Annotated in this window: 333 protein-coding genes, 1 tRNA gene, 2 rRNA genes and 3 pseudogenes (1 of these 339 cut by a window edge); 152 read left to right on the plus strand and 187 right to left on the minus strand. The window is 64.4% G+C overall.

The annotated features are described in order from the left end of the window. Positions 1-288: 288 nt before the first annotated feature. Complete coding sequence (locus AC1D0O_RS11590) at positions 289-543, minus strand: acyl-CoA-binding protein (RefSeq protein ID WP_436156770.1); 255 nt, start codon at positions 541-543, stop codon at positions 289-291. 144 nt (positions 544-687) lie between these two features. Here AC1D0O_RS11590 and AC1D0O_RS11595 point away from each other — a divergent pair, with 144 nt between their 5' ends. Then, positions 688-2,220 (plus strand): wax ester/triacylglycerol synthase family O-acyltransferase, encoded by a 1,533-nt coding sequence (locus AC1D0O_RS11595; RefSeq protein WP_477653680.1) that lies wholly within the window; start codon positions 688-690, stop codon positions 2,218-2,220. 19 nt (positions 2,221-2,239) lie between these two features. Here AC1D0O_RS11595 and AC1D0O_RS11600 read toward each other — a convergent pair whose 3' ends face one another. Further along, complete coding sequence (locus AC1D0O_RS11600) at positions 2,240-3,007, minus strand: type III pantothenate kinase (protein WP_477653681.1); 768 nt, start codon at positions 3,005-3,007, stop codon at positions 2,240-2,242. Positions 3,008-3,090: 83 nt separating this feature from the next. Then, complete coding sequence (locus tag AC1D0O_RS11605) at positions 3,091-3,759, minus strand: helix-turn-helix transcriptional regulator (RefSeq protein ID WP_477653682.1); 669 nt, start codon at positions 3,757-3,759, stop codon at positions 3,091-3,093. 90 nt (positions 3,760-3,849) lie between these two features. On the opposite strand from AC1D0O_RS11605, the gene AC1D0O_RS11610 reads away from it, so the two are divergent. After that, on the plus strand, positions 3,850-5,151 hold the full coding sequence (locus tag AC1D0O_RS11610) for a sensor histidine kinase (RefSeq protein WP_477653683.1): 1,302 nt from the start codon (positions 3,850-3,852) through the stop codon (positions 5,149-5,151). Between the two features lie 58 nt (positions 5,152-5,209). Next, positions 5,210-6,196, plus strand: a complete 987-nt coding sequence (locus tag AC1D0O_RS11615; RefSeq protein WP_477653684.1) for a response regulator — start codon at positions 5,210-5,212, stop codon at positions 6,194-6,196. A gap of 301 nt (positions 6,197-6,497) precedes the next feature. On the opposite strand, the gene cqsA is transcribed toward AC1D0O_RS11615, so the two are convergent. Together cqsA and AC1D0O_RS11625 are read right to left on the minus strand one after the other, a co-directional pair. Continuing rightward, a complete protein-coding gene (gene cqsA, locus AC1D0O_RS11620; protein ID WP_477653685.1) occupies positions 6,498-7,751 on the minus strand; it encodes an alpha-hydroxyketone-type quorum-sensing autoinducer synthase in 1,254 nt (417 codons plus the stop codon). Between the two features lie 224 nt (positions 7,752-7,975). Then, positions 7,976-8,419, minus strand: coding sequence for a rhodanese-like domain-containing protein (locus AC1D0O_RS11625; protein WP_477653686.1), 444 nt, complete (start codon positions 8,417-8,419; stop codon positions 7,976-7,978). Between the two features lie 221 nt (positions 8,420-8,640). On the opposite strand from AC1D0O_RS11625, the gene AC1D0O_RS11630 reads away from it, so the two are divergent. From AC1D0O_RS11630 to icmF, 5 genes are all read left to right on the plus strand, one after another. Next, positions 8,641-9,561: a PPK2 family polyphosphate kinase gene (locus AC1D0O_RS11630; protein ID WP_477653687.1), complete on the plus strand. Its 921-nt coding sequence runs from the start codon at positions 8,641-8,643 to the stop codon at positions 9,559-9,561. 312 nt (positions 9,562-9,873) lie between these two features. Continuing rightward, positions 9,874-10,983 (plus strand): TRAP transporter substrate-binding protein, encoded by a 1,110-nt coding sequence (locus AC1D0O_RS11635; protein WP_477653688.1) that lies wholly within the window; start codon positions 9,874-9,876, stop codon positions 10,981-10,983. An 89-nt stretch (positions 10,984-11,072) separates the two neighbouring features. Further along, on the plus strand, positions 11,073-11,699 hold the full coding sequence (locus AC1D0O_RS11640; RefSeq protein WP_477653689.1) for a TRAP transporter small permease subunit: 627 nt from the start codon (positions 11,073-11,075) through the stop codon (positions 11,697-11,699). 3 nt (positions 11,700-11,702) lie between these two features. Next, a complete protein-coding gene (locus AC1D0O_RS11645; protein ID WP_477653985.1) occupies positions 11,703-13,649 on the plus strand; it encodes a TRAP transporter large permease in 1,947 nt (648 codons plus the stop codon). A 171-nt stretch (positions 13,650-13,820) separates the two neighbouring features. Further along, complete coding sequence (icmF, locus tag AC1D0O_RS11650) at positions 13,821-17,144, plus strand: fused isobutyryl-CoA mutase/GTPase IcmF (protein ID WP_477653690.1); 3,324 nt, start codon at positions 13,821-13,823, stop codon at positions 17,142-17,144. Between the two features lie 24 nt (positions 17,145-17,168). On the opposite strand, the gene AC1D0O_RS11655 is transcribed toward icmF, so the two are convergent. From AC1D0O_RS11655 to xylA, 14 genes are all read right to left on the minus strand, one after another. Next, positions 17,169-17,705 carry a hypothetical protein gene (locus AC1D0O_RS11655; RefSeq protein WP_477653691.1) on the minus strand — a complete coding sequence of 179 codons (537 nt, stop codon included), beginning with the start codon at positions 17,703-17,705 and terminating at the stop codon, positions 17,169-17,171. A 54-nt stretch (positions 17,706-17,759) separates the two neighbouring features. Continuing rightward, a complete protein-coding gene (locus AC1D0O_RS11660; RefSeq protein ID WP_477653692.1) occupies positions 17,760-18,383 on the minus strand; it encodes a DMP19 family protein in 624 nt (207 codons plus the stop codon). A 96-nt stretch (positions 18,384-18,479) separates the two neighbouring features. Then, positions 18,480-18,866 (minus strand): hypothetical protein, encoded by a 387-nt coding sequence (locus tag AC1D0O_RS11665; protein ID WP_477653693.1) that lies wholly within the window; start codon positions 18,864-18,866, stop codon positions 18,480-18,482. Between the two features lie 256 nt (positions 18,867-19,122). Further along, a complete protein-coding gene (locus AC1D0O_RS11670; protein ID WP_477653694.1) occupies positions 19,123-19,839 on the minus strand; it encodes a DUF1266 domain-containing protein in 717 nt (238 codons plus the stop codon). A 194-nt stretch (positions 19,840-20,033) separates the two neighbouring features. After that, positions 20,034-20,420: a hypothetical protein gene (locus AC1D0O_RS11675; protein ID WP_477653695.1), complete on the minus strand. Its 387-nt coding sequence runs from the start codon at positions 20,418-20,420 to the stop codon at positions 20,034-20,036. A gap of 92 nt (positions 20,421-20,512) precedes the next feature. Continuing rightward, a complete protein-coding gene (locus tag AC1D0O_RS11680; RefSeq protein ID WP_477653696.1) occupies positions 20,513-21,076 on the minus strand; it encodes a hypothetical protein in 564 nt (187 codons plus the stop codon). Between the two features lie 502 nt (positions 21,077-21,578). Beyond that, positions 21,579-21,947, minus strand: coding sequence for a hypothetical protein (locus tag AC1D0O_RS11685; protein ID WP_477653697.1), 369 nt, complete (start codon positions 21,945-21,947; stop codon positions 21,579-21,581). A gap of 114 nt (positions 21,948-22,061) precedes the next feature. Continuing rightward, positions 22,062-23,546, minus strand: coding sequence for a xylulokinase (gene xylB, locus AC1D0O_RS11690; RefSeq protein WP_477653698.1), 1,485 nt, complete (start codon positions 23,544-23,546; stop codon positions 22,062-22,064). A gap of 3 nt (positions 23,547-23,549) precedes the next feature. Beyond that, positions 23,550-24,701: a Gfo/Idh/MocA family protein gene (locus AC1D0O_RS11695; protein ID WP_477653699.1), complete on the minus strand. Its 1,152-nt coding sequence runs from the start codon at positions 24,699-24,701 to the stop codon at positions 23,550-23,552. Next, on the minus strand, positions 24,698-25,723 hold the full coding sequence (locus AC1D0O_RS11700) for a sugar phosphate isomerase/epimerase family protein (protein ID WP_477653700.1): 1,026 nt from the start codon (positions 25,721-25,723) through the stop codon (positions 24,698-24,700). Before AC1D0O_RS11700 ends, AC1D0O_RS11695 begins: the two co-directional genes overlap by 4 nt. A 7-nt stretch (positions 25,724-25,730) precedes the next feature. Further along, the gene (locus AC1D0O_RS11705) at positions 25,731-26,693 is read right to left on the minus strand and encodes an ABC transporter substrate-binding protein (protein ID WP_477653701.1); all 963 of its coding nucleotides are present in this window, start codon (positions 26,691-26,693) and stop codon (positions 25,731-25,733) included. Positions 26,694-26,748: 55 nt separating this feature from the next. After that, the gene (locus tag AC1D0O_RS11710) at positions 26,749-27,762 is read right to left on the minus strand and encodes an ABC transporter permease (protein ID WP_477653702.1); all 1,014 of its coding nucleotides are present in this window, start codon (positions 27,760-27,762) and stop codon (positions 26,749-26,751) included. Next, positions 27,743-29,227, minus strand: a complete 1,485-nt coding sequence (locus AC1D0O_RS11715) for a sugar ABC transporter ATP-binding protein (protein ID WP_477653703.1) — start codon at positions 29,225-29,227, stop codon at positions 27,743-27,745. Before AC1D0O_RS11715 ends, AC1D0O_RS11710 begins: the two co-directional genes overlap by 20 nt. 22 nt (positions 29,228-29,249) lie before the next feature. Continuing rightward, positions 29,250-30,575, minus strand: coding sequence for a xylose isomerase (gene xylA / locus AC1D0O_RS11720; RefSeq protein WP_477653704.1), 1,326 nt, complete (start codon positions 30,573-30,575; stop codon positions 29,250-29,252). Between the two features lie 281 nt (positions 30,576-30,856). On the opposite strand from xylA, the gene AC1D0O_RS11725 reads away from it, so the two are divergent. Together AC1D0O_RS11725 and AC1D0O_RS11730 are read left to right on the plus strand one after the other, a co-directional pair. Next, positions 30,857-31,315, plus strand: a complete 459-nt coding sequence (locus tag AC1D0O_RS11725) for a hypothetical protein (RefSeq protein ID WP_477653705.1) — start codon at positions 30,857-30,859, stop codon at positions 31,313-31,315. 163 nt (positions 31,316-31,478) lie between these two features. Beyond that, positions 31,479-32,018, plus strand: a complete 540-nt coding sequence (locus AC1D0O_RS11730; protein ID WP_477653706.1) for an arsinothricin resistance N-acetyltransferase ArsN1 family B — start codon at positions 31,479-31,481, stop codon at positions 32,016-32,018. Positions 32,019-32,236: 218 nt separating this feature from the next. Here AC1D0O_RS11730 and AC1D0O_RS11735 read toward each other — a convergent pair whose 3' ends face one another. The 8 genes from AC1D0O_RS11735 to AC1D0O_RS11770 form a co-directional block, all read right to left on the minus strand. Further along, complete coding sequence (locus tag AC1D0O_RS11735; RefSeq protein WP_477653707.1) at positions 32,237-33,187, minus strand: SMP-30/gluconolactonase/LRE family protein; 951 nt, start codon at positions 33,185-33,187, stop codon at positions 32,237-32,239. Between the two features lie 10 nt (positions 33,188-33,197). Further along, positions 33,198-34,196 (minus strand): ABC transporter permease, encoded by a 999-nt coding sequence (locus AC1D0O_RS11740; RefSeq protein WP_477653708.1) that lies wholly within the window; start codon positions 34,194-34,196, stop codon positions 33,198-33,200. Further along, the gene (locus tag AC1D0O_RS11745; RefSeq protein WP_477653709.1) at positions 34,196-35,182 is read right to left on the minus strand and encodes an ABC transporter permease; all 987 of its coding nucleotides are present in this window, start codon (positions 35,180-35,182) and stop codon (positions 34,196-34,198) included. Before AC1D0O_RS11745 ends, AC1D0O_RS11740 begins: the two co-directional genes overlap by 1 nt. Continuing rightward, positions 35,179-36,729: a sugar ABC transporter ATP-binding protein gene (locus AC1D0O_RS11750; protein WP_477653710.1), complete on the minus strand. Its 1,551-nt coding sequence runs from the start codon at positions 36,727-36,729 to the stop codon at positions 35,179-35,181. Before AC1D0O_RS11750 ends, AC1D0O_RS11745 begins: the two co-directional genes overlap by 4 nt. 11 nt (positions 36,730-36,740) lie before the next feature. Continuing rightward, positions 36,741-37,844: a sugar ABC transporter substrate-binding protein gene (locus AC1D0O_RS11755; RefSeq protein ID WP_477653711.1), complete on the minus strand. Its 1,104-nt coding sequence runs from the start codon at positions 37,842-37,844 to the stop codon at positions 36,741-36,743. A gap of 156 nt (positions 37,845-38,000) precedes the next feature. After that, a complete protein-coding gene (locus tag AC1D0O_RS11760) occupies positions 38,001-38,978 on the minus strand; it encodes an ABC transporter substrate-binding protein (RefSeq protein WP_477653712.1) in 978 nt (325 codons plus the stop codon). 99 nt (positions 38,979-39,077) lie between these two features. After that, on the minus strand, positions 39,078-40,079 hold the full coding sequence (locus AC1D0O_RS11765; protein ID WP_477653713.1) for an NAD-dependent epimerase/dehydratase family protein: 1,002 nt from the start codon (positions 40,077-40,079) through the stop codon (positions 39,078-39,080). Further along, a complete protein-coding gene (locus AC1D0O_RS11770; protein WP_477653714.1) occupies positions 40,076-40,843 on the minus strand; it encodes an SDR family NAD(P)-dependent oxidoreductase in 768 nt (255 codons plus the stop codon). The genes AC1D0O_RS11765 and AC1D0O_RS11770 overlap by 4 nt, the downstream gene beginning before the upstream one ends. A gap of 214 nt (positions 40,844-41,057) precedes the next feature. On the opposite strand from AC1D0O_RS11770, the gene AC1D0O_RS11775 reads away from it, so the two are divergent. Further along, on the plus strand, positions 41,058-42,278 hold the full coding sequence (locus AC1D0O_RS11775) for a XylR family transcriptional regulator (RefSeq protein WP_477653715.1): 1,221 nt from the start codon (positions 41,058-41,060) through the stop codon (positions 42,276-42,278). An 80-nt stretch (positions 42,279-42,358) separates the two neighbouring features. Here AC1D0O_RS11775 and AC1D0O_RS11780 read toward each other — a convergent pair whose 3' ends face one another. Genes AC1D0O_RS11780 through AC1D0O_RS11800 form a run of 5 tightly spaced genes read right to left on the minus strand, consistent with a single transcriptional unit; the run spans position 42,359 to position 46,408 of the window. Then, entirely contained in the window at positions 42,359-43,063 is a 705-nt protein-coding gene (locus AC1D0O_RS11780; protein WP_477653716.1) for a hypothetical protein, read from the minus strand. A 1-nt stretch (position 43,064) separates the two neighbouring features. Beyond that, positions 43,065-44,342 carry a TRAP transporter large permease gene (locus AC1D0O_RS11785; RefSeq protein WP_477653717.1) on the minus strand — a complete coding sequence of 426 codons (1,278 nt, stop codon included), beginning with the start codon at positions 44,340-44,342 and terminating at the stop codon, positions 43,065-43,067. Continuing rightward, entirely contained in the window at positions 44,339-44,911 is a 573-nt protein-coding gene (locus tag AC1D0O_RS11790; protein ID WP_477653718.1) for a TRAP transporter small permease, read from the minus strand. The genes AC1D0O_RS11785 and AC1D0O_RS11790 overlap by 4 nt, the downstream gene beginning before the upstream one ends. 1 nt (position 44,912) lies before the next feature. Next, positions 44,913-45,371, minus strand: coding sequence for a type II 3-dehydroquinate dehydratase (locus AC1D0O_RS11795; RefSeq protein WP_477653719.1), 459 nt, complete (start codon positions 45,369-45,371; stop codon positions 44,913-44,915). A 5-nt stretch (positions 45,372-45,376) separates the two neighbouring features. Then, positions 45,377-46,408, minus strand: a complete 1,032-nt coding sequence (locus tag AC1D0O_RS11800) for a TRAP transporter substrate-binding protein (protein ID WP_477653720.1) — start codon at positions 46,406-46,408, stop codon at positions 45,377-45,379. A gap of 206 nt (positions 46,409-46,614) precedes the next feature. Between AC1D0O_RS11800 and AC1D0O_RS11805 the strand changes: the two genes are divergently transcribed. Genes AC1D0O_RS11805 through AC1D0O_RS11820 form a run of 4 tightly spaced genes read left to right on the plus strand, consistent with a single transcriptional unit; the run spans position 46,615 to position 49,074 of the window. Further along, on the plus strand, positions 46,615-47,394 hold the full coding sequence (locus AC1D0O_RS11805) for an IclR family transcriptional regulator (protein ID WP_477653721.1): 780 nt from the start codon (positions 46,615-46,617) through the stop codon (positions 47,392-47,394). A 27-nt stretch (positions 47,395-47,421) separates the two neighbouring features. Further along, positions 47,422-47,775, plus strand: a complete 354-nt coding sequence (locus AC1D0O_RS11810; protein WP_477653722.1) for a hypothetical protein — start codon at positions 47,422-47,424, stop codon at positions 47,773-47,775. Positions 47,776-47,831: 56 nt separating this feature from the next. After that, positions 47,832-48,368: a hypothetical protein gene (locus tag AC1D0O_RS11815; RefSeq protein WP_477653723.1), complete on the plus strand. Its 537-nt coding sequence runs from the start codon at positions 47,832-47,834 to the stop codon at positions 48,366-48,368. Beyond that, positions 48,355-49,074 carry a nucleotidyl transferase AbiEii/AbiGii toxin family protein gene (locus AC1D0O_RS11820; RefSeq protein WP_477653724.1) on the plus strand — a complete coding sequence of 240 codons (720 nt, stop codon included), beginning with the start codon at positions 48,355-48,357 and terminating at the stop codon, positions 49,072-49,074. Before AC1D0O_RS11815 ends, AC1D0O_RS11820 begins: the two co-directional genes overlap by 14 nt. On the opposite strand, the gene AC1D0O_RS11825 is transcribed toward AC1D0O_RS11820, so the two are convergent. The 6 genes from AC1D0O_RS11825 to AC1D0O_RS11850 form a co-directional block, all read right to left on the minus strand. Further along, positions 49,071-51,491 (minus strand): glycoside hydrolase family 31 protein, encoded by a 2,421-nt coding sequence (locus AC1D0O_RS11825; RefSeq protein ID WP_477653725.1) that lies wholly within the window; start codon positions 51,489-51,491, stop codon positions 49,071-49,073. The genes AC1D0O_RS11820 and AC1D0O_RS11825 overlap by 4 nt on opposite strands. Before the next feature lie 43 nt (positions 51,492-51,534). Continuing rightward, the gene (locus tag AC1D0O_RS11830; RefSeq protein ID WP_477653726.1) at positions 51,535-52,536 is read right to left on the minus strand and encodes an ABC transporter ATP-binding protein; all 1,002 of its coding nucleotides are present in this window, start codon (positions 52,534-52,536) and stop codon (positions 51,535-51,537) included. A 15-nt stretch (positions 52,537-52,551) separates the two neighbouring features. Beyond that, positions 52,552-53,607: a carbohydrate ABC transporter permease gene (locus AC1D0O_RS11835; RefSeq protein ID WP_477653727.1), complete on the minus strand. Its 1,056-nt coding sequence runs from the start codon at positions 53,605-53,607 to the stop codon at positions 52,552-52,554. 10 nt (positions 53,608-53,617) lie between these two features. After that, entirely contained in the window at positions 53,618-54,607 is a 990-nt protein-coding gene (locus tag AC1D0O_RS11840) for a carbohydrate ABC transporter permease (protein WP_477653728.1), read from the minus strand. A 137-nt stretch (positions 54,608-54,744) separates the two neighbouring features. Further along, complete coding sequence (locus AC1D0O_RS11845; RefSeq protein ID WP_477653729.1) at positions 54,745-56,034, minus strand: ABC transporter substrate-binding protein; 1,290 nt, start codon at positions 56,032-56,034, stop codon at positions 54,745-54,747. 50 nt (positions 56,035-56,084) lie between these two features. After that, positions 56,085-56,234 carry a hypothetical protein gene (locus tag AC1D0O_RS11850; protein ID WP_477653730.1) on the minus strand — a complete coding sequence of 50 codons (150 nt, stop codon included), beginning with the start codon at positions 56,232-56,234 and terminating at the stop codon, positions 56,085-56,087. A 307-nt stretch (positions 56,235-56,541) separates the two neighbouring features. Between AC1D0O_RS11850 and AC1D0O_RS11855 the strand changes: the two genes are divergently transcribed. Further along, complete coding sequence (locus AC1D0O_RS11855) at positions 56,542-57,570, plus strand: LacI family DNA-binding transcriptional regulator (RefSeq protein WP_477653731.1); 1,029 nt, start codon at positions 56,542-56,544, stop codon at positions 57,568-57,570. Between the two features lie 26 nt (positions 57,571-57,596). Here AC1D0O_RS11855 and AC1D0O_RS11860 read toward each other — a convergent pair whose 3' ends face one another. From AC1D0O_RS11860 to AC1D0O_RS11875, 4 genes are all read right to left on the minus strand, one after another. Further along, complete coding sequence (locus AC1D0O_RS11860) at positions 57,597-58,640, minus strand: hypothetical protein (protein WP_477653732.1); 1,044 nt, start codon at positions 58,638-58,640, stop codon at positions 57,597-57,599. Beyond that, the gene (locus AC1D0O_RS11865) at positions 58,637-59,638 is read right to left on the minus strand and encodes a hypothetical protein (protein WP_477653733.1); all 1,002 of its coding nucleotides are present in this window, start codon (positions 59,636-59,638) and stop codon (positions 58,637-58,639) included. Before AC1D0O_RS11865 ends, AC1D0O_RS11860 begins: the two co-directional genes overlap by 4 nt. A gap of 195 nt (positions 59,639-59,833) precedes the next feature. Beyond that, the gene (locus AC1D0O_RS11870) at positions 59,834-59,995 is read right to left on the minus strand and encodes a hypothetical protein (protein WP_007863796.1); all 162 of its coding nucleotides are present in this window, start codon (positions 59,993-59,995) and stop codon (positions 59,834-59,836) included. A gap of 182 nt (positions 59,996-60,177) precedes the next feature. Beyond that, on the minus strand, positions 60,178-61,140 hold the full coding sequence (locus AC1D0O_RS11875) for a Bug family tripartite tricarboxylate transporter substrate binding protein (RefSeq protein ID WP_477653734.1): 963 nt from the start codon (positions 61,138-61,140) through the stop codon (positions 60,178-60,180). 221 nt (positions 61,141-61,361) lie between these two features. Here AC1D0O_RS11875 and AC1D0O_RS11880 point away from each other — a divergent pair, with 221 nt between their 5' ends. Continuing rightward, positions 61,362-62,090 (plus strand): hypothetical protein, encoded by a 729-nt coding sequence (locus AC1D0O_RS11880; RefSeq protein WP_477653735.1) that lies wholly within the window; start codon positions 61,362-61,364, stop codon positions 62,088-62,090. An 18-nt stretch (positions 62,091-62,108) separates the two neighbouring features. Here the strand turns inward: AC1D0O_RS11880 and AC1D0O_RS11885 are convergent, their stop codons facing one another. Beyond that, positions 62,109-62,942, minus strand: a complete 834-nt coding sequence (locus tag AC1D0O_RS11885; RefSeq protein ID WP_477653736.1) for an aldo/keto reductase — start codon at positions 62,940-62,942, stop codon at positions 62,109-62,111. Between the two features lie 155 nt (positions 62,943-63,097). On the opposite strand from AC1D0O_RS11885, the gene AC1D0O_RS11890 reads away from it, so the two are divergent. Beyond that, the gene (locus tag AC1D0O_RS11890; RefSeq protein ID WP_074575890.1) at positions 63,098-63,409 is read left to right on the plus strand and encodes a cupin domain-containing protein; all 312 of its coding nucleotides are present in this window, start codon (positions 63,098-63,100) and stop codon (positions 63,407-63,409) included. Positions 63,410-63,428: 19 nt separating this feature from the next. Here the strand turns inward: AC1D0O_RS11890 and AC1D0O_RS11895 are convergent, their stop codons facing one another. Continuing rightward, positions 63,429-64,511: a DUF6352 family protein gene (locus AC1D0O_RS11895; RefSeq protein WP_477653737.1), complete on the minus strand. Its 1,083-nt coding sequence runs from the start codon at positions 64,509-64,511 to the stop codon at positions 63,429-63,431. A gap of 225 nt (positions 64,512-64,736) precedes the next feature. Between AC1D0O_RS11895 and AC1D0O_RS11900 the strand changes: the two genes are divergently transcribed. The 6 genes from AC1D0O_RS11900 (at position 64,737) to AC1D0O_RS11925 (ending at position 72,231) form a co-directional block, all read left to right on the plus strand. Next, positions 64,737-67,109 carry a DUF6600 domain-containing protein gene (locus tag AC1D0O_RS11900; RefSeq protein WP_477653738.1) on the plus strand — a complete coding sequence of 791 codons (2,373 nt, stop codon included), beginning with the start codon at positions 64,737-64,739 and terminating at the stop codon, positions 67,107-67,109. A 330-nt stretch (positions 67,110-67,439) separates the two neighbouring features. Next, entirely contained in the window at positions 67,440-68,213 is a 774-nt protein-coding gene (locus tag AC1D0O_RS11905; RefSeq protein WP_477653739.1) for an ABC transporter ATP-binding protein, read from the plus strand. Then, positions 68,214-68,918, plus strand: a complete 705-nt coding sequence (locus AC1D0O_RS11910; RefSeq protein ID WP_477653740.1) for an ABC transporter ATP-binding protein — start codon at positions 68,214-68,216, stop codon at positions 68,916-68,918. 83 nt (positions 68,919-69,001) lie between these two features. After that, on the plus strand, positions 69,002-70,195 hold the full coding sequence (locus AC1D0O_RS11915) for an ABC transporter substrate-binding protein (RefSeq protein WP_477653741.1): 1,194 nt from the start codon (positions 69,002-69,004) through the stop codon (positions 70,193-70,195). Positions 70,196-70,363: 168 nt separating this feature from the next. Next, on the plus strand, positions 70,364-71,248 hold the full coding sequence (locus AC1D0O_RS11920; RefSeq protein ID WP_477653742.1) for a branched-chain amino acid ABC transporter permease: 885 nt from the start codon (positions 70,364-70,366) through the stop codon (positions 71,246-71,248). A gap of 2 nt (positions 71,249-71,250) precedes the next feature. Beyond that, positions 71,251-72,231, plus strand: a complete 981-nt coding sequence (locus tag AC1D0O_RS11925) for a branched-chain amino acid ABC transporter permease (RefSeq protein WP_477653743.1) — start codon at positions 71,251-71,253, stop codon at positions 72,229-72,231. 73 nt (positions 72,232-72,304) lie between these two features. Here AC1D0O_RS11925 and AC1D0O_RS11930 read toward each other — a convergent pair whose 3' ends face one another. Beyond that, positions 72,305-73,171, minus strand: coding sequence for a transglutaminase-like domain-containing protein (locus tag AC1D0O_RS11930; protein ID WP_477653744.1), 867 nt, complete (start codon positions 73,169-73,171; stop codon positions 72,305-72,307). Positions 73,172-73,358: 187 nt separating this feature from the next. Continuing rightward, positions 73,359-74,378 (minus strand): GlxA family transcriptional regulator, encoded by a 1,020-nt coding sequence (locus AC1D0O_RS11935; RefSeq protein ID WP_477653745.1) that lies wholly within the window; start codon positions 74,376-74,378, stop codon positions 73,359-73,361. Between the two features lie 109 nt (positions 74,379-74,487). On the opposite strand from AC1D0O_RS11935, the gene AC1D0O_RS11940 reads away from it, so the two are divergent. Then, complete coding sequence (locus AC1D0O_RS11940) at positions 74,488-75,135, plus strand: cysteine hydrolase family protein (protein WP_477653746.1); 648 nt, start codon at positions 74,488-74,490, stop codon at positions 75,133-75,135. A 27-nt stretch (positions 75,136-75,162) separates the two neighbouring features. On the opposite strand, the gene AC1D0O_RS11945 is transcribed toward AC1D0O_RS11940, so the two are convergent. The 7 genes and pseudogenes from AC1D0O_RS11945 to AC1D0O_RS11975 all read right to left on the minus strand — a co-directional run bounded on the left by AC1D0O_RS11945 (position 75,163) and on the right by AC1D0O_RS11975 (position 83,492). Further along, a complete protein-coding gene (locus AC1D0O_RS11945) occupies positions 75,163-79,404 on the minus strand; it encodes a calcium-binding protein (protein WP_477653986.1) in 4,242 nt (1,413 codons plus the stop codon). 192 nt (positions 79,405-79,596) lie between these two features. Further along, positions 79,597-79,866: pseudogene (locus AC1D0O_RS11950) on the minus strand (DUF6973 domain-containing protein); the annotation flags it as partial. Beyond that, complete coding sequence (locus AC1D0O_RS11955; protein WP_477653747.1) at positions 79,863-80,423, minus strand: hypothetical protein; 561 nt, start codon at positions 80,421-80,423, stop codon at positions 79,863-79,865. The pseudogene AC1D0O_RS11950 and the gene AC1D0O_RS11955, both read right to left, overlap by 4 nt. Continuing rightward, positions 80,420-80,584, minus strand: a complete 165-nt coding sequence (locus AC1D0O_RS11960) for a hypothetical protein (protein WP_477653748.1) — start codon at positions 80,582-80,584, stop codon at positions 80,420-80,422. Before AC1D0O_RS11960 ends, AC1D0O_RS11955 begins: the two co-directional genes overlap by 4 nt. A gap of 412 nt (positions 80,585-80,996) precedes the next feature. Then, on the minus strand, positions 80,997-82,412 hold the full coding sequence (gene dbpA, locus AC1D0O_RS11965) for an ATP-dependent RNA helicase DbpA (protein WP_477653749.1): 1,416 nt from the start codon (positions 82,410-82,412) through the stop codon (positions 80,997-80,999). A 46-nt stretch (positions 82,413-82,458) separates the two neighbouring features. After that, a complete protein-coding gene (locus tag AC1D0O_RS11970; RefSeq protein WP_477653750.1) occupies positions 82,459-83,244 on the minus strand; it encodes a crotonase/enoyl-CoA hydratase family protein in 786 nt (261 codons plus the stop codon). Next, complete coding sequence (locus tag AC1D0O_RS11975; protein ID WP_477653751.1) at positions 83,238-83,492, minus strand: DUF2917 domain-containing protein; 255 nt, start codon at positions 83,490-83,492, stop codon at positions 83,238-83,240. Before AC1D0O_RS11975 ends, AC1D0O_RS11970 begins: the two co-directional genes overlap by 7 nt. Positions 83,493-83,644: 152 nt before the next feature. Here AC1D0O_RS11975 and AC1D0O_RS11980 point away from each other — a divergent pair, with 152 nt between their 5' ends. Continuing rightward, entirely contained in the window at positions 83,645-84,568 is a 924-nt protein-coding gene (locus tag AC1D0O_RS11980) for a LysR substrate-binding domain-containing protein (RefSeq protein WP_477653752.1), read from the plus strand. Here the strand turns inward: AC1D0O_RS11980 and AC1D0O_RS11985 are convergent. Both AC1D0O_RS11985 and AC1D0O_RS11990 read right to left on the minus strand, forming a co-directional pair. After that, entirely contained in the window at positions 84,565-85,533 is a 969-nt protein-coding gene (locus AC1D0O_RS11985; RefSeq protein ID WP_477653753.1) for a pyridoxamine 5'-phosphate oxidase family protein, read from the minus strand. The genes AC1D0O_RS11980 and AC1D0O_RS11985 overlap by 4 nt on opposite strands. After that, on the minus strand, positions 85,530-86,183 hold the full coding sequence (locus AC1D0O_RS11990; RefSeq protein WP_477653754.1) for a glutathione S-transferase family protein: 654 nt from the start codon (positions 86,181-86,183) through the stop codon (positions 85,530-85,532). Before AC1D0O_RS11990 ends, AC1D0O_RS11985 begins: the two co-directional genes overlap by 4 nt. 140 nt (positions 86,184-86,323) lie before the next feature. Between AC1D0O_RS11990 and AC1D0O_RS11995 the strand changes: the two genes are divergently transcribed. Beyond that, positions 86,324-87,214: a LysR family transcriptional regulator gene (locus AC1D0O_RS11995; protein ID WP_477653755.1), complete on the plus strand. Its 891-nt coding sequence runs from the start codon at positions 86,324-86,326 to the stop codon at positions 87,212-87,214. Between the two features lie 61 nt (positions 87,215-87,275). Then, entirely contained in the window at positions 87,276-88,646 is a 1,371-nt protein-coding gene (gene gorA, locus AC1D0O_RS12000) for a glutathione-disulfide reductase (RefSeq protein WP_477653756.1), read from the plus strand. Here gorA and AC1D0O_RS12005 read toward each other — a convergent pair. Together AC1D0O_RS12005 and AC1D0O_RS12010 are read right to left on the minus strand one after the other, a co-directional pair. Next, positions 88,643-89,644, minus strand: a complete 1,002-nt coding sequence (locus tag AC1D0O_RS12005; protein ID WP_477653757.1) for an FHA domain-containing protein — start codon at positions 89,642-89,644, stop codon at positions 88,643-88,645. The genes gorA and AC1D0O_RS12005 overlap by 4 nt on opposite strands. Beyond that, a complete protein-coding gene (locus tag AC1D0O_RS12010; protein WP_477653758.1) occupies positions 89,641-91,002 on the minus strand; it encodes a S1 family peptidase in 1,362 nt (453 codons plus the stop codon). The genes AC1D0O_RS12005 and AC1D0O_RS12010 overlap by 4 nt, the downstream gene beginning before the upstream one ends. A gap of 89 nt (positions 91,003-91,091) precedes the next feature. Between AC1D0O_RS12010 and AC1D0O_RS12015 the strand changes: the two genes are divergently transcribed. Both AC1D0O_RS12015 and ddpX read left to right on the plus strand, forming a co-directional pair. Then, a complete protein-coding gene (locus AC1D0O_RS12015; protein WP_477653759.1) occupies positions 91,092-92,591 on the plus strand; it encodes an AMP nucleosidase in 1,500 nt (499 codons plus the stop codon). A 16-nt stretch (positions 92,592-92,607) separates the two neighbouring features. Beyond that, positions 92,608-93,177, plus strand: coding sequence for a D-alanyl-D-alanine dipeptidase (gene ddpX, locus AC1D0O_RS12020; protein WP_477653760.1), 570 nt, complete (start codon positions 92,608-92,610; stop codon positions 93,175-93,177). A gap of 11 nt (positions 93,178-93,188) precedes the next feature. Here the strand turns inward: ddpX and AC1D0O_RS12025 are convergent, their stop codons facing one another. Continuing rightward, a complete protein-coding gene (locus AC1D0O_RS12025) occupies positions 93,189-94,289 on the minus strand; it encodes a mechanosensitive ion channel family protein (RefSeq protein WP_477653761.1) in 1,101 nt (366 codons plus the stop codon). Between the two features lie 47 nt (positions 94,290-94,336). Further along, positions 94,337-95,542 carry a formate-dependent phosphoribosylglycinamide formyltransferase gene (gene purT / locus AC1D0O_RS12030; protein WP_477653762.1) on the minus strand — a complete coding sequence of 402 codons (1,206 nt, stop codon included), beginning with the start codon at positions 95,540-95,542 and terminating at the stop codon, positions 94,337-94,339. Between the two features lie 222 nt (positions 95,543-95,764). On the opposite strand from purT, the gene AC1D0O_RS12035 reads away from it, so the two are divergent. After that, entirely contained in the window at positions 95,765-96,580 is an 816-nt protein-coding gene (locus AC1D0O_RS12035) for a siderophore-interacting protein (protein ID WP_477653763.1), read from the plus strand. A gap of 46 nt (positions 96,581-96,626) precedes the next feature. On the opposite strand, the gene AC1D0O_RS12040 is transcribed toward AC1D0O_RS12035, so the two are convergent. The 3 genes from AC1D0O_RS12040 to pcaH all read right to left on the minus strand — a co-directional run bounded on the left by AC1D0O_RS12040 (position 96,627) and on the right by pcaH (position 98,422). Next, positions 96,627-97,016: a VOC family protein gene (locus tag AC1D0O_RS12040; protein ID WP_477653764.1), complete on the minus strand. Its 390-nt coding sequence runs from the start codon at positions 97,014-97,016 to the stop codon at positions 96,627-96,629. 82 nt (positions 97,017-97,098) lie between these two features. Then, the gene (gene pcaG, locus AC1D0O_RS12045; RefSeq protein ID WP_477653765.1) at positions 97,099-97,689 is read right to left on the minus strand and encodes a protocatechuate 3,4-dioxygenase subunit alpha; all 591 of its coding nucleotides are present in this window, start codon (positions 97,687-97,689) and stop codon (positions 97,099-97,101) included. A gap of 19 nt (positions 97,690-97,708) precedes the next feature. After that, entirely contained in the window at positions 97,709-98,422 is a 714-nt protein-coding gene (gene pcaH / locus AC1D0O_RS12050) for a protocatechuate 3,4-dioxygenase subunit beta (protein WP_477653766.1), read from the minus strand. Positions 98,423-98,587: 165 nt separating this feature from the next. Here pcaH and pcaQ point away from each other — a divergent pair, with 165 nt between their 5' ends. After that, a complete protein-coding gene (gene pcaQ, locus AC1D0O_RS12055; protein ID WP_477653767.1) occupies positions 98,588-99,532 on the plus strand; it encodes a pca operon transcription factor PcaQ in 945 nt (314 codons plus the stop codon). Here pcaQ and AC1D0O_RS12060 read toward each other — a convergent pair. Then, on the minus strand, positions 99,529-100,458 hold the full coding sequence (locus tag AC1D0O_RS12060) for a class I SAM-dependent methyltransferase (RefSeq protein WP_477653768.1): 930 nt from the start codon (positions 100,456-100,458) through the stop codon (positions 99,529-99,531). The two genes, pcaQ and AC1D0O_RS12060, sit on opposite strands and share 4 nt — an antisense overlap. Positions 100,459-100,747: 289 nt before the next feature. On the opposite strand from AC1D0O_RS12060, the gene AC1D0O_RS12065 reads away from it, so the two are divergent. The 8 genes from AC1D0O_RS12065 to AC1D0O_RS12100 all read left to right on the plus strand — a co-directional run bounded on the left by AC1D0O_RS12065 (position 100,748) and on the right by AC1D0O_RS12100 (position 107,456). Next, positions 100,748-101,164: an RNA recognition motif domain-containing protein gene (locus tag AC1D0O_RS12065; protein ID WP_477653769.1), complete on the plus strand. Its 417-nt coding sequence runs from the start codon at positions 100,748-100,750 to the stop codon at positions 101,162-101,164. 193 nt (positions 101,165-101,357) lie between these two features. Continuing rightward, complete coding sequence (locus AC1D0O_RS12070) at positions 101,358-101,807, plus strand: MarR family winged helix-turn-helix transcriptional regulator (RefSeq protein WP_477653770.1); 450 nt, start codon at positions 101,358-101,360, stop codon at positions 101,805-101,807. 65 nt (positions 101,808-101,872) lie between these two features. After that, positions 101,873-102,289, plus strand: coding sequence for an organic hydroperoxide resistance protein (locus tag AC1D0O_RS12075; protein WP_007865659.1), 417 nt, complete (start codon positions 101,873-101,875; stop codon positions 102,287-102,289). 86 nt (positions 102,290-102,375) lie between these two features. Next, positions 102,376-103,485: a DUF2855 family protein gene (locus AC1D0O_RS12080; protein WP_477653771.1), complete on the plus strand. Its 1,110-nt coding sequence runs from the start codon at positions 102,376-102,378 to the stop codon at positions 103,483-103,485. A 77-nt stretch (positions 103,486-103,562) separates the two neighbouring features. Continuing rightward, positions 103,563-104,630 carry a serine/threonine protein kinase gene (locus tag AC1D0O_RS12085; protein WP_477653772.1) on the plus strand — a complete coding sequence of 356 codons (1,068 nt, stop codon included), beginning with the start codon at positions 103,563-103,565 and terminating at the stop codon, positions 104,628-104,630. A 122-nt stretch (positions 104,631-104,752) separates the two neighbouring features. After that, on the plus strand, positions 104,753-105,730 hold the full coding sequence (locus tag AC1D0O_RS12090) for a tripartite tricarboxylate transporter substrate binding protein (protein ID WP_477653773.1): 978 nt from the start codon (positions 104,753-104,755) through the stop codon (positions 105,728-105,730). A 24-nt stretch (positions 105,731-105,754) separates the two neighbouring features. Continuing rightward, positions 105,755-106,732: a tripartite tricarboxylate transporter substrate binding protein gene (locus AC1D0O_RS12095; protein ID WP_477653774.1), complete on the plus strand. Its 978-nt coding sequence runs from the start codon at positions 105,755-105,757 to the stop codon at positions 106,730-106,732. 10 nt (positions 106,733-106,742) lie between these two features. Further along, a complete protein-coding gene (locus tag AC1D0O_RS12100) occupies positions 106,743-107,456 on the plus strand; it encodes a molybdate ABC transporter substrate-binding protein (RefSeq protein WP_477653775.1) in 714 nt (237 codons plus the stop codon). A gap of 123 nt (positions 107,457-107,579) precedes the next feature. On the opposite strand, the gene htpG is transcribed toward AC1D0O_RS12100, so the two are convergent. Continuing rightward, positions 107,580-109,460 carry a molecular chaperone HtpG gene (gene htpG, locus AC1D0O_RS12105; protein WP_477653776.1) on the minus strand — a complete coding sequence of 627 codons (1,881 nt, stop codon included), beginning with the start codon at positions 109,458-109,460 and terminating at the stop codon, positions 107,580-107,582. A gap of 273 nt (positions 109,461-109,733) precedes the next feature. Here htpG and AC1D0O_RS12110 point away from each other — a divergent pair, with 273 nt between their 5' ends. The 7 genes from AC1D0O_RS12110 to AC1D0O_RS12140 all read left to right on the plus strand — a co-directional run bounded on the left by AC1D0O_RS12110 (position 109,734) and on the right by AC1D0O_RS12140 (position 116,589). Continuing rightward, positions 109,734-110,186 (plus strand): Csu type fimbrial protein, encoded by a 453-nt coding sequence (locus tag AC1D0O_RS12110; RefSeq protein ID WP_477653777.1) that lies wholly within the window; start codon positions 109,734-109,736, stop codon positions 110,184-110,186. 28 nt (positions 110,187-110,214) lie between these two features. Further along, complete coding sequence (locus AC1D0O_RS12115) at positions 110,215-110,781, plus strand: hypothetical protein (protein ID WP_477653778.1); 567 nt, start codon at positions 110,215-110,217, stop codon at positions 110,779-110,781. A gap of 2 nt (positions 110,782-110,783) precedes the next feature. Further along, complete coding sequence (locus tag AC1D0O_RS12120; protein WP_477653779.1) at positions 110,784-111,515, plus strand: fimbrial biogenesis chaperone; 732 nt, start codon at positions 110,784-110,786, stop codon at positions 111,513-111,515. A gap of 15 nt (positions 111,516-111,530) precedes the next feature. After that, positions 111,531-113,930, plus strand: a complete 2,400-nt coding sequence (locus AC1D0O_RS12125) for a fimbria/pilus outer membrane usher protein (protein ID WP_477653780.1) — start codon at positions 111,531-111,533, stop codon at positions 113,928-113,930. Between the two features lie 5 nt (positions 113,931-113,935). Beyond that, on the plus strand, positions 113,936-114,802 hold the full coding sequence (locus tag AC1D0O_RS12130; RefSeq protein ID WP_477653987.1) for a spore coat protein U domain-containing protein: 867 nt from the start codon (positions 113,936-113,938) through the stop codon (positions 114,800-114,802). Between the two features lie 207 nt (positions 114,803-115,009). Then, the gene (locus AC1D0O_RS12135) at positions 115,010-115,912 is read left to right on the plus strand and encodes a hypothetical protein (RefSeq protein WP_477653781.1); all 903 of its coding nucleotides are present in this window, start codon (positions 115,010-115,012) and stop codon (positions 115,910-115,912) included. A gap of 308 nt (positions 115,913-116,220) precedes the next feature. Next, entirely contained in the window at positions 116,221-116,589 is a 369-nt protein-coding gene (locus AC1D0O_RS12140; protein ID WP_477653782.1) for a Csu type fimbrial protein, read from the plus strand. A gap of 85 nt (positions 116,590-116,674) precedes the next feature. Here the strand turns inward: AC1D0O_RS12140 and AC1D0O_RS12145 are convergent, their stop codons facing one another. From AC1D0O_RS12145 to AC1D0O_RS12190, 10 genes are all read right to left on the minus strand, one after another. Then, a complete protein-coding gene (locus tag AC1D0O_RS12145) occupies positions 116,675-118,012 on the minus strand; it encodes an esterase/lipase family protein (RefSeq protein ID WP_477653783.1) in 1,338 nt (445 codons plus the stop codon). A gap of 81 nt (positions 118,013-118,093) precedes the next feature. Continuing rightward, entirely contained in the window at positions 118,094-118,492 is a 399-nt protein-coding gene (locus AC1D0O_RS12150) for a response regulator (protein ID WP_477653784.1), read from the minus strand. 109 nt (positions 118,493-118,601) lie between these two features. Beyond that, positions 118,602-119,450 (minus strand): pseudouridine synthase, encoded by an 849-nt coding sequence (locus tag AC1D0O_RS12155; protein WP_477653785.1) that lies wholly within the window; start codon positions 119,448-119,450, stop codon positions 118,602-118,604. 52 nt (positions 119,451-119,502) lie between these two features. Further along, positions 119,503-120,210 (minus strand): two-component system response regulator KdpE, encoded by a 708-nt coding sequence (gene kdpE / locus AC1D0O_RS12160; RefSeq protein ID WP_477653786.1) that lies wholly within the window; start codon positions 120,208-120,210, stop codon positions 119,503-119,505. Positions 120,211-120,228: 18 nt separating this feature from the next. Next, positions 120,229-122,937, minus strand: coding sequence for a DUF4118 domain-containing protein (locus tag AC1D0O_RS12165; protein WP_477653787.1), 2,709 nt, complete (start codon positions 122,935-122,937; stop codon positions 120,229-120,231). 52 nt (positions 122,938-122,989) lie between these two features. Continuing rightward, positions 122,990-123,562 (minus strand): potassium-transporting ATPase subunit KdpC, encoded by a 573-nt coding sequence (gene kdpC, locus AC1D0O_RS12170; RefSeq protein WP_477653788.1) that lies wholly within the window; start codon positions 123,560-123,562, stop codon positions 122,990-122,992. Positions 123,563-123,571: 9 nt separating this feature from the next. Further along, positions 123,572-125,659 (minus strand): potassium-transporting ATPase subunit KdpB, encoded by a 2,088-nt coding sequence (kdpB, locus tag AC1D0O_RS12175; RefSeq protein WP_477653789.1) that lies wholly within the window; start codon positions 125,657-125,659, stop codon positions 123,572-123,574. Between the two features lie 28 nt (positions 125,660-125,687). Then, positions 125,688-127,487 carry a potassium-transporting ATPase subunit KdpA gene (gene kdpA, locus AC1D0O_RS12180; protein WP_477653790.1) on the minus strand — a complete coding sequence of 600 codons (1,800 nt, stop codon included), beginning with the start codon at positions 127,485-127,487 and terminating at the stop codon, positions 125,688-125,690. Further along, positions 127,487-127,585 carry a potassium-transporting ATPase subunit F gene (locus tag AC1D0O_RS12185; protein WP_436156902.1) on the minus strand — a complete coding sequence of 33 codons (99 nt, stop codon included), beginning with the start codon at positions 127,583-127,585 and terminating at the stop codon, positions 127,487-127,489. Before AC1D0O_RS12185 ends, kdpA begins: the two co-directional genes overlap by 1 nt. Positions 127,586-127,814: 229 nt before the next feature. Further along, entirely contained in the window at positions 127,815-128,612 is a 798-nt protein-coding gene (locus tag AC1D0O_RS12190) for a sulfite exporter TauE/SafE family protein (RefSeq protein WP_477653791.1), read from the minus strand. Between the two features lie 95 nt (positions 128,613-128,707). Here AC1D0O_RS12190 and AC1D0O_RS12195 point away from each other — a divergent pair, with 95 nt between their 5' ends. The 3 genes from AC1D0O_RS12195 to AC1D0O_RS12205 are packed head-to-tail and all read left to right on the plus strand — an operon-like array spanning position 128,708 to position 130,915. Next, positions 128,708-129,631: a LysR substrate-binding domain-containing protein gene (locus AC1D0O_RS12195; protein ID WP_477653792.1), complete on the plus strand. Its 924-nt coding sequence runs from the start codon at positions 128,708-128,710 to the stop codon at positions 129,629-129,631. A gap of 10 nt (positions 129,632-129,641) precedes the next feature. Continuing rightward, the gene (locus tag AC1D0O_RS12200) at positions 129,642-130,277 is read left to right on the plus strand and encodes a pyridoxamine 5'-phosphate oxidase family protein (RefSeq protein WP_477653793.1); all 636 of its coding nucleotides are present in this window, start codon (positions 129,642-129,644) and stop codon (positions 130,275-130,277) included. Next, positions 130,277-130,915, plus strand: a complete 639-nt coding sequence (locus AC1D0O_RS12205) for an HD domain-containing protein (RefSeq protein WP_477653794.1) — start codon at positions 130,277-130,279, stop codon at positions 130,913-130,915. Before AC1D0O_RS12200 ends, AC1D0O_RS12205 begins: the two co-directional genes overlap by 1 nt. Here AC1D0O_RS12205 and AC1D0O_RS12210 read toward each other — a convergent pair. Then, positions 130,905-131,657: a Crp/Fnr family transcriptional regulator gene (locus tag AC1D0O_RS12210; protein ID WP_477653795.1), complete on the minus strand. Its 753-nt coding sequence runs from the start codon at positions 131,655-131,657 to the stop codon at positions 130,905-130,907. The genes AC1D0O_RS12205 and AC1D0O_RS12210 overlap by 11 nt on opposite strands. Before the next feature lie 188 nt (positions 131,658-131,845). Between AC1D0O_RS12210 and AC1D0O_RS12215 the strand changes: the two genes are divergently transcribed. The 10 genes from AC1D0O_RS12215 to AC1D0O_RS12260 all read left to right on the plus strand — a co-directional run bounded on the left by AC1D0O_RS12215 (position 131,846) and on the right by AC1D0O_RS12260 (position 144,556). Beyond that, positions 131,846-133,042, plus strand: a complete 1,197-nt coding sequence (locus AC1D0O_RS12215; RefSeq protein ID WP_477653796.1) for an ABC transporter substrate-binding protein — start codon at positions 131,846-131,848, stop codon at positions 133,040-133,042. Between the two features lie 146 nt (positions 133,043-133,188). After that, positions 133,189-135,135 carry an AMP-dependent synthetase/ligase gene (locus AC1D0O_RS12220; RefSeq protein WP_477653797.1) on the plus strand — a complete coding sequence of 649 codons (1,947 nt, stop codon included), beginning with the start codon at positions 133,189-133,191 and terminating at the stop codon, positions 135,133-135,135. Between the two features lie 183 nt (positions 135,136-135,318). Then, a complete protein-coding gene (locus AC1D0O_RS12225) occupies positions 135,319-136,101 on the plus strand; it encodes an ABC transporter ATP-binding protein (RefSeq protein WP_477653798.1) in 783 nt (260 codons plus the stop codon). Between the two features lie 18 nt (positions 136,102-136,119). Further along, positions 136,120-137,049: a branched-chain amino acid ABC transporter permease gene (locus tag AC1D0O_RS12230; RefSeq protein WP_477653799.1), complete on the plus strand. Its 930-nt coding sequence runs from the start codon at positions 136,120-136,122 to the stop codon at positions 137,047-137,049. A 242-nt stretch (positions 137,050-137,291) separates the two neighbouring features. Then, positions 137,292-138,368 carry a branched-chain amino acid ABC transporter permease gene (locus tag AC1D0O_RS12235; protein WP_477653800.1) on the plus strand — a complete coding sequence of 359 codons (1,077 nt, stop codon included), beginning with the start codon at positions 137,292-137,294 and terminating at the stop codon, positions 138,366-138,368. A gap of 116 nt (positions 138,369-138,484) precedes the next feature. Next, entirely contained in the window at positions 138,485-139,819 is a 1,335-nt protein-coding gene (locus AC1D0O_RS12240) for an ABC transporter substrate-binding protein (protein ID WP_477653801.1), read from the plus strand. Positions 139,820-140,000: 181 nt separating this feature from the next. Further along, positions 140,001-140,810 carry an ABC transporter ATP-binding protein gene (locus tag AC1D0O_RS12245; protein ID WP_477653802.1) on the plus strand — a complete coding sequence of 270 codons (810 nt, stop codon included), beginning with the start codon at positions 140,001-140,003 and terminating at the stop codon, positions 140,808-140,810. A 147-nt stretch (positions 140,811-140,957) separates the two neighbouring features. Further along, a complete protein-coding gene (locus AC1D0O_RS12250) occupies positions 140,958-142,211 on the plus strand; it encodes a phenylacetate--CoA ligase family protein (protein ID WP_477653803.1) in 1,254 nt (417 codons plus the stop codon). Positions 142,212-142,375: 164 nt separating this feature from the next. Next, complete coding sequence (locus tag AC1D0O_RS12255) at positions 142,376-143,371, plus strand: tripartite tricarboxylate transporter substrate-binding protein (protein ID WP_477653804.1); 996 nt, start codon at positions 142,376-142,378, stop codon at positions 143,369-143,371. 231 nt (positions 143,372-143,602) lie between these two features. Next, a complete protein-coding gene (locus tag AC1D0O_RS12260) occupies positions 143,603-144,556 on the plus strand; it encodes a Bug family tripartite tricarboxylate transporter substrate binding protein (protein WP_477653988.1) in 954 nt (317 codons plus the stop codon). Between the two features lie 78 nt (positions 144,557-144,634). Here AC1D0O_RS12260 and AC1D0O_RS12265 read toward each other — a convergent pair whose 3' ends face one another. The 8 genes from AC1D0O_RS12265 to AC1D0O_RS12300 all read right to left on the minus strand — a co-directional run bounded on the left by AC1D0O_RS12265 (position 144,635) and on the right by AC1D0O_RS12300 (position 162,722). Next, positions 144,635-144,994 (minus strand): hypothetical protein, encoded by a 360-nt coding sequence (locus tag AC1D0O_RS12265; protein ID WP_477653805.1) that lies wholly within the window; start codon positions 144,992-144,994, stop codon positions 144,635-144,637. A gap of 76 nt (positions 144,995-145,070) precedes the next feature. Beyond that, positions 145,071-145,568, minus strand: coding sequence for a toxin-activating lysine-acyltransferase (locus AC1D0O_RS12270; protein WP_477653806.1), 498 nt, complete (start codon positions 145,566-145,568; stop codon positions 145,071-145,073). Positions 145,569-145,596: 28 nt separating this feature from the next. Next, positions 145,597-146,979, minus strand: a complete 1,383-nt coding sequence (locus tag AC1D0O_RS12275) for a TolC family outer membrane protein (RefSeq protein WP_477653807.1) — start codon at positions 146,977-146,979, stop codon at positions 145,597-145,599. Further along, positions 146,979-148,340, minus strand: coding sequence for an HlyD family type I secretion periplasmic adaptor subunit (locus AC1D0O_RS12280; RefSeq protein WP_477653808.1), 1,362 nt, complete (start codon positions 148,338-148,340; stop codon positions 146,979-146,981). The genes AC1D0O_RS12275 and AC1D0O_RS12280 overlap by 1 nt, the downstream gene beginning before the upstream one ends. Continuing rightward, positions 148,337-150,538: a peptidase domain-containing ABC transporter gene (locus AC1D0O_RS12285; RefSeq protein WP_477653809.1), complete on the minus strand. Its 2,202-nt coding sequence runs from the start codon at positions 150,536-150,538 to the stop codon at positions 148,337-148,339. Before AC1D0O_RS12285 ends, AC1D0O_RS12280 begins: the two co-directional genes overlap by 4 nt. Before the next feature lie 79 nt (positions 150,539-150,617). After that, on the minus strand, positions 150,618-160,265 hold the full coding sequence (locus AC1D0O_RS12290) for a cadherin-like domain-containing protein (RefSeq protein WP_477653810.1): 9,648 nt from the start codon (positions 160,263-160,265) through the stop codon (positions 150,618-150,620). Positions 160,266-160,267: 2 nt separating this feature from the next. Beyond that, on the minus strand, positions 160,268-161,500 hold the full coding sequence (locus AC1D0O_RS12295; protein WP_477653811.1) for a DUF485 domain-containing protein: 1,233 nt from the start codon (positions 161,498-161,500) through the stop codon (positions 160,268-160,270). A gap of 118 nt (positions 161,501-161,618) precedes the next feature. Beyond that, entirely contained in the window at positions 161,619-162,722 is a 1,104-nt protein-coding gene (locus tag AC1D0O_RS12300) for a hypothetical protein (RefSeq protein ID WP_477653812.1), read from the minus strand. A gap of 168 nt (positions 162,723-162,890) precedes the next feature. On the opposite strand from AC1D0O_RS12300, the gene AC1D0O_RS12305 reads away from it, so the two are divergent. Continuing rightward, positions 162,891-164,447 (plus strand): tetratricopeptide repeat protein, encoded by a 1,557-nt coding sequence (locus AC1D0O_RS12305; RefSeq protein WP_477653813.1) that lies wholly within the window; start codon positions 162,891-162,893, stop codon positions 164,445-164,447. 70 nt (positions 164,448-164,517) lie between these two features. Here the strand turns inward: AC1D0O_RS12305 and AC1D0O_RS12310 are convergent, their stop codons facing one another. After that, on the minus strand, positions 164,518-164,820 hold the full coding sequence (locus tag AC1D0O_RS12310) for a DUF1840 domain-containing protein (RefSeq protein WP_436156923.1): 303 nt from the start codon (positions 164,818-164,820) through the stop codon (positions 164,518-164,520). 145 nt (positions 164,821-164,965) lie between these two features. On the opposite strand from AC1D0O_RS12310, the gene AC1D0O_RS12315 reads away from it, so the two are divergent. The 8 genes from AC1D0O_RS12315 to AC1D0O_RS12350 all read left to right on the plus strand — a co-directional run bounded on the left by AC1D0O_RS12315 (position 164,966) and on the right by AC1D0O_RS12350 (position 173,246). Next, positions 164,966-165,712 carry a 2OG-Fe dioxygenase family protein gene (locus AC1D0O_RS12315; RefSeq protein ID WP_477653814.1) on the plus strand — a complete coding sequence of 249 codons (747 nt, stop codon included), beginning with the start codon at positions 164,966-164,968 and terminating at the stop codon, positions 165,710-165,712. Positions 165,713-165,849: 137 nt separating this feature from the next. Continuing rightward, positions 165,850-168,198 carry a bifunctional salicylyl-CoA 5-hydroxylase/oxidoreductase gene (locus tag AC1D0O_RS12320; protein ID WP_477653815.1) on the plus strand — a complete coding sequence of 783 codons (2,349 nt, stop codon included), beginning with the start codon at positions 165,850-165,852 and terminating at the stop codon, positions 168,196-168,198. Positions 168,199-168,247: 49 nt separating this feature from the next. Continuing rightward, positions 168,248-168,733 carry a MarR family winged helix-turn-helix transcriptional regulator gene (locus AC1D0O_RS12325; RefSeq protein WP_436156926.1) on the plus strand — a complete coding sequence of 162 codons (486 nt, stop codon included), beginning with the start codon at positions 168,248-168,250 and terminating at the stop codon, positions 168,731-168,733. Next, on the plus strand, positions 168,730-169,584 hold the full coding sequence (locus tag AC1D0O_RS12330; RefSeq protein ID WP_477653816.1) for an enoyl-CoA hydratase family protein: 855 nt from the start codon (positions 168,730-168,732) through the stop codon (positions 169,582-169,584). Before AC1D0O_RS12325 ends, AC1D0O_RS12330 begins: the two co-directional genes overlap by 4 nt. Before the next feature lie 2 nt (positions 169,585-169,586). Then, on the plus strand, positions 169,587-170,768 hold the full coding sequence (locus AC1D0O_RS12335; protein ID WP_477653817.1) for an acyl-CoA dehydrogenase family protein: 1,182 nt from the start codon (positions 169,587-169,589) through the stop codon (positions 170,766-170,768). Then, positions 170,765-172,432 carry an AMP-binding protein gene (locus AC1D0O_RS12340; RefSeq protein ID WP_477653818.1) on the plus strand — a complete coding sequence of 556 codons (1,668 nt, stop codon included), beginning with the start codon at positions 170,765-170,767 and terminating at the stop codon, positions 172,430-172,432. Before AC1D0O_RS12335 ends, AC1D0O_RS12340 begins: the two co-directional genes overlap by 4 nt. After that, complete coding sequence (locus AC1D0O_RS12345) at positions 172,429-172,854, plus strand: acyl-CoA thioesterase (RefSeq protein WP_477653819.1); 426 nt, start codon at positions 172,429-172,431, stop codon at positions 172,852-172,854. Before AC1D0O_RS12340 ends, AC1D0O_RS12345 begins: the two co-directional genes overlap by 4 nt. Next, positions 172,851-173,246: a RidA family protein gene (locus AC1D0O_RS12350; RefSeq protein ID WP_477653820.1), complete on the plus strand. Its 396-nt coding sequence runs from the start codon at positions 172,851-172,853 to the stop codon at positions 173,244-173,246. The genes AC1D0O_RS12345 and AC1D0O_RS12350 overlap by 4 nt, the downstream gene beginning before the upstream one ends. A gap of 134 nt (positions 173,247-173,380) precedes the next feature. Here AC1D0O_RS12350 and AC1D0O_RS12355 read toward each other — a convergent pair. The 26 genes from AC1D0O_RS12355 to AC1D0O_RS12480 all read right to left on the minus strand — a co-directional run bounded on the left by AC1D0O_RS12355 (position 173,381) and on the right by AC1D0O_RS12480 (position 190,591). Beyond that, a tRNA-Met gene (locus AC1D0O_RS12355) sits at positions 173,381-173,457 on the minus strand. An 18-nt stretch (positions 173,458-173,475) separates the two neighbouring features. Then, complete coding sequence (gene rplQ, locus AC1D0O_RS12360) at positions 173,476-173,877, minus strand: 50S ribosomal protein L17 (protein ID WP_007869297.1); 402 nt, start codon at positions 173,875-173,877, stop codon at positions 173,476-173,478. Positions 173,878-173,957: 80 nt separating this feature from the next. Then, positions 173,958-174,947 carry a DNA-directed RNA polymerase subunit alpha gene (locus AC1D0O_RS12365; protein ID WP_122954336.1) on the minus strand — a complete coding sequence of 330 codons (990 nt, stop codon included), beginning with the start codon at positions 174,945-174,947 and terminating at the stop codon, positions 173,958-173,960. A 95-nt stretch (positions 174,948-175,042) separates the two neighbouring features. After that, a complete protein-coding gene (gene rpsD, locus AC1D0O_RS12370) occupies positions 175,043-175,666 on the minus strand; it encodes a 30S ribosomal protein S4 (RefSeq protein WP_348045240.1) in 624 nt (207 codons plus the stop codon). A 134-nt stretch (positions 175,667-175,800) separates the two neighbouring features. Further along, positions 175,801-176,205 carry a 30S ribosomal protein S11 gene (gene rpsK, locus AC1D0O_RS12375; RefSeq protein WP_007869288.1) on the minus strand — a complete coding sequence of 135 codons (405 nt, stop codon included), beginning with the start codon at positions 176,203-176,205 and terminating at the stop codon, positions 175,801-175,803. Between the two features lie 13 nt (positions 176,206-176,218). Further along, positions 176,219-176,584 (minus strand): 30S ribosomal protein S13, encoded by a 366-nt coding sequence (rpsM, locus tag AC1D0O_RS12380; RefSeq protein WP_074579313.1) that lies wholly within the window; start codon positions 176,582-176,584, stop codon positions 176,219-176,221. 24 nt (positions 176,585-176,608) lie between these two features. Continuing rightward, positions 176,609-176,722 (minus strand): 50S ribosomal protein L36, encoded by a 114-nt coding sequence (rpmJ, locus tag AC1D0O_RS12385; RefSeq protein ID WP_028820150.1) that lies wholly within the window; start codon positions 176,720-176,722, stop codon positions 176,609-176,611. 30 nt (positions 176,723-176,752) lie between these two features. Beyond that, positions 176,753-176,971 carry a translation initiation factor IF-1 gene (gene infA / locus AC1D0O_RS12390; RefSeq protein ID WP_007869286.1) on the minus strand — a complete coding sequence of 73 codons (219 nt, stop codon included), beginning with the start codon at positions 176,969-176,971 and terminating at the stop codon, positions 176,753-176,755. 18 nt (positions 176,972-176,989) lie between these two features. Further along, on the minus strand, positions 176,990-178,309 hold the full coding sequence (secY, locus tag AC1D0O_RS12395; protein WP_477653821.1) for a preprotein translocase subunit SecY: 1,320 nt from the start codon (positions 178,307-178,309) through the stop codon (positions 176,990-176,992). Between the two features lie 20 nt (positions 178,310-178,329). After that, positions 178,330-178,761: a 50S ribosomal protein L15 gene (gene rplO, locus AC1D0O_RS12400; RefSeq protein ID WP_477653822.1), complete on the minus strand. Its 432-nt coding sequence runs from the start codon at positions 178,759-178,761 to the stop codon at positions 178,330-178,332. 13 nt (positions 178,762-178,774) lie between these two features. Beyond that, the gene (rpmD, locus tag AC1D0O_RS12405) at positions 178,775-178,957 is read right to left on the minus strand and encodes a 50S ribosomal protein L30 (protein WP_122954340.1); all 183 of its coding nucleotides are present in this window, start codon (positions 178,955-178,957) and stop codon (positions 178,775-178,777) included. A gap of 12 nt (positions 178,958-178,969) precedes the next feature. Continuing rightward, positions 178,970-179,488: a 30S ribosomal protein S5 gene (gene rpsE, locus AC1D0O_RS12410; RefSeq protein WP_092130234.1), complete on the minus strand. Its 519-nt coding sequence runs from the start codon at positions 179,486-179,488 to the stop codon at positions 178,970-178,972. A 17-nt stretch (positions 179,489-179,505) separates the two neighbouring features. Next, positions 179,506-179,871: a 50S ribosomal protein L18 gene (rplR, locus tag AC1D0O_RS12415; RefSeq protein WP_411884579.1), complete on the minus strand. Its 366-nt coding sequence runs from the start codon at positions 179,869-179,871 to the stop codon at positions 179,506-179,508. Positions 179,872-179,882: 11 nt separating this feature from the next. Beyond that, positions 179,883-180,416 carry a 50S ribosomal protein L6 gene (gene rplF / locus AC1D0O_RS12420; RefSeq protein ID WP_477653823.1) on the minus strand — a complete coding sequence of 178 codons (534 nt, stop codon included), beginning with the start codon at positions 180,414-180,416 and terminating at the stop codon, positions 179,883-179,885. Positions 180,417-180,440: 24 nt separating this feature from the next. Continuing rightward, the gene (rpsH, locus tag AC1D0O_RS12425) at positions 180,441-180,836 is read right to left on the minus strand and encodes a 30S ribosomal protein S8 (RefSeq protein ID WP_122954342.1); all 396 of its coding nucleotides are present in this window, start codon (positions 180,834-180,836) and stop codon (positions 180,441-180,443) included. 18 nt (positions 180,837-180,854) lie between these two features. Beyond that, a complete protein-coding gene (gene rpsN / locus AC1D0O_RS12430) occupies positions 180,855-181,160 on the minus strand; it encodes a 30S ribosomal protein S14 (protein WP_411878484.1) in 306 nt (101 codons plus the stop codon). An 8-nt stretch (positions 181,161-181,168) separates the two neighbouring features. Continuing rightward, the gene (gene rplE, locus AC1D0O_RS12435) at positions 181,169-181,744 is read right to left on the minus strand and encodes a 50S ribosomal protein L5 (RefSeq protein WP_477653824.1); all 576 of its coding nucleotides are present in this window, start codon (positions 181,742-181,744) and stop codon (positions 181,169-181,171) included. Position 181,745: 1 nt separating this feature from the next. Next, entirely contained in the window at positions 181,746-182,066 is a 321-nt protein-coding gene (gene rplX / locus AC1D0O_RS12440; protein WP_122954344.1) for a 50S ribosomal protein L24, read from the minus strand. Between the two features lie 9 nt (positions 182,067-182,075). Next, a complete protein-coding gene (gene rplN / locus AC1D0O_RS12445) occupies positions 182,076-182,444 on the minus strand; it encodes a 50S ribosomal protein L14 (protein WP_007869247.1) in 369 nt (122 codons plus the stop codon). A gap of 400 nt (positions 182,445-182,844) precedes the next feature. Beyond that, positions 182,845-184,431, minus strand: coding sequence for a glycerol-3-phosphate dehydrogenase/oxidase (locus AC1D0O_RS12450; protein ID WP_477653825.1), 1,587 nt, complete (start codon positions 184,429-184,431; stop codon positions 182,845-182,847). 149 nt (positions 184,432-184,580) lie between these two features. After that, complete coding sequence (locus tag AC1D0O_RS12455; RefSeq protein WP_477653826.1) at positions 184,581-186,311, minus strand: ABC transporter substrate-binding protein; 1,731 nt, start codon at positions 186,309-186,311, stop codon at positions 184,581-184,583. A gap of 111 nt (positions 186,312-186,422) precedes the next feature. Next, on the minus strand, positions 186,423-186,731 hold the full coding sequence (locus AC1D0O_RS12460) for a DUF2160 domain-containing protein (protein WP_436156939.1): 309 nt from the start codon (positions 186,729-186,731) through the stop codon (positions 186,423-186,425). 12 nt (positions 186,732-186,743) lie between these two features. Then, positions 186,744-187,556: a carbohydrate ABC transporter permease gene (locus tag AC1D0O_RS12465; protein ID WP_477653827.1), complete on the minus strand. Its 813-nt coding sequence runs from the start codon at positions 187,554-187,556 to the stop codon at positions 186,744-186,746. Further along, positions 187,553-188,443, minus strand: coding sequence for a carbohydrate ABC transporter permease (locus tag AC1D0O_RS12470; protein WP_477653828.1), 891 nt, complete (start codon positions 188,441-188,443; stop codon positions 187,553-187,555). Before AC1D0O_RS12470 ends, AC1D0O_RS12465 begins: the two co-directional genes overlap by 4 nt. Then, on the minus strand, positions 188,440-189,519 hold the full coding sequence (locus AC1D0O_RS12475) for an ABC transporter ATP-binding protein (RefSeq protein ID WP_477653829.1): 1,080 nt from the start codon (positions 189,517-189,519) through the stop codon (positions 188,440-188,442). Before AC1D0O_RS12475 ends, AC1D0O_RS12470 begins: the two co-directional genes overlap by 4 nt. Further along, positions 189,506-190,591: an ABC transporter ATP-binding protein gene (locus AC1D0O_RS12480; protein WP_477653830.1), complete on the minus strand. Its 1,086-nt coding sequence runs from the start codon at positions 190,589-190,591 to the stop codon at positions 189,506-189,508. Before AC1D0O_RS12480 ends, AC1D0O_RS12475 begins: the two co-directional genes overlap by 14 nt. 290 nt (positions 190,592-190,881) lie before the next feature. Here AC1D0O_RS12480 and AC1D0O_RS12485 point away from each other — a divergent pair, with 290 nt between their 5' ends. The 5 genes from AC1D0O_RS12485 to AC1D0O_RS12505 all read left to right on the plus strand — a co-directional run bounded on the left by AC1D0O_RS12485 (position 190,882) and on the right by AC1D0O_RS12505 (position 195,607). Next, positions 190,882-191,649 carry a DeoR/GlpR family DNA-binding transcription regulator gene (locus AC1D0O_RS12485; RefSeq protein WP_477653831.1) on the plus strand — a complete coding sequence of 256 codons (768 nt, stop codon included), beginning with the start codon at positions 190,882-190,884 and terminating at the stop codon, positions 191,647-191,649. A 36-nt stretch (positions 191,650-191,685) separates the two neighbouring features. Next, positions 191,686-193,179 (plus strand): glycerol kinase GlpK, encoded by a 1,494-nt coding sequence (gene glpK / locus AC1D0O_RS12490; protein WP_477653832.1) that lies wholly within the window; start codon positions 191,686-191,688, stop codon positions 193,177-193,179. A 63-nt stretch (positions 193,180-193,242) separates the two neighbouring features. Next, positions 193,243-194,427 carry an esterase-like activity of phytase family protein gene (locus AC1D0O_RS12495; protein ID WP_477653833.1) on the plus strand — a complete coding sequence of 395 codons (1,185 nt, stop codon included), beginning with the start codon at positions 193,243-193,245 and terminating at the stop codon, positions 194,425-194,427. A 6-nt stretch (positions 194,428-194,433) separates the two neighbouring features. Further along, the gene (gene proC / locus AC1D0O_RS12500; protein WP_477653834.1) at positions 194,434-195,270 is read left to right on the plus strand and encodes a pyrroline-5-carboxylate reductase; all 837 of its coding nucleotides are present in this window, start codon (positions 194,434-194,436) and stop codon (positions 195,268-195,270) included. Positions 195,271-195,394: 124 nt separating this feature from the next. Next, positions 195,395-195,607: a hypothetical protein gene (locus tag AC1D0O_RS12505; RefSeq protein WP_477653835.1), complete on the plus strand. Its 213-nt coding sequence runs from the start codon at positions 195,395-195,397 to the stop codon at positions 195,605-195,607. Between the two features lie 70 nt (positions 195,608-195,677). Here the strand turns inward: AC1D0O_RS12505 and ubiA are convergent, their stop codons facing one another. From ubiA to recG, 4 genes are all read right to left on the minus strand, one after another. Beyond that, entirely contained in the window at positions 195,678-196,538 is an 861-nt protein-coding gene (gene ubiA, locus AC1D0O_RS12510; RefSeq protein ID WP_477653836.1) for a 4-hydroxybenzoate octaprenyltransferase, read from the minus strand. Then, positions 196,528-197,040, minus strand: coding sequence for a Dps family protein (locus AC1D0O_RS12515; protein WP_477653837.1), 513 nt, complete (start codon positions 197,038-197,040; stop codon positions 196,528-196,530). Before AC1D0O_RS12515 ends, ubiA begins: the two co-directional genes overlap by 11 nt. A 92-nt stretch (positions 197,041-197,132) precedes the next feature. Continuing rightward, complete coding sequence (locus tag AC1D0O_RS12520; RefSeq protein WP_477653838.1) at positions 197,133-198,131, minus strand: hydrogen peroxide-inducible genes activator; 999 nt, start codon at positions 198,129-198,131, stop codon at positions 197,133-197,135. A gap of 67 nt (positions 198,132-198,198) precedes the next feature. Then, on the minus strand, positions 198,199-200,349 hold the full coding sequence (recG, locus tag AC1D0O_RS12525; RefSeq protein ID WP_477653839.1) for an ATP-dependent DNA helicase RecG: 2,151 nt from the start codon (positions 200,347-200,349) through the stop codon (positions 198,199-198,201). Between the two features lie 17 nt (positions 200,350-200,366). On the opposite strand from recG, the gene queA reads away from it, so the two are divergent. The 6 genes from queA to AC1D0O_RS12555 are packed head-to-tail and all read left to right on the plus strand — an operon-like array spanning position 200,367 to position 206,979. Further along, positions 200,367-201,428, plus strand: coding sequence for a tRNA preQ1(34) S-adenosylmethionine ribosyltransferase-isomerase QueA (gene queA, locus AC1D0O_RS12530; protein ID WP_477653840.1), 1,062 nt, complete (start codon positions 200,367-200,369; stop codon positions 201,426-201,428). 22 nt (positions 201,429-201,450) lie between these two features. Further along, positions 201,451-202,614 carry a tRNA guanosine(34) transglycosylase Tgt gene (gene tgt, locus AC1D0O_RS12535; protein ID WP_477653841.1) on the plus strand — a complete coding sequence of 388 codons (1,164 nt, stop codon included), beginning with the start codon at positions 201,451-201,453 and terminating at the stop codon, positions 202,612-202,614. Then, on the plus strand, positions 202,614-203,849 hold the full coding sequence (locus AC1D0O_RS12540; RefSeq protein ID WP_477653842.1) for a glycosyltransferase family 9 protein: 1,236 nt from the start codon (positions 202,614-202,616) through the stop codon (positions 203,847-203,849). The genes tgt and AC1D0O_RS12540 overlap by 1 nt, the downstream gene beginning before the upstream one ends. Positions 203,850-203,862: 13 nt before the next feature. Next, the gene (locus AC1D0O_RS12545) at positions 203,863-204,396 is read left to right on the plus strand and encodes a GtrA family protein (protein WP_477653843.1); all 534 of its coding nucleotides are present in this window, start codon (positions 203,863-203,865) and stop codon (positions 204,394-204,396) included. Then, positions 204,383-206,146: an ArnT family glycosyltransferase gene (locus AC1D0O_RS12550; protein ID WP_477653844.1), complete on the plus strand. Its 1,764-nt coding sequence runs from the start codon at positions 204,383-204,385 to the stop codon at positions 206,144-206,146. Before AC1D0O_RS12545 ends, AC1D0O_RS12550 begins: the two co-directional genes overlap by 14 nt. Before the next feature lie 44 nt (positions 206,147-206,190). Next, positions 206,191-206,979, plus strand: coding sequence for a C40 family peptidase (locus AC1D0O_RS12555; protein ID WP_477653845.1), 789 nt, complete (start codon positions 206,191-206,193; stop codon positions 206,977-206,979). On the opposite strand, the gene AC1D0O_RS12560 is transcribed toward AC1D0O_RS12555, so the two are convergent. After that, the gene (locus tag AC1D0O_RS12560; protein ID WP_477653846.1) at positions 206,976-207,449 is read right to left on the minus strand and encodes a hypothetical protein; all 474 of its coding nucleotides are present in this window, start codon (positions 207,447-207,449) and stop codon (positions 206,976-206,978) included. The genes AC1D0O_RS12555 and AC1D0O_RS12560 overlap by 4 nt on opposite strands. 227 nt (positions 207,450-207,676) lie before the next feature. Between AC1D0O_RS12560 and AC1D0O_RS12565 the strand changes: the two genes are divergently transcribed. Then, positions 207,677-208,681, plus strand: a complete 1,005-nt coding sequence (locus AC1D0O_RS12565) for an aldo/keto reductase (RefSeq protein ID WP_477653847.1) — start codon at positions 207,677-207,679, stop codon at positions 208,679-208,681. Positions 208,682-208,694: 13 nt separating this feature from the next. Here AC1D0O_RS12565 and AC1D0O_RS12570 read toward each other — a convergent pair whose 3' ends face one another. From AC1D0O_RS12570 to AC1D0O_RS12625, 12 genes are all read right to left on the minus strand, one after another. Beyond that, on the minus strand, positions 208,695-210,110 hold the full coding sequence (locus AC1D0O_RS12570) for an FAD-binding oxidoreductase (protein WP_477653848.1): 1,416 nt from the start codon (positions 210,108-210,110) through the stop codon (positions 208,695-208,697). Beyond that, positions 210,111-211,139: a serine endopeptidase gene (locus tag AC1D0O_RS12575; protein WP_477653849.1), complete on the minus strand. Its 1,029-nt coding sequence runs from the start codon at positions 211,137-211,139 to the stop codon at positions 210,111-210,113. A gap of 37 nt (positions 211,140-211,176) precedes the next feature. Further along, a complete protein-coding gene (locus AC1D0O_RS12580) occupies positions 211,177-211,989 on the minus strand; it encodes a DUF2145 domain-containing protein (RefSeq protein ID WP_477653850.1) in 813 nt (270 codons plus the stop codon). Positions 211,990-212,002: 13 nt separating this feature from the next. After that, positions 212,003-212,461, minus strand: a complete 459-nt coding sequence (locus tag AC1D0O_RS12585) for a hypothetical protein (RefSeq protein WP_477653851.1) — start codon at positions 212,459-212,461, stop codon at positions 212,003-212,005. 27 nt (positions 212,462-212,488) lie between these two features. Continuing rightward, positions 212,489-212,953 (minus strand): YiaA/YiaB family inner membrane protein, encoded by a 465-nt coding sequence (locus AC1D0O_RS12590; RefSeq protein WP_477653852.1) that lies wholly within the window; start codon positions 212,951-212,953, stop codon positions 212,489-212,491. 124 nt (positions 212,954-213,077) lie between these two features. Beyond that, positions 213,078-214,097 carry an alpha/beta fold hydrolase gene (locus AC1D0O_RS12595; protein ID WP_477653853.1) on the minus strand — a complete coding sequence of 340 codons (1,020 nt, stop codon included), beginning with the start codon at positions 214,095-214,097 and terminating at the stop codon, positions 213,078-213,080. Next, entirely contained in the window at positions 214,087-215,124 is a 1,038-nt protein-coding gene (locus AC1D0O_RS12600) for a hypothetical protein (protein ID WP_477653854.1), read from the minus strand. Before AC1D0O_RS12600 ends, AC1D0O_RS12595 begins: the two co-directional genes overlap by 11 nt. After that, positions 215,121-215,999, minus strand: a complete 879-nt coding sequence (locus AC1D0O_RS12605; protein WP_477653855.1) for a methyltransferase domain-containing protein — start codon at positions 215,997-215,999, stop codon at positions 215,121-215,123. Before AC1D0O_RS12605 ends, AC1D0O_RS12600 begins: the two co-directional genes overlap by 4 nt. A gap of 14 nt (positions 216,000-216,013) precedes the next feature. Continuing rightward, positions 216,014-217,390 carry an FAD-binding oxidoreductase gene (locus AC1D0O_RS12610; protein WP_477653856.1) on the minus strand — a complete coding sequence of 459 codons (1,377 nt, stop codon included), beginning with the start codon at positions 217,388-217,390 and terminating at the stop codon, positions 216,014-216,016. A 25-nt stretch (positions 217,391-217,415) separates the two neighbouring features. Then, complete coding sequence (locus tag AC1D0O_RS12615) at positions 217,416-217,772, minus strand: DUF805 domain-containing protein (RefSeq protein WP_477653857.1); 357 nt, start codon at positions 217,770-217,772, stop codon at positions 217,416-217,418. After that, positions 217,769-219,727, minus strand: coding sequence for an MFS transporter (locus tag AC1D0O_RS12620; RefSeq protein ID WP_477653858.1), 1,959 nt, complete (start codon positions 219,725-219,727; stop codon positions 217,769-217,771). The genes AC1D0O_RS12615 and AC1D0O_RS12620 overlap by 4 nt, the downstream gene beginning before the upstream one ends. Before the next feature lie 14 nt (positions 219,728-219,741). Continuing rightward, entirely contained in the window at positions 219,742-220,635 is an 894-nt protein-coding gene (locus tag AC1D0O_RS12625; protein ID WP_477653859.1) for a hypothetical protein, read from the minus strand. A gap of 118 nt (positions 220,636-220,753) precedes the next feature. On the opposite strand from AC1D0O_RS12625, the gene AC1D0O_RS12630 reads away from it, so the two are divergent. Both AC1D0O_RS12630 and AC1D0O_RS12635 read left to right on the plus strand, forming a co-directional pair. Further along, complete coding sequence (locus AC1D0O_RS12630) at positions 220,754-221,485, plus strand: helix-turn-helix domain-containing protein (RefSeq protein WP_477653860.1); 732 nt, start codon at positions 220,754-220,756, stop codon at positions 221,483-221,485. A gap of 221 nt (positions 221,486-221,706) precedes the next feature. Next, positions 221,707-222,864: a hypothetical protein gene (locus AC1D0O_RS12635; protein ID WP_477653861.1), complete on the plus strand. Its 1,158-nt coding sequence runs from the start codon at positions 221,707-221,709 to the stop codon at positions 222,862-222,864. Positions 222,865-222,977: 113 nt separating this feature from the next. On the opposite strand, the gene AC1D0O_RS12640 is transcribed toward AC1D0O_RS12635, so the two are convergent. Beyond that, the gene (locus tag AC1D0O_RS12640; RefSeq protein WP_477653862.1) at positions 222,978-224,267 is read right to left on the minus strand and encodes an FIST signal transduction protein; all 1,290 of its coding nucleotides are present in this window, start codon (positions 224,265-224,267) and stop codon (positions 222,978-222,980) included. 50 nt (positions 224,268-224,317) lie between these two features. Next, on the minus strand, positions 224,318-225,163 hold the full coding sequence (locus tag AC1D0O_RS12645; RefSeq protein WP_477653863.1) for a PhaM family polyhydroxyalkanoate granule multifunctional regulatory protein: 846 nt from the start codon (positions 225,161-225,163) through the stop codon (positions 224,318-224,320). Between the two features lie 178 nt (positions 225,164-225,341). Here AC1D0O_RS12645 and AC1D0O_RS12650 point away from each other — a divergent pair, with 178 nt between their 5' ends. Together AC1D0O_RS12650 and AC1D0O_RS12655 are read left to right on the plus strand one after the other, a co-directional pair. Next, positions 225,342-225,947, plus strand: coding sequence for a MarC family protein (locus AC1D0O_RS12650; protein ID WP_477653864.1), 606 nt, complete (start codon positions 225,342-225,344; stop codon positions 225,945-225,947). Next, positions 225,944-227,107, plus strand: a complete 1,164-nt coding sequence (locus AC1D0O_RS12655) for a toxin-antitoxin system YwqK family antitoxin (RefSeq protein WP_477653865.1) — start codon at positions 225,944-225,946, stop codon at positions 227,105-227,107. Before AC1D0O_RS12650 ends, AC1D0O_RS12655 begins: the two co-directional genes overlap by 4 nt. 17 nt (positions 227,108-227,124) lie before the next feature. On the opposite strand, the gene AC1D0O_RS12660 is transcribed toward AC1D0O_RS12655, so the two are convergent. Further along, the gene (locus AC1D0O_RS12660; RefSeq protein ID WP_477653866.1) at positions 227,125-228,108 is read right to left on the minus strand and encodes a fumarylacetoacetate hydrolase family protein; all 984 of its coding nucleotides are present in this window, start codon (positions 228,106-228,108) and stop codon (positions 227,125-227,127) included. A gap of 132 nt (positions 228,109-228,240) precedes the next feature. Here AC1D0O_RS12660 and AC1D0O_RS12665 point away from each other — a divergent pair, with 132 nt between their 5' ends. The 3 genes from AC1D0O_RS12665 to AC1D0O_RS12675 all read left to right on the plus strand — a co-directional run bounded on the left by AC1D0O_RS12665 (position 228,241) and on the right by AC1D0O_RS12675 (position 230,667). After that, complete coding sequence (locus tag AC1D0O_RS12665) at positions 228,241-229,092, plus strand: IclR family transcriptional regulator (RefSeq protein WP_477653867.1); 852 nt, start codon at positions 228,241-228,243, stop codon at positions 229,090-229,092. After that, positions 229,089-230,213 (plus strand): DUF3108 domain-containing protein, encoded by a 1,125-nt coding sequence (locus AC1D0O_RS12670; RefSeq protein WP_477653868.1) that lies wholly within the window; start codon positions 229,089-229,091, stop codon positions 230,211-230,213. Before AC1D0O_RS12665 ends, AC1D0O_RS12670 begins: the two co-directional genes overlap by 4 nt. Before the next feature lie 172 nt (positions 230,214-230,385). Beyond that, positions 230,386-230,667 (plus strand): BTH_I0359 family protein, encoded by a 282-nt coding sequence (locus tag AC1D0O_RS12675; protein WP_477653869.1) that lies wholly within the window; start codon positions 230,386-230,388, stop codon positions 230,665-230,667. Positions 230,668-230,798: 131 nt separating this feature from the next. Here AC1D0O_RS12675 and AC1D0O_RS12680 read toward each other — a convergent pair whose 3' ends face one another. After that, positions 230,799-231,911 (minus strand): AbrB family transcriptional regulator, encoded by a 1,113-nt coding sequence (locus AC1D0O_RS12680; protein ID WP_477653870.1) that lies wholly within the window; start codon positions 231,909-231,911, stop codon positions 230,799-230,801. A gap of 51 nt (positions 231,912-231,962) precedes the next feature. Between AC1D0O_RS12680 and AC1D0O_RS12685 the strand changes: the two genes are divergently transcribed. Then, entirely contained in the window at positions 231,963-232,826 is an 864-nt protein-coding gene (locus tag AC1D0O_RS12685; RefSeq protein ID WP_477653871.1) for a ChaN family lipoprotein, read from the plus strand. Positions 232,827-233,049: 223 nt separating this feature from the next. Here the strand turns inward: AC1D0O_RS12685 and aptA are convergent, their stop codons facing one another. Next, positions 233,050-234,390, minus strand: coding sequence for an omega-aminotransferase AptA (aptA, locus tag AC1D0O_RS12690; protein ID WP_477653872.1), 1,341 nt, complete (start codon positions 234,388-234,390; stop codon positions 233,050-233,052). 121 nt (positions 234,391-234,511) lie between these two features. Between aptA and purU the strand changes: the two genes are divergently transcribed. The 7 genes from purU (at position 234,512) to AC1D0O_RS12725 (ending at position 241,470) form a co-directional block, all read left to right on the plus strand. Beyond that, the gene (gene purU / locus AC1D0O_RS12695) at positions 234,512-235,360 is read left to right on the plus strand and encodes a formyltetrahydrofolate deformylase (protein WP_477653873.1); all 849 of its coding nucleotides are present in this window, start codon (positions 234,512-234,514) and stop codon (positions 235,358-235,360) included. Positions 235,361-235,366: 6 nt separating this feature from the next. After that, a complete protein-coding gene (locus AC1D0O_RS12700; protein WP_477653874.1) occupies positions 235,367-236,266 on the plus strand; it encodes a LysR substrate-binding domain-containing protein in 900 nt (299 codons plus the stop codon). A gap of 289 nt (positions 236,267-236,555) precedes the next feature. Then, positions 236,556-237,341, plus strand: coding sequence for a carbonic anhydrase family protein (locus AC1D0O_RS12705; RefSeq protein ID WP_477653875.1), 786 nt, complete (start codon positions 236,556-236,558; stop codon positions 237,339-237,341). A gap of 121 nt (positions 237,342-237,462) precedes the next feature. Continuing rightward, positions 237,463-238,965 (plus strand): FAD-linked oxidase C-terminal domain-containing protein, encoded by a 1,503-nt coding sequence (locus AC1D0O_RS12710; RefSeq protein ID WP_477653876.1) that lies wholly within the window; start codon positions 237,463-237,465, stop codon positions 238,963-238,965. Between the two features lie 59 nt (positions 238,966-239,024). After that, positions 239,025-240,320 carry a serine hydrolase domain-containing protein gene (locus tag AC1D0O_RS12715; protein ID WP_477653877.1) on the plus strand — a complete coding sequence of 432 codons (1,296 nt, stop codon included), beginning with the start codon at positions 239,025-239,027 and terminating at the stop codon, positions 240,318-240,320. A 60-nt stretch (positions 240,321-240,380) separates the two neighbouring features. Next, complete coding sequence (locus AC1D0O_RS12720; RefSeq protein WP_477653989.1) at positions 240,381-240,752, plus strand: CidA/LrgA family protein; 372 nt, start codon at positions 240,381-240,383, stop codon at positions 240,750-240,752. After that, a complete protein-coding gene (locus tag AC1D0O_RS12725; protein ID WP_477653878.1) occupies positions 240,745-241,470 on the plus strand; it encodes an LrgB family protein in 726 nt (241 codons plus the stop codon). The genes AC1D0O_RS12720 and AC1D0O_RS12725 overlap by 8 nt, the downstream gene beginning before the upstream one ends. 107 nt (positions 241,471-241,577) lie before the next feature. Here the strand turns inward: AC1D0O_RS12725 and AC1D0O_RS12730 are convergent, their stop codons facing one another. Beyond that, positions 241,578-242,132: a bactofilin family protein gene (locus AC1D0O_RS12730; protein WP_477653879.1), complete on the minus strand. Its 555-nt coding sequence runs from the start codon at positions 242,130-242,132 to the stop codon at positions 241,578-241,580. A gap of 133 nt (positions 242,133-242,265) precedes the next feature. Between AC1D0O_RS12730 and AC1D0O_RS12735 the strand changes: the two genes are divergently transcribed. From AC1D0O_RS12735 to AC1D0O_RS12750, 4 genes are all read left to right on the plus strand, one after another. Beyond that, a complete protein-coding gene (locus tag AC1D0O_RS12735; RefSeq protein ID WP_477653880.1) occupies positions 242,266-242,844 on the plus strand; it encodes a methylated-DNA--[protein]-cysteine S-methyltransferase in 579 nt (192 codons plus the stop codon). Positions 242,845-242,875: 31 nt separating this feature from the next. Next, positions 242,876-243,580: a glutathione S-transferase family protein gene (locus tag AC1D0O_RS12740; protein ID WP_477653881.1), complete on the plus strand. Its 705-nt coding sequence runs from the start codon at positions 242,876-242,878 to the stop codon at positions 243,578-243,580. 128 nt (positions 243,581-243,708) lie between these two features. Next, positions 243,709-245,817 (plus strand): elongation factor G, encoded by a 2,109-nt coding sequence (fusA, locus tag AC1D0O_RS12745; RefSeq protein ID WP_477653882.1) that lies wholly within the window; start codon positions 243,709-243,711, stop codon positions 245,815-245,817. Positions 245,818-245,939: 122 nt separating this feature from the next. Continuing rightward, positions 245,940-246,305 carry an SPW repeat protein gene (locus AC1D0O_RS12750; RefSeq protein WP_477653883.1) on the plus strand — a complete coding sequence of 122 codons (366 nt, stop codon included), beginning with the start codon at positions 245,940-245,942 and terminating at the stop codon, positions 246,303-246,305. An 87-nt stretch (positions 246,306-246,392) separates the two neighbouring features. On the opposite strand, the gene AC1D0O_RS12755 is transcribed toward AC1D0O_RS12750, so the two are convergent. Together AC1D0O_RS12755 and sigJ are read right to left on the minus strand one after the other, a co-directional pair. Then, positions 246,393-246,884 (minus strand): carboxymuconolactone decarboxylase family protein, encoded by a 492-nt coding sequence (locus AC1D0O_RS12755; protein WP_477653884.1) that lies wholly within the window; start codon positions 246,882-246,884, stop codon positions 246,393-246,395. A gap of 47 nt (positions 246,885-246,931) precedes the next feature. Beyond that, positions 246,932-247,849, minus strand: coding sequence for an RNA polymerase sigma factor SigJ (sigJ, locus tag AC1D0O_RS12760; RefSeq protein WP_477653885.1), 918 nt, complete (start codon positions 247,847-247,849; stop codon positions 246,932-246,934). Between the two features lie 729 nt (positions 247,850-248,578). Here sigJ and AC1D0O_RS12765 point away from each other — a divergent pair. After that, complete coding sequence (locus tag AC1D0O_RS12765) at positions 248,579-249,829, plus strand: benzoate/H(+) symporter BenE family transporter (RefSeq protein WP_477653886.1); 1,251 nt, start codon at positions 248,579-248,581, stop codon at positions 249,827-249,829. Next, entirely contained in the window at positions 249,826-250,782 is a 957-nt protein-coding gene (gene gshB, locus AC1D0O_RS12770) for a glutathione synthase (RefSeq protein WP_477653887.1), read from the plus strand. The genes AC1D0O_RS12765 and gshB overlap by 4 nt, the downstream gene beginning before the upstream one ends. Here gshB and AC1D0O_RS12775 read toward each other — a convergent pair. The 5 genes from AC1D0O_RS12775 to AC1D0O_RS12795 form a co-directional block, all read right to left on the minus strand. After that, the gene (locus AC1D0O_RS12775) at positions 250,748-252,067 is read right to left on the minus strand and encodes a PepSY-associated TM helix domain-containing protein (RefSeq protein ID WP_477653888.1); all 1,320 of its coding nucleotides are present in this window, start codon (positions 252,065-252,067) and stop codon (positions 250,748-250,750) included. The genes gshB and AC1D0O_RS12775 overlap by 35 nt on opposite strands. Before the next feature lie 12 nt (positions 252,068-252,079). Then, positions 252,080-254,314 carry a TonB-dependent receptor gene (locus tag AC1D0O_RS12780; protein ID WP_477653889.1) on the minus strand — a complete coding sequence of 745 codons (2,235 nt, stop codon included), beginning with the start codon at positions 254,312-254,314 and terminating at the stop codon, positions 252,080-252,082. A 317-nt stretch (positions 254,315-254,631) separates the two neighbouring features. Then, a complete protein-coding gene (locus AC1D0O_RS12785) occupies positions 254,632-255,426 on the minus strand; it encodes a class II glutamine amidotransferase (protein WP_477653890.1) in 795 nt (264 codons plus the stop codon). 2 nt (positions 255,427-255,428) lie between these two features. After that, a complete protein-coding gene (locus AC1D0O_RS12790; RefSeq protein WP_477653891.1) occupies positions 255,429-256,904 on the minus strand; it encodes an MFS transporter in 1,476 nt (491 codons plus the stop codon). 14 nt (positions 256,905-256,918) lie between these two features. Beyond that, on the minus strand, positions 256,919-257,110 hold the full coding sequence (locus AC1D0O_RS12795) for a 4-oxalocrotonate tautomerase (protein ID WP_436156996.1): 192 nt from the start codon (positions 257,108-257,110) through the stop codon (positions 256,919-256,921). 220 nt (positions 257,111-257,330) lie between these two features. On the opposite strand from AC1D0O_RS12795, the gene AC1D0O_RS12800 reads away from it, so the two are divergent. Continuing rightward, on the plus strand, positions 257,331-258,716 hold the full coding sequence (locus AC1D0O_RS12800) for a zinc-binding metallopeptidase family protein (protein WP_477653892.1): 1,386 nt from the start codon (positions 257,331-257,333) through the stop codon (positions 258,714-258,716). 5 nt (positions 258,717-258,721) lie between these two features. Here AC1D0O_RS12800 and AC1D0O_RS12805 read toward each other — a convergent pair whose 3' ends face one another. Then, a complete protein-coding gene (locus AC1D0O_RS12805) occupies positions 258,722-259,549 on the minus strand; it encodes a spermine/spermidine synthase domain-containing protein (protein ID WP_477653893.1) in 828 nt (275 codons plus the stop codon). 211 nt (positions 259,550-259,760) lie between these two features. Here AC1D0O_RS12805 and AC1D0O_RS12810 point away from each other — a divergent pair, with 211 nt between their 5' ends. Beyond that, positions 259,761-260,096, plus strand: a complete 336-nt coding sequence (locus AC1D0O_RS12810; protein ID WP_411881366.1) for a hypothetical protein — start codon at positions 259,761-259,763, stop codon at positions 260,094-260,096. Positions 260,097-260,113: 17 nt separating this feature from the next. Here AC1D0O_RS12810 and AC1D0O_RS12815 read toward each other — a convergent pair whose 3' ends face one another. The 3 genes from AC1D0O_RS12815 to AC1D0O_RS12825 all read right to left on the minus strand — a co-directional run bounded on the left by AC1D0O_RS12815 (position 260,114) and on the right by AC1D0O_RS12825 (position 263,590). Next, positions 260,114-260,392, minus strand: coding sequence for a hypothetical protein (locus AC1D0O_RS12815; protein ID WP_477653894.1), 279 nt, complete (start codon positions 260,390-260,392; stop codon positions 260,114-260,116). 31 nt (positions 260,393-260,423) lie between these two features. Then, a complete protein-coding gene (locus AC1D0O_RS12820; RefSeq protein ID WP_477653895.1) occupies positions 260,424-260,861 on the minus strand; it encodes an OsmC family protein in 438 nt (145 codons plus the stop codon). Between the two features lie 119 nt (positions 260,862-260,980). After that, positions 260,981-263,590, minus strand: coding sequence for a DUF1631 family protein (locus AC1D0O_RS12825; RefSeq protein WP_477653896.1), 2,610 nt, complete (start codon positions 263,588-263,590; stop codon positions 260,981-260,983). 347 nt (positions 263,591-263,937) lie between these two features. On the opposite strand from AC1D0O_RS12825, the gene AC1D0O_RS12830 reads away from it, so the two are divergent. Further along, the gene (locus tag AC1D0O_RS12830; protein WP_477653897.1) at positions 263,938-264,453 is read left to right on the plus strand and encodes a hypothetical protein; all 516 of its coding nucleotides are present in this window, start codon (positions 263,938-263,940) and stop codon (positions 264,451-264,453) included. A 3-nt stretch (positions 264,454-264,456) separates the two neighbouring features. On the opposite strand, the gene AC1D0O_RS12835 is transcribed toward AC1D0O_RS12830, so the two are convergent. Both AC1D0O_RS12835 and AC1D0O_RS12840 read right to left on the minus strand, forming a co-directional pair. Then, entirely contained in the window at positions 264,457-266,697 is a 2,241-nt protein-coding gene (locus AC1D0O_RS12835) for a malate synthase G (protein WP_477653898.1), read from the minus strand. A 68-nt stretch (positions 266,698-266,765) separates the two neighbouring features. Beyond that, a complete protein-coding gene (locus AC1D0O_RS12840; protein ID WP_477653899.1) occupies positions 266,766-267,473 on the minus strand; it encodes a haloacid dehalogenase type II in 708 nt (235 codons plus the stop codon). Between the two features lie 228 nt (positions 267,474-267,701). Between AC1D0O_RS12840 and atzF the strand changes: the two genes are divergently transcribed. The 8 genes from atzF (at position 267,702) to AC1D0O_RS12880 (ending at position 274,929) form a co-directional block, all read left to right on the plus strand. Next, a complete protein-coding gene (atzF, locus tag AC1D0O_RS12845) occupies positions 267,702-269,435 on the plus strand; it encodes an allophanate hydrolase (RefSeq protein ID WP_477653900.1) in 1,734 nt (577 codons plus the stop codon). Positions 269,436-269,496: 61 nt separating this feature from the next. Continuing rightward, positions 269,497-270,516 carry an ABC transporter substrate-binding protein gene (locus AC1D0O_RS12850; RefSeq protein WP_477653901.1) on the plus strand — a complete coding sequence of 340 codons (1,020 nt, stop codon included), beginning with the start codon at positions 269,497-269,499 and terminating at the stop codon, positions 270,514-270,516. Between the two features lie 2 nt (positions 270,517-270,518). Then, positions 270,519-271,352: an ABC transporter permease gene (locus AC1D0O_RS12855; protein ID WP_477653902.1), complete on the plus strand. Its 834-nt coding sequence runs from the start codon at positions 270,519-270,521 to the stop codon at positions 271,350-271,352. After that, entirely contained in the window at positions 271,349-272,176 is an 828-nt protein-coding gene (locus AC1D0O_RS12860) for an ABC transporter ATP-binding protein (protein WP_477653903.1), read from the plus strand. Before AC1D0O_RS12855 ends, AC1D0O_RS12860 begins: the two co-directional genes overlap by 4 nt. 5 nt (positions 272,177-272,181) lie before the next feature. Then, entirely contained in the window at positions 272,182-272,391 is a 210-nt protein-coding gene (locus tag AC1D0O_RS12865; protein WP_477653904.1) for an AtzG-like protein, read from the plus strand. Continuing rightward, positions 272,388-273,833 (plus strand): AtzE family amidohydrolase, encoded by a 1,446-nt coding sequence (locus AC1D0O_RS12870; protein WP_477653905.1) that lies wholly within the window; start codon positions 272,388-272,390, stop codon positions 273,831-273,833. Before AC1D0O_RS12865 ends, AC1D0O_RS12870 begins: the two co-directional genes overlap by 4 nt. After that, positions 273,830-274,210: an oxalurate catabolism protein HpxZ gene (gene hpxZ / locus AC1D0O_RS12875; protein ID WP_477653906.1), complete on the plus strand. Its 381-nt coding sequence runs from the start codon at positions 273,830-273,832 to the stop codon at positions 274,208-274,210. Before AC1D0O_RS12870 ends, hpxZ begins: the two co-directional genes overlap by 4 nt. Beyond that, on the plus strand, positions 274,207-274,929 hold the full coding sequence (locus AC1D0O_RS12880; RefSeq protein WP_477653907.1) for a GntR family transcriptional regulator: 723 nt from the start codon (positions 274,207-274,209) through the stop codon (positions 274,927-274,929). Before hpxZ ends, AC1D0O_RS12880 begins: the two co-directional genes overlap by 4 nt. Positions 274,930-274,961: 32 nt before the next feature. Here AC1D0O_RS12880 and AC1D0O_RS12885 read toward each other — a convergent pair whose 3' ends face one another. From AC1D0O_RS12885 to AC1D0O_RS12930, 10 genes are all read right to left on the minus strand, one after another. Further along, on the minus strand, positions 274,962-275,891 hold the full coding sequence (locus AC1D0O_RS12885) for a dihydrodipicolinate synthase family protein (protein WP_477653908.1): 930 nt from the start codon (positions 275,889-275,891) through the stop codon (positions 274,962-274,964). A 32-nt stretch (positions 275,892-275,923) separates the two neighbouring features. After that, on the minus strand, positions 275,924-277,660 hold the full coding sequence (locus tag AC1D0O_RS12890; RefSeq protein ID WP_477653909.1) for an IlvD/Edd family dehydratase: 1,737 nt from the start codon (positions 277,658-277,660) through the stop codon (positions 275,924-275,926). Positions 277,661-277,684: 24 nt separating this feature from the next. Then, positions 277,685-278,719 (minus strand): galactofuranose ABC transporter, permease protein YjfF, encoded by a 1,035-nt coding sequence (gene yjfF, locus AC1D0O_RS12895; RefSeq protein WP_477653910.1) that lies wholly within the window; start codon positions 278,717-278,719, stop codon positions 277,685-277,687. Continuing rightward, entirely contained in the window at positions 278,716-279,765 is a 1,050-nt protein-coding gene (locus AC1D0O_RS12900; RefSeq protein ID WP_477653911.1) for an ABC transporter permease, read from the minus strand. Before AC1D0O_RS12900 ends, yjfF begins: the two co-directional genes overlap by 4 nt. Continuing rightward, positions 279,758-281,284, minus strand: coding sequence for a sugar ABC transporter ATP-binding protein (locus AC1D0O_RS12905; protein WP_477653912.1), 1,527 nt, complete (start codon positions 281,282-281,284; stop codon positions 279,758-279,760). Before AC1D0O_RS12905 ends, AC1D0O_RS12900 begins: the two co-directional genes overlap by 8 nt. A gap of 55 nt (positions 281,285-281,339) precedes the next feature. Beyond that, positions 281,340-282,557, minus strand: a complete 1,218-nt coding sequence (mmsB, locus tag AC1D0O_RS12910; protein WP_477653913.1) for a multiple monosaccharide ABC transporter permease — start codon at positions 282,555-282,557, stop codon at positions 281,340-281,342. 1 nt (position 282,558) lies between these two features. Beyond that, entirely contained in the window at positions 282,559-284,064 is a 1,506-nt protein-coding gene (gene mmsA, locus AC1D0O_RS12915) for a multiple monosaccharide ABC transporter ATP-binding protein (protein ID WP_477653990.1), read from the minus strand. A 130-nt stretch (positions 284,065-284,194) separates the two neighbouring features. Continuing rightward, positions 284,195-285,265, minus strand: a complete 1,071-nt coding sequence (gene chvE, locus AC1D0O_RS12920; RefSeq protein WP_477653914.1) for a multiple monosaccharide ABC transporter substrate-binding protein — start codon at positions 285,263-285,265, stop codon at positions 284,195-284,197. 64 nt (positions 285,266-285,329) lie between these two features. Further along, positions 285,330-286,295, minus strand: a complete 966-nt coding sequence (locus AC1D0O_RS12925; protein ID WP_477653915.1) for an ABC transporter substrate-binding protein — start codon at positions 286,293-286,295, stop codon at positions 285,330-285,332. Between the two features lie 66 nt (positions 286,296-286,361). Continuing rightward, a complete protein-coding gene (locus AC1D0O_RS12930) occupies positions 286,362-287,813 on the minus strand; it encodes an aldehyde dehydrogenase family protein (RefSeq protein WP_477653916.1) in 1,452 nt (483 codons plus the stop codon). A gap of 105 nt (positions 287,814-287,918) precedes the next feature. Between AC1D0O_RS12930 and AC1D0O_RS12935 the strand changes: the two genes are divergently transcribed. Next, on the plus strand, positions 287,919-288,878 hold the full coding sequence (locus AC1D0O_RS12935) for a LysR family transcriptional regulator (RefSeq protein ID WP_477653917.1): 960 nt from the start codon (positions 287,919-287,921) through the stop codon (positions 288,876-288,878). Positions 288,879-288,888: 10 nt separating this feature from the next. Here the strand turns inward: AC1D0O_RS12935 and AC1D0O_RS12940 are convergent, their stop codons facing one another. Beyond that, a complete protein-coding gene (locus AC1D0O_RS12940) occupies positions 288,889-289,674 on the minus strand; it encodes an SDR family NAD(P)-dependent oxidoreductase (protein ID WP_477653918.1) in 786 nt (261 codons plus the stop codon). Between the two features lie 155 nt (positions 289,675-289,829). Here AC1D0O_RS12940 and AC1D0O_RS12945 point away from each other — a divergent pair, with 155 nt between their 5' ends. Then, positions 289,830-290,750: an SMP-30/gluconolactonase/LRE family protein gene (locus AC1D0O_RS12945; RefSeq protein WP_477653919.1), complete on the plus strand. Its 921-nt coding sequence runs from the start codon at positions 289,830-289,832 to the stop codon at positions 290,748-290,750. A 48-nt stretch (positions 290,751-290,798) separates the two neighbouring features. Continuing rightward, positions 290,799-291,725, plus strand: a complete 927-nt coding sequence (locus AC1D0O_RS12950; protein WP_477653920.1) for an aldose 1-epimerase — start codon at positions 290,799-290,801, stop codon at positions 291,723-291,725. Positions 291,726-291,739: 14 nt separating this feature from the next. Here AC1D0O_RS12950 and AC1D0O_RS12955 read toward each other — a convergent pair whose 3' ends face one another. Next, on the minus strand, positions 291,740-292,468 hold the full coding sequence (locus tag AC1D0O_RS12955) for an IclR family transcriptional regulator (RefSeq protein ID WP_477653921.1): 729 nt from the start codon (positions 292,466-292,468) through the stop codon (positions 291,740-291,742). 103 nt (positions 292,469-292,571) lie between these two features. Between AC1D0O_RS12955 and AC1D0O_RS12960 the strand changes: the two genes are divergently transcribed. The 7 genes from AC1D0O_RS12960 to AC1D0O_RS12990 all read left to right on the plus strand — a co-directional run bounded on the left by AC1D0O_RS12960 (position 292,572) and on the right by AC1D0O_RS12990 (position 299,218). Beyond that, positions 292,572-293,525, plus strand: coding sequence for a hydroxymethylglutaryl-CoA lyase (locus AC1D0O_RS12960; protein ID WP_477653922.1), 954 nt, complete (start codon positions 292,572-292,574; stop codon positions 293,523-293,525). Further along, complete coding sequence (locus tag AC1D0O_RS12965; protein WP_477653923.1) at positions 293,518-294,726, plus strand: CaiB/BaiF CoA transferase family protein; 1,209 nt, start codon at positions 293,518-293,520, stop codon at positions 294,724-294,726. Before AC1D0O_RS12960 ends, AC1D0O_RS12965 begins: the two co-directional genes overlap by 8 nt. 45 nt (positions 294,727-294,771) lie before the next feature. Continuing rightward, on the plus strand, positions 294,772-295,752 hold the full coding sequence (locus AC1D0O_RS12970) for a Bug family tripartite tricarboxylate transporter substrate binding protein (protein ID WP_477653924.1): 981 nt from the start codon (positions 294,772-294,774) through the stop codon (positions 295,750-295,752). Between the two features lie 75 nt (positions 295,753-295,827). Continuing rightward, positions 295,828-296,799: a Bug family tripartite tricarboxylate transporter substrate binding protein gene (locus AC1D0O_RS12975; RefSeq protein WP_477653925.1), complete on the plus strand. Its 972-nt coding sequence runs from the start codon at positions 295,828-295,830 to the stop codon at positions 296,797-296,799. Between the two features lie 8 nt (positions 296,800-296,807). Then, positions 296,808-297,737: an SMP-30/gluconolactonase/LRE family protein gene (locus tag AC1D0O_RS12980; protein WP_477653926.1), complete on the plus strand. Its 930-nt coding sequence runs from the start codon at positions 296,808-296,810 to the stop codon at positions 297,735-297,737. A gap of 61 nt (positions 297,738-297,798) precedes the next feature. Continuing rightward, positions 297,799-298,731, plus strand: coding sequence for a LysR family transcriptional regulator (locus AC1D0O_RS12985; protein WP_477653927.1), 933 nt, complete (start codon positions 297,799-297,801; stop codon positions 298,729-298,731). 37 nt (positions 298,732-298,768) lie between these two features. Further along, positions 298,769-299,218, plus strand: coding sequence for a DUF2214 family protein (locus tag AC1D0O_RS12990; RefSeq protein WP_477653928.1), 450 nt, complete (start codon positions 298,769-298,771; stop codon positions 299,216-299,218). Here the strand turns inward: AC1D0O_RS12990 and AC1D0O_RS12995 are convergent. Both AC1D0O_RS12995 and AC1D0O_RS13000 read right to left on the minus strand, forming a co-directional pair. Next, positions 299,215-301,515 (minus strand): O-linked N-acetylglucosamine transferase family protein, encoded by a 2,301-nt coding sequence (locus AC1D0O_RS12995; protein ID WP_477653929.1) that lies wholly within the window; start codon positions 301,513-301,515, stop codon positions 299,215-299,217. The genes AC1D0O_RS12990 and AC1D0O_RS12995 overlap by 4 nt on opposite strands. Positions 301,516-301,574: 59 nt before the next feature. Then, a complete protein-coding gene (locus AC1D0O_RS13000) occupies positions 301,575-302,207 on the minus strand; it encodes a LysE/ArgO family amino acid transporter (protein ID WP_477653930.1) in 633 nt (210 codons plus the stop codon). Between the two features lie 113 nt (positions 302,208-302,320). Here AC1D0O_RS13000 and AC1D0O_RS13005 point away from each other — a divergent pair, with 113 nt between their 5' ends. Then, positions 302,321-303,241, plus strand: coding sequence for an HTH-type transcriptional regulator ArgP (locus tag AC1D0O_RS13005; protein WP_477653931.1), 921 nt, complete (start codon positions 302,321-302,323; stop codon positions 303,239-303,241). Between the two features lie 62 nt (positions 303,242-303,303). On the opposite strand, the gene AC1D0O_RS13010 is transcribed toward AC1D0O_RS13005, so the two are convergent. Continuing rightward, a complete protein-coding gene (locus AC1D0O_RS13010) occupies positions 303,304-303,594 on the minus strand; it encodes a PsiF family protein (protein WP_477653932.1) in 291 nt (96 codons plus the stop codon). Between the two features lie 133 nt (positions 303,595-303,727). Here AC1D0O_RS13010 and argS point away from each other — a divergent pair, with 133 nt between their 5' ends. The 8 genes from argS (at position 303,728) to AC1D0O_RS13050 (ending at position 311,982) form a co-directional block, all read left to right on the plus strand. Next, positions 303,728-305,413: an arginine--tRNA ligase gene (gene argS / locus AC1D0O_RS13015; protein ID WP_477653933.1), complete on the plus strand. Its 1,686-nt coding sequence runs from the start codon at positions 303,728-303,730 to the stop codon at positions 305,411-305,413. A gap of 59 nt (positions 305,414-305,472) precedes the next feature. Continuing rightward, a complete protein-coding gene (locus AC1D0O_RS13020; protein ID WP_477653934.1) occupies positions 305,473-306,111 on the plus strand; it encodes an SPOR domain-containing protein in 639 nt (212 codons plus the stop codon). Positions 306,112-306,228: 117 nt separating this feature from the next. Then, positions 306,229-306,891, plus strand: a complete 663-nt coding sequence (locus tag AC1D0O_RS13025) for a thiol:disulfide interchange protein DsbA/DsbL (protein ID WP_477653935.1) — start codon at positions 306,229-306,231, stop codon at positions 306,889-306,891. 149 nt (positions 306,892-307,040) lie between these two features. Next, the gene (gene lptA, locus AC1D0O_RS13030) at positions 307,041-307,664 is read left to right on the plus strand and encodes a lipopolysaccharide transport periplasmic protein LptA (protein ID WP_477653936.1); all 624 of its coding nucleotides are present in this window, start codon (positions 307,041-307,043) and stop codon (positions 307,662-307,664) included. Positions 307,665-307,680: 16 nt separating this feature from the next. Next, positions 307,681-308,463 (plus strand): LPS export ABC transporter ATP-binding protein, encoded by a 783-nt coding sequence (gene lptB / locus AC1D0O_RS13035; RefSeq protein ID WP_477653937.1) that lies wholly within the window; start codon positions 307,681-307,683, stop codon positions 308,461-308,463. Between the two features lie 135 nt (positions 308,464-308,598). Further along, on the plus strand, positions 308,599-310,134 hold the full coding sequence (locus AC1D0O_RS13040; protein ID WP_477653938.1) for an RNA polymerase factor sigma-54: 1,536 nt from the start codon (positions 308,599-308,601) through the stop codon (positions 310,132-310,134). Between the two features lie 19 nt (positions 310,135-310,153). Continuing rightward, on the plus strand, positions 310,154-311,560 hold the full coding sequence (locus AC1D0O_RS13045; protein ID WP_477653939.1) for a THUMP domain-containing class I SAM-dependent RNA methyltransferase: 1,407 nt from the start codon (positions 310,154-310,156) through the stop codon (positions 311,558-311,560). Beyond that, positions 311,557-311,982: a putative toxin-antitoxin system toxin component, PIN family gene (locus tag AC1D0O_RS13050; RefSeq protein ID WP_477653940.1), complete on the plus strand. Its 426-nt coding sequence runs from the start codon at positions 311,557-311,559 to the stop codon at positions 311,980-311,982. The genes AC1D0O_RS13045 and AC1D0O_RS13050 overlap by 4 nt, the downstream gene beginning before the upstream one ends. Before the next feature lie 23 nt (positions 311,983-312,005). Here AC1D0O_RS13050 and AC1D0O_RS13055 read toward each other — a convergent pair whose 3' ends face one another. After that, on the minus strand, positions 312,006-313,724 hold the full coding sequence (locus AC1D0O_RS13055) for an FMN-binding glutamate synthase family protein (protein ID WP_477653941.1): 1,719 nt from the start codon (positions 313,722-313,724) through the stop codon (positions 312,006-312,008). A 96-nt stretch (positions 313,725-313,820) separates the two neighbouring features. On the opposite strand from AC1D0O_RS13055, the gene AC1D0O_RS13060 reads away from it, so the two are divergent. Next, positions 313,821-314,651 (plus strand): YecA/YgfB family protein, encoded by an 831-nt coding sequence (locus AC1D0O_RS13060; RefSeq protein ID WP_477653942.1) that lies wholly within the window; start codon positions 313,821-313,823, stop codon positions 314,649-314,651. An 11-nt stretch (positions 314,652-314,662) separates the two neighbouring features. Here AC1D0O_RS13060 and AC1D0O_RS13065 read toward each other — a convergent pair whose 3' ends face one another. The 7 genes from AC1D0O_RS13065 to AC1D0O_RS13095 form a co-directional block, all read right to left on the minus strand. Beyond that, a complete protein-coding gene (locus AC1D0O_RS13065; RefSeq protein ID WP_477653943.1) occupies positions 314,663-315,448 on the minus strand; it encodes a 5'-methylthioadenosine/adenosylhomocysteine nucleosidase in 786 nt (261 codons plus the stop codon). Positions 315,449-315,545: 97 nt separating this feature from the next. Continuing rightward, positions 315,546-317,234, minus strand: coding sequence for a long-chain-fatty-acid--CoA ligase (locus AC1D0O_RS13070; RefSeq protein ID WP_477653944.1), 1,689 nt, complete (start codon positions 317,232-317,234; stop codon positions 315,546-315,548). A 169-nt stretch (positions 317,235-317,403) separates the two neighbouring features. Then, a complete protein-coding gene (locus AC1D0O_RS13075; RefSeq protein WP_477653945.1) occupies positions 317,404-318,828 on the minus strand; it encodes an NAD(P)(+) transhydrogenase (Re/Si-specific) subunit beta in 1,425 nt (474 codons plus the stop codon). Next, positions 318,825-319,151 (minus strand): NAD(P) transhydrogenase subunit alpha part 2, encoded by a 327-nt coding sequence (locus tag AC1D0O_RS13080; protein ID WP_074580127.1) that lies wholly within the window; start codon positions 319,149-319,151, stop codon positions 318,825-318,827. The genes AC1D0O_RS13075 and AC1D0O_RS13080 overlap by 4 nt, the downstream gene beginning before the upstream one ends. A gap of 6 nt (positions 319,152-319,157) precedes the next feature. Then, on the minus strand, positions 319,158-319,865 hold the full coding sequence (locus tag AC1D0O_RS13085) for a hypothetical protein (protein WP_477653946.1): 708 nt from the start codon (positions 319,863-319,865) through the stop codon (positions 319,158-319,160). Further along, on the minus strand, positions 319,862-320,977 hold the full coding sequence (locus tag AC1D0O_RS13090) for a Re/Si-specific NAD(P)(+) transhydrogenase subunit alpha (protein ID WP_477653947.1): 1,116 nt from the start codon (positions 320,975-320,977) through the stop codon (positions 319,862-319,864). The genes AC1D0O_RS13085 and AC1D0O_RS13090 overlap by 4 nt, the downstream gene beginning before the upstream one ends. A 235-nt stretch (positions 320,978-321,212) precedes the next feature. After that, complete coding sequence (locus tag AC1D0O_RS13095) at positions 321,213-322,748, minus strand: CoA-acylating methylmalonate-semialdehyde dehydrogenase (RefSeq protein WP_477653948.1); 1,536 nt, start codon at positions 322,746-322,748, stop codon at positions 321,213-321,215. 156 nt (positions 322,749-322,904) lie between these two features. Between AC1D0O_RS13095 and AC1D0O_RS13100 the strand changes: the two are divergent. Further along, positions 322,905-323,843 (plus strand): annotated as a pseudogene (locus tag AC1D0O_RS13100) (LysR family transcriptional regulator); the annotation flags it as partial. Between the two features lie 237 nt (positions 323,844-324,080). Beyond that, positions 324,081-324,542, plus strand: a pseudogene (locus AC1D0O_RS13105) (NUDIX hydrolase); the annotation flags it as partial. Here AC1D0O_RS13105 and AC1D0O_RS13110 read toward each other — a convergent pair. After that, complete coding sequence (locus tag AC1D0O_RS13110) at positions 324,536-326,137, minus strand: OpgD/OpgG family glucan biosynthesis protein (RefSeq protein ID WP_477653949.1); 1,602 nt, start codon at positions 326,135-326,137, stop codon at positions 324,536-324,538. The pseudogene AC1D0O_RS13105 and the gene AC1D0O_RS13110 overlap by 7 nt on opposite strands. Positions 326,138-326,321: 184 nt before the next feature. Between AC1D0O_RS13110 and mnmA the strand changes: the two genes are divergently transcribed. Beyond that, the gene (mnmA, locus tag AC1D0O_RS13115) at positions 326,322-327,536 is read left to right on the plus strand and encodes a tRNA 2-thiouridine(34) synthase MnmA (RefSeq protein ID WP_477653950.1); all 1,215 of its coding nucleotides are present in this window, start codon (positions 326,322-326,324) and stop codon (positions 327,534-327,536) included. Here the strand turns inward: mnmA and AC1D0O_RS13120 are convergent. Then, positions 327,515-328,924 (minus strand): MipA/OmpV family protein, encoded by a 1,410-nt coding sequence (locus AC1D0O_RS13120; RefSeq protein WP_477653951.1) that lies wholly within the window; start codon positions 328,922-328,924, stop codon positions 327,515-327,517. The two genes, mnmA and AC1D0O_RS13120, sit on opposite strands and share 22 nt — an antisense overlap. Positions 328,925-329,144: 220 nt before the next feature. On the opposite strand from AC1D0O_RS13120, the gene AC1D0O_RS13125 reads away from it, so the two are divergent. From AC1D0O_RS13125 to AC1D0O_RS13135, 3 genes are read left to right on the plus strand one after another with little or no spacing between them, the layout of a single operon-like run. Beyond that, a complete protein-coding gene (locus AC1D0O_RS13125) occupies positions 329,145-329,420 on the plus strand; it encodes a DUF4242 domain-containing protein (RefSeq protein WP_477653952.1) in 276 nt (91 codons plus the stop codon). 9 nt (positions 329,421-329,429) lie between these two features. Continuing rightward, a complete protein-coding gene (locus AC1D0O_RS13130; protein ID WP_477653953.1) occupies positions 329,430-331,256 on the plus strand; it encodes an AfsR/SARP family transcriptional regulator in 1,827 nt (608 codons plus the stop codon). Positions 331,257-331,307: 51 nt separating this feature from the next. After that, a complete protein-coding gene (locus tag AC1D0O_RS13135) occupies positions 331,308-331,769 on the plus strand; it encodes a DUF2917 domain-containing protein (RefSeq protein ID WP_477653954.1) in 462 nt (153 codons plus the stop codon). A gap of 67 nt (positions 331,770-331,836) precedes the next feature. Here the strand turns inward: AC1D0O_RS13135 and ssb are convergent, their stop codons facing one another. Next, positions 331,837-332,337: a single-stranded DNA-binding protein gene (ssb, locus tag AC1D0O_RS13140; protein WP_411885621.1), complete on the minus strand. Its 501-nt coding sequence runs from the start codon at positions 332,335-332,337 to the stop codon at positions 331,837-331,839. A gap of 54 nt (positions 332,338-332,391) precedes the next feature. After that, positions 332,392-333,624 (minus strand): MFS transporter, encoded by a 1,233-nt coding sequence (locus AC1D0O_RS13145; RefSeq protein ID WP_477653955.1) that lies wholly within the window; start codon positions 333,622-333,624, stop codon positions 332,392-332,394. A 209-nt stretch (positions 333,625-333,833) separates the two neighbouring features. Here AC1D0O_RS13145 and uvrA point away from each other — a divergent pair, with 209 nt between their 5' ends. Beyond that, positions 333,834-336,905: an excinuclease ABC subunit UvrA gene (uvrA, locus tag AC1D0O_RS13150; RefSeq protein ID WP_477653956.1), complete on the plus strand. Its 3,072-nt coding sequence runs from the start codon at positions 333,834-333,836 to the stop codon at positions 336,903-336,905. Between the two features lie 168 nt (positions 336,906-337,073). Continuing rightward, positions 337,074-338,009: a DMT family transporter gene (locus AC1D0O_RS13155; RefSeq protein ID WP_477653957.1), complete on the plus strand. Its 936-nt coding sequence runs from the start codon at positions 337,074-337,076 to the stop codon at positions 338,007-338,009. Between the two features lie 41 nt (positions 338,010-338,050). Here AC1D0O_RS13155 and AC1D0O_RS13160 read toward each other — a convergent pair whose 3' ends face one another. Together AC1D0O_RS13160 and AC1D0O_RS13165 are read right to left on the minus strand one after the other, a co-directional pair. Further along, on the minus strand, positions 338,051-338,791 hold the full coding sequence (locus AC1D0O_RS13160) for an N-acetyltransferase family protein (protein ID WP_477653958.1): 741 nt from the start codon (positions 338,789-338,791) through the stop codon (positions 338,051-338,053). A gap of 263 nt (positions 338,792-339,054) precedes the next feature. After that, positions 339,055-339,528, minus strand: coding sequence for an Lrp/AsnC family transcriptional regulator (locus AC1D0O_RS13165; protein ID WP_477653959.1), 474 nt, complete (start codon positions 339,526-339,528; stop codon positions 339,055-339,057). Positions 339,529-339,645: 117 nt separating this feature from the next. Between AC1D0O_RS13165 and hppD the strand changes: the two genes are divergently transcribed. Genes hppD through phhA form a run of 3 tightly spaced genes read left to right on the plus strand, consistent with a single transcriptional unit; the run spans position 339,646 to position 342,555 of the window. Continuing rightward, complete coding sequence (hppD, locus tag AC1D0O_RS13170) at positions 339,646-340,809, plus strand: 4-hydroxyphenylpyruvate dioxygenase (RefSeq protein ID WP_477653960.1); 1,164 nt, start codon at positions 339,646-339,648, stop codon at positions 340,807-340,809. Positions 340,810-340,843: 34 nt separating this feature from the next. Next, positions 340,844-341,659: a transporter substrate-binding domain-containing protein gene (locus AC1D0O_RS13175; protein ID WP_477653961.1), complete on the plus strand. Its 816-nt coding sequence runs from the start codon at positions 340,844-340,846 to the stop codon at positions 341,657-341,659. Next, the gene (gene phhA / locus AC1D0O_RS13180) at positions 341,647-342,555 is read left to right on the plus strand and encodes a phenylalanine 4-monooxygenase (protein ID WP_477653962.1); all 909 of its coding nucleotides are present in this window, start codon (positions 341,647-341,649) and stop codon (positions 342,553-342,555) included. Before AC1D0O_RS13175 ends, phhA begins: the two co-directional genes overlap by 13 nt. Here phhA and AC1D0O_RS13185 read toward each other — a convergent pair. Then, the gene (locus AC1D0O_RS13185) at positions 342,552-345,974 is read right to left on the minus strand and encodes a response regulator (RefSeq protein WP_477653963.1); all 3,423 of its coding nucleotides are present in this window, start codon (positions 345,972-345,974) and stop codon (positions 342,552-342,554) included. The genes phhA and AC1D0O_RS13185 overlap by 4 nt on opposite strands. After that, positions 345,971-347,083, minus strand: a complete 1,113-nt coding sequence (locus AC1D0O_RS13190) for a response regulator (protein WP_477653964.1) — start codon at positions 347,081-347,083, stop codon at positions 345,971-345,973. The genes AC1D0O_RS13185 and AC1D0O_RS13190 overlap by 4 nt, the downstream gene beginning before the upstream one ends. A gap of 469 nt (positions 347,084-347,552) precedes the next feature. Here AC1D0O_RS13190 and AC1D0O_RS13195 point away from each other — a divergent pair, with 469 nt between their 5' ends. After that, entirely contained in the window at positions 347,553-348,071 is a 519-nt protein-coding gene (locus AC1D0O_RS13195; protein WP_477653965.1) for a hypothetical protein, read from the plus strand. 18 nt (positions 348,072-348,089) lie between these two features. Next, the gene (locus AC1D0O_RS13200; RefSeq protein WP_477653966.1) at positions 348,090-348,746 is read left to right on the plus strand and encodes a methyltransferase domain-containing protein; all 657 of its coding nucleotides are present in this window, start codon (positions 348,090-348,092) and stop codon (positions 348,744-348,746) included. Positions 348,747-348,753: 7 nt separating this feature from the next. Here the strand turns inward: AC1D0O_RS13200 and AC1D0O_RS13205 are convergent, their stop codons facing one another. The 3 genes from AC1D0O_RS13205 to AC1D0O_RS13215 form a co-directional block, all read right to left on the minus strand. Beyond that, the gene (locus tag AC1D0O_RS13205) at positions 348,754-351,879 is read right to left on the minus strand and encodes an ATP-binding protein (protein ID WP_477653967.1); all 3,126 of its coding nucleotides are present in this window, start codon (positions 351,877-351,879) and stop codon (positions 348,754-348,756) included. Positions 351,880-351,975: 96 nt separating this feature from the next. Then, the gene (locus AC1D0O_RS13210) at positions 351,976-353,073 is read right to left on the minus strand and encodes a M4 family metallopeptidase (RefSeq protein ID WP_477653968.1); all 1,098 of its coding nucleotides are present in this window, start codon (positions 353,071-353,073) and stop codon (positions 351,976-351,978) included. 12 nt (positions 353,074-353,085) lie between these two features. Beyond that, on the minus strand, positions 353,086-353,418 hold the full coding sequence (locus tag AC1D0O_RS13215) for a 4'-phosphopantetheinyl transferase family protein (protein WP_477653969.1): 333 nt from the start codon (positions 353,416-353,418) through the stop codon (positions 353,086-353,088). A 505-nt stretch (positions 353,419-353,923) separates the two neighbouring features. Here AC1D0O_RS13215 and AC1D0O_RS13220 point away from each other — a divergent pair. From AC1D0O_RS13220 to AC1D0O_RS13230, 3 genes are read left to right on the plus strand one after another with little or no spacing between them, the layout of a single operon-like run. Continuing rightward, entirely contained in the window at positions 353,924-355,675 is a 1,752-nt protein-coding gene (locus AC1D0O_RS13220) for an adenylate/guanylate cyclase domain-containing protein (protein WP_477653970.1), read from the plus strand. 31 nt (positions 355,676-355,706) lie between these two features. Beyond that, the gene (locus AC1D0O_RS13225; RefSeq protein WP_477653971.1) at positions 355,707-356,831 is read left to right on the plus strand and encodes a phosphatase PAP2 family protein; all 1,125 of its coding nucleotides are present in this window, start codon (positions 355,707-355,709) and stop codon (positions 356,829-356,831) included. Positions 356,832-356,839: 8 nt separating this feature from the next. After that, on the plus strand, positions 356,840-358,723 hold the full coding sequence (locus tag AC1D0O_RS13230; RefSeq protein WP_477653972.1) for a S8/S53 family peptidase: 1,884 nt from the start codon (positions 356,840-356,842) through the stop codon (positions 358,721-358,723). A 13-nt stretch (positions 358,724-358,736) separates the two neighbouring features. Here AC1D0O_RS13230 and AC1D0O_RS13235 read toward each other — a convergent pair whose 3' ends face one another. From AC1D0O_RS13235 to AC1D0O_RS13255, 5 genes are all read right to left on the minus strand, one after another. Further along, positions 358,737-359,384 carry a Crp/Fnr family transcriptional regulator gene (locus AC1D0O_RS13235; protein WP_477653973.1) on the minus strand — a complete coding sequence of 216 codons (648 nt, stop codon included), beginning with the start codon at positions 359,382-359,384 and terminating at the stop codon, positions 358,737-358,739. Between the two features lie 65 nt (positions 359,385-359,449). Then, positions 359,450-360,112, minus strand: coding sequence for a helix-turn-helix transcriptional regulator (locus AC1D0O_RS13240; protein WP_477653974.1), 663 nt, complete (start codon positions 360,110-360,112; stop codon positions 359,450-359,452). Between the two features lie 114 nt (positions 360,113-360,226). After that, positions 360,227-361,135, minus strand: coding sequence for an esterase/lipase family protein (locus tag AC1D0O_RS13245; protein ID WP_477653975.1), 909 nt, complete (start codon positions 361,133-361,135; stop codon positions 360,227-360,229). Positions 361,136-361,177: 42 nt separating this feature from the next. Next, positions 361,178-362,773: a GMC family oxidoreductase gene (locus AC1D0O_RS13250; RefSeq protein ID WP_477653976.1), complete on the minus strand. Its 1,596-nt coding sequence runs from the start codon at positions 362,771-362,773 to the stop codon at positions 361,178-361,180. A gap of 17 nt (positions 362,774-362,790) precedes the next feature. Next, positions 362,791-363,297, minus strand: coding sequence for a hypothetical protein (locus AC1D0O_RS13255; RefSeq protein WP_477653977.1), 507 nt, complete (start codon positions 363,295-363,297; stop codon positions 362,791-362,793). Positions 363,298-363,364: 67 nt separating this feature from the next. Between AC1D0O_RS13255 and AC1D0O_RS13260 the strand changes: the two genes are divergently transcribed. From AC1D0O_RS13260 to AC1D0O_RS13270, 3 genes are all read left to right on the plus strand, one after another. Then, positions 363,365-364,105 carry a DUF8198 family protein gene (locus AC1D0O_RS13260; RefSeq protein ID WP_477653978.1) on the plus strand — a complete coding sequence of 247 codons (741 nt, stop codon included), beginning with the start codon at positions 363,365-363,367 and terminating at the stop codon, positions 364,103-364,105. A gap of 75 nt (positions 364,106-364,180) precedes the next feature. Beyond that, entirely contained in the window at positions 364,181-365,866 is a 1,686-nt protein-coding gene (locus tag AC1D0O_RS13265) for an AMP-binding protein (RefSeq protein WP_477653979.1), read from the plus strand. Positions 365,867-365,890: 24 nt separating this feature from the next. After that, positions 365,891-366,811, plus strand: coding sequence for an MBL fold metallo-hydrolase (locus AC1D0O_RS13270; protein ID WP_477653980.1), 921 nt, complete (start codon positions 365,891-365,893; stop codon positions 366,809-366,811). A gap of 221 nt (positions 366,812-367,032) precedes the next feature. Here the strand turns inward: AC1D0O_RS13270 and rrf are convergent. Both rrf and AC1D0O_RS13280 read right to left on the minus strand, forming a co-directional pair. Next, positions 367,033-367,145 (minus strand): 5S ribosomal RNA (gene rrf / locus AC1D0O_RS13275). 143 nt (positions 367,146-367,288) lie between these two features. Further along, a 23S ribosomal RNA gene (locus tag AC1D0O_RS13280) occupies positions 367,289-370,000 on the minus strand (it continues 168 nt past the right edge of the window).

The following is a 370,000-nucleotide window of genomic DNA, read 5'->3' on the forward strand; positions in this document are numbered from 1 at the left end:
CGATTGCCCCGTCCTGGCTGGGCCGAGGAGCGCAGAGACAAGCGGATCAGGGCCGGCGTTGTCTGAGCGAAGCGAGTTTAGCCGGACCCCGCTTGGCTCGAGCACCGCAGGTTGCCCGAAGCGAAGCGTAGGGACCCAGACTGCGGGTCGCCTTTTCTTTGGTGACTTTCTTTTGGCGAAGCAAAAGAAAGTTACTTGCCGCCGGGCAACCCCCGGCCAGCAGAACTAAGAAGAGAGAACCGGAGCGCAAAGGCCGGAGCAAGACCGGCCAATCCGTGCCTGAAAGGCTCAGCTCAAGTCGGCAATCAAATCAATGTACTGCTGCATCGCATCATCCTGCGAAGTACCCTTAAGACTATTCCAGGCATCCCACTTGGCGCGCGCAACCATATCGCCGAAGCCGGGCTTTTTCTCCGCGTTGTCGCCAACGCTGCCTTGCTTGTAGAGCGCGTAGATCTTCAGCAAGGTAGCGTTGTCAGGACGCTCGCTGAGGTTTTTCGAATCGGCCATGGCTTTGTCGAAGGCGGCTTTCAGGTCTGACATGAGGGATCTCCGTTTTTTAGAAGTGGGTCACCAATGACGGTGCTTGGGGTAACTGCCCGGTATCTTAGCGAGGCCGTTCCTTGCAAAATAGGGAAGTTACCCCATCCGGGGCGGATTCTCAGAAGTTTTGCATCGGGAGTGCTCATGGTTACACGCGTTACCGCCCAGGCCGCCGGCCGGAAAGTGGCAAAAAACGTCCAGAAGAACGTCAAGCGGGCCGTCTCGGGAACCCTGGGCATTTCGGGTGAGCGCATGAGCAAGGTCGATACGGCCTGGCTGCGCATGGACAACGACGCCAACCTCATGATGATCGTGGGCGTGTGGCAGCTGGCGCCGGGCGTCAAGCACGCGGCGGTCTGCGAACGCATCGAAAACAGCCTGCTCAAGTACGACCGCTTCAAGCAGCGCGTGATGGAAGACGCGGCCGGTGCCACCTGGGTGATGGACCGCAACTTCGACCTGGCCAAGCACGTGGTGGCCGAGAAACTACCGAAATCAGCCAACCAGGAACAAGCCCTGCAGGACCGCGTGGCGGTGCTCGCCACCCAGCGCCTGGACCCGAAACGCCCCTTGTGGCAAATCCATTTGATCGAGGACTACACCGGGCCCGACGGCGTCAAGGGCAGCGCCATGATAGTGCGCATCCACCACTGCATCGCCGACGGCATCGCGCTGATCTCGGTGACCATGTCGCTGGTCGACGGCGGCGCGCCGCCGCCTGAGCGGCGCAAGAAGGCCGCAGCCGCCGCAGGCACGGAAGACTGGATCGCCGACACGCTGCTCAAACCCTTCACCGACATCACGGTCAAGGCGCTGGGCGCGGTGGGCGAAGGCGCGGCGCGCTCGCTGGGCATGCTGGGGGATCCTAAAAAAGGCATGGAAGACGGCATGCACAGCTCCATGGACATGGCCAAGGTGCTGATGCAGGTGCTCAAGGACGGCGCCGCGCTGGCCCTGATGCCCGACGACTCCAAAACCCGGCTCAAGGGCAAGCCCGGCGGCGCCAAGAAGGTGGCCTGGTGCCAGCCGATCCCGCTGGACGAGGTCAAGGCCGTGGGCAAGGCGCTCAACTGCTCGATCAACGACGTGCTGCTCAGCTGCGTGGCCGGCGCCCTGGGCGAGTACCTGAAAACTTTCGGCGACGAGGTGGCGGGCCAGGAAATCCGCGCCATGGTGCCGGTGAACCTGCGCCCGCTGGACCAGGCGCACAAGCTGGGCAACCGTTTCGGCCTGGTGCCGCTGGTGCTGCCCATAGGCGTGGACAACCCGATCGAACGTGTCTACGAGGTGCGCCGCCGCATGGCCGCGCTCAAGGGCAGCTACCAGCCGCTGCTGGCCTTCAGCCTGCTGGCGGTGGCGGGCCTGCTGATCAAACCGGCGCAGGACGTGATGCTCAACCTCTTCGCCAAGAAGACCACGGCGGTCATGACCAACGTGCCGGGGCCGCGCGAAAAGCTCAAGTTCTGCGGCTCCACGCTGGAGCAAAGCATGTTCTGGGTGCCGCAGTCGGGCGACGTGGGCCTGGGCGTGTCCATCCTGAGCTACGGCGGCGGCGTGCAGTTCGGCGTGATCACCGACAGCACGCTGTGCCCGGAGCCTCAGCGCATCATTGATGAATTCGTGCCCGAATTCGCCAAGCTTTCTATCGTGACCTTGATGCTGCCCTGGGGAGAGTGAGCGGCCTGGTGCCGCCGCTTCAGGGGGCGAAACGCCGGGAAGCTATTTCAAGCAGTCCGTCGAAGATGAGGCTGTCCACCAGCTCGAACCTCACCGACATGCTGGGCGCCATCTTCCAGCCTGCGCCGCCGGTCATGATGCATTCGGGCGTCTCGCCGCAATGGCGCGTGATGTTTTCCACCATGCGCTGCACCGCGCCGGCAATCGCGAAAGTGCCGCCGCTGGTCAAGGCGTCGCTGGTGTTGGTGGGGAAGTCGCGTACTTCGCCGGTGGGCACATGCAGGCCTGCGGTGCCGGACTCGAGCGCGCGCAGCATGATGCCGTGGCCCGGCAGGATGATGCCGCCCAGAAATTTCCCGGAGGCGTCTATGGCCTCGACGGTGACCGCGGTGCCGACCATGACGACCACGCAGGGCTTTTGCACGCCGCGCGCCAGCAGGCGATGCCGCGCGCCAATCATGGCGACCCAGCGGTCGGCGCCCAGGCGGGCCGGATGGTCGTAGCCGTTGCTCACGCCCGCCTCCTGCGGGCTGGAGACGACCCAGCGCGGCGCCACGTCCCAGAGCTCCATCTGCTCGGCCACGCGCCGCTTGATGGCATCGCCGGCGACGATGCAGCCCAGGATGCGCGTAGGCACGGGCAGCGCGTTCCACTCCTCTTCCGCGAGCTTGTCGATGTTCTCCAGGAACACCGCCCCCTGCGCCAGCAGCCTGGCACCCGCCGTGGGCGCCTCGTACTGGGCCCATTTCAGGCGGGTGTTACCCACGTCAAGCGCTAGAAAGGTCATTTGGCGGATTATGAACAGGTTTGGCGCCCGCCCCCGGCTGCCCGCCTAGGGGTTTCCAGTAGGGCTTTGCGGGAAATACAGGCTCAAATGAGGCCAAACCAGCAGGCGCGCTGGATGGCGGCCAGCTTGTTGTCGACCCTGAGCTTGGTCATGGCATTGGAGAGGTGGAAGTTCACGGTGCGTTCGCTGCAGGCCAGCAGCTCGCCGGTTTCGCGCGCCGTCATGCCCTGGAAGGCCAGGCTCAGGCATTCGAGTTCGCGCGGGCTCAGCGGGCTGCGCGCCTCGGCCAGCGCACGCTTGAGCAACGGCCAGATGTTGAGCGCCGACCAGGCCAGCAGGGCCGCTTCGCTGCGGTCGTGCCATTGGCGCGGGCTGAAGAGGTAGCACTCGAAGGCGCGCCCCACGGTGACGGGGAAGGCGATGCGGACCACGCTCTGGTAGCCGTGGGCCAGCCAGAGCCGGCGCCAGCGGCCCAGGTTTTCGAAGGCCGATTTGGAAATGTCCTGCCAGGCCACCAGGGGCGCGTCGGAGTCGCGCCAGGGTGCGCCGAAGTCGCGGCTTTCAGCCAGGGCTTCGGCCGCTTCGAGCAGGCGGGGCGGGTGGATGGCCAGCACCAGCCGGTCCTCCTGGCCCGCAAAAGGGTCGGGGCCGAGCACCATGAGGGCCTCGACCGAGAATTCGCGCAGGGCGCACAGCCAGTCGCTGATGACGCCGTCCAGGCTCACGCTGTCAAAGTTGGCAGGTAACAGCATTAGCTTGACGGAAAAAGAACCGGGACAATACAGTCACATGTCAAATGCATCATCAGTCAGGTTCCCTGTTGTGCTGGAGAGATTTCTAAAGTGAGGAGCGCCCGCTTTCATGCGTGGCTGGCACAGCGTCCCTTGCTCCAGTGGCTGCGGGAAGAACTGGTACTCGCCCCGCTGGAGCCCATTTTGCATCCATCGCCGCGGCGTCTGTGGTGGCTGGGACTTTCTTTTTTCTCGGGCAATGCCCTGTTCGCCTGGATCTGGTCGGCCTGGCTGCCCCAGCCCTACGAAAACCTGCCCCTGCGCGTGGGCGCCAGCCTGCTGGGCTACAGCCTGATGACGCGGCGCGTCAACCACGACCCGGGCAGCCGCCTGGCGCAAAGGGTCTTCGGCCTGGTGTTCTGGGTGGAGCTGCCGGTGCTGTTCAGCTGGATGTACCTGTGCAACAGCGGCAGCACGGTGTGGCTGGCCACCATGGCGGCCATGGTGCTGATCTACTACCACGTGACCGACTGGCGCCTGGCCACGCTGGGCACCATCACGGGGGGCCTGCTGGCATTCGGGGCCTTCATGGCCATCGGTCCCGCGGTTCCCTTGCTGCCGCCGGAGCAGCGCGCCGTGCACGCGGTGGTGTTCGCGTTTGCCTGGTCGATCGCGCTGGTGCTCAACCTGTCCTCGGCCAACCTGCGGCGGGAGCAGCTCTCCAGCACGCTGACCACCATCGGCATCATGGCGCATGAACTGCGCACGCCGCTGTCGACGGCGGCCCTGCTGGGCGACGCGATCCAGCTGGAGGTGCAGCGCCAGCCCGACAACCCGCGCGCGCAACAGCTGGACAAGCTCGCGCTGCGCCTGCACGCCCTGGTGCGCAACATGAACCACCAGATCGACACGCAGATCGCCAACGCCAAGCTGCTGCAGCTGCCGCGCTACACCGAACGGGTCCTGGCCAGCCAGGTGGTGCAGGAAGTGGTGGTGGGCTACCCCTACCAGTCGAGCCGCCAGCGCGATTGCGTCAAGGTCATCCTTCATGACGATTTCAGTTTCCGTTCCTCGGCCACCCAGTTTTCCCAGGTGCTGGACAACCTGATCAAGAACGCCCTGCACTCGCTGATGGCCGCCGACTCCAAATACCCGAGCGGCGCGCTGCGCATCGAGGTGCGCCAGGCGCAGGGGCGCGGCCGCATTATCGTCGCAGACGAAGGCATGGGCATAGATGCCGCCCTGCTGCCGCAGATTTTCAAGCCTTTTTTCTCCAGCAACCGCGGCACAGGCCACGGCCTGGGTTTGGCCTTTTGCCAGCAAGTGGTACAAAGTGCAGGCGGCAACATTCATGTGAAATCCGAGTTTGCCGTGGGCGCCGTTTTTACCATCGAGCTGCCCATCGCGCCTTGACGGCCTGTTTTTTGCAACTGTATGACTGCTTTTGACAACCTTCCATAAAACGACAAACATGTCCTTTGCACTCTACCGCCGGCCGGGAGGCGTGGTCTTTCTGGACGACGACCCGGACTATCTTGAAATGCTGGCTGAAGTCATGCCGCTGGACTGGTATGTGCGCCTGTTCCTGCGGCCGGTGGCCTGCATAGAGCTGCTGCTGAAGGAGCCGGCCCGCTGGGAAGCCGATGCCTGGCGCCAGCAGGAGATCATCAACCGCTGGCGCGAAGGCTCGGCCCTGATTCCGCAAATCCTGCAGTACTGGCGCGAGGACGGCACGGCGCGCTTTGCGCTCACCCAGGTCTGCGTGGTGGACTACTCGATGCCGGCGATGAGCGGGCTGCGGGTGCTCAGTGAGCTCACGGGCTGGTCCGGCGCGCGCGTGCTGCTGACCGGCCGCGCCGACGAGCAGCTCGCCGTGTCGGCCTTCAACCGCGGGCTGATCGAGCAGTTCATTCCCAAGCAGTCCCCCGAAATCCGGTTGCGCCTGACCGACGCCATCCAGGCGCTGCTGCGCCAGCCCGACGGGCGGCACCAGCAGACCTGGCGCTCCACGCTGTCGCGCGAGCAGCACGCCCTGCTGTGCGAGCCCACGATCGCGCAGGAGCTTGAAAACCTCGCACTGCGCCAGGGCTGGATAGAACATGTGGTCATAGGCGCGCCTTTCGGCGTGCTGGCGCTGGACCGCAAGGGCAGCGCCAGCTGGCTGCAGCTGGAACCGGCGGGCAAGCTGCGCGAACTCGCGGAAATCGCCGAGTCGCAAGGTTGGGATGCGGCCACCGTGGCCGACGTGGCCGTGGGCAAAAAACTCATAGACCTGGAACTGCAGCTGGCGCTGGGCGCCGGCCAGAAGCCCCAGCCACGGCAGGCTTTCGCGATCTCCTCCGGCGACGCCGTGCTCCACGCCGCACTTTTCAGCATCGGCGAGCCCTTCAGCCCAGGCTTCATGACCAGCCACGAGCGTTTTATCGCCACCTCCGGCGAAAGGCAGCTGCAGGACTAGGGCCTGTTAACGCTATTTATGCAAATGCGAATGGGGTTAAAACGGCGCCAATCAAGGCGCGCGACGACGCCCAGACCGGGTGTCTGCGCTAGGAGCGCAACGCGGAGTGGCGCCGTTTTAACCCCATTCCCTCCGGGTTGCGATCAAAAAGGCCTTGCGCGGCGTTGCAAAGCCTTGACGGGGTTCACCCCGCCTGCGTTTTGCGCCTTGCTCAAGGCCTTTTTGACTCGCAACGCATCTTGCATAAATAGCGTTAACAGGCCCTAGCGCGGGGCGTGCCGGGCCTGCGCGGCCCATGGCGTCATGCCTCGGCCTGTCCGGCCCGGGCGCGCCGCGCGATCGGCCAGTCCCAGGGCTTCACGATGGGCGCGATCTCGCGGGCCACCGCTTCCACATGGTCCAGCTCGGAGGCCGTCAGGCCGGCGTTCAGTGTCATGCGCATCATGGCGCGTTTGGCGCTGGTCGCCGGCGCGCAGAACATCGACGAATACACATTGCGCTCCTCCAGCCGGTCGCGCAGCACCATGGTGTCGCTTTCCGAGCCGACCTCCAGCGCGATGATCTGCTGGGTGCCCTGGTGGATGGGGTAGCCGAGCTCGCTCAGCGAGCCGCGCAGCCGGCGGGTGTTCGCGTGCAGGCGCACCCGCGCGTCGTCGCTCTTGCGGATCACGTCCAGTGTGGCCGCCAGGCCGGCGATCTCGTGCGGCAGCAGGCTGGAGCTGAAGATGTTGGGGAAGCTCGAACACAGGATGTAGTAGCGCATATGCGCCGGCGCGGTGAAAAAACCGGCGCGGCCCGCGAAGGCCTTGGCCAGGCTGGCAGTGATGAAGTGCACCCGGTCGGTCAGGCCCAGTTCGGCGCACAGGCCCGCGCCCTGCGGCCCGTGCGTGCCCAGCGAGTGGGACTCGTCGACCAGGATCATGCAGCCGTTCTGCTCCGCCACGTCCACGATCTCCACCAGCGGGGAAACGGCGCCGGTGGTGCTGTAGACCGAGTCCACCACCACGATGCCGGGGCCGTTGCGGGCGATCATGCGCGCCAGGTGGGCCGGGTCGTTGTGGCGGAAGGCGAAAGCCGGCGCGCGCGCCGCGTGGGCGCCTTCCCAGAGCGAGGCATGGGCCAGGGTGTCCAGGTAGACCGGCGTCTGCGCGTCGGCAATCGCCTGCAGCAGGCCGACGTTGGCCGCGTAGCCCGACTGGCAAATAAAACCGTCGTCCTTGCCCACCCAACCGGCCAGCGCCATCTCCAGCGTGTGCGTCGGGTGCTGGTTCAGGTGGAAGACGCCGGACTGGACGACAAACTCCTGTTCCTTGCGCAAGGCCTCGACCTGGGCATGCACGATCTGCGGATGCCCTGTCACGCTCAGGTAGTCGTTTCCATCCAGGCGTATGGCATTGGAGTCGGGTGTCCGCCCGTGGAGCATGAATTTCCCGCCCCATTGCTGGTCCCAGCGCGGTTTGAAATCGCGCGCGATGCGTTCACTCAGCCGGGAGCCTAGGGTGGGGTTTGAAGGCGCCTTGACGGCGGGTGACAGTTCGCGTTCGAGTACTTGCATGGGGGAGCTCCGTTGGAAAGAAGAACCCCATTGAAAGCGCTCAAACAAATTGATACGTGTTACCCCCTGTCAGAACTGACAGGGGGTACCTCCATACAACAAACCTCAGATGTCGTGGTGTGAACTATTCACTTCATTTTTATGAGACCCGTACGCCATTCCCTTACAGGTTGAAGTTACGAAAGGTACAGATTTCCCCCCGTTTGGCGGGGTTTTCGGGTGCTTCAGCCCTGCTTCCACGGCAGGCCCTGAAAACGCCAGCCGCCCTTGCGGCCGCGCTGCCCCTGTTCGTCGGCGTCGCCTTCAAAACCTTCGAGGATGTTATAGGCCTCAAGGCCCAGTTCCGCCGCGCGTTTGGCCGCCGCCACCGAACGCACGCCGCTGCGGCACAGCAGCACGGCTTTCTTGCCGGCGGGCACGGCCGCTTTCAAACCATCGTCAAAACCCGCATTCACCGCCATGCCCGGCCATTGCTTCCACGCCAGGGGCACCGCGCCCGGCACATAACCCACCCATTCGCGTTCAGCGTCCGTGCGCACGTCCACCAGCACCGCCTCGCCTGACTGCACCCACTGCAGCGCCAGGCGCGCCGGTATGTCTCCGGCATAACCGGTGGCCGGCCGGACTTGAAGCGGGGAGGAAGTGTCCGCGGATGTGGGGCTTGTCATGGCGTTGCCTGTCCTGTGAATGTGAAGTGATGACTTGGTGGGATGGGCCGGCGGCGGATGAAACCGCCAAGCCAAGTTTATTCCCGGGCCGTCGCCCCCGGCAACAGCAGGGAGAAAAGCCAGGCGTCGAAGCCACCACGCCGCAAAAACCAAGCGCCATGCACAATCACAATGGACGGCGACGAGCCGTCCCAGCCACTCAGTCGGACACAGGAGACCCCATGCCCTCTACCCGCACAGACATCCCCCTTTTTCCCGACGCCGCGGCCGGCAAGGCGGACCTGAAAGCCCTGGCCAGGCTGCTGGCCCGATGGCAGCCGCCGCAGACCGATGCCGACGGCCTGCCGCCGTCCGGCAAAAAAGCGAAGGCCTGGGCGCTGGCCGGCCTGGACCCAGCCGCCAAGCCTTTTTCCAGCGGCGACAAGCAGCAGGACAAAACCCTGGTCGACACGCTGGCGGCCGAACTCGACGAACTGCAGAACCTGTTTTATGCCGACAAGCGCTTCAAGTTGCTGGTCATCCTGCAAGGCACCGACACCGCCGGCAAGGACGGCACGCTGCGCGGCGTGTTCGGCCGTATCAGCCCGCTGGGCGTGCACACCGTGAGCTGGCGGGCGCCCAACGAAGCGGAGCGGTCGCACGACTACCTGTGGCGCATCCACCAGCAGGTGCCCGCGGCCGGCGAGATCACCCTCTTCAACCGCAGCCACTACGAGGACGTGCTGGTGCCGCCCGTCAAGGGCTGGATCACGACGGCGCAGACAGCCGAGCGCTACCGGCAGATCAATGACTTCGAGCGCCTGCTCGCGCAGACCGGCACCGTGGTCCTCAAGTTCATGCTGCACATCAGCCGCGATGAGCAGCGCGAACGCCTGCAGGCGCGGCTCGAGGACCCGGCCAAGCAGTGGAAATTCAATACGGACGACCTGGAGGCGCGCAAGCAGTGGAAGCAGTACCAGCAAGCCTACGAAGACCTGCTGCGCGCCACCAGCACACCCTGGGCGCCATGGACAGTGGTGCCCGCCGATTCCAAAACCCACCGCAACCTGATGATCGCCACCGTGGTGCGCGCCACACTGGTGCAGCTGGGCCTGCGCTTTCCGCCCGGCGATCCCGCTCTCAAAGGATTAAGAGTTGAATAACCCCCCGCCGTTCTCACTCCGCTTCGCTGCGTGTAGTGCCTACCCCCCTTGCAGGGGGCGACGCGAGGCGCCCGGCAGAGCCGGTTCGCCCGCGCCTGCTGGCCTAAAAGATTGCAAAGGATCACGGCAGCGCGTTGGACACCTGCAGCCGATTCCCGCCCGTGGTGCAAAAACTGTTTCACCCGGATCGGGGGTAATCGAAACGCCAATCAGCCGCCTGCGTTGGTGGAAACCCTCTTTGTAAGGGATGGGCAAGACGGAATGATGAGTGTTCTTAGTGTTCTTACTTTCCCAAACAACAGGAGACAAGTCATGACCGAGAGCAAAAGCCCCCGCAGGCGCGGCCTGCTGAAAGGCGCCGCGATTGCCGCGGGCGCCCTGTCCGCCCCGATGGTCGCCATGGCGCAGACAACGTCCTTTCGCTTCCAGAGCACCTGGCCGGCCAAGGATATCTTCCATGAATTCGCCAATGACTTCGCGAAGAAGGTCAACGACATGGCAGGCGGCCGCCTGAAGATCGAAGTGCTGCCTTCGGGCGCGGTGGTGCCGGCCTTCCAGTTGCTGGAAGCCGTGAACAAGGGCACGCTGGACGGCGGCCACGGTGTGGTGGCCTACCACTACGGCAAGAATTCGGCGCTGGCCCTGTGGGGCTCCGGCCCCGGCTACGGCATGGACTCCAACATGGTCCTGGCCTGGCACAACTACGGCGGCGGCAAGGCCCTGCTCGAGGAGATCTACAAGACCATCAACATGGACGTGGTGTCCTACCTTTACGGCCCCATGACCACCCAGCCGCTGGGGTGGTTCAAGAAACCCATCGCCAAGGCCGAGGACCTCAAGGGCCTGAAATACCGCACGGTGGGACTGGCCGTGGACATGTTCACGCTGATGGGCGCCGCGGTGAACCCCTTGCCGGGCGGCGAGATCGTGCCGGCGCTGGACCGCGGCCTGATTGATGCGGCCGAGTTCAACAACGCCACTTCCGACCGGATACTGGGTTTTCCGGACGTGGTGAAAAACTGCATGCTGCAAAGCTTTCACCAGAGCGGCGAGCAGTTCGAAATCCTGTTCAACAAAACCAAATACAACGCCTTGCCGGCCGAGCTCAAATCCATCATCGACTATGCGGTGCAGGCGGCCAGCGCCGACATGAGCTGGAAAATGATAGACCGCAACTCGACCGACTACATCGAGATGAAGAAGCAGGGCATCAAGTTCTACAAGACCTCGGATGCCGTGCTGAGGGCCCAGCTGGACGCCTGGGACAAAACCATTGCCAAGAAAGCCGGCGAGAACCCGCTGTTCAAGAAGGTGCTGGATTCGCAAAAAGCTTTCGCCCAGCGGGCCGTGTCCTGGCACAACGACTATTCCGTCGACTTCAAGATGGCCTACAACCATTATTTCTCCGGCAAAAAAGCCTGACCGCCAGCGCTTGAGCCTGAAGTACAGCAGCCATCCGGTTCCGCCTGGATGGCTGCTTTTCTTTGTCGCAGCCTGCCATCGGAACCGCCATGAACGTTCAACGTCTCCTTCACACCGCCGACGCCATCAGCACCTGGGTGGGCAAGGCCTTTGCCTGGCTCATCGTGGTGCTGATGTTGCTGGTCTGCGCCGAGGTCTTCAAGCGATACGCGCTCAACGCGCCGACGGCCTGGATCTTTGACGCCAACAACATGCTCTACGGCACCCTGTTCATGATGGGCGGCGCCTACACCCTGGCCCACGACGGCCACGTTCGCGGGGACTTTCTGTACGGCAGCATGAAGCCGCGCACCCAGGCTTCGCTGGACCTGGTGCTGTACCTCCTGTTCTTCGTGCCGGGCATCGCCGCGCTGACCTGGGCCGGTTGGACCTACTTCAACGACTCCTGGTCCATCCACGAGCAGACCTTCAACGCCGACCCAATTCCGCTCTACCCCTTCAAGTTCGTGATCCCGCTGGCCGGCTCCATCGTGCTGATGCAAGGCATCGCCGAGATGATCCGCTGCGTGGTGTGCATCAGGACCGGCGCATGGACACCCCGGCTCAAGGACGCCGAGGAAGCCGACGTCGTGGCCCAGCAACTGGCCGGCAGCGAATTCGTCGATGAGGACGCCAAGCGGCTTGCCATCGAAAAATCCATCGGCATGAAAGGCTGAATGATGAGCAACGCAGCACTCGGCATGACCATGCTCTGCCTCATCGTGGTGGTGATCATGCTGGGCTTCCCCACGGCTTTCACCCTGATGGGGCTGGGCATCATGTTCGGTTTCGTCGCCTTTTACGACCCGTCGGCCCACTGGCTCGACAACAAGATCTTCGACCTCATGGTGCAGCGCGCCTTCGGAGCCATGACCAACGAGACGCTGTTATCCATCCCGCTGTTCGTGCTGATGGGCTACGTGATGGAACGCGGCGCGCTGGTGGACAAGATGTTCCACAGCGTGCAGCTCGCGTTTCGCAGCGTCCCCGGTTCGCTGGCCGTCACCACGCTGATCATCTGCACCTTCTGGGGCATCGCCAGCGGCCTGGTGGGCGCCGTCGTGGTGCTGATGGGCGTGATCGCCATGCGGCCCATGCTCAACGCCGGCTACGACACCCGGCTGGCAGCCGGCGTGATCACCGCCGGCGGCACGCTGGGCATCCTGATCCCGCCCTCGGTGATGATCATCGTGTATGCGGCAGTCGCCGGCCAGTCGGTGGTCAAGCTCTACGCCGCCGCGATGTTCCCCGGCTTCTTCCTGGCGCTGCTGTACCTCGTCTACATCATCGGCTGGGTACTGATCAACCCGAAGATCGCGCCCAGGCTGCCGCCCGAACAGCAGCAGGTGCCGGTACCGCCCTGGCTTCAAGCCGTTGCCGGCGCCTATTCGCGCCGCATGCTGCCCGCGTTGCTGGCCGCCACCGCGTCACCCGGCCGCGCCCTGAAAGCCGGCGTGGACGGCATGAAGATCACCCGGAGCTTGCTGGCGCGCAGCCTGGGCCTGGCGCTGGTGCCGCTGGCGCTGTCGGCCATCACCCTGGGCGCCGTGTGGTGGTATGTCGTGATCCACTCCCAGGAGGACAACGTCGCCAGCGCCGCGGCGCAGGTCACCCAGCGGGCCCAGGCGCCCGCCCCGACCACGGCGGCCACCGGCGGCCTGCAGGAGGCCCCCGGCGCAGCGGCTGTCCAGGCGCCGCCGGTTGCCGGTGGCGTCCAGGAACCGCCGGCCGAAACCAGCGGCCTGCAGGAACTTTCGGCCCCGCCTGGCGCCGTCCAGGAGCCGGCCGCCGGCCCCGCCAAGGACGAGCCCATGCAACAGTTTGGCGACCCGTCGGCCGAGGGCCCGCACACCGCCGCTGTTCCCGCCATGTTTTTCACCGGCTTCTGGATCGCCTGCGGCATCGCGCTGCTGCTGCTGTTCTGGTACTACTGGAAGTTCGACGCAGAGCAATTCGAGATCCTGCGCATGCTGGTGTCCTCCGTCATGCCGCTGGCCATCCTGACCTTCGTCGTGCTGGCGGTGATCCTGTTCGGCATCACGACGGCCACCGAATCGGCGGCGGTCGGCGCGGCCGGAGCCTTCCTGATGGCCTGGCACGCCAAGACCCTGAACTTCCAGCGCATCAAGGAAGCGGTCTTCCTGACCGCCAAGACCACCTCCATGGTGTGCTGGCTGTTTGTCGGCTCGGCGCTGTTTTCGGCTGTGTTCGCCCTGCTGGGCGGCCAGGCCGTGATCGAAAGATGGGTTCTGTCCATGGAGCTGACACCGCTGCAGTTCCTCCTGGTATCGCAGGCCATCATCTTCATCCTCGGCTGGCCGCTGGAGTGGACCGAGATCATCGTGATCTTCGTGCCCATCTTCCTTCCGCTGCTGCAGCACTTCCAGATCGACCCCATCCTCTGGGGCGTGCTGGTCTTCGTCAACCTGCAGGCGGCCTTCCTGTCGCCGCCGGTCGCGATGAGCGCCTTCTACCTCAAAGGCGTTTCGCCGCCACACGTGACCCTGAACCAGATCTTCGCCGGCATGATGCCCTATATGCTGATCGTGATCCTGTGCATGGTGTTCATGTACGTCTGGCCGGGCATGACGCTCTGGCTGCCGAAGTTCCTGTACGGCGGCGGCTGAACGGCAGGCAGGCCCCTTCGCGGGGCCGCCCGCCGCGCCCCCGCTTTCCTTCGAACACCCCCCGCCCGGACGGGCACTTGAACAGCCTCCGCTTACGGAGTAAGATTGACGTTTACGTAAACGTCAACTACAGTGAGCGAGGGCGCCAACCCGCCCCTCCCGGAGACAACCATGACCGACATGTCCGCTGAATACAAAGCGCTCGCCAGCTACCGCCCCACGCACAAGGTGCGCTTCATCACAGCGGCCAGCCTGTTCGACGGCCATGACGCCGCCATCAACATCATGCGCCGCATCCTGCAGAGCATGGGCGCCGAGGTCATCCACCTGGGCCACAACCGCAGCGTCGACGAGGTCGTGACGGCCGCCCTGCAGGAAGACGCCCAGGGCATCGCCATCAGTTCCTACCAGGGCGGGCACGTCGAGTACTTCAAGTACATGGTCGACCTGCTCAAGAGCCGCGGCGGCGAGCACATCCAGGTGTTCGGCGGCGGCGGCGGCGTCATCGTGCCGCCCGAGATCCGCGAACTGCATGCCTACGGCGTCACCCGCATCTACAGCCCCGAAGACGGCCAGAAGATGGGCCTGGCCGGCATGATCGGCGAGATGGTCATGCGCTGCGACAAGGACCTGACCGGCTTCGCGCCCAAAAACGTCAAGGCCATTGAAGGCCATGGCGAGATGAACTGGCGGGCCCTGGCCCAGCTGATCACCGCGCTCGAGAACGGCAAGGCCGATCCGGCGCTGGTCGAGCAGGTTCGCGCCCAGGCCGCCACCCGCAAGATTCCCGTGCTCGGCATCACCGGCACAGGCGGCGCGGGCAAGTCTTCGCTCACCGACGAGCTGATACGCCGCCTGCGCCTGGACCAGAACGACAAGCTGCGCGTGGCGATCATCAGCATCGATCCATCTCGCCGCAAGAGTGGTGGCGCGTTGCTGGGCGACCGCATCCGGATGAATGCGATTTCGCCGTGGACCGTTCCAGTTGCCGGCCAGAAGAACGCCGACAGCGGCCAACGCGTCTTCATGCGCAGCCTGGCCACACGCGACTTCGGCTCCGAGATCAGCCAGGCCCTGCCCGACGTGATCGCCGCCTGCAAATGCGCGGGCTTTGACCTGATCGTGGTCGAGACCTCGGGCATAGGCCAGGGCGACGCCGCCATCGTGCCGCACGTCGACGTTCCCATGTATGTCATGACACCCGAGTTCGGCGCGGCCAGCCAGCTCGAAAAAATCGACATGCTGGACTTCGCCGAGTTCATCGCCATCAACAAGTTCGACCGCAAGGGTTCGCTCGACGCCCTGCGCGACGTCTCCAAGCAGGTGCAGCGCAACAAGGAAGCCTGGAGCACGCCGGCCGACAAAATGCCGGTCTTCGGCACCATGGCTGCGCGCTTCAACGACGATGGTGTCACCGCGCTTTACCAGGCCCTCAAGCCGCGCCTGGCCGCGCTGGGCCTGGCGCTCGAGGGCGGCGTGCTGCCCGCGGCCGAGGTGCGCCACAGCACCAACCAGACGCCCGTCGTGCCGGCCGCGCGCACGCGCTACCTGGCCGAAATCAGCGACACCGTGCGCGGCTACAAAAAGCGCGCCCGCGCGCAAGCCCAGCTGGCGCGCGAAGTGCAGCAGCTCAAGGCGGCAGCCGCCATGCTCAAGATCGACAAGCCCGACCGCGCGCCGGCCGCCGAAGCCGCGCTGGACCTGGCAGGCCACCGCAAGGCGCGCATGGACGCCGACGCGCGCGCCCTGCTCGCCCAATGGCCCGACATGCAGGCCGCCTACGCCGGCGACGAGTACGTGGTCAAAATCCGCGACAAGGAAATCCGCACCGCGCTGACCACCAAATCGCTTTCCGGCACCACCATCCGCAAGGTGGCTTTGCCGCAGTACGAAGACCACGGTGAAATCCTCAAGTGGCTGATGCTGGACAACGTGCCCGGCAGCTATCCCTATACCGCCGGCACCTTCGCCTTCAAGCGCGAGGGCGAGGACCCGACCCGCATGTTCGCCGGCGAGGGCGACCCCTTCCGCACCAACACCCGCTTCAAGCTGCTCAGCGAAGGCATGGCCGCCAAGCGCCTGTCCACCGCCTTCGACTCGGTCACGCTTTACGGCAACGACCCGGCGCTGCGGCCCGACATCTACGGCAAGGTCGGCAATTCGGGCGTCTCCATCGCCACACTGGACGACATGAAGGTGCTGTACGACGGCTTTGACTTGTGCAACCCGTCGACCTCGGTCTCCATGACCATCAATGGCCCGGCACCGACCATCCTCGCGATGTTCATGAATACGGCGATCGACCAGAACATCACCAAATTCAAACAAGACAACGGCCGCGACCCGACAGCGACTGAGGCCGCCAAGATTCGCGAGTGGGTGCAGGAAAACGTGCGCGGCACGGTGCAAGCCGACATCCTGAAAGAAGACCAGGGCCAGAACACCTGCATCTTCTCGACCGAATTCAGCCTGAAAGTCATGGGCGACATCGCCCAGTATTTTGTGCACAACCGGGTGCGCAACTTCTACAGCGTCTCCATCAGCGGGTACCACATCGCCGAAGCCGGCGCCAACCCCATCAGCCAGCTGGCCTTCACGCTGTCAAACGGTTTCACCTTCGTCGAAGCGTATCTGGCGCGCGGCATGCACATCGACGACTTCGCGCCCAACCTGAGCTTCTTCTTCAGCAACGGCATGGACCCCGAATACACCGTGATGGGCCGCGTTGCGCGCCGCATCTGGGCCGTGGCCATGAAAGAAAAATACGGCGCCAACGAACGCAGCCAGAAGCTGAAATACCACATCCAGACCTCGGGCCGCAGCCTGCACGCGCAGGAGATCCAGTTCAACGACATACGCACCACGCTGCAGGCCTTGATCGCCATTTACGACAACTGCAACTCCCTGCACACCAACGCGTTTGACGAAGCCATCACCACGCCGACCGAAGAATCGGTGCGCCGCGCCATGGCCATCCAGCTCATCATCAACCGCGAATGGGGCCTGGCCAAGAACGAAAACCCCTCACAAGGCGCGTTCATCATCGAAGAGCTTACCGAACTGCTCGAAGAAGCCGTGCTGCTGGAGTTCGAGCGCATCGCCGAGCGCGGCGGCGTGCTGGGCGCCATGGAAACCGGCTACCAGCGCGGCCGCATTCAGGACGAGTCCATGCACTACGAGATGCTCAAGCACACCGGCGAGCTGCCCATCATCGGCGTCAACACCTTCCGCAACCCGCACGGCGACGCGGTGCAAGACAAGCTAGAACTGGCCCGCTCCACCGAAGAAGAAAAACAAAGCCAGCTCAAGCGCCTGGACGACTTCCACCGCCGCCACGCCGCCGAATCACCCGCCATGCTCAAACACCTGCAGCAGGCCGTGATCGAAAACCTCAACGTCTTCGAAGTGCTGATGGAGGCCGTGCGTGTCTGCTCACTGGGGCAGATCACCAATGCGCTGTTTGAGGTGGGTGGGCAGTACCGGCGGAATATGTAAGCCGGCGTTTTCCAGGCTTCCCGCTCACCTGCTGCTCCAACCATCTGGAAACCAGAGCCCTGATGCCTTGCATGCTCTCTTGCTGTGCACCACATCCGACGATGTGATCCCAACAGGCCTGAGATCGCCGTAGGCCAGGTAGCTCCCATCGCCTATCGACAGAACGGGATGAGCCAACGTGAGAGACAAGCCGCGAATCGCGAAGATGCTCACTCCAAGGACAACAAGACTCACCAGCTTGAGCCGACGAAGCGCGGGCTTGGCAACAACAGCCCGATTCAGGAGTCGAAGCAAAGGATATGCCGCGGCACTCATCAACAGAAGATTGAGTGCAAGCACATGCGGCATGAAAAGAAATTCCAGAGACGATGCATGACTGGCCACTGCGTACGGAAAGGGAAAGCCCGCAGCCGGATAGGCTGGGCCATCTGATGGCTGCGTGCAGTACGGGTAGGACCACTCAATCGTGGCGAGGGAATCAAACCACACAGCCAGAATCAACGCCGCCAAGGCCTGTGCGAGACGCTGACTCTTTGTGATGTGATGCGCAGTCATTTCCATAAGAACCAAACTCTTCTGTCCGATGAAACGTCGAGGCGCCCCATTCATCGGCGCCTAGCCCTCGTAGTAGTGCAGCGCCGCCAGTTTTGGTATCTCGTCGCCGGCCTCCCAGAATTCGCGATCCAGCTTGCCACCAATTTCCTGCTGTTCTTCCTCGGTCAGGAGATTCCAGATATCGTCATATGACTTGAGCTCAGGATGATCTTTGGATCTTTCCAATATTTCTCGCTGGCGTGCCACGATTGCATAGGTGGCATCGGCCCCGATGGCCTGTAATGCTGACAAGGCGATGCGACAGTTCGCTTCGCCCCAGTTGCAGAAAAACTGCATGAACCCACCGTTGTAGCCATCCGCTTCAAGCCGCCACAGGGCAACGATCTCTTGCGAGCGAGGTGGGAGTTCGTTCAGCTTGAAGCCTTTGGCCTTTGCCTCGTCGTTGGCCTGCTTGCACAGCTCCTCCCAAAGCAGCCATCGCGCGTCAAGTGCTACCTTGTCGCCCAGGTGAGGCCAAGACACCAGACCATCGTCCAGCAGCTTCCATTCGAGTCTCTGTTTGGCACTTGCCTTTAGCAGGTCCGGATTACGCGAAAGCTTCTCGTGAAGAATTCGACCGTCGCCCAGCGTTACGCTGACATGAGTCTCGGTAAATTCAATGCTGCTGATGGACAGTGTTCTCATCGTAGGTGTTCCGGGTGTCTGACGGTTTGGACTTAAGCGGCGCAGTGGGGATACGAAAAGCTGGTCAGGCTTTGCCGTTTGACCATCGGACGGGACTCACTCCCCGTTCACCAGAGACACCCCGTCCACCGGCTTGAGCATCCATGTCGCAAGGTCCGCGCCCAAGCCCTGAATCACTGTATCCATCGCGCTGCACTCGGTGGTCTCCGCCTTGATGTCGGAATGCTGAATGTGCATCTGGCGCAGGCCTTTGAAGTGCACAGCCTGCAGTCCCGGTCGTTCGAGCACAGCATGGACGACCACAATCGTGGGACCGCCGGCGCTGACGGTCACGATGTCCATGATCTCGATCTTCAGCAAAGGGGCAGCCCCCCTACCGACACCCAACGCGGGAAGCGCCACTTCATGCCGCGCTTTCAACCGGTCTTGCACCGCCTGGCGCAATGGGTCCGGCACGCCGCACGCATCATCGGACTCAGACATCTGGCGGCCTCGGTAATGCCCGTACACCACTGGTGGCAGTACCACCGTGTTGTAAGCAGCAGGCGCGGGTGGCGTTCGTTCCAACGGCTGGGGATCGTGTGAACTGCAAGCGGCGAGAATTGAACTCACCGCTATTGCGATGCAGGTATTGCGCACGGATTGCCTTGCTGTCGTTGATTGATTGGGAAGCGAGCGAGAAGCGGCGCAATGCGCCGGCGCTCCTTCAAAGTTCCTACGCCAAGTCAGGCAAGCTGTTTTATTTGTACGAATACTTCAAATAAATATCGGTATTCTCATCGCCTCGTGTTTTCCCATTCAGGATGTACTTGGCCATTGAGCCAATGTCTTCCAGGTCAAATCCGTGAATGGTTCTGCCTAACAGGAACGAAACCGTATAGTCTTCCCAGCTCTTGCCGAGTGTGCTGGCGATACCTGCGGCTTTGTGGATGAACTCCCAGGTTTCCTGTTCCGTGAGATAGCCTGCCCAGTAGCACCACCTGGCCAATGACACCGCCCTCATGGTGTCCCAGCCAAAAGTCGACCGCGTCGCTTCCACGGACGCCAGGGGAATTCCCAGTTCTTTTGCAATCTCTTTTTGCGCTGCCTTGACCTGCTCTGACGAGCCTGCGACCAAGGAATCAATGTCTTTGCTTTTATTGAGATTAAGCAGGTTTTCGAGCGCCTCTTTGGCGTCGTTGGAATTCTCGATTTCCCATTGATTCTTGAGCCCGGCAATGTATGTGTTCAAGTCATCTTCCGGAAGAATGGTCAGGATTTTTTCGAACCGGTTGCTGAACAGGATTCCGCCAAATGCCAGAGCTCTTTTTTGCTTTTCATCCAATGGATTGCCGGAGTGCTTTGATTTGAATTCGTCGAGCTGGCGGGCCTTTTTTTTCTTCATGTAGACAAAAAGCACGGCAAAGTACACAGCAAACACACATGCAACTGAAATAACGATGGACATCGTAGACATCACATTCCTCCCTGAAACTATTAATGATTGAGGCCACGCATGAATAGTCATGCGTCGCCTGCGTGAAAAAACCGCCCATACTCCAGCGTGACGCTGACACGAGCCTTGCTAAGCAATGCCGTGGCAAGTAAACTTTCTGTGTCCAAGGTGCGCGCTCTGCCGCATGCGCCAGTTCGGCGCCGGTCCTGTGGCGGTCACACCGGGTCGAGATGAAGCACCACCTCGGAAGGGATTCGGCTTCCGACCCGTTGGAAAGCGGGGCAGGCATCGATGCAGGCCCGAAATGCTGGCAGGCCGGACGGCGTATCGCACCATTCATTGCCGCTTCCCAGAGCCTTGAGTTCTGCCGTAGGTGGGAATCGAAAGGTCAGGGACAGCTGAAGAATGCCCTCATCATCATCTTCATCCTCGTCGCCACCACCGTCACTACCGTCACCACCCGTCATAAGCTGCCGAGTGATGTTGAGCTCAAAGTGCGTTGGGTCCGTCCAGGTATAGGTGCCCCACTGAAAGAGCAGCATGTCTCCATCGTCCTCGAGGACGCATCCGTCGCATCGTTCGGAGGCGTAGAAGGCAAGCATGGCCTCCACACCTTCGGAGGCTGTAAGTGCCGACACGGAGCGACCGCCAGGCGAGAGGCGCTGCTCAAATGCAGCGAGTGAGGTGGCCGGTGTCATAAGGAGCCATTCGTGACCTCTGGGAACGGAACGCCTTTGATCTCGGCAAGAAAACCATGTTTCGGCTCAAAGTCACCCACGTAGGTCAAGGCAATCTTGCCCTCCCAGGTAATATCGAACAGGTCCGTACCCTCCACACGGGAAAAGGCGATTGTGTGATCCACCACGCAATCATGCCCGAGCAGATAGACATGAAATGCACGCGCTTCGTAGCCCTCCGTCAGGTCATAGGGAGGCCCATCCACGTGGAGCCGAAGTCCATCAACAGACCCGGGCGCGAACTGTACGAGCGAGCAGCCTCGAAAGCCGCCCTGATGCCATTGGTCGGAGGAGATGGTGCAACTGCCGTAGTTGCACCAGACCCCCGGTGCCTCCCAGGCCGAGGGATGGTCCTCGTCCTCCTCTTCTTCGATGTCCCTTTCGGCGTCGTAATCCTCGGTTTCCAGGTGGAAGTGAAACCAGACGTCGTCGCCCCTGCGCTCGGCGGACCACCGAAACTGCTTGAGGGCATGGCCTTCAGGCCACGGGTTCTCCGGGAATGTAATTCGACCTGATTTCATTGGGCGTAAACCTCTTTGTCGTTACAGATTATTCTCATCGACATATAAATTTCACTGCGCTCCTTTTCCCATTGACTTCAATGGAGATGAGCGACGACCGCGCTCGTCATCACAAACACCCGGACCTCTGGGCCTCACAAATGAAGCCAGTCTAGAACCTGACTGAAAACCACCATGGGAACTCTGCAAGCAAGACTCTGATGAAGTCCAAGCCAATTACACGCGAACCAGCCAAACGGCATGAGGAGTAGCAGCACGATGAAAGCGCTGGTCAAATAGCTCAGAGGCTTTCTCCTTCGGATCTGGATGATGAAGTCAACAAAAAACGCACCTAACATGACCAAGGTAATGAACCCAAGAAGAATGGCAATCCCCAGGCCAGCATCCCCGTGACGCTCTTGTGTGCGTGCATACTCAAACGCGCTTCGTGAGTAAAGGTGCAGAAGGAACAATGGCGTCATAAACGCCACGAGCCGAATAATCAGCGGTAATACCTGATTTCTCATTGAGGCCTAACACCTGCGTTCTTCAAAGCTTGCTCCAGGCGCTTCACGTACCGTTCAGCCCAGCCTTGGAGCATCTCATCCTCGCCTTCGCTGTTGAATATGCGGATGACCTCATTGAAGAGCTCATTGCGCAGGGAGCTGCTCTCATCGACGTAGAGCCCGACAACCTGGATGGCTTCAACGCGCGCCAGGTCAAACTCCAGGGGCTCCCGGAGCACATCAAGAAGCAGCTGGGAAACATCGTCCTGGTTCGCCTCCGAATCAAGCGCCCGGATGATTTCGCTTTTGCGATGGTTCAAGCCGGAATCCGGCAAGTGATCCGTGGCCCAGGGCATGGCCCGATATTCGGAAACAAGGTCATTCATCGGTAAAGCCTGAACGCTGGTGATCGGTCGGGGGAACCCCGCGGACCGATTCTAGGCTGACAGTTTGACCTTCACCTCCGCACAATGAACGAAGCGGGGTTCCCAAAAAAGTGCTCAACCAGGCGCCGCGCCCGAACCATACAAGGGCGCAACACTGTTGTACAGCGACGCAAAACGCGCCGCGCGCTCTTTCCATCGTGCCTGCTCGACGGGCCGGGGCGCGAAGCTGTCCAATGCCGCGGGCGCCTTGAAGACGTCCTGGGCATCCGCCTTGTCCGCGCAAAGCCAGGCCAGCCGGGCCGCGCCCAGGGCGGGGCCCACGGCGGAGTCCTCGCGCCGGATCACTTCCAGCCCGGTGGCGTCGGCCAGCATCCGGGCCCAGTAGGCGCTGCGCGAGCCGCCGCCGATCAGGCTGACCTGCGCTAGCCCGGCGCCGGTGGCCTGCAAGGCCGCGATGCCCTGGGCCAGCCCGTGGCACACGCCTTCCAGCGTGGCATTGACCATGTCAGCGCGTGAGGTGCCGGCATTCAGGCCGAAGAACACGGCCTGGGCATGCGGGTTGTTGTGCGGCGTGCGTTCCCCGTTCAGGTAGGGCAGGAACAGCGGCGTGGACGACCTCAAGCCGCGCGCCTCGGCCTCGGCCAGCAGCCGTTCCACGTCGGGCTCGCCAAGCAGGGAGRCGGTGAAATCCAGGCACGAAGCCGCCGACAGCATGACCGACATCAGGTGCCAGGCCTGCGGCAAGGCATGGCAGAAGCTGTGCACGGCTTGCCCGGGATTGGAGACGAATTCACGCGTGGCGACGAAGACCACGCCCGAGGTGCCCAGCGACAGCATGGCGTCGCCGGCGCGGAACACGCCGGCCCCGAGCGCACCCGCGGCGTTGTCGCTCGCGCCAGCGGCCACCGGGATTGAACGCAAGCCCCAGCGCCGCGCGAGGTCGGCGCGCAACTTGCCCGTGGCCTCGGGGCCTTCGTGCAGCCCCGGCATGTGCTCGCGCGACAGGCCGCAGGCCGCCAGCAACTCGTCGCTCCAGTCACGCCTGGCCACGTCAAGCCACAGCGTGCCGGCCGCATCCGACATGTCGGTGGCGTATTCGCCGGTCATGCGCCAGCGCAGCCAGTCCTTGGGCAACAGCACATGGCGCACGCGCTCGAACACCGCCGGCTCATGGCGCGCCACCCACAGGAGCTTGGGCGCCGTGAAGCCGGGCATCATCATGTTGCCGGTGATCTGCCGCGAACTGGGCACCTTGCTTTCCAGCAAGCCGCATTCCGCGGCGGAACGCCCGTCGTTCCACAGCATGCAGGGCCGCAGGACCTGGTCTTTCGCATCGATCAGGGTGGCGCCGTGCATCTGGCCGGTCAGGCCGATGCACGCCACGTCGCCGGGGCTGTGCCCCGCCGCCGCCAACCCGGCCAGCGCTTCCCGGACGGCGCCATCACAAGCCTGCCACCAGGCATCGGGATGCTGCTCGCGCCACAGCGGCTGCGGCTGGTCGACCGCCAGCGGCGCCGTGCCGACGGCCAGCACCTGGTGCCGGCGGTCCAGCACGACAGCCTTGACACTGGAGGTCCCGAGATCGATGCCGAGGAACATGCGTCAGCGCATCGGCGTCCACTTGGCCTGGCTGCCGGCGGACTCCACCACTTTTTCGATGAAGCGCACGCCGCGCGCGCCGTCGGCCAGGCGGGGATAGTCGGCGTCCAGCGGATCCGGCGCCAGGCCGGCCTGCAGCGCGCGGATGTGCGCAGCCACGCCGAGGTAGACGTTCGCGAAGGCTTCGAGGAAGGCCTCGGGATGGCCGGTCGGCAGGCGTGTGGCGCGGCGCGCGGCCTCGCCCAGCCAGGGCGAGCCGCGGGTCAGCACACGCGCGGGCCCATCGATGGGCGAATGAACCAGCCGGTTCGGCTCTTCCTGGTGCCAGGTCAGCGTGCCTTGCGTGCCGAACACCCGCAGGCGGAGGTCGTTCTCGCAGCCCACCTCGATTTGCGAGGCGATGAGCACACCCCTGGCGCCGTTGCTGAAGCGCAGCAGCGCATTGCCGTCGTCGTCCAGCCGGCGGCCGGGCACAAAGGCGGTCAGGTCGGCGCAGATGCTGTCCAACTCCAGCCCGGTGACGGTTGCCACCAGGTTCTCGGCATGCGAGCCGATGTCGCCGATGGCGCCGGCCAGGCCGCTGCGCGCGGGGTCGGTGCGCCAGCCGGCCTGCTTCTGGCCCGTCGCTTCCAGGTTTGTGGCAAGCCAGCCCTGGTTGTATTCGACGATGACCTTGCGCACTTCGCCGATCACGCCCTTGGCCACCAGCTCGCGTGCCTCGCGCACCATGGGATAGCCGGTGTAGTTGTAGGTCACCCCGAAGACGCAGCCGCTGCGCTGCACGGCGCGCTCCAGCGCCTGGGCCTCTTCGCTGCTGTGCACCAGCGGCTTGTCGCAGACCACATGGATGCCCGCCTCGGCGAAGGCCAGCGCCACCGGGAAGTGCACGTGGTTGGGCGTGACGATGGACACGAAGTCGATGCGGTCCTGCGCCGGCCGCTTGAGCTCGTCGGCCAGCAGGTCCTGCCAGCGGCCGTGGTTGCGTTCCGGGCGCAGGCCGAGTTCCCGGCCTGACGTGCGTGCGCGCTCAGCGTCGGACGACAGCGCGCCGGCCACCAGCTCCATCTGCCCATCCAGCGCCATGGCCTTGCGATGCACGGCGCCGATGAAGGCGCCCTGCCCGCCGCCCACCATGGCATAACGCAGCTTTTTCATGAGCCTGCCATCCCGCCTTGTTTGGCCTTGTCGAAGACCGCGTCGAAGGCGCCGGCCGCCGGTTTGAAGTCCAGGCGCTTGGAATAGGCGGCGCTTTCGGTGGCGCCGTGGACCCGGTCCATGCGGCTGTCCTCCCATTCCACGCTCAGCGGGCCGGCATAGCCGATGTCGTTCAAGGCCACGATGATGGACTCGAAGTCGATCATGCCGCGGCCCACGCTGCGGAAGTCCCAGTGGCGGCGCGCATCGCCGAAGCTGGTATGCCCGCCGAACACGCCCACGGTGCCGTCGCCTTTACCCCACCACACGTCTTTCATGTGCACGTGGTAGATGCGGTCATGGAAGGTGCGCAGGAACTTCACGTAGTCCACACCCTGGTAGCCCAGGTGGCTGGGGTCGAAATTAAAACCGAAGCGCTTGTGCCCCGCCACGGCTTCGACGGCGCGCTGCGCCGAGGCGGTGTCGAAAGCGATCTCGGTGGGGTGGACCTCCAGAGCGAAGTTCACGCCCACGGATTCGAAGGTGTCCAGGATGGGCTTCCAGCGTTGCGCGAAGTCGCGAAAGCCTTGCTCCCAGTACTCCTGCGAGGTCGGCGGGAAGGCGTACAGCGAATGCCAGACCGACGAGCCCGTGAAGCCGGTGACGGCCTTCACACCGAGCCTGACGGCCGCTAGGGCGGTGTCCTGCATCTCGCGCGCGGCGCGCTGGCGCACGCCTTCCGGATCGCCGTCGCCCCAGACATGCGCGGGCAGGATGGCCTTGTGGCGCTCATCGATCAGGTCGCACACGGCCTGGCCCACCAGGTGGCTGCCAATGGCGAAACAGCGCAGGCCGTGTTTTTCAAGCAGCGCGCGCTTGTCCTTCGCATAGCTTTCGCTCGCCAGTGCTTCCTGCACGTTGAAATGATCGCCCCAGCAGGCCAGCTCGAGCCCGTCGTAGCCCATGCCGCGCGCCAAGGGTGCGAGTTCGGCCAGCGGCAGGTCGGCCCACTGTCCGGTAAAAAGTGTGACGGGTCTGGCCATGGCTGCCTCAGAACGGGGAGTCGGGGAAATAGTATTGCTTGGCGTTGTCCTTGGTCACCAGCACCGAGGGGATGATGGTGGAGGCCGGCAGCTTCTCGCCCTTGACGCGCGCGGCCGCGGTGAGCTTCATCGCGTCGGCGATCATGCTGGGCGAGTAGGTGACGTCGGCCGTCACGGTTTTGTCGCCGTCCATTACCTTCTTGATGTAGTCCTTGGAGCCTGCGCCTCCCAGCACCAGCTTGACGTCGGTGCGCTTGGCCTGCTCGATGGCCTTCTGCACGCCGACGGCCATGTCGTCGTCGGAAGCCCAGACGGCGTCGATCTGCTTGAAGCGCGTCAGGAAGTCCTGCATCACCTTGAAGGCGTCATCGCGGTTCCAGTTGCCGTGCTTGGCGTCCAGCACCTTGATGTCCGGCTGGCCCTTCATCACGGCCATGAATGCGTCCACGCGCTGGTTGTCGATGACCGTGGGGATGCCGCGCAGCACGACGACGTTGCCCTTGCCGCCCAGCGCCTTGGCGAGGTATTCGCCCGACACCTTGCCGAAGCCGGGGTTGTCGCCCGCAACGTAGGCGTCCTGGGCGCTGGGGTCGGTCAGGCCGCGGTCGACCACCGTCACATACACGCCCTTGCTCTTGACCTGGGCCACAGGCTGCGTCAGCGGGGCCGATTCGAAGGGCAGGATGACCAGCGTGTCGATCTTGTTGGCCGTTTGCAGGTCCTGGACCTGGTTGGCCTGCTCCGCAGCGGAGCCGGCGGTCTTGACGGTGACCTTCAGGCCTGGGTATTGCTTTTCCAGCTCGGTCTTGGTGCGGTTGGCCCAGTACACCACGCCGCCCGTCCAGCCGTGGGTGGCGGCCGGGATGGACACGCCGATGTGCGGCTTGTTCTGCGCCAGCGCCGCCGGCGCGGTGCCGAACAAGGCCAGGATGGCGGCGCCTGCCGCCAGTAGTTGGGTGATCGGTTTCATGGTTTGTCTCCTCTTTGGGTTGGCTGAAAAACGGCAGTGCCGGTGGTGAAATCCATCATTTGCGCCCGCGCTGGAAGAACGCCACCGCGATGATCACGAAGCCCTGCACCGCGGCGTTCAGGTACACGCTGATGATGCTGGTGAGGTTCAGGATGTTGCTGATCACCGAGAGCAGCACCGCGCCGATCACGGTGCCGGTGATGCTGCCGGCGCCGCCCTTGAGCGCCGTGCCGCCGACGATCACCGCCGCGATCGCCTCGAGCTCCCAGAGCAGGCCCGTGGCCGGCGAGGCCGACCCCAGGCGCGGCACGTAGAGCACGGTGGCAACACCCACGCAGATGCCCAGCAGCATGTAGGTGAGCACCTTGACGCGGTCCACGTCCACGGCCGCGTAACGCGCCACCTGCTCGTTGGAGCCTATGGCCTGCACATAGCGGCCGTAGGCGGTCCGGTTCAGGATCAGGCCGCCCAGCAGCGCGACCACGATGAAGACCCACACCGGCACCGGCACGCCCAGCCAGCTGCCGTAGTACACCGGGCCGTAGGCGCTGGCCAGCGTGCCGTCCAGCGTGATCGCACCGCCGTTGGAGAAGTAGGTCAGGTAGGCGCGGAAGATGCCCAGCGTGCCCAGGGTCACGATAAAGGGCTCGATGCGCCCCTTGGTGATCAGCAGGCCATGGGCCAGGCCGAACAACGCACCCAGTGCGATGGCGCAGGCCATGCCGGCCAGGATGGCGGCCAGCGGCGGCCAGCCGGCGCCCGCGGCGGCGTTCATCAGCAGGATCATGGTGCCCGCGATCAGCGCCGCCATCGAACCCACGGAAAGATCGATGCCGCCGGAGATGATCACGAAGCACATGCCCACGGCGATGATGCCGATGAAGGCCGTGCGCGTGAGGACGTTCATGACGTTGTCAAGGCTGGCGAAATTCTCGTTCAGCATGGCGCCGAGCAGGCACACCAGGACCAGGCCCGCCAGCGGGCCGCCGCCGCGCAGGCCGGACCACCGGCGCGCGGCCATCGGCGCCGGCGCTGCGCCGGCCATGGGCTTAGTGGGTTCCAGTTGCATGGGCGATCAGCAATTCTTCGGTGAGCTGGTCCTGCGGCAGCTCGGCCGCCAGCCTGCCCTGGCGCATGACGATGACGCGGTGGCAAAGGCCGATGAGCTCAAGCAGCTCGGACGAGACGATGACCACGGCGCGGCCCTCGGCGGCCAGGCGCTGGATCAGGAAATAGATGTCGCGCTTGGCCCCCACGTCCACGCCGCGCGTGGGCTCGTCAAGGACCACAACTTCCGGCCGCGGCTGCAGCACGCGGGCAAGCGCCAGTTTCTGCTGGTTGCCGCCGGACAGCGCCGATGCCGGCACACCGGCCGACGCGCGGATGCCGAAGGCCTCGCTGGCCTGCTTGAGGGCCGCGCGCTCCGCCGCGGGATCGAGCCAGGGCCGGGCGTACTGCTCCAGCGCCATCAGCGTGAGGTTCTCTGCCAGGCCCATGCGCAGGTGCAGGCCGCGGCCCTTGCGGTCTTCGCTCAGGTAAGTCAGCCCCCGGCCCGCGGCCGAGCGCGGGCTGCGCCGCGTCCATGGGCGGCCCGTGATCTCCACCGCCGCGCAGCTCGACGGGCGCAGGCCCAGCAAGCCCTCGAACAACTCGGTTCGCCCGGCGCCGACCAGCCCGGCGAAACCCAGGATCTCGCCGGAGCGCACCTGGAAACTCACGTCCCGCGCCCAGCCGGGCACCTGCAGGCCCTCAACCTTGAGCAGCACCTGCGCGCCGTCCGGCACGGGTTGCCGCGGGGGAAACAGGTCACTGAGTTCACGGCCCACCATGAGGCTGGCCATCTGGTGCCGGCTCACGCTGCCCGTGAGCCGCTGCGCCACCAGGCGGCCGTCGCGCATGACCAGCACCTCGTCGGTGATGCGCTCGACTTCATCCAGCTTGTGCGAGATGTACAGCACCGTGGCGCCCCGTTCGCGCAATTGCGCGATCAGGCCAAACAGCCGGTCGGTTTCCGACGGCGTGAGCGTGGCGGTGGGTTCGTCCATCACCAGCACGCGGGCATTGCGGCTCAGCGCCTTGGCGATCTCCACCAGTTGCTTCTCGGCCACGATCAGGTCGCGCACACGCCGGCCGGGGCTGCAGGTGAGCCCCACCGAGCGCATGGCCGCCTCGGCGCGGCGCGCCATCTCTGCCTCGTCGAGAAAACCATGGCGTATCAACTCGTGCCCGAGGAAGATGTTCTGGGCGATGGTCAGGTCGTCGGCGAGGTTGAACTCCTGGTGGATCATCACGATGCCTTCGGCTTCGGCGTCGCGCGGGCCGCGGAAGCTCACGGCCTGGCCGCCGATCTCCACCGAACCCTCGCTGGCCTGCTCGTAGCCGGCCAGTATCTTCATCAGCGTGGACTTTCCGGCGCCGTTCTCGCCCAGCACACCGTACACCCGGCCGGGCGCGAAAGCGAAGCTCACGCCATGCAGCACCTGCACGGGCCCGAAGCGCTTTGTCACCTGCTGAAAGCCGACGGCCGGGTTCATGCTGGGCGCTCCTGCCGAAGCCTCAAGCCACGGGATCGAAGATCGCGGCGTTCACGCGGTTTTCCAGCCACTCCTGCCGCCCGCTCACCGGCCGGGGCCTGAGGTCCTGGACGAAGGCGTATTCGGCGACCTCGCTGAGCTTCATGTCCCCGCCCAGGATGCCGCGGCCCAGGTCGCCCTCCCAGCGGGCATAACGCTCGGCGCGAAAGCGCTCGAGCTCACCGGCCTCGATGAGCCGCGCGGCGCTCTTGAGCGCCAGGGCCAGCGCGTCGATGGCGCCGGCGTGGCCATGCAGCAGGTCCACCGGATCCATGCTCTGGCGGCGCACCTTGGCGTCGAAGTTGAAGCCGCCGCTGCCGACGCCGCCGGCGCGCAGGATTTCATACATCGCCAGGGTCAGGTCTTCCACGCTGTTGGGGAACTGGTCGGTGTCCCAGCCGTTCTGCGGGTCGCCCCGGTTGGCGTCGATGCTGCCGAAGATGCCCAGTGAAGCGGCCGTGGCGATTTCATGCTGAAAGCTGTGGCCCGCCAGCGTGGCGTGGTTGGCCTCGATGTTCAGCTTGATCTCGTGCTCCAGGCCGAATTCCTTGAGGAAACCGTAGACCGTGGCGCTGTCGTAGTCGTACTGGTGCTTGGTGGGCTCAAGCGGCTTGGGCTCAATCAGCAGCTGGCCCTGGAAGCCGATCTTGTGCTTGTGCTCCACCACCATCTGCATGAAGCGGCCGAGCTGGCGGCGCTCGCGCCGCAAGTCGGTGTTGAGCAGCGTGTCGTAGCCTTCACGGCCGCCCCACATCACGTAGTTGGCGCCGCCCAGGCGGTGGGTGGCATTGAGTGCGCTGAAGACCTGGGTCGCGGCATAGGCGAAAACTTCGGGGTCGGGATTGCTCGCGGCCCCGGCGGCGTAGCGCGGATGGCTGAACAGGTTGGCCGTACCCCACAGCAACTGGATGCCCGTCTCCTGCTGCTTCTGCGCCAGCACGTCCACCATGGCCGAGAGGTTGCCGCGGTAGTCCGCCAGGCTCGCGCCCTCCGGCGCCACGTCGGTGTCGTGAAAGGTGTAGAAAGGCACGCCAAGCCGAGAGATCAGGCCGAAGGCGGCGTCGGCCTTGCGGCGCGCCAGCGTCAGCTCGTCGCCGGGCACGTGCCAGGGCCGCGCGAAGGTCCCCTGCCCGAACACGTCGTTACCCGGCCACACAAAGGTATGCCAGTAGCAGACGGCGAGCCGCAAGTGCTGCTCCATCGTCTTGCCCAGCACGCGCTCCTTGGCGTCGTAATGGCGGTAGGCCAACGGATTTGTCGACTGCGGGCCCTCATAGCGGACCGGGGGTAGGGATTCGAAAGAGGTCATGTCTGCATCGGAACAATCAAAGAGGCGATGCTAGCCCTTGCGCCGCCGCGCAAGCTTGCGAATTTGGCGAGCGCGGCTTATGAAATTTCTTTCTGCATTGCAGCAATTGGCGCGAACCGGGCGCGAACCGGCGCGACGCACGGGATCGGCGCCGGGAGAACGGTGCGATCACCGTCGTAGGCCTGAACGCTGAAGGCAAACCCGCTTCGCTCACCGGTGTCGACGAAATCATCTGCGCCACAAGCCAGCGCCCGAATCTGGCCATCACCAGTGCGCTACGCTTGAAGCTCGATCCTTGGCTGGAATCCGCCGAAGCCCTCGGGCCGCTGATCGACCCGAACCTGCACAGCTGTGGCACCGTGCGTCCGCACGGGCACCGCGAGTTGTCGCATCCTGAGCCCGGCTTTTATTCACTGGGCGTAAAGAGCTATGGCCGTGCACCCACGTTCCTGATGGCTAACGGCTTCGAACAGGCTCGGTCGGTCGTAGCGGCCATCGCAGGTGACCTGCAGGCCGCCGATCGTGTGGAGCTGGATCTTCCCGAAACCGGCGTGTGCGGCCTGGACGCCGCTGACCAGGCAGACAGCGGAAGCAACTGCTGCGGCACAACAGCACCTCCAGCCGTTCAAATCGCCGCGATCCCGGTACCTGCAGTGACGAAAGCCCCCAGGGGGTGCGGAACCGCCTCTTGCGGTATGTCCGCCAAGCGGCCCGCGGTGGCCAGGACTGCATGCTGCTGATTACTTTAAGCCCCAGGAGTCCGAGTGCCGGGAGATGAACGGCGCGCAGCGCTGGCCTATGATCACGGCACGAGGACAGCGCACCCCTCGATTCAGGCGATACCAACCCGTGCTGGCGGCATCCATGCCCGGTAGAGCATCTCTAACAGAACTTTCAATAACTATGTCCATCCGCACAGCCACGCTCGACGACGCCGTTGGGATCACCGCGATCTACGCACCAATCGTGCGTGAAACAGTCATCTCTTTCGAGCTGGAGGCACCAACAGTTGACGCAATGCGCGCACGCATTGTGTCAACACTGGAACGCCTTCCCTGGCTAGTGAGCGTTGATGAAAATGGCAAAGTCGATGGCTATGTTTATGCGAGCAAACATCGCGAGCGTGCGGCCTATCAATGGTCAGTGGATGTCACCGCATACGTGCGGAGCGACTCTCGCGGCCGAGGCATCGGAAAAGGGCTCTACAAAGCGCTGTTCAAAGAACTGAAGGCATTGGGCTACACGCAAGCTTTTGCCGGAATCGCCTTGCCAAACATTGCCAGCGTCGCTCTTCATGAGTCCATTGGATTCGAACCCATAGGTGTGTACAGAAAAGTGGGTTTCAAGCTGGATACCTGGCATGACGTCGGTTGGTGGCAATGCGCCATTCAAGAGCTTGCTCAACCTTACCCACCGAAGATCTATCAAAGCAGTCGGAGCTAACCTCGACGGCCTGCTCGGCAAGACTGATCCCATGATCTGCCAACCGTGTGGATAACTGCGTAACCAGTACGCTGTTGAATTTCATCGAAATCTGACCCATTTAGTGGAGTGAACCCCTAAGGCTGGGCCACCAGGTTCATCGGAACCAAGCCGCCTCCTGAGCGAGTTGCAATTCAACAGACCAATCTCCGACAGACGTCATGCCAACGGAACACGGCTCAGCCGGGCCGCGGTGCGTGGGTGCCGGCGCCGGACACCGCCAGGTAACAGGCATACAGCGAAGTGGTCGCCGTGATGAACAATCTGTTACCCCGGGGACCGCCGAACTCGAGATTGGCCACCGGCTCGGGAATGAGGATCTTGCCGAGCAAATCGCCCCGCGGCGTGAAGCAGTGGACGCCGTCGGCGGCACTGGTCCACACATTGCCCAGGGCGTCCACGCGCAGCCCGTCCGGGATGCCGGCGTCGACCGTGGCGAACACTTCGCCTCCGCGCAGCTTGCCTTCTTCCACCTCGAACGAACGGATATGGCGCGGCCCCGCAGGGTCGTGCGAGGCGCCCGAGTCCGCGATGTACAGCCGCTTTCCGTCGGGCGAGAACGCCAGCCCGTTCGGCTGCACAAAATCGGTCGCGGCCGCGTCCACCCTACCGCTGGCGGGATCGACGCGGAACACGTAGCTGCCTCCGTACTCGGGCTCCGCCGTGTAGCCCTCATAGTCGGAAAGGATGCCGTAGGTAGGGTCTGTGAACCACAAGGCCCCGTCGGGCCCGGCCACCAGGTCGTTGGGCGAGTTGAGCTTCTTGCCCTGGAACGAGGATGCGAGCACCGTGCGGCGCCCGTCATGTTCGGTACGGCTGACACTGCGCGTGCCATGCTCGCAACTGAGCAGGCGGCCCTTGCCGTCGCGCGTATTGCCGTTGGCGAAATCGGAAGGCTTGCGGAACTCCACGACGTATCCGGGCCCGGCACCGTCGGGCACCCAACGCAAAATGCGGTTGTTGGGGATGTCGCTGAACAGCAGGAAATCGCCGGCGGGGAAATACACCGGCCCTTCGGCCCACAGCGCGCCGGTGTAGAGCTTTTCGACAAAGCCGTTCGGGGGCACCACGCCGCGAAAGCGCGCGTCGTGCAGGCGGAACTCGCCGCGAATGCCGTAGTGTTGACCCATGCCGACCACCTTACCTCACTTTGGCCGATCTTCCATACAAGAGCAGCATGGCCAGGATCAGCGCTCCATAAATGATCTGCCGGCCCGCCTCGGGCATTTGCAAGACCGCCAGCATGCTTTGCAAGAGCACGATGAACACCACACCGGCGACCGTCCCAAGGTAGCTGCCGCGCCCGCCCAGGATGTTGGTGCCGCCCAGCACCACGGCCGCGATCGCCGGCAGCAGGTAGGGGTCGCCCATGGCCTGGTAGGCGTTGCCCGAATACCCGGCCAGCAGCACGCCCGCGAATGCGGCCAGCGTGCCGCAGGCGACGAAACAGGCAACCGTCATCCCGGCGGTGCGCACGCCGCTGAGGTAGGCGGCGCGTTCGCTGTTGCCGATCACGTAGACGTAGCGGCCCGCCGCCGTGCGCGTCAGCAGCAGGTACACCAGCAGCGAGACGGCGGCCCAGGCCAGCACCGCATTGGGCAGGCCCGCGGTCCTGCCCACGGCCAGGTCGCGCATCAGCGGGGTGGCCGCGTCCTGCGGTGCATGGCCGCCCGTGTACAGCACCATCAGGCCCTGCAGCACGGCATTGGCGCCTAGCGTGAAAATCATCGAGGGAATCCGCAGGAAAGCCACGCCCAGGCCGTTCACCAGCCCGATCAGCGCGCCACAAAGCAGGCCGGCCGGAATGGCCCACCCGGGCGCTAAGCCCGCCCCCGCGGCGGCGGCCATCATGGCGCCGCTGGTGATGGTCCACGGCACGGACAGGTCGATGTGGCCCAGCAGGATGACGGCCATCAGCCCCGCCGCGGCAAGCCCGAGGAAAGCGGCGATCTGCAGCTGCTGCAGCAGGTAAGTGGGCATCAGGAAGTTGCGGTTCACGGCACTGCCGGCCAGCAGCAGCGCCAGGCAGCATAGCGCGACCACGGCGGGCGGGTTCAACAGCAGGCGCCGCAGAGGCCGCAGAGACTGCTTCCCGGTCCCGGACGAAGGCTGGGTGGCGATCAGTTCGCTGGCACTCATCAGAACAGCTCCAGGCGGTTTCTCACGCGCAGCACGCGCGCCGCGCCTATGCACACGGCACCCAGCAGGATCAGGCCCTCGAACAGCGGCTGCCACAGCGCCGGCGCGTTGAAGACGAACAGCAGGTCGCCGATGGTGCGCAGCACAAAGGCGCCGAGGATGGAGCCGACCATCCCGCCGGTGCCGCCATACAGCGAGGTGCCGCCTATCACGACCGCCGCGATGGAATTGAGGGTGTACAGCCCCGCCTGCGGGCCGCTGGCCTCGCCCGACAGCGCGATCAGCGACAGCAGCAGCCCGGCGACGCCCGACAGCAGCCCGGCGAGGGTGTAGGCGAGGAATTTGGCGCCCTCGGACGGAACGCCGGAAAGGTAGGCGGCCTGCTCCGACGAGCCGACGGCATAACATGCGCGCCCTATGACCGTGCGCCTGAAAGGCATCCACCCAAGCACCACCAACGCGGCCAGCAGGACCAGGGTGGCCGGGACCACCCCGAACAGCCGGCCGGTCAGGGCGTCCGCCAGCCCCTCGCTGACCTCGCCGCCGGGCGCGGGCCGCAGCAGCAGCGCAAAGCCGAAGTACACCGCGCCGGTGGCGAGCGTGACGATGATGGGCTGAAGACGCCCGAACACCACGATGGCGCCATTGAGGGCGCCCGCCGCCGCGCCGCAGGCCAGCACCAGCACGACGCCCAGGGCCACCTGCCAGGGAGCACCGTTCACCACCGTGGAGGCGAGGCAGCCGGTCAGCACCATCACCATGCCGACGGAAAGGTCCAGCCCCCGGGTGATGACGGGCAAGGTCTGCGCCATCGCCACGATGGCCAGCAGCACCGCCTTGTTGGAGGCGGTGGTCACGATGGCCACGGAGATCGAGCGCGGATGCTCCAGCAGGAACAGCGCGAACATCAGGGCGAACACCCCCAGGGCGGCGAGCGGCCCGCTGTTGCGCCGCAATGCCATGGCCCATTCGCCGCGCCGGGTCATGCCATGGCGGCCTCCCGGCCGCCGGAAGAAACGTTGGGCGAGACGTTGAGCGAAACATTGAGCGAGGAGGCCACGATCGCGTGTTCGCTGATCTCATCGCCGGCCAGCGTACGGGCGATCCGGCCCTCGTACATGATGAGCACGCGGTCGGCCAGGCCGACCAGCTCCTCGTAGTCGGTGGAATACAGCAGCACGGCCACGCCTTCGGCGGCGAGCCGGCGCAGCAGTGCATACAGCTCCTGCTTGGTGGCCACGTCGATGCCGCGGGTCGGGTCGTTGAGCAGCAGCACGCGCGGCTGGGTCATGAGCCATTTGGCGATCACCACCTTCTGCTGGTTCCCGCCCGACAAGGTCTGCACCGCATCTTGCGTGGAGCCGATCTTGATGCGCAGCTGCTCCACCATGCGCGCCACGGCGGAGTGCTCCGCCGCCGCGCTGAGGATGCCCAGGCGACCGAGCGCCGGCAGGCTGGCCAGGCTCATGTTCTCCCGGATGCTCATGGGCAGGATCAGCCCCTCGGTCTTGCGGTCCTCGGGGATCAGCGCGATGCCCAGCTCCGGATCCCTGCACCGGTGCGGCGCCAGGCCGCGCGGCTCGCCGAACACCCGCACCTTGCCCTGGACGCCCTTGAGCACACCGAACAGGGCCAGCAACAGCTCCCGCTGGCCCTGGCCGTCCAGCCCTCCCAGCCCGACGATTTCGCCCGCCTTGATCTCCAGTGAGATGTCGTGCAGCTCGGGGGCCCAGCTCAGGCCCTCCACGCTGATGGCGGACTGGGCCCAGGGCGCGGGGCCGGTTTTCGGCGGATAGGACTTGGCGACATCGCGGCCTATCATCAGCTGCACCACCTCCTCATCGGAGCGGCTTCCGCTGGGGAAAGTGTCCGCGCGCCGGCCGCTGCGAAACACCGAGCAGGTATCGGCCAGCGCCTTGACTTCATGCATGCGGTGTGAAATGAACAGGCAGCCGACACCGCTCGCCCGCAGCTGGAACAGCAGCTTGTAGAGCCGTTCCACATCCTCGCCGCTCAAGGCGGAGGTCGCCTCATCCAGGATCAGCAGCCGGGGTTTAAGGCTCAGCGCCTTGGCGATCTCGATCAGCTGGCGCCTGGAAAGCGGCAGTTCGCGCACGCGTTCCTTGGGATGGATGTCGCCGCATCCCAGCATGTCCAGCAAGGCCACGGCTTGCTCTTGCTGGGCCTTGGCGTCGATCAGCCCGCGCCGGCGCGGCGGCCGCGCCAGGAAGATGTTCTCCGCCACCGAGAGGTCCGGCACCAGGGACAACTCCTGGAACACGCAGGCGATCCCGTGGTCGCGGGCCACGTTCGGCGAAACCAGGCGCAGCTCCACACCCTCCATGAGGATGCGGCCGGCATCGGGCTGCACCACCCCGGCGATGGCCTTGATCAGCGTGGACTTGCCCGCGCCGTTTTCACCGAGCACGGCATGGATTTCACCGGCATGGCAGGTGAGGTCCGCGCCGTCCAGTGCGCGCACGCCCGCATAGCGCTTGGAGATTCCCTGGAGCTGCAGCAAGGCCTCGGGCATGGCGCGTTCCTTCAGGTGTTGCCTTCGCTCTGTTTCATGATGTCCGGCGCCGTAATGTTGATGTTGCACGGCGGGAACTCATTGGCCACATAGAAGGTGTCCGGCAGATCGGGGTAGAAGTTCTTTCCCGGCTCCATCTGCTGGTATTCCACGTAGGGGATGGGCACCGAGATGTACTGGGGCAGCTTCTGTCCCTGCAGCGCGGCGATGGCCGCTTTCAGCGCCACGGCCACCAGGCCGGGTGACTGCGCGGCCGAAGCGCCCTTGAGCCCGTCTTTGTGGTGCGCATAAACCATCTTGCGAAAGCCGTTCTCGCCCTCGGCGCCGATAGGCACAAAAGGATGTTTGGCCTCGATGAGCGCACGCACCGTGCCGTTGGAGCCGGCCTGGGTGTAGATGCCGTTGAAGCGGCCGTGCACGGCGATGGCGTCCGCCGCCACCTTCTGGGAAGTGCCGTCGTCCCAGTTGCCGACCACCTCGACGATCTGCACGCCCTTGTGCTTTTCCATGATCTCGCGAAAACCCAGGTGCCGGTCGCGGTCGACCGAGTTTCCGGGCAGCCCGCGGATTTCGAGCACCTTGCCGCTGGTGACACCGTTTTTCTCCAGCCATCGCCCCATGAGGCGGCCCATCTCGAGCTGGTCTTCGTTGACCTGGATCACCTCGTCGGTGTCCAGCACGTTGTCGAAGGGGATCAGCACCACGCCCGCGTCCTTGGCGCGCTTGATCACCGGCTTGAAGGACGTGGGCGACACCGCGATGGTGAGGATGGCATCGAAGCCCGCATTGATGAAGTTGTCGACGGCGCCCAGCTGCGCGGCGACGTCGGTGCCGGTGGAGACCACCTTCAGCTCCTTGATGTGGGGCTTCATCTCGGGCGTCGCCGCGTAGGCCTTGAGCGACTTGATCATCTGGATGCGCCAGCTGTTTCCCGCGTAGCCGTTGGCCAGGGCGATGCGGTAGGGGCCTTTCTTGGCGGGGTACTGGATGGTCTTGGTGCTGGCGGCAAAAGGCTTGAAGCAGCCGGGCTCGTAGGTCTGCGCGCCCGCCGCTCCCGCGATACCCGCCAGTGCTGCGCCCGCGCTTGCGGCAAGGATGTCTCGTCTTGTATGCATTGCTGTCTCCTGCTCGTTTTTTGCCGGCCTGGCGGCATGCGCGCGATCGCGAAACCGCGCGGGTTGGTCGTAATGGGCCGCGGCTTCCAGGCCAGCCGCTTTCCTGTCACCCTACGAATGCAAAACCATTTCGCTGGTCTTTCGCCAGCTCTTTCGTTAGTACTTGCGGTTGGGGAACTCCTTGGCCGCGACTTCAGCCGGGAATACACCTTCGATCGTCTTGATCCAGCGCGGCAGCGGCTGGCCGGCGGCGGCCTTCGCCGACGCCTCCATCAGCTGCGGACCCAGAAGCGGATTGCACTCCACGCTCACGTTCATCTTGCCCGCCACCATGGCCTCGAAAGCGCCCTTCACGGCGTCGACGCCGATGACGAGGATGTCCTTGCCGGGCTTGAGGCCCGCCTCCTCGATGGCCTGGATCGCGCCTATGGCCATGTCGTCGTTGTGCGCGTAAAGCACATTGATCTTTTTGCCCTCGGCCTTCAGGAAGGCCTCCATCACTTCCTTGCCTTTGGCGCGCGTGAAGTCGCCGGTCTGGGAGCGGATGACCTTGTAGCGCGAGTTCCCCTTGAGGACTTCGTCGAATCCTTTCTTGCGGTCGATCGCGGGATCGGAGCCGACCGTTCCCTGGAGCTCGACGATGTTGACGGGCCCGGTGGTGCTCTTCGTGTTGTCCAGAAGCCATTGCGCCGCCCGGCGGCCTTCCTCGACGAAGTCGGAGCCGATGAAGGTGGTCCAGGTGGACGGGTCTTTCACCACCACGTTGCGGCTCTCCAGGATCACGGGGATCTTCGCGGCCTTGGCCTCCTTGAGCACGGTGTCCCAGCCTGTCGTGACGAGCGGCGCGAGAATGATGACGTCCACTTTCTGGGTGATGAAGGAGCGGATCGCCTTGATCTGGTTCTCCTGCTTCTGCTGCGCGTCGGAAAACTTCAATTCGTAGCCGGCCGCCTTGGCCGCGGTTTTGACCGAGTCGGTATTGGCGGTGCGCCATTCGCTCTCGGCGCCCGTCTGGGCAAAGCCGATCACCAGTTTTTTGCCTGCGGCCTGGGCCCGGGCAAACGGGCTCCACGCCAGCGCGAGGCCGGCGCCGGCCAGGGCTGCCGTGAATGTGCGTCGCTTAAGAAGTCTCATGTTCTGTCTCCTGATGTTGGTTTGGTCGAAGCGCGCCGGCACCCGATCTTTCTGCTTTCCCTGCTCCTTCCGGTGCGGCAACGGGCGGAGCAAGTGTTCCTATCCGGGATACCAGATGACTCGCGGCTCCTCGGCGGAGCGCTGGTAGGTCCACGCGGCCTCCACCAGCCGCGCCATGTCGTAGCGCGGGCGCCAGCCCAGGAGAAATTTCGCCTTGCTGTTGTCCAGCCAGGTCGAGTGGTAGGGGGTGGGCACGGGAACCAGCGGCGTTCCGCGCGTGCGCGCCAGGTAGTCGCCCAGCGCGCCGTAATCGACGGGCTCGTCCATGCAGACATTCATGCGCTGGTGCCTGGCCTGCGGCTCATCAAGCGCCAGCAGGATCGCCTCCACCAGGTCGTCCACGTGCACGAAGTTGCGCTTCACCGGCTTGCCTTGCGGATCCAGCATCACCGGGACGGCCGAGGAAGCCGCGTATTCGCGCGCCCTCGCCGCCCCCACCAATTCGTGCCAGCGGGGACCGCCGAAGACGTCGTCGCCGAAGGACAGGGTATAGCGGAAATCGTCTTTTTCCATGATCCAGGGCGCGCGCAGGCAGCAGCCGTTGAGCCCGTACTGGATCTGGTATTGCTCCAGCATCACCTCCTCGAGCACCTTGGACAGGGCATAACATCCCGGGTAGGCGCTGTGCGGCTGGCTCTCGACGACGGGAACGGCATGCGGGTAATAGAAGTGGCCCACCGCGGCATCCCCGCCCACCAGCAGGAACTGCCGGAATGTGCTGCTGGCGCGGCATTCCTCGAGCAGCCAGAACATGCCCTTGACCGCCACGTCCATCACATCGTCCGGGGTCTCCTTGCTGGTCGCCAGGTGCAGCACGTGCGTCGCGCCTTCCACCGCGCGGAGGACGTCGTCCCTATGCTGGACGGAGCCCCGCACCGATTCGACCCGGGGATGCGGAGGCAAGGTCCGCTTGTGGCACAGCGCGCGAAGCCGGAACCGGTCGTAGCGCGCATCGCCCAGCAGGCGGGCTATGAAGGCCCGCCCGACTTTGCCGGTCGCGCCCGTCACCAGGATGAGATCGCGCGCCGCCGGAGCGTTCATGTCCAGCCACCGTCGACGACCAAATCCTGTGCGGTCATCATGCTGCTGTCATCGGAGGCGAGAAAAAGCACGGCGCGCGCGAGGTCCCCGGGCGCCAGTTCGCCGGGCAGGCACTGCGCTTTCGCCAGTTCGATCTTCGCTTGCGGCGTCACCCACAGCCGGACCTGCTTTTCGGTCATGACCCATCCCGGGACCACCGTGTTGACGCGGATGCGATGCGGACCGAAGTCGCGCGCAAGGCTTCGGGTGAGTCCTTGGGCCGCGGCCTTGCAGGTGGTGTACACAGGCATCCCGCCCGTCTTGACCATCCAGCTCACCGAGCCGAAATTGATGATGGAACCCCCGCCCAGGGCTTTCATGTCCTTGAAAACCTCCTGCGCGGCGAAAAAGTAGTGCTTGAGGTTTACCGCCACGCCGGCATCCCATGACTCGGGCGTGGTTTCTTCAATCAGATGGCGCTGGTCATTCGCCGCGTTGTTCACCAGCACCTGGATGGGACCTATGCGCTGGCGGAGCGCGCCTATGGCGCCGCGCAGGCGGGGGATGTCCGTCACATCACATTCCTCGAAATGCACGCCGCGCAGCCCTTCACCTTCGAGCCTGGCCAGCAAAGCCAGGGCGCCTTCCGTGTCGATGTCGACAAACCCCACCCGGGCGCCTTGCGCGGCGAAATGCTCCACGAGGGAAGCGCCTATCCCCGTGGCGCCGCCGGAGATGAGCACGCTCTTGCCGTTGAGACTCGGGTAGCGGGTTGGCTCAGTCATCGATTTCCTCGTTGGTTTCCTGGAAGCCGTTTTCCGTTTCGCGCACAGGGAGGGCGCGCCTTTACGCGATGGGAGGAGTGCCCCCACCGCGATAAGCAGAGTGGCGATGCTAGCGGTTGCGCCTGCGCGGCGGCTTGCGAAATTGCCGAGTGCGGCTTACGAAATTTCTTTCTGCATCGCAGCAATTGGCGCGATGTGCCAAGATCGGCCCTCCATGACAAAAAGCCCGACCCCGCGCCGGCCCGGCCGGACAAACGGCCCCGCGGTCCTGCGCGTGGCCCTGTTGTTCCATGCCAGCAAGGTCTACGACCGCGAGATCCTTATCGGCATCGGTGACTATGTGAAACAGACGCGGGTTGCCTGGGACCTGTTCCTGGAGGAGGACTTCCGCTTCCGCCTGGACGGCATCCACGAGTGGGAGGGCGACGGCATCATCGCGGACTACGACGACCCCGCCGTCGCGCGGGCGCTCACGGGCGCCCATGTCCCGGTGATCGCCATCGGCGGCTCGTACGAGGATCCCGCCAGCTACCCGGGCCAGGTCCCCTACGTGGCCACGGACAACCAGCTGCTGGTCGCGCGCGCGCTCGAGCACCTGGTGGAAGCCGGCATGACGCGATTCGCGTGCTACAGCCTTCCGGAATCCCCGCTCAACCGCTGGGCCCAGGAGCGCGAGAGGGCCTTCTCGGCATGGCTGCTGCGCAACGGCGCCTCGGGCGAGATCCACCGCGGCCTGGCCACCAGCGCGCCCACCTGGGGGAGCGCCACCAAGAAGCTGATCGCCTGGCTGGACAGCCTGCCCAAGCCGATCGGCATCGTCGCCGTCACCGACGCGCGCGCGCGCCAGCTGCTGCAGGCCTGCATCGTCGCCGACATCGCCGTGCCCGATGAAGTGGCGATCATCGGCATCGACAACGATACGCTGGGGCAGCACCTCACCCGCATCGAGCTCAGCTCCGTGAGCCAGGGTACGGCCGAAATGGGCCGCCGGGCGGCCCAGCTGCTGCACCAGGCGCTGAGCGGCTCGCCGGTTCGCGGCACCCGCGTGGTGGTCCCGCCGGCCGGTGTCCAGAGCCGGGCGTCGACAGCGCGCGACGTCAAGCACAGCCCGGCGGTGATGCGGGGGCTCTATTACATACGCCAGTACGCCTGCCAGGGCATCAAGACCGAGCAGGTGGCCGAGATGATGGGCATGTCGCGCTCGTCGCTGGAGATGTATTTCCGCCGCGACCTCAAGCGTTCCGTGCACGACGAGATCCTGCAGCGCAAGCTGGAGCACTGCTTCGAGCTGCTTGCCCATACCGACACCGGCATCGCGGAAATTGCGCAGGCCTCGGGCTTCCGCTCGGTGCAATACCTGAACGCCGTTTTCCGGCGCGAGGTGGGGGCTACGCCGGTGGCGTGGCGCGAGGCCAAACGTGTTGAGCCGCGCTGAAACCTCAATTCGCGCGCCGGCAGCCACATTCACCCGGTATACCCCGCCATGCGCGGCAGCCCCAGCACCTTGACGGGGACTTACGCTGCCCCGCCCTGCGCGGCAGGATGCAAGTCGTGCTTCCCCAGTGAATAAGAAAGCGCGTAGATGTCATGTGCCATGGCCGCAATGGCGCCTGCCGCCCGGAGACACTGCGGCGACAGTTCGTTGGCCAGGGCGTGTTGCAGGGTCTCGGTCTCATACGACGACAACAAGACAATCCAGTCGGCGGCGGCATCCCCGCCGCGGATTTTTTGTTCTTGCGTCATGGCTGCCTCCGGCGTTCGGGTTTGCAGCAGGTGCGCCCCGACGATGGCCCCGCTTTCTGCCTCCCACGCCAACAGCTTTTCCAGCCAGGCCAGCAAAGGCCCTGCCTGGCCATCCGCAGGTGACAGGCGAATCGTCGCCATTGCCCGGCCCAGTCCGGCACCGAAACTGCTGAGCAGCTTGCACTGGCTGCGCACCATGTGCAGGTGGTGCGGCATCATCTTCGCCGACCATGGCGACGGATTATTCAGGCTCTGCAGGTATCCTGAAGAGGTGAGGGTTTCATACGATGCCAGCTCGTACATCACAAAAAATCCCGTTCCTCCGTCAATGTTTGACCAGCGTGAGCCGCGCAGAAAGCCTTCAATGCCCATACGCTCCGGAAAGTGTTCGCGGGAGTGCCACTCCTGAAACTCCTCGCGTTGCGCGGGCAGGATGTCCCACCACATGGCGACTGCAGCCTTGCCTAAAAGTGCCATGTCAGTAGAACCAGCCTGCCGGGACCGTGACCAGCTTGGGGAACACCACCATCAGGAACATCACCGCAAACTCGGCGATCATGAACGGGATGACACCCTTGGTGACGTCGTCCATGCTGATCTTGCCGACACCCGCCACCACGTTGAGCACCGTGCCCACCGGCGGCGTCACCAGCCCGATCGAGTTGTTGATGATGAACAGCACGCCGAAGTAGACCGGATCGATGCCTGCGGCCTTGACCACGGGCATCAGCACCGGCGTCAGGATCAGGATGGTGGGCGTCATGTCCATCGCCGTGCCGACGACCATGACCAGCACCATGATGGCGGCCATCAGCAAGATCGGGCTGTCCATGAAAGGCTTGAGCAGGCCCACCACCATTCCCGGCAGGTTGGCCACCGTGATCAGCCAGGCGCTGACCATGGCCGCGGCGATCAGGAACATCACGATGGCGCTGGTCTTGGCCGAGGCGACGAACACGCCGTAGAGTTGCGGGAGCTTGAGTTCGCGGTAGATGACGATAGAGACGAACAGGGCGTAGACGGCGGCCACCACGGCCGCCTCGGTGGGCGTGAACACGCCCATGCGCAGGCCGACCAGGATGATGACCGGCAGGACCAGCGCCCAGGTGGCGTCCTTGAAGGCCTTCATGATTTCGGGGGCCGATTTGCGCGGCGGTGGGACGATCTTCTCGCTGCGCACCAGCCAGGCCCAGGTGACCCACAGCGCGCCGCCGATCAGCAGGCCCGGCACAACGGCCGCGAAGAAGAGCTTGGAGATCGACACGTTGGCCGCCACGCCGAAGATCACCAGCCCGATGCTGGGCGGGATCACCGGGCCGATCACCCCGACGGCGGCGATCAGGCCGCCAGCGCGCGCCTTCTCGTGCCCTGCCTTGACCATCATCGGCAGCAGCAAGGCGGTGAGCGCGGCGGCGTCGGCCACAGCCGAGCCCGACAGCGCCGACAGCAGGCAGCCGGCCATGATGGTCACATAGCCCAGCCCGCCTTTGACGTGGCCGACCAGCGCCAGCGCCAGGTTGACGATGCGGCGCGACAGGCCGCCGACGTTCATGATTTCGCCGGCCAGCATGAAGAAGGGCACGGCCAGCAACGGGAAGCTGTCGGCGCCGCCGACCAGGTTTTGCGCCAGGATCTGGGCATCGAACAGCTGCAGGTGCCACATCAGGGCGACACCGCTGGCCAGCAGCGCAAACGCGATGGGAATGCCCAGCGCCATGGCGGCCAGCAGCGAGCCGATGAAAATGAGGATGGTCATGGCCGTGCTCCCACGGAGTTGTCGGGCTGGCGCGCATCGCCCAGCACCTGCTTGAGCTGCACGGCCTCTTCCGACTCCTGCACCATGACCAGTTCATCCTCCAACAGCTGGCCGGTGATGACCTTCCACAAATCCAGCAGCAGCAGGCCGCACGCCAGCACGCCGAACACGAGACCCGAGAGGTAGACGATGGACATGGACCAGCCGGTCGTCGGCGCCGTAACATCCCAGTTGATCTTGACCTGTTCCCAGCTGCCCATGGCCAGCAGCACCACGATGAAGATCATCAGCGCGTGCCCGACGATGAGGCAGATCTTTTTGCCGATGACCGGCAGCCGCCCCACCACCATGTCGATGCCGAGGTGGCCGTGTTCACGCAGGGCGACCAGCGCGCCGAGAAAGGTGCCCCAGATGAAGAGCCAGCGCGAAAGCTCTTCGGACACCGTGATGCCCGAGTTGAAGCCGTAGCGCAACACGACGTTGCCGAACACCAGCACGACCATGATGGCCAGGCCGAGGGCGATGAGGAACTCGATGCCTTTGCAGGCCTTGTCGACGAACTTGTCCATGTCAGTTTTGCGCGGCAAGGGCCTGCGCTTCGCGCGCGATGTCAGTCACGACCCGAAGGCCCTGCAGGTAGGAGCGCGGACCGAAGCCCTGGATCGTGCCCTTCACGGCCGGCGAGATGATCGAGTGGTGGCGCCAGGGCTCACGTGTCGCGAGGTTCGACATGTGCACCTCGACCACCGGGAAGGGCATGGCCTTGATCGCGTCATGCAGCGGCACGCCATGCTGCGTTAAGCCAGCGGGGTTGACCAGCGCGCCCTGCGCCATGTCGATGTGCTGGTGCAGGAAATCAATCAACGCCCCTTCGTGGTTCGACTGGATGGTTTCGAGCGTCACGCCCAGCTCTCCGGCCAGTTGTGCCAGCATGGCGTCGATCTGCGCGAGCGTCGTGGTGCCGTAGATGTGGGGTTCGCGGCGGCCGAACAGGTTCAGGTTCGGCCCGTGGAGGACAAGTATTTTCATGGCAGTCAGAACTTCGACACCCGTTCCAGCTCGGACTTGAACAGGGTCACGACGGCCGGGTCATAAGCGGCGGAGAACTTTTCGTAGACGGGACGCACTTCGGCGCGCATCTTGGCCAGCTCGGCGGGCGGCACGTCGTTGTAGAGCATGCCCTTGGCCGTGAGCTCGCCCAGGGCCTTGGCCGAGACTTCACGGCTGACCACGCGCTGCCAGTTTTGGGCTTCGATAGCTGCGTCCTGCAGGATCTTGTGCTCCGTCGCCGAGAGCTTGTCCCAGAAGCGCTTGCTGATCTGGATCGGGTTGGTGGCATAGACGTGGTTGGTGCCGCTCACGTACTTCTGCACTTCATAGAACTTGCTCGAGGCGATCACCGCGAAGGGGTTTTCCTGGCCATCGACTGCCTTGCTTTCGAGCGCGCCGTACAGCTCGGCAAAGGGCATGGGCACCGGGTTGGCCTTGAAGGTCTTGAAGGTTTCCAGGAACACCGGGTTCGGGATCACGCGCAGCTTCAGGCCTTCCAGGTCGGCGCCCTTCATGATGGGCCGCTTGCTGTTGGTGACGTTGCGAAAGCCCAGGTCGAAAAAGCCCAGCACGATCACGCCCTTTTCAGGCAGTTTGGCGGTGAGCATCTTGCCCAGGGGGCCGTCGACCAGCGCGTCAGCCTGTTTCGCATTGGCGAAGAGGAAGGGAAAGTCGAGCAGGCCGAATTCCTTGACGATGCCGTTCAGCGACGTCGTCGAGGCCACCAGCATTTCCTGCACGCCGCCCTGCAGTGCGGATTGCTGCTGCAACTCGTTGCCGAGTTGGGAAGCCGCGAATTCCTGCACCTTGATCTTGCCGCCGCTCTTGGCGGCGACGATCTCGGCGAACTTGCGCACGCCCAGGCTGGTCGGGTGGTCGGGGTTGTTCAGGTGGCCGAACTTGATGGTGCGTTCCTGGATGTCCTGGGCCATGGCGGCGGTCGAGAGGCCCAACAGGGCGGCTGCGGCCAGGGCGAGGGTGCGGCGTGTGAAACGGATAGAGGGCATCGACGTCATGGAAGGGTCCTTTTGTCTCGGATTTGAATAGGGGAAAGTGAGCAAGCGGGCAGCGCCGATACACGCGCCACCATCAGGGCAGGCTGGATCATCAATCAATGTGGAAAGTCTTTCCATAATGGAAAACCATTATCATTCCGTGATTGGCCCGGCCGCAAGGCGTGGCCAAATGGCGCCATGCCCTTGCCTCAAAACGTCATTTCTCTATGAGCACCCTTCTCGAACGAAGCTTCAAAACCCTGGAGCATCTGGCCTTGCACCCCGAGGGGCAAACCGTCTCCATGCTTGCCGCCACGCTGGACATGCCGCTCAGCGCCACCCACCGCCTGCTGGCCGAGCTGTGCCGCTGCGGTTATGTGCGCCAGGTGCGCGAGCAGGGCGAATACGTTTTGACCATCAAGCTCGTGTCGCTAGGCCTGGGCTTTTTGAGCGCGTCGGGCGTGGTCGACGTGGCACAGCCGCTGCTCGACAGCCTGGCCGAAGAGTCGGGCGAGCTGGTGCGGCTTGCCGTGGTCGACGGTGACGACCTCACCTTTGTCGCCAAGGCTCAGGGCGCGCGTCGCGGCCTGCGTTATGACCCCGACATGGGCCTGTCGGTGCGCCTCTCGTGCAGCTCCGCCGGCCACGCCTGGCTATCGACCATGAGCGACGAAGAAGCCATGCGCCTCGTTGCCAGGCAGGGCTTTGGCTTGCCGAAAGACTTCGGCCCCAAGGCCCCCACCACCGTCAAGGCGCTGCTGGCTTATGTGCAGGCAGCACGCAAGCGTGGCTTCAGCATGATCAACGAAGTGTTTGCACCGCAGATGACGGCCATGGCCGCACCGGTGATGTCACCCACGGGCGCGATAGGCGTGGTCACCATCGCCGGCCCGCTGGTGCGCCTGACTGAGGCGCGCATGGAGGAGTTGTCGGAAGCTTTGCTCGCCACGGCCGAAGAGATTCGCGCGGCGAGCGGTGCGTCAGCCATGTTCAAGAAGCGGGCCTGAGCCGGCGAAGGCGAGCAGCTCAGCCTGATGCGCAAAACCCTGATTTCCACCATCGCCGCGTTCTTCGCCGGTTCGGCCCTGCTGGCTTTCTGGGTCAAGCTCGAACACAGGCCCGCGGAGGCCATCGCAGCGACCCACGCGTACATCGAAGGCGTGGACACTGACGCCGGCTGGAAAGACCGCTTGCGCCGCTGCGTCCAACCGACCGGGTTTACGCCATTCCAGACCAACGGCAACCGCCTTCGCCGCCTGGCCGGCAGCCTGGATCCGGACCCGGCGGAGGTCAGCGTGGATTTTTTCGATTGTTCCGTTCGCTTTTATCTGCGCAAGCAGAAGTCGGGCTCCTGGCTGGTCTACAAGGTCCGGAGCCACGCGGGCTAGCGGCAGCGCCAGAGGGAGAATTGACTTTTAAGTCAATTTATCCTACCCTCTCCCGGATGGACAAAGCCATTCACCAATCGCTATTGGAAGCCGTGCTGGCTGCCGCCAGAAAGGTTGGCATGGACCAGTCAAAACTGGCTGAGGTCGCGGGCCTGGCACCGGAGACTTTGTCCAGGTCAAAAAAAAGAAGGTCGATGGAGGTCCAGACGCTAGCGGCACTCGCGCAGGCAGCAGGCCTGGAATTGGCCATCCAGCAGAAGAAACCACGGGCGCGCGTGCAGGTTCCCGCAGCACATGCATTTCCGCCCCGAAAGGCGGAAGCACCCGCCAACCCGCCGCTCTCTGATCCGCGCTGGGGCTTGTCCTGGTCGAGCAAATCCCCGAAGCCGGAGGCGCTTGTGAGGAACGCACTGAAAAAAGGCAACTACGCGCCGGTCCTCCAGGCGGTGCTCGAATACGGAAGCCCTTTTGTCCAGGAGCAACTCCTGGCCCTCCGCGAGACAGGTGAACTCCAGGCATCCACCGATTCAGGCGAGGCGCTGGCAAGGATGCTGCGCAACATCGAAAAAGGCATCTCCCATGCTCAGGCCTGATACCGAACAACTCTGGGAGTACCTGAAGGAAAACCGTGCCTTGAGGGGATTTGTGCTGGTCGGAGGGACGGCGCTCTCCATGCATCTCGATCACCGGATCAGCGAAGACCTGGATTTCATGATCCCGCAAACCCGGCTGCCTCGCCGGCAAATCGAGGGTTTGCGCCGGATGGCGGGCGAAGCCGGTTTTCCTTTCGTGCCGAATGACAGCATTGACGGCGTCAGGGAGTTTGAAGACACGGGCATGGACTATTGGGACTACATGCAGGACTACATCGTGGCGGGCACGGTCAAACTGACATTGGTCGCCCCCGACCCCGAGGTCTCGGCCCTCCTGCTACCGGGCCTGGACGACAGGCCAAGGCTGGCAACGCTGCACGAGATTTTTAAACTCAAATGCATTGCGTGCGCCAACCGGACCAAGTCCCGTGACTGGCTGGACATGTATGTCCTGCTCACTGGAAATTACTTCAAGCCTGTCGACTTCTACGCCGCTTTTGAAGAAGCCGGCGTTCCGATGAAGTTCGACATTGCCATGCAGAGGATGTGCAAAGATTCGATCCCGGAATCGGATGAGGGATACGACACCTTGTTGCCGGATCCGCCCACCATCGCCCAGATGCAGGAATACTTCATTGGGCTTAAAGAGCGTATTGAAGAAGACGTTGCTTTACAAAAAGCTTCGGCACTGCGGCCGCCGGGCTAGAGCTTCAGGGTCAGCCGCCTCCAGGCACTTGCCTCTTCCAACTGGTCCTGCACCAACGTTGCGCCGGCAAAACTCAGCACACGCTGCTCGGCCGCCGGCAGCAACAGGGTAAGACGGCCCTGCACAGGCGGCTGGGCACCCTCGCGGGAAACCGCGAGGTGCAGGCCTTGCGCGGTGGACTCGACGCGCAGGCGCCACTGTCCATAAGCGCCGCTGCGCCAGGCCTGGCTATGGCCGTCGTCTTCAAAACAGGTCGCCTCGAAACCGCCGTCGCCCTTGAAGGGAAACAGCTGGAAGCCGCGCACATCTTCGACTTTTGCGAAATGGATTTCGCCGAGGTTCAGCGGGATGGCGCAGCCTTCGCGTGCCAGCAGCGGAGGCGCGCCGTCCAGCGGCGCCTCCAGCGTCACCGATCGGCCGGCGTCGAAGTGCCGCGCCGTGTGCACTTCGTACCAGCCCCCGGTGCCGGGCAGCCACACGGGGCGCTGCGTCTGGCCGGGCTCGACCACCGAGGCCACCAGCAGGTTGCCGCCCAGCAGCATGTCGTCGTTTTCTTCCAGGCAGCGCGCGTCTTCGGGGAAGTCGTGCCAGGTCGGCCGGATGATGGGCTCGTAGGCGCTGTGGTAGCGCCACACCAGGTCGTAGAGGTAAGGCATGAGGCGGTAGCGCAGGCGGATCAAATCGCGCACCTGGGGTGTCACCTCGGGGTACATCCAGGGTTCGTTGACGGTTTTGTCGTCGTTCCATGAGTGGATGCTGAAGCGCGGCAGGAAGATGCCGTGCTGCACCCAGCGCAGCAGCAGCTCAGGCCCCGGCGCGGGGCCTGAGAAACCACCGATGTCGTGCCCGGTATTGGACACGCCGGACATCGCCAGGCCCAGGCCCATGCGGATGTTGTAGCGCAGGGTTTCCCAGGCCGTGTAGTTGTCGCCCGACCAGGTCTGCACATAACGCTGCATGCCGGCAGCGCCGGAGCGCGACACCAGGTAGGGCCGCTCCGCGGGTGCGAACTCGGACTGCGCGGCGTGCGAGGCCTGCATCATCAACAAGGTTTGCAGCGGGCGCACCTCGCGCGCGGGGCGCGGCGCGCCGAAGCCGTGGGCCAGCGCCTTGTCGCTCCAGATTTCGTATTCGTTGTTGTCGTTCCAGGTGGCGGGGATGCCGTAGTCGAGCAACTGCTCCGTGACCTGCTTTTTCCACCACGCGATGGTGGCGGGGTTGGTGAAGTCGAGGTAGGCGCCGGTGCCGTCCCAGAACTGGATGGCGGTGGGCCGGCCGTCCGGGTCCTGCACCAGCAGGCCGGCCTGCCTGGCTTCTTCGAAGCGCGGGTGGTTGCCGAGCAGCGCGGGTTTGATGTTGGGCACCAGGCGCACGCCGCGGTCCAGGTAGCTCGTCACAAAGGCCGCGGGGTCGGGAAATTTCTCGCGGTTCCAGTTGAAGACGTAGCGGCCGGGGCCGATGGAGGTATAGCCCGAGGACAGATGGAAGGAATCGCAGGGAATGTCGTGTTCCTCGCAGCGCTCAAGAAACTCGCCCATGCATTCCTGCGCGTTGGGCGCGTCGGTGTAGCTCATGGTCGAGCCGGAATAGCCCAGCGCGTAGCGCGGCGGGAAAATGGGCCGGCCGGTAAGCCAGGTGTAGCGGCGCGTGATGGCGGCCGGGCCGTCGCCGGCGATGTAGTACAGGTCGAGGTCGCCGTGGTCGGCCACGAAGTAGCGGTAGTGGCCGTGGTAGTTGTCCATCTCGCGGCCCATGTCGAAGCTGCAGTCGGACAAGGTATCGTAGAACAGGCCGAAACACAAACCCGCATCCTGCTCGCCACCCTTGCGCGTGATGTAGAACGGGATGTGTTTGTACAGCGGGTCGGTGCTGCGCGCGCTGTAGCCCATGGGGTCCAGGTTGCACATGCGGTAGCGCTGCCCGGCGCGGTTGGCGTCGCCGGCACGCTCGCCCAGCCCGAAGTAGGCCTCGCCGCGATCGCGCTGCAGGTAGTGGTAGACCTTTTCGTCCCACCAGCCGAAGTTGTAGCTTTGCGTGGAACGGTCGGCGGCGCTGGCCTGCCAGCGGCCCTGGTGCCGGCTTTCCCAGCGGCAGAAAAAACCTCTGAGCGTCACCGTCAGGCGCACAGCGCCGGTGCTGACCTGCAACTGTTCGCCCTCTTCCTTGAGCTCGAACGCGGGCAGCGAAAAGCCGCTCACGTCGAAACGGTCGCGGCCTTCAACAGGCAGGTTTTCCAGGCCGGGCGCCACCGTCCAGCTGCGCGGCATCTGTAGCCGGCCCTGCGGCAGCACCAGCACGCGGACGATGTCTTCTTCGAGCACCCAGATGTGGGCCACGGCGGCGCCGTCGCTGGCCAGCACAAGGTGGTTGTCGTTGCGGGATTGCAGGGCGAATACGGGAGGATGGTCCAGGCGCATGGGTGGGGAGTCGAAAGGGAATGGGGTCAGCCGGGCACGGCGCTCAAAGGCGCAGGCCGTCAGCGTCGAAATAATGCAATTGCTCCGCGGGCGCGCTTACGCTAACGGTGTCGCCGCGCTTGATCGTGGTCTGGCCGTTCAGGATCAGTTCAAAAGGCGCGTCGGGCACCACCTTGCCGTGCAGGATGCTGGTGCTGCCGAGCTGCTCGACCTGGGTTACCGCCAGTTGCAGCGGACCGTCGTCCGACAGCCGCGCGTGCTCGGGCCTTATGCCCACGGTCTGGGCGCCGGGTTTGGCGCCGGGCATCTGTGCCGCCGGCACGAAGTTCATGCGCGGGCTGCCGATGAAGCCGGCCACGAACTGGTTGCAGGGCCGGTTGTACAGCTCCAGCGGCGAGCCGACCTGCTCGATGCGGCCGGCGCGCAGCACCACGATCTTGTCGGCCATGGTCATGGCCTCGACCTGGTCGTGGGTGACGTAAATCATGGTCGCGCCCAGGCGGGCGTGCAAGTCGCGGATCTCGGCGCGCATGGAGACGCGCAGCTCGGCGTCGAGGTTGGACAGCGGCTCGTCGAACAGGAACAGCTTGGGTTCGCGCACGATGGAGCGGCCTATGGCCACGCGCTGGCGCTGGCCGCCGGAAAGCTGGGTGGGCTTGCGCTGCAGCAGCGGCGTGAGCTGCAGCATGGCGGCGGCGGCGTTGACCTTGCTTTCAATCACCGGCCTGGCCACGCCCAGGTTCTCGAGGCCGAAGGCCATGTTGTCGTAGACGCTCATGTGCGGGTACAGCGCATAGGACTGGAACACCATGGAGCAGCCGCGGTGCGCGGCGCTGACCTCGTTGACGCGCTGGCCGTCGATGCGGATGTCGCCGCTGCTGGCGGGCTCCAGCCCGGAGATGATGCGCAGCAGCGTGGATTTTCCGCAGCCCGAGGGGCCGACGAAGACCACAAATTCACCGTCGGAAACGGTCAGGTCCACACCATGGATGATGGTGGCTTTGTCGAAAGTTTTGACGACGCTGGCGAGTTCAAGAGTGGCCACGGGAGAGTCCTTGGTTTATTTGACGCCGGCGCTGGCGATGCCGGTCGCGATGTATTTCTGCAGGAAGGCGAAAACCAGGGTGATCGGAATCAGGGTGATCACCGTCATCGCCAGCAGGTAGTGCCACTGCGTGTTGAGTTCGCCCTGGAAGGCATTGAGCGCCAGTTGCAGGGTGAAGTGCTCAGACTTGGACAGCACGATCAGCGGCCAGAGGAAGTCATTCCAGCGCCACATGAAGGAGAAGATGGCCAGCACCGCCATGGCGGGGGCGGCCAGCGGCAGGATGATCTTCCAGTAGATGCGCCACTCGCTGGCGTTGTCCATGCGCGCGGCCTCCAGCAGTTCGTCGGGAATGGTCAGCATGTACTGGCGCAGCAGGAACACGCCTGTGGGCGTGGCCACCGCGGGCAGGATCACGCCCCAGAGGTTGTTCAAGAGATTCAGTTCAGAGATCACCAGGAAGGCCGGCACCAGGATGATGGTGGGCGGGATCATCAGCGTGGCGATGATCAGCACGAACACCGTCTTTTGCCCGGTGAACTGGTACTTGGACAGCGCGAAGGCCGCCATCGAGTTGAACAGCAACGTGAGGATGGTGGCCACCACGGTGATGAACACGCTGTTCCACAGGTAGGTGCCGAAGGCGAACTTGCCGAACAGCTCGGTGTAGTTGCCGCCGGCGAACTTGAGTTCATTCACCGGCTTGCGGTCGTTGATGTTGACGCGTATCTCGGTCTGCGGCGCGGCGGGGTCGACCATGGTGGCGACCAGGCCGATGCGGCGCACCTGGGCCAGTTCGCGGATGTTGCCCTGCTCGTCCTTGGAACGGAACAGCGGCAGGGGCTTGTCGTAACCGGCCACCACCGCTTCCTTCTGGCTGTAGGGCAGGAAGGTCGGCGGGAACTGGCTGAGCGCGCTTTCGGTTTTGAAGGACGACATCACAAGCCACAGCACCGGCCCGAACATCACGACGAGGCCGGCCAGCAGGTAGGCGTAAGAGACCCAGTCGGTCCAATGCAGGCTGGCACCGCCGTGCTTGTGGCCCTGGGTGCGGGTAAAGAAATTGGCCATCGCTTTTTCCTTACTTCTTGATTTTTCCGGCCTCGCCGGCTTTGGACAGCCGCAGTTGCGCGAGCGTCAGGGCCATCAGGCCGGCGGCCAGGATCAGCGAGGCCGCGGCGGCCAGGCCGTAGAGGTGGATCTGCTCGGCGAAACCGGTCTGGTAGATGTACTGCACGATGAAGGTGGTGGCCGAGCCCGGGCCGCCGCCGGTGAGCACAAACACTTCGTCAAAACTCTGCACCGCGCGGATCATCACCAGCACCAGCACCACGATGAGGTTGGGCATCAGCAACGGCAGCGTGATGCGCCTGAGCACGCGCCACGGCGGCGCGGCGTCCATCTCGGCGGCTTCATACACGTCTTTCGGGATGGCCTGCAGGCCGGCCAGCAGGATCAACGTGTAAAAGCCCATGTGGGCCCAGATCGACACCACCACCACCCAGAAAAAAGCCCAGTGCCGGTCCAGCAGCCAGTCCATCGGCGAAGCGCCCATGGCGACCAGGCCGGCATTGAACACGCCCTGGCTTTGCAGCAGCCATTTCCAGATCAGCGCCACCACCACCGGCGACAGCAGCACCGGGTAGAAGAACACGCCGCGCCAGAAACCGCGGCCGATGATCTTGCGGTTCAGCACCAGGGCCGTGACCAGCGAGAAGAACACCATCAAGGCCACCTGGATCAGGCTGAACTTCACCGTGTTGGCGATGGAGCGCCAGAAGATGTCGGTGCGGCAGGTCTGCAGATCGGTGTAGTCGCGGCATTCAAGCAGGATGGCGAAGTTCTCCAGCCCGGTGAAAGGCCGCTGCGTGGGCAGCAGGTTCACCCCGCCGGTCACCGCATACACCAGGTTCACCACGATGGGCAAAAAGGTGAAGAGGCTGATCACCACCAGGTTGGGCCCGACGAACAACCAGCCTATGCGCGAGGCGCCCAGCCATTTCTGGCCCAGCCGGAACACCGGCTCGAACAGGTTGAACAAAAAGCCCAGGAAGGCTGAGAAAACCGACATAGCGACTCCGATCTACTGTCAAGGCACCACCTGTATCCCAGTCTTACGCCAGAGATGCCGCGGAACTGGCTTTGCCAGGCCGCAGGTGTCGCCCCTGCAAGGGGGAGGAGCGCACAAAGTGCGCGACTTGGGGTGTGCTACTTCTCGGCTTGCTTGACCGCTTCCGCCATGTCGGTGCCGATCTTGGTCACGGCCTCGTCCACGCTGATTTCCCCCACGATGGCCTGGGTGACCCGGGTCACGGTCGGCAGCATCAGGGCGCGGTTGTACTTGTAGCCTTGCAGTGCGTAGGCCGGCGGCGCGATGGTGGCGGTGCCGCTGGTGAACACGCCCAGCGCGGCGCGCGCCGCCGGGCCGGCGCTCGGATAGTCCACGCCTTTTTTGGCCACACCGGCATGGGCCGGGATGTTGTTGGTGCGGGAGGCGAATTCGGCGACATTGGCCTCCTGCGCCATGAAGTCCAGGAAGCGGCCCACTTCCTTCGGGGACTTGGTGGTTTTCAGCGCCACCCAGGCCGCACCGCCGGGCATGCCCGAGCAGGCGGCGGGGCCGCAGGGGTTGGGCACGGCGACCCAGTCGAAGGCGTTGCCGATTTCTTTTTGCATGCGGTTGATCTGCCAGGAACCCGACAGGATCATCACCACGCGGCCGTTCTTGAACTCGCCCACCGCATCGGCATAGCTGGATCCGCCCGAGCCGCCCCAGACGTCCTTGAGCATGGTGCCGTCCTTGTGCCAGGCGACGAACTTGCCCACGGCGGTCTTGTAGCCGGCGTCAACCGTGAGGTTGCCCTTGGCGTCGAAGATCTTCGCGCCGTAGCTGACGGCGGGACCGGCGAAGCGGTGGCCCGAACGGTCCCAGGCCATGGCGGCCGGAGTCTGCGTGGCCTTGGCCACCTTGCGCGCCGCATCGGCCCATTCTTCCCAGGTGGCCTTGGGGCCAGGCATGGGCACCTTGGCCTGCTCGAACAAGGTCTTGTTGACGAAGGGGCCGGTCATCGTCATTTGCGACAGGAAACCGTAGATGCCCTTGTCGCCCGCCTTGTTGCGCATCCAGGGCAAGGTGCTGCCGAAATTCTCTTCCCAGTACTTGCGGTCCTTCACATGGGCGCTGATGTCGATGTAGTTCTTCGACAGCCCGCCGATCTCGGCGACACGCGCGATGTCGGGGCCCTGGCCGGCCGCGAGCTGCACGGGCAGTTGTTCGACCACCGTCTTGTAGGGCACCACGTCGAGGATCACCTTGGCGCCGGCGTTCTGGGCCTCATAGCGCTTGATGAGGTCGGCCGTGACATCGCATTCATTGCCGTCCTGGTAGCACATGACGCGGATGTCGGCCAAGGCGCTGGTGGCCAGCGTGGCGACGGCGGCGCCCAGGAGGCCGGCGCGCGTGGCGTGCCTGGCGAAGGAACGAAGCTGGAAGTTCATGGTTGTCTCTTTCTTGAAAAAAAGGAAGGGGGGCCGATCGATCGTCGGCTTCAGGAATGCGCGTCGGCCGCCGGCGCAAAGGGCGCCCAGCCCGCATGGCCGGGATGGGTGGCCGCGGCGCTGCCGGTCGCCGCGATCACGAGCAGGAGCATCGGCAGGGGCTTGCCGTCGCTGTGCGTGCTGCTGGAGGTGAAAACCATGTTGTCCTGTGCCGTTGTGTTGCGATCGTTGGCGGTTTTGGCTATTATGGCAAACGTTTGCCAACGCCTGGCAATCGTTTGCCATACTTGTCAGTCGCGGCTTTCTCGGTTATATGTTGTCTTGGCACGCACCGGTCGCGCCGCCGGTCGGCCACCCGCCATCACTCCCTGTTTTCCCAAAATACGACCCATCGATGCTTTGCTTTCCACTCGCCGGACTCCCGCCTCGCCATCCGCATGACCGGCCTTCGCGCCAACCCGACATTCGCTGCGGCGTCCAGGCCCGGCAGGCCTGCCGCCAGCACCGATGACCGACGACACCCCGCGCAGGCGCAAGGGCGTCGGCCCGGTTTCGCTGAGCGAAGTCGCCGTGCAGGCCGGCGTCTCAATCTCCACCGTCTCGCGCATCGTGAACGGCGAGACCCGGCGGGCTTCGGCGGAAACGCTGGCGCGCGTGCGCGAGGCGATCAAGACCGTGGGCTACCACCCGAACCAGCTGGGGCGCGCGCTACGCAGCCGTGAGAGCCGCCTGGTCGCGATGCTGGCCGCCAACCTCGACAACCCGGTGATGGCCACGCTGGCCGCCTCCACCGAGGCCGCGCTGCGCGAGGCCGGCTACACGATGATCCTGTGCGACACGCACGACCGGCCGGAGCTGCAGGACGACTATCTCAACGCCATGCGTTCGCAGGTCGTGCAGGGCTACGTGATGGTCGCGGCTCAGCACAGTGCCGGCCTGCGCGACTTCGTGGAGCGAGGTGCTCCGATGGTCTTCGTGAGCCGGCGCAGCCCGTTCGGCAGCTGCGCCTTCGTGGGGCCGGACAACCTGGCGGCCGGCGCCGCCGCCGCGGACTACCTGCTCGACCGCGGCATCGACGCGCCGGCCGTGGTATTTCCGTCGCGCGGATCGTCCACGACCAGGGAACGCGTGCAGGGCTTCTGCGAGCGGGCCGGCGCCAGAGGCTTGTCAGCCGACCGGATCCGCAGGGTGGAGGCCCCGGGCATCTCGCACCTGGAAATCGGCTACGCCGCCGCAGCCCAATTCGCGGCGCCCGGCGCCTGGCCGCGTGGCGCGATGTGCATCAGCGACCAGGTCGCCTATGGGCTGCACCGCGTGGCCCGCGAGAGCGGAATCCGGGTGCCCGGCGATTGCGAGCTGGTCGGCATCGACGGCAACCCGATCAATGCCTGGCTCGCCCCGTGGCTCACCTCGGTCGAAATTCCGCATCAAGATTTCGGACCGGTCATCGTGGAGCTGATGCTGAGCCTGTGGGGCGGCGAAGCGCCACGCGAACGCCTCATGCCGCACCGCATGGCGGCTGCACTCGAGACCTGAAACCGGCCAGGCCTGCGCCAAATGCGTCAAGCAGCGGGTTTCGGCCTTTTCCAGATCACGCCGTCCACCAGGTAGTGGTGGAAGTTCACGGTGAAGTGCAGGATGAACACGGTGGGCAAGCCCAGCCAGATCAGTTGCTGGCCGGCCACCGAGAGCGCCTGGTACATCACCGCACCCAGCACCAGGCACAGGGCAAGATATTTGCCTGCGTTTTTGAACGGTTTCACCAGCCGCTGAAGGTCCTGGGCGTCCACAGATCGTTGGCCGGCCTTACCCGGCAGCTGCGCGTCACGGCGCACATTCTGCAGCCAAACAAACTGAAGGTATTGCAGGTTGTGCCAGATATTCACCACCAGCCACCCCGACGTGATGTCCGCGACCCACAGGTAGGCGACCGCGGTGACAAGCAGGTGCGATGCCACAAACAGGCAATGCCCTGTATTGAGCCGCCCGGCCAGCGCAAGGCGCAGCTGCCGATACCCCCACCACGCGCACGCAAAGACGGCGACGATGCCTGTTGCGCCTGTCAGCGCGGCGTCCACAGGTGGAAGGTAGATGGGATAGCCATAAAAAAAGTCCGGCGCCGTTGTACATCGGTGCATCAAGCCCCAAAGCGGAAAGAGGTAGATCAGGCTTTCCGCCAGGCGGTCCGGGTCCGCGGCTTGCGGGTCAGCCCTTTTGTACGCCCTTGCAATGCCAAAGGACTGCCGGGTGACATGGTAGGTCTGGGCGATGAAATACACCGTGAACAGACCGCCCAGTTCATAGGCCAGCGCCACCATCGTGACCAGCACCAGCACGAGGGGCGGCAAAGCAAAAATCAGGAACCAGTGCCTTTTGACATGGGCTTTGCCAACCCCGATCCGGGTGTAGGTCGCAATGACGTGGGGGCTGGCGAACAGCCAGACGTCGACCAGCACCACCGCCACAAACATCGCCGGCGAGATCATCGCCAAAGCGCCCAGGACCAGCGCGATGCCGGCGGTGCCGAAGATGAACAGCCGGTCAAACCACGGCTCGTAGAGAAACGGGCCGTGGGTAGCAGTGCCGGCCGGCCAGCGCAGGCTCATGTCACAACCATAGGGACTGGAGGCGGCCGCGGAGAGCCAGGTGGCGCGGATTTTGGCGGCCGTGTGAACTGGGTTCGTGGCCGAAGGTAGCGCTCCGTGGACACTGCGGTTTTCCCGTATGCGCTGTTGAGGCCGGTTTCAAACCGCGAGGCCAGCGTCAATCTGCCGGACATTGCCGACAAACCCGCAGGCGGCAATGCCTGGTATGGGTCGTACACAGGCATTGTTTCGCACGGGTTGCAAAAGCCATCGGCATCAAACTGGCTTGCGAATTGGACGGAATAAACCACACCATCGGGTTTATCGGCGTCGATCGGAAATGAAAAGGCCAGAACGGAATCAGCCGCATCGGCGGCAGGATTGCTGTCACGCAGCAAAATGAATCCGGACTCCGTGAAGGCGCGGGCTACCTCCCGCTTCAGATCCGGCAGTTTGACCTTGGCGTAGGAGTTGTCGTAACCCGGACGGTTACGCTCCCCGCTCCACATGGTTTTGTAATCAAACCCGTGCTGGGGATCGAGGTAATCCCGGGATTTGCTTTTGATTGACGCATACGCTTGGTCGATGTCAGGATAGAGCCGGCTGCTGAGATCGTATTGGGCCATCCATGGCAGTTTCCCCATGTCCCTCTCGTTCAGTATTCGTCCCCTTCGCAAGAAGCAATTCACGCACTTGTTCTTGGCAACGGTGCCGTCAACCTTGAATTCAAAAATCACGGTTCCGGATTTGCCGTTCTTATCCATGGGATAGGAGAACTGGAAGACCGTGCTGTCATCCGCATCTTTTCTTTTGGCAAGCAGGGAAAAATTGAATTCCGAAAATGAATCAACCAGCATTTGATTCAAATGATCCGCCCTGATATTGCGATAGATCGCCACGGGAAATGCGTGCGGCACCCGGGGATCTATTGTTACGACGGGTTTTGCAACCGGCTGGCTGCTTGAAATGGAAAAAAATCCCAACCCCAGGACCAGGAAAACTGCAATTCTGGACAACATTTTTTAGTACTCCCCCGTTTAACGTTATCCATGGATTAAACATCAGGGCCGGCTCCCAACAAGAGGAGTTTTTATCCGGGCTGGATGCCACATCGAACCCAATTCACCGAACGCCAGCCATTTTGACCATGAAAAAAGCGCCTGAAGAGGCGCTTTTTTCATGGACGCGGCCTGGGGCCGCATCGGCAAACCGGCTCAACCCTGGTGAGGGCGCTTGCCTGGGTTCTTTTTGCTGCGGGTGTGCGAACCGCGCTCCAGGCTGATCTTCTGGCCGCGGCCGGTCGTGATGGTGTAGCCCTTGGGAGGGACTGGCTTGGGGGCGCAGATGTCGGCTTCGACTCTGATTTTCTTGGGCATGGGAGACTCCGGGTTAAAAATGGCGTAGCCCGTGATTTTAAGCCACTCCGGGCACAGGGCCGTGCCCAGGGGTTCCCGCCCCCGTACAGGACGGCTGGCAAGGCGCAAAAAACGGTCTCCGGCCAGAAAAAAAGGCGGCGCCCGTCCGGGCGCCGCCTTTTTGCGGGAAAGCGTGAAACGGCTTATTCGATGGTCGCGCCGGAAGCCTGCACGATGCTCTTCCACTTCACGTAATCGGTCTTGAGCAGGCTGGAGAACTGATCCGGCGTCATGTTCTGCACTTCGGCGCCCTGGGCGTGGATGGCGGCCTTCATGTCGGCGGTGGCCAGCAGCTTGTTGACCTCGGCATTGACGGTGGCGACGATGTCCTTGGAGGTGCCGGCCGGCATGAACAGGCCGTACCAGGTGCTGACGTCAAAGTCCTTGTAGCCCAGTTCGGCCACGGTGGGCACCTCGGGCAGCGAGGTGCTGCGGCGGGCCGAGGTGACGGCCAGCGGGCGCAGCTTGCCCGACTTGATCTGGGCAATGGCCGAGGGCAGCGAGGACACCATGAGGTCCACATTGCCGGCCAGCACGTCCATCATGGCCGGGTTGGAGCCCTTGTAGGGCACGTGGCGCAGCTTGATGTTGGCGGCGCTATTGAAGATCTCGCCGGCCAGGTGGATGGTCGTGCCGTTGCCGGGCGAGCCGTAGGTGATGCTGTCGGGCGCGGCCTTGGCGGCGGCCACCACGTCGGCCAGGGTCTTGAAGCGCGACTGCACGCCCGTGACGATGACCACCGGCGTGTAGGCCACGTGGGCCACGGCCACCAGGTCCTTGGTCGGGTCGTAGCTCAGGTTTTTGTACAGCCAAGGCGCGACGACCAGATTGTCCTTCTGGCCCATGACCATGTCGTGGCCCGTGGGCGCGGCGCGCACGGCTTCGGCGATACCGATGGTGCCGCCGGCGCCGCCGCGGTTGTCGGGGATCACCGTCCACTTGCTGACCTCGGTCAGCTTGTTGGCCACCAGGCGCGACAGGATGTCGGTGCCGCCGCCGGGCGGGAAGGGAACGATCAGGCGTATCGGTTTGGCCGGGTAGGTCTGGGCCTGCGCGGCGCAGAGCACCAACGCGAGGGCGACGAAAGACAGAATTTTGCGAAGCATGGGGAAAAGTCTCCTGATGGGGTCCGCAAGCATAAGGCGAATGAACAAACACCCCGCATGCGGCCGGTTTTTGATCCTCGATTTTATTCGCCGCCCTGTCTATACAACATGGCGGCGCCGCGCGGCCCTAGCGTGATCCGAGGGGGCGGGCGTCTCGATCGGCGATGGCCTCGGCCTGCGCCACCTATGATCACGCCATCCACAAAACAGGGAGGCCTTGCATGTCATCAACTTCTTCCGCCGCGCCATCCATGGTGCGCACCGGCGCCAAAGCTGGTGTGGCATTTGCCGGTTCCGTCGCCATGGGTTTTTTGCTGGCTTTCCTGCTGGGCGGCGGCGTGTTCTTCTTCTACCTGAGCCGGCTGTCCGGCCCCGGCATGCCCGCCGCGGCGCACGCGGGCGGCGCAGGCGCCATCCTCGCCCTGCTGTTCTCACCGCCCTTGCTGGTCGGTTTTCTGCTGCTGGCCTTTGTGCCGATCTACCTGATGCTGGGCGTGGCGCGCGGCCGCAGCCGGGCCATCCAGCAGGTCGTCATGAACCATGGGGAAGCCATGTCGCAGCGACTGACGGATGCGATTGCGGGGCGCATCGAAGCCATGCCGCGCACCAAAGGCGCGCTGGAGCGCGTGGCCGACGTGCTGTCGGCCGATGCCGTCGTCCAGCAACTGGCGCCCGTGCTGGGCCAGGGCCGGGCCGTGCGCGGCATGGTCAATTTTGTGCTCAATCGCCTGCCGCTGGCCGACCTGCTGGCGCAATGGCAGCAAGGCCGCGCCGCGGAAACTGCCGCCGCACCCGCGCCCGGCGCGCCGGATCCGGCCTTGCGCGCACTGCTTACGCAGCGTATCGGCGAGACCCTGCAGGACGCCGCCACGCCTTCTCGCAAGCCGCTCTACATCGCCATGGCCGTCCAGGCCGCCTTGCTGGCGGTGGGGATGTGGCTGACGCGTTGACGCTCGCCGCCGCTACGCCTAGATCATCTCCAGCGGAGCGGCACGGGAAGGAGGCTGGAACAGCGCGTCCAGCTCGGCCAGCTGCTCAGGACTGAGTTGAATGCCGGCGGCCGCGACGTTCTCGCGCAGCCGGCCGGGATGGCTGGTTTTGGGAATTGCGATCACGCCCTCCTGCGCCAGCAGCCAGGCCAGCGCGGCCTGGGCCGGTAGCATGCCGTGGCGTTGGGAGAAGCGGGCCAGGCCCGCATGGCGCAGCAGGCGCGCCTGCTCGATCGGCGAGTACGCCATGACGGGCACACGCCGCTCGCGCAGCCAGGGCAGCAGGTCCCACTCGATGCCGCGCCGCGTGAGGTTGTACAGCAGCTGGTTGGCCTGCACCTCCTGCCCGCCGGGCAAGTCCCACAGCTCCTGCATGTCGGACAGGTCCAGGTTGCTGACGCCGTAGTGCCGTATCTTGCCGGCCTTCTGCAGCGCCACGAAAGCCTGCAGGGTTTCGGCCAGCGGCACCGAGCCGCGCCAGTGCAGCAAGTAAAGGTCTATGCGGTCGGTGCGCAGCCGGCGCAGACTGCGCTCGCAGGCCGCCACCATGCCGGCCTTGGAGGCATTGTGCGGATACACCTTGCTCACGATAAAAGCCTCGTCGCGCCGGCCCTGCAGCGCCTCGCCGACCAGCTCTTCGGACAGGCCTTCGCCATACATTTCCGCGGTATCGACCAGCGTGCAACCCAGGTCCAGGCCCAGCCGCAAAGTCGCGAGTTCGTCGGCGCGGCGAGGCCGCGCATCACCCATGTTCCAGGTGCCCATGCCCAGGGCGGGAACGGCTTCGCCGCCGGGCAGCAATACGGTTTTCATGCGAATCATCTTAGCGCCGCGGAGCCAGGGGCGGGGCATTTCAGTGATGCGCTTATGGAATCAATGCGGGCCGAAGAATTCATGTTTCCGTCGGCCCCGCGACGTAGCATGGCGTGGCTTTCACCGCGCCACGCGCTCACCCGACGGAGAACGATATGAAGATCATCCGAAGCAAGGATTTCACCGCGACACGCGCCTGGGGCGCGATGACGGTGGCCAATATGCAGGGCATCACGACCCGGCTGCACTGGACCGACAAACCCTACAAGTGGCACATCAATGAGGGCGAAGAAGTGTTTGCCGTGCTCGACGGCCGCGTCGAGATGCGCTACCGCGACAACTGCGGCCAATGCTCGGTGATGCTGGAAACCGGCGACATTTTTTTTGCGAGCGCCGGCACCGAGCACGTCGCCTCGCCAGTGGGCGAAGCCCGCGTGCTGGTGGTGGAAGTGGAGGGCAGCGACTGAAGCGCCCAGGCTTCTATTTCTACGAAGCCGCGGGCGGCAGCGGCAGGTTGACCAGCAGGTTTTGCGGCTTGAGCCTGAGCACGCCGCCGGCGTCCATCATCAGCCCCAGGTACACCGGCTTGCCCGCCACGTCGGCGCGCATCTCTCGCGGGTCGGCAAAGTCCAGCCGGAACAGGCTGACCAGCCGCTGCAGGCGCGCAGGCTCCACCTCGCGGCCTTCATACAAATCATTGAGCAGGGCCGTCGCCTCGGCGTCCAGCCCCAGGTGCCAGCGCCAGGCCTCATCGTCGACCTTCTGCACGGGGCGAATGGTGACGGCGATGCCCAGGAAATGCGCTATCCATTTCTGCAGAACGCCGGCCAGCGCCTTGAGGCCGGAACGCGCGCGCACCAGCGTCAGTACCAGGCCGTGGCCCAGTTCGTTGTTCACCTCGTGCGTGAGGTCCAGCAAAAAGCGGTGGCCGCCGGTCCCTTCGGTTTCTTGCCAGTACGCGGCGGCATTGCCGTCATTGAGCACCTGCAACTCGACGGCGGGCACAGGCGCACCCGCCTCGGCCAGGAAGCGGCCGAAGTCGCCCACGCCGCCGGTTTCATGGAACATGTCGATGACCGCCAGGTCGCCGCTGAGCACCCTGCCCCCTTCGGTGCTGATGCGCTGGGGGCGAAAAAGCATTTCGGCCGCGCGCACTTCGTAGGCATCCGTGGCGTCGTCCAGCAAGTTGCGCAGGATGGCCTGCACGATCAAATCAATGAAGAGCGGCGGTATGTCGATGCGGCCCGTGCCGTCGCGCGGAAACAGGCCCAGGTAATAGGCCTCCAGCGTGTCCGCGGCCAGCAGGCCGTCGCGAAAGCGCAAAAACAAGGCGTAGTTGTCACGCGCGTCCGCGTCTTGCAGCGCCTGCAATTCGCCGGGCGCCACCGGCCTTGAGGGCGAAGCCGCCAGCGCCGCATGCAGGGCGCGCTCCGCCTCGCAGGACTCAGGCACCAGGGCCAGTTCGGGCCGCGCCAGGAACAGCCGCAGGTAATCGTCGGTGGGCTGAAGCCAGCCGCGCACCGTGGGCTGGAGTTGTTCGAAGCCGCTGGAAGGCCAGAAGTTTTGCATGGGCGACATCGTCTCACATCGACCCGGCGTGTTTGCCGACGCCGGCATTACATCCTGTTTCATCGCGCCCTTGAATGGCGCAATCTTTACCGCTTGTTAGCAGTCCATCCATCGTTCGGCGCGTTGTCATGGGTATGGTGGTCTACACAGGGCCACAAGCCTCCACACAGCCTCCACACGGCCCCATCAACGATGGCCCGCAACGACAGGAAGAGAGCGTGCACCATGACCAGCACCGACACCCATTCATCCCACGACACCGCCCGTGATGCCTTGCGGGCTTTCCGGCTTTCCGACCTTTACTGGTACTTCGTGCTGCTGGCCGTGGCCTTTGTGCTGGCACTGCTGCAGCCCGTCGTCTGGGCGCAGCAGCCCGCGCCGCAGGGCGAGGCGCCGGACCCGCCGAGCAGCGTGGCCCGGCTCAACCTGGCCGAAGGCGCCGTGAGTTTTGCGCCGGGCGATGCGGCCGATGCCTGGACACCCGCCACGCTGAACCGGCCCCTGACCGCCGGCGACAGGCTGTGGACGGGCCCGCAGGCGCGCGCCGAACTCTATGCCGGCTCGACCGCCGTGCGCATGAACAAGCAGACCAGCCTGGACCTGCTCGCGCTGGACGACAACACCACCCAGCTGCGACTGGCGCAGGGCACGCTCAAGCTGCGCGTGCGCCAGCTGTTCGAGGGCCAGCGCCTGGAAGTCGACACGCCCAACCTGGCCTTTGTGGTGTCGCAGCCCGGCGACTACCGCCTCGATGTGGATCCGGCCGGCAACACCACGCGCGTGATCGCGCTGTCGGGCGGCGGCGTGATTTACGGCGACGGCTCGGCCTCGGTGAACCTGGCTGGCGGCCAACAGGCCAATTTCGGCGGCACGCAGCTGGTGCCGGCGGGGCCGGCCGCCACGCGGCAGGACGACTTCGACCTGTGGGCCGCCAACCGCGACCGGCTTGAGAACCAGTCGGTGTCGGCGCGTTATGTCCCGCGCGAAACTGTCGGTTACCAGCAGCTCGACAGCTACGGCAACTGGAGCCAGGACCCGGCCTACGGCGCCGTCTGGATACCGCGCGCCGTGCCGGCCAACTGGGCGCCCTACCGCATGGGCCACTGGGCCTGGGTCTCGCCCTGGGGCTGGACCTGGGTTGACGACGCGCCCTGGGGTTTTGCGCCCTTCCACTACGGCCGCTGGGCGCAGATAGGCCCGCGCTGGGCCTGGGTGCCGGGACGGCTGGCGCCGCGCCCGGTGTACGCGCCCGCACTGGTCGCCTTTGTCGGCGGCAGCAGCGGCGGCGTGAACTGGAACATCTCCGTCGGCGGCGCGGCGCGCCCCGGCGTGGGCTGGTTCCCGCTGGCGCCCGGCGAGGCCTTCCGCCCGGCCTACCGCGTGAGCCCGCGCTATGTCACCCGGGTGAACAACAACATCGTGATCAACAATACCGTCAACGTCACCAATGTTTACCGCTACCAGCGCCAGCCCGCCGCCGTCACGGCCGTCAGCCGCGAGGACTTCGAGCGCGGCCGGCCGGTGCACGGCAACCCCCACCACCTGAGCAGCGCCGACCTGGGCCGCGCGCAACTCGTGGCGGATCGCGGCGCCTTGCCGCAGCGCCCCAATCCGGCGGAGCTTCGCGAGCGGCAGCGCCCCGTGGCTGCCGCCGCACTGCCGCCGCCCGCCGTGGCCGCGCGGCCGGTGGTCAGCAGCCGCGATGACAGGCGTGACGACCGCAGGGACGGCCGGCGCGATGACAACAACCGCGACGACCATCGCGCCGGGCCTGTTGCCGGCAGGGATGCCGGCGCACGGCCACAAGCTGCTGCTCCCGCTTCCCCCACCGCACCTGCCGCCACGGCGCCAGTTGCACGGCCCGCGCCCGCACCCGACCGCAGCGCGCTCGAAGCCAGCCAGCGCGCGCAACGCGAACAGCAGCGCCAGCAAAAGGAGCGGCAGGAACAGCTGCAAGCACCGCAACTGGAACAGCAACGCCGCCAGGGCGAGGAAGCCATAGGCCAGCGCGCCCTGCGCGAGCAGGCCCAGCGCGACGCGCGGGCCCGCCAGGAAGCGCAGGAACGCGCCCAGGCCGCCAATGCCAATGCCAATGCCAACGCCGACCGCCACGCCGCCGAACAGGCCCGGCGCAGCCAGCAGCAAGCCCAGCGCGAACAGCAGCGCCAGCAGCAGGAACAACGGGAAAAGCTGCAAGGCCCCCAGCTGGAACAGCAGCGCCGTTCCGGTGAAGAACCCATAGGCCAGCGCGCCCTCCGCGAGCAGGCCCAGCGCGACCAGGAAAACGCCCGCCAGCAGCAAGCCGCGCAAAGGCAGCAACAGCAGCAACAGCAGCAACAGCACCAACAACAGTTGCAACAACAGCAGCAGCATTTGCAACAACAGCAACAACGTGCGCAGCAGGAGCAGCAACAGCGTGCGCAGCAAGAACAGCAGCGTCAGGCCCAGGAGCAGCAACAGCAACAACGCCGTCAACAGCAACAGCAGCAACAGTCACAACGCGACGCCACCCCCGACAAGCCGGTCCGCCAGGCCGACGCCGCCAACCCGCGCGGCCAGCGCGGCGAAGGCGGCCCAGGCCGCAACCGCGAGCAATAAGCACCCGCATCCCGCCCGCGAAGCGAGGGCGGTCCGCTGCCAGCAAGAAGCGCGAAGGCCGCTCGCACAACGCCCTCAGGGCTAGGCGCGCCGCCGCAGACAGTGCACCAGGCACGGCAAGGCGGCGCAACGACGCCATGAGGGCGTTTTGCGGGCGGCCTCAGGGTTGCCCATGACGCAAAACTACCTAAGGGTCTGCCCGGTATCGCCTCCAGGGGCTGGTGGCTAGGATGACCAACTGTGTTTCACGGGCCTATGCCCGCGGCTGCATACCTGCCGCGTCGGCCTTCGCGCCCCGTGATTTCAACCCCCACCCGGCCGGAGACTAATTTGTCAGTGGAGTTCATTCTCGAAACACGAGGGCTGACCAAGGAATTCAAGGGATTCGTGGCCGTCAACAACGTGGACCTCAAGGTCCAGCGCGGGCATATCCATGCGCTGATCGGGCCCAACGGCGCGGGCAAGACCACCTTCTTCAACCTGCTCACCAAGTTCCTCACGCCGACGCGCGGCAGCATCGTCTACAACGGCAACGACATCACTTTCGAGCAGCCCGCGCAGACGGCGCGCCGCGGCATCGTGCGCTCCTTCCAGATCTCGGCCGTGTTCCCGCACATGACGGTGCTGGAAAACGTGCGCGCGGCACTGCAGCGCAACCTGGGCACTTCCTTCCACTTCTGGAAGGCCGAAGATACTTTGTTCCATCTGCACGGCCGCGCCCGCGAGTTGCTGGCCGAGGTCGACCTCAGCGCCTTCGCCGACGAGCTGACCGTGAACCTGCCTTACGGCCGCAAGCGCGCGCTGGAACTCGCCACCACCCTGGCGCTGGAACCCGAACTGATGCTGCTCGACGAGCCCACCCAGGGCATGGGCCACGAGGACGTGGACCGCGTGACGCAGCTGATCAAAAAAGTCTCGGCCGGCCGCACCATTCTGATGGTCGAACACAACATGAACGTGGTGTCGTCGATCGCCGACCGCATCACCGTGCTGCAGCGCGGCGCCATCATCGCCGACGGCCCCTATGCCGAAGTGGCAAAGAATCCGCTGGTGATCGAAGCCTATATGGGCACGGCGAACACCGAACTACAGGGAGCTCACTAGATGACCAAAGAGCTCCTCAAGATAGAAGACCTGCACGCCTGGTACGGCGAATCGCACATCCTGCATGGCGTGAACCTCACAGTCAATGAAGGCGAAGTCGTGACGCTGCTGGGACGCAACGGCGCCGGCCGCACCACCACCATGCGCGCCATCGTCGGCATGACGGGCGCGCGCAAGGGCTCGATCAAGATCAACGGCGAGGAAGCCATCAAGCTGGCGCCGCACAAGGTGGCCCGGCTGGGTGTGGGCTACTGCCCCGAAGAGCGCGGGATTTTCGCCAGCCTCACGGCCGAAGAGAACCTGATGCTGCCACCCACCATAGGCCCGGGCGGCATGAGCCTGGACGAGATCTACGCGATGTTCCCCAACCTCAAGGAACGCGCCGGCAGCCCCGGCACGCGCCTGTCGGGCGGCGAGCAGCAGATGCTGGCCGTGGCGCGCATTTTGCGCACCGGCGCTCGCCTGCTGCTGCTCGATGAAATCTCCGAGGGCCTGGCGCCCGTCATTGTGCAGAAGCTCGCCGAGATGATCCTCACACTCAAGGCCAAGGGCTACACCATCGTGCTGGTGGAGCAGAACTTCCGTTTCGCCGCGCCGCTGGCCGACCGTTTCTATGTCATGGAGCACGGCCGCATCGTCAAGCAGTTCGCGCAGAACGAGCTGGCCGGCAACATGGGCATGCTGCAGGAATACCTCGGCGTCTGACGCCGGAGTGCCACCTTCTTTTCAGTCCAGCTTATTTCCCCACAACCCTCGCTCACTCATCCCCCTCAATAACAGGAGACACCATGAAACTCAAAGCACTTGTTGCCGCACTCGCCCTCGGCCTCACCGGCGCCGCCTTCGCGCAGAACACCGGCCCGATCAAGATCGGCATCATCACCGACATGTCCAGCCTGTACGCCGACATCGACGGCCCCGCCGGCGCGGAAATGCTCAGGTGGGCCGTGCAGGATTTCGGCGGCAAGGTCCTGAACCGCCCCATCGAGGTGCTGAGCGCCGACCACCAGAACAAGGCCGACGTCGCATCGTCCAAGGCACGCGAGTGGATCGACAAGGACGGCCTGCAGATGCTGATAGGCGGCACCAACTCCGGCACGGCGCTGGCCATGTCCAAAGTCACCACCGAAAAGAAAAAACCCTTCATCGCCATCGGCGCCGGCTCCGCCCGCCTGACGAATGAAGACTGCTCGCCCTACACCGTGCACTACGCCTACGACACGGTGTCGCTGGCCAAGGTGGCCGGATCCGCGCTGGTCAAGGCCGGCAACAAGAGCTGGTACTTCCTGACCGCCGACTACGCCTTCGGCTACTCGCTCGAAGGCGATGCCTCCACCGTGGTCAAGGCCAATGGCGGCACCGTGGCCGGCGCCGTGCGCCACCCGCTGAATGCCTCCGACTTCTCGTCCTTCCTGCTGCAGGCCCAGTCGTCCAAGGCGCAGATCCTGGCCTTGGCCAATGCCGGCGGCGACTTCACCAACGCCATGAAGGCCGCCAAGGAATTCGGCATCGGCAAGACCATGAAGGTCGCCGGCCTGCTGGTGTTCATTAACGACGTGCACTCCCTGGGCCTGGCCAACACCGAAGGCCTGCAACTGGCCGACAGCTGGTACTGGAATCAGGACGACGCCTCGCGCAAGTTCGCCAAGCGCTTCTTCGACAAATACAAGCGCATGCCTTCCAGCCTGCAGGCGGCCGACTATTCCGCCACCATGAGCTACCTCAAGGCCGTGCAGGCCGCCGGCACCACCGACACCGACAAGGTCATGAGCACGCTCAAGGGCATGAAGATCGACGACTTCTACAACAAGGGCCAGATCCGCGCCGACGGCCGCATGATCCACGACATGTATCTTTATGAAGTCAAGAGCGCCAAGGATTCCAGCACGCCATGGGACTACTACAAGACCATCGCCAAGGTGCCCGGCGACCAGGCCTTCACCACGGTGGCCGAGTCCAAGTGCGCCGCTGTGAAGAAGTAATGGAGTAAATGGAGCAATGGCGCAAGCCTTGAACTGACGGCAAAAAAACGGAGAAGAACGAGGGGTTTGATCCAGCCGGTCATCCGCAGGGATGGCCGGCTGCATCTTTAATGAAGCACCCTCCCATTCCCGCCACGACTAACGGTATCGGTGTCCTGACAGGTTCCCATGGAAATTTTCGGTATTCCCCTGCAAGCGTTTATGGGCCAGCTGATGCTGGGCCTGGTCAATGGCGCCTTCTACGCCATGCTGAGCCTGGGGCTCGCGGTGATTTTTGGCCTGCTGGGCATCGTCAACTTCGCGCACGGTGCGCTTTACATGCTGGGCGCCTTCGCCGCCTGGATCATGCTGGACATGTTCGGCATGAACTACTGGTTCGCGTTGGTGCTGGCGCCGCTGACGGTCGGCATCCTCGGCGTCATCATCGAACGGCTTTTCCTCAAGCATCTGTACAAACTCGACCCGCTCTACGGCCTGCTGCTGACCTTCGGCCTGGCGCTGGTGCTCGAAGGCGTTTTCCGAGAGATTTACGGCGTCTCGGGCCAGAACTACAACGTGCCCGACCTGCTGGCCGGCGCCATGGACCTCGGCTTCATGCGCCTGCCGATTTACCGCGCCTGGGTGGTGGTGGTGTCGCTGGTGGTCTGCCTGGGCACCTGGTTCCTGATCGAGCGCACCCGGCTGGGCGCCTACCTGCGGGCAGGCACTGAAAACGCGCCGCTGGTGCAGGCTTTCGGCGTCAACGTGCCCATGATGGTCATGCTGACCTACGGCGCCGGCGCCGCGCTGGCGGCCCTCGCCGGCGTGCTGGCCGCGCCCATCATCCAGGTCAACCCGCTGATGGGTTCCAACCTGATCATCGTGGTCTTCGCCGTCGTCGTGATCGGCGGCATGGGTTCCATCCTCGGCTCGGTCATCACCGGCCTGGGCCTGGGCATCGTCGAAGGCCTGACCCGCGTGTTTTACCCTGAAGCTTCCAATATTGTTGTGTTCGTCATCATGGTGATTGTTCTTATGTTCCGCCCAGCCGGCCTCTTCGGAAAGGAGGTTTGACCATGAGCACCCTCTCCACCAAAGCCGCCAACATGCTGCGCATCACCTACTTCGTCCTGCTGGCCTTTGCGCTGGCAGCGCCTTTCCTGGGCCTCTACCCGGTGTTTGTGATGAAGCTGCTGTGCTTCGCGCTGTTCGCCTGCGCCTTCAACTTGCTGCTGGGGTTTACCGGCCTGCTGTCTTTCGGCCACGCGGCTTTCTTCGGTTCGGCGGCCTATGTCACCGGCTGGTTCATCAAGTCGCAGAACTGGACACCCGAGCTGGCCCTGCTGGCCGGCGCGGTGGCGGCCGGCCTGATAGGCTTGCTGGTCGGCCTGGTGGCGATACGCCGCCAGGGCATTTACTTCGCCATGATCACGCTGGCGATTGCGCAGATGGTTTACTTTGTCTGCCTGCAGGCGAAATTTACCGGCGGCGAGGACGGCCTGCAGGGCGTGCCGCGCGGCAAGCTGTTCGGCCTGCTCCCGCTCGAATCCGACATCTCGCTGTATTACGTGGTGGTGGCCGTGTTTGTGGGCTGCTTTCTGTTCATCTCGCGCATCGTGCATTCGCCTTTCGGCCAGGTGCTCAAGATGATCCGCGAGAACGAGCCGCGCGCCATCTCGCTCGGCTACAACGTCGACCGCTACAAGCTGCTGGCCTTTGTGCTGTCGGCCTCGCTGGCGGGCCTCGCCGGTTCGATGAAGACGCTGGTCATGGGTTTTGCGACGCTGTCCGACGTGCACTGGTCCATGTCCGGCGAGGTCATCCTGATGACGCTGCTGGGCGGTGTCGGCACTTTCTTCGGCCCGGTCATGGGCTCGGGCATCGTGATCGCGCTGCAGAACCTGCTGGCCGACAAGGTCGGCTCCTGGGTCACCGTCATCATCGGCGCCATCTTTGTGCTGTGCGTGCTGGCTTTCCGCAAGGGCGTGATCGGTGAATTGCAGGCCTTCCTGGAGCGCCGCCGCAACGCCGCCAAAGCGGCATCGCAGCAAGCCTGAGCGGCCGCATCGCCAACAAAAAAGCGCGCAAAACCTGCGCGCTTTTTTTATGGGCAAGCCAAGGTTCAGGCGATCAAGGCCCGTCCGTCGACAAGGCGTAGTTGACGTGCTGCGGCACCACCAGCTGCCCCTGGCCGTTGGGCACGGCCTCAATATGAATCTGCGGCTGCGCCGCCTGCACGCTGCCGAAGATCGTGGCGAACGCAATGTCGGCCGCGTCCCGCCCCGTGGCGAAGCGCACAAAACCCATGGGAATCGCCGTGCCCGAAGGGTCGAAGATATACCAGCGGTCACCCAGGTAGACCTCGACGTAGGCGTGGAAATCAGGCGGGCCGAGCGCGGGGTCGGCGCCGTAGTCCATGCCGCTGGCCATGCGCGCCGGCAGGCTGGCCGCGCGGCACAACGCGATCATCAAATGCGCAAAATCGCGGCACACGCCCACCCGTTCTATCAGGGTGTCAATGGCCGACGTCGTGCTGTTGCTGGTGTTGCCCTGGAAACTCACGTGCCGCTGTACCCAATCGCAAATCGCCCGCGCGCGGCCATAACCAAGCGGCAGATGGCCGAACTGGCTGTTGGCCAGCGTCATCAACCGGTCCGATTGGCAATAGCGGCTGGGATAAAGATAAGGCAGCACCTCGCCGGGCAGCGCCAGCGGGCTGAGTTCAGGCAGCGAGCCCGGCTGCGCCTCGAAGTGAACCAGGTCCACAACCGCCGTGTAGCTCAGCGTGAACGTGCCGGGCTCGGCGTGGAGGCGCAGGAACCGGCTTTGCGTGGCCGGATCGGTATAGCTGCTGGTGGGCACCGGCTGGCTCAGGCCCAGCGACTCGCTCACCACCCATTGCCGCGGCGTGTATGCGGCCTGGATGTTGAAGATGAAGTCGGCACCGGGCGCCATCACCTCGTAGCCCAGCACGGTGGAAAATTCAAGCCTGACCATGGGATGCCTTCTTGCCTTGGGGGTTGGCTCCCAAAAAGAAGCCGGTGTATCCGCGGCGACCGGAACCGTTCGCCATCAGCACCCATTAGGCGCGCAAAACAGGTCCCTATCCACTCCTGGCGAAGTTTCCGGGGAAGCCCTGGCCTTCGAGGCCGACAGGCCCGCGTCGCGCGCGCCTACAAAAAAGCTAGACCCCGCGAAACTCCCGTCGATAGGCCGACGGCGAAGTGCCCAACGTCGCCGCGAAATGCTGGCGCAGCGACACCGCCGAGCCGAAACCCGCGTCGGCCGCGATCTGCTCCATGGAGCGGTCGGTCGACTCCAGCTGGCGCTGCGCGAGGCCCAGGCGCTGGCTGGTGAGCCACTGGCCCACCGTGGTGCCCGTGACCTGCCGGAAATGCCGCGTGAAGGTACGCCGGCTCATCAGCGCGCGCGCCGCCAGGGCATCAAGGCTGTGCGGCTGGCCCAGGTTTTTCTGCACCCAGGCCAGGATGGCCGACAGCCGATGGTCGGCGCCCGTGGCCGGCAAGGGCTGCTCGACATATTGGGCCTGCCCGCCCTGGCGCTGCGGCGCCACCACCATGCGGCGCGCCACGCGATTGGCCACCTCGGCGCCATAGTCCAGGCGCAGCACATGCAGGCAGCAATCGATGCCGGCCGCCGTGCCGGCCGAGGTCAGCACGTCGCCGTCGTCCACATACAGCACGTCGGCCTGCAGCCGTACTTTGGGGTAGCGCGCGGCAAAGGCCGGCACCAGCGCCCAGTGTGTGGTCGCCGGCCGGCCGTCCAGCAGGCCGGCTTCGGCCAGCACAAACGCGCCCAGGCATAGGCCCACGATGCGCGCGCCGCGCCTGTGCGCGACCCGCAAAGCCTTGAGCAGGGCTTCGGGCGGGCGCTCCATCGCGTCGCGCCAGGACGGCACCACGATGGTCTGCGCCTTGGCGAGCGCGCCCAGGCCTTTGTCCACCTGGATACCGAAGCCCGAGGTGGTGCGCAGCGTGCCGGGCTTTTCAGCGCACACCACGAGCTTGAAGCGCGGCTGGTCGACCGCCGAGAAGTCATTGCCGAACACCATGCAGGGAACCGACAGATGAAAAGGGCTGATGCCGTCAAACGCGACAACGGCCACGCTGCCGTCCTGGCGCGCGGCGAATTTTTCGGGCTTGGCGGCGGCTTTTCGGGCTGGATGCAGGGGTCTGGGTGACATGGCCCGATTCTATCGTGCATTGTCATTCGGGCCACTGTCCCGAAACCGCGTTCAGGCCAACAATTCATCCATCACCAACCGCAAACGCTTCAAGCACAGGAAATTTTTCATGACCACCAGCAACACCACCACCCCCAAAGCCCCGCGCCGCGCTCTCGTCGTGATCGACGTGCAGATGGAATACTTCAACGGCGGCCTGCTGATCGAATACCCGCCCGTCGCACAGACCCTGCCCAACATAGGCCGCGCCATGGACGCCGCCCGCGCGGCCGGCATCCCCATCGTCGTGGTGCAGCACAGCGAATCCGCCGCCGCGCCGGTGTTCGCCAAGGGCTCCGCCACCTGGGCGCTGCACGAGGCCGTGGCCAGCCGCCCGCGCGACCATTACATCGAAAAAGCCTGGCCCAGCGTCTACACCGGCACCGACTTCGCGCCATGGCTGGAACAGCACGGCATAGACACCCTCACCGTGATCGGCTACATGACGCACAACTGCGACGCCTCCACGATTTTTGAAGCCACGCACCGCGGCCTGCACGTCGAGTTTTTGACAGACGCCACCGGCGCCCTGCCCTATGCCAATGAAGCCGGCAGCGCCAGCGCCGAGGAAATCCACCGCGTGTTCAGCGTGGTGTTCCACTCGCGCTTCGCCGCCGCCGGGTCTACCGATGCGTGGATCACCGCCATCGAGTCCGGAGGGCGGCTGGAGAAAGGCAATATCCTGGTGTCGAACCGCGCGGCGCTGGCTGCGCGCTGAGGCGGGCGCGGGGAAAGCGCGGACAGTTCAATGCCAGTTGGCGGCCAGCAAGGGCGCCAGCGCCGTCTGCTGCGCCGCCGTCAGGCTTGTCTGACCCATGGCCGGCGGCGTGAAGCCGGCCATGGCCTGTACCAGCTTGTCGACCTGAGTGTCCTGCAGCAGCTTGCCGTCACCACTCTTGATCTGCTCGACGTGGTATTGGCTGCCCAAGTACCAGTCCTGCACCGTGATCTTGTCCGCGGTACCGATGATGCTCACCTCCAGGTTGTTGCTCACCTTGCGGAACCACAGCTGGCTGGCTGTGATGCCGGACCCGAACTGCGCGGTGTCGCGGTTGCCGGTGGTGGCGTCGTTTTCCTGGACGGTGTCACTGCCATCGCCGCGATTGAGCACATAGATGTCATTGCCCGCCCCGCCGGCCAGCGTGTCGTTGCCCGCGCCCCCTGCCAGGGCATTGGCCGCCGCGTTGCCGGTGAGCGTGTTGTTCAGCGTATTGCCGGTGCCGTTGATGGCGCCAGTGCCGGTAAGCGTCAGGTTCTCGACATCGTTGCCCAAGGTGTAGCTGATCGAGGCACTGACCAGGTCCGAGCCTTCGCCCGCCAGCTCGACCACCTTATCACCGGCGCTGTCCACCGTGTACGCATCGTTGCCCAGGCCGCCATACAAGCTGTCGTTGCCGGCACCGCCATCCAGGCTGTCGTTTCCGTCCTCGCCGTACAAGGTGTCATCGCCTGCGCCGCCGCTCAGGCTGTCGTTGCCGCTACGTCCATACAAGGTGTCGTTGCCTGCCTGGCCGGAAAGCGTGTCGGCGGCTGTGGTGCCGCTCAACACATCGTTGCCGGCGGTTCCGGCAAACAGCCTGCCCTGGATCGCCGCGAGGTTCCACACGGTGCCGTCGGCGAATTTGAACTGCTGCACGCTGTTGTACGCGCTGGCGGTGCTGTCGCCGTAGAGGAAACCGTTGACGGTGATCTTGTCGGCAGTGCCCGCAATGGACACCTCCAGTGCGCTGGTGCCGCCAAAGGTGCTGTCGGCGACCTGCCTGAGCACGATCTCCGAGGCCAGCACGCCGGCCTTGAATTGCAGGGTACTCAGGCGCCCGGCCGTGCCGTCGTCGTGGTAGCCGAGCAAATCCTGCCCATCGCCTTTGCCGAACAGGAAGACGTTGTTGCCCGTGCCGCCCGACAGGCTGTCATTGCCGGCGCCGCCATCCAGCGTATCGTTGCCGGCGCTGCCGTAGAGGGTGTCGTTGCCCAGGTCACCATTGAGCACATCGTTGCCTTCCCCGCCGTCCAGGGCGTCATTGCCGGCACCCGCATTGAGGGCGTCGTTGCCGGCGTCGCCATTGAGCATATCGGCCCCATCACCGCCATTGAGGGTGTCGTTGCCACCCGCGCCGTTGAGACTGTCATCGCCCGCACCTCCACTCATGCTTTCAGCGGCAGCCGTGCCGCGAAGAGCGTCGTTGCCGGCGGTGCCGGCAAACAGCTTGTTGCGCAGGGCTGCGATATTCCACACCGTTCCGTCAGCAAACCTGAACTGCTGCACGCCGCCATATGCGCCGGGGTCGTCGTTGTAGAAGAAGCCGCTGATGGCAATCTTGTCGGCGGTGCCGGCAATCGAGGCCTCCAGGGCAAGATCGGTCCAGAACGGGTCAACGACCTGCCTGAGAACGATGTCCGAGCTGAGCACGCCGGCCTTGAGCTGCAAGGTGTTGAGCGTGCTTCGCGCGAGGTCGTAGCGGTTGCCGATGACGTCCTGCCCGTCGCCCTTGCCGAACAGGAAGACGTTGTTGCCTCCGCTCCCGACCAGCGTGTCCCTGCCGGCGCCGCCGTCCAGCGTGTTGCTGCCGACACCGTCGTAGAGGTAGTCGTTGCCGGCCCCGCCATTGAGGGTGTCGTTGCCCTCTTCGCCTTGCAGCGAATCGTCGCCGTCGCCGCCGTTGAGGACGTCGTTGCCCCATGACCCGTAGAGCCTGTCACTGCCCGCGCCGCCGCTGATGGTTTCCGCGCCGTTGGTGCCAAGCAGCGTGTCGTCGCCGGCGGTGCCGGCAAACAGCTTGCTCTGGATGGCGGCCAGGTTCCATACCGTGCCGTCGGCAAACCTGAACTGCTGCACGCCGTTGTAGGCGCTGGTCGCGTCGCCGCCGTAGAAGAACCCGTTCATGGTGATCTTGTCGCTGGTCCCCGCGATGGAAACCTCCAGCGCGCGCATGCTGCCGAGCGTGCCGTCGGCCTCCTTGAGAATGACCTGCGAGCTGAGCACGCCGCTCTTGAACTGCAGCGTCGCCAGCCTGCCGGCGGTTTCATCGTAGGTGTATACCGTGTCCTGTCCATCGCCTCTGCCGAACAGGTATGTGTTGTTGCCCTTACCGCCACCCAGGGTATCGTTGCCGGCGCCGCCATCCAGGGTGTCCGCGCCGTCTTCACCATACAGCATGTCATCGCCCGCGCCGCCGTTGAGCGTGTCATTGCCGGCCGCGCCGTTGAGGCTGTCGTCGCCCGCACCGCCGTTGAGGGTGTCCGCGTTAAGGGTGCCGCGAATGTAATCAATCCCGCCGGTTCCGGCGAACACCTCGCCCAGGATGGTGGCAATATTCCACACGGTGCCGTCGGCAAACCTGATTTGCTGCAGGCCATTAACGGCATTCGCGGTATCGTCACCGGCGAAGAAGTTGTCGATGGTGACCTTGTCGGTCCGACCCTCGATGGAGACCTCCAGCGCCCTGGTGCTGGCAAGGTCGGCATCGTAGACCTGCCTGACGGTCACTTCCGAAGCCAGCACACCGGCCTTGAACTGCAGGGTGTTGCGCTTGCCCACGGTGCTGTCGCCATAGCCCGCGTAACCGGCGGAGCCGATGATCACATCCTGGCCGTCGCCTTTGCCGAAGAGGTAGGTGTTGTTGCCCAGGTCACCGACCAGGGTGTCGTTGCCGGCGCCGCCGTCCAACACATCATTGCCGGCTCCGCCATTCAGCCTGTCGGCACCTATGCCGCCGTTGAGCGTGTCGGCGCCATCCCCTCCCTTGACAACGTCATCCCCCATGGTGGCCAGGTACCAGTCAAAGCCTTGGCCTTTGATGCTCCCGCGCTGCTGGAGTTTGGCGAAGACCTGCATGCCGGCATCGCCCATGGTCTTGAGGTTGCCGATAAATTCGGCGACCACGGCCTGGCCCTGGGCGGGGTTGGTGTTGTACTGCGTTCTCAGCAGGGCGGCCAGGGCGCTGACGTCCAACTCCAGGTTCTGGGTCGCGGCGTTCCATTGCAGGGCGATGCTGTCGTACAAAGGATGATAAAAGCCTTGGGTCATGAGCTGCTGGTACAGGGTCTCGCTGAGTTCGGCGTAGGCCTGGCTCAAAACCTCGGAGGCATGAGACCCCGGGGGCACCGGGCCGGGGCCGCCGTAGCCTACCTGCACATAGTCCCGGCCCATAAAGGCTTCGATGGCGTAAAGCTTGCGCGCATCGATGTAGGAACCGCGGCTACCGGCCATCTGCTTGTCGCTGCCAGTCCAGGCCCACAGAATCTGGTCAAAGAGGTTGTGGCGCACGGCCGCGTCGGTGCTCCTGAGGAAACTTTGCACCAGGCCCTGCAGCTTGCCGCTGGCGTCGCGTGCCATGGCTTGGTGCAGGCTGTGCACATTGCCAAAGCCGGCCAGGTCGGGCAGCGCGGCAATCGTGCTGTTGACCGCAACCAGGCTGGTTTCGATAGTACGGGCCAGGTCCACGGCAAACCAGACGTCGTCCATGGCGCGGGTTTGCCCTCCCGTGGTGGTGAAGCTGCCGGCCTGCAGATGCTGATTACCGTTGACGTCTGTCACCGCCTGCGCTGCGTAGCCGGTGTTCAGGCTCTTGACGCCGGCTTGGGCCAGGGTGAGCAGTTCACCGGCATCGGCCATCCCGTTGCTGTTGGCGTCTTTGAAAATGCGTAATTTTCCGAAAGCGGCATCTGCGGCATCCACTTTGCCATCCTTGTTCTCGTCGAGTTCATCCAGAGCGCCAAAGCCATTGGCAGCCTTGCTGCCACTCTTCAGAACCGTGTTGTTGCCGAACAGTTCTGTGCCGTTGTCGATCTGTCCGTTGCCGTTCTTGTCCCAGACCAGCATGCCATCGTTCTTGCCCACCCAGCCGCTGAGTTCGACGAAACCATTGGCATCGTGGTCAAAGTGGATGCCGGCGTCTTCGCCCAGGGTTTCCGCGCCGTTCTTGCCGTCGAGGTCGAGGACCAGAGGACTAGCAGTCAGCTGGGCTTGGTTGAATTGGGTTTGCAAGGAGGTGATGAGGTTATCGTTCGCGCTGGGCCAAGGCATCCCTGTAAAAGGGTCGCCACCGCCATCCACTCGTTCATTCACGCGAGGATCGGTCTCGGGGTCTTTTATGAGACGGCCGTCGCTTAAGGCTATACGGACGTCCTCTGCAATTCTCGGTGCAGCATCACGATCCTTCCATCCATACCGATCTCCTATACGCGCTCCCTCCCTGTTGTTCCAGATGTCCATTCTTGTTTCACGAAAATCCTCATTGAGATAAACAACTTCGTGGATAGCGCCAAGAATCTCTGGGGTGCTTTCACCAAAGTACTGAGCGAATCGGGCCGCCACGTAAGCATGTCTAAATGCGTCGCTCGCATCATTCATTCCAGTGCGTTCACCCCAAAACTGAGTTGCCTCAGCGTCAAACAGTTTTTGCAAAGCAACCGCTCCAGCAGCGCCAACTATGAATGGCCAAATCATTTTTTGTCCTTTGTTTCAGCATCAAACACAACACCTCTATTGCGATCTACATAGCGAATAGTCAGCTTGTCTAACGCCGCACATCGCTCCTTTTTTGGGGCTGGTTTTATCCTGGTGCTCATTCGATACAGCCGATTGATGCTTCCGCCTTTTAGCCCAATGAGCCACCAGACGGTAGGATCCGTGCCTATCAAGCCTTGAACTCTTCGGTCCAAGTATTCGCGGTCTTCCCGACTTAAATATTCCAGTGATTCGGACGCGTCATAAGGCAGCAAAAAGCAGACGGTATCGCTGTCTTCAAGAATTTTCTTTAAGGCCCAAGGGTTCTCGGCGGTCAGGGCTGAGGACAGCTCAGACTCGATCGCATAGTCACTTGGCCATCTATAAGCATGGAACCATGTCAGCAAGACCAAAGCGGCCAGTACAAGAGCCGCATTGGATATCCACAGAAGCGGCTTCGGACTGATAGCTATTACTTTGCGCAAAACGATATGCCGAATGACTGAGAGCACAAGCATGAAGCACAAAATCTGCAATAAAAAAACAAGCCCTGTCATGTCAAAATTCTCACGCCCCCGGTCAGGCCCTTGAGGAGCCGCTGGCCCGGTGCTTCGGCGGGAGATGATTTTTTCGGGCCTATGGTTTCACCGGCGAGCGCATCCTCGTGCAGGCCTTCCCGCAGGTCTGGGCACTCGTCAACCTGATCGAAATAATCCATTCCCTCGTCCCTTGTTTTGCATTGGTCGCTGGACTGTAAAGAGAGGAAGGGAAAGACGCCAATAGCGTTTGAACATCTGTACATGCACGTCTCTCATAGGGTGAATGGACACAAACACAAACGTGGACACAGACCCAGACACCCACGCATCGACCCGCATGAGTCGTGCATTCAGAGGGAAACAGCGGGATTCAACGCAGAGGGCCAGCGATGCTCTCGGAGAGTGAATTCGAGAAACGGGAACAGAAACCGCGACCTTATGACGCCTGGTTCCGGTCAGTCGCATCAGTTTTTTGCGAACAAAAGCCAGGCGAAAAAAAGCCGCGCAAGATGCGCGGCCGGTTGCAGATGTTGAGATCGACCCGCGATTGAGGCGGCGACATCACTGAAGGCGCTGAACGCCCAGCACGCCTCAGTCCTCGAGCAGCCGCACCTTCACGCTCTTGCCCTTGACGCGGCCGGCGGAAAGTTTTTGCAGCGCTTCGTTCGCGATGCGGCGGTCCACCGCGACATAGGTCGAGAACTCATTGACGTTGATCTTGCCGACTTGCTCGCGCGTGAAGCCGGCCTCGCCGGTCAGCGCGCCCAGCACGTCGCCGGCGCGGATTTTTTCCTTGCGGCCGCCGACGATCTGCAGGGTGACCATGGGCGGCAGCAGCGGCTCATTGCTGGCGGGTGTCAGCTCCGTCAGCTTGTGCCAGTCGGACTCGGCTTTCTGCAGTACCTCGATTTTCCCGACGTAGCCCATCTCGTCCATGCTGGCCAGGCTGATGGCCCAGCCCTCTTCGTCGGCGCGGCCGGTGCGGCCTATGCGGTGGATGTGCACCTCGGCGTCGGGCGTGACGTCGACGTTGATGACCATCGCGAGTTGCGCGATGTCCAGGCCGCGCGCGGCCACGTCGGTGGCCACCAGCACCGAGCAGCTGCGGTTGGCAAACTGCACCAGCACCTGGTCGCGCTCACGCTGCTCAAGTTCACCGAACAGGGCCAGCGCGCTGAAACCCTGGTCTTTCAAGTACGCCACCAGTGCGCGGCACTGCGACTTGGTGTTGCAGAAGGCCAGTGTGCTGGCCGGACGAAAGTGCCGCAGCACCTGCGCGACCGCGCCCAGGCGGGCTTCATCGTGGTCGCTGTCGGGCACCTGGTACCAGCGCTGCTGGATCTTGGTTTTTTCATGCTGGGCCTGCACCGTGATGGTTTGTGGCGTCTTCATGAACTGCTGGCTGAGCTTGGCGATGCCTTCAGGATAGGTCGCCGAGAACAACAGGGTTTGCCGCTCTTTGGGGCACTGTTTGGCGACGGTGACGATGTCTTCGAAAAAGCCCATGTCCAGCATGCGGTCGGCTTCATCGAGCACCAGGGTGTTCAGCGCTTCAAGTGTGAGGTTGCCGCGCGCCAGGTGGTCCATGATGCGGCCGGGCGTGCCGACCACGATGTGCGCGCCGTTTTCCAGGCTGGCGGTCTGGTTGCGCAGCGGCACACCGCCGCACAGCACCACGACTTTGGTGTTCTCCTCGGCGCGCGCCAGGCGGCGAATCTCGGTGGCCACCTGGTCGGCCAGCTCGCGTGTGGGGCACAGCACCATGGCTTGCACCGCAAAGCGGCGCGTATTGAGGTTGGCCAGCAACGGAATCGCAAAGGCCGCCGTCTTGCCGCTGCCGGTCTTGGCCTGGGCGATCAGGTCTTTGCCCAGCAGCGCCACCGGCAGGCTGGCGGCCTGGATGGGCGTCATGCTCAGGTAGCCGAGCTGTTGCAGGTTGGCCAGCGTGGCGGGGGTCAGCGGCAGGCTGGCGAAGTCGGTATTGGAGGAAGAAGGGGAGGAGCTCATCCCCCATTATCGGCGTTGACCCCAGGAACCTGCGCTTAGGCCTCTTTTAACGATGGTTAAAGACAGGCCGGCGCTTCTCGACAAAGGCCGCCGTGCCTTCCCTCGTGTCCCGCGAAGCCGCCGCGATCATGAACTGCGCGGCCTCAATCGCCAGGCCCTCGTCGATGGAGACGTTGAGCCCGCGCGTGACCGCGCGCAACGAGGCCGCCACGGCCACGGCGGAGTTTTCGGCGATGCGGTCGGCCATGCGCAGGCAGGCCGGCAGCAGCTCATGGGCCGGCACCACGTGGTTGACCAGGCCTATCAACAAGGCTTCCTCGGCGCTGATGGCGTCGCCGGTCAGGATCATTTCATTGGCGCGCTTTCGGCCTATGTGGCGCGGCAGGCGCTGCGTGCCGCCGAAGGGCGGCGGAAAGCCCAGGCGGATCTCGGGTTTGGCAAAGCTCGCGTGTTCGGCCGCGACGGCGATGCTGCAGGCCTCCATGGTCTCGCAGCCGCCGCCGAAGGCGATGCCGTTGACGGCCGCGATGATGGGCTTGGGGTAGTTCTCGATGCGCCGCGTCATCGCCTGGCCACGCATCACGAAATTGCGCCAGGCGGTTTCGGGCGAGGCGGCAATGTCGGGCGCGAAACCCGCGATGTCGGCGCCGGCGCTGAAGGCTTTTTCGCCCGCACCGGTCAACACCAGGCAGCGCACGCTGTCGTCGCGCTCCAGGGCATTGAGCCTGTCCATCAGTTCGTCTATCAGTTCGTAGCTCAGCGCGTTCAGTTTCTCGGGGCGGTTCAGAATGAGCACCGCGTGTTGGCCGCGGCGTTCGGTTTCTATCAGCATGTAGTCTCCAGGGGATTTCGGGCAGTGGCGTCGGGTGAAACAAATGACAGCACGCCACAACCGCGCGGGGCGCCGACAAAATAGGTGGCGGCCTGCGGCGTGACGAAGGACTGGCCGCTCTCCAGCACGATGTCGCTGTCGCGGCGCCCGGCCAGCGCATCGCTGGTGATCCAGAGGCAGCCGCCGGCGCAGGCCAGGACCTGGCCGCGCGGCAGGCGCAAGGGCTGGGGGATGGACCCGAGCGTCAAGGGAGTTCTCAGGGTCTGTGGGGTTTGTGGGATCTTCATGGCCACGCCTTTCAAAAGTGTGGTTTGATTCTTCCCTGGTCCCGGCCCGCGCGGCCGGATGGTTTGTCATCCGGGGTATTCCCACCGTTCATGCCACTCATGTTGTTCATGCCATGCTGAGCCCTTCTTCCTCCCACGCGCTGCGCGCCATGTCGCTGGACGCGATACGCGGTTTCGAATCGGCGGCGCGCCACCTGAGCTTTACCGCGGCGGCCGAGGAGCTGTGCATCACGCAGTCGGCGGTCAGCAAGCAGGTCAAGGGCCTGGAAGACGCGCTGGGCGCGGCGCTGTTCCTGCGCGGCGGCAAGGGCCTGAGCCTCACACCGCAGGGCCGTGAACTGTATGAGGCGGCCCGCGCAGCACTCGTTCAGCTGGCTTCGGCCGTGGACCGCCTGCTGGCGTTGGACAGGGTCTCGGTGGCGGTCACCACCACGCCTTCCTTCGCCGCGCTGTGGCTGGCGCCCAAGCTTGCAAAATTCCAGTTGCTGGAGCCCGCCATCGACGTACGTGTCGACGCCTCGGAAGACCGGGTCAACCTGGAGCGCGAAGGCATGGACCTGGCCGTGCGGCTTTATCAGGTGCAGCCGGGTGACGAGGGCCCGCCGCCTCTGCTGCAGGAGCAGGCCTTATTGGTGGCCGCGCCTGCCGTCGCGGCGCGCATCCATTCGGCGGCCGACATCCTGCACACGCCGCTGCTGGTCTACTACGACCCGGCCACGCGGTTTCCGTGGATGTCGTGGCCGGACTGGTACGAACGCCTGGGCCTCAAGCAGTCGGCGCAGCAGCCCTGCCTGTATTTCTCGCAATACGAACACGTGCTGACCGCCGCCGTGCAGGGCGCCGGCATCGCCATAGGCCGCACGCCGCTCATGCTGCCTCAGCTGCGCAGCGGCCAGCTCACCGTTGTCTTGCCGGGCCAGACGGTGGATGGCCTGGCCTACCGCATCGTGACTTCGGCCCACAGCACGGACCGGCCGGCGGTGCAGAAATTCCGTGCCTGGCTGGAACGCGAACTTGCGCTCGAAGCCATAGGCTAAGGCCGCCCGTTCCAATCGCCGGTAGCTTCCAGCACCGGGGACAGCTCGGCTTCACCCCAGCGCAGCGGCAAGGAAGACTCCACCAGCCGCATAGCTTGCACCTTGAAGCGCATCAGGCGCTGCGCTCCGGCGAAGGAATCCACCTCGGGGCCCTCCCAGATGATGTCGGCCGTGACGGCCAGGTACAGCAAATCGCCGGTGTCGAAGTCGATGAACAACAGGCCGGCACGCGGGTTGACCACCAGGTTGCCCAGGGTGTTGAAAAAGTAATTGCCGACGAAGTCGGGCACGGTCAGCGTGCCGTCGGCCTCCACGCGCACAAAGCCGGGTTTGCCGCCACGGTGCGAGACGTCGACGCCGCCGGCCCGGCCGGCTTGCTCACCGTCGCCGGCATAGGCGGTGGCGATGAACAGCGTGTCGGCCTGCTCAATCATGCGGCGCGCCGCGTCGCTCAGCTGCGGCGACTCGTGCACCACCCGCCCGGTTGCGGGCACGGGGCGGTCGACATAGACAGGCTCACGCGCCTGGATGTATTTGGGGCAGTTGCCAAAACTCTGGCTCAGCTCCACCGCGAAGCCCGAGGCATTGAGGCCGCGGACGATGCCATTCATGCGGTTGCGCCTGCGCGTGTGCGGCTCTATGCCCAGCAAGCCTATCGCGGCGCCATCGACCAGCGTGCCTTGCAGGGGATCACCTGCGAGCGGTTTGGTGCGCAGCAGCAGGTGGCGCGCATCGGGCGAGTGGATAAAACCCGGCGGCTGGGCCAGCACCGAGGCCCAGGGCTGGCCGCTCGCATCCACCGTGCCGGCGACCACAAAAGGCAGCTGCTCAAAAAACTCGCGGTGCTGGTCGGGCATGAAGTCGCGGATCACGCGCGGGCCGATTTCCGCCATGCGCGCGCGCACCGCCGCCCCTACGCGCGCCTGTGCGGCACGCTCGCCTTCGTGGAAGGTTGCGGCGTTCATGCGGCCAGCCCTATCGGTGTCCTGACCATGGGCACAAAGCGCGGCAAGGCCTCGATGCGGGCCAGCCAGGCGCGTATGCGCGGGTAGGCTTCCAGCGAGACCTTGCCTTCTGGCGCATGGGCCGAATAGCTGTAGTTGGCGATGTCGGCCAGCGTGGGCGTGCTGCCCGCCAGGAAGGCCGACTGGCCCAGTTGCTGCTCCATCACCGCGAACAGGGCGTGCGCGCGCTCAATGGCTTCCGGGCTTTCCGGGCGCTTGAACAGCTGGATCACGCGAGCGGCGGCCGGACCGTAGGCGAGCTGCCCGGCGGCGACCGACAACCAGCGCTGCACCGCCGCGGCGGCCAGCGGGTCGCGCGGCAGCCACTGCTCGGCATCCGGGGCGTAGCGCGCATTGAGGTAGACCAGGATGGCATTGGAGTCGGCCAGCGTGACCTCGCCGTCCTGGATCACCGGCACCTGGCCGAAAGCGTTCATGGCCAGGAAGGCCGGCGTCTTGTGGTCCTTGGTAGTCAGGTCGATCTCGATGCGCTCAAAGGGCAGGCCCAGCAGCGAGAGGAACAGTTCCACCCGGTGCGAATGACCGGAGACGGCGACGCGGTACAGGCGTATGGGCTGTGAGGGCTGGGCTTTGGCGGCGGGTGTGCTCATGGCGGGGCTTTCGGTAAGTTGAAAAATCTGGCTCTCGAGGGTGGATTCTGTTTGAACCGATATCCTGAATAAATGGCTTAAACGGCATTTAACTAATCCACTAACTGGATGAATCCCCACAACAGGGTTAGCATGTCGCCATGGACAAACTCCGGGCCATGCAGGCCTTTATTCACATTGCCGAACAAGGCAGCCTCACGGCCGCGGCCCAGGTCATGGAGTCGTCGCTGCCGGCCGTGGTGCGCACGCTGGCCGGCTTTGAGGCGCAGCTGGGCGTGCGCCTCTTCAACCGCACGACGCGCCGCATCTCGCTGACCGAGGAGGGGCGCCGCCACCTCGAAAGCTGCCGCCAGCTGCTGGCCGCGCTGGCCGATGCCGAAGCGGCGCTCTCGGCCGACGCGGCCGAACCCGCGGGCCACTTGACGATTACCGCGCCCATGCTGTTCGGCCAGATGCATGTGGCGCCGGCCGTCACGCGCTTTGTGCAGCAGCACGAAAAGATGCGCTGCTCCATGGTGCTGCTGGACCGCGTGGTCAACCTGCTGGAGGAAGGCATAGATGTGGGCATACGCATAGGCGAGCCCGAGGACTCCAGCCTGGTGGCGCAGAAGGTGGGCACCATCCGCCGCCTGGTGGTGGCCAGCCCGGCCTGGGTTCGCCGCCACGGCGTGCCCAAACATCCCAAGGACCTGCTCAAGGCCAACTGCGTGCGCCTGACGGACCATTCCCCCACATGGGGCCCGTTCATAGACCAGGGCAGGCCGCTTCGGCTTGCCGTCAGTGGTAATCTGGAGTTCAACCAGATCGCACCGGCCGTGGCGGCCTGCGCGGCGGGTGCGGGATTCGGCTCGTTTTTGTCCTACCAGGTGGCGCCGTTTTTAAAGACCAAACAATTGCGCACCGTGCTGGAGGATTTCGAGCCGCCGCCCCGGCCGATCAACATTGTTTACCCGCACGCCCGGCTGCTGCCCATGCGCACGCGGGTGTTCATTGAGTGGATGAAAAAAGAGCTCCGGGAATTCCAGTCTTGAGGGCCGGCATCCAGGCACCCGAAAAAACAACAATCAGCAGACAGCAGAACAAGGACGGCGCATGCAGACTTTTGACTTTGACCTTTTTGTGATCGGTGGCGGCAGCGGCGGCGTGCGCGCCGCGCGCATGTCAGCCCAGCGCGGTGCGCGCGTGGGCCTGGCCGAATTCGCGGCCATGGGCGGCACCTGTGTCAACGTGGGCTGCATCCCGAAAAAACTCTACAGCTACGCCGCCCACTACGGCGACAGCTTTGAGGAGTCACATGGCTTCGGCTGGACCGGCGAGGCGCCGGTTTTCAACTGGGACATCCTGAAAGCCAACCGCGCGCGCGAGATCGAGCGGCTCAACGGCATCTACGTGCAGCTGCTCGAAAGCTCGGGCGTGAAGATCATCAAGGGCTGGGCCCGGCTGCTCGACGAACACACCGTCGAGGTCGACGACCAGAAATTCACCGCCAAACACATCCTGGTCTCCACCGGCGGCACCGCCACCGTGCCCGCGCTGCCGGGCCGCGAGCATGTGCTGACCTCCGACCACATGTTCGACCTGAATCCTTTCCCGAAGCGCCTGATGGTGGTGGGCGGCGGCTACATCGCCTGCGAGTTCGCCTCCATCTTCAACGGCCTGGGCTCGAAGGTCACGCAGGTGCACCGCCGCGACATGCTGCTCACGGGCTTCGACGACGATGTGCGCCGCTTCATCGCCGCCGAGATGAGCAAGACCGGCGTCAAGCTGCAGCTGGGCACCGAAGTGGACTCCATCACCAAGACGGACACCGGCCTGCAAATCGCGTTCAAGGGCGGCGGGGCAGGCCTCGAAGTGGACGCGGTGCTTTACGCCACGGGCCGTGTGCCCAATGCCAACGGCATCGGACTGGAAACCGTGGGCGTGGCGGTGAACGCCGTCGGCGCGATACAGGTCAACGAGCACTACCAGAGCTCGGTGCCGTCCATCTATGCGCTGGGCGACGTGACGGCGCGCATGCAGCTGACGCCCGTCGCGCTGGGCGAGGCCATGGTGGTGGTGGACCAGCTCTTCGGCCCGGCAGCCGGCAAGAAACCGCGCAACATGAGTTATGAGTTTGTGCCGACCGCCGTCTTCACCCACCCCAACATCGGCACGGTCGGTTATTCAGAAGCCGACGCGCGCGCGAAGTTCGGCAAGGTCACGGTGTTTCGCGCCGACTTCAAGGCCCTCAAGCACACGCTGAGCGGCAGCACCGAACGCACGCTCATGAAGCTGCTGGTCGAGGACGCCACCGACCGCGTGGTCGGCCTGCATATGGTGGGGCCGGATGCCGGCGAGATCGTCCAGGGTTTTGCCGTGGCCATGAAGGCGGGCGCGACCAAGGCGATTTTTGACAGCACGATTGGGATTCACCCGACGGTGGCGGAAGAATTCGTCACCATGCGGGAACCCGTGAAATCCTAATCGGCGTCCGGGTCTTCCGGGGTATCCGAATCCGGTTCGCGATCCTTCAGCCGCTCATCCAGCCGCTTGCGGATAGACCCGGCCTCCTCCAGAAACTGCGGCACCGGCACCGCGGGCGCCATGCGCAATGAGGGCGGGTAAATGGTGGACAGGTAAAGCTTGTTCGACAGGCGCTTGTTCTGCAGCCAGTTGGTGCCCAGCATCGCAACCATGCCGAGCACGGCGATGCCGGCCATCAGCCCGGCCAGGCCGCGGCGGCGCTGCGGGACGATGACCGTGAGGTGCAGGTAGACGGCGGCCGCGCCGCCCAGCAGCAACATCAGCCCCTCATAGCGCGCCAGGCTTTCGAGCGAGAACATAAAGGCCAGCAAGCCGGCCAGCGTGGACACCGCCTGCACCGCGAGCGTGCTGAAGCAGGCGATGCGCACATGGCGCCAGAACTGCAGGTGGCCGGTAAACAGCTTGGTGGCCAGTGCCCACAGTCCGGCCCAGATGGTGGTCCCCAGGACCACCGCGCCCAGCAGGCCGGGCAGTTGCCGCGCGAGCTGCGAGGGCTCGGTCAGCGTGAGCCACGACTGGCCCAGCACCAGGGCCAGCATGCCGGCCAGGGCCAGCAGCGTCCAGCCGGTGGTGCGCCAGGGGAAGTGCGGCAAAAGCTCTTCGGCCGGCACGGGCGCCTCGGCCAGGCGCAGGCCCAGCTTGAGTCGGCCCAAGGCCAGCGCCTCGCCATCGGGCCAGTTGAATTGCGCATCGCGGCCATGGCGGGCGCGGCCCAGGGCCACGCCGTTGACGCTGTCCAGCACCTGCACACTGACGCCGCCCTCGGGCGTGCGGCTGACACGCAGGTGTTCGCCGGCCACATGGCTGTCGTCCAGCACCAGGTCGGCCGTGAGCGCGCGGCCCACGGTAACGGGCCAGTGCCGTACCTCGAGCCGGGCAACCGTGGCGCCGTTGCGGTCGGTGGCCTGCAGCAGGCCCAGAATGGGGGTGGCGCTCATTTGGCGGCCTCCCACTTGAAGCCGGCAAGGTAGTGCGAGACCAGCTTGAGGCCATTCTCAAAACTCACCCCCTGCGCGTCCATGCGGCCCTGCACGCCGCGCGTGGACTGGTTGACCGACATGGTCAGCACCGACACGTCGTAGAGGCCCGGCAGCTTGCGGTAGGCGCTCATGCAGACCACGGCGCGCATAGGCATGCCGCCGGTGTCGATGAAGCGCTCGGAACATTCGGCGGGCGTGGCCTTGCGCGAACCGCGCGTGGCGAAATACTCATTGGCGAAGCTCTGCGAATACATCGCGGAGAAACGCAGGGGCCCGAGCTTGGGCGCGTTGTAGGCCTCGTAGCGCAGGCGTATGTAGCCGGTGTTGAAGTCGCCGGCGAACACATGGCTGTCGATCTGGCAGTCGGTGCGCTCCAGGTCGAAGGCCTTGAAGTCGGGCTCGCGTCCGCGGCCCCAGCAACGCGCCAGCGCGTCATCGGGCACGGGCACGCTGTAGCCGCCGTGCTTTTGCGCGGTCAGGGGCGTGGCGGTGAAGCGCTGCGTCAGCAGGGCCTGGTGTTCGCCGAGCTGGCGCGCGACTTCGGCATGGGCGGGCTTGGTGATGGGCTGGGCCGTGGCGGACTTGGCCAGCAGGGCCTGGGCGAATTCAGCCGGAATCAAAAAGCTCAGCAGTTCGCCGTCCAGCCGCTTGGAGACGTTGACGCCGACCACCTGGCCCGCATCGTCGAGCGCCGGGCCGCCGCTCATGCCCGGATTGAGCGCACCACCGAAAAAGATGCGCGGATAAAAGCTCCGCTGCACCAGGCCGTTGTAGGTGCCTTCGGTCACGGCAAAGCCGATGTCCAGCGGGTTGCCCAGCGAGTAGATGCGCTCGCCGCGCGCCAACGGCCTGTTGGCCCCGCGAAAGGCCAGCTGCGGCATGCCCGTGGCGGGCGCCTTCACGCGCAGCAGGGCCAGGTCGTTGCGCACATCGAAGGCGAGCAGTTCGACTTCGGCCTCCTTGCCGTCCACCGGCACGTAGACGCCGCGGTAGCGCTCGGGCTCCAGCGCAAGCTGGCTGGCCACATGGAAGTTGGTGATGATGAGGCCGTTGGCCGAGACAAAAAAGCCCGAGCCCACGCTGGCCTGGGTGTTGGAGTTGCGCAGCAGGGTGCGTATCTGCACCAGTTTGTCGCGCGTGGTTTCATAGGCGCGCTGGGCATCGCGGGAGATCTGGGCCGGCGCCGCGGCAGGGGCGGCGCCCGGCGCGCCGCGTGCCGGCGCGGGAGTCTGGGCGTAGGCTGCCTGAAGGCACAGAGCCCCCAGAAAGGCGCCCAATAGGGCCCGCAGTTGCCTCGAAGGCTTGGAATGGTTCATCGACGCATTCTAGGGTCTGGAGATGAAGAGCAGGTGCCGGGGAGTTGCCGCACAATGGGGCCATACGTAGAAAGACAGGCCACCTCTTCATGCCCTACCTCCCCCCTTTTATCGCCCCCACCCGTTACAGCGACCCGGCCGCCGCGCTGGCCCAGGTCCGCGCGATTTACGACCAGCAGATCGCCCACCTGCGGAGCGCCATGCAGCGTTATGTGGCTGGCGAAACCCTGCCCGGCCACGTGCGCGCCTGCTATCCCTTTGTGCGCATCCATACCGACACCGTGGCACGCGCCATACTGGAAACGCCCGACATCTCGCAGCTGAGCTTCGGTTTTGTCGCCGGGCCCGGCCGCTTTGAGACCACGCTGACCCGCCCCGACCTCTACGGCAACTACTACCTCGAGCAGTTCCGCCTGCTGATGCAGAACCACGACGTGGAACTCGAAGTCGGCACCAGCACGCAGCCGATACCTATCCACTTTTCATTCGCGGAGAACGACCACATCGAAGGCAATATGACGGCGGCGCGCCGCATGCTGATGCGCGACGTGTTCGACTTGCCCGACCTGGCCGCGATGGACGACGGCATCGCCAACGGCACCTACGAGCCCCTGCCCGGCGAGCCGCAGCCGCTGTCGCTGTTCACCGCGGCGCGCGTCGACTACTCGCTGCAGCGCCTGCGCCACTACACGGGCACCTCGCCGCACTGGTTCCAGAACTTCGTGCTGTTTACCAACTACCAGTTCTATATCGACGAATTCGTGCGCCTGGGCCATGAAGCCATGGCCGACCCGGACAGCGAGTACATCGCCTTCGTCGAGCCCGGCAACGTGGTGACCCGCCGCACCGGCCTGCCCGCCGCCGAGGGCGACGACCTCGGCGTGCCGCCGCCGCGCCTGCCGCAGATGCCGGGCTACCACCTGCTGCGCGCCGACCACAGCGGCATCACCATGGTCAACATCGGCGTGGGCCCGGCCAATGCCAAGAACATCACCGACCACATCGCCGTACTGCGACCGCACGCCTGGATCATGCTGGGCCACTGCGCCGGCCTGCGCAACAGCCAGCAGCTGGGCGACTACGTGCTGGCCCACGGCTATGTGCGCGAAGACCATGTGCTGGACGAAGAGTTGCCGCTGTGGGTGCCGATCCCGGCGTTGGCGGAAATCCAGGTCGCGCTCGAAAAAGCCGTGGCCGACGTGACCCATGCCGTCGGGCCCGACCTCAAGCGCATCATGCGCACCGGCACCGTGGCCTCCACCGACAACCGCAACTGGGAATTGCTGCCGGGCAACCAGCCGCAGCGCCGCTTCAGCCAGAGCCGCGCGGTGGCGCTGGACATGGAAAGCGCGACGATTGCCGCCAACGGCTTCCGCTTTCGCGTGCCCTACGGCACCCTGCTGTGCGTGAGCGACAAGCCGCTGCACGGCGAGATCAAGCTGCCGGGCATGGCCAACCACTTCTACCGCGAACGCGTGGACCAGCACCTGCGCATAGGCATACGCGCCATCGAACTGCTGCGCGCCGAAGGCATCACGCAACTGCACAGCCGCAAGCTGCGCAGCTTCTCGGAAGTGGCTTTCCAGTAAGCCCGGCCGCATCGCCATGAGCCAAGCGCCCCTCGTTCAGATCAGGGAAGCCACGCACGACGTCGTCATCGACATGATGTACGCGCGGCCCGACAACTTCACCGGCCAGGTGATCTACGGCCACACCTTCTGCTTTCTGCACCCCGAGGCTGAAGCCTGCCTGCGCCGCGCGGTGGCGGCGGCGCGCGGCTTCGGCTACAAGCTCAAGATTTTTGACGCCTTCCGCCCGCACGAGGCGCAGGAAGCGCTGTGGGCGGTGCTGCCCGTTCCCGGTTATGTGGCCGACCCGGCCAAGGGCTCCAACCACACGCGCGGCGTGGCGGTGGACCTGACCCTGCTGGACGCCGGTGGCCATGAGCTCGACATGGGCACGCCGGTCGACACCATGACGCCGGCCTCGCACCACTTCTACGCTGACCTGTCGGCCGCGGTGCAGCTCAACCGCATGAAGCTGCTGACCATCATGCTGGAGGCCGGGTTTGTGCATCACCCCATGGAGTGGTGGCACTACCAGTTGCCGGAAGCGAAAGAGTTCGAGCTGGTCAGCAGCGCGGTGTTTGCCGGCTGCCTGGACGCCGCCGCCTGAAGCCCGCAAGCCTAGGCTTGCGATGGCGGTCCCATGGGTTTATCAGCCTGGGAGCTCTCATCCCCCTTTGTGATCTCGGCCCGCATCGTGGGCAAAAACTGCGGGTACTCGCGCTGCATGAAATCCACCAGCGCCTCGCGCACCTTGCAACGCAGGTCCCAGTTGAGGCCGGAGTTGCCCGAGGTGAGCAGCAGGCGCAGCTGCATGCTGCGCTCGCCGGCCTCCACCACCTGCAGGAGGCACAGGCGCTTGTCCCATTCGGGCGCCGCTTCGCAGGCGCGGCGCGCGGCCTGGCGCAGCGGCTCCAGCGGCATGCGGTAGTCCACCCACAAAAACACCGTGCCGATGATCTGCGCGCTGTTGCGCGTCCAGTTCTGGAAGGGGTTTTCGATAAACCACTGCAGCGGGATGATCATGCGTCGTTCGTCCCAGATCTTGAGCACCACGTAGGTGCCGGTGATTTCCTCGACGCGGCCCCACTCGCCCTGCACGATGAGCACGTCGTCGATGCGCAGGGGCTGGGCCAGCGCCAACTGCAGGCCGGCGATCAGGTTGCTGAACACCGGGCGGGCCGCGATACCGGCCACGATGCCGATCACGCCGGCCGAGGCCAGCAGGCTGGCGCCCAGCTGGCGCGCGCCGGGGAAGGTCATCAGCATCATCGACAGGCCGGCGACCAGCACCATGAAGCCGACGATGCGCGCGAGCAGCCGCGTCTGGGTGTGGATGCGGCGCGCGTTGAGGTTGTCTTCGACCTCGACCGAATGCTGGCCTATGACGCCTTGCGCCACGCCGTCGACGGCGCGCAGCGCCAGCCAGGTGACGGTGGCCAGCAACAGCAGGATGTTGCCGTGGCGCACTTGTGAAATCAGCGGCAGCGCGTCGGGCGCGGCCTGCCAGACACCCTGCAGCGCGATCAGCGGCAGCACGAAGCGCGTGGGCCGCCAGCTGCGGCGCGCTACTGCGCTGGAAATCGGCAGGTTGCGCGTGATGCGCCAGATCACCGCCGCGCCGACACGGTGCACCACCAGGGCCAGCACCACGGCCACCACCGCGGAGAACAGCACGCGCCAGGCGGTGTCCTCCAGTAGATGAAGATCGCCGACATTCATCAGTGAAGGGCTCCGGGCATGGCTGCAGGCTTCCCGAGAACAGCTTCTCAGCCGGCCTTGCGCGGCCGCACCAGGGCGGCGGCGGTTTTGGCGTTGATGCGCGCGGTTTCGACGTCGGCGTCGAAGGCCAGCGCCACGCCCATGCGGCGTTTCACAAAACTTTCGGGCTTGCCGAAGAGGCGAATGTCGGAGTTGGGCACACGCAGCGCCTCGGCGACGCCGTCGAACACAATGCCCTCGGCATCGACGCCGCCGTAGATCACGGCGCTGGCGCCCGGGCTCTTGAGCGCGGTGTTGACCGGCAGGCCCAGGATGGCGCGGGCGTGCAGCTCGAATTCGTTCTGCCACTGGGTGCACATGGTGACCATGCCGGTGTCATGCGGGCGCGGGCTGACTTCGCTGAACCAGACGTCCTCGCCCTTGACGAACAATTCGACGCCAAACAGGCCCTGGCCGCCCAGGTTGTCGGTCACGGCCTTGCAGATGTCGCGGCTTTTTTGCAGGGCGGCCGGGCGCATGGGGTGCGGTTGCCAGCTTTCGACATAGTCGCCGCTGACCTGGACATGGCCGATCGGCTCGCAGAAATGGGTTTCGATTTTCCCGTCGGCGCCCATCGCGCGCACGGTGAGCTGGGTGATCTCGTAGTCGAAGTCGATAAAACCCTCGACGATGACGCGGCCGTGGCTCACGCGGCCGCCGGCCATGGCGTAGTCCCAGCCTTTCTTCACGTCGGCCGGCCCGGCGATCTTGCTCTGGCCCTTGCCCGAGGAACTCATCACCGGCTTGACGATGCAGGGGTAGCCGGTGGTCGAATCGATGGCGGCCTGCAATTCCTCCAGCGAGTCGCAAAACACATAAGGGCTGGTCGGCAGGCCCAGGGTTTCGGCGGCGAGGCGGCGTATGCCCTCGCGGTCCATGGTCAGGCGCGCGGCGCGGGCCGTGGGGATCACACGCACCGTGCCGGCGGCTTCGAGCTCTTCAAGCATGGCCGTGGCGATGGCCTCGATCTCGGGCACGACCAGGTCGGGTTTTTCTTTTTCAATCAGCGCCTTGAGCTGGGCCGGGTCGCTCATGGTGATGGTGCGCGCATGGTGGGCCACCTGCTGGCCCGGCGCGTTCTCGTAGCGATCGGTGGCAATCGTTTCCACACCCAGGCGCTGCAGCGCGATCAGCACCTCCTTGCCCAGCTCGCCGGAGCCGAGCAGCATGACTTTGGTGGCATGGGGAGACAAAGGGGTTCCGAAGATGGTCATAAGCGCTGTTGTAAGAGTGGGAGAAAGAGGGGACGGCGGCCGCAAGGCCGGAAGGGCGCCGCCTGGTCTTACTTTACTGCACCGGCCTCGCGCGCCTGGGTAGGACGTTTGCCTCTTTGTCCTTACCCAGCACCGGTCATTGCAACAAGATGATAATTATTCTCATCTAGAACATTTCACCCTCAGGCCGCGCATGAAGCGCCAGCCTTTTTGAAAGACATCATGTCCACCACACCCGCTGCCGCCGTCCCCTCCCCCGAAGCCCCGCCGCGCAAACGCCGTCCGCCGCGCCGCGTGCAGGTCACGCGTGTGCAAACCCTGAGTCCGCTGATGCGTCGCATCACGCTGCAGGGCGCAGAACTCGAAGGCTTTGAAGTCAACGACCCAGCCTCTTATATGAAGCTGATTTTTCCCGAGCCCGGCCAGACAGAACCGGATCGCCCGCTGCCCGACGGACCGAGGCCGAAGTCCATGCGCACTTACACGCCGCTGGCCGTGCGTGCGGACTTGCATGAGGTCGACGTGGACTTTGTGCTGCACGGCGACGGCCCCGCATCCACCTGGGCCGCGCAGGCGCAGGTCGGCCAGGTGCTGTTTTTGATGGGGCCCGGCCCCGGCTACAAACTCGCGCTGGACGCGCCTGTGCATTTTTTGATCGGTGACGACAGCGCCCTGCCCGCGTTTGAAACCATCCTGGCCGCCTTGCCCGCGAGCGCGCAGGCGCAGGTGCTGGTTGAAGTGGTCGATGTCGCCGAAGAGCGCCCGCTGCAAAGCGCCGCCAAAGTGGACGCTCGATGGGTGGCGCGCGGCGCCAACAACACCCAGGCCGGCAGCGCACTGGAAGCCGCCTTGCGCAAAGCTGGCGCACCCCTCGCCGATGCCCGCATCTACCTGGCCTGCGAAGCTGCGGCGATGCGCCGCATACGCCAATTGCTGATTGAAGAACTCGGCGTGGAGCGCAGCCGCATCGTGGGCCGCGGTTACTGGAAGTTAGGCACGGTGAACCATCCGGACCATGACTATGGGGACGATGCGTAGAGTGGCTCTTGGGGGTACGTCCCGGTTTAAACCGCCGGGTTGAAAGCTACTTCGCCTCTCGCGCATAGCTGACGGTGAGCATCTCCCACTGATGCCCCTCGGGCTCGTTCCAGTAAACACCCTTGCCGCCGAACTGCGTGTCGACCTGTTGGTCCATGGGGCCGCGCACCGTGCTGCGGTAAGGAATGCCGGCCGCCTGGATGCGGCCCAGGATGGCGTCGAACTCCTGTGGGCTCACACGAAAGCAGAAATGCTGGACGGGAAAGTCCTCGTCCGTGTCGATGAAGTCCAGCGTCAGGCCCTCGTTGACGTAGACGGCGGAGAAGGGCCCCAAGGCTGTGGGCGCCCAGGGCACGCCCAGCAGCTCCGCCAGCTGCCGGGCCGAGGCCACCTTGTCGCGGGCCGACACGATGGAATGGTCGAGTTCAATGGTCATGCCGGTCTCCCGTGGAGAAACCGGTTTTATAGCCCTTTCGCACCCGACCTGTCACACCAGGGCCTCACAAGCCCCCATGCGCTCAGAGGTCGAAAAACACCGTCTCCCTGTCGCCCTGCATATGGATGTCAAAGCGGTACTGCGGCCCTGCCGCCGTCACTTCGCGTTTGGCCACCAGGGTGGCTCGCCGCGCCGCCGGCACACTCGTGAGCACCGCATCCTTGCCGTTGGCTTCCGCCTCATCCTCAAAGTAGATGCGCGTAAAGGTGTGCACCAGCAGGCCGCGCATGGTCACGCAGACATTGATGAAGGGCGCCTGGCCCGGCGCTTCCACCCCGGGTTTGACGGTGAAGAACTCGTAGTGGCTTTGCGGCAGGGTGCCGGTGCCGCAGCGGCCGAAGCCGGTGAAGCCGCGCGCTTCGGCGTCGGCCACCGAGTCGATGGGCTTTCCGCTGCCGTCGGGCTGGGCGATCTCGACCATGGCGTCCATCACGGCGTTGCCGGCGCCGTCAAAGACCTGGCCGGTGATGCGTATGTGTTCGCCTTGCGCGCTGGGCTGGGCCAGCACGGGCGTGAACAGGCTTTTGAGGTCGTAGCCGTATTGCGTGGGTGTAAGGCCGTAGGCGAAGAAGGGGCCGACGGTTTGCGAAGGGGTCTGTTTGAGCTGGCTCATGGTGGTGTCTTCCTGCCGCTTATTCAAAACGCGTGGCCTTGGGGCCGCGCAGCACGATGTCGAACACATAACCGAGCGCGTAGTCGGGCTGAGTCACGTCGAGGCTGAATTTGGACACCATGAGTTCGCGCACGCTGTCGGGTGCGCCCATGTACATGGGGTCGTAGCTGAGCAAGGGGTCGCCGGGAAAATACATCTGCGTGACCAGACGGCTCGCGAAGTAATCGCCGAACAGCGAAAAGTGGATGTGCTGCGGCCGCCAGGCGTTGGGGTGGTTGCCCCAGGGGTAGGCGCCGGGCTTGATGGTCTTGAAGCTGTAGCGGCCTTCGTTGTCGGTCATGCAGCGGCCGGCGCCCAGGAAGTTGGGGTCCAGCGGCGCGTCGTGCTGGTCGACCTTGTGCACATAGCGGCCGGCGGCGTTGGCCTGCCAGACTTCGACCAGGGTGTTGCGCACGTGCCGGCCGTCTTCGTCCGTCACGCGGCCGGTGACGATGATGCGTTCGCCCAGCGGGTCGCCGTTCATGATGGCGTTCTTCGTCAGGTCGTTGTCGAGCGGGCCGAACTGCTCGATGCCGTAGACCGGCGCATTGAGCTGGGCCAGCGCCTGCTTGATCGGGACCAGGGGCTGCTTGGGGCCGCGCAGCAGCGTGGACTTGTAGCCGGGATAGATATGCGGCGAATGGCTGCTCCAGTCGCGTGGGGCGAGAAAGCTCGTGTTCAGGTCGGGTTTCATGGTGGCGTGTCTCCGTGGGTCAGATGGGCTGCCTGGATGCCTTCGGCGGCTACTTCCGGCGCTGGGAAGACTTTAGTCGCACTGAATGGTTATGTATATTGACATTTTTGCGTCTTATCCATAACCAAATTGGCCAACAGTGCTTGCCAGTGGTTAAATCGCTGGATGGTCGATGAACGCATCAAATACCGGCATTTGCAGTGCTTCCTGGCGGTGGCGCAGCACGGCAGCCTGCAAAAGGCGGCCGACGTGCTGGCCATTACCCAGCCGGCCGTCTCCAAGACCCTGAAAGAACTCGAAGACCTGCTGGCCGTGCGCCTGTTCGAGCGCGGGCGCCGGGGCGCGGTGCCCACGCGCGAGGGCGAGGCTTTTTTGCGCCACGCCGGCGCCAGTGTGAGCGCGCTGCGTGAAGCCGTGGCCAGCGTGGCGCAGACGCGGCGCCAGGGGAATGCCGTGGTCGCCATCGGCGTGCTGCCCACAGTCGCGCCCTGGCTGCTGCCGCAATTGCTGCTGCGACAGGATGCCGAAGCCCAGGCGGACATGCATACCAGCCTGCGCATACACACAGGCGCCAATCCCGAACTGCTGGCGCGCCTGCGGCAGCGCGAGCTGGACCTGGTCATAGGCCGCTTTGCCGAGCCGGCCCATATGCTGGGCCTGAACTTTGAGCACCTGTACGCCGACCCGCTGGTGCTGGCGGTACGCCCCGGCCATCCGCTGCTGGCGCAAGGCGGCCCCAAAACCGACCTGCTGGCGGGGCTGCAGGCCTTCACGGCGATCTTGCCCACGCAGGGCACGGCGATTCGCCACACGGCGGACGGTTTTTTCCTCACACGCGGCCTGGCCTTGCCGGTGCGCACCATCGAAACGCTGTCGGTGTCGATCGCGCGCGGCTACACCTTGCAAAGCGACGCGGTCTGGGTCTCGCCGCTGGGCGCGGTGCGGCCGGACCTGGACTGCGGCGCGCTGCTGCAACTGCCCGTGAGCATGGTGGGCACGGAGGAATTGGTCGGCCTGACCTTGCGCGCCGACATGGCGCCCACGCCGGCGCAGCAGGCACTGATCGCGAATATCCGGCTGCTGGCCTCTGAGCGCCGCGGCCTGGCCTAGGCGGTTTCGGCTGTGACGGCGAAACGCTCCGTCAGCTCGCCCAGGCCCAGCTCGTCCAGCACCTCGCGCAAACGCGCCTGCGCCGCGCGCGTTTTGCCGGCCTGGGGCTGGGCGGGACGGCTGGCCAGGATCAGTTCGTTCTTCATCGAATGCTCCCAGCCCACCAGCTCGGTCACGGTGACCTGGTAGCCGTTGGCTTCGAGCTGCAGGCAGCGCAGCACGTTGGTGATCTGGCTGCCGAATTCGCGCGTGTGCAGCGGATGGCGCCAGAGTTCGGCCAGCGGGGTTTTAGCCAGCGAAAGGGCGCGGCTTTTCTTCAGCACGCCGGCCACCTCGGCCTGGCAGCAGGGCACCAGCACCATGTGGCGCGCGCCTTTGGCCAGGCCGAAGGCGATCGCGTCGTCGGTGGCGGTGTCGCAGGCGTGCAGCGCGGTGACGATGTCGACCGTGGGCGGCAATTCGGCCGAAGCTGTGGCCTCCTGCACCGTCAGATTCAGGAAAGACATGCGCGCAAAACCCAGGCGCGCGGCCAGGCTGCGTGATTTTTCGACCAGTTCGGCGCGGGTTTCTATGCCGTAGACATGGCCGGCCATGGGCTGGGCCGCGTGCGCCACGTTGAAGAACAGGTCGTAAAGGATAAAACCCAGGTAGGACTTGCCGGCGCCGTGGTCGGCCAGCGTGAAGCCGGCCTTTCGCGCCGCGGCTTCATTCAGCAGGGGCTCTATGAACTGGTAGAGGTGGTAGACCTGCTTGAGCTTGCGCCGGGTGTCCTGGTTGAGCTTGCCCTCACGTGTGAGGATGTGCAGCTCTTTCAGCAGTTCAATCGACTGCCCCGGGCGCAGCTCTTCAATGGCCTGGGCGGCGGGTGCGGGTTTTCCGGCATTTTTTGAAGGTTTTGCGGCGCGCGCGGTGCTGGGGGTCTGCATGGCCCCAAGTTTAGTGGGGTGCCGCAAGGCCTTATCCCAGGCGGCACAAAGGCCTTTTCACCGGCCATGACGCCCTCTCCCCAGAGGGCGAGGGAAGTGAAAACAGCAAGAAAACGACGAAAAAAGGCGCTCAGCCTGTTATAGGCGCATAATCCACCAGTTCGGGTTGCAAAAACCCGTACAAGTTGGTGATCGGTCAGTTTCGCGCGCTACGGCGGTACTTTTTGGTTTGTTGTGCTTTCGGGACCCCATCGCTTTTTGTTTTTATGTGTTTTTGAGGAGTCCCTCCATGGGCAACAAACTTTACGTCGGCAACCTGCCTTACTCGGTTCGCGACGAAGATCTGCAACAATCTTTTGGCCAATTCGGCGCTGTCACCAGCGCTAAAGTCATGATGGAACGCGACACCGGTCGCTCCAAAGGCTTTGGCTTTGTCGAAATGGGCAACGATGCCGAAGCGCAAGCCGCAATCACCGGCATGAACGGCCAGTCCCTCGGCGGCCGCAGCATCACCGTGAATGAAGCCCGTCCGATGGAGGCACGTCCTCCCCGTACCGGCGGCTTCGGCGGCGGTGGTGGCGGCTACGGCGGCGGTGGCGGTGGTGGCGATCGCTCCGGCGGTGGCGGCTACGGCGGCGGCGGTGGCGGTCGTTCCGGTGGCGGCGGCTACGGTGGTGGCGGCGGCGGTGGCCGCGGCGGCTACTAAGCCCTGCGAACCAGCTGACTCAGCCCCGCGCTGAGCAAAGCCCGAAAGGCTTCAAAACTTCGGTTTTGAAGCCTTTTTCTTTTGGGGCCGCGCCTGAACCCGCAGGCCGCATCCCCGGCATGCGTCATGTCCTCGAAACATCTCTTAGCAAATTAACTTGCACACAATTTAATTGTGAGCTATAATTCCACCCATGCCAAACAAAACCGACACCGTGGACGCCATGCTGCAGCTGGACAACCAGCTGTGTTTCGCGCTGTATTCCACCTCGCTGGCCATGACCAAGCTCTACAAGCCGCTGCTCGAGGAGCTGGGCCTGACCTACCCGCAATACCTCGCGATGCTGGTGCTGTGGGAGCAGGACGGCCTCACGGTGTCCGAACTCGGCGAACGGCTGTACCTGGATTCAGGCACGCTGACCCCGCTGCTCAAGCGCATGGAAACCGCCGGCCTGGTTTCGCGCCTGCGCGCCGTGCAGGACGAACGCCGCGTACACATCACGCTGACGGCTGAGGGCCGCAAGCTTAAGACCAAGGCCGCGAAGATCCCCGGCTGCATCCTGAGCGCCACACAATGCTCGATCCCTGAACTCGTGTCGCTGACACAGCAAGTCCAGTCTTTCCGCAAGCGCCTCACCGCCTGATCCCTTTCACTCTCTCACTGATTTTTAACCCGCCCCGAACCGGGGTATCTCCAAAGGAAGCCACCATGACCACGCTCGAAAAAGTTCTCTACACCGCCCACGCCCACACCACCGGCGGCCGTGACGGCAAATCCAAGACCGACGACGGCCGCCTGGACGTCACGCTGAGCTCACCCGGCACTTCGGGCACCGGCACCAACCCCGAGCAGCTGTTCGCGGCCGGCTACGCAGCCTGCTTCATCGGCGCGATGAAGGCCGTGGGCGGCATGAAGAAGATCGACGTGCCCGCGGATGTGTCGATCGACTCCAGCGTTGACCTGGGCAAGATCCCCAACGGCTACGGCATCGCTGTGCGCCTGGACGTGACCCTGCCCGGCATGGACCGCGCCGCCGCCCAGGCCCTGGTGGATGCAGCGCACCAGGTTTGCCCTTACTCCAACGCGACCCGCGGCAACATTGACGTGACGATTACCCTGAAGTAATCAAACCGACGGGCAAGGCAACTTGCTGTCGCCAAAGCGGCCCGCCTGTGTTGAACCGGCGGGCCGTTTCATTTACGGTGTAGTGCATGAACACCGCAGTCACCACCAGCACATTCCAGGTCCACAAAGACGCCCTGTCCCAAACCCGCTGGCAAGCCATCGCGCCCGCGTCATTGGCGTCCGGCCAGGCGCGGCTGCGCGTGGAGTCCTTCGCGCTCACAGCCAACAACATCACCTACGCGGCCTTTGGCGAGGCGATGAATTACTGGCAGTTTTTCCCGACCGGCGAAGAGGACTGGGGCTGCATTCCGGTCTGGGGCTTCGCCGTGGTGACGGAATCGTTGTGCGAGGGCCTTGCCGTGGGGGAAAAGTTTTACGGCTACTACCCCATGGGCAGCGAGCTGGTGGTGCAGCCCGCGCGCGTCACGCCCGCGGGCTTTTTTGACGGCGCCGCGCACCGGCAGGCGCTGCCGGTGGTCTACAACCAGTACATGCGCTGCAGCACGGACCCGTTTTACGACGCGGCCACCGAGGACGTGCAGTCACTGCTGCGCCCGCTCTTCATCACCTCCTTCCTGATTGACGATTTCCTGGCCGACAACGATTTTTTCGGCGGGGGCACCACGCTGCTGCTGTCCAGCGCGTCGAGCAAGACCGCTTACGGCACGGCCTTCCAGCTCGCCAGGCGCCCAGGCCTGGAGGTCGTGGGCCTGACTTCGCCGGGCAACAAGGCCTTCTGTGAAAGCCTGGGCTGCTACCACCGCGTGCTGGCGTATGAAGAGCTGGACAGCATCGCCGCCGACACGCCCTGTATTTACGTCGACTTCGCGGGCAGCGTCGGCCTGCGCCAGCGCATCCACAGCCGCTTCGGCCAGCTTCGCTACAACTGCTCCATAGGCGGCACCCATGTCGACGAACTGGCGGCCAAGGGCGGCAACCGGGATTTGCCGGGCCCCAGGCCGGTGCTGTTTTTTGCACCGGCCCAGGTCAAAAAGCGCGTCGCCGACTGGGGCGGCGAAGCCTTCGGCCGGCAACTGGCGCAAGCCTGGCAGGATTTCACCCGGCAAGTGACCGGCGCACGGCCGCCCTGGCTTCTTCCCCAACGGCATGCCGGCCAGGCATCGCTGGAAGCGGTGTACCGCGAAGTGCTCACCGGCAAAGGCAATCCGCGCACCGGCCACATCCTGCGCCCCTGAACAGCGCTCGGCCCAGCCCGCACAGGCGTTTACAAGCCCCGCTGGCTGGGCCCGGCATCTGCGTCGACAATCAGGGCATGACCGACAAAAGCCAAGCCCCCGCCAGCGCCGCGCTGCATGCGTACGAGACGCTGACCCCTGACCGCGTGCTCGACGCGCTGGCCAGCGTGGGGCTGCTGGGCGACGGCCGCCTGATGGCGCTGTCCAGCTACGAAAACCGCGTCTACCAGGTGCACCTGGAAAGCCCGGTGGGTGATGCCGACCTGGCGGGCGACGTGGTGGTCGCCAAGTTCTACCGGCCGGACCGCTGGAGCGACGCGCAGATCATCGAAGAGCACGCTTTCGCCGCCGAGCTGATGGCCGCCGAGATTCCTGTCGTCGGCCCGCTGGTGCTGGAGGGCGCCACGCTGCACCATTTCGGCGGTTTCAGCTTCAGCGTCTCGCCCAGCCGCGGCGGGCGCCGGCCCGAACTCGACAACCTCGAGGTGCTGGAATGGATAGGCCGCTTCCTCGCGCGCATCCATACCGTGGGCAGCGCCAAACCTTTTGCCCACCGCCCGGCGCTCAACCTGCAGACTTTCGGCTTTGCCCCGCGCGACATCCTGCTGGGCGGCGATGGCGCGAAAGGCGCCCACGGCTATATCCCGCTGGACATGGAGTCGCGCTGGCGCAAGGCCTTTGACGAAGCCATGCTGGTGGCGCAAACCGTGTTTGAAAGCGTGGGCGACGTGCGCACCCTGCGCCTGCACGGCGACTGCCACCCCGGCAACATCTTGTGGACACCCGAAGGCCTGCCGCTGGCGGGACCGCATTTTGTCGACCTCGACGACGCCCGCAGCGGCCCGGCCGTGCAGGATTTGTGGATGTTGGTTTCCGGCGACCGGGGCCAGAGCACCCGGCAGTTGGGCGCGCTGGTGGACGGCTACGAGGAGTTCCGCGAATTCGACCGCCGCGAACTCGCGCTGATCGAGCCGCTGCGCACCCTGCGCCTGGTGCACTACAGCGCCTGGCTGGCGCAGCGCTGGCACGACCCCATCTTCCCGATCAATTTCCCCTGGTTCGGCTCCAGCGACTACTGGAAAGGCCAGGTCGACATGCTCGAAGAGCAGACTGAAGCCATGCAGGAGACGCCGCTGGTCGTGTAAAGCCGGATAAATCGGATAGGTGCTACGTACACATAGGGATTGCGATGAGGCTGAAATGCCTCCCCCCCCACTAGGATGTCCAGCAGCCCCGCACCTTGACGGCGGCAGTCTGGAGACATCGCATGAAACTTCGCCCGCTTCTGCTGGCCGCCCTGCTGCTGGCATCCCACGGCTGGTGCGCCGCCCAATCCACCCCATCCGCCTGGCCCACCAAACCCATCACCATGATCGTGCCCTTCCCGCCCGGCGGCCTGGCCGACCTGGTGGCCAGGCCGGTGGCCGAAGCCATGACGCGCGACCTCGGCCAGCCGGTCGTGATCGAAAACAAGGCCGGCGCGGGCGGCGGCATCGGCATGGGTTACACCGCCAAGGCCAGACCCGACGGCTACACCGTCGTCATGGCACTCTCCTCGCTCACGGTGATCCCCGAGGCCGACGCGCTGCTGGGCCGCCCCCCGATGTTCGCGCTCACCGACCTGCGCCCGATCGCGCGCTACACCGCCGACCCGACCGTGCTGGCGGTGCGCGCCGATGCGCCGTGGAAGACGGTGCAGCAGTTTGTCGACGATGCCAAAAAACGCCCCGGCGCGATCAACTACGGATCCTCCGGCAACTACGGCACCATGCACGTGCCCATGGAAATCCTGGCGCAGAACGCCGGCATCAAGCTCACGCACATCCCCTTCACCGGCGCCGGCCCGGCGGTGGTGGCGCTGCTAGGCGGGCAGATAGACGCCGTGTCCTCCGGCCCGGCCACCGTGCTGCAACAGGTCAAGGCCGGCAAGCTGCGTGTGCTGGCGCATTGGGGCAGCGACGTGCTGCCCTCCATGCCCGAGGTGCCCAGCCTCAAAAACGCCGGCTTCAATGCCGAGTACGCGCAGTGGTCGGGCCTCTTCATCCCCGCAGCCACGCCCGAGCCTATCGCGCAGCGCCTGCGCGCCGCGGCCAAGGCTGCCGCGCAGGACGCCAAGGTCAAGGAGGTGATCCTGGGCGCCGGCAGCCCGGTGCTGTACCAGGACAGCCCGGACTTCGAGAAATACGTGCAGGCCGATGCGAAGCGCATGGCGGACATCGTCAAACGGATCGGCAAGGTCGAGTAACTTCTTTCATCCTGAGAGTCGTCCATGAGCAAGCCATTCTTTCGCGCCCTTCTTCTCGCACTCGGCCTGGCCTCCACAGCCGCGCTCACGCCGGCCCTGGCGCAAAGCTACCCGGCCAAAGCGGTGCGCATCATCGTGCCCTTTGCCGCGGGCGGCCCGGCCGACGTCTATGCGCGCTTCATGGCGCAGCGCCTGCAGGACGCGCTGGGGCAATCGTTTGTGGTGGACAACCGGCCCGGCGCGGGCTCGGTGATCGGCACCGACGCGGCGGCGAAATCCGCGCCCGACGGCTACACCCTGCTGCTGATGTCGAATGCGCACACGGTCAATGAAACGCTGATCGCCAACAAGCCCTTCCAGCTGATGCGCGACTTTGTGGCGGTGGCGCCCATCAACTACTCCGACCTGGTGCTGGTGGCCACGCCGGCCCTGCCCGATTCGACGCTGAAGGCGCTGATCGCCGACGCGAAAGCGCGGCCAGGCAAGCTCAACTACGCATCGTCCGGCCCGGGCACGCCCTACCACATGGCCGGCGAGCTTTTCAAAAGCATGGCCGGCGTGTACCTGGTGCACATCCCCTACCGCGGCAGCAGCGGCGCGCGCACCGACGTCATCGGCGGCCAGGTCGACGTGATGTTCGACGCCGTGACCACCATGGCCGAACAGGTCAAGGCCGGCAAGGTCAAGGCGCTGGCCACCACCGGCAAGCAGCGCTCCGAGGTGTTGCCCGATGTGCCGACCTTGCACGAAGCCGGCGTGCCCGGCTACGAGGCCACCATCTGGCTGGGCCTGATGGCGCCGCGCGGCACGCCCAAGGCGATCGTCGACAAGCTCAACGAGGCCGTGTCGAAAATCACCGGCCAGCCGGAGATCAAGCAGCTCTGGGGCAAACAGGGCGCCACGCCCATGGTGATGAGCCCGGAAGCTTTTGACAAATACGCCCGCGAGGACATCGCTAAATGGGCGGGCGTGATCAAGGCCGCCCACATCACGGTGGACTGAGGGCTGCACGATGGCACATTCCTCCTTCCCCGTACTGCACCTTCTCAGCGGTGGCGCGGCCCAAGGGCTGGTGACACAGTTGCAGGACGGTTTCCGCGCGCAACACAGCTTCGACATCGCCGGCACCTTCGGGGCCGTGGGCCTGATGAAGGACGGCTTGCTGGCAGGCGAGCCCTGCGACGTGATCATCCTGAGCCAGGCGCTGATCTCGCAATTGACTGAGAGCGGGCATGTGCGGGCGGCCAGCGCGCGCCCGCTGGGCGCCGTCAAAACCGGCGTGGCCGTGAAAACCGGCGAACAGCTCGTGGACGTAGGCAGCGCCGCCGCCCTCAAGGCCGCGCTGCAGGCCGCGCGCGGCATCTACTTCCCCGACCCGGTGAAAGCCACGGCGGGCATCCACTTCATGCGGGTGCTCAGGGAACTGGGGCTGGAGGCCGAACTGGCCGGCCGGCTGCGGCCCTATCCCAACGGCGCGGCCGCCATGAAAGCCATGGCGGAGTGCGATGAGCCCGGGTTGTTCGGCTGCACCCAGGTCACTGAAATCCTGTTCACCCCCGGCGTGGAACTGGTGGCCGCCTTGCCCAAGGTATTTGAACTGGCGACCGTCTATACGGCGGCGGTATGCACCGCTTCGAACAACGCGCAGGCAGCGAGTGAACTCATCGCCATGCTGGCCAGCCCCGGCAACGCCGCGACGCGGCTGGCTTGCGGCTTCGAAGCCTGAGGCACGGGCGAAGCAGCTCTACGACCAGATGGCGGCGCCGGCGCCGAAAGGCCGCAAGAAAAACCGCGCGATGAAAAAGCCCGCTCGAGGCGGGCTTTGCAGGGGCCTGCGTAAAGACCGGTCTTACACCAGCAGCGCGTTAACCCTCCGCACGTAAGCCGCGGGGTCGCCCGGCATGCCGCCTTCGGCCAGCAGGGCCTGGTCGAACAGGATGTGCGCCAGGTCGTCGAAGTGTTCGCTGCTCTCGAGCTTTTTGACCAAGGGGTGCTGGGCATTGACTTCGAGGATGGGCTTGGATTCGGGCACGGCCTGGCCGGCTTGTTTGAGCATGCGGGCCAGCTGGGTCGACATGTCGCCGTCCTGCACCACCAGGCAGGCGGGCGAATCGACCAGGCGCGTGGTCGCGCGCACGTCCTTGGCCTTGTCCTTGAGCGCTTCCTTGAGCTTGTCCAGGATGGGCTTGAACTGGGCCTGCGCCTCTTCGGCGGCCTTTTTCTCGTCCTCGTCCTGCAGCTTGCCGAGGTCTACCGCGCCCTTGGCTACCGACTGCAGCGGCGTGCCGTCGAACTCGTGCAGGTAGTTGAGCGCCCACTCGTCGACGCGGTCGGCCATCAGCAGCACTTCGATGCCCTTCTTGCGGAAGATTTCGAGCTGCGGGCTGTTCTTCGCGGCGGCCAGCGTGTCGGCGGTGATGTAGTAGATCGCGTCCTGGCCTTCCTTCATGCGGGCCTTGTAGTCGGCAAAACCCACGCTGACCGTGTCGGTCGTCGATGAGGCGAAGCGCAGCAGCTTGGCCAGGCGGTCACGGTTGGCGAAGTCCTCGCCCAGGCCTTCCTTGAGCACGGCGCCGAACTCGTCGTAAAAAGCCTGGAACTTCTCCGCATCGTTGGCGGCCATGTCCTCGATCATGCCCAGCACGCGCTTGGTGCAGCCTTCGCGGATGGCCTTGACGGCGCGGCTTTCCTGCAACAACTCGCGCGAGACGTTGAGCGGCAGGTCGGACGAGTCCACCACGCCCTTGACGAAACGCAGGTAGGTCGGCATCAGGGCCTGGGCGTCGTCCATGATGAAGACCCGCTTGACGTAAAGTTTCACGCCCGCGGCCTTGTCGCGGTTGAACATGTCCATGGGCGCCTTGGACGGGATGAATAGCAGCTGCGTGTACTCGGTCGATCCTTCCACGCGGTTGTGCGTGGTGGCCAGCGGCGCCTCGCTGTCGTAGCTGATCTGGCGGTAGAACTCGTCGTACTGGTCTTGCGTGATGTCCTTCTTGGCGCGCGTCCACAGGGCCGCGGCCTGGTTGACGGTCTCCCACTCGCCGGTCGTCACCATCTCGCCGGGCTGGTCGTTTTCACCCTCTTTCCACTCCTCTTTGGGCATCAGGATGGGCAGGGAAATGTGGTCGGAGTATTTGTTGATGATGCCCTTGAGCTTCCAGGCATTGAGGTAGTCGAGCGAATCCTCCTTGAGGTGCAGGATGATGCTGGTGCCGCGCTCCGCGCGCTCGATCTCGCTGACCTCGAACTCGCCGGTGCCGTCGCTGGTCCAACGCACGCCCTGGCCCGCCGGCAGGCCCGCGCGCCGGCTTTCCACCGTGATCTTGTCGGCCACGATAAAGCCCGAATAAAAACCCACGCCGAACTGGCCTATCAGCTGCGCGTCGTTCTTCTGGTCGCCCGAAAGCTTGGCCATGAAGTCGCGCGTGCCGCTCTTGGCGATGGTGCCGAGGTTGTCGATGGCTTCCTGCTGCGACAGGCCTATGCCGTTGTCGGTGATGGTCAGCGTGCCGGCGGCCTTGTCGAAGCTCACGCGCACCTTGAGTTCGGCGTCGTTCTCCAGCAGCGAAGCCTCATTGAGCGCCTCGAAGCGCAGCTTGTCGCAGGCATCCGACGCATTGGAAATCAGCTCGCGCAAAAAGATCTCGGGGTTCGAGTACAGGGAGTGGGTGACCAGCTTGAGCAGCTGGGCCACCTCCGCCTGGAAAGAGAGGGTTTGTTTTTGCATGGTCTTGGGCATAAATGTTTCTAAATCGTTACATATTCGCTGGCGCAGCACGGGAAAGTGCGGTTTTTTGGGTACGATTTACCTTTGTTACGTGTAGTTCTTTAGGTTTCACTTGCGAATAAATCCAATATTTTCAACAATCTGACGTGACAAATTCCCTACTTGAAGGCTCTGTTACGGTTACAAAGCAGCTTTTTTCTGAAATACCTAGTTACAGTTCATTCACCTTCAAATTTCGTCCCCGTCATTCGTTCACTCAACCGGAGAACAGTCATGAAAAAGCTCATTTTAGTAATCGCCCTCGGCCTTGCCGCTATCGCCACCATGCCCGCTCAAGCAGCGACGGCCACTGGACAGTTCGATGTCACCATCAACCTGACCAGCGCCTGCAAATACACCAAAACCTCGGACGTCGTGTTCAACTACACCTCGTTCCAGGCAGGCGCCCAGGCGCAAACCACCGCTGGCGCGTTCACGATCCAGTGTACAAAAACACTGGCTTACGCCATGGCACTTGATTCCAGCGCCGTGACCGACAACGCCGTCGACCTCGACTACACCCTGGCACTGAGCGCAGCAAGCGGCACCGGCAACGGCGCCACCCAGGCCTACACGGTGACCGGTTCGATGGCTGCCAACCAGGCGGGCAAGTGCTCCACCGTCGGCGGCGCCTGCACGAACGGCGCATCGACCAACAAAACCCGCACCCTGACGATCACCTACTGATCGGCCCTTGAGCTCCAGAGCCCTGATCATGAAAACACCGATGCGCTCGCTTGCAAGGCTGGCTCTCGGTGTTTCCCTGCTTCTGACGGGGATCTGCAGCTTTTCCGGCACCTCGGGCGGGCAGTTCGGCGTTCAGATCAACCTCAGCGGTGTCGCCAACGCCTGCACCAGCACCACCGGCTCGGGAAGCGGCGGTGCTTCGCTGCAGGTCAGCTGCAATTCCAACGTCTTTGTCAATATCGTGCAGGTCCGCAGCGTCAATGCCAGCGCCCTGGGGAATTCCCGGTTCATGCCCGGCTACCGGCCCACGCGGGATTCGCTGCTGCCCGACTATTGCCGCAGTGAGGCGTCCCGCAACGACCCGGCTCCCCGCGCAGCCTGCCGGCTGGACGACCAGCGCCAGGCCTCGGCGGGCGACGAAACCGATGACGGATGGGAATTCGAAAGCCGGCGTTATGCCATGGGCCCGGAAGCCGCGGCCATGGAAACGCAAGCCCGTTTGCGCTTTCAGGACGTCCGCGGAACGCTCACAGCCGTGCGCGTCGCCCATGCCGGCAATCAGGCTAAATCAGTCGAGATGCTGGTATCCTTCTAGGGATGAACGTCCCACAGCGCCGAAGCAGCCTCGTCACCTACGCTCTCCTGCTGAGTCTGCTTGGGCCCTGGGCCACCGCCACAGCCGGGGTATTTTCCGTAACGCCTGTCCGCCTTTACATGACGCCGCGCGACCGCGCCATCGCCGTCACACTGACCAACGAGGCGGATACCGAAGTAGTGCTGCAGGCCGACATCAACGCCTGGACCCAGAAGCCCGATGGCACGGACGAACTTGTGCTGACTGAAGACCTGATCCTGGCCCCCCCCATCATCAAGCTGGCGCCCAAGGCCCGGCAGGTAGTGCGGCTGGCCCTGTTAAAGCCGGCTGACGCAAGCCGGCAGTTGACCTACCGCATGATCATTCGCGAAGTACCGGAAGCGCTGCCCGCATCCGGCATCCAGGTTCCCATCGCACTGGCCCTGAGCATGCCGGTGTTCATTACCCCGCCGGCGGCCAAGCGCGAGGTCAACTGCACCAATCAACTCTCGGATGCCAAAACCCTCAGCCTGCAGTGCAGCAATACCGGCTCGGCCTATGCGCAAATACGGGAAGCCGTCGTAACGCGAGGCCCGCAGACGCTGGCCCGGTTTGAAGGCGGCAGTTATATCCTTCCGGGCGCCCGTAAAACCGTCAGCCTCAAGGGTGAGCAGGCCTTGACGGCAGGCCAGGCCCAACTGGTGGTGACCTTTGACGACGGACAAAGCCTGACAACCAGCATCGCGCTGCCCTGACGGGCGCTTTGTTCCATGAGGAGTAGATGGGCTCTGCGAAAACACCCCCTGGCCGTAGGCATCGCCGCCCTTTGCTACGGCTTGGCGGTGCAGGCACAGGTCGCAGCCTCATCCAATGCGCCACCCGCAGCCCGCACCGCCAATGACCGGCTCCTTCCGCTGGAGGTGTTCATCAACAGCACCAAGGGCGGGGTCTGGACCCTGCTGGAGCGCAACGGCATCCTCTACGCGCCCGAGGACGCTTTTGAAGAATGGCGCCTGAACCGCCGCCCCAGCGCGCAAGACATTGATTTCCAGGGGCAGCGCTGGTATGCCCTCTCGTCCATCCCCGGGTTCGAGGCACGCCTGAATTTTGCCGACCAGTCGGTCGACCTGGTGTTTTCCCCGGCGGCCTTCAACGCCGTGCGCCTGACGCAGGAGTCCGCCATGCGGCCCCCGCTGTCGCCGTCCATCCCGGCGTTTTTTGCCAACTACGACCTGAATTACCTTACCAGCCACAACCGCGATTCCATTGGTGGCACCTCAAATGCGAGAGACCTGGGGGCCCTGACCGAGTTCGGGTTTTCGGGCCAATGGGGCTTGCTGACCAGCAGTTACGTGGGTCGCAACCTGGTCAGCCAGGATCCGACGCTCAAGGCGTCCTGGCGGCGGCTGGAAACCACCTACACGCGCAACTTCCTGGAATCCAACAGCACCCTGCGCCTGGGCGACAGCAGCACGCGCACCGGCATTTCGGGACGCTCGGTCTATTTTGGCGGGGTGCAGTTCGCGAAAAACTTTTCCCTGCAGCCCGGGTTCGTCACCCAGCCCATTCCCACGGTGACCGGGCTGTCTGCCGCCCCGAGCACCGTAGAGCTGTATGTCAACGACGCGCTGCGCCAGACCTCCAAGGTGCCTTCCGGCCCTTTCAGCATCGACAACTTCCCCGCGCTGACGGGTGCCGGCGAGGCGCGTGTGGTCGTGCGCGACATCCTGGGCCGCGAGACGGTCATCACCCAGTCCTTTTTCAGCAATGCCAACCTGTTGGAGGAAAACCTCAGCGACTGGAGCTTCGAGGCGGGAGCCATACGCAACCAGCTGGGAACCGAGAATGCCGACTACGGCCCCCGCTTTGTGTCGGGCCTGTGGCGCCAGGGCCTGACCAAGAGCATCACCGTCGAGGCCAACGGCGAATGGTCCCGGCCCCTGGCGCGCGTGGGCGCGGGCGCCAGCTATGAACTGCCCTTCCAGATGCTGGGACAAACCGCGGTGTCCTTCAGCCGCAGCGACACCGCCGGCAGCGGCCATAACTGGCTGGTCGGCATCGAACGCACCGGCCTGCGCCACGGCGTTTCGCTGAGCGCCGAAGGCGCATCGCGCGGCTACCGGCAACTGGGCATCGACACGGCGGCCCCGCTGCCGCGCCTGCAAACCACCGCGAGCTACAGCTATAGCACCGACAAGTTCGGAGCCTTTAACGTCAGCTATGCGGGCTTTGACAACTACGACCTCGGCAAACTCGACACCGTCAGCGTCAACTACACCATGCGGCTCGGACCGCACAGCGCCCTGACGCTGAGCGCCACCCGGCTCAGCGGAATCTCCACCGGGACATCGGTGGGCGCGACGCTGATCGTGCCCCTGGAAAACCGCATCACTGTCGCCGCCGGCGTCACCAGCCGCAGCGGCACCACCGAAAGTTATGTGAATGCCAGCCGGGCGCTGAGCGCCGAAACCGGCTGGGGCTGGCGCACGGCGCTGGGCTCGCGCGCCGACGGCGGGTATACGGAAGGCGGCGCCTATTACCAGGGCAGCAAAGGCCTGTTTTCAGCCGACGTCAGTGCCGGGCAGACCCAGCAGAACCTGCGCCTGGGCCTGATAGGGGGATTGGTCATGGCCGAAGGCCAGGCTTTCGCGACACGACGGGTGCAGGACAGCTTCGCCATCGTCGAGGTGCCGGGCTATGCCAATGTCGGCGTGGGCTTCCAGGGAAGCACACTGACCCGCACCGACGAGAAAGGGATAGCCCTGCTGCCGCGTTTGCTGCCCTTCCAGCGCAACAGCGTGCGGCTGGACCCGACAGAACTGCCCATCAGCGCCGAGCTCGACTCGATCGAGCGCGAGGCCGTGCCGGCCCTGCGCGGCGCGGTCAAGATCACCTTCCCCGTGCGCTCGGGCCGCGGTGCTTTGATCCGCATCGTGCTCGACGGCGGCGAGCCCGCGCCCGCCGGCGCCGACATCGAACTGGTCGGCGACAAGAAGGAGTTTTTTGTCGCCCGGCGCGGCGAGGCCTTCGTCACCGGCCTGCAAACCACCAACCAGTTGCGCCTGAAATGGAACGGCGCAAGCTGCACCTTTACCGTCGAGCTGCCGCCCGGCAACCTTGAAGACATCACCCGCGTGGGCCCGGTCCACTGCTCAGGAGTCAAACCGTGAATCCCATGAACCCCTGGCGCCTCGCCGCGGCGGCATGCCTGTCCCTCGCGGGCGCGGCACCGGCTATGGCCGCGCTGGTCTGCAACGCCACGGCAACGCCCGTGCAGATGGTCTACTTTGCGAACGACCCGAGCCCCACGGACGGCGCGTGGACCGTCACGATAAATTGCTCGCGCGGCCCCACGGACCCGACCACCTCGCCCTATACCCTGCGGGCCGACGACGGTTTCAACCCCGGCGCCGGAAGCACCAACCAGGCGGTGAACGGCACCGGCGCGGCCAACCAGATGGCCTACGACCTTTTCAGAACGGCGCCCGGGAACGGGGAATGGGGCTATACCAATGCCACCGACTTCGCGGGAACGATCACCTTCGGCAGCGCCCTGACGGCCAGCGTCACGCACGTCTTTTACAGCCGCATTGCCGCCGGGCTCAACAAGAGCGCCAAGATCTTCACCGACACCGTGACCATGCGCCTGCGCTATGACAACGGCCCCAACAACAACACGGACGTCTTTCCCACCTTCGCCGTCAGCATCAACAACCAGTCCGTCTGCCTGCTCAGCACGCCCCCCGGAAACATCCAGTTCAACTACACCTCATTCCAGGCGGCAGCGGCCACAGCCAGCTCGGCATATGCCGTACGCTGCACCCAGGGCGAAACCTACACCATGGCGTTGGACGCGACCACGGGAACCCTGCTCACGCTCACCTACAACCTGGCCTTGAGCAATTCCGCGGGCCAGACCGGCACCGGCTTCCCGCAGAATTTCACGATCAACGGCAGCATCCCCGGCGGCCAGTCCGGCACCTGCGGCATGGGCACGTGCACCAGCGCACCGCAACCTCGGACCCTGACCATCAGCTACTGAGCACGTCTCGTTTTTTTCTGTTTCCGCGCAGGCCCCGAGCCCTCGGCCCAGGCGCACAGCGTGACATTTGTCACGAATTTCCCGCGACTGAACCCGCAAAAACGGCGCGATACCGCAGCCTTCACCATACTGCTACAAGACGTTACTATCACTGGGATGAAAGTTGTCGCACTCGCACAGGCGTGGGCGATGTCATGGAGCCAATCGATGAGTGTCTTTTGCGCATTGCGTGTTGCCCTGCTAAGCCTGCTGTGCACCTGCGCGCTGCAAACGCATGCGGCCATCAGTTGCGCACTCTCGTCCACCTCAGTCGATCTCAATTACGTCAACGGCCAGGGCACCACTTCCAATGCGTCCGGCACCATCACGGTGAACTGCACGCGCCTAGTCAGTGATGCCAACACCCAGACCTATTGGGTCAGCATCGATTTCGGGACCCGAACGGGCACCCCCCGCCGCGTCTTTCGCCATGGGGCAGTTACTACCACCACCGCCGACCGGCTCAATGTCAGCATCCGCAAAAACGGCACCGCGACCGAGTGGACCAACGCCGGGACCGCGCGCGTCAACGGGACGTTAAATTTCGCCACCGCACTGAGCGTGAGCGTGGTGCTGCCTTATGACTTTGTGGTGACCGCGGGGCAAACCGGCAGAACGCCGGGAATCTATGACGAAGCATTCACCGCCAGCCTGCAACTGACCACGACCGGCGCCGTCGTCTCGACGACCACTTTCAGCCCTACCGTCAGCATCATTGCCAGTTGCTTCGTAGGGCAGCTAGCCACCGGCAACCTGGCCCCCGGCGCGATTTCCCCGTCCACGCTGACCTTGAACTACACCTCTTTTGCCGCCACACCGCAGACAGCCACCATGAACTTCACGGTGGACTGCACACGCGGAACCACCTACACCCTGGCACTTTCGCCAACCTCGGGCACGCTGCTGGGCCTCAACTACACGCTGGCGCTTAGCAGCGCGGGCACAACAGGGACCGGTCTCGCCCAGCCTTACACCGTGACCGGCAGCATCGCCGCCGGTCAGGCAGGCACCTGCTCCTCGGGCGCCTGCACCGCGACCCAGACCGGCGTGACGGTCACCATCAGCTACTAGGCCGGCTGAAAGCCGGTTCGGTAGCGATCCTCTTCAAGTCGACGGCCATACCGGCCGCGCCGCTCTGGTGCTTCCAGGCCCCAAAAGAGCGAAATTCGCGATGACGCCGCGTTCAAACTGCAAAACCCCCTTGAATTTGGCCAATAAATCACAGAAAAATGATGAACTAATAACAAAAATCAAATTTGTCGCTTGATTTGTGTGAAACGTCACAAAGTAACAGTTTTACGGTTAATTTTACCAATTGCTTCAAATTATCAAATTCGCTAGCATGGTCGCATCAGCTGATAGTTTTAAGGAGTTGCGCCATGAAACCCATCAAATTTGTGTTTGCCATTGCCTTGTTCGTCCAGTCGCTGCTCGGCATTTGCAGCACAGCCCAGGCGCAAACGAGTTCCGGCTCTTTTGATGTGACCATCATGTTGCGCAGCTTCAGTGAAGCCGTGACGGCGGACCACCGCTGCACCCATCGTGGACAGCCGGACGGCAACGCCGGCACCCTGCGCATCAGCTGCCCGGCTACCGTGGACGTCCAGGCCATTGCCAGCGCTTCAGCCAGCAGAACCGGCCAGACGCAGCGCATGAACACCCCCGATTCCAGCGGCCACCGCCTGGCGGTGGTGGCGGGCAAACCCATGCATTCCCTGGAGCCGGTTGAGCTGACGATTTCCTGGTGAGCAGTGGTCGCGGCGTACAGTCCGTTCAGCCGCAGCACACCGGGCGCCCGCTCGCTCGACAAATGCCCTGCAACGAAATAAAGCGCTAGGAAGGCTGACCGCCCAGCCAGCGCACCAGCTGCCGCCCCACCTCAGCCCGGCTCAGCAGCTCCATGTGGTTCATGCCCTGCGCGATCCACTGGTTTTCCGGTGCAAACGCCAGGCAACGCTCCGGCTCCGCATGCAGGCCCAGCGCGCTTTCGAGTGACACCAGGCCGTCGCCGACCATCTTGCGCGCCAGCGCCTCCCGCACCGCCATCATCGGCCCCTTGCCGGGCGCCAGCGTGGTGGCCGCGACGGTGTAGCAGTCCACACCGGCCGGCAGCGGCACGGGCCGGCGCGCGTCGGGCCCGCGCTCAAAACGCCCCGCGTCATGCCAGTCGGCGTGCAGCACATTGCCGTGGCGCAGGTCGGTGATGCCGGCGCTGCGCACCTGGCCGATCTTCGCGAACGGTTTGGTCACGATGTTGCCGCCCAGCACACCGTCCACCCAGCTGCCCAGGCGCTCCAGCGGCGCGCCGTGGTGCGGGGTTCCCAGGAACACCATGGCCTTGAGCTGCGCCAGCCAGCTGTAACCGGCCTCGGCCGCCTGGTGGCAGGCACTGCGCGCGACCAGGCCGCCCATGCTGTGCACCAGCAGCGTGATGCTTTCAACCGGCTGCGGCCAGGCCTTCACCAGCTGCTGCAGCAGCCCGGCCAGTTGCTCGCCGTTGTCCGAGGTGTGCAGGCCGGTGTTGTAGTGCAGGTAGACGGGCGTATAGCCGAGCTCGCGCGCCAGCTGTTCGCCGTGGCCCTTGAAGCCGCCGGCGGCCGCGCTGTTCCATTGCAGGTCGTTCATGCACAGGCCGTGCACCACCACCAGCAGCTTTCCCGTCGCATTCGGCAAGCGCGCGGCCAGCGCCTGCGCTTCCAGCAGCAACGGCTGGCCCTGATGGCGCAGGCGCATGGAAATCGCCAGCGGGTTGGCCGTCTCCGCCAGGCGGTCGCCCAGCACGCCATTGAGCGCCGCCAACATGGCCTCGCGCTGCGGCGTCGAGGCCCGGGGCCCTGCCATCGGCGCCGCGCGCGACAGCAAGGCATTGGCCGTGCCGCCGGCCAGCCGCGTCACACCCTTGATGCCGCCGTAGACCAGGCCTGTAATGCCCAGCGGGCGCACGCCGCTGGCGCCCGGCATGCGATTGATGAATTTCGCGCCCAGCGGGCCGAAAGGCGCGGCGACGGCCTTGTAGATATTGCCCTGCACGCTTTCGGCCAGGCCGGTGACACCCAGCGTGGCCTGCGTGGCAAGCTGCGCCAGCCCCTGGATGTCGGAGACATGCAGCCAAGTGGGCAACAGGCCCGGCGAAAAAGGCCCTGGCGTTTCGGGCTGGTCGGGTGGGGTCATGCCCGATTGTGGAGGCAGAGCCGCACGCGCGCCAGCGGGTGTTGGGACGGCCCTGGAAGCGCCTGGCCCCGAGCCCTGGCCCTAGTGCGGCAATTTGCCCGGCTCTTCATGCGCGGTCTGCTCCGCGCAGTAGGCAAACAGGCCGTCCAGCTCGCTGGATTTATCGAACACGGCGTCGGCGCCCAGGTCCGCGGAGCGGCGGCGGATTTCCGGCGTGGCGTAATTGGTGAGCACCACGACCTTCTGGTAGGGCTCGCGGTTGCGGCAGCCCGCCAGCACGCCCAGGCCGTTGCCCTCTTTCAGGAAAAGGTCGACGATGGCCAGCTGCCATTCCCCGTTGTGCGCGCGCAACCAGCGGCTGGCCTCGGCCTGGGTAGCCCCATGGCCCGTGACCTGGACAGCGGCGATTTCCTGGAGCGCCTCGATCAGGTTCTCCAGGACGATCTGGTTGTCCTCGACGAGGTAAGTAATAAGTGCCATACGACCCACTTTAGGCCGCTGCGGGGCAGGCGCTGCCATCCGTTGGCCCGCCTCCAGGTAGGACAGTGCAGCACCCGCCGGCCGCGCCATCTTTAAGGCTGGAGTAGCTTTAGAAGCGCTCGTGCGGCGCCAGATAGCGCCACTGCCCCACAGGCAGGTGCCCCAGGTTGACCTGGCCAATGCGCACACGCTTGAGCCCCGTCACAAACAGCCCCACCTGCTCGCACATGCGGCGGATCTGGCGTTTTTTGCCTTCCTTGAGCACAAAACGCAGCTGTTCGGGGTTTTGCCACGACACCTTCGCGGGCCGCAGCGGCTGGCCGTCCAGGCTCAGGCCGTGGTTCAGCAGGGCCAGCTTTTCGGGCGGGAACACCGACTGCACGTTGACGGTTTCCGGCCCATAGCTGACGCGCACCAGGTATTCCTTCTCGATGTCCGAGTCTTCGCCGATCAGCTGGCGTGCCACGCGCCCGTCCTGTGTGAGCACCAAAAGACCTATCGAATCGATGTCCAGCCGGCCCGCCGGCGCCAGGCCGCGCAATTGCTCGTGGCCCCAGCGCATGTGGCTGTTGCATTCGCGCCAGCGGTTTTGCGGCTGCACCAGCACCACGGCCGGCTCGTGCCCGTCCTCGGCCTGGCCGCTGACATAGCCGACCGGCTTGTTGATCAGGATGGTGACCTGCATGCGCTGCTGCTGCTCGGCCTGGCGGTCGATCTCGATGCGCGCATCCGCGGCCACCGGCTGGCCCATCACGGCGGGCGCGCCGTTCACGCGCACCCAGCCGCGTGCGATCCAGTCGTCGGCCTCGCGGCGCGAGCACAGGCCCAGTTCGGCCATGCGCTTGTTCAAGCGCACGGTAGGCGCGGGCGCGCCCGCTGCTGCGGCCGGCGCTTTGGGGATGCGGACGGCGGCGCCCACGGGCTTGGGGGCTGAGCCGGGTTTGAGGGGGTCTTGCATGGGCTGGGTACTTGATCGAGCTAGGTGCCCGGCTGTCCGGGCGCTATGGTGGCTATTGTCCCACCCAGAGCCGGTAACCGACCCCGGTTTCGGTCAGCAGGTGTTGGGGCTGCGCCGGGTCGGTTTCGAGCTTCTGGCGCAAATGGCCCATATAGATGCGCAAATAGTGGTTTTGCTCCGCGTGCGACGGGCCCCAGACTTCGCGCAGCAGTTGCCGGTGCGTCAGCACCCGGCCGGTGTGGCTGATGAGCACGTTGAGCAGGCGATATTCGATGGGCGTCAAATGCACCTCCGCACCGCCGCGCCGCACCAGGCGCGCCTGGCGGTCCACCTCGACCTCGCCGAAGCGGAACAGCGGCTCGTCGGGCGCGCCGTCGGCCCCGGCCCCGCGCGGGCGGCGCAGGTTGGCGCGCACGCGGGCCAGCAGCTCGCCCACACCAAAGGGTTTGGTCAGGTAGTCATCGGCACCAGCGTCCAGCGCGGCGATCTTGTCGGCCTCGTCGGCGCGCGCCGACAGCACCACGATGGGCACGGCCGACCAGCCGCGCACGTCGCGAATCACGTCCAAACCATCGCCGTCGGGCAGGCCCAGGTCCAGCACCAGCAAATCGGGCTTGCGCGTGCCGGCTTCGGTCAGCCCGCGTTTGGCGGTGTCGGCCTCGAACACCTGCCAGCCCTCGGCCTCCAGCGCCGCGCGCACAAAGCGGCGTATCTGCGGCTCGTCTTCAATGACGACGGCAACGGGTGTGGGATGCGACATGGCTAAAGGGGCAGGAAGTCAGGCGGTTTCGGGCAGGCCCTGGGGCGGCGTGCGCCGCGGCAGGGTGATGGTGAATTCTGCACCACCGCCCGCGGCATTGCCCGCCATGATCTGCCCGCGGTGCGCCTGCACCACCGCCAGGCAGATCGCCAGGCCCAGGCCCACACCCGGTGTGGCCGATTCGGCCTCGCCACGCGTGAATTTCTCGAACAGCTCGTGCTCGCGGCCTTTCAGTGCGGCGGGCAGGCCGGGACCGTGGTCGCGCACCGTGAGCAGCAGCGCCGCGTCCGTCACTTCGGCGCTGATGTCAATCGGCGGCTTGCCGTATTTCGCGGCGTTTTCCAGCAGGTTGACGAGCACGCGCTCCATCAGCACCGCATCAAACTCGACCAGCGGCAGGTCGGCCGGCAAGGCCGTCACCACGGTCCTGCCGGCCAGCGCATGCTGGGCCTGGCGTATCGCCGAGCCGACGATTTCTTCGACCGACTGCCAATCGCTGCGCAGGTTCACCGCGCCGCTTTGCAGCCGCGCCATGTCCAGCAGGTTGTTGACCAGCGCGCTCAGGTGGCGCGCCTCGCCGGCGATGGCGCGCGCCGCCTGCGCCTGTTCATCACTGAGCGGCGGCGCCGTGCGTTGCAGCGAATCAGCCAGGCCGATCAGCGCGGTCAGCGGCGTGCGCACGTCGTGCGAAATCGCCGCCAGCAGCATGTTGCGCAGTTTTTCGGACTCCATCTGCACCACCGCCTGCTGGGCCACATCGACGTAGTGCACACGCTCCTGCGCGATCGCGATCTGCCGTGCCAGCGTGTCAAGCTGCTGCATCTGCTCCGGGATCAGCAGCCAGCGCGCCTGCGCGGGCTTGACGGCCAGCACGCCGCGCACCCGCATGGGCGCCTTGAGCGGGAGGTAATGCCAGGCCTGGGCCGACAAGGTGGCGGTGGCCAGCCCGGCCGGCTGTTCATTGCGAAACACCCAGTCGGCCACGCTGGCGTCAAAGTCCTCGGGCGGCTTTTCGGGTGGCAGCAACTGGTCATGGCCGTCGGTCACCAGCACCAGCGCCTGGCCGCCGAAGTTGCGCCGCGCGGCGGCCTCGCCGAGTTCGGTGACCTGCTCGCTCAGCAAGGCCGCCGACAAATCGCGCGTGAGCTCGAACAGCGACTGCGCGCGGCGCTCGCGGCTGGCCGCGATGCGCGCCTGGAACCGCAGGCCCGCGGTGAGCTGGCCGGTCAGCAGGCCCACCACCAGCATCACGCCGAAAGTCACGAGGTATTGCACGTCGCTGACAGCAAAGGACAGGCGCGGCGCGACAAAGAAGTAATCAAAGGCCGCGACATTGAGGAAAGCCGCCAGCGCCGCCGGCCCGCGCCCGAACTTCAGCGCCACCAGCACCGTGGCCATCAGGAACACCATCACGATGTTGGCCAGGTCGAAGTAAGCCAGCAGCGGCAGGGCCAGCAGCGTGACGGCCGCGCTGCCCGCCGCGGCCCAGGCATAGCCGGGCAGCTTGCCTTGCCATGCCGCCGCGTCGTCATCCTCGGCCGAACGCTGCACGGCGCGCGCCAGCCGCCGCGCGCTGTCGGCATGGCCCACCTCGACGATGTCCAGCGTGGGCGCCAGCATGGCCAGCCGGCGCGTCATGCTGGGGCCGGCCCACCAGGCGCGCCAGCCCGGCAGTTGCGGCCGCCCCACCACCAGCGTCGCGCAATTGAGCTGCTGCGCCTGCGCGACAAGTTCAGCGGCGGCATCACTGCCCGTCAACACCGCCGTGGCCGCGCCCAGTTCTTCGGCCAGCTGGATCACGGCCAGGATGCGGTCGCGCTCGGCGACCTCCAGCAGTTGCAGGCGCGGGGTTTCCACATAAGCCGCATGCCAGCGCACATTGAGCTGGCCGGCCAGCCGCGCCGCCGTGCGCACCGTTTGTTCGGCGCCCTGGCGCGGGCCTATGCAGGCCAGGATCGCACCTTCGGTGTTCCAGACCGGGGCGATGGATTTCTCGACGCGGTAGCTGCGCACGTCGTCTTCCACGTGCTCGGCCGTGCGCCGCAGCGCAATCTCGCGCAGCGCAATCAAATTGCCCTTGCGGAAAAAATTCTGCGCCGCGCGTTCGGCCTGCTGCGGCATGTAGACCTTGCCGGCCTTGAGCCGCGCCATCAACTCATCGGGCGTGACGTCGACCAGGATGATTTCATCGGCGCCGTCCAGCACCGTGTCCGGCACGGTTTCATGCACGCGTATGCCGGTGATGGCGCCCACCGTGCCGTTCAGGCTCTCCAGGTGCTGCACATTGACGGCCGACCAGACATCGATGCCGGCCTCCAGCAGCTCGTGCACATCCTGCCAGCGCTTGGCGTGGCGCGAGCCCTCCACATTGCTGTGCGCGAGTTCGTCGACCAGCAGCACCGCCGGCTTGCGGACCAGCGCCGTGTCGAGGTCGAACTCTTTCAGCGTACGGCCGCGGTAGGCCACTTCCCGCAAAGGCAGTTGCTCCAGCCCGGCCAGCAATTCCATGGTTTCGGCGCGGCCATGGGTTTCGACCACGCCGACCAGCACGTCCCGCCCGGCCTTGCGCTCGCGCTGCGCGGCGCTGAGCATGGCGTAGGTCTTGCCCACGCCGGCGCTGGCGCCGAAGTAAATACGCAAGCGGCCCCGGCGCGCCTTTTCTTCCTCGCCGCGCAGGCGGTCCAGGAGTTCATCGGGGTCGGGACGGGCGTCGGGGGAAATGGCCATGGATTTATGGAGGGTGCCTCATGGTATCGGGCCTGGGCACAGGCTGCCCGGCTTAGCGCAGGGTTTGCAGCGCCAGGTTGAGTTGCAGCACGTTGATTTGGGCTTCACCCAGAACGGCAGGCCAGGGCTGTTCGGTGTGCTGTTCGACCAGGGCCTGAACCTTCTCCAGCGGCAAGCCGCGCGCCCTGGCCACCCGGGCTGCCTGGTAGCGCGCGGCGGCGGGGCTGATGTGCGGGTCCAGTCCGCTGGCCGAGGCCGTGACCAGATCCACCGGCACCGCTGCGGTATTGCCGGGATCCGCCGCTTTGAGCGCTTCGACACGGCCTTTCACGGCATCGACCAGAGCGGGATTGAGCGGCCCCTGGTTGGCGCCGCTGGAAGCCGCGGCGTTGTAGGGCATGGGCCCCGTGGCGGAGGGGCGGCCCCAGAAATGGCCGGGGTCGCTGAAGTTCTGGCCTATCAGCGCGGAGCCGACAGGCTTGCCGTCGCGCACGATCATGCTGCCGGCGGCTTGTGCCGGGAACAGCGACTGCGCGGCACCGGTCACCACCAGCGGGTAGGCGACGCCAGTGACCAGGGTCAGCACGGTGAACATCACGAGTACGGGGCGAAGAATGGTTTTCATGGATTTTCCTTATACGAGGTTCATGGCCACCAGCAGCAGGTCAATCGCCTTGATGCCGATGAAAGGCACGATCAGGCCGCCCAGGCCATAAATCAGCAGGTTGCGGCGCAGCAGAGCCGCGGCGCCGACGGGCCGGTACTTCACGCCCTTGAGCGCCAGCGGGATCAAAAACATGATGACCAGTGCATTAAAAATCACCGCCGACAAAATCGCTGTCGAAGGGCTGCCCAGGCGCATCACATTGAGCGCGGCCAGCTGCGGGTAGGTGCTCACAAAAATCGCCGGGATGATGGCGAAGTACTTGGCCACGTCATTGGCGATCGAAAACGTCGTGAGCGAGCCACGCGTCATCAGCAAGGCCTTGCCGGTCTCCACCACCTCCAGCAGCTTGGTCGGATTGGAATCCAGGTCCACCATGTTGGCGGCTTCCTTGGCGGCCTGGGTGCCGCTGTTCATGGCCACCGCCACGTCGGCCTGGGCCAGGGCCGGCGCGTCGTTGGTGCCGTCGCCCATCATCGCCACCAGCCGGCCTTCGGCCTGGTACTGGCGTATCAGCTTGAGTTTGTCTTCAGGCGTGGCCTCGGCCAGGAAGTCGTCGACACCTGCTTCGGCGGCGATGGCGGCGGCCGTGAGCTTGTTGTCGCCGGTGATCATCACCGTCTTGATGCCCATGCGGCGCAGCTCGCCGAAGCGCTCCTTGATGCCGGCCTTGACAATGTCTTTCAGCTCCACGATGCCCAGCACCGCGTTGCCGTCGGCCACCGCCAGCGGCGTGCTGCCGCGGCGCGCCACTTCATCGGCCGCGCGCAGCACCTCGGCCGGCATGCTGCCGCCCAGTGCCTCCACATGTTTGCGGATCGCATCGACCGCGCCCTTGCGCAGCTGGCGCGTGCTGCCGTCGGGGCGCTGCACGTCGATGCCACTCATGCGTGTCTGGGCGGTGAACTGAACCTCGTGGCTGTCACCCACCAGGGCTTCGCTCGCGCCCAGGCGCTGCGCCAGCGCGACGATGCTACGGCCCTCGGGCGTCTCATCGGCCAGGGAGGCCTGCATCGCGGCAGTGGCCAGTTTGGCGCCCGTCACGCCGGGCGCCGGCAAAAAGGTAGCCGCCTGGCGGTTGCCGTGGGTGATGGTGCCGGTCTTGTCGAGCAGCAGCACGTCCACGTCGCCGGCGGCTTCCACCGCGCGGCCCGAGGTAGCGATCACATTGGCCTGCATCATGCGGCTCATGCCGGCCACGCCCACGGCCGACAGCAGGCCGCCAATCGTGGTCGGGATCAGGCAGACCAGCAGCGCCACCAGCGCGGTGATGCTGACCACCGTGCCGGCACCGGCCGCGCCCACGCTGAACACCGAGAAGGGCAGCAAGGTCACGGTGACCACCAGGAAGACAATGGTCAGCGCCACCAGCAAAATCGTCAGCGCGATTTCGTTGGGCGTCTTCTGGCGTTTGGCACCCTCGACCATGCTGATCATGCGGTCCAGGAAGGACTCGCCGGGGTTCACCACGATGCGCACCACCAGCCAGTCGGACAGCACGCGCGTGCCGCCGGTCACGGCCGAGAAGTCGCCGCCCGACTCGCGCACCACCGGTGCCGATTCACCGGTGATGGCGCTTTCGTCGACCGAGGCCACGCCTTCAATCACCTCACCGTCCAGCGGGACCATGTCGCCGGCTTCGACGAACACCACCGCACCCTTGCGCAGGTTCTCGGCTTGTTCGGGGAGCCACGCCGTTCCGTGAAACACCTTGGCATTGCTCTCCTTGAATTTCTTGGCCCAGGTGCTTTTCTTCAGGCTGCGCAAAGAGGCCGCCTGGGCTTTGCTGCGGCCCTCGGCCAGTGCCTCGGCAAAGTTGGCGAACAGCACGGTGAACCACAGCCAGACAGCTACCGCAAAAATAAAGCCTGCGGGCGCCTCACCCTGTCCCTGCAAGGCCTGCAGGCCCAGCAAGGTGGTGAAGATGCTGCCGATGTAGACGACAAACATCACAGGATTGCGCCACTGCACACGCGGGTTCAGCTTGGTGAACGACGCCGCGATGGCGGGTTTGAGCAAAGCAGGATCCAGCAGCACAAAAGGTTTTTGGGTGTTCATATCAATTTCTCGTTGGCCTTCTTGCGATTCAGTGGGCGGGCCAGAGCATCAAATGCTCGACCACCGGGCCCAGTGCCAGGGCGGGTACGTAATTGAGCAAGCCCACCAGCAGCACGGTGCCTATCAGCAGCATCACGAACAGCGGGCCGTGCGTGGGCATGGTGCCGGCCGTGACCGGCAGGCGCTTCTTGGCGGCCAGCGCGCCGGCAATCGCCAGCACCGGCACGATGACACCGAAACGGCCCATCCACATCACCAAACCCAGCAGCGTGTTGTAAAACGGCGTGTTGGCCGACAGGCCCGCGAAGGCGCTGCCGTTGTTGTTGCCGGCCGAGCTCAGCGCATACAGGATTTCAGAAAACCCATGCGCGCCGGGGTTGGCAATGCCGGCCTTGCCGGCGCCTGCCAGCACCGCGACGGCCGTACCGGCCAGCACCAGGATGGGCGTCACCAGGATGGTGATCGAGACCAGCTTCATCTCGTGCGACTCGATCTTCTTGCCCAGGTATTCCGGCGTGCGGCCGATCATGAGGCCGGCGATGAACACCGCCAGCATGGCAAAGATCAGCATGCCGTAGAGACCTGTGCCGACGCCGCCGAACACCACCTCGCCCAGCTGCATCATCACCATGGGCACCATGCCGCCCAGCGGCGTGAAGGAGTCGTGCATGGCGTTGACCGCGCCGCATGACGCCGCCGTGGTGATCACCGCGAACAGGCTGGAGGCATTGATGCCGAAGCGGGTTTCCTTGCCTTCCATATTGCCGCCGGCCTGCAGCGCGCCGGCCGCCTGGTCCACGCCCAGGGGTGGCAGCAGCGGGTTGCCGGCTTGTTCCGCCGGCGTGATGGCCACCACCGCGACCGCAAACAGCAGCGTCATCGCGGCCAGCACGGCCCAGCCCTGGCGCTGGTCGCCCACCGCGCGTCCAAACGCAAAGCACAGCGCCGCGGGGATCAGGAAAATGGACAGCATCTGGAAGAAGTTGCTCAGCGCCGTCGGGTTCTCATAAGGGTGGGCCGAGTTGGCGTTAAAGAAGCCGCCGCCATTGGTGCCCAGCATCTTGATGGCTTCCTGCGACGCGACCGGGCCCATGGCCAGGGTCTGGGTGCCGGTCTTGGCGTCTTCCATCACGGGATTGCCCTTGTCGTCTTTGAGGGCCTGGCCGTCAGGGCCGTTCTTGGCAAGCTGATAGGACGTAGTCTCCAGTGTCGCCACGTCCTTGTAGCCATCAAAATTCTGGATCACGCCCTGGCCCACGAGAAAAATCGCGAACACCAGCGACAGCGGCAACAGCAGCCAGGCCGTGATGCGCGTGACGTCCACCCAGAAGTTGCCGATGGCACCCGTGGCGCGCGCGGCAAAACCCCGGAACAGCGCAAACACCACGGCGATGCCGGTGGCGGCCGAGAAAAAGTTCTGCACAGCCAGCACCAGCATCTGCGTGAGGTAGCTCATCGTGGACTCGCCGGCATAACCCTGCCAGTTGGTGTTGGAGACAAAGCTGATGGCGGTGTTGAAGGCCGAGTCGGGCGGCACGGCGGCCATGCCGGCCGGGTTCAGCGGCAGCCAGACCTGCAGGCGCTGCAAGGCATACACAGCCAGCACGCCCAGTGCGTTGAAGGCCAGCAGCGCCAGCGCGTACTGCGACCATTTCATGTTCGTATCGGCCGAGGTGCCGGCCAGGCGGTATAGCGGCGCTTCGAGCTTGTGCATCCAGTTGGGAAGGCTGCCGGAATAAATGCGGGCCAGCCAGATACCCAGCGGCCAGGCGGTGGCAAGCAGAGCCCCTAAAAAGAGAGCCAATAGGCCCCACGACGAGTTGCTCATCAAAACTCCTCGGCGCAGATCAGCGCATACACGAGGTAGGTGAGCAGCACGATGGCGCAGACGCCGCCGAAGCCGTACAAGACGTCGAGGGGGATCATGAACGGCCCCCTTCGGATTTCTCGAGCTTCTGGAAGCCCCAGACCAGCAAGACCATCACACCCCAAAGGGCGGCGGCACCGAGCATAAACGCAAGATCCATGATCTTCTCCAGGCAATAGCGATGGAAGAAGTTTCGGATCCGGCGTGTAAAAACGGGGATGAAAGACCGGCGGCCGGTATAAAGAAAGCGTAAAAACCGGCCTTGAACCAATGCCAGCGCGTAAGGCCTTAGCCCGCAAGCCAGCGTATCGCGCTGCCAATCACCATGTAAAGGCCTATGGCCAGCAAGCCCGCAAAGAACAGCCGCTTGAAGTTTTTTTCATTCAGCCGGCCGCGCAGCATCTGGCCCGCCGCCATCCCCAGCAATGCCGCAGGCAAGGCCACCAGCCAGCTCCAGCCGCCGGGCAGGGCCGCGGCCGAAAATGAGCCTTCGAGCGCCAGGCGCCCAAAGAGCGCGACGGTGGAAACGGTGAAGGACAGCCCGAGCGCCTGCACCAGCTCATCCTTCCTCAGCGACAGGGCCTGCAGGTAAGGCACCGCCGGGAAGACAAAAACACCCGTGGCCGCCGTGATGGCGCCGGTGATGAGTCCCGCGACGCCGGAACAAAGCGCCTCGCCGCGGCGAGGCACAGCCAGCGGAGCGGCTGCCAGCCCCAACAGGGCATATGCCATCAATGCCGCCCCCAGGCCCGCCGAGGCCACATTGGCATTGAGGGTGACGAGGCTCACGGGCGCCCACAGCGTGCCGGCCGCCACGCCAAGTTGCAAAGGCCAGAGCCGCCTGGCCAGCCGGCCCAGCGCGGCCCCGTCCCACATCTGCCAGGCATTCGTCAGAAACGAAGGCAGGATCAAAATCACGGCGGCCTGCGCGGGCGGCATCACGCCGGCCAGCAAGCCCATGGACAGCGTCGGCAGCCCCAGGCCGACCACGCCCTTGACCAGCCCGGCAAGCAGGAATACCCCGGTGACCACGCCCAATAAAAGGGTTTCGTGGCCCGCCCCCGTGAAGTTGTTGATCCAGTTCATGCGGCCGATTCTGCGCAGCGACGCGTTCACGCTCAAGCGGTAATATGCGTTGGCAGCCTTCGCCTTCTCCGAAGGCCAGGACCAACCACAGCGCCATGCCCGCCACCCTCCGCTTTGACCTTGTCGACCTGCGGCTCTTCCTGCACGTCATCGACACCGGCAGCATCACGGCCGGCAGCAAGCTTTCGCACCTCGCGCTGGCCTCGGCCAGCGCGCGTATTCGCGGCATGGAAGAGGCCCTGGGTGTGCCCTTGCTGGAACGCCTGCGCGCCGGCGTCAAGCCGACCAAGGCCGGCTTGACCGTGGCTCACCATGCGCGCCTGGTGCTGCAGCAAATCGAGCGCATGCACGGCGAGATAGCCGACTACGCCGGCGGCCTGGCGGGCCGGGTGCGCCTGCTGTCCAACACCGCCGCCATCACCGACTACCTGCCGCAGGCGCTCGCGGACTTCCTCAACACCCATCCAGCCATTGACGTCGACCTCGAGGAACGCCCCAGCCATGTCATCGTGTCGCAGTTGCTGGACCAGGTGGCCGACCTCGGCATCGTGGCCGACTCCGCGGATATTTCCAGCCTGGAGTCCCGGCCCTTCCGCCGCGACCAGCTGGTGCTGGTGGTCCCGCAGGGCAGCGGATTCGGCCGACAGCGACAGACCAGTTTCGCGCAGGCGCTGGCCCATGACTTTGTCGGCCTGGGCGAGGACAGCGCCCTGCAGCAACACCTGGCCCTGCAGGCCGGGCGCCTGGGGCTGCGCATGCGAACCCGCATACGGCTGCGCAGTTTTGACGCCGTCTGCCGCATGGTGGAAGCCGGTGTTGGCGTGGCCGTGGTGCCGGCTGTCGCGGCCGAACGCCATGCGGGCACGCTGCGCGTGCTCAAGCTGTCCGACAGCTGGGCCGACCGCCAGCTTTTGATCTGCGCGCGCCGCTTTGAGCAACTGTCGGTGCCAGCCCTGAAGCTGGTGGAAGCGCTGTGCGCGCCTGCCCTCGCCGCCACCGGCCAAAAATCAAAGCGATAAAGTCATGCCCATGCACACCACAAACCCGCAAGCCGACTCGCATGCCATCACCAGCCTGCCGCAACTTGAGGCGCTGTTCGGCGCCGTCGGCGACGCCTCCCTCAAAAAAGAGGTGGACTATCTGCACCCGGCCTACCAAGCCTTGATAAAAGCCTCGCCTTTCGCGGTGCTGGCCACGGCCGGGCCCGGTGGCCTGGACGCCTCACCGCGCGGAGACCCGCCGGGTTTTGTCGCGATCCAGGACGACAAAACCCTGCTGTTGCCGGAGCGCCGCGGCAACAACCGCATCGACAGCCTGCGCAACCTGTTGGTCGATCCGCGCGTGGCGCTGCTGTTCCTGGTGCCCGGCGCCGGCGAGACGCTGCGCGTGAACGGCCGGGCCAGCATCACCACCGCACCCGACCTGCTGCAACGCTTTGCCATGGAAGGAAAGCCGCCGCACTGCGTCATCGTGATCAAGGTCGAGTCGGTGTTCTTCCAGTGCGCGCGAGCCATCCAGCGCTCAAAGCTCTGGCAGGCCGTGCCGCAAGGCCGGCCCGACGTGCCCACGCCCGGCGCCATGCTGCAGGCGCTGACGGCGGCCGCCATTGACGGCGAAAAATACGACCGCGAACTGCCGGCCCGGCAGAAATCGACGCTGTACTGATGGCAAATCTCGCTCCTGACCTCCTGGCCCGTTCCTGGCAGCGCTGCGCAAACGCACTGGCGCCGCAAGCCATCGCCGGCAGCGTGTTTGATGAGCTGGTCGCGCGCTACTCGGAGCCCCATCGCAAGTACCACACCGTGCAGCACCTCGCGGAATGCCTGGCGCATTTCGAGGCCGTCCGCCACCTGGCCGAACGGCCGGACGAAGTCGAAATTGCGCTCTGGTTCCACGATGGCATTTATGACACGCAGCGCCACGACAACGAAAGGCAAAGCGCCGACTGGGCGCGCGAAGTACTGGAAAGCTATGGCGCGCCGCCGGCTACCGTGCAGCGGGTGGACGAGCTGATCATGGCCACCTGCCATAGCGCATTGCCGGTGTCGCCTGATGCGAAGCTGCTGGTGGATGTGGACCTGTCCATCCTGGGCGCCCTGCCGCCGCGCTTTGCCGAATACGAAGAACAGATACGGCAGGAATACGCCTTCGTGCCCGAAGCGATATTCCGCCAGAAGCGCGGGGAGATTCTTCGCGCCTTCCTAGGCCGGCCCTTTATCTACAGCACGCCGCATTTCCAGGCCGCGCTGGAAGCGCGCGCCCGCGACAACCTGCGCCTGGCCATCGCCGGCATCAGGGGCTAGGGCCTGTGCGGGGAGCCAAACCCGCCCCCTCGCCCGCGAACACACTGGAGCGCAGCGCCTCCAGGTCCAGCACGCGCAGTCCGCCGTATTCGATGCGGATAAAGCCTTGGGCCTGCAAGGCGTTGAGCGCCTCGTTCACGCGCTGGCGTGACAGCCCGACCAGGTAAGCCAGTTCCTGCTGCGTGATGCGCAGGATTTCACCGACCCCTGGGTACAGCACCGGGTTGAACAGCGAGGCCAGGCTGCGCGCCACGCGGATGTCGGGGTTGTTCATTCGGTCGATTTCGCGCGCGGCGATGAACTGGCCCAGGCGCTCGTTGAGCTGGTTCATTACAAAGCGGTTAAAGCCGATGGAATGGTCCAGCAGCCAGTGAAAGGTTTCCACCGGCAGCCCGGCCACCACGCTTTTGCGCAAGGCCTGGATGTTGTAGCGGTAGGGCTCACGCTTGAGCGCCGTGCCCTCGCCGAACCAGCCGCCGGGCGGCACGCCGGTAAAGGTCATGGTCATGCCTTGCTCGTTGTCGCTGCTCATCTTGAGCAGGCCTTCGACCACACCGAACCAGTAGGTCACCGGTTTGCCCACGCGGCACACATAGTCACCCGGCGCGGCGTCGCCCACCTGCAGCCCCGCCAACGCGCGCGCGCGTTCATCCGGCAGCAGCAGAGGCAGCCAGGGAATGCCGCGCAATTCGTCCGGCGTGGGCGTCCTGCGGCGTTGGTGAAGGGGTGACTCAGTGGCCATGCTCGCAATGTTCAAGCAGAAACAGGGGTGGCGGATCAGGGAAAGTCCGGGGCGGGCGCAACCCTTGGATTGTCGTCGCGCAGACAGTTGGCCTGCTTTCCAAAGCATAGCATCGGCCCCGCGGAGACAAGCCACCAAGAGCCTGGAACAAGCCCGCCACGAGCCCACAACGACCAGGAGACACCCCCATGACAGCCCCTTCCATCCCTTCCATCACCTCGAACATCGATTCGTCCCCGGCCCGCGCCCGCCTGACGCGCCGCCGCATGCTGGGCGCACTCGCCGCCGTACCGGCCGCACTCTACGGCCCGGCGCGCGCGCAGGACAACAGCGGCCCGGTGCGCATCGCGCAATCCATCGCGCTGAGCGGGCCGCTGGGCGAACTGGGCCAGGCCATGCACCAGGGGGCCAAGGCCTGCTTTGCCGGCATCAACGCCAAAGGCGGCGTGAACGGCCGGCTGATCGAGCTCACAACGGCCGACGACGGCTACGACGTCAAGCGCGCACTCGGCAACGTCAAAGGCTTTATCGACGACAAAAGCAATTTCGCGCTCTTCAACTGCATGGGCACCCCCATGATCGAAGCCATGCTGCCGCAGGTGATCGAGTCGGGCATGCCCTTCTTCGCGCCCTTCTCGGGCGCGCTGTCGGCGCGGCCGGCCAACGCGCGCAATGTGTTCAACATACGCGCGAGTTACGCCGACGAGGCCGAGCAGCTGGTGCAGCACCTGGCGACCATCGGCATACGGCGCATCGCCATCGCCTACCAGAACAACTCCTTCGGCAAGGAGGTCTTCGACGCCACCCAGCGCTCCATGGCCAAACACAAGCTGGAAGCGACCGCCATCGTCACCGTGGAGAACAACTCTTCGGATGCCGGCGCGGCGGCGGTCAAGATCGCGGCGTCCAACCCGGAGGCCGTGCTGGTGGGCCTGGCCGGCAAGCCGACCATCGATTTCGTGAAAGCGATACGCGCGCAGCGCAAGGGGCTGTCGCTTTACGCGCTGTCCATCATGGGCGCGGCCGCCACGCTCAAGGCCATGGGCGAGGACGCCACCGGCATCGCGGTGTCGCAGGTGGTGCCGCTGCCGGGCAACACCGTGGTGCCCATGGTGCGCGAATTCCAGCAGGCCTGGAAGGCCGCCGGCGTCGCGCTGGAGCCCTCGCACCTGGCGCTGGAGGGCTACATCAATGCCCGCGTGTTCGCCGAAGCGCTGCGCCGCGCCGGCAAGAACCCGACGCGCGCCGCCTTCATCGACAGCACCTGGAACTTGAAGCGCTACGACCTGGGCGGCTTCGAGGTCAGCTTCAGCGATTCGGCCCGCAATGCCTCGCGCTTTGTGGAACTGACCATGGTTTCGCGCGACGGACGCTTTATCCGATAAACCGGGCGGACCCCGGGCACACCCCAGTAGGACTTACCCGGAAATTGTCGTCGCAATGACACCGTAGCGTCAAAGCTGGTCCTACCATTCGACCCATACCAGCGGTTTTTCCCGAAAAAGCCGCACAGAACGGAGACAAGAAGCGAATGCAGACCACGTTCCCACGATTGCTGCTCAAACATGCGGCCGAGCGCCCCGGGGCCGCCGCCATGCGCGAAAAAGAGTACGGCATCTGGCAGGCGCACAGCTGGGCCGGCATGGCGCTGCTGGTCGAGCACATCGCCTGCGGCCTGCACCAGCTGGGCCTGCGGCGCGGCGAGCACATGGTTATCATCGGCGCCAACCGGCCGCGCCTGTACGCCACCATGCTGGCCGCGCAGGCGCTGGGCGCCATCCCGATTCCGCTCTACCAGGACGCCGTGGGCGCCGAATGCATCTTCCCCATCAACAACGCCGAGGTGCGCTTCGCGCTGGTGGAAGACCAGGAACAGGTCGACAAGCTGCTCGAGATTCGCGGCCAGTGCCCGCAGCTGGACCAGATCATTTATGACGACCCGCGCGGCCTGCGCAACTATGCCGAGGCCGGCCTGCAGTCGCTCGATGCGCTGCTGGACACGGGCCGCGGTTTTTCCGCCGGCCAGCCGGACTTCTTCAGGGCTGAAGTCGAAAAAGCCCAGCCGGACGACGTGGCCGCGATGTTCTTCACTTCGGGCACCACCGGCAATCCCAAGGGTGTGGTCCACACCCACAACACCTTGCTGGACCGCGCCAAGGCCGGCGCTGATTTCGACAAACTCACCTCCGGCGAGGAAGTGCTGGCCTACTTGCCACCCGCGTGGGTCGGCCAGAACATCTTCAGCTATGCGCAGTGGCTGGCCTGCGGCTACGTCGTCAACTGCCCCGAGAGCGCCAGCACGGTGACCATAGACCTCAAGGAGGTCGGCCCGACCTATTACTTTGCGCCGCCGCGGATCTTCGAAAGCCTGCTGACCACCGTGATGATCCGCATGGAAGACGCGGGCCGCCTCAAGCGCGGCATGTTCAACTATTTCATGGACGTGGCCAAACGCGCCGGCCCGGCGCTGATGGACGGCAAACCCGTCGGTGGCATGGACAGGGTGCTGTATGCGCTGGGCAACGTGATGGTCTATGGCCCGCTGCGCAACACGCTGGGTTTTTCGCGCGTGCGCGTGGCTTATACCGCCGGCGAGGCCATAGGCCCCGACCTTTTCACCTTTTACCGCTCCATCGGCATCAACCTCAAACAGCTGTATGGCTCGACAGAGACCGCCGTGTTCGTCTGCCTGCAGCCGGACAACGAGGCGCGCGCCGACACGGTAGGGGTGCCGATCAGCGGCGTGCAGATCAAGGTGGCCGAGAACGGCGAGATCCTGGTCAAGTCGGCCGGACTGCTCAAGGAATACTACAAAAACCCCACGGCCACCGCCGAGGTGCTGAGCGCCGAGGGCTGGTACCACACCAGCGACGCGGGCTTTATCGACGCCGGCGGCCATCTCAAGATCATCGACCGCGTCAAGGACGTGGGCCGCATCAAGGGCGGCGCCAACGACGGCGCGATGTTCGCCCCCAAATATGTGGAGAACAAGCTCAAGTTCTTCCCGCACATCAAGGAAGTCGTGGCCTACGGCGACGGCCGCGACCAGGTCTGCGTGATGCTCAACATCGACTTCGACGCCGTCGGCAACTGGGCCGAGCGCCGCAACCTGCCTTATGCCGGCTACACCGACCTGGCGCAAAAGCCCGAGGTCTACCAGCTCATCAAGGAATGCGTGGAGAAAGTCAACGCCGACCTCAGCGTGGACGCCCTGCTGGCCGGCTCGCAGATCAGCCGCTTCCTGGTGCTGCACAAAGAACTGGACGCCGACGACGGCGAACTCACCCGGACCAACAAGGTCAGGCGCGGCTTCATCGCCGAAAAATACCAGCCGCTGATCGACGCGCTCTACGGCGGCAAAACCGAACAGTTCATCGAAACCGTCGTGAAGTTCGAGGACGGCCGCAGCGGCAGCGTGAGCGCGACACTGAAGATCAGCGACGCCCAGACCTTTGCGCCAGTAAAGGCTGCAGCATGAACTTTCACTTTAGCCGGATAACCCCTTCCCCCTCTGGGGGAAGGTTGGGATGGGGGCTTGCGGCGATCGATTTCCAGGCCCGAGTCGAACACGCAAACCGGGGAGCCCCCATCCCCGCCTTCCCCCAGCGGGGGAAGGAGCAATACAGGATTCCCCGCGCCTGCGCGGCGAAAGGACTTTGCCTTGGCTAAAAAAATCGGCGACGTCATTCTCGACGTCAAGAACATCACCCTGAACTTCGGCGGCGTCAAGGCCCTCTCGGACATCTCCTTCAACGTCAAAGAGCATGAGATCCGCGCCATCATCGGCCCCAACGGCGCCGGCAAAAGCTCCATGCTCAACTGCATCAACGGCGTCTATGCGCCGCAGCAGGGCTCCATCACCTTCCGCGGCCAGACCTTCAAGCACATGAACAGCCACCAGGTGGCGGTGATGGGCGTGGCGCGCACCTTCCAGAACCTGGCGCTGTTCAAGGGCATGAGCGTGCTCGACAACATCATGTCGGGCCGCAACCTGAAGATCAAAAGCAATCTGCTGCTGCAGGCGCTGCGCATAGGTCCGGCCGAAAAAGAAGAAATCATGCACCGCGAGGCGGTCGAAAAAATCATCGACTTCCTGGAAATCCAGGCCTACCGCAAGACGCCCGTCGGCCAGCTGCCCTACGGCCTGCAAAAACGCGTGGACCTGGGCCGCGCGCTGGCGATGGAGCCGCAGGTGCTGTTGCTCGACGAACCCATGGCCGGCATGAACGTCGAGGAAAAACAGGACATGTGCCGCTTTGTGCTCGACGTCAACGACGAGTTCGGAACCACCGTGGTACTGATCGAACATGACATGGGCGTGGTCATGGACATCTCCGACCGCGTCGTGGTGCTCGACTACGGCAAAAAAATCGGCGACGGCACCCCCGACGAAGTACGCAACAACGAAGACGTGATCCGGGCCTACCTCGGCACCAGTCATTAAAGCGGCAGGATTAACAAGATGGCTTTCTTCTTGGAAACTTTGCTTGGCGGCCTGATGGCCGGCATGCTGTATTCGCTGGTGGCACTCGGCTTTGTGCTGATCTTCAAGGCTTCCGGCGTCTTCAATTTCGCGCAGGGCGCGATGGTGCTGTTCGCCGCCTTGGCCATGGCGCGCTTTTCGGAATGGATTCCGCGGTGGACAGGCATCAACAGCCTGCTGCTGGCCAACGTCGCAGCCTTTGTGATCGCCGGCGCCATCATGTTTGTGGTGGCCTGGATCATTGAGCGCCTGGTGCTGCGCCACCTGGTCAACCAGGACGGCGCCACCCTGCTGATGGCCACGCTGGGCATCACCTACTTCATGGAAGGCCTGGGCCAGGCCATGTTCGGCAGCGATATCTACAAGATAGACATCGGCATGCCCAAAGACCCGGTCTTTGTGCTGGAGTCGGTTTACCAGGGTGGTGTGCTGATCAACAAGGAAGACGTGATCGCGGCCGCCATTGCCGCCGCGCTGGTGGCCGCGCTCAGCATCTTTTTCCAGAAGACCGCCACCGGGCGCGCCCTGCGCGCCGTGGCCGACGACCACCAGGCCGCGCAATCCATAGGCATACCGCTCAACCGCATCTGGGTCATCGTCTGGTGCGTGGCCGGTGTGGTGGCGCTGGTGGCCGGGATGATCTGGGGCAGCAAGCTCGGTGTGCAGTTCTCGCTGACCACCGTGGCCCTGCGCGCCTTGCCGGTGGTGATCCTGGGCGGTCTCACCTCGGTGCCCGGAGCCATCATCGGCGGGCTGATCATAGGCGTGGGCGAGAAGCTCTCCGAGGTCTACCTGGGCCCTTATGTGGGCGGCGGCATAGAGATCTGGTTCTCGTATGTACTGGCGCTGGTGTTTTTGCTGTTCAGGCCACAGGGCCTCTTCGGTGAAAAAATCATCGACCGTGTCTAGATATGAAGCCCCCACGCTTTTCACTTCGTGTACTGCGCGAGGCCTTGCAGGCCGCGGCTCGCGGGACGCTTCGCCTCTGTCGCCCGTCCAAGCCTGCGCAGGCAGGCTTGGAGCCGCGGGCTCCAGCCCCTCGGGGGCCGCTGCGCCTGCGGCCCGGCAAAGCCGGTTCCGCGGCCCCTGCTGAATGGGGCGCACCCGTACGCAAAACTTCGTTTATCTCGATCTAACACCGGTTCACCTTTATGTTCTACAGAGAAAACGGCCAGTTCAAGACCAGCTATCGCGCCGACCAGCAGATATTTCCGATCGCACAGGATCGCATCGTCATGCTGGCCCTGCTGGCCGTCGCCTTCATCGCCGTGCCCGCCATGGCCAGCGACTACCTGTTCCGCGCCATCCTCATGCCTTTTGTGATCATGTCGCTGGCGGCGCTGGGCGTGAATATCCTGGCCGGCTACTGCGGCCAGATCTCGCTGGGCTCGGGGGCCTTCATGGCGGTGGGTGCTTACGGCGCCTACAATTTTTTCGCCCGCATCCCCGGCATGCCGCTGATCGTCACCTTGATTCTGGGCGGCCTGTGCGCCACGGTATTCGGCATCCTTTTCGGCCTGCCCAGCCTGCGCGTCAAGGGCCTGTACCTGGCCGTGGCCACGCTGGCGGCGCAGTTCTTCGCGGACTGGATGTTTTTGCGCATCAAGTGGTTCACGCTGGACAACGCCTCAGGCTCGGTGGCCGTGTCCAACCTGCAGGTCTTTGGCTTGCCGCTGGAAAGCGATGTGAGCAAGTACCTGTTCTGCCTCAGCGTGCTGTGTGTGTTGAGCCTTGCGGCCAAGAACCTCGTGCGCGGCGCCATAGGCCGCGAGTGGATGGCCATACGCGACATGGACGTGGCCGCCGCCGTGATCGGCATACGCCCCATGTACGCCAAGCTCAGCGCCTTCGCGGTCAGTTCCTTCATCATCGGCGTGGCCGGCGCACTCTGGGCATTCTTCTACCTGGGCGCCTGGGAGCCGGGCGCCTTCTCGGTGGACCTGTCCTTCAAGCTGCTGTTCATGGTGATCATCGGCGGCATGGGATCCATCATGGGCAGCTTCTTCGGCGCCGCCTTCATCGTGATCCTGCCGATCGCGCTCAGCCGCTTGCTGCCGCTGCTGGCCTCCATGGCCGGTGTCGAGATCACCACCACAGCCGCCTCGCATGCCGAGCTGATGGTCTTCGGCGGGCTGATCGTATGGTTCCTGATTGTCGAGCCGCACGGGCTGGCCAAGCTCTGGTCCACCGCCAAGCAAAAGCTGCGCCTATGGCCCTTCCCCCATTGAGAGCCCCGCACGTGCACGCACCAAGCCGCCCCATATGCTCGCTAGTCCCGATGCGCCGGCCGGCCCCGCCATGTTTACTGACAGCGTCGTTCCTTTAACACCCACAGGAGAAGTTCATGAAGATTCGCCAACTCGTTCTAGCCGCGGCCGTCGTTGCCACCGGTGCCACCGCGCTGCTCGGCGGCACGGCCTTCGCCCAGGCCAAGCAGCAGTACATGCCGGTGCTGTCCTACCGCACCGGCCCCTATGCGCCCAACGGCACGCCTATTGCCAACGGCATCGTCGACTACTACAGGCTCACCAACGCGCGCGGCGGCATCAATGGCGTGAAACTTCTGATCGAGGAATGCGAAACCGGCTACGACACCGCGCGCAGCGTGGAGTGCTATGAGCGCCTCAAGGGCAACAACGGCGGCGCCGCCGTGATCCAGCCCTGGTCAACGGGCGCCACCTTCGCCATCACCGAAAAAGCCCCGACCGACAAGATCCCGCTGGTGACCCTGGGCTACGGCCGCAGCGAAAGCGCCGATGGCACGGTGTTCAAATGGAACTTCCCGCTGGCAGGCAACTACTGGGTGGCCGGCGATGTGATCATCCAGGCCATCGGCAAGAAGGAAGGCGGGCTGGACAAGCTCAAGGGCAAGAAGATCGCCCTGGTCTACCACGACAGCCCCTTCGGCAAGGAGTCGCTGCCCATCCTGCAGGAGCGCGCCAAGATGCATGGCTTCCAGCTGATCGAGCTGCCGGTGACGGCCCCCGGCGTGGAGCAAAAGGCCACCTGGCTGCAGGTGCGCCAGTCGCGCCCCGACTACACCATCCTGTGGGGCTTCGGCGTGATGAACTCCACCGCGCTCAAGGAGGCCCAAGCCACCGGCTACCCGCGCGAGAAGATGTACGGCGTGTGGTGGTCGGGCGCCGAACCCGATGTGCGCGACGTGGGTGACGGCGCCAAGGGCTACAACGCCGTGGCGCTGCAAAACAGCTCGGACTTCGATGCCAAGGTGGTCAAGGAAACCCTGAGCAGCCTGCACGGCAAGGGCCAGGGCACAGGCCCCAAGGAAGAAGTAGGCCAGGTGCTGTGGCTGCGCGGCGCCATGAGCGCCATGCTCACCGTCGAGGGCATACGCGCCGCCCAGGAGCGCTTCGGCAAAGGCAAGGTCATGACCGGCGAGCAGGTGCGCTGGGGCCTGGAAAACCTCAACCTCACCCAGGCCAAGCTGGATGCACTGGGCTTCAGCGGCGTGCTGCGCCCCATCAGCACTTCCTGCCAGGACCACATGGGCGCCACCTGGGCTCGCATCTCGACCTGGGACGGCAAGGCCTGGAAGATCAGCAGCGACTGGATGCAGGGTGACGAGCAGATCATCAAGCCCATGGTCAAGGCCAACGCCGCCAAGTACGCCGCCGAGAAGAAGCTGGCGCCGCGCACCCCGGCCGACTGCCAAAGCTAGGCTCCCCCCGTGGCGGCGCTCCGCACCGCCTCCCCCTCAAGGGGCGGCACTGGCGGACCGGCAAAGCCGGATCCACGGTGCCCTTGCCTTGAAATCCTCCCGCCTGGCGGGAGGGCGTGGCTCTCGCGAGCCGCCAATTGGAAGGCCTGCACGCAGGTTTTCCAATTGGTCAGGAAAAAATATGGACACACCTAACATCATTCTCAACGTCAACGGCATCGAGGTCATCTACAACCATGTGATCCTGGTGCTCAAAGGCGTTTCCCTGCAGGTGCCGCAAGGAAAAATCGTCGCCATCCTGGGCGGCAACGGCGCGGGAAAAACCACCACCCTGCGCGCCGTCTCCAACCTGCTCCAGGGGGAACGCGGCGCGGTCACCAAGGGCTCCATCGAGCTGCGCGGCGAGCGCATCGAGAACCTCTCACCGGCCGACCTGGTGCAGCGCGGCGTGGTGCAGGTCATGGAAGGGCGCCACTGCTTCGCCCACCTGACCATCGAAGAAAACCTGCTGACCGGCGCCTATACACGCAGCAGCAAGGCCGAAGTGGCCGCCAATCTCGAGAAGGTCTACAACTACTTTCCGCGCCTGAAAACCCGGCGTACCTCGCAGGCGGCCTACACCTCGGGCGGCGAGCAGCAGATGTGCGCAATAGGCCGCGCCCTGATGGCCAGCCCGTCCATGGTGCTGCTCGACGAGCCCTCCATGGGCCTGGCGCCGCAGATCGTCGAGGAGGTCTTCAACATCGTGAAAGACCTGAACCAGAAGGAACAGGTCACATTCCTGCTGGCCGAGCAGAACACCAACATGGCGCTGAAGTACGCCGACTACGGCTACATCATGGAAAGCGGCCGCGTGGTGATGGACGGCGCGGCCGCCGACCTGGCCAACAACGAGGACGTGAAAGAGTTCTACCTGGGCGTGGGCGGCGGCGAGCGTAAGAGCTTCAAGGACGTCAAGAGCTACAAGCGCCGCAAGCGTTGGCTGGCCTGAGGTCATGGCCCCCACGCTTGTCACTTCGAGCCTGCGGCGCGCTGCCCCTCTCCCTACGTATGGGGGCGCTGCGCCTGCAGCCCGGCAAAGCCGGTTCCGCGGCCCCTGCTGGTTTAAGACTTCACTTAGCCCTGGTTTGCCCCACACATGACCACACATTACGACTCACTCGAAGTGCGAAGCCCCGCGCAACGCGAGGCCGCCCAGCTGGCCGCGCTGCCGCAGCAGATCGCGCATGCGCAATCGCACGCACCGGCTTTTGCCGGCATCCTCAAAGGCGTGAACGGCGCGGCCGTCAGCTCGCGCGCCGCGCTGGCGCGCCTGCCCGTCACGCGCAAGTACGAATTGCTCGAGCGCCAGCAGGCTTCGCGCGAGGCGGGGGGCGACCCCTTCGGCGGCTTCAGCGCGCTGCGCTACGGCGCCGCGATGCCGCGCGTGTTCGCCAGCCCCGGCACGATTTATGAACCCGACAGCACGCGCAAGGACTACTGGCGCATGGCGCGCGCGCTGCACGCCGCCGGCTTCAGGCCCGGGCAGCTGGTGCACAACTGCTTCAGCTACCACTTCGTGCCGGCCGGCACCATGATGGAAAGCGGCGCCCATGCGCTGGGCTGCACGGTGTTTCCGGGCGGCACCGGCCAGACCGAGCAGCAGGTGCAGGCCATGGCCGAGCTCAAGCCCGCCGGTTATGTCGGCACGCCCAGCTTCCTCAAAATCATTGTCGACAAGGCCGCCGAGATGAAGGTGGGGCTGCCCAGCGTGACGCGCGCCATGGTCTCGGGCGAGGCCTGCCCGCCCAGCCTGCGCGACTGGTTCGCCGAGCACGGCATCGCCGCCTACCAGTGCTATGCCTCGGCCGACCTCGGGCTGATCGCCTATGAAACCGAGGCCCGCGAAGGCCTGGTGCTGGACGAAGGCGTGATCGTGGAAATCGTGCGCCCCGGCACCGGCGACCCGGTCGCCGAAGGCGAGGTCGGCGAGCTGGTGGTCACCACGCTGAACCCCGACTACCCGCTGATCCGCTTCGGCACCGGCGACCTCTCGGCCGTGCTGCCGGGCAATTGCCCCACCGGCCGCACCAACACGCGCATCAAGGGCTGGATGGGCCGGGCCGACCAGACCGTCAAGGTACGCGGCATGTTTGTGCACCCGGGCCAGGTCGCCGACATCGCAAAACGTTTTCCGGAAGTGCTCAAGGCCAGGCTGGTCGTCAGCGGCGAAATGGCCAACGACAGCATGCACTTCCAGGCAGAGGCCTCATCCACCCCCGACGGATTGGACCAGCGCATAGGCGAAGCCATACGCGATGTCACCAAGCTGCGCGGCACCGTGCAGCTGGTCGCGCCCGGCAGTCTCCCCAACGACGGCAAGGTTATTGAGGACGCTAGGAGTTACAAGTAAAAGTAGCCTGAAAGGCCGCATAAACAGTGCTTCCTAACGGTTCTTGACGCTTCCTTAAACCCGGAAAGACGGGTTCATAAAGGGGATAGCCCTTACGTAGTTCCCGCGATGTTGGCGCAGTAAGGGGACCGTAAACTTGGCGCGTTCATCACAAGGAGACGCCCATGAAACGCCTGTTAGTACTCGCCGCCGCAGCGACGGCCATGTTTGCCGCCCACGCGCAAGCCCCCGCCTTCCCCGGCTCCAAGCCCATCAGTCTTGTGGTGCCCTTCGCGGCCGGCGGCCCCACCGACCGCGTCGCGCGCGACCTCGCCGAAGCCATGCGCAAAGCCATGGGCGGCGGCGCCAACTTCGTCGTTGAAAACGTCAACGGCGCCGGCGGCACCATAGGCGCGGCCAAGGTGGCGCGCGCCACGCCCGACGGCCATACCCTGCTGGTGCACCACATCGGCATGGCTGCCGCGACGGGCCTGTACCGCAAGCTGCCTTACAAGGTGCCCGAGGACTTTGAGTTCCTCGGCATGATCAACGAAGTTCCCATGACCATCATCGGCAAGCCGCAGCTGGCCGCCAACAACTACCGCGACTTCGAGAACTACATCCGCGCCAATTCCGGCAAGCTCAACATCGCCCACGCCGGCCTGGGCTCGGCTTCGCACCTGTGCGGCCTGATGTGGCAAGCGGCCATCAACGCCAAAGACGCGATGACCACCATTCCCTTCGGCGGCACCGCCCCGGCCATGAATGCGCTGGTCGGCGGCCAGGTCGACATGATGTGCGACCAGACCACCAACACCACCGGCCAGATCGAAGCCGGCCGCGTCAAGGCCTTTGCCGTGACCACCGCCAAGCCGCTGTCGAACAACAAGCTGCTCAAAGACTACCCGACGCTGCAGGACATGGGCCTCAAGGGCTTTGACCTGACCGTCTGGCACGGCCTCTACGCACCCAAGGGCACGCCCCCGGCCGTGCTGACCCAGCTCAACAACGCGCTCAAAGCGGCCCTGAAAGATCCTGAATTCATCAAGAAGCAGGAAGGCCTGGGCGCCGTGGTGGTGACCGACAACCGCGTCGACCCCGCCGCCCACAAGGCGTTTGTGGTCGGCCAGATCGCCAAACTCAAGCCCGTGATCGAAGCCGCCGGCAAGTTTGCCGACTGATTGACATTCACTGAATCCGCCAAGCCGCCCGGTTCGCGCCGGGCGGCTTTTTTTATGGCGGCTGGGTTGAAACCCTCTTGAAGCACCCGCCTGCGCACGCTATCTTCAAGTGACCCCCGGCCGCGTGCCGGCCATCCCCTGGAGCCTCTCTTGAATAACAACAGCACACCTTTTCTTTCCCGCCGCTACGGCGCTTTCCTGGCCACCGCGCTGACAGCAGTCGCCACCTTCATGGCCACGCCCTCGGCCTGGGCCCAAAGCGCCAGCTGGCCCGCCAGGCCCGTCAAGATCGTCGTGCCCTTCGCGCCCGGCGGCACCACCGACATCCTGGCCCGCGCCATGGCGCCTGAACTCTCCAAAGCCTTCGGCCAGCCTTTTGTCGTCGAGAACCGCGCCGGCGCCGGCGGCAACATAGGCGCCGACGTCGTCGCCAAGTCCACGCCCGACGGCTACACCTTGCTGATGGGCACCGTCGGCACACACGGCATCAACAAATCGCTGTACAGCAAGATGGCCTACGACCCGCAAAAAGACTTCGCGCCCATCACCCTGGTCGCGGGCGTTCCCAACGTCATGGTCGTCAACACCGAAAAAGCCAAGGCCGCCGGCATCAACAACGTCACCGACTTCATACGTGCAGCCAAAGCCAAGCCCGGCACCTTCAACATGGCCTCCAGCGGCAACGGCACCTCCATCCACCTGGCCGGCGAACTGTTCAAGACCATGAGCGGCACCTATATGACGCACTTCCCCTACAGCGGCTCCGGCCCCGCGCTGCTGGCTTTGGTGGGCGGCGACATGGACGTCATGTTCGACAACCTGCCCTCTTCCATGCAGCTCATCAAGTCCGGCAAACTCAAAGCCCTGGCCGTCACCAGCTCAGAACGCTCAGCCGCCCTGCCCGACGTCCCCACCATAGAACAGGCCGGCGGCCGGGCCATGAAAGGCTATGACGCCAGCTCCTGGTTTGGCTTGCTCGCGCCTGCGGGCACACCGCCCGACATCGTGAACCGTATTCAACAAGAGGCTTCGAAAGCACTGGGTACGCCGGCGATGAAAGAGAAACTCCTGGCGCAAGGCGCGATTCCAAGCGGGAACACGCCGGCGCAGTTCACGGCGTTTATCAATGCTGAGCACAAGAAGTGGGCGCAGGTGGTGAAGGCTTCTGGGGCGAAGGTGGATTAGAGCGCGCCCCCGGCGGGCAGGCGTCAGCGGTCGCGAAACCGTCGGCCCATCAGCGACTGAGCAATCAGACTGCCATCCTCAGGAAAAAAAAGCAATCACCAGATACACGGCCGCCACCACCCAATTGGCGCGCCGCGCAGCCTGTGCATTCTCTTTCGGGATCGGCCAAAGTGCTTCGCGTTGCCATGCCCACTGGTTGTAGGCCACCGCCAGCAGGCAAACCGACAGGCCGGCGAGCCATGACCTGACCAGAGCGCCGGCAAGGACGGCGATCACCAACAAGAAGACCGTCAAGACAAAGGTGCCGCCCGCGGAACTGGCCAGCACATGTGAAAGACCTCCGCACAGCTTGCACGTCAACGGATTGCCACGACTGGAGAAACGCTTCTCCCAAGCGTTGATTCCACCGGCTTCTCGGCAATGGGGGCAAATGTTCATGATGCGGCGCTTGTGAGCAGCACAGTAGTCCTTTTGCAAAGTTAAAGAACGGGAAGGTTGCCGCACGCTTCTAATCTCATGGCGCGTCCTCAGCAGGCCACGTCATCACCTTGGCGAGCCCATCCGCATCGGTAACCGGCCCCAGCTGGTAAACCGGCTGACCCGCAAACACGTTTTCGCGAATGTCTTTCAATAGTTCGGCGGCGCCGCCAAAGGGCGTAAACACGTCCACCAGCCAGATTTGCTCGCCTGAGCGCCAGTCGGAAGGAGCCAGCCGGTGCGCAGCCCGGTAGCGCATTGCCGCTTCCTTCGACAGCCTGGCCCAGGACACATACGCCAGCGGCATGCCTTCCCGCATATAGAGCTTGGCTTGGTCCCACACCAGCGCCGGCATCACGCGCCACTCCAATTCAGTGAGGAATGTGTGTTTGGTACTGGGCTGCTGCATCATCAGCCAGGTGACCGGCCCTAAAAGTGGAATCTTCCCGGCCGCGGCCTTGGCCTCGTACTGCAAACGTTTGGCCAGGTCCGTGATTTCTGCTTCGCTCAGATTGGGGAGGGTTGGTGGGGTCATGGAAAAATCCTGTGTGTGGATGCCGGGTTCATTCGGTGGCTTGTTCGAGAAGGCCGTTCAGGGCTTCCACGTCGGTAATATCCAGCGCGCCGGTTGAGGCTTTGAGTCGCAGGCCGCTCATCAGGGTTTCAGCCCTGCTTTTGGCGAGATCCCGCTGGGCAGCATACAACTGCTGCTCGGCGTTGAGCACGTCGATGTTGATGCGCGTGCCGATTTTGTAGCCTATTTTGTTGGCCTCCACCGAGCTTTTGCTGGACTCCACCGCGGAAACCAGCGCTTCGATTTGTGCCTGGCCGTTGGCGATGCCCGCATAGGCTTGGCGCGCCAATGCCGCGGCCTGCCTGCGGGCGTCGTCCAGGTCGGCCCGGGCCTTGCCCAGGTTGGCCACTGCCTCCCGAACACGCGAACTGATGCCCCCGCCGCCGTACAGAGGGACCGAAAGCTGCAAGCCTATCTGGCTTACCCGATTGCGCACCGCGATATCGGCCGGCGACGTGATGCTTCCGGAGGTATAGGTTTTGCCGTAAGAGGCGGTCAAATCCAGCGTCGGCAGATGCGCGGCCTTGTTCCTCGCAATTTCCTTTTCTGCAACTTCTTCGGCGGCTTCCTGGATGCGCACCAGGGGGTACTGGGTTTTGGCATTGGCGATCCAGGTGTCGAGTTCCGCCGGCTGGGGGCCGGGCACCTGCGCGTCCCGACGCAAACCGGCGAGCGTGCCCGGTGCCTCGCCCAACACGCGCTCCAGGTCCGCCCGCTTGTTCTGCAGCTCGTTGATCGCGCCGATGCGCTGCGCCCGGGACAGGTCAAACCGGGACTTGGCTTCGTGAACATCTGTAACGGTTGCCATTCCCACCTCAAAATTGCGCCGCGCCAGTTCCAGCTGCTGTGCGACGGCTTTGAGCTGGAACTGGGCCACCGACACGCTTTCCTGCGCGACCAGCACATCAAAGTAGCGCTGGCTGACACGCAGGATCAAATCCTGCTCGGCCTGGGCATACTGGGCCATGGCCTGGCGCACCTGCGCATCGGCCTGCGCGTAGGCCAGCCAGGCCCCCCACCTGAAGATAGGCTGATTCAACTGCAGCGTCGTGCCGGTGCTGCCCACATCGCGGTCCAGGTAGGGGGCACCACTGAAAGAGGCGTCGCCCTTTTGCTGGTTGCCATTGCTGTTCAGGCTGAGCGTGGGCAGCAAGCCCGCACGGGCCTGTGGCAGTTTTTCGGCAGCGGCCTCGGCTTGGTAGCGCGCCGCTTCAAACACCGCATCGCCGCTTTGCGCCTTGCGGTAGAGAGTCAGAAGATCCTCCGAATGGGCAAGAGGTGCGGTAATCGTCAGGGCCACTCCGCACATGAGCGCCAGGGCAACAGCCCGGTAGCACCCGAGCCGCCAGAAAGAGAGGTTCAGCGAATTCATCAACGCTCCCGCAGGCTTTCTTCCTTGTAACGCAGCATGGGCGCCAGGAAATATTCAATCAGCCGGCGCTCGCCCGTCCGGATGTCCGAGGTCATGTTCATGCCGGCCGTCACCACCCCTTTATGGCCATAGGCCACATTGGGCGTTTCCGTGCCATGGAGTTTGATGCGGACCGGGTAGATCGGCCCCAGCTTGGGGTCCACCACCGCGTCGGTTCCTATCCACAGCACCTCGCCCTCTAAGTAGCCGTAACGGGTGAAGTCGAAGGTTTCGGCCTTGTTGATGATGCGCTGGCCCACACGCACCTGACCGATGTCGCGATTCAGGACCTGTGCGTCGATTTCCAGGGTGCTGCTTTGCGGCACGATGGTCATCAGCGCCTGCGCCTGGGTCACCACGCCCCCCACCGTGGTCACCACCAGTTGCTGGACAAAGCCGTCAATGGGACTGCGCAGGGTCTGCAGTTCGCGCCGCTGGCGGGCCTTGATCAGCTCCTGCTGCGAGGCGCCCTGTTTGCGTGCGGCCTCGGAAATATCGGTGTTCGCCCTGGACTGGAACTCGGCCAGCGCCTGTGCCTTCTGCTGGACGGCGGCGTTGAGGCCCGCATTCGACTCCTGGAGTCGGTTGCCCTGCACGGCCAACTCCTTTTGCAGGTTGATGAGTTCCAGCCGGGTCTCTATCACGCCGGTCTCGGCGATGTGGCCTGTACGGGCCAGGTCCTCGCGCATTTCATGCTTTCTCTGGATCAGCGGCAGGCTCAGCCGCAATTGAGTGAGGCTGGCTTCAATGCCGTCGCAGTCGGCCCGCTTGCGCGCAATCTCTGCATCCAGCGCGGCCATGCGGGAGCGTTGCTCCATCAGGCGGCTTTGCAGGATGGACTGCTGGGTGGCCTGGATTTCGGCGGGCATGCCTTCCGGCGGGTTGAACATACCCCGTCCCGCCAGCAGAGATGACGCGCGCAAGGCGTCGCCCTGGGCTTCCCAGGCATCACGCTGCAGCCGGTCGCTGTCGGCCGAGGTACTCGTCGGATCCAGCTCCAGCAACACATCGCCGGCCTTGACCATCTGGCCATCCCGCACGTTGATGCTCCGCACCACGCCCGACTCCAGCGGCTGGATGACTTTGCTTTTACCGGAAGGAATGGTCCGGCCCTGCGCGCTCACGACAATATCGATCTTGGCCAGGCAGGCGTAAACGAAGGCGATGCCGGTCATCGCACAAATGGCGATGGTGACCATCCGCGCGACCCGGGCCGGTGGGCGCTGCGCTATCGCCATCGCTTCGGTCGTGAAAGGGTTGGCTTGCGCGGGGCCCAGGCTGGCCTTCACAGCGTCTGGCGCAGCACTTGGCTTGCTATTCATGCGGCCTCCGGCATCTGGTGACTCTTGTACAGCGCGGCATAGCGGCCCCGCGCGGCCAGCAGGCTGTGATGGCCCCCCTGTTCGATCAGGCGGCCCTTCTCGATCACCAGAATTTGCGTGGCGAGCCTGAGTGTCGAGAGCCTGTGCGCCACGATGAAGACGGTCCTGCCCGCACAAATTTGCTCCATGTGGTCATGAAAGACCCGCTCGCTTTCATAGTCAAGCGCGGCCGTGGCTTCATCCAGCAACAGGATTTTCGGATTCGTCGCCAGGGCCCGGGCGATTGCAAGGCGGGCTTTCTGGCCGCCGCTGAGCCGCCCTCCGCGCTCACCGATGATGGTGTCGTAGCCGTCCGGCAAATCGAGAATGAAGTCATGCGCCCCCGCAAGGCGCGCGCACTCCATCACGGCCTCGGCCTCAATGCCGGGGTTGCCGAAGGTAATGTTGTCTTTCACGGAACGGTTGAAGAGCTGCGTGTCCTGGCCGACCACGCCAATCTGCCGCCGCAGCCAGGAGGTATCCACCAGGCCCAGGTCCATGCCGTCGATCAGCACCCGTCCTCTTTCGGGTGAGTACAGGCGCTGGATCAGCCGCATCAAGGTGGTCTTGCCGGAACCGGACACCCCCGTGATGCCGATGATGTCGCCCGGATTGACCTCAAAACTCAGCTCGCTGAGCACCTCGGGCAGTTTGGCGCCGTAGCGAAACCCGACATGCTCAAAGCGCACCCGCCCCTTGAGGTCCGGCGGCGTGATGCGCCCCGGCCGGAAGGCCGGTTCGGCCGGTGCATCCATGATGTCGCCCAGCCGCTTGACGCTGACTTTCATTTGCGTGAATTCCTGCCAGAGCGAAGCCAGTTTCAAAATGGGAGCGTTGACCCGGGCGGCGAGCATGTTGAAGGCAATCAGGCCACCCACGGTCAAGCTGTTGTCTATGACCTCCGTGGCGCCGTAAAACAGCAAAATGACGTTAACCGCCTTGCTGACCAGGCTGGTGAACTGGTTGGTTGCGTTGGCCAGATGGCCGGACTTGAAGGAGGCATTCACATAGTCGGCCAGCCTGCGGTCCCACTCGCGTTGCCACTGGGGCTCCACCGCGTGGCTTTTAAGGGTTTCCATCGAGGTGACGGTCTCCACCAGAAAGGTCTGGTTCTCCGCGCCGAGCGCGAATTTGTCTTCCAGCCCTTTGCGCAGCAGCGGGGTGATGAGCCAGGAGGCGCCGAACAGCACCGGCAGCGCGGCCAGCACGATGAAGGTCAGGCTGGGGCTGTAGTAAAACATCACCGCCAGAAAGACCAGTGCGAAGAACAGGTCCAGCCAGCTCGTCAGCGCCTGGCCGGTCATGAACGTGCGGGCGTTCTCCAGCTCACGTACGCGCGCCACCGTGTCACCGCTGCGGCGGGTCTCAAAATACTGCAGCGGCAAATGCATCAGGTGGCGAAACAGCTTGCTGCCGAGTTCCACGTCGATGCGGTTGGTGGTGTGGCTGAACAGGTAGTGGCGCATGCCGCCCAGCACAATCTCGAACACACTGACCAATGCCAGCCCAAGGACTACGACGCTCAGCGTCGCCAGGCTGCGGTGCGCGAGCACCTTGTCAATCACGACCTGAAAAATCAGAGGCGTCAGCAGTGCGAAGATCTGCACAAAAAACGAGGCCAGCAGGATTTCACCCATCAGCCTTTTGTATTTCTGCAGCGCGCCCCAAAACCAACCCAGTCCGAAGGCCGGGGGCTTTCCTCCGTTTTGCGCGGCCTGGGTGGCGGCGCTCGGTTGACGCGCATGAACCCAGTGCCCGGCCCAAAGGCTTTCAAACTCCGCCGCCGAAACCCTGACGGGGTGGTCGGCGCCGGGATATTGCAGCGTCAGGGTGCTGTCCTCGACCTGGCCTATCAATATCAACTCTCCCTTTTTGGTGAAAGACAGGATGGGTAAGGCGGCTTTGCGCAGGTTCGCCAGCGTTCCGGACTCGACCTTGGTGTCAAAGCCCAGCTGCTGCAAGGCCTGCACCGCCTTGCCCGGCGTCAAGGCCTGGCCCGCCTCGGAAAATTCCGCAATGGCCTGCCGCGTGTCCAGCGCCATGCCGTGCAGCCTCGCATAGAGCTTGAGCAAAAGAATGTCGGCGTGCAGCAGCTGCTGCGCCGGGGTTTTTGGCGTTGCCGGCCGCTGCGGGCCAGCCGCGGGTTTTACAGATTTCACGATTCGCTCCCGAAGATTGCTTTAGGTTTTTTGACAGGCCGCGCGTAGCGTGGCCGAATGAGGACAGGTCAGGTCAGCGTCATGCCAAAGCCTTGTCGTTGAGCGCGGCATGCTGCGCCGCCGCGCCGGTGTCCTGCTTGCCGGCGGCCAGGGCCAGCAAGGCCGGGTGGTCCAGTTCCGCCGAGGTGGGGGTTTCCCAATGCCCGCTGCTGCCGGCCTGCGCCCAATTGACAAATGCCAGCGGCTCGGCAGTGGCATCGCCAGTGTTGCAGTGCTGGTTGAAGACCAAGGCCATGCGCATCAAGAGCGCTTCTTCGGCCATCGCCGCCACATCCTGGCCCGACTGGTAGGCCAGCATCACGTCCGCCGCCTGGCCGGTGCTGCCGTCGTCGCGTGTGAAATGCGTGGTCCCCGTCACCACCGCCTCGGTGTTCATCCCGCTCGCCTGCCCGTTGGACGTCAACTCAATGCTCTGGATGTTCAGCTGCTCCAGCGTGCGGTATTCGCCCTGCTGCGTCTGGCCGTCCGCGTTTTTGTCCTCCCACACCCCGAACTGGCCCCAACGCTCATCACCTTTGTCCAGTTGCTGGTTGTGGTTCGTGTCGAAAGCGGCCAGGCCTTGCAGGTCGGTTGTGGCGCCCGGGACATACTGCGCGAAGGAAAATTCCGAGGCGTCCGAAATCTGCTGGTCCCCGTTCAGGTCGATGCCCAATACGCCGCTTCCGGCGGCCGCCCAGGCCAGTTTGTCCGCCACCCCGTCGTGGTCAACATCGAAGCGCACCTTGGAATCGCGCACCTCGGTGTACTTGATGCCCTGTCCATCCAGGTTGAGCACGATGGGCAAGGCATACCCAGTGTGTTCGTTGTAAATCGAGGTGGTGAACTCGTAGGTATTCCTCGCGGAATTCCATTGATAGCCCGTCACACCATAGTGGAAAACGTTTTGCAGTCCGTGGTCGTCGGTGAGTATCCAGCTTGTCGTGAATGCGCTGAACACGCCGTAATACGCCCAGGAAAAATCAAACACCATCTGCCTGACGTTGGTGTCCAACACCACAGAAGCGCCGGAACTTGGCATGTCCAGCCACTGCCAATCGTAGGGATTCTGATAGGACCCTCCCGCGTAGGTGATGGTGATCGCGTTGGGGTCGCCATCGTCAACCGGTGTGTAGTAATAATTGGTGAGAAACCAGCCCTCTGCTGGGCTTGCACCCCGATACCACGCGGAGCCCTGAGAGGCGCTCGTCACGAGGGTCGGGTACAGGTTCGGCGGCCGGTAAACGTCCACATAGGCCGTCCCCCAAGTCTGGCCGCCGTGCGAGTCATCGACAAGATAATCAAAGGAGGCCAGCCCGGCGAAACCCGCCTCAACATCAAAACGAACGGCGCCGTTCGAGATCCAGGCGTTGCCGTGCGCATGGTTTCGTACCGCGGAGACCGTGAGCGCGTCCTGGTCGGCATCTTTGTCATTGCCGGTCAACTGGCCAAAGCCCACGGTCATCTGGCTCCCGCTGTAGGTCGCAAACTGGTCATCCACGGCAACAGGGATGTCGTTCACCGCAGCCACCGTGAAGGCGGCCGTGACCGTGGGGGACAGCAGGCCGGCAAGATCCCGCACCTGGTAGGTAAATGATGCCGCGCCGTTGTAATTGGCCGTGGGCGTAAAGACAATCCGCCCATCGCCGGCCAGCTGCACGGTGCCGTGGCTCGGACTGCCCAGCACCACGCTCAAATCGGCGGAGGCATTGTCCACGTCGCCGTCATTGGCCAGCAACGTAGCCTGGCTGATCGAGAAGACCGCATCTTCGCTGGCGCCGCTGAGCGTTTCGCCTTGGGCATACGGCGCATCATTGACGGCCGCCAGCGTGAGGTTAACGCCCGCCTTGGACTCCAGGCCGGCCGGATCGCGCACCCAGTAAGAAAAACTCGCCGGCCCCGCGTAGTCGGCCGCCGGGGTAAACCGCACCTGCCCCGACGCATCCATTGATACCGCGCCATGGCTCGCTTCGCCCACTCGCCCAATCACCAGCTCAGCCCTTGTGTTGTCCACATCCGAGTCGTTGGCCAGCAGCGCGGCCTGCGTAAATACCAGCCCCTGGTCTTCCGTCCCCTGCATCCGCTCGCCCAAGGCGACAGGCGCATCGTTCACCGCGCTGAGGACAATGGTGGCCTCGGCGCTTGCCAGGCCACCCGCCGCGTCGCTGACGGTATAACCGAAGCGCGCCGTGCCCGCATAGTCGGCGTCGGGCACGAAGCGGATGGCCCCGTCCGCCTGCAGCTGCACCGTGCCATGCTGCGCATTGCCGACCGCGACGATGCGCAGATCGGCGTGGGCATTGTCAACGTCAATCTCATTTTGCAGGAGTGCTGCCTGTGAAATCAGCAAGCCCTGGTCCTCCACGCCGGCAATCGTTTCGTTCACCCCGACGGGCGCATCATTGACCGCGCGCAAGCTCAGCGTGGCAAGCGCCTGCCGGCTACCCCCGCGCCCGTCGCTTGCGGTATACACAAAACTGGCCGGCCCGTAGTAATCCGCCGTAGGGGTGAACACAATCTCGCCGCCGACAAGCGCCACCGTTCCGCCAGAGGCTTGCCCCACCGACGCAACCGTCAGCGTATCCCCATCGACATCAGAGTCATTCGCCAGCAGCACAGCCGGCGCCCAGCGGATCACGGTGTCTTCCTGGCCGTCCGGCAAGGCATCGGCTTGCACCACAGGCGCATCATTGACTTCCGCCAGGCGCAACACCACCGTGCCGGTGCTTTGACCACCTGCCCCATCGCTCACCATGTACGTAAAACCCGCCGTGCCAAAATAATTGGCCTCGGGCGTGAACACCACGCGCTGAACTCCGCCCAAGCCCGTAACCAACATCACGCTGCCATGCTGCGCGCCAAAGGCCGAAACAATGGAAAGGTCGGTATGGAGGTTGTCCACGTCACTGTCATTGGCCAGCAGGTCGGACACGGCAAAACTCAAGGCCACGTCTTCATCGCCATCGGTCAATTCATCGGCGACCACAGGCGCGTCATTGACCGGCACAAGCGTCAGGTTGACCGTGGCCGGCACTTCCAGCCCGGCAAGGTCGGCGACCCAGTACCTGAAGCTCGCCGCCCCGAAATAGTCATGCTCCGGCACAAACTGCACGCTGCCGTCCGCCTGCAGGCTGACGGTGCCATGGAGCGCATCCGATACGCGGCTGATGTGCAACACATCGGCATTGCTCGCCACATCCACATCGCCGTCGTTGGCCAGCAACCCCGCCGCGGTGAAGCGCAAGGTGGTGTCTTCATCCCCGCTGGCGGTCTCGCCCAGGGCTACCGGGGCGTCGTTCACGGCCGCCAGGTTCAGTACGGCTGTCGCCGTGGCCACGCCGCCCGCGCCATCGCTTACCGTATACGTAAAACTCGCCAGGCCGTTGAAGTCGGCCTCCGGCACAAAGCGGATCTGTCCGTCGGGCAGCAAGGCCACACTGCCATGCTGCGCATTGCTGACGGCGCTGATCGTCAGGACCTGCCCATCGGTGGCCGTATCCACATCGCTGTCGTTGGCCAACAGGTCCGCCGGGTTGATGGTCAGGATGGTGTCTTCGTTGCTGCGCAGCTCCTCGCCTGTTGGAACCGGCAGGTCATTGACAGCTGCCACCGTGATGCTGACGCTCGCCTGGGCTTCCAGGCCCGCTGCGTCGGCCGCCCAGTAACTGAAACCGGCCGGGCCGTGGTAGTCCTGGTCGGGCAGAAAGCGCACGCTGCCGTCGCTGTCCAGCCAGGCCTGGCCGTGCTGCGCCAAGCCTACGCGGCTGATGTGCAGCGTGTCGCCATCGGTCGTGGTGTCCACGTCCGAGTCGTTGGCCAGCAGTTGGGCCTGGGTGAAAAGCAGGCCGGCGTCTTCCAGGCTGGTCAGGGCTTCGCCTTGCGCCACGGGCGCGTCCTTAACGGCCGCGATGGCGATATGCTCGGTCGCCGTGCTGGTGGCGCCCTGCGGGTCCTGCACGGTGTAGCTGAAGCGGGCCGAGCCGTGGTAGTTGGCGTCTGGCGTGAATTCGATATGGGCTTCATCGCCATTCTGGGCGGCGACCAGCCGCACCGTGCCATGCGTAGCGCCCTGTACCGAGACAACCACGAGGCTGGCATGCGGGTCGTCCACGTCGCTATCATTGGCCAGCAGGCTGGCCACGGGAATCAGCAGGCGCTCATCTTCGAGCGATGTGGTGGACTCATCGGCCAGCAGGGGGGCGTCATTGACGGGTTGCACCGTCAGGAACACCGAGGCCTGGGCAGTGCCGCCGGCTTCCCCTGTGCCGTCGCTGACCGTATAACTGAAGCTCGCCGGCCCGAAGTAGTCGGCATCGGGCGTGAAAGAAATGGCCTGGCCGTCATCACTGAGTCGCACCGTGCCGTGCTGGGCATGGCCCACTGCGACGATGGACAGCTGCTGGCCGTCGGTGGTCGAATCCACATCGCTGTCATTGGCCAGCAGGTCTGCTGTGCTGAACCACACGACATGGTCTTCATCAAACGCCGCCGCATCGTCTTGCGTCACCGGTACGTCGTTGACTGCCTGTACGTCCAGCGTCGCCCATCCGCTGGTTTGCAAACCAAAATCGTCACTCACGGTGTACCCGAAACCCGCCTCCCCATGAAAGTTGGCATCGGGAATAAACACCACTTCCGTGAACGCGACGCCCGACGCATCGACCGAGCTGCGCAGGCTGACCTGCCCATGGTGGGGACTTCCCACCGCCACGATGTGCAGCCCGGAATCGTTCAGGGTGCTGTCGTTGTCCAGCAAAAGGGCCTCGTTCAGACGCAGGCCGATGTCTTCGATGCCGCTGATGCGTTCGCCGGTGATCGTCGGGTAGTCCAGCACCACATCGGGTGTAGCGGACATGGCAACCGTAATTGGCGCACTGGAGACCGCGGCGCTGACCAAGGCTTGTGAGGCGGCGCCCGAAGCTGCCGTCGCATCCGCCGCGGCGCCGCTCGAAGCTACCCCCTCGGTATTGGTCCATGACGTGACCAGCCGGGCTGTCAGCGAAGGCATGGCCTCCACCGCCGCCGGGGCGATCTGGAAACTACCCAGATCGACTTGCCTGAAACTCACGGAGAGCGCGGCGTTGATGGGTTCGGACCCGACCGCAGCGCTCAGAATTGACTCGCTTGTAGAGAATGTAGGGGATGAAACAACGCTGTATATTCCCGGCGCTGCCAGCGGCTCGGCCACCACCTCGCCCGCCTGCTGCGCGCTGGCAAGCTGGGGCCATTGCACGACCGCAGCCCCGCTGGCCAGCGCCACCAGCGGCGCGCCCAGGCCACCTAGAACCCCGCTGTCCGCGCTGCTGATCCGGTCCAGCATCACCTGGCGCATCTCTTGCGCCGCTGAAACCGCGCCCACCGGCACAAAGGCCCTGGGGGCAGGGGCTGCAGCAATCGTGCGGGCGGGCGGCGCACTGCGAATGCGCGCATCACCTTCTTCAATCTGTGCATCCTCTGGGCCCGTAGCGCCGGCTGGCGCGTCGCCTGCAGCGTCTGGCTGCGGGTCGGACTGCAAGCGCTCGTCGTCCACGCTCACCACACTGGGGGCCACAGCAGCCACCCGCAGCACCTCGCCCGCGCTCGCCACACTGGTCACGCTGGTCTGCGTGGGGGCATCGGCCACATTGCCGCCGCCATGGCGGTGTGCCTCCTGCTCAGCCGTACCTTCCCAGTCACCCGTGCGCTTGGCATCCTGCTCATACCATTGCTCACGCGCGCCCACCCAGCGGGCGCCGCCGGAGTCGCTGACCAGCACTTTGCCTTGATAACCCTCATGCTCCAGGACCACGCCGGCATCAAGCGTGAGCAGGGTGCCTTCGGCGGTGACCTGCTGAATCTGGGTCATCCTGATGCCGTCCGTGGCCGCCTGCAGTGTCAGCGCGGTCATGGCGCTTTGCTGTCCGTTGGCGTAATTCACGGCGCCGCTGCGCAGGTCGATGGAGACAATGCCCATCTGCGCCAAGCTCCTGCTTTCGCCGGTCTCCATCATCGCGTTTTGGTTCCCATCGAGCCAATACCGCACCAGCGCAAATGCCGGGTCCCGGCTGTCAAGGACCTGATCTTCGTTGCCGTCCAGCCATTGGGCATTGTTGCGCTGCAGGTCGGCCATCTGGCTGGCCTGGGCCGCTTCGGTCGTGGGGTTGCCGTCAGTGCTGCGGTTACCGCCCAGGTTCAGGATGTCGCGGGTTTCAATCGTTCCGTCGCCCAGCATGTCCAGCACCAGCAGGCCTTGCGCCCCGCCCAAGCGGTCATTCGCGGCCAGCCACTGGCTTTGCTCCAGGTAGCCGTCTGCGTCGGCATTGCGCAGCACGGCGGTCAAAGTGGTTTGCAGGGCCTGCTGGCTATGCACCACCAGCGCCCCGAAGTGCTGGGTTGTGAAGTCGGCGCTTTCCACCGCATTGCCTTGCAACGCCCAGGCTTGCCCGCCGGGGGCGTTGTCGCCGGCCTGGCCCGCGAACAGGCCCCGCTCGATTTGTGCCTGCTTGAGAGCGAACGCGGCCGTGGCAGCTTGCCAGACGGCCACGTCGGCGGCGTTGTTGCCGATGGCATAGCCGGAGTTGTGGTCGCCACTGGCATAGTAGGTTTGCACGGTGGTGAGCAGGGGGCCTTGGCCGGCGCTTTGGTCGCCATTGCTTTCTCCAGGGCCGTAAGGCAGTCTGGCTTCTGCCTCAGACACGGCGTCCTGCAGCTGTTTCAGCTCCTGTGTCTGCTGCAGCCAGTGCTGCTGCTGGGTCTCTATCTGCCAGGCGGGGGCCAGGCCGCCGCTATTGATCAGGATGCCCAGCACGCGCCCGCCCAGGGTGGCGCCGTTCATGCGCTCGTGTATGAGCTGGCCGTCCGGCGTGTGCACCTCTATCCAGGCCTGGCCGTTACTGAAGCCGACGCGGGGGATCAGGTAGGGGTTGATCGCGACATCGTCGGCGGTGCCGGCCTGGCGTGCATTGATGTTTTGCACATAGGCGTTCAGCATGTCCTGAATCTGGCCGGCTATCGTCAACGCGGTATCCGCGCCGCTGCTCTGGTTGGCGTCTATGTGCAGTTGTGTGCTGCCGTCGGCGTTCCAGCGGTAGCTGACGATGCCTTCAGGTGGCGGCGGCGGGTCGTCGTCTCCGAACAAGTCACCGCCAAAAATAGACAGCACCGCCGCCGCAGCCTGGCCCCAGCCGGGGATGAAGGCCAGCACGGAGGTGACGATGGACAGGGGGTCGCCGCTGTCCAGCGCCATGACCAACCCGATGCCGGGGATGACATTGCCGGCGGCGCCTTCGGCCAGTCCCAAGGCGCTGGCAATGTTGTTGCTGACGGCGCCGTTAAACACGGCATTGCCCAGCGCTATGCCGTTGCTGAGGATGCCGCCGACATTGCCGGATTCCAGGGCTGAGAGCAAGCCCAAGCCCGCGCCCACTCCACTGAGGCTTCCCAGCCCCGTGCTGGCGCCGAGCTGGCCGCCGTTCATGGCGTTGATCTGGTTGTAGATGCCCACCAGCGTGCTGGCGTGGCCGATGTCGCTTTGCTGGTCCCAGTTCCGCAGGCCGATGATGGTGTTGATCAGGCCCAGTGTGGCGGCGGCTTGCAGCTGGGCCGCAGTGGCTGCGGCTTCAATCGCGCCTTGACTGTTTTGTGCGGCAATTTCGTCTTGTCGGAAGTCGGCTTGTGCGTCGGTGGCTGTTTGCGCTTGCTGATTGGGCGGCAGGTCGGGGCCACGTGGACCGGCATCGGTGGCGGTGGGGGTGGGGGTGATGCCGGCGTGCTGCCCTGCATCGGCATATTGAATGCCCGGATCATCCGGTGGCTGAATGCCCGGATCGTCCGGTGGCGCAGGAGGATTGCGAAACGCATCGAGCAGTGCCTTCTCGAAGTCACTGAGCGGATGTTGTTCCTCCGCCCATTGCGCAAGGGTCTGAACAATTTCACCCGTACCCGGCTCGATCCAGCCAAATCCAGTCTGAAATACGGCGCGGACAACGGTGCTGGTGCCGTCGGGCTGTGCGGGCGTAATATCCCGCGCCTGACCTTGAACAAGCGTGGTGTTGTACGCCGGGTCATTGGGATGGTTGGGATCGGCTATGACTTGTACCTGGGTCCTTGCCGTGGCCTGGCCGGCCTTGTTGTACAGCGTGACGCTGTAGACCATTTCGTTGGGTCCATAACCTGCGACTGGGCGAGTGGCCGTGAGATTGCCATCAACTCCGAGCTCCAACCGCCCACCTTGACCAGCATTGATGACTTTGCCATCGGGCAAAGTGGCACTGGCGCCGTCGCGGCTTAGGTAAATAGCGCCGGTCGTCGTGTGGTTGCCCGGAGGTGTATCGACCGGGGCGGTACCGGACGGCGGCGACGCCGGACCGGGGCCGAGTACCCAGGCTGTGGTCGTACCCATTGGGATGCCCAGATCGGTGTAGATGGTTTGTTCTTCCCAGTGACCGATGGGGGGCGAAGAAGAGGGGCCTGTGGCAACGCTTAAATTGTTATTAGTCGTGTTGATATTGCCTTCGTAGGCACTGGCCTCAGCTCGACCACGGTTACCCGTGCCCAGGGCAGCTTGCGCTGCCGCGTCATCGCCGTCGCTCCACGCTTTCACAAAATCCTTGCCTGCCTGGGTCTTGAGCCAACCAGGGCTTTGATAAATCTTTGACGCAACCGCCGCAAATTCGCCAGGCTCCAGAGTTTGAAGATCATCAACGCCAAGCGTATTTGCAAGCCTCGGCACCACATCGCGCACGATGTAGGCCGCACTCAGCTTGTCGGCCTCGGCCGGGGTGACGCTAAACCCGCCTTCTTCCCCTTTGCCAAATACCGCCTTGGCCTGGTCTTTGAGGCCCTGATTAAGCAGGGAGGCGGATTGACTGAGTTTGTCCAGGGGTAAGTCGTTGTATTTGCTCTCTGGCAAACCTGCATCGCGTAACAAGTCCTTGATCTGGTTTTCTGGCAGCACCGTCCACTGCCCACCGGTGCCTTTGACAACAAAGGTCAGTCCGTTTCCGACGGTCGGCACGCCATCAGCATTGCTGTAGATATTGGCGCGGTAGCCCTCAACATTGTCTTGTTTCAGCAGGTTGACGGCAGTCATCACATTGGCCGAACCCAGGCCTGTGCCCGCACCGCCTGTCAGATCCATCTCGGGGATGTAGAGGGACTCGTTGGGGCGGAGGGCACCTATGAGTTTTGAATCTTTCCCGCCCCAATATTCCTTCTCATTGCCTGGGGTAAAGCTCGCAACACCAGGGCCAGTACTGGTCTGGGAGCCATAGAACATCATTTGCTTGTTTTCGTCATAGCCATAAAAAATGGCCACGTGCTGGCTGGTGTTGCCATTGACGCCCTTGAACAACAAGATGTCACCGGGTTGCAAGTCCGCCTCACGCGAGAACACGTCCTCTGCTTTAAAGCTGGTGAAGTTGTCGGTGGCCGTCTTTGTCAGGTTGTCACCACTGAACAAAGTCTGGGTGGTGAACCCTGCCGCACTTGAATCAGGCAAGTAGTAGCCTGCATTGCGCAGGGCGTTGTAGACCAGGACAGAGCAATCCACTTCGCGGAAGCCGTTGTGGTCGGTATCTACGCCTGTCCGCCCTTTTTGCCCGTACTCGTATTGCGCATCGGGGTTTTTAACGGCAGCGGCCGAAGTCCCCCCTTTGCTGCCTGTGCCAAGCCCGTATTGGGTAAACGCTGCGCCCAGAATATTGCTGGCCATATTTATTTCCGTACGATCTGTAATTTGCAAATCTTGGAGGCATCAGTTAAACCATCCAATTTCTCCCGCAAACCCGTTTTGTAGGCACGAGTAATTTCAGCATCGTCTTTTTTTGAGGGCATCCGAGCTATCTGATGCCTCAGGGAGCTGACCCCAAAGGCAAAAGGACTTGCATCAAATCCCTGAGGCATTTGTTTACGATCAACCACCTTGTTTTGGTCATTCAACGTAACGTCGATCAAGAACGGTTTTCCGTTTTCAGCTGCAGAAAATTTATCCTCTCTAAGGCCTGGACGGGGTGTTGCAATAAGGCGGCCTACCGTCGTAAATTGATATCGCACAGTAGTTTTGTTTGTCGCAGTCGTCAACGACACCATCTTCGCAAACGGACATAGATTCCAATTACTTATATCTTTGTCCTTTTGTTCAGTTTTCAGTTTTTCCCACTCCTCCATACTCATCCCCATGATCGGACCGTTGTAATTTTTCCAGCCGTCTGGATCTTGCGTTTGACCAATGTCTCCATTCATATATCGCTGTAAAAAGGTATCCGCAGTGGCCAGAATCTTTTTACGCGAGGCCGCCTGCGCTGGGTCGCTGGCATCCAGTGCTTTGAGCGTCTGGTTGATCTCTGGCGCGCGGGTGATTTTGATTCGGTCTTTGGACGGTCTGAAGCTGTCGTCCGAGCAATCGCAGGACGCTGGTTTTTTTGCGACCGCGACGCCGCAAAAGAGAGCGCCCGTCAACAAAGCCGCCAATCCGTTCCAACGACTGAGAGAAATGGGCTGTCGATTCTCAAATACGGGTCGCAACAACATCCCACGAGCAAACGCGGGCTCCAAGAGCCGCAACAACACAAAGAGCCCAAAGATCGTGACAAAAAAAATTAGGGCTCGTAATGCGAAGGACTTGCGCTTGATCTTTCGGCCACTATTGCTTTCAGATGGAGTGGAGCCATTGAAATGCACTTCCGGTATCTGAGGGGCAGGCGCACCGACTTCACTGGAAATGGAAGAGCCGTTGATATTGTTGAAAGGTGTTGTCATGAAGCGTCGCCTAGCGGCGAAGAGCGCGAACCTGGCCGGCGACGCGAGTGGATTTTCTATAGAGGAATTGACGGGCGCGGCGATCCAATGTGAAAGATTGACGCGCACGAACTGGGGCTTGAGGAGCGATTTTGAGAGGAAGAATTTCAGGGCGGTTTTTTGAATAGCCCGAAAGATATTCGAGTTCATCACGCACGCGCGGCGCAAATGTCCGCAGGCGGAAAATGTTTGTCGGGTTTATCTCCATCGTATCGCGGCCCAGTCGATACGGGAGGCCCTTCCACCTTCGGTAGTTGCAAGGTCACGATCACAGCCCTTCGTAAGATGTCCCTGTAATCTCAGTGAAGTAATAAGCGCCCTTGTCATTCTTGTTCAAGCGAAGCAACACATACCTCTCTCCTTCGTAATACTGAGCCTTGATCAGGAACTCTGGCGTCCCATCGTTATCAATATCCGCCGTCCAAACCTTGCCGGGCTGATAGCTCTCAACGTCTGGTGGCATGGTCACTGGAATGAACGACACCGTTCCGTTGTCACTCGTCATCACAAGCGACCAGTGATCAAGTACGTTGCATCCTGTTGCGGCCAACCAGTGCGAATTTTGTTGGTCGTTCGGCGATAGTTTTACTTTCATCGGCAACAGCGCGACGTCGAGCATGACGCCCTCTGAGTATCCGCACTGCTCAACACCTTTGGCGCTGAACTTATTCACCCAGGCAAGCAACCACGGTAGCTCCCGCATTTTTCCGGCGCGGTTTTCATCTGTCACGCTAATCCAACCCTCATGCTCTTTCAGATACAGATCCAAAGGAGTTTCTAAACCCATCAACCCAATGACGGGCTCAGATTTGGACGTGCGGAATTGATTAAGAGAAGTTCGGTCTGTCTTTTGCCCCAGAAATAGGCACGCATAGTTCACATACGCGAGGCGCTCGCCAAGCCATTGGTAAGGCGTATCGAAGGTGCGGTCTTCCGCCTGCAAATCGCTGCTCACAATCCACCAAGTTCTCTGCGTCAATTCTTTGGGTAGCGAAATATCGCTAGCCTCCGAAAGTAGCCTCTCGCCATCCTCAGGCTCCGGGCCCTCGTTGCGGATGTGCTCTCTAAAGTCGGGCTGCAAACATAGATCCGAGGCGTCGATGAATACCTGCCCGGCGTGCTTGAAGCCGATGAATACCTTCTGCTCAGGGATGTCTGTCAGCTGCAGATGCCAGGGTTGCTCAATCGCAACGAATCCGGGAGAGTCCATTTGAACCACAGGCACGGGTGGCACCTTCATTTCCCTGAAGTGTTGAAGCCCCGCTACACAAGCCAGCCCGACACACACCACTATCAACAGGACGATGCCGCTTTGACGGGAAGAACTGCGTCCGCAGGGTATGTCACGAGGGGGTTCAATCTGATGGTTCACAAACAGCTCCGGGGAATGCGTTAGCGGACGGACTGTAGACAGATGACGAGAAAGAGGCCAATAGCGTTTTGACATCTGCACATACCTATCTCTCATAGAGCGAATGAACACTGATCAGGTACGGCTGCTTGCAGATAAACTCCCACAAACAAAAGGGAGGATCGTTTTATGAACACCAAAGCAGCACATCAACGTGCAGGCTATTTCTCAGCCACCTGCGTACTGGCCGCCGTACTCCAGCTCAGCAGCCTGCCGGCATTTGCCCAGGCGGCCGCCCCGGCCAATGCCCAGATCACTTCGCGCCTGGACCAGGTCACCAAGATGCTCGCCGGCGCCGCGTCGCGAGATGCCAATGCGGTGTGGGACGCGAAAACGGAGATCGAAGAGCTGCCCTACCCGGCTCGCGGCGACCGCAAGCTCGCGCGGCGGCTGAACACCACGGCGCTGGAAAAGTTCAAGGCTGACCAGATGGCCGATTCGGCGGCTGATTTTGAAAAAGCACGGCGGGCCGATCCGTCGGACCAGGAGATCGCCAACAACTACGGCTACATGCTGTACCGCGCAGGCAAGCTCACCGAAGCGGAGGCGCAGTTGCGCTACACGCTGGCGCTGGCGCCGGCACGGGCCGCCGCCTGGGCCAACCTGGCGGAAGTGTTTGGGGCGCAGGGGCAGGTTCAGCGTTCGGCGGATGCCTTTGTGGTGTCGCATCGCTTTTCACGCAACCCGGACACGACGCGCCAATACATTGAAAAGTTTGCCGCATCCACGACGGATTCCGCCGGACTGAAACAAGGCGCGGCGCAGGCGCTTTCACGTTTGTTTCCCGCTGCGGGTGCCAATGGCACGGCTGCTGCTGCCACGCAGCCGCTGGCGGGCACGGCGGCTGAGCGCAACGCGGCTGTGCAGACTGAAATGGCCACGACTGCGGCGGCATCCACTGCCGCTCCTGTTAACCGTACGCCGCCGGCCGCCGCGACTGCCGATGCGGCCAAGGCAGCGCCGGTGTCGCTGGCGGATCCTTTTGCGCGGCTGCTGTCGCAGCTGCCGAATCCTGAGGTCGCGGCGCTGTTCCAGGCCGTGCCCAAAGGCGCGGCCGGCCCGCGTGACGAGCTGCAGCGACTGGCCAAAGGCGGCAATGCGCGCGCCCAGCATGCGGTGGGGATGATTTACACCCAGGGCCGGGGTACGGAGGTGAACCATGAGCTTGCCAACATCTGGTACCGCAAGTCGGCGGAGGCGGGTTTTGTGCTGGCGCAGGCCAGCCTGGCGTGGAACCAGGCCCATGGCATTGGCATGGCTGCCGACCCGGCGCTGGCCTTTGAAAACTACCGGCGCGCGGCCGAGCAGGGCCACCCTTATGCGATGAACAACGTGGCGGTGATGTATTACCGGGGCCAGGGCACGCGGCCAGACGTGAAGGCCTCGTTTGACTGGTTTATGCGGGCTGCGGAAGCAGGCCTGGCACGGGGTGCGCACAACGTGGCTTCGCAGCTGGAAAACGGCAACGGCCAGCCCGCGGACCCGCGCAAGGCCTTTGCCTATTACCTGTCGGCCGGGACGTCGGGCTTTGCGCAGTCGCAGTACAAGGTAGGCCACGCCTATGAATACGGATGGGGCGGTACACAAGACAAGGCTGCTGCTGCCGAGTGGTACAAAAAAGCGGCGCTGCAGGGCCTGGAGCCGGCTAAAGACGCCTTGAAGCGGCTGGGTGTGACTGACTTTTAAAGTACCGCCCTCCCCCAAAGCAAAAAGCCCTGTCACCAGGGCTTTTTTCATTCATACATATATATAGCGCCTACACCCCCCAGACCACCTCATGACCCGACTTGAGGTTGCGCTGGAGCATATCGATGAAGGGCACGGCGCGCTGTCGCAGACCCAGGCCGTCGCCGGGAACGACGCCATCTTCGGCATTGGCGTCGTGGGCTTCCTCATGCGCGATGGCGGCCTGCAGCGCGGCGATGGCGGCGGGCATCTGCTCGGGCAGGATGATGCCTTTGGGGGCGGGGTCTTTGCCGATGATTTCGAGGACCTTGCGGCCGTTGGCTTCGAGCATGATCACATCGCCGGCGTCTTTGGATTTGAATTTGTAAAGCATGGATAAGCTCCTCAAGTTGGACAGACAGGCCATTATGGAAAGTTTTTGAATCTGTGTATGTAGGCAGGTTTCACTTCCTGGGGCCGTGGGGCTTTGCAGACTCGGGTACGGGGCGGGCCGCGCGGCTCAAGCAAAATAGCGGCCTATGTTCAATATCGCCACTGTCCCCAAGTCGGCCCGCCAGGCGCTCAGCCAGGACGGCCTGAGCCTGCTGAACCCGGCCGAGCTGACGGCCACGCTGGAACTGGGCGCGGCCTGGGCGCCGGCCTGGAATGCGCTGACGGCTTCCTGGGACCGGCTGCCGCCGGACGCCCACCTGAAGGACGGCGGGCATTACCGCAAGCGCCGGCATTCGTGTTTTGTACAGGAGCTGGCCGCAGGCACGCTGGTGCAGACACCGCACCGCGCGCACTGGCAGCCGACGGATTACAACGCGCTGCACGGCGGCTTTGAGCGCTGGTTTGAGCCTGTGGAGCCTGCCGTGGCGGGCGCCCCGGCGTGGACGGACCTGATAGCCGGCCTGGGCAAGCTGTTCGCCCAGGTGCAGCCGACGGCGCGCTGGTACATCGAGGCGCACCAGTTCCGCATCGACACGGCCGGAGGCGTGGGCCGGCCGACGCCGGAGGGCGCGCACCGCGACGGTGTGGACTTTGTGGTGGTGATGATGGTGGCGCGCCACGGCGTGAAGGGCGGTGAGACCCGGGTGTTCGACGCCAACGGCCCGCACGGCGTGCGTTTTGTGATGCGGGAGCCGCTGACGGCGCTGCTGCTGGACGACGCTCGGGTGATTCACGAGACCACACCGATACTGCCGGCCGACGACCAGCCGGGCGCCGGATTCCGCGACACGTTGGTGCTCACTTACCGGGCCGCAGCCTTCCAGGCACCTTGAACCAAGGCCGGATGGCCGGCCGCTCCACCCGCGCGCCCTGCTCACATCTGCTTTCCAGTCTTGCGGTAAAACCCGCTTGACGGATTTAGTTTAAACCTAAACAATTAAGGCAAGATTAATCCAGAGAGTACGCTTTCATGCACATTCTTTGCCTGGGCGGTGGTCCCGCAGGTTTGTATTTCGCCCTGCTGATGAAGCTGCAAAACCCAGCCCACCAGGTGACGGTGGTCGAGCGCAACCGGCCTTTCGACACCTTCGGCTGGGGCGTGGTGCTGTCGGACCAGACCCTGGGCAACCTGCGCGCGGCCGACCCTGTCAGCGCACAGCTGATCGGCGATGCCTTCAACCACTGGGATGACGTGGAGGTGTTCTTCAAGGGGCGCTCGGTGCGATCCGGCGGCCACGGTTTTTGCGGGATCGGGCGCAAGCGCCTGCTCAACATCCTGCAGGAACGCTGCATCGCGCTGGGTGTGGACCTGGTGTTCGAAACCGACGTGCAGGACGACCAGGCCATCGCGGCGCAGTACAAGGCCGACGTGGTAATCGCCAGCGACGGCCTGAACAGCCGCATCCGCAACCGTTATGCGGAGACCTTCAAGCCCGATGTGGAGTTGCGCGCCTGCCGTTTTGTCTGGCTGGGTACGCACAAGACTTTCGACGCCTTCACCTTCGCGTTTGAGCAGACCGAGCACGGCTGGTTCGCGGCGCACGCCTACAAGTTTGACGAGAACACCTCGACCTTTATCGTCGAAACGCCGGAAGCGGTGTGGAAAGCCCACGGCCTGGACCAGATGAGCCAGGAGGACGGCATCGCGTTCTGCGAGCGCCTGTTCGCCAAGTACCTGGACGGCAACCCGCTGATGAACAATGCGACGCATGTGCGCGGCTCGGCGATCTGGATACGCTTTCCGCGCGTGGTGTGCGAGCGCTGGGTGCATGAGGCCGCCATCGATGGCAAGCAAGTTCCCATCGTGCTGATGGGCGACGCGGCGCACACGGCGCATTTCTCGATCGGCAGTGGAACCAAGCTGGCCTTGGAAGATGCGATTGAGCTGACCAACTGTTTCGCACAGCACGGCGATGCGGCCGCTGCGCTGCAGGCCTATGAAGCGCTGCGCTCCGTGGAAGTGCTGAAGATCCAGAACGCGGCACGCAACTCGACCGAATGGTTCGAGAACGTGGACCGCTACAGCGGCATGGAAGCCGAGCAGTTCTTCTACTCGCTGCTGACGCGCTCGCAGCGCATCAGCCATGAGAACCTGCGCGTGCGCGATGCGGCCTGGCTGCAGGGTTACGAGCAGTGGCTGGCCAGGAGCAATGCTGCCCATGCGCCGCCACCCATGCTGCTGCCGCTCAAGGTGCGCGAACTCAACTTAAAAAACCGCATTGTCGTGTCGCCCATGGCCACCTACAGCGCGGTGGACGGCGTGCCGCAGGACTTCCACCTGGTGCACCTGGGCGCGCGTGCGCTGGGCGGCGCGGCGCTGGTGTTTGTGGAAATGACCTCGCCCTGCCCCGAGGGCCGCATCACGCCGGGCTGCCCGGGTTTGTGGAACGACACGCAGGCCAAGGCTTTCAAGCGCATTGTGGATTTTGTGCATACCTCGGGCGCGGGCGCCAGGATTGGCCTGCAGCTGGGCCACAGCGGGCCCAAGGGTTCGACGCAGGTGGGCTGGGAGCAGCCCGATGAGCCGCTCGTCACCGGCAACTGGCCGCTGCTGGCGGCCAGCGCCGTGGCCTATGGCCCGACCAACCAGGTGCCGCAGGCGATGACGCGCGCCGACATGGACCGCGTGAAGGCGGAGTTCGTGCAGTCCACCCGCTATGCGGTGGAGGCCGGTTTTGACTGGCTGGAGCTGCATTGCGCGCACGGTTACCTGCTGTCGAGCTTCATCACGCCGCTGACCAACCAGCGCACGGACGACTTCGGCGGCAGCCTGGAAAACCGCTGCCGCTTTCCGCTGGAAGTGTTCAGCGCCATGCGCGCGGTGTGGCCAGCGCACCTGCCCATGAGCGTGCGGATCTCGGCGCACGACTGGGCGCCGGGCGGCAACACGGCGGACGACGCGGTGGCCATCGCGCGCATGTTCAAGGCCGCAGGCTGCGATTTCATCGACGTGTCGTCGGGCCAGACCACGCGCGCGGCCAAGCCGGTCTACGGCCGCATGTACCAGACGCCGTTTGCCGACCGCATCCGCAACGAGGTGGGCATACAGACCATCGCCGTCGGCGCGATCTCGGAAGTCGACCACGTCAACAGCATCATCGCAGCGGGCCGCGCCGACCTGTGCGCGATCGCGCGCCCGCACCTGGCCGACCCGGCCTGGACGCTGCACGAAGCGGCCAAGCTGCAAAGCCGCCACGTGAACTGGCCCCAGCCCTACCTGAGCGGGCGCGACCAGCTCTACCGCGAGCTCGCCAAACAGAAAGAGATGGCCGTTCAGGCCGCTCAAGCCGAGCGCGGCCAGGCCACCGCCGGCAAATAGCAATAGACAACAGAGATAACAGGCAAAAGCCAACACCCAGGAGACCCCCATGGACATGGAAGCACGAGGCCACAGCGAACACCCCGAAGCATTGCGGCTCTGGCTGCGCATGCTGACCTGCACGCAGCTGGTGGAAAAGCAGGTGCGCACCCAGCTGCGCGAGCAGTTCGACACCACCTTGCCGCGCTTTGACCTGATGGCGCAGCTAGAGCGCAGCCCCGAAGGCCTGAAGATGAACGAGCTGTCGCGCCGCATGATGGTGACGGGCGGCAATGTCACGGGTATCACCGACCAGCTGGTGGCCGAGGGGCTGGTGGAGCGTGTGGACGTCGAAGGCGACCGCCGCGCCTACCGCGTTCGCCTGACGCCGCGCGGGCGCAAGCTCTTCGATGAGATGGCGAGCGAGCATGAGGCCTGGATCGTCGCGGCTTTCGAGGCGCTGTCGCCGCGCGAAGTCGAATCACTGCACAAGCTGCTGGGCAAGGTCAAGCAGCACCACAATCAACTCGCCGACACCAAACTGGAGACGACATGAAACATTACATCGGCCTGGCCAACCCCATGCGCGCGCATTTCGACGCGATGGCCCACTACCAGGCGGAGCATTTCGCCTATTCCTTCGATGCCGGGGTCGCGACACTGACGCTGAACCGGCCCGAGCGCAAGAACCCGCTGACCTTTGATTCCTATGCCGAGCTGCGCGATTTGTTCCGCACGCTGAACAGCGCGACCGACGTGAAGACGGTGGTGATCACCGGTGCGGGCGGCAACTTCTGCTCGGGCGGCGACGTGCACGAGATCATCGGGCCGCTGACCAAGATGACCATGCCCGAGCTGCTGGAGTTCACGCGCATGACGGGCGATCTGATCAAGGCCATGCGCCTGTGCCCGCAGCCCATCATCGCGGCGATTGACGGCATTTGCGCCGGTGCGGGCGCCATGATGGCGCTGGCGGCCGACATGCGCCTGGGCACGGCCCAGGCCAAGACGGCATTCCTGTTCACGCGCGTGGGCCTGGCCGGCGCCGACATGGGCGCCTGCGCGCTGCTGCCTCGCCTGATAGGCCAGGGGCGCGCCTCGGAGCTGCTGTTCACCGGCAGGGCCATGAGCGCGCAGGAAGGCCTGGCCTGGGGCTTCTTCAATGCGCTGCATGAGCCGCAGGACGTGCTGGCGCAGGCGCAAAAGCTGGCACAGGAACTGGCCGAGGGCCCGACCTTCGCGCACGGCATGACCAAGACCATGCTGCACCAGGAATGGGCCATGACGCTGGACCAGGCGATCGAGGCCGAGGCGCAGGCGCAGGCCATCTGCATGCAGACGCAGGATTTCAAGCGCGCCTACAAGGCGTTTTCAGCCAAGAAAAAACCTGTGTTCCAGGGTGATTGAACATGAAATCGACGACCGCCCACCTGGCGCTGCCTTTTTTTGACGAGGTTCACCGCGAGCTGGGTTCACGCCTGGCCGAGTGGATGCCCCAGCAGCACATCGACGAGAGCGACGACCGCAAGGCCTGCAAGGAGTGGGTGAGCCTGCTGGGCGCAGAGGGCTGGCTGCGCTACTGCGTGCCGGCGGGTAAAGACGGCGCGCTGGGCGGCGCGCTGGAAAAACTCGATTCACGTGCGCTGGTGATCCTGCGCGAGACGCTGGCCTTTCATTCGCCTTTGGCCGACTTCGCCTTTGCGATGCAAGGACTGGGCAGCGGCGCCATCACGCTGGCGGGCACGCCGGCGCAGCAGGCCGCGTATTTGCCGCTGGTAGCCAGCGGCAAGAAGATTGCGGCCTTTGCCTTGAGCGAGCCCGACGCGGGCTCGGACGCCGGCGCCATGGCGACCGCGGCTACGGAAACCGGCGAAGGCTGGGCGCTGAACGGCAGCAAGACCTGGATCAGCAACGGCGGTATCGCGGATTTTTACGTGACCTTCGCCAAGACCGACCTGCAGGCCGGCACGCGCGGCATCACGGCCTTTATCGTCGATGCCGACAGCACGGGCCTGGACAGCAGCGAGCATATCGCCGTGATGGCGCCGCACCCGCTGGCCACGCTGAAGTTCGCGCACTGCAAGTTGCCGAAAGATGCGCAGCTGGGCGCGCTGCACGGCGGCTTCAAGCTGGCGATGCAGACGCTGGACATTTTCCGCGCCTCCGTGGCGGCCGCCGCGCTGGGCATGGCGCGCCGCGCGCTGGCCGAAGCGGTGCACTTCTCCAAAGAACGCAAGATGTTCGGCCAGACCCTGGCGGACTTCCAGCTCACGCAGGCCAAGCTCGGCGAAATGGCGGCGCTGGTCGACGCGGCCGCGCTGCTGACCTACCGCGCGGCCTGGATGCGCGACGAAAGCGAACGCCTGGGCACCGGTGCGCGCATCACGGCGGAGCCGGCCATGGCCAAGATGACGGCCACCGAGAACGCGCAAAAAGTCATCGACATGGCGCTGCAGATGCACGGCGGCCTGGGCGTCAAGGTGGGCACCAAAGTGGAAAGCCTGTACCGCGACATCCGCTCGCTGCGCATTTACGAAGGCGCGACCGAAGTGCAGCAACTCATCATTGGAAAGGCCGTACTGCAATCATGAGCACCTCCGTCTCCGACCCTGAGCTTCCTTCCGCTGAAACCATGCCCGCGGCGCCCTCCGCGCAGGCGGATCGCTTTGTGCACGACCGCCTGCCGCAGCCTGAACAGCTGCCGCGCATGGTGTATGCGCTGCCCGAGCTGCGCGTCCCGGCGCGGGCCAACCTCGTGCAACACCTGTTCGACAAGGCCTTTCGCGAGGGGCGCGCGGACAAGCCGCTGCTGCGCTCGGACAAGATCACGCTGAGCTATGCCGAGGCGCTGGAGCGCGTGAACCGCATCGCGCAGGTGCTGACCGAAGATTTCAGCCTCAAGCCCGGCAATCGCGTTCTGCTGCGCGGCGGCAATTCGATAGGCATGGCGCTGGCCTGGCTGGGCGTGGTCCAGGCCGGGCTGGTGGCGGTGGCCACCATGCCGCTGTTGCGCGCCAAGGAACTCGGCGAGATCATCGAGAAAGCCCGGCCCGCGCTGGCCTTGTGCGATGCCGGCCTGCTGGAGGAACTGCAGGCGGCGCAGGCGCCAGGCGCGACGCTGCCGGCCATCGTGCCCTTCAATGTGATGGACGCGCTGGGATCGCTGGCCGTACTGTCGGCCCAGAAAGACGGCCAGTTCACACCCTGCCCCGTGTCGGCCGACGACATCGCGCTGATGGCCTTCACCTCGGGCACCACCGGCAAACCCAAGGCCGCCGTGCACACGCACCGCGATGTGCTGGCCGCCTGCGAGGCCTGGCCGCGCCATGTGCTCAAGGCGAAGCCGGACGACATCGTGGTCGGTTCGCCGCCGCTGGCCTTTACCTTCGGCCTGGGCGGCATGCTGATTTTCCCGATGTGGGCGGGCGCCTCCGTGTACTACCCCTCCATAGGCTATACGCCGGAGGCCATGGTCAAGCTCATCAACCAGGTCGGCGCGACGGTCTGCTACACCGCGCCCACGTTTTACCGGCAGATGGCGCCTTTTGCCAAACAGCATGGCGTGCCGGGCCTGCGGCTGTGCGTAAGCGCCGGCGAAAGCCTGCCGGACGCCACGCGCCAGCTGTGGAAGGACGCCAGCGGCATCGAGATGGTTGACGGCATAGGCGCGACCGAGATGTTCCACATCTTCATCTCGGCCGCCGGCGCCGAGGTGCGCCGCGGCGCCATCGGCAAGGTGGTGCCAGGTTATACCGCGAAGGTGGTGGACGAGACGGGCGCGGAAGTGCCGCGCGGCACCATCGGCAAGCTGGCCGTGGTGGGGCCCACCGGCTGCCGCTACCTGGACGACGCGCGCCAGGGCAACTATGTGAAGAACGGCTGGAACTACCCGGGCGATGCCTTCATGCAGGACGCCGACGGCTATTTCTTCTACCAGGCGCGCGCCGACGACATGATCATCACCGCCGGCTACAACGTGGCCGGGCCGGAGGTGGAAGACGCGCTGCTCAAGCACCCGGCCGTGGCCGAGTGCGGCGTGGTCGGCCTGCCCGATGAGGACCGCGGCATGGTGGTGAAGGCCTTTATCGTGCTCAAGCCCGGCGAGGCCGCCGGCGACACGCTGGCCAAGGCCTTGCAAGACCACGTCAAGGCCACGCTGGCGCCTTTCAAGTACCCGCGCCAGGTTGAATTTGTGGACAAGCTTCCGCGCACCGAGACCGGCAAGCTGCAACGCTTCAAGCTGCGCCAGCCATGAAGTTCTGCGTTCCCAAGCTCGTCCGCTTCCACCACTGCGACCCGGCCGGCATTGTTTTTTACCCGCAGTTCTTTTACCTGCTGCATGAGGTGCAGGAAGACTTTCTGGCGCACATTGGTTTTCCGGAGCACAAGCTGATCGCCGGCGGAACCGGCGTGCCCATCGTGGACCTGAAGACCGAGTTCCTGGGCATGTGCCGCAACGGCGACGCGCTCACGATCACGCTGGAACTCACGCGCATCGGCAACTCGAGCCTGGGAATGCAGTACGAAGTCCATGGCGAGGCCGGCGACATCAGGCTCAGGGCGCATGGCGTGGTCGTCTATTCCGAAGTTCCCCACGGCAAGCCTGTGCGCATTCCCGAAGCGTTGCGCAGCGCGCTGCTGCCTTATCTGCAACAAACATCCCCTGGAGACACATGATCAAGAAACTACAACCCCCCGGCTGGGCTGAGCCCAAGGGCTATGCCAACGGCATGCTCGCGCGCGGCGCGCTGCTGTTCGTGGGCGGCCAGATCGGCTGGAATGCGAAGCAGGAGTTCGAGAGCGACGATTTCATCGCACAGACCAAGCAGGCGCTGCAGAACATCCTGGCGGTGCTCCAGGCCGGCGGCGCCGGGCCCGAACACATGGTGCGCATGACTTGGTACGTCGTCGACAAGGTGGAGTATGTCGCCAGGCTCAAGGAGCTGGGCGGCGCCTACCGCGAGGTCATGGGCAAGAACTTCCCGGCCATGACCTGCGTCGAAGTGGCGGGCCTGGTGGAAGACCGTGCGCGGGTGGAGATTGAAGTGACGGCGGTGGTGCCGGACTGAGTGTTCGGTCTTTCGAGTGGCGATGCCGGCATCGCCGTTCGGGGACCATGAATCACGGCACGCATGAATGCGGGCCGGAAAGCAAAACGCCTGCTGATGCAGGCGTTTTGCTGTGAGTCCGGAGACTCACGTGTTGGTTGCGCGGGCAAGATTTGAACTTACGACCTTTGGGTTATGAGCCCAACGAGCTACCAGGCTGCTCCACCGCGCGGTATATCTGTATTGTAGCTTACTCTGCCTTGGCCGCGTCAGCGGTAGTGTCTTCCGACACTTCAGGACGGTCCACCAGTTCGACCAAAGCCATGGGTGCATTGTCGCCAACGCGGAAACCCATCTTCAGGATGCGGGTGTAGCCGCCTGGACGAGCTTTGTAGCGCGGGCCGATTTCAGCGAACAGCTTGACGACCATGTCGCGGTCGCGCAGGCGGTCGAATGCCAGGCGCTTGTTGGCCAGCGTGGGTTCTTTGCCCAGGGTGATCATGGGTTCCACCACGCGGCGCAATTCCTTGGCCTTTGGCAGGGTGGTCTTGATGACTTCGTGCTGCAGCAGCGAGTTCATCATGTTGCGCAGCATGGCGAGGCGGTGCTCGCTGGTGCGGTTGAGTTTACGTAGTCCGTGTCCGTGGCGCATGGTGTGTTTCCTTTTTTAAAATCCGGGCAGCCGTATCAGGTACTGCCCGTGCGAGACCCCGTTCAGGGATCTTGTTTCAATTATCGCTTGTCGAGGCCGGCGGGAGGCCAGCTTTCCAGGCGCATTCCGAGCGTCAGGCCGCGGGAGGCCAGCACTTCCTTGATCTCGTTGAGCGATTTACGTCCCAGGTTGGGGGTCTTGAGCAGCTCGTTTTCAGTGCGCTGGATCAGATCGCCAATGTAGTAAATGTTTTCCGCCTTGAGGCAGTTCGCCGAGCGCACGGTGAGTTCGAGCTCGTCGACAGGACGCAGCAGGATCGGGTCGAACTGCTGCGAGCTGCGCTGAACGGGCGCGTCAAACGCGGCCAGTTCGTTGCCTTCGAGCTGCGCGAACACCGCCAGTTGCTCAACCAGGATCTTGGCCGAGGCACGGACAGCATCTTCAGCCGTCACGGCGCCGTTGGTTTCGATTTCCAGCACGAGCTTGTCGAGGTCGGTGCGCTGCTCGACGCGGGCGCTTTCGACGATGTAGCTCACGCGCTTGACGGGCGAGAACGACGCGTCCAGCACGATGCGGCCGATGGATTTCGGCGACTCGTCGCCGTAGCGGCGCTGGTTGCCAGGCACATAGCCGCGGCCGTTTTCAACCTTGATCTGCATGTCGATCTTGCCGCCGTGCGACAGGTTCACGATCACGTGCTCAGGGTTGATGATTTCCACGTCATGCGGCGTCTGGATGTCGGCGGCGGTGACAGGGCCTTCGCCGTCCTTGCGCAGGCTCAGCGTGACTTCATCGCGGTTGTGGAGCTTGAACACCACACCCTTGAGGTTCAACAGGATGTTGACGACGTCTTCCTGCACACCGTCGATGGACGAGTACTCGTGCAGGACACCCGCGATGGTGACTTCAGTGGCGGCGTGGCCGACCATGGAAGACAACAGTACGCGGCGCAGCGCGTTGCCCAGCGTATGGCCGTAGCCACGCTCGAACGGCTCCAGAGTCACCTTGGCGCGGTTGGCGCCAAGTTGCTCGACATTGATGGTTTTTGGTTTCAACAAATTGGTCTGCATGCAGTCTTCCTCTCAATACCCTCGGTTCGTTACACCGATAAGGCCGGCGAAGCACACCCTGGCGATACGGTGCCCCGTATCGCAGGAACGAAAAATTAGCGTGAGTACAACTCGACGATCAACGATTCGTTGACGTCGGCGGCAAACTCGTCGCGGTCAGGAACCTTCTTGAAGGTGCCTTCGCCCTTGTCGGCGTTCACATCGACCCAGGCGGGCAGGCCGACCTGTTTTGCGAGCTCGAGGGCTTCGGTGATGCGGGTCTGCTTCTTCGACTTGTCGCGCACGGCGATGATGTCGCCGGCCTTGACCATGTACGAAGGAATGTTGACCGAACCGCCGTTGACCGTGATGGCCTTGTGCGACACCAGCTGGCGTGCTTCAGCGCGGGTCGAGCCGAAGCCCATGCGGTAGACCACGTTGTCCAGGCGGCATTCCAGGATGAACAACAGGTTGGCGCCGGTGTTGCCCTTGCGGCGATCGGCTTCTTCGAAGTAGCGGCGGAACTGCTTCTCGAGCACGCCGTACATGCGCTTGACTTTTTGCTTCTCGCGCAGTTGCAGGCCGAAGTCGGAGGTGCGGGTACCGGAGGTACGGCCATGCTGGCCCGGCTTGGAGTCGAATTTGGCCTTGTCGCTGATGGCGCGGCGTGCGCTCTTCAGGAACAGGTCGGTGCCTTCACGGCGGGATAGTTTGGCCTTGGGGCCTAGGTAACGTGCCACTTGAGTGTCCTTTTGTCATCTGCTGCATTTGCATGCAGGAGCCGGAGGTCGTGACCTGCCGGCGGTGGGCTTGGTAAAAATGCCTGGTATCTGACGGACTGGAAACAACCCGTCGGACAGCCAGGCACGGGGGATTAAATGCGGCGGCGCTTTTGCGGGCGGCAGCCGTTGTGCGGAACCGGGGTCACGTCGGCGATCGAATTGATCCGGATGCCGAGTGCGCCCAAAGCGCGAACAGACGATTCACGGCCGGGACCAGGACCCTTGATTTCAACGTCAAGGTTCTTGATGCCCTGTTCAATGGCGGCGCGGCCTGCCACTTCCGAAGCGACCTGCGCTGCGAAAGGGGTGGATTTGCGCGAACCCTTGAAGCCCTGGCCACCGGAGGAAGCCCAGGACAAGGCATTGCCCTGGCGATCCGTGATGGTGATGATCGTGTTGTTGAAAGAAGCGTGCACGTGGGCGATACCATCGGCCACGTTCTTGCGAACTTTCTTGCGAACGCGCTGTGCGGCGTTATTGCTTGGTGATTTTGCCATGACGACCTCTCAATTATTTCTTCAAAGCTGCGGCGGCCTTGCGCGGACCCTTGCGGGTGCGGGCATTGGTCCGGGTGCGCTGGCCGCGCATGGGCAGGCCGCGACGATGGCGGAAGCCGCGGTAGCAGCCGATGTCCATCAGGCGCTTGATGTTCATCGTGGTTTCACGACGCAAGTCACCTTCGATGGTGAACAGGGCGATCTGCTCACGGATTTTTTCCAGGTCGCCATCGGTCAGGTCTTTGACCTTTTTGGCGTAGGCGATGTCGCATGCTTCGCAAATTTTGCGAGCGCGCGTGCGACCGATGCCAAAGATAGCAGTCAAGCCGATTTCGGCGTGCTGCTGCGGCGGAATATTGATACCAGCGATACGAGCCATGTTCGTCCTCTAAAACTCTTGAAATCAGCCTTGACGCTGTTTGTGGCGTGGGTCCGTGCAGATCACACGGACAACGCCCTTGCGACGGATAACCTTGCAGTTGCGGCAAATCTTCTTGACCGAAGCTGAAACTCTCATTTCTATTACTCCTAAACTTTCACTCTGTGCTTACTTGGCACGGAAAACAATGCGTGCGCGCGATAAATCGTAAGGCGTCAATTCAACCGTTACCTTGTCACCGGGGAGGATGCGGATGTAGTGCATACGCATTTTTCCCGAGATGTGCCCCAGTACAACATGTCCATTTTCCAGCTTCACCCTGAAAGTCGCATTGGGGAGGTTTTCTACAACCTCGCCTTGCATCTGGATCACATCGTCTTTAGACATATCCCATCAAATATCCAGTTAACCGCCCAGTGACGTCTTGAAGTTCGCCTTTTTAAGCAACGACTCATACTGTTGCGACATCATGTAGTTCTGCACCTGGGCCATGAAATCCATGGTCACCACGACAATAATCATCAACGACGTGCCGCCGAAATAGAAAGGCACGTTGTATTTCAAAATCAGAAACTCGGGCAGCAAACACACGAATGTGATGTAAACCGCACCTGCCAGCGTTAAGCGCACCAGGATTTTGTCAATGTAGCGAGCCGTCTGGTCCCCTGGCCGGATGCCGGGAATGAAGGCGCCGCTCTTCTTCAGGTTGTCCGCCGTTTCACGGCTGTTGAACACCAGGGCCGTGTAGAAGAAGCAGAAAAACACAATCGCGCTGGCATACAGCATCACGTAGATCGGCTGGCCGGGCGTCAGCGTGCTGGCGATGTCTTTCAACCAGCGCATGCTGTCACCGGCGCTGAACCAGCCCACCACCGTCGCCGGCAGCAAGATGATCGACGAAGCGAAGATCGGAGGGATCACGCCCGCCATGTTCAGCTTCAGCGGCAAGTGCGACGACTGACCGCCGTAGACCTTGTTGCCCACCTGGCGCCGCGCATAGTTCACAAGGATCTTGCGCTGGCCCCGCTCCACGAACACCACAAAATACGTTACCAGCACAACCACGGCGACGATCAGTATGGCGATCACGATGCTCATGGCGCCGGTTCGCACCAGCTCCAGCAAGCCGCCCATCGCATTCGGCAGGCCGGCCGCGATACCCGCAAAAATCAGGATCGAGATGCCGTTGCCCAAACCACGCTCGGTGATCTGCTCGCCCAGCCACATCAAAAACATGGTGCCGGCCGTCAGGCTGAAAACCGCCGTCATACGGAAACCAAAACCAGGCGCCAGGACCAGGCCCGGAGAGCTTTCCAGTGCCACGGCAATACCCATGGACTGGAACAATGCCAAAGCCAGCGTGCCGTAGCGCGTGTACTGGGTGATCTTGCGGCGGCCGCTTTCACCCTCTTTTTTCATCTGCTCGAACGTCGGAACGACGTAGGTCATCAGTTGCATGATGATCGAGGCCGAGATGTACGGCATGATGCCCAGGGCAAACACCGTGAATCGCGACAGGGCACCACCCGAGAACATATTGAACAGGTTCAATATGCCGCCTTGCTGGCCCTTGAAAAGCTCTTTCAGCTGGCCAGGGTCAATCCCCGGCACCGGGATGTGCGCGCCGATGCGGTACACCACCAGGGCCAGCAGCAAAAACACAAGCCTGTTGCGCAGATCACCGTACTTGCCGGTTTTCGCAATTTGAGCCGAGTTGGTTGCCACTGATGTAATCCAGTCAGGTATTAAGCGACGGAGCCGCCGGCGGCTTCGATCACAGCCTTGGCAGCCGCCGTGGCGGAAATGCCGTTCAGCTTCACAGCCTTGGTCAGTTCACCGGTCTTGATGACCTTGACGTTCTTGGCGAGCTGGCCCACCAGGCCGGCCGTCTTCAGTGCCAGCAGGTCCACTTCGGCCAGGCCGAGTTGTTCCAGCGCACCGAGAGTGACTTCGGCGTTGAACTTCAGCAGATGCGACTTGAAGCCACGCTTTGGCAAGCGGCGCTGCATAGGCATTTGACCGCCTTCAAAGCCCACCTTGTGGTAGCCGCCCGCGCGGGACTTCTGGCCCTTGTGGCCGCGGCCCGACGTTTTGCCCAGGCCGGAGCCGATGCCGCGACCGACACGGCGCTTGGCATGTTTGGCGCCTTGGCCAGGCTTGATTCCGTTCAATTCCATGATGAGTCTCCGCTCAGACAATCTTGACCAGATAGCTGATCTTGTTGATCATGCCGCGTACTGCGGGCGTGTCCTGCAGTTCGCTGACGCTGTTGACGCCACGAAGGCCCAGACCGCGCACGGTGGCGCGATGCGATTCCTTGGTGCCAATCGGGCTGCGAACCAGCTGGACTTTTACTTTGGTTTCTTTGGTCATTTCAATGCCGCCTTAGCCGAAGATTTCTTCGACTGATTTACCACGCTTGGCCGCAATTTCAGAAGCGGTCGTGGAGTTGTTCAGTGCATCCATGGTGGCGCGCACCATGTTGTAGGGATTGCTCGAACCATGGCTCTTGGCCACGATGTCGGTAATGCCCATGACTTCGAAAACAGCGCGCATCGGGCCGCCGGCAATGATGCCGGTACCCTTGGGAGCCGGCGCCATCATGACGCTGGCTGCACCGTGGTGGCCGAAAACATTGTGGTGGATCGTGCCATTCTTCAACGAGACCTTGGTCATGTTGCGGCGCGCTTCTTCCATGGCCTTCTGCACGGCTGCCGGCACTTCTTTCGACTTGCCCTTGCCCATGCCGACGCGGCCGTCACCGTCACCAACCACCGTGAGTGCGGCGAAACCGAGGATACGGCCGCCCTTCACGACTTTGGTCACGCGGTTGACCGCGATCATTTTTTCCTTCAGACCATCGTCTGGAGCGTCGTTGTTCGATTTTGCTTGAAACTTAGCCATACTTAATTCCAGTCTGCTTAGAACTGCAAGCCAGCTTCGCGAGCCGCATCAGCCAGCGCTTTGACGCGGCCATGGTACGCAAAACCGGCGCGATCAAACGCCACTTTTTCAACACCTGCCGCTTTTGCCTTTTCGGCAATGCGCTTGCCAATGGCCTGCGCAGCAGCAACGTTTCCGCCCTTACCCGAGGCGCCGATGTCCTTGCGCACTTCGACTTCCGCGGTGGAAGCGGCAGCCAGCACCTTGGTGCCGTCGCCAGAGATAACCGTGGCGTAGATGTGCAAGTTGGTGCGGTTGACGGTCAGACGGGCAACACCTTGCGTGGCAATGCGGATGCGGGTCTGGCGTGAACGACGAAGGCGCTGCTCTTTTTTGGTCAACATGATGCAGCTCCTTATTTCTTCTTGGTTTCTTTGATCGTGATTTTTTCATCCGAATAACGGATGCCCTTGCCTTTGTAAGGCTCGGGAGGACGGACGGCGCGCACTTCGGCGGCGATCTGTCCCACACGCTGGCGGTCGGAACCCTTGATGATGATTTCGGTCGGCGTAGGCGTTTCCACCTTGATACCGGCCGGCATGTCCATCACCACCGGGTGGGAGTAACCCACCGTCAGGTTCAGCTTGGCGCCCTGGGCCTGGGCTTTGTAACCCACGCCGATCAGGCTGAGCTTTTTCTCAAAGCCCTTGGTCACGCCGGTCACCATGTTGTTCACGAGCTGGCGCATCGTGCCGCTCATGGCATTGGCTTCACGCGAATCGTTGGCCGGCACAAAAGTCAGCTTGCCTGCATCGTTCTTGATGGTGACAAGCGTGTTTTGCGTCAGCGCCAAGGTGCCGAGGGCGCCCTTGACGTTAATCTGGTCTTCTTTCATGGCCACGTCCACACCCTGGGGGATGGAGACCGGCATTTTTCCTACACGAGACATTTCAGTTTCTCCTCAATGCCGCCGTTAGGCCACGTAGCAAAGCACTTCACCACCGATACCGGTAGCGCGGGCTTTACGATCAGTCATGACACCTTGCGGCGTCGTGACAATTGCCACGCCAAGGCCGTTCATGACCTGGGGGATGGCGCCATGGCCTTTGTAGACACGGAGACCGGGGCGGCTGACGCGCTCGATGCGCTCAATCACGGGGCGGCCTGCGTAATACTTCAGGGCGATTTCCAGCTGGGACTTGCCTTCGTCGGTCTTGACGGAGAAGCCATCGATGTAGCCCTCATCCTTCAGTACCTGCGCGATGGCAACTTTGACTTTCGACGACGGCACCAGCACAACGGCTTTTTCAACCATTTGTGCATTGCGGATGCGGGTCAACATGTCGGCGATAGGATCACTCATGCTCATTTTGTGGTTCTCCTATGCTTACCAGCTTGCCTTGGTGATACCAGGGATATCACCAGCAAAAGCCAACTCGCGGATCTTGGCGCGAGCCAGGCCGAATTGACGGAACGTACCGCGTGGGCGACCCGTGATCGCGCAGCGGTTGCGCTGGCGGGTAGGGTTGGCATTGCGGGGCAATTTTTGCAGCTCGAGGCGGGCCAGAGCGCGTTCGTCGTCCGAGCGCTTGGCGTCGTTGGACGTCGCCTTGAGTTCAGCGTATTTTTTGGCGAACTTGGCCGCGAGTTTCTCGCGCTTCAGTTCACGTTGCAGTAAAGCTTGTTTTGCCATGTCCCGCCTCAGTTCTTGAACGGAAAACGGAAAGCGGTGAGAAGTGCCTTGCACTCTTCATCGGTCTTTGCCGTGGTGGTGATGCTGATATTGAGACCGCGCAGGGCGTCAACCTTGTCGTACTCGATCTCAGGGAAAATGATCTGCTCTTTCACGCCGATGTTGTAGTTTCCGCGGCCATCGAAGGCCCGGCCGGAAATACCGCGGAAGTCACGCACACGGGGCAGAGCCACGGTGACGAAACGATCGAGGAACTCATACATCTTCACGCCGCGCAGGGTGACCATGCAACCGATGGGCAGGTCTTCGCGGATCTTGAAACCGGCGATAGCCTTCTTGGCCTTGGTCACGACGGGCTTCTGGCCGGCGATCTTGGTCATGTCGCCGACGGCGTTGTCCATGACCTTCTTGTCGGCAACAGCCTCGCTCACACCCATGTTGAGCGTGATCTTGGTGATGCGGGGAACCTGCATAGGCGAGGTGTAGCCGAATTTTTCAATCAGGCCGGGGGCGATTTTTTCGCGGTACTGGGCCTGCAGGCGAGCCTGCGGAGCAGCTTGTTGTACAGGTGCGGTCTTTGCCATGTTATGCAGCCTTGATTTCTTCGCCGCTGGACTTGAAGACGCGCACTTTTTTGCCGTCTGCCAGAAGCTTGATGCCAACGCGATCCGCCTTGCCGGTTGCGGCATTGAAGATTGCCACGTTCGACTGGTGAATCGGCATGCTTTTTTCGACGATGCCGCCGGTGGTGCCCTTGAGAGGGTTGGGCTTGGTGTGTTTTTTCACCAGGTTGATCCCGTCCACCAGCACGTAGCTGTCGTCTTTGCGCAGCGAAATCTTGCCGCGCTTGCCTTTGTCGCGACCGGCGATCACGATGATCTCGTCGCCTTTACGGATTTTGTTCATGGCGAGTCCTTACAGAACTTCAGGAGCCAGGGACACGATCTTCATGAACTTTTCAGTGCGCAGTTCGCGCGTCACTGGTCCGAAGATGCGGGTGCCGATAGGCTCCAGCTTGGCGTTAAGCAACACTGCTGCGTTGCCGTCGAATTTAACGAGGGAGCCGTCACCGCGGCGGATGCCCTTGGCGGTGCGAACGACCACTGCACTGTAAACCTCGCCTTTTTTGACGCGGCCACGCGGAGCGGCTTCTTTGATGCTCACCTTGATGACGTCACCAACGCTGGCGTACCGGCGCTTGGAGCCGCCCAGAACCTTGATGCACATCACGGACTTGGCACCCGTGTTGTCAGCAACATCGAGCTTGGATTGCGTTTGAATCATTTAAATGTGTTCCCAACTTGCACCGGAAGGCAACCCCTTGGGATCACCAGCCAATCAGTCTTGGGCCTGTCGTCCACACCGCAAACCACTTGCGATGCTTCCGTTAGGCAGAATTCTTCGCCTTTTTAGAGCGAAGCCCACGATTATCACTAAATCTCCCGGCACTGTCAACCGGCTGTTGTGAAAATATTCCCTTGGCGTTTCGGCAAGCGGCTTGGCCGGCCCGAAAGGCTCTGGAATCAGCCTGAGGCTGGACGTACAAGGGGCAATTTTTCAGATGCCAAATCCAGGTCAATTCCAATACAGACATGGATTGGCAGCTATAAAAAATAGAGCACTGTGCCGCCCCGACCACAGAGGTGCAGGCTTTTGCCAGCCGCCTCCGGCGACTGCGGCCGCATCAGTCAGGCAGGCTCAAATATTGGCCGCAGAGCGCCAAAAACGCGTCCAGTTGCGGATCCACCCCGTTTTCCTGCTGCAGCAGGGTCGCCACTTCCGGCGCGAGGGTCCTGGCCAGCGCGGCATCGAGGAATAGCAGGCGGGAGCGGCGTGCCAACACGTCTTCCACTGTGCGAGCATATTCATGGCGGGCGGCAAAACGCACCATGGCTTCCGTCAGGCCGCCGCTCAGTTCACGGTCCGCCCCAGGCAGGGCGTCCAGGGCGGGCGCCTCGCTGCCATATAAGTGAGCCCCAGGCGCTTCACTGATCTTGTGGCTTGAGTTGTGAGCGCCAACTAACTTCAAATGCGTGGTAGCACTTGCTGCCCGTGCCGGCAGCAGCGCCGCGCCAAAACATTTATCCAGCACGTCTTCGGCCATCGCCCGGTAAGTGGTCCACTTCCCGCCCGTAACAGTGACCAAGCCGCTTTTGCTGACCAGCACCGTGTGTTCGCGCGACAGCGCCTGGGTGCTGCCGGCATCGTCGTCCGGCGGTTTGACCAGCGGCCGCAGCCCCACCCAGATGCTTTTGATATCCGCCGGGCCCGGGGCACGGCTCAAATAGCGCGCCGATTCGCGCAGGATGAAATCGACCTCTTCCCTGAAAGGCAGCGGTTCGCGGGCCAGGTCGTGGCGCGGCGTGTCAGTGGTGCCCAAGATGGTCTTTCCGAGCCAGGGCACGGCAAACAGCACCCGGCCGTCGGCCGTCTTGGGTACCAGCAAGGCATGGTCGGTGGGCAAAAACGAGCGGTCGACCACGATGTGCACGCCCTGGCTGGGTGCCACCATGGGCTTGGCGTCACGGCCTATGGCCTGGCCGTCCTGCATACGCAGCTGGTCCACCCAGACGCCGGCGGCGTTCACCACGCAGCTCGCCCGGATTTCGAACGCCTGCCCCGTCTCCTGGTCGCGCGCGTGCAGGCCGACCAGCTTGCCGCCTTCATGGATCAGGCCGGTGGCCGGGCAATAGTTCACCAGCAGCGCGCCCTGTCGCGCCGCCGTGCGAGCCAGGGCCAGCGCCAGCCGCGCATCGTCAAACTGGCCGTCCCAATATTTGACGCCGCCCTTGAGGTCTTGCGGCTGCACGGTCGGCAGGTAAGCCAGGGTTTCCTGGCGGTTGAGAAATTCCGTGGCGCCCAGGCCCGCTTTGCCGGCCAGCGCGTCATACATCTTGAGCCCTATGCCGTAAAACGGCGCCTCCCAGAACTTGTAGGAAGGCATGACAAAAGGCAGCGGCTGGGCCAGGTGCGGCGCATTGGCCAGCAAGGTGGTGCGCTCGTGCAAGGCCTCGCGCACCAGCGAAATGTTGCCCTGGGCCAGGTAGCGCACGCCACCGTGCACCAGCTTGGTGGCGCGCGAGGAGGTGCCCTTGGCAAAGTCGTGCGATTCCACCAGCACGACGGAAAAGCCGCGCGCGGCGGCGTCCAGCGCGACGCCCAGCCCGGTGGCGCCGCCGCCGATGATCGCGATGTCATAGTGGCGCGGCTCGGCGAGCCTGGCCATCAAGTCCTGGCGCCGCGTCGCCGCAGGCGCTGATTCAGTTGTCATGGGCTTTGATTCCCGTTCCATACAAACCCATTTTTTAAAGTGCGCCCGAGCTTACCCCAGCGCCACGGCAACAGCCCTCATGGGCCCCGCCTCCAGCTTCAGCAAAAAACAGGCCGTGCGGCGCCGATGCGCCSCACGGCCTGCGGGGGTCAGCGCACCTTGCCGTCTTTCCAGGCTTGCAGCAGCTTGTCGTAGTTGATGGTCTCGCCTTTGGGCTTTTCATTGGCCAGCTTGGCCCATGGCGCACCCTTGTCGCTCAGCCATTTGGCCGGATCGCCTTTGGGGTTGAGCTTGGGCGCGCAGTGGGCCATGCCGGCGCGCTCCAGGCGTCCCATCACCTGGTCCATCTCGTCGGCCAGCGTATCCATCGCGCCCTGAGGGGTCTTCTCGCCCGTCACGGCCTGCGCCACGTTCTTCCACCAGAGCTGCGCCAGCTTGGGGTAGTCGGGCACGTTGTTGCCGGTCGGCGTCCAGGCCACGCGGGCCGGACTACGGTAAAACTCGATCAGGCCGCCGTAATTGGCGGCATTCTTGGTGAAGTAGTCGTGGTGGATATCGCTGTCGCGGATGAAGGTCAGGCCCACCACCGATTTCTTGGCGGAGACGGTCTTGGAAGTGATGAACTGCGCGTACAACCAGGCGGCTGCCACCTTGTTGGGGTCATGGTCCTTGAAGAAGGTCCAGGAGCCCACGTCCTGGTAGCCGTTTTGCATGCCCTGCTTCCAGTAGGGGCCGTTGGGGCCGGGTGCCATACGCCACTTCGGCGTGCCGTCGGCGTTCACGACCGGCAGGCCCTTCTTGGTCATGTCGGCGGTAAAGGCCGTGTACCAGAAGATCTGCTGGGCGATCTGCCCCTGGGCCGGCACCGGGCCGGCTTCGCCGAAGGTCATGCCGCTGGCTTCCTTGGGCGCGTACTTCTTCATCCAGTCCACGTACTTGGTCAGCGCATAGACCGCGGCCGGCGAATTGGTCGCGCCACCGCGCGAAACCGAAGCGCCCACTGGCGTGCACTTGTCGGCTGCCACGCGAATGCCCCATTCATCCACCGGCATGCCGTTGGGAATGCCCTTGTCGGCGGTACCGGCCATGGACAACCAGGCATCGGTAAAGCGCCAGCCCAGCGACGGGTCCTTCTTGCCGTAATCCATGTGGCCGTAGATGGGCTTGCCGTCTATGATTTTCACGTCATTGGTAAAGAACTCCGCGATGTCTTCATAGGCGCTCCAGTTCAGCGGCACGCCCAGGTCGTAGCCGTACTTGGCCTTGAACTTGTCCTGCAGGTCCTTGCGCGCGAACAGGTCGGCGCGGAACCAGTAAAGGTTGGCGAACTGCTGGTCGGGCAGCTGGTAAAGCTTGCCGTCGGGCGCCGTGGTGAAACTGGTGCCGATGAAGTCCTTGAGGTCCAGGCCCGGGTTGGTGTATTCCTTGCCCGCGCCGGCCATGTAGTCGGACAGCGCCAGGATCTTGCCGTAGCGGTAATGGGTGCCTATCAGGTCGGAGTCGGAAATCCAGCCGTCGTAAATCGACTTGCCGGACTGCATGGAGGTCTGCAGTTTTTCAACCACGTCGCCTTCCTGGATGATGTCGTGCTTGACCTTGATGCCGGTGATTTCCTCGAAGGCCTTGGCCAGCGTCTTCGATTCGTACTCATGGGTGGTGATGGTCTCGGACACGACCGAGATTTCCTTCACGCCCTTGGCCTGCAGCTTCTTGGCCGTGTCGATGAACCATTTCATCTCGGCCTGCTGCTTGTCCTTGGACAGCGTGGAGGGCTGGAATTCGCTGTCAATCCACTTCTTGGCCTCGGCTTCGCCAGCCCAGCCGGGGCTGGCCATGGCACACACCGCGGCCACCGCCAATGCCGTATATCGCATCTTCATGACTTGTCTCCTCATTGGTTCACTCCCCGTGGTTGAAGGTTTGTTCGGCTCCGGGGAATATGAGCCGGGTTCCTTTTTCTCCGAACTTCTCTTTTCGTCGCGTCCCGCCCGCTAGCCCTTGCGCATGATCCAGGCGAGCAAAACCAGGGACAACAAAAAGCTGATCCAGATCGAGGGGTCGGCTTCCAGCCCCAGCCAGCCGGCCAGCTTGCCGCTGATGCCGACAAAAATCAGGTTCACGTAGGCCGCGCTGAGCAGGCCGATGAAGAGCCGGTCGCCGCGCGTGGTTTCCAGCGGCAGGAAGCCGCGCCGCAGCGTCGTCGGCGACTTGAGCTCCCACACCGTCATGCCCACCAGCATCAGCACGATGCAGCTGAAAAAAATCGCCACCGGCGTGGTCCAGGCCATCCACTCAAACATGTTGATTCCTTTCTAGACCCTGCCCATGGCAAAGCCCTTGGCGATGTAGTTGCGCACAAACCAGATCACGATCGCGCCCGGCACGATGGTCAGCACGCCGGCCGCGGCCAGCGTCGCCCAGTCCATGCCCGAAGCCGACACCGTGCGTGTCATGGTCGCGACGATGGGTTTGGCATTGACGCTGGTCAGCGTGCGCGCCAGCAGCAGCTCGACCCAGCTGAACATGAAGCAGAAAAACGCCGCCACGCCGACACCGGCCTTGATCAGCGGCAGGAAGATGCGCACAAAAAAGCGCGGGAAGGAGTAGCCGTCGATGTAGGCGGTCTCGTCGATCTCACGCGGGATGCCGCTCATGAAGCCTTCCAGGATCCACACCGCCAGGGGCACGTTGAACAGCAGGTGGGCCAGCGCCACCGCGATATGCGTGTCCATCAGCCCCACCGTGGTGTAAAGCTGGAAGAAGGGCAGCAGAAAGACCGCGGGCGGCGTCATGCGGTTGGTCAGCAGCCAGAAGAACACATGCTTGTCGCCCAGGAAGCTGTAGCGCGAAAACGCATAGGCGGCGGGCAGCGCCACGGTGATGGAGATCACCGTGTTGATGGCGACGTAGATCAGGCTGTTGATGTAACCCGAATACCAGGACGGGTCGGTGAAGATGGTCTTGTAGTTGTTCCAGGTGAAGTCCTGGGGGAAGAAGGAAAAGCTCGACAGGATTTCGCTGTTGGTCTTGAAGCTCATGTTGACCATCCAGTAGATGGGCAAGAGCGCGAAGACGATGTAGGCGATCAGGAACAGCGTACGCGCCTGGAATTTCGGCTGGTTCATTCCACGCCCTCCTTCTCCTGCGTGCCCACGCGCTGCATCCAGTTGTAGAGGATGAAGCACAGCAGCAGGATGATCAAAAAGTAAATCAGCGAGAAAGCCGCCGCCGGGCCCAGATCGAACTGGCCAACGGCTTTTTGCGTCAGATATTGCGACAGGAAGGTGGTGGCATTGCCCGGCCCGCCGCCCGTGAGCACAAAAGGCTCGGTGTAGATCATGAAGCTGTCCATGAAGCGCAGCAGCACCGCGATCATCAGCACGCCGCGCATCTTGGGCAATTGGATGTAGCGGAACACCGCGAACTTGCTCGCGCCGTCTATGCGCGCGGCCTGGTAATAGGCGTCCGGGATCGAGCGCAGGCCGGCATAGCACAGCAGCGCCACCAGCGGCGTCCAATGCCAGACGTCCATCATCAACACCGTCACCCAGGCATGGGTGGCATTGCCGGTATAGCTGTAGTCAAAGCCCATCTTCTGCAGCATGGCACCCAGCAGGCCGATGTCGGCCCGGCCGTAGATCTGCCAGATGGTGCCCACCACGTTCCAGGGGATCAGCAGCGACAGCGCGACCAGCACCAGCACCAGGGAGGCCTTCCACCCCTGGGCCGGCATGGACAGCGCCAGCGCTATGCCCAGCGGAATCTCGACCGCCAGCACCGCCAGCGAAAAGGTGAGCTGGCGCCACAGCGCGGCATGCAGGTCTTCGTCGCGCATCACGGCGGCGAACCATTCCGTGCCGACGAACACGCGGCGCTCGGGCGAGATGATGTCCTGCACCGAGTAGTTGACCACCGTCATCAGCGGCAGGATGGCGGAAAACGCCACGCAGATGATGACCGGCAGCACCAGCAGCCAGGCTTTCTGGTTAACAGGCTTGGTTGTCGTGCTCATGCTTCCACCAACTCGTCGTTAAGGTACAGGCAGGTGTGCGGCCCCATGACCTGCAGCCAGACTTCCTCGCCCACCTGGGGCGGCCTTGCGGCCGGGTTCAGCCGGGCTTTGAGCGTGTGCTCGCCGATCCGGGCCGTCAGCATCAGGTGGGTGCCTATGTCCTGCACCAGCATGGCGGTGAAGGGCAGCGCCGCTGGGTCGCCGGGCGCGGTCTTCACCACGTATTCGGGGCGCACGCCCAGCTTGAGGTCACCGTCGGGCATGGCGCGCCCTGGCGGCAGCGCCAGCGGCCGGTCCGCGACGCGCAGCGCGCCGCCCGTCACCGTGGCGGGCAGGAAGTTCATGCCGGGCGAGCCGATGAAGTGGCCCACAAAGGTATGGCGGGGCCGCTCGAACAGCGCATCGGCCGAACCGGTCTGCACCGCGCGGCCGCGCGTCATCACCACCACCTCTTCGGCAAAAGTCAGCGCCTCCACCTGATCGTGCGTGACGTAGATCAGCGTGAGCTTGAGTTCATGGTGGATCTGCTTGAGCTTGCGCCGCAACTGCCATTTGAGGTGCGGGTCAATCACCGTGAGCGGCTCGTCGAACAGCACGGCCGACACGTCGGGCCGCACCAGGCCGCGGCCCAGCGAGATCTTCTGCTTGGCGTCCGCCGCGAGCCCGGCCGCGCGCTGGTTGAGCTGGCCGCTCATGTCCAGCATCTCGGCGATTTCGCCCACGCGTTTTTTGATCTGCTCTTCCGGCACCTTGCGATTGCGCAGCGGGAAGGCCAGGTTTTCGGCCACCGTCATGGTGTCGTAGATCACCGGGAACTGGAAGACCTGCGCGATGTTGCGCTGCTGTGGCGTCGCGCGCGTCACGTCGACGCCGTCGAATTTGACCGTGCCCTGGGAAGGCACCAGCAGGCCGGACATGATGTTGAGCATGGTGGTCTTGCCGCAGCCCGAGGGGCCCAGCAGCGCGTAGGCGCCGCCGTCGCGGAAGCTCATCGTGAGCGGCAGCAGCGCGTAGTCGCTGTCTTCACGCGGGTTGGGCCGGTAGGCATGGGCCAGGTCTAAGTCAATGCGCGCCATAAGACCTCCGTGGCGCCAGCAGCAGCGCGCCGTCCGCATCAAACACATAGACCTGCGCCGGATCCAGGTACAGGGTGACGGGCGCGCCCAGGTCAAAGTAGTGCACGCCCGTGAGCTGGGCCACCAGCTCGCCCACGGCCGTGGCCACGTGGACAAAAGTGTCGGAGCCCGAAATCTCGGCCAGCTCGACCTTGCCCGGCAGCGCCACGTCGCCTTCGCGCGCCGTGACACGCAGCGCGCTGCCGCGGACCCCCGCGGTGAAAGACGCCAGGCGTTGGGCCGGCGCGTCGGGCAGCGCCAGGTTCAAGGCCGGGCCGCCCTTCAGTTGCAGGCCTTGCGCGGCAGGCAGGGCCGCCATCAGGTTCATGGGCGGGTCGCTGAAGGCGCGCGCCACACGCAGCGACTGCGGCGCGTGGAAGACCTCGGCGGTGGGCCCGTACTGCAGCAGCTCGCCGCCATCCATCACGGCGGTGTAGCCGCCCAGCAGCAGGGCTTCGCCCGGCTCGGTGGTGGCATAGATCACCGTGGAGTCGCCGGCGGCGAACAACTGGGTCAGCTCTTCGCGCAATTCCTCGCGCAGCTTGTAGTCGAGGTTGACCAGCGGCTCGTCGAGCAGCATCAGCGGCGCGCCCTTGGCCAGCGCCCGCGCCAGGGCCACACGCTGCTGCTGCCCGCCCGAGAGCTCGGCCGGGTAGCGGTCCAAAAACATGTCGATGTGCAGGCGCGCGGCCAGGCTGCGCACTTTCTGCTCTATGTCTTTTTCGCCGCGCAGCTTGAGCGGCGAGGCGATGTTGTCGGCCACGCGCAGCGACGGGTAATTGATGAACTGCTGGTAGACCATGGCGACGTTGCGCTCGCGCACCGGCATGCCGGTCACGTCGGCCTCGTTGACCCGCACCTTGCCCTGCGTGGGAACGTCCAGGCCCGCCATGATGCGCATCAGGCTGGTCTTGCCGGCCTGCGTGGCGCCCAGCAGCACCGTGACCTCCCCGCTGCGCGGCGCCAGGCTCATGTCGTAAAGCCACTGCTCGGCGCCGACTTTTTTGCTGATCTGGTCCAGGGACAGCTGCATCACGCCGCTCCTCCGCCCGACAGGAGCTCAGAGGGGCCGCTCCGCGCGGCGGCCGGGGCCGCAACAGCCAAGGAATTGAAGGTGCTCAACAAGAAAAACTCTCCCCGCAAAACAGATGGACAAAACCAAGTTAAGTTCGGTTTTTTTCTATTTTTCTTCCTTTGTGATTGTTTTATCTAATTGTTTTCCCTTATCTGTTTCCTTTTGTTTCGATATAAAGTTTCTTTCAGGCCTTTCCTCCGTCATCCTTTAAGTCCTTTTAACTCCCGACATCCCAAACCCGGATCCGCGTGAACTCCAATCCCAGGCAAATCAAGCTTCTTGACGTGGTCCGTGCCCACGGCTCGGCTTCCGTCGAGCAGCTTGCCGACAAGCTCGACGTGACCTTGCAGACCGTCAGGCGGGACGTGCAGCGCCTGTCCGAGGCCGGCTTGCTGACGCGCTTTCACGGCGGCGTGCGCATGCCCAGCTCCACCATTGAAAACATCGCGCACCGCCAGCGCGAAAGCCTCAACGCCGAGGGCAAGGCGCGCATCGCCCGGGCCGTCGCCAGGCGCATTCCCAACGACTGCTCGCTGATCCTCAACATCGGCACGACCACCGAAGCCATCGCCAAAGCCTTGCTGAGCCACAAGGGACTGCGCGTCATCACCAACAACCTCAATGTGGCGGCCATCCTCTGCGGCAACACCGATTGCGAGGTCATCGTGGCTGGCGGCGTGGTGCGGGCGCGCGACCGCGGCATCGTGGGCGAGGCGGCGGTCGATTTCATGCGCCAGTTCCGCGTCGACATCGCCGTGATCGGCATTTCGGGCATAGAGCCCGACGGCTCGCTGCGCGACTTCGACTACCGCGAAGTCAAGGTCGCGCAGACCATCATCGAACACGCCCGCGAGGTCTGGCTCGCCGCCGACAGCAGCAAATTCAACCGCCCGGCCATGGTCGAACTGGCCAGGCTCTCGCAGATCGACCGGCTCTTCACCGACATGCCGCCGCCCGAACCCTTCCCGGCCCTGCTGGAGGAAGCGGACGTCAGCTGCGAAGTGGCCCATTCCTGAACGCCGGGCAACGGCGGTTTTCATACACTCCAGCGCATGACCTATCTCCTCGCCCTTGACCAGGGAACCTCCAGCTCCCGCAGCATCGTGTTCGACGAACACGGCCACATCGTGGCCCTGGCGCAGCAGGAGCTGCCGCAGATCTACCCCAAGCCCGGCTGGGTCGAGCACGACCTGATGGAAATCTGGCGCACCCAGCTGGCCACGGCGCGCGAAGTGCTGGCCAAAGCCAACATCAAGGCCGGCGACATCCGCGCGCTGGGCATCACCAACCAGCGTGAAACCACCGCGCTCTGGAACCGCAAGACCGGCCAGCCGGTCCACCACGCCATCGTCTGGCAGGACAGGCGCGCCGAAGCCACCTGCGCCGCCTTGCGCGAGCAGGGCAAGGAAAGCCTGATCCAGTCCAAGACCGGCCTGCTGATCGATGCTTACTTTTCCGGCACCAAACTCAAATGGCTGCTCGACAACGTGCCCGGCGCGCGCGCGCAGGCCGAGCGCGGCGAGCTGGCCTTCGGCACCATCGACTGCTGGCTGATGTGGCAGCTCACCGGCGGCGCACTGCATGCCACCGACGTCAGCAACGCCTCCCGCACCATGCTGTTCAATGTGCACACCAACCAGTGGGACGCCGAGCTGCTGGACTTGCTGGGCATCCCGGCCTCGCTGATGCCCAAGGTGTTGCCTTCGAGTGCGCATTACGGCGACGTGCGGCCTGAGCTGCTGGGCCATGCCATCGCCATCGGCGGTGTTGCCGGCGACCAGCAAAGCGCCCTCTTCGGCCAGGCCTGCTTCAAGGCCGGCATGGCCAAGAACACCTATGGCACGGGCTGCTTCATGCTGATGCACACCGGTGGGCAATTCCAGACGTCCCACAACGGGCTACTGACCACCAGCGCAGCGCAGGCGACCACGCAAACCCAGTTCGCCATCGAAGGCAGCGTGTTCGTGGGCGGTGCCGTGGTGCAGTGGCTGCGCGACGGCCTGCATGCCATCAAGGGCAGCGCCGAGGTGCAGGCGCTGGCCGAAAGCGTGCCCGACTCGGGCGGCGTGATGATGGTGCCGGCCTTCACCGGCCTGGGCGCGCCCTACTGGAAACCGGATGCGCGCGGCACCATCACCGGCCTCACGCGCGGCACCACCGTCGCCCACATCGCGCGCGCCGCGCTGGAAAGCATCGCCTACCAGAGCGCCGCCCTGCTGCAGGCCATGAGCCGTGACGCGGTCAGCGCCGGCGCCGCGCCCGTGGCCGAACTCCGCGTGGACGGCGGTGCCTGCGTCAACGATTTGCTGATGCAGTTCCAGGCGGACCTGCTGGGCATACCGGTGATACGCCCGGCCGTGATCGAAACCACCGCGCTGGGCGCCGCCTACCTGGCGGGGCTGTCCAGCGGCGTGTATGGCAGCACCGACGAGCTGTCGGGCATGTGGCGCGCCGAGCGCAAGTTTTTGCCCACACTGGGCGCCGACCGGGCCGCGGAACTCATGGCGCGCTGGGAGCAGGCGGTGCGGCAGACCGTCTTGCAATAGCGAATAGGCGAATAGCGCGGGCGCTGTCACATTCCCCACAAGCGCGGCCGCTAGACTGGCTGCATGAAACCCCCTGTCACCTCCTTCTCCAGACGCCGACTGGTCCTGGGTGCCGGCGCGGCCGCCGTGCTGGGCCTGGCCGGCGGCAGGACAGCACAGCCCGCGGCCGCAGCGGCCCCGCCCGTCCGCACACGCCTGCGCCTGATCGGTGAGTCCCGTTTTGCGCACCGCCTGCAGTTCCAGGGCACCACGGTGGGCGGGCTCTCGGGCATTGACTACGACCCCGCCAGCGGCCTGTATTACCTGGTCAGCGACGATGGTTCCAACATCAACCCCGCGCGGTTTTACACCGCACGCATCGCGCTGGACATGAACAGCCTGGGCCAGCCGGAGTTGCTGGGCGTCACCCCCCTGCGTCCGGCCGATGACGGCACGTATGCGGCAGCCTTGCGGCGCGTGCAGGCTCCCGACCCGGAGGCGATCCGCTGGCGCCCCGGCAGCCGGACCTTGCTGTGGACCAGCGAGGGGCATTCCTTGACGGGCGTGGCACCGGAGTTGCGCGAAAGCCGTCTTGACGGCACGCTGGTTCGCGAATTTTCGCTGCCGGCCATGTTTGATTTTCATCTCACCCGGGGACCGCGCGTTAATCTGAACCTGGAAGGCCTGGCCTTGAGCCCGGACGGCAGCCGGGCCTGGATCGCCATGGAAAACGCCATGCGCCAGGACGGCCCGCCGCCGACCGTACAGGCCGCCGGCGGGCCGTGCCGCTTCACCCAGCTGGACCTGGCCAGCGGGCAGGTCGTGCGGCAAATAGCCTACGTGCCCGACGCCATTCCGCGCGCGCCTGTCGCACCGGCCACCCAGGCCGACAACGGCGTGGTGGAAATCCTGATGCTCGATGCCGACCGCATGCTGGTGCTGGAGCGGGCTTATATGGCCGGCTGGGGCCCGCAAGCGGGTAACTCGCTGCGCCTGTACCTCATCGACACGCGGCAGGGTTCCGACACGCTGGCAACGCCCGCCCTGCAGGCTGGAGCCTATCGCGCGGTGGACAAAACGCTGATTGCCGACTTCTCAGCCTTCACCGGTCCGGGGCCCGGCCTCCGGCTGGAGCGCCTGGACAATACGGAAGGCATGGCCTGGGGCCCGGTGCTGCCCAACGGAAACCGCAGCCTGGTCTTCATAAGCGACGACAATTTCAGTTCCCGGCAAATCAGCCAGTGGCTGGCCTTTGAATTTTTGGACTGACAACGCATGACTTCCACCTCCCGCGCAAACACCGAACACATCGCCTTCGTAGGCGGCGGCAATATGGCCAGTGCCATCATCGGCGGCCTGATCAAGCAGGGCTTGCCCGCCGGCCAGATCCAGGTGGCCGAACCTTTCGCCGAGCAGCGCGCCAAACTCACGCAGCAGTTCGGCGTGCAGGTCCACGAAGGCCCGGGCGCCTGGCTGGCCGGCGCCGGCCTGGTCGTCTGGGCCGTCAAGCCGCAAGTCTTCAAGGAGGCGGCGCTGCAAACGCGCTTTCACACCAAAACCGCCTTGCACCTGAGCGTGGCGGCCGGCGTGCGCTCGGGCAGCATCGCGCACTGGCTGGGCACCGAGCGCGTGGTACGCGCCATGCCCAACACGCCGGCGCTGGTCGGCAAAGGCATGACGGCCCTGTTCGCGCGCGAGGCCGCCACCAGCGCCGACAGGCTGGCGATTGAAAAAGTGCTCAAGCCCACGGGCGCCACCCTGTGGCTGGCCGAAGAAGCCCAGCTCGACGCGGTCACCGCGCTGTCCGGCTCGGGCCCAGCCTATGTGTTCTATTTCATCGAGGCCATGATCGAAGCCGGCACGGACATGGGCCTGCCTCCCGCGCAGGCGCGCCAGCTCGCGATAGGCACGTTTGTGGGCGCTTCCGCGCTGGCGCAGGCTTCGGACGAGCCCCCCCAGGAGCTGCGCGCGCGGGTCACCTCCAAGGGCGGCACCACTTACGCTGCGCTGACATCCATGGAGCAGGACCGCGTCAAGATGCAGTTCATGCGCGCCATCCACGCCGCCCGGCAGCGTGCTGCCGAACTTGGCGACGAATTCGGCGGCGCCTGAGCGCGTCAACCGCCCGGCGAGGGCAAACGTTGAACACGGGCGTACGTGCAGCTTGTCTTGATCCACACTGTGGGACACCCCGGCGGCATCCGCTTCACAACTTTTCCAACATCCGGAGCTTCACATGAACAAACTTCTGTCCACCCTCGTCAGCGCAGCCGTCCTCGCCATGCCCCTGGCCGTGATTTCCACGTCCGCATCGGCCCAGGCCGCCGCTCCCGCAGCCGCCCCGTCGGCAGCTCCCGCAGCAGCTCCTGAGAAAAAGGCCGCCGCTCCCGCCAAGGCAAAGGCCAAGAAGACCAAGCGCAAGGCCAAGGCCAAAAAAGCCGCCGTCTGATCAGCCTCAGCTGACGCAAAAAGCCCGCTTCAAGCGGGCTTTTTTATGGGCGCTTTCCAGGCCTTGCGGATCAGCGGCCCAGGTAAGACAGCACGATGCCCGCGAACAGCGCGAAGCCCAGCCAGTGGTTGAGGCGAAAAGCCTTGAAGCAGTCCTCACGCTCGCGCTTGCGGATCAGCCAGCCATGCCATAGGGCCTGCAGCAAGGCCGCAGCCAAGGCGATCCAGTAAACCGGCGACTGCCCCACCGCGTCCAACAGGGCCCAGGCCCAGATCGCCAGGTAGGCCAGGTAGCACAACATCACCGCGGCCACGTCAAAACGGCCCAGCGTGATGGCCGAGGTTTTCATGCCTATCTTGAGATCGTCGTCGCGGTCCACCATGGCGTATTCGGTGTCGTACGCCACCACCCAGAACAGGTTGCCCAGCAGCAGAACCCAGGCCAGCAGTGGCACTCGCGACTGCACGGCGGCAAAAGCCATGGGAATGCCAAAACTGAACGCCACACCCAGCACCGCCTGCGGCATGGACACATAGCGCTTGGCAAATGGGTAGGCCAGCGCGATGGCCAGCGCGGCAAACGACCAGACGATGGTGACGCTATTCGTGGTCAGCACCAGGCCGAAGGCCAGCAGCGCCAGCACCGCGCCCACCATGAGCGCCTCCCGCACCGACACCGCGCCGCTGGTGACCGGCCGCTGCGCCGTGCGCTTGACGTGGCGGTCAAAGTCCCGGTCGGCCACGTCGTTGACGCAGCAGCCCGCGCTGCGCATCAGGATGGTTCCCAGCGTGAACACCACCACCAGATGCCAGCCCGGAAAGCCGTGCGAAGCCACCCACAGCGCCGACAGCGTGGGCCACAGCAGCAGCAGCCAACCCGCCGGGCGGTTCCAGCGGACAAGCTGAAGGTAGAGGGCGAGCTTATTCTTCAAGCAGGGAACGCAGCATCCATGCCGTCTGCTCATGCACCGTCAGGCGCTGCGTCAGCAAATCAGCCGTCGGCTCGTCGCTGGCCTTGTCGGCCAGCGGGAACAGTTCGCGTGCGGTGCGCGCCACGGCTTCATGGCCTTGCACCAGGATGCGCACCATTTCCAGCGCCTTGGGCGGCACCACCGGCACGTCGGGAATCGAGGCCAGCTTGCTGAACTGCGCATAAGAGCCCGGCGCGGGATGTCCCAGCGATCGGATGCGCTCTGCCACCGGGTCGACCGCGGCCCAGAGTTCGGTGTACTGCGTCATGAACATCAGGTGCAGCGTGTTGAACATGGGCCCCGTCACGTTCCAGTGGAAGTTGTGGGTCGTCAGGTAAAGCGTGTAGGTGTCGGCCAGCAGGCGGCTCAGGCCCTTGGCGATCGCCGCGCGGTCTTTTTCACTGATGCCGATGTTGATGGAAGGCGCGGATTTTCCGGCAGCTTTGGCGGATGGCTTGGCCATGGTGTTTCCTTTTTTTTAAATTCAGGGATAACTTTAACGAAATCAGGACGACGGCCGCAACAGCCGCCATCAATACCCGTCATAGCCGGGATTCAAGACAGGCGGATGACGCCGGGCAGTTCGCAGGCGTAGATGGCATTGCGCAGCGCGGCGATGGCCTCATAGCGCGTAAAGCTGCGCCGCCAGGCCAGCACCACACGCCGGCTGGGCACATCGCCGTCGAAGGGCAGGTATTTGATGAACGAAGGTTGCTCCGCCGCCACCTTGCCGCGGGCTGGGGCGGTTTTCCCCTTCACTGCTTTTTTCGCGGCGGCCTGCTCGGCCAGCGCCTCCTTGGGCACGCCCAAGCGGGGTACCAGCGTAATGCCCATGCCGGCCGCCACCATGTGCTTGATGGTCTCCAGCGACGAACCTTCAAAACTTTTGCTGATGCCCTCGGCGCTGCTGGAAAAGCGCGCGAACTCGGGGCAGACCTCGAGCACATGGTCGCGAAAGCAATGGCCGGTGCCCAGCAGAAGCATGGTTTCCTTTTTGAGCTCCTCGGCCGTCACGCCCTTGCGCGCTGCCAGCGGGTGCGCGCTGGGCACGGCCGCCATGAAAGGCTCGTCATACAGCGGCGCGATCGCCAGGTTGGCGTCGGGAAAGGGCTCGGCCAGGATGGCGCAGTCGATTTCGCCGGTACGGAGCTCTTCGAGCAGCTTGACGGTGAAGTTTTCCTGCAGCATCAGCGGCATCTGCGGCGTCTTCGCGATGGCCTGGCGCACCAGGTCGGGCAGCAAATAGGGGCCTATCGTGTAAATGACGCCCAGGCGCAGCGGGCCGGCCAGCGGATCCTTGCCGCGCTTGGCGATTTCGCGGATGTTGTCGGCCTGCTCGAGCACGCTCTGCGCCTGGCGCACGATCTCCTCGCCCAGTGGCGTCACGGTGATTTCATTGGCATTGCGCTCGAAGAGCTTGACCTGCAGCTCTTCTTCGAGCTTCTTGATGGCCACGCTGAGCGTGGGCTGCGAAACGTGGCAGGCATCGGCGCCCTTGCCAAAGTGCTTTTCCCGGGCCACGGCGACGATGTATTTGAGTTCGGTCAGCGTCATGGGCTTATTGTGCTGCTTTTCTCAATCGCCGTGCCACGCAATGGTGCCCAAGTCCTCTCAGACCCTCTCAGGCCTTCAGGTACTCGGCTTTGCCGCCCAGCCAGCGCAGGATGTGCCGGTGCGCGAGCTCCGCATGCCGGTCCAGCATGGTGGGCGCCAGACCGCGCGCCCAGGCCAGCAGTTCGGTGTCCGTCGCCAGGTCGGCAAAACGCAGCAAGGGTGCGCCCGACTGCCGCGCGCCCAGGAATTCACCCGGCCCGCGGATTTCGAGGTCGCGCCGGGCGATCTCGAAGCCGTCATTGGTCTGCGCCATGGCCTTGAGGCGCTCGCGCGCCATCTCGCCGAGCCGGGGTGCATCGCCCGTGGAGTACAGCAGCACGCAGGCCGAAGCCGCCGCCCCGCGCCCGACCCGGCCGCGCAGCTGGTGCAGCTGGCTCAGGCCGAAGCGCTCGGCGTGTTCAATCACCATCAGCGAGGCATTGGGCACGTCCACCCCAACCTCGATCACCGTGGTGCTGACCAGCACGCCCATGACTCCGTCTGTGAACAGGGCCATCACGGCTTTTTTCTCGGCCAGTGGCATGCGCGAATGCAGCAGGCCCACCAGCACACCGGGCAGGGCCGCGCTCAGCGCTTCGTGGGTCTGGGTCGCGTTGACCAGGTCTATGGATTCACTTTCTTCGATCAGCGGGCAGACCCAGTAGATCTGCCGCCCTTCGGCCAGCTGGCCGCGTATGCGCGCGACCACCTCGTCGCGCCGCGCGTCGCTGACCACTTTGGTCACGATGGGCGTGCGGCCCGGCGGCAGCTCATCGATGGTGGAGACGTCGAGGTCGGCGTAATAGCTCATGGCCAGGGTGCGCGGGATCGGCGTGGCGGTCATCATGAGCATATGAGGCTCTTCGCCGCCTTCGGTCATCTTGCTGCGCAAGGCCAGGCGCTGCGCCACGCCGAAGCGGTGCTGCTCGTCGATGATGGCCAGGGCCAGGTTCTTGAACTTGACCTTGTCCTGGATCACGGCGTGCGTGCCCACCACCAGGCCCGCGTCACCGCTTTCGATCATGGCCAGCATCTCGCGCCGCTCCTTCGCCTTCTGGCTGCCGGTCAGCCAGGCGGTCTTGATGCCCATAGGTTCCAGCCAGCCGATCAACTTGCGGAAGTGTTGCTCGGCCAGGATTTCGGTGGGCGCCATCAGCGCGCATTGCCAGCCCGCGTCCATGCAGCGGGCCGCGGCCAGCGCCGCCACCACGGTCTTGCCGGCGCCCACATCACCCTGCAGCAGGCGGTGCATGGGGATGTTTTTTTTCAGATCCGCCTCGATTTCTCCGCAAACGCGCTGCTGGGCGGCGGTGAGCCGGAAAGGCAGGCGCTCCAGCAATTGCTCCTCCAGCGTGCATTGCGGGCCCCGCATGGCAGGACCGGTGAGCGCCGGGGCGCGCATGGCCGCGCGTATGCGCCTGGCCTGCAGCTGCGACAGCTGCTGGGCCAGCAGTTCCTCGGCTTTCAGGCGCTGCCAGGCCGGGTGGCTGCGGTCTTCCAGCGTGGCCAGCGACACGTCGGGCGTCGGGTGGTGCAGGAACTGCAGCGCCTCGCGCAGGCTCCACAGGGGTTGCGGCAGGCTTTTGCCCAGCACCTCCTCAGGGAGGGTCTCACGCAGGTCGGCGCGGAACAGCCCGCTGAGCACCGCCTTGCGCAAATAGTTCTGCGGCAGGCCGGCCACGGTGGGGTAGACCGGTGTCAGCGCGCCCGGCAGCTCGCCTTCGGCCAGCCTGAAACTCGGGTGGATCATTTCGCGGCCGGCAAAACCGCCGCGCATCTCGCCGCGCACGCGCACGCGCGCGCCCACGCTCAGCGTTTTCTGGTGAGCCGGGTAGAAATTGATAAAGCGCAGCACGCAGGTGTCGCTGCCGTCGTCGACCGTCACGCGCAGCTGGCGGCGTGGCCGAAAGGCGATGTCGCTGTGCGTCACCACGCCCTCGATCTGCACCAGGTCGCCGTCGCGGGCGTCGGCCAGGCGCACGATGCGGGTTTCGTCCTCATAGCGCAGGGGCAGGTGCAGGGCCAGGTCGATGTCGCGGCGCAGGCCCAGCTTTTCGAGGGCTTTCTGGGCCGGCGACTTGGCCGGGGGCTTTTCAGCTTTGGCCTGTGGCGCGGCCTGCTCCCCGGCCGGAACCTCTGGCGGGGCGGTTTTGCGAGCGGAAGCACCGGGTGGCGACATGGGACAATTGTGCCTTCATGAACACCCATTTCAGCCTCAGCGATTTTGATTTCACGCTGCCCGAAGAACTCATAGCCCAACACCCCGCCACCCAGCGCAGCGCCTCGCGCCTGCTCGACGGCCGGGAAAGCCTGCCGGTGGACCGGCGTTTCACCGACCTCCCCGGCCTGCTGCAGCCGGGCGACCTGCTGGTCTTCAACGACACCAAAGTCGTCAAGGCCCGCCTCTTCGGCCAGAAAGCCAGCGGCGGCAAGCTGGAGTTGCTGATTGAGCGGGTGCTGTCGCCGCACGCGGATGCAGGCCATGAAGTCGCCGCCCACATGAAGGTCAGCAAAAAACCCCTGCCGGGCGCGGTGCTGCAAATGGACGGCGGCTTTACCGCCACCTTGCTGGGCCGCTGGCCTGAAGAAAGCGGGCCGCTGTACCGCTTTCGCCTGAGCAGCGACCCTTACGCCCTGATGGCCCGGCACGGCCACGTGCCGCTGCCGCCCTACATCACGCATACGGATTCCGCCGACGACGAGCAGCGCTACCAGACGGTGTTCGCCAAAAACCCGGGCGCCGTGGCGGCCCCCACCGCCGCGCTGCATTTTGACGAGGCTGTGCTGGCCGAACTGGAAGCGCGCGGCATCCGGCGCGCCAGCGTGACCCTGCACGTGGGCGCGGGCACCTTCCAGCCCGTCAAGGCCGAGAACATCGCCGACCACACCATGCATTTTGAGCGCTTTGAGGTGCCCCCGGCCACGCGCGAGGCAATTGCCGCCTGCAAGGCGCGCGGCGGCCGCGTGGTGGCCGTGGGCACCACCACCGTCCGCGCACTGGAGTCCCACGCCAAATTCGGCCCCGAGTGCAATGACACCAACATCTTCATCACACCGGGCTTTGAGTTCGTCGTGGTCGACCTGCTGCTGACCAACTTCCACCTGCCCAAAAGCACGCTGATGATGCTGGTCAGCGCGTTTTCGGGCTACGAACACATCATGGCGCTGTACCGGCATGCCATCGCCCAGCGCTACCGCTTTTTCAGCTATGGCGACGCCATGCTGCTGGAGCGTAAAACCCCTGCGGCACAGCCTTAATTACACCTGCGACAATCGCACGATGCTCGAATTTGAAGTTCTGAAGACCGACACCAGCCCGGAGGACAAGGCCGGCGCCTACCTCGGTTCCTACGCCCGCCGCGGCAGGCTGACGCTCAACCACGGCGTGGTGCAAACCCCCATCTTCATGCCGGTCGGCACCTATGGCACGGTCAAGGGCGTGATGCCGCAGTCGCTGCACGACATGGGCGCGCAAATCATCCTGGGCAACACCTTTCACCTGTGGATGCGGCCCGGCCTGGACGTGATGCAGCAGTTCGGCGGCCTGCACAAGTTTGAAAGCTGGAACAAGCCCATCCTGACCGACAGCGGCGGCTTCCAGGTCTGGTCGCTGGGCGAGATGCGCAAGATTTCCGAAGAAGGCGTGAAGTTCGCTTCACCCGTCAACGGCGACAAGCTGTTCTTGACGCCAGAAATCTCCATGCAGATCCAGACCGTGCTCAACAGCGACATCGTGATGCAGTTCGACGAATGCACGCCTTACGACACCAAGGGCCACATCACCACCGAAAGCGAAGCGCGCAGTTCCATGGAGCTGAGCCTGCGCTGGGCCAGCCGCTGCATCGCCGAGTTCAACAAGCTGGAGAACCCGAACGCGCTGTTCGGCATCGTGCAGGGCGGCATGTTTGAAAACCTGCGCCAGGAATCGCTGGAAGCCCTGGTCGAGCTGGACCTGCCCGGTTATGCCATAGGCGGCGTCAGCGTGGGCGAGCCCAAGGAAGAGATGCAGCGCATCATGGCCCACACGCCGCACCGCCTGCCCACGCACAAGCCGCGCTACCTGATGGGCGTGGGCACGCCCGAAGACCTGGTCGAGGGCGTGGCCGCCGGCGTCGACATGTTTGACTGCGTGATGCCGACCCGCAACGCGCGCAACGGCCACATGTTCACGCGCTTCGGTGACCTGAAGATCCGCAACGCGCGCTACAAGACCGAAGACCAGCCGGTGGACGCGACCTGCGGCTGCTACACCTGCAAGAACTTCTCGCGTGCTTATATGCATCACCTGGATCGCTGCGGCGAAATGCTGGGTCCCATGCTGTCCAGCATCCACAACCTGCACTACTACCTGAACCTGATGCAGGAAGTGCGTGACGCGCTGGATGCCGGCCGCTTCGGCGAGTTCACCAAGCAGTTCCGCGCCGACCGGCAACGGGGCGTCTGATGAACATCAACTTGCAACGCTGGATAGACCGCTGGGCCGGCATTCCGCTGTGCGCGGCGGTTTCGGCCGTGGACGCCGTGGCGCGGCGCTTTCGCAAGGATTCCGGCGCCGATGCCGCGCCGCGCGCGATTGTCGTGATCCTGCTGTCGGAAATGGGCAGCCTGGTGCTGGCCCACGAGATGTTCGCGCGCCTCAAGCAGCGTTACCCCGATGCACCGCTGCACGCGCTGCTGTTCGGCAAGAACCGCGAAATCCTGGACCTCATGCAGGTGGTGGACCCGGCCAACGTGCACACGGTGGACGACAAGTCGCTGGGCGGCCTGCTCTCCAGCCTGTGGAGGGCGATCGGCGAGCTGCGCCGCGCGCAGGTCGACGTGGCCATCGACTGCGAGCTGTTTTCGCGCATCAGCAGCCTGCTGTCTTACGCCAGCGGCGCGCGCATCCGCGTGGGTTTTCACCGCCATACGCAGGAGGGCCTGTACCGCGGCTCGCACATCAACCGGCCCGTGCCCTACAACCCCTACCACCACATCAGCGCCCAGTTCCTGACGCTGGCGCGCGCGATTGATTCAACCGCCGTACCCAAGTCCAAACTGCCGGCCAACCTGGCGTCCGCCACCGCCAAGCCACCGCCGCACGTGCGGCTGGACCCGGCGCTGCTGCCGGGCATCCAGGCCCGCCTCGGGCAGGACTTTCCCGCGATCGCCGGCAAGCCGCTGGTGCTGGTCTACCCGGGCGGCGGCATTTTGCCGATACGCGCCTGGCCGCTGGATTCCTACACCGCGTTGTGCCAGGGCCTGGTGGCCGACGGCTGCGCCGTGGCCGTGATCGGCCTCAAGGACGACCAGGCGCTGGCGCGGCAGCTGGTGGCCAATGTGCAGACGGCTTTCCCGGCCGGCCCGGTGATCGACCTGACCGGCTACACGCGCTCGATTTCCGAACTGCTGGCGCTGTTCCATGTGGCGCGCCTGCTGGTCACCAACGACGGCGGGCCGGGCCAATTCGCGGCGCTCACGCCGATCTGGACGCTGATGCTGTTCGGCCCCGAAACCCCGGGCCTGTATGCGCCGCTCACGCCGCAATGCCACTCCTTCTACAGCCAGTGGCCCTGCTCGCCCTGCCTGACCGCCTACAACCACCGCTCGTCCTATTGCGACGGTGACAACCAGTGCCTCAAAGTCATCGCGCCGGACACCGTATTGGCCAAGGCGCGCGAGTGCCTGGCAGCCTCCTGACCCACACCCTCTGATGCCCACACTCCGATCTTTTGCCGAGGCCGTGATCCGGCGCCTGCCCGAACGCCTGCAGCCCATGGTGCGCTGGCGTTTCATCAAGTTCGGCGTGGTGGGCGCCAGCGGAACGGTGGTCAACGTCGCGGTGCTTTACCTCGCGCAGGAGTTTTTGTTCAGCGGGATTGCCGATTTCCATGACCGGCTCAACTACTCCATCGCGCTGGCGATCACCGTCGCCACCATCAGCAACTTCTACTGGAACCGGCGCCTGACCTGGCGCGACCGCAAGCACGAAGTCCACCACTCGGCGCTGTTCCTGTTTTCCAAGTACGTGATGGCCGCCGGCCTGGCCATCGTGCTGCAGTCGCTGTTGACCAAATGGCTGGCCTTGTACATGCATTACCTGCTGGCCAATGTGCTGGCCATCGCGCTGTCCAGCGTCTGCAATTTTGTGGCCAACGATCGCATGACTTTCCGCCGCCGCAGCGCCAAAATCGAGGCCGATGCCGCCGCGCACCCACCGCCCAACGATGTCCATGACAAGCCCTGAGCCCCTGAAAACACGCCTTCCCGCCCACCGCATCTGGATAGGGCTGGCCGTCCTGGTTGCCCTGGGCTATCTGTTCGGCCTGGGCGGCGACCACATCCCGCGCAACGGCGACGAGCTGGTCTACGCCCACATCGCGCGGCTCACAGCGGAAACCGGCAAATGGCTGCCGCTGGTCAGCTCCTACGACTTCATGCGCAACACCAAGCCGCCCGTCCTGTTCTGGCAGGCCATGCTGGCCGGCGGCTGGGGCGAGCACTGGACGCTGCTCAACCTGCGCCTGCCGAGCATTGCCTACACCTGGGCGATCACCCTGATGACCGCGCTGCTGGCCTGGAAGATCGTCCAGGGCGAAACCGCACCGGCCGACCGCCGCCGCCACGCGCTGGCCATGGGCGCCATCGCGGCCATCGTCTACCTGTCTTTCTTCAGCACCTACCGCTACGGCCGGCCCTACCTGACCAGCGCGCCGGAAACCTTCTGGCTGTTCGGCGTGTTGTTCGCGATTGCCTGGTCGCCGGCAAAACTGCTGGCCTCGCGTTGGGCGTTTCCGCTGCTGGCGGGCATCGCCATCGGCATCGGCTGCCTTTACAAGTCTTTTGTCATGGTGGTGCCGGTCGGCTTTGCGCTGGCGCTGTGCTACCAAGTGCTGGGTGCGCGCAAGGCGCCGTGGGATGTGTTCCGGCGCGGCATCGTGATCGACGGCGTGAAGGTCGTCGCCATCTGCTTGCTGGCACTGGCGATTTTCGGCCTGTGGTTTGCCATAGACCCGCAGCCGGGCGAAGTCTGGCGCGAGTTCGTCGTCGGCGAGAACGCCGGCAAGATGAATTCGTCAAAAGGTTACTTCGCCATCGCCTTCAGCGGCAGCAGCGGCATCCTGACCATCCTGACGGGCTACTACTCCAACGCGCTGTTCCTCTTGCCCGTTGCGGTCGGCTGCACCTGGGCCGCCTGGAAAGCCTGGCGCCAGCGCAAAGGCACAGGGCAAACCATCAGCGACACCGAAAAAGCCCTGTGGATCTGGCTGCTGGCCTTCGCGCTGGTGTTCATGGTGCCCACGCAGCGTTCCACGCGCTACCTGATTCCCGCCATGCCGGCGCTGGCCGTGCTGATCGCGCTGTACTGGGAGCGCATCGCGCGCATCTGGTTCAGCCTGACCCTGGCGATCTGCCTCATAGGCGCGCTGGCCATGGGCCTGATCGGCTACGGCGGCGTGCGCGCCACGCAGGACGCGTGGCTGTTCTCACCGCTGTACTGGCTCTTCCTGGGCGTGCTGGCCGCCGCCTGCGTCGCGGGCATGTTCAAGCCCGCATGGACGCGCCCGATTACCGCCCTCAGCAGCTTCGGCGTGCTGTTCGCGCTGGCCTGGGTCACGGCGCCGTTCAATGGCGACATGGGCCGCTTCCGTGCGGAGACCGGCGCGCAGCTCAAGGGCCAGGCCGTGTCGGTGCCCAGCAATTTCAACGGGCATTTCGAGCGCTACGAGTTCATCATCCCCGGCGCCAAAATTGTCCCCTACTTCGCCGCGCAGCCGGTGGACTACCAGGACGTGGACGCGCTCTTCAAGAACACGCGCTACGCGCTGGTGCAGCGCCGCGCCGGGCAAAAACCCTGCGAGCAGTGCCGCGTCATCGACGAGCGCTGGGACCTGCGTTCGCGCCAGGACGAAAAAGAAGGTACGCTGGGCGCCTTCAAGTCGCCGGAAACCTTCTGGTACTCCAAAGAGTACCTGGTCGAGCGCGCGGCGCCCTGATCCTTCCCGATTCACACCCCGGCAAACTTCAAGAGGAAACACCCATGCCCCGATTCAAGAGACTTGCAGGGGCGTTGGCCCTGGTGGCCATGCTGGCGCTGAGCGGTTGCGCCACGGCCATCAAGCCGCATGAAACCAGCGGCGCACCCACGCTGGGTTTCCAGAACATGGCGCTCAACCCCGGCAACGGCGGGGAACTGGTCGCCGCCGACGCGCTGCTGCCGGGCGACATCATCCTCACGGCCGAAAACGGCCTGAATTCCGTCGGCATCCGCCTGATCACGCTGTCGCCCGTGAGCCACGCGGCGGTCTACATGGGCAACCGGCAGATCGCCGAAGCCGTGGGATCGGGCATACGCATCCGCAGCGTGGATGCCCTGCTGCAAGACGAAGCGACGGTGGTGGCTTTTCGCCACCCCGACCTCACGGCCGGGCAGGCCGTCAAGATCAACACCTTTGTGGCCAGCCACGAAGGCCAGAAATACAACTACGTCGGTGTGATGCTGCAGGCCCCGTTCGCTTTGGAGCGGCGCATGTGCGAGCTGCCGCTGGTGCCGTCCATGGTGCGCGACTTCTGCATACGCGGCATCGCGGCCGTGCAGCTGGGCCTGGGGCGCAACGACCAGTTCTTCTGCTCCCAGTTCATCCTGGAGGCCTATCGCAGCGCGGGCCTGCCGCTCACCGACGCCGACCCGCGCCTGATCAACCCCGGCGACCTGCTGCACATGCGGGAGGGCGACGTGCCCTCCATCATGATTCACAAGCCGCTGCGCTATGTGGGCCACCTCAAGGCCGCTCCGCAGGTGGTGGCTGCGGAGCAGCTGGAGCGTTAACCGCCCACGTGCATGGTGAACTGCGCGCCGTTGGACAGCTTGCACTGCCCGGTGCCCATGGTGGATGAGTTCATCTGGTAGCGGCAACTGATGTAGTTGCCGCGGCTGCCGGATCCGTTGGCGACGCCTTCGCGCACGGATGAACCCGCAATGCGCGTGGCTTCCCCATTGAAACTCTCACCGTTGATATTGGTGGTGAAGGTCCCGCGCCCGTTCATGTCGTTGGTCACCACCGCGCCCACCATGCCGTAGGCTTGGGCGGCATCATTCGACGGATAGAGCCGCGCCGCGAAGGTGGTGCTGGCCGGCATGGCCGGCGTGACGTACACCGTGGAAGTGACCGGCGGATGGCCGGGCTGGACCGGCACAACATAGCAGCCCGTCAGAGCCGTGGCGCCCAGCACCGCGGCGGCCAGAGCCGTGCGGCGCGTCAGGCGTGACAGGGAAAACAGGGAGGAATCAATCTTCATACATAACCCGAAGGCCCAAGCACATGCTTGTGGCCGCAGTGTGTGGTGGTCAGCCCAAAAGGTTGCATTGAAAGATACAAGAACATCAAAAAGATACGAAAAGGATCAAAATCAGATACTTCACCGAAATTCCAGATACCAGCCACCCGCCAAATAGCCGACGCACAGCGTAAAGATCCAGGCTCAGGCACCATCAAGCCATCCACCACTTTTCTGCCGTAAAGACCATGCAATACCGCCGCCTTGGAAACAGCAACCTCAAAGTCTCCGTCCTGTGCCTGGGCACCATGATGTTCGGCAAGCAGACGCCATTTGAGGACGCGGCGCGCATCGTGGCTTCGGCCCGTGAGCACGGGCTCAACTTCATCGACACGGCCGACGTCTACAACCAGGGTCAGTCCGAGAAAGACGTGGGCAAGCTGCTGGCCGGCCAGCGGCAGCACTGGGTGCTGGCCAGCAAGCTGGGCAACGCGGTCAGCGAGAACATCAACGAAAGCCATTATTCGCGCCGCTGGCTGATCCAGCAGACCGACGCCATCCTGGCCCGGCTGCAGACCGATTACCTGGACATCCTCTACCTGCACCGCGACTACCATGAGGAGAACCTCGAGGAGGCGGTGCGCGCGCTCGGTGATTTGATACGCGCGGGCAAGCTGCGCAGCTTTGGGTTGTCCAACTTCCGCGGCTGGCGCATCGCCGAGGTGGTGCGGCTGTGCAAAGAACTGGGCGTGCCGCAACCCGCCGTGTGCCAGCCTTATTACAACCTGCTCAATCGCAGCCCGGAAGTCGAGATCCTGCCGGCCTGCGGCCACTACGGCCTGGGTGTGGTGCCCTACAGCCCCTTGGCGCGCGGCGTGCTCACCGGCAAATACCCGCCCGGCCAGCCGCCGGCCGAAGGCACGCGTGCCGGCAGCGGCGACAAGCGCATCCTGGAAACCGAGTTCCGCGAAGAGTCCCTGGTGATCGCACAGAAGATCAAGGCGCGCTGCGAAGCCAAAGGCCAGGTCCCCGGCCAGTTCGCCGCGGCCTGGGTGCTGGCCAACCCGCTGGTCGGCTCCGTCATCGTCGGGCCGCGCACGCTGCCGCATCTGGAAGACGTGTACGGCGCGGTGGACCTGGTGCTGGACAAGGGCGACGAAGCCTTTGTCAACGAGCTGGTGGTGCCCGGCCACGCGTCCAGCCACGGCTACAACGACCCGGGCTACCCCTTCTTCGGCCGCGCCCTTCCCTGAGCCGGCATTGGCCTCAGATCCGGTACTGCGACCATAAGGTATTCGTGAACCGCGATGCCCCGATCTGTTGCCGCAGCGCGTTGAACCTGGGTGCCTGCGGGTAAGCACGAAGAAATTGTTCCTGCGTCGCATGCAGCTGGTACGGCAGGTAGTAGCTGCCTTCATGCGACAGTGCCATGTCGATCATTGAACGGGTCCATTGCCCGGCGTGTTGCTGCGCATGGAACGACACGCCCTGTTTATAGTAAATCACGAAGGAAAACACATCCTGCCTGGCCCAAGCCATCAACACCGCGCGGTCAGCCGGGGTGTGGCGTATTGAGACATTCACCGCGCCCGTGGGGGTCGATTGCAACAGGCTGGACATCTTTCGCGCGAAGCTTGCGAAGTGGCGCTCCGGGACAAAGTACTCCTGCAAAACATAGCTTGAAAAATCCCGGCTTGCGGGCTCAAGCTGCGCAACATCAAGGCTGGCCTCGTAGTTGCGCCACACCACGGCCGGCTTGTCCTCGATGGAAGCGGCTTTTTCGCGAAGCGAAGCCCCGCCAGGCAACTCCGTCATGGCCCAGAAGAAAAGTTTCTCTTTGATGTAGGGGCGGCCCGGCGGCGTCAACCTCTCAGCAACGGTCAAGGGCTTGTCGGTCCGTGACCATGTGACGCAATGCGGACGGTCAAACCGGTCCGGGAATAAATCGGCGTTGTGCAATAACGCATTCGGGTTGGACAGGACTTTTTCGCGAAACCAGTCCGGATAGTCCTCAATGGGAACGCGGCTCGTCGATCTTTCTATCCGGAAGTTTTCGTCGAGATTGAGCTCAACTTCCGTGATGACCCCGACTCCCCCGTACCCGCCCAGGGCGGCATGAAAAAGTTCTGAATGAGTTTGCCTGCTGGCCTCAATCACCTCGCCGTCAGGCAAGACCATCTGCAAGGCCCGGACGGAACGGCTGACAGACCCGTGCCCGACATAACGCCCATGGCAGTTCACCGACACCGAGCCTCCCACCGTGAAACTGGCGTAGCTCTGCATGGTCTGGATCGACAGCCCCTGCGGGTCGATGATCGCCTGCAGGTCGCGCCATCGCATTCCCGCCTGGACCCTGGCGATCCGTTTGGCGGGGTCGACTTTCACCACGCCGTTCATCGCGCGCATATCCAGCTGCAAACCGCCTTGAATGGCGGTCTGCCCTCCCATGCTGAACCTGCCGCCACCAACGCTCACCTGGCCTTGCCATTTTTTCAAGGCCTGCCGGACGTCATCGGTTCCCCGGATTTCCGCGATTTCAGCCGTCTTCACCGAACTGAGGTGGGTGACATTGCACACACTCAGCGGATCGGCCGGACACTTTGCCTCGGCATTCAGCTGCGCCAGCGCCGCGCCGCCGGCAATAGCCGACAACGCCCTCCTGCGCGATGGATCGAAGCGCATCTAGCCGGCACCGCAAGCGTGGCAAAACCTGGCGAAGGCGCTCTTGCGCGTCGAACACTTCGCACAATGGTCGAACAGGCCAATGCCGCAGTGCGGACAAAAATCGATCTCCGGATTTTTCAGGTCCACGGCCCGCTCGCAGCCCGGGCACACGCTTTTTGACAGCCGCGTGAGCGCCGTGTCGTAGCTTAGTTCCTCGCGGCGCTGCGCATCGGGCAGTTGCTCGGCCAGCTTCTGCTTTTCGAGGTAGCGGTTCAGCGCGATGATGGCCTGGCGACCCACCAGCGCGGTGACGACGATGCCCACGATGTAACGCACATAACCGCCGTAGCTTGGCAGGTAAGGCACCAGCTCCACAAAAAAAGCGAACAGCGCGAAGAAGATAAAGCCCCAGACGAAAGGCCAATAGGCGCTTCTGCGCTTTTTCGCGAACAGCCAGCCGGCCGCCACCAGCAGCGGAAGCGTCAGGGCCAGGCGGTACAAAAAGACGCGCAGTTCCACGCGCCGGTATTCCGCGTTGAGCAGCACTTGCGCGGCATCCTCCATCTCCCTGAGCTTGCGGCGCTCACGTGCCGCGCCCTGGCGCGCATCGAGCGCGGCCTGCTGCTGGGCCTCGACGGCGACGCCGGCCGCGCGCTCGCGGTCTTTGAGCGCATCCAGCGCCCGCGTGCGCGACAGCAGTTCCGGGTCCTGGTCAGCCAGCTGCGTGGCGTGCCGGGTGGACAGCCAGTTGTTAAAGGTTTCACGGGCCGCGGCCGAGTCGGCCTGCGCCACCCGGCGTTTGAGCTGGGCCTGCTCGAGCGCTGTCTGCGCATCCTGCCCGGCGCGCTCGGCGACCTTGATGGCGTTACGCAGCGCGGTGCTGGCATTCGAATCCATGTAGTCGTCGAGCGAAAGCTGCTTCTCGACCTTGGGCAGGTCGCCCACCACGGTGCCGCCCAGCCCTGTCAGGAAGCCGGCGAACACAAACGCCACCAGCCAGAGGCCGCGGTGCATCCATTTTTCCGTCAATCGCAAAGTATTGGCCATGCTTATCTCCGTTTCATGGGGATGACGGGCGCGCGGATCACAGCTTGACGACCGTCACGGGCTTTCCGTCCGTCATGCGGGCCCGTTGCAGCCAGTCAAAGACCGAGTCCACCGTGACGGTTTCGATGCGGTCGGAAAAGCGCTTGCTGTCGGGGTGGTCGTCAAAGGCGACGTTGGCAGCGGTCATGCGCCCGCCCAGCCGGGTCAAGGGACCGAGCTTGAGCGCCGTGGGCTCGTAGCCCTTGAACTGCAGCCAGGCCTGCGCTTTTTCGCGCGTTGTCACGCCGGGCTCCACGGCGGCGGCCAGGGTTTCAATGGCCCACTGGTTGGACTGCTGGTATTTGCGGCCCCAGGCATAACTCACGATGCTGTAGGGCTTGTGGTGCATGGTTGTGAGCCGCGCCGGGTCTTGCAGCAGCGCCAGCAATTGGTCCTGCGCTTGCGGCGAAGGCGCGACCCAAGCCGCCTCGAAGCGCCACAGGTCGTCGAGAAAAAACTCACCCAGCCCCTGGCGGTAAACCGCCGAGTCGCTGGTGCCGCAGGTATTGAGCTTGTGCACCACGCGCCAGGTCATGCCACCCTGCCCGTCGGGCAGCTGGTAGGCCAATCCCAGGTGCGAATAGCGCACGCCGTATTTGGTGAGGTCTTGCCCGGCGCGTGCCAGCAGCACGACTTTTTCGCCGCTGGCGTTGAGGGAGGCCAGGGTTTTCTCGGCCAGCACCATGGCGCGCTCGACGGTCTGGGGCGTGGTCTTGCGGGCTTCGCAGGAACGCCCGGCATGGGCGGCAGGCGCCGTGCCGAAGACAGCAGCCGCGAGCAACAAGGGCAAAAGGGATTTGAAGATTTTCATGGTGTGGCGCCGTTTACTGCGTCAGGCGTTCGTTGTGCAACAAGGCTCTGCCCAACGCATTGGGAATAAAGGCGATCGCCTCCCCCGCTGCCGACAGCACCACACCCGCACCCACCACGCTGACCACCACCACCGTCCCGGCCACCATGGACACGCCCGCCACACCCCTGCCCACCACCTCGATGCTGGCACGCGCGCCGTCGGAGGCGCGCTCCAGCACGTACAGGGTTCCGCGGGCCGTGCTTTCCACGGCCTTGACCACCAGCACCGTACCCGCCGTGGACAACACGACCGGAATGGCCACCACGGCGCCTGCGGCAGCGCTGGCGCCGACCACAACGGACGCCACCGGCAGGGCCGACACGGCGCTCAGGGCCGAGGCCTCGGATTGCGCATGTGCGCTGAACGAGGCGGCGCTTCCCACCAGGGTGAGGCCGGCGGCGACCAAATATGTGGCTAATCGATTTTTCATGATGACTCCTTGTTCCGTGTGCTGGATTTATTCATTGGCCGCGTGGCTGCGGGCGGCACGGCCCAGGCGGGCCTCGCTGAGATCGGCCTCATGGCGGTCGCGCAGGGTCTTGGCCAGCGTGAAGCTGCAGGTAATCAGGTAGAGCCAGCTCACGCCCAGAAAGGCCTTGTAGGTTTCGTTGATCTCCATGCGCCACAGGCCCCAGCCGGTCAGCGACATGGCCAGAAAGAAGCCGCCCCACACCACCAGCTTGAACATGGGCGTGTCGGCCAGCTTGCCTTCGGCCCTGCTTTGCTCCTGGTCACGCACATACTTGGCCAGCACAAAGGCGGCCGACAGGCAGAAGAAATAACCCATGACCATGAAGGCGCGGTCCAGGTCCTTGCCGGGCAGCCACGACAGGCCCACGGCACAGAGGAAAACGGCGATCAGGAAAGATGCCCAGACCTGCAATTGCCAGGGCTTGGAGTCACGGTGTATCAGCGTCTGCATAAAAACCTTGCGGTTGTTGAGGTGTCGCCACTGTGCGGCCCGCCCCCCGGAAATCATGCAAACAACAATACAGTTCTCAAAAAATAGCCCTAAAGGTATTGAATTTCGATACCTGTTTACCGCCCTAGGGCCGCTTCAGCACCTCGGCCATACGCAGATTGAACAGGGCCGGATCCTCGATTTGCGGAATATGCCCGACGCCGGGGAGGACCCACAGCCTCGAGCCGGGGGCGAGTTGCTGCAGGGTCCGGGCCTGGGAAAGCGGCGTAATCGTGTCCTCCTGCCCCCAGACCAGCGTCAGCGGCACAGACAGCTTGCGAAAGCCTTCGGGCCTCTCGCTCATGGACTTTCCGCTTTCACCGCCGAACTGCTCGGCCCAGTCGCCCAGGCTGGCGCTGAAGCCGTCCAGGACAAAAGGCCGGCGATAAATCGCCGTGCGCGAGGGCGTGACGACTTCCTTGCGCGCCACGAACTTGCGCAGCCAGAATTCGCTGAACAGCGGTTGGGTTCCCACCGTGGCAATGAGCGCCGTGCGCAGCGGGCGGATGCCGAAAAGGCTTGCCGCCGCGCCGCCGCTTTTCGCCGGCGCGGGATGCTCCACCAGGCCGATCGCCGCATCGACAAGGATGAGATGGCGCACGCGGTCGGGCTGCAGCATGGCGGCTTCGGCCGCGGGCCCGCCGCCATAGGAGTGGCCCAGCAGCGTCACCGGGCCGAGCTTCAACGCGTCGATCAGGCCGATGATGCGGCGCGCCTGCGCGCCGCGGCTGTAATCGCGCGCGGCAGGCCGCGTGCTGAACCCGAACGGCGGCAGGTCTACCGCAATGACGCGGTAGCCGGCGGCGGCCATGGCCTGCACGTTCTGGTCCCAGGTGCCGCTCCAGGCGCCGGTGCCATGGGTCAGGACCAGCGGCGGCGCGGCCGGATCGCCGAACTCCTGCACGTAAAGCTCGACATCATGGGCATGCAGCCAGCGCCCTTGCGCGGGCGCGGCCTGGCGCGGGCTGCGCTCCTCGACCCACAGCATGCGCGCCCAGGAAAAAGCCACGACCAACAACAGGGAGGCCACCAGCACAACAAAAGCGCGCCAGGGGTAAAAAAACCAGCGGCGCGCCGGCTTCGGCTCGCGCCGCCTAGTAGTCAAAAATGTGCTCCACCTGCAGTTTGCCGGCTTGCCACCGGCGCAGCGACTCGGCCAGCTGCGCCACGGGCACCGTTAACACCACCCGCTGGATGCCGGGCCGCGTGAGGATGGGTTGCCTCAGCAGCGGCACGGCCGGGCTGGCGGGTTCCCAGTCGCCGGGCGCCAGCAGGCTGACCAGGATAAATGAATCATTGCCCGCGATCTCGCTGAAATTGACGCCTTGCGCCGCCATCGCCTGCGCATAGCCCATGAAAGCCTCATAGCGGGGAACGGTCAGCAAAGCCGAGCCGTCGAGTTTCGGCGACAGCACCTTGAGCGCCGGCAGCGCGGCGTCGGCCTGCGGCACCGGTTTGGCCACCACGGCCGTGACCGGCAAGGGCGCGTCGTAAATCGTCTGCGTGCCCAGCTTGATCAGCCGGGCATAAGCCGCCTTGACCGTGTATTCGGTCGTGAGCGCAAAGCGGCGCTCCCACTTGCGGACCATGTCCGGCCCCGTGAGCGGCACATCGCGCCAGAGAACCGCCAGCGCCTTGTCGAAGTCATACAGGTACCAGGGTTCCACACGGATGAACCTCACATAATCCTGCGCAACGCCGGCCGCATGCCTGTCCTCGGGTGTGGACCGCCCGCCCAGCGATTCGGCGAGCCGCCCGATAAGCGTTTCATATGCCGACTTGATCGCATACTCCACCGTCGTGCTGGTGCCTATCACCATGATCATCAGGTGGTAGCCGGCGTTGAGCTCAAGCCCCCGGCGGCGCGTCTCGTCAAAGACGGCCTTGTAGCTTTCCCAGAACTGGCCGATATGGCCGTAAAAAGGAAAGCGGCTGGGTGCGCTGGCGCCTATGAACTCGCCGTATTCGTAAGGGCTGAAGACCAGAAACCACTCGGGGTAAGTGAGCAGCGTCTGCTCGACGCCGCGCACGTGCTCGGCCCCCGCTGCCGGCGCCGGGCCGGCGGCCGGCGCCACACCGGCCAGCGCGGCGAAGGCGCCCGCAAGCGCGAGATTGCGCAGCCAGCGCCTCATGCGCCGGCCCCGCCGGTTTTGGTGAACGCCAGCAGCACGTTGTCGGAAGGATCGTGGGCCTGCAGCTCGCGCTTGCCGCTGTCCCGCAAGCCGCGTTCGCCGAGGTAAGCCACCCACTCGGCGACCGGCCGGAAGTAGCGCAGTTCACGCTGGTTGGCCTCCCATGCGCCGTTCAGGCCGGCATTGAAGACGGTGTGCACCAGCGAGACAAAGGTAAACATTTCGGGTGTCGTCACGTCATGGTCGCGCAGGATGAACATGCCGCCGGGTTTAAGCACACGTACGATGGAGCCGACAAATGCATCGAGCTTGTCCAGCGGGCAGTGGTGCAGGCCGATGTAGCAGGTCACCACGTCAACGCTGGCATCGGGAAGGCTCGCCGGCAGCGGGTCATAGTCGTTCATCGGCACGAAGCCGCCGATCTTGAACAGCCCACCGCGCTCGGCGATGTCAACCGGTGAGTTGGTGGGCGCCGCGTCATTCACCAGGGTAATGGGGCCGCTCACCTTGATCCGCTTTTTCAGTTCACTGATGTAGCGGCCGGTGGAGCCGATCTCCACATAACCGTCAATCTGCTTTTTCTCGCCCAGGAGCCGCTGGGTCTGGTCGGCCATTTCCTTCTTCTGCTTGAAGAGCGCCGGCAGCGCCAAGGTCAGGTCCGCCATGAAGGGCTTGATCTTCGGCAACTCGCGCTGGAGCCTGCGGTAAATGGCCTCATCGTTGTCGAGTTCGGCCGAGGTGTTCTTGATCAGCGTGTGAAACCGGTCCTCGGGATAAAGGCGGTAGATGTTCTGCAGGAACTTGTAAAAACCGTCGTGCCAGCGAGTGGCGCTGAAAACGGCGCGAAATTCCGAGGCGGATGGGGAGGTAGTCATGGAAGCCCTGTCGTTCAGGTGTTGGAGTCGTTCGATGTGGGGTTCAAGGTGGGCGCGTAGTATTTGTCCCAGAGCACATTGCGTAAGCGGAACTGCGGATCGAGCTTGCGTTTCAGCGCGAACAGCTCCTTTGCCCGCGGATAGGCGGCATGGAACTGCTCGGCCGTTGCATGCGGCTGGTAGGGCAGGTAGTAACTGCCGCCGACGCCGATGGCCGCATCAATCAGCTCACGCGTCCAGACCGAGACGCGGTTGATCGCGCTGTCCCGGGTGCGCTGCTTGTAATAAAGGACAAAGGCAAAGGTCTCGCCCCTGGCCCAGGCCAGCAAGGTCCCGGGATCGGGCCGCGCATGCCGCACCGACACATTGAGCGCGTTGACACGATAGCGCTGCAGGATTTCCGCCATCATCGGCACGAAGTCGTCAAAACGTTCCACCGGGATGAAGTACTCCTGCAGCACATAGGTGGTGTGCTTGCGCGAAGCCGGCTCAAGCTCCGCCACGTCGTAGCCCGCCTCGAAGTTGCGCCAGTGCACTTTGCGAAAAAGGTAAAGGAGGGGATCGATCAGGTATTCGCGGCGCCATTTCCCCAGGGGGGTTTCGGTCACGGCCCACACGAAATAGCGGTTCACGGGATAGGTTTCGCCGCCTTGCTGCAAACGCCTGGGCTCGGTGGCGGCTTCGTCGGTGCGCGCCCAGGTGACCGAACGCACCTTGCGGTAGTGGGGCGGGTAAAGGTCGGCATTGTGGAAAACCGCGTCCTGAAAGTACCTGACCTTGGCCTTGAAATGGCTGATGTATTCAGCCGCGCTCATCTTGCGGGCCAGGCGCTTGACCTTGGTGTTGTCCGCGAGGTCCAGCTCGGCCTCGACGATCACCGCCACACCGCCGTAGCCGCCGATCACGGCATAAAAAAGTTCGGGGTTGACGGAAGGCGAGGCATCCTGCACGCTGCCGTCGGCCAGCACCACCCGAATCTCCCGCACCGACATCACCACCGCGCCCAGGCCCATGTAGCGGCCATGGCAGTTCACGCTGAGCGCGCCGCCGACCGTAAAGTTGGCATAGGTCTGCATGATCTTCACGGCCAGGTCGTGCGGATCGACGAAGCGCTGGATGTCGCACCAGCGAATGCCGGCCTGCACGCGAATGACCTTGTCCTGCGGAAAGAAGGCGATCACCTGGTTCATGTCCCGCATGTCCAGGTGCAGGCTGCCCGGGCTGGCGGTCTGGCCGCCCATGCTGAAATGCCCGCCGCCCACGGAAAGCGGCCCGTCGGTGCGGCGGATGGCGTCGGCCACATCGGCCACGGTTTTTGGCTTGCTGATGGCCCAGACCGCCACCGGGTTCAAGCCGGTGACGTCGTTGACGATCAATGTGTTTTGCTGCATCCCCCGCTCCCTTTTTTTCTGGACCCTAGCGCACCACCAGGTAGTCGCCGCGTGCCTGCAGCGGGTCCGGTCCCCAGCGGTTGCCATCGGGAACACCGCGCCTGAGCGCAAGCTGCCAGACCAGCCAAAGCGCCCCCAGCACGGGAACGGCAACCAGCAACAGCCACCAACCGGCGTAATTGCGGTCATGCAGCCGCCGGATGCAAATCAGCACCAGTGCCGCCAGCACCGGCAGGTTGATGACCCAGGTCAGGACACTCCCCGAGGAATTGCCGAGCGCGCTCCACACCAGGTAGAACACGCCCCAGGCGATGAGGCCGTGAAGCCAGAAGCCCCCGCGGGACAAACGCCCCCCTGCCTTGAAGAATTGCAGTGATTTCATGTATTTCCCTGATGCAGAAGTTGTGCCACCTGGGCCTGCAGGTCCTCGGGCGTCACTTTTCCAGCCGCCACAGGGGCGCCGACGTTGAGCCCCACACGGTTGAACAGTCCGCGGCGAAAAGGCTTGGCCATCGCGGTCCCGCTTTCAACGCGGCTGAAAAACGATCCCCAGAGATTGGTCAGCGCCATGGGCACGACCGGCACCTGCAGCCCGTCGCGCTCGGCGTTTTCCAGGATCTTCATGATGCCGCCCTTGAAGGCCTGGAGTTCGCCGTTTTTGGTGATGCCGCCTTCCGGGAAGATGGCCAGCAGGTCGCCGTCCCGCAGCACCTTGGCGGCCGCCTCGAAAGCCGCCTCGTACAGCGCCGGGTCTTCGGTGCGCGGTGCGATGGGGATGGCCTTGGCCAGGCGGAACAGCCAGCCCAGCACCGGCATTTTGAAGATGCGGTGGTCCATCACGAAATAGATGGGGCGCGGGCTGGCGGCCATCAGCAGCACCGGGTCGACAAAACTCACGTGGTTGCAGGTCAGCACGGCCGCGCCCTGCGCCGGGATGTTGTCGTCGCCGGTGATCTTGAAACGGTAAACCAGGCGCGAGGCGATGAGCGCGATGAAGCGCAGCAGGTACTCGGGCACCAGCATGAAGATGTAGAAGGCCACCACCGCATTGGCCAGGCCCACGAACAGGAAAATCTGCGGAATGCTGAAGCCGGCCTTGAGCAAGCCGCCGGCCAGGATGGCGCTGACGATCATGAACAGCGCGTTGAGAATATTGTTGGCCGCAATGATGCGGGCCCGGTGCGTGGGCTGGCTGCGCAGCTGGATCAGCGCATACATGGGCACGCTGTACAGGCCCGCGAACAGGCTCAGCAACGCGAGATCGATCATGACGCGCCAGTGCGCATGCTGCGACATGAATTCGCCCACGCTCATGATGGCCACGGCGGGCAAGCCGCGAGAGGCGAAATACAGGTCCACCGCGAACACGCTCATGCCGATGGCGCCCACCGGCACCAAGCCGATTTCAACGTGGCGCTTGCTGAGCACCTCGCAGAGCAGTGAGCCGGTGGCGATACCGATGGAGAACACCACCAGCAGCAGGGACGCCACCTGTTCGTTGCCGTGCAGCACTTCCTTGGCAAAGCTCGGGAACTGGCTCAAGAACACCGCGCCGAAAAACCACATCCAGCTGATGCCCAGCATGGAGCGGAACACCACCAGATTAGTACTGGCGAGCTTGAGGTTGCGCCAGGTTTCCGTGACCGGGTTCCAGTTGATCTTGAGATCCGGGTCGGTCGCGGGCGTGAGCGGAATGAACTGCGAGACCAGCCGGCCCACCAGGGCCAGGCCCACGCAGGCCATCGCCACGTAGTCAGGCCCGACCTGGGGCACGGCCACCATCAGCCCGCCCACGACCTGGCCCAGCAGGATGGCCACAAAAGTGCCCATCTCGACCATGCCGTTTCCGCCCGTCAGCTCGCGCTCGTTGAGCGCCTGCGGCAGGTAGGCGAACTTGACCGGGCCGAAGATCGTGGAATGCAGGCCCATCAGGAAGGTGCAGCCCAGCAGCACCGGCATCTGGACATTGGCGTTGCTGCTCATGAAACCGAAGGCCGCGATCAGCATGATCACCACTTCGAGGTTTTTGACGAAACGGATGACGCGCGTTTTTTCGAACTTGTCGGTCAGTTGCCCGCTGGTGGCCGAGAACAGCAAAAACGGCAGGATGAACAGCGCACCGATCACCAACCCGGCCATCGCGGGCTGCAGCCAGCTCACGCTGAGCTGGTAGGTCACCATCACGGTGAAGGCGAACTTGAAGAGGTTGTCGTTGGCCGCACCGGCGAACTGCGTCCAGAAAAAGGGCGCGAAGCGGCGCTGCTTAAGCAGCGCGAACTGGTTCGGGTGCCCCTGGACAGGCGGTGGCGACACCGGTGCGGCGCTATCAACACTCATGCTTGACTCCTCGTTTAGGTTGTTGTGCGGCGGGCTGCGCGCCGAGGCGACGGGCCCGCTCTTTTTCTGGCTACTGCACCGGATTCTGCCTTGCTTTCGCGGGCGGCCAGCAGGGCCGAGACCACGGGCCAGGCGGCGAAGGCGGCCACCACATGTTTGAGGCTGTGGCCCGACACCAGCTCGCCCGTCCATTCATAGACCGCGTGGTCGCCCAGCTCCAGCAGCTTGGCCAGCGCATAGATTGCGATCAACAGTGCCCAGCGGACCGGCAGTTCCCGTGCCTGTGCGGGCCGCAGGCAGGCAAAGCCCAGGATCAGCACCATGCCGCCTCCCTGCAGCACGGCCCAGGGCAGCATATTGCCGGTCAGCGCCCAGGCATGCACCGACAACGGCCCAAGCACCAGCACGGCCGTGGCCAGCGCCATCCCGGCGCGCGTGCTGACCGCCCGCATCGCCGCCAGGCCCAGCAAACCGGCGAACGCCAGCACCATGCCGCCGCGGTCCCAGGCCAGGCCGGCATCGCCGGGCTGCAGGTGGTAGGCCGCGGAGACCGCCGCCGTCACCCACAGGCCGCCGAAGAAAAGCCCCGCCGTGGCCGCTGCCGCGGCGCTGACGGCCCGCTCACGCACAGCCCGCAGCAGCGCCCAGATACCCACCATGCCCCACAAGGCGAAGGGCAGGTTGCTGATGACGTCCATCGCATGCGGCAGCCCGCCCCAGCTGCGCTGGTCGGCAAAGGCGTGGTAATGCGCGGACTGCGCCACCGAAGGCCCCAGCAACGCGGCCGCCAGCAGCAGAATGAAGACACCGGCGAGCGCGCATTCGCGGCGCCAGACCAGGGCAGCCGGCCGCGCGTGCCACGGGAGCGGCTCAACCCGGCGATGAAGAATGGAGGGGGTGGTCTGCATGCTGAAGCTCCTTGTCTATGGATGGGTGAGCCGCACTGTGCGGGGTGGGCCTGACTACGGCATCAAAATTCAGTGCGGTGGAGCCAATTCGAACTAAAAGTACCGATAATCGATACCCATGAGCACCACCGCCGATCTCGTCACCGTCCTCAAAAAAGAACTCAAGGCCGCGCGCATGACCTATGCCGACCTGGCCGCCAAGCTGGGCATGGCCGAGTCCAGCGTCAAGCGCATGCTGGCCAAGGGGGACATGCCGCTGTCGCGCATCGACGCGATCTGCCGCGCGCTCAAGCTCGACTTTGCCGACCTCGCCAGGCACATCGCCGACACGCAGCCGCTGCTGGCCGAACTGGCCGAGGCGCAGGAAAAAGCCGTGGTGGCCGACAAAAAGCTGCTGCTGACCGCCATCTGCGTGCTGTCGCAATGGACGCTGGAGCAGATCACCAGCAGCTACCGCCTCTCGGAAGCCGAGTGCATCAAATACCTCGCGCAGCTGGACCGCATCGGCATCATCGAACTCAAACCCCTGAACCGCTACCGGCTCAAGCTCGCCAAAACCTTTCGCTGGCGCCCGCACGGCCCGGTGATGGATTACTTCCGCGACAACGCCCTGCTCGACTATTTTTCAGGCGGCTTCGACGGCAACGGCGAAGGCCTGCTGCTGGTGCACGGCTCCATCAGCCGCGGCCTGGCGCCCTCTTTCCTGGAACGCATGCAGCGTGTGGCCCAGGATTTTGCCCAGCAGCACCAGACCGACCAGAAGCTGGGCGACAAGGACCGGGAGGGCTTCACCCTGTTGCTGGCCATGCGCAGCTGGGAATTTGAGGCTTTTGCCGTGCTCCGTCGATAGCACCCCCGTCCAGGCTCACTGCGTGTAGCCTGTTCCCCCTCAAGGGGGCGGCGCCTGTGGTCTGGCAAAGCCAGTCCTGCGGCCCCCACTTGCATGTCCATGCGCGGCAAATTGCATGCAATTACATTAGCTAACTAAGCAAATATCGCGTTTACTGCTAATATTCAGCGGTATGGGGCCGAGACAAGGCCTTTGTGCATGCAATTACCCCCGGAACCGCGATGAACCCCACCTCCCCCTATGTCGGCTTGCCCACCCCCGTGGCCGCCAACCTGACCGACACCAAGTATTTTTTCCAGGCGCTGGACAACTTCTCGCGCGTGATAGCGATACGCCCGGGGGACAGGGTGTTGATGCTGGCCGACCCCTTGCTGGACCCTCGCGTGATCGATGCGGTGATCGGCATCGCCAAATCACGCGGCGCCGAAGTGCGTATCTATATGGAGCCGAGCACGCAGGTGACGGCCGTGCCGGAAGAAGTGCATGCCATGCTGAAGAAAGCCACCTTTGTGGTGTCGACCTGGTTCTGCTCCATCCTGGACCCGCTGTGCATCAACCTGCGCCGCGGCGGCCAGCGCTGGATCAAGATCACTTATTTCCGCAATCTTGATTTGCTGCACACGCCGCAGGCTCGCTTTCCCGTCGACCTCATCGGCGAGATCATCCGCGGCACGGCCGCCCGCTACCCGACGGAAGGCGACTTCGACCTGCGCTTTACCGACCCGCGCGGCAGCGATTTCCGCATCAGCTTCACGCAGGAGATGCGCGCCAACCAGCTGGCCACGAATCGCTGGCGCGGCCAGATGACGGCCGAGGAAGACGGCTGCTATGTGCACTACCTGCCGACGCACGGCCCCAACCTCTGGGACCACAACTCGGTCAAGAACGACTTCAAGGCCGTGGTGCCCATGGCCGGCGTGCTGTACCCGCAGTGGGCGGTCGGTTTTGCCAAGCCCTTCGAGGAGAAAATCGCCGTGCGTTTTGAGGGCGACACGATTTCCTCGGTCGACGGCATCTCGGAAGAGGCGGTGATCCTGCGCGAGATGCTGGTGGGCGGCCGCATGATCGAAGGCGGCGGCTGCGGCTTCAATCCCAAGGCGCCGCGCCACACGGTCTACCCGGCCGGCTCGAACGCGCCCGGCGCGCTGCACTTCGGCATAGACCTGGCCCAGCCCAGCGACTACATACGCCGCGTGATGCCCGACTGGGAAGAGCCGCCGGTGCACATGGACCTGATCACGCTGGACGGCACCGTCACCGCCGGCGAACAGACCCTGATCAAGGACGGCTTTTTGTGCGCGCTGCGCGACCCGGCTGTGGTGGCGCTGGCGGCGCGCTATGGCGATCCTGTCGAATTACTGGAAGCCCAGGTTTTATAGCGCTGCACGGCTACTTCAAGCGGGGCCGCGGAACCGGCTTTGCCGGGCTGCAGGCGCCGTCCCCTGGAAGGGGAAAAGGCGCTACACGCAGTGAGCGTCCGATAGGGGTAAGCCTACTTTGCTGTGAATACCGTGAGCACACCGGTATAGCCGTAAAGGTGGTGGCGCGCGATTTCGCCGCCGGCAAAAAATCCGACCAGCGGCACATCGCCCAGCGCGCGCCGCACGATCTGCATCTCGGCGCTGGGCGCGCCGAAATGCGGGCCACCGCGGCCTGAACAACTCACGTAAACCGCGCCGGCGATGCGCCGCGCCGCATGCGGCGCCGCCTCGGCTTCCGATGCGCTCAAGGCGCTGGCGACTTCCAGCGTGACTTCCTCGGGCTCCAGTTCTTCCCGGATTTCGGCACAGACGCGGACCAGGTCGGCGCGCGCGGCTTCCATATTGCGTTCGCAGAAAGCCAACTTCATGCCCACGGCCGGCACTTCGGCGATCGCGATGCCGCGGCGTGCCGGATCCAGCCCTATCAGGTGGCGCACCCGCACCTCGGCGCCGAACTGGCCCGCGCGGCGCCCGGCGGCATGGGCAGCGCCGTCGTTGGGAATGTCGGCCGGTCGGCTCAGGCCGACCAGTGTGGTGCGCACCTTGGCCAGTGCCTCGCGCGGCTGGTCCAGCGACACATCCAGGTCCGCCAGCATGACGTCCAGGGCCGGCTTGCCGTCCAGTTCCGTCACCACATTGGATTCACAGGCGGTGATTTCATGGTCCGCCGAGACCGGCCGGCAGCCCTGGGTGATGCGCGACATCAGCGCCGCGCCTCGGCCGAAAGCCACGCCGCTCAGGCCGCCGCTGAACACCCCGCCTGCCGCCCCCTGGCCCTTGACGTTGCCATGCCCGCTGAGCGCGAACTGCAGTGTGCCGGAGCGGCTGGAGGCCAGGCCGCCGAACACATAACCGCTGTCGGTGCGCTCGGCCATCTCGGCGATCAGCTCGGCGACATCGGGCGTGCCGGCGTCGGCATGCACCAGCGCGGTGTGCGCCTTGAAGCGGCCGCTGCTGGCCGGCGGCAGCGGCGAAACGCCGGAAAACACCCGGTACTGGTCGTGCGGCAATTCGCAGAGCATCACCGTGAGGGCCGGCTCATCGAAGTATTCGACATTGTTGGAGGCGATGCCCACACCCACGGTGCCGCTCCAGTCGGTGACATCGGGCAGCTCGGCGCTCAAGTGGTCGAGGATGTCCTGCGCATGGGGCGCGTAGTGGTCGGTGATGTAGAGCAGCGCCAGCGTGGGCGACTTCGCATATCCGGGCAGCGCCAGGTAGGCGCGCAGCTGCGCGAGCACCAGGCCGGCCGCCATCTGCCATTGCGGATGGGTGGCGTGGCCGTAGGGGAAAAGCTTCATGGGGTTCCGGTGAAAAAGTCGATGGGAGCTTGATCGAAGGTGGGGAAACGTCAGCGTGAGGTTTTGCGCGCGGCCTTGCGCGCCGGGGCTTTGGGTTTCGTTTTGGCGGCGGGCTTGGCGGCGGTTTTACCGGCGGCCGGCGTGGGCCAGCCCTGGCTGCTGCGCAGCGCCGTGTTCATGGCCGCGCGCGCGCCGCCCGCCACGGTCTTGCCGGCCGTTTCGGCCATGTTGCGGGCCATGCCCGTGGCCATGCCGGTGGCGGTTTTCATCGCGTCCTTGGCCAGGCCCGTGGCCAGGCTCTTGGTGGTGTCCATCGCGGTCTTTTTGGCCGCATCCTTCATCGCATCGGTGGCGATTGCCTGGAACTGCTGGGTCAGCGCGCCCCACCACTGCATCGGGTCGACCACACCGGCCGGCGTGGCGGCGGTCGCTTTGGCCTTGGTAGCGGTGGACTTGGCGGCAGGCTTGCCCGTCCCAAAGCTCGTGGGCGGCACTTCCAGCCCCGAAAACGTCCTGGCCTTGTCGGCCACACGCTGCACACCGCCGGCCACGCTGTCGGCGACCTTGAGCTTGAAGGCATTGGCCACGTCGCCCATGTTGAAGTTCATGCCCTTGAGGGTGGCCAGCGTCATCTTCTGYACTTCCAGCGCCTGGATGGTGGCCTTGAGCGCCGTGGCGTTCTGGTCCAGCCAGAACTGCACGGCCTTGAGTTCCTCGATGCGTTTGTCGAGTTCCTCGACGTTGAGCGTGGGCGCCACCCAGTTGCCGAGGTTGGGCAGCTGCGGGATGTTCTGCGTGGCGCTGCCGGCCGCCTGCTTGGCCAGGTTCTGCAGAAAATCGAAGCCGGGCACCAGCTTGCCGAAACCGGGGAAAGAAGGATTGTCTGCGTCACTCATGAATGTCTCCTGGCATGTTGTGCATGATTGCGGCTAAGGGCGCGCGGCGGGGCGGCCCGGCTCGTATCTTCATTGTGCAACGCTGGGCCGGGACGTCAACCGCTTTTTGTTTCAGGCGTGCGGACGCGCCACGCGGCGAAGGCCCGTGCCGGCGAGAACGGCCTGATAAGCTTGGGGCATGGCCTATACCTTTGCCTCCGCCACGGTGCTGCTGCTGCTGATCACCGACCCTTTCGGAAACATCCCGATTTTTGTCAATGCCCTCAAAGGCGTGGCGCCCGAGCGGCGCATGTATGTCATCCTGCGCGAGGTGCTGATCGCCTTTTTGCTGTTGCTGGCCTTCATGTTCGTCGGCGACGGCTTCCTGCGCCTGATGAACCTCAGCGACCTGTCGCTGCAGATCGCCGGCGCCGTCGTCATGTTCCTGATCGCGCTGCGCATGATCTTCCCCTCGGACCAGCCCGAAGCCGCGCCGCTGCAGGGCGAGCCGCTGATCGTGCCCCTGGCCATTCCCGCGCTGGCCGGTCCCTCGGCGCTGGCCACCGTGATGCTGCTGGTGTCGCAGGCGCCGGCGCGCCGGCTTGAGTGGATTGCCGCGCTCTGCGTCACCATGGCCGTCTGCGCCGTGGTGCTGGTGCTGTCCGAGCGCATCCAGCGCGTGGCCGGCGACCGCGTCATGATGGCGTTTGAACGGCTCATGGGCCTGATCCTCGTGGCGATTTCGGTCGAGATGTTCTTGCGCGGCATACGGCTCTTCATCACCCAGACCGGGGCCGCCGCGTGAAGGCCGCACGCCACCTCGCCCTGCTGTGCGCCTGCCTCCTGGCGCCGGCTTGGGCGTATGCAGTGCAGGATTGCGAAGTCAATGGCGAAAGCGTCAATCCCAACCACGGCGGCACCACCGCCGGCAAGACCGGCCTCATGCGCTGCAAGGAGCGCGACTCCGGGCAGCTGGCGCGTGAGCAGGAGCTGCAAGGCGGCAAGTTCATGGGCCTGGTGCGGTACTACAAGGGCGGCAAGCTGCAGCGCGAGTACAGCGTAAACGAGCGCGGCAACCAGCATGGCCGCTCGCGCGACTTCGCGCCCGGCGGGCAGGTGCTGCGCGACAGCACCTACGACAATGGCAGCCAGATGGGCCTGGCGCGCAGCTTTCACGCCAACGGGCAACTGCAGCGCATCGTGTTTTACGGGCCGCGCGAGGGCGGCAGCATCGAGCAGGCCTACGCCGAGTTCAATGAAAGCGGCCAGTTGCAAGCCCTGCGCTGCGGCGACAAGCCCCTGCTGGCGCCGCCGGCCGACGATGCCTACTGGTGCGGTTTTTCGGGCCGCGCCTCGCAGCTTGAACTGTTCAGCGGCAAGGGCGTGCTCAAAGGGCGCAGCAGCTACCAGGCCGGCAAACGCATACGCCATGAGACGCTGGGCGAAGACGGCAAACCGGACTACCAGGAAGATATCACGGGCACCACACGCGTCGAACGCCATTACAACAACGCCGGCGTCAAGCGGCGCGAAATCCAGTGGCAGCTCGACGGCAAGAACTCCTTCCGGGAACGCGAGCAGGAGTTTGCCGACAGCGGCGCGTTGACCCGCGACAGGCGCTGGTCGGCCGGCAAACCCGTCAGCGACCAGAACTATTACCTCAACGGCCAGCCGCGCAGCAAGACCGAGTACGGCGGCGAAGGCGATACGGCCTGGCAGCAGACCACCGAGTTTTTCGACAACGGCAAAACCGCTTCGACCGGCCGCTTCAGCGCCTCCAACCGCTACCGGCAATTGCCGCTGGGCACGCACCAGCGCTTCAACGAGGCCGGCAAGCTGGTGGCTGAATCAAGCTACGACGAGCGCGGCCGCATCACGCGCGAGAAAAGCTGGGACGATGAAGGCAAGCTGCTGCGGGACGACGCTGTGTTCGAAGACGGGTCGCGCAAAGCCTACGCGAAATAACACCCACGCGGGGCGGTTCAGGCGGCGGAGACGACCTTCTGGTCGATGGCCCCAAACACCGACAGCCCGTCTTTGCCCTTGGCCTCGATGCGAATCGTGTCGCCGAATTTCATGAATTCGGTTTTCGGTTTGCCGTCCTCGATGGTTTCAATCGCGCGTTTTTCGGCGATGCAGCTGTAGCCGTGGCTCCAGTCCTTGTTGCTCACGGTGCCCGAACCCACGATGCTGCCGGCGCGCACGTTGCGGGTCTTGCAGATGTGGGCGATCAGCTGGCCGAAATGGAAGGTCATCTCGGGGCCGGCCTCGCACATGCCGACCTTGCGGCCGTTCCAGGTGCTTTGCAGCGTCAGGTGCAGGCGGCCCTTGTCCCAGGCCTCGCCCACCTCGTCCGGCGTCACCGCCACCGGGCTGAAAGCCGTGGCCGGCTTGCTCTGGAAAAAGCCGAAGCCCTTGGCCAGTTCGTCGGGAATCAGGTTGCGCAGGGAGACGTCGTTGGCCAGCATCAGCAGGCGCACGCCTTCAAGCGCCTGGGCCGGCGTGGCGCCCATGCGCACGTCGCCCGTGATCACGGCGACTTCGGCTTCAAAGTCGATGCCGAAGTCCTCGCTGGCCACGACCACGTCGTCGCAGGCGCCTATGAAATCGTCGCTGCCGCCCTGGTACATCAGCGGGTCGGTGTAAAAGCTTTCCGGCACCTCGGCGTTGCGGGCCTTGCGCACCAGTTCCACATGGTTGATGAAAGCCGAGCCGTCGGCCCACTGGTAGGCGCGCGGCAAGGGCGCCATGCAGCGCGAGGGCTCGAAGGGGAAGGCGTGGCGTGCCTTGCCCTGGTTCAGGGTTTCATAGAGGTCCTGCAGCTGCGGCGACATGAAGTTCCAGTCGTCCAGCACCTGCTGCAGCTTGCCGGCAATGCCGGTCGCATAATGGGCCGTGGAGAGATCGCGCGACACCACCACGAGCTGGCCGTCGCGTGAAGAGTCTTTGTAAGTGGCAAGTTTCATCGATATCCTGGTGGGTGGCTGCCGGTTTTCACCGAAGGCCTGATTGTGCCGTGGCCGGCGGCGGCTCCCCGCCCCGCGTTACGATCCATGCATCCGCAGCCACACGGCAAACCCGAAATTTTAGTCACGCCCATGAAAGCCAGCCCCGGCGCCACCGCCTCCCAACGCAGCAGCCCGGCGCCGCAGCGCGCGGGCATCCAGTCGGTCGAGGTCGGTTTCGCGCTGCTGGAGGTGCTGTCCACCTCGCCCGGCCCGCTCATGCTGCGCGACCTGGCGGCCGCCGCCGGCATGAGCGCGGCCAAGGCCCATCGCTACCTCGTGAGCTTCCAGCGGCTGGACCTGGTAGTCCAGGACCCGGCCACCACCCTTTACGACCTAGGCCCGGCGGCGCTCAAGTTAGGACTTGCTTCCCTTTCAAGGCTGGACAGCGTGAAACTGGCCCGGCAACGCCTGCAGCCGCTGATGGCGCAGACCGGCCAGACCCTGGCCCTGGCCGTCTGGGGCAACCAGGGGCCCACCCTGGTGCATTGGGAAGAATCGCCGCGGGCCGTCACCGTCAACCTGCGGCTCGGTGACGTGATGCCGCTGCTGTCGTCGGCCACCGGCCTGTGCTTCACCGCGTTTATATCGCCGCGCCTGGTTGCCACCGCCAGGCCGCAGGGCCGGCTCGCCTTGCTGGTCAAGGATGAGCTGGCCCGCAACCAGAAACTGGCGCGCCAGGACGTGCCCACGACCATGGCCGGCGTCGCCGATGTGCTCGAGGAAGTGCGCCGCCGCGGCATGGCGCGCGCGGTCAACACGCTGCTGCCCGGCGTGGCCGGCTTTTGCGCGCCGGTCTTCGATGCCGACGGCCACCTGGCCCTGGGCATGGTGGCGCTGGGCTCGCTGGCCACCTTCGATGCCGCCTGGGACGGCGCGGTGGCCCGGCCCCTGGTGGCGGCTGCACGGCAACTTTCCCGCGACCTGGGGTTCGAAGCGGCATGAGCACCCTGGCAACCCCTTCCTCCTACGCCGCCCCGTCCCGGCGTGCGCTGGCCCTGCTGGCGGTGGTGGTGTTGATCGTGCACGCGCTGCTGCTCACCTCCATGCCGGTGCGCTTCGGCCCCGAGCGCCCGCCGTCCTCAGAGGCCACCGCGGCTTTTGTGACGCGCAGCATCCCTCCACCCAGGCCGGCCGAGCCGCCGCCGGCTGCATTGCCCGAGCCCGCGCCGGAGCCAAAGCCCGCCCCGAAAAAACCCACGCCGGAGCTCAGCGAGGCCGCGGTAGTCCCGGCGCGCAAACCGCGGCCGGCCGACTACGTGCCCGACGCACCGTCGCCCGCAGACCTGCTCGCGGAGGCTGCCGCCAGGGCCGAGGCCCCTGCAGCCAGCGCGCCCGAAGCGGCGCCGGCAGGCACCGCTGAGGCGTCGGCGGCGGCTACGGCCCAGCCGGAAACCACCAAAATCGGCGTGGTCCGCCTGCCAGGCTCCGTCCGCCTGGAATACAAAGCCATAGGCGCAAAAGACGGCAAAAACTATTACGGCAACTCGGAGCTGAGCTGGCAGAACAAGGGCACCGGCTACACGGCGGTCCTTGAGGTGCGCGCATCGTTTCCGGCGTCCTTGTTCCTCAAGCCGCGTATCCTGACCAGCGAAGGCGAGCTCACCGAGATCGGCTTGGCGCCCAAACGCTTCTCCGACAAATCACGAAGTGAGCGGGCGGCGCATTTCGAGCGCGACAAGGGCAAGGTGAGCTTCAGCGCCAACACGGCTGACGCGCCCTGGATCGCCGGCGCCCAGGATCGCATGAGCTTTTTCTTGCAGCTGGCCGGCATGCTGGCGGGCAATCCGGCGGAATTCGTGCCCGGCAACAGCATTACCCTGTACACGGTGGGGCCGACCCAGGCCGATACCTGGACCTTCCTGGTGGAAGCCGAAGAAACCCTCACCATCTCCGCCGGCAACATACCGGCGCTAAAGCTTTCCCGCAAGCCGCGCGGCGACTTCGACCAGAAGGTGGAAGTCTGGTTTGCGCCATCGCTCGACTATCTTCCGGTCAAGAGCAGGATCACAGAGCAAAACGGGGATTTTGTGGAGCAGTCACTGGACAGCGTGATCCGGCCCTGAGCAAAGAGCGAAGGGCGGCCACACAGCCCGCGTTGCTGCCACGCACGGTGATGCGCGCTTTATGTGCGGTTTTACACGGTGTAGCGCGTCTTTACCGAACACTTGCAGGCCGTATGGTGCGGACTCTTGAACTTGGCCTCATCGTTGCTATCTGACGATAAAGGACCTCACCATGCAAATGCTTTACGACTCCGACTCTTTTGCCGTGGTTCAGATTCACGCGAACGCACCGGAAGAATCTGCGCCCGCTCCCGCCGTGCCCCAACTGGCCCGCCATGGCTTTGAAATCGTGGACAAACGCTCGGGCAAAGAGGTCTACCTGGACGGCTCCTGGGCAGAAATGTTCCAGCAACGCCTGAGCGCATGGGCACAGAACACCCCCACGCAGGAAGAAATCGAAGACACGCTGGAAGGCTATAGCGGGCTGGCCAACACCCCGATGTCGTTGCACTAGCCCCCACGGTCGCTCACTTCGTGTAGCTTCCTGCCCCCCGAGGGGGCCGCCCGCCCTGCGGCCCGGCAAAGCCGGTTCCGCGGCTCATGCTGGTAAACACTCCGCCTCAACGTTCGTTTTGTGTCTCCTTCTCACTCAGCCGGTGGACTTTCAACTTGGGGCGTTGAGCGCTTCTTGTAGATCCAGCGGTAGATAGGCTCGGCCAGCAGCAGCACGGCCGCCAGCCTGGTGACGTGAAAGGCGGTGACCACCGGCACACCCAGTTGCAGCACCTTGGCCGTGATGGCCATTTCGGCGATGCCGCCGGGTGAAGTTCCGAGCAGCAGCGTGGCCCAGTGCAGGCTGGTGAATTGCGCCAGCGACCACGCAAATCCCGCGCACAGCGCAATCATTCCCACCGTCGCCAGCGCCACCGAGCCCAGCCAGCGCGGCGCCATGTGCACAAAGCCGCTGGTGAAACGCACACCCAGGCTGATGCCTATGACCAGTTGAGCGGCGTTGGTCATCCACTGCGGCAGGGCCGACAGCGTGAGGCCGCAAGCCGTGAGCAGCAGGGACACCACCAGTGCGCCTATGAACCATGGGTTGGTGCGCTCCAGCTTGAGCATGATCCAGCAGCCTATGCCGGTTAGCACCGCGAGCAGGGCCAGCCCCGGCAGCTGCACCACACGCGCGCCGGGCAGGGTGGCATCCAGCCCGTGCAGCCCCGCCCACTGGAAGCCGAAGGGAATGATCAGCGTGACCAGCAGCACGCGCAGGCTGTGCGCGGAAGCCACCAGGTCGGTCTGGGCGCCGTGGCGCTCGGCCATCAGCGTCATCTCCGATGCCGCACCAATAGGCGCGGCAAAATAGGTCGTGATGCGCGACAGGCCTTTCACCTGGAAGGGCCCAGGCCCATGGTGCACCCGGTAAAGCCAGGCCCCGAAAGCCAGCCCCAGCGCGAGCGCCCAGACGATGTTCAGCGCAATCGCCCACCACAGCCCCGCCAGCAGGGCGACCACCTGCGGCGTGAAATACAGCCCCAGCGCGCAGCCGATCACCCATTGCCCGCCGTTGCGCAGCGGCGTCCAGCTGGCCGTCGGGCCGCCCAGCATGGAAACCACGGCCGTGGCCAGCAGCGGGCCTATCATCCAGGGCAGGGGCGTGCGCAGCCAGAGGCACAGCGAGGCCGCGGCCCAGGCCAGCAACAGCGTCAGGATGACGCGCATGAAAAAGGCGCGAGCGAACAGCGCAAGAGGCGACATGGCTTGGGGCGCGGCCAACAAAAACCGGGCCGGAAGCATTAGTATCCACCGATGCGCCATTTCCCCACCCTTCGTCCTTCGGCATGGCTGCTGTGCGCCGCCGCGATGGCCCTGGCCGCCGGCTGCGCGGGCCGGCCCGAGGCGCCTATTCTGCAGGCACCCGGCCTCGATACGGCGCAGACCGCGACACGGCTGGAGGCCATTCTTCCGGCGGAGATCCTCATCCTCGGCGAGCAGCACGACGCGGCCGACCACCAGCGCATCCAGCAGCAGGTCGTCGCCCTGCTGGCCGCACGCGGCGCGCTGGCCGGCCTGGCGCTGGAAATGGCCGACACCGGCGCCAGCACCTCCGCGCTCAAACCCAGTGCCACCGAGCAGCAGGTGCGCAATGCATTGAACTGGAACGACAAGGGCTGGCCCTGGGCCGCCTACGGCCCCGCCGTGATGACGGCCGTGCGCGCCGGTGTGCCGGTGCTGGGCGCCAACCTGCCGCGCGCGCAGATGCCGGCCCGTATGGCTGACCACCAGCTCGATTTGCAGCTACCCGGGCCGGCCCTGAAGGCGCAGCAGCAGCTGATACGCAGCGGCCACTGCAACCTGCTGCCCGAAAGCCAGGTCACGCCCATGACGCGCATCCAGATCGCCAAGGACGTCACCATGGCCAACACGCTGGCCCAGGCCGCATTGCCCGGAAAAACCGTGGTGTTGCTGGCCGGCAGCGGCCATGCCGACCGCCAGCTGGGCGTGCCGCAGCACCTGCCGGCCGATGTGAAGGCCAAGGCCATCCGCCTGCGCGCCGGCGGCGCCGCGCCAAGCGAGAAAGCCGATGCCTTCGATGCCGTGTGGGAAACGCCCGCGCTGCCCGAAAAAGACTACTGCGAAGGCCTGGACAAAAAACTGGCGCCCGAAAAGTAGGCCCCCACGCTTTTCGCTTCGTGTAATGCGCGAGGCCTTGCAGGCCGCGGCTCGCGAGACGCTTCGCCTCTGTCGCCCGTCCAAGCCTGCGCAGGCAGGCTTGGAGCCGCGGACTCCAGCCCCTCGGGGGCCGCCCGCCTGCGGCCCGGCAAAGCCGGTTCCGCGGCTCAAGCTGGCATGAAGAGGCGGCCCTCAACCGCCGCCTTCAGGCGCCCTAACCGCATCAAGCGTGTTTGCGGATCGCGTCGGCCACCACGTTGACGATGCGGTCTATGTGCTCTTTCTCGACGATGTAAGGCGGGCAGACCACGATGTTGTCGGCCGCCGGCCGCACCAGCACACCGTGGTGGAAGCAGTCCATGAAGATGTCATAAGCACGCTTGCCCGGTGCGCCGGCCACGGGCGCCAGTTCCACCGCGCCGGCCAGGCCCAGGGCGCGTATGCCGATCACATTGGGCAGGCCCTTGAGGCCGCTGTGCATCGCGTCGCCCAGCACCCTGCCCATCTGGCCGGAGCGCTCATACAGCTTCTCTTCCTTGAGCAGGTTCAGCGTCGCGATCGCCGCCGCGCAGGCCACCGGGTGGCCCGAGTAGGTGTAGCCGTGGAAAAACTCGATGGCATGCTCGGGCGCGCCGCTGTTGGCATTCATCATGCCGTCGTAGATGCGGTCCGAGCAGATCACGCCGCCCAGCGGGATCACGCCGTTGGTCACGCACTTGGCGAAGTTCAGCATGTCGGGCACCACGCCGTAGTAATCGGCGCCGAAACCCGTCCCCAGCCGGCCGAAGCCGGTGATGACCTCGTCGAAGATCAGCAGGATGCCGTGCTTGTCGCAGATCTCGCGCAGGCGCTTGAGGTAGCCCTTGGGCGGCAAATACCAGCCGGCGCTGCCGGCGACCGGCTCAACGATGACGGCAGCCACGTTGCTCGGGTCGTGCAGCGGCAGGATGCGGTTTTCCAGCTCCAGCAGCAGGTCTTCTTCCCACACAGGTTCGGTGCCGTTGATGTAGGCGTGCTTGACCGGGTCATGGATGAAACGCATGTGGTCCACGCGCGGCAGCAGCGCGGCGCCGTAGACCTTGCGGTTGGCCGGAATCCCGCCCACGCTCATGCCGCCGAAGCCGACACCGTGGTAACCCTTTTCGCGGCCTATGAAGATGTTGCGGTGGCCCTCGCCGCGCGCGCGGTGGTAGGCCAGTGCGACCTTGAGCGAGGTGTCGGCCGCTTCCGAGCCCGAGTTGCAAAACAGCACCTTGTTGAGGTCGCCGGGCGCCATGCCCGCGATGAGCTCGGCGGCCTTGAAGGCCTGGTCGTTGCTGGCCTGGAAGGCGGTCGCGTAGTCCAGCGTGTCGAGCTGCTTCTTGATGGCGTCGTTGATGGGCTTGCGGTTGTGGCCCGCGCCCACGCACCACAGGCTGGAGATGCCGTCGATGACCTGCTTGCCGTCATGCGTCGTGAAGTGCATGCCGTCGGCGGCAACGAAGATGCGCGGGTCCTTCTTGAAGCTGCGGTTGGGCGTGAAAGGGAGCCAGTGGTGCTCCATGTTGAAATTTTGATAGGCCATGGCGGGTCTCCTGCGTCTGGAAAGGGGGTTCTTGCATTCTGGCACCGTTGCCGCTCCGCCGTGCCGGCCTTTGCGGCCCATCCGGGCGGACGGCGGCCCCACCTGCGACAATTCATCCCCTATGAATCACGCTTATATCCTGACCCTGTCCTGCCCGGACCGTATGGGCATTGTTCATGCCGTGTCCGGCTTCCTGCTGGACAACGGCGGCAATATCGAAGAGGCAGCGCAGTACAACGACCACGACACGGGCCTGTTTTTCATGCGCGTGCAGTTCGCCTGCGACAAGCTCACGCACGAGGAGCTCTCAAGCCAGCTCGAGGCCTTCGCCCAACCCTTCAGCATGAACTGGAAGCTGCACGCCACCACTCAGCCCATGCGCACCGTCATCATGGTCAGCAAGGAAGGCCACTGTCTCAACGACCTGCTGTTTCGCTGCAAATCGGGCCTGCTGCCGATTGAGGTACGCGCCATCGTCTCCAACCACCGCGAGTTCTACCAGCTGGCGGCCAGCTACAACATCCCGTTTCACCACATCCCCGTCGCGGCGGCGACCAAGGCCCAGGCCGAAGCGAGACAGCTGGAGGTCATCGAATCCGAAGGCGCCGAACTCGTGGTGCTGGCTCGCTACATGCAGGTGCTGTCCAACGACCTGTGCCAGAAGCTCTCCGGCCGCGCCATCAACATCCACCACTCCTTCCTGCCCAGCTTCAAAGGCGCCAAGCCTTATTACCAGGCGCACGACCGCGGTGTGAAGCTGATAGGCGCGACCGCCCACTACGTGACGGCCGACCTCGACGAAGGCCCCATCATCGAGCAGGACGTGGCACGCGCCGACCACAGCAAGACCGTGGAAGACCTGACCGCCATGGGCCGCGACACCGAAAGCCAGGTGCTGGCGCGTGCGGTGAAGTGGCACAGCGAACACCGTGTGCTTTTGAACGGCCACAAGACCGTGATTTTCAAGTAGCCCTCCATGGCCACGCCGGCGCGAATCCCGCCCATCCAATGCCTGCTGACCTTCGAGGCGCTGGCACGGCTGCGCAGCGTGACGCAGGCGGCCGAGGAGTTGTGTGTCACGCCCAGCGCGGTCAGCCACCGTGTCAAGCAGCTCGAGCAGATCATAGGCACCAAGCTGTTTGGGCGCGCCGATTTCTCGCTGACGACCGAGGGCAGCGAATATCTCGCCCATGTGCGCGAAGGCCTGGCCACGTTGCAAAAATTTCCGGGCGCGGCCGGGCAAAGCACCACGCCCGGCAAGCGCAAGCTGCGCCTGGCCGTCACACCAACCTTCGCGCGCTCCATCCTGATCCCGCGCCTACGGCAGTTCACCGACGCCTATCCCGAGATCGACCTGACGCTGCAGGTGTCGATTCCGCTGCTGGATGTGGTGGCGGAGGATGCCGATCTGATCGTGCGCTTCGGCACCGGCCGCTATGCGGACCTGGAGCACGTCTGCCTGAGCAAGGACGAAGTCGCGCCGCTGGCCTCGCCGGCCTTTGTGCGCGAGCACGGCCCCTTTGAGGCGGCCGAAGACCTCGAAGGCGAAAGTCTGTTGCGCTCGCCGCTGGAGCCCTGGCGGACATGGTTTGCCGCCCATAAACTCGACTGGCCGGAGCCCGCCGACGGCTCGCAATTCAACGACATCGGCCTGATGTGCGACGCCGCCGCGGCCGGCATGGGCATTGCGCTGATCCGCCTCAAGCTGGGCGCGCCCTGGCTGGAAAACGGCTCGCTGGTACGCCTGGGCAGCAACACGGTGTTCGCCGGCAATGTCCCCAGCCCGCATGCGCACTACCTGTGCTGGCGCACCGGCACCATGGACCGCTGGGAATGCGCGGCGTTTGCCGACTGGCTGCGAAAAAGTTTGGGCTAGGGCCCCAAGGGCGCTTGAATGAAAGCTCCCCTACCCGGCTACCCGGCTACCCGGCGTTGCAAACGCCTTAACGTGGGTTCACCCTGCCTGGGTTTTGTACCTTGCTCAAGGCCTTTTGATTTGTAGCGCATTTTGCGTACGCCAATAGCGTTAGCAAGCCCCAGGCGTCCGACAAGTGGTTGTGCGCCCATGCCGGCTCATACCTATCATGGGCTGGCCGTGACACCGGTTGAGGGTCCGGCCAGCGGCACATAGTCAAAAACCAACTTGTTTAATAAGGGAGATTCTCATGCGGAAAAATCAATTAGCCGCCGGCGTGGCCGGCGTACTGTTCTCCATGCTCGCCTTGTCGCCTGCGGTTCACGCCGAAGGCAAGGCGGCTACGGCCAAGGCCTTCAAACCGGGCACCTTCTGCACTATCCAGGACGCCAAGGCATGCCAGGACGCCGTGACGCCCGCGCAGATCCTGTCGCGCTTCAAGGCCGGCAACACGCGCTTTGTCTCGGGCAAGCCGCGCCACCAGAATTACCTCAAGGAAATGAAGGCCACGGCGGACGGCCAGTTCCCGCTGGCCAGCGTGGTGTCCTGCATCGATTCGCGCGCACCGGCTGAAATCGTGTTTGACCAGGGCATAGGCGATCTCTTCAATGCGCGCGTGGCGGGCAACATCGTCAACGAAGACATCCTGGGCAGCCTGGAGTTCGCCCACAAGGTCATGGGCGCCAAACTGCTGGTGGTGATGGGGCACACCAGTTGCGGTGCCATCAAGGGCGCGTGCGACGACGCCCAGCTGGGCAACCTGACCGGCCTCATCGGCAAGATCAAGCCGGCCGCGAACCTGGTCTCCGCCGACATCAAGGACCGCACGTCCAAGAACTATGCCTTTGTCGAGATGGTGGCCGAGAGCAATGTGCACCTCACGGTGGAGGCGATTCGCGAGAAAAGCCCCATCCTGCGCGAGATGGAGCAAAAGGGCGAGATCCTGATCGTCGGCGCCATGTACGACGTGAAAACCGGCAAGGTCAAGTTCTATGACATGCCCGGCGCCAGCAAGGCGCCGGGAACCAAGTCCTGAAGCTTCTCCCGTTCTGAACGGATCGTGGCGGCCGGCATTTCACGCCCGGCATTAAATTTCTTCAACCCGGCCGCCACCGCTTGCCCTACAGTCTGGTTTCAACCCTGGAGCCAGACAGACCATGAACGCCCCCGCCTCGCACGAACAGCAAAGCCAGCTTGAAAGGTCGGAGCGGCAATCACAGGTCGTGCGTGCGCTGCAGGCGGTGCTGCCGGCACACGCCTTGCTGTGGAACAACGAAGACACCACGCCTTATGAATGCGACGGCCTGACCGCCTACCGCCAGCGGCCGCTGGTCGTGGCTCTGCCTGAAACCTATACACAGGTGCAGGCCGTTCTCAAGGCCTGCCACGCGCTGGACGTGCCGGTGGTCGCGCGCGGCGCGGGCACCGGGCTTTCCGGCGGCGCCATGCCGCACGCGCTGGGCGTCACGCTCTCGCTGGCCAAGTTCAACAAGATCCTCAAGCTCGACGCCGCCAGCCGCACGGCCGTTGTGCAGGGCGGCGTGCGCAACCTCGCGATCTCCGAGGCAGCCGCGCCGCTGGGCCTTTATTACGCACCCGACCCTTCGAGCCAGATCGCCTGCACCATAGGCGGCAACGTGGCCGAGAACTCGGGTGGTGTGCACTGCCTCAAGTACGGGCTGACGGTGCACAACGTGCTCAAGGTCAAGGGCTTCACGATTGAAGGTGAAGAGGTCGAATTCGGCGGCGATGCGCTCGATGCCCCCGGCTACGATTTGCTGAGCATCATCATCGGCAGCGAAGGCATGCTGGCCGTGACCACCGAGGTCACCGTGAAGCTGGTGCCCAAGCCCCGGCTGGCGCGCTGCATCATGGCCAGCTTTGACGACCTGCGCAAGGCCGGCGACGCCGTGGCCGCCGTGATTGCCGCCGGCATCATCCCGGCGGGCCTGGAAATGATGGACAAGCCCATGACGGCCGCCGTTGAAGATTTTGTGCACGCGGGCTACGACCTCAGCGCCGAAGCGATTTTGCTGTGTGAAAGCGACGGCACGCCCGAGGAAGTCGAGGAGGAAATCGGCCGCATGAGCGAGGTGCTGCGCCGCTGCGGCGCCACCGCCATCGCCGTGAGCCGCGACGAAGCCGAGCGCCTGCGTTTCTGGAGCGGCCGCAAGAACGCCTTCCCCGCATCGGGCCGCATCAGCCCCGACTACATGTGCATGGACTCCACGATACCGCGCAAGCGCCTGGCCGACATCCTGCTGGCGATTGCCGGGATGGAAAAGAAATACCGGCTGCGCTGCGCCAACGTCTTTCATGCGGGCGACGGCAACCTGCACCCGCTGATCCTGTTTGACGCCAACGACCCCGACCAGTTGCACCGCTGCGAACTCTTTGGCGCCGACATCCTGGAGACCAGCGTCGCCATGGGCGGCACCGTGACGGGTGAGCACGGTGTGGGCGTGGAGAAACTGAACTCCATGTGCGTGCAGTTTTCGGCCGAGGAAAACGAGCAGATGTTCGGCGTCAAGCGCGCCTTCGACAGCAAGGGCCTGCTCAACCCGGGCAAGGTGATCCCGACGCTGAATCGCTGCGCCGAGTACGGAAAAATGCTGGTGCGGGCCGGGCAGATCAAGCATCCCGACCTTCCGCGTTTCTAGGCAGAGCGCACAGCCGAATGGCGAAGACGTAGACTGGGCAAAAAAGCACGGGCCAGACAATGCCAGCAACACCCTCTCGCGCCAACAGCCCCTTCAGTCCCCTCGCCCCGCACCGACGGCTGCTCTGCGGACTGGCGGGCGCTTTGCTGGCATGGCTTCCGCAGTGGGGACTCTGCCTGGACCAGGGCAGCGCATTGCCCCATCTCGAGCCTTTCGACAAAGCCATGCTGGAACTCATCCAGAAACACAACATCCCGGGCGCCAGCCTGGCCGTGGCCAAGGACGGAAAACTGCTGCTCGCCAAGGGCTACGGCCATGCCGACAAGGACAAGCAGGAGGCCATGGCGCCGCAAACCCTTTTTCGCATGGGCAGCATCAACAAAACCTTGACGGCGGTCATGGTGCTCAAGTTGGCCGAGGATGGAAAGCTGAAGCTGGACGACCCGGCGCTGCCCCTGCTCGAGAAAGCCGGAATCGTGATGGCACCGCCCGCCGACCCGCGCGCCAGGGACATCCGCATCCGCCACCTGCTGCAGCATTCCGGCGGCTTTGACCGGGAGCGTTCGGGTGATCCGTTTTTTCAGCCACGGCTCAGGGAGATCGCCCGCCGGCAAGGCGTATCGCCCGTCAGCTGCGACGCCATCATCCGGGACTCGCTGCAGGAGAAACTGGACTTCACCCCCGGCGAGCGCTTCGCCTATTCCAACACCGGCTACTGCATGCTTGGCAGGATTGTGGAAACCGTCACCGGCGAGTCCTACCGGGCTTTCAGCAGCAGGGAGTTTTTGCAGCCCGTCATCGGCAAAGGCTTCCAGGCTGCGAGCAGCACCGAAAGCCGGCCCGGCGAAACGAAGTACTACGCCTTTCCCGGAGAGCCGCTGCAGCGCGGCGCGCCCGGCGTCTCGAACGCGAATGTGCCCAGCCCCTACGGCTCCTACTCCGTTGAGAACATGGATGCGCTGGGGGCGTGGGTGGCAACGCCGACGGATGTCCTGAAATTTTTCCTGGCGATCGACGGTGCCCGCGGCAAGCGCCTGCTTAATGAAGACTCGGTGCGAGTCATGCGCAGCGAGCCCGTGCTGGCAAAAGAAAATGATCCGCGCAGCTTCTACGCGGCGGGCATCCATGTCGTCAGGAGCGACAAGGGTGACAACTGGTGGCACACGGGCAGCCAGCCGGGCCTGCAAACCCTGGCGCTTAGAACCCGGCAGGGCTATGCGTGGGTGGCGGCCTTCAATTCCAGGCCGGACCCCTCCGGGCGCCGCGCCTTCTTCAAGGATATCGACCAGGCGCTGTGGGGCGCAGCCAATGCGGTGAAGGAGTGGCCGCAAGGGGATCTTTTTGCCAGTCCGTAAACGCATCACGGGCGCTGCCCAGGCATCGACATGCCGCTCTTCCGCCGGGAGGTTCACGCGATGACGGCGTTGCGCGGACTGGCCTGGTTACTGATTTTTCAATCCATCGGGGAACTGCTTTCACGCGGCTTTTCCCTGCCCTTTCCGGGGCCAGTGATCGGCATGGTTTTGCTGCTGATTGGCCTTCGTTCAGAGCTGGTGCGAGGGCCTGTGTCAGTGTGCGCAGACTTTCTTCTCTCGCACCTTTCGTTACTCTTTGTGCCTGTCGGCGTGGGCGTCATGACCCATCTTTCGCTCGTGAGCCAGTACGGCGTGCGCATTCTGCTGGCCGTGGTGGTGTCCACATTGGCGGGTTTGGGGGTCACCGTGCTGACCCTGCACCTGCTGCGGGACCGCGGCGACGCGGCTTCAGGGGAACCGCCGAATGCCTAAATTCGTCGAACTCTGGGTTTACCTGTCGGCCACGCCGCTGTTCGGCCTGACAGCCACCCTGGTGGTCTATGTGCTGGCGCAAGCGGTTTATGCGCGCCTGGGCCAGCCGCCCTGGGCCAATCCGGTGCTCTGGACGGTGGTGTGCCTGGCCGGCGCGCTGCTGGCCACCGGCGTGCCCTACCCCACGTATTTCGCGGGGGCGCAGTTCATCCACTTCCTGCTGGGACCCGCGGTGGTGGCACTGGCCTGGCCGCTGTGGCTGCGGCGCGAGGAGCTGCGCAGGCGCTGGGGCCGGCTGCTGCTGGCGGCGCTGGCGGGCGGCATCGCGGCCAGCGGCTCGGCGCTGCTGATGGGCTGGGCGCTGGGCCTGCCGTCGGAAGTGACCCTGTCGCTCGCGCCCAAATCGGTCACCGCGCCGGTGGCCATGGGCATTGCTGAAAAGATAGGCGGCATTCCGGCGCTGGCAGCCGTGTTCGCGGTGATCACGGGGCTGGTCGGGGCGCTCAGCGGCAAATACCTGTTTGACGCACTGCGCATCCCGCGCGATGCCACAGGCTGGGCCGCGCGCGGCTTCGCGCTGGGCACCGTTTCGCACGGCCTGGGCGCGGCGCGCGCGCTGCAGGTCAATGCCGACGCGGGAGCCTATGCCGGCCTGGCGCTGGGCCTGCAGGTGGTGCTGGCCTCCGCGCTGATCCCGCTGGCGTTTCGCTTTTTCTAAGACGAAACGCGAAAACGCCACATCACTTTCCCGCCGCGAACGACGGGAAAGTGATGGGGCTTTTCGATGGCGAGGTAACCGCGCCTGCTTGTTGCTTTAAGTCTCCTCTACACCGCCTGTAAACCCGGCTTCACCGCACTCACCGGCTTGGCCGTAGCCAGCGCACCAAACAGGATTTCGCCCGAAAGCTGGCCGCCTTCTTCAATCACCAGCTTGCCGTAGCGGATGATGCCGGTGACCTTCCCGGTCGAATAAATCACCAGCTTCTGGCGCACCGTGAGGTTGCCGTTGAATTCGCCGCGGATTTCCGCCACGTCGATTTCCGCCGAGCCCTTGAAGGCACCTTGCTCGGCGATCTGGATCACACGCGAATCCATGGTGGCTTCCACCAGGCCTTCGACGACGAGCGTGTCGCAGTCGGTGATCTCCACGCCCTTGAGCTTGATGTTGGGCCCCACCGTCAGCTTGCTGCCGCCTTCCTTGGCGGTACTGGTGGACGGCGCAGCCTCGTTCACGGGTTTGGCGGCATTGTTCTGCTGGCTGGACAGCGGGGCCGAATGCAGCGTGCTGGCCGAGCCGCTGTTGCCGTAGCCGTTTCCGGGGCTGTTGCGCAGACCCGTCGGTGTCTCGTTTTCTCGCTTGCCAAAGAACGGTGTTGCCATGTGAGTTCCTTCAAAAAAGAAGGCATGGTACGTCCGCGAAAAATTAAAAGCTTGGGCAGCATGCAAGAGAGGTAACGAAATTAATTCTTACATTCGCCTCTGGTAATCCCACGCGTGTAGCATGGAGCGCAGCATGAGCACCGACAGCGAACTCCATCACTTCACGCTTTTTGCCACCGCCATCGGCCAGTGCGCGCTGGTATGGAACGGCCACGGCATCGCAGCCGTGCGCCTGCCCGAGCAGAGCGAAATTCGCATGCTGTCGCGCCTGCGCCGGCGGTTCCCGATGCTCGAAGCCGGAGCGCCGCCGCCCGCCGAGCAACAGGCCATAGACGGCATGGTGGCCTTGCTCGAAGGCGAAGCCCGCGACCTGCGTTTCTGCGCGCTGGACCTGCGCAACGAGACGCCCTTCCACCTGCGCGTATACACGGCCGCGCAGGACATCCTGCCCGGCAAGACCAAGACCTATGGCGAGATCGCGGCCTTGCTGGGAGAACCCGGCGCGGCGCGCGCCGTGGGTCAGGCGCTGGGGCACAACCCCTTTCCCATCATCGTGCCCTGCCACCGCGTGCTGGCGTCGGGCGCGCAATCGGGCGGTTTCTCGGCGCCGGGTGGTGTCTCGACCAAGCTGCGCATGCTGCTGATCGAAGGCGCCGAAATCGGCGGCGCACCCGGCCTGTTCGACCGCGAACCGCCACCCTCCACGCAATGAATTTTTTGGCTTCATACGGAACACCCACAGCATGCCCTCCACGTCCACATCCACCTCGCCATCCATCCGCCTGTACTCGGCCCGCCTCAGCATGTTCGGCGCCAAGGTGCAGATCGCGGCCATCGAAAAAGGCATCCCCTTTGAGCTCGTCATGGTGCCCTTCACGCAAGCCGAGGGTTATTCGCCCAAAAATCCGGAAGTGGTGCGCATCAACCCGAAGAAGCAGGTTCCGGTACTGGTGCACGGTGAGCTGGAGATTTTCGATTCGACGCAGATCCTGGAATACCTCGAAGACCTCAAGCCGGAACCGGCGCTGTGGCTCACCGGCATCGCCAAGCGCGCACGGGTTCGCCAGCTGGAGCACCGCTCCGACGAGGTCTACTTTCCCAACGTCATCAAGCTGATGGGCCTGCAGGACAAGCTGGGCGACCCACAAGCTGTCGCGGCGCTGCAGGGCGCGCGGGAGTTTTACCGCAACCTGGAGCCACTGCTGGGTACGCAGGACTACATGCTCGGGGATTTTTCGAACGCCGACATCGCTCTCTACATGGCCATGATTTTCGGCGAGCGCATGGGCGCGCCCCTCACGGCGGAGACACCGCGGCTGCTGGCCTGGCGCGACCGGATGAGCGCGCGCGCTTCGGTGCGCGAGGTGGTGATCCCCATGGCGAAATACCTGCTGTCAGACGGACGGCCGCTACCTGCCTTTATGGAAAGAATGTTGCACGGCGGCTGAGCTTCAGGCCTTACGGCAGAGGGGCTGCTGCAAAACAGCCAAGCAAAAACCGTCGCTTTGGCGCAAACTGGCGAGCCCGGCCACGCCACAACTCCAACACGCGCAGCCGGCAAAAAAAGGAGTTCGCCATGCCCCGCCATACCCCCATAGAGCGCTATCGCAACATCGGCATCAGCGCGCACATCGACGCCGGCAAGACCACCACCACCGAGCGCATCCTGTTTTACACCGGTGTGAACTACAAGATCGGCGAAGTCCATGAAGGCACGGCCACCATGGACTGGATGGAACAGGAGCAGGAGCGCGGCATCACCATCACCTCGGCGGCGACCACGGCCTTCTGGAAAGGCATGGCGGGCAACTACCCCGAGCACCGAATCAACATCATCGACACGCCGGGCCACGTGGACTTCACCATCGAGGTCGAGCGCTCCATGCGCGTGCTCGACGGCGCGGTGATGGTCTACGACGCCGTGGGCGGCGTGCAGCCGCAGTCTGAAACCGTCTGGCGCCAGGCCAACAAGTACAAGGTGCCGCGCCTGGCCTTCGTCAACAAGATGGACCGCGTGGGCGCCGATTTCTTCCGCGTGCAGCGCCAGATCAGCGAACGCCTCAAAGGCGTGGCCGTGCCGGTGCAGATTCCGGTCGGCGCCGAGGATCATTTCCAGGGCGTGGTCGACCTCGTCAAGATGAAAGCCATCATCTGGGACGACACCAGCCAGGGCGTGCATTTCGAGTACGGCGACATCCCGGCGGAGCTGCTGGACACCGCCAACGAATGGCGCACCAAGATGATTGAGGCTGCCGCCGAAGCCAATGACGAGTTGCTGAACAAATACCTGGCCGGTGAACCGCTGAGCGAGGACGAAATCAGGCAGGGCCTGCGCCAGCGCACCATTGCCAACGAGATCGTTCCCATGCTCTGCGGCAGCGCTTTCAAGAACAAGGGCGTGCAGGCCATGCTGGACGCGGTGATCGACTATATGCCCTCTCCGGCGGACGTGCCGGCCATCCTGGGCCACACCGAAGACGATGAGGGCGAGGCCGAGCGGCATCCAACAGACGACGAACCTTTTTCGGCGCTGGCCTTCAAGATCATGACCGACCCCTACGTCGGGCAGCTGATTTTCTTTCGTGTGTACTCGGGCGTGGTCAAGGCTGGCGACACGGTCTACAACCCGGTCAAGGGCAAGCGCGAGCGGCTGGGCCGCATTTTGCAGATGCACGCCAATCAACGCAACGAGGTCAAGGAAGTGCGCGCCGGCGACATCGCCGCGGCCGTCGGCCTGAAGGACGCGACCACCGGCGACACACTGTGCGACCCGGCCCACGTGATCATCCTCGAGAAGATGATCTTCCCCGAACCGGTGATCTCGCAGGCGGTGGAACCCAAGACCCAGGCCGACCAGGAAAAAATGGGCATCGCGCTGAACCGCCTGGCGCAGGAAGACCCTTCGTTCCGCGTGCACACCGACGAGGAATCCGGCCAGACCATCATCTCGGGCATGGGCGAACTGCACCTCGAAATCCTGGTCGACCGCATGAAGCGCGAGTTCAGCGTCGAGGCCAACGTCGGCAAGCCGCAGGTGGCTTACCGCGAAACCATACGGCAGGCGGTGAACGACGTCGAAGGCAAGTTCATCAAGCAGTCTGGGGGCCGCGGGCAGTACGGCCACGCCGTGCTCAACCTGGAGCCGCAGCCTTCGGGCAAGGGCTATGAGTTCGTCGATGCCATCAAGGGCGGCGTGATCCCGCGCGAGTACATTCCCGCCGTCAACAAGGGCATACAGGAAACGCTGAAGGCCGGCGTGCTCGCGGGCTACCCGGTGGTGGACGTGAAGGCCACGCTGGTGTTCGGCTCCTACCATGACGTGGACTCCAACGAAAATGCTTTCCGCATGGCCGGCTCGCTGGCCTTCAAGGAAGCCATGCGCCGCGCCAAACCGGTGCTGCTGGAGCCCGTGATGGCCGTCGAGGTCGAAACGCCCGAGGACTTCATGGGCAATGTGATGGGTGACCTCTCGTCACGCCGCGGCATGGTGCAGGGCATGGAAGACATCGCGGGTGGCGGCGGCAAGCTGGTGCGCGCCGAGGTGCCGCTGTCGGAGATGTTCGGCTACTCCACCACCTTGCGTTCGCTCACGCAGGGCCGCGCGACTTACACCATGGAGTTCAAGCGCTATGCCGAGACCACGGCCGACGTGGCCGCGGCCATCATGCGCGGCAAGGGCGGCTGAGGGCGCCACCGCGCGCACCGGGGTGCAAAGACATCTGCGCCCTCAGGGTCTGCCGGCGTGCGTTGCTTATTTTTACCGGAGTCCTACACTGAAATTCCCTTGGCTTCACTACGGAGGTTGTCATGGATACCCTCAATCGCTGGCAGGACAGGCTGGAAATTTTCGTGGGGCTCTGGCTGTGCATCGCGCCCTGGGCGCTGGCGCTGCCCGAGGCGGCGGCATGGTGCTCGGTGGTCGTGGGCGTAGCCGTCATCGTCCTCGCGTCGCAAGACCTCTTCCTGCCCAACCACCTGGACGACTGGGCCAATGCCCTGCTGGGCGTGGGCCTGATGATTTCGCCCTGGGTCTGGAATTACGCCGGGCATGACAACGCCATGCTCAATGCGCTGGTCATGGGCTTGCTGGTTACGCTGACCTCGGGCTGGGCCCTGGAACGCGTGCTCTATGACAAGTTCAAGGTCTGGAGATCGCATCACCACGCTCATTGAGGCGTTGAGGCCTTGATGCGCCGCACGCGGCGCATCCCCCCTCACACGCGGCAACATGCCGTGCTGAAGGTGCTTTTCTTCAAACGCTCATGCTGCCACCGGCACTTTCAGGGGCACGGCCCGCACCGGCAGGCGCAGGCCCACGCCTATGCGGTTCCAGGCATTCATCAGCGCCGCCGCCATGGTCAGCTCGGCGATCTCGCGTTCGTTGAAATACGCGGCGAGGGCGTCGAAGTCTTCGTCGGGCGCCTGTGTCTGCGGGAGCAGGGTCAGGCTTTCGGCCCAGTTCAGCGCGGCGCGCTCGCGTTCGGTGAACAAGGTGACTTCGCGCCAGGTGCTCAGGCTGTTGAGCCGCTGCAGGTCTTCGCCGCCGGCCAGCAGGTCGCGCGCATGCGAGTCCACGCAATAAGCGCAGCCGTTGATCTGCGAGATGCGCTGGCGCACCAGGTCTATCAGCCGCATGCCGAGGGTGGAGTCCTCCAGCGTGGCATTGACGGCGCCCAGGGCGCCCACGGCTTCGGGGATCACCTTGCGGTGCTGGAGGCGGCCGTTGGCCGAGGGCATGGAAATCGTGCTCATGGGTGAAAACTCCTTGAAGTTCAATGAGCCCCCGACAACCGGGAGCTTCACCCCTTAAGACGGCCCGCTTCCTCGAGTTGTGACAGCACCCGCACCAGCTTGGCCGGGTTGCGCTGGGTGTGGATCTCGGCCAGCAGGCCGTTCTCGAAGTACAGCGACCGCACCGACTCGAGCCGGCCATGCACAAAACGCAGCAGGCCCGGCACGCCGTTGATGTCGGCGATCTCCAGGCGCTGTGCCGGCCCATGGTTGAGCGCGGTGGCGAAATAGAGCTGGGCCAGCCGCTGGGCGCCGCGCAGCACCTGGCCGAAAGACGGCACCACGCCGCCGCCGTCGCTGACCAGGCTGGCCTCTTCGCTGATCAGGCTTTTGATGGTGGCCAGATTGCCTTCGCGCGCCGCGGCGGCAAAGCGCGCCAGCAGGCGCAAATGCTCTTCGCGGCTGACAGTGAAACGTGTTTTGCCTTCCCGCACCTGCGCCTTGGCGCGGCTGACCAGCTGGCGGCAGGCGGCCTGGCTTTTACCCAGCGTGCGGGCCATGTCGGCATAGTCGGCGTCAAAGACCTCGCGCAGCAGGAAGGCCGCGCGCTCATCGGGCGTCAGGCGCTCCAGCACGGCCAGAAAGGCCAGCGAAATGTCGCCGGCGAATTCCAGCATCTGCTCAGGCGAGTCCTGGAAGCCCTGGGGGTCGGTCAACATCGGCTCGGCCAGCCAGAAGCCGGTGTAGTGTTCGCGCGCGGTCTTGGCGGCACGCAGCCGGTCTATGGACAGCCGGGTGACCGTGGTGACCAGCCAGGCCTCGGCGCTGCGCAAGTCATCAGGACGCGCGCTGTTCCAGCGCAGCCAGGCGTCCTGCAGCACGTCCTGGGCATCGGCATGCGAGCCGAGCATGCGGTAGGCGATGCCTAGCAGGCGTGGGCGGTGGGCATCAAAGTTTTCGGCCGAAGGGGAGGGAGCGTTGTCCATATACCGGCAAGACGGATGGGGCTGGTTGATTGTGACAAGGGGTGGTGAAATGGTCCAACTTTGGGCCGGCTCTTGCTCCGGCGGTGCGCTCTCTTCTGAGTTCTGCTGGCCGGGGGTTGCCCGGCAGCAAGTAACTTTCTTTTGCTTCGCCAAAAGAAAGTCACCAAAGAAAAGGCGACCCGCAGTCTGGGTCCCTGCGCTTCGCTTCGGGCAACCTGCGGTGCTCGAGCCAAGCGGGGTCCGGCTAAACTCGCTTCGCTCAGACAACGCCGGCCCTGATCCGCTTGTCTCTGCGCTCCTCGGCCCAGCCAGGACGGGGCAATCGGGAGCGGGGACAAAGACAGAAAAACCAAGAAGACAAATACAACAAGGACTCGCCAAGGCGAGTCCTTGTTTCTTCAAGTATTGGTATTTGTCTTTCTAGTCCCCACCCCTTGTGGATGCGCCGAGGAGCGCAGGTTCAGGCGGATCAGGGATCGCGTTGTTTGAGCCGAAGGCGAGTTTAGCGAGACCCCGCCTGAACCGAGCACCGCAGGTTGCCCGCAGCGAAGCGAAGGGACGCAGCAACCAGGGTCGCCTTTTCTTTTGCTTACTTTTCTTTTGGCGAAGCAAAAGAAAAGTGAGTAGCTGCCGGGCTACCCCCGGCCAGCAACCCTCAGCAGAGGGCGAGGGCGCGCAAGCCGGCGCAAGACCCGGCACCCCACCCCAACCCCTGCCAAAATCCCCAAAATGCAATTCTTCAAAGACCTCAACCTCGCCGCCTTCACCGCAGGCTTTGTGGCCGTGCTGGTCGGCTTCACCAGCTCGGTGGCCATCGTCTTCCAGGCCGCGCTGGCCTTCAACGCCACACCGGCCGAAATCGCGTCGTGGATGTGGGCGCTGGGGATCGGCATGGGGGTGTGCTCGGTGATCCCCTCGCTGTGGCTCAAAAAACCGGTAATGGTGGCCTGGTCCACGCCGGGCGCGGCGGTGCTGGCCACGGCCGGGCTGGCCGGTGGGTTCTCGATGGGGGAGGCGGTGGCCGCTTTCATGGTCAGCGCCGCGCTGATCACGCTGTTCGGCATCACCGGCTGGTTTGAAAAAGCCATGAACCGCATTCCCGTGGCGATTGCCTCGGCGCTGCTGGCCGGCGTGCTGGCGCGCTTCGGCATCCAGGCTTTCGCGGCGGCGCAAACGGCCTTGCCGCTGGTGCTGCTGATGCTGGCGATCTATTTACTGGGCAAGCGCCTCTTGCCGCGCTATGCCGTGGTGCTGACGCTGGCGGGTGCGATTGTTTTTGTGGCCGCACGCGGGCAGCTGGCCTGGTCTGAAGTGGCTTTTTCTTTCGCGGTGCCGGTGTTCACCATGCCGAAGTTCAGCTTCGCGGCCATCGTCAGCATGGCGATTCCGCTGTTTGTGGTGACCATGGCCTCGCAAAACCTGCCGGGCGTGGCGACCATTTACGCGGCGGGCTATGGACCGGACAGCGCCGGCGGCGGCATCCCCATCTCCAAAATCATCACGCTGAGCGGCCTGGCCACACTGGTGCTGGCACCCTTCGGCGCCTTCGCGCTCAACCTGGGCGCCATCACGGCCGCCATCTGCATGGGCAAGGAAGCGCATGAGGACCCGGCAAAGCGTTACACGGCGGCCGTTTCGTGCGGCGCGATCTACATCGTGATCGGCATCTTCGGCGCGGCCATCACCGGCCTGCTGACGGCCTTCCCCAAGGAGCTGGTGGTCGCCATCGCGGGGCTGGCGCTGCTGGGCAGCATAGGCAGCGGGCTGGCGGCGGCGGTGAAAGACGAATCGCACCGTGAGGCGGCCCTTATCACGTTTCTCGTCACTTTGTCCGGCGTGGTAATAGCCGGTGTGGGCTCGGCCTTTTGGGGTGTGGTGGCGGGCGCGCTGGCGCTGTTTGTACAACAATACGGCCAGCAGCGCCGCGAATCCCCGTCCGGGACGGCCCCAGCAGACACCCGAACCCCTTCCAAACCATGAACATTCTTTTTGTCGCCGATCCGCTTGAGTCCTTCAAGATCTACAAGGACACCACCTTCGCGATGATGCGCGAGGCGCAAAAGCGCGGCCACCGTGTCAGCGCCTGCCTGCCGGCGGACATGAGCTGGCAGACCGGCGCGAAAGTCACGGCCCAGGTGCGCCACATCACGCTGACGGGTGATGCGGACACCTGGTTCACGGCGGACGCGACCCGGCCCGACGCGCGCGAAGCCATCGCGAGCTTTGACGCGGTGGTCATGCGCAAGGACCCGCCCTTTGACAGCGAGTACTTCTACAGCACGCATTTGCTGGAGCAGGCCGAGCGGGAAGGCGCCAAAGTCTTCAACAAACCGCGCGCGCTGCGCGACCACCCGGAAAAACTCGCCATCCTCGAGTTCGCGCAATTCAGCGGACCGACGCTGGTCACGCGTAGCGCGGCCGACATCAAGCGCTTTCATGCCGAGCACAAGGACATCATCCTCAAACCGCTGGACGGCATGGGCGGCATGGGCATCTTCCGCGTCAAGGGAGACGGCCTGAATCTGGGCAGCATCACCGAGACGCTGAACCGTGACGGCGCGCAAAGCGTGATGGTGCAGAAGTTTTTGCCCGAGATCGCCAAGGGCGACAAACGCGTGCTCGTCATCGGCGGCAAGCCCGTGCCTTTCAGCCTGGCGCGCATTCCCCAGGGCAGCGAGGTGCGCGGGAACCTGGCGGCCGGCGGACTGGGTGTGGCGCAGCCGCTCTCAAAACGCGACTTTGAAATCGCCGAGGCGCTGGGCCCGGTGCTGGCCGCGCGCGGCCTGCTGCTGGCCGGCGTCGACGTGATCGGCGACTACGTGACCGAAATCAACGTCACCAGCCCGACCTGCTTCCAGGAAATCCACGATCAGGCCGGCTTTGACGTGGCGGCGATGTTCATGGATGCGCTGGAGGCTGCGCTGAAAGGCTGAGCGGCCTCACGGCCTTCGCTTCGTTGGGGCCGTTCTGCGCCTCGCGGCGCGCCGCCAGCACGCGTGAGCGCCGCTTGCGCCACCAGATCACGATGCCGGTCACCGACAGCATCACCACCACCATCCCCATCAGCGACATCATGATGCGGCCCGGCAGGCCCAGGATGCGCCCGCCGTGCAGCGGCAATTGCAGCTGCGCGAACACGTCGGCCGCGGTACCGTGCCAGGGCTGGTTGCTGCTGATCAGGCGCCCATCTTCCGCGCTCAGGTAGAGGTTGGACAAGTCCATGCCGTCGCTGTCGTCATGCGTGGCATGGTCGAAGAATGAGACGTTGTAGAAACCACCGCGCTGGTTGTAGAAGACGCCGCCCGGTGAGGTGGTCCAGCCGCGGCGTGTGGCTTCGGCCCGGGCGATGCCGACGATTTCAACGAAGCCGATCTTCGGCTCGATGTGCGCACCCAGCGGCGCCAGCGGCACCAGGGTGGACGGACCGGGCGTGGTCTTGGACACCATGGACAGTAGCGGGAAAAATATCTCGCGATTCAGGTTGATCGAGAACGAGGTGAAGGCCACCACGATGATCAGGCCCCACACCCACAAGCCGCCGGCGCGGTGCAGGTCGAAATTGAGCTTGTAGCCGCCGGCTTTCCAGCGCAGCAGCCAAGAGGGTTTCCAGCGTGACCACCAGCTTGCTGCATCGCGGTGCGGCACTGTTTCGGCACCCGCGCGCTTGCGCAAGCGGCGCGGCATGGTGAGGTAGAAACCGACAAAACTATCGAGCAGCCAGACCAGCGCGATGCCGCCCATGATCCAGTGGCCGACGCGGTCGCTGCCCCACATCGCCGGCACATGCAGCGTGTAGTGCAGCTTGCGTAAAAAGGGCATCAAGGTTTCGGGCTTGAACGATACCGCGTTGGAATCGCGCTTGCCGCGCACCTCGGCCGTGACCGGGTCGACGAAGACCTGGTTGTAGCCGAGCTGGTAGGGCCGGCCGGTGGCCGGGTCCTTGCGCGGCTGCACGAAGTAGCCCGCGGCATGGCCTTCCTCGAAACCGAGCGGCAGGTAGGCCACCCGCGCGCGCGGGTCGTGGGCTTCGACGGCGGCGGCCAGCTCGAAGGGGTCGCGGAAAGGGCCGCGCGCCTCGGTGTCGTAGAGCTTGCTGTTCAGCCAGCCGTCGATCTCGTGGTCCCACGAGATGACGGCGCCGGTCAGGCCCGAGACGATGAGGAACAGCGCGGTGGACAGCCCCATCCAGCGATGGAGGACAGCCCAGAGGGTTCGCATGGCGGCAGGCCTTTAGAAGTCGATGCTGCCGCTCACGACGAAGGTGCGCGGCGCGCCCATGACCAGGTAGTTGTCAGTGGGCGAGGCGCCGCCGGCCGAGGCCCAGTACGACTTGTTAAGCAGGTTGTCGATGCGCCCACGCAGCGTGAGGGCTCGACCGTTGCCGATATCCATGATGTAACGCGCGCCCACGTCCAGGCGGGTCCAGGCGGGCAGTTCCTGGGTGTTGGCTGCATTGGCGTACTGCTTGCCGGTGTGGATCACGCGCGCATTGAGCGCCAGGCCGCGCACCCCGGTCACGTCCCATTCGGCGCCGAGGTTGAGCTGCTGGCGCGGCACGCCGATGGCGTCCTTGCCGTCGGTGGCGCCGGTGAGTGTCTTGCTTTGTTTGGCATCGAGCAGCGTCAGGCCGCCGAGCAGGCGCAGGCCGCGCATAGGCTCACCGTAGATCGAGAACTCCAGGCCCTGGTTGCGTTGCTCGCCGAAGGCGCCGTAGGTGGTACCCACCGTGCCGTCGAGCGGGCGGTTGGTTTCAAACAGGGCCACGCTGCCGCCGAAAGTACCGGCGTCGTATTTGGCGCCGATTTCGGTCTGCTTGGAGTGGAAGGGCTTGAACACCGTGTTGGCATTTGTCACCGGTGTCACCACACCAGCGATGGTGACCGTGGCCGGGGCGATCTTGCCGGGCACCAGGCCTTCGATGTAGTTTCCGTAGAGCGACAAGTTGCTGTTGACCTTGAAGACGATGCCGGCGACCGGTGTGGTGCGGCTGCTTTCGATGGGTTCGGCGGCGACGCCGGTGTTGTAGGCGAAGGTCTGCTGCCTGATGGTCTGGTTGCGGGCGCCCAGCGTGAGCAGCACGCTGTCTTTCGCGAACGAAAGCGTGTCGGCGATGGCCAGGCTGGAAGTCTCGGTCTTGGCCTGCAGCGCGGGGCTGGCCAGGTTGTTGCCGACAAAACCGGGCGCGGCGCTGTTGGCCACCGGAAAAGCTGAGGCGACGGGCGTGTAGAGGTTGCTGGTCACACTGGCCGCGGAGAACGCGAAGGCGTTGTAGCGGTCGTTTTTATACGTCGCGGCGGAGGCGACCACCGTGTGGCCTATGCTGCCCGTGTTGAACTTCCCGCGCAGGCCGGCTTCCAGCGTCGTGATCTTGTCCTCGCGCGTGTTGCTGAAGCGCGTGGCGGTCGTGGCGCCCGCGGCGTTGGTGAGGGTCGGGTTGGCCAGGTCATTGCCCTCCCAGCTGTTGCGCACGCCGCCGGCGACCCAGCCGGTGATGGCGCTGCTGAAATCCGCTTCGGCACGCACGGTGGCGAAGGTGTCACGCTCCTTGGCAGAGGTCCAGGGCTGGGCGAAATTGCCTTTGGCATCCGGTGCGGCGGGAATCGGCAGCAAGGCCGACGGCGTCACGTTCGGGCGGCCGGCGGTCAGCATGTAGTCCTGGTGGCCGATGTCGGCCGAGATGCGCACATTGCTGCTGCGCCAGTCCAGGCCGACGCCTATGGCGCTGAGATTCATTTTCTCGTTGTCGACACCGGTGCCGCCGTCGCGCTTCACCGCGTTCAGGCGGATGCCGGTGGCCTGGTCGGGGCCGAAGCGGCGCGCGATGTCGGTCGATACGGAAGCCTGGCCGCCGGTCTGGTAGCTCAGGCCGGCCCGCGTCAGCGGCTCGTTGGGGGCGCGCTTGGGCAGCAGGTTGATGCTGCCGCCTATGCCGCTGCCGCCGGGCGCCGCGCCGTTGAGGAAGCTGTTGGCGCCGCGGAAGACCTCCACGCGCTCGAGGAATTCGGCCGCGATGTACTGCCGCGGCAGCATGCCGTAGAGGCCGTTGTAGGCCACGTCATCGGAGTACACGGGGAAGCCGCGCACCATGTAAAGCTCCTGGAAGTTGCCGAAACCGCGCGCCGTGCGCACCGACGGGTCGTTCAGCAGCACGTCGGCGACGCTCTTGGCCTGCTGGTCCTGGATCAGCTCGTTGGTGTAGCTGGTGCTGGAAAACGGCGTTTCCATGATGTCCTGGTTGCCCAGGATGCCGACGCGCCCGCCGCGCGCCACCTGGCCGCCGGCAAACGGCTTGGTCAAACCTTCGGCCGAAGCGTCGGCGCTGGCATTGACGGTCACGGTGGACAAGGTCGCGGTTGGCGTACCGGACTCCGGCGCGGGGGCGGTTTGCGCATGGACCAGCGGCAGCCAGAGGGCCAGGGTGGCGGCGGTTGCGATGGGTGTCAGGAGAAAACGCGATAAGGGCATGTTTGGGACTGAAGGTGTTTTAAATGAGAATGATTATTATTACCTTAATCACCGAGATCCCCTTGCCCACAGCCTCCTTGCGTCATTTCTTTGACGAATTTCGTTGCGGTGCCACAACGATATGTATGCACATCATTCGCCGCGCACACCTGCCGGCCGGGGCTCAGCCCGGCACAAGCCCGCAAGGCCATGCTGCGCGAGATGGGGCGGCCAGCCGAACGCCGTGCCGCACCGGAAAGGCGGCGACGTTGACAGCATCTATGTGGTGACCGTGCGGCGCGGCGAGGGCAAGGCCGTCGCCTGTCCCAGCCGCGAAGCTAGGCCGCGGCCAGCGCGCCGTCCTCAAACACCTTGAGCTCGCCCGGCGCGAACGCCATCCAGGTTTCGTTGGTGGTCAGCGGCGCCGTGACGACCACGGCCACCTTGTCGGTGGGCCGTGTGTGTTCGGCGAAGTTCACGCTCACGTCTTCATCGCTCAGCGTGGCATGCGCGAAGGGGTGCTTGCGTTCCACGTAATAAAGATTCGTGGAGGCATGCGCCCACAGCGCCTGGCCGTTGCTCAGCAGGAAGTTGAAGGTGCCATGGCCGGCGATCTGCGCCGCGAGTTCGCGCAGCGTGATGCTGAGTTCCTTCACGCTGGGCACACCCGCATGCGATTTGGCCATCTCCTGCATGATCCAGCAAAAGGCGCGCTCGCTGTCGGTGGTGCCGACGGGCCGGAAGCTGCCGTGCAGGCGCGGCGCAAAGTCCTTGAGGTCGCCGTTGTGCGCGAACACCCAGTAGCGGCCCCAGAGCTCACGCACAAAGGGGTGGCAGTTCTCCAGCGCCACGCGGCCCTGCGTGGCCTTGCGGATGTGCGAGATCACGTTGCGGCTTTTGATGGGGTAGCGGCTGATCAGCTCGGCCACCGGCGAACTGCAGGCCGGCTGGTGGTCGACAAAGTGGCGCAGGCCCTTGTCGCTGGCGCTGGCCACGCTGTCGTCACCTTCAAAAAACGCGATGCCCCAGCCGTCGGCATGGTGGTCGGTATGGCCGCCGCGCTGCGCGAAACCGCGAAAACTGAAGGTCACATCGGTGGGCGCGTTGCAGTTCATGCCCAGGAGTTGGCACATGGTCAGCCTGCTTTCTGTTCGTCGTTGGGGATGCCGGCCACGGGCACGCGAAGCTGCCAGGCCGCCACCATGGCCAGCAGGCAAAGGGCGGCCAGCATCAGGAATGCTTCATTGAAAGCCGCCAGCCGCGCCGGGCTGCTGGTGCTGTTGGCCAGGGAATCGCCATGCACGGCGAGCCGCCACTCGAGCACGATGCCGCACAGGCTCACGCCGATCGCGCCGCCCAGCATGCGCAAGAAATTGATGGCGCTGGCGCCTTGCGAGAGCAAGTGCTCATGCAGCGGCCGCAGCGAGCCCAGGTTCAGCGAAGGCAGGATAAAACCCAGGCCGATGCGACCCAGCGTGGCCCAGGCCACCAGCATCCACAGGCCCGAGGCCAGGCTCACCGTGAGCATCAGCGCGAACGAAGCCGCCAGCAGCGCCAGCCCCGTGCTGACGAGCAGCCAGGTCGGGTGTTTGTCGGCCAGGCGGCCCACGCCGGCGATGGTCGCGGCCAGCACCAGGCCGGCGGGCAGCAGGATGGTGCCGACATGCGAGGCCGACAGATTCAAACCCAGTTGCAGGTAGACCGGCAGCAGGTAGGTCGAACCGAACAAGGCCGTGCCATAGATGAAGGCCACGATGCTGCCCATGGCAAACGGCCGGTAGCCAAAAAGCGCCAGGTTCATCAGCGGCGCGCCGCCCGTGGCGGCCAGGCGGCGTTGCCACCAGACAAAGGCTGCCAATGCGGCGATTGCGCCACCCAGCAATACAAAAGCCTTCGCGCCGCCGGTTCCATGCAGTTCGACCATGCCGTTGAGCAGGCACAGCGTGCCGACCGCACCCAGCAGCAGGCCGCGCCAGTCGATCATGGCCGTGTTGCGGTTCGCCGCCACGCCGCCCGGCGCGGTGTCGGGCACATAGCGATAGGCCATCCACATGGACACCAGGCACAGAGGTATCACCATAAAGAAGATCGAGCGCCAGCCGAACAGGTCGACCAGGATGCCGCCTATGCTGGGGCCCACGGCGGGCGCCAGCACCACGCCCATGCCGAAGAGGCCGCTGGCGCGGCCCTGCTCATGCGGCCCGAAGGCCCGCATGATGATGATGGCGGGAATCGGCTGCACCACGCCGGCCGCCAGCCCCTCGGCCACGCGCGCGCCCAGCACCAGGCTGAAATGGTTGGCCAAGCCGCCGACGATGCCGCCGGCCATCAGCAGCAGCATGGTGCCCGCATAGGTGCGGCGGTAGCCGTAGCGCGCCAGCAGCCAGGGCGTGGTCAGCATGGAGACCGTCATGGCCACCATGAAGCCCGAACTGACCCATTGCGCGCGCTCCTGCCCCAGTGTGAAGTGGTGGCTCATGTCGGGAATCGCCACGTTGACGATGGTCGACGACATGATGGAGGCCATCGTGCCTATCATGACCGACAGCAGCAGCAGCCAGCGGTAGCGCGGGCCGTGCCGCGCCTGCAGGCCGGCGAGGGAAGCGGACACGAGCGGGCCCGGGCTCAGTCCCTGGGCTCGGACCAGAGCTTGCCGCCGGTGGCCCAGTTCTCGCGCTTGACGTCGGTGATCAGGATGTCCACCGAATCGGGCTGGCCGCCCAGGATTTCAACGCTGACGCGGGTGATGGCCTCGACGAGCTTTTTCTTCTGCTCGATGGTCCGGCCTTCCATCATTTCGACGTGGTACGTGGGCATGTTTTCCTCTGGATGAAACGCTTGCGGCGGGATTGCCGCGGGGCGCGTGGATACCCGATGATAAAAGCAAGCGTAAAAGCAGGCGGCGGCCGCTGGCTTGTCGGCCTGCGCTGACAGGCGCACGGGGATTGCCGCCGCAGGCGCGCGCGGCAAACCATGGGACACTGGTCTTCCTCTGGGCGTCCCGCACCCATGCCTGCGGGTTTCATCCGGGCCACACTTGTTTCTCACCACCTCCGCCCCTTCCACCGAGCCCCCTCTTCCCCTGCTGGCGGGCCGCAACTACCGCTGCCAGTGCGGGCAGCCGGTTTTCTTTCGCAACAGCAAATGCCTGGCCTGCAACACGCCGCTGGGCTACGACTGCGAGCGCGGCCTGCTGCTGCCGCTGATGCCAGGGCCGCGCGAAGGGACCTGGCGCGAGTGGCAGGCGGGCGCCGCGCCGGCCGCGCCGCCGCCCGACGACACACAGCCACCCCGGCTCGAGGAGATTCCTGGCCAGGAGTCCGCGCCAGGCCCCACCACGACCGCGGCGGCGCCACCCGCCGAAGCCGCTACCCCCCAAACCACCGAGGAAGACACGGACGACGGCGAGCCCACCTACAAACGCTGCCTCAACCTCTCCACCCCCTCCTCCTGCAACTGGCTGGTGGACGAGCACGACCCCGCCGACATGTGCCGCGCCTGCCGGCTGAACCGCACGATTCCCGACCTGACCAACCCCGAGCAGCCCGACAACGGCTACCTCTGGGGACTGGTAGAACTGGCCAAGCGGCGGCTGGTGTCCTCGCTGATCCTGCTCGGGCTGCCGGTCGCGTCGCGCATGAGCGAGGACCCGGAACGCGGCCTGATGTTCGATTTCCTGCGTTCGCCGGTCAACGGCCCGCACATCATGACCGGGCACAACACCGGCCTGATCACGCTCAACATCGACGAAGCCGACGACGCCAAGCGCGAGGCGGTGCGCAAGGCCATGCGCGAGCCCTACCGCACCCTGCTCGGGCATTTCCGCCATGAAGTGGGCCACTACTACTGGGACCGCCTGGTGGCTGGCACGCCCTGGCTGGAGGGCTTTCACCAGCTCTTCGGCGACGAAACGCTGGACTACAAGGCCAGCCTGCAGCGCAACTACGACGAAGGCCCGCCCGCGGACTGGCCCCTGCATTTCGTGAGCGCCTACGCCAGCACCCATCCGTGGGAGGACTGGGCCGAGTGCTGGGCACACTACCTGCACATGCGCGACACGATCGACACCGCGCTGAGCTTCGGCCTGAGCGTGGACCGCTTCGACCTGGAGTTCACCCCCTTCACACTGGACGCGCTCTACCAGCCCGAGCACCCCGATGCCGAGCAGTTCCTGGGCTTCATCAACCACTGGACCCGTTTGACCACCATGCTCAACGAGATGTCGCGCAGCATGGGCCAGCCCGACTTCTATCCTTTCGTGCTGCCGGCGGAAGCGGTCGGCAAGCTGCATTTCATCCACCTGCTGGTGAGCTCGCGCAGCTGGCTGCAGCCTGTTGAAAGCGCCCCACAGGCGTCTTCGCAAATACAGGCACAGACGCAGGACAGCACCGAAGGCAATGCCGGGACCGTCGTTTCACGCTGAAAGCCTCAAGCCCCTTCCAGCTTGTCCACACCTTCCAGGTCCTTCATACCCCAGACGATGCGCGTGAACTCTTGCCTGAGCTGCAGGCGCGCTTCGGCATCCAGGCCGCGAAGGCTGGCGGCCGGGTTCATGCGGCGCGGTGAGATCGCGGCGCCGCGTGAAGCAAACACAACGCTGTTGCTTTTTTCAAGCGCGCAGATTTCCACCGCGTTGCCGCCAAAGCTGCGCTGGATACGCCCAACCCGGACGGCGTAGTCGGGGTCGTCGTAGTGCAGGTTCACGGCCAGGATGCCGCCGGGCGCCAGCGCCGCGAAGCAATCGTCATAAAAACCTTGCGAGCACAGCTGGGCGGGCTGGCCTTCATGGTCAAAGCCGTCGACCAACAAAGTGTCGAAAGCGCCCGTGTGCGAGGCCACGAACACCGCGCCATCCGCTTCAATCACCTGGAAGCGGCCGTCGTCTTCAGGAACCTGGAAGTCGGCGCGCAGGGCGATCACGTGCGGGTTGATTTCCACCACCAGAATCCGGGAGTCCGGCAACTGGCGGTAGCAAAATTTGGCCAGTGAGCCGCCGCCCAGCCCCACCATGGCCATACGCGCCGGCACGGGCTTGAACAGCAGGAAACCCATCATCGTGCGCGTGTAGTCCACGTCCAGTTGCCAGGGACTCAGCAGGTTCATCCGGCTTTGCAGCTCGCCCATCGTGAAATGCAGCGAGCGGGCCGTGCCGTCATCGCGCACAAAAGGTTTGAGGCAACGCTGCGCGGGAACGCTTCCCGCGGCTGCGCCGGTTTCGCCGGGCGCAAGCACGGGAAGGCTCGGCCACGGCGTCATGCGCGCGCCGGGCAAAGGCTGAACAGACGGGAAGCGCAGAAAGTCAAAGGCATGCGGCAGGTTCTGGAAGACGGTTGAGTGGGGACCGCAAAGTCCTTCATTGTATTGGCGGGTTCGGTCACAATTGGCTATGGCTTCAGCAGCACTTTCACCCAGGCACCGGCCGGCAGCCATGATTGCGCCGCCGCGCTTGCCGGCGTAAAAAACGGCCATGGCAAGCAGGCAACGCGGCCACCACTACAGCGTCTACGTGATCGAGCTGGGCCCCGAGGTCTGGGACGTGGCGCGCTTTCGCCGCGCCAACCCGGACTACCAGTTGGGCAAACCCTTTGTCTATGTCGGCATGACCGGGCTGGACCCGGACGTACGCTTTGACAAGCACAAGGCCGGCATCCAGTCCAACCGTTTCGCGCGCGATTTCGGTGTGCGCCTGCTGCCCCGGCTTTACGAGATGTACAACCCCATGCCCTACGACGCCGCGCGCGACATGGAGGTCGAACTGGGCATAGGCCTGCGCGAAGCGGGCTACGGGGTCTGGCAGGCCTGAGCGCGGCCGGCTGCACATTATTCCAGCGCGCTTACCGTGACGCCGTGCCGGCCGGAGAACGCCTGCAAGATGCCGGCGATCTGGCCGTCCTCCAGCGTGGTGACCAGTTCGATGATCTTGTTGTCGCCGCCCTTGTGGCTGTCGCTCACCGTCACGATGGCCGCCGGGTCGCCTGCCGCAAACAGTTTTTGCAGCGACGGGCCCAGCGAGGCCATCACACCGTCGCGTTCGCCCTTGCCGGCGGCCGTACCTTCCACATACTGCACTTCAAACGAGAAATTGGTTTTGGCGCTCATGGGTGTGTAGTCCGGTGTGTAGCCGTGAGGCTTATGCGCGCAGCGTGGCCGCGAGGGTGATCTCCGGCACGCTGGCCAGCGCCTTCGAGAGCGGGCAGGCCTTCTTGGCGCCCTCGGCAATTTCCTGGAATTTCGCCTCGTCGATATTCGGGATGGCGGCCTCCAGCGTCAGCGCGATGCGGTCGATCAGGAAACCGTCGCCTTGCGGCACTAGCCGGACCTGGGCGCGGGTATCGACCGAGCTGGTGGCAAAACCGGCCTTGTCGCAGGCAAAGGAAAACGCCATCGTGAAGCAGGCCGCATGGGCCGCGCCCAGCAATTCTTCCGGGTTGGTGCCGCTGCGGTCGTCTTCAAAACGGCTGCCGAAGCCGTAGGGATAGCTCTTGAGCGCACCGGTGTCGGTGCTGATACGGCCCTGGCCTTTTTTGCCGGCGCCTTCCCAGTGAACGGAAGCGGTTTTTTCAATCATGGCAGCCCCTTGAAGATGAAAGATGAAAGCGAATTCATCAATGTGCGCGCCGGCCGTGCGCGGGGGCGTCAGACAGCGCCGCGTGCGGCACGCGGGGCGCTTCCTACAGCACCGGGGGGTTACGCGGTTTCCGGCTCGGCCTGGCTGGCCGGCGCCGCCTGGGTCGCGACTTCCGAAGCGACCGCGTCCAGCGCCTGCGCCACCACGCCCTGGTTGTCGACCGGCCTGAGCAGGCGCTCCCGCAGCAGGCGTTCGCAGCTGCGCTTGGTCATCGAATGCGGCTGGCCGCCGTGGCTCACGAACATGAACAGCGTGCCCCGGGTGCTGGCCCAGATCAGCTGCGCGCGCAGCCAGCGGCGGCGCGAGTACAGGTCGACCCAGTGGCCGGCCCGCAGGCCCGCCAGCAGGCGCTCGGCATCGCTCTGGGCCAGGGCCGGCGCGGCACTGGCGGAAGCCTCCTGCTCGGCGAGGAGTTCGGCATGGGAAGAATCGACCTCTTCCTCGACGGGCTGCGCGGCCTGCACCGCGGCGGCGGCGGGTTGTTCGTGTTCTTCTTCCAGCGGCATGAGCTCGCCGGGCACTGTCGGCAGCGTGTCCTCAAAGCCCGCCGCATCGAGTTCGTCGCGCGCCAGCCAGGGATGGGCGGCGGCCTTGGCGCGGCGCTGCTCCGGGGTGGCCGGGAGTTCTTCGGGTTCCAGCGGCATGGACCCGGAGTCCAGCGGCGCCACGCCCGACTCTTCGGCATCGCGCTGGCTTTTCAGGCGGCGCAGCTTGAGCACCGGCCTGTGCAGCTTCATCAGGCCTTCAAAAAACGGCTCGCTCTCGCGCGGGTCCTGCCCCAGCAGGTCCAGCCCTTCGTGCAGCTTCGCCAGCAGGCTGGGAATCATCTCGATCAGCTTGGCGGGGCGCTTGAGGGTGACCTCGCGCTTGACGCTCCAGAGCAGGTCGGGCACCACCGAGCCGAAGCCCATGGGGTCGATCTGGTTGCGCGTGTCGGCGAGCTTGGCATGCGCCATGGCCAGCGCCCAGGGGCCGAACAGGAAATCGAGCACCAGGCCCGGCACCTTGTCCAGGTCCGAGCGCGTGCTCAGTTCAAAGGCGATCTGGTCGGCCTGGGTCTGCCGCTCTTCGGCAAAACGCAGGGCCTGCAGCACGTTGTTGCGGTTTTCCGCCTCAAGCTGGTCCTGCTCGTCCCAGCTGTATTCCAGCGCGGCCAGCGCCATGCCGAAGGGCTGGGCATCTTCGATCGTCAGGCCGTTCAGTTCGTTGAAGGCACGCGTGACCGGCTCGAAGAAGGCCAGGAACTCAGGGCTGAATTCGTCGTTGTACTTGAAGCTGCGCTGGGCCACCCGCTCCATGACGCGGCGCCCGGCATGGCCTTCGTCGCTGAAGAATCGCGGGTCCACCATGGCCAGGCGCAGCAGCGAAGGCTCCAGCGCCACGATGGCCTCGCGCACCGGCACCAGCAGGCGCGGGTCTTGCGCCACCTGGTTGACCAGTTTGCGAACCACCTCCAGGCCCAGCACCTGGCCTACCTGGCGGGCTTCTTTCTTGAGCTGGGTACGCACAATGGCGCGTTCCCGCGGCTTGGCATACGAACCCCACACCTGCGAGCTGAGCTGGCTGCGCTCGTCGACCAGGCGTTGCGGGCGATCAACGGCCGGCATGTCCTCATAGTCGGAGAGGTAGCCGGGGCGTGACTCGGCCAGCGGCGCGGAACCGGAGTCGGGCGCGGCGTGGAGGGCGGCCAGTTCTTCTTCAACGGTCTCGTAGTACGAAGGCGTCAGGCCGTGGTGGGCATTGCTGCCGCCGTGGAACAGGAAGTCCTGGAACAGCTCGTCGCGTATTTCGTAGTTGGACAGGTCGGCGTATTGCGGCGCCGGCTTGCCGCCACCCTCACCGAAGCCGCCTTCAGCGCCACCACCGGCACCTTCGCCGTTTCCGCCGCCCCCGGCACCGCCGCCGGATCCGGAAGCCGCCGCGCTCGAACCGTTTCCGCCCTGGCCACGCCCACGGCCCACGCTGGCCGGCGTTTGCAGCACGCGGTAGGTCGCACCCTGCACGTTGGCGAGTTCAAGCTGGTTGACCAGCCGCTCATAGAGCCGCTTGAGCTCACGCCCCAGCGGGTCGGCCATGTATTTGAGCCACAGCGAGACCACCGCCGGCTCGGCTTTGCTCGCCACCGCCATCTCACGCAGGGTCTGTGCGAAAACTTCGGGGCGCAGCGGGTTGAGTTCGGGCCGCACGTTGGGCAGGCCCTGCACCGTGCTGATCAGCTTGTTGAGTTCGGCCAGAACGTGGTCGACGGCCGGCAGCACCAGCTGGAGCAGCCGTGAAGACTCGATCGCCTTCGACACGTCCCGGTCGTCGACGAGCGAGAAGCTGGCGTGCGTCAGGCTTGCGAAAGCACTGGAGGAGGCCGCGGCCGGCGCGGCCGGCTGTTCCCCGGAAGAGGATTCGGGGGCCCGGGCCGCCTGCGCCGCGGCGGCCGCATTGGCCTTGAAATGGACCATCAGGTCGGCCGGGTACTGCTGGGCCCAGGCGGGCTTGTTTTTCAGCAGTTCGCGCCAGGCCGTGGCCAGTTCGTCGCGTTCGGCCACTTTCATGCTCTGCGTCTCGGCCACCTGCAGGCCCGCCACCGCATCTTCCATGCACTTTTCCAAAGCCGGCCGCGCCGCTGTGGCTGCCGACTGGAGACAGGATTGAAGAACGTCAGGTTGCGAAGCCATCTGGAGCCAGGATTTCCGGAAATATGAAGTGAAAGCGCTCAGCCAGCCAGCTTGCAACCATACGTGCCGGGGGCCAGAGAGATGTCTAGCGTAAAGGCCAACCGTGTTTCCATTGGGACGCTTGCAAAGTGTTTCACTTGGTTTCGCCTGCACACATATGATTCCTGCGGCGCTCTTCCCTCAACGCAGCGCAAGCTGCCGCTTAAATCCCCCGAATGAACGTTTGGAGGAGGGTTTTTTGTAAGATCGGCGCTTCTTTGTAAAGGTCGGTTTGGCGCAACACTTTCGGCGCCCGGACGGCATCCCCTTCCTCGGAGCGAGTTTTGGCGTCACTTGGCCCTGTTTCTTTGGGTTTTCGGCCTCAATGGCTGCTGGCCGTCGCGCTGTGGCACAGTTCCGGCGCCTGGTCCCACACCGTGCTGGAAAACACCGCCCTGCTGGGCATGAGCCAGGAACAGGTCGCGGCAGCCCTCGCGGATGCGCAGCCCGTCAGGTCGCCGCGGCGCCTGTCATCGGGCGCGCTGGGTACATTGCGCGTGCCCGACGCGCTGTGCGAAGACGCGCATTTCGAGCAGACCCTGTTTTTTGCGCACGAGAAGCTCGCGCAGATGGACCTCGTGCTCCTCAATCCTGGCGCCGAAGAAGCGCTGGGCCGGACGCAGACAGCCTTGCTGCAATCGCTGCGCGCGAAGCTGGGCCCGGAACTCGCGGCCTTCGGCACCGCGCCTGGCGCGCTACCCGACACCGCATCGTGGGCCGGCGCGGACGCCGACGTGATGCTGTTCCGCTCAGGCAGGCCGGGGCATCCAAGCCTGCGCCTCGTGATCAGGCAGCGGCAGCTGGTGGACGCCGGCGAACTCTAGGTTTTAAGCAGCGCCGGCCTTGACCTTCAAGCGCCAGGCATGCAGCAGCGGCTCGGTATAGCCGCTGGGCTGTTCAAGCCCCTTGAACACCAGGTCACAGGCTGCCTTGTAGGCCGCCGAGGTCTCAAAGTTGCCGGCCATGGGCTTGTACAGCGCGTCGCCGGCGTTCTGCTTGTCGACCACCGCAGCCATGCGTTCAAAGGTTTCCTTGACCTGCGCTTTTGTCACCACGCCATGCAGCAGCCAGTTGGCCATGTGCTGGCTCGAAATGCGCAGCGTGGCGCGGTCCTCCATCAGGCCGACGTTGTGGATGTCGGGCACCTTGGAGCAGCCCACGCCCTGGTCAATCCAGCGCACCACGTAACCGAGGATGCCCTGGGCGTTGTTGTCGAGTTCCTGCTGCTTCGCCTCCAGGCTCCAGGCCGGCGTGCGCGTCACGGGGATTTGCAGCAGGCCGTTGAGCAGGGCGTTGCGCTCCTTGTTCGCGTTGGTCTTTTCGAGTTCCTTCTGCACCTTGCTGACCTTGACCTGGTGGTAGTGCAGCGCATGCAGCGTGGCGCCGGTGGGGCTGGGCACCCAGGCGGTGTTGGCGCCGGCCTTGGGGTGGGCGATCTTCTGCTCCATCATGGCCTTCATGAGGTCGGGCATGGCCCACATGCCCTTGCCGATCTGCGCCTTGCCGCGCAGGCCGCAGGACAGGCCCACCAGCACGTTGTTCTTTTCGTAGGCGGCGATCCAGGCGCTGGCCTTCATGTCGCCCTTGCGGATCATGGGGCCGGCATGCATGGCGGTGTGCATCTCGTCGCCGGTGCGGTCCAGGAAGCCGGTGTTGATGAAAGCCACGCGGCTGGAAGCGGCGGCGATGCAGGCCTTGAGGTTGACGCTGGTGCGGCGTTCCTCGTCCATGATGCCGAGCTTGACGGTGCTGTCCGGCAGGCCCAGCATTTTTTCGACGCGGCTGAAGAGTTCGGCGGCAAACGCCACCTCGGCCGGGCCGTGCATCTTGGGCTTGACGATATAGACCGAGCCCTTGCGCGAGTTCTTGATGCCGGGCTTGCCCTTGCGCTTGAGGTCGTGGATGGCGATCGTGGTCGTGACCACGGCGTCCAGGATGCCTTCGGGGATTTCGCGCGTGGAACCGTCCGCCGCCGTGTACAGCACCGCCGGGTTGGTCATCAGGTGGCCGACGTTGCGCACGAACATCAGCGAGCGGCCGTGCAGCGTGACGGGCAGGCCCTTGGGCGAGGTGTACTCGCGGTCCGGGTTCAGGCCGCGGGTAAAGGTTTTGCCGTCCTTGCTCACGCTTTCGGTCAGCGTGCCCTGCAAGATGCCCAGCCAGTTGCGGTAGGCCAGCACCTTGTCCTGGGCGTCGACCACGGCCACCGAGTCTTCCAGGTCCAGGATGGTCGACAGCGCCGCTTCGACGACCAGGTCGCTTACGCCGGCCGCGTCGGTTTTGCCGATGGGCGTGTCGCGGTCGATGCGGAGGTCCAGGTGCAGGCCGTTGTGCCGCAGCAGCACCGACGAGGGCTCGGAGGCCTTGCCCTGGTAGCCGATGAACTGGGCGGTGTCTTCCAGCGAGGTGGTCACCGCGCCCTTCTTCCCGCCCTTGAGCGTGACGAACAGTTTGCCGCCCTTGACGGCGTAGCCGGTCGAGTCGATGTGCGAACCCTTTTTGAGCGGCGCGGTGCGGTCCAGCACGTAGCGCGCGTATTCAATCACCCTGGCACCGCGCACCGGGTTGTAGCCCTTGCCTTTTTCGGCGCCATCGGTCTCCGCGATCACGTCGGTGCCGTAAAGCGCGTCATACAGGCTGCCCCAGCGCGCGTTGGCGGCGTTCAGCGCGTAGCGCGCGTTCAGGATGGGCACCACAAGCTGCGGGCCGGCCTGCAACGCCAGTTCGTCGTCCACCCTGGCCGTGGTGATTCCGACCTTTTGGGGCTGCGGCACCAGGTAGCCGATGCTTTCGAGGAAAGCGCGGTAGGCCGGCATGTCGGCGATAGGGCCGGGCTTGGCCTTGTGCCAGCTATCCATTTCAGTTTGCAGGCGGTCGCGCTCGGCCAGCAGGGCGATGTTTTTCGGCGCCAGGTCGGCCACGATGGCGTCAAAGCCTTTCCAGAAGGCGCTGCTGGCAACCCCGGTGCCGGGCAGCACCTGGTCTTCGATGAAACGGTAAAGCTCCGTCGCCACCTGGAGGCGGTAGCTGGCGGTGCGCGCGGTGTTGGAGGCAGTGCTGGTGTTCATGTGATGTCCCTTTTTTTCGTAAAAGCAAGAATAAATAAAGCGTGAGTGAATCGATGGAGTCGATGGCGTCAATGGAACGGCAGCGCGAGCACGTCGCGCAGGCTGCTGCCGGTGTACACGGGCTGCGTGCCCAGCTCTTCAAACGGCAGCTGGTAACGGTTGACCCACAGCGTCTGGTAGCCGTACCAGGTGGCCGCCAGCGCGTCCCAGCCGTTGCAGCTCACAAAGGCGACCTGCCTGGCCTCCAGCCCGGTGGCCTCGAGCCCCAGCGCATAGGCCTCGGGGGCGGTCTTGTATTTGCGGATCGCGTCCACGCTGATCACGTGGTCCAGCAGGCCTTCAAGCCCGGCCGAGCGGACGGCCACGCCCAGCATGGCCGGGTCGCCGTTGGACAGGATGCCGGTGGCCACGCCGCGCGCCTTCAGCGCCTGCAGCACCTCGCGGTTTTCCGGAAAGGCCGACAGGTGGCGGTACTGGTTCATGAGCTGGTCTTCCTGGCCCTGGCCCAGGTCCAGCCCCAGCCGCTTGCAGGCATAACGCAGGCCGGCGCGCGTGAGGTCCCAGAACGGCTGGTAGTGCGCGCCGCCGCTGCTGGTGGTCACCAGACGGGTGTATTCAATCTGTTTGTCGCGCCACAGCAGGCCTAGCGCCTGGCCCTTTCCCGGGAACAGCTGTTCGGCCAGCAGGCCCACGCTGTAGACGTCGAACAGCGTGCCGTAAGCGTCGAACAGCACGGCGCGCAAAGGAGCCGGGGAGCCAGGGCGTGATTTTTCCATGGCCTCTACTTTATTTGATACAGCCTCGCCGATTAATGGACGCGAAATTGTTTTATTAATGACTTAAATGCATGGAATGAAAAGGCAATGCTTCCGAACGAGGCCCGACACGCTCGAAGTCCAGGCTAAAGCAGGAGACAAGACAGACGGCATGCGGATGGCACAGCTCTTGCATCTCATCTTGTACACAAGTATGGATGCCTTTAAGTGGTGCACACCTCCTCAACATTGAATCCTCCCACGGAGCCCGTTGCGCCTGGGCCGGCAACGGCCCCTGCGGGCGCGGACAGCGCGCTCGCGCCGCAAGCCTGGATCACCAAAACGCCGTCTTTCCTCCCCGGAAACAGCGGCGCGCTGGCCGGCCTGTCCTTCGCGGTCAAAGACAACATCGACGTCTCGGGCGTGCCCACCACAGCCGCCTGCCCCGCCTTTGCCTATACCCCCAAGGCACACGCCGCCGTGGTGCAGAAGCTGCTCGATGCGGGTGCGCAACTGCTGGGCAAAACCAACCTCGACCAGTTCGCCTGTGGCCTCAACGGCACGCGCTCCCCCTACGGCGCCGTCCCCAACGCGATCAACCCGGCCTATATATCAGGCGGGTCGAGTTCCGGCTCCGCCTATGTGGTGGCGACCGGGCAGGCGGACTTCGCGCTGGGCACCGACACGGCGGGCTCCGGGCGCGTGCCGGCGGGCCTGAACAACATCGTGGGCCTCAAACCCTCCAAAGGCGTGGTCAGCGCGCGCGGCGTGGTGCCGGCCGCGCAGAGCGTGGACTGCGTCTCCATCTTCGCGCGCACCGTGGCCACGGCCGCCCGCGTGCTCGAAGCGGCCATGGGCTACGACCCGCTGGATCCCTACTCGCGCGTGCTGGCGATGGCCGACACCGCCTTGCCCGCAGGCTTTCGTTTCGGTGTGCCTTCAACACTGAGCTTCTGCGGCGACGCGCTGGCCGAGCAGGCTTTTGGCGAAGCCGTCACCCGCATGCAAGCCCTGGGCGGCGTGCCGGTGCCCATCAATTTCGCGCCGCTGGCCGAGGCGGCCGCGCTGCTCTATGAAAGCGCGCTGGTGGCCGAACGCTACACCGCCGTGCGCGATTTTTTCGACGCGCACGAAGACGCGGTGATCGAGCCGGTGCGCGGCATCATCGCCGCGGGCAAACAGTACAGCGCCGCCGACCTGTACGCAGCCCAGACAAAATTGCGCGCGCTGGGCCAGCAGGCGGCCGCGATGTGGCAAGACATCGACGTGCTGCTGCTGCCGACCGCGCCCACGCACTACACGCTGCAGGCCATGCAGCAAGACCCCATCACGCTGAACCGCCACCTGGGCACGTATACCAACTTCGTCAACCTGCTGGATTACGCGGCGCTTTCCGTGCCCAGCAGCCTGCGGCCCGACGGCCTGCCTTTCGGCATCACGCTGGTGGGGCTGGGGGGCAGCGACTGGCAACTCGCCGAACTCGGGCAACGCTACCACCACGCCACCGGCTTGCCGCAGGGCGCATTGAGTGAAGCGCTGCCCGCGCCCGTGGCTTTGCCGGGCATCAAGCCGCCGGCCACCGTCAGGCTCGCCGTCGTGGGCGCACACCTGTCGGGCATGCCGCTGAACAGCCAGTTGAGCTCGCGCGGCGCCACGCTGATCGGCCCGGCGCGCACCGCGCCCGACTACCGCTTTTACGCCCTGCCCGGTACGGTGCCGCCCAAACCGGGGCTGCTGCGCGTGGCGCCCGGCGAAGGCGCGGCCATTGCACTGGAAATCTGGGAGATGCCGCTGCAGCACTACGGCTCCTTCGTGGCGCTGATTCCCGCGCCGCTGGGCATAGGCACGCTGGCGCTGGAAGGCGGCGGCAGCGTCCAGGGTTTCCTCTGCGAGGCGCACGCCTTGCAAGGCGCCGAGGACATCACACACCTGGGCGGCTGGCGCGCTTATCTCGCATCACTGAAGTCCGCCGCACCGGTCTGAATTTTCCATTCACTTTCACCCCATCAATCCATCGCTTATCCATCACCTGCAGGAGCATTCCATGAAGCCCGTTCCCACACCGTCATCCGCCACCTCCGGCCCGGCACGCCGCACGCTGATCAAGGCCACGGCCGCCGGCGCGGCGCTGGGAATGCTGGGCATGCCCGCCATCCTGCGCGCGCAGGGCGGGCCGAAAATCCGCATCGGCTATTGGCCCATCGCGGCCGGTTTGCCGTTTTACTCGGCGATCGAGCTGGGCTACTTCAAGGAAGCCGGCCTGGATGTGGAGCCGCTGAAGTTCGCCGGTGCGCAGCAGGTGATGGAGGCGGTGCTCTCGGGCCGCGCCGACGGCACCGCCAACGGAACCGGCTCGGCCAACATCGCCATCGGCGAGATCGCCCAGCCCGGCACCTTCAAGATCTTCTGCTCCAACCCCAGCAACGTGAAGAACGTGCTCGACGAGGTCATCGTACCTGCTGCCAGCCCCGCCAAGGTGATGGCCGACCTCAAGGGCAAGCGCGTGGGCTCCGGCCCCGGCATCCAGAACGTGACGCTGGCCAAGACCGTGCTGGAACGTGGCGGCGCCACCGGCGCGACCGTGGTCGAACTTCCCATAGGCCAGCATGTGGCCGCGCTCGCCGCCGGCCAGATCGACGGCGCCTACACGCTGGAGCCCACCGGCACCATAGGCCGCATGAACGGCACCACCCGCGTGCTTGAAGCCGGCGTGATCGCGCGCTACGTGCTGGGCGACCCGATGGCGCCGTGGTTCGGCGGTTCGGCCTCGCTGTCCTCGGACTTCATCAAGAAGAACCCCGACGCCGCGAAGAAATTCGTCGCCGCCTACGGCAAAGGCGTGGCCTATGTCCGAAGCAAGTCGGTTGAGGCGCGCCAGTACCTCAAGGGTTACACCGCGATTGAAGGCCCGCTGACCGGCGAGGTGCCGCTGGCCGCCTACACCATGTACAACGAATTCACGCCGGCCGACGTGGCGCACTTCCAGAAGTTCTTCGACTTGTTCTCCGAAAAAGGCATTTTCAGCTCTCGCCTGATCGTGGACACCATGCTCTACAAAGGCTGAACATGGACACACCCACTGCAACAGCTGTGCCGGTAAAACCCTGGGCGCCTCCGGCAGCGCCGGCCGCCGCCGTCCAGCGCAAGCCGGCGCTGGACAAGTCCCTGCCCTTCATCGGCCCGCTGGCGCTCTTCATCATCTGGGACCTCGCGGTACGGCTGGGCTTCATCAAGGCCATCCTGCTGCCACCCCCCATCGATGCGCTGGGCGCGCTGCTCAGCGGCCTGGCCGGCGGGCCGCTGCTCAAGGACTTCGCGGTCACCGTGTGGCGCACGGTGCAGGCCTTCCTGATCGCCGCAGCCGTCGGCATGCCGCTGGGCGTGCTGCTGGGCAGCAACGAGAAAGCCTACCGGAGCGTCGAGTTCCTGATCGACTTCTTCCGCTCCACGCCGTCCTCGGCGCTGATCCCGCTGTTCCTGATGATTTTCGGCGTATCGGACATCAACAAAGTGGCGATTGCCGCCTTCGGCGCGCTGCTGATCGTGGTCTTCAACAGCGCTTACGGCGTGATCAACGCGCGCAAGCAGCGCGTGATGGCGGCCAAAGTCATGGGCGCCTCGCGCTGGCAGGTGTTCAAGGACGTGCTGATCTGGGAAAGCCTGCAGCCGAGTTTTGTCGGCCTGCGCTCGGCGGTGTCCATGGCGCTGGTCATCGTGATCGTCGCTGAGATGTTCATAGGCGCCGACTCCGGCCTGGGCAACCGCATCATCAACTCGCAGCAGGTCATGAACGTGAAGGACATGTATGCGTCCATCCTGGCGGCCGGCGCGCTGGGGTATGCGCTCAACATTCTTTTCTTGATCGCCGAGCGCCGCATTGTTCACTGGAGTGGAAGATGACTGAAGTTCTCACCATCCCTGGCGGCGTGTATGCCGACGTCCCGGTGCGTGAATTCCAGCCCGGCCCGGCCGGCACGCACATCACGATTCGCGGCCTGACCAAGTATTTCGCCGGTTGGCCGCTGTATGAAGACTTCAACCTGGACATTCCCAAGCACAAGATCGTCTCGGTGTTCGGGCCCAACGGCTGCGGCAAGTCCACGCTGATCAACATGATCGCGGGGCTGATCCCCATCGACGCGGGTGAAATCCTGTTTGACGGCAAGTCGCTCAAGGACACCAAGATCGGCTACGTCTTCCAGAACTACCGCGAAGCCATGTTCCCCTGGATGCGCACCATCGACAACATCGCCTACCCGCTCAAGCTCGAAGGCAAATCCAAGGCCGAGGTGGACAGGCGCATGGCCGAGCTCGTGGCGTCGTTCGACGTGAAGTTCGACCTGAACCGCTACCCTTACGAGCTTTCGGGCGGGCAGCAACAGACGGCTTCCATCATGCGGGCGCTGGCGCCCAATCCGGAGGTGCTGTTCCTGGATGAGCCGTTCTCGGCGCTGGATTTCGAGATGACACTGTTCATCCGCGAAAAACTGCAGGAGGTCTTCATGCAGACCGGCACCACCATGCTGCTGGTGTCGCACGACCTGGAGGAAGCCGTCTACCTGGCTGACCAGGTGCTGCTGCTGACCAAGCGCCCGACGCGCGTGGCCGAAATCCTGCCTTACGGCGATGCGCGCCCGCGCACGGTGGAGACGCTGTCCGAAGCCAGCTTCATCCGCACCAAGAAACTGAGCCTGGAGATCTTCCAGCGCGAAGTCAGGCGCTGAACCGCATGACCCCCGCGCAAATAGAGGCCTATGTCGATGCCGCCGCGGCCGCGCTGGACTTGCCGCTGAGTCCCGAACACCGGCCCGGCATGCTGCAGTTCTTCGCGCTGGCCGCCGGCTTTGCCGCGCAGCTGCAGGCCGTGCCGCTGGATGCGCATGACGACCCGGCGCCGGTATTTGTGCCTGTTGAACCCTTCACCGAGGCCGCCGGATGAGCAGCGCCGCCGAGTACCTGCGCGGCGACGCGACAACCATGGCCCATGCGGTACGCACGCGCGAGGTCAGCGCCGGCGCGCTGGTCGAAGCCAGCCTCGCGCACATCAAGGCCACCAACGGCCGCATCAACGCGTTCACTGAAGTCACCGCTTCGCGTGCACGGCAACGCGCGGCCCTGCTGGACCGTCAACTCGCCGACGACTCGCCGGGCCTGGCGGCGCAACCCCTGCTGGGCGTGCCTTTTGCCGTGAAGAACCTGTTCGACATCCAGGGCGTGTCCACCCTGGCAGGCTCTGCCATCGAACGGGATCGTGCACCCGCCACAGCCGACGCGCTGCTGGTGCAGCGACTGGAGGCCGCAGGCGCGGTGCTGGTAGGCGCGCTCAACATGGACGAATACGCCTATGGCTTCACCACCGAAAACAGCCATGCCGGCCCGGCCCGCAACCCGCACGACCTCACGCGCATCGCCGGCGGGTCGTCCGGCGGCTCGGGTGCCGCGGTGGCCGCGGGCCAGGTGCCGCTGGCGCTGGGCTCCGACACCAACGGCTCCATCCGCGTGCCGGCCTCGCTATGCGGCGTGTTCGGCCTCAAGCCGACTTTCGGCCGGCTGCCGCGCACCGGCAGCTACCCTTTTATTTCCGGGCTGGACCACCTGGGGCCGTTCGCGCGTTCGGTGCGCGACCTGGCCCTGTCCTATGACCTCATGCAAGGCCCCGAAGCCGCCGGGCCGTCAGCCCGCCGCGACGCCGGCTGCGCGCAGCGCACCGCCGAGCCGGCGTTGCCATCGCTGACGCGAGGCATGGACGGCTTGCGCGTGGGCGTGCTGGGCGGCTACTTCCAGGACCATGCGCAGCCCCAGGCCTGGGCCGCCGTGCAGCGCGTGGCCAAGGCGCTGGGCGCTCGCGACACGGTGGAGCTGCCCATGGTCGAGGCCGGCCGCGCCGCTGCCTTCCTGATCACCAACGCTGAAGGCGGCGCCCTGCACCTGGACGACCTGCGCCGCCGCGCCGGCGACTTCGAGCCCCTGTCGCGCGACCGCTTCCTGGCTGGCGCCTTGCTGCCGGCCGCCTGGATAGACCGCGCCCAACGCGTGCGCCGCCTGTACGCGCAGGCCGTGGCCGGCCTCTTCGAACACTTCGACGTGCTGCTGGCCGCCGCCACCCCATGCGCCGCCACGCCCATAGGCGCGCAATGGCTGGAGCTGAACGGCAAACGCCTGCCGCTGCGCCCCAGCATGGGCCTGCTGACCCAGCCCTTTTCCTGCATAGGCCTGCCGGTCTGCGCGGTGCCGGTGTGGCCTGAAGCGGGCCTGCCCATAGGCGTGCAGCTGATCACCGCACCTTGGCGCGAAGACCTGGCGCTGCGCGCGGCGGCGGTGCTGGAGGCCGCCGGCATCGCCCGCGCGCCGCTGGCTTCGCTGACAATCGGGGAATCATGACCGACACCATCAACCTGCCCGACGTTCATGCCGAAGTGGCGGCCGTGTTCGCCCGTTACGAAGACGCGCTGGTCAGCAACAACGTGGAAGTGCTTGACGAGCTGTTCTGGCGCAGCGAACACACGCTGCGCTACGGCGCCACCGAGAACCTCTACGGCTACGACGCCATACGCGCGTTCCGCGCCGGCCGGCCCTCGCAGGGGCTGGCCCGCACCCTGTTGACCACCGTGATCACCACCTATGGCCGCGACTTCGCCACGGCGAACACCGAGTTCGTACGCGCCGGCAGCGAAAAAACCGGCCGCCAGAGCCAGACCTGGCTGCGCACGCCGGACGGCTGGCGCGTGGTGGCAGCCCACGTGAGCCTGCTGGCATGAGCCGCGCACCGTCATCACCTGTTGCCGGCGCGGCCTTTCATTCGCGCGCCGACGAGGCCTATGCCGAACTCAAGCGCGACATCGCCGCCTTCAAGCTGGTGCCGGGCGACCGTTTCACCGAAACCGAGATCAGCGAGCGCCTGGGCGTCTCGCGCACGCCGGTGCGCCAGGCGCTGTTTCGCCTGCAGCAGGAAGGTTTCGTCGAGGTGCTGTTTCGCAGCGGCTGGCGCGTGCTGCCCTTTGACTTCGACAAGTTCGAGCAGCTCTACGACCTGCGCATGGTGCTGGAAACCACGGCCGTGCAGCGCCTGTGCGCCGGCAGCCAGGCGGTGGACACGGCGCTACTCGACGAACTGGCCGCCATCTGGCTGGTGCCGGCGGCCCTGCGCAGCGCCGACCACGTGCAGGTGGCCCAGTGGGATGAAGCCTTTCATTGCGCCCTGGTGGCGGCCGCCGGCAATGCCGAGATGGCCCGCGTGCACCGCGACGTGACAGACCGCATCCGCATCATCCGCCGGCTCGACTTCATCAAGCAGCCGCGTGTCGACGCGACCTATGAAGAACACGCCAAGATCCTCAAGGCGGTCCAGGCCAAACGCGGCGACCAGGCCGCCATGCTGCTGCGCGCCCATATCGAGACCAGCCAGGCCGAGGTGCGCAAGATCACGCTGCACCAGGTTCACCTGGCGCGCCAGGCCGGGTCCGGAACGCCTCCTTGAAAGCCGCGTAGGCCTGCCTCAGGCAGGCTTGCCTACCGCGCCCAGCGCAGCACCAGCGGATCAAGCCGCCTGGCGGTCGCCAGCAAGCCTGCGCGTGTGTCCGGGTGCATGGCCGGGAAAGGATGGCGCGGCGCCTCGCAGGCGATCACGCCCCCTTCCTTCATCAAGGCCTTGGCGGCCAGCAGCCCCGCCTGGCGGTTTTCGTAATTGATCAAGGGCAGCCACTGCTGGTAAAGCGCGTAAGCCTTGTCGTGGTCACCGGCGCGGTGTGCCTCGATGATGGGGCGGATGCCGTCGGGGTAGCCGCCGCCGGTCATGGAACCGGTCGCGCCGGCATCAAGGTCGGGCAGCAGCGTGATGGCCTCCTCGCCGTCCCACGGCCCCTCCACCGCATCGCCACCCAGGCGGATCAGTTCGCGCAGTTTGGAGGCCGCGCCGGCCGTCTCGATCTTGAAATAGGCGACGTGCTCGATCTCGCGGGCCATGCGCGCGAGGAAGCAGGCCGAAAGCACCGTGCCGCTGGCTGGGGCGTCCTGGATCATGATGGGAATGTTGACCGCATCCGACAGGCGCGCGTAAAACTCGTAAATCTGGGGCTCGCTCACGCGAAAGGTAGCGCCGTGGTAGGGCGGCATGACCATCAGCATGGCGGCGCCCATGTCCTGCGCGCGGCGGCTGCGTTCAGCGCAGATCTTCGTGCCGTAATGGGTGGTGGTCACGATGACGGGCACACGCCCGGCCACGTGTTCGAGGATGCAACGGGTCAGAGTTTCGCGCTCTTCATCCGACAGCACGAACTGCTCGGAGAAGTTGGCCAGGATGCAGATGCCGTCGGAGCCGGCATCGATCATGAAGTCGATGCAGCGCTTCTGGCTTTCAAGGTCCAGCTCGCCGGACTCGGTGAAGGTGGTGGGGGCGACAGGGAAGATGCCACGGTAGCGCGGCCGGCGGGAGGTGTTCATGGTAGGGGCGGGTGGGTGATTCAGTGAGCGTGTCAATGGGAGTGGCGAGGAACCTCGGAGCCGCGGCAACCGACCAGGAAATCGAAATCGCAGCCCTCGTCGGCTTGCAGCACGTGATCCACATAAAGGCGCTGGTAGCCGCCCTGCATGCCCGCGGGGGCCTTGCCATCCAGGGCCGCGAGGCGTTCAGCCAGTTCCGCATCGCTGATGTCCAGGTGCAGCCGGCCGCCTTCACAGTCCAGTTCTATCCAGTCTCCGTCGCGCACGGCGGCCAGCGGCCCGCCGGCCGCGGCTTCGGGCGCCACGTGCAGCACCACGGTGCCGTAGGCGGTGCCGCTCATGCGGGCGTCCGAGATACGCACCATGTCCTTGACGCCCTGGCGCAGCAATTTGGGCGGCAGGCCCATGTTGCCGACCTCGGCCATGCCGGGGTAGCCCTTGGGTCCGCAATTTTTCATGACCATGACGCAGCTCGCGTCAATGTCGAGGTTCTCGTCGACGATGCGCTCCTTGTAGTGCTCCAGGTTCTCGAACACCACCGCACGGCCGCGGTGCTTGAGCAGTTCGGGCGAGGCCGCGGAGGGCTTGAGCACCGCGCCGCGCGGCGCCAGGTTGCCGCGCAGGATGCAGATGCCGCCGTCGGCGATCAGCGGGTTGTCGAGCGGCCGGATCACTTCGTCGTTGTACTGCGGGGCCTCGCGCACGTTGTCCCATATCGACCGGCCGTTGACGGTGAGCGCGTCGGGATGCGGCAGCAGCTTGTTCTCACCCAGGCGGCGCAACACGGCCGGCAGGCCGCCGGCGTAGTAGAACTCTTCCATCAGGAAACGGCCGGAAGGCTGCAGGTCGACCAGGGTGGGTGTGCCGCGTCCGATACGCGTCCAGTCCTCCAGGTCCAGCTGAACACCGATGCGGCCGGCAATGGCCTTGAGGTGGATCACAGCGTTGGTGGAGCCGCCAATGGCGGCGTTGACGCGGATCGCGTTTTCAAAGGCTTCGCGGGTGAGGATTTTCGACAAGGTCAGGCCTTCGCGGGCCATCTCGACGGCACGCGCACCCGACATCTGCGCCAGCACATAACGGCGCGCATCCACCGCGGGGATCGCCGCGTTGTGCGGCAGCGAAGTGCCCAGCGCTTCGGCCATGCAGGCCATGGTGGAAGCCGTGCCCATGGTGTTGCAGGTGCCGGCGGAGCGCGACATGCCGCCCTCGGCCGCCAGGAACTGGTGCAACTGGATTTCGCCGGCCTTCAGTGACTCGTGCAATTGCCACACGGCCGTGCCCGAGCCGATGTTCTTTCCCTCGAGCTTGCCGTTGAGCATGGGCCCGCCGGTGACCACGATGGCCGGAATGTCGCAGCTTGCCGCGCCCATCAGCAAGGCGGGGGTGGTCTTGTCGCAGCCGGTGAGCAGCACCACGGCATCAATGGGGTTGCCGCGAATCGCTTCCTCCACATCCATGCTGGCGAGGTTGCGCGTGAGCATGGCGGTGGGCCGCAGGTTGGACTCGCCGTTGGAGAACACCGGAAACTCAACCGGAAAACCACCGGCCTCGGAGATGCCGCGCTTCACATGCTCGGCGATTTTCCGGAAGTGGGCATTGCAGGGCGTGAGTTCCGACCAGGTGTTGCAGATGCCGATGATGGGCCGGCCGTCGAACTCATGGTCGGGAATGCCCTGGTTCTTCATCCAGCTGCGGTACATAAACCCGTTTTTGTCGGCCGAGCCGAACCATGCGGTGGAGCGTAATTTTCGTTTGGGGTCTGTCATGGGGAGTGTCTGGTAGATGAGGTTTCAGGAAGATTTGGGGCCGCGGTTTGCCAGCAGCCTTTGCAACAGGCAAAAAACAAACAGCAGCACGCCGACGACAATGCGCGTCCACCAGGAACTGAGGGTGCCGTCAAAAGAGATCAGGGTCTGGATGATCCCGAGCATCAGCACCCCGAACAGGGTGCCGGCCACATATCCCACGCCGCCGCTGAGCAGCGTGCCGCCGATCACCACGGCGGCAATGGCGTCAAGCTCCATGCCGGTGGCGTGCAAGCCGTAGCCCGAGAGCATGTAGAAGGTGAAGACCACGCCGGCCAGCGCCGAGCAAAAACCCGAAAGCGTGTACACCCCCACCAGCGTGCGGCGCACCGGCAGGCCCATCAGCAAGGCCGACTGCTCGTTGCCGCCGACGGCATACACGGCGCGCCCAAAGGGCGTGCAGTGCGCGATGAACACCGCGGCGAACAGCACCACCATGGCGATGACGGCGCTGACCGAAAGCGAAGCGTCCTCCCACAAGGGAATACGCAGTTGCGAGACGTCCGAATAAAACTCGTTGGTGATGCTGATGGAGTCCACGCTGATCAGGTAACACAGGCCGCGCGCGAGAAACATCCCGGCCAGCGTGACGATGAAGGGCTGCAGGCGAAAGCGCTCGATCAGAAATCCCATGAAGGCGCCGAAAGCCGTGCCCATGAACAGCACCAGCGGAATCACCGCGGCCGGGCTCCAGCCGTGGTGCTCCACCAGCGCGGCCGACACCATGGTGGTCAGCGCAATCACGGAACCGACGGACAGGTCAATGCCGCCCGAGAGAATGACAAAGGTCATGCCCACGGCGATGATGACCAGGAAGGCGTTGTCAATCAGCAGGTTGAGAAAGACCTGCGCCGAGAAAAAACCGCTGTAGAGCACCGAGCCCAGGGTCGCCATGGCGATGAAGAGCGAGATGGTGGCCGCCAGCGGCAGGTATTTCGGATTGAAACGGGACACCGGCGCCGGCGCTGCCGGTGGCACGGGCGCGGCGGCTCCTACGGAATTGGCCAGCACCCGGCTCATGGCCGCATCCCCCGCGCTGTCGGCCGCCGCATCCAGATACCGACCTCGGCCCGGAATTCAGGCGACTGCAGCAACATCACGGCAAACACCACCACGGCCTTGACCACCAGGTTGATCTCGGGCGGCACGCCCAGCGAATAGATGGCGTAAGTCAGGGCCTGGATGATCAGGGCTCCGATCACGCTGCCCACCAGGCTGAAACGGCCGCCGGTGAGCGCCGTGCCGCCCAGCGTGACCGCCAGGATCGCGTCGAGTTCCAGCAGCTGGCCGGCGTTGTTGCCGTCGGCGCTTTTGACGTTGGAGCTGATCAGCAAGCCCGCGATGCCCGCGCACACAGCGCAGAAGGCGTAGGCCGCAACCACCAGCCGCCGCGCCTGCACACCGGCGACGCGCGCAGCGGTCGGGTTGATGCCCACGGCCTGGATGAACAGGCCCAGGGCCGTACGCGTCACTGCCAGGTAAAGCAGGGCAAACACCAGCGCCACGATAAACAGCGAGAAAGGCAGGCCCAGCAGGTAACCGCTGCCCAGGAAGAAAAATGGCGCGTAATAAATGGTGATGATCTGCCCGCCGGTGATGAGCTGTGCGATGCCGCGACCCGCCACCATGAGGATCAGCGTGGCGATGATGGGCTGCATGCCCACCCTGGCAACCAGCAGTCCGTTCCACAGCCCGCACAGCAGCGCGATGCCCAGCGCCGCGAGGATCGCCAGCGGCATGGGGAAGCGGCTCACGCTTCCCGCCACCGACCCGCCAATCATCCAGGCGGCTACCGCCGCCGCGATGGCCACCACGGCGCCCACGGAGATGTCGATGCCGCGGGTGGCGATCACCAGGGTCATGCCCAGCGACACCAGCACCAGCGGCGCAGCACGGTTGAGGATGTCGATCAGGCTGCCGTACAGATGGCCGTCGCGCCACTCGACGTGCAGGAAACTGGAATTGAAAACCGTGTTCACGGCGAGCAGCAGGAACAGCGTAATAAGCGGCCAGGCCAGGCGGTGCCGAAGCAGCGCTGTCAGGGGGGAGTGGGAAGCGTCAGACATGTTCAGCCGCAATCAGCTCGTAGACGGTGTCTTCGCTGCTGCCGGCGGGCAACTCACCCACCTTGCGGCGGTCCCGCAGCACCACGATGCGGTGCGCCACGCGCACCACCTCGCTCATTTCGGACGAGATGAAAATCACGGCCATGCCGGCCTGGGCCAGGCGCAGGATCTGCTCCATGATTTCCTGCTTCGCGGCCACGTCGACGCCGCGCGTGGGTTCGTCCAGGATCAGCAGGCGCGGCTCGGTCGCGAGCCAGCGCGCGATCATGGCCTTTTGCTGGTTGCCGCCCGACAGCAGGCCGATGGGGGTGTCCACACTCGCGGTCTTGATGCCCATCGCCTGGACAAAGCGTTCGGCCAGTATGGTCTGGTCGGCGCGCGACAAAAACCGGCGCATGCCCATGCGGGCCTGCAGCGCCAGCACGATGTTTTCCCGCACCGAGAGCTCGGCCACGATGCCGTCGGTCTTGCGCTCCTCGGGGCACAGGGCAAGGCCCTGCCGGATCGCGTCGACGGGGTTGGAAAAAGTGACCGTCCGGCCGTCGATGCTGAGCACGCCGCGGTCCGGTTTCTCCAGGCCGAACAGCAGGCGCGCCAGTTCCGTGCGGCCCGCGCCCAGCAGTCCGGCCAGGCCCACGACTTCGCCGGCGCGCACGCGCAGGTCCACGGCCTGCAACTGGCCGGCCTGGCCCAGGCCTTCGGCTTGCAGAAGCGCCGGCGCGGCATCGTCAAATTCCGGGGACACGGCGGCGGCGGTGGATTGCGCGGCCAGTTCCCGGCCCAGCATGGCCGCGATCAGTGCCTGCGGCCCCAGTTCACTGGCACGCCACTCGCCGACCCAGCTGCCGTTGCGCAGCACGGTGATGCGATCCGACACCGCGTACACCTGGTTCAGAAAGTGGGTGACAAAAACAATGGCCAGCCCCTCGCCGCGCAGGCGCCGCAGCACTTCAAAGAGTTTTTGCACCTCGTCGTCGTCGAGGCTGGAGGTCGGCTCGTCGAGGATCAGCACTTTGGATTCAATGCCGATGGCGCGCGCAATGGCCACCAGTTGCTGCACGGCGACGGGGTAGCTGGACAGCAGGCGCGAGACGTCGATGTCCAGGCCCATGCGCGCGACCAGTTCGCGCGCGCGGCGGTTCACGGTGGTCCAGTCGATGCGAAATCCCTGCGCGAGCCCGTAGCGCGGATAGCGGCCCGCGAAGATGTTTTCCGCCACCGAAAGGTTGGGACAGAGATTGACTTCCTGGTAGACCGTGCTGATGCCCAGCCGCTGCGCGGCCAGGGGAGAGTCGGGCCATACCGGTTGTCCGTCCAGCTGCATCCGGCCGCCGCTGGCTTCCAGCACGCCGGTCAACACCTTGATCAGCGTGGACTTGCCGGCGCCGTTTTGCCCCATCAGGGCATGGATTTCACCGGGATACAGGCGCAAGCGCACATCCTGCAAGGCCGGAATACCCGCGAACTGTTTGTGGATGCCCGCAAGCTCCAGCACGGGGGCGGCGTCGGCCACGGTCATGGAGCGGCCTTCGCGCCATGCGCCGCGGTATTCGCCCTCAGAACGGCCGGGTGGTTCATGCCTTGTTCTTGTTGTAGACGTCGACAAACACGGCGGCCAGCAACACCACGCCCTTGATGACCTGCTGGTAGTCGATGCCTATGCCCAGGATGGACATGCCGTTGTTCATCACACCCATCACAAACGCGCCTATCACCGCGCCCATGACCTTGCCGACACCGCCCGAGGCCGAGGCCCCGCCGATGAAACAGGCGGCGATGACGTCGAGTTCAAAGCCCAGGCCGGCCTTGGGCGTCGCGGTATTCAGGCGCGCGGCGAACACCAGGCCCGCCAGCGCCGCCAGCACGCCCATGTTCACGAAGGTGTAGAAGGCCAGGCGCTCGGTCTTGATGCCCGAAAGCTTGGCGGCCTTTTCGTTGCCGCCCAGCGCGTAGACGCGCCGCCCGATGGTGGTGCGGCCCGTGATGAAGTGGAACAGGAAAATCAGCGCGGCCATCACGATCAGCACATTGGGCAGCCCCCTGTAGGAAGCCAGCAGGTAGCTGAAATAGATCAGGAGCGCCGAGAACATCGCCGTTTTGACAAAGAAAATGGCGGCGGGCTCGGCCTGGATGCCGTGCTTGAGCTGCTTGGCCCGCGCGCGTATGCCGGCCACGGCAAGTATGGCGGCCAGCGCCACGCCCAGCAGCAGCGAGGTCATGCGCAGGCCTTCGCTGCTCAGCAGGTCGGGCATGAAACCCGAGCTGAGCATCTGGAATGAATCGGGGAAGGGGCCGACCGACTGGCCTTGCAGCAGTGCCAGCGCCAGCCCCTTGAACACCAGCATGCCGGCCAGCGTGACGATAAAAGAAGGGATGCGGAAGAAGGCGACAAACCAGCCCTGAACCCCGCCTATCAGCGCGCCGCAGAGCAGGCACACCAGCGAGGCCGGCACAAAATGCCAGCCGTACTCCACCATCAGCACGGCCGCCAGCGCGCCTATGAAGCCGCACACCGAGCCTACCGACAGGTCGATATGGCCGGCCACGATCACCATCAGCATGCCCAGCGCCATGATGACGATGTAGCTGTTCTGCAGGACCAGGTTGGTGAGGTTGAGGGGCTGCATGAGCGTGCCCTCGGTCATGTACTGGAAAAACGCCATGATGGCCACCAGCGTGATCAGCATGCCGTACTCGCGGAAGTTGTGCTTCAGGTAGTCGAGCGGCGATTTGTCGCTTGCAGCGGCGGCTTTTGCGGCAATCGTGGTGGTGTTGGAAGACTCGTTGTTCATTTCAGCTTGCTTTCATGATCGCGCGCATGATCTTTTCCTGGGAGGCCTGGGCCGTCGGCATCTCGGCGATGAAGCGGCCTTCGTTCATGACGTAGATACGGTCCGTCATGCCGAGCAATTCGGGCATTTCCGAGGAAATCATGATGATGCATTTCCCTTCGGCTGCGAGCTGGGCCATCAGGGTGTAAATCTCGTACTTGGCGCCCACGTCGATGCCGCGCGTGGGCTCGTCGAGGATGAGCACTTCGGGGCTCGTGAACAGCCATTTTCCGAGCACCACTTTTTGCTGGTTCCCGCCCGAGAGGTTGAGGACTTTCTGGCCGACGCTTGAGCACCGGATGCGGAGTTTTTCGCGGTAGCTTTGCGCGACCTGGTATTCGCGGCCGCTGTCGATGACGGCGGCGCTTGAGACGCCTTTGAGATTGGCCAGCGAGACGTTGAACTGGATGTCTTCGCTGAGCACCAGGCCGTTGCCTTTGCGGTCTTCGGTCACATAGGCCAGGCCGTGGCGGACGGCTTTCTCCACGGTGCCCACGTCGACGGGCTGGCCGTTGAGCAGGACCTGGCCGCTGATGCGGCGCCCCCATGAACGGCCGAAGATGCTCATGGCAAGTTCCGTGCGCCCCGCGCCCATGAGCCCGGCAATTCCGACGATTTCCCCGCGCCGCACCTGCAGGTTGACGCCCTTGATGAACTGCCTGTCGGTGTGCAGCGGGTGGTAGACGTTCCAGTCGCGCACTTCAAACACGGTTTCACCGATTTCCGGCTGGCGCGGCGGGTAGCGGTCGGCCATCTCGCGGCCCACCATGCCGCGGATCACACGGTCTTCGCTGATGGCGTCGGCGCGGCAGTCCAGGGTTTCCACGGTGCTGCCGTCGCGCAGGATGGTGATTGCGTCCGCCACGCGTGAAATTTCGTTGAGCTTGTGCGAAATGAGGATGCAGGTGATGCCCTGGCCCTTGAGTTCCAGCAGCAGGTCCAGCAGCGCCTGGCTGTCGCCTTCATTGAGGCTGGCCGTGGGTTCGTCGAGGATGAGCAGCTTGACCTGCCGGGACAGGGCCTTGGCGATTTCCACCAGCTGCTGCTTGCCCACGCCGATGTCCGTGATCAGCGTGGCGGGCGATTCCCTGAGGCCCACCTTTTTAAGCAGCGCCTGCGTCTTGCTGTGCGCGGCCATCCAGTCGATCACGCCGCGCTGCGCGGTCTCGTTGCCGAGGAAGATGTTCTCGGCAATGGACAGCAGCGGCACCAGCGCCAGCTCCTGGTGGATGATGATGACGCCCAGCTGTTCGCTGTCGTGGATACCGAGGAAGCGGCGCTCCTGTCCTTCGTAAACAATGTCGCCGCTGTAAGAGCCGTGCGGGTAGACACCGGAAAGCACCTTCATCAAGGTCGACTTGCCGGCGCCGTTTTCACCGACGATGGCGTGGATCTCCCCGGCGCGCACGCGCAGGTTGACCTTGTTCAGCGCGACCACCCCGGGAAAGGTTTTGCGGATGTCGCGCATCTCGAGAATCGTTTCCAATGCCTGTCCTTTTGGTACAAAAATCGCCCCAAAGGTGATGGGCACCCATGGGCGTAAACAGTCCCGTGCCCCCAGGGCACGAGACCGTCGTGCTTTCAAGCTTCAACCAGGGTTACTTGATTTGCGACTCTTTGTAGTAACCGCTGCCAATCAGAACCTGGTTCCAGTTGGAGGCATCCACAGCCACCGGCTTGAGCAGGTAGGAGGGAACCACCTTCACGCCGTTGTTGTACGTTTTGGTGTCATTGATCTCGGGTTGTTTGCCGGACAGCATGGCGTCCACCATGTTGGCCGTGACCTTGGCCAGCTCGCGCGTGTCCTTGAAGACGGTCGAGTACTGCTCACCTTTCAGGATGGACTTCACCGAAGGAATTTCGGCGTCCTGCCCGCTGACCACCGGGCAAGGCTGCTGCGCCGAGCAGTAGCCGACGCCTTTGAGCGAGGACAGGATGCCGATGGACAGGCCGTCATAAGGCGACAGGACCGCGTGGACTTTGTCCTTGCCGTAGTAGGCCGAGAGCAGGTTGTCCATGCGCGCCTGCGCGACCGCACCGTCCCAGCGCAGCGTGCCGACCTTGTTCATGCCCATCTGCTTGCTGCGCACCACCAGCTTGCCGCTGTCGATGTAGGGCTTGAGCACGCTCATGGCGCCGTCGTAGAAGAAGAAGGCGTTGTTGTCGTCGGGTGAACCGCCGAAGAGTTCAATGTTGAAAGGACCCTTGCCCTGCTTCAGGCCCAGCTTGTCGACGATGGAAGTGGCTTGCAGCACGCCGACCTGGAAGTTGTCGAAGGTGGCGTAGTAATCCACGTTCTTCGAACCCTTGATCAGGCGGTCATAGGCGATGACCTTGACACCCTTGTCGGCCGCGTTTTGCAGGGCCTTGGACAAGGTGGTGCCGTCGATGGACGCGATCACCAGGACCTTCACGCCCTTGGTGATCATGTTCTCGATCTGGGCAAGCTGGTTCGGGATGTCGTCGTCGGCGTATTGCAGGTCGGTCTTGTAGCCGCGCTCCTTGAGTACCTTGACCATGTTGTCGCCGTCGGCGATCCAACGGGCCGAGGACTTGGTCGGCATCGAGATGCCGATGCTGCCCTTGTCCTGCGCGTATGCCAGCGGTGCAATACCCATGGCGCCCAGAACCAGGCCGGCCAGCAATGTCTTCAGAAAAGTACGCTTCATGAAATTGTCTCCTAGAGTGTTATGAATGAATTTTTCAGTATCCGTGCGCTATTGAATGCACAAATCAGTATTTACGCTTGGGGAACTCCTTGGCGGCCACTTCCATCGGAAAAATCCCTTCTTCGGTAACGATACGTTTCTGCACCGCCTTGCCGGCCTTGATGTCCTTGACCGCAGCCATCAGTTGCGGGCCCAGCAGGGGGCTGCATTCCACCGACACATTGAGCTTGCCGGCCATCATGGCTTCAAAAGCGCCCTTGACGGCATCGATCGAGATGATGGTGATGTCCTTTGCCGGCTTCATGCCCGCCTCTTCAATCGCCTGGATCGCGCCTATGGCCATGTCGTCGTTGTGCGCGAAGAGCACATTGATCTTCTTGCCTTCGGCCTTGAGGAAGGCTTCCATGACCTCCTTGCCCTTGGCCCGGGTGAAGTCGCCCGTCTGCGAACGGATGATCTTGAACTTCGGGTCGGCCTTGATGATTTCCTCGAAACCCTTTTTGCGGTCGATGGCCGGTGCGGAGCCCACGGTTCCCTGCAGCTCGACGATGTTGACCTGGCCGCTGGTGCCTTTCATGTTTTCGACCAGCCAGCGGCCCGCCTTGCGGCCTTCTTCCACAAAATCCGAGCCCATGAAGGAGACATACAGCGAGGTGTCCTTGACGTTGACGGAGCGGTCGGTCAGGACCACCGGAATCTTGGCGGCCTTTGCCTCGCGCAGAACGGTTTCCCAGCCCGACTCCACCACGGGCGAGAACGCGATCACGTCCACTTTTTGCGCGATGAAAGAGCGGATCGCCTTGATCTGGTTCTCCTGTTTTTGCTGTGCATCCGAGAATTTGAGCTCGATGCCGGCGTCCTTGGCGGCCGATTTGATGGACTCGGTGTTGGCGGTGCGCCACTCGCTCTCCGCGCCCACCTGGCTGAATCCCAGCACGATGGGTTTTTGCGCCCAGGCCGAAGCCGGCAGCAAGCCGGCAAGAGGGGCGCACGCGAGCGCGGCGGCGAGGGTACGGCGATTAATTTTCATGTTGTCTCCTTTTGGTTGAAATCGAACTGACAGCTCTTCCGTGATCTTGCGTCATCTTCATACGGCTCAAGCCAGCACGTAGCCGGTCTTGACCGTGGTGTAAAACTCCGCGGCGTAACGGCCTTGCTCGCGCGGGCCGTAGCTGGATCCCTTGCGCCCGCCGAAGGGCACGTGAAAGTCGACACCCGCCGTGGGCAGGTTCACCATGGTCATGCCGACTTCGGCGTGGCGCTTGAAATGCATGGCGTGTTTGAGGGAGCTTGTGCAGATGCCCGCGCACAGGCCGAAAGGCGTGTCGTTGGCCAGGGCCAGCGCGTGGTCAAAGTCATCGGCCTGCAGAACGCAGGCCACGGGCCCGAAAATCTCTTCGCGCGCGATGCGGTGCTCCGGCCGGGCCAGGAAAAGCGCCGGGTTCATGTAATGCCCCGGTGTCGGGCGTTCGAGCAGTTCACCGCCCCAGACATGCTCGGCGCCCTCGTTGCGCCCTATCTCCAGATACGATTGATTCAGGTCAAGCTGGGCCTGGTCAACCACGGGCCCCATTTCGACGCTTTGTTCCAGCGCGTGGCCCACCTTGAGCGCGGCGATGCGGTGGCGCAGCCGGGCAACGAAGGCGTCGTGCACGGGCGCCTCCACGATGAGGCGGCTGGACGCGGTGCAACGCTGGCCCGTCGAAAAATACGAACCCTGCACCGCGCAGTCGACGGCCCGGTCAAGATCGGCGTCGGCCAGCACCACCAGCGGATTTTTGCCGCCCATTTCAAGCTGCACCTTGGCGCGGCGCGCGGCAGCGGACTGGAGAATGCGTTCGCCGGTCGACACCGAGCCCGTGAAGCTCAGCGCATGCACCAGGGGATGGTCGACCAGCGTTTGCCCGACTTCCCGGCCGCTGCCCATGACCAGGTTGAACACGCCCGCGGGCAAGCCGCAGCGGCTGATGATTTCGGCCAGCGCCCATCCGCAGGTGGCGACCAGCTCGGCCGGCTTGAAGACCACCGTGTTGCCATAGGCCAATGCGGGTGCGATCTTCCAGGCCGGGATCGCCAGCGGGAAATTCCAGGGCGCGATGATTCCCACCACGCCGACGGGCTCACGTGTCACGTCGACCTGGATGCCGGGCCGCACCGATGCCATGGTCTCACCCTGGACGCGCAGCGCTTCTCCCGCGAAAAACTTGAAAATCTGGCCGGCCCGCGCCGCTTCGCCCACACCTTCGGGCAGCGTCTTGCCTTCTTCCCGCGCCAGCAGCATGCCCAGCTCATCCTTGCGCGCCAGGATCTCGCTGCCGATCTGGTCGAGTACGTCGGCGCGGCGCTGCGGGGTGCTGTGGCTCCAATGCGGCAAGGCCTCGGAAGCGGCCCGGATGGCGAGTTCGGTCTGGTTACGGTCGGCACGCGCATATTCGCTCACCACCTCCCGGGTATCCGAGGGATTGGTGCTGGTGCCCGTGGTGGTGCCGGTTTCCCAGCGCCCGTTGATGTAGTGCCGGGCGCTTTGCTGCAGTTCGCCGAATTTCATGAAAGCCTCGTTTTTCATCACGCTGCAGTCTATGATTCATTTTGATATCGATCTAATCGTTTTTTTGACAAAATAGATATCGTTCTACGCATTCTGGAAAACCCCATGAGCACCTACAACCACTGGTTCATACGCGCGCGGCTCAAAACCCGGCAACTGCTGCTGCTGGTGGCGCTCGCCGAAGAAGGCAACATCCACCGCGCGGCGCAGGTTCTGAGCATGACGCAGCCGGCCGCGTCCAAGCTGCTCAAGGACCTGGAAGACGTGCTGGAAGTCCCGCTGTTCGAGCGCCTTCCGCGCGGCATGCGGCCGACCTGGTACGGCGAAACCATGATCCGCCACGCGCGCATGGCGCTGGCCAGCCTGAACCAGGCGCACGACGAGCTCACCGCGCTCAAAACCGGGCACTTCGGCCATGTCGGTATCGGCGCGATCACCTCGCCGGGGCTGGCCCTGCTGCCGTCCGCGGTCGCCGTGGTCAAACAGGAGCACCCCAGCCTGCGTATCTCGCTGGACATCGAGACCAGCCCGGTCCTGCTGGAGCGGCTGGAGCAGGGCAGGCTCGACATCCTGGTGGCACGCCTGTTTGCCGAGCACGACAAGACGAATCTGCGCTATGAGCCCCTGGTCGAGGAACCGGTCTGCGCCATGGCCAGGCCGGGGCATCCGCTGCTGGGCGTGTCGGGCCTCACCCTGCGCGACGTGGTGGCGGCCGCCTGGATCGTGCCACCCGCGGGCAGCGTGCTGCGGCACCGGTTCGAGCTGATGTTCCAGGAAGACGGGCTGGCGCCGCCCATCAACGTGGTCGAGTCCTCAGCGCTGCTTTTCATCACGCGCATGCTGCAGCAAAGCGACATGGTGGCCGTGGTCGCGGCCGACGTGGCGCGGTATTACGCCGCGCACGGCCTCGTCTCGGTGCTGCCGCTGGACATGCCCTGCCACATGGACGCCTTCGGCATCATCACCCGCACCGACCGCCTGCCTTCGCCCGCCGCCAAGGTCATGATGAAAGCGCTGAAGACGGCGAGCTTCACGCTGTATGGGCGCAAGCTCGAAGCGGATTAGGCACAAAAAGTCAAACCCAGCCGGCATCCACCTTGAACTCTTGCGCCGTGCACATGGCGGCGTCATCGGAGGCCAGGAACAGCACCATGCGGGCGATGTCGTGGGGCAGCAGTTTGTCGGGCAGGCATTGGTTGCGCTCGAGCTCCTTCTCGCCTTCGGCATTCAGCCAGAGCTCGATCTGCCGCTCGGTCATGACCCAGCCCGGCGATACGGTGTTGATGCGGATGCGGTCGCGGCCCAGTGTTTTCGCCAGCCCGCGCGTCAGGCCGTTCACCGAAGACTTGGCGATGGCGTAGCACGGGTAACCGGTGCCCTTGCCCTGCCAGCCGGTGGAACCCAGGTTGATGATGGAGCCGGCACCCAGCCGCTGCATGCCCGGCACCACCGACTGGATCGCAAAAAAAGCCGGCCGCTCGTTGATCGCGATGCGGTCGTCATAGTAAGCGGGGGTCACGGACTCCAGGCTGTGGCGGTCATCGCTGGCAACGTTGTTGACCAGCACCGAGAAATCGCCCAGTGCGCCCGCCGCCTCGGCGATCGCGGTTTGCAGCGCGGCCACGTCCCGCACGTCGCAAGCGCGCCACCATGGGCGGGTGTGCCCCGCATCCGCGAGCTGCTGCGCAAGGGCTTCGCTGGCCTCCTTGGCGACATCAATAAAGCCAACGCGCGCGCCCTGTTGCGCAAACGCCGTCACGATGGCGGCGCCTATGCCGCTTCCTCCACCGGTGACAAACACTGAGCGCTGGTTCAGGCTGGGGAAAACGGACAGGGTGCCGGCGGCGGGAGCGGTGCGCATGGGAAGGGGGCTGGAAATGTTTGACATTGCAATTTATGTATCAATGAATTTATAAATAATAAGTTTTCAACATCACTATGCATTGATATTATCCATCGCGTCAAGAGCAAGAGGCTGCGGTGCTCAACACCGGCCCGCAACAACAGGGGACATCAGTGACATCGATTCTGGACACGCCCACGACCCTGGCGGCGCCCGACAGGGCGCATTGCGTTCATCCGGCCGGGGCCCTGCTCGGTGAAGGCACGCTGTGGTCGCCGCGCGAGCAGTCTCTGTACTGGGTGGACATCCTTGGGCGCCGCCTGCACCGCTTCCGCCCGGCCACCGGCGCGCGCAGCAGCTGGTCTTTTGACGAGGAAATTTCCGCGCTGGCCGAACGGGCTTATGCGCCCGGCCTGATCGTGACCCTGCGGCGCGGCTTCGCGCTGTTTGATCCTGCATCGGACACCGGGCCGACCTACCTGCACCAGCCCGAAGCCGACTTGCCGGGCAATCGCTTCAATGACGGCAAGTGTGATGCGCAAGGCAGTTTCTGGGCAGGGACCATGGACTTTGACTGCGTGGCGCCGACCGGCGCGCTGTACCGCTATGACCCCGACGGCCGATGCACGCGCCACGACGAAGGTTTTGCGGTGACCAACGGCCCCACCTGGTCCGTCGACACGCGCACCCTGTATTTCAACGACACGGTCAACGGCCGTATTTATGCCTACGACTTCGATACCGGCGCCGGCAGCTTGTCGAACAAACGGCTCTGGCTGGCCTTTGCGCCGGGTGACGGCGTGCCCGACGGCATGACCACCGATGCCGCGGGCCGCCTGTGGATTGCCCACTGGGGCGGCGCCTGCGTCAGCTGCCATGACCCGGTCACCGCGAGGGAGCTGTGCCGCGTGACGCTGCCGACAAGCCATGTGACCAACTGCGCCTTTGGCGGGCCGGACATGCGCACGCTTTTTATCAGCACCGCCCGGACCGGGTTGACGCCGGAACAGCTCGCCGACCAGCCGCTGGCCGGCGGCCTGTTCGCAGTGGCCATGGAAAGCCCGGGCCTGCCCGCCGGTTTGTTCGGCGGCTGATGGCATGGACGACAGCACCATGGACTACCCCAACCGAGAAAGATCACCATGACCGACTCCGCGCATCCTGTTGCCTGGCTGCGCCACGCCGGCCAGCGCCTGGGGCTGCTGCCCTCGCTGGGCGGCAGCGTGGCCGCCTGGCAACTTGAGCGTCCGCAAGGGCCGCTGGACCTCTGGCGGCCCTGGGACGGCAAGACAGAAGACCTCTACCAGACCGCTTCATTTGCCATGGTGCCCTGGTCCAACCGCATCAGCAGTGGCGGCTTCACGCATGCAGGGCAGTTTCACGCGATGCGGCCCAACCGCAAAGGCGAACCCTATCCCATCCATGGCGACGGCTGGCTGCAGCCCTGGCAGCTTTCGCAGCCTGCCGCCGACACACTGGTGATGACGCTGGTGTCGTATGGCTTCGATGGCAACCCGTATGACTACGAGGCCGTGCAGACTTTCCGGCTGGTAGACGGCGGGTTGGACCAGCGGGTTCAGGTGCGCCACCTGGGCGTCACACCGCTGCCCTACGGCCTGGGCGTGCACCCCTGGTTCCCCCGCACCCCACAAACGCGGATTACCGCGCCTGTGCAAGGCGTTTGGCTCTGCGGCGACGATCCGCTGCCGATTGGGCACACGACGGACTTTCCTGCCGGCTGGAACCTGAACGAAGGCGCACCGGCCAACGGCCCGCTCATCGACAACGGCTACACCGGCTGGGGCGGCGAAGCCCGCATCAGCTGGCCCGAGCTGGGCCTGCAACTCACGGCCCGCATGCCGGACTTCGAGGACGACGGCGGCGCGGCGCAGCACTTTTGCCTGGTCTACCGGCCGCCGCAAGGGCCTGCGTTTTGTTTTGAGCCGATCACGCAGCCCATCGATGCCTTCCACCTGCCGGGGCAACCCGGCCTGCGTGTGCTGGGACCCGGGGAGCAGTTTTCACTCAACATCCAGTGGCGCATCGAAGCCGCTGCCGCGCAGGGCTGAACCGAGACAGGTTCTTAAACCTGGCCTGTCAGACGGCGGGCGGCCTCAAGTACCGGCTTGACATGGGTTTCGCTGTAACGGTTGGCGGGCATGGTCAGCGTCACCGCGCCCGCCAGTATGCCGTCGGCCTTGAACACCGGCGCTGAAATGCCGGCCACCTCGGCCAGCCGGTCGCCAACAGCCGTGTAGTAACCCTGTTCGCGGATCCTGGCGTAAAGCTGATGGTCTTTTCGTGCGGCGGCCCTTGCCCTGCCGGTGTCGAACGCGATCAGGACGCGGGCGCCCGTACCGCGATCAGCGGGCAGCAGGTCACCGGCCCGGATGTGGTCGCGGATCGGCTGCGGCGAGTCCACGCGGTACAGGCACAGGCGGGCCTCGCCCTGGCGCACGTGGTAGGCCGCGCTCTCGCCGGTGGCCGCGACCAGCTCGCGCAGCACCGGCAGCACCACGCGGTCCAGCGAAAACGAAGCGGCGTACACCGCGTTGAGGCGCGCCACCTCATTGCCCAGCCCGTAACTGCCGTCGTCCAGGCGCTGCACCAGGCGCGCGTGCTCGAGCGAGGCCAGCAGGCGCAGCACCGTGCTTTTGTACAGCTGCGTGCGGCTCGCAAGTTCCGCCAGGCCCAGCGAAGTGTCGCCCGCGCGAAAAGCCGACAGCAGGGTCAGGGCGCGGTCCACCGCGGCCGCGCCGCCGGGCGCCGCATGGCTGTCGGCGAGGGATTCGATCTGGGCTTTGCGGGGCATGGCCACCTTTCAAGGCTTGCGCGCCGCGCGGCTTGACAAGCCGGCGGTTAACGCGGAACATTTCATAAGAAAGAACTTTATTCTATCTTACAGAACATTTAGCATGAACACAAGCCCTGCCCACTTTACCCGCCCGGACGTGCTGGTCAGCGAGGTCGGCCCGCGCGACGGGCTGCAGTCGGTCAAAGCCGTCATGCCGACGGACTACAAGCTGCGCTGGATCACAGCCCTCTACGATGCCGGCCTGCGCGAGATCGAGGTCGCATCGTTCGTGCCGGCCAGATTGCTGCCGCAGATGGCCGACGCGGCCGAGGTGGTGCGGCACGCGCTCACCTTGCCGGGCCTCACGGTCATGGCGCTGGTGCCCAACCTTCGCGGCGCGCAGGCGGCCTTGGCGGCCGGCGTGCACAAGCTGACCTTGCCGGTGTCGGCCAGCGCCGCGCATTCGCTGGCCAATGTGCGAAAAACGCGTGAAGAGATGGTCGAGGAAGTGCGCGCCGTTGCGGCGCTGCGGCGCGATACCGCGCCGCAGGTGAAGGTCGAGGCCGGCATTTCCACCGCCTTCGGCTGCACCTTGCAGGGCGAGGTCGCCGAGGATGACGTCATTCGCCTGGCGGCCCAGTGCATTGCCGTGGGCGCCGACGAATCAGGCCTGTCCGACACCACGGGTTATGCCAACCCGGCGCAGGTCAGGCGCCTGTTCAGGCGGTTGCGCGCGGAGATCGGCGAGCACGCCGGCGCCGCGCATATGCACAACACGCGCGGCCTGGGCCTGGCCAACTGCCTGGCCGCCTATGAGGAAGGCGTGCGCACCTTTGATGCCTCGCTGGGCGGCCTGGGCGGCTGCCCCTATGCGCCGGGCGCGTCGGGCAACGTGGTCACCGAGGACCTGGTCTTCATGTTCGAGGCCATGGGCGTTTCAACCGGCGTGGACCTGGGCCGGCTGATGGCCGCGCGTGAGCCGTTGCGGACCGGCCTGCCGGGCGAGCCGATTTACGGCATGACGCCCGAGGCGGGTTTGCCCAAGGGTTTTGTACAGGGAGCTACGCATGCCTGAAGCCGACTCCACAACCAGGCCCCTACCCTATGCAGGGCTGCGCGTCGTCGAGTTCACCCACATGGTCATGGGGCCGACCTGCGGCATGCTGCTGGCCGACCTGGGTGCCGAGGTCATCAAGGTCGAACCGATCACCGGGGACAACACCCGCAAGCTGATCGGCTCGGGCGCGGGATTTTTCCCCATGTTCAACCGCAACAAAAAAAGCATCGCCGTGGACCTGCAAAAACCCGAAGGGCGCGAGCTGGTGCTCAAGCTGGTCGCGACGGCCGACGTGGTCAGCGAGAACTTCAAGCCCGGCACCATGAAGAAGCTGGGCCTGGACTACGCCAGCCTGTCGCAACTCAATGAGCGCCTGATTTACGTGAGCCACAAGGGTTTCCTGCCCGGCCCCTACGACCACCGCACGGCACTCGACGAGGTGGTGCAGATGATGGGCGGCCTGGCTTATATGACGGGACGCGCCGGCGACCCGCTGCGCGCCGGCAGCAGCGTCAACGACATCATGGGCGGCATGTTCGGTGCCATAGGCGCCATGGCCGCGCTGGCCGCGCGCGAGAAAACCGGTAAAGGCCAGGAAGTGCAGTCCGCGCTGTTTGAAAACAACGTCTTCCTGGTGGCACAGCACATGATGCAGTTCGCCGTGACCGGCCAGCCCGCCGCGCCCATGCCCAGCCGCATTTCGGCCTGGGCGGTTTACGACGTGTTCACGGTCCGGGACGGCGAGCAGATTTTCCTGGCTGTCGTGAGCGACACGCAGTGGGCGGTTTTCTGCGAGGCCTTCGGCCTGCAGGAGCTGCGCGCCGACCCGCGCCTGCACAGCAACAACGACCGCGTGCGCGCGCGCGACTGGCTGATGCCGCTGCTGCGCTCGCACCTGGCCGGGCACAGCGCCGCCGAACTGGCCGCCGTGTTTGAAATGCATGCGCTGCCCTTCGCGCCCATCACCCGGCCGCAAGACCTGTTCGAAGACCCGCACCTGAAAGCCACCGGCGGCCTGGCGCCCATCACCCTGTCCGACGGCGAGCGCGCGGGACAGGTCACGTCCACCGTGCTGCTGCCGCTCACGCTGGGCGGTGAGCGCCCCGGCGTGCGCATGAACCCGCCCCGGCTGGGTGAACACACGCAGGAACTGCTGCGGGAGCTGGGCTATGCCGATGACGCCATTGAGGGCTTGAAGGCCGCCGGCGTCACGCGCTGAGCATTTCAAAGCAAAGAAAACACAACAACATCAACGGAGACAAGATTGAACAAAAACCTGAAAACGGTTTTGCTGGCCGCGGGCCTGGGCCTCGTCCAGCTCACGGCATGGGCGCAAACCACCTGGCCGGCCAAACCCATCCGCATCGTCGTGCCCTTCCCGGCGGGCGGGCCGACTGACATCACGGCGCGTGTCGTGGGGCAAGCCATCGGCGAGTCGCTCAAGACGCCCGTGATGGTGGAAAACAAGGCGGGCGGCCACGGTTTCATTGGCGTGGGCGAGGCTGCCAAAGCGCCGGCGGATGGCTACACCCTGATGATGGCCAGCATAGGGACCATGGCCATCAACCCCAGGCTGCACGAGAAGATTCCCTACGACGCCAACAAGGATTTCGCGCCGGTGTCCCTGGTGGTGACCGTGCCCATCGTGGTGGTGGCAAATCCGCGGGTGCTGCCGGTGGGCACCCTGCCGGAACTCGTCGAGCAGCTCAAGGCCAATCCCGGCAAGATCAATTTCGCGTCGGCCGGCAACGGCGGCTCCTCCCATCTGGTGCCTGAGTACTTCAAGTACCGCACGGGCACTTTCATGACGCATGTTCCCTACAAGGGTTCTGGCCCCGCCATCAGCGACGTGGTGGCGGGCCAGGTGCAGCTGATGTTTGACACCCTGCTGACCAGCACGCCTTTTGTGAAAAGCGGAAAACTCAAAATGCTGGGCGTCACCACCGCTCAGCGCCTCCCGCAATATCCCGACGTGCCGACGGTGGCGGAAGCCCTCAACATGAAGGACTTCGAGGCCTCGTCCTGGTATGCGCTCTACGCGCCCGCCGGCACGCCGCCCGACATCGTCAAGCGACTGTCCGCCGAGGTGGATGCGGCGCTCAAACAGCCTACGGTGGCAAAACGCCTGACGGATTTAGGCGCCATACCTGTCGGCGGCCCGCCGGAGAAACTGGCCGCGTTCCAGCGTGCCGAGCAGGAGAAATGGGGCAAGGTGATCCAGATGGCAAAAGTCAAGCCGGATTGAGCCGTCCTGTTCAGCGCCCCCCGGCTGGACGAACCCAGCCACACGACATCCATATCAATATCAACGGAGACAAGCATGAACAAACACCTGAAAACCTTTTTCGTCGTTGCCGGCCTGGGCCTCGCCCAGCTCCCGGCATGTGCGCAAAGCGCCTGGCCGGAAAAGCCGGTGCGCATCATCGTGCCCTATGCGCCCGGCGGCACCACCGACTATGCGGCGCGGCAGATCGCGCAAAAACTCACCGAGCAAACCAAACAGTCCTTCTACGTCGAGAACAAGGCCGGTGCCAGCGGCACCATAGGCACGGACCTGGTGGCCAAGGCCGCGCCCGATGGCTACACCCTGCTGACCAACGACACCACCTATGCCATGCTGCCCTCGCTGTTCAGCAAGCTGCCCTGGGACCATGCCAATGGCCTGGTGCCGGTGACGACGATTGCACAGACGCCGGTGGTGCTGGTGGTGGGCGTGAATTCACCGTACAAGACACTGGCCGAGCTGCTGGCCTTCGCGCAGAAGAATCCCGGCAAGCTCAATTTCGGCTCGGGCGGCCCCGGCAGCTCCACCCACCTGTCGGCAGAACTGCTGAAGAAGGAAGGCAAGCTCTTCATGACGCACATTCCCTACAAAGGCGCCGGCGAGGCCATGCTGGCCGTGGTGTCGGGCCAGGTCGATGTGCTGGTGACCGCCAGCCCGACGGCGATCCCGCAGGTCAAGGGCGGCAAGCTGCGCGCGCTGGCCATCACCGGTGACAAACGCCTGCCCAGCCTGCCCGACGTGCCCACCTTCAAGGAAGCGGGCCTGCGCGGCTACACGGTCAGCAACTGGTTCGGCCTGGTGGCGCCCAAGGGCACGCCGCCCGAGGTGGTCAACAAGCTGCAGGCGGAAGTCAAAAAAGCGCTGGCCGACCCGGCCCTGCGCGAGCGCCTGACCCAGCAAGGCGCACAGCCCGGCGGCATCTCGCCGGCCGACTTTGCCGGCTTCATCAAGCAGGAAACCGTGATCTGGGGCGCTGTGGCGAGGCTGGCCGGCGTGAAACCCGAGTAAGGCCCGCCATGTGGAATCTGTCTTTCACGCCGCCGCAAATCATTGAAGCCCGGGTGCTGACCCGCCTGCCGGACAGCATGCGCCAGCCCCGGCCCACGGCCTGGGTGGACGCCAACAAACCCGGCCACGTCATGGACAGCTTTCTTGAAGGCCCGGCCTTCGACCGCGCCGGCAACCTTTACCTCACCGACATTCCCTACGGCCGCATCTTCCGCGTCAGCCCCGATCTTCAATGGACGCAGGTCGCGCAGTACGAGGGCTGGCCCAACGGCCTGGCCGTGCACCAGGATGGCAGTGTCTGGATCGCCGACTACCAGCGCGGCATCCTCAGGCTGGACCCGGCCACGGGGCGCGTGGACACGCTGCTGGGCCACCGCAACAGCGAAGCCTTCAAGGGCGTGAACGACCTCACCTTCGACGCTGAGGGCCAGTGCTATTTCACCGACCAGGGGCAGACCGGCCTGCACGACGCCACGGGCCGCGTCTACCGGCTGCGCGAAAACGGCCAGCTCGACCTGCTGCTGGGCAACGCGCCCAGCCCCAACGGCATCGCGCTGAGCGCCGACGGCAAGGTGTTGTTTGTGGCCGTGACGCGCGGCAATGCGGTGTGGCGCGCGCCGCTGTTGCCCGACGGCTCCATTTCCAAGATGGGCGCCTTCCAGACCTTCTTCGGCAGCAGCGGCCCCGACGGCATGGCGCTGGACGTGGAAGGCCGGCTGGTCGTCGCGCATGCCAGCCTGGACGGCGCTTTTGTGCTCAATGCGCGCGGCGAGCTGACCCATTTCGTGCGCAGCCCCGTGGGCGCGACCGTCACCAATGCCGCCTTCCGGCCGGGTACACGCGAGCTGCTCATGACGGAATCACAGACCGGCAGCGTGCTGACGGCGGAGCTGCCTGCGCAAGGCCAGGCTCTGTATTCGCACGGCACACCAAAATAGATGACGGAATAAGCAGGGATTCTCTGTTGATTACTGACATTCATGCGCATAATGAACATGCATGGACAAACTCAAGCAGCTGGAATCCTTTGTCTCGGTGGTGGCGCGCGGCAGCCTGACGGCGGCCGCCAAATCCGAGGGCGTGGCGCCCGCCATCATGGGACGGCGGCTGGATGCGCTGGAAGAACGGCTGGGCGTGAAGCTGCTGGTGCGCACCACCCGGCGCATCGCGCTCACGCATGAAGGCAGCGCCTTCCTCGAGGACTGCCAGCGCCTGCTGGCCGACCTGGCCAACGCCGAAGCCAGCGTGTCGGCCGGCGGCGTCAAGGCCAGCGGCCATTTGCGCGTCACGGCGCCGGCGGGCTTCGGGCGGCGCCACGTCGCGCCGCTGGTGACCCGCTTCCGCGAGCAGCATGCCGACGTCACCATCTCGCTGAACCTCAGCGACCGCGTGGTGGACCTGGCGGGCGAGGGCTTTGACTGCGCGGTGCGCGTGGGCGACTTGCCCGATTCATCATTGGTCAGCGTGCGCATGGCCGACAACCGGCGCCTGTGCGTGGCCACGCCGCGCTACCTGAAAACCCACGGCACGCCGCAGCACCCCAGCGAACTGGCGCGCTTTGACTGCCTCACGCTGTCCAGCGACGCCTCGCAAACGCGGGGCTGGGCCTTCCAGGTGGGCGGCGAGCTGGTGCACCTCAAACCGGGCGGGCCGCTCGATTGCTCCGACGGCCAGGTTCTGCACGACTGGTGCCTGGCCGACTGCGGCATCGCGTGGCGCAGCACCTGGGAGGTCGAATCGGAGATCGCCGCCGGCCGGCTGACGGCGGTGCTGGAAGACTTCGCCGCGCCGCCCAACGGCATTTACGCAGTGTTCCCGCAGCGCAAACATTTGCCGCTGCGAGTGCGCCTGTGGGTAGACTTCTTGAAGCACCACTACAGCCAGGCGGAGTTCTGGCGCACCCCGGCATCCCCCGCCGTCCCCAAAGCCTGACCATCCCAACCCGACGAGACTGAAAAAGGATCTTCCGATGACTCTCGAATCCCTCTTGGCCTATGCCCACCTGCTGGCCATCCTCACCATGGTGGTTTTTCTCGCGAGCGAAGCGGCGCTGTGCCGCGTCGAGTGGCTGAACGCAGCCGTGGTCGAGCGGCTCGGCAAGATCGACATGGTGTACGGCATCTCCGCGGGCCTGGTCCTGCTGACCGGCCTGGCGCGCGTGTTCCTGGGCAGCAAGGGCGCGGCCTGGTATGCCCACAACCCCCTGCTCTATGTGAAGCTGGCGATGTTCCTGGTGATAGGCCTGGTCTCGATCAAGCCGACCCTGATGTTTGTGCGCTGGCGGCGCACCCTGCGCGCCAGCGGCGCTCTGCCCGACGCGCTCGAGATCAAGAAGGCACGCCGGCTGGTGATGGTGCAGGCGCACATCCTGCCGTTTATTCCGCTGGCGGCGGTGTTCCTGGCACGGGGTTTTGGCTAAGGCAGGGAGGGAACCGCAAAACTGGCCGGCGCCTCCCCACGCTGGCTCCGTTCCCACATCAATGTGTACGCGGACTCCATATGGGAACAAAAGCGCTTCGTGTCGAACAGGGGACATTCAGACCGGTTGCGCGATAGCCTGGCACGAATACCGGACAGCAGATCTGGGGATTTTGCGAGCTTGAGGGCCAAGGCCTCATAGTCCGTCAAGGATTCAGTGATCAGCTCCGGCAATCCCACCGCATTCAACAAACTGGCGGCCACCCGGCCGGGAAATGTCGTACCCATACAAGTCAGAATAGGCAGCCCGGCCCACAAGGCATCGCTGGCAGTGGTATGCGCGTTGTAGGGAAGTGTGTCCAGAAACAAATCCGCCAGTTCGTGCCGCGCCAGATGCTTGTCCAGCTCGACCCGCGGCGCAAAGACCAGCCGTTCCGCTGCGACGCCGCGCCGCAAGGCCTCGGAACGCAGGTTCCGAGAGACGGCTGCATTGTCTTCGAGCAACCACAATACGCTGCCGCCGACCCCGGTCAGCAGTCGCATCCAGACGTCGAATACATCGGGCGTGATTTTGTAGTTGTTGTTGAAACAGCAAAAAACAAAACCAGACGCCGGCAAGCCGCATTCCGCCCGGCCAGGCGTTGTTTTTGCAATCTGCCGCTTCGCATCGTTGGACTGGTAACTGTCCGGCAGCCGGACTACTTTTTCAGAATAAAAAACTTCGTGCTCAGCGGGAATGACATGACGGTCCGCAAGGATGTAGTCGACATGATCCACGCCCATGCTTCCGGGAAAGCCCAGGTAATTGACCTGGACAGGCGCGGGCCTGTGGGCCAGAATTCCCGGCCGGCCATCCGTGGTGAATCCTTTCAGGTCAACTGCGACGTCGACTTCCATTTCCCTGAGCAAAGCGGCCGCTTCCCGGTCGCTCTTTGTTCGAACGTCGACAAACCGGTCAAACGAACGCAACAGGCGCTGCCGCATGGCCCCCTGGGAATCGGGGCCAAACGACAGCGCGACGATCTCAAAGCGTTCGTGATCATGAAGTTCAAACAGTTCGGCCATCAAATAAGCCGTGGCATGGTCATGAAAATCCGCGGAAAGATAGGCCACCCGAATCCTGTCATGCGCATGGCGCTCACCGTTCCACAAGGGTCTGTCCGAGGGCGGGCACGCCTCGGCGGCATGTGTCCGCGCGCATTGCAACAGCGCGGCCGCTGACCCAGTCGCTGCCAGCAGCGTGAATGGCTCGGCCGCTTTTTTCCCCGCCATGACCGCACTGTTCAATCGCTCCAGGTCCGACGCATACTGCGACCAATCACACGAATGCCTTTTCGAGCCAATCAGGTTTCCGATGGCATGGGGATATTCCGGCTCGATGTCGAGCAATCGCGCAAAGGCACGTGCAGCGTCATCGTGCCGGCGCAAGCAACCCAGCATCGCACCAAGATTCCCCAAGGCATTCGCATGCCGCGGCTCCAGGGCCAATGCCTGCTGAAAGGAGGCCACCGCGTCTTCATGCCGGTCCAGCCCGCCAAGCGCAATGCCGCGGCTGTTGAATGCCTCCGCAGAGTTCGGGTCCAGAGCGACCAGCTTGTCATAACTCGCCAACGCATCCTCAAACCTGTTGGACCTGCGGAACACTTCTCCCAGCCGGCCATGAACCTGCGCATGATCCGCTTGAAGCTTCAACGCTTCCTGAAAACAATGAATGGCCCGCTCCAGATCGTTTTCGTACGCATACAGGCTGCCGAGCTGCGCGTGAAGATCCATCATCTCCGGGCATGCGGCAATTCCCTTGAGGACAATTTCCTTGGCGCGCCCGATTTGCCCGCTTTCCACCAGCACCTGGCACAAATCGCCACACACAAGCTCGAAGTCCCGCTTGAGGTCGAGCACCCGAACGAAGTTTTCTATGGCGATCTCTGCTTTGCCCTGCCTTTTGGCCATCAAACCGAGAAAATAAAAAGCGTCAGCCTGTCCCGGGTTGATGTCCAGGCTCCGCTGGAGCGCGTGCTCCGCTTCTTGATAACGCTGTTGTTCACCGAGGGCGACCCCAAGATTGAGGCAGGCATCAGCGTCCTGCGGGTTGAGGGCAATCGCTTCACGGTAGCTGCTTGAGGCCTCGTCCAGCTTGCCTTCAGCAAGAAAGGCATTTCCGCGACGCCTGAGGATATCGCCCGGCGGTGTTTGATCGATTGCCGTCGATGTGCCGTGCGCACCTTCCAGTGCTTTAACAGGGCTCGCCTGTGTCCCTGCATTGAAGACGGCTTTCCTCAACCAATTGAACACCCCCATACGCTTCCTATTTGTGACCAGGGACTCACACTGTATCGTGCGCAGTGCCGCCTTACCTTTTAAAGCAGGCCGCGCACCAGCCAGAACGCCGTGCCCCACATCATCAGCGCGACCAGCAAATCCATGGCGCGCCACACCACCGGTGAATTGAGCCGTCGCCCCACGCACCACAAGGCGACACCCAGGCCGGTGAACCACAGCAGCGAACCGGTGATGGCGCCCAGGCCGAAGACCGCGTTGTCGGGCTGCGCATAGGCCAGCGAGGCCGTGCCTATCACCACCGCCGTATCCAGCCAGGCATGGGGATTGAGCCAGGAAAGCGCGAGCGCCAGGCCGATGGCCTTGCGGCGCGAAATGGCCTGGTCGGCGAGCGGTGCGCCGTCGGCCGCCTGCGGCGCCGGCTGCAAAAAGCGCCGCATCGCCTGCGCGCCATAAACCATCAGCACCAGCGCACCCGCGCCCGTCATCGCGCCCAGCAGTTTGTCGGACAGGCCGCCCAGTTGCGCCAGCCCCATCACGCCCAGGCCGATCAGTGCCACGTCGGTCAGCACGCAGACGGCGACCGTGAGCCACAGGTGCTGGCGCAACAGGCCCATGCGTATCACGTGGGCGTTTTGCGGGCCTATGGCCATGATCAGCGACAGGCTCAGGACCATACCGGTCAGGAAAGCGGGGGCGGCAAGGGGGTTCATGGCGGTTCTTTGAATAGATGTCGGTTCTGTACGCAGTGTCCCGCAAAGCCGATAATGATTAAACAAAGTTAACTAAAATTAGCTTCGATCAATTAATACTTGATAAATCAACCATGTTCGATGCCCGACAACTGGACGCCCTGGCCGCCGTGATCGAACACGGCGGCTTCGGCGATGCCGCCAAAGCCCTGAGCCTGACCCTGGCCGCCGTGTCCCTGCGCATCAAATCGCTGGAAGACGCGCTGGGCCAGCGCCTGCTGGTGCGGGGCAAGCAGGTGCGCGCCACGCCGGCCGGCCAGGCACTGCTCGGCCATGTGCGGCAACTGCGGCTGATGGAGTCCGATTTGCTGGCAGGCCTGCAAGGCGGCGGCAAGGCCGGGCGCCTGCAAAGCCTCAGCGTGGCGGTGAATGCGGACTCCCTGAGCAGCTGGTTTTTACCGGGCGTGGCGCCGGTACTGCATGAGCATGGCCTGTTGCTGGACGTGGTGGTGGACGACCAGGACCACACCCACGATGCGCTCAAAAGCGGCGACGTCACCGGCTGCGTGACCACGCTGGCCCAGGCCATGCGCGGCTGCGTGGCCGAGCCGCTGGGCGTGATGCGCTACCGCTGCATGGCCTCGCCGGCGCTGGTTGCGCAGTGGAGCGAGCCCGCAGTAGGCAAGGCGGCGGGACCGAATCGCCTGGCCCACCGCCTGCTGGCCAGCCCGGCCGTGATCTTCAACCGCAAGGACGCGTTGCAGGACGCCTTCCTGGCGCAGCACTTCAAGCTGCGTGATGCGCTCTACCCGCGCCACTTCGTGCCGGCCGTCGATGCCTTCGAACTCGCGCTGGAACTCGGCATGGGCTGGGGCATGGTGCCCGACATCCTGCTGGCGGCGCGCACCCACCGCCCGCCGCTGCAGGAAGTGTTGCCGGGCTGCGCGGTCGACGTGCGGCTGTATTGGCAGCATTGGGCGCGCGAACCGCTGGCGGCACAGAGGCTCACGCAGGCCGTCAAGCAGGCAGCGAAGGCGCAGTTGCTGCAGGATTGACGCGGAAAAAAAACAGCCTGCCAGGGGATCCGTGGCAGGCTGCTTGAGTGAGGCTGGCTGGTTTACTTGCTCAGGCACTCTTTCATGAAGGCCTTGCGTTCGTCGCCTTTTTTGCCTTTGGCGTCGGCATTGCAGGTTTTCATCTTGTCTTGCTGCGTCGCCTTCTTGGCGCTCAGGCATTCCTTCATGAAGGCTTTGCGCTCATCGCCCTTCTTGCCTTCTGCGTCCTTGTTGCAGGCACCCATCTTGGTCTGCTGCGCGGTCTTGGCGGGAGCGTCCTGGGCATGCGCCACCGGGGACAGGATGGCGGCGGCGGCAAATGCGAAGGCGGTCAGGGATAACAGCTTTTTCATGATGGCTCCATGGGTTGGGAATCGGGATTGAGTTCCGGCTGGAATTCCAACACATAACGCCGGGCCGGGCAAATTCGATGACCGGGTATCTGCGGGCCCCAGGCGGCGCATGGCTTAACCGTAAAATCAGCCGATGCTCTCGATTAAAAAAGACCTGCTCACGGCCCTGGCCGCGGGCCTGGAAGAACTTTCCCCCGGCGCGGGCGACAAGGCCGCATTTGAATCCCCCAAGGTTGCGGCCCACGGCGACCTCGCCTGCACGGCCGCCATGCAGCTGGCCAAGCCGCTCAAACTGAATCCGCGCCAAGTCGCCGAAAGCCTGCGCGCCATCCTGCTCAAGGCCCCGGCCTTTGAACGCTGGGTGGACGCCATCGAGATCGCCGGCCCCGGCTTCATCAACATCCGCCTCAAGCCCGCCGCCAAGCAGGAAACCGTGCGCGAGGTGCTGCAGGCCGGCGCCGCCTACGGCACGCAAGCCGCGGACAGCGGACGGCGCATGATCGTCGAGTTCGTCTCGGCCAACCCGACCGGGCCGCTGCACGTGGGCCACGGCAGGCAGGCCGCGCTGGGCGACGCGATCTGCAACCTGTTCGCCACCCAGGGCGCGCAGGTGTGGCGCGAGTTCTATTACAACGACGCAGGCGTGCAGATCCAGACCCTGGCCGGCAGCACGCAGGCGCGCGCCAAGGGCCTCAAGCCCGGCGACACCGGCTGGCCCGAGTCGGCCTACAACGGCGACTATATCGCCGACATCGCGGCCGACTTCCTGGCGAAAAAGACGGTCAGCTCGGATGACCGCGAATTCACCGCCTCGGGCGACGTGGAAGACATGGACTCGATACGCCAGTTCGCCGTGGCCTACCTGCGCCACGAGCAGGACCTGGACCTCAAGGCTTTCTCGGTGAAGTTCGACAACTATTACCTCGAGTCCAGCCTGTACAGCTCGGGCCGCGTCGACGCCACCGTGGCCAAACTCAAGGACGCCGGCAAGACCTACGAACAGGACGGCGCGCTGTGGCTGAAGTCGACCGACTACGGCGACGACAAAGACCGCGTGATGAAAAAGAGCGACGGCAGCTATACCTACTTCGTGCCCGACGTGGCCTACCACCTGGCAAAATGGGAGCGCGGGTTCGGCAAGGCGATCAACATCCAGGGCATGGACCACCACGGCACCATCGCCCGCGTGCGCGCCGGGCTGCAGGCCGCCGGCGAGGGCATCCCCCAGGGCTACCCCGACTACGTGCTGCACACCATGGTGCGCGTGATGCGCAACGGCGAGGAGGTCAAAATCTCCAAGCGCGCCGGCAGCTACGTCACCCTGCGCGACCTGATCGAATGGACCAGCGCCGACGCCGTGCGCTTCTTTTTGCTCAGCCGCAAGCCCGACACCGAGTACATCTTCGACATCGACCTGGCGCTGGCCAAGAACAATGAGAACCCGGTGTACTACGTGCAGTACGCGCACGCGCGCATCTGCTCCATCCTGACCACCTGGGCCGGCCAGGGCGGCGACGAAGCCAGCCTGAAGTCTGCTGACCTCTCGGCCCTGGACAGCCCGCAGGCCCAGGCGCTGATGCTGCTGCTGGCCAAATACCCCGAGATGCTGGCCAATGCGGCGGCCGGCCTGGCGCCGCACGACGTCGCGTTCTACCTGCGCGAGCTGGCCGCGAACTACCACAGCTACTACGATGCCGAACGCATCCTGGTCGATGACGAGGCCGTCAAGCGCGCCCGGCTGGCGCTGGTCGCGGCGACCGCGCAGGTGTTGCACAATGGCCTCGCGGTGCTGGGCGTGAGCGCCCCGCGCAAGATGTAATGCAAGCATGCCGATAGCACCCTAATTTTCAGGACAAGACAATGAACGTGGGCAAGGGAATGAACACTCAAAGAGGCGGAACCCTGCTGGGTTTGGTGATTGGCGCCTTGATCGGCCTGGGCGCCGCGCTGGCCGTGGCGGTCTACATCACCAAGGTGCCTGTGCCTTTCATGAACAAAAGCCAGGCACGCAGCCCCGACAGCGATGCCGCGGAAGCCAAGAAGAACAAGGACTGGAACCCGAACGCGCCGCTGGCCGGCAAGAACCAGCCCAAGCCGCCGGCGCCTGCCCAGGGCCCCGCCGAAACACCCAGCGTCGCCGTTCCCGACCCGTCCGCCGGCCCCAAGGCCGCCGCCTCGGCGCCCGCCAGAACCGCCGCCAAGCCCGCACCCGCGGCCGATCCGCTGGGCGACCTGGCCAAGGCCAAGGTCGAAGGCCTGTCATCCAGCCCGGGCGTGGACCCTTTCAGCTACTTCATCCAGGCCGGCGCCTTCCGCACACCCGAAGACGCCGAACAGCAGCGCGCCAAGCTGATGCTGCTGGGCATGCAGGCCAAGGTCACCGAGCGCGAACAGGCCGGCCGCACCGTGTACCGCGTGCGTCTCGGGCCTTTCGACAAAAAGGAAGACGCTGACAAAGCCAAGGAGCGGCTGGACAACAATTCCATCGAAACCGCGCTGGTCCGCGTGCAGCGCTGACGATAGGCTGAACTTTTCACGAGGCTGGTGTACAAACCCCTGTGCCCCGCACCCTGAGGGCCGCCGTCCGGAGGGGCGGCTTACCCACCATTTCTGTCATACCAGGAGAAGAATCTGATGCAACGCCGTGAGTTTTCCTTTACAGCCGCCTCGGCTGCCGTCGCCACCCTGGGCGGCATCGCCCTGCCCACCATGGCGCAAGCCCAGGCCAAGGCCTTCAAGGACGGCGCCGATTACCTGACGCTGGACAAGCCGGCACCCACCGAAGTCCCCGCCGGCCAGGTGGAGGTGGTCGAGTTCTTCTGGTACAGCTGCCCGCATTGCAACGCCTTTGAGCCGCAGCTCGAGGCCTGGATGAAGCAGGCGCCCAAGGATGTGACCGTGCGGCGCGTGCCGGTGGCCTTCCGCCCCGATTTCGAACCCCAGCAACGCCTTTTTTACGTGCTGGAGGCCATGGGCAAGGTCGAGGAGCTCCACAAAAAGGTGTTTTACGCCATCCACGTGGAAAAATTCGCGCTCGCCAATGCCGACTCGATTACCACCTGGGCCGAAAAGCAGGGCATCGACAAAGCCAAGTTCGTCGAGATGTACAACTCCTTCACGGTCACCACCAAAGCCCGCAAGGCCACGCAGTTGCAGGACATCTACAAGGTCGACGGCGTGCCGGCGCTGGGCATTGCCGGGCGCTACTACACCTCGGCCACCCTGGCCCAGAGCATGGGCCGTGCCCTGCAGGTCACGGATGCGCTGATCGCGCAGTCGCGCGGCAAGGGCAAATAAGACGCTCCGGGCCCGTAGCGGCTCGCCGCTTCAAAACCCGCCTCATTCCAGGCGGGTTTTTTTATGCCCCTAATATTCCCCGTGCAAGCCATTCCCGCGGCTTGCATGGCTACAATGGCCGAACCCCAAAGCAGCAAGATTCGTGCCTTATGAAACACCCCCTTTATTTCCTCATCCTGCCGGCCGCTTTGGCGCTGGGGGCGGCGTTTCCGGCCTGGGCTGAAAAAGCCGACCGGGACAAGCCCATGAACGCGGAGGCCGACGCCCTGCGTTATGACGACCTCAAGCAGACCAGCGTGTTCACCGGCAACGTGGTGATCACCAAAGGCACGACCATCGTGCGCGGCGCGCGCGTCGACGTCATGCAGGACCCCGAGGGCTACCAGCAGGCGGTCTCCATCGCGGCGCCCGGCAAGCTGGCCTTCTACCGCAAAAAGCGCGACGGCGTGGACGAATACATCGAAGGCGAAGGCGAGCGCATCGAATACGACAGCCGCGCCGACCTCGTCAAATTCATCAAGCGGGCCGTGGTGCGCCGCTACAACGGCGCCACCCTGGTGGACGAAACCACAGGCGCCGTGATCGTCTACGACAACAACACCGACGTCTTCACCGTGGACGGCGGCGCGCAGAACCAGACCGCCGCCAATCCGAGCGGCCGGATACGCGCCATGCTCTCGCCGCGCGCCGCTGCGTCGGCCCCGGCCACCGCACCCGCGGCCCCGCCCGCCGCCTTGCGCCCCAGCACCACGCTGGGCACTGAAAAGAACTAGAAAGAACCTTTCACAGATGGATGTGGTGACTGACACTTCGGCGGCCCCGGCCGCGACCCCCAGCCGCCTCGTTGCGCAAGGGCTGCAAAAATCCTACGGCAGCCGCAAGGTCGTTCAGGACGTCTCGGTGGCCGTGCAAAAAGGCGAGGTCGTGGGCCTGCTGGGCCCCAACGGCGCCGGCAAGACGACTTCGTTCTACATGATCGTGGGCTTGGTGCGCGCCGACGCGGGCGAGATCTCCATCGACGGCCAGTCGGTCGAGCACATGCCGATTCACCTGCGCGCCCGCCTGGGCCTGAGCTACCTGCCGCAGGAAGCGTCGATCTTCCGCAAGCTCACGGTGGAGGAAAACGTGCGCGCCGTGCTGGAACTGCAGCTGGGCGCGAACGGCAAGCCGCTGGGCCGCGCCGAGATCGAGTCGCGGCTGGACGGCCTGCTGCAGGACCTGCGGGTGGACCACCTGCGCAATTCGCCGGCCCCGGCGCTGTCGGGCGGCGAGCGCCGCCGCGTCGAGATCGCCCGCGCCCTTGCGACCCAGCCGCGCTTCATCCTGCTCGACGAGCCTTTTGCCGGCATTGACCCGATCGCCGTGATCGAGATCCAGCGCATCATCGGCTTCCTGAAGTCGCGCGGCATCGGCGTGCTGATCACCGACCACAACGTGCGCGAAACGCTGGGCATCTGCGACCACGCCTACATCATCAGCGACGGCCACGTGCTGGCCCAAGGCACGCCCTCCGAGATCGTGAACAACGCCGACGTACGCCGCGTCTATCTCGGTGAACACTTCAAGATGTAGAGATGGTTCCCCCCTGTTGTCGCTCACTTCGTGTAGCTCCCTCTCCCCCTCCGGGGACGGCGCCTGCGGCCTGGCAAAGCCAGTTCCGCGGCCCCTGCTCGAACTCCTTCTTCGCGCTCATCAGAGACCGTTGACATGAAGCAGGGTTTGTCACTCCGCGTCTCGCAGCACCTCGCGCTGACGCCCCAGCTGCAGCAGTCGATACGGCTGCTGCAGCTGTCGACGCTCGAGCTGAGCCAGGAAGTCGAGCAGATGCTCGACGAAAACCCGTTTCTCGAGGTGGCGGAAGAAACCGCTGTACGAGAGGAGTTCGGCCTGGAGCACCTCAACACGCCGGTCAGCCAGGACAGCCGCGAGTTTGAATCCGCGGCGGAGTCGCCGAGCGGCGGCACTGAGGACGCTGGCATTTCAGCTGCAGGCGAAGCCGAAGTCAGCGCCGAACCCAAGCTCGAGGAAAGCTGGGAAGGCGACGGCACGGTGGAGACCACGCCCGACGACAGCGAATGGGGCAGCGATGCGCCGGCGCGCAAGAACAATAACGACGAGGGCGACACCGAGGCCTCCGACCTGACAGGTGCCCACGAGTCGCTGCAAGACCATCTGCACCGCCAGTCGCTGGGCCTGCGCCTGTCCGAAGAGGACCGCGCGGCCCTGCATTTCCTGATCGAGTCGCTCAATGACGACGGCTACCTCGAAGACAGCCTGGCTTCGCTCGCGGCGGGCCTGGCCGGGGACGACCTGGAACAGGCCGAAGACCTCGAGCAGCGTTTTGCCATGGCGCTCAAGCTGCTGCACCACATGGAGCCGGCCGGCGTGGGCGCGCGCAACCTGGCCGAATGCCTGGGCCTGCAGCTGCTGGACTGCAAAGACTGCGAGGAGACCCGCGCCGCCATCGCCATGTGCAAGCAGCCCATGGAACTGCTGGCCAAACGCGACCTGAAGCGCCTGTCGCACCTGTGCGGATTCACCGAAGCCGCCGTCCGGGGTGCGATTGCCGTGATAGGCCGGCTCGACCCCAAACCCGGCCGCCGCTTCGTGAACGTGGAGCGCAACCTGATCGTGCCCGACGTCATCGTCGTGAAGTCGGGCCGGGGTTTCAAGGTCTCGCTCAACGGCGACGTGATGCCGCGCCTGCGTGTGCACGACATCTACGCCAACGCCCTCAAGCAGCACAAGGGCCAGGGCGGCCAGGCGCTGCAGCAGCGGCTGCAGGAGGCGCGCTGGTTCATCAAGAACATCCAGCAGCGCTTCGACACCATCCTGCGCGTGAGCAGCGCCATCGTCGAGCGGCAGAAAAACTTCTTCACGCACGGCGAACTCGCCATGCGCCCGCTGGTGCTGCGCGAGATCGCCGACGAGCTGGGCCTGCATGAGTCCACGATTTCGCGCGTGACCACCGCCAAGTACATGGGCACGCCCTTCGGCACCTTTGAACTGAAGTATTTCTTCGGCTCCGCCCTCGGCACCGAAACCGGCGGCAACGCCTCCAGCACCGCGGTGCGCGCGCTGATCAAGCAGTTCGTCTCGTCCGAGAGCCTGAAAAAGCCGCTCAGCGACAACCAGATTTCCGAAATGCTCAAGGAGCAGGGCATCGAATGCGCGCGCCGCACCGTGGCGAAATACCGCGAGGCCCTACGCATCGCACCGGCTAATTTGCGCAAGTCGTTGTAAGCCCTTTCAAGAGTCCGACATGAACCAGCTCCAATTGTTTTTACCGTGCGCCGCCGGCGTTGAGGCCCTGCTGGCCACCGAGGTCAAGCGTGTCACCGGTATCGACGGCAAAGCCTGGCGCGCCGGCGTGCAGTTGCAGGCCTCCTGGCGCGATGCCCTGCAGCTCAACCTGCACAGCCGACTGGCGCAGCGCGTGCTGATTGAGTTGCAGCACAACCAGTACCGCAGTGAACAAGACCTCTACAACGCCGCGGCCAACGTGGCCTGGGAAATCTGGTTCACGCCCAAGCAGACCTTCAAGGTCGAGATCACCGCCCAGCACAGCCCGCTGCAAAGCCTGAACTTCGCGGCGCTGAAGATCAAGGACGCCATCGCCGACCGCTTTCGCGCCAAGTTCGACGACGTGCGGCCCAGCGTCGATACGCGCTGGCCCGACGTGCGCGTCTATGTGCACCTGACGACGGACACCGTCACGATTTACATCGACACCTCGGGTGAGCCGCTCTTCAAGCGCGGCTGGCGCGAGGACAAAGGTGATGCGCCACTGAAAGAAACCCTGGCCGCCGCGATGATCGCCGCCAGCGGCTGGGACCAGCTGTGCAAGGACGGCGTGCCGCTCTACGACCCCTGCTGCGGCTCGGGCACCATCGCCATCGAGGCGGCGCAGATCGCCTGCAACATCGCGCCCGGCATCAACCGACGCTTCGCTTTCCAGAAATACTTGCCCTTCCAGGGCCATGTGTGGGACGGTCTGCTGGACCAGGCCGAAGCCGCCATCACCGAACCCACGGCGCCGGTGTTCGGCAGCGACGTGTCATTCCGCATGGTCGACTTCGCCGAACGCAATGCCGAGCGCGCCGGCGTGGCCAACGCGGTGGAATTCCGCGGCGGCGACGCGCTGCAGCGCATGCCGCCCGCGCCCTCGGGCGTGATGCTGGTGAACCCGCCCTATGGCGAACGTATCGACGTGGCCGGTGTGGCCGGCATCACCGGCGTGCAGGGCCGCGACCAGCGCCGCCAGCAGAGCCGGGACGTCCAGCACGACCACCGCAACCAGCCCATCGACGAATTCGGTCAGCCGCTAAACCAGGATGACGGCGACAGCCGCGAAGAGCCCGCCTTCGAGACTTCGCGCGACCGCTCGGCCAACCCGGGCCGCGAGCAGGCGCAGAACGCCTGGGGTGAGGAAGCGGCCGACTTCTTTCCGCAGCTGGCCGCGCATTGGAAGAAAAACTACGCGGGATGGACGGCCCACGTGCTGACGCCCGACCTCAAGCTTCCCGGCAAGATGCGACTGAAGGAATCGCGCCGCGTGCCCATGTGGAACGGCCCGATCGAATGCCGGCTGTTCCGCTTCGACATGGTGGCCGGCTCCGCGCGCGGCAAGCCCGGGGCCGCGGGCACGGCACGCGAGCCGGCATCGTGACGGCCGGGGCGCGCCAGCCCGTCGTCCTGGACACCAACATCGTCCTCGACGTGTTTGTGTTCAACGATGCGGCGGCGCAGCCGCTCAGGCAGGCGCTGGAAGCCGGCGAGCTCGACTGGCTGGCCACGCAGGCCATGCGCGATGAGCTTGAACGCGTGCTGGCCTACCCGCAGATCGCGCCGCGCCTGGCGTTTTACCAATTGGGCGTGGATGATGTGCTCGCGGCTTTTGACCGCCACGCCCGCCTGCTGGAGGTGGCCGCCAAGGCCAGCGTCACCTGCAGCGATGCCGACGACCAGAAGTTCATCGATCTGGCCGTGGCGGCCAAAGCCTTGCTGCTGAGCAAGGATCGGCACGTACTGTCCATGGCCAAGCGGCTCGGCAGCCTCGGCGTCAGGGCGCAAAGCGCGATGCGGGCTTAGCGGCGGCAGGCGGCCAGGCGTATTCAGGCCGCCGCGACGGCGGCGCCTGACGCCAGGGCACCATCGGGCCCGGCCGGCGCCTGCATGGCGGCGCCATTGGCGCGAAAGCTGTGCGCGCTGGCCAGCGGCCAGTAGTAGCTGAACACAGTGTTCTGTTTTTCCAGCGAGCCGAGCAGCGCGCCGGGCTCCACCTGCATGATGAGGTTGCTGAGCAGCCGCACCTCGGTGTCGGTCAGGCGCCGCACGATGTGGTGGGCGTTGACCTCGCGCGGGTGGCACAGGCCCGCGGCCTGCACCAGCTCCTGCAGCGCGTGCAGGGTGCTGCGGTGAAAGTTGCGCACCCGCTCGGCCTTGTCGGGCACCACCAGCGCCTGCTGGCGCACCGGGTCCTGCGTGGTCACGCCGGTCGGGCATTTGCCGGTGTGGCAGCTTTGTGCCTGGATGCAGCCCAGCGCCATCATGAAGCCGCGCCCGGCGTTGCACCAGTCGGCGCCCAGCGCCATGAGGCGCACCATGTCGAAGGCGCTGACCACCTTGCCGGCCGCGCCTATGGAGACGCGGCTGCGCAGGTTCACGCCGATCAGCGTGTTGTGCACCAGCAGCAGGCCCTCCTGCAGCGGCGCGCCCACATGGTCGGTGAACTCGACGGGCGCGGCGCCGGTGCCGCCCTCGGCGCCGTCCACCACGATGAAGTCCGGCGTGATGCCGGTCTCCAGCATGGCCTTGACGATGGCAAACCATTCCCAGGGATGGCCTATGCAGAACTTGAAACCGGTGGGCTTGCCGCCCGAGAGCTTTCGCAGCCTGGCGATGAAATGCATCATCTCGACCGGCGTGGAGAACGCGCTGTGGCTGGAGGGCGAGATGCAGTCCTTGCCTTGCGGCACGCCGCGCGCCGCCGAGATTTCAGCGGTGACTTTGGGGCCGGGCAGGATGCCGCCGTGGCCGGGCTTGGCGCCCTGGCTCATCTTGAGTTCGATCAGCTTGACCTGCGGGTCGCGCGCATTGGCGGCGAAGCGCTCCTCGCTGAAGCTGCCGTCCTCGTTGCGGCAACCGAAATAGCCCGAGCCGATTTCCCAGATCAGGTCGCCGCCATGCAGACGGTGGTGCTGCGAGATGGATCCCTCGCCCGTGTCATGCGCGAAGCCGCCGAGCTTGGCGCCCTTGTTGAGCGCCATGATGGCGTTAGCCGAGAGCGAGCCGAAGCTCAGGGCCGAGATGTTGAAGACACTGGCATGGTAGGGCTGGGTGCAGGGCTCGACCGAAGGCGAGGGATGGTCGGGCGAGCCGCCTATCCAGACGCGGAAGTCGTGCGAGGCCAGCTTGGTCGGCGACATCGAATGGTTGACCCATTCATAGCCTTGCGCGCCCACATCGAGCTGCGTGCCGAAGGGCCGGTTGTCGGGCTCGCCCTTGGAGCGCTGGTAGACCAGCGAACGCTGGGCGCGCGAGAAGGGCGTGGCCTCGCTGTCGCTTTCGATGAAGTACTGGCGCATCTCGGGCCGGATGAACTCGAACAGGAAGCGCATGTGGCCTATGACCGGGTAGTTGCGCAGCACCGCATGCCGGGTCTGCCGCAGGTCGCGCACACCCACCCCGACCAGCGCGGTGCAGGCCAGCAGCGCCAGCCAGCCCACGCCGAAGGCGATGAGGCTGAACAGCGCCAACAAGGCACCCAATGCGCACAGTGCCATGAAGGTGTAACGGACCGGGAACCGGGCATCCAGACGCTGGAGAAACATGATGGCGCTTCCGTGGGGAGAGGGGCAAAATAACCGCGATGCGGCAGATACACTTTGCATCATAAGAGCCTCGCGTGACGCTCAGGACTGTTTTTCATGAAGCCCACCCCTAAAACCACTTCCTCCCCAGCATCCTCGGCGGAGCCGGCTTTCCTTGAAGCCGAAGACTTTGACGAGCTCGACGCCATCCTCGACGACTTGCGCGCCCGCTACGACGAGACGCCGCAGTGGGAATTCTGCGAGGGTTTCATGGCCGCCGTGGTCTGCTCGCGCCGCCCCATCGCCGCCGACGAGTACCTGCCTGTGCTGCTGGCCGTGCCCGCCGAAGGCGAGGCGCCGGACCCGGAGGGCGGCTCCTTCGCGAGCGCCGAACAAGGTGGGCGCTTCCTCACGCTGTGGAACCGGCGCTGGCAGGAAGTCGAAACCGCGCTCGATGCCGAAGTCGATTCGCTGGAAGACGACAACTGCTACCACCCCGAAGTGATGGACATACGCGGCGCCGTGGCCGAGATGGCGCCCGAAGAGCGCGCCGCCTTCAAGGGGGAAGACCTGCCGGCCTTTGCCCAGGTCTGGGCGCTGGGTTTTATGTTCGCGGTCGAGAGCTGGCCCGACGAATGGATGGCCCCGCGCGACAAGGATGCCGCCAAGTGGCTGGACGGTGCGCTACAGGCCGTGGTCGCCATGACCGAGGACGACACGGCCACGCCCGAGGTTTCACCCCTGAGCGAAGACGGCGCGCCCAGCACCAGCATTGCCCGGCTCAACGCCTTCGGCGAAGCCATCTGGGCGGTGTACGACCTGCGCGAGCTGTGGAAGACCCTGGGGCCCAAGGTGGAAACGGTGCGGGTTGAGGCCACGCCGGGCCGCAACGACCTTTGCCACTGCGGCAGCGGGAAAAAATACAAGAAGTGCCACGGCGCGGGGTGATCCCGCTGCGCTTACCGCTCCAGCGACACCAGCAGCCGCTGCATGATGGCGTGCGCATAGCGGCTGGCCACTTCCTCGACAAAACGCGGGAAGTCCACATGCGCGCTGTCGTCCGCGCGGTCCGAGATGGTGCGCACAGCCGCAAAGGACACGCCGTAGTCATGGCAGACCTGCGCCACGGCGGCGCCCTCCATCTCGACTGCCAGCACCTCGTGGCCGGCGCCCGTGAGCACGGCATGCAGGCTGCGCGACTCGCCAGCGCCTGAGACAAACCGGTCGCCGCTGGCGATCAAGCCCAGGTGCACGCGCGCGCCCGGAAAGGCCGCGCTCGCGCCGCCATCACCGCCGCCACCCAGCGCCGCTGAGGCCGCTTTGAACAGCAGGGCCGTGAGCACCGCATCACCCTCGAAGCGGCTGCGGCCGTACAACGGTACCTCATAACGCGGAAACAGCGGCGAGGCATCGAGGTCATGCTGCACAAAATAGCTGGCCACCACGACATCGCCGACATTCACTCCCGTACCCAGGCCGCCGGCCACGCCGGTGAACACCATGCGGCGCACGCCGAATCGTTCGATCAGCGCAGTCGCCGTGGTGGCGGCCGCCACCTTGCCGATTCTCGACAAGGCCAGCACCACGGGCCGGCCGTGCAGGTCGCCGAGCCAGAAATCGCGGCCGGCGTGCGTCACCTTGCGCGGCTGGTGCAGCAGCTCCATGAGGCCTTGCTGCTCCTGCAACAGGGCGCTGAGGATGGCAATAGGGGGCGGGGTGTTTGAAGCGGTCTGGGAAGTCGGCATGGCAGGATTGTGCCCACAAAGCACAGACGCAAAAAAGGGCGACTCGCGCCGCCCTTAGAAAACCTTTGCAGGCTCTAAAAACTTGTTAGCCGGCGGCTTATTTTTTGTCCCGCAGCTCGCGGCGCAGGATCTTGCCGACGGGTGTCTTGGGCAGGTCAGTGCGGAACTCCACCACCTTGGGCTGCTTATAGCCGGTCAGATTGGCCTTGCAGTACTCGCGCACCTGGGCTTCGGTGAGGGCCGGGTTCTTCTTGACGATCACCAGCTTCACGGCTTCGCCGGATTTTTCGTCGGCCACGCCCACGCAGGCGCATTCCATCACGCCGTCAAGCTTGGCGACCACGTCTTCGATCTCGTTCGGGTAGACGTTGAAGCCGCTCACCAGGATCATGTCCTTCTTGCGGTCGACGATCCTGAAGAAGCCGTTTTCATCGAGCACGCCGATGTCGCCGGACTTGAAGTAGCCGTCGGGCGTCATGACCTTGGCGGTCTCGTCGGGACGCTGCCAGTAGCCGGCCATGACCTGCGGGCCCTTGATGGCGATCTCGCCGGGCTGGCCTTGCGGCACTTCATTGCCATCGTCGTCGAGCAGCTTGAAGTAAGTGCCGGGAATCGGCACGCCTATGGTGCCGGTGAAGGCCTTGCTGTTGGTCGGGTTGCAGCTGGCCGAGGGCGAGGTCTCGGACAGGCCATAGCCCTCGCAGACCGGGCAGCCGGTTTTTTCAAGCCACAGCTTGGCCACCGCGCTTTGCACGGCCATGCCGCCGCCCAGCGACACCTTCAGGTGCGACCAGTCCACGGTGTTGAAGTCCGGATGGTTGGCCAGCCCGTTGAACAGCGTGTTGACCGCCGGGAAGCTGTTGACCTTGTGCTTGGAGAGCTCCTTGAGCACGGCGGGCAGGTCGCGCGGGTTGGGAATCAGGATGTTCTTGCCGCCGGTGCGCATGCCCAGCATCATGTTCACGGTGAACGCGAAGATGTGGTACAGCGGCAGCGCGCAAACGTAAGTGGGTTGCTGGCCGGCCTGCATGCTGGCCATGGCCGGGCCGTTCCAGGCCTCGGACTGCAGCACGTTGGCGATCACGTTGCGGTGCAGCAGCACCGCGCCCTTGGACACGCCGGTGGTGCCGCCGGTGTACTGCAGCACGGCCACGTCGTCGGGCTTGATGTCGGGGCGCTTGAGCGTCGCGCGCGTGCCCTGCGCCACAGCGTCGTTGAAACGCACGGCGCCGGGCAGGTTGAAGGCCGGCACCATCTTCTTGACGTTGCGCACCACGTAGTTGACCAGCGCGCCCTTGAGCATACCGAGCTGGTCGCCCATGGCGCACAGCACCACGTGCTTGACCGGCGTGGCGGCGATGCACTGCTCCAGCGTGTTGGCGAAATTCTCGATGATGACGATGGCCTTGGAGCCTGAATCCTTGAGCTGGTGCTCGAGCTCGCGCGGCGTGTACAGCGGGTTGACGTTGACCACCACGTAGCCGGCGCGCAGGATGGCGGCCACAGCCACCGGATACTGCGGCACGTTGGGCATCATGATGGCGACGCGGTCGCCTTTGGCAAGGCCGAGGCTTTGCAGGTAGGCGCCGAAGGCCATCGAGAGGCTGTCGGTCTGGGCGAAGGTGACGTCCTTGCCCATGAAGCTGTAAGCGACGCGGCTTCCGTGCTTCTTGAAGCTTTCCTCCATCAAGGCCACCAGCGACGGGTATTGCGACGCGTCGATGTCGGTGGGAACGCCCGGCGGGTAAGCCTTGAGCCAAGGGCGGTCAATGGTCGCTGCATTCATGTTTGTCTTCTCCATTACGTTTTGCTTACAGCCATGGATTCTCACGGCACGCCCTCTTCGTGGCTATTGCGTTTTCCCTAGGAAACCCGGGAAATCAGAAGGGAAGCTCCTCTAAATCAGAGGGAGCGGCACGGGGCCGCGGAAAAACCCGTCGGCCGGCGCTTATTGCTTACTCGATGGCCTTGCCCATGTCTTCAATGACCTTTTTGGCGTCGCCGAAGACCATCATGGTTTTGTCCATGTAGAAGAGCTCGTTGTCCAGGCCCGCGTAGCCGGCCGCCATGGAGCGCTTGTTGACGATGACCGTCTTGGCCTTGTAGGCCTCCAGGATGGGCATGCCGTAGATGGCGCTGCCCTTGACGTGCGCGGCGGGGTTCACCACGTCATTGGCACCCAGGATGATGGCGACGTCGGCCTGGCCGAACTCGGCGTTGATGTCTTCCATTTCATACACCTGGTCGTAAGGCACTTCGGCCTCGGCCAGCAGCACGTTCATGTGGCCCGGCATGCGGCCGGCCACCGGGTGGATGGCGTACTTGACGTTGACGCCCTTCTCGATGAGCTTTTGCGCCAGCTCTTTGACCGAGTGCTGCGCGCGCGCCACCGCCAGGCCGTAGCCGGGCACGATGATCACGGTTTCGGCATTGCCCAGGATGAAGGCGGCGTCATCGGCGGAACCCGACTTGACGGGGCGCTGCTCTTTGGCGCCCGCGGCGGCCGCGCCGGGCTCACCGCCGAAGCCGCCCAGGATCACGTTGAAGAAGGAGCGGTTCATCGCTTTGCACATGATGTACGAGAGGATGGCGCCCGATGAGCCGACCAGCGAGCCGGCGATGATCAGCATGGAGTTGTTGAGCGAAAAACCGATGCCGGCCGCCGCCCAGCCCGAATAGCTGTTGAGCATGGACACCACCACCGGCATGTCGGCGCCGCCGATCGGGATGATGATCAGCACGCCCATCACGAAGCTCAGCGCCAGCATCGCGAAAAAGGCTGGCCAGCTGCCGGTGAACATGAACACCAGCCCCAGGCCTATGGTCAGCAGGCCCAGGACCAGGTTCAGCTTGTGCTGGCCGGCAAACTGCACCGGCGCGCCCTGGAACAGGCGGAACTTGTAGGTGCCCGACAGTTTGCCGAAAGCGATCACCGAGCCGCTGAAGGTGATGGCGCCAATCGCCGCGCCGAGGAACAACTCGAGCCGGTTGCCGGTGGGGATGGGATTGCCTTTGGCCGCGATACCGAAAGCATAGGGCTCGGCCACGGCGGCCACGGCGATAAAGACCGCGGCCAAACCGATCATGCTGTGGAAGAAGGCCACCAGTTCGGGCATCTTGGTCATTTCGACCGTCTTGGCGCGCCAGGCGCCGTAGCCCCCACCAATCACCAGACCCAACAGAACATAGCCCATGCCCAGTGCCTTGCCGCCCGAGATTTCGACGATCAGCGCGGCAGTCGTCAGCATGGCAATGGCCATGCCGACCATGCCGAACAGGTTGCCGCGTATCGAACTGGTGGGGTGCGACAGGCCCTTGAGCGCCTGAATGAAACAGACGGAGGCTACCAGGTACAGCAGCGTGACGAGGTTCATGCTCATTTGGCGGCTCCTTCAGCGGGCGCAGCGGCTTTCTTTTCTTTCTTGCGGAACATCTCCAGCATGCGGCGCGTCACCAGGAAGCCGCCGAAGATGTTGACGGCCGCCAGCGCCACGGCCAGCACGCCCATGGTTTTGCCCAGCGGCGTTTCGGTCAGCGCGGCGGCCAGCATGGCGCCCACGATCACGATGGCCGAAATCGCGTTGGTCACCGCCATCAGCGGCGTGTGCAGGGCCGGCGTGACGGTCCACACCACGTGGTAGCCCACATAGATGGCCAGGACAAAAATAATCAGGTTGATGATGGTGGGGGAAACTGCTTCCATGATCGCCTATTGAGAAGTTGATGAAGTAAGGTGGGGAGCGAAGGCCAGGGGCGGGAGGGCCATGTTGCCGCTCAGGGAGTAGACGCTGCCCTTGACAGCCGCCGCCAGCTGGCGCGCCCATACAAGCTGGCCGGGTTTCAGGGATGCCGGAAGTGTTGAAACTTCTTCGCCCTGCGAACCGAGAAAGCCCGGCACCGCCAGCAGATTCACGTGCATGCTGGTGCCGCCGGAGCTGCCGACCGTCACACCAATGGCTTGAATCGCCGGGGGCACCGCCAAGCCCTGGCTTTCCATGGCGCTCAACACCTCGGGCATGGCACGCTTGAGATACAGCTCCGCCTTCAAGGGGATTGACGCCCGGACGCATTCGAGCGCATTGGGGTCTTTCGTCAGGTTCAGTGCATGGACGTTCTGGTTGCTCGTGCAGGTATTGGCCCAGTTGACGCGAAGCCCACCGCCCTTTGACGAGTCCACGTAAAGGATGGCCATTACGCGGCCGCCCGAGATGAAGGCAAACGAGCGGGTTTCGGTCGGCAGCGCACCACCCGTGCCATTGCCGTCCACCGTGTCTTGCCCATCGCGGGATGCCAGCGCTTTCCAGTTTCCTTCCGGCAGTTCAATGCTGGCCCTGCCCACCTTGACGGTTTCGGCATGCGCGGGCGAAGCAGCCATTGCGGCTGCCAGCATCACCAGCGAAAGCAGCCTGACACTCATTTTTTCTTCACCTCGCCGCCCTGCGTCATCAGGCAGGCCGCGACGATGTCGTCTTCAAGGTCGATCTTCAGTTCACCCTCTTTGGTGATGATGAGCTTGAGGAAGTCCAGCAGGTTACGCGCGTAAAGCGCACTGGCATCGGCCGCGACGAGGGCCGGCACATTGGTTTCACCGATCAAGGTCACGCCGTGCTTGACCACGGTCTTGCCGGCTTCGGTGAGCGGGCAGTTACCGCCCTGCGGCGCGGCCAGGTCGACGATCACGCTGCCTGGCTTCATGGCCTTGACCATGTCCTCGGTGACCAGCACCGGGGCCGCGCGGCCCGGGATCAGCGCCGTAGTGATGACCACATCGGCCTGCGCCACGCGCTTGGCGACTTCGGCCTTTTGCCGTTCCAGCCAGCTGGGCGGCATGGGTTTGGCATAACCGCCCACGCCGACGGCGGCTTCGCGCTCTTCATCGGTTTCATAGGGCACGTCGATGAACTTGCCGCCCAGCGATTCGACCTGTTCTTTCACGCTGGGGCGCACGTCGCTGGCTTCGATCACTGCACCCAGGCGCTTGGCCGTGGCGATGGCCTGCAGGCCGGCGACGCCGACACCCAGGATCACCACGCGCGCGGCCTTGACCGTGCCGGCCGCCGTCATCAGCATGGGGAAGAAGCGCTGGTAGCGGTCGGCCGCCATCATCACGGCCTTGTAGCCGGCGATGTTGGCCTGGGAAGACAGCACGTCCATGCTTTGCGCGCGGCTGGTGCGCGGTGCGGCTTCGAGTGCGAAGGAGGTCAGCTTGCCCGCGGCCAGGCGCTGCAGCCCGGCGGCGTCAAAAGGATTGAGCATGCCGACCAGCACACCGCCGGCTTTGGCCAGGCTCATTTCGCTGTCCAGCGGGCAACGCACCTTGAGCACGATGTCGGCGCCGTAGGCGCCCGCCGCGTCGGTGATTTCCGCACCGACGGCCGTGTAGGCTTCGTCGGGAACGCTGGCGGCGACGCCTGCGCCCGACTGCACCCGGACGGTATGCCCCTGGGCCTTGAGCTTTTTGGCCGTTTCGGGCGTGATGGCGACGCGTGTTTCTCCGGCCGTGATTTCGGCGGGTACCCCAATCAGCATGGGTCTCTCCTCAGTACGTTGGTATGGGCTTGGTGGACATCAGCCCGCGGGCGGGCTTGTGCGCGATCTGTCTTCTGCGTGTGTGTTTGTACCTGTCATGAAGCTTACATGAGATTTTTGCGATTTTTTGTCAGGGCAGTCTATAGTTTTTGCCTGCTCCAACGCCGGCCAAAAAAATAAGCCCCGCCAGCCGCCATGCGGTTGACGGGGCTGTCGCAGCCTGCCGTGCCCTGTGTTATTTGGCCGTGGGCATCACGAACTCGGCGCCTTTGCCTATGCTTTCGGGCCAGCGCTGCATGATGGACTTCTGCTTGGTGTAGAAGCGCACGCCCTCTTCGCCGTAGGCGTGCATGTCGCCGAAGAGGCTCTTTTTCCAGCCGCCGAAGCCGTGCCAGGCCATGGGCACCGGGATGGGCACGTTGATGCCGACCATGCCGACCTGGATGCGCCGGCTGAATTCGCGCGCCACATGGCCGTCGCGGGTGAAGCAGCTCACGCCGTTGCCGAACTCATGGGCGTTGATGAGGTTCACCGCTTCGGCGAAGTCTTTCACGCGCACGCAGCCCAGCACCGGGCCGAAAATTTCTTCCTTGTAGATGCGCATGTCGGGCGTGACGTGGTCGAACAGCGTGCCGCCCATCCAGAAACCCTTGTCGCAGCCGGCGCCGGCCTGGGCACCCGTGAAGCCGCGCCCGTCAACCAGCAGCTTGGCGCCCTCTTTCACGCCGGTGTCTATGTAGCCCGTGATGCGCTGGTGCGCGGCCGAGGTGACGATGGGCCCCATCTCGGCGTCGAGTTCCACGCCGTTCTTGATGACCAGGGTTTTGGCGCGTGCCTCCAGCATGGGCATCAGCTTCTCGGCCACATTGCCGACCAGCACGGCCACCGAGATCGCCATGCAGCGCTCACCGGCCGAGCCGTAGCCCGCGCCTATCAGCGCGTCCACCGCCTGCTCGAGGTCGGCGTCGGGCATGACCACCATGTGGTTCTTCGCGCCGCCCAGGGCCTGCACGCGCTTGCCGTGGCGCGCGCCGGTTTCATAGATGTAGTTGGCGATCGGCGTAGAGCCGACGAAGGACACGGCCTTCACGTCCGGGTGCACCAGCAACGCGTCGACCGCCTCCTTGTCGCCCTGCACCACATTGAAAACGCCGTCGGGCAGGCCCGCCTGCTTGAGCAGGTCGGCCATGAAGAGGCTGGGGCTGGGGTCTATGGGGCTGGGCTTGAGCACAAAGCAGTTGCCGGCGGCAATCGCCACCGGGAACATCCACATCGGCACCATGACCGGAAAGTTAAAAGGCGTGATGCCGGCCACCACACCGAGCGGCTGGCGCAGCGTCCAGTTGTCGATGCCGGTGCTGACCTGGTCGGTGAAGTCGCCCTTGAGCAGCTGCGGGATGCCGCAGGCGAATTCCACGATGTCGATGCCGCGCGAGACTTCGCCTTGCGCGTCGGTAAACACCTTGCCGTGCTCGGCGGTGATCATGTGGGCCAGCTTGTCCTTGTTCAGGTTCAACAGTTCCAGGAACTTGAACAGCACGCGCGCGCGGCGCAGCGGCGGCGTGTCGGCCCAGGCCGGAAAGGCCGCCTGCGCGGACGCCACGGCGGCATCGACCTCGGCCGTGCTGGCCAGCGCGACGTGGCCCGACACCGCGCCGGTTGCGGGGTTGAAGACTTCCTGGATGCGGCCCGAGGCCGGTGCGGCGACGCGGCCTTGCAGGTAATGGCCTATGGTGGCCTGGGGAGCGGCGGCGGCGGGAGATAAAGACATGGGGAATCCTCTGGGAGTGGTCTGGCGGCGGGTTGCAAGCGTCGAAAAGGTCGGCTTAATGGCAGTCTAGGCTCGCAAGGCCGGATTGATAACTCCCTCATTTGTGATTACATTGTTCATATTTTTGAACAATCAGGCGCCTGAGGCGCTTTACCGATGTCCTCCGACCAGCTTTCTCCCCTGGTGGCCGACCTGCACCTGCTGACTGTGCTGGCCGCCACTCGCAGCTTTACCGAGACGGCGCGCCGCCTGGGCGTCTCCAAGGCCTCGGCCAGTATGCGCATCAGCGAGCTGGAGCGCGCCGCCGGCGTGACGCTGGTACGGCGCACCACACGTTCGGTGGGCCTGACCGAGGCCGGCCAGCAGCTGGTCAACGGCATGCAGCCGGCCTTCAACCGCATCAGCGAAAGCTATTCGGCGGTGAAAGACCTGGTCGGCACGCCGCGCGGGCTGATCCGCGTGACCGCGCCGGTGGCGCTGGGACGCCAGCACCTGGCGCCCTGCGTGGCGGCATTCCTCAAGCGCTTTCCCGAGATCCACATCGAGCTTGAGCTGACCGACCGCTTCGTGAACCTGGCCAACGAGGGTTTCGACCTGGCGATACGCCACACCAACGCGCCGCCCGAAACCCATGTGGCCTGGGTGCTGTGCGAGACACGCTCCATCCTGCTGGCCAGCCCCGATTACCTGGCGCGGCGCGGTGTGCCCACACAGCCGTCGGAACTCGCCGCGCACGACTGCCTGCTCTATCTCGGCAGCCACAACACCGCGAGCTGGACCTTTGTGCGCAGCGGAAAGCGCAAATCGCGCGAACAGGTCGGAGTCAACATCACCGGCACCCTGAAAGCCAACAACAGCGAAGTGCTGCGCGAGGCGCTGGTGGCCGGCCTGGGCATAGGCCTGCTGCCGGACTTCAGCGTGCCCGCGACCTCCGGCCAGTCCCCATCCCTGGTTCATGTGCTTCCCGACTGGCAGGTGCAAGGCTTCTTCGGCGAGCGCATCTATGCCTTGCGGCCCTGGTCGGCCCAGGTGCCCAAGGCCGTGCAGTATTTTGTCGAGCATCTGCGCGAGAGTTTTGCCCGCGGGTTCGGTGCAAGCCCTCTTGCTCCCCCCCCGCTGGGGGAGGGTTGGGGTAGGGGCCGACGGCCTCAAAACACCACCGGCGCAACTTCAATCGCCGGCGGCCCCCATCCCAACCTTCCCCCAATGGGGGAAGGAGCAAAAAAATACCCACAGAAACTGTCACCCGCGCCACGGATAATCACGGCCATGAACAATCGATGGAAGCCCAGCGTCACGGTCGCTGCGGTGATAGAAAAAATAATCGACGGCGTCCCCAAATTCCTGCTGGTGGAAGAGGAAACCCGGGACGGCCTCAAGCTCAACAACCCCGCCGGCCACCTGGACCCGGGCGAAAGCCCGGTGCAGGGCTGCGCCCGCGAGACGCTGGAAGAGACCGCCTTCCATTTCAAGCCCACCGCCATCGTCGGCGTCTACCTGTCGCGCTTCGAGCGGGCCGTGCCCGGGCAGGACGAAGCGCTGGACATCACCTACCTGCGCTTCGCCTTCTGCGGCGAACTCGGCGAGCACGTGCCCGGCCAGGCGCTGGACGAAGGCATTGTGCGCACCGTCTGGCTGACGGCCGACGAGATCCGGGCCAGCGTCCCCATGCACCGCAGCCCCCTGCTGCTGACCTGCATGGAAGACTACCTGGCCGGCAAGCGTTACCCGCTAAATCTGGTGACAACGGATCCCAGCGTGCATGCTCCGCTGGGCCAGGGCAGTCCTCAGTAAAGAGTCCGCTGCGCCACGGGCGGCGGCGTCCATTGGTACAGCCAGGTTTCCGTCAATGACTGGCCGTCGACCTGCAAATGCATGCGCAGGTTGATGGGTGCGGTGCTGTCGCCATCGGGGCGCAGGTCGAACATGGCGCGCCAGCCCCTGATGGCATCCAACGGCCGGGCCGACGTCAATTCAATGGTGCCGCGCGAGGCGGTAATCACGGCTTTGACCTGGGCCTTGGCGCTCAGTAATCCAAAGTCGCCGCCCGCAAAATCGACGGCAAAACGCCATGCATAGGCTGTGCGCTTTTGCCCGACCACGCCGCCCAGGCCGGTGCGCGTGGCCACACAGCGCGCCAGCGGCCCTTGCGCCGCAGGCGGCTGGCCACCCCAATGCAACCGGTAGGAAAACAGCAACTCCTGCCCTGCCTGCGGCTTGTCCCTGGGGTTCCAGAAGGCCACGATGTTGTCAAAGGTTTCGTCCACCGTCGGGATTTCCACCAGTTGCACCGAGCCCGCGCCCCAGCCCGTTTTGGGCTCGACCCACAGGCTCGGGCGTTTGTCATAGAACACGCCGTCGTCCTGGTAATGGTCGAAGTTGCGGTCGCGCTGCATCAAGCCAAAACCGCGCGGGTTGTCGTCCTGGAAGGCGTTGAACTGCAGCTGCGCCGGATTGGTCAATGGGCGCCACAGCCATTCGCCCGTGCCGCTGTGCATGGCCAGGCCGTCGGTGTCGTGGATTTCGCCGCGCCAGTCCCAGCCCATGCGCCTGTCGTTTTCGCCGGTCTGGAACATGCTGGTGCATGGCGCGATGCCCAGGCGGGCTATGGTTTTACGCGGGTACAGCGCCACGTCCAGGTCCATGACCTGCGTGTCGCCCGGCGTGATCACAAAGCGGTAGGCGCCGCTGACGCTCGGCGAGTCCAGCAGGGCGTAGACGGTCAGTGAAGCGGCTTTCGGGTCCGGCTTTTCGAGCCAGTAGCCGATGAAATCCGGGAACTCTTCCGGGAAAGTTTGCGCCGTGTCGATGGCCAGGCCCCGCGCCGACTGGCCATACTGCCATTCGCCGCCCACCGCGCGAAAGTAGCTTGCGCCGAGGAAGGCCGCCACGTCACGCACCGGATCGGTGTGGAAATTCAGCCGAAAACCGGCAAAACCGAGATCGGCGGGAAGCTTGTCGCCCCGCACGCCGCTTTTCCCGTAATCAAACATCGCCGGGTCATAGGCCAGTTCCTGTGCCTGGCCGTTGCTCACTTCATGCATGCGCACTGGTGCCTTGAAGAACAGGCCGAGGTGGAAAAACTTGGCCACGAAGCGCAGCTTGTCATCGCCCCACAAGGCATGGTCGTCCCGAAAACGGATGGCCTGGTGCTGGTCCCAGTTCAAGTCCGAAATACCGGCCGGCAAGGCCGTCGACCGGGACTGGAAGGGTTTGGCCGACAAGTCGCGCGCCTGGCCCTTGAGCACCGCGTAGTCGAAGGCTTGGGCTTTGCCCACGGGCTTGAGGCCGGCGGCCTGGGCCAGCGACGAAAGCCATGGCAGCCCGGTGGCCATGCCGGCGGCTGTGACGGCCTGCCCGGTGCGAGAAAGAAATTGACGTCGTTGCAAAGTGGCAGCTCCTGCAAGAAAGGGCATTCCATTGTGCGGGAAACACCTGCGAAGATGCCGTGCAACTATCGACAATAGTCCGAACGGCTCAGCAAACCCGGCGGTTTGCTCCGGCGAGCCGCGCCCGGGCGCGCCATCATCCCCGCAAACCCCCGGTGTTTGGGGCTACGGGGATAATTGCCCCATGGGTCAAAAAGGCAAGTCCGCGCAGCGGATCGTCGTGGGTTTGAGCGGAGGCGTGGACTCCGCAGTGACGGCGCACCTGCTCAAACAGCAGGGCCACGAGGTTATCGGCATCTTCATGAAGAACTGGGAAGATGACGACGACAGCGAATACTGCTCGTCCAACATCGATTTTGTCGACGCCGCCGCCGTGGCCGACGTGATCGGCATCGAGATCGAGCACGTCAATTTCGCGGCCGACTACAAGGACCGCGTGTTCGCCGAATTCCTGCGCGAATACCAGGCCGGCCGCACGCCCAACCCCGACATCCTGTGCAACGCCGAGATCAAGTTCAAGGCCTTCCTGGACCACGCCATGCGCCTGGGGGCCGAAAAAATCGCGACCGGGCACTATGCGCGCGTGCGCAAAAACGAAATCAACGGCCTGCATGAGCTGCTCAAGGGCCTGGACCCGGCCAAGGACCAGAGCTATTTCCTGCATCGGCTGAACCAGGCGCAGCTCTCGAAAACGCTGTTCCCGGTCGGCGAGCTGCACAAGACCGAAGTGCGCCGCATCGCCGACGAGATCGGCCTGCCGAATGCGAAGAAGAAGGACTCGACCGGCATCTGCTTTATCGGCGAGCGGCCTTTCCGCGATTTCCTGAACCGTTACATCGCCAAGGCGCCCGGCCCCATCAAAAACGACAAGGGTCGCGTGCTGGGCGAACACGTGGGCCTGTCCTTCTACACGCTGGGCCAGCGCCAGGGCCTGGGCATAGGCGGCGTGAAAGCCAAAGGCGCCGACTTGAAGGCCGCGCAGGCACGCGGGCTGCGCGGCGTGGGCGAACACGAGCCCTGGTTCGTGGCGCGCAAGGACCTGGACACCAACACGCTGTGGGTGGTGCAAGGCCATGAGCATCCCTGGCTGCAATCGACGGTGCTGACGGCGCAGGACTGCAGCTGGGTAGCCGGCAACGCACCGGCGCCGGGCGCCATGGCGGCCAAGACGCGTTACCGGCAGACCGACGCGCCCTGCGAACTTCGCCAGTCCTCCATAGCCGGCTGTGAGTTGGCGTTCAGCGATGCGCAATGGGCAGTCACGCCGGGGCAATCGGCCGTGCTCTACCAGGGCGAGGTCTGCCTGGGCGGCGGCGTGATCACCGCCAGCAATGTGCAGAACCAGCCCGCGGTGTCACCTCACACCGGCGCGGCGCGTCACAGCGCCGTTTCGACGTAGGTGTAGATGTAGTTGGAGCCGCCGTTGACGTTGCCCAGCAGGCGCGACGAGCCAAAAATCCCCGAGCGGTGCGACACGCCGAAACCGATGTAGGTTTCCTTGAGCGGCCGGTAGCCGATCAGGTCGCCCAGGCTCACGTCGAGGGTCGGGTCCAGGAAGTTGAGCATGCGCGAGGCCGGCTTGCCGTTGGCCGCCAGGCTGGAGGACTCGATGTAAGGGGCCCGCTGCGCCATCGACACGCCAACCCCCAAGCCCAGCCGGGTCTTCACGCGGTCGCTCCAGGGAAAGCCTGAATACACGGCTTTCATGAACAGGTCGAGTTGCAGGCCGTTGGGCTGCAGGCCGCGGTCGTTGTGGTGCGTCAGGCCCACATAGCCGATGAAGTCCAGCGGCCAGCCGTTCACGTTGTTGATGAAAGGCTTGCCGATCTGCACGCCGCTGATGCTGGTCGGGTTGGTCTTGGCCGTCGACAGGCACTGCGCCGTGATGATCTTGGCCAGGTGGCAGCCGTCTTCGGTGGACTTGCCGTACAGCACCTTGAAGTAAGTGGGCGAGCCGTCCTCGGCCCACTCGCGCTTGTGGCCGCCGAAGTCGTAGGCCGCGCCCACATAGACCGCGGGCAGCACGCTTTTTTGCACGATGGGGCTGTCCTTGACCTTGTTTCCCAGAAACGTCGCTGATACGCCGGCCAGCAGGCGCCAGCGTTCCGTGACGTCATAGGAGCCGTAAAGGCCCAGCGAAGTCTGCACGCCCGCGCCGGGCTCGTAGGCGGGACGGCTTGCCGTGGCCTCGCCGGGCTGCACGCCGTAGTAATAGTTGTTGAGCTTGGCGTCGCGAAACGCCACTGTCAGGCTGGGGCGCAGCATCCAGGGGCCGGAGCGCCAGTCGTAGGTGTAGCCAAGGCGGAATTCATTGCCCTTGTAGGTGTTGCCGATGTCGTGCACCAGCTCGGCCTGCAGCGTGCCCCAGGGCTGGCGCCAGCGGTAGGCCAGGCCGAGGTCGATGGCGGAGTCACGCGCCGACATGCCGGCCAGGCTGGCCGGCAGGCGCTCGGTGGGAAAGCCTTCCAGGCGCTGCTCCACAAAAAGGTCCAGCCGCCGCTCGCTGCCGTTGAGCAGCTTCACGCCGCCCCGGTTGGCATGCAGGAACAGCCGCTCGCCCTCGTAAAGGTAAAGCGGCAGCAGGTCGTAGCGGGTGCCCGCATCCTTGTAGGGGGAGCGCTCGACGCGCGTCACAAAACCCAGCCCCGCGCTGCCGGGCGTCGAGAGGATGTCGGTGAGAGGTTCGGTGTTGCCGCCGGCCAGGGCCGGCTGCAGGCCGCAAAGACTGCCCAGTGCAAAGGTGGCGCCCAGAAGGAAGCTGCGCGGCGCGGAGATCAGGTTCGTCATTTTTTTGAAGGAAATCTGCTGTTGGAAAGTGCTGCCGCCAGGCAGGGCACCACGAACACCCAGATGCTATCCATGAAAGGCGCGCCCCGGCCCGTTCAACTTGTAAGCAAAAAGGCACAAATGGGCTAGGCCGGCATGCCCTCTGAACCCATTTCCTCACACGGCAGCTCACACGTACACTGCCTATCTTCGGGTCTCCTTCAACTTTACGGAGCCTGTTATGCCCAAATTCGTGATCGAACGTGCCATCCCCGGACTCGGCGCCCTCAAGCCCGCCGAGCTGCACTCCATCTCCCAGAAATCGTGCGGCGTGCTGCGCGAGCTGGGCCCCGAAGTGCAGTGGGTCAAAAGCTACCTGACGGGGGGCAAGATGTACTGCATCTACAACGCGGCCAGCGAAGAACTCGTGAGGGAGCATGCGCGCAGGGGCGGCTTCCCGGCGGACTCCGTCGCGCGGGTCACCGGCGTCATCGACCCCACCACCGCCGAAGCCTGAGGCCCGCCGGTGGACGCGCAAACCTCAAGCCTGCCGCCACCCCTGGGGCTTGCCGTCCACCTGCTCGGCCCGCCGCGTGTGGAGCGCGGCGGCCAGCCCGTGCCGGCGCCGCGCGGGCACAAGGCCTGGGGCCTGCTGGCCTACCTGGTGCGCAGCGATGCGCCGGTCAGCCGCAAACACCTGGCGGGTTTGCTGTTCGAGGATGCCGAAGACCCGCTGGCTGCCCTGCGCTGGAACCTCAGCGAACTGCGTCGCCTGCTCGGCCATGCGGAACTGCGCGGCGAACTGATCGCCTTGCCTTTGACGCCGGCCAGTTATGTCGACCTCAGGGCCGTGCTGTCGGGGAGCTGGGCGCAAGCCCTGTGCGTGCCCGGCCTGGACCGCGAACTGCTGGAGGGCATGAACTTCTCGGGCAGCCCGGCCTTCGAGGTCTGGCTCGCCGCGGAGCGCCGCCATCTCCAGGCCGCCGCGGAAGCCGTGTTGCGCGAAGCCGCCCTGGCCCGCATGGCCGCCGGCGCCATGGCCGAGGCGGCCGGACTGGCCGGCCGGCTGGTGCGGCACAACCCGCTCGACGAAAACTACCAGGCCCTGCTGGTGCGCAGCCTCGCGGCTTCGGGCGACGGGGTCGGCGCGGCGCGCCAGGCCGCCGCCTGCCGTGAATTGTTCCAGCGCGAACTCGGGGTGCAGCCCGGTGCCGCGCTGGATGCCGCCCTGCGCACGGCCACCGCGACGCCCACCGCACGGCCCGCCACCGGGCGCGCCGCGGCACTCGCGCAACTGGAAGCCGGGGAGGCGGCGATCGGCGCCGGCGCGCTCGATGCCGGGCTTCAATGCCTGCGCCGCGCCATCGTCGAGGCCGACGCCACCGGCGACGCGGCGCTGCGCGCGCGTGCCCGCGTCGCCCTGGGCGGTGCGCTGGTGCATGCCGCGCGCGGGCGCGATGAGGAAGGCGCCACGGCCCTTCACGAAGCGCTGGAAGTCGGCCGCGATGCCTCGCCGGCGCTGGCCGCGGCGGCCTGCCGTGAACTCGGATACGTCGAGTTCCTGCGCGGCCGCTACGAGCGCACGCTGGCCTGGCTGCAGCGCGCGGCGCCGCTGGCCGGCGGCGACCGCGCGGAGCAGGCGCGCATCGCCACCGTGCACGGCTCCGCGCTCAGCGACACCGCGCACTACGCGCCCGCCATAGCCCTGCTACGAGAGGCCGAGGCACTGGGCGCCGCCGCCGGTGACCCCAGGCAGCGCGCCTATGCGCTGTCCATGCTGGGGCGCGCCCTGCTGCTGCACGGCGAGCTGGACGCCGCCGCCGACGCCCTGGACCGGTCGGTGGCTTTGGCCCAGCCGGGCTGGACCGCTTTTGTGCCCTGGCCGCAATCGCTGCGGGCCGAAGTCGACCTGCTGCGCGGCGACGTGGAGGGCGCCGCGAACCGTTTCGAGCATGCCTTCGCGCTCGGTTGCCAGATCGGCGACCCTTGCTGGGAAGGCATTGCCGGCCGGGGGCTGGGACGCGTGGCGATGGCGCGCGGCGAACCCCGTCGCGCCGCCGAGATCCTGGTCGACGCGCTGGCGCGCTGCGTACGCCTGCCCGATGCCTACCTGTGGGGCAAGGGCTATGCGCTCGACGCGCTGTGCGGCGTCGCGGTGGCAGAGGCCATGCCCCAGGCCTCGGCCTGGGTCAACGAACTGCAGGACCTCGCCGCGCGCAGCGGCATGCGCGAACTCACGGTGCGCGCCTGCCTGCATCGCGCCGCCCTGGGCGACAGCGCGAGCGCGGCCGCGGCGAAGCTGCTCGCCGGCCAGATCGACAACCCCGCGCTACACGCCCTGGCCGGGCTTTGACACGGCAACGGCGCGGCCACTCCTGCGCGGCAACACCTCAAAAGGCTCACGATGAATGCAAAATCCAAGGGCGCCGTGCGTCACGGCGCAACCCGTCACCTGGTGCCCGGCCAGGCGTTGCGCCTGCCCCGGCGCGGTGGCGAACTGACGGTGCTGCGGGGCCGGCTCTGGCTCACGCGCAACAACGATCCCGGCGACCACTTCATCGACGTTGGCCAACGCGTGCGCCTTGGCGACCATGAGAACGCGGTGATCGAACCGGCCGGAAGCTCGCAGGGCGTGATCCTGCGCTGGGAACCCCGCCGCGCGGGTTTTACCGGCGCCTGGTTTGCCCTGCCCTTGAGCGGCGCGGCCTTCCTGGCCTGGATGGCGGCGCGTGGCTTCGCCGCGCTGGCGCGCAACGCGGCGGCAGGGGCCAGGCGCGCACGCGGCTGTTGCGAGATCACTGACCGCCACACTGTCTTCATTGCGCTGGAAGGCAGCGCGGCGCGGGAGCCGGGCCGCCGGGCCTGAAAGAAAAAAGGCCCGAGGCGTCAACGCCTGGGGCCTTTTGTTTCGTTGGCGACTTGCGCCCTGCGGGTCAGAACGGGATGTCGTCGTCCATGTCGTCAAAGCCGCTGGCCGCCTTGGACGCCGCGGGCGCCTGCCGTGGTGCGGCTGCCGCCGGTGCGCGCGCCGGTGCCGACTGGCGCGGGGCTTCGTAGCCGCCGCCACCGCCGTCATCACCGCCGGGGCCGCCCATGCCTTGGCGGCTGCCCAGCATCTGCATCTGGTCGGCACGGATTTCGGTGGTGTACTTTTCGATGCCGTCCTTGTCGGTCCACTTGCGCGTGCGCAGCGAGCCTTCCACATAGACCTGCGAGCCTTTGCGCAGGTACTGGCCGACGATCTCGGCCAGGCGGCCGTTGAACACCACACGGTGCCATTCAGTGGCTTCCTTCATTTCACCGGTCTGCTTGTCCTTCCACTTGTCGGTGGTGGCGATGGTGACGTTGGCGACCTGGTCGCCGCTCGGGAAGCTGCGCATTTCGGGGTCGCGGCCCAGATTGCCGACGACGATGACTTTATTGACGGATGCCATGAGGGGTTCTCCTGAGCTGATCTACAGAGCGAGGGCCCTGCTATTTATGAATGACTACAGTTTAACTGGCTGGCCCGGCAAGGCCTCGCCGCCCGAGGGCTCCGTAGCCGCATGGCGCCCGGGCGCCCGCATGGGCCAGGCAACCAGCAGCCAGGCCAGCATCAGGCCGCCGCACAGCAGGAAAAGCCCCTGGGCGCCGTGCGCCTTGGTGACCCAGCCGCCGACCGCGCCACCGGCAAAAAACCCCAGCGATTGCAGGGTGTTGTACACCCCCAGGGCCGCGCCGCGCGCATGCGCCGGCGCCAGCCGGGACGCGAGGCTGGGTTGGGTGGCCTCCAGCACGTTAAAACCGCAGAAAAACAGGAACAGCAGCGCAGCCAATGCGGCCAGGCCGTGCGGCGCCGGGGCCGATGAGGCCACCCACAGCAGTCCCAGCTGCACCACAAAGACCAGGCCCACGGCGCCCAGGAACACGGCCCGCAGGTAACCGCGCCGCTCCAGCGGGAACAGCACCGCGCCCATCACGACAAAAGAGGCCAGCACCGCCGGCAGGTAGACCTGCCAGTGGCCGGCCTTGTCCAGCCCGGACGCCACCAGCAGCGCCGGAATCGCCACCCACATGGCCAGCTGCACCGCATGCAGCACGAACACGCCGAAATCCAGCCGCAGCAGGGCCGGGTCTTTCAGGACTTCGAGCAGGCTGCCGCGCGGTCGATTCACGTGCTCCACTGGCTCGGGCGGCACCCACCAGGCGACCACCGCGATGCCGGCCAGCGCCAGCGCGCCGGTCAGGGCGAACAGGCCGTGCAGGCCGATATAGGCCGCAAGCAGCGGCGCGATGAGCAGCGAGAGCGCGAACATCAGCGCGATGCTGCCGCCCACCAGCGCCATGGCCTTGGTGCGCACCTCATCGCGCGTGGAATCGGCCAGCAGCGCGGTGACGGCGGCCGAAATGGCGCCCGCGCCCTGCAGCGCGCGGCCGGCAACCAGCCAGTTCAGGTCCGGAGCCCAGGCCGCGATGAAACTGCCCAGGGCAAATATGAGCAGGCCGGAAATAATTACTGGTTTGCGGCCCCACCAGTCCGAAGCGATGCCGAAGGGAATCTGCAGCAGGCCCTGCGTCAGCCCGTAAATGCCCATGGCCAGGCCGACACGCGCCGGATCATCGCCGCCGGGGTATTTGGCCGCCTCAAGCGCGAACACCGGCAGCACCAGGAACAGCCCCAGCATGCGCAGCGCAAAAATCGACGCCAGCGAGGCGCTGGCGCGCCGCTCGGTGGCGGTCATGGGAAAGGACACGGGGGAGGATGGCGCGGGCACGGGAATAAAACAGGCAAAAAGACTAAAAAAACGGAATAAATGGCCAAAGCCGGGGCGAATCGGGGCGTTGGGCCGCCGGAGCGCGACAAGCCCCGCCGCCCGGACCTTGTCCAGACAGCTATTGTGCTTGAAACGATGCTTCGGTCTATGATGGAGAGTTTTGCGGCTGCCACATCTTGAACTCTCCCGACGACAGCAAATACCTCGCCTCCCAGGCCGCAGAAGGTCGGCACGTGGCGGAGCCCGCCCAGGGCCGCTACCTGGCGCAAGCCCTGGCGGCCCAGCGCATCAGCATTCGCGGGGCGCGCACGCACAACCTCAAGAACATCGACCTGGACATCCCGCGCAACCAGCTGGTGGTCATCACCGGGCTGAGCGGATCCGGCAAGTCGTCCCTCGCCTTCGACACGCTGTACGCCGAGGGCCAGCGCCGTTACGTCGAAAGCCTGTCGACCTACGCGCGCCAGTTTTTGCAATTGATGGACAAGCCCGACGTGGACATGATCGAGGGCCTGTCGCCCGCGATCTCCATCGAGCAAAAGGCCACCTCGCACAACCCGCGCTCGACCGTGGGCACGGTGACCGAGATCCACGACTACCTGCGCCTGCTGTTCGCGCGCGCCGGCACGCCGTTCTGCCCCATACACGATCTGCCGCTGCAGGCGCAGAGCGTCAGCGAGATGGTCGACACCGTGCTGGCCCTGCCGGAGGACACCAAGCTGATGATCCTGGCGCCGGTGGCGCGCGACCGCAAGGGCGAGTTCGTGGACGTCTTCGCCGAGATGCAGTCCCAGGGTTATGTGCGTTTTCGCGTCGACGGAACGGCTTATGAGTTCGACGACCTGCCCAAGCTCAAGAAGACCGAGAAACACAACATCGACGTGGTGATAGACCGCATCAAGGTGCGCGCCGATTTGCAGCAGCGTCTGGCCGAAAGCTTCGAGGCGGCGCTGCGCCTGGCCGACGGCAAGGCCATCGCGCTGGAGATGGACACCGGCAAGGAACACCTGTTCAGCGCGAAGTTCTCCTGCCCGGTCTGCGACTATTCGCTCAGCGAGATGGAGCCGCGGCTCTTTTCGTTCAACTCGCCGGTGGGCGCCTGCCCGACCTGCGACGGCCTGGGCCACATGGAGTTTTTCGACCCGGCGCGCGTGGTGGCCTTTCCCTCGCTGAGCCTGGCCAGTGGCGCCGTCAAGGGCTGGGACAGGCGCAACGGCTACTACTTCTCGATGCTGGAAAGCCTGGCCAAGCACTACAAATTCAACATCGACACGGCCTTCGAAGACCTGCCGGACAACGTACAGCAGGTCGTGCTGCATGGCTCGGGCGACGAGGAAATCAAGTTCAGCTACGTGATGGACTCGGGCAACTTCGCCGGCAAGAAAATCAGCAAGAAGCACCCCTTTGAAGGTGTGATCACCAACTTCGAGCGCCGCTACCGTGAGACCGACTCCGCCGCCGTGCGCGAGGAGCTGTCCCGCTACCGCAGCGTGCAGCCCTGCCCCGACTGCGAGGGCACGCGCCTGCGCACCGAGGCGCGCCACGTCTACCTGGTGAGCGCGCCCGAGGACGGCGCCCAGCCCCAGCGCAAGGCGATCTATGAGATCAGCCACGCCACCCTGCGCGAGAGTTTTGAATACTTCAACGTGCTCAAGATGGAAGGCGCCAAAGCCGAGATCGCCGCCAAGGTGGTGCGCGAGATAGGCCTGCGCCTGAAGTTCCTCAACGACGTGGGCCTCAATTACCTGAGCCTGGACCGCAGCGCCGAAACGCTTTCGGGCGGCGAGTCGCAGCGCATACGCCTGGCCTCGCAGATAGGCTCCGGTCTGACGGGCGTGATGTATGTACTCGACGAGCCCAGCATTGGCCTGCACCAGCGCGACAACGACCGCCTGATCGGCACGCTCAAGCATTTGCGCGACATCGGCAACAGCGTGCTGGTGGTCGAGCACGACGAGGACATGATCCGCGCGGCCGACCACGTCATCGACATGGGGCCGGGCGCCGGCATCCACGGCGGGCGCGTGATGGCCCAGGGCACTTTCGACGAGGTGAAGAACAACCCCGATTCGCTGACAGGCAAGTATTTGGCGCAGACGCTGAAAATCGCCGTGCCCAAGCGCCGCACGCCCTGGCTGCCGACGGTGAAGGCGGTGGAAACCGCCGAGAAGAAAAAGGCCTCGCGCTTTCCGCAAAGCCCGGCTGCAGAACGCCGCGCCGCGCGCGAGGCCGTGCACCAGGCCACGCTGGGCGACATGCAGGCGCTGCGCGTGATCAATGCCACGGGCCACAACCTGAAGGGCGTGAGCGTCGAGTTTCCCGTGGGCCTCTTGACCTGCGTGACCGGCGTTTCCGGCTCAGGCAAGTCCACGCTGGTCAACGACACGCTGTACACCGCCGTGGCCCGCACCCTGTACCGCGCGCACGAAGAACCCGCCGCGCATGAAGCGATTGAAGGCATAGAACACTTCGACAAGGTCATCAACGTCGACCAGTCGCCGATTGGCCGCACGCCGCGCAGCAACCCGGCCACCTACACCGGCCTGTTCACGCCGATACGCGAGCTGATGGCCGAGATGAACACAGCCCGCGAACGCGGCTACGGCGCGGGGCGTTTTTCCTTCAACGTCGCCGGTGGCCGCTGCGAGGCCTGCCAGGGCGACGGCGTGGTCAAGGTCGAGATGCACTTCCTGCCCGACGTCTACGTGCCCTGCGACGTGTGCAAGGGCATGCGCTACAACCGCGAGACGCTGGAGGTCCAGTACAAGGGCAAGAACATCGCGCAGATCCTGGACATGACGGTCGAGGTCGCGGCCGAGTTCTTCAAGGCCGTTCCCGTCATCGCGCGCAAGCTGCACACCCTGCTCGACGTGGGCCTGTCTTACATCAAGCTGGGCCAGGCCGCGACCACGCTGTCGGGCGGCGAGGCGCAACGCGTCAAGCTCGCGCTGGAGCTCAGCAAACGCGACACCGGCCGCACGCTTTACATCCTCGACGAGCCGACGACCGGACTGCACTTCGCCGACATCGACCTGCTGCTCAAGGTGCTGCACCAGCTGCGCGACGCGGGCAACACGATCGTCGTGATCGAGCACAACCTGGACGTCATCAAGACAGCCGACTGGCTCATCGACATGGGCCCCGAAGGCGGGGCTGGCGGCGGCACCGTGGTGGGCGTGGGCACGCCTGAAGACATTGCCGCCAACCCGGCAAGTCACACCGGTCGGTATCTGGCACGCCTGCTTTAGAGCCGCTCAAAAGCCCTCCTGGCGTTGTTGCAGCCGCCTTGCCGTGCGGGTAGCACTGTCTGCGGCGGCGCGCCTAGCCAGGACCGCTTCGCTGGGCTTTGTGAGCAGCTCTTGGCTCCAGCTTGCACCTTTCTTTTTTCCTCATTCTTCTTTCATGGGATTCAGGTCTTGAACAGCTCCACGTTTTTCACCCAGCGCAAAGTCGTTTTCCTGCTGGCCTCGCTGTGCTGCCTGCTCTGGGGCAGCGCCTACCCGGCGATCAAGAACGGCTATGCGCTGTTCCACATCGCCGCCGATGACATTCCGTCCAAGCTGGTGTTCGCGGGCTGGCGTTTTATTTTTGCCGGGCTGGTGCTGCTGGTGTTTGCCCTTGCCAGCCGCAAGCCGGTGTTCCAGTTGGACCGCCGCACCTTCGGCCAGGTCACGCTGGTGGGCCTGACGCAGACCAGTGTGCAGTACGTGTTCTTCTATATCGGTCTGGCCTACGCCACGGGTGTGAAGAGTTCCATCATGAACGCGACCGGCACTTTCTTCAGCGTGCTGCTGGCGCACTACATCTACAAAAACGACAGGCTCAGCTTCAACAAGGTGCTGGGCTGCATGGTGGGTTTTGCGGGCGTGATGGTGGTGAACTTCAGCGAAAGCCTTTTGAGCTTTGACTTCACGCTGCTGGGCGAGGGTTTTGTGGTGATCGCCGCCTTTGTGCTGTCCGCCGCGAGCATTTACGGCAAGAAGGTCTCACAGCGCGTGGACTCCGTGGTGCTCACGGGCTGGCAGTTGGCCATAGGCGGCCTGGCCCTGCTGCTGATCGGTTTCGCCACCGGCGGCACCTTGGCGGGTTTTACCGTCAAATCCACCCTGCTGATGGTTTACCTCGTGGTGCTGTCGTCGGCGGCGTTTTCGCTGTGGACGATATTGCTGAAGTACAACCGCGTGAGCATGATCACGGTGTTCAACTTCATGGTGCCGATCTTCGGCACCATGCTGTCGGCGATGTTCCTGGAAGAGCGCTTCCTGGAGTGGAAAAACGGCTTGGCCCTGGTGCTGGTCTGCTATGGGATCTGGCTGGTGACCAAGGAAGAGAAAGAGAAGCCTGTCGATTGAACTTTGGTGGCGAACTTCCTCAAGCCCGCCGAACCAGAGAATTACATCGGCATCCGGTCCCGCCCCTCCCGGACGCCCTGCCGCACTTCCTGGATCGCGCCCAGCAAGTCCCAGAACTGCTTGGCCTGGACTTTGAGGCGGTAGTCGGTCTGGGCGATCTGCTCTTCGACCATTTCAGTCATGCGCGAATCCAGGTCGGCTGGCGGCAGCTTGAGGTAGGCCTCGCTTTCGGAGCCGTCGCGCACGATGGTGGCGCCGGCCTTGCGGGCGATGTTGAGCATGGCGGTGTTTTCGCTGAGCGCGTGGATGAACATCATGTCGACGCCGTCGTTGCGGGCGTGCATCACGGCCCGGTCAAACAGGCGCGAACCGTAGCCCCGGCCGCGGGCCTGGGCCAGCACCGAGACGCCGAACTCGGCGCAGCTCTTGAGATTCGGGTCGGTCGAATGCGCCAAATGGGCCATGGCGATCAGCTGCAGCTTGCGGTTGTAGATGCCGAAGATCTCGTCGCGGTCGAAGTTGAGGCCGTCGACATAGCGGCGGATTTGCTCGTCATTGGCCGAATAGCCGAAGCGCAGATAACGGTCGTGTTCATCCAGGGCCAGCAGGTGGGCGGCAATGCGTTCCCCGTGGCTGGGGCCTATGGAGCGGATGGGAACCATGACGGGCTGGACGCGCGGGGCGGCAGGCGTCTGCGGCGCGCTCGTCTCGGCTACAGGCGGGCGGAAGAACTCCTTGCTCGCGTTGTAGGAAGCTTTTAACAGTGTGCTGGGTGAAACCATGGCTTCAATATAAGGGTTTTCCCTAGAATTCCCAGTCTAAGGGCTTCTCCGGGGCCTTCAATAGGGAGACCTGCCAAAATCGCCCCGGATTGCCGATTTATCGCAAAAACAGGACCTGGGGAGCTATAAAAATCATAGCGAATTGGCGCCAGGGATGGAAATGTTGCAATGCAGCAACACAATCCAAACCGCGATCCTGCCAAATCCAGCACATAGCCATTGGCTACCCGCTTGTTGACGCAGGCCTGACTCGCCTCACGCTCTCACAAAGGCACGGCCGTGGTCGCCTTGACCCGGTCCAGCACAAAGCTGGTTTTGCAGTCCTGCACGCTGGGGTGCTTGAGCAGGGTGTCCATGATGAAACGGCTGTAGTGGGCCATGTCCTCGACCAGCACGCGCAGCAAATAGTCCATCTCGCCGGTCAGCGCGGCGCATTCGGCGACCTCGGGCCAGGTCTGCACGCTGGCGCGGAACAGGTCCATGGGATTGCGCTTGTGGCTTTCGGTGTGCTTTTCGAGGCGCACGTTGAGGTAGGCCGTCAGACCCAGGCCCACGGCCTCGGGTTTGACCAGTGCGACATAGCGGTCTATGACGCCGCTTTCCTCCAGCCGCTTGACGCGCCTGAGCACCGCGCTGGGCGAGAGGCCCACCTGGTCGGCCAGCTGGTCGTAGGTGGCGCGGCCGTCGTCCTGAAGTTTGCGCAGGATCTGGCGATCGAGCTTGTCGAGTGTTTCCATGCTGCTTATTTTGCAGGTTTACTGCGTCAAAGGCAATTTGAACGCCCTGTTTCGCAGTAAAACTGATGCCGGACGCCGCTAAAGTCCAATGCATAGCCCACCATTTTGGAGACACGCATGAACGCACGCACCGACGCCGCCCTGAACTTTGAACAAGGCGCGGCCTGGGACAACCCCATGGGCACCGACGGCTTTGAATTCATCGAGTACGCCGCGCCCGACCCGGCCGCCATGGCCGCGCTGTTCGTACGCATGGGCTTCAAGCCGATCGCCAAGCACCGCCACAAGAACGTGACGCTGTACCGCCAGGGCGGCATCAACTTCATCCTGAACGCCGAACCCGATTCATTCGCGCAGCGTTTCGCGCGCCAGCACGGCCCCAGCGTCTGCGCCATCGCCTTTCGCGTGAAGGACGCCAAGTTCGCCTATGAGCGCGCCATCGCGCTGGGCGCCTGGGGTTACGCCCACACGGCGGGCCCGGGCGAGCTCAACATCCCGGCCATCAAGGGCATCGGCGATTCCATCATTTATTTCATCGACAAATGGCGCGGCAAGAACGGCGCGCAGCCCGGCGACATCGGCAACATCGGTTTTTACGACGTGGACTTCGAGCCGTTGCCCGGCATCGCGGGCGACGCGCTCAATCCCGCCGGCCACGGCCTGACCTACATCGACCACCTGACGCACAACGTGCACCGCGGCCGCATGGACGAGTGGGCCGGCTTTTACGAGCGGCTGTTCAATTTCCGCGAAATCCGCTACTTCGACATCGAAGGCCAGGTCACCGGCGTGAAGAGCAAGGCCATGACCAGCCCCTGCGGCAAGATCCGCATCCCGATCAATGAAGAGGGCAACGAGAAAGCCGGCCAGATCCAGGAGTACCTGGACCGCTACCAGGGCGAGGGTATACAGCACATCGCCATGGGCAGCAACGACCTGTTCGCCACGGTGGACGCGCTGCGCGCCAGCGGCGTGAAGCTGCTGGACACCATAGACACCTACTACGAGCTGGTCGACAAGCGCATCCCGGGCCACGGCGAAAGCGTGGCGGACCTGAAGAAACGAAAAATCCTGGTGGACGGCAAAAAGGGCGCGTTGCTGCTGCAGATCTTCAGCGAAAACCAGCTGGGCCCCATCTTCTTCGAGTTCATCCAGCGCAAGGGCGACGATGGTTTCGGCGAAGGCAACTTCAAGGCCCTGTTCGAAAGCATTGAGCTCGACCAGATGCGCCGCGGGGTGCTGGCGGACGGAAAGACAGGCGGGAAAGCGGGCGCACAATAAAGCTCCTTTTGACCCACCCCTCACGGAGATTGCCATGTCCCTTCGCTTGAAATCGCATCGCCCTCTGGCCATGCTCGGCCTCGTCACAGCCGCCCTGCTGGCCTGCGCCGGCGCCTCGGCCCAGACGGTCGTCAGCATGATGCCGGCGTCCAGCCTGGACGCCGTGCAGAAAGCCGGCGTGCTGCGCATCTGCACACCGGGCGACTACAAGCCTTTCAGCTTCCACAAGCCGGACGGCGCGTTCGAAGGCATAGACGTGGACCTGATGACCTCGTTCACGGCCAGCCTGGGCGTGAAGCCCGAATACATCAAGACCAGCTGGTCTAACCTGATGCCCGATATGGCGGCCGGCAAGTGCGACATCGCGGTGGGCGGCATCTCGGTGACCACCGAGCGGCAGAAGAAGGCCTTCTTCAGCGCGCCCTATATGGTCAACGGCAAGACACCGATCGCGCGCTGCGCCGACGTCGCCAAGTACCAGACGGTGGCCGACATCGACAAGCCGGCCACGCGCGTGATCTTCAACCCGGGCGGCAGCAACGAGCGTTTTGCCCGCGCCAACTTCAAGCAGGCGCAGATGCGGCTGAACCCCGAGAACCTGACGATTTTTGACGAGATCCTGGCCAACCGCGCCGACGTGTTCGTCACCGAGTCGGCCGAGGCCATCACCCAGCAGAGGCTCAAACCTGGCCTGTGCGCGATCAACCCCGACAAGCCGCTGCAGTACGGCGAAATGGCCTACCTGCTGCCGCGCGGCGACGTGCCCTTCAAGGCCTACGTCGACCAGTGGCTGCATCTGGCGCGCGCCAGCGGCGAATACCAGCGTGTGGAGAGCCAATGGCTGAAGTAGCCGACAGCAAGAACAGCAGCGGCACGCCGCCGCCGGCGGTGTACGGCCAGTCCGACCGACCGCCGCGCGGCGATTACGCGCGTGGCGGCCAGGTCAACGCGGACTACACCTGCCCGCAGAACTACGCGGCCTATACCGCGGAAGACCACGAGACCTACCGGCGCCTGTACACGCGCCAGTCGGCCCTGCTGCCGGGACGGGCCTGCGGCGCCTTCATCGAGGCCCTGCCCAGCCTGGGCGCGAGCGACGCGATCCCCCGTTTTGAAGACATCAATGCGCGCCTCTTCAAGGCCACCGGCTGGCAGCTGGTGGGCGTACCGGGGCTGATCCCCGAGGTGCCGTTTTTCACGCTGCTGGCGAACCGCAAATTCCCGGTGACGGACTGGATACGCACGCCGGCCGAGTTCGACTACATCGTCGAACCCGACATCTTCCACGACCTGTTCGGCCACGTGCCGCTGCTGTTCGACCCGAGCTATGCCGACCACATCCAGGCCTACGGCAAGGGCGCGCTGAAGGCGCATGCGCTGGAGCACGGCACACATGGGACAGAGCCGATTCCCGGCGCGGTGGAAATGCTTTCGCGCCTCTACTGGTACACCATCGAGTTCGGCTTGATGCGCGAAACAAAGGGTGGCGACGAGGTCCGTGCCTACGGCGCGGGCATCCTGAGCAGCCCGGGCGAGCTGGCCTGGAGCGTAGAGTCCGCGGAACCGAAACGCATCCCGCTGCAGGACAATGCCGACCTGCTGCGCTGCATGTCGTCGACCTACAAGATAGACAGCTTCCAGCAGCAGTATTTCGTGATCGACAGCTTTGAGGCGCTGCTGCGGCTGACGGAGCCGGACTTCACGCCCTTCTACCGGGCGCTGGCCCAGACGCCCGCCGCGGCCTAAGCAGGGCTGGCCATCCAGCCGTTGAGCGCGTGCCGGGTCTGTTCGGCCAGCTCACAAAGCCGCGCCACCTGCGGCCCCGCATCGGCCGGCCACTGGCCCTGCAGGCAGGACTGCTCCAGCACAAAACAGGCGTCGCTGAGCGCCTCGGCGCCCACATTCGACGCCGCGCCCTTGAGGGCATGCGCCGCGCGCGAGAGCTCGGCGCTGTCCGAGGCAGACAGCGCTTCGCGGATGTCATCAATACGGTTCGGCGCGTCGCTGGCGAACAGCGCGATCACCTCGCGCGTCATGCTGCGCTCTTCGTCGTCGAATTCCTTGAACTGCTCCAGGCGGCTCCAGTCCATCAGGACAACCGAAGACGCCTCGGCCCCCGGCGGATTGCCCTGGGCAAGTGCCGCTTCGGCCGCCATGATTTTCGCGGCGCCTGCGTCCTCGGGTTTGCGGGCGTAGCGGGCCAGCGCTTCCGACAGCTCGTCGATGCGCAGCGGCTTGGGCAGAAAGCCCACCATGCCGGCCGCCAGGCAGCGCTGCCGGTCTTCTTCGAGCACCGAGGCTGTCAGCGCGATGATGGGCGGCGCGGCGGTGCCATGCGCGGCGATGATCTCGCGCGAGGCGGCAAAACCGTCCATCACCGGCATATTGGCATCCATGAGAACGGCGGCATAGGCCCGGGGGCCGTCGCGGCTGCTCACGCCGCCTTCAGGGCGCAGCGAGGCGGCCACGCGGTCCGCCGCCTCCCGCCCGTTGAGGGCGGTGGCGGCCTCGTAGCCCAGCTTGGCCAGCATGGCCAGCGCCACCTTGAGGTTCACTGCGTTGTCGTCGGCCACCAGGATGAACTGGTTGCGGGACTCGGGCTTGCCGGCTTCGGCCACGGCCTTGACGGCTTCCGGTGCCGAGGTGACGCGGGCGATCGCCTCGAAGAGCTGCGACTGCCGGTAGGGCTTGAGCAGGCGCGCGTCGAACACCTTGGCCTGCTCGCCGGTGGGCATGGTGCCCGAGGTCAGCAGCACGATGCGGCTGCCCGGATACCGTTCGCGCAGGGTCTGGGCAAAGGTCTGGCCGTCCATCTCGGGCATGTGCATGTCGGTCACCACCACATCCACGGGCGGCTGGCCCCGCAGCCAGTCCAGCGCTTCGGCGGCACGTTCAAAGAGCGCGGGCTCCATGCTCCAGCGCCTGAGCTGCTTGTCGAGGATGCGCAGGTTGACGGGGGTGTCGTCGACCACCAGCACACGCTTGCCGGCCAGGCTGACCATGTGCAGCGAAGACAGCTTGGCGATCTCCGGCGCATCGGCATAACCCAGCCGCGCGGTGAACCAGAAGGTGGAACCCTGGCCCGGCGCGGACTCCAGCCCGACGCCGCCGCCCATCAGCCCGGCCAGGCGCTTGCAGATGGCCAGCCCCAGGCCGGTGCCGCCGTATTTTCGGGTGGTGCTGGTGTCGACCTGCGTGAAAGACTGGAACAGCGCGGACTGGCGGTCCAGCGGGATGCCGATGCCGGAATCCTTGACGCGGAATTCAATCAGCCCGCCGCGCTCGGGCGTGGCGTCCTCCAGCACGTGAGCCGAGACGATGACCTGGCCGTGCTCGGTGAACTTGACGGCGTTGTTGACGAAGTTGAGCAGGACCTGGCGCAGGCGCGTGACGTCGCCGCACACCCAGGTGGGCAGCTCGTCGCCCATGTCGACCAGCAGCTCCAGGCCTTTTTCGCGCGCGCGCGGCGCGCCGATGTCGCAGGCCTCCTCGATGGTGGCCAGCAGGTTCAGCGGCTCGTTTTCCAGGTCCAGCTTGCCGGACTCGATCTTGGAAAAATCCAGGATGTCGTTGATCACGCCCAGCAACTGGTCGCTGGAGACGCGCATGGTGTGCAGGTAGTCGCGCTGCTCGGGGTCCAGCGGCGTGTCGGCCAGCAAGGTGGTCATGCCCACCACGCCGTTGAGCGGGGTACGGATCTCATGGCTCATGGTGGCCAGGAAGGCGGCCTTGGCGCGCGCCGCGGCCAGCGCCTCTTCGCGGGAGGCGGCCAGCTCGGCGGTGCGGCTGGCAACCCGAGCCTCCAGCGTCTCGTTGGCGTCCTGCAGAGCGATGTTCTGCGCGTCGATGGCGGCGCGGTTGCGCAGGATTTCCTCGGCGCTGTCGTGCATGGCCTGCGACAGCTGCCGCACCTCGGTGATGCGGGCGTTCTGCTGCACCTGTGGCACTTCGGCGCGCGCCAGCTGTCCGGCGGCCACGCTCAAAGCCCGGAAGCGCCGGCTCAAGCGGTAAGCCAGCCAGGTAGCCAGCAGCGCGCCCAGCACCAGCGCCAGGACCATCACGCCCAGGGTGTTGCGCAGGGCCGCCTGGCTGGCGGCGGCAAAGTCGCTCTCGGGGGCCGCCACGACCATACTCCAGCGCAGCCCCAGGCTTTCGCCGAACGGCTTGAGCACCACGATCAGGGTGTCGTCCCCCATGGGCACACGGTGCAGGAAGGCGATGCGCTGCACGCTGTCGGGCAGGGTCTGGCCCAGGCTGGGAGCCACCTCGTTGTAGGCGCTGCGGATGACGGGGTTGCGGCTGTCCAGCGGCTTGCTGCGTTCCAGCTTGCCGCCGGCGCTGGTGAACAGCGGGTCTATCGTCGAGTTGGCGACCAGCAGCCCGCGCTCGTCGAGCAGGAAGGCGGTGCCGTGGGCGCTGAAGACCATGGTCTGCAGCAATTCCTTGAGCTGCGCCAGGTGCAGGTCCACCGCGAACACGCCCAGTGAGCCGCCGTCCGCCCCGTACACCGGCTGCGCCAGCGTGATCAGCAGCTGGTTGTGCGCCGCCGAGGGGGACACGGCGGTGAAGCTGCGCCCCTTGTTTTCCATGGCGGCCTGGTACCAAGGCCGGGTGCGCGGCTCGTAGTTTGCGGTATCGGCCGAGGCTTTCTGCCGGCGATCGCCCGGGTATTCGGCCGAGAAATAGCTGCGGCCCTGCCCGCCTTCCCTGCGTACCGCGACCTGCGTGGCGCCATTGCCGTTTTGCGACAGCGCCTCCACGCCCAGGTATTCGCCGCGATGTGTCGCCAGCACCATCTGGGGCACACGGGGGCTCATACGGGTCATGGCAAACGCTGTCTGCTCGAACAGCGTCGGGTTCTGGATCAACTGCCGCGCGCGTGCCACGCCGGCCTCGCCGGGCTGCTCCTGGACCAGGCCGTTGAGCACGACGTGGGCCTGCGCCAGGTGCTCCTGGGTGCTGATCTGCACCCGTTGCGCCACGCCGTCGACGGTCTTCTCGGCCAGCGTCTGCACGCTTTGCAGGTTGCTGCGGTACAGAACCCACCCCACGGTGGCGGCCGGCACGATGGAAAACAGCAGCAGGCTGGTGACCAGCACCGCGCGCAGCGACCAGCTGCGCCCGGGCAGGCTGCCTGCCGCGGCGCCCATCTGGCGTGCCGTCATGCCAGCCCCACGATTTCCACGGTGTCCAGCGGCTTGGCGCGCCCGGCGATCTGCACCAGCGCTCGCCGGCCGGTGCGCACCGCGCCGGTCACCAGCCGAGTGGCCTGCACGCTGGCGGCGATGGTCCAGTCCAGCGGAGGCTTGCCCTGGAACAGCCTGAGCGTCGCGGCCACCGTGTCGCCTATGGGCGTGGTCTGGCCGGAGCGGCCTATCAAGCCGTCCAGGCGCGCAAAGGCGACGGGGCCGCTGTGCAGGGCCACGCCCAGGGCGAAGTTCGGCAGGCCGCGCTCCGGAAAGCGCTGGCGCACATAGGTGTCTATGCGCTTGGTGGCGTCGGCCAGCCCGAGGGCCGCGCGCATCGCGCGCAGGCCGTGGTTGACGGAATGGGTGTCGGCGGCGTCCACAAACACGCAAAGCATGCCGTCGCCGACGAACTGCATGTAGTGCGCGCCGAACAGGTAGACGGTGTCGCCGACACTGCTGTACAGCCGCTTGACGACGTCGCTGAGCTCCGGGCCGGACAGGCACTGCGTCCACAGGCCGTAGTCGCGCATGTCGGCGAACAGCACCGTGGCGCTGGCGAATTTGTCGTTGTCCTGCACCGCGCCGGTTTCAGGCCACTGCTGGCTCAGCGACTGCGCCATGCGTATCTCATAAAGGTCGCTGATCTTCTGGCCCTGCTCCACCAGCGCCAGTTGCACGGCCTTGTCCACCACCTGGGCACGCATGGCTTCGGCGCGCGTCAGCTTGTTGAGCTGCGCGTTGACCGCTTCGCGCAGCTCCTGTGGGGCGAAGGGCTTGGTCAGGTAGTCGTCGGCGCCGGTGGTCATGCCCTGGCGCATGTGGGTGCGGTCCTGCAGCGAGGTCAGCAGGATCACGGCGATGGTGGCCAGCGCGTCGTCATTGCGCACCCTGTCCAGCACCTCGAAGCCGTCCAGCTGGGGCATCTGGATGTCGCTCACCACCACGTCCGGCCTGAATTCGCGGATCAGCTCCAGGCCTTTGGCGCCGTCGTCGGCCTCCATGACCTCATGGCCCTCTTTCTTGAGCACCTGGGTGACCAGCATGCGTGTGCCTGCGTCATCATCAATCACCACGATCAAGGGCATACCAAACTCTCGCTAATGTGTTTCTGGGAGTCCAAGTTCTTATTTTGTCGGCAACTGCCCCGAAAGTCGCGCGGCAACGCGGCTTATTAGCGCGGTTTTTTTCACACGCGCCGCCCGGTCGCGCCCAACCGCGAGCCACGTGCATGAACCAACGAAAGGATAATCCCGGCTGAACTGCTACGACTGGCGCGTAGAGGCACCCAATTCAGCATTCAGGCAACACTGCGCGGCAAACCGGGTTAACCCTTTTGCCTAGCAAGTAACGCCTCCTACAAAAAGAGGGCGTAATGGTTTGTTACTTCGCTTACGATATCCTTCAAAAAGAGGAGCTCTCCGTAATCTCCGAACCGGGCAGATTCCGGGGAAACAAGGCTCCTGACAAGAGGCGTTCAGCGCTCACGGCAGAGTTACAAAAGTACCGCATTCATTCCATCAACCGAAACATCAGGAGAAATTTATGGGCTTTTTCATGAAAGAACACGACATCTACATCGGAACGATGCTGGATGAACTGAACCTGCGCTTTGCGCCCTCACAGGGCAAGGAGTCGCATTTCGGCGGCATCCTGGAGATGGTCGCCCTGCAAAAAGAGTTCAAGCTCTTCAAAAAGGGCCGGTCCTTCAAAATGAGCTGCGCCGCCCTCAACCTGGGTGCCCGCAACAACGAGGTCAAAAACCTTTGGCAAAACCTGCTGGGGAATCTGTACAGGCACGGTTCCAACAAAAAGGGCCTGGACGGCGACGCCGCCATCGTGGACGCCCTCATCAAGAACCTGAGCTCCAAAACGCCGCTGCCGGTTTTCTTTACCTCCCATGACATGCGAGGTGACAAGGCCAACACGGAAGTCAAGATCATCGACAAGAGCCAGCCCATCCATTACCTGGAGCAGGACTACCTGACGATTTCCATTCCGATGCAGCCGATCTCCGCCGTCAAAAAATCGGCCCCCAAGCCCGCGGCAAAAAAACCCGCGGCCAAAAAGAAGTAAGCAGGCCGGCCGCGAATCATGACCGGGAGCCTCCACGCCGGAAATCAGCTGGCGGAACTGTACCTGGACATTGAGCGGTATTACTCCCGGAAAATAATGCTCCACGGGGCCACTCCTTTGGGGGTGGCCTGGCTATGCCAACCGACGCAGGAGTTGCGCTTTGTGCAGCTCTTGCGCATATGTGAAGCGCAGGTATCGTTTTCGCTCAACGACCTCGGCTGCGGCTACGGGGCCTTGCTGGCATTCCTGGCAAAGCGGCACCGGCGCAAGAAGATCGACTATCTCGGCCTGGACCTGTCGGCGCCAATGATCGCCGAAGCCCGCCGCCTGTGGGTCCGGCGCCCGCACACCGAATTTCTCGAGGCGAATGCCAGCCCCCGGGTGGCCGACTACTCGGTGGCCAGCGGCATCTTCAACGTCAAACTGGGTCAAGGCGAGGCGCTCTGGACGCATTTCGTCGAGACAACTCTGACCGCCATGCGCGCCGCCAGCCGGCGGGGCTTCGCGGTGAATTTTCTCGCGCCGTTGGCCCAGGGGGAGACGACCCAGCCGGAACTCTACAGGACCCCTCCCGGCGTGTGGCAGTCTTACTGCGAAGAAAACTTTCACGCCCAGGTTGAAGTGCTGCAAGACTACGGGATGCGTGAATTCACGCTGCTGGTGCGCTTGGCTTAGGCGCCTGTCAACGTCCCATCAGCTCGGCCAGCTGGCCCCGCTCACTGACCAGCGCCTGCTCGTACATTCTGGCGCCCGTCAGCTTGATCAGTTGCTCCGCCTGGTTAAAGAGCGCCACAGCCCTTTGCAGCGAACCCAAATCCGCCGCCTGGCGCAGCACACCGCCCCAGACAATCAGCGCCCGGCACTCTGTCAGGCGATTGCTTCGTTTCTGTGACAGTGCGACCGCCTCTTTCGCAATCACCAGCGCCTCGTCCAGATTGCCCGCCTTGTAGTGGCGCTCGGCGAGGCTGGCCCGTATCTCGGTTTCGAATTCCACGGCCACACGCGTCCCCATGACGAGATCCAGCGCTTGCGAGTAGCTTTCTTGCGCGGATTCCAGGTCACCCCTGGTCACCTCGGCCAGGCCATTGCACCACAGCGCAAACACCCTTGAGTAAGGACTCCGGTGCTCCTGCGCGATCTTGGAGACTTTTGCCGAATGCTCATGCGCCAGCGCGGCATTCTGGAAGCAGGCGGCGAGTTCGACCGACAGGTGATGTGCGATCTGCCCGATCACGGGATCGTCCATTCCTTCGTCGGCCGACAGCATCTTTTGCAGGCACTCTTTGGCGTCGTCGAAGCGCCCCATCCGGATCAGCAGGCGGGCGCGAATGCCAAGCACCCATTGTTCAATGCTGAAGTCGATGAACTCCCGGTCGAACTGGTCGATGCTCGCGACGCCCTCCATGGCTGCATCATTGGCCGCCAAGCCCTGCTCCAGCAGGCCGGCCCAGGCGTAGGCCTGGCTTAAGGCCACATTGAGCATCGCGACCCGCCCGGCGTCCCTGCCCGGAGGCGTGAGGGACAAGGCTTTGAGGACGCATTCCACATAGTCGTCCGCCGCCCCACCGCCGGACTGCAGGATTCGCCCCTGCGCGAAGAGCAGCAGTTGCACCAGCCGGCTGTCGACTTCGCTGGCATGGCCGATAGCCTCATGGATGATCAGCTGGACTTCCTCAGGGCTCAGCCCCTCGCGCCAGCCAAGGTAGACGATCCGCCCGCCGGCGAGAGCCCGCAAGCTGTTGACCTGGGGCGAGCGCTCTTGCCCGTCCAGCAAGGTCCACACCTTGCGCCAGTGCTTGATGGCCTGCGCGGAATTGGTGGACCCGGTCCACCTGGCCGCGCGCGCCTCGTGCTGCGCCGCATTGACCGGTTGCCCGGCGGCTTCGTAGTGGTAGGCGATCAGCGCGGCAAACTCGCCCGGTTGCGCGCTGTAGTGCGCCTCCATGGCCATGGCCACCGCGGCGTGCAGATTGGCCCGTCGCGCCTTGAGCTGGGTGCTGTAAGCCACCTCCTGGATGAGAGGATGGCGAAAAGCGAAACGGCGCCCGCCCGCAATCTCGCGCAACAACTGCAGCAATTCGGCCTCGCACAGCCCGTCCAGGCCGGTCTCAAGCTGGCTCACCAGGTACACGGCGACGTCCTGCAGCACAGCCAGGGGAATTTCCTTGCCGATCACGGCGCAGACGTGCAGCAGCGTTCTCTGGGTGGCGACAAGCCGGTCTATGCGCTCGCCGATCACGGCCTGCACGGTCGCGGGCAACGCATGCGCCAGAGAGGCGACATCCGACTTTCTCTGGCTTGACACCGCCAGCGAGACGCTCTTTTCGATCAGGGAGTGCGCCAGTTCCTCAGCGAAAAAAGGATTGCCGGCGGAACGCTCCACGATGAGAGGGAAAAAATCGAGCAACTCGGGATGGTGACTCAAACGCTCGCGCACCAGTTCTTCCGTGTCGGACAAACTCAAGTCCGCCAGTTGCATGACCCGGAAGTGGCGCATCGTCCACCACGGGGCCTGGTAGCCGGGCCTGTAGTTGAGCAGCAGCAGTGTCCTGGTTCCGGCCACGGCAGCGACCAGCGCCGAGAGAAATTCCGCGCTGGCCTCATCCAGCCAGTGCAGGTCTTCGAAAACAATAACGGAGGTGGTCGCACCGGCCTGTTTCACCAGTTCGTGCAACAGGCCCAGGAGCCTGGCGCGCCGTGCCTTGGGGTTCAAAGTGCAAGGCTGACCGTTCTCATCGGCCACGCCGAGAAACTCGCTGAGCAAGGCCAGGTCGTCCGCGGACACCGCACCAAGCCTGGCCAGCCCACGCACAATGCATTCGCGCGCGGCGGCAGCATCGTGCGCCGGCGTGATGTGGAAAAAACAGCTGCGCAACAACAGCAGGACCGGCTGCAAGGGCGTGGCATGGCCATAAAGCTGGGTTCTGACTTCGAAGACGGGCACATGGCGCAAATGGCACCACTGGGCAAATTCGTGGCAGAGCCGGCTTTTGCCGGTACCGGGCGCTCCGGACAAGCCAATGACGGAGCCTTCCCCGTTCTCGGCATTGCGCAACGCGTCCTGCAGCATGCTCAGCTCCCGGGACCGCCCCCGGAAAAGCGACAGCGCGGCCTCATGAAAGCTATGGCTTTGCACGTCGTTTTTCATACCCAACAGGGCGTGCAGTTCGACCGGCTCCGCGATCCCCCTGAGCGGGTGCTTGCCCATGGGCCGGGTATCGCAGGCCGAGCGCACCAGCGACAGGCAGTCGGCCGTCAGGCAGATTCCGCCGGGTTCCGCCAATGCCACTACGCGGCTGGCCAGGTGAATCGAATGGCCGTGAACGCCGCCGCCTCGGGTGGCGTCGACCGCCTCGGTGTCCAGGGCGACCTGGCCCGAATGCAGGCCGACCCGGATCCGCAGGCTCGAGTCGGGGCCTTCGAAAGCCGTCTGCATCGCCAGCGCGGCCTCGCAGGCCAGGCTGGCGTGGCCTTCCAGCGCACGGGGCACACCGAACAGGGCCATGATGCCGTCACCGAGCGTGCGGACGACGGTGCCGCCGAAGCGCTCCACCGCATTGCACATGCGCTGCACGGCAGGCCGCAACTGCTCCATGGCTTGCTCCGGGTCCAGGCCGGCCACATGCTCGGTGGAGCTGACAACGTCCGCGAACAGGATGGTGGCGTGCTTGAGCGCACCCCATTGGATTTCCGAGACCAGCGGGGGGGCGCTGGTGGGCTCCTGCACATTGAGCCCAAAGGCGGCGCCACAGTTACCGCAAAACCGGTTGCTCACCGGGTTCACGGTCAGGCACGAAACACAGCGCAACGACATCTTCTATCAGTCCCTCTCCACAACAGGAAAACCACCAAGGCGAATCGTTGCACGACCCTCGCAACAAATCAAGGCATTAGTGGCTTTGCTTCAGGGGAGAACCTTCACGGCCTGCCATGCTGAAACCACGGCGGTGTACTCTTTTGACTTACTGCCGAAGCGCGCGCCGGCGACGCGGCTTGTCGCACGCGCTGCGTCCAGGAAGCTGGCCTTGGGCTTGAGTTTGGGGAAAGCCTCGTACCAGATGAGCCCAGCCTTCTCCCAGGAGAAGCCGCCTATTTTTTTGGCAGCCAGGTAAAACGCATGATTCGGGATACCGGAGCTGTCGTGCACGTCAGCGCCGTCGACATACTGCTCCATCGTCTTGAACTGGTCGTCGTCATACCAGGTCAATTTGCGATTGCCGGGGTCTTTGAGCGAGCGTATGGCCTTGCCGTGCTGCGGCGCGAGCATGTTCTCGCCGAGCAGCCAGTTGGCCTGGGCCGCCGTCTGGCCCAGATGCCACTGCTTGACCAGGCTGCCCATGACATCGGAGAAGGATTCATTGAGGGCGCCGGCCTGGCCCTGGAGCATGTGCGTCTGCTCCTCGAACTCACGGTCTTTGCGCGCCAGCGTGACCACACCCAGGCCGCCGGGGATCATGTACTGGATAACGCCATGGGCCAGTTCGTGGGTGATGATGTCCAGTGCCTCGGTGAAGCCTCCGACATTCTCGTCGCCATCGCCGTAGACCATCTGCTCGCCGGTCCACATGGCGTTGGCAAAATTTTTGCCGAAATGCACGGCCGATTCCACACGCATGCTGCGGTTGTCGAGAGAATCCCTCCCGAAAACCTGATGGAAAAAATCCAGGGCAATGCCGGTGTTGTCGTACACCTGGTTGACGCTGCGGTCCTTGACCGGCTTGTCTCCTTCATGGCGCACCGGCTTGCCCGGCAGGTCGGTATCGAAGCCGGCATTAAAAATACTGCGGCGATAAGCCTGCGCCGGCATGAAAGACTGGGGGGATTGGACCGTGCGGGGAACGGGCGCCTGCTTGGCGCAGACATGGCGGTGCGTGCGCAGCCGCATGCTGTTTTCGATGTGCTCATTGAGCCGCTGGCGCTCCTCTTCCCCGGATTTCTCGGCGAGCTTGCGAAAAAGCTTGGACGGGACGGCAAAACAAAAGCAGCGGTACGCGGGTTTCACGAATTCGGCCCTTCAGTGCGAAAAAAGCCGGGGCGCAAATGCCAACAGGCTCAAGCCGCCCGAATGCGGCACACTGAAGCCGATGGCACGGCAATCCACCAAACAAGGCTTGCCATAGGCTCCCGTGCCAATGCGAACGTCAGCAGCAGCGACACCGGTACGCTCAAGCACCATTCGCAGCACCGCGCGCGTTGCCTGGCGCTGACGGCGCTCTTCGGGCGGGACGATGCCGGAATACTGCTGCGGCAGGAAGTGCGCAAGCGTCGAATAGCTCTTTTGCACGCTGAACTGTCCCAGCGTGATGATCACACTGAAAAGAGGCAATAACAGGGTGCTGAAAAGCATCCCGATGAGATATGCAGAGCCCACCCATCCGGCATAAACGATATCAATGCGCCCTTCCGACACGAGAGACAGAATCAGAAAAGGCAATATTTGAAACGGGAGGGAGCCTGTCGCTGAAAAAACACCGGCCCCAATTAGTACGCGCAAAATTACTCCAATCTGAAATCCCGATGGTCTTTTCGCTCACCTGGCACCCTATCGCCTTCAGCACAGGATCAGAAGTTGAACACTGCGGACGATATTTTTCCCAAGGCGGCTAGCCCATCCAGGATGGCGACGTTCACCCCAGTTTTTGTATAAGGCAGCCGCAAAGCGGACCTTTAGTGCATCAAAACCGCAGCTAAATGCAATCTACCATGGGTTTTGCTCAAGCATAACAATTCCGATGTTTCTGTAGATAAAGCCGCGCACAGTATTTCCATTACCCGCGTTCTCCTCCAAAATGAGGAGGTAAAAATTTGTTACGCCGCTTACGATGTACCCCCTGACTGAATTACCCGCCCACATGAACCGGAGCACCAAGGTGCTGCTGGTCATGGATGTGGTGGAGTCCGTCAGGATCATGGAACAGGACCAAGATGATTTCGTACGGCGATGGCAACAACTGGTGCAGCAGGCTGAGCAGCAAATTCTGCCGCAGCACGGCGGCCGCATTGTCAAAAGCCTGGGTGACGGCCTGATGCTGGAATTTTCCAACGCGCAAGGCGGTGTCAAGGCAGCGTTTGCTATGCAGCATTTCAGCCAGCAGGCCAATTCCGGCCTGCAGCCCGAACAGCAAATGCATCTGCGTATGGGCGGCCACCTGGCCAGCTTCGTGGCCGACCAGCACGACATTTACGGCACCGACGTCAATCTGACTGCGCGCTTTTGTACGCTGGCGGGTCCCGGTGAATTGGTGGTAACGGCCGAGTTGCGCGACAACCTCACCGCCAATCTGGATGCCGACGTTGAAGACCTGGGTGAATGCCACCTCAAGCATGTTGAGAAACCCGTTCGTGCTTACCGCATAGGCCCGATCGGCGAGCATCCGGTCATCACCCACGGCAACGCTGTGCGCCTCGACTTGCGGCCCACCATCGCGGTCATCCCCTTTGCAATGCGAAGCACCGAACCCGGGCATGAAATGCTGGGTGAAGCACTGGCAGACGAGGTAATCGCCTCACTGTCCCGGACCTCGGAACTGCACGTCATCTCGCGGCTGTCCACGACGGTCTTTCGCGAACGGCATGAGGCAATTGAGGATATCCGCACACACTTGGGTGCGACCTATATCCTCTCGGGCACCTGCCGCAGTGCGGGCACGCAGTTGGCGTTGTTTGTAGAGCTCATTGACGCCAAAACCGAGAAACTGGTGTGGGCGGACAATCTCAAGGGGCAAGTACACGGCGTGTTTGCCACAGATGATGAGTTGATCTCCCGGCTCGTGGCGGCCATCAGTTCTTCCATCATGTCCCAGCAACTGCAACGTGCCCGGAGCCAGGCGCTGCCGACTCTGGATGGCTACACGCTGCTGTTGGGTGCGGTCGCGCTGATGCACCGTACAGGATTTAGCGAATTTGACCGTGCTCGCGAGATGTTGGAACACCTGATTGATCGAAGCCGCCGGCATCCGGTTCCTCATGCCTGGCTCGCCAAATGGCATGTTCTGCGGGTTCAACAAGGCTGGACCGAAAATGCAGAACTTGAGGCAAAGCGGGCACTCGATTGCACCAAGAGGGCGCTGGACTTCGAGCCGGAATGTACCCTGGCATTGACGGTTGATGGATTCGTTCACACCAATTTGCTAAAAGACTTTGATACCGCGACACAGCGCTATGAGCACGCTTTGTCGATCAATCCCAGCGAATCCATGGCATGGCTTCTGATGGGAACGCTTCATGCATTCAGGGGCGAGGGAGAGGTTGCACTCAAGGCCAGCGAAAGAGCCCTGGGCCTGTCCCCATTGGATCCGATCCGCTATTTTTACGATGCCTTGGCAGCTTCTGCCGCAATTTCAGCGGGAAATTACCCGCGAGCCATTGAGTTGGCAAAGCGATCCCTGAGGGTCAACCGCACCCACACATCAACCCTGCGCGCTCTCGCAATTGCGCAGTCGCTCGATGGGCAAGTGGAAGAAGCCAAAAAGACCGTCACTCAGCTTCTGCTGCTGGAACCTACATTGACTGTGACCAGCTTTTTGCAACGGTCCCCGAGTAGCCGATTTGAGATGGGGCGGATTTGCGCAGATGCACTGAGCGTCGCGGGCTTACCTGCATAGTTTTTTCATACAAATTAAGAGGAGAAGGAAGATGAGTATTAATGGTGGCTTCGGCGGCTTTGGTGGCTTCGGCGGTTTTGGTGGCTTTGGTGGCTTTGGTGGCTTCGGCGGTTTTGGTGGTTTCGGCGGTTTCGGCGGTTTCGGCGCGCCGGACGCCAATCCCTTGCTGGCCGATGGCATGACAAAAAGCAGCGCGGCCCTCGCAGGGCCATTCCAGGGGCCGACCCTACCGGTCAACCTTCCCCTTCCCATCGACAAACCGGACCGGCTGGCCCAGTGGGCGGCTGAGCGGCGCCTGCAGGTCTGCGCGCTTGAACTGATGGGCGGCCTTCACTTCGGTGTTCACCTGGCGCGCGAGTCGGTCACCCTGGGGTTTGTGGACCTCAACAAGAAACCGCTCAAGGACCATGCCATTGTTCGCTTGGTTCGTCCCACGGCCAAGGTGTTCAAACAACAGGTGGGGTTGGTGGCCAACTATGCGGAGCTGCGTGAAGACCGCGGCAGCGAAATCCTGAGCCAGATGACGCCACAGGTCCCGTATTGGGGATCCATCGTGGGCCTGCAGCCGCACCGCCATAAATGGACGCTGGAGCTGATCGCCTTGACATTGGCGCTCACGTCCGACGTAGAGATGCGCTTCAAGCACGCCTTCGCCTGCCCGCGTCCCATGGAGCTGTCGCCGCAGATCCAGCCCATGATTGACACCCCCGGCCATGCCAGTTGGCCCAGCGGGCATGCCACCGAAGCCTTCGCCGTCGCCACGGTGCTGCTGGCCTTGCTGGAAAGCGCCAACGGCACGGCGGCCAAATACCGGGAGCAATTGGAGCGGCAAGCGGCGCGCATCGCGGTGAATCGCACGGTGGCAGGCCTGCACTACCCGGTGGACAGCGCCGTGGGCCGGCTGCTCGGCACCGCGCTGGGCGAGTTTTTCGCGGCGCGCTGCCTTGGCAGCAACCAGCTGCATGAACGCGGTTTCGACGGCCGGAAATTTCACGATCCACAGGGCGACGTTGTCGATTTCGACCTGCGCGTTCCCATGGACGACAACCACAGCGGCTACTACCAGTACCTCACCAAAGTCGGTACCGTGGCGGCCTCGCCGCTACTGGCCTTCATGTGGTCCAAGGCGGCCAAAGAATGGGAACCCCTGAAGTAAGGACACCCATGACCTGGCACAAACTTCCCAAAGGCGGCTTCACCGGCATTGACTGGGGCAAACCGGACGCGACGAACGGCTTCGATCCCTACTTGGTATGGGCTGAGGCCGATAGCTTCGTGGGTTACGGCGGCACGCAGCCGAAGTGGCTTGCTGTGGCGATTGAACTGAGCCCCGGCGTCAGCGTCGCCCAGTTCATAAGCGCGGCCTCGCCGCAATGGCTGCATGTGCCGCCGGTGTACACCTCCAGTGCCGCACCGACCGGGCTGCGGTTTTGCACGGCCCGTGTCAAGCCGGCGTTCTTCAAGCATATCCAGCCGGGCGGCAACCTGCACGCGCTGGTCAAACGGCTGGAACTGGGCTTGGCCGCTGGCCTTCACACGGAAGGCCCGGGCTCCATCGGGACGACGACCAGCGCCCCGCCCCTGCTCAAGGGCAAAGTCATGGCGCTGATCGACGACGGACTGGCTTTTGCCAATGCCAGCTTCTTGCACAAGGGCAAGGCGCGTACGCGCTACTTTTGGCGGCAGGACGACAAAGGCGTGGGCCGATCGCCGGCCGGCCTGGGTTACGGCCATGAGCTGACGGCCGCCGACATCAACCAGGCGATGCAGCAGCGCAGCTACAACGGTCTGGTGGATGAAGGCGAGGTGTACCGGCATTTCAAACTCAAGGCGCTGGAAAAGCGCGTTAGCCACGGCACGCATGTGCTGGACCTGGCGTGCGGCCCGCGCACGCTGATGGCGCAGATGGCCGATCTCCCGCCCGGCTTTGACGGGCCGGCCAGCTGGGCGCTGGCCGATGACGATGCCAGCCGCAGCGACATCATCGCGGTGCAGCTGGACTACGACACTGTGGCCGATACTTCGGGCGGTTCGATGAACGTACATGTCCTCGATGGATTGATGTATGTTCTTTCCCGCTGCGCGCATGACGCGAAAATCGTGACCAACCTCAGCTTCGGCACCCTGGCCGGGCCGCATGACGGGAGTTCGCTGCTGGAAGCGGCGATGGACCAGCTGATCACGCTGTGCGGCCAGCGGCTGCGGATCGTGCTGGCGGCAGGCAACAGCTACCAGTTGCGCACGCACGCCAACGTGACCCTGGCAAAAAATGAGCATGCGGTGCTGCACTGGCGCGGGCAACCCGATGACGCCACCGAAAACTTCCTGGAGTTATGGCTACCGCCGCAGGCCCACGGCATCCGCATAGAGATCACGCCCCCTGGACGGGCTGCGCTACCGGCCCTGGGGTTCGGGGAGTCCCGTATGTGGACGGGAAACGGCACGCAGCCACTGTGCGCGCTGATTTACCCCAAGAGCGTGGCAACCGGTACACACGGCACTTGCGCGCTGATCGCGTTGGCACCCACCTTCAGTTTCGACAAGGGCGTCGCCACGGCCCCCAGCGGCGTGTGGCAGATCAAGCTGACCAACACGCAGCCGGGCAAGGTCACGATAGACGCCTATGTGGAACGTGACGACGTGGTGACCGGCACACGAGGCGGGCGCCAGTCGCACTTTGAAGACAAGCTGTACGACATGAGCGGCAACCCGGAATCTTTCGTGGATCACCCCGACAATCCGACCTTGATCCGGCGCAGCGGCAATTTCAACAGCATTGCCACCGGACGCAAGACGGTGTCCGTGGGCGGCACGCGAATCGTGGGCTCGCACTGGGCGCATTACTCCCCGCAAAAGCCGGACCCCGATGCAGGCAGGCCTGAGCGTCCCGGTGTGGTGAAGATCGCCAGCACCGCGGCGTTCAGTGATGAAAATCCCGCCTTGACGGGGGTTCGGGCTGCCGGCACCTACAGCAGTTCAGCCGTCCGGCTAAAGGGTACCAGTGCCGCGGCGCCGCAGGAAACGCGGCGCATCTTTAACGCGCTATAGACCGCCCTCGCCGCTACCAGCGGCTGGGCAGTTTCTTGAGCAGGGTGATGCGCTTGGTGCCCATCTCGATGTAGCCGCCCTTTTCAAGGTCTTTGAGCAGGCGGCTGACCATCTCACGCGAGGCGCCAACGCGGCTGGCGATGTCCTGGTGGGTGATGGACTCCAAGGTGACGCCCCCGGCGGTATCGCGGGTCGCGACGTCATCGTGGTCTTCCAGCACAGCAATCAATCGCCCATACACGTCGAGCAAAGCCATATTGCGGGCAGCTTCCGTGGCGGTGCGGGCGCGGCGGATAACCTGAACCACCAGATTGATGGCAAATCCCGGCTCATACACCAAGTGCTCACTCACTTCCGCGCGACTGAGCACGGCACAGGTACAGGGCTCCAGGGTGATGACCGAGGCGGAACGAGGCCCGCCGTCCAGCGACATTTCACCGAAATAGTCGCCCGAATGAATCCTGCCGTAGGTGATTTCACGGCCACTTTCGTCCATGGAGAACACCTTGACGCTGCCTTTGAGCAGCACGAACAGGCTGTCCCCGATTTCGCCCTCATTGATGACGACCGCCTTCTTGGGGTAACTTCGCACCACGCCGCGCATGGCCAGGGTGCGTAATTCGGGGGTCAAATGGGCGTAAAGATCTTCTTCGGGAGGCATATGCGGACTCATGTTATGAGTCGTAATCTAGCACGTTGCCGGCCGTCCCGACGCGAATATCAATGTCAATGAATCTGTCCGATCGACAAGGGGGCGATGGGCGGCAGGATCGCCACGTGGTTGACCAGTTCACGGACGCCGCTGGAGGCGGTCTTGGCGCACAGGCTGCGCACATGGCTGCGCACGGTGGAAACGGCGACTTTCATCTGCGTGGCGATCTCGGGCGTGCTCAGGCAGCGGCACAGCAAGACCAGCACCTGCTCTTCCGTATGGGTGAGGCCGTGGTTGCGGGCAAACGCACCGAACACGCCGGACTCGCTCACCCCCACGCGCGACAGCATGAGCGCGACCCGGTCGCAGGGGCTGCCAGGCTGGCGTTGCAGCGGGACCAGGGCCAGGGTGAAATCCACGCCCTCGGCCGCCAGCTTGATGAGGCCGCGCTTGCCGGCCATGGCCTTGCCCATGGCATTCTGGAAGGCCTTGGCGTCGGGCGGCATGAGGACCTTCAACTCGCCCCGCTCCGCGCCCAGCACGGCGGCACGGTCAAGTTCACGCCGGGCGGCCTGGTTGGCGTGCAGTATCTTTCCCTGGGTGCTGACGATGAGCACGCCATGGGCCAGCTCATCCAGCAGCAGGGCCAACAGTGCCGGCGCCGGATCGGTTTCATCCAGGGAAAAAGGGGGGGCGGCCTCCAGGAAGGCGGCTTCGGGCTGTGCATACAGGGTCACGGGGCGCTCCATCCTACAAATAGATGAGCATAAAAAGCCCGGCCGAATGTGGATAGTGAATATGCCGAGTCATTCTTGTGAGAAATTCACAAGAATTCACCCCGGGGCCGCTTTTCAGGCCGGCTCGCGCTCCAGCATGGCCAGGGTGGCGTCCATGACGTGCGGCAGGAAGGCCATCTGCACGTGGGCGGCGCCGCGGACCAGACGGTTGTCGGCGCCGGGCAAGGTGGCCGTGGACGTCGGGAACACGATGTTGTCGCAGTTGGAATACCAGCACGTGAACAGCGCATGGCGGCCAGCCGGCATCTCGTGGTCCAGTTGCGTCTGCCAGTCGGACTGCAGGCGCATCTGGCGGCCATTGTGGCCGTGGCCGAAGCGTGCCAGCCAGGTCCCGCGGTGCGGCGATCCTATGGTGACCACATGGAAAACGCGGGCCTCGGCTCGCATGCGCTTGAGCCAGGCCCGGACAGCCAGCCCACCCATGCTATGGCATACCAGCAGCGGCGGCAGGCCGGTGGCCTCGGTGACCTGGCGGACCGCCTCGTCGATCTGCGGCGCATAGTCGTCGATGGAGCCGAACAGGGGTTCGAGGTTGACGGCGACAAAGGCGCGACCGCCAGCTTGGACGCGCCGAAGCCAGGGCGTCCACAAACCGCGGTTGCAGAAGAAGCCGTGCACAAACACGACGCCGCGGCGCCCCTGGACAGCTGTAACGGGCGCAAGCTGGTCCGGCACCACATTCATGCGAAAAGGCTGGCGCCAGCAGAACACGCGCGGTGCCGTCAGGGTCTCGCCCAGCCAGGCTCGCAGCAGTTCCATCCACGTAGGCTGCGGCGCCGGGTCTTGTTTGTTGAGGTGATGGAGGAAAACGAATTCGAGGGCCAGGAAAACGGTGTAGCCCAGCACGATGACCAGAAACCCCGTGACGGCCAGCACAGGGGAGTCGCTGCGAAACCAGAACAGCCAGCCAAAGGCCGCTGCAACCAGGGACAGGGTGATGAGTCTTTGCAGGTGGGCCAGCATGGATGGGGAAATGGAGAAAGAAGCGGATCAAGCCGCAGTATCTCAGGCCAGTGTGACAGCCTGGCCCGAGAGCCTGCCGGCCAGGCCCTGCGCCAGACGGTTCACCATGCCATAGATGGACAGCTGCGGGTTAGCGCCTATGCTGGTCGGGAACAGCGAACCGTCGTGGATGGACAGATTCTCGAGCTGCCAATGGACGCCGTCCGGCCGGGTGACGCCCTGGCGTTCGGTGCCGCCCAGGGCACATCCGCCCATGACGTGGGCGCTCACGACCCGCGTCAGCAGGGGCTTCATGGGCAAGGCATTGACCGCGTCGCGCGCCTGCGCCCAAGAGGTGTAGGGCTGGGCCATCTCGTGCAGCGGCAGCACCTGTTTCGCGCCGGCAGCGAACTGAATTTCCATCATCGACAGCAAGGCCCTGCGCCCTCCGTCCATCACGTAGTCCGTGAGCGGGTAATCCAGCACGGCGGAGTTGTCGCCGCGCAGCTTGACCTGCCCGCCCGGCGACTCGTCATGAAAGCCGTCGCGCAACAGCGCCAGCAAGGTGTGGTTGTAGGGGAAGGACTTGAGCAGCTCGTGCTGGCCCTGACCGAAGCCCGGCACAGTCGACGCAAAAATCACCGGATGCAGCGGCGGAGCCTCGAGTTTGTAGCCTATGGGCCCGTCGATCGCCTGGGTTTCCAGGAAATGGTCGGAGTAGATGGTTTGCGGTGCGCCATTCCAGGCTTCCACTTTTTGCTCGAACACGCTGGAGGACATGACCACGGGGTGCAGAAAGGTCCGGGCGCCGAGCACCCCGTGCGGATCGGGCGCCTGCGAACGCAGCAGCACGGCCGGCGAGTTGATGGCGCCGCCGGAGAGCACATAGTGTTTCGCGGCGATCCTGATGGTCTCGCCTGTGCCCAGGCTCCGGCACACGAGCGCGGTGACCTTGCCGTTGGCCAGCTCAAAGCGTTCCGCGCGGGTTTCAGTCAGCAGCTGCGCGCCCTTGTCGAGTGCCGCGGGGATGGTGGTGACCAGCATGGACTGCTTGGCATTGGTCGGGCAGCCCAGGCCGCAGGAGCCGAGGTTCCAGCAGCCTTTGACATTGCGCGAAATGGCTGAAGCGGGAATCCCCAGCTTGGCCGCGCCTCTGCGCAGCAAATCGTTGTTCTCGTTGGGAGGCACGAGCCAGGGCGTGATGTTGAGACGCTGCTCCGCCTGGGCGAAGTAAGGCGACAGCGCCTCCGTGGTGTAGCCGTCCAGCCCGAATCGGTCCTGCCAGAACTTGAGCGTGGAGTTTGGGGTGCGAAAGGAGCTGGTCCAGTTCACCGTGGTGGAACCGCCCACGCAGCGCCCCTGCAGGATGTTAATAGCTTTGTCTTCGGTTTTACGCGCCGCGCTTTCCTGGTACAGCGAGGGATAGGCTTCGGATTCTTTCTGGTTGAAGTCGCTGCTGCTTTTGAGCGGACCCTCTTCAACAATCACCACCTGTAGGCCGGCCTTGGCCAGCAGCTCGGCCGTGATGCCGGCGCCGGCGCCGCTTCCGATGATGGCGACGTCGCAGCCGATGTTTTTCGGCACAGGCCCGAGCGCACCGCCCATGACTTTCCAGCCACGTGCGATGCCCTCGCGGATCGGGTCTTTCAATTGGCTCATGCTGATTTGGGTGGTCTTTAGATCTTCATGGGGCCGGGATATCCGAGCAGGGGCCAGCTGACCGGATCGGAGAAATACGCGCCTGCGGTGATGTCATGCAAGGCGGCATAGGCCTGCTGGCGCAAGGCCAGCCTGGACAGGCGCATGTCCTGAAGTGATTGCTGAATGTCGGCGATGGACGCCTGGTCCCAGGGTTGGCCAAGACCGGCCAAGGCGCGTCGGCCCGCGGCGCTCGCGAGCAAGGCCAGCAGCTGCGAGAGTTCAGCCTGCGCGTGCGGCGGCAGGGACTGCACCAGCACGTCGACACGGCCGAGCAGGCCGTTCAACGCGATGTACCGCGCGCCGTCTTCGGCCGGCAGCGTCTTATCCAGTACGGCGCGGCCGACGGCGGAAAATACCTCACGCCCCGAGGCACTCAGCGAGCCGCCGGCGAGGCCGGGCTGCAGCAACGCGGCTGTGCCGCCGGCAACCAGCAGCACGGCGGCCGACGCGGCGCCGAGCTTGAGGAGCGTTCTTCTTTGCATCCCGGCAGTTTCTCATGGGCATTTAAGTTTCAATAGGGTCCCGTACCTAGATAAACTCCGGGTTTGTATGGACGCCTCCGCACAACAAATACACGACGCGCTAGAGACCGTGGCCAGGCTTCGGCAACAGCACAGGGCCGACCCGCCGCTGGCCCGGGCCAGCGCCGAGGTCAAGCGCTTCCAGGCGCGCCGCTTCCAGGCCACTTATTCCGACCTGCTGCACAGCCATCGGTATAAAACAGCGGCCTCGTTTTTTCTGCAGGAGCTCTACAGCGACAAGGACTATGCCGAGCGCGACCAGCAGTTCGCGCGCATCGCCGGCACCATCGCCAAGCTTTTTCCGCAACCCGTGGTCAACACCGCGGCCGCGCTGGCGGAAGTGCACGCGCTGACGGAACAGCTCGACGACCTGATGGCGCGCGAGTGGCTGACGGACGTTGAGGCCGTCCCCCAAAGCAGTGAATGCGCGCGTTACATCCGCTGCTGGCGCTGCGTCGGAGACATCGCCGCGCGCGAACGGCAACTCGAGGTGGTGCTGCACCTGGGACGGGAACTTGACCGTCTGACACGAATGTTCGGGCTTCGCACCCTGCTCAAGATGATGCGCGGCCCCGCGGCGGCGGCCGGGCTGAACTCGCTGCAGCATTTCCTGGAAACCGGCTTCGATGCCTTCGCCAACATGCGCGGCGCGGGCGAGTTCCTCAAACTCATCAAGGATCGCGAGACGGCGTGGATTCACTCCCTGTTTGAGGACGATGCTGTCACCTGCGAGACCAGATTGGGTCATTTACTCGCGGCCGGGCCCTGATATCGCGCCGGCATTAGGACAAGCCCCATACGGATTCCCTCGCGCGGCTTTCACAATGAGCCGCAAGGAGTTTGTATGAACAAGCATTGGCTCAAGAGTTATCCCGAAGGCGTCTCCCACGAAATCGATACCGAACAGTTCCGTTCATTGACCCACCTGCTGGAGGAGTCGTTCAAGAAGAACGCGGCCAAGCCGTTCTCGGTGTGCATGGATCGCTGGATGAGCTACGGCCAGCTCGATGACCTTTCTTCGGCGCTGGGCGCCTGGCTGCAAAGCCTGGGTCTCGAGCCGGGCGCGCGCGTGGCCATCATGCTGCCCAACGTACCGCAGTTTGCGGTCACCATGGCCGCGATCCTGCGCGCGGGCTACACCTGCGTCAACGTTAACCCGCTCTACACCGCGCGGGAGCTGGAGCACCAGCTGCGCGACTCCGGCGCGACGACCATCGTGCTCCTGGAAAACTTCGCGGCCACCTTGGCGGAGGTGATTGAACGTACGCCGGTGAAGAACGTCGTCATGGCTTCCATGGGTGATTTGCTGGGTTTCTGGTACGGGCAGTGGATCACTTTCGCGGTCCGCCACCTCGCCAAGCTGGTGCCGGCGTACAAGCTGCCATTGAGCGAAGGGCGCAGCGTCACCGCCTTCAATCGCGCGATTGCCGATGGCAGCCGCCTGGCGCTCAAGCCCGCGCAAAGCACGCTCGATTCCATCGCATTTTTGCAGTACACCGGGGGGACTACAGGTTTGTCAAAAGGCGCGGTGCTCACCCATCGCAATATCGTCGCCGCGATTTTGCAGGCTGAGGAATGGTTCACGCCCGCACTGAAGCGGATCGGCGACGTCAGCAAGACCAACAACATCGCAGCCTTGCCGCTGTACCACATCTTCGCGCTGACGCTGTGCCTGCTGACCATCCGCTGGGGCGCCCATCTGACGCTGATTCCCAATCCGCGTGACTTCGGCAAGTTCATCGAGGTTCTCAAGAAGCGGCCGTTTCACCTGCTGCCGGCGGTCAACACCTTGTTTAACGCGCTGCTTCAGCACCCGCAGTTCAAGACAGTGGACTTCTCCAGCCTTTGTGTTTCCCAGGCCGGTGGCATGGCCGCATCCGAGGGCACGGCGAAGCACTGGCTGCAGGTCACGGGTTGCCCCATGATCGAGGGCTGGGGCATGAGCGAGACTTGCGCGATCGGCACCAACAACCCGGTGACCAACAAGGATTTCACCGGCACCATAGGCCTGCCACTGCCCAGTATCGAAATCGCGATCAAGGATGACGACGGAAAGTCTCTCGCGATTGGGGAATCCGGCGAGATCTGCATCAAGGGTCCACAGGTCATGACGGGCTACTACCAGCAGCCGGAAGAGAATAAGAAGGCGTTCACTTCCGACGGCTTCATGCGTACGGGCGACATCGGCCTCATGGACGAGCGTGGATACACCAAAATCATCGACCGCAAGAAGGACATGATCATTGTTTCCGGCTTTAATGTCTTCCCCAACGAGCTTGAGAACGTGATTTCCCTGTGTCCTGGTGTCATTGAATGCGCGGCCATCGGCATTGCAGACGACAAACAGGGCGAGGCCATCAAGGTTTTTGTCGTCAAGAACGACCCTACACTGACCGAGGACGACGTGAGCGCCTATTGCAAGCAACACCTCACGGGCTACAAGCGCCCCAAATACATTGAATTCCGCGATGACCTACCCAAAACCAACGTCGGAAAGATCCTCAGGCGTGAACTGCGCGCGTCGGCCTGAGCATTTTTTCGCCAGCAGTTGCTGATGGCTGCGCAGGATTTCCCGCCTGGGCTGCATATTTTCGAGCGTGGCTGGCTCTCCGCCAACAATATTTTGTTCACGGGTGGCGATGAAACCCTGCTGGTCGACAGCGGCTACTGCACGCATGCGGCGCAAACACTCTCGCTGGTAGAGTCCGCTCTGGGCTCGCGGCGGCTCGATATGCTCATCAACACGCATTTGCACAGCGACCACTGCGGCGGCAATGCGGCTTTGCAGGCGCGTTATCCAAGCCTTCGTACTTTTATTCCACCTGGCCACGCACAACAAGTTGCGGATTGGGATCCGGTAGCGCTGACTTATTTGCCGACAGGACAGCTTTGTCCGCGGTTCAGCTTTACGCAGGCGATCCAGCCGGGGATTTCCATGCGTTTTGGATCGGAAATGTGGCAGGTTCATGCGGCGCCTGGGCACGATCCGCACTCGCTGGTGTTCTTTGAGCCCCAGACTCGGGTGCTAATTTCCGCGGATGCCCTGTGGGAAAACGGATTTGGTGTGGTGTTTCCAGAGCTCGAGGGCGCGGATGCATTCTCCGAAGTCGCCGCGACCCTCGACCTGATTGAGCGTCTGGATCCAAAAACCGTGATTCCCGGGCATGGGCGTGTCTTTGCCTATGCGCCCGAGGTGCTGGCACGTGCGCGCCAGCGCCTGGATTCATTCGTCAGTAAACCGTCGAGGCACGCACAGCACGCCGCGAAAGTTCTGCTCAAGTTCAAGTTGCTCGAAACCCAGCGCCAGGATTTCGACGAGTTTGCTCAGTGGGCGACCGAGACACCCTATTTTCTGCAGATCAAGAACAAATTTTTTGCTGAGATTCCCGTCCGCGTGTGGATAGACCAACTCAGCGACGAGCTGGTTGCGGCTGGCGTGGCTCAAAGGGATGGTGAGTACATCGTGAACGCTTGAGCTCCCCAGGCTAATTGGGTTCGAAATCGGGGTTGCTCCCCTGCGGAAGTGCCTTTCAACTCGCACTCTCCCGCAGATCGCAAAAGCAAAAAGCCCGCATGAATCCATGCGGGCTTTTTTAAACCTCCACGCGACCTGGCCACCTGTCACACGGAAAATCAAGCGCACAAAAGAAAACGCCCGGTTGATCAAAAATCAACCGGGCGTTCCTTGCTGTAAGAGCCTGACGATGTCCTACTTTCACACGGGAATCCGCACTATCATCGGCGCTAAGTCGTTTCACTGTCCTGTTCGGGATGGGAAGGAGTGGTACCAACTTGCTATGGTCATCAGGCATAACTTGTTGACAGACTGTCCAAAGAACAGCCCATCGAATTCATAGAGTAAATCAGATTTTATTTAGATTCGCACAGCTGCTAGGCTGTGCTTTTTGAATGCGTCAACTTGGCATAACAACTTCGAATTAATCAAAGTTATAGGGTCAAGCCGCACGAGCAATTAGTATCAGTTAGCTTAACGCATTACTGCGCTTCCACACCTGACCTATCAACGTCCTGGTCTTGAACGACTCTTTAGGGGGCTCAAGGCCCCGGCAGATCTAATCTTGAAACGAGTTTCCCGCTTAGATGCTTTCAGCGGTTATCTCTTCCGAACTTAGCTACTCGGCAATGCCACTGGCGTGACAACCGATACACCAGAGGTTCGTCCACTCCGGTCCTCTCGTACTAGGAGCAGGCTTCCTCAAATCTGCAGCGCCCACGGAAGATAGGGACCAAACTGTCTCACGACGTTTTAAACCCAGCTCACGTACCTCTTTAAATGGCGAACAGCCATACCCTTGGGACCGGCTACAGCCCCAGGATGAGATGAGCCGACATCGAGGTGCCAAACACCGCCGTCGATATGAACTCTTGGGCGGTATCAGCCTGTTATCCCCAGAGTACCTTTTATCCGTTGAGCGATGGCCCTTCCATACAGAACCACCGGATCACTATGTCCTGCTTTCGCATCTGCTCGACTTGTCAGTCTCGCAGTTAAGCACGCTTATGCCATTGCACTATTAGCACGATGTCCGACCGTACCTAGCGTACCTTCGAACTCCTCCGTTACACTTTGGGAGGAGACCGCCCCAGTCAAACTGCCTACCATGCACTGTCCCCGATCCAGATAATGGACCTAGGTTAGAACCTCAAACACACCAGGGTGGTATTTCAACGTTGGCTCCATGCGATCTAGCGACCACACTTCAAAGCCTCCCACCTATCCTACACAGATCTGTTCAAAGTCCAATACAAAGCTACAGTAAAGGTTCATGGGGTCTTTCCGTCTTTCCGCGGGGAGATTGCATCATCACAAACATTTCAACTTCGCTGAGTCTCAGGAGGAGACAGTGTGGCCATCATTACGCCATTCGTGCAGGTCGGAACTTACCCGACAAGGAATTTCGCTACCTTAGGACCGTTATAGTTACGGCCGCCGTTTACTGGGACTTCAATCAAGAGCTTGCACCCCATCATTTAATCTTCCAGCACCGGGCAGGCGTCACACCCTATACGTCGACTTTCGTCTTAGCAGAGTGCTGTGTTTTTAATAAACAGTTGCAGCCACCGATTTTTTGCAGCCTCATTGGGCTCCCCAAGTAAATGGTTCACCTACTAAAGGCACACCTTCTTCCGAAGTTACGGTGTCAATTTGCCGAGTTCCTTCTCCTGAGTTCTCTCAAGCGCCTTAGAATACTCATCTCGCGCACCAGTGTCGGTTTGCGGTACGGTCGTGTGTAGCTGAAGCTTAGTGGCTTTTCCTGGAAGCAGGGTATCACTCACTTCGTCTGCAAGCAGACTCGTTATCACCCCTCATCTAAGCCCGGCGGATTTACCTACCAGGCACGACTACAGGCTTGAACCAACATATCCAACAGTTGGCTGAGTTAACCTTCTCCGTCCCCACATCGCACTACACATCGGTACAGGAATATTGACCTGTTTCCCATCAGCTACGCATCTCTGCCTCGCCTTAGGGGCCGACTCACTCTACGCCGATGAACGTTGCGTAGAAAACCTTGCGCTTACGGCGAGGGGGCTTTTCACCCCCTTTAACGCTACTCATGTCAGCATTCGCACTTCTGATACCTCCAGCAGGGTTTACACCACCACCTTCACAGGCTTACAGAACGCTCTCCTACCACTTGCAATAAATTGCAAATCCGCAGCTTCGGTAACTGGCTTAGCCCCGTTACATCTTCCGCGCAGGACGACTCGATCAGTGAGCTATTACGCTTTCTTTAAATGATGGCTGCTTCTAAGCCAACATCCTGACTGTTATAGCCTTCCCACTTCGTTTCCCACTTAGCCAATTTTAGGGACCTTAGCTGGCGGTCTGGGTTGTTTCCCTCTTGAGTCCGGACGTTAGCACCCGGTGCTCTGTCTCCCAAGCTGTACTCATCGGTATTCGGAGTTTGCATTGGTTTGGTAAGTCGCCATGACCCCCTAGCCAAAACAGTGCTCTACCCCCGATGGTAATACTTGAGGCACTACCTAAATAGTTTTCGGAGAGAACCAGCTATTTCCAAGTTTGTTTAGCCTTTCACCCCTATCCACAGCTCATCCGCTAGTTTTGCAACACTAGTCGGTTCGGACCTCCAGTGCGTGTTACCGCACCTTCATCCTGGCCATGGATAGCTCACTTGGTTTCGGGTCTACACCCAGCGACTGATCGCCCTATTCGGACTCGATTTCTCTACGGCTACCCTATTCGGTTAACCTTGCCACTGAATGTAAGTCGCTGACCCATTATACAAAAGGTACGCAGTCACCCCTTACGAGGCTCCTACTTTTTGTAAGCACACGGTTTCAGGATCTATTTCACTCCCCTCCCGGGGTTCTTTTCGCCTTTCCCTCACGGTACTAGTTCACTATCGGTCAATGATGAGTATTTAGCCTTGGAGGATGGTCCCCCCATATTCAGACAGGATTTCTCGTGTCCCGCCCTACTTGTCGTTAGCTCAGTACCACAAGTCTCTTTTTGCATACGGGGCTATCACCCGCTATGGCCAACCTTTCCAGGCTGTTCTGCTAAGAGTCTCGCTATCACTAACAGGCTTCTCCGATTTCGCTCGCCACTACTTTCGGAATCTCGGTTGATGTATTTTCCTCGAGCTACTGAGATGTTTCAGTTCACCCGGTTCGCCTC

Source organism: Polaromonas sp. P1_F2, assembly GCF_056405735.1.

Excerpts from the sequence above, each read along its gene's own strand:
- AC1D0O_RS11590 (WP_436156770.1), bottom strand. The coding sequence starts at position 543 with ATGTCAGACCTGAAAGCCGCCTTCGACAAAGCCATGGCCGATTCGAAA.
- AC1D0O_RS11595 (WP_477653680.1), top strand. The coding sequence starts at position 688 with ATGGTTACACGCGTTACCGCCCAGGCCGCCGGCCGGAAAGTGGCAAAA.
- AC1D0O_RS11600 (WP_477653681.1), bottom strand. The coding sequence starts at position 3,007 with ATGACCTTTCTAGCGCTTGACGTGGGTAACACCCGCCTGAAATGGGCC.
- AC1D0O_RS11605 (WP_477653682.1), bottom strand. The coding sequence starts at position 3,759 with ATGCTGTTACCTGCCAACTTTGACAGCGTGAGCCTGGACGGCGTCATC.
- AC1D0O_RS11615 (WP_477653684.1), top strand. The coding sequence starts at position 5,210 with ATGTCCTTTGCACTCTACCGCCGGCCGGGAGGCGTGGTCTTTCTGGAC.
- cqsA (WP_477653685.1), bottom strand. The coding sequence starts at position 7,751 with ATGCAAGTACTCGAACGCGAACTGTCACCCGCCGTCAAGGCGCCTTCA.
- AC1D0O_RS11625 (WP_477653686.1), bottom strand. The coding sequence starts at position 8,419 with ATGACAAGCCCCACATCCGCGGACACTTCCTCCCCGCTTCAAGTCCGG.
- AC1D0O_RS11630 (WP_477653687.1), top strand. The coding sequence starts at position 8,641 with ATGCCCTCTACCCGCACAGACATCCCCCTTTTTCCCGACGCCGCGGCC.
- AC1D0O_RS11635 (WP_477653688.1), top strand. The coding sequence starts at position 9,874 with ATGACCGAGAGCAAAAGCCCCCGCAGGCGCGGCCTGCTGAAAGGCGCC.
- AC1D0O_RS11640 (WP_477653689.1), top strand. The coding sequence starts at position 11,073 with ATGAACGTTCAACGTCTCCTTCACACCGCCGACGCCATCAGCACCTGG.
- AC1D0O_RS11645 (WP_477653985.1), top strand. The coding sequence starts at position 11,703 with ATGAGCAACGCAGCACTCGGCATGACCATGCTCTGCCTCATCGTGGTG.
- icmF (WP_477653690.1), top strand. The coding sequence starts at position 13,821 with ATGACCGACATGTCCGCTGAATACAAAGCGCTCGCCAGCTACCGCCCC.
- AC1D0O_RS11655 (WP_477653691.1), bottom strand. The coding sequence starts at position 17,705 with ATGGAAATGACTGCGCATCACATCACAAAGAGTCAGCGTCTCGCACAG.
- AC1D0O_RS11660 (WP_477653692.1), bottom strand. The coding sequence starts at position 18,383 with ATGAGAACACTGTCCATCAGCAGCATTGAATTTACCGAGACTCATGTC.
- AC1D0O_RS11665 (WP_477653693.1), bottom strand. The coding sequence starts at position 18,866 with ATGTCTGAGTCCGATGATGCGTGCGGCGTGCCGGACCCATTGCGCCAG.
- AC1D0O_RS11670 (WP_477653694.1), bottom strand. The coding sequence starts at position 19,839 with ATGTCTACGATGTCCATCGTTATTTCAGTTGCATGTGTGTTTGCTGTG.
- AC1D0O_RS11675 (WP_477653695.1), bottom strand. The coding sequence starts at position 20,420 with ATGCTTGCCTTCTACGCCTCCGAACGATGCGACGGATGCGTCCTCGAG.
- AC1D0O_RS11680 (WP_477653696.1), bottom strand. The coding sequence starts at position 21,076 with ATGAAATCAGGTCGAATTACATTCCCGGAGAACCCGTGGCCTGAAGGC.
- AC1D0O_RS11685 (WP_477653697.1), bottom strand. The coding sequence starts at position 21,947 with ATGAATGACCTTGTTTCCGAATATCGGGCCATGCCCTGGGCCACGGAT.
- AC1D0O_RS11695 (WP_477653699.1), bottom strand. The coding sequence starts at position 24,701 with ATGAAAAAGCTGCGTTATGCCATGGTGGGCGGCGGGCAGGGCGCCTTC.
- AC1D0O_RS11700 (WP_477653700.1), bottom strand. The coding sequence starts at position 25,723 with ATGGCCAGACCCGTCACACTTTTTACCGGACAGTGGGCCGACCTGCCG.
- AC1D0O_RS11705 (WP_477653701.1), bottom strand. The coding sequence starts at position 26,693 with ATGAAACCGATCACCCAACTACTGGCGGCAGGCGCCGCCATCCTGGCC.
- AC1D0O_RS11710 (WP_477653702.1), bottom strand. The coding sequence starts at position 27,762 with ATGCAACTGGAACCCACTAAGCCCATGGCCGGCGCAGCGCCGGCGCCG.
- AC1D0O_RS11715 (WP_477653703.1), bottom strand. The coding sequence starts at position 29,227 with ATGAACCCGGCCGTCGGCTTTCAGCAGGTGACAAAGCGCTTCGGGCCC.
- xylA (WP_477653704.1), bottom strand. The coding sequence starts at position 30,575 with ATGACCTCTTTCGAATCCCTACCCCCGGTCCGCTATGAGGGCCCGCAG.
- AC1D0O_RS11730 (WP_477653706.1), top strand. The coding sequence starts at position 31,479 with ATGTCCATCCGCACAGCCACGCTCGACGACGCCGTTGGGATCACCGCG.
- AC1D0O_RS11735 (WP_477653707.1), bottom strand. The coding sequence starts at position 33,187 with ATGGGTCAACACTACGGCATTCGCGGCGAGTTCCGCCTGCACGACGCG.
- AC1D0O_RS11740 (WP_477653708.1), bottom strand. The coding sequence starts at position 34,196 with ATGAGTGCCAGCGAACTGATCGCCACCCAGCCTTCGTCCGGGACCGGG.
- AC1D0O_RS11745 (WP_477653709.1), bottom strand. The coding sequence starts at position 35,182 with ATGACCCGGCGCGGCGAATGGGCCATGGCATTGCGGCGCAACAGCGGG.
- AC1D0O_RS11750 (WP_477653710.1), bottom strand. The coding sequence starts at position 36,729 with ATGCCCGAGGCCTTGCTGCAGCTCCAGGGAATCTCCAAGCGCTATGCG.
- AC1D0O_RS11755 (WP_477653711.1), bottom strand. The coding sequence starts at position 37,844 with ATGCATACAAGACGAGACATCCTTGCCGCAAGCGCGGGCGCAGCACTG.
- AC1D0O_RS11760 (WP_477653712.1), bottom strand. The coding sequence starts at position 38,978 with ATGAGACTTCTTAAGCGACGCACATTCACGGCAGCCCTGGCCGGCGCC.
- AC1D0O_RS11765 (WP_477653713.1), bottom strand. The coding sequence starts at position 40,079 with ATGAACGCTCCGGCGGCGCGCGATCTCATCCTGGTGACGGGCGCGACC.
- AC1D0O_RS11770 (WP_477653714.1), bottom strand. The coding sequence starts at position 40,843 with ATGACTGAGCCAACCCGCTACCCGAGTCTCAACGGCAAGAGCGTGCTC.
- AC1D0O_RS11775 (WP_477653715.1), top strand. The coding sequence starts at position 41,058 with ATGACAAAAAGCCCGACCCCGCGCCGGCCCGGCCGGACAAACGGCCCC.
- AC1D0O_RS11780 (WP_477653716.1), bottom strand. The coding sequence starts at position 43,063 with ATGGCACTTTTAGGCAAGGCTGCAGTCGCCATGTGGTGGGACATCCTG.
- AC1D0O_RS11785 (WP_477653717.1), bottom strand. The coding sequence starts at position 44,342 with ATGACCATCCTCATTTTCATCGGCTCGCTGCTGGCCGCCATGGCGCTG.
- AC1D0O_RS11790 (WP_477653718.1), bottom strand. The coding sequence starts at position 44,911 with ATGGACAAGTTCGTCGACAAGGCCTGCAAAGGCATCGAGTTCCTCATC.
- AC1D0O_RS11795 (WP_477653719.1), bottom strand. The coding sequence starts at position 45,371 with ATGAAAATACTTGTCCTCCACGGGCCGAACCTGAACCTGTTCGGCCGC.
- AC1D0O_RS11800 (WP_477653720.1), bottom strand. The coding sequence starts at position 46,408 with ATGACGTCGATGCCCTCTATCCGTTTCACACGCCGCACCCTCGCCCTG.
- AC1D0O_RS11805 (WP_477653721.1), top strand. The coding sequence starts at position 46,615 with ATGAGCACCCTTCTCGAACGAAGCTTCAAAACCCTGGAGCATCTGGCC.
- AC1D0O_RS11810 (WP_477653722.1), top strand. The coding sequence starts at position 47,422 with ATGCGCAAAACCCTGATTTCCACCATCGCCGCGTTCTTCGCCGGTTCG.
- AC1D0O_RS11815 (WP_477653723.1), top strand. The coding sequence starts at position 47,832 with ATGGACAAAGCCATTCACCAATCGCTATTGGAAGCCGTGCTGGCTGCC.
- AC1D0O_RS11820 (WP_477653724.1), top strand. The coding sequence starts at position 48,355 with ATGCTCAGGCCTGATACCGAACAACTCTGGGAGTACCTGAAGGAAAAC.
- AC1D0O_RS11825 (WP_477653725.1), bottom strand. The coding sequence starts at position 51,491 with ATGCGCCTGGACCATCCTCCCGTATTCGCCCTGCAATCCCGCAACGAC.
- AC1D0O_RS11835 (WP_477653727.1), bottom strand. The coding sequence starts at position 53,607 with ATGGCCAATTTCTTTACCCGCACCCAGGGCCACAAGCACGGCGGTGCC.
- AC1D0O_RS11840 (WP_477653728.1), bottom strand. The coding sequence starts at position 54,607 with ATGTCGGTTTTCTCAGCCTTCCTGGGCTTTTTGTTCAACCTGTTCGAG.
- AC1D0O_RS11845 (WP_477653729.1), bottom strand. The coding sequence starts at position 56,034 with ATGAACTTCCAGCTTCGTTCCTTCGCCAGGCACGCCACGCGCGCCGGC.
- AC1D0O_RS11850 (WP_477653730.1), bottom strand. The coding sequence starts at position 56,234 with ATGGTTTTCACCTCCAGCAGCACGCACAGCGACGGCAAGCCCCTGCCG.
- AC1D0O_RS11855 (WP_477653731.1), top strand. The coding sequence starts at position 56,542 with ATGACCGACGACACCCCGCGCAGGCGCAAGGGCGTCGGCCCGGTTTCG.
- AC1D0O_RS11860 (WP_477653732.1), bottom strand. The coding sequence starts at position 58,640 with ATGAGCCTGCGCTGGCCGGCCGGCACTGCTACCCACGGCCCGTTTCTC.
- AC1D0O_RS11865 (WP_477653733.1), bottom strand. The coding sequence starts at position 59,638 with ATGTTGTCCAGAATTGCAGTTTTCCTGGTCCTGGGGTTGGGATTTTTT.
- AC1D0O_RS11870 (WP_007863796.1), bottom strand. The coding sequence starts at position 59,995 with ATGCCCAAGAAAATCAGAGTCGAAGCCGACATCTGCGCCCCCAAGCCA.
- AC1D0O_RS11875 (WP_477653734.1), bottom strand. The coding sequence starts at position 61,140 with ATGCTTCGCAAAATTCTGTCTTTCGTCGCCCTCGCGTTGGTGCTCTGC.
- AC1D0O_RS11880 (WP_477653735.1), top strand. The coding sequence starts at position 61,362 with ATGTCATCAACTTCTTCCGCCGCGCCATCCATGGTGCGCACCGGCGCC.
- AC1D0O_RS11885 (WP_477653736.1), bottom strand. The coding sequence starts at position 62,942 with ATGAAAACCGTATTGCTGCCCGGCGGCGAAGCCGTTCCCGCCCTGGGC.
- AC1D0O_RS11890 (WP_074575890.1), top strand. The coding sequence starts at position 63,098 with ATGAAGATCATCCGAAGCAAGGATTTCACCGCGACACGCGCCTGGGGC.
- AC1D0O_RS11895 (WP_477653737.1), bottom strand. The coding sequence starts at position 64,511 with ATGCAAAACTTCTGGCCTTCCAGCGGCTTCGAACAACTCCAGCCCACG.
- AC1D0O_RS11900 (WP_477653738.1), top strand. The coding sequence starts at position 64,737 with ATGACCAGCACCGACACCCATTCATCCCACGACACCGCCCGTGATGCC.
- AC1D0O_RS11910 (WP_477653740.1), top strand. The coding sequence starts at position 68,214 with ATGACCAAAGAGCTCCTCAAGATAGAAGACCTGCACGCCTGGTACGGC.
- AC1D0O_RS11915 (WP_477653741.1), top strand. The coding sequence starts at position 69,002 with ATGAAACTCAAAGCACTTGTTGCCGCACTCGCCCTCGGCCTCACCGGC.
- AC1D0O_RS11920 (WP_477653742.1), top strand. The coding sequence starts at position 70,364 with ATGGAAATTTTCGGTATTCCCCTGCAAGCGTTTATGGGCCAGCTGATG.
- AC1D0O_RS11925 (WP_477653743.1), top strand. The coding sequence starts at position 71,251 with ATGAGCACCCTCTCCACCAAAGCCGCCAACATGCTGCGCATCACCTAC.
- AC1D0O_RS11930 (WP_477653744.1), bottom strand. The coding sequence starts at position 73,171 with ATGGTCAGGCTTGAATTTTCCACCGTGCTGGGCTACGAGGTGATGGCG.
- AC1D0O_RS11935 (WP_477653745.1), bottom strand. The coding sequence starts at position 74,378 with ATGTCACCCAGACCCCTGCATCCAGCCCGAAAAGCCGCCGCCAAGCCC.
- AC1D0O_RS11940 (WP_477653746.1), top strand. The coding sequence starts at position 74,488 with ATGACCACCAGCAACACCACCACCCCCAAAGCCCCGCGCCGCGCTCTC.
- AC1D0O_RS11955 (WP_477653747.1), bottom strand. The coding sequence starts at position 80,423 with ATGACAGGGCTTGTTTTTTTATTGCAGATTTTGTGCTTCATGCTTGTG.
- AC1D0O_RS11960 (WP_477653748.1), bottom strand. The coding sequence starts at position 80,584 with ATGGATTATTTCGATCAGGTTGACGAGTGCCCAGACCTGCGGGAAGGC.
- dbpA (WP_477653749.1), bottom strand. The coding sequence starts at position 82,412 with ATGAGCTCCTCCCCTTCTTCCTCCAATACCGACTTCGCCAGCCTGCCG.
- AC1D0O_RS11970 (WP_477653750.1), bottom strand. The coding sequence starts at position 83,244 with ATGCTGATAGAAACCGAACGCCGCGGCCAACACGCGGTGCTCATTCTG.
- AC1D0O_RS11980 (WP_477653752.1), top strand. The coding sequence starts at position 83,645 with ATGCTGAGCCCTTCTTCCTCCCACGCGCTGCGCGCCATGTCGCTGGAC.
- AC1D0O_RS11985 (WP_477653753.1), bottom strand. The coding sequence starts at position 85,533 with ATGAACGCCGCAACCTTCCACGAAGGCGAGCGTGCCGCACAGGCGCGC.
- AC1D0O_RS11990 (WP_477653754.1), bottom strand. The coding sequence starts at position 86,183 with ATGAGCACACCCGCCGCCAAAGCCCAGCCCTCACAGCCCATACGCCTG.
- AC1D0O_RS11995 (WP_477653755.1), top strand. The coding sequence starts at position 86,324 with ATGGACAAACTCCGGGCCATGCAGGCCTTTATTCACATTGCCGAACAA.
- gorA (WP_477653756.1), top strand. The coding sequence starts at position 87,276 with ATGCAGACTTTTGACTTTGACCTTTTTGTGATCGGTGGCGGCAGCGGC.
- AC1D0O_RS12005 (WP_477653757.1), bottom strand. The coding sequence starts at position 89,644 with ATGAGCGCCACCCCCATTCTGGGCCTGCTGCAGGCCACCGACCGCAAC.
- AC1D0O_RS12010 (WP_477653758.1), bottom strand. The coding sequence starts at position 91,002 with ATGAACCATTCCAAGCCTTCGAGGCAACTGCGGGCCCTATTGGGCGCC.
- AC1D0O_RS12015 (WP_477653759.1), top strand. The coding sequence starts at position 91,092 with ATGCCCTACCTCCCCCCTTTTATCGCCCCCACCCGTTACAGCGACCCG.
- ddpX (WP_477653760.1), top strand. The coding sequence starts at position 92,608 with ATGAGCCAAGCGCCCCTCGTTCAGATCAGGGAAGCCACGCACGACGTC.
- AC1D0O_RS12025 (WP_477653761.1), bottom strand. The coding sequence starts at position 94,289 with ATGAATGTCGGCGATCTTCATCTACTGGAGGACACCGCCTGGCGCGTG.
- purT (WP_477653762.1), bottom strand. The coding sequence starts at position 95,542 with ATGACCATCTTCGGAACCCCTTTGTCTCCCCATGCCACCAAAGTCATG.
- AC1D0O_RS12035 (WP_477653763.1), top strand. The coding sequence starts at position 95,765 with ATGTCCACCACACCCGCTGCCGCCGTCCCCTCCCCCGAAGCCCCGCCG.
- AC1D0O_RS12040 (WP_477653764.1), bottom strand. The coding sequence starts at position 97,016 with ATGACCATTGAACTCGACCATTCCATCGTGTCGGCCCGCGACAAGGTG.
- pcaG (WP_477653765.1), bottom strand. The coding sequence starts at position 97,689 with ATGAGCCAGCTCAAACAGACCCCTTCGCAAACCGTCGGCCCCTTCTTC.
- pcaH (WP_477653766.1), bottom strand. The coding sequence starts at position 98,422 with ATGAAACCCGACCTGAACACGAGCTTTCTCGCCCCACGCGACTGGAGC.
- pcaQ (WP_477653767.1), top strand. The coding sequence starts at position 98,588 with ATGGTCGATGAACGCATCAAATACCGGCATTTGCAGTGCTTCCTGGCG.
- AC1D0O_RS12060 (WP_477653768.1), bottom strand. The coding sequence starts at position 100,458 with ATGCAGACCCCCAGCACCGCGCGCGCCGCAAAACCTTCAAAAAATGCC.
- AC1D0O_RS12065 (WP_477653769.1), top strand. The coding sequence starts at position 100,748 with ATGGGCAACAAACTTTACGTCGGCAACCTGCCTTACTCGGTTCGCGAC.
- AC1D0O_RS12070 (WP_477653770.1), top strand. The coding sequence starts at position 101,358 with ATGCCAAACAAAACCGACACCGTGGACGCCATGCTGCAGCTGGACAAC.
- AC1D0O_RS12075 (WP_007865659.1), top strand. The coding sequence starts at position 101,873 with ATGACCACGCTCGAAAAAGTTCTCTACACCGCCCACGCCCACACCACC.
- AC1D0O_RS12080 (WP_477653771.1), top strand. The coding sequence starts at position 102,376 with ATGAACACCGCAGTCACCACCAGCACATTCCAGGTCCACAAAGACGCC.
- AC1D0O_RS12085 (WP_477653772.1), top strand. The coding sequence starts at position 103,563 with ATGACCGACAAAAGCCAAGCCCCCGCCAGCGCCGCGCTGCATGCGTAC.
- AC1D0O_RS12090 (WP_477653773.1), top strand. The coding sequence starts at position 104,753 with ATGAAACTTCGCCCGCTTCTGCTGGCCGCCCTGCTGCTGGCATCCCAC.
- AC1D0O_RS12095 (WP_477653774.1), top strand. The coding sequence starts at position 105,755 with ATGAGCAAGCCATTCTTTCGCGCCCTTCTTCTCGCACTCGGCCTGGCC.
- AC1D0O_RS12100 (WP_477653775.1), top strand. The coding sequence starts at position 106,743 with ATGGCACATTCCTCCTTCCCCGTACTGCACCTTCTCAGCGGTGGCGCG.
- htpG (WP_477653776.1), bottom strand. The coding sequence starts at position 109,460 with ATGCAAAAACAAACCCTCTCTTTCCAGGCGGAGGTGGCCCAGCTGCTC.
- AC1D0O_RS12110 (WP_477653777.1), top strand. The coding sequence starts at position 109,734 with ATGAAAAAGCTCATTTTAGTAATCGCCCTCGGCCTTGCCGCTATCGCC.
- AC1D0O_RS12115 (WP_477653778.1), top strand. The coding sequence starts at position 110,215 with ATGAAAACACCGATGCGCTCGCTTGCAAGGCTGGCTCTCGGTGTTTCC.
- AC1D0O_RS12120 (WP_477653779.1), top strand. The coding sequence starts at position 110,784 with ATGAACGTCCCACAGCGCCGAAGCAGCCTCGTCACCTACGCTCTCCTG.
- AC1D0O_RS12125 (WP_477653780.1), top strand. The coding sequence starts at position 111,531 with ATGAGGAGTAGATGGGCTCTGCGAAAACACCCCCTGGCCGTAGGCATC.
- AC1D0O_RS12130 (WP_477653987.1), top strand. The coding sequence starts at position 113,936 with ATGAACCCCTGGCGCCTCGCCGCGGCGGCATGCCTGTCCCTCGCGGGC.
- AC1D0O_RS12135 (WP_477653781.1), top strand. The coding sequence starts at position 115,010 with ATGAGTGTCTTTTGCGCATTGCGTGTTGCCCTGCTAAGCCTGCTGTGC.
- AC1D0O_RS12140 (WP_477653782.1), top strand. The coding sequence starts at position 116,221 with ATGAAACCCATCAAATTTGTGTTTGCCATTGCCTTGTTCGTCCAGTCG.
- AC1D0O_RS12145 (WP_477653783.1), bottom strand. The coding sequence starts at position 118,012 with ATGACCCCACCCGACCAGCCCGAAACGCCAGGGCCTTTTTCGCCGGGC.
- AC1D0O_RS12150 (WP_477653784.1), bottom strand. The coding sequence starts at position 118,492 with ATGGCACTTATTACTTACCTCGTCGAGGACAACCAGATCGTCCTGGAG.
- AC1D0O_RS12155 (WP_477653785.1), bottom strand. The coding sequence starts at position 119,450 with ATGCAAGACCCCCTCAAACCCGGCTCAGCCCCCAAGCCCGTGGGCGCC.
- kdpE (WP_477653786.1), bottom strand. The coding sequence starts at position 120,210 with ATGTCGCATCCCACACCCGTTGCCGTCGTCATTGAAGACGAGCCGCAG.
- AC1D0O_RS12165 (WP_477653787.1), bottom strand. The coding sequence starts at position 122,937 with ATGGCCATTTCCCCCGACGCCCGTCCCGACCCCGATGAACTCCTGGAC.
- kdpC (WP_477653788.1), bottom strand. The coding sequence starts at position 123,562 with ATGAAAACCATTCTTCGCCCCGTACTCGTGATGTTCACCGTGCTGACC.
- kdpB (WP_477653789.1), bottom strand. The coding sequence starts at position 125,659 with ATGAACACCCAAAAACCTTTTGTGCTGCTGGATCCTGCTTTGCTCAAA.
- kdpA (WP_477653790.1), bottom strand. The coding sequence starts at position 127,487 with ATGAGCAACTCGTCGTGGGGCCTATTGGCTCTCTTTTTAGGGGCTCTG.
- AC1D0O_RS12185 (WP_436156902.1), bottom strand. The coding sequence starts at position 127,585 with ATGATCCCCCTCGACGTCTTGTACGGCTTCGGCGGCGTCTGCGCCATC.
- AC1D0O_RS12190 (WP_477653791.1), bottom strand. The coding sequence starts at position 128,612 with ATGAACTGGATCAACAACTTCACGGGGGCGGGCCACGAAACCCTTTTA.
- AC1D0O_RS12195 (WP_477653792.1), top strand. The coding sequence starts at position 128,708 with ATGCCCGCCACCCTCCGCTTTGACCTTGTCGACCTGCGGCTCTTCCTG.
- AC1D0O_RS12200 (WP_477653793.1), top strand. The coding sequence starts at position 129,642 with ATGCACACCACAAACCCGCAAGCCGACTCGCATGCCATCACCAGCCTG.
- AC1D0O_RS12205 (WP_477653794.1), top strand. The coding sequence starts at position 130,277 with ATGGCAAATCTCGCTCCTGACCTCCTGGCCCGTTCCTGGCAGCGCTGC.
- AC1D0O_RS12210 (WP_477653795.1), bottom strand. The coding sequence starts at position 131,657 with ATGGCCACTGAGTCACCCCTTCACCAACGCCGCAGGACGCCCACGCCG.
- AC1D0O_RS12215 (WP_477653796.1), top strand. The coding sequence starts at position 131,846 with ATGACAGCCCCTTCCATCCCTTCCATCACCTCGAACATCGATTCGTCC.
- AC1D0O_RS12220 (WP_477653797.1), top strand. The coding sequence starts at position 133,189 with ATGCAGACCACGTTCCCACGATTGCTGCTCAAACATGCGGCCGAGCGC.
- AC1D0O_RS12230 (WP_477653799.1), top strand. The coding sequence starts at position 136,120 with ATGGCTTTCTTCTTGGAAACTTTGCTTGGCGGCCTGATGGCCGGCATG.
- AC1D0O_RS12235 (WP_477653800.1), top strand. The coding sequence starts at position 137,292 with ATGTTCTACAGAGAAAACGGCCAGTTCAAGACCAGCTATCGCGCCGAC.
- AC1D0O_RS12240 (WP_477653801.1), top strand. The coding sequence starts at position 138,485 with ATGAAGATTCGCCAACTCGTTCTAGCCGCGGCCGTCGTTGCCACCGGT.
- AC1D0O_RS12245 (WP_477653802.1), top strand. The coding sequence starts at position 140,001 with ATGGACACACCTAACATCATTCTCAACGTCAACGGCATCGAGGTCATC.
- AC1D0O_RS12250 (WP_477653803.1), top strand. The coding sequence starts at position 140,958 with ATGACCACACATTACGACTCACTCGAAGTGCGAAGCCCCGCGCAACGC.
- AC1D0O_RS12255 (WP_477653804.1), top strand. The coding sequence starts at position 142,376 with ATGAAACGCCTGTTAGTACTCGCCGCCGCAGCGACGGCCATGTTTGCC.
- AC1D0O_RS12260 (WP_477653988.1), top strand. The coding sequence starts at position 143,603 with ATGGCCACGCCCTCGGCCTGGGCCCAAAGCGCCAGCTGGCCCGCCAGG.
- AC1D0O_RS12265 (WP_477653805.1), bottom strand. The coding sequence starts at position 144,994 with ATGAACATTTGCCCCCATTGCCGAGAAGCCGGTGGAATCAACGCTTGG.
- AC1D0O_RS12270 (WP_477653806.1), bottom strand. The coding sequence starts at position 145,568 with ATGACCCCACCAACCCTCCCCAATCTGAGCGAAGCAGAAATCACGGAC.
- AC1D0O_RS12275 (WP_477653807.1), bottom strand. The coding sequence starts at position 146,979 with ATGAATTCGCTGAACCTCTCTTTCTGGCGGCTCGGGTGCTACCGGGCT.
- AC1D0O_RS12280 (WP_477653808.1), bottom strand. The coding sequence starts at position 148,340 with ATGAATAGCAAGCCAAGTGCTGCGCCAGACGCTGTGAAGGCCAGCCTG.
- AC1D0O_RS12290 (WP_477653810.1), bottom strand. The coding sequence starts at position 160,265 with ATGGCCAGCAATATTCTGGGCGCAGCGTTTACCCAATACGGGCTTGGC.
- AC1D0O_RS12295 (WP_477653811.1), bottom strand. The coding sequence starts at position 161,500 with ATGAACTCGAATATCTTTCGGGCTATTCAAAAAACCGCCCTGAAATTC.
- AC1D0O_RS12305 (WP_477653813.1), top strand. The coding sequence starts at position 162,891 with ATGAACACCAAAGCAGCACATCAACGTGCAGGCTATTTCTCAGCCACC.
- AC1D0O_RS12310 (WP_436156923.1), bottom strand. The coding sequence starts at position 164,820 with ATGCTTTACAAATTCAAATCCAAAGACGCCGGCGATGTGATCATGCTC.
- AC1D0O_RS12315 (WP_477653814.1), top strand. The coding sequence starts at position 164,966 with ATGTTCAATATCGCCACTGTCCCCAAGTCGGCCCGCCAGGCGCTCAGC.
- AC1D0O_RS12320 (WP_477653815.1), top strand. The coding sequence starts at position 165,850 with ATGCACATTCTTTGCCTGGGCGGTGGTCCCGCAGGTTTGTATTTCGCC.
- AC1D0O_RS12325 (WP_436156926.1), top strand. The coding sequence starts at position 168,248 with ATGGACATGGAAGCACGAGGCCACAGCGAACACCCCGAAGCATTGCGG.
- AC1D0O_RS12330 (WP_477653816.1), top strand. The coding sequence starts at position 168,730 with ATGAAACATTACATCGGCCTGGCCAACCCCATGCGCGCGCATTTCGAC.
- AC1D0O_RS12335 (WP_477653817.1), top strand. The coding sequence starts at position 169,587 with ATGAAATCGACGACCGCCCACCTGGCGCTGCCTTTTTTTGACGAGGTT.
- AC1D0O_RS12340 (WP_477653818.1), top strand. The coding sequence starts at position 170,765 with ATGAGCACCTCCGTCTCCGACCCTGAGCTTCCTTCCGCTGAAACCATG.
- AC1D0O_RS12345 (WP_477653819.1), top strand. The coding sequence starts at position 172,429 with ATGAAGTTCTGCGTTCCCAAGCTCGTCCGCTTCCACCACTGCGACCCG.
- AC1D0O_RS12350 (WP_477653820.1), top strand. The coding sequence starts at position 172,851 with ATGATCAAGAAACTACAACCCCCCGGCTGGGCTGAGCCCAAGGGCTAT.
- rplQ (WP_007869297.1), bottom strand. The coding sequence starts at position 173,877 with ATGCGCCACGGACACGGACTACGTAAACTCAACCGCACCAGCGAGCAC.
- AC1D0O_RS12365 (WP_122954336.1), bottom strand. The coding sequence starts at position 174,947 with ATGCAGACCAATTTGTTGAAACCAAAAACCATCAATGTCGAGCAACTT.
- rpsK (WP_007869288.1), bottom strand. The coding sequence starts at position 176,205 with ATGGCAAAATCACCAAGCAATAACGCCGCACAGCGCGTTCGCAAGAAA.
- rpsM (WP_074579313.1), bottom strand. The coding sequence starts at position 176,584 with ATGGCTCGTATCGCTGGTATCAATATTCCGCCGCAGCAGCACGCCGAA.
- rpmJ (WP_028820150.1), bottom strand. The coding sequence starts at position 176,722 with ATGAGAGTTTCAGCTTCGGTCAAGAAGATTTGCCGCAACTGCAAGGTT.
- infA (WP_007869286.1), bottom strand. The coding sequence starts at position 176,971 with ATGTCTAAAGACGATGTGATCCAGATGCAAGGCGAGGTTGTAGAAAAC.
- rplO (WP_477653822.1), bottom strand. The coding sequence starts at position 178,761 with ATGGAATTGAACGGAATCAAGCCTGGCCAAGGCGCCAAACATGCCAAG.
- rpmD (WP_122954340.1), bottom strand. The coding sequence starts at position 178,957 with ATGACCAAAGAAACCAAAGTAAAAGTCCAGCTGGTTCGCAGCCCGATT.
- rpsE (WP_092130234.1), bottom strand. The coding sequence starts at position 179,488 with ATGGCTAAGTTTCAAGCAAAATCGAACAACGACGCTCCAGACGATGGT.
- rplR (WP_411884579.1), bottom strand. The coding sequence starts at position 179,871 with ATGTTGACCAAAAAAGAGCAGCGCCTTCGTCGTTCACGCCAGACCCGC.
- rplF (WP_477653823.1), bottom strand. The coding sequence starts at position 180,416 with ATGTCTCGTGTAGGAAAAATGCCGGTCTCCATCCCCCAGGGTGTGGAC.
- rpsH (WP_122954342.1), bottom strand. The coding sequence starts at position 180,836 with ATGAGCATGAGTGATCCTATCGCCGACATGTTGACCCGCATCCGCAAT.
- rpsN (WP_411878484.1), bottom strand. The coding sequence starts at position 181,160 with ATGGCAAAACAAGCTTTACTGCAACGTGAACTGAAGCGCGAGAAACTC.
- rplE (WP_477653824.1), bottom strand. The coding sequence starts at position 181,744 with ATGGCAAAGACCGCACCTGTACAACAAGCTGCTCCGCAGGCTCGCCTG.
- rplX (WP_122954344.1), bottom strand. The coding sequence starts at position 182,066 with ATGAACAAAATCCGTAAAGGCGACGAGATCATCGTGATCGCCGGTCGC.
- rplN (WP_007869247.1), bottom strand. The coding sequence starts at position 182,444 with ATGATTCAAACGCAATCCAAGCTCGATGTTGCTGACAACACGGGTGCC.
- AC1D0O_RS12450 (WP_477653825.1), bottom strand. The coding sequence starts at position 184,431 with ATGACAACTGAATCAGCGCCTGCGGCGACGCGGCGCCAGGACTTGATG.
- AC1D0O_RS12455 (WP_477653826.1), bottom strand. The coding sequence starts at position 186,311 with ATGAAGATGCGATATACGGCATTGGCGGTGGCCGCGGTGTGTGCCATG.
- AC1D0O_RS12460 (WP_436156939.1), bottom strand. The coding sequence starts at position 186,731 with ATGTTTGAGTGGATGGCCTGGACCACGCCGGTGGCGATTTTTTTCAGC.
- AC1D0O_RS12465 (WP_477653827.1), bottom strand. The coding sequence starts at position 187,556 with ATGAACCAGCCGAAATTCCAGGCGCGTACGCTGTTCCTGATCGCCTAC.
- AC1D0O_RS12470 (WP_477653828.1), bottom strand. The coding sequence starts at position 188,443 with ATGAGCACGACAACCAAGCCTGTTAACCAGAAAGCCTGGCTGCTGGTG.
- AC1D0O_RS12475 (WP_477653829.1), bottom strand. The coding sequence starts at position 189,519 with ATGGCGCGCATTGACTTAGACCTGGCCCATGCCTACCGGCCCAACCCG.
- AC1D0O_RS12480 (WP_477653830.1), bottom strand. The coding sequence starts at position 190,591 with ATGCAGCTGTCCCTGGACCAGATCAGCAAAAAAGTCGGCGCCGAGCAG.
- glpK (WP_477653832.1), top strand. The coding sequence starts at position 191,686 with ATGACCTATCTCCTCGCCCTTGACCAGGGAACCTCCAGCTCCCGCAGC.
- AC1D0O_RS12495 (WP_477653833.1), top strand. The coding sequence starts at position 193,243 with ATGAAACCCCCTGTCACCTCCTTCTCCAGACGCCGACTGGTCCTGGGT.
- proC (WP_477653834.1), top strand. The coding sequence starts at position 194,434 with ATGACTTCCACCTCCCGCGCAAACACCGAACACATCGCCTTCGTAGGC.
- AC1D0O_RS12505 (WP_477653835.1), top strand. The coding sequence starts at position 195,395 with ATGAACAAACTTCTGTCCACCCTCGTCAGCGCAGCCGTCCTCGCCATG.
- AC1D0O_RS12515 (WP_477653837.1), bottom strand. The coding sequence starts at position 197,040 with ATGGCCAAGCCATCCGCCAAAGCTGCCGGAAAATCCGCGCCTTCCATC.
- AC1D0O_RS12520 (WP_477653838.1), bottom strand. The coding sequence starts at position 198,131 with ATGACGCTGACCGAACTCAAATACATCGTCGCCGTGGCCCGGGAAAAG.
- recG (WP_477653839.1), bottom strand. The coding sequence starts at position 200,349 with ATGTCGCCACCCGGTGCTTCCGCTCGCAAAACCGCCCCGCCAGAGGTT.
- queA (WP_477653840.1), top strand. The coding sequence starts at position 200,367 with ATGAACACCCATTTCAGCCTCAGCGATTTTGATTTCACGCTGCCCGAA.
- tgt (WP_477653841.1), top strand. The coding sequence starts at position 201,451 with ATGCTCGAATTTGAAGTTCTGAAGACCGACACCAGCCCGGAGGACAAG.
- AC1D0O_RS12540 (WP_477653842.1), top strand. The coding sequence starts at position 202,614 with ATGAACATCAACTTGCAACGCTGGATAGACCGCTGGGCCGGCATTCCG.
- AC1D0O_RS12545 (WP_477653843.1), top strand. The coding sequence starts at position 203,863 with ATGCCCACACTCCGATCTTTTGCCGAGGCCGTGATCCGGCGCCTGCCC.
- AC1D0O_RS12550 (WP_477653844.1), top strand. The coding sequence starts at position 204,383 with ATGACAAGCCCTGAGCCCCTGAAAACACGCCTTCCCGCCCACCGCATC.
- AC1D0O_RS12555 (WP_477653845.1), top strand. The coding sequence starts at position 206,191 with ATGCCCCGATTCAAGAGACTTGCAGGGGCGTTGGCCCTGGTGGCCATG.
- AC1D0O_RS12560 (WP_477653846.1), bottom strand. The coding sequence starts at position 207,449 with ATGAAGATTGATTCCTCCCTGTTTTCCCTGTCACGCCTGACGCGCCGC.
- AC1D0O_RS12565 (WP_477653847.1), top strand. The coding sequence starts at position 207,677 with ATGCAATACCGCCGCCTTGGAAACAGCAACCTCAAAGTCTCCGTCCTG.
- AC1D0O_RS12570 (WP_477653848.1), bottom strand. The coding sequence starts at position 210,110 with ATGCGCTTCGATCCATCGCGCAGGAGGGCGTTGTCGGCTATTGCCGGC.
- AC1D0O_RS12575 (WP_477653849.1), bottom strand. The coding sequence starts at position 211,139 with ATGGCCAATACTTTGCGATTGACGGAAAAATGGATGCACCGCGGCCTC.
- AC1D0O_RS12580 (WP_477653850.1), bottom strand. The coding sequence starts at position 211,989 with ATGAAAATCTTCAAATCCCTTTTGCCCTTGTTGCTCGCGGCTGCTGTC.
- AC1D0O_RS12585 (WP_477653851.1), bottom strand. The coding sequence starts at position 212,461 with ATGAAAAATCGATTAGCCACATATTTGGTCGCCGCCGGCCTCACCCTG.
- AC1D0O_RS12590 (WP_477653852.1), bottom strand. The coding sequence starts at position 212,953 with ATGCAGACGCTGATACACCGTGACTCCAAGCCCTGGCAATTGCAGGTC.
- AC1D0O_RS12600 (WP_477653854.1), bottom strand. The coding sequence starts at position 215,124 with ATGAGGCGCTGGCTGCGCAATCTCGCGCTTGCGGGCGCCTTCGCCGCG.
- AC1D0O_RS12605 (WP_477653855.1), bottom strand. The coding sequence starts at position 215,999 with ATGACTACCTCCCCATCCGCCTCGGAATTTCGCGCCGTTTTCAGCGCC.
- AC1D0O_RS12610 (WP_477653856.1), bottom strand. The coding sequence starts at position 217,390 with ATGCAGCAAAACACATTGATCGTCAACGACGTCACCGGCTTGAACCCG.
- AC1D0O_RS12615 (WP_477653857.1), bottom strand. The coding sequence starts at position 217,772 with ATGAAATCACTGCAATTCTTCAAGGCAGGGGGGCGTTTGTCCCGCGGG.
- AC1D0O_RS12620 (WP_477653858.1), bottom strand. The coding sequence starts at position 219,727 with ATGAGTGTTGATAGCGCCGCACCGGTGTCGCCACCGCCTGTCCAGGGG.
- AC1D0O_RS12625 (WP_477653859.1), bottom strand. The coding sequence starts at position 220,635 with ATGCAGACCACCCCCTCCATTCTTCATCGCCGGGTTGAGCCGCTCCCG.
- AC1D0O_RS12630 (WP_477653860.1), top strand. The coding sequence starts at position 220,754 with ATGAGCACCACCGCCGATCTCGTCACCGTCCTCAAAAAAGAACTCAAG.
- AC1D0O_RS12635 (WP_477653861.1), top strand. The coding sequence starts at position 221,707 with ATGAACCCCACCTCCCCCTATGTCGGCTTGCCCACCCCCGTGGCCGCC.
- AC1D0O_RS12640 (WP_477653862.1), bottom strand. The coding sequence starts at position 224,267 with ATGAAGCTTTTCCCCTACGGCCACGCCACCCATCCGCAATGGCAGATG.
- AC1D0O_RS12650 (WP_477653864.1), top strand. The coding sequence starts at position 225,342 with ATGGCCTATACCTTTGCCTCCGCCACGGTGCTGCTGCTGCTGATCACC.
- AC1D0O_RS12660 (WP_477653866.1), bottom strand. The coding sequence starts at position 228,108 with ATGAAACTTGCCACTTACAAAGACTCTTCACGCGACGGCCAGCTCGTG.
- AC1D0O_RS12665 (WP_477653867.1), top strand. The coding sequence starts at position 228,241 with ATGAAAGCCAGCCCCGGCGCCACCGCCTCCCAACGCAGCAGCCCGGCG.
- AC1D0O_RS12670 (WP_477653868.1), top strand. The coding sequence starts at position 229,089 with ATGAGCACCCTGGCAACCCCTTCCTCCTACGCCGCCCCGTCCCGGCGT.
- AC1D0O_RS12675 (WP_477653869.1), top strand. The coding sequence starts at position 230,386 with ATGCAAATGCTTTACGACTCCGACTCTTTTGCCGTGGTTCAGATTCAC.
- AC1D0O_RS12680 (WP_477653870.1), bottom strand. The coding sequence starts at position 231,911 with ATGTCGCCTCTTGCGCTGTTCGCTCGCGCCTTTTTCATGCGCGTCATC.
- AC1D0O_RS12685 (WP_477653871.1), top strand. The coding sequence starts at position 231,963 with ATGCGCCATTTCCCCACCCTTCGTCCTTCGGCATGGCTGCTGTGCGCC.
- aptA (WP_477653872.1), bottom strand. The coding sequence starts at position 234,390 with ATGGCCTATCAAAATTTCAACATGGAGCACCACTGGCTCCCTTTCACG.
- purU (WP_477653873.1), top strand. The coding sequence starts at position 234,512 with ATGAATCACGCTTATATCCTGACCCTGTCCTGCCCGGACCGTATGGGC.
- AC1D0O_RS12700 (WP_477653874.1), top strand. The coding sequence starts at position 235,367 with ATGGCCACGCCGGCGCGAATCCCGCCCATCCAATGCCTGCTGACCTTC.
- AC1D0O_RS12705 (WP_477653875.1), top strand. The coding sequence starts at position 236,556 with ATGCGGAAAAATCAATTAGCCGCCGGCGTGGCCGGCGTACTGTTCTCC.
- AC1D0O_RS12710 (WP_477653876.1), top strand. The coding sequence starts at position 237,463 with ATGAACGCCCCCGCCTCGCACGAACAGCAAAGCCAGCTTGAAAGGTCG.
- AC1D0O_RS12715 (WP_477653877.1), top strand. The coding sequence starts at position 239,025 with ATGCCAGCAACACCCTCTCGCGCCAACAGCCCCTTCAGTCCCCTCGCC.
- AC1D0O_RS12720 (WP_477653989.1), top strand. The coding sequence starts at position 240,381 with ATGACGGCGTTGCGCGGACTGGCCTGGTTACTGATTTTTCAATCCATC.
- AC1D0O_RS12725 (WP_477653878.1), top strand. The coding sequence starts at position 240,745 with ATGCCTAAATTCGTCGAACTCTGGGTTTACCTGTCGGCCACGCCGCTG.
- AC1D0O_RS12730 (WP_477653879.1), bottom strand. The coding sequence starts at position 242,132 with ATGGCAACACCGTTCTTTGGCAAGCGAGAAAACGAGACACCGACGGGT.
- AC1D0O_RS12735 (WP_477653880.1), top strand. The coding sequence starts at position 242,266 with ATGAGCACCGACAGCGAACTCCATCACTTCACGCTTTTTGCCACCGCC.
- AC1D0O_RS12740 (WP_477653881.1), top strand. The coding sequence starts at position 242,876 with ATGCCCTCCACGTCCACATCCACCTCGCCATCCATCCGCCTGTACTCG.
- fusA (WP_477653882.1), top strand. The coding sequence starts at position 243,709 with ATGCCCCGCCATACCCCCATAGAGCGCTATCGCAACATCGGCATCAGC.
- AC1D0O_RS12750 (WP_477653883.1), top strand. The coding sequence starts at position 245,940 with ATGGATACCCTCAATCGCTGGCAGGACAGGCTGGAAATTTTCGTGGGG.
- AC1D0O_RS12755 (WP_477653884.1), bottom strand. The coding sequence starts at position 246,884 with ATGAGCACGATTTCCATGCCCTCGGCCAACGGCCGCCTCCAGCACCGC.
- sigJ (WP_477653885.1), bottom strand. The coding sequence starts at position 247,849 with ATGGACAACGCTCCCTCCCCTTCGGCCGAAAACTTTGATGCCCACCGC.
- AC1D0O_RS12765 (WP_477653886.1), top strand. The coding sequence starts at position 248,579 with ATGCAATTCTTCAAAGACCTCAACCTCGCCGCCTTCACCGCAGGCTTT.
- gshB (WP_477653887.1), top strand. The coding sequence starts at position 249,826 with ATGAACATTCTTTTTGTCGCCGATCCGCTTGAGTCCTTCAAGATCTAC.
- AC1D0O_RS12775 (WP_477653888.1), bottom strand. The coding sequence starts at position 252,067 with ATGCGAACCCTCTGGGCTGTCCTCCATCGCTGGATGGGGCTGTCCACC.
- AC1D0O_RS12780 (WP_477653889.1), bottom strand. The coding sequence starts at position 254,314 with ATGCCCTTATCGCGTTTTCTCCTGACACCCATCGCAACCGCCGCCACC.
- AC1D0O_RS12785 (WP_477653890.1), bottom strand. The coding sequence starts at position 255,426 with ATGTGCCAACTCCTGGGCATGAACTGCAACGCGCCCACCGATGTGACC.
- AC1D0O_RS12795 (WP_436156996.1), bottom strand. The coding sequence starts at position 257,110 with ATGCCCACGTACCACGTCGAAATGATGGAAGGCCGGACCATCGAGCAG.
- AC1D0O_RS12805 (WP_477653893.1), bottom strand. The coding sequence starts at position 259,549 with ATGACGCCGTGGCCGAGCCTTCCCGTGCTTGCGCCCGGCGAAACCGGC.
- AC1D0O_RS12810 (WP_411881366.1), top strand. The coding sequence starts at position 259,761 with ATGGCAAGCAGGCAACGCGGCCACCACTACAGCGTCTACGTGATCGAG.
- AC1D0O_RS12815 (WP_477653894.1), bottom strand. The coding sequence starts at position 260,392 with ATGAGCGCCAAAACCAATTTCTCGTTTGAAGTGCAGTATGTGGAAGGT.
- AC1D0O_RS12820 (WP_477653895.1), bottom strand. The coding sequence starts at position 260,861 with ATGATTGAAAAAACCGCTTCCGTTCACTGGGAAGGCGCCGGCAAAAAA.
- AC1D0O_RS12825 (WP_477653896.1), bottom strand. The coding sequence starts at position 263,590 with ATGGCTTCGCAACCTGACGTTCTTCAATCCTGTCTCCAGTCGGCAGCC.
- AC1D0O_RS12835 (WP_477653898.1), bottom strand. The coding sequence starts at position 266,697 with ATGAACACCAGCACTGCCTCCAACACCGCGCGCACCGCCAGCTACCGC.
- AC1D0O_RS12840 (WP_477653899.1), bottom strand. The coding sequence starts at position 267,473 with ATGGAAAAATCACGCCCTGGCTCCCCGGCTCCTTTGCGCGCCGTGCTG.
- AC1D0O_RS12850 (WP_477653901.1), top strand. The coding sequence starts at position 269,497 with ATGAAGCCCGTTCCCACACCGTCATCCGCCACCTCCGGCCCGGCACGC.
- AC1D0O_RS12855 (WP_477653902.1), top strand. The coding sequence starts at position 270,519 with ATGGACACACCCACTGCAACAGCTGTGCCGGTAAAACCCTGGGCGCCT.
- AC1D0O_RS12860 (WP_477653903.1), top strand. The coding sequence starts at position 271,349 with ATGACTGAAGTTCTCACCATCCCTGGCGGCGTGTATGCCGACGTCCCG.
- AC1D0O_RS12865 (WP_477653904.1), top strand. The coding sequence starts at position 272,182 with ATGACCCCCGCGCAAATAGAGGCCTATGTCGATGCCGCCGCGGCCGCG.
- AC1D0O_RS12870 (WP_477653905.1), top strand. The coding sequence starts at position 272,388 with ATGAGCAGCGCCGCCGAGTACCTGCGCGGCGACGCGACAACCATGGCC.
- hpxZ (WP_477653906.1), top strand. The coding sequence starts at position 273,830 with ATGACCGACACCATCAACCTGCCCGACGTTCATGCCGAAGTGGCGGCC.
- AC1D0O_RS12880 (WP_477653907.1), top strand. The coding sequence starts at position 274,207 with ATGAGCCGCGCACCGTCATCACCTGTTGCCGGCGCGGCCTTTCATTCG.
- AC1D0O_RS12885 (WP_477653908.1), bottom strand. The coding sequence starts at position 275,891 with ATGAACACCTCCCGCCGGCCGCGCTACCGTGGCATCTTCCCTGTCGCC.
- AC1D0O_RS12890 (WP_477653909.1), bottom strand. The coding sequence starts at position 277,660 with ATGACAGACCCCAAACGAAAATTACGCTCCACCGCATGGTTCGGCTCG.
- yjfF (WP_477653910.1), bottom strand. The coding sequence starts at position 278,719 with ATGAGCCGGGTGCTGGCCAATTCCGTAGGAGCCGCCGCGCCCGTGCCA.
- AC1D0O_RS12900 (WP_477653911.1), bottom strand. The coding sequence starts at position 279,765 with ATGTCTGACGCTTCCCACTCCCCCCTGACAGCGCTGCTTCGGCACCGC.
- AC1D0O_RS12905 (WP_477653912.1), bottom strand. The coding sequence starts at position 281,284 with ATGACCGTGGCCGACGCCGCCCCCGTGCTGGAGCTTGCGGGCATCCAC.
- mmsB (WP_477653913.1), bottom strand. The coding sequence starts at position 282,557 with ATGAACAACGAGTCTTCCAACACCACCACGATTGCCGCAAAAGCCGCC.
- mmsA (WP_477653990.1), bottom strand. The coding sequence starts at position 284,064 with ATGCGCGACATCCGCAAAACCTTTCCCGGGGTGGTCGCGCTGAACAAG.
- chvE (WP_477653914.1), bottom strand. The coding sequence starts at position 285,265 with ATGAAGCGTACTTTTCTGAAGACATTGCTGGCCGGCCTGGTTCTGGGC.
- AC1D0O_RS12925 (WP_477653915.1), bottom strand. The coding sequence starts at position 286,295 with ATGAAAATTAATCGCCGTACCCTCGCCGCCGCGCTCGCGTGCGCCCCT.
- AC1D0O_RS12930 (WP_477653916.1), bottom strand. The coding sequence starts at position 287,813 with ATGAAATTCGGCGAACTGCAGCAAAGCGCCCGGCACTACATCAACGGG.
- AC1D0O_RS12935 (WP_477653917.1), top strand. The coding sequence starts at position 287,919 with ATGAGCACCTACAACCACTGGTTCATACGCGCGCGGCTCAAAACCCGG.
- AC1D0O_RS12940 (WP_477653918.1), bottom strand. The coding sequence starts at position 289,674 with ATGCGCACCGCTCCCGCCGCCGGCACCCTGTCCGTTTTCCCCAGCCTG.
- AC1D0O_RS12950 (WP_477653920.1), top strand. The coding sequence starts at position 290,799 with ATGACCGACTCCGCGCATCCTGTTGCCTGGCTGCGCCACGCCGGCCAG.
- AC1D0O_RS12955 (WP_477653921.1), bottom strand. The coding sequence starts at position 292,468 with ATGCCCCGCAAAGCCCAGATCGAATCCCTCGCCGACAGCCATGCGGCG.
- AC1D0O_RS12960 (WP_477653922.1), top strand. The coding sequence starts at position 292,572 with ATGAACACAAGCCCTGCCCACTTTACCCGCCCGGACGTGCTGGTCAGC.
- AC1D0O_RS12965 (WP_477653923.1), top strand. The coding sequence starts at position 293,518 with ATGCCTGAAGCCGACTCCACAACCAGGCCCCTACCCTATGCAGGGCTG.
- AC1D0O_RS12975 (WP_477653925.1), top strand. The coding sequence starts at position 295,828 with ATGAACAAACACCTGAAAACCTTTTTCGTCGTTGCCGGCCTGGGCCTC.
- AC1D0O_RS12980 (WP_477653926.1), top strand. The coding sequence starts at position 296,808 with ATGTGGAATCTGTCTTTCACGCCGCCGCAAATCATTGAAGCCCGGGTG.
- AC1D0O_RS12985 (WP_477653927.1), top strand. The coding sequence starts at position 297,799 with ATGGACAAACTCAAGCAGCTGGAATCCTTTGTCTCGGTGGTGGCGCGC.
- AC1D0O_RS12990 (WP_477653928.1), top strand. The coding sequence starts at position 298,769 with ATGACTCTCGAATCCCTCTTGGCCTATGCCCACCTGCTGGCCATCCTC.
- AC1D0O_RS12995 (WP_477653929.1), bottom strand. The coding sequence starts at position 301,515 with ATGGGGGTGTTCAATTGGTTGAGGAAAGCCGTCTTCAATGCAGGGACA.
- AC1D0O_RS13000 (WP_477653930.1), bottom strand. The coding sequence starts at position 302,207 with ATGAACCCCCTTGCCGCCCCCGCTTTCCTGACCGGTATGGTCCTGAGC.
- AC1D0O_RS13005 (WP_477653931.1), top strand. The coding sequence starts at position 302,321 with ATGTTCGATGCCCGACAACTGGACGCCCTGGCCGCCGTGATCGAACAC.
- AC1D0O_RS13010 (WP_477653932.1), bottom strand. The coding sequence starts at position 303,594 with ATGAAAAAGCTGTTATCCCTGACCGCCTTCGCATTTGCCGCCGCCGCC.
- argS (WP_477653933.1), top strand. The coding sequence starts at position 303,728 with ATGCTCTCGATTAAAAAAGACCTGCTCACGGCCCTGGCCGCGGGCCTG.
- AC1D0O_RS13020 (WP_477653934.1), top strand. The coding sequence starts at position 305,473 with ATGAACACTCAAAGAGGCGGAACCCTGCTGGGTTTGGTGATTGGCGCC.
- AC1D0O_RS13025 (WP_477653935.1), top strand. The coding sequence starts at position 306,229 with ATGCAACGCCGTGAGTTTTCCTTTACAGCCGCCTCGGCTGCCGTCGCC.
- lptA (WP_477653936.1), top strand. The coding sequence starts at position 307,041 with ATGAAACACCCCCTTTATTTCCTCATCCTGCCGGCCGCTTTGGCGCTG.
- lptB (WP_477653937.1), top strand. The coding sequence starts at position 307,681 with ATGGATGTGGTGACTGACACTTCGGCGGCCCCGGCCGCGACCCCCAGC.
- AC1D0O_RS13040 (WP_477653938.1), top strand. The coding sequence starts at position 308,599 with ATGAAGCAGGGTTTGTCACTCCGCGTCTCGCAGCACCTCGCGCTGACG.
- AC1D0O_RS13045 (WP_477653939.1), top strand. The coding sequence starts at position 310,154 with ATGAACCAGCTCCAATTGTTTTTACCGTGCGCCGCCGGCGTTGAGGCC.
- AC1D0O_RS13055 (WP_477653941.1), bottom strand. The coding sequence starts at position 313,724 with ATGTTTCTCCAGCGTCTGGATGCCCGGTTCCCGGTCCGTTACACCTTC.
- AC1D0O_RS13060 (WP_477653942.1), top strand. The coding sequence starts at position 313,821 with ATGAAGCCCACCCCTAAAACCACTTCCTCCCCAGCATCCTCGGCGGAG.
- AC1D0O_RS13065 (WP_477653943.1), bottom strand. The coding sequence starts at position 315,448 with ATGCCGACTTCCCAGACCGCTTCAAACACCCCGCCCCCTATTGCCATC.
- AC1D0O_RS13070 (WP_477653944.1), bottom strand. The coding sequence starts at position 317,234 with ATGAATGCAGCGACCATTGACCGCCCTTGGCTCAAGGCTTACCCGCCG.
- AC1D0O_RS13075 (WP_477653945.1), bottom strand. The coding sequence starts at position 318,828 with ATGAGCATGAACCTCGTCACGCTGCTGTACCTGGTAGCCTCCGTCTGT.
- AC1D0O_RS13080 (WP_074580127.1), bottom strand. The coding sequence starts at position 319,151 with ATGGAAGCAGTTTCCCCCACCATCATCAACCTGATTATTTTTGTCCTG.
- AC1D0O_RS13085 (WP_477653946.1), bottom strand. The coding sequence starts at position 319,865 with ATGAGTGTCAGGCTGCTTTCGCTGGTGATGCTGGCAGCCGCAATGGCT.
- AC1D0O_RS13090 (WP_477653947.1), bottom strand. The coding sequence starts at position 320,977 with ATGCTGATTGGGGTACCCGCCGAAATCACGGCCGGAGAAACACGCGTC.
- AC1D0O_RS13095 (WP_477653948.1), bottom strand. The coding sequence starts at position 322,748 with ATGTCTTTATCTCCCGCCGCCGCCGCTCCCCAGGCCACCATAGGCCAT.
- mnmA (WP_477653950.1), top strand. The coding sequence starts at position 326,322 with ATGGGTCAAAAAGGCAAGTCCGCGCAGCGGATCGTCGTGGGTTTGAGC.
- AC1D0O_RS13120 (WP_477653951.1), bottom strand. The coding sequence starts at position 328,924 with ATGACGAACCTGATCTCCGCGCCGCGCAGCTTCCTTCTGGGCGCCACC.
- AC1D0O_RS13125 (WP_477653952.1), top strand. The coding sequence starts at position 329,145 with ATGCCCAAATTCGTGATCGAACGTGCCATCCCCGGACTCGGCGCCCTC.
- AC1D0O_RS13135 (WP_477653954.1), top strand. The coding sequence starts at position 331,308 with ATGAATGCAAAATCCAAGGGCGCCGTGCGTCACGGCGCAACCCGTCAC.
- ssb (WP_411885621.1), bottom strand. The coding sequence starts at position 332,337 with ATGGCATCCGTCAATAAAGTCATCGTCGTCGGCAATCTGGGCCGCGAC.
- AC1D0O_RS13145 (WP_477653955.1), bottom strand. The coding sequence starts at position 333,624 with ATGACCGCCACCGAGCGGCGCGCCAGCGCCTCGCTGGCGTCGATTTTT.
- AC1D0O_RS13160 (WP_477653958.1), bottom strand. The coding sequence starts at position 338,791 with ATGGTTTCACCCAGCACACTGTTAAAAGCTTCCTACAACGCGAGCAAG.
- AC1D0O_RS13165 (WP_477653959.1), bottom strand. The coding sequence starts at position 339,528 with ATGGAAACACTCGACAAGCTCGATCGCCAGATCCTGCGCAAACTTCAG.
- hppD (WP_477653960.1), top strand. The coding sequence starts at position 339,646 with ATGAACGCACGCACCGACGCCGCCCTGAACTTTGAACAAGGCGCGGCC.
- AC1D0O_RS13175 (WP_477653961.1), top strand. The coding sequence starts at position 340,844 with ATGTCCCTTCGCTTGAAATCGCATCGCCCTCTGGCCATGCTCGGCCTC.
- phhA (WP_477653962.1), top strand. The coding sequence starts at position 341,647 with ATGGCTGAAGTAGCCGACAGCAAGAACAGCAGCGGCACGCCGCCGCCG.
- AC1D0O_RS13185 (WP_477653963.1), bottom strand. The coding sequence starts at position 345,974 with ATGACGGCACGCCAGATGGGCGCCGCGGCAGGCAGCCTGCCCGGGCGC.
- AC1D0O_RS13190 (WP_477653964.1), bottom strand. The coding sequence starts at position 347,083 with ATGCCCTTGATCGTGGTGATTGATGATGACGCAGGCACACGCATGCTG.
- AC1D0O_RS13195 (WP_477653965.1), top strand. The coding sequence starts at position 347,553 with ATGAAAGAACACGACATCTACATCGGAACGATGCTGGATGAACTGAAC.
- AC1D0O_RS13200 (WP_477653966.1), top strand. The coding sequence starts at position 348,090 with ATGACCGGGAGCCTCCACGCCGGAAATCAGCTGGCGGAACTGTACCTG.
- AC1D0O_RS13215 (WP_477653969.1), bottom strand. The coding sequence starts at position 353,418 with ATGCTTTTCAGCACCCTGTTATTGCCTCTTTTCAGTGTGATCATCACG.
- AC1D0O_RS13220 (WP_477653970.1), top strand. The coding sequence starts at position 353,924 with ATGAACCGGAGCACCAAGGTGCTGCTGGTCATGGATGTGGTGGAGTCC.
- AC1D0O_RS13225 (WP_477653971.1), top strand. The coding sequence starts at position 355,707 with ATGAGTATTAATGGTGGCTTCGGCGGCTTTGGTGGCTTCGGCGGTTTT.
- AC1D0O_RS13230 (WP_477653972.1), top strand. The coding sequence starts at position 356,840 with ATGACCTGGCACAAACTTCCCAAAGGCGGCTTCACCGGCATTGACTGG.
- AC1D0O_RS13235 (WP_477653973.1), bottom strand. The coding sequence starts at position 359,384 with ATGCCTCCCGAAGAAGATCTTTACGCCCATTTGACCCCCGAATTACGC.
- AC1D0O_RS13245 (WP_477653975.1), bottom strand. The coding sequence starts at position 361,135 with ATGCTGGCCCACCTGCAAAGACTCATCACCCTGTCCCTGGTTGCAGCG.
- AC1D0O_RS13250 (WP_477653976.1), bottom strand. The coding sequence starts at position 362,773 with ATGAGCCAATTGAAAGACCCGATCCGCGAGGGCATCGCACGTGGCTGG.
- AC1D0O_RS13255 (WP_477653977.1), bottom strand. The coding sequence starts at position 363,297 with ATGCAAAGAAGAACGCTCCTCAAGCTCGGCGCCGCGTCGGCCGCCGTG.
- AC1D0O_RS13260 (WP_477653978.1), top strand. The coding sequence starts at position 363,365 with ATGGACGCCTCCGCACAACAAATACACGACGCGCTAGAGACCGTGGCC.
- AC1D0O_RS13265 (WP_477653979.1), top strand. The coding sequence starts at position 364,181 with ATGAACAAGCATTGGCTCAAGAGTTATCCCGAAGGCGTCTCCCACGAA.
- AC1D0O_RS13270 (WP_477653980.1), top strand. The coding sequence starts at position 365,891 with ATGGCTGCGCAGGATTTCCCGCCTGGGCTGCATATTTTCGAGCGTGGC.